Genomic DNA, 357,482 nt, shown 5'->3' on the forward strand with positions numbered 1-357,482 from the left:
AACACCGTGATACCGCCGCACAACAAGGGACCCGCCGCCGCCAGATCGATGCTCTCCGGCAGCGGGATCACCCACTGCCAGTCGGCCCGCAGCTTCTCGGCAAAGCCACCGCGATTGAGAATAGTGGGAACGGAACCTTCCAGACAGTTAATCTGATTGCCGCTGATACAGGCGTCGCAATGCCCGCAGCTGCGCGCCGTCCAGCCAATGCCGACTCGCTGACCAACCTTCAGACCTTTATCTTGCGCCGCGCTGCCGAGCGCCGCCACGCGACCAATCACCTCATGCCCGGCCACCAGCGGATACTGAGAGAACCCCCATTCGTTGTCGATCATCGACAAATCGGAATGGCAGATACCACAGTAATCGACCTGGACTTCGACATCTTCCGGCTTAAGCTCGCCCGCATCATATTCATAGAGTTCGAGTTCGCTGCCCGCCGCTTTTGCGGCGTAGCTTTTTATCATCGACATCGTGTTTCCCTCAGTGTGGTGTTGAACTGGAAGTGTAGAGCATGGGGAAACGGGACGCTTCGCAGAAGGGGGGATTAATAAGGGGACAAACTGTGACGATGGTTACAGGTGAGAAAGGTAATGCTGAAATTTTCAACACTTAGCGAGTCAGACACACGCTGGTGCTTGCATGGCGGCGCATGACAGGTATAATCCACAACGTTTTCCGCATCCCTTCCGTGCCGGAGTGGCGAAATCGGTAGACGCAGTTGATTCAAAATCAACCGTAGAAATACGTGCCGGTTCGAGTCCGGCCTTCGGCACCATCGGAACATCAATAGACGTCAACGGACGTCTTTTTTTGTGCCTGAAATCCAGTATCCGCAAGGCTTTCCTCGCTTTTTCACTCAACCTAAGTCAACCTGATTCAATCTACATCAACTTACTGATGCGGGTACAACTGCGGGTATATCCCGGTTCGATAATGTTTGTACCCACACAGAACCCTTGAAAGGATGCTCATCATGGCTCTGAGTGATGTGAAGGTTCGTTCGGCTAAGCCTGAAGCAAAAGCCTATAAGCTGACTGACGGTGACGGCATGGTATTGCTGGTTCACCCTAACGGTTCTAAATACTGGCGACTTCGTTATCGCTTTGGCGGTAAAGAAAAGATGCTGGCGTTGGGAAAATATCCCGAAGTCTCGCTGGCGGATGCCAGGGCACGGCGGGATGAAGCCCGTAAGCTGTTAGCTAATGGTGTCGATCCCACTGAGAACAAGAAAGCAGTTAAAGTAGAGCAGGAGCAAGAGGCGATAACGTTTGAAGTGGTTGCCAGAGACTGGCATGCCAGTAATCAGAAGTGGTCTGCATCGCATAGTGCTCGTGTATTGAAAAGCCTGGAAGATAATCTCTTCGCTGCTATCGGTAAGCGGAACATTGCTGAGTTGAAGACACGGGATTTGCTTGTACCCATCAAAGCGGTGGAGTCATCCGGGCGTCTTGAGGTCGCCGCCCGTTTACAGCAGCGTACTACTGCTATTATGCGCTTTGCTGTGCAGAGCGGATCAATCGACTACAACCCCGCGCAAGAGATTGCCGGTGCGGTTGCTACGGCAAAAAGACAGCACCGTGCTGCTCTAGAACTCAACCGTATTCCTGAATTACTTCACCGCATTGATCACTATTCTGGCAGGCCGTTAACACGACTGGCGGTTGAACTCACTTTGTTGGTTTTCATCCGTTCAAGCGAGCTGCGTTTTGCTCGCTGGTCAGAAGTGGATTTTGAAACGGCTATGTGGACGATTCCGGGAGAGCGTGAACCGCTGAAAGGCGTTAAACATTCTCAGCGTGGTTCAAAGATGCGGACTCCACATCTTGTTCCTTTGTCGCGGCAGGCTCTGGCTATTTTGGAAAAGATCAAAAGCATGAATGGGAACCGTGACCTGATCTTCGTAGGAGATCACGATCCGCGTAAACCCATGAGTGAGAACACGGTGAACAAGGCTCTACGAGTGATGGGCTATGACACGAAAACGGAAGTCTGTGGGCATGGCTTCAGGACCATGGCGTGTAGTTCACTGATTGAGTCAGGATTGTGGTCGAGGGATGCAGTGGAGCGGCAGATGAGCCATCAGGAGCGTAGTTCTGTTCGGGCAGCTTACATCCATAAGGCGGAGCATCTGGGGGAGCGTAGATTGATGTTGCAGTGGTGGGCGGATTATCTGGATGCGAATATGCAAGAAGTTATCTCTCCCTTTGACTATGCCAAAACTAACAATCCATTGAGATGAGTTGGAACGAACCACTTCATCAATATTCATTTTAAATAAGACACTTCCACCAAGGGAAACAAACATACCCTAAATCGCCGGGATATTCATAATGATATATATCCCGGCGATTTACTTAACCGGATTGACTGTCTAATCACAGTGAAAAGTAAGATTTTTGATGACGGCTATAGGTCGGTGGGTGTTGTAATAATAAATACCGGTAAATGTGGGTGATATCCGAACAGAAATGGATGGCAAGGTTTTGGTTGTGGTGAGTGAGGCGCAGCATGGATCTGGACTGCGCCTCGCAAAACACGTTGGGGATTATTTGACCGTGACCTGTCCGTTCATAAGTAGGGGGAGGAGCCATTCTCGGAGTTTGGTTAACCGGCTATTCTCTTGAGTGTTTGATGCTAGTTTACTATAAATTGGCATCATTTTATTCTCGAATAACTCTACAACATCAGAAGCAGGGCATATAATCTCACATTTAGTGATATGTTTGTTTGTTAAATTATTAATATTGGTTCCCATACACTGATTGTTTATATAGGACTTAAACCATTCGGATTGAAGGAATGTATTAATAAAATATCTAAACTTATTATTTGGTGTTATTTTTGAACAAAATGCGCCAAATGCATTAGGTTTTTCAAAATAATACACACCATTTTTTCCTACATGCTCTTTACTACCACTTGACATTACTATCAAAACGTCAAACTTCCTCAACATTTGGCTTGTGCTTGCCTTACAAGAGGGAATGAGGACCAAATCATCAATGTCTACAGCATTTCCTGTTACATTTGTAGCGCGAAGAACACCAATCGTATCTTTATTATCCTGAATTTTGACATCTTCTTTGCTATAAGTAACACCTCGTTCTAACTCAATAAACTCACCAAGGATAGAGTCATTCCAACCCACCGGAATTTCCCGTTTCAGCGTAGCGTTATATTCCATCTTCCCACCGGAGGTTTTATACGGTTTTCCGTTGGCATCAGGGAAATCAAACTGTACAAACCAGTAGTAATACAGCGTTTTCGCCATCGCTTCCAGTTCAGCGATGATGCGGTTGTTGAGGGCGATTTTTTCGTCAATTGATTCAAGAACTTCACGTATTTTTTTTTGTGATGTCAGATCTTCTATGGCTGGAACAGCCATTTCATGAAGTTCATTTCTGTTTACGCCAGGTACAGCACTTTTATCAGAAGTACGAATTCGCCCCAAACAACTTAATAAATAATAAATGTATTTTGGGTCATTACCTTTGAAGTCCTGTACATACAGAGCAGTATTGTGCGGCCAATATTCTTCTTCAACATAATACATTTCACCCAAGGTGCCGTATCGCCCAGTTACAACACCCGGCCCTTCTACTTTGTACTCATTATGCCATCCAGACACCCCTGAAGAACTTATTACTGGATACGGGCCTGCTATCCTAACTTTTTCAGGTAAATCATACCCCCTCTTGAGGGTAATCAAATCTCCCAATCTTTTGAATGCAACCTTACTCATACTTCAGCCCCGCCATCTGCGTCTTAATCTCCGCCTCCAGCTCTCGCGACTTGCTAAACAAACTCTCTAGATTATCCGTAAACCCTTTTATTTTCGCGGAAAACTGCTCCTGAGTCATATCGGTGTATTCGATTTTCACATCAAAATACTGCCCGGCGCTGAACGAGTAATTTTTTGCGGCGATGTCGTCATAGCTGACCACTACCGAGAAATCTACTTCGCTCCACTTATTGTTGAATACCTCGCAGATGCGTTGTTCTTCTTCTTCTGTCAGCACCGTTTTCTGGTTTTTACCGTCTTTGACTTTTTCCCCTAAGTTAGAAGCATCGATCAGCACCACTTTCTCTTTGTTGCTGGCGTCAATAAACAGGATCGACACGTTGGTGCCGGTGGTGGCAAAGATATTCGAGGGCATGGAGACCACTCCCGCCAGCATCTTATTTTTCACCAGATGTTCACGAATCCCTTTATCAATACCCGACTGAGCGGTGATAAAGCCGGTCGGCACCACGACCGCCGCTTTACCACCTGGCTTCAGCGAGAAAATGATGTGTTGCAGGAACAACTGGTAAATCGCCATTTTGTCTTTGGCGGCTTTGGGTACTTTCGGTATCCCGGCAAAGAAACGTTGCTGGTTTTCCTTACTGTCCAGCGCATCGCGGAAGTCGCTGAAATCCATCTTAAACGGTGGGTTTGAGACGATGTAGTCAAAGCGTTTCAGTGCGCTGCCGTCCTTGTGGAACGGATGCAGAATGGTATTACCCTGGATAACGTTGGGGATCGAATGCACCAGATTATTGAGGATCAGGTTCAGACGCAGTAGGCTGGAGGATTTCTGCGAGATGTCCTGCGCAAAGATGCTGCAACGATCTTCCCCAATGGCGTGTGCCACGTTCATCAACAGTGTGCCGGAACCTGCGGATGGATCGTAACAACTTACGTTGCGCACGACGCCCTGTTGCGCTTTCGGTACCAGAATTTCCGCCATGATGCGTGCTACGGCATGGGGCGTGTAGTATTCAGCGTATTTACCGCCGGAGTTGCTGTTGTAGTCTTTGATCAGGTATTCAAAGATGGTGGCATAGAAGTCGAATTTCTGCGTAAAGATGCGCTCGAAGCTGAAATCGGCCAGTTTGTTGATAATGGCACGACAGAAGTCGTCGCGCTTTGATTCGTCGGCGATGTACTGGCTCAAGCGTTCAAACAGCACCACTTTTGCACCGCCGTCGGTTTTGACCGCGAAGACATCGTTGTTGGTAGCGGCGATGTCCATCAGGGTGTCGTCAAAGGTGGTGGCGAAATTGGCCTCATTTTGACGGTTGTATAAATACTGAATGAAGTGATGTGGCTTCAGACGCGCTGTGTCGGCGCTCATTTTCAGTTGCAGCTTATCCCGCTGTTCTTCACTCATCTGATTGAGCGCAACTTCCCATTTTTCGGCGCTGGCGATGCTTGTATCCACCTTTTTGGCTTCAAAGGCGAATTTGTCGTTCAGGAATTTGTATAGAAATGCCTGAGTGATGATTTTGAATTCGTTACCGTCGTTGCCCAGACCGTAGTTAGCACAAATGCTTTTCAGGCTATCGATCAGGGTTTTGGTTTTGTCTCTAAATTCCAGTTCTACCACGTACGTGCTCCGGTATTAAATTCGTTCAGGTATTCCGCCACAATCAGGCGGTTGATATCGCCAGCCGCTTTCGCACTGAGAGTGATCTTCTGTTGTTTTTCAAAGTGTTCCAGCACGCATGACACGATCTGGCGTTCAAAGTAGCTTTCATTGTTCAGTATTTGGCTATTGTTCAGCACTTTTCCATCCGCATCCTGCTTGACACCGAGCAGTGCTTCGAAGATTTTACGCTCTGGCTCGCTAAGGCCGCCGTGCTCGCGCAGGCGTTTGTGGGTACGCGCGTATTTCACATCGCCCCGGTATTTCTGGCGCAGCAGGTTGTTCTGACGGTTCAGCTCTTTAATACGGTCATGAATTTTATTGAGTGTGCCAATATTCGCAACCATTTCTTCCTGGGTGACTTCGCTGAGTTTCTTTTTCTTAAACAGTCGCTCCAGTTCGTCTTTCAGGCTGACGAACTGAGGGTCCTGCTGGTCGAAGTTGGCGGCCAGCGCTTCACGGGTACGGCGCAGCGTCTCTTTCAGTTCGTCAGCCAGCACCAGTTCTTCTTCGCCCACTTTGTGGAATTCAAAGATCACCTCTTCCAGCGCACGGTTCAACAGACCGGAGAGGTCAACACCCTGCTCCAGATCCGCCTTCAGGTTGAGTAAGTCGAGGCGGTGGCTGGCTTCGCGGTAGAGGATGTTGAGTTTGTTGAAGTCCAGCGCCTGGAGAAACTCAGTGTTGCCCTGGAGGCGGATCAGGTTGTACAGGCTGCGGGCATCGGCCAGCGCGTTTTTTAGCGCCAGCGCGGTTTCCCGGTCCTGGATCTGGTTTATCTGGTCAGTGAAAATTTCTGCGTTTTCCGTATCGAAACTGAACAAAACATCTTTAATGTGTTCTATTTCTTCGCGGATCTCTTCCGCCGATTTGAACAGGCGGGAATAGTGCTCCATTTCGTCGCCCAGTTCGGCCTGTAGCTCTTCGAAGTAGGCTTTGTTGGTGGCGTCAAATTCCTGGCGGATATCGGCGAAGTCCACTACGTAGCCGTAGCGGAAGTGGTTGTAGGTTCGGTTGACGCGGGTCAGCGCTTGGAGCAGGTTGTGCTTTCTGATCACCCGCCCGAGGTAGAGTTTTTTCAGCCGTTTGGCATCAAAGCCGGTGAGCAGCATATTGTAGACGAACAGCAGGTCAATCTCACCCGCCTTGAATTGTTCCACCCATTCTTTACGTTCCTGCTTGCTGCCGATGTCGTGCAGGATCAGAGCGGCGCGTTTGATTTTCCGTGTTTCTTTGGCGTGGATCTGGTAAACGGCAGCGGGTTCTGCGGCCTGTAATATAGACATTTCGTCGGTGACGTCATCGGCAACGGTGAGCGATTCGGCGTAGTCGGCGTTGAACAATTCAAACATCTGTTTGGCCTGTTCAGAGCTGTCACATATCACCATGCCGCCGATGGTGCCATCATTCAGCGCGCCCCGGCTTTTGGCAAAGTCGGTGACGATGTAGTCCAGCATCGGTTTGACGAAGCTGGGATGGGCGTAGATGTATTTGCGATCTACATCGCCCATTCTGACTTCTACGTCTTTTAGCGCCTGTTGCAGGATCATCCGGTAGTTGGTGGCGATCTCTTCACGGATCAGGCGCAGCGTGTAGCCGTCGGCAATGGAGGCGTTGTAGTAGTATTTGTGGATGTAGTCGCCGAAGAGGTCGCGGGAGTTGTAGTCCGTTCCCAGCAGAGGTGTACCGGTCAGGCCAATTTTGATGGCGTTGGTGTCCGACTGGCTTAAGTTCGCCAGGAAGCTCCCTTTGGGGTTGTAGCTGCGGTGGACTTCATCGAGGAAATACACGCGCTGGATGTTGATGTCGTAGTCTTTGATGGTGACGACGTCCGGGTCATCGCGGAATTTCTGGATGTTGACGACGGTGATTTCCGCTTTGCCGTGGTGATTGTGCAGCGCCTGCGCCGCTTTGATGTCGCGGGTGAAGGCTTCGCGTGAGTCAATAAGGTGAACAATTAAGCCACGGGCGGTGAACTCGCGCTGCGCCTGCTGGAGCAGATCCAGACGGTCAACAATAAAGTAGAATTTTGGGATCACCTGCTGGCTCTGGAAGTAATCCGTCAGGAAGCGCACGTTGTAGTAAGCCAGTGCGGTTTTTCCACTGCCCTGGGTGTGCCAGATAATGCCTTTTTTCACGCCAGCGTTCAGTTTGCGCTCGATTGCTTTGGTGGCGAAGAGCTGCGGGTAACGCATGATGTGCTTCTGGATGCCGCCCGGTTCGGCGACGTACACCAGTGCATAGCGCAGGATAAATGCCAGCCGATCGCGGCTCAACAGCGCGGTGCAAAGGCGGTTGGTCGGGCGGTTGTGATCTTTGTTAGTCTGAAATTCCGGGTTGGTACGAATGACTTCCAGGTTGTTGTCTTTCAGAACGGCGATTTCGGTTTCTTCTGACAGCGGTTTCAGTAAGTTGGTCAGGTTGAAGAGTTCTTCTTCTCGGAAGTAGTTGAATACCGGGTTGCTGTATGAGCTGCTGGCGTAGAATGCCCCCTGAATCGGCTCCGGGTCACTGTCGTCATACTCCATGTTGTTGGAGAAGATCATGAACTGGGTGATATTGGCGAAGCGTTTGAATTTGGGGTTCTTAAAGCGTTCGTTGATGCGGTTGCGTTCTGCGACGATACCTTCGCGGTTGTTGGGCTTTTTCACTTCGATAAAGATCAGTGGCATGCCATTGATCAGCAGCGTGATGTCTGGGCGGAACTCTTCATCGCCGTTTTCGCAGGTCAGTTCGGTGACGACATGGAAGCTGTTGTTGTTGAAGTTATCGAAGTCTATCAGTTTGATGCCGGAACGGTCGCTGAGTTTTTCGAAGAAGGCGCGGCCTAGGTCGTCGTTGTCGAGAAGCAGCGTGAGATCTTTTAACTGGCGCCCGATGTCGTCGGGCGCAATTCCGGGGTTAATTCTACCAACTGCAGCGGTGAAAAGGTCAGGAAAGATGTTGGTTTCTTTGTCCCAGTGTTGTTCTTTCAGAGACAGGTAGCGGTAGCCCAGCCGTATCAGGTGGAGGATGACGGGGATTTTTACCCGGGTGTCTTCGGTGAATTTCATCGTGTTCCCTGTTTTTGGTATTTATCACGTCTCAGGCCATGCGGTATTCCACAACCCCCGAACGGCTGGCAACAATGTTTGTTCAATTTGTATCTATGTTACACGTTCTCTGTTAACTGCCGGAGTACATTTGTCGCGCTTTACTGAAAATGATAACCGCCGTGCCAGACTCTGAAATTTTTCGTGAAAATCAAGAATGGTGGCAAAGTTGCGTATCCAGCTCTGGTCGATCATGTTTTCGCTTGGAACGTCGATCGGCGGTTCGCTAGGAATCAACGCCCATGTCAGGCCAGCATACGCCGCTAAGGCAGAAGAACGGTAGCCGGTTCTGGTTCTGCACAATTCACTCAGATAACTGGTGAAGTCACAGATAGCGCAGACTAAAGCTCTGCATGGCACGAACCTTTAGTTCGGTGAAACCATCCACAAAGGTCGCTCAACCTGCAAATACGGGTTGTAGTGGATCAGTAATTTAGGATGCTCAGGCAGTACAGAGCCTGTACATCTACTCACTAGCGGGCAAGCTGAATCGTTATCAGTCTCAGCTACTATGCATCATCAACATGTGACGTCTCCCGAACCACACCTAGCGTAAGACAGTAGATAGCGAATGTTGACGCAATAACTTGCCCATCCGCAACCAAACTCCAGTTTGGAAGAGCAGTGACTGAAAATATTACTCTTCAAACAACTTCTCCAGGCATTTAACTTCTTGTAAAGCTTCTTTATTCAGGACATCAAAGTACAACCAACCATTATTGTTATTTCCAGTCAGATCTATTTTCCAGTTGGTCTTTACGTACCAGGCCAAAGCAGCGCGACATGTAACAGAATGTACATTACCGCTGATCGAAAACTCGCGGGAGATTTTATCTACAATCTCAGGTCGAAGATCCTTTTTGAATGCAATGATAAAGGTAACCTCCTCATTCCATTCTCTGTCCGTCAACTCTGCAACTGTCGGCAGTATCGATTCCTCTTGCTCAACATCAAAAATTCTCGATAACTTAAAGTTTTTAAACCCACTCAGTTTTGGATCCGAATCGTTTCGATCATAAGCTCTGAAGTACCAGTTTTTCCGATCTACAAATAATGCTGATGGAAATAGTATCCGTTTGCCATGCTCGCCACTTTCTGAGCCATATGTGCATTTGATCGCATAGCGGCCTTTTATTGCCCTGGTGACAACATAGACCTGTTCTTCCTTCAAACGCTCGGGTAGATAAAGCGGGTCTATCTCATCAATCGGCAGCATCGGACGTTTTTGCATCAGCTCCGAACGAGAGAAACCATACTGGATCAGATTCAGCGCCGTATGAACACTAATCTGCACCAATGGAGTATAGGTACCATGAGAAATAATCGTCCTTTTGGTTGCCGTATCAATACTACAGTTATCTGGCTTGAGTTCCCGATATAAAGCAAGATCTTTTGAGGCTGCAGCCTGTGCAACTTTGAACTCAGCCATAATTTCGGCCCTGGATATGCTGCCGAGGTAGCGTATACACAAATCGATGTACGCCAGTCGCTCTGCCTGAGGAAGCGAATAGGCTTCAACAAGCAGTTCCAAATGAACGTCATGAAATTCTGTCATCGTAACACTCCGATAGATGATACATTAAGTATACTGTCAATTATTACATATTGATCTACTGCTTGCAATGAGTTAGGATTGACACCTGTTGATAAATTGATCATCAGCAGTATCGTTCTGGAGGAATATTTGGATAGAACAATTGTTCTGTATGAGTATTTCTTCTGGAAGGGATGGTGAAGGTTGTTTGCAGACAACCTTCACCAGAAAAACAAAACCTCTGCGGAGGAATAATCCGCCACTTGAGCCCTGCTAATCGCATTTCGAGTATACGTTATTCACAACGTAATCGACAAGCGTGGCTCCAGTAACGGTACCAATAAACCGATTTGGAGTAACTGATGGAAAAAGTAACCGACCAGTATTCACCCGAAATTGCGCGGCACAAGCTCAATGCTTATTTTTCAGGCAATTTCATCATGCTTGACGTGATAAAGCGTTTGCAAAAATCAAGCCTGTGCGTATTTGCAGCCTTATGTGATGGAAAAACGATCACAACTGCAGGGTATGAAATTAATGCCGATTTTAGCGTTAAACGAGCATCTGCGGTCATTCACTCCTTGAAGCTGAAGAATCTCCCTGTCTCAACAAATTCCGTTTCAACGGGCTCTGATGTTGGTGGAATCACCAATCAGGCGGTTTTTTTCATCAGTAAAGAGGATCTTCATTCTCTGAAATCCGAACCGGAGGAGATTATGAGGAAATGCGCAAGGTTACACGCGCAACATAAACGTTCACATGCACAAAGGGACATTGCTCGTCTATGCAAGGAGTTTGGCAAGGAAGCGATACTTAAATTAGTAAACCAAGCTGCAGCCAACCCTAAGATGCCTCCTGATGGGATGGGTACATGTTAATCGTGTTAGGGGCTGTTTGCCCCTTTTTACACTAACTACAATAGCTGGATATCAAGGATATTTAAGGAGAGATTAACGTTTATGGCTACCCTCGTTTTTTCCTATTCTCATGCAGATGAAGCCTTGCGTAACGAGCTCGAAACGCATCTCTCACCGTTAAAACGCATGGGAACAATCAGCGCGTGGCATGACCGACGTATTGCTCCTGGGCAGGAATTTGAGCATGAAATAGATCGCTATTTCGCCGAAGCCAATATTATTCTGCTGTTAGTCAGTAGCGACTTCATTGCATCGGATTATTGCTGGAATATTGAAATTAAGAATGCAATGGCGCGGCATGAACGAGGAGAAGCGATAGTCATCCCGGTGATTTTGCGCAATTGTGCCTGGCACAATCTTCCTTTTGGTAAGCTACAGGCCGCAACCAAAGATGGGAAACCGATTACTCAGTTTCCCAGTCATGATGACGGGTTTGTGCAGGTTGTTGATGCAGTATCAAAGGCTGCTGCCCGTATTGATACCAACAATTCAACCCAAGTGCCCCACGCTTCAACTTCATCAAAGGCTCAACTATCACCGTCAGTAAATACAGTTTTACAGCCCCGATCTGGCAACCTCTCGCTTCCAAAAACATTCAGCGATCTCGATAAAGATCGGGCTAGCCGTGAAGGTTTTGAGTATGTTGCACGCTATTTCGAAAACTCTCTCTTCGAGCTAAAACAACGCAACCCAGGTATAGAAGTGGAATTTCAACCGGTTGACTCCAGCGCGTTCACCTGCGCGATTTATTTACACGGTACCCGGACGGGGCAGTGTGGGGTCTGGCGTGGTGACAGACTCCATGGGGTAGGCTCAGTCTGTTTCAGTCATGACGGCATGGTTCGAAACAGCTACAACGAAAGTTTAAGTTTGGCGGATAACGGTCAGTCTCTGGGTTTTCGCACGATGATGGGGTTCTCCGGAAACAGTCATAACACATTACTGACTAATGAAGGTATGGCAGAACATTTGTGGGATATGTTCTTCAAATCCGTAAAACAACGTATGTCCTGAGGACCGGGAGGCAACAATGGTACAACTCAATCTGGTAAAAGTACTGCTGTTGAGCAATGAACGCACTGGCGATGTCCGCTATGAGATTTTCTCGAAGGAAGGTGAAAATCCTGACTATCCGGAGAAAATCATCGTTTATCGTGAGGGAAATATCGGTGAGCATGGTGAGCATGGCTGGATCAAGACTGACGATGTTATAAGTCTTGAACACTTGGGATTTCAAACCGGTAAGGGATTCCAGACAGCAATAACCTATCACATGCGCCCTGCACGAGATATATGTTCAGCAATAGCTGAATGCCGACAGCACTTTCAGGAAAAGTTTTGTTCTGATAGATAATAAGGGTCTTGTAAAGCACACTCGCGTTCAGTTCTTTCGCGGAAAAGTCGGGAGTTATTGATTTCTGCTCTTGTAATCAGCTCAGCATCACAGTGAGCACCAACATCAAAGAAGACGTTAAGAAGAGGTAGCTACAACGCTGATATTCAACGGAATGCGCATCAATCCGTTAAGGATCTGAAACGTATAAAGGCAGCTGCAGGAATACAATACAGATCACGTGGGTCCTCCAAGCTGACAGCCATTATTCAAGACCGATGTCGCAGCAGTAATTGAGTTGCCAACTGGATTCTTCAATATTGTAAATGCCCGTCCCACATGAAGCACAGTATTTATCCCCACTGTAATGAGCACTGCACCAGACACAGTACCAGGAGCTTGTTATCACCGGTACATCCAATCCGTCGATAATGCTGCGTAACTTTCTGTGGCGAGTTTCCGCGTTGACTTCCGGATCCAGATGGGCACAGCTCATCTGTACATGTTGCGCCACTGAGCGCTGGTCGTGTTCAAACCAGGCCAATAGCTTGCATGCAGCGCCAGACGACAGCCACATGAGGCGCAGCTCCATAAATATGCCGGTGCGCTCATGGCTTCGTCAGCCGTCACAAAGTGACCTCTACGGTTATTTGCTAGATAACATTTCAGCATGCGCATATCACCACCTCCGCAGGCCAGGTGCTCCCTCGTCCGTGCTACCGTGGTTTAAAGCGAGCGCGTGAAGCTGCTGGATATGTTCGACAGACCGCGCAATCAGGGCGACCATCACACCATTTCCGGTCGTGGCATCCTGTTTATCAAAAGGTTTTCCGACACCCAGTGCCGTCGTATTATTACCGTTGAATACGCCCCACCATGTGATCTCCTCATTCCGGCCGCCACGGGGATATCCCAGCAACTCCATCAGCGGATCGTAGAATCTAATGGCGCGTGGCAGGCCGTTGGTTCCCAGCATGATTTAAGAAAACACTGGCTCTCCTTAATGGATTCAGGGGTGAGTGTAGATAATCAGCTCAAATCATTCATCTGCTTTATGAGCCCAGGCGGGCATTGCCGTCAGGTAACGCTTTGCTCGCTTCCGAGCTTCCTCCGGGCCGACTTTTTGCCAGGAATCAAGGAAGCTGGCTAAACCTGATACCGCTTCTTCCCAGGGTTTGAGATTGCCGTAGCTGTCGCTGCAGTACGTACAATATTGATCACTGGCACTGTGTGCATCGGGTGCCGACATCGGCATTCCGCAAGCCTGACAGAACTGTTCATGTTGTGACATATGATGCTCCTTATGGTAACGTGCTGATTAATAAACATACAGAGTATGTATTGTGTAGGTGATGCATCAGATCAAAGCCAAGGCGAAGCCCCCGGTATCTCCAGTCAGAAATACCGGGAACCTGTTGTTACTTGGCGATGAGCGCGAACACGCCCCAGCCAAAATATTCCCGCGCGTACGTTACGTGGCGTTTCGGCGAGATGTTTAGCTCGGCCCTGACTTCGGCGGCGAAATCGTCGTCAGGATTGGCTTCCAACCAGCGGCGCATGGTCAGCCATTTCGCGGCCTCATACCGATCCCAGCCTTCCTGGTCCGCCAGTACCATTTCCACCACGTCGTAGCCGAGGTCGTCAAACGCGCTGACAAGCCCAGGAAGCGTCAGGAAATCGCTTGTCGAGCTGACGCCGCAGGCCTGGGCTATCTCGTCCGTTGCCGGAAGCTGGCGCCAGTAAGGTTCACCGATGAGCATGATGCCGCCCGGTTTAAGGCTCTGCGCCAGCAGTTCGACTGTCCCGGCAAAGCCTCCGGCAATCCAGGTCGCGCCGACGCAGGCTGCCACGTCACATTTTTCATTGGCGACGTAACCCGCCGCATCATTATGAATAAAATGTACGCGTTCGCTGACGCCGAGTTCTTCGGCGCGGCGTCTGGCCTGCGCGGTGAAGAGCGAACTCATGTCGATGCCAGTCCCCGTAATGCCATGATCCCGGGCCCAGGTGCAGAGCATCTCGCCCGAGCCGCTGCCGAGATCAAGAATGCGGGAGCCCGGCTTCATACGCAGCACGCGACCCAGCGTGGCGTACTTCTCTTCGGTGAACGGGTTATGGATGCGGTGTTCACTTTCGCTGATGGTAAAAATACGTGGGATATCCATTATTTAATTCCTGTTATTGGGTTAAGCACCAAAAAGGGCACAACAAGATTGTTATTCACGCCAGTGCTCCGGTTTCATCAGGGCCTGCGCGCACTGGATGTGGCCGGTCACGTTCATGGGCTGAGCGGTGAGTGATTGCATCATCCAGCAGGCTTTGTGCTCCTCCGGGATGGGATAAGGTGCCGGATAGCCTCTGTCTCCGGCACAGGGTTCGAACCCATGTCTGGGGTAATAGGTGGCGTGGCCGAGAACAAATACTATCTGGCAGCCCATCGATCTCAGGTGCTCGATGCCAGTGCGTATCAACCGTCCTCCCACGCCCATCCCCTGGTATTCCGGTATGACCGCCAGAGGAGCGAGGATATGCATCAGCGGTGAATCCATTTCCCCTTTGAAGGTTGCCCGGGTAAATAAAATATGCCCGACGGCTTTGCCTTCATGTCGGGCCAGCAGCGATAACGCAGGGCGCGCGCTTTCATCCTCAAGTAAAGAGGCCGTTAAATCGGCTTCTTTGCTGAAGCCAAATGCGCGGGTTTCGACTTCCCGGATATCACTGGCATCACTTTCATCTGTGATTTGAAAAGTGAAGTGGTGTGCTGTCATAGAAACTCTCCTTAGCGATTATCGAGCTGAGCGCGAACGTTATTCAGCCCGGTAGTGTTAATTCGATAGGGCTGACCATTGACGGACTTGATAAGTTTTTTGGTTTTGAGTTTTTTGAAGACGGCGAGCGTGCAGTCGGTCAGCAACAGCCCTTCGCGGCTGTAGCATTCAACGGAAGTGACGCGGCCTGAAGAATCGCGGACGTGCGCAATACGTCCACCTTTAGCGAGAACGTGTAACGTACGTTGTTCCTGACGGGATAAATTCATACTGAAGAACCTGTTTAATCATCATGTGCTAAACGTGCAAACACACAGCGGTGTCCGCATTCGATTTCGGCGCATTGATAATCAGTCCGGCCTGAAAAGGTCGGTAAGCTGATTATCGGATGATTACATTCTCCAGCATCAAAGCCTCGGGTAGAGTTGAAAGGTATTTACGGAGCGAATAATAACACGAAGTTTTAGCAGGGATATGTTTCAGTAGAAAAAGTGTGATGTACTTCGGAAATCGAACGCCAGCTCATTTACTGAAAAAAGGCAGGTGCACTGACGAATGCAGGTTTTAGTACCCCTTATATGGCCTCATTGGCTTTTCCCCTCCGGAGGTTATTCTCCTTTTGTTAAATCCAGAACATAAATATGCTCACCCTCTTCAATGCCTGAAAAGTTGAAGCCAATCCTGATAAGTAATTTTATTGAAAGGGTATTTTCCGGATTCACACCGGCTTTGATGAGTGAAAAACCGTTCTCTTTTATCCAGTCGATCGTGGCGGTAATTGCTTCAATTGCATATCCCTGGCGAGCATAAGCGGGACTGATGGTATAGCCGAGCCAAAACACATCGCATTGCTGACGTAAATAAATATCACCAATCAAAACCTGCGTCAGCTTGTTGACAATGGCCAATTGAATACCGCGAGCAGGTGTAAGAACTCCCAGCAACTCTGCTTCATAGTCCTCTTTTGTTAGCCCCTTAAATCCCTGATATTTCATCCACTCAGCATCATTACGATACACCATAAAACTTTCAATTTCGTGTGACTGAAATGGTCGAATGATGCATCTTGACGATATTATTTGCATAAGGCTTCCTGTTTAGTGATTCTCCTGCCCCAGTCTCTGCGACTACAAGAGTTACCGCCTGACGCTATGCCCGACGGCTACTCTCTGACTATGTCCGGTGCGTCGCCGCTTTCATACACAACACGAAAACTGTCAGTTTGATGTTCAACCCTCATCGGCATAGAACACAAACGCCAGCTTATTCCCGTCCGGATCGCGTACATAGGCACTATGGAATCCCTGTCCGTATTGTGGCCTGTGCCCCGGTGTACCTTCATCCCTAGCGCCCAGACTGATAGCAAGTTCGTACAACTGCTGGATGTGTTCAAACGAGTGGGTATTCAGTGCGACCATCGTGCCATTACCAACGCTCGCTGGTTGCTGGTTAAAGGGCCTGCCGACGCACAATCCGATGGTATGGTTATTGCAGAACGTCCCCCAGGATGCGCCTTCTTCATTACGGCCTGCCTTTGGATGTCCAAGCAATTCCATCAGCGGATCGTAGAACCTTATGGCGCGCTCTAGATCGTTAGTACCCAGCATCACGTAAGAAAACATAAACCCTCCTTAATCTCTTTTGCATTATTGCTCCTGGCAGCCTACCGGTGATACTGACTGCCCCTGGTGCTGCTTGCCCAGTTTAAGCAGACCGGAAACCAATAGATGACGGCTATACCGGCTAGCAGTGCCGCGTAGTGGAAGGTCATCCTGCCGCCAGCAGAAAGTAAATCCATCGAGTTGCATCACCGGAAAGAGTAAATGCGCTCTAAGCAAGAATACAGGCGGATATCGGCATCTCATAGGCCTGACAAAACTGTTCGTGCTATGTCATAACACGCACCTTCTGTCGTTTAATTGTCTACTAAATATACAGATTTGCTGCGCGGCGTTTAGCGGGTCAGATCAAGAGATGCTGCTGATAACATTATGAATATTGACTCAACTCATATGTCCAATGAATGCCGCTTTGATAGTCTTACTGTATCTCTTTGGTCGTTGACAGGATTGTAACGTTGGAAATCTTTTTTTAACCCGCTGAAAAATAACTCTTAAATATTTTTCATACAAAAAATTCATGGTCCGTTCAGTACGGATCCGATTTTGTATTGGTTAAAAAAGGTACGTTATGAAAGTTACATGGACTGTCACGCCTGTGGGGTATCAGCGCATTGCGAAACGATGCCCTTCTTGCAAGATTAAACGGGACTTCACGGCGTCAGGTGCATTTCGGGTTAATTCTCAAAAGAAGCTTCTGGATGTATGGAGTATCTATAAATGCACGCACTGCGATTACACCTGGAATATCTCCCTGTTTTCTCGTCTGCACGTTAGAAAAATTGACCGCCAGCTTTATCATCGGCTAATGACAAACGATGCCGCCACGGTACAGCACTTTGCAAGTGATATCGCGACGCTGAAGCGGAACAACGCAGAGCTATCGGGTCGGCTTGGCTTTACCGTTCAGGAGCGCTGGCAGTTAAGCATCACCGCCCACCAGCGGGTTCGCGTTAGTGTCAGGATCTCCCGTTCATTTCAGGTAAGTCTGCTGTCGATTTTGAAGCAACAGCTCGTGCTGAGTGCAGGTGAAATTCTGAAAGGGGTTGAGGCAGGGCAGATCAGCGGCGTTACGATGAAGATGCTTAAATCGAGAAAGCTGAAGGCAGCGGAATATGAATTCCAGCTGTCTGCGGAAACGTTATATGCCAGGCGCAGGATTGTTCTGACGCATCGTTAAAAACATGAAGCTCCCCTGAGGTAATAAACGCCCGTGTGGTAGCGGTTCAACATAATGCCAAATAGGCCGGGGATAGGGGAGCTTCAGTTTTTCAGCTTCAGAATGGAGAACTTTAGTGAATGGGGTGATAAACGATATCGCTTGAATTGAGCCGAGTCTGAATGGTGCTTTAAGGATTGGGGTATCGGCAAAGGCGTAGCTTAATTGAATGGGTTGTATCATTGGCCGCGCGAATCCGTAATGCGCTGCTGTAACCATAATTCGACTTCACTCTGTCGCCAGCGGGAGCTGCGGCCCAGCTTAATTGGTCTCGGAAACAGGCCATCTTTTATCAGCTTGTAAAACCATTTATCTGTCAGCCCCGTTAGCTTCGTGATGAACCGCATATCCACCAGTTGATCATCGAGCAAAGAAATTTGTTCTGTCATGATGCTGTCTTCCATTGTGGGTTTATCCTGAGCTGGTGGGTGATTGCTCGTTACCACCAGCCCTTCCACATCAATGGATTGATACGTAAAAAAGTGCAGAACGTGAGTTATACCGCGCGAGGACGCCCCAATCCGCTGGGCGACGGAACCTCACTGGCTCCGTAGTGATAGTGACCGTGCTTTTGTTCTTCTTTGGCAAGGTAGCTGATGATGTAGCGCAGGTTATCGATGGCTTCGGTATCATCGTAGTTCACTGGCCTATCAATACTGACTTCATAAGCGGGCTTGTATTCGCAGCGGTTGTAATAGCCTTCTCGTTGCGTGATTTCCCGCCATATTGTTCCGACTCTCTCAGCTATTGGGTAGGTAGCCTGATTAAGGTGCCTGTCGAGATAGAACACGATATGGGCATGGCACCCGTGGTCTACAGAGTTCTCAAGTACCCAGAAATACCCAGCCAGATTTGTGTGCTGCAGGGTGCGTTCAACCAGCATGCGCACCTCTCGCTCTGTTTCGTTCCATGAATGACGTTTAAAGGGCTCTGTACCTTTTTGATAGAACAGGTCGAGTCTGAGTGCCTGTATTCGGGAGTATCGGTTCAGTAGCTGATTCAGGTGGTCATTGATCAGAGACAGTAGAAACCAGTTCATCGTATATTTGGGGTTAAAGGGGTAAGGTGTGTGCATTGATTTATCCTTTGTCTGGAGGAGTACAAAGGATTGGGATGAGATGTAATTTTTAAGAGAAGCGGGGATACGGCAGATACAGGGAGCCGTGTATCCAGGGGAATACAGGCAGGGTTGCTTGTTGGGGGAAGGAGCTATGGACAGGGTGGTATAGAAACAGGAAGTTCCCTTAATTATACTAAAAACCCAAATGTTCATATCTGCTGGTGAACGATTCTAATGAGGTGAACAGAGGAGGATCCTAGAGTAAAAATCACAGGAATAACGCAGTAAAACATCAGAGTATTATCAAAATAAAATCAGTAAGATATCAGTTAAAAATCAGTCATCCTTCAGGTCTGTGACCCGACTCCACCAACCAAAAAGGTACTCATGCTAATCTGTTTTTGGGAGTCAGAAACAGAGGGAAAGGCGATGTTGCATTACGATATGATCCGCAGCGAGATAATGTACCTAAAAGCGCTGGATAGTTTTTTCAATACAGATCACTCGTTACTGTGCAGTACTTATGATACGCCGGATGATTTTCGACGCTTGATCTCTCAGATACTTGAACGACATTTTCTTGGCGATCAGGACAGAATCAAAGCTGCGCGGAAAATACTTAAAGAATGGGCCGACCTGCAACTGATTGATAAAGATTATTTTGATTGTTTCAAAGGTTCAACAAGAGCATCGTGGTTTGCTCACCATTATATTTTTGAATACCCAGTAAAATCTGCAGGGTTGACACTTGGTGGATTGGGGAATGACGTCGGTTGTGCAGGTGGTTTTAATTCTCTTTTAATGGACGACAATATCTTCACAAATCTTGATTTCTCTAATTTGAATATTGATTTGGACGATATTGATTGGGATCTGATAACTAATCCACAGGCTACCGCTTCGAAAAAACCGAAACGTGTTTTCTCCCGATTTTATCTGAACGCGGGAGCAAGTACCTATCTGTACAACCCCACTCCGGTAACTGAGCGTGAACTGATCAACGGTATAATGAGGTACATTGATGAAGCTCCATGCTCCCTTGGAGATAAGATCTCTTATTTCAAAAAGCTGCATGATCGGTGGCTTGAGCAATACGATTTTTTTCTGACAGACTTTGACTGGATGTCCCGCGATGATGAAACTCAGTTAGTATATCTCTGGGACTATCTCAAAGGAAAAAAACGAATAGCAGGCTATCTTCGCCCATATAACACGTCTATGCGTTATGACATGATTATTGCGGCTATAGATGTGTGGAATGTCCAGCCTGAAGAGAAGCTGGAGTTTATTGAGAAGATGAAACATGCATGGCAGGCATCAAAATCTTATCGGCGATCCGCTAAATAGCTTTATGATCTCAGTGGTTTGTTCGTCTGATTTCTCTGTATTGTTATGTATCTGAATCGACCAAGGTTCTATAGCTACCTTTCTCTTGTCCCGTTATGTACAGAGCACATAGTCGAGGTATGGAAATTAGAACGTTTACTTCTGGCTCGAAGCATACAAGCTAGCTCTGAAGGTCCGCTATGAGCGAGGAGCGGACATTGGCCCTGTATGCCTGACGATATAGTCACCAAACTACCAGTCTATATTTTTATTCATAGCATCCCCGTGCACCTTCTCAGTAAAGGACGAAGCACGCTATGTTACGTTTCAAAGAAGCCTCTTCGCCTTAGTTAATGATAAGAGGCTATTCAAATACTGTTCTATCAGCGATTCAGGAACCAAAAACAACGATTATAGTGAAATGCCATTGATTGTTATGCATTCAACTATTAACAAATGAATTTAATTTATCATAAAAAACAGACAATTGAGCATCAAAACCATGTTCCAAAATCGTAAAAATATCCTCCTGGGTCAGGTTATGGTCTTCACGCCTCTCCTGCAACTTTTTCCAGTAGGCTTTAGATTTTGCATTATCTGGCGCAACATCAGGAAGTTTATAATATGCATTTTCTTCTTTATATTTTCTAAAGACCTCATCTTCAATGTCATCGTAAGGACTGATAATTACATCTGCACGGTGACCATATTTTTGTTTAGAATCACCATCCAGAACGGCTATCGCATTTTGGGGGGAGCAGATAAATCCAGTCCTGGCATTACGCTTCATTAAATCAACGACGTTACTACAGCCACCGATATAAATAACCTTAACCCTGTTTTTAGTTTCTATAGTTGAGAGTTTAAGATTTATGTAACTTTCAAGTGTCACATCTTCGGTGAAAATATATTTATCAAAGCCTTGAAACCCAAACATTTCAAATTGAATAAAGCTGTATGAAACCAGATTATAGTTTATAATTCCGTTTTCATTTTTAAGGTAAATAATAGGGGTGCCATATTCATAGATGGTCTTCATAATTGCGAGTGAGTGTGTGGTGAAAAGAACTTTCTTATTCATTTCCACGCAAATATTTCTGACTGCACTCATTAGAGAAACCTGTGCGGAGGAATCCAGTGAGACGTCTATTTCATCAATAATAATAAGCTGACTGGAGGAGGTTATCATTCTGAAAATACTGATGACAAAAAACTCTCCCGAACTAAAATAATCTTCGCGGATATAGCGGTTGTTATCAAGCGGTAGAAAATAATAGTTCACACCTTTAATGGTAACGAACTTCAAATTGTCGAATTTATTTGTATCTTTGTATACAGCACTCAAAAAAGATATTAATTCATGTGCATCCTGATAATCATTTTTTATGTACATTTCCCTAAGCGTCATGTCGATGTTACCCAAGGCGGGAAAATCAGAGAACCGTTTTCCATATGGAATGGGCAGTTCGACATTTATAAATGTTTCATCCCGAAGAATATTTTTGGTATCAAGGTCACCGTCATTAAACCTAAAAGTGTAAATATCATCGTTAATTTTAACGTCTATTTTTGTCTCTTCGCTGATACTAAACACGGATGACGTTTTGCTCACGATGGCAGTGTCCTTGAGCAGGGCCAAGGCTTTAATGATGGAAGTTTTACCAACGCCATTCTTACTTGTCATACAGATTAGCGGGTCGCGAGTGAAGTCAAAAGACACGCTGATGTTGGCGAGATGCTGAAGCTCTCTAATATCAACACTAAGAATCATTTGAGCAAGTCCTTCCCTTTGAGCAACTTACTAATGATAGAGTTACCGTACTTTTTCCGGAGGTGAAACAGGTAGTCCTGATCAATATTATTGATTTGGCTCAGCACACCTGCGATTGATAAAATCGATGACATTTCATCTGCTCCGGTATAATTGACCAGTTTATCTCTGTCGGTTTTGAGCAGATGCAGCTTTACTTCAATATCCGTTTTGGTTGCTTTGCTAACTGTCATTTTCCCGTCGTTAAGTATGCTGATCCCCAAAATCTTTCTTTCATATTTTTTCGTGATAACTTTTGTTTTTTTATGATTGATTGAAAGTTTTAGTAATGGGTCTGATGAAAGTATGGATTTAAGGTCAGTTGTAATTGTGTCTTTAGATATTTCATGTTGAGATGAAATAATTAAGTCATCCGCGTACCTGCTATATATATAGTTATTATTATGACAGTAGGAATCTATAAGATTGTCATAATCGTAGAAGCAGAAGTTACTGATTGATGGAGAGGATGAAAACCCAATAGGCAAGCGATTATCAATCGTACATAGGAATACAATCCTTTTGATGTTATCCCTTACCTCTTCAGCGTCAACCGTACGTATAGTTGCACAGTACTTTGATAGCTTATTGGACACTACATCACCGCTGATTGAAGGAAAGAAATTCGATATATCCGTTTTAAAAATAAACTCACTATTACAGTGCGGTCGTACTGCGTCGGTAATATTTACTTCTTTCCGGTAAGAGAAAACGATGTCTTTCCTCACAGGCATTTCGCTGAATACAAATCGAGAAAGAAAAGTATGAATCAGCTTTAGCCTCGCGGAGCACTGATAAAGTTCAGTTTTAGCTCTGCTGAGGGGAATCAGGCGTACTTCGTCTTCCGTACGGAGGGTGTGGAAATCGGCAAAGTTCTTTTTGTTATTGAAGTAGGAATTGAACACACTCTCCAGGCTATTATCTTTCATTTATCCTTTACCTGTGATTAGTATGATAAAGCCGTCAGTAGAATGTACTGAAGCACCTGCGGCCCCATAAATTATTAAGGCCCCCAAGAATCACTTCACGGGAGCCTTAATAATTTACGAGACTATACTGCCTATAGAGGCTTCCTGTTTGACCGGAGATACTCCAAGTCAGAAGCATAGGCTCATTATGACCCCATCCATTGATTTTATCAAGCTTGTCTCGTCATGCTCGGTATCAGTCGTCTGGGATAAATTCAGTACATTAAGCATACATAGCCCCTTCATAGCCTCGTTACCTGATGGTTTAGTATTAAATGTTACTAAAAGTATTCCGCCAAACACCGTTAGTATGGCAGTTTCAACGTCCGCTCTTGGCACTAAGCGGACATCGTTTAGTTCTAGACTGCACAAAGTCCTTTACGTGCTAATCTAAAATTCCAAATAATTTCAGATAGATATTATCTCCGTGAATCCCTGCCTTCCTGACTGGAAAGCGGGGTTTTTTATTTTTCACGCTGAGACTACTGTATGAATAAACCTGACGGCCTTCAGGCCTTTGAACAACCGCTCGCGTCGCTTCCGCGCACGCTTCGCCAGCTTATTCTTGAACGTATCCAGAACCTGACTCACTACGAGCCGGTGATTGGCATCATGGGCAAAAGTGGTGCTGGTAAATCCTCTCTCTGCAACGAACTTTTCCGGGGCGAGGTGTCTCCGGTGAGTGACGTGAACGCCTGTACTCGCGACGTACTGCGCTTCCGGCTGCGCAGCGGTCGTCACAGTCTGGTGATTGTCGATTTACCGGGGGTAGGTGAAAACGGGTGGCGGGATCACGAATACCGTGCCCTGTACCGTCGTATGCTGCCGGAGCTGGACCTGGTGCTGTGGGTCATTAAGGCCGATGATCGGGCACTAACTGTGGACGAGCAGTTCTGGCACGGTGTGATGCAACCTTACAGGCAAAAGGTACTGTTTGTGATTAACCAGGCCGACAAAATCGAACCCTGTCATGAATGGGATACCCTCACCAGCAAGCTTTCACCGCACCAACTGGAAAATCTTAAAGCGAAGCAGGCAGCGATTATGGCGATGTTTAAACTGCATCATCCGGTCTGTGTGGTGTCCGCCCGCACTGGATGGGGCATTGAGGAGATGGTGGCAGCCATGATGCGCTGTCTGCCTGACCGCGCCACCAGCCCGGTGGTGACACAACTGCAAGGGAGACTCTGCACAGAGCCGGTAAAGTCGCAGGCCCGTGACAGTTTCGGTGACGCTGTGGGCCGGGTTTTTGATACGGTTGAGTCATCGTCATTCCTGCCTGCGCCACTGAAAACGGTGATTCGTACCGTGCGTGATGCGGTGGTGTCGGTCGCACGGGCCGTCTGGGACTGGATATTCTTCTGATATCGCAATTTTCTCTGCGAATGATGAACTGGTTGTTAATGATTTGTTGATTGTGGACACGTCCTTTCCACTGCGTTTTATCATCAATTAAATCAGGGGAAGCATCATTGTCTGTCAGACGAGCGCCCACAAGGCTGGACTGCTCATAAAAAATAGTTCCGATGTTGTCCATACCCTGTCCACTCCTTCCTTTAAAGTAATCAGTATTAATTCAGAGAGTTAACTTCTCAGGAGAAATCTTTCATGACGCTTCAGGAGCGGCGACATGACCGGCTTGCTGTCAGGTTGTCGTTGATTATTAGCCGCCTTGTGTCCGGTGAAACTCTGTTTATTCGCAAACTGGCAACTGAATTCGGGGTGTCAGAGCGCACGCTGCGTCGTGACTTTCGGGAACGTCTGATGTATCTCGACCTGGATTATTACCAGGGGCAGTGCAGTCTGCGCTCGGATATTCACAGTACGCGGCAGGAAATAGATATTCTGACCTTTGCTCACCGCACGGGGCTGGCCGGGGTTTTCCCTGGCTTTGACCGGCGACTGATCAGCAGCCTGCTGGACTGTGATGATCGACCCTGTCTGGTATGGCATCAGGACAGACCTCATCCCCCGGCAGGAAAGCTCTGCTTCTACAGGCTGGTCAGAGCTATTTCGGGATGTCAGCGCATCACCGTTCTGACTGAAGGGGAGCGTCATGAGGCCATCGCACCTTACCGGCTAATCGCTATTGACGGTTACTGGTATCTTGTCGCTGAACATAACAGGCAATTACGAGTCTTCCGGCTGGATGAGATTCATCTGGTAAGGCCATCGCGGGAAACATTTATTCGCAGTGAGCTTCTCTATCAGCTGTCGGAGGACAAACATTTTATCTCTGCCTTACCTCATTTCCGTTTTATTCAGCAGTCGCTGAATTCATTTTCTCCATCAGAAAGTCGGGGGCAATCCGGACAAACTGATTAGAGATGGTCTCCACAATTGAATGTAAGGTTAATCTAATGAAAAAATTGAAATTATTGTCTTTACTGCCAGTCATGTTTTTTCCCTTACTTATCGCAGGTAATGCTCACGCAGCACGTCCTTATAGCGGGTTCCTGCCTGCGGTAGTGAATAATAAAAGTGGAAATATATTCTGGTGTGATGCCCACCGACAGGTCAGAAAACTGTGTACAGCGACGGAAGTGGATTCAATGGGATGGTTTATTGTTGTTCGCTCGAAACCTTCCAGAGATTGTCCGGGGGGAATATGGGGGTGGATCACTCCCAGTAAAGACGATGTGGCAACAGGGTATACCATTACGCCAGGTAAAGAATTCAATCTCACCATGAAGGATATGTGCAGTCCCGATATGAAAGTAACGTTCCGCCCGAATAAAAAGGACCCTCGTTATGACGATCTTGTCGGGATTTATGCTGGAAAAGAAGCGTTTCGCTACAAACAAATAAAATAATCCAACTTTTTTTTCATTACTTTATTGTTTTAAACAACAAAAGCTTTATTACATGATTTGAGGACAACATTATGCGACTGCCTTACGTAATATTTACATTAGCTATGCTGGCTTCTGTATCAACAGCACAGGCTATTCCCAATATGTGGGCGAGTGGTTTTGGGATGGGCGTGACCGAATATATCATTACCAGCCCGGAGAAGGTGGTGTTTAATCTGAACTGTACTGGCAATCCGGATGCGCAGAATATTCTGCAACACGGTGTTGATCTCACTCTGCCTGATGGAACATCAGTAAGTTCTCATGACGACGGGACGGAAATAACGGTCGTCATTGATAACAGTCAGTTCTCATTACCTTCATCCCTCGGCTGGAGGAATGGCGATAATGCCTGGGTGTCATTTATTGACGCACTGGGGCAGGCAGCAAATTTCGATGTTTATGTCAGCGATAAAAAAGTAGGCACTTTCAGTCCGGGTCTGAAGAATACGCAAAAAGAGCTGTCTGACCTCAGTGAGTGCCGGACCACACACTACAGCGATTAGTTACTTACATTTCAGTCCTCTCCACCTCGCAACACACCAGCACCAGATAGCAACAGGCCATGCTCCTTCGGGAACATGGCCTTTTTGTTTTTATTTCATTATCAGATAAGGAGTTAGCTATGCGATTAGCCAGCCGCTTTGGTCGTATAAACCAGATACGCCGTGACCGGCCTCTGACCCACGAAGAGCTGATGAGCCATGTCCCCAGCGTGTTCGGGAGTGACAAGCATGAATCTCGTTCAGACCGTTACACCTACATCCCTACCATTACCATTCTCGAAAGCCTGCAGCGTGAAGGCTTTGAGCCGTTCTTTGCCTGCCAGACGAAGGTTCGTGACCAGAGCAAGCGGGAGCACACCAAACACATGCTTCGCCTGCGTCGTGCCGGTCAACTGACCGGGCGTCAGGTACCGGAAATCATTTTGCTCAACAGTCATGACGGCTCATCAAGCTACCAGATGCTGCCGGGGCTATTTCGAGGCGTCTGTACCAACGGTCTGGTTTGTGGCCAGTCATTCGGGGAAGTGCGGGTACCGCATAAAGGTAATGTCGTCGAGAAGGTGATTGAAGGGGCTTACGAAGTGCTCGGGGTGTTTGACCGGGTGGATGAGAAGCGCGATGCAATGCAGTCGCTGGCGCTGCCAGCCCCGGCCCGTCACGCGCTGGCGAATGCCGCACTGAAATATCGATTTGGTGATGACCACCAGCCGGTCACGGTATCGCAGTTGCTGACCCAGCGTCGCCGGGAGGATGACAGCGATGACCTGTGGACCGTATACCAGCGCGTGCAGGAGAACCTGATGAAAGGTGGTCTGTCAGGGCGAACCGCGCAGGGAAAAAGTAATCGCACCCGTGCTGTTACCGGTATTGACGGCGATGTGAAGCTCAACCGCGCCCTGTGGGTTATGGCAGAAAACATGCTCGATTTTTTTCGGGCGTCAAACAACGGTTCCGGCATAAGGGAGATAGTATAATGAATACACAAAACCTTCAGTTCGCTGAGCAAGCAGCAATTACGGCCTTAGTTGTCCCGGATGAGTTACGCATCGGCTTCTGGCCGCAGCACTTTGGCACCATCCCGCAGTGGATAACCCTTGAACCTCGCATTTTCGCCTGGATGGACCGGCTGTGTGTCGATTATCACGGCGGTATCTGGCGCTTTTCGACGCTCAGTAATGGAGGTGCTTTTATGGCCCAGAGTCAGAGAGCGGTGAGAAGTGGGCATTGTTCAACAGCATGAACGGCAATGGTGCAGAGCTTACCAGTGAAGCTGCAGGGATGGTCGCCTGTCTGATGGCTTACAACCACCATACCTGTCGCACCGAGTGTGACGCGATGACTGAACACTATTATCGCTTACGCGACTACGCGCTAATCCATCCGGAATGCAGCTCCATTATGCATCTAATCGACTGAGGAATACCTGACATGAATACCGCATTATCCCCGGTGTCATTACAGCCTGAACTTTTCCAACTGACGGTTATGGCCCAGCATGGTTGCCTGCTCCCCGCGACCTCCGGATTGACACCTTATGCCCAACGGACCATCCGCCGCGCTATCAACCTGCTGGATAAATATCTTCGTCAGCCTGGCATATCCTTTACTTCAAGTACGGCAGCCCGTGACTGGCTTCGGTTAAAGCTGGCAGGACAAGAACGGGAAGTGTTTATGGTGCTCTATCTCGATAACCAGCACCGTTTACTGGAGAGTGAAACGCTATTTGCTGGTTCGATTAACCATGTCCAGGTCCATCCTCGTGAGATAGTGAAGTCAGCGCTTCGCTTCAATGCTGCAGCTGTCGTGCTGGCGCATAACCATCCATCCGGTGATCCGGAGCCCAGCCAATGCGATCGCAACATTACGGGCAGGCTTAAAGAAGCGCTGGCACTGGTTGATGTGAACACTCTCGATCATCTGGTTATCGGTTCAGATGGAATTGTGTCGTTTGCAGAGCGAGGCTGGATGTGAGGGCTCTTCAATGAAATCTACTGACTCAGAGAACGATTCATTTCTCAAATGGGGTCTGAATCGTAATGTGACACCTTGCTTTGGCGCTCGTCTGGTACAGGAGGGAAACCGGCTGCACTATCTGGCTGACCGGGCCAGTATCACCGGTAAGTTCAGCGAAGCAGAATGTCTTAAGCTGGATTTGGCATTCCCGCATTTTATCAGCCAGATGGAATCGATGCTGACTACTGGTGAAGTAAATCCTCGCCATGCCCACTGTGTCACCCTGTACCACAATGGTTTCACCTGCGAAGCCGATACCCTTGGCAGTTGCGGCTATGTATACATCGCCGTTTACCCCACTCAACGTTAACTAACTCCACAAGAGCAAATATGAAAACTCTACCTGCAACAACTCCGCAGGCGGCGACGCTATGTCTATCGCCCGTGGCAGTGTGGCAAATGCTGCTTGCACGCCTGCTGGAACAACATTATGGCCTGACACTCAACGACACACCATTCAGTGATGAAACGGTAATTCAGGAACATATCGATGCCGGTAAATCTTTGGCCGATGCCGTTAATTTTCTGGTGGAAAAGTACGGGCTGGTTCGTATTGATCGCAGGGGATTCGACTGGCAAGAACAGTCCCCATATCTGCGGGCAGTCGATATTCTGCGGGCGTGACAGGCAACTGGTTTATTGAAAAGAAATCGTATTAGTGCGGCACGGTGAATATTGGGAATAGCCTTCCTGATTCACACTGCAGCTTTCCTTACTTATTTAATTTACTCATTCCAAAAAGCACCTGCCGATGCTGGTTGGTGCTTTTACTTATATGGACGAAATATCATGCAAATAGAAGCTGTAATTTTAACTGGGCACATTATCGCAAGTACAATCCGGGAATGCTGGGCCGTCGTTGTTGATGGTTTTGACGCATGCGGCGAACAAGCTTATGATCCAGCTTAATTTCTTTTCCTCATGAAGGGACGGGTATGGGCAACAGAATGTGGATGATTCGCGGTGACGGCGGCAAGCTCTATGACGATTTTCGCGATAAGCAAATTGTAGGCATCGGTTGGTCTCAGCTGGCTCCATTAGTCAAACCCGGCCTGTCCCGAGCCCAGTTACTCGCCTTATACCAGGAGGCAGATCCCTTAACAAAGCTGGGAACAGCCCGTTCTGGTGCATCGCAGGTCTGGCGTTTTGTGAATGAGATCCAAAAGGGTGATTGGGTTATTACCTATTCGCCAGCCAACCGTACTTATTTGCTAGGCAAAGTCACATCCGACTTCCAATATCATCCTGAATGGGTGGAAGAGGGGATGGGGATCGCTCGGCAGGTTAAATGGAATACTCAAGAAATCGACCGCGATAGACTGTCTGTCGCTACCAAAAACACATTGGGTTCTACGCTGACGGTTTTCCAGCTTCCAGAATATGCGCTAGAAGAGCTTTTGCAGGATAAGAAACCCACTGCAGATGTAATTACTCAGAATCCAATTGCGATGGATGAAGATGAGGTTGTTTCTGATCCGCTTCGCGATATGGAAATGCTGGCGTTTGAGGGTATCAAAGATCGTATCAACTCTCTTGACTGGGATGAGATGCAAAATCTTGTTGCCGGAGTTTTACGCAGTATGGGCTATAAAACGCAGGTTTCACCTGCGGGTGCCGATCGGGGTAAAGACATCATTGCTTCACCCGATGGATTCGGTTTTGAAAATCCACGAATTATCGTTGAGGTAAAGCATCGTAGGGAGCAAATGGGGAGTCAGCAGATTCGCAGCTTTATCGGCGGTCGCCATAAAGACGATCGCGGGCTTTATGTCAGTACGGGGGGCTTTACGAAAGATGCTCGCTATGAAGCCGACCGCTCGACGATACCTCTGACGCTCTGGACGCTTGATGATCTCGTCCGTGCGCTTATTGAGAACTACGAGCAAGTCGATATCGAGACCAAGCTATTGGTGCCTCTGAAGAAAACGTTCCTACCTGCCTGAGTCTTGCTTCGACAGCCATATCGGTGTTCTACTGGTATGGCTTTATACCCACTCGCGATGTCTATTTTTTATACGGATTTTAACTTGTGGGTACAAGTGTGGGTATAAATAATTATTCCTGCTTATAAACTAAATTGATATCAGTCTATTGGGTGTGAAACTCGAGTCCGGCCTTCGCACTCACCCTCATCCCCTAAACACCTCCTTCCTGTGCCACTCTACAAACCCTTCTTTTGGATAATTCTCGCGCATCATCGGCAGCGCTATCGATTTACCGTCGAAATCCCAGAACAGTCTGCCCACCATGCCGCTGCCATTCACTGCGGGTGACACCTGAACCCGCATACTCTCATCCAGCCCAATCGAACCTTTATCAAAGGCTTTATGGTGGATTGCACACAGCGCTAGTCCGTTTGAAATCTCGCACGGGCCGCCATGCTGTTTCCATTTGATATGGGCCGCTTCAAGCGCAACTGAAGTGCTGTCGTGGCGCATATTGAAGCCACAAATGGCGCATTCATAGTTATAAGCACGCAGAACCTGCTGGCGGAACAACGGGTCCCGCTGTTTGCGGATTTGCAGGATATCAAACCCCAGTTCATCCGCGATTTCTTCCTGAATGCTTTCGGTGAAGTGCGCCTCGAGGATTTGCTGTGCCAGGGTGTTGATGAGGTTTTTGCTCTTTTTCAGCAGAGTAAAATGTTGTTCATCAAAGCCTCCGGCAACGTTATGCGTCACCAGTTCTCCGGCAGGGGGCTGTTTACTGCTGCCGGATGTTGAGCACTGCTCGGCGTTTTGTAGCTCCCAGAACCCATCGCCCTGTAAGCGCCAGAAGGGCATATCCGGGCGGTACTGCGCGCGCTGTGGTCCAAATCGTTCCAGCAGGCTATGCAATGGGTCGCGAACTTCCGAACCGTAGTCAAACAGGCGACCGTGACCCTGCTGATAACCCGCCAGCACATGAAGCAGCAGCAAAGGTTTGTGCGGCGCACGCTGCTCGCCTTTACGCCAGATGGTGATGTCGGCAATTGCCTGTTGCAGGGTTTTACTGGAAGTCATTGATTTCATTATCAGGTAAATAATTGCGATGATGCTCGCAAAATATCACCTGATCAAGCAAAGACGGGTTGATGCGCTATCGACGTCACTTATTGGTATCAATTTGATAAAGCACTATGCGTGGCATGTTGTCTGACATCAACGACTTCACTTTTATGTTTTCTGAAAAACACATACGCCACGGCAGTTACCGTTCCCCCACCAGGGTACGCAGGAGTACGATAAGTATGCAAATTATTGCATATCGAAGGATCTCTAGTGGACACAGTTGAGGAACTCAACGGAACATACTTTTATAAAGGGGTCTGTAACATTTCTGCAGGTGAGCTATTTTTCTGGATTTTTCTCGACAAAATTGATGAACAATTTGGGGGAATTAAAGATGTGGTAACAATGTCATGTATCATTCTTGGGTTACCATTGCTGAAAACACGGGGTAAACCATATGGGGCAACACAAGGCACATCAATTGCCTCCAAATATTCTCGTGAGTTTCTTAACGTAACATTGTCCGTCAGGCTTCCTACCATCACCAATGCCAGTATCAAATATTTAAAACCAATGATGACTAACAATCTGGGGGCATTCGTTGGACGAACAATTCCTGTGATTGGTTGGGCATTACTCGCAAGTGATGTCGCCCAAATTGTCTATAAAACGGTGAATACCTACAACACCATTGCCAGAGAGGAAGATCGCGTATGGTGACGGATAACGAGGTATTAGAATTTTTTCGGGGAGAGTTATCTCTCGCGGTAACGTTTACTTTCAAGCCTATCCCGATTGAACTTGATACGCCGCTGCAAGGTTACGCTGAATGGGATGAATTACCGTATGCCATTGATGATTTTGGAGAGAAATATAACGTTGATGTTTCTGTGATTGATTTCGAGGCCTATTACCCGTGGGAAAGAGAATCGGTATATAGAAAATGGTTTACCAAAGAACCCATCAAGCAAGTGTCAAAACCGCTTACTGTGCGTATGTTCGCAGAATCAGCCAGAGCAGGCCGCTGGTTATATGATTGATTACAAGGAGTGTTGAAAATGGCTGTACCCGTTCATTTATTTTTAAAAGACGATGGTGGCGCGATGATTCGTGGAGGCTCGGATGTCCAGGGACGTGAAGGCAGTATTGAGTTACGTGGTTTAACACATAACCTTAGCATTCCAACCGATGGTGCCACTGGAAAGCTAACCGGCACACGCCAACATGGCCCATTTCTTTTTGACAAAGAGATCGATTCCTCCAGCCCATACCTTTACAAAGCAGTCGCGACAGGTCAGACACTTCAAAGTGCGGAACTTAAGTTCTATCACATAAACGACGCAGGCCAGGAAGTGGAATACTTTAATACCCTGCTTGAAGGTGTAAAAGTTGTATCAGTGACACCAATCGTGCATGACACACGTACGGTAACGGGAACCGGACATTTGGAAAGCGTACAGCTGCGCTATGAAAAAATCACCTGGTGTATTGTAGATGGCAATATTCAATATACCGACGCCTGGAACGAACGCACTACGGCATAAAGCAAAAGTGGCGTAATACCCCAAAAAAGGCGCCCTTCGGCGCCTCAATTACCATCACGCTCTCACCCCTTCGCCGTTTTCCCCGCAATCACCCCGATAAACTCCAGCACCTGCTTTTGCTTACGCGCGGAGAGCTTTTCCACGGCGCGCAGGGATTTCATCAGTTCTGACTCTTCGGGTTCGGGCGTGCGGGCGGTTAACACAATGCAGCCTTGCATGACGCGCACATCGACGCGGGTGCCGGTGTCGAATCCGGCGGCTTTAAGCCACTGGCCCTTCATCACGATGGACGGAAACTGGACATACTTCACCGGCAAACGGCTGTAATCAGGATAACCGCTCGCATAACCCACCTTCAGGCAACGGTTATCTGCGACGTACACTTCTGGATCAAATGAAACTGCAATACAATGCGCATCAGTCATGGTGACTATTCTCCGATAATAGTTACTGCGATTAGCGATGCGGAGGTGCGCCAACACCTTCGCATCGCGCTAATAAAACCCCTGTAAATTACCCCAGTAATTGGCGGGAAGTCCAGATGTAAATAAGATGAAATAAGCGCGATTAGCACGCTTTCGGAATAAATAGAAATCCTCTCTATCCCAATAAACATAGTATTATTCACCGTATAAATTCATTCAGATCCCATCCTCCTGATACCTGCCATTTCCAGAAAATAACGCCCATCTGTGTCAGGCCAAAAATGAGATCTAACTCACTGAAGCAAATAGTAAACTCTGAAACAACGCTGTTTTGTACACTTTGCTTTACACTTTTAGTGATGTGAATCACAAATATAAACCCGTGAAGTGATCCGACTCTCACAAAATGGGGTGTACTCATTCAGCAATACAGTATGAGCACAGCCTGGAAAGTTAAGTTTTCAGTATTTCCCCTCTCCACGGGGGCACCATCGCAAATGGCAAATCAACACGCAAAAAAAAACTTGTTGAATATGAACGGGTAAAAAAATGACGTGTGATTTGCATCACCTACATTTACAGCTTTTTAAATTATTGCCAGTGATTAATGTTGACCAGGCTATTTCCATAATCAATTAAATCTTGCATAGTGCCTCCACATTATTTCTCCCCCTGACTCAGGAGGCGAATAGTTATATTTCATCAGACTTTATTGATGAACCAGGTATGCTTTACTTCACATTAATACGTACATGACCACTGTTACTGGAGAAACAAAATGAATTATCCGGCAGAACCCTTCCGTATTAAAAGCGTTGAAACTGTATCTATGATCCCGCGTGATGAACGCCTTAAGAAAATGCAGGAAGCGGGATACAATACTTTCCTGTTAAATTCGAAAGATATTTATATTGACCTGCTGACAGACAGTGGCACCAACGCAATGAGCGACAAGCAGTGGGCCGGCATGATGATGGGTGATGAAGCCTACGCGGGCAGCGAAAACTTCTATCATCTGGAAAGAACCGTTCAGGAACTGTTTGGCTTTAAACATATTGTTCCTACTCACCAGGGGCGCGGTGCAGAAAACCTGTTATCGCAGCTGGCAATTAAACCGGGGCAATATGTTGCCGGGAATATGTATTTCACTACCACCCGTTATCACCAGGAAAAAAATGGTGCGGTGTTTGTCGATATCGTTCGTGACGAAGCGCACGATGCCGGTCTGAATATTGCTTTTAAAGGTGATATCGATCTTAAAAAATTACAAAAACTGATTGATGAAAAAGGCGCCGAGAATATTGCCTATATTTGCCTGGCAGTCACGGTTAACCTCGCAGGCGGGCAGCCGGTCTCCATGGCTAACATGCGCGCGGTGCGTGAACTGACTGCAGCACACGGCATTAAAGTGTTCTACGACGCTACCCGCTGCGTAGAAAACGCCTACTTCATCAAAGAGCAAGAGCAGGGCTTTGAGAACAAGAGCATCGCAGAGATCGTGCATGAGATGTTCAGCTACGCCGACGGTTGTACCATGAGTGGTAAAAAAGACTGTCTGGTGAATATCGGCGGCTTCCTGTGCATGAACGATGACGAAATGTTCTCTTCTGCCAAAGAGTTAGTCGTTGTCTATGAAGGCATGCCATCCTACGGCGGCCTGGCCGGACGCGACATGGAAGCCATGGCGATTGGTCTGCGCGAAGCCATGCAGTATGAGTACATCGAGCACCGCGTGAAGCAGGTTCGCTATCTGGGCGACAAGCTGAAAGCCGCGGGTGTACCGATTGTTGAACCGGTGGGCGGTCACGCGGTATTCCTTGATGCGCGTCGCTTCTGCGAGCATCTGACGCAGGACGAGTTCCCGGCGCAAAGCCTGGCTGCTAGTATCTATGTGGAAACCGGCGTACGTAGTATGGAGCGCGGAATTATCTCTGCGGGCCGTAATAACGTGACTGGTGAACACCACAGGCCGAAACTGGAAACCGTGCGTCTGACTATTCCACGCCGCGTTTATACTTACGCGCATATGGATGTAGTGGCTGACGGTATTATTAAACTTTACCAGCACAAAGAAGATATTCGCGGGCTGAAGTTTATTTACGAGCCGAAGCAGCTCCGTTTCTTTACTGCACGCTTTGACTATATCTAAATAATAATTATGGCCCCATCTCAGGATGGGGCTTTTTTGTATTTCTTTTCCATGAACAGGAAGCCTTTGCGGTGCCCGTTACCGTGACATAACTACAAAAGTAAACCCTGACTCCGACATTTTTATTATCCGCATGATGTACAAATGACAGCTGTAATTATAACGAATAGTCTACAGGAACATTTATCATGGATATTAATGCCATTGAGCGACAGAGTAGTACCCCCGGACTGATTAGCGGAACCATGTTGGTTATCGCGACCGTAGTGGGTGGAGGGATGTTTTCCCTGCCGATTGCGATGGCTGGCGTATGGTTCCCCGGTGCGTCAGTTATTCTTCTGTTTATCGCCATCATGATGTTATTAACCGGTCTGATGCTGGTCGAAGTTAACCTGCATTATGGCGCTGGTGCCAGTTTTAATACTTTTACTCAGGATTTATTAGGTCGAAAGTGGAATATTGTTGTCGGTATCGCTTTCGGTTTTGTGCTGTATATTCTGACCTATGCCTATATCTCTGGTTCGTCGGCGGTGATGGCGCAAACCGTGTTCAAATACAGCGGCGTGCGCTTTCCGGCGAATATCTCGGTGGTGATCGTCAGTATGCTGGTCGGGGCGATTGCCTGGTACAGCTCCTTGTTGGTTGGACGTATTACTACCGTGTTGATCATCGGTAAGTTTATCGCGTTCTTTGCCACCTTCTCTGGCCTGGTGGGGCATATCGAAGTGGCGAAACTCGTCGACAGCGTGGCGGTGGCGCTGCCCAATTCGCAGTACCTGCCGTATATCCTGATGACGCTGCCGTTCTGCATTATCTCGTTTGGTTTTCACGGTAACGTGCCGAGCCTGGTTAAGCTGTATGGCACGAGCGGGATCTCAAATATTACGCGTTCGATTATCATCGGCACGCTGTTTGCCCTGCTGCTGTATATCTTCTGGCTGGGCGTCACGATGGGCAACATCAGTCGTTCCTCGTTCCCGCCAATTATCGCCAAAGGCGGCAATATCGACGTGTTTGTCGAGGCTATCAGCGGGCTGTTCACCAGCCGTTATATGGATCTGATCCTGACCTTCTTCGGCAACTTTGCGGTAGCCAGTTCCCTGCTGGCGGCGACGCTTGGCCTGTTCGATTACATCGCCGACCTGTTTCACTTCCCGGATGACGGCATGGGGCGCCTGAAAACCGCGCTGGTGACCTACTTCCCGCCAGCCGCCGTGTGCTTCTTCTTCCCGAACGGGTTTGTGCACGCCATTGGTTACGCCGGTCTGGCCTTTACCATCTGGAGCGTGATCCTGCCGCCGTTCCTGGTGAAAGCGGCGCGGAAACGTTTTCCGACCGCCAGCTATACCGCGCCGTGTAATAACACCGTGCTCAATCTGGTCATTGTCTGTGGGGCGGTTGTCTATCTGACGGTTGTTCTGGACGTATTTGGTCTGCTGCCAACGTTTCGCTAGACGGAGTCAAAATGAAAAACGTGTTGTCTGTTCAGTCGTCAGTCGTTTATGGCTATGCCGGAAATAAAGCCGCCGTGTTGCCGATGCAGCTCTCGGGGATCGATGTCTGGCCGTTTTACACCGTACAGTTTTCCAACCACACCCAGTACGGGATGTGGCAGGGCATGGCGATGCCGCACGGCGAGCTGAGTGCCATCATCAGCGGGCTGGATGATCTGCAAAAACTGGCGCAATGCGATGCCGTGCTGTCCGGGTATCTCGGGGACAAACGCCATTGCGAAGAGGTGAAGCTCGCGGTCACCACCATTCGCCAGCGTAATCCCCAGGCGCTCTATTTTTGTGATCCGGTGATGGGCGACCCGCAAAAAGGCTGCATCGTCGCGCAGGGCGTGGAGTCTTTTTTTGTCGATGACGCCATTCAACTGGCCGATGTCATGGGGCCGAATCTCTATGAGCTGGGCGTGCTGACGGGCAGACAACTACGTAGTTTTGACGAGGTGGTGGAAGCGGCGCAGCAGCTGGTGGCGTGGGGCGTGAAGAAGGTGCTGGTGAAACATCTCGGCGACTGCTCGCGCGACAAACAGGCGTTTGAAATGCTGCTGGTGACGGCGGAACAGACGTTACACATCGCCCGGCCGCTGTATACCTTTGCCAAAATGCCGGTGGGCGTTGGGGATCTGATTTGCAGCGTGATGCTGGCTTCACTGCTCAACGGTTATGAGGACAAGCAGGCGCTGGAGCGGACCACCAGTGTCGTCGACGCGGTGATGCGGCTGACGAAAGAGCACGACTCGTATGAACTGCGGCTGATAGACGCGCGTCACCAGATAATGGAGCCGCAAATTCGCTATCAGGCAACGGTGCTGTAGCGCCGCAAGGAGGCTCTATGTTTCTGACACTGCTACGATTTCAGCATCCGCTGATCTACCGTTTTGCATGGCTTCGTCTGTGGGTCAGGGTGTTAAGAGCGTGCGGGCTGCGTAAGTGAAAGGGGAGAACATTTTTCTCTGCTGCCGGATGCGGCGCTTGCGCCTTATCCGGCCTACAAATGAGCGTGAAACGTAGGCCCGACTGGCGAAGCGCCATCAGGCATTAGCGCCAGGCATTACACGCGGAAGTAGCGTGGTGGGATCAACGCGGAAAAGGCGTCGAACTTCTTCACCATCTTTTTCCAGAACAGCATAACAACAATCCTCGATTTGAAACATCGGCGCTATTTTAGTCAGCGCCGACAAATCGTAAAGCCAGTCGCTTCGTTTCGATCCTGAAGCGGTGTAAACCTTTTTGGTCACCACGTCGTCAAATACGGTTGCCGTGAATTTGACGGGGTTGACAATGGATTACGCCATAAACCAGTAATAAAAGAGACCGACTTTCAGGCCGAGGATCACAATATAGGCGCAGCAGTATTTCATGGTGCCAGACATTATCTGGTTGGCCTGTCCGTCCATTTTGGTGGCTGAAACCGCAATGGCGATACTCTGCGGCGAAATCATTTTCCCCCCCGTTGCGCCAGAAGTATTCGCCGCCGCGAGCCAGTTGGGATCGATATGCAGTTTACTGGCGGCAATGGTTTGCAGTTTGCCGAACAAAATATTCGAGTTGGTATCGCTGCCGGTAACAAACGTGCCCAGCGCGCCAATCACTGGGGCGAGGAAGACGTAGGAACTGCCGGTCAGATCGACAATCGACTGGGCCAGCGTGGAGATAATCCCGCTGAGATCCATCACCGTGGCCAGCGCGACAATCGCCATAATCGCCACAATGGAATTTTTAAGCTGGAAAATGGTTTTGATAAACACTTCCAGCATCCCGCGTGCGGACGCTCCCTGAATAAAACCGCCGATAAGGGTCGCAAAGATGATCAGCATCCCCGGCGTGGTCACCCATTCAACTTTCAGCGCCAGCGTGTTGCCGTCGGCGAGCGTGAAATGCAGCACCGAGGCCAGTTGGGACGCCGCGCCTTTGATCGTCGGGAACAGCGGTGAGCACAGCAGGATAAAAACAAAAATAAACAGATAGATAGAGCCTACGCGGAACAACACTTTTGCCGAGCGCGGCGTGGTTTCGCGGGTATGGCTGACCTCAATGCGCCACTCGGGATCGGTTTTCCCTTTGCGCAGGCGGCTGACCATCGCCACGGCAAACAGGCTGACCAGGCTACCGGCAAAGGCGGGCAATTCCGCGCCAAGATGGATGGCGACAAAATATTGCGGAACCAGCGTGGTGATGCCGCAAATCAGCGTGATCAGAAATACGCCACGAATGGCTTTCAGGCCGCCGCCAATAATGCAGACAATGACAAACGGCAGCAGGATATTAAACAGTGCGAGCTGCAGAATAATGGTTCCACCTAAGGTATACACCGGCAGGTTAACCTGTTCCGCCAGAATAGAAACCGGGATCCCGACCGCGCCGAACGCGGTGGGAACGGTATTCGCCACGAGAGAAGCGATCGCCGCCTTCAGCGGGTTGAATCCCAGCGCAATAAGAATGCCGATCGGAATGGCGACCGCAGTGCCATAACCTGCCGCGGCTTCAAGGAATCCGCCGAAGCACCATGAAATCAGTAGCACCTGAATACGCTTATCTTCGCTAATGCTGGCGAGAATATCGCGCAGAATATCCAGCGCCTTGGTCGCCTGCATGACGTTATAACTGAAGATGGCGCCGAGGATCACAATCACAATCGGCCATAACCCCTTCAGGGCGCCATAGCCTATCGCGGCTTTCAGATTCTGTACGGGCATTTCCCAGAATATGGCCGACAGCGCGGCAGTGAATACCAAAGAGATCAACACGGAATAATGGATGGGCATTTTCAATTTCAATATTAAAAATACCATCAGTAGTAAAGGAGAGAGTGCCAGGGCAAACATAAAATATTCGTTCATTGCTATTCCTGATTGGTTCATTAAACCTGATTTATATTTATGGTGGGGAGGCTACATTGCTAAGTTAATAAAGTATGTAAACTGAATCGCTTCAGTGAATAAAGTAATTATGATTTGTGGTTTTGTAACTATTGTAATCTTTTAATTAAAATCCAATGCCAGGCAAATATACTTAAGAGTAAGCTGAATACCTATAAATAGTTATTTGATAACCTTTTTAATAATGCTGGTGATGAGAATAGTAAGCACCTGAAACTGTTTTTAAGGTGTTCATAACGCTGTGGTTTTAAATATAAAAATGTGAGCGAGACCGAAAGAAATAAACCTGGTTGTTGCATATGGGGGGTGATTAGGGGATTATTTGGTTTTGTCATACAAATGAAAATACAGACATATGCGACTGTCCTGACTTAAGAAGCGGAGAGTCGGCATCAAAGGAAAACGACCCGAGCATCACCATGAACCCAGGCATTAGTAAAAACAGCAAACAGAAAAACTGGGCGTGAAATACGGCTGAACCTTTGCTTGATATCGCGATATCAAGCGCAATAAACAGAAATGAAGCAATGGAGTAGTTATTGTGAATGTAAATTTCTTTGTTACCTGCATTGGTGACGCACTGAAATCACGGATGGCACGAGACTCCGTATTGCTGCTGGAAAAACTGGGTTGTCGCGTTAATTTCCCCGAGAAGCAAGGGTGTTGCGGTCAGCCAGCCATTAACAGCGGTTACATCAAAGAGGCGATCCCTGGGATGAAAAACCTGATCGCCGCCCTGGAAGACAACGACGATCCGATTATCTCGCCAGCAGGCTCCTGTACCTACGCAGTAAAAAGCTATCCGACGTATCTGGCCGATGAACCGGAATGGGCGCTGCGTGCCGAAAAGGTTGCCGCGCGTATGCAGGATCTCACCTCCTTTATCGTTAACAAGCTGGGCGTGGTGGACGTCGGCGCCAGCCTGCAGGGCCGCGCTGTATATCATCCCTCTTGTAGCCTGACTCGAAAGCTGGGGGTGAAGGAAGAGCCGCTCACGTTGCTGAAAAACGTGCGCGGGCTGGAGCTGCTGACGTTTGCCGATCAGGATACTTGCTGCGGCTTTGGCGGGACGTTCTCGGTCAAAATGGCCGAGATATCCGGCGAGATGGTGAAAGAGAAAGTCTTACATTTGATGGATGCGCAGCCGGAATATTTGATTGGCGCAGACGTCAGTTGCCTGCTGAACATTGGCGGTCGACTGCAACGGGAAGGCCAGCCGGTCAAAGTGATGCATATTGCTGAAGTGCTGATGAGCCGCTGAGGGGAAAGAGATGTCGATAAAAACCAGCGATGTAGAATTTAAACTGCGCATTCGTCAGCAGATAGAAGATCCGATCATGCGCAAAGCCGTGGCCAATGCGCAGGAACGTATTGGCGCAAATCGACAAAAAATGGTCGATGAGTTAGGCCACTGGGAAGACTGGCGCGATCGTGCCAGCCAGATCCGCGATCACGTGCTGAGCAACCTCGACGCTTACCTGTATCAACTCTCCGAGAAAGTGACGCAAAACGGCGGCCACGTCTATTTCGCCAAAACCAAAGAAGAGGCCACCGCCTATATTCTGCAGGTCGCGCGCAGCAAAAACGCGAAGAAGGTGGTGAAGTCCAAGTCGATGGTGACCGAGGAGATCGGCGTCAACCATGTCCTGCAGGATGCGGGAATCCAGGTGATCGAAACCGATCTCGGGGAATACATCCTGCAATTGGATCAGGATCCACCTTCGCACGTCGTGGTCCCGGCTATTCATAAAGATCGCTATCAGATCCGCCGCGTGCTGAACGAGCGTCTGGGGTATGACGGCCCGGAAACCCCGGAAGCCATGACCTTGTTCATTCGCCAGAAGATCCGCGAGGATTTCCTGAGTGCCGAAATCGGTATTACCGGCTGTAACTTTGCCGTGGCGGAAACCGGTTCAGTATGCCTGGTGACCAACGAAGGCAACGCGCGCATGTGCACCACACTGCCGAAAACACACATTGCGGTGATGGGCATGGAGCGTATCGCGCCAACCTTTGCTGATGTGGATGTGCTGATCACCATGCTGGCGCGCAGCGCCGTGGGCGCTCGTCTGACGGGCTATAACACTTGGCTGACCGGCCCGCGTGAGGCGGATAACGTGGACGGACCGGAAGAGTTCCATCTGGTGATTGTCGATAACGGTCGCTCGCAGGTGCTGGGCTCTGAGTTTCGCGATGTGCTGCGCTGCATCCGCTGCGGGGCCTGTATGAACACCTGCCCGGCGTATCGCCACATCGGCGGACACGGCTATGGCTCTATCTATCCCGGCCCTATTGGCGCGGTGATTTCTCCGCTGCTCGGCGGCTATAAAGATTTTAAAGACCTGCCGTACGCCTGTTCCTTATGCACGGCCTGCGACAGCGTCTGCCCGGTGCGTATTCCGCTGTCAAAACTGATCCTGCGTCATCGTCGGGTGATGGCCGAGGAGGGCATTACCCCGAAAGCCGAGCGACGGGCGATCAAAATGTTCGCTTATGCCAATAGCCATCCGGGGCTGTGGAAAGTGGGGATGATGGCGGGCGCGCATGCGGCAAGCTGGTTTATCAATGGCGGGAAAACCCCGCTCAAGGTTGGCGCGATTGGTGACTGGATGGAGGCGCGCGATCTGCCTGATGCTGACGGCGAGAGCTTCCGCAGCTGGTTTAAGAAACATCAGGCGCAGGAGAAAAAGAATGGATAACCGTACCGCGTTTTTAAACACCATCGCCCAGGCGCTGGGTCGCCCGCCGCGTTTCGAACCACAAGCGGATGCCGCGCCGGTTAACAATTATGCCAACGAGCGCCTGACCGAACTTAGCCCGCAGCAGCGCTGCGATGCGTTTATCCAGTTCGCCAGCGAAGTGATGCTGGCCCGCTGTGAACTGACTCGCGAGGACCAGGCCGCAGAAGCAGCGCTACGCCTGTGTGAAGAATTGGGTCAGCCAGTAGTGCTGAGCGGCGACAGCCGACTGGTGGCGCTGGGCATCACCGAACGTTTGCAGCAGGAATGCAACGCCGTGGTCTGGGATCCGGCGCGAGGCAGCGAAAATATTACCGAGGCCGAGCAGGCGAAAGTCGGCGTGGTGTATGCCGAGTATGGCCTGACCGAGTCCGGCGGCGTGGTGCTGTTTTCCGCGCCGGAGCGCGGGCGTTCTTTGAGCCTGTTGCCGGAGTCCTCGATTTTCGTGCTGCGTAAAAGCACCATCCTGCCGCGCGTGGCGCAACTGGCAGAAAAACTGCATCAGAAAGCGCAGGCCGGTGAGCGTATGCCATCGTGCATTAACATTATCAGTGGACCCAGCTCGACGGCGGATATTGAGCTTATCAAGGTGGTTGGGGTGCATGGCCCGGTGAAGGCGGTGTATCTGATTATTGAGGATTGTTAAGGCAGGAGAAGAACCGCTCTGGCGCTGCGGGCCAGAGCGGTATCGATGTTATGCAATCATGCTGATGATCAACACGATTACCAGGCCAACCACGGAGTTCACCAACTCCAGCAGACCCCAGGTTTTCAGCGTATCCTTCACCGACAGGTCAAAGTAGCCTTTGAACAGCCAGAACGAGGCATCGTTGATATGGGTCAGGGTGTTGGAGCCAGCCGCCGTCGCCAGTACCAGCAACGCCGGATCGACGCCCACCAGTTGACCGGTTGCCGGGTCGAGAATGGCTGCGCTGATAATCCCCGCCGCCGTCATGGCTGAGACCACGCCCTGACCGGTTGCCAGACGAATAAGCACGGTTATCAACCACGCCATGATGTATGGAGAAATATTGCCGTGCGACATCAGCATGCCGATGGTATCGCCGATGCCGGTATCGATAATGGTCTGCTTCAGTACGCCGCCCGCGCCGATGATCAGGATCACCATGGCGATGCTTTTCACCGCGTTTTCAAAGGCGTTCATCACCCACTGCATGTCGTGACCACGCGCGGTACCAAACAGCACGAAGGCGACAATCATGGCGATAAACATCGCAATTGGCGAGGAGCCTAAGAAGTTGACCACTTCCCACGCCTGCGTTCCTTTCACCAGCCAGATGTTGGCGATGGTGGTGGAGATCATGATGATCGCCGGGATCAGCGGAACCAGAATAGAGATGCCGAAAGACGGTAGATTGTTCTGGTCAACCGGTACGTCGGCCTTCATGAATGACGGCGTCGGGCGATCGAGGTTGCCGAGGAACTTCGGCAGGATAATCCCGGCGCAGATCACGCTCGGAATAGTCACCAGAATACCGTAGATGTAGACCATACCCATGTCAGCGCCGTAGGCGTTAACCAGCGCGACCGGACCTGGCTGCGGCGGGAACAGAGAGTGGGCGGTGGTGGCTGCGGCAACGGCAGGAATCGCCAGCTTGAGGAACGGGATCTTCGCTTCTGCGGCAATGACGATCACCAGCGGCGCCAACATAATAAACGCCACTTCATAGAACATCGCCAGGCCAAAAATCAGACCAATAATGATCACCGACAGCTGTACATAGCGCAGACCGAGTCGCGCCAGCAGCGTATGAGCAATCTGATGCGCCGCGCCGGAATCGACCATCAGCTTACCGATGACTGCCCCGAATACCACGATAATCGCCAACTCACCCAGCGTGCTGCCAAAGCCGGATTTCATGGTGTGCAGCAGCGCCATTAAGTCCATACCCGCCAGCATGCCGACCGAGAGCGCCGCCAGCAGCAGGGCGACCATCGAGTTTATTTTGAATCTTAGATTGAGCACCAGCATCAGACCGATGCCGAATACGACCCACAGAATATTGAGAACATGCATATAACGTCTACCTTTATTGGTTGAACTATTATGACTTTGGTTGAGATGTTATCCGTATTGGTTAACCATTGATGCGATGAATGTCACATTGCGTTACATGTTTACATCTTTACTGCGCTTCCTGGCCGCAAAATGGCGATCTAATCAGCAAAAATCGTGATTTGGTTAACCAATTAATTCCTTCAGGTTGACATGTCATACCAAAAGGAGGAATTTATGTGCCATATCGTCGAGTCCATAACGTAAATGAGGAATAAAAGATGGAACAGACATGGCGCTGGTATGGTCCTAACGATCCGGTCACCTTAGCGGATGTACGTCAGGCGGGTGCCACGGGCGTGGTCACCGCCTTGCACCATATCCCGAACGGGGAAGTGTGGACGGTTGATGAGATCCTAAAACGCAAAGCCATTATTGAGCAGGCGGGCCTGGTCTGGTCGGTCGTCGAAAGCGTACCGATCCACGAAGACATTAAAACCCGTTCTGGTAACTATCAGCAGTGGATCGCCAACTACCAGCAAAGCCTGCGTAACCTGGCCCAGTGCGGCATTCGTACCGTGTGCTACAACTTCATGCCGGTTCTCGACTGGACCCGTACCGACCTGGAATACGTCCTGCCGGACGGCTCCAAAGCGCTGCGTTTTGACCAGATTGAATTCGCCGCCTTTGAGCTGCACATCCTCAAACGTTCGGGCGCGGAAGCGGATTACACCGCCGAAGAGATTGCTCAGGCGAATGAACGCTTCGCCACCATGAGCGATGAAGACAAAGCGCGTTTGACCCGCAATATCATCGCCGGTCTGCCGGGCGCGGAAGAGGGCTATACGCTTGACCAGTTCCGCCAGCATCTTGCGCGTTATAAAGATATCGATAAAGCCGCACTGCGCGAGAACTTTGCCGTCTTCCTGAAAGCAATTATTCCTGTGGCGGAAGAAGCAGGCGTGCGGATGGCGGTACATCCGGACGATCCGCCGCGCCCAATCCTCGGCCTGCCGCGCATTGTTTCCACCGTGGAAGATATGCAATGGATGGTCGATACGGTCAACAGCATGGCGAACGGTTTTACCATGTGCACCGGCTCCTACGGCGTCCGGGCGGACAACGATCTGGTCGACATGATCAAACAGTTTGGCCCACGTATTTACTTCACCCACCTGCGCTCCACGCTGCGTGAAGATAACCCGAAAACCTTCCATGAAGCGGCGCATCTTAACGGCGACGTCGATATGTACGAAGTCGTGAAAGCGATCGTTGAGGAAGAGCAGCGCCGTAAAGCCGAGGGTAAAGAGGACCTGATCCCAATGCGTCCGGACCACGGCCATCAGATGCTTGACGATCTGAAAAAGAAAACCAACCCAGGCTACTCCGCGATTGGTCGCCTGAAAGGGCTGGCGGAAGTGCGTGGCGTTGAGATGGCTATCCAGCGCGCTTTCTTTAGCCGCTAAAGCGAGTTGCCGGTCACCTGTCTGGCCGGCTTTTTCTTTTCTCTTCCGTTGGTCATTCAACGGGTTCTGGAGTTCACGATGACAACGACAATTGCCAATAGCAACCTGCCGGTTGCTCGCCCTGCATGGGACAGCTCGCGCCTGCAATCCCGTATTGTTCACCTGGGATGCGGCGCATTTCACCGCGCGCACCAGGCGCTGTACACCCATCATCTGTTGGAAACCACCGACAGTGACTGGGGGATCTGTGAAGTTAACCTGATGCCGGGTAACGACCGCGTGCTGATTGAAAACCTGCGCAAACAGCAACTGCTGTATACCGTGGCGGAAAAAGGCGCGGACAACACCGTGCTGAAAGTGATTGGCTCGATGAAAGAAGCGTTGCACCCGGAGCTTGACGGCTGTGATGGTATTTTACAGGCTATGGCGCGCCCGCAGACGGCAATTGTCTCGCTGACGGTCACGGAAAAAGGCTACTGCACCGATGCTGCCAGCGGACAGTTAGATCTCAATAACCCGCTGATTAAACACGATCTGGCGAATCCAGGCACGCCGAAATCGGCGATTGGTTACATCGTACAGGCGCTGCATCTGCGTCGTGAGCAAGGGCTTGCGGCCTTTACCGTGATGTCTTGCGATAACGTGCGTGAAAATGGTCATGTGGCGAAAGTCGCGGTGCTGGGTCTGGCGCAGGCGCGCGACCCGCAGCTGGCGCAGTGGATTGAGGCTAACGCCACTTTCCCGTGCACCATGGTCGACCGCATTGTTCCGGCGGCGACGCCAGAAACGTTGCAAGAGATTGCCGACCAGTTGGGCGTGTACGATCCGTGTGCTATCGCCTGTGAGCCGTTCCGTCAGTGGGTTATCGAAGATAACTTTGTCAACGGTCGCCCTGACTGGGACAACGTTGGTGCGCAGTTCGTTGCCGATGTGGTGCCGTTTGAAATGATGAAATTGCGTATGCTCAACGGCAGCCACTCTTTCCTCGCGTATTTGGGCTATCTCGGCGGCTATGAAACTATCGCTGATACCATGACAAATCCGGCGTACCGCAAAGCGGCGTTCGCGCTGATGATGCAGGAGCAAGCGCCGACGCTGTCGATGCCGGAAGGCACCGATCTTAACGCCTATGCGACGCTGCTCATCGAGCGTTTCAGCAACCCATCACTGCGTCACCGCACCTGGCAGATTGCGATGGACGGCAGCCAGAAATTGCCGCAGCGCCTGCTGGATCCGGTGCGTCTGCATCTGCAAAACGCCAGCGACTGGCGTCACCTGGCGCTGGGCGTGGCGGGCTGGATGCGCTACACCCGTGGCGTGGATGAACAGGGGCAGGCCATTGATGTTGTCGACCCCTTGCTGGCTGAGTTCCAGCGCATTAACCAACAGTTCCAGGGGGCCGAACGCGTGACGGCGCTGCTGGGGCTGAGCGGCATTTTTGGCCATGATCTGGCGGAAAACGCTGATTTTGTGGAGACAATTATCGCGACGTATCAACAGCTGTGTGAACACGGTGCACGCGAGTGCGTTGCGGCGTTAGGCGCTGACGCATAATCCCCGAAGTATGACGGGTCAATCAAAATGCTGATTTGGTTGACCCGTTTTCTGTTTTTGGCTTCCCGCAAATGCTATAGTTCAGGCGAAAAAACGTTTTTTGTAGGCTTGATAAGATGCGTCAGCGTCGCCATCAGCCAACGGCACAGGTGCCGGTTGGCAGCGCATGTGCCTTATCCGGCCTACGGATCTGAATTGACGCATCTGACGGACATAACACGATGAAATCGAACACTTCTCAACAAAGACCCTACCAGGAAGTGGGTGCAATGATCCGCGATCTGATTGTCCAGACGCCGTACCAGCCCGGGGAGCGTTTGCCGCCGGAACGTGAAATTGCTGAGATGCTCAACGTCACTCGCACGGTGGTTCGCGAAGCGTTAATTATGCTGGAAATTAAAGGTCTGGTGGACGTGCGCCGCGGCGCCGGGATCTACGTACTCGACAATGCAGATGCGCAGACCATCGACAGTACGGATGTCAATCATTGCAATGACGCGGGCCCGTTTGAGCTGCTGCAGGCGCGACAGCTGCTGGAAAGCAATATCGCCGAATTCGCCGCGCTGCAGGCTACGCGTGAAGATATCGTTAAAATGCGCCAGGCGTTACAGCTGGAAGAGCGGGAGCTGGCCTCCAGCGAAGCGAACGGTTCTGAAAGCGGCGACATGCAGTTCCATCTCGCCATAGCTGAAGCCACGCATAACAGCATGCTGGTGGAGCTGTTTCGCCAGTCATGGCAGTGGCGTGAAAACAACCCGATGTGGATCCAGCTCCATAGCCACCTTGACGATACCCATTACCGTAAAGAGTGGATGGGCGACCACAAACAGATCCTGGCGGCATTAATCAAAAAGGATGCCCGCGCAGCCAAGCTGGCAATGTGGCAGCATCTGGAAAACGTCAAACAGCGCCTGCTGGAGTTTTCAAATGTTGATGATATCGACTTTGATGGCTATCTGTTTGATTCCTGGCCGCTGGATAAAGTTAACGCCTGATTTTCCTTCCTCTCCCATGCGGGCTGTTGCAGCCCGCGCGCCACTTTTCAGCACAAAAGTTTATTGCATAACAACGCTTTTTTCTCGTCATGAACGTCACGTAAAAAAAGGTTTCCATCACCTCAGATGATGATTTTTCCTCCGTCGTTACGCGGTGAAAATTGATTTATATCAATTAAAAACAACTTATTTTTGCATGCGAAAAAATGCATTGTTTACCTTATTTTTACCTTTCCGTGCTTATTTTTAGACAAAACGGGCCTGTGTTAAGTGAGAATCAAACTGATTTCCGCGGTGGTCAGAGCGAGGCAGCCTGGAATAACAGTGCATAAAAACAGGCGCTTCACGGAAATGTAGACATTAATAACGGCACGTAACTTATTGGCTGTAATGATGTTTTGATTTGAGATCATGTTTATTGTCAATAGTTCTGGCTTTTTTAATCAAATGAATAAAAGTGAATATATGTAAAGTTAAAATTACACATTATTCTATAATCAAGTTATCTTTCATTTGAAATGCTGTTCCAGTTTTTTGTCCGTTATTAACAGTTTCATTACTATTGTCACTGTATTTTGCCGTTGACATGTTTTTACACTGACTGCATATTTCATCGCCATAAGCGTGTTTGCGTTCAGGAGATGATAATGCCCTCTCGAGATTACCCCGATATTAGAAAGGCCAGGGGTACCCGTTCAAAAGATATGGTTCTTTTAAGTGCCCGTGTCGATACCTCTCTGTGGGAATATGTTCGTACGCTGGCATTTGAAACCCGTAAAAGTAAACAAGATATTATTGCCGAAGCAATAATGTTATATCGCTCTGTTAATGAGAGCGTAAGCGAAGAATCCAAGTAATTACTCTCTGTTCGGGTTTTATTTAACCCAAAATGATATGTGTCTTGCCACTTTATTATTACCTTCATTGGTGTGTTAGAGGTTTTCCCCTTTTCCATAGGGGGCTTTTTTATGCGGGTATTCTGCCTTCATAACAAAGTTGATAGCAAAATTCACAATTAAAAGTGAGTAATAACATGAAAAAGTCAGCAGTGGCATTAGCTGTAATGGTATTAGGGGTAACCTCCGTTCATGCAGCGGAAATTTATAATAAAGATGGCAACAAACTGGATCTGTACGGCAAAGTAAAAGCGGTCCATTCCTGGACTGGCGGCACCGATGCCGACGGTACATACGCGCGTCTGGGTTTTCGCGGTGAGACACAAATCAACGATCAACTGACCGGTTATGGCCAATTTGAAAGTCAGTTTGATGCCTCTAAAGCAGAAGGTTCTCAGAATGGCGTCAATACACGTCTGGCGTTTGCTGGCCTGGATTATGGCCATGACGTTAGCTTTGACTACGGTCGTAACTACGGTATTGCTTATGACGTGGGAGCTTACACTGACACTCTTTCAGAGTTCGGCGGCGACTCCTTTGAAGATACTGACCGCTTCCTTACTACACGTACTGCTGGCGTTGCAACACTCCGCACCAAAAATCTGTTTGGAGCCGTTGATGGTCTGAACATTGGCGCGCAATACCAGGGCCAGGATGACACTAACATTAGCCCGGCAAAACAGCATGGCAATGGTTATGGCTTCTCCCTGGGTTATGACAATATTGCGGATTCCGGCGTATCTGCGATTGCGGCCTACACCACCAGTGCGGTGACTGCTCTGCAGAAACGAAGCGGCTGGGATGGCGAAAACGCAGAGTTCTGGGGCGCGGGTCTGAAATATGATGCTAATGCCATCTACGTCGCGACCATGTACGGCGAGTCCCACAACCTGATTCAGGATGCGGATAAAGCTGAGCACTTTGAAGCAATGGCTGCGTATGTGTTTGATTTTGGTCTGCGTCCGAACGTGGGTTACGTTCACGCGCGTGACAACAACAATAATGACCTGACTGAATACGTAGCGTTGGGCACGGATTACTACTTCAACAAAAACATCGTGGCTGATGTGGGTTACAAAATTAACCTGCTCGACGGCAAAGACGACGACAACCAGGTTGTTGCAGGTCTGACCTATCAGTTCTAATTTGTTGTACTAGCATAAAAGGCGTCTTAGTTAAGACGCCTTTTTTACCTCTGCCGTGTTTAAACTGGCTGACTCTCTTTGACCTGTCCACCGCTAAACAGCCATTGCCAGATGCCCACTTTTACCCATGCGACCACGCAGAGAATCAGGTAAAAAAGTGGATTATGCGTAATGGTAACGTACATGACCTCCATTAAATCCACATGCAAATTTCCGGCAATTGCCATATTGATAACAAAAATTGAGGCTACCGCGCTGGCCAGTAAAATAAATACGGCCTGAAGCTGGGTTATCTCTGGTAACCTGCCAGAGGCCCATTGCCATAAAAATGTTGTTGTTAACAGGAATATAAGAAACAATCCTAACGCGCCAAACAGGCCAAAGTCTTTATAATCCTTTAGCGTGTCAATTAAACCCACCAAAATAATTAACCCCAGTAGTATTTTTTTAAACCATGACATGTACTTTTCCCGAAGATAGTGTTGATGCTGAGTTAATATGTCCATTTTTACGCATTTTAAATTGAGTTTATAAATGAACAGCCGGGGATTATAAATTGTCTGGCGGGTAATTGCCGATTATTTGTGGTTTATTAAATGTTGACTTTTGATTGCGGACTAATCCTAAGATACCTGTTTATAAGGTTGTCGATTATACCCTTTTGGGGGAGGCGAAACGCTGTTTGTATAATTGTGCGAGGCTGATGAGTGCCGCAATAAACAAGGCGACGGCACCGCATAGCGTGGCGTTAACGATCGCTTGAGCGCCGCTTCCCAGCAGGCTGGTTAAGAGTGGCCCGAGTATTTGCCCAATGCCGTAAGTCAGGGTGACCAGGCCCAGCAGATTAATATTGCGCGGTACGCAAAGTTGACGGGCGAGCGGCATGACCAGCGAAGTGGTCCCCATAAACGTTGCGCCAAAACCCACGCTGCTTATCACCAGCAGCGGCAAGGAGTCGCTGGCGAGCGTCATGACCACGCAAGCGCTTTGGATCAGTAAATTCGCCGTCAGGCATTGCAACACCCCCCAGCGTCGGGCAGCCCACAGCCAGGCGAAACAACCCGGAATAATCGATATGCCGACCAACGACCAGAGATGGGCCGTCAGCAGCGGCGACCCGGCACTTTTCGCCATCAGTGGCAGGTATGTAGCGACAATGATGTAGCCAAATCCGGCTAATCCATACAGTAGCGCCAGCAGCCACCAGGACATAGGCTGATGCTCTGTTTTTACCGGTGCTGCGGCGGGGAGCGCATGGTCGCGAGATGGCAAGAGCATAACGAGTAGCACAAAGAACAGCGCGGAGGCTGCCGCTGCCCCCAGCCAGAGCGTGTGCGATGACAGCGCAAAATGCAGACCGCTGATGACATATTCATTGCCCAGCAAAATGCCTGCGCCAACGCCGGAGAACAATGCGGCGATCACGAAGGGATGCCGGGTATGATGCAGGACGATCATCGAACCAAAAATCATCATACCGGCACTGGCGACGCCTGCCAGAAAACGGATCAACATCACCAGCGCGGGTTGCTTAACGCTTGCCATTGCCAGAATCAATCCTGCGGTAGCGAGCGCAGAAGTTAACAACATCGGGCGTAAACGTGAGGGAAGATGGAAGAGCCCGAAGGAGAAGAGCAGGCTTCCCGCCAGATATCCGGCGTAGTTGGCGCTGGCAATCCAGGAGAGCTGGTCAAACGTAAACTGACCTTCCGACAGCAGTACCGGGAGCATCGGCGTATACAGAAAGCGTCCAATTCCCATGCCCAGCGTTAAGACCAGCATGCCAAAGAGCGCGACGCTGATGGCATGACGATTTGAATCGGGGCTTCCCTCGGACATACGGACTCTCATTTCACGCTGTTAGTTTGATAATTGTTATATTACATGTGCAAATGATAATGAAAAGTAAAATAAAAACAGGGATTTTACTTTCTCCTTAAAAATTCGCCAGCGTCAGCAGGGAAGGAATTTGCGACAACAGATATAACACCAGCCCAATAGAACCGCCGACCAGCGTGCCGTTGATGCGGATAAACTGTAAATCTTTGCCGATGTTTAGCTCAATTTGCTGCGACATATCGCGCGCATCCCAGCTTTTCACCGTGTCGCTGATATGGCGCGTCAGGAAGGTGGCGAACTCCGGCGCAACTTTATACGCGGCCTGCTCCAGATGCCCATTCAGTGAGGCGCGCAGGGCGCTGTCGGCAACCAGTGTTTCGCCGAACCACTGTCCGGCGCTGGCGATGCGCTGCTTCACGCGCGAATCGTCAGCGTTAATGTCGGTTTTCACCCACTGGCGCAGGTCTGCCCACAGTTCGCCAAGATAACGGTTGAAGGCTTCGTCTTCCTTCAGATAGTTTTTCATGCTTTCGGCCCGCACGGCCATCTCCGGATCGTGTTTGAGCTTATCGATTAGCTTAAACGTGGCGCGATCGAAGGCGTGGCGGATCTGATGCGCCCGATCGTGGCTGATGTCATCCAGTAAGGAATTAACGGCATCAGACACCAGTTCGGCGCTGTGCTCGCCCAGCCATTCAGTCGGCAGGATCTTCGCTTTCATCGGATGCTCGGTCTCCAGCCAGTGCACGATCTGTCGGGCGATAAACGCCCGCGAGCTGTCGCGCTGGAGCAGGGCGATAAGTTGGGCGATCAATGTGTCGAGCAACACCTGATGGCGATTGTTTTTGGTCATGCTTTCCAGCATCAGCGCGCTGGTACCAGAGAGATCGACCTTGTCGATGGCTTTGTGCACTGCCCGCTTGATCAGCCGCTGAATGCGGGCGTCGTCGGTGAGTTCGAGAAAACCGCTCATGATCTGCAGCAGATGCTGGCCAATTCGCTGGGCGTTTTCCGGCTGGCTGAACCAGTTACCGATCAACAACGCCGGTTCATGGCGGCGGATCAGGGCGATCAGGGACTGGGTGTCGAGAAATTTTTCCTGCACAAACTGACCGAGATTCTCCCCGATCCGATCCTTATTGCGTGGGATAATCGCCGTATGTTGCGAGATAAACGGGATTGGTACCCGACGAAAAAGCGCCACCACGGCGAACCAGTCCGCCAGCGCGCCGACCATCGCCGCTTCGGCGATCGCTTTGATCCCGAGCACCCAGAAGTTAGGCGGCAGAAACAGCGTGATGACGAAGGTAGCGGCGGCAATCAGCAGCAATGAGAGCGCCAGTCGCTTGGCGCGTTTGAGTTCAGCAATTTTATTCATAGGCTTAAGGATAGAGCCAGACGGGGGGATCGCGCAAAAAATGTGGAGCGCCTCCCATTTTCAGACGTGCAAAGATTACTCCGGGATCCAGTTGTCCCAGGCGGGTAAGGGGTCGAGTTCCGCCACCAGAAAATCGATAAACGATCGCACCTTCGGATTGCTGTACTTACTGGGAAAATAGAGCGCATACAGGGCGTGGGTTTCGCAGGTGATGGTGCCGTCGAGCATCAGCGGCGTTATCTCTTCTTTTTGAATATGATCGCCAATCAGATAGGTGGGCAAATACGCCACTCCCTGATCTTCTAACACCGATTTCAGCAATACCAGACTGCTGTTGGCCTGGATAGGCATATGCAGTTTTAACTGATGCAGACGATCCTGTTCATCCGCCACCTTCAGCACCGGCGTGAGACCTGGGTAAACCAGGCAATCATGATTGACCAGATCGCTACGACGCTGGGGCATCCCTTTTTTGGCAAGGTAGCCGGGTGAGGCGCAGTACGCCCAGCGGACAGGCACCAGCTTGCGCATTGCGTAGTTCTGCGGTGGTGCGGTGGAGATTCGCAGGGCGATGTCGAAATCCGTTTCGTTCAGATTCACGAAGTTATCGTTGAGATCGATATACAGATTCACATCTGGGAACTGGGAACGATATTTATCCACCAGGTTCACCAGCCGGGAATAACCAAACGCAATTGAGCAGGTTATGCGTAATTCACCCTGTGGGCTGTGGTAATAACCGGAGGTGGTATTCAGCGTTTCATCGAATTCTTTCAAAAGCTTATTGGCGCGGTTAAAGAGATATTGCCCGGCATCGGTCAGGGTAATACTGCGGGTGGTACGTTTAATTAATGTCGTGCCTAACGTATCTTCCATTGCCGCCAGGCTTTTGCTGACCGCTGATGGCGAGACGTTGAGCTGCGCCGCGGCTTCTGACAATCCTCCGCAGTCGACGATTTTAATGAAAAACTCCAGATGCTTGAGTGAAATCGGCGTACTCATAGTTTCCTTTTATTCACAAGTGATTTGCAAAAACGGTACGAATAGGCCGTTACATTCGCGTTTTAAACATGCAACTATTGAATCACAGGAAACAACTTGCTGGCAAAATGAAAAAATAACAACTTAGGTGAGTTACGTCACAAAATAAAAGGAGGCGAAACGGAAACTCATCACATTGTGAATTTAATCTCATTAAATATTATTCTAAAGGTACCGATTATGTGGTCACGACTCGAACCCTACAGATCGTCGATTATTTTATTAGTTGCTCTGGTGATTGGCGGCTTATTAGGTATTTATGCCCCCTCATTTGCAAGTAAACTCCAGCCAATCGGCCAGATATTCTTAAATCTGCTATTTATGATTATTGTGCCGCTGGTGGGGATCAGCGTCATGTCTTCGATCGCCAGTATGACCGACCTGAAAAGGCTGGGGCGCATTATGGCGATTATCTTTATTGTTTCGATCGCAATGGCCTTTATTCCGGCTGCCGGGATCGTCGCGCTGGCGCTATGGTATAACCCGGCGCAGGGCGTCACTATCGATCTTTCGCAGTCGGTGCAGGCGGGCAGCGGTAAGATGGATTTTGTCAGCATGATCACGACCAGCGACTTTATCGGACTGTTTTCTAAGTCCAATATTCTGGCGCTGATTGTGATGGCGATTATTGCTGGTGTGGCGATTGGTCAATCGGATCAGGCCGGTAAGCGCATTGCGTCGCTGCTGGAAGATGCCAATACCGTGATCATGAAGATCGTTTCGATCATTATGAAGGTCGCGCCGATTGGCCTGGGCTGCTATTTCGCTGCCACTATGGCCAGTCAGGACTCTGCACTGCTGTTAACCTTTGCTCGCGCCATCGGCCTGTTCATGGTGGCCACGCTGGTCTACTTTGTTTTTGGCTCGATTCTCTATTCGTATATTGGCGGCGGTATTCCGGCAGTCAAAGCCTTCTGGCGTAATGCGATTGAACCGTCTGCGACTGCGCTGGGGACTTGCTCTTCGCTGGGGACTCTCCCGGTGACGCTGCGTGCCGGTAAGGCGATGGGGATTAACCCGGAAATCGTTGATGTCTCCATTCCGCTACTGGTTAACCTGAACAAAGGTGGCGTGGCGATGATTGCCGCGCTGAAAATTGTCTTTATCTATTCCGTGCTGGGCATGGAGTTCACCACCGAGACCTTCTTCCTGACCATGCTGATTGCGGTGCTCTCCGCCATTATCGTCGGCGGCGTACCGGGCGGGGCATTCCTCGGTGAAATCTTTATCGTCACTACGCTGGGCCTGCCAATGGAAGCGATCCCGATGTTGGTAGTGCTGGGCACGATTACCGATGCGCCTGCCACACTGATTAACGTTATCCATGATTTGAATGCGGCGCAGATTGTTGAACGGTTCGCTGGAAAAAAGCAGACCAACACTGAAATAAACTCTACTGCTGCGGTGGTATAGGTTTCACACGGATTAAGAACAGGAGATGTTATGAAAGACGTAATGAAGCTTGAGACGCAATTGGTTGTTGCGGGTCGCGACAAACGCTACACCCAGGGAGCGGTGAATCCGGTTATCCAGCGCGCCTCTTCGCTGGTGTTTGATACCGTGAAAGACAAAAAATTCGCCACCGCCAATCGCGCAAATGGCGAGCTGTTTTACGGTCGTCGCGGAACCTACACCCACTTTGCCTTCCAGAAGGCAATGAGCGAACTGGAAGGCGGCGTTGGCTGCGCGCTTTACCCGTGCGGCGCTGCGGCGGTGACCAATGCGATTCTGGCGTTTGTCCAGGGTGGCGATCATATTTTGATGACGGGCGCGGCCTACGAGCCAACCCAGGATTTTTGCAATAAGATCCTGAGTAAATTCAATGTGGAAACAACGTATTACGATCCGTTGATTGGTGCTGGTATCGTTGATCTTCTGCGTCCGGAAACGAAAGTTGTATTCCTCGAATCGCCAAGTTCGATCACCATGGAAGTCCAGGATGTACCGGGGATGGTGAAAGCTATCCGCGCGGTTAATCCGGAGATTGTCATTATGATCGACAACACCTGGGCGGCGGGTGTGCTGTTCAAAGCGCTGGAATATGGCGTGGATATTTCCATTCAGGCGGGAACGAAGTACACCATCGGTCATTCGGACGGCATGCTGGGCACGGCGGTGTCCAACGCGCGTTGTTGGGATCGTCTACGCGAGAACTCCTATTTGATGGGACAAACGCTGGATGCCGATACGGCCTACAACGGCAGCCGTGGATTGCGCACCCTGGCGGTACGTCTTAAGCAGCATCAGGAGAGCAGCATCCATATTGCCCGCTGGCTGTCGGCAAGGCCGGAAGTGGCGCGGGTGAATCATCCGGCATTACCGGAATGCCCGGGGCACGAGTATTTTCAGCGTGACTTTGCCGGAAGCTCAGGCCTGTTCTCGTTTGTGCTGAAAAAGAGACTGACCGACGAGCAGATGGCGAATTTCCTCGATAACTTCTCGCTGTTCCATATGGCCTATTCGTGGGGCGGATTTGAGTCGCTTATTCTGGCGAATCAGCCAGAAGAGCTGAACAGCATTCGCCCAGCCGGAGAGGTGGATTTCAGCGGCACCCTGGTCAGGGTGCATATTGGCCTTGAGGATATTGGCGACCTGATTGCCGATCTGGAAGCAGGGTTTGCGCGCATTGCTTAAGATAATGTGATGGTTGCCGGATGCGGTGCAAGCGCCTTATCCGGCCTATCACTACGACACAGGCCGGATAAGCGTCAGTGCCATCCGGCTGGTTAGTTTTCAGTGGCTAACGTTGTTGTTTCATGCTGGCGAACCCGTTTCAGTAAGCCTGCCAGGGTAAAGACGACAGCAATACCCGCCGCAACCGCCAACAGATGAAACGAAATCCTGCCGCCGTTAAACCACAGCCAACGTCCGATTTCGACAGAAACCGCCATCACCGTCAGGATGACCATATTCAGCGACGCCGAGACCGTACCCTTCGGTAAGTTGTTGGAAAACAGCGTAAAGCGGAACAGCGTCGGAAAGATCATACCAATGCCAAACGCATACAGGCTGGTTCCCAGCACCGACCACAGCCAGACGTGCGGCCACAGCAAATTGCCGGCAATCAGCACCGCCAGTCCGCTCAGTTGAATGGGTGCCGCCCGCCAGATAAAGCGTGGCTGGGTTGGATCCTTCACAAAACGAACAACCACCATATTGGCGACGATCACCGCGCCAAACACCGGTGCCTGCGCCCAGGCAAACTCTGATGTGCTCATACCGCCAGCGTCGATCAGGATCACCGGCGAGACCGCCACCCAGCTCATCATCGGGATATAGCTTAGCGACAGCGTGGCTGCGCCAAACAAGAACACCCGGTTGCGGAAAACGTCGCGGAAATCACGCAGTACGCCGCGTGCACTGAACGGCACCGCGCCGCGCTTAACGGTTTCCGGCATTGCTAACGCTAGCCCAATCAGGGCGATAAGCCCCATGGCGGCGATAATGGCGAACAGGACTTTCCAGTGTACAAAGTGCATCAGCGCTGCGCCGGAGAGCGGGCCGATAACTGGCGCAACCAGCACAATGGAGGTGATTATCGCCATTAACTTAATGGCCTTCGTTTGCCCAAACGCCTCCTGAACCGTGACATAGCCAACGGTAGCGATAAAGCAGATGCTGGTGCCCTGTACAAATCGGGCGACCAGAAATTGCGTCATTGAGGTGGTCAATAGCGTGGCAGCGCAGGCGAGCGTAAAAATTAACGCCCCCGCAATCAGCACCGGTCGACGGCCAATCCGGTCGGAGAGCGGTCCCAGCAGCCATTGCAGCGCCATGCCGCCAGCCAGATAGAGGCTCACCGCAGCGGGGGCCAGGCTGACGTCGGCGTTGAAATCACGCACCACATTGATGATGCCTGGCTGGATCAGGTCCGTCGACAGATAAGCGGCGAAGTCATATAAAATCAACGCGACAGGAAAAAATAGCGTCGTGGTGCGTTGGGAGAAAAACGCGAGAATCCGTTGCATAAAACAGCTCCTTTTCGGGAGAAAACCCTCAACGGGAATAGCGAAATTCAATACCGTCTTTGAGACGTCAGACCGATGACAGAAAAAAGCAGACTGCAAATGTACTGAATTTCATGTAATCAAAAACGCTGCCTGCGCGAGGCGCAAACAGGAGAAACGTTTTCAGACTCGAGTCAGAAAACGTAACGATTACAGGTAACAATCAGCACATCGCACCTCGGGAAGAATTGGTTGAATGGATAATAGCCACCCAAAGTGTAATGCGGATTGGATATTAATTAAACGAGTTTATCCGCTTTATTTGCAGAAAATCGTCACGCTTATCAGAAAGTGACGCTCTGCAGAAAACGCAGCGCGATCGCACTGCCGAAGACGATCAATACGCCGCCGGCGATACGCTCGATCCACAATATCCCTCTGGTTAACCGTCGCTGGATCTGCGGTAAGCCGATGAACATCACGATCAGCAGATCCCAGAACAACACCACGCTGGTCATCCAGATCCCGCTCATGGTTTGTTGCAGCAGCGTCACCGACGGGCCGAGCAGGGCGGTCATTAGCGCCAGATAGAACAGCGCATTTTTTGGGTTGAGCAACGACGAACCTAATCCCAGCAGCAGCTGTTTGCCAAATCCTGGACAGGTAGACTGGGCGTCTGCTCCGCTCAGGGTTTGCGGGCGGCTGCGTATCAGTAGGCTGCCAATCCATAATAAATAGAGCGCGCCCAGCAGCTCAATAACCGTAAACAGCAGGGGAAGCTGGCGCAGGATCCCCCAACCAATAATCGCCAGCAGAATATACAGCCCGTTGCCGATGGCGATCCCCACGCACAGTCCGGCGCTGCCGCGCATCCGGTAACGTACGGCGTAACCGACCAGTAAAAAGAAGTCCGGCCCTGGGCTGAGTAGTGCAACAAAATGCGCCAGCGCCAGCGCGGGAAAAGCAGACGGAAAAAGTTCAGCAAGCAGCGACATAGCGACCTCAGAAAATGAATCAGAGATCAGCGTACGCCTGACGCAACGCTAATTATTGTCTGATATTGATCGTCCCAGTGCGTACTGGCGCGGTGTGGCTGCTGTGTAGCGAACAAAGGTGCGATGGAAATGGCTCTGGTCGGCAAACCCGCTCTGGTAGCCGACATCGACAATCTCGTCCCCGGCCCGTAGCCGCTGACGGGCATAGTCAATCCTCACGATGTTCAGATAATTTCCCGGCGTCAGCCCGGTGTCCTGCTTAAAGGTCCGAATCAGCGTCTCTTTACGCATGTGACACTCATCTGCCAGCTCATCCAGCGAGGGTGGGGAGAGCAGACTGGACTGCAACCGCTCGCGCAGATACTGGCTGGTGACGCTTAGGTTTTCAGGTGTTACCGACTGCAATGGCAGCGAGCGCAGCAATGCTTGTGCGGCATCAGTTATCTGCGTCGTTTGCCGTTGCGGCATGAGCGCCACAAGGTGCATGTAGCACTGGAATAATTGCGGATCGCGGATAACAGGAGTGCGCGTACAAAGCCGTTGATTGCTGTTCAGCGCAGACAGATGGGCAAGACACCACCGGGCATCAAGATAAAGCATGTGATAGCTGCGAAATTGCCCGTTGACGGGATTGCAGCTGTGAGGTGCCAGTGGTGGGATCACAATGAGATCGCCCACCTTCAGATGGTATTCCTTGTCATCGCACAGGCAGCAGGTTCCTCCCTCGAGAATTGCCCCAATCGAGAGCTGAGAGTGGTGATGGCGCTTATAGGCCTGCTTGCTGCGCCAGGTGCTGCGCAGCTCCAGCCACGGCAGTTGCTCATCACGCCAGAACGATTGTGGAATATCCCGGGTATGCGTCACATCGTGTCCTCCATGAAAGTGATGATTTGTTATAGCACAGGCCCTGCGGTGAAAAAGCGGGAATGTGCATTGAGGTCGTGATTCTGCGTGATACGTTCCAGACAAATGCAGACGTTACAAAGGGGCGTTTTTATCCCGGAAATCGCCTCGCAAAGAGAGAAAGTTACAGGTGAGAGTGTGGTTTACCAGCGCTACAGTCACGGCATCTTATTTCCAGGTGATGGATCGCCATGAACAAAGCACCGACTTCCACCCCGCATGATGCGGTCTTTAAAACGTTTTTGCGCCGCCCTGAGACAGCTCGGGATTTTCTACAAATACATCTTCCCGCTTCGCTGCGCGAACTTTGCGATTTTCAGACGCTGAAACTCAAGCCGGATAGCTTCATTGAAGAGGATTTACGCGCGCACTATTCCGATGTGCTGTGGTCCGTGAAAACGACGGAAGGTGATGGCTATGTCTATGTGGTGATTGAACACCAAAGCACACCGGATGCGCATATGGCATTCAGGTTGATGCGTTACGCGGTAGCGGCCATGCAGAAGCATTTAGATGCCGGGCATCAGCAATTACCGCTGGTGGTGCCGATGTTGTTCTATCACGGTGCGAAAAGCCCGTATCCTTATTCCCTATGTTGGCTGGACGAGTTTGCTAACCCGAAGCTGGCTCGTCAGCTGTATGCTGTGGCGTTTCCACTGGTGGATATTACAGTTATCCCGGATGACGAAATTGTGCAGCATCGACGTATGGCGCTGCTGGAGTTAATCCAAAAACATATTCGTCAGCGCGACCTTATGGGGCTGGTCGAGCAAATTGTTTCCCTGCTACTTACCGGACTGACTAATGACAGCCAGATAAAGACGCTGTTTAATTATATTTTACGAACTGGCGATGCGCCTCGATTCAGTGAGTTTATTCGTGAGGTTGCCGAACGTTCACCGCAGTATAAGGAGCATTTGATGACGATCGCCGACAGATTGCATGAGGCAGGGCTACAAAAAGGCAGGCTGGAAGGGTTACAGGAAGGACGACAAGAAGGGCTTATAGAAGGACGACGTGATGAGGCGCTCCGTATTGCCCACACTATGCTGGCAGACGGTATTGATATCTGCACGGTACAAAAAATTACCCGGCTTTCCGCAGAAGATATTCAGGGTTTAAGTCATTAGATATGAGTTAAATCGCATAATCGCCTGGCCGAAATCACCGGGCGGTCCGGTTTACTCTATCGCCATCTTTACCGCCTCGCCGAGCTTTTGCATCACTTCCTGATGCTTCTCGTTTGGCGGCAACGCGCAGTTGATGCGTACGCAGTTGCGATACTTTCCGGATGCGGAGAACAGCGATCCCGGTGCGACCTGGATTTTCAGGCGACAGAGCTGCTTAGCGACGCAGACCATATCGACCTGGAGCGGCAGCTCGACCCACAGCATAAAGCCGCCTTTTGGTCGTGTGACGCAGATCCCGCAGGGAAAATATTCCCGTACCCAGCAGGTGTAGATCTCCATATTACGCTGATAAATCTGGCGCATACGCCGGATATGCCGATGGTAATGACCTTCGCGCACAAAGGAGGCTGCTGCCAGCTGCGTAGCGGGAACGTTAGTACCAATGACGGCGTACTTCATGTGTAGCAGTTTGTTGTAATAGCGACCGGGAACCACCCAACCCACGCGCAGTCCGGGGGCTACGGATTTGGTAAACGAACTGCAGAGTATTACCCGGCCGTCACTGTCCCAGGAGTGGATCGTACGCGGGCGCGGATACTCTGTGGCCAGTTCGCCATACACATCATCTTCAAAAATGACGATGTCGTGACGCTGGGCGAGGGCGAGCACCGCCCGCTTACGCGCATCCGGCATAATGAACCCGAGAGGGTTGTTGCAGTTGGGTACCAGCAGCACGCCTTTGATCGGCCACTGATCCAACGCCAGCTCTAGCGCTTCAATGCTGATCCCGGTATCTGGATCGGTTGGGATCTCAATCACCTTGATTCCCAGGCCGCGCAGTAGCTGCATTGTGCCGTAGTAGGTGGGGGATTCAACGGCGACAATGTCCCCTGGCTGACAAACCGCCAGCAGCGCCAGCGACATTCCGCTCTGGCTCCCGTTGGTTATCACAATATCATCGGCGTTGAGGACTGAACCGCTATCCAGCATCAGACGGGCGATCTGCTGGCGCAGATCCTGGCTGCCGGGAAGCTTGTCGTACCCCAGCACTGCCTTCAGGTTATGCTGCACTACGCGGCTGAGTTCGCGCCAGAGCGGTTTCAGGCTCGGTTGACTGACATCTGGCGCGCCGCTGCTGAAGGGGATCACAGATTTATCGCTATGCCCTTTTAGCATATCCAGCACCAGATCCCACTGCGTTATCTCGACCGGACGCTGCACCGGGCGTGACATCGGCGGTACGGGCGGCAGCGCTTTTTGCGGCGCGACAAAATAACCGGAACGCGGCTGCGGGGTGATCAGTTGCCGCTGTTCCAGCATCTGATACGCCTGCTGGACGGTGCTGATACTGACCCCGTGCTCCTGACTCAGGTTACGTACCGAAGGCAGTTTTTCGCCATGGCGATACAACCCCTGCTCAATGCGTTCGGCCAGCAGATTGGCCAGATGTTGATAACGCGTCATGCTGTATCCCTCATGGGTATCATACAGATTAAAAAACCAGTACAGATTGGCGTGAAAAAAGCGATGTAGAACTCTTTTTAACCAATCTGTATGTTAAATAAAAGTACTTTGTGAGTCTGTATTGATTAGGGCCAAATCCGTGAAGATAAAGCCTCAGACAAGGCGGGGAGGCAAGGTATGGAATTTCACGAGAATAAAGCAAAGCAGCCATTTCTTGGATTTGTTCTGATCTGGCGGGCATATAAGGCGTGGAGGTTACGGGCGCAAACGCGGCGCGTATTGCAACAGATGAGTAATGAGCGGTTGCGGGACGTCGGGCTGCGACGCGATCAGATCGAATAGCCGCGGATGGTGTTTCCTGAACGGTTTTGTGGCGACCTCGTTTGTGGTGGGGCGATGGAAGAGGAAGGACTGGGAGAAATTGCTCCTGGTTCTGCCAACGAAGGGAGTATTATTGAAGCACTTTTGCTTCATGGAAGGATTATTATCAGGATGAAAGCTACAGAAGCCCGATTACTCGATTTTCTCAAACGCTCACAGCAATTTGTTATTCCCATCTATCAACGAACCTATTCATGGTCTGAGCAACAATGTCGTCAGCTTTGGGACGATATTATTCGAGCCGGGCAACGTGACGATATTTCGGCCCACTTTATTGGCTCCGTTGTTTATATAGAGCAGGGACTGTATCAGGTTTCGGGGATTTCTCCGTTACTGGTTATTGATGGTCAACAGCGCCTGACGACGGCGATGTTACTCCTTGAGGCGTTATCCCGTCATCTTGGCGATGAAGAGTTGATTGATGGCTTCTCCGCCATGAAGTTACGCAATTACTATTTGCTCAACCCCTACGAGTCCGGAGAGCGGGGATACAAGCTGTTGCTGACGGAGACGGATAAAGATAGCCTGCTGGCGCTGATTAAACAAAAACCGCTGCCTGAAAACGGTTCGCAGCGGATTGAGGCCAATTTTAACTTCTTCGATGAACAAATCAGCAAATTAGGCGATGACTTGATTTCGCTGTGTCGTGGGCTATCAAAGCTATTGATTGTCGATGTCGCACTGAATCGCGGGCAGGATAACCCGCAGCTAATTTTTGAAAGCATGAACTCAACGGGCAAAGCGCTCAGCCAGGCTGATTTGGTGCGTAATTATATCCTGATGGGGCTGGAGCCGGAACATCAGACGCGGCTGTATGACGACCACTGGCGACCGATGGAAATTGCTTTTGGTCAGAAAGGCTATAGCGAATATTTTGACAGCTTTATGCGTCATTATCTGACGGTCAAAACGGGGGATATTCCTAGGACCGATGAAGTTTATGAAGCATTTAAGTTACATGCGCGTAGCCAGGCTATTGCCGAAGAGGGTGTGGATGCGCTGGTAGCGGATATTCAGCGCTATGCGGAATATTTCTGTGCGATGGCGCTGGGGAAAGAGAGCGATAAGCAACTTGCTATAGCGTTTCAGGATTTACGGGAGTTAAAGGTTGATGTTGCTTATCCGTTCCTGCTGGTGCTGTACCACGATTACCGGGAGGGCAATTTATCACACGATGATTTTCTGAGTGCGATACGCCTGGTTGAGTCGTATGTTTTCCGCCGCGCGGTGTGCGCTATTCCAACCAACTCGCTGAACAAAACATTCGCCACGTTTTATCGGGTGTTAAATAAAGATAAAGAACGCTACCTGGAAAGTATTCAGGCGCATTTACTGGAACTGCCGAGCTATCGACGTTTCCCGGACAACGATGAATTTAGCCACAAGTTAAAAGAGCGCGATCTGTATAACTTCCGTAGCCGTAGTTACTGGCTACGCCGCCTGGAAAATTACGGGCGCAAAGAGCGCGTGGCGGTGGATGAATATACGATTGAACATATTATGCCGCAGAATGAAAATCTGTCGGCAAAATGGCGTGAAGAGCTGGGTAGCGACTGGCAGCGGGTACATAAAGAGCGACTACATACGCTGGGGAACCTGACGTTAACCGGCTATAACTCCCGTTACAGCGATAAAGCCTTTGTGGAAAAACGCGATATTGATGGCGGCTTTAAAGAAAGCCCTTTGCATTTAAACGCCGGATTAGGGCAGTGCGAGAAGTGGGATGAAGCGGCGATGGATGCTCGGGCTGAGCGGCTGGCGAAGCGTGCCGTTCAGGTCTGGAGTGCTCCTGAGTTGGATGAAGATGTTCTTGATGGCTATCGTCAGCAGCCTGAAAAAGCGATGAACTACAGTCTGACGGATTTCCATCAACTGGAGGTCGGCTCACATAGCCGGATGCTATTTGACCAACTGGCACCAGAGATTTTAAAGCTGGATGCGAGTATCACACAGGAAGTGCTGAAGCTGTATATCGCCTTCAAGGCGGAGACCAATTTTGTGGATGTCGTACCGCAGAAAAGCCGGTTGCGCCTGTCGCTGAATATGCCGTTCCATGAACTGGTCGATCCGAAAGGGATGGCGAAAGACGTAACGGATCTTGGTCGCTGGGGCAATGGTGATGTAGAGGTCGGTTTCAGCGATCTTGCCCAGCTACCGTATGTGATGGGGCTGATTCGCCAGGCATTTGAAAAACAGATGGATAGCGCGGTGGTATAGCCTCGCCGTAACCCCGGCAGCATGGAGGCTGCCGGGGATAACGACTCGCATAAGTCACTATTGATAAGAAATATAAATCAGGCCGGATAAGCCATCCGGCAATAATCAAAACCTTAAGCAGGCAACGCGAAATGCCCCGTCGCCATATCAAACATCAGGCGGGCAAAGCCCTTAGCGCACTGCGGGTTCGATAAATACTGCAGCATAAATTCTTGTCGCGCTTCGTCACTGTCCATCACCGCGTCGTCTACCGCCTTGAAAAAACCGCCTAATATTGCCTGCTCGGGACTGTTATTCCTGATTTGTTTCATCACCGTTTCATTCTCAGTGATTTTATTAAACACGGTCATTGCGCTGCTGAGCATATCTTTATCTGTCAGATGGTCGGTGATAAACAGTTCATTCATTCGCGATAAAATATGCGACAGAAATTCCTCTTTCTTGTCTTTTGGTTTTGCCGTACCCACGTCGTTACTGGGATCAAGTGTATATTTCGCATCATCTTCTTGTAGTTTCAGATGTTGTTCGTGGATCTTTGATAAGCGATAGTGGCTCATCTCCACGTTACTGAGATCAATCTCGTCCTCTTCCAGATGTTGCTCATGCAACAGCGGGCGCAGATGGCGGGCAAACAGGCTTAGTTTCTCCAGATCTTTGTCATCGTACTCGACGATCTGCGACATAAACTCGTAGAAGCGAACAAAACTGCCAAGATCTTTCTTGAAAATCTCCAGACGATCTTTTTCCTGCTTGCAGGCGTTAAAGCTATTTTCCGCATTGGTAATTAATACCGTATCGCTTGTTTTTTTGGTGCGCTCAAACATCTCTTTTGCCATCAGGTAAGCATCGATTGCCAGGGCGTAACGCTTTTTCCAGCGTTCGACCGCCGGTTTGCAAATATTGCTGATTGCCGCGTTGGATTTATTTTTGCTGAAAAATGCTATGCAGAATTGCTCCACTTCATTCCACTGGAAAATCTGCGTGGCACGCAGTTTTTCAAACAAATCGAACACCTGCTGCGGATCGCTGACGTCGGTCAGTTCCGCCGTCTGGTAATAAGGCTGGAACGCGCAGAGGATCTCGTCCGGCTCGTTATAAAAATCGAGCACGAAGGTGCCTGACTCCGCTTTGCCCGGATAGGTGCGGTTCAGGCGTGACAGCGTCTGTACACACTCAACGCCGCCGAGGGCTTTATCGACATACATGGCGCACAGCTTAGGCTGGTCAAAACCGGTCTGAAACTTATTGGCAACCAGCATGACCTGATAATCGTCGCTGTCGAAGGCTTTGCGCATGTCCCGGCCTTTCAGACCAGGGTTCATATTCATCTCGGTAAATTTCTGATTTAACAGCGCGAGGCTATTCTGGTCGCCTTCCTGGAATTCCACCTCCCCAGAAAATGCCACCATCGCGCTGATTTTCGGGTAATTGTTCTCGCTAATATATTTATCAAAGGCCAGCTTGTAGCGAACGGCGGCTTTACGCGAGCTGGTAACTACCATCGCTTTCGCCTGACCGCCAAGCAGGTGCATAACGTGTTTGCGAAAGTGCTCGACGATCACCTTCACCTTCTGCGAGACGTTGTAATCGTGCAGCGTGACCCACTGACTCAGCCTGACCTTGGCCCGATTGCTGTCGACTTCGCGGTCTTTATCTTCCAGCTTTTGCAGCAGCTGATACGCCACTTTGTAGTTGGTATAGTTTTTCAGTACATCCAGGATAAAGCCTTCTTCGATCGCCTGGCGCATGGAGTAGACGTGGAAGGCAGCCGGTTTATTGGTTTTTGACGCAGGTTGTTCCGGATGCGGGCGGCGGCCAAACAGTTCGAGGGTTTTGGCCTTCGGCGTGGCGGTAAAGGCGTAGTAGTTCAGATTACTGCTGCCCTGACGCGCGGCGATGGTGACATCCAGAATATCTTCTGACGACAGCACCACGTCGTCATCCATCTCTTCGGTCATCAGCACTTCTTTTAGCTGACGGGCGGTGGTACCGCTCTGTGAGGAGTGCGCTTCATCGGCAATAACCGCGTATTTACGCTGTTTCACGCTGACGCTGTTTTCGATGGCTTTCAGGACGAACGGGAAGGTCTGGATGGTGACGATAATAATCGGCTGCGAGTTTTCCAGCGCGCTGGCCAGCTTTTCCGATTTAGAACCATCACCTTCTTTATTATTGATGCGTCCGACCACGCCGTCAGCGTGTTCGAATTGCCAGATGGTGTCCTGAAGCTGGTCGTCCAGTACCGTGCGGTCCGTCACTACGATCACGGAGTGGAACTGTTTTTCTCCGTTCACGTCGTACAGACGGGAAAGCTGATGGGCGGTCCAGGCAATGGAATTCGATTTACCGGAGCCGGCGCTATGCTGTATCAGGTATTTGTAGCCGGTTCCTTCCAGCGTTGCGGCTTCCAGCAGCTTGTTGACCACGTCCCACTGGTGATAGCGCGGGAAAATCAGGCTCTCTTTCTTCGATTTCAGCCCGTTCCAGTCCTCTTTTTCTTCAATCTGCAAATGCACGAAGCTGGCGAGGATTTTTAATAAGTTATCCGGCAGCAGGACTTCATTCCACAGGTAGTCCGTGGCATAGCGGGTGGTATCTTCGGGAATATTGTTGCCCGCACCGCCCTCTTTGGTGCCTTTGTTAAAGGGCAGGAAGAAGGTGCTGTCCCCCGCGAGCCGGGTGGTCATAAAGACGTCGTACTGGCTGACCGCGAAATGGACCAGCGCCCCGCGCTTAAAGGTCAGCAGCGGTTCGGGTTTGTTGGTGGCCGGATCTTTCGCCAGACGGGTCTTTTTGTACTGCACAATCGCGCTATGCACCGTCTGTTTAAATTCGGATTTCAGCTCCAGCGTGGCGACCGGCAGGCCGTTGATAAACAGCACCAGATCGATGCGCCACTTTTTGGCTTTCAGGCCGGTTTCCGCAAAGGCGCAGTTGGAGGCATAGGGGCTATACACCAGCTCCGGTACGATGCGGCAGAGATTCTGCCGATAGCACGCCAGGGTTTCCGGGTTCAGATTGTGCTCGGGTTTAAACTGGCACAGGGAAAAACGGGCGTTGCGGATTTTCAGGCCGTGGCGCAATACGCCCAGCGTGCCCCAGCTGCGCGACTGGATATCCGTAGCGTTACTGTCGGCTTTTTTAAGCTGCGTAACCAGTGCGTCGAGGAAATGGCGCCCGGTATCGTTGGGATAGACGCGGACGAATTTCTCCCACTCCTGCGGTTGGGTGGATTGCACAAATTGTAATGTGTCCTGCACATAGAGCGCCCGTTCGCGATCGTAGCCGTCACCTTTGCCGATAATCCAGCCTTTTGCCACCATCTGCGCGATGATATCGTTTTGAAGATTGACCTCTTTGGCTATGTCGTTGCTCATGCAAAGGCCTCCGCGGGTGATTCTGCTTTGGCTTGTTCGCCCGGCGCAACCCAGTTGCGCACGTCGATTTTTCCGGTGACGGCGGCGGAGATCAGAGCGGTACGGCGTTCCTGGAGGAGTTGAATTCCTATTATGGCTTGATTCTCTAAAGCATTATATTGATTTTCTTGATTTATAAGATACTCACTGATTTGCTTCATTTCATTTTTAGGAGGAATAACGATTTGATAGTTAAGTAAAAAATCTGAAGGTATGCGTTTTAAACCTCCAGCACCGATCATTGCTCCAGTAGCGGCACACATAAAATTATTTTCTTGTAACCTATATAGCAAATAATCTACGTCAATATATTTATTGGTTCTAATAACATATATTTCAGAAGAACCAAAGCCAATGGCATTGGTTAAATTTTTAGCGATGGCTATATTTTTATTTTCAAAGCATGGGGTTACTTTTGCCACTAAAAGATCTCCATCTTTGAAATATGTATACCCGTTTATTACGTCTTTTATTAATCTGTTTTCATCAGTAATAACAGAGTTGTTTTTAAGCTTCTCCATAGGTAAAAAAGTGCATTCATTGATATTATCATAAGTTAATTTCGACTTTGAAGGATTTAGTAATGATACATATTTTATTCTCGTGTATGACCAATGCTCTGGTACTTCCCCCAACCACTCAACACCAGAATCTTTCATCGGTACATCAGGATTTAGCCCTTTGGTCACCACATGGCTAATCACTGCGTGACGTTTTTCATTTAGCAGTTCAATCAGTTGCTGCTGCTTCTCGATCAGGTTGTCGATTTTTGCGGTTTCGTGATCAAGGAACGTCGCGATATTTAATTGTTCATGTAATGTACAGTTAGGAATTGGGATATTAACTAAATCTGATGAATTAATTGCGGGGTAACTTATTCCTACTGAGCGAGATACTACTTCTTTTATAAAACCACTTGCGCGTAAGCAATATGAGGCAAATCTGTTATCAAGATTAGAAGATGGTCTGATTACGGCAAATCCAGTGGATACAACCATATTAGCTGGCGGTTTAATGATAGGAGCGATAGCTTCTAGGTATGTTCTAACTGTCGAGATAATTATATCGCCATCTTTTACCAAGCGTCTTGCCCTTGATGGAGCCTTTGAAAACGACATGTTCTCTGTAGTTGTTATCCCCAGAGAAGAAGACACACTGCCTATGTCAACATACTCGATCTCGTAATCTTTGTCTGTTGAATCAGAAATAACTTGATCATTACAGGTGCAAAGAAATTTCAGTGGTACTGTGCTCCAGCGAGCGGGTAACGTTTGTAGCCACTCCACCCCAGAATCCTTATATTCTGAATACGCCTTATATTTAGCCATCAGGAATGTACCTCCCGCAGCAGTTGCATAATCTCGATGCTGACCGCATCTAAATCCGCATCAATCTCCTCCAGTGGGCGCGGCGGCTGATAAATATAAAAATGACGGTTAAATGGAATTTCATAACCGATAATCCCGATATCGCCGTCTTTCGCATCACGCTTATCGGCGTTGATCCACGCATCCGCCACGTGCGGCAGGACTTCCGCTTTGAAGTAGCTCTCGATTAGCTCGCTGGTGGAAATAGCCGGATTCAGCGGCACATTCTCGTTATCGCGCAGGTCGCCATCCTGCTCAAACTCAACAACTTTTCCTTGGTAATCAAACGCGCCGTACAGCGGCTGAGCGGCCTCTTTCAGCACCTTTTTCACCACCGGTTCGGCATTCGGATTTTTGCGGGTGATGGCGTCGATAAGCTGCTTGTTCTCTTTGGCATCCAGCTTCACGCCTGCGGTGTTGAGCGCGCCCTTCAGCGTCAGCTGGAACTGGTTAAAGTCGTTGCTGATGACCTCTTTTCCCCCCGCCTGAGCGCCTACCGCTGCCCGAATACGCCGCGCTTTTTCCATTAACTCTCGCTGGAATTGCCACAGTTTGCTGTCGAACAGGTCTTTGATTTGCTTCTCTTTCAGCTCGGCAAACTCGGCTTTGATAATGGCGCGGGCTTCGGTTGCCAGTGTGGTGAAATCACCATAATTCTCATCCCGCCACTGCGAGGCAAATACTTCGTACAGGCGTTCCATCGGCGCGTTAAACGGCTTCGGCGCGAAGCGCAAAGTGGCAATGGCCTCATCGGAAATCTGTGCCGACAGGCGTAGCGGACGCTCAATGGTTAACCGGCGGTAACCAAAATCGGTGTTGTTGAAGATTTTGCTGGCGAAAGTTTTTGGCGCTTCGCTTTTCGCGGTAGCAGACTGGCGACCGCGGCTGGATTTTTGCTCTGGTGCTTTTTCCAGACCCAATACGTCCAGCGTGGTCGCACTAACTGACTCAATATCCCCGAAGGTTCGGGTAATCAGCCGGATATCCTCATCGCCCATTTGATGACGTTTCGACCCCAGCGATTTGCGCATCTTGTCGCACAGGTTGCTGCCGTCAATCAATTGAACCTTGCCCTTACGTTCTGCGATCTTTTTGTTGGATAAAATCCATATATAGGTGGCGATGCCGGTGTTGTAGAACATGTCCGTTGGCAGGGCGATAATCCCTTCCAGCAGGTCGGCTTCAAGGATGTAGCGTCGGATCTCGCTCTCACCGCTGCCTGCGCCGCCGGTAAACAGCGGCGAGCCGTTGAGGATAATGCCGATGCGTCCACCGCCGTTTTGCGCATCGCGCATTTTGCCGATCAGGTGCAGAAGGAACAGCAGTGAACCGTCGGAAACGCGCGGCAGGCCGGGGCCGAAACGACCGCTAAAGCCTTTCTGTAGATGCTCGTCGTTGATCTCCCCTTCAATCTTTTTCCAGTCCACGCCGAACGGCGGATTAGAAAGCATGTAATCAAACCGATCGGCCGGAAGCTGATCGTTAGAGAGGGTGTTGCCGAGCTTAATGCGGCTGACATCCTGACCTTTTATCAGCATATCGGCTTTACAGATGGCGTAAGACTCCGGGTTTAACTCCTGTCCGAAAGCACGCATGACCGCATTCGGGTTTAGTTCGTGCAAGTATTCCATACCCGATGAGAGAAACCCGCCAGTACCGGCGGTCGGGTCGTAAATCGTGCGGATAATACCGTCTTTGGTTAACGCATCATCGTCTTCCATAAACACCAGTGAGGTGGTCAGGCGCACGATATCGCGGGGGGTAAAGTGTTCTCCCGCTGTCTCATTTGAGCTTTCAGCAAAGCGACGGATCAACTCTTCAAACACAAAGCCCATTTCATGGTTGGAAATCGCTTCAGGGCTCAGATCGGTGGCCGCGAATTTTTGTACCACTTTATACAGTAGATTCGCGTCTTCCAGTTGCCCGACAAACTCGCTGAACTTGAAGTGATCGAAGATCTCGCGGGCATCCGTGGAGAACGATTGAACATATTTCTCCAGGTTGGCCTTGATACCGTTTTGCCCCATTTTGCTGAGGTCCATCGGTGAGGTGTTGAAGAATGTCAGATTGTCCGCCGCTCGCAGGATCATTTTCTCTTGTGCTTCTTCCGGCAGGTTCATTGACTGGATTTTTTCGACCTGAGCAAGCACGGATGGTTTGCTGCTTTCGAGTACGCACTCCAGGCGGCGCAGAAGAGTGAAAGGGAGAATGATGCGGCCATATTGTGACTGTTTGAAATCGCCGCGCAGCAGGTCTGCTACCGACCAGAGAAAGGCGGCCGTCTGGGAAAAACTTCCTGATGTCATAAATACAATCCTGGCCTCTGCTGTGAGGCTTTTTTTTCAATGGTTAGATAGTCTCCTTTTTACCAGAAATTCGTAAGTTGATCATTTATAAAGGTTTTTTATAATTTTCGGTGATTTTTGGGCATTAATGATCATCCTAATGAATGTTTTATGAGGGGGGAGAAAAAATAGCGTTCTCCGTCGGTAAGAGTGCGACAAACGGTTGGGAATATATGCCGGATGGCGGCTGCACCTTGTCCGGTCTGTGGGCGTAGGTTTTGAGACATGGTGGGGAATTGTAGGCCCGAAAGCTGTGCGCCATCGGGCAATCCAGAATGAGGGTTACTTCTTCAATCCCGCAAACGCGGCTCTGATCTCGTTTTCCGGTAGGTTAATGCCGATAAACACCAGCAGGCTGTGCGGTTGCTCGTCGCCCCATGGGCGGTCCCAGTCGGCGCTGTACAGGCGCTGAACGCCCTGGAACAGCAGACGGTTCGGTTCGCCGTCAATCCACAGCATGCCTTTGTAGCGCAGCAGCTTCTCGGCAGATTCCAGCAGCAGATTTTCCATTACCCGCGACACGTCACTGATGTTTACCGGGTAATCCAGCTCGACGACGATCGAGGAGATATCGTTTTGCTTGTCGGCGATAAAGTGGAAGCGTGGTTTGGCGCTGACCACGTTCTCCTCGAGCATGAAACCGTTGGTATCGAACAGCAAGGAGAGGTCGATATCACCATGCGTGACGGTATACACCGGGGCGCGGGCGTTGATGCGCGCCAGGCGCTCACGCAGTTTCTCGCTTTCACCCGCCACGTCGGTTTTGGTCAGCAGGATGCGGTCAGCGTAGCCCACCTGCGACTGGGCGATGGTGAACTGGTTCATCTGCTCGTCGGCATGTACCGCGTCAACTAGCGCAATCACACCGTCCAACAGGTAGCGTTCGCAAATCACTTCATGGGAGAAAAAGGTCTGGATAATCGGGCCGGGGTCGGCCATGCCGGTGCACTCGATCACCAAACGGTCGAAATGGATGGCGCCTTTGTCGAGGTTGTCGAGCAGATCTAACAGTGCGTCTTCCAGCTCACTGGAGCGGGTACAGCAAATGCAGCCGTTGGTCAGGGTTTTGATCTGCGTGGCGCGGTCGCCAATCAGCTGATCGTCCACCGAGACTTCGCCGAATTCGTTTTCGATAACGGCAATCTTATAGCCGTGCTGCTCGTTGAGAATATGGCGCAGCAGGGTGGTTTTACCCGCGCCAAGAAAACCGGTGAGTAGGGTAACTGCAATCGGGGTCATTCATTTCTCCTTCTAACAGCAACTGCTTCCGCCGCTACCGTAGCGGGCTTCCTGGCGCTCGCGGAAGAATTCTTCGTAGGTCATGTACGGCTTATCGGGATGGTTGGTCTTCATGTGCTCGACGTAGTTGTCGTAGTCCGGAATGCCAATCAGCATCTTTGCCGCCTGACCGAGGTATTTTTTTGCCTGACCTAAAGTACCAAACATAAACAATCCTGATAAGCGAAAAGCCCCGCCGAAGCGGGGCTGAATACGGTTAGTGATGTGAAGAGGTCTTCACGCCGCCTTCCGGCACCGGTACATACGGCGTCTCTTTATCAGAGCGACCGTTGATGGCGCGGGCTTTCTGCCAGGTACGGAACCCGTAGAAAATGATGCTGTACACCACCACCAGGAACAGAATACTCAGGCCTGCGTTGGTGTAGTTGTTGACGACGATGTGGTTCATGTTGGCAATCTGCTGAGCGGTCAGTTCGCCGCCGTTAGCAATCTTCTCTTTGTACTGATTCGCCATGAAGAAGAAGCCTTCCATCTGCGGGTTGGTGCTGAACAGTTTCAGACCCAGCGCCCAGGTGGTGCAGATAAGCAGCCATACAGCCGGAACAACGGTAACCCAGATGTATTTGGTGCGCTGCATTTTAACCAGTACCACGGTGCCCAGAACCAGTGCCACGGCAGCCAGCATCTGGTTAGAGATACCGAACAGCGGCCACAGGCTCTTAACGCCGCCCAGCGGGTCAACAACGCCTTGATACAGCAGGTAACCCCACAGGCCTACGCAGCCCGCAGTACCGATGATACCCGCAACCAGAGAGTCGGTTTTCTTCAGGAACGGAACGAAGTTCCCCAGTAAATCCTGCAGCATAAAGCGGCCAGAACGGGTACCGGCATCCAGTGCGGTCAGGATGAACAGTGCTTCAAACAGAATACCGAAGTGGTACCAGAAGCCCATATCAGCCATTGGCAGCACTTTGTGGAACACGTGAGCGATACCAACGGCCAGCGTCGGTGCGCCACCTGCGCGGTTCAGAACGGACGGTTCACCGATGTCTTTCGCGGTCTGCAGGATCTGCTCAGGCGAAATGACGAAGCCCCAGGAACTGACGGTCGCCGCCGCATGTGCGGTTACGTCTTTCAGCTGCGCCATAATCAGCGGGGCGTTCTCGCCGCTCATTTCATGCAGGTTCGGCATGGTGATGCCAAGGCCCGCAGGCGGGGTGTTCATTGCGAAGTACAGACCCGGTTCGATGATAGATGCAGCAACCAGCGCCATAATCGCCACGAAGGATTCCATCAGCATGGCGCCGTAACCGATAAAGCGCGCGTCGGTTTCACAGGCCAGCAGCTTCGGTGTGGTACCAGAAGCGATCAGCGCGTGGAAGCCAGAGACCGCACCACACGCGATGGTGATGAACAGGAACGGGAACAGAGCGCCTTTCCACAGCGGACCAGTACCATCAACGTACTGAGTCATCGCCGGCATTTTCAGTTCCGGGTTGAGGATAACAATCCCCACCGCCAGACCGACGATAACGCCGATTTTCAGGAAGGTAGCCAGATAGTCGCGCGGCGCGAGGATCAGCCATACCGGCAGCAGCGCAGAGATAAACGCGTAGCCGATCAGGGTAAAGGTAATGGTGGTGTCTTTAAAGGTCAGCGCCGGGCCCCAGTACGGGTCGTGAGCAATCACGCCGCCGAAGTAGATAGACGCAACCAGCAGCACAATACCAATCACCGACACTTCGCCCACACGACCCGGTCGCAGGAATCGCATGTAGATCCCCATGAATAGCGCGATAGGTACGGTTGAGCAGACGGTGAACACACCCCACGGGCTTTCAGCCAGCGCTTTCACCACGATCAGCGCCAGTACCGCGAGGATGATGATCATGATTAAGAAGCAGCCAAACAGCGCAATGGTTCCCGGGATCGGGCCCATCTCTTCTTTGATCATCTCACCCAGAGATGCGCCGTTACGGCGTGAAGAGATAAACAGCACCATGAAGTCCTGCACCGCACCGGCCAGCACGACACCCGCCAGCAGCCACAGCGTACCGGGCAGATAGCCCATCTGCGCGGCCAGTACCGGCCCAACCAGCGGACCCGCACCTGCGATAGCGGCAAAGTGGTGGCCAAACAATACGTTACGGTTGGTTGGAACGTAGTTCAGACCGTCATTGTTGATGACCGCCGGCGTGGCACGCGTCGGATCAAGTTTCATCACCTTTTGGGCGATGTACAGACTGTAGTAACGATAGGCCACCAGATAAACAGAAACTGAGGCGACCACGATCCACAGGGCACTGATGTGCTCACCCCGACGTAATGCCACTACCGAGAGGCAGAATGCACCGATGATTCCGAGAATCACCCAGGGTATGTGCTTGAATATCTTTTTCGTATCCATAGTAAAACCTGGTATCTAATTAATAATTGGCCGAAGCCGCGTGGGTTTGATCTTGTGTTTGAGGAGGTAAATTGACTGCTATGTTGGGGGGATCTTGCCAGAGAAATACGCGCGTAAAGTAAGGTAAATAAGTGAGCGGTTATATGTCAGCTTAAGCGGTCCCAAGTGTCAGTGAGCGGTAAGCAATGGGGGATAGTGGGGGAATTTATGTGATTGAGATCACTAATAAACCCGCTTAGCGCTTTGGCAGACGGCGTGGATCGACGAATCGTCGATGCTGAGATCGATTCAACTAGCACAAATTTCATAAAGTTTTCCCTTTCCAGGCCGAAAATTCTGACATCTGTCTAGCGGAAAGAGAAAACATGTTAAAACGAATGAAGATTGTTACCAGCTTACTGCTGGTATTGGCGCTATTTGGCCTTTTACAGCTCGCCTCCGGCGGCTTGTTTTTTAACTCACTTAAGAATGACAAAGAGAACTTTACCGTTCTGCAAACCATTCGCCAGCAGCAGTCTGCGCTGAACGCCACCTGGGTTGAGCTGCTGCAAACGCGTAATACCCTGAACCGGGCGGGTATTCGCTACATGATGGATCAGAACAATATCGGCAGCGGTGCGACCGTTGCTGAGCTGATGCAGGTAGCCAGCACGGCGCTGAAATTGACGGAAAAAAACTGGGCGATTTACGAGTCGCTCCCGCGCGATCCGCGTCAAAGCGAAGCCGCGTTCCAGGAGATCAACCGCACCTATGACATCTATCACGGCGCGCTGGCGGAGCTGATCCAGTTACTGGGTGACGGGAAGATCAACGCGTTCTTTGATCAACCCACGCAGAGCTATCAGGATGGTTTTGAGAAGACATACATCAACTACATGCAGCAGAACGATCACCTGTATGACATTGCGGTAGCAGATAACAACAGCTCTTACAGTCAGGCGATGTGGGTACTGGTCTGTGTGCTGATTACCGTACTGGCGGCAATTATTGCGGTCTGGTTCGGCATCAAACTGACTCTTATCTCCCCAATGAACCGTCTGATCGACAGCATTCGTCATATCGCCAGCGGCGACCTGGTGAAGCGTATTGAGGTGGAAGGTTCCAACGAGATTGGCCAACTGGCGGAAAGCCTGCGTCATATGCAGGGTGAGCTGATGAACACCGTGGGTGATGTGCGTAACGGTGCCAACGCGATTTATAGCGGGGCCAGCGAGATTGCGATGGGCAACAACGATCTCTCCTCGCGTACCGAGCAGCAGGCTGCATCTCTGGAAGAAACCGCAGCCAGCATGGAACAGCTGACGGCGACCGTGAAGCAGAACGCCGAAAACGCGCGTCAGGCTAGCCATCTGGCCCTGAGCGCTTCTGAAACCGCGCAGAAAGGCGGGAAAGTGGTGGATAACGTGGTGCAAACCATGCGTGACATCGCTTCCAGTTCGCAGAAAATCGCCGACATTATCAGCGTCATCGACGGCATTGCCTTCCAGACCAACATTCTGGCGCTCAACGCCGCGGTAGAAGCTGCGCGTGCGGGCGAGCAGGGCCGTGGTTTTGCGGTGGTTGCGGGTGAAGTTCGTAACCTGGCCCAGCGTAGTGCGCAGGCCGCGCGCGAGATCAAGAGCCTGATTGAAGACTCGGTCAGTCGTGTGGATGTGGGTTCAACGCTGGTAGAAAGCGCTGGTGAAACCATGGATGAGATCGTCAATGCGGTAACCCGCGTGACCGATATCATGGGTGAAATTGCCTCTGCTTCTGATGAACAGAGCCGCGGTATCGACCAGGTTGGTTTGGCCGTTGCTGAGATGGATCGTGTGACGCAGCAGAACGCCTCGTTGGTGGAAGAATCCGCCGCCGCCGCTGCGGCGCTGGAAGAGCAGGCCAGCCGTCTGACCCAGGCCGTTGCCGTGTTCCGTATTCAGCATGACCAACAGCGCGCGCGTGACGTTGCTGCTGCTAAAACAGTTTCAACGGTCCAGCCGCGTAAAGCTGCGGCAACGGATGCCGGGGATAACTGGGAAACGTTCTAAGAGCCAGGCCCATCAGGCGATTTTTGCGCTCACTCTGTGTGCCCTCTGCTGAGGGCACTTTTACAAACTGGGTAAAAAAGTGGTGAGGGCCGGAATAAACGTCACCATCAAGAGTACGACCAGGAGCGCAATAAATAACGGTATCACTTCGCGAATAAATTCTGAAATTTTGGTTCCGGTGATCGACGTTGCCACAAACATAACCGTACCCATAGGCGGTGTCAGGCATCCCACGGCTAAATTTAGGATCATCATGACACCAAATTGAATAGGATCGATTCCCAGCATTTTTACTGTGGGCATCAGGAGCGGCACCAGGACGATAATCGCCGCATTCCCTTCGATGAACATACCAAGAAATAACAGTACCGCATTAACGATCAGAAGAAACAGATAAGGATTATCTGAGAATCCTGTCATCAGGACAGCAACATTCTGCGCAATTTGCTCATTGGTCAAAATCCATGCTAATGCAGAACAGGTCATAATGATGAGCATTACGCTTGCCGTTGAGCGTGCTGTTTCCAGTACAGAAGCAACGATATCTTTTAAGGTCATTTCCCGATAGAAAAGGGTACCGACGATAATGACAAAAAGTACGGCGATAGCACCCGCTTCTGTCGGTGTGAATATACCAAAACGAATCCCGCCAATAATCACCAGGATAAGTACCAGCGCTGATGTTGCGCCTTTTCCCGCCTCCCAAAGTTCACGGACGGTTGGGCCGTGGCTTCTCGCGGGCAAATAACCGCGCTTTTTCGATATCAGGTAGATGGCAGTCATCAATGCGACACAGCACAGCAGGCCGGGAATAATCGCCGCCATAAACATCTTGCCGATAGAAACATCGGCGACAAAGCCATAAATAATTAAAGCAATGCCAGGGGGAATAATCGGCGTTATTAACGATCCTGCGGCCGTTACTGCGGTAGAGAATCCTTTGCTGTATCCCAGTTTCGTCATTTCGGGTACCAGCATTTTTGACAACATCGCACAGTCGGCGAGGTTTGAGGCTGATAGCCCTCCCATCATGGTACTCAGCAGGACGTTGGATTGCGCCAGTCCGCCAGGGTAATGACCTGAGAGAACTCCCGTAAACTTTAACATCCGGTGAGTAATTCCCGTATAGTTGAGGAGATTACCCAGCAGAATGAAAAAGGGAATTGCCAATAGCGTGACGTTTTCACCTGCGCCGATGATGCGCTGAATCGCAATTAAGGGCGATATATCACCTGCCATGAAGAAATAAATCAGAATCGCAACCAGAACGCTGATGAAAATTGGCGTGTTCAATATGAACAGAAATAGTAAAACAATACAGGCAATGGCTACTGACATGCGACCTCCCTGTTTTTCATTTTTTTAATATCTTGCCAAAGATGTTGTAGACAGAAAATGACCATGATCCCAGCTCCGGTTGGCACGGCAAAGTCAATGTATAAATAAGAAACCCCGAGGATAGGGGTTATCTTATCCTCTGCGATTAAAGACAGCTCATAGCCCAAATAACCGAATGTAGATAGCGCTATAATAGAAATAATGTGCGTGAAGAGGGTGCAGATAAGCTGTAATTTTTCGGGTAGCATTGCAGTTAATGCATCGATACTCACATGCATACGCAACCGCATGGCAGAAGCGGCACCTAACATAATGAGCCATATATAACAAATAATGAGTACTTCTTCTCCCCAGATTAGCGGAGAGTTTAGCAACCAGCGCATGAAAACGGCCAGGATTGTTATCAGTACAATTCCGCTGGTTGCAACACCGGCTAATATATCGCTAAATCTGTTGAAAAAACCGAACATAGCAATTCCTTTAAAATGACATGTTTATCAGATAGGCGCGGTATCTCTTCGACCGCCTCTCTGTCAGTTTTATCCCGGTTCTTTGGGGGTTGCGCAGGTGATAAACCTGCGCAACCTGACGGTTATTTAGCAATGATTTCTTGCGTTTTCTCGTATAGAGCGGGGGGCCATTCCGGAAATTTCGTGTAGAAAGATTTTGAAGCGTTGCGGAATAACGTGCGATCGACTTCAACAACGGTAACACCCTCGTTTTTCATTTTTTCTATCAGGCTCTTCTCTTCTTTCAGGACCAGATTTGTCAGATACTGACCTGCTTTATTACCCGAGTCGATCAACGCGATTTGAATGTCAGGTGGCAGCTTTTTGTATGTGCGACTTCCCATGACCAGATTCGTCACATTTTCGACATGCCCTGTCAGGATAAGGTATTTGGCCGCTTCATAGTGTTTTTGTCCATATAACACGGGAATTGGATTTTCTGCGCCATCAATAATTTTTAAATTTAACGAGGTATAAACTTCTGCCAGTGGGAGTGGCGTTGGCGTTGCGCCCATCGCTTTCATCCCTTCAATCTGAATACGGTTATTCGGTACCCGGATTTTCAGCCCTTGCAGATCTTCCGGCTTATTAACCATTTTGTTGGTTAACATGTGACGGGAACCATATAACCAGTCTTTCGTGATGATATGGAGTCCCTTCGCATCCAGTTTGCTTTCCAAATCCTTGTACCAGTCCGACTGATTCAACTTGAAAATATCCTGGTAATCATTACCCAGATAAGGGCCAAACATGATGCCGAAATCCGGCACATAGTCAGAGAAGAAGGCACCATCGGCCAAGGTTATCAACGGGCTTCCCAGCTTCATTTGTTCAATTACATCTTTCTTCGAACCTAACTGAGAGCTGGGATAAGGGACTAATTCACCTTTTCCGGCAGTTTGTTCACTGAACAGGCGCGCCCATTCATGAATGGCTTGATCAAAAGGTTCTCCTGGGTTGTTTTCATAAGCGACTTTTAATGTATATTCAGCCGCGGCAAAGGCAGAACCCGTAAGGGAGGCTGTTGCGATTATTGAACCCATTGCAAATGCCAGTAACTTATTTCCTTTTTTTATCATTTTACTCATCATTGCTCTCCAGTTTCGTGGGAACTGCGGAATTAATTCACATTACGATAGGGGAATGATAGTCCGGTCAGGTTGATGCTTATTTTGTTATACTGCCCAACTCGCAGGTCTATTTTCTATGTGAAGATTTAGAGCCTATTATCTCATCACCACCAGGTGGCGTTTTTTGGGTGATTTTGTGGTAGTGGTAATGCTTTATTGTTTTTAATCGGTATTTAACCAGAGGTATTAATCGAGTGAACCATGGTCTGTCTGGCTGTTTGCAGATGTTGGCGTAAAGCGGTGGTGGCACCAAAATCATTACGGCAGATTAACGCGCTAAGAATGGTCATATGCTCATTGACCGCAATAATATTCCTCTGTTTAAGATCGCTTTCATCCCATTGATAATGAAAATGAAAAATAACCGAGATTATCTCCAGCGACTGGTCAAAGAAAACATTTTCTGCCGCGCTCAGCAGTAGCGTGTGAAACTCTCTGTCCAGTGAGGAAAACATACGATAGTTGTCACCAATCGTGTCTCGCAGGGTGCGATGATGGTCAAGAAGATCGCGGGCTTTCTGCCAGCGAATGTCATCGGCTGGAAGGTTAAGGAAACGTTGTAACGCGTGCGTTTCCAGCATTTCACGTAGTTCGAACAGTTGCTCGGCATAGGTCTGATCAAACTTTTTCATGCTCCACTGACCACGTTTTTCACTTTGGATTAGATTGTAACGTCCAAATTTTAAAAGAAACTCCCGGACAACGACTGGGCTTACGCCAGCCGCGCGGGAAAGCTGTAGTTCGGAGAAACTCTCGCCTGCGCGTAGCTGACGCTGGTTGATCATGGTGAAAAAAGCCTGCTCAAAAATCCGGTTTTGCTCAGTCATGGAGGCGGTGGTACAGGCGAAGCCATCATCATGATCGGGTTTACGGGCAATGACGTAATCGCTGCCGACCTGCGTCAGCACACCGCATTCGCTGAGATGGCTCAGCATGTGGCGTACCGTGGTGCGACTGATGTTGTACATCTCGGCCAGCGCACTTTGCGATGGCAACGGTGAAGGAATATGACCGCGTGCCATATCGTCAATCATCTGGTTAATCACATTGTGACGTAAGTTCTGCGAACGACTCATGGCTCCCTCCTTTTTGAGCATTAAAACCCGATTTAAAACATTTTAATGCGTTGAGTTTCACAAGTTATGTCACCCGTTTATTTTTAGAGGCTTTTTCCAGGATATCTGTTGCAACAGAAAATATGGGAGAGAATATGATGGCAACAATGAATGTCCTGGTGTGTCAGGAACCCAAAAAAATGCACTGGGAAACGCGTGAAATACCTATTCCGGGTGAGGGTGAAGCATTAATAAAAATTAAATCAGTCGGGATTTGCGGTACCGATATTCATGCCTGGGGCGGCAATCAGCCATTTTTCAGCTATCCACGTGTGCTGGGTCATGAAATATGTGGGGAAATTGTCGGGCTGGGCAAAAATATACAGAATCTGAAAAATGGTCAGCAGGTGGCGGTTATTCCTTACGTGGCCTGCCAGCAGTGTCCGGCCTGTCTGAGCGGGCGCACTAACTGCTGCGAGAAGATTTCGGTGATTGGCGTGCATCAGGATGGCGGCTTCAGCGAATACCTGTCCGTACCGGTCACCAACCTGTTGGATGCGCAGGGAATTGATCCGCAGGCGGCGGCGCTGATTGAGCCTTATGCCATTAGTGCGCATGCGGTACGCCGGGCGGTGGTGGCTCCGGGTGAGCAGGTGCTGGTGGTCGGTGCCGGTCCGATTGGTCTGGGCGCGGCGGCGATTGCCAAAGCCGATGGCGCACAGGTGGTGGTCGCCGATACCAGTCCGGCTCGCCGGGAGCATGTGGTTTCCCGGTTGGGGCTCCCGGTTATCGATCCGTCTGCAGAAGATTTTGATGCGCAGTTGCGTGACCAGTTTGGCGGTTCGCTGGCGCAAAAGGTCATTGATGCCACGGGCAATCAGCATGCGATGAACAACACGGTGAATTTGATTCGCCATGGCGGCAGCATTGTTTTCGTTGGGCTATTCAAAGGCGATTTGCAGTTCTCCGATCCGGAGTTCCACAAGAAAGAGACCACCATGATGGGCAGTCGCAACGCCACACCGGAAGATTTCGCCAAAGTTGGCCGCCTGATGTCGGAAGGCAAACTGACCGCCGACATGATGCTCACGCACCGTTACGCGTTTGCCACACTGGCAGAAATCTACGAACGGGATGTGATTAACAACCGTGAGCTGATTAAAGGCGTGATCACGTTCTGAGAGGGTAAATGCGATGAAGACATTGAATCGACGTGATTTTCCGGGGGCAAGCTACCCAACGCGCGTGATCCAGTTTGGTGAGGGGAATTTCCTGCGAGCGTTTGTCGACTGGCAACTGGATATCCTCAACGAGCAAACCTTTCTGAACGCTGGCGTGACCATCGTTCGCCCGATCAATAGTGATTTTCCACCGTCGCTGAATACCCAGGACGGGCTGTATACCACGCTTATTCGCGGTCTAAACTCGCAGGGCGAAGCGGTGAGCGAGGCGCGGCTGATCCGTTCGGTGAATAACGAAATCAATCCGTATCAGGACTTCGCGGCGTATCTGGCGCTGGCCCACAATGCGGATATTCGCTTTGTGTTTTCAAATACCACCGAAGCCGGAATTAGCTATCACGCGGCAGACCGGGTCGATGATGCGCCGCCGGTAAGCTTTCCGGCTAAACTGACACGTCTGCTGCTGGAGCGTTTTAATCATTTTGAGGGCGCAGTGGATAAGGGGTGGGTCATTATCCCGTGCGAGCTTATCGACTATAACGGCGAGGCGCTCAAAACGCTGGTACTGCAGTATGCGCAGGAGTGGCAGCTTCCCCCGGCGTTTGCCGACTGGGTGGCGACGGCAAACACCTTCTGTTCCACGCTGGTCGACCGCATTGTCACCGGCTACCCGCGAGAAGAAGCCGCCGCGCTGGAAGCTACGCTTGGCTATCACGATGCGTTTCTCGATACCGCGGAGCATTTTTACCTGTTTGTGATTCAGGGGCCGCAGTGGCTGGCCGAGGAGCTGAATCTGGCGCAGTGCCCGCTGAACATTCGGGTAGTGAGCGATATTAAACCGTACAAAGAGCGTAAGGTCGCCATTCTCAATGGCGCGCATACGGCGTTGGTGCCGGTGGCCTGGCTGTGTGGCCTGGAGACCGTCGGCGAAGCGATGCAGGATGCCGATGTCCGTCACTTTATCGAGCGGGCGATTAGCGAGGAAATTATACCGGTATTGGATCTCCCGGCGGATGAACTGCGTGAATTTGCCGACGCGGTGAGCGGGCGTTTTCAAAACCCCTACATCCGTCACCAGTTGCTTTCCATTGCGCTTAACGGGATGACCAAATTCCGTACCCGAATTTTGCCGCAACTGCTGGCGGGCCAGCAAAATGGGCGCTGGCCCGTGCGGTTAACGTTCGCCCTCGCGGCGCTGCTGGCGTTTTATCGCGCAGAGCGGGAGGGAGAACGCTATCCGATACAGGATGATGAGCAGTGGGTTAGCCTGTATGCCAGTCTGTGGCCGCGAGTTGGCAAAGATTTAACGCTGCGTGAACTGGTGGATACTGTGCTCGGCGATGCGGCGCACTGGGGTGAAGATTTGACGTTGCTGCCGGGGCTTGCCGGGCAGGTGACGGCAAACCTGGAAATGATTCTGGTGCAGGGTATGCGCCAGACAGTGAAAAGTCTGGAATAAGGTTGCCATGCAGCGCCCGGTGTGGTGTTGGGCGCTGTTTTTTTTCAGACAATAAATGCGGCTGGCTGTAAGGCTGATAAGCGAAGCGCCATCAGCCATTTCATGTTACGAGCCCTGAGCGACCACTTTGATTTCAACCATCCCGATCCCCAGCTTACGCGGCGAGTGGCCGAGAATATTGCCCTCGTTGGTGGCGACCGGATCGGGCGGGACAATCACCAGCGTATCGGCATCTGCCGGGTTATCAAAATGCAAGGTTGTGGTAGTGACATCATGGCCTAACACCAGCGTCTGTTCCTCGCGGCCAACGCGCACGGGAATAGGACGATTGGCATTGTCGCCGAAGGCTTTCGCGGTGATGACCAGATCGAATTTCTTCGGCAGCGGGGCCTTGTACTCGATGGTCACCTCTTTGCTGAGCTGCGCATTGGACCAGCGCCCCCAGGATTCGGGGCGTGATATGCCGCTAAACTGTTTAACCTCTTCCGGCGCGCCCGCCACGTTGAAGACGAAGCTGTCGGCTTTGTAGCGAATGTCGTTATCGACAATTTTCAGCGTATCAACGTTACCTTTGTAGCGCTCCATGTCGATCACCGTGTCTTTAAACACGGTTTTACTTTTCCATTTGGCTTTGTCGACGTGCTGCACGATTTGCTGTCCGCCTAACTGGCCTTGCGATACGCACCAGTCGGTGGAGAGCGCCAGCTCCGGGGCCCATAGCTGCGCCATTTTGTAGCAGCGATCAACCCAGACAAAGTTATCTCGCGGCGCGAAATCTGCCAGTTGGAAGCGCAGCGGGGCCGAGTATTCGCTTTCCGGCAGCGGCTCGACGCGTTTGTCCGATACGCGCAGCAACAACGGCAGGCGGAAATGGCTGCCGGAGAAAGAGATCATGTTTTTGTCCTGGTCGACGGTGAACTCTTTCATCTCTTTCGGGAAATTCCACAGGCGGATGATATCGGGCTTCCACGCCAGCATTTTTTCTTTGATGTTCAGGAACACTTCAGACACGGATTCGCTCGACAAACTGCTGCGGCCAAGACCGATAAAGTTATCGCCACCGAGAATATCCAGTACCGTTGCCCCGTTATCCATCGTGTTACGCTTCACCGCCAGCGTCTCCTGCTGTGGCTGGTCGCCGCGCAGCACGAAGAACAGGTTGTTGCGATCCTGCTTGTTCAGATACTTCCATGCGGTGTTGTTCATCGCCAGATGATCGGAAGAAACCACGATAACGGTATCTTTGAACCACGGTGAGGCTTTGATCTTATTGATAAATTCGGCAATGTTTTCCTGGCTGCAGCTGACCGCGCTGAAGGACTGGTTGGCCTTCCCGTCGATGTCATAACGTTTACGGTTGCAGCTACGTGAGATAAATCCGTCTGGATGATGGGTATCCACGGTCAGCGTAAACAGTGAAAAGCGCTGGCCCGAACGTGAAAGCTCTTCGAATTTTTTCCATGCTTCATCCAGCACGGTATCGTCGTAGAAGCCCCAGTCGTTGCGATAGGCTGGGTCCGCAACCACGCTTTTTAACTCTTCCGCACCGTAGAGATGATCAAAACCGTGAGATTTCAGGAACACGTCTTTGCCGGCAAAGCGCAGGTTGGCTCCCTGCACAAAGTAGTTTTGATAGCCGGAGTTTTTCAGGATATCGCCCAGACAGATATTGTTGGGGAAGAAGCTGGAGACCGACGCCGAGGCGTTGCCTTCAAACGGCGCAAACAGCGGAATACCGCACTGGGAGGCGACCATGCCAGCGATGGTGTAATCGGTACCCGGCAGTTGCATGGTATTGCTGAAATCCAGACCTTCGTTTTTCAACGCACCGAGTTCCGGGGTCAGATCCGGGAACGCGTCGTTGTTAAAATAGGTGCGCTCGAGGCTTTCGCCATAGATATAAACCAGGTTCAGCTTCGGGTTGGGAATCGTTTTTGACGGCTCTTTATAATAGGTTGGGAAATCCGGATCGCCATCGCGCGACTGCGACTTTACCAGTTCGGTTATCTGGTGAAACGCCGGGCTGGCATCTACGGAGGCCAGCGCCAGCAGCAGGGCCAGCAGACTGTAACCCACATGATGCGGATGATGGCGACGGCGGCGCAGAATCCAGCCGAGAGCGACAAAAACGGTCGTCAGGACCAGCGCAATCCCGACGCCAGGTAAGATATATTTTCCAATTCCCGCGCCGGTCAGGCTGTTGGTCAGCGTGTACAGAACCGCGTCATTGATACCGTCGCCGGTGAAATAGTCACTGGCATACAGCGTGATATTCAAGACAATAAAAATCCCCAGCACCGTTAACGTGGCAGCAAACCACCAGGTATTGCGACCCGCTTTCCAGGCGTAAATCAGCACTGAAGCGAGAAACAGAGTAATGGAGATGAGTTCTGACAACGATCGATCCTCAGTTAACCGGGCAAACGCCAGGCAGGCTAATGATTTTGGGAAAGCACAATGTAATAGCGATGTTGCATTGCTGCAATTGTAGTGACATTAAATTACGTTGTTATTCAGAATTGGTTTAGATATGCGTGTTTTTTGCGGGGGATTTACTGATTATTTGACGTGTGAATTTTATGGGGAACAGGTTGATGCCGCGCAGGGTATACGCGGCATATCGTGCGTCAGGAAATGAAGTTCATACCCTGTTTTAACACCAGATCGCAGGCCTTGGTTTTTACCTGCTTCGCCAGCGAGCTGTTGCCAATTGTGTTCAGGTCCAGTTGTTGACCATCTTTGGCGTTGAGCAGCCCCTGAATGCCGTCCATATAGTTGGTGTCTTGTTTCTGCTCCGGAGCACTGAGGCCCAGTTTATCCAGCACCTGGTTTTTGACGTTCTGCGTGTCGGTGACCGAGGCCAGTTTCTGTTTCGCGCAATATTCCAGGATTCCGGCGGCGTTATTCATGCTGCTGGAGGTCAGCGACTGATTGCTGCCATTCAGTAGACTGGTCAGGGAAGAGAGCGACGAGCCGCCCTGCGAGCCGGAGCTTTGTTTGCTCAGTTCGCTGGCCGCGCTGGAGAGCGAATCCTGCCAGGAGGCGGCGAAAACGCTGGTCGAGATGAGCGTGCTGGCGGCAAGCGCACAGCACAGCAGACGTTTGGTTGTTTTCATCATTATATGCAACTCGTGTTATGCCTTTTCAGCGCAGTATAGCGCCGGCAGTCTTAGGAGTGGTCCTAATACGTTAATACTCTTTACCGGTTACCCGACTACGGTAGCTTTCCCAGTTAAAAATCACCCACAGGCTGTTGCCAAGGCGCATACGGTCCATTACCCGCTCGCCCAGCAGTTTGTTCATTTCGTCCATATTGCTGTTGGTCAACATACCGGTCGGGCGTTTTGAAGACGAGCGGCGATCGACGATCTGGTTGATGATCACCTTTTCATAGCGGGATTCGGTCTGCACGCCGATTTCGTCGATCACCAGCAAATCGACATTGCTGAGATCGTTGAGTAGCTGTTCTTCGCTGGTTTCACGGTTGCTGAAGGTATCTTTCATGGCTGACATAATGTCCGCAACGGTGATAATCAGCACCGACTTGCCGCGCAGCAGCAGTTCGTTGCAGATAGCGGCGGCCAGATGGTTTTTGCCGGTGCCGGGCTTGCCAGAGAAAATAAAGCTGGCGATGTTGCCGTCAAACTCTTCAACGTACTGGCGAGCTTTGCTCAGGGCGTTCATCTGACCTTCGCATTCCACCCGATAGTTATCGAACGAACAGTTCTGATGCAGTGGACGAATACCGGAACGGTTGAATGTGCGCTGCATTTTCATAGCCCGGTTTTCACGGGCCAGCGCTGCGGCGCGAATTTCACCTTGCTCTTTTTGCCATGCCAGCAGCTCCTCGCCCGTTTTAAAGGCTGGCTCGACATTAGCCGGCATCATTTTTTGCAGACGTTTCATCAGGTCGCCAACGTTTTTCATCGTTATCCTCTAAAACCCGGTGGAATATGGTTGTCAGGCTCGCTGACACTGTTCACATCGCGCTTCGGCATTCCGCCATTGCTGGCCCGGCCAATCTGGATGCTGCGTGCCAGTTTTTGCTGCCACTGAATATGGTGAAAGACTTTGCCTTCGGCCTGCCAGTAGGCGACAAATGAGGCCAGTTCCTCGGCGGTGACCGGTTCTCTTAACGCCACGCCCCACAGGGCGGCCTGGCGCTGAAAGTCGGCATCGGGCTGCCAGTCAGCGTACATCGCAAATTTCCCCATTGGCACGACAACGGGAGCGGTTTGCGGCTCTTCATAAAATTGTGCATCCAGCGTCACATCGCTTCCCGGGTGTGACAGCTTCTCTTCAAGCGCCAACAACTCGGCCAGTCGTGCAGGCGTCACCGCGTAAAATGCTGGCGCGTTATTGGCGAATACGGCTACGGCGCCGCCCGCAGACCTGGCCAGCACCGTATGGTGATCGTGTAGTAAGGCGTCAATGCTAGTGACGTCCGGCGTCAAAATTTTGCTGGGCATAATGTTTCTCAATACTGAACAACAACCGAGAAGGGGACTGCTTTTATAGTAACACAGAGAAGAAGGAGAGCAGCAGATGAGGGGGAGATTCCCCTCTCTGCGAGGGCTAACAAAGCGTGCCGCTAAACGCGCGGGCGTTTGCGATACAGCCATAATCCCGGTACGGATAGCCCGATGGAGAGCGCTCCGACAATCGATGAGGCTTTCAGGAAATTGGTCAACAGCGTTATCATCAGCGCTTCGCTGTAACCAAAATGGCCGATTTTTACCGCCGAGATCATGGCGGTATAGGCAGAGATCCCAGGGAACATGGGGATTACTGCCGCAACGGTGAAGACTTTCGGATGCGCCAGATACCAGCGTGACCACTGGATCCCAATGCAGCCCACCAGTAGCGACGCCATAAAGGTTGACCATTCGATATTAAATCCTGCGCTCATCATCACCATTCGTGAACCGTGGCCGAGTGCGCCGAGTAACGCGCACCAGGGGAGCGCCCGATGTGGTACGTTAAATACCATGGCAAAACCAAGCGCAGGTATTGCCGACAGGATCATGTCCTGCATTAGCGCCAAAATGAAATCAATCACGCCCATCCGCGCAGCCCCCATAAGGTCATCGACATGACTACGCCAATGCAGGTCGCCAGCGTCAGCAGACTGGCAATAGCCCAGCGAGCGAGCCCTGTATTAATGTGTCCCTTAAACATATCCGCGACGGAGTTGATCAACGGAAAACCCGGAACCAGCAGCAGCACGCTGGCGGCCATGGCGATGGTTGGAGTGTGGTTAAACGTCGGCAACGTTAGCAGCAGACCAGAAATCGAGGTTGCCACAAACGCAGTAATGCAGAAGTTGATTTGCGGGTGCAAATGCCGGGACGCCAGAATCTGGCGAATATACATTGCCACCATACTGGCGAAAAAGGTGATCACCGCGCCATCCCATCCGCCATTATTGAGTTTACAAAAGCAGGCACAGGACAAGCCGACCATAAAGGCGACCAACCATCTTGGATAGCGCAGCGGTTTAATCTGGCTAAAGCGTTTCTCAACGCCTTTAACATCCAGCAGTTTGTGTTCCGCCAGAATAACGATGTGCTGCACCTCCGTCACGACGTGCATGTTAATTCCGCGATCCTGATTTTTTCGCGTTGAAGTCAGGCACTGCCCGTCTTTAATGGTGGTCAGGACGATGGCGTTAGAGGAGATAGCGCTTTCTACGCTATCCATGCCAAGCGCCAGCCCGAGGCGGGTGGATAGCTCGTCAACCAGCGCACTTTCTGCCCCATGCTGCAGTAAAAAAAGACCGCATTGAATACATAACCGTGTAACCGTTCGCTGTGACGACTGCTCTGTTTGCATGACTCGCTCTGACTGAAAAGGATCTCTTTGCATGGCGGATGTCTTCTTTTTATCATGAAGCATGATCCTGTTGGCTCTGGCTAAGATCAATCTTTGCGTCGAAAAAAGATGCAGATTGTACGTCTGATGCGTTTGCATACCTCACTTGCTTATCAATAAAGACAGCGCTTATGAAAATGTAGTGCTATTTATCAGGATGGAAAATACGTAAGCAACGCTAACGATCTATTGTAGTTCTTTTAATTGTACAAAGAGTGTATTTATGAGTAATTATTGGCATGATGGTTCAATAGTTTGATGCTACTGGGATTGTAGCGGTGTAACTTTATTTATAAATAAAAGCCAAGGATAAACAATTCACCTCGTCTATTGTTTAGGGTTTCCTGTTAATTAATGTTTTTAATTTATCAGGGGATTTTTAATACGTGCGAATACGGACTGGTGAATGTGGAGGAGATATGTTGCCAGGACGCTGCAAAAACGCAATTATTATTAGTAAATTACCGATCGTACAAACCGGACTTAAAGGTGTAATGCAGGGGCAGTTCGCTGATTATGAACTTACCTACTGCCGCTCCGTCGAAGAATTGACGTTGCTGCAGCTGCGTTGTGCCGATTTGGTGATTGCTGACTTATCCGGAGACTGTAATCATCCACGTTCAGTCTGCGAACAATATTATTCTTTATTATCTCAATACCGCGATATTCACTGGGTATTTCTCGTTTCTCGTGTTTTTTATCCGCTGGCCATTGAATTGCTGATGTGCCCTGTCAGTTCGCTGTTATCTGATGCCGAGACGATTGAAAGTTTGGTGAATGTTATTCACGCAGGAAATAGCCGTGCCGAGAGAATTAGCAAGTCTCTGCTCTCTCCGCCCCTGATGCCAGAATTAGCAGACCATAGCGCCCGCTCAATTGTACTTACCCTCTCGGAGAGGAAAGTGCTGAGACTCCTGGGAAAAGGTTGGGGAATTAATCAGATTGCGACATTGCTGAAGAAAAGCAATAAAACGATCAGCGCCCAAAAGAACAGCGCTATGCGTCGCTTGTCGATACATAGCAATGCAGAAATGTACGCCTGGATAAACAGTTCTCAAGGATCGCGAGAATTGAATTTACCTTCAGTTTATGGAGAAACCACGGAATGGAAAGCCGAAGCATCAAAAGAAACGTTGCGCTGGTAGAGAAGTGCGCGATGAGTAGCGTCGGTATTAAGAGCCTGTTTAATACCATGCCGGATAACCAATACGAACTTCATATCTTTTCGAGCCAGCCTGCATTTAGTCAGGTGATGTTAAAAACGTCGTTTTCGGCGGTTATTTTCTCCCTCTCTGCAATCAGAACCGATCGCAGGGCCGGGTTAGCTTATCTGACGGAATTAGCGGTAAATTTTCCGCGTATTCGCCGGGTGGTTATTGCTGATGATGACGCTGAAGCGCGATTAATCGGCTCTTTGTCGCCGTTGCCGTTAGATGGCGTTGTGAGCAAATCTTCTTCATTAACGGTACTGCAGGACGCGTTATTTACGGTATTGAACGGTCCCAACCGGGGAACCGAAGGTTCTAAAAACCATTGGTATATCAATCAAAGCCGTATGCTCAGTCCAACAGAACGAGAAATACTGCGCTTTATGTCGAATGGCTATTCAATGCCGCAGATCGCTGCTCAGTTAGAGCGGAATATTAAAACCATTCGGGCACATAAATTTAATGTGATGTCCAAGCTGGGCGTGAGCTCAGATGCCGGACTGCTGGATGCTGCAGATATCCTGCTGTACCTGCGTGCAGGTGAACCTGCACCTTTTCTACAGGCGGCTTCTTAACGGGTAATGTTAGATCGTTTCGTGCCGGGTTTCGTTATCGGCACGGAACGTGAATCATCCCTGACACACATCCACCCAGGTGGCGGAAGTCAGCTCAGCCATCCTTTCTGGCGTGATACGAACGGCGCTGTGGATGGCGCCTGCGGCGGGAAGCACTTCAGCGTAATGCTTCAACGAAACGTCGCAGTACACTGAAATCGGCGTTTCCAGTCCGAAAGGGCAAACGCCGCCAACAGGATGGCCCGTCGCGTTCACCACTTCATCGCTACTCAACATCCGGGCTTTGGCACCGAAAGTGCTCTTTAGCTTTTTGTTATCCAGTCGGGCATCACCTTTGGCGACGACCAGAATAATGTCGTTCTTGACCTTCAGAGAAAGCGTTTTCGCGATCTGGCCAGGTTCGACGTTATGGGCTTTCGCTGCCAGATCGACGGTAGCTGTGCTCTGATCTAATTCGATAATCTCAATATCTGGTGCATATTGCGCTAAAAATTGGCGTACTGATTGCAAACTCATTCTTCTCTCCAAATCGCCTACAGGCAGCTCCATCCAGCAGAAAACCGCATGGCGTAATTTGTCATAGGGGCAAGCTCGCTGTAAATATTTTAATATAACAACATGGCAACATTGGCAGTTTTTCGATCATCTTCACAATCAAAGAAACCGGTTACAGTAACCGGTTGCAGAATGCTCAAATGGCGATTAATACTGAAGTTGTCACTTCCTCTGTATTACATAATAAGAGCCATCTATGAAACTGAACTCAAAATACAGTAGCGCTGGCGTTCCTCCCGGCACGGTTGCGAAAAGCAGTAATGGGCTTTACGTGGTGGTGTTGATACCAGCACGGTTGCAGGGTTTTGCACAACGGGAGAACGGCTATGTCTACTAATCATGCTGTGTTTAATGCGATTTTCCGCTTCGTTGAAAATTACGTCAGCCCTGTTGCCGGGCGCATCTCTTCACAACGTCATGTGATGGCTATCCGTGATGGGTTTATTTCGGCGATGCCCTTCATGATCGTAGGCTCGTTTCTGCTGGTTTTCGCCTATCCGCCTTTTTCTCCGGATACCACCTGGGGGTTTGCACGTGCGTGGCTGGATATGGCGAAACAGTTTGAAGGCCAAATCCTCACACCGTTTGATATGACGATGGGGATCATGTCAGTCTACATATGTGCGGCTATCGCTTATAACCTGGGCAAGCACTATGTGAAGTCACATCAGCTAGATCCCTTCATGTGCGCGATGCTATCGATCATGGCTTTTTTGCTGATTGCTGCACCGAAAACCAAAGGCACTATGCCGGTTGATAGCCTGGGCGGTACGGGGATTTTCACTGCGATCCTGGTGGCTATTTACTGCGTTGAAATGATGCGCTTCCTGAAGGCGCACAACATCGGCATTCGTTTACCCGATCAGGTGCCGCCGATGATCAAAAACTCCTTCGATCTGCTGATCCCTGTGCTGGTGGTGGTGCTTACGCTGTACCCGCTGAGTCTGGTGATTCAGTCGCAGTTTGACATGCTGATCCCGCAGGCCATCATGGCCATCTTTAAACCACTGGTGTCTGCAGCGGATTCTCTGCCAGCGATACTGCTGGCGGTGCTGATCGGCCATCTGCTGTGGTTTGCCGGTATTCATGGCGCGGCAATTGTGTCGGGAATGCTGCAAATGTTCTGGCTCACCAATCTCGGGATGAACCAGTCGGCGCTGGCGCAGGGCGCGCCTTTACCGCATATCTTTATGGAAGCGTTCTGGACGTTCTTTATTGTGGTTGGAGGTTCCGGCGCGACGATGGGGCTGGTGATTTGCTATCTGCGTAGCCGTTCGGCCCATCTACGATCGATCGGGCGTTTGAGCGTTGTCCCGAGCATTTTTAATATTAACGAACCGGTGATTTTTGGTACGCCGATTGTCATGAACCCGGTGTTCTTCATTCCCTTCCTGCTGGCCCCGATGGTGAACGCGGTGCTGGCCTGGGCGGCGATGAAGCTAGATTTGATTGGGCGGGTGATTTCAGTGGTTCCCTGGACGGCCCCGGCACCGGTTGGCGCGGCGTGGGCGTTAGGCTGGGACTATCGTGCGGCCATTCTGGTTGTCCTGCTGGCACTGGTGTCTGCCGTCATCTACTTCCCATTCTTTAAGGTTTACGAAAAGCAGCTATTAGCGCAGGAAAAAGAAGAAGCACAGCGTATAGAAGAGGAAAATCAGCAGGTTGCATAACTGACGGGCGAGGGGCTACGGCTCCTCGCTTACTTCAGCGTGCAGTCACCGCATTGCTGGACATCGGGCAGGCGATAGCGCTGGCAGCAGGTTCTGCGCACTAACAGTCCCTCGCGCGGAACAACGGTACGCCACAGGGGATTATCCTGACCGCAGGAGAGCTGCTTCTCAAAAAAACAGGTCTGGCGCAGTGTGGTCAGCAGTTCTTCACCTAATAACGGCTTCATTTCCGTTAAATACCAGTGAATTAAATATCCGGTGTTGCTCCAGATAAGCTTCGCATTGATCTCGCCTGTCGCTTCCAGCGCCTGCACAACCGGCGTCAGCGCCGAGAGAATCAGTGTTTCCATGCGTTGCTGAGGAGACTGGGCCGTGACCTGGTGATCCTGATGCACGTCGATCCAGAAGCAGGCAGCACGGCCTGTTTCGTGGAATTCTACGTGCATGTGTTCAGGAGAGACATCGATGGCCTCTTTTTGCGTCAGCAGGGCCACCATGAGCGGAGGCATCATCAGGCCGATATACCACTGCGCCCAGAGAGAAATCAACGGCTTATTTTCGCGTGGCAGCGTGGGCTGATTGCGATAAATATGGTCTGAATAGACAGCCAGCAATGAACTTAGCGTCGTTGATTGCGTCCATTCATGTAGCGTCATCGCTCCTGGCACGGGCGTTTCGTCAAGACGAATGAAGTCCAGCAGGTGCTCACGGGTGTTGGCTATCGTTGCGCGTACGGCAGCAGCCAGCGAGGGCATCTTTGCAGGCAGAGGGCTACGCCAGATGACATCTTCAACGATCGGTGCGGAACGATAAGCCATGTCGATATAAGGATGTTAATCTTAATGATAATGATTGCTAATCCTATAATTGACATTGAGCGATGGCAAGATCTTTGTCGCCATCCCGGGCCACACCGCACAGATAGCTCAGGCAGAAGGGCAGTTTACCCGCAGGTCATCGCTGACCAGCGTACTGTTGCGCCCAAGGCTCTTGGCCTCATAAAGGGCTTTATCCGCTCGGGCAACAGCGGCATCAATATCCTGCTCGACCAGAGGCGCAATACCAATACTCACGGTTACGTTGGTTGCCACGCTCTCGTTAAACATGTGAGGAATTTTAAGGTCGTACACCTTCTGGCGAATACGTTCGGCGGCAGCCTGGGCCTGCTGGGGATCGACCGCGGTCAGCAAAACCATAAACTCTTCCCCACCAAAGCGCGCCACCACGTCCCGGGAGCGCACGGAGTCACGAATCGCGGCAGAGACGCGGATCAGCGCCTGATCTCCCATCATATGACCGTAGTGATCGTTATAGGCTTTGAAATGGTCGATATCCAGTAGCAAGACGTAGTGCTTCGCGTTGCTCAAGGCCAACAGCGTATCGAGTCGGTGTTGCAGCCCCCGACGATTGTACAAACCGGTTAGCGGGTCGAGCATGCTGAGCCCGTTCAGGGTCTCCCGTTCTTCCAGCAGTTTATACATCAGCTGCTGGGCGAAGCCATCGTAGCGTTTTTGTATCACATGCTGGATGGCGATCCCGGCCATGGGCAGCGCCATAAAATAGAAAATTCGCAAACCATGCTCGCTGCCATTCAGCCATAAACAGACGGCGACGGAAGGTAGTGAGTGAAGCGTAAACGCGATGATATTATTGGCAAAAGCGATAGATCCAATAAACAGCACGCTGAGAAGCGCGATTAATAGAAAATAATAATCATTATGACCCAGTGCGTTATATTTCAGGAAAATATGTAATGCCCATAGCAAACCAAAAACGATTGAAATAAAAGGAAGATTAATTCTTTTATCCACATATTTCCTATGCCATGCCAGCAACAATGTACTCATCACGAGAATCAGCAACGCCGGTACTGACAACGCTTTGACGGCAAACAGGGGAAAAAAAAGCGTAAACAGTGCGGAGACTGCGTTGAGCAGCAGAAACAATCGTAAAGAGAGTTGGTATTTTTTGGTGCGCAGAGCTCGCCAGGATTGTACTGTCATAGGTAAATATTGTTAGTTATCTGCAATGTACAAAGGTGTGTTGGTAAATAAAACAAATAACGAACGGGGTATCATTCGCAGAGGTTTTTATTGTTTTTAGTTGAAAAGCTAACCGGCGAGCAATTTATCACCTTAAATTATTCATGTCATCAATCGCTAAGTAAAACTCATATAATTGATAGTGTCTCCCAGCTGACAAATGAGAAAATTTATCATATGATATTGGTTATCATTATCAATGTCATAGGTGGTACCATGTTGCAACGTACGCTGGGCAGTGGATGGGGTGTTCTGCTGCCGGGAATACTGATTGCCGGGATGGCATTTAGCGACCTGTCGGTCTACGTATGGAAGGCGATGATTGTATTAGGATTACTGTTGACTTCACTCATGCTGTACCACAAGCGTTTGCGGCATTTTGTCCTGTTGCCTTCATGTGCGGCGCTGATCGGCGGCATTGTTCTGGTGATGATGAACGGGAATCAGGGATGAACAAAACAGGGAAGAAAATCGAGAGGGAAATAAGATAATTGGTGCGAGGGGGGGGACTCGAACCCCCACATCCTAAGGACACTAACACCTGAAGCTAGCGCGTCTACCAATTCCGCCACCTTCGCACAGTCATCTTATTTTTTGATATCGCCTCGTTGGTGCGAGGGGGGGGACTCGAACCCCCACATCCTAAGGACACTAACACCTGAAGCTAGCGCGTCTACCAATTCCGCCACCTTCGCCCAGTGCGAGCAATATCAACGTGGATTATGGTGCGAGGGGGGGGACTTGAACCCCCACGTCCGAAAGGACACTAACACCTGAAGCTAGCGCGTCTACCAATTCCGCCACCTTCGCATACCATCGACACTCAAAAAAGTATCGTTACCACGGAGGCGCATTCTAGTGGTTTTCAACTTTTCGTCAATAGTTAATTGCCCAGGACGCGCTTAATTGATGTAAAAATGGGCGCTAAACGCAGGCCGTGTAAACGAAGTGCCACCCCGCATTTAGCAAACCCTGCCGGATGGCCGTTCTACTTCTTCGCCTGACGCGTCATGATGGTGCGATAGACCTTGAAGCGACCGGTCTGCGCGATAACTTCGTGGAAGCCAAACACTTCATCCAGTACCTTCGGATAAGGCAGGAAGGCGTTCGCCACGATACGCAGTTCACCGCCGCTGTTGAGGTGGCGCACTGCACCGCGAATCAGCGTTTGCGCGGCATCGAGGCTGGTCTGCATCCCATCGTGGAACGGTGGGTTGGAGATGATCATATCAAAGCGACCCGTCACGTCAGAAAAGACGTTACTGGCGATTACGTCTCCTTCAATACCGTTGGCAGCAAGCGTTGCGCGGCTGGCTTCAACGGCGGCGGCACTAACATCGCACAGGGTTAAGCGCACTTTTGGCGAGTGGCTGGCTAAGGCGACGGAGAGTACGCCTGCACCACAGCCGACATCCAGAACTTTGCCTTTGGTGTGCGGCGTCAGCGTGGAGAGCAGCAGTTGGCTGCCAACATCCAGGCCGTCACGGCTGAATACGCCCGGCAGCGTTTTGATGGTCAGATTTTCGGTCTGGTATTCATCCCAGTATTTTTCTGCATCAAAGACAGGCTGTTTTTCCAGACGACCATGGTACAGGCCACAGCGACGCGCGCTGTCGACTTTGTTCAGCGGCGCGTATTCGGCCAGCATCTGCTCTGCGCTACGAACGCCGCTGCGGTTCTCACCAACAACAAAAATATCGGTGCCCACCGGTAACAGCGACAGAATGTTCATCAACTGGAACTGGGCTTCCGGCTTATTCTTCGGCCAGTAGTAGATCAGCGTATCGCTATCGGTAACGTCATCAGCCTGGGCGACGAGGCTAAAGCGAACGTTGTCGCCCATCTGGCGGTTAAGCACCTGCCAGTGGTGAAGCTGCTGAGTGTGCGCACGGCTGGCGGCGCATTCAAAATGGGCAGGCAGGTCATCCTGCAAATCACCGGCAAACAGAATACGGCTTTGTTCGAAATCATCACTGTGGCGCAGCAAGACTTCACTTGCCGGGGTAAAAGCAGACATGGAGTGCTCCTTAAATTGTACAGCGGGGGATTATAGTTGTTTGATGGCACGGATTCGACAAATTTGCTATATTTGCGCCCCTGATAGACAGGAGTGTTTCGCTATGACATCCCGACGAGACTGGCAGTTACAGCAACTGGGCATTACGCAGTGGTCATTGCGTCGTCCCGGCGCACTGCAGGGCGAGATCGCGATTTCAATTCCTGCGCACGTCCGTTTGGTGATGGTTGCTGCACAATTACCCGCACTAACCGAACCGTTGATGAGCGATATTTTACGCGCATTAACCGTCAGCCCGGATCAGGTTTTACAACTGACGCCTGACCGTGTCGCCATGCTGCCGCAGGGCAGTCGCTGTAATAGCTGGCGGCTGGGAACCGAAGAGCCGCTGCTGCTGGAGGGCGCTCAGGTCGAGAGTCCTGCGTTTAATGAATTACGGGAAAACCCCGCGGCCCGCGCCGCGTTATGGCAACAAATCTGCGCATATGAACACGATTTCTTCCCTCGAACCGACTGATTTACCTGCAGCATTTCAGATTGAAAAACGCGCCCACGCTTTTCCGTGGAGTGAAAAAACATTTGCCAGCAACCAGGGCGATCGCTACCTCAATTTTCACTTGAGGGTTGATGACGTAATGGCCGCCTTTGCGATTACACAGGTCGTGCTGGATGAAGCTACGCTGTTCAATATTGCCGTCGATCCTGACTTTCAGCGCCGGGGCCTGGGGCGTGAGCTACTGGAATACCTGATCGATGAGCTGGAAAAGCGTGGCATTTTGACACTGTGGCTTGAAGTGCGCGCCTCAAATGCTGCCGCTATCGCGCTGTACGAAAGCCTGGGCTTTAACGAGGCGACGATCCGGCGCAATTACTATCCGACGGCCGATGGTCATGAAGACGCCATTATAATGGCATTGCCAATCAGCATGTAAGACAAGGTGTAATGATGAAGAAGTGGGACTGGATTTTCTTTGATGCCGACGAAACGCTGTTTACGTTTGACTCGTTTACCGGCTTACAGCGGATGTTTCTCGACTATAGCATTACCTTTACCGCTGAAGATTTTCAGGACTACCAGGCCGTAAATAAACCGCTGTGGGTGGATTATCAAAACGGTGCGATAACCTCATTACAACTCCAGCACGCTCGTTTTCAGAGCTGGGCTGAACGCCTGAAGGTTGAGCCAGGCCAGCTTAATGACGCCTTTATCAATGCGATGGCGGAGATTTGCTCGCCGTTGCCAGGGGCGGTTTCTCTGCTCAATGCGATTCGTGATAAAACAAAAATCGGTATTATTACTAACGGCTTTACGGCGTTGCAGCAAATCCGCCTTGAGCGGACGGGGCTGCGCGACTATTTCGACCTGCTGGTGATTTCTGAGCAGGTTGGCGTGGCAAAACCCGATCCCCGTATTTTTGACCATGCACTGGAGCAGGCGGGCAATCCTGAGCGTTCTCGCGTACTGATGGTGGGCGACACCGCAGAGTCCGATATTCTTGGTGGCATTAACGCCGGGCTATCCACTTGCTGGCTAAATACGCACCACCGCGAGCAGCCAGCGGGCATTCAGCCGACCTGGACCGTGGCGTCATTAAGTGAACTGGAGCGGCTCCTGTGTAAACACTGATTGCCTCCCCCCCGTTGATGGGTAAAATAGCCGCAATTTTTCGTATTCAACTTGCACGGCCTGTTGCCGTGCTTACCTAAGAAGATTTGACTATGACGTTGTCTCCTTATTTGCAAGAGGTGGCCAAACGCCGCACTTTTGCCATTATTTCTCACCCGGATGCCGGTAAAACGACAATTACTGAAAAGGTACTGTTATTCGGACAGGCGATTCAGACCGCCGGTACGGTAAAAGGCCGTGGCTCCAGCCAGCATGCGAAATCTGACTGGATGGAAATGGAAAAACAGCGTGGTATCTCCATTACCACCTCTGTGATGCAGTTTCCATATCATGACTGCCTGGTAAACCTGCTGGACACCCCAGGGCACGAAGACTTCTCTGAAGATACATACCGTACTCTGACGGCGGTGGACTGCTGCCTGATGGTCATCGACGCCGCAAAAGGTGTTGAAGACCGGACCCGTAAGCTGATGGAAGTTACCCGTCTGCGTGATACCCCGATCCTGACCTTTATGAACAAACTCGACCGTGACATCCGCGATCCGATGGAGCTGCTGGATGAAGTCGAGAATGAGCTGAAAATCGGCTGTGCGCCGATCACCTGGCCGATTGGCTGCGGTAAGTTGTTCAAAGGCGTCTATCACCTATATAAAGACGAAACTTACCTGTACCAGACGGGTAAAGGCCACACAATTCAGGAAGTGCGCATTGTTAAAGGTCTGAACAACTCGGAACTCGATGCCGCCGTGGGGGAAGACCTGGCGCAGCAGCTGCGCGACGAGCTGGAGCTGGTGCAGGGCGCGTCTAACGAGTTCGACCATGAGCTGTTCCTCGCGGGCGAAATCACCCCGGTATTCTTCGGTACCGCGCTCGGTAACTTCGGCGTTGATCATATGCTGGATGGCTTAGTGGAGTGGGCGCCTGCGCCGATGCCGCGTAAAACCGACACCCGCGTTGTTGAAGCCTCAGAAGAGAAGTTCACCGGCTTCGTGTTTAAAATTCAGGCCAACATGGACCCGAAACACCGTGACCGCGTGGCGTTTATGCGCGTGGTGTCCGGCAAGTACGAGAAAGGCATGAAAATGCGCCAGGTGCGCATTGGTAAAGACGTGGTTATCTCCGATGCGCTGACCTTTATGGCCGGTGACCGTTCTCACGTGGAAGAAGCGTATCCGGGCGATATTCTGGGTCTGCACAACCACGGCACTATCCAGATTGGCGATACCTTTACCCAAGGCGAAATGATGAAGTTCACTGGTATTCCGAACTTCGCGCCGGAGCTGTTCCGTCGTATTCGTCTGAAGGATCCGTTGAAGCAGAAACAGCTGCTGAAAGGGCTGGTTCAGCTGTCCGAAGAGGGCGCAGTGCAGGTTTTCCGTCCGATCGCTAATAACGATCTGATCGTGGGCGCTGTTGGTGTGCTGCAGTTCGACGTGGTGGTTTCACGCCTGAAGAGCGAATACAACGTTGAAGCGATTTATGAGTCGGTCAACGTAGCGACAGCACGCTGGGTAGAGTGTTCTGACGTGAAGAAATTCGAAGAATTCAAGCGTAAAAACGAAATTCAGCTGGCGCTGGATGGCGGCGATAACCTCACTTATATCGCGCCGACCATGGTTAACCTGAATCTCACCCAGGAACGTTACCCTGACGTTCAGTTCCGCAAAACGCGCGAACACTAATCGACCTTCAGGGCACGGTATCCACCGTGCCCTACAACTTTTCCTGTCTTTTAAATCCCTTGCGGAATGTTCTTAAAACCTCTCGTTTTTCTTTTGTTTGCACGTTTTTTAGTCAATCTGGACTGCGATCACGAAATCCTGAACTATATTTAACAATGTGATGACATAAATGTCGGCGTTAAATGCTTTTTAGGCTGCCTGTTGCAGCTTCTATTGCTGATATTTATTCCACTTACAAGATTAGTTGCTGGCTCAAGCCGTTTTACGGCAGAGCGCAGCTTTTAGCAAACATACAGGAATACATCGATGACAATGACAGGACTTAAGATTTCTAAAACGCTGCTGGCCGTGATGCTGACCTCCGCTGTTGCAACGGGTTCTGCTTATGCAGAAAACTCCACGACGGATAAAACGCAATCCGGCGTCGAAAGTGCGGGGCAGAAAGTCGATAGCTCCATGAACAAAGTCGGTAATTTCATGGATGACAGCACCATCACTGCGAAAGTAAAAGCCGCGCTGGTGGATCACGATAGCATTAAGAGCACCGACATTTCCGTTAAAACCGACCAGAAGGTGGTGACGCTAAGCGGGTTTGTTGAAAGCCAGGCACAAGCCGAAGAGGCAGTTAAAGTCGCCAAAGGCGTTGAGGGTGTGACCTCCGTTAGCGACAAACTGCACGTACGTGATAGCAAAGACTCTTCTGTAAAAGGCTATGCGGGCGATACGGCAATCACCAGTGAGGTAAAAGCCAAGCTGCTGGCCGATGATATTGTCCCTTCCCGCAAAGTGAAAGTTGAAACCACCGATGGCGTGGTACAGCTTTCAGGAACCGTTGAATCACAGGCTCAAAGCGATCGCGCTGAGAGCATCGCCAAAGCGATTGATGGCGTAAAAAGCGTCAAAAACGATCTTAAAACTCACTAATTAGACTTAATTCGTCCTCCCGACGTTTGTCGGGAGGCGTGTTGTGCACCACACTGAAAATATCGCCGATGGGCAGCCTGAGTGCTCATATCAAGCGGTGACATTAACTATGGTAAAGGAGAAGCGCATGTTTCGATGGGGCATCATATTTCTGGTTATCGCGTTAATTGCCGCTGCACTGGGTTTTGGTGGACTGGCGGGTACCGCTGCTGGCGCAGCGAAAATTGTTTTTGTGGTGGGGATCATTCTGTTTCTGGTCAGCCTGTTTACAGGTCGTAAACGGCCCTAGCGACATCCCCTTTATTCTTCAAGTTAAAGGTGCGCTGGCTACGCGTGCTCGCCCGTATCACTTACCAGAGTAAGCAGATCGGGATTCACGCCCTTGCCGCCTTCTTGTGACTCGAATTATTTTGGGGATTAACCGTAAAGATAACTTGCTACTAAGCCAGTCCACCGGACTGGCTTTTACGGTTTTAGCATCAGGCAATTTGCGTTACTTTGTTGTTCTATTACAAAAACAACAGGAAGGCAGAGGTGGGGCAGAGAATACCCGTCACGCTCGGTAATATTGCGCCGTTATCGTTACGTCCGTTTCAACCAGGCAGTATGGCGCTGGTGTGTGAGGGCGGCGGACAAAGAGGCATCTTCACCGCTGGCGTACTGGATGAATTCATGCGCGCGCAGTTCAACCCTTTTGATCTCTTCTACGGGACATCCGCTGGCGCGCAAAACCTTTCAGCCTATCTTTGTAACCAGCCGGGTTACGGCCGTAAAGTCATCATGCGTTACACTACCCGACGTGAATTTTTTGACCCGGTGCGCTTTGTGCGCGGGGGAAATTTAATCGATCTCGATTGGCTGGTGGATTCGACTGCATCCCAGATGCCGCTGGCGATGTATAACGCCGAGCGCCTGTTTGCCGCAGGGAAATCGTTTTATATGTGCGCCTGTCGGGGCGATGACTACACGCCTGGCTATTTTTCGCCGAACCGGCAAAACTGGCTCGATCTTATTCGTGCCTCCAGCGCTATTCCCGGGTTCTACCGCGCCGGGGTTGCGCTGGATGGTGTGAATTATCTCGATGGGGGAGTCAGCGACGCCATTCCCGTGCAGGAAGCGGCGAAGCAGGGGGCAAAAACGCTGGTGGTTATCCGCACCGTGCCTTCGCAAATGTATTACACCCCGCAGTGGTTCAAGCGTATGGAACGCTGGCTGGGCGAAAGCAGCCTGCAACCGCTGCTGAATCTGGTCCAGCACCATGAAGCCAGCTATCGCGCGATTCAGAGTTTTATTGAGAAACCGCCGGGCAAGTTGCGTATCTTTGAGATCTACCCGCCCAAACCGCTCCATAGCATGGCATTAGGAAGCCGTATTCCGGCGCTGCGGGAAGATTACAAGACCGGACGCCTGTGTGGTCGTTACTTCCTGGCAACCGTCGGCAAGCTGCTGGCGAAAAATGCGCCGCTGCCTCGTCAGACGCCGAAGATTGTGGTGCCGGGACCGGTCGTGGTTCCACCTGCGCCGGTGGCTAACGACGCTCACGCGCCGGTGGTGACCAATGCGCCTCAGGCTAACGACACGACGTTTAATAATGAGGATTTGGCGTGAGTTATCGTTTTATTGATACGCATTGTCACTTTGATTTTCCGCCGTTTACGGGCGATGAATCTGCCAGTATTCAGGGCGCGGCTGACGTCGGCGTGCAAAGCATTATCGTTCCGGCCACCCAGGCGGCAAATTTTTCCCGTGTACTGGCGTTAGCGGAAAATTACCCTCCATTGTTTGCCGCCCTGGGGCTGCACCCCATTGTTATTGAACAACATAGCGATGACTGTCTGGAGCAGTTGCAGCAGGCGCTGGATAAGCGCCCGCAAAAGCTGGTGGCGGTAGGCGAGATTGGGCTGGATCTTTATCGGGACGATCCGCAATTCGATAAGCAAGAGCGGTTGCTGGAAGCGCAGCTTAAGCTGGCGAAGCGTTACGAACTGCCGGTGATCCTGCATTCGCGGCGCACTCATGACAAGCTGGCGATGCACCTGAAACGCCATGCTTTGCCGCGAACCGGCGTGGTGCATGGATTTTCCGGGAGCGTGCAGCAGGCCGAACGTTTTGTGCAACTGGGCTACAAAATTGGCGTGGGCGGCACCATTACCTGGCCGCGCGCCAGTAAAACCCGCGAGGTAATGGCGCAACTGCCGCTGGACTCACTGCTGCTGGAAACTGACGCGCCGGATATGCCGCTCAACGGCTTTCAGGGACAGCCGAATCGCCCGGAGCAGGTGGTCAGAGTCTTTGATGTCCTCTGCGAGCTGCGCCCGGAACCTGCGGATGTTATCGCTGATGCGCTGTATCGCAATACGACGGCGTTATTTGATTTTTAATTGCCGGACGACGGATGCGTCGCATCCGGCAATCACAGGTACAGCGCCGGGAAGATCAAATTATCCACCCCGCGCTCGCGCAATCCTTGCGCCAGTTGCTCCACATCCTCAGGCGTGGCGCTCGGCCAGTCCTTCGCTTCGCCGTACACCCCGTGCGCATGAAAGGCATTTAGCCGCACCGGTACATCACCTGAACGTTTGATAAACGCCGCCAGTGCATCGATATGCTGTAGATAATCCACGTGGCCAGGAATAACCAGCAGGCGCAGTTCCGCAAGTTTTCCCTGCCCGGACAAAAAGGTAATGCTTTGTTTAATCAGCGTGTTATCGCGGCCAGTCAACTGTCGATGACACGCGCTATCCCAGGCTTTTAAATCGAGCATTACGCCGTCGCATACCGGCAGCAGTTTTTGCCAGCCGGTTTCGCTCAGTATGCCGTTGCTGTCTACCATGCAGGTCAGGTGTTGCAGCTGCGGATCGGTTTTGATCGCGTTAAACAGCGCCACGATAAACGGCAACTGGGTGGTCGCTTCGCCGCCGCTGACCGTAATTCCTTCAATAAACAGCACCGCCTTGCGAATATGCTGCAGCACTTCATCAACGCTCAGGGTTTGCGCCATCGGCGTGGCCTGCTGTGGGCACATGTGCAGGCAGGTATCGCACTGCTGACATACGTCGGATTGCCATCTCACTTTCCCCGCGCTCAGGCTCAGCGCCTCATGCGGGCAATGCAGGACACATTCCCCGCAGTCGTTGCAGCGTCCCATCGTCCACGGATTGTGGCAATTTTTACAGCGCAGGTTACATCCTTGCAGAAACAGAGCCAGGCGACTGCCCGGCCCGTCGACGCAGGAGAAAGGAATGATCTTACTTACTGAAGCGCATCTGCTGTTCATGGCTAATCACGCGAGGTTGTCGTTCCAGAATGCGCGTATTGCGCGCGGCTTCTTCGCCCAGCCAGGTGGTGTTGGTGCGTGAACCTTCGGCGCGATATTTTTCCAGATCCGACAGGCGTACCATATAGCCGGTGACGCGGACCAGATCGTTACCACTCACGTTGGCGGTAAACTCACGCATCCCAGCTTTAAACGCCCCGAGGCATAATTGCACCAGCGCCTGAGGATTGCGCTTGATGGTTTCATCCAGCGTGAGAATGTCGCTGATCCCAGCGTGATAATACGCATGATGCGGCGCGACGGTTTGCAGGTGAGTGATCGGATCCGGCTCATCGCCGTAGGGCAGACGCGCGCCCGGCGTGGTGCCGATGTCAGAACTGATCCCTGACTGTGCGTGCAGCATTGCGCGCTGCTTCCAGCCAAATTTCACCGGGGTACTTTCTACAAACTCCGCCAGTTGGGCGCTGATGCGATAGCCGAGCTGATTGGCGACCTCGTCTTTTCCGTAGCGAGCATTCTGCCCCGCCTTATCGCACAGCAGGTTCACCGCCTCCGCCAGGCCATACATGCCGAACATAGGGACAAAACGTTCGGGATCAATCAACCCTTCCTGCACCAGGAAGCTATTCTCAAAGAAATGTGATTTTTCATAGAGGAATTCACATCGTGAATCAATGATGGCGATTTGCTGCTGGCAATAGTGCGGTAGGGTGCGCGTAAAGAAGTCATCGACAGAGGTGCTGCGCTCTGCGATGGCTTTCAGATTGAGCCTGACCAGCGTGCTTCCACCCCCGGCGAGCGGCAATGAGTTGTAACAGCTGACGACGCCATACTGACCTTTTGTGAAAATTTTATCATTTTCGGGGCCGTTGGAAATGTGCGGCTTACTGCACTCGCAGATATTTTGCGCCACGTTGAGCAGCAGGTCGTCAGGTGTAATTTGCGGATCATAAATGAACGTTAGATTAGGCGAAACCTGCTTTAACTCTGCGTCTGCGCGTAAAATTGCACGGGTGATAGGCGTATCTGCGGGGCCGATATTGGCATGCATAAATGCGTCTGGCAGGGTTCTGTCGAGATAACGCCAGAAACGTTTTATTCGAATATCGATCTCATCTTGTGTTAGAATTCTAACATACGGTTGCAACAGAACGTCGAGCTGGCCGAGATAGACCGGCATCGAGGTGACTGACGGAACGTGGTGATACAGGATGGTGAGTAAGGATAACGCGTCATCAAGATCCCTGGCTCCTTCCAGTTCCAGCCATGAGGAACCGTTGGCCAGAAAACGCGCGTAGTCGGGTAAAACATAGCGCGGTTTGAACGGGGCATGACCTTCATACATATCGCAGATCACCCCGTCATCCAGCGCCTGGCGAGCCTCAGCAGGTAGTTGCGGGTAAGGCAGCGCGTTTTCAGCCTCCAGCGCCAGGAAGTGGCGTTTCTGCTCAGGGCTGAGCACCGGACTGGTCACGATTTGTTGGCAACGCTGTTGCAGCGCGAGTTCGCTTGAAGTGGGCATCGTTGATTCCTTTTAATCCCGAAGGTGTAACGCCATTGTAGAAAGCAACGCCGCCACAACCTTTGATCCGGATGCGCCTGATGCCACCGCATCCCTTCTTGAAAGGTGATTTATTTGAAGTAGATCTCATTAGAGTAATGCAAATCTGTATGTGGTTTTCATTAACTGTGATGTATATCGAAGTGTAATAGCGAGCGGATGTTAGAATACTAACAAACTCGCAAGGTGAAATTTTATACGGCGATGCCGTTGGAGAATGTTATGACCGATTTAACAGCAAGCAGCCTGCGTGCACTGAAACTGATGGACCTGACCACTCTGAATGACGACGACACCAATGAAAAAGTGATCGCGCTGTGTCATCAGGCGAAGACTCCGGTAGGCAACACTGCCGCTATTTGCATCTATCCGCGTTTTATCCCTATCGCGCGTAAGACGCTGAAAGAGCAAGGCACTCCGGACATCCGTATTGCAACCGTGACCAACTTCCCGCACGGCAACGACGACATCGAGATTGCGCTGGCTGAAACCCGCGCGGCGATTGCCTACGGCGCAGATGAAGTTGACGTGGTGTTCCCTTACCGTGCCCTGATCGCCGGTAACGAGCAGGTTGGTTTTGATCTGGTTAAAGCATGTAAAGATGCGTGTGCGGCGGCAAACGTGCTGCTGAAAGTGATCATCGAAACCGGTGAGCTGAAAGAAGAGAGTCTTATCCGTAAAGCGTCTGAAATCTCCATCAAAGCGGGTGCTGATTTCATCAAAACCTCTACCGGTAAAGTGCCGGTAAATGCGACGCCGGAAAGCGCACGCATCATGATGGAAGTGATCCGCGACATGGGCGTTTCTAAAACTGTAGGTTTCAAACCGGCAGGCGGCGTGCGTACCGCAGAAGATGCACAGCAGTTCCTGGCGATTGCTGACGAACTGTTTGGCGCTGACTGGGCCGATTCCCGTCACTATCGTTTTGGCGCATCCAGCCTGCTGGCGAGCCTGCTGAAAGCGCTGGGTCACGGCGATGGTAAGAGCGCAAGCAGCTACTAATTACTCGTCATACTGCAAGCCGCAGGTGCGTTAGCTGCACTCCCTCACCCCAGTCACTTACTGTAGTAAGCGCCTGGGGATGAGCTTCCTTGCCGCTTCCTGCGACTCGAATTGTTTAGAGTAATCATTCATTGCAGTGGGTTTTCCGCTGCATTTAACCTGATTTATCGGGGGTTACCATGTTTCTCGCACAAGAAATTATTCGTAAAAAACGTGATGGTCATGCGCTGAGCGATGAAGAGATTCGTTTCTTTATCAATGGGATTCGCGACAACACCATCTCTGAAGGGCAAATCGCCGCCCTGGCGATGACCATTTTCTTCCACGATATGACAATGCCTGAGCGTGTTTCGCTGACCATGGCAATGCGTGATTCAGGAACCGTGCTGGACTGGAAAAGCCTGCAACTGAACGGCCCGATTGTGGATAAACACTCTACCGGCGGCGTGGGTGACGTAACGTCACTGATGTTAGGCCCGATGGTCGCTGCATGTGGCGGCTATATTCCGATGATCTCCGGACGTGGTCTGGGTCATACCGGCGGTACGCTCGATAAACTGGAAGCCATCCCAGGGTTTGACATCTTCCCGGACGATGCGCGTTTCCGTGAAATTATTAAAGACGTGGGTGTGGCGATTATTGGGCAAACCAGCTCGCTCGCACCGGCGGATAAACGTTTTTATGCCACCCGCGATATTACCGCGACGGTGGATTCCATCCCGCTGATTACCGGCTCTATCCTGGCGAAAAAGCTGGCGGAAGGGCTGGATGCGCTGGTGATGGATGTGAAAGTAGGCAGCGGCGCCTTTATGCCGACCTATGAGCTTTCTGAAGCGCTTGCCGAAGCGATTGTCGGCGTGGCGAACGGAGCGGGTGTACGTACCACCGCGCTGTTAACCGATATGAACCAGGTACTGGCATCCAGCGCAGGTAACGCGGTAGAAGTCCGCGAAGCGGTGCAGTTCCTGACAGGTGAATACCGCAATCCACGTCTGTTAGACGTCACGATGGCGCTGTGCGTGGAAATGCTGATCTCCGGCAATCTGGCGAAAGATGATGCCGAAGCCCGTGCGAAATTGCAGGCGGTGCTGGATAACGGCAAAGCGGCAGAGATTTTTGGTCGCATGGTTGCGGCGCAGAAAGGCCCGACCGATTTCGTCGAAAATTATGCGAAGTACCTGCCGACGGCAATGCTCAGCAAAGCGGTATATGCTGATACCGAAGGTTTTGTCAGCGCTATGGATACCCGTGCGCTGGGAATGGCGGTTGTTTCCATGGGCGGCGGTCGTCGTCAGGCTTCGGACACCATTGATTACAGCGTTGGCTTTAGCGACATGGCGCGTCTGGGCGACAGCGTAGACGGACAGCGTCCGCTGGCGGTGATCCACGCCAAAGACGAAGCCAGCTGGCAGGAAGCGGCGAAAGCGGTCAAAGCGGCAATTAGCCTTGACGATAAAGCGCCAGAAATTACACCGACAGTCTATCGTCGTATTACCGAATAACTGTATACTGATCTGATCGCTTTTTTGCGGCGCAGATGTTGGAGAACAAGATGAAACGTGCATTTATTATGGTGCTGGACTCCTTTGGTATTGGTGCGACTGAAGATGCGGATCGCTTTGGCGACGTAGGCTCAGACACTATGGGACACATTGCAGAAGCCTGTGCGAAAGGCGAAGCTGACAAGGGTCGCAAAGGTCCACTGAATCTGCCTAACCTGACCCGTCTGGGCCTGGTGAAAGCTCACGAAGGTTCTACCGGTAAAATTGCTGCTGGTATGGACGGTAACGCGGAAGTGATTGGTGCCTACGCCTGGGCGCATGAACTCTCTTCCGGGAAAGACACGCCGTCTGGCCACTGGGAAATCGCGGGTGTTCCGGTTCTGTTTGACTGGGGTTATTTCTCCGATCATGACAACAGCTTCCCGCAGGAACTGCTGGATAAACTGGTCAAACGTGCCAACCTGCCGGGCTACCTCGGCAACTGCCACTCTTCCGGTACCGTGATCCTGGATCAACTGGGTGAAGAGCATATGAAAACCGGCAAGCCGATTTTCTATACTTCCGCAGACTCCGTGTTCCAGATTGCCTGTCACGAAGAGACTTTTGGCCTGGATAAACTCTACGAACTGTGTGAAATCGCTCGTGAAGAACTGACCGAAGGTGGTTACAACATCGGTCGTGTTATCGCGCGTCCGTTTATCGGTGATAAAGCGGGTAATTTCCAGCGCACCGGTAACCGTCACGATCTGGCCGTTGAGCCGCCAGCACCGACCGTGCTGCAGAAACTGGTCGACGAGAAAGACGGTCACGTGGTTTCCGTCGGTAAAATCGCGGATATCTACGCTAACTGCGGCATCACCAAAAAAGTGAAAGCTACCGGCCTGGACGCGCTGTTCGACGCCACCATCAAAGAGATGAAAGAAGCGGGTGATAAGACCATTGTCTTCACTAACTTCGTTGATTTCGACTCTTCCTGGGGACATCGTCGCGATATCGCTGGTTACGCTGCAGGTCTGGAACTGTTCGACCGCCGTTTGCCTGAACTGATGGAGCTGGTGGGTGAAGATGACATTCTGATCCTGACCGCTGACCACGGCTGTGACCCGAGCTGGACCGGCACTGACCACACCCGTGAGCACATTCCGGTGCTGGTTTACGGCCCGAAAGTGAAACCAGGTTCTTTAGGTCACCGTGAAACTTTCGCGGATATTGGCCAGACGCTGGCGAGCTACTTTGGTACATCGCCGATGGACTACGGTAAAAACATGCTGTGATACCCGTTGTCTTTCGCGCTGTAGATGCGTTGACTACATTCGCTCACCCCGGTCACATAGGTAATCTATGCTCCCGGGGGGGCCGAATTCGTCGCCTTCCTACAACGCGAAATCCTTAGGGTATTTGAATTCGTTTTGTCGGTTGGGTAAGGCATTGCTACCCCCCCGACAAAAACAATAAATCAAAAGGGAACTGAAGATGGCAACTCCACATATTAATGCAGAAATGGGTGATTTCGCTGACGTCGTATTGATGCCGGGCGACCCGCTGCGCGCAAAGCATATTGCTGAAACTTTCCTCGAAGATGTTCGTGAAGTGAACAACGTTCGCGGCATGTTAGGTTTCACCGGTACTTACAAAGGCCGTAAGATCTCCGTTATGGGTCACGGGATGGGTATCCCGTCCTGCTCTATCTATACCAAAGAGCTGATCACCGATTTTGGCGTGAAGAAAATCATTCGCGTAGGTTCCTGCGGCGCTGTGCGTATGGACGTTAAACTGCGTGACGTGGTTATCGGTATGGGCGCCTGCACCGACTCCAAAGTAAACCGTATCCGTTTTAAAGATCATGACTTCGCAGCTATCGCTGACTTCGACATGGTGCGTAATGCAGTTGATGCGGCAAAAGCGCTGGGCGTAGACGCGCGCGTGGGCAACCTGTTCTCCGCTGACCTGTTCTACTCTCCGGACGGCGAAATGTTCGACGTAATGGAAAAATACGGCGTGCTGGGCGTGGAAATGGAAGCGGCGGGTATCTATGGCGTTGCGGCTGAGTTTGGTGCGAAAGCGCTGACCATCTGCACCGTGTCCGACCATATCCGTACTCACGAGCAGACCACTGCCGCTGAACGTCAGACGACCTTCAACGACATGATCAAAATCGCACTGGAATCCGTTCTGCTGGGCGATAAAGAGTAAGTGTTGTGATGCCCGGTAGCGCTGCGCTTACCGGGCTACAATCGATGTATGCCGGACCGCCATCCGGCATTTTCAGGCCAGCGTTTAGCTCACTGCACTGGCAATCCACGCTGACAGCTCGCGTAACTCTTTCTCCTGCTGTGGGAAATCAACCAGCAGCGCTTCGCACTCCTGTTGCAGCATATCTGCACGGTACAAACACCCCTGCAGACGACCCGCCAGCGCTTCTAACGGCGCGGGATTGAGGCTGTCGGTAAAGACCTGCGTACGGGTGATATGACCTTTTTCCACGTCGAAATGCAGCTCAACGCCGCCCCAGGTGAAACGCTCGTCCAGAAGGTGCGAGAACGCAGGCGCCTGACCAAAATTCCACTCCCAACTGCTCTGACGGGCAAAGGTTTCGGCAAAGTTCGGCAGATCCGGGGTTTTGTCCGGCGAGATAATTTCCGCTTCGACACGTTCGCCGTAGTGGGCAAAAAAGGCTTCCGTGATGGCCTGACAGACCTGTTGATGGGTGATGCCCGGCAACAGCTCCGTTAGATTCGCTACGCGTGAGCGAACCGAGGTGATGCCTTTGGCGGCGAGTTTCTTTTTATCCGGATTGAGATAGTTTGCCAGGCGGCTGAGATCGGCGTTCAACAACAGCGTGCCGTGGTGGAATCCGCGGTCTTTCGTTTCCCGATAAGCAGAGCCGGAAACTTTGCGATCGCCGTCTGGCGTTTTCACGACCAGATCGTTACGCCCGGAGGCGTCGGCGTCTACGCCCAGCGCGTTCAGGGCATGGAGGACAATAGCGGTAGAGATGGTTTTGTCGTACTCCGGTTTACCGGCCATAAAGGTAAAGCAGGTATTGCCTAAGTCATGGAACACCGCGCCGCCGCCGCTGCTGCGACGGGCGAGCCGCACGTTGTCTTCTTCCATACGGCGGGTATTACACTCTTTCCACGGGTTTTGCGCCCGGCCAATCACCACCGTATCGGCGTTACGCCACAAGAACAGGACGCGCTGCGTGGCGGGCATCTGGCGAAAAATGCACTCTTCGACCGCGAGGTTAAACCACGGATCGTAAGAGTCTGAGATAAGCAGGCGTAGTGTCGTCATGGTCGATTTCCTTTCTGTTATTACTCTTTCTTCTCGTTGTCTTCTTCCTGTACCGGTTTGTTGGCGGTCAGCAGGAAAGGGGATTGCTGCCAGCGGGTGCGCTTGCCTTGCAATAAGGTACGGGTGAGCACCACGCCAATTGCCAGTGACAGAAGCAGCATTAGGCGTAAGATGTTGGTGGTGTTATCCACCTGCTTGGCTTCGGTGGCGAGCGTGTGGGTATCCAGCGTCAGGCGTAGATAGCCCAGCGGACCATTTCTTCCCTGAATGGGCTCGACAATCTGCTGGTTAAAATAGCCCCCGGCTTTTTTGCCGTCCAACGCCAGTCGGTCTCGAACGTTGACGCTCTCACCGGTGCGTGTAATCAGGTCTCCCTTTTCATCGTAGACGCCCGCATCCAGAATACGGCTACTTTCCGTGAGCTGCGAGAGTACCGCTTTAATGCGCTTTTCATCCGGCGTTTCGGTACGCATCAGCGGGGCGACGTTCAAGGAGACCTGGCGAGCCAGCGTGCGCGCCAGCTCTTCGAGCTGCGGATTACGCTGCTGTTGGTGGCTTTGACTAAACCAGGACGCGCCCTGCATCAGGGCAACGAGCAGCGCAAGGCAGGACAATACAATCACTGCACGATGAAGTCGGAATTTCAGTTTTGTGCGAGCCATATTCCACCTGCTGAAAATTTGAGACTTAATGTTGCCAGAAGCGCTGGTTACAGGGTAGCCTCATGCGTTATTTTCCCCTGATGATTCCGACCCGAACGATTTTACAGGAGCTTTAATGCCTAACATTACCTGGTGCGATCTACCTGAAGATGTTTCTCTGTGGCCAGGTCTGCCTCTCTCTTTAAGCGGTGATGAAGTCATGCCGCTGGATTACCACGCGGGCCGCAGTGGCTGGCTGCTGTACGGTCGTGGGCTGGATAAACAACGGTTAACGCAATACCAGAGCAAACTGGGTGCGGCGATGGTGATCGTGGCGGCGTGGTGCGTTGAGGATTATCAGGTGATTCGTCTGGCGGGCTCGTTAACGCCGCGTGCGGCAAAACTGGCGCATGATGCCAAACTGGATGTTGCGCCACTGGGTAAAATTCCGCATTTGCGCACGCCGGGTTTGCTGGTGATGGACATGGATTCAACGGCTATCCAGATCGAGTGTATTGATGAAATTGCCAAACTGGCGGGAACCGGCGAAATGGTTGCCGAAGTCACCGAACGCGCGATGCGCGGCGAGCTGGACTTTACCGCCAGCTTGCGCAGCCGCGTGGCGACGTTGAAGGGCGCTGATGCCAATATTTTGCACCAGGTGCGCGAAACGCTACCACTGATGCCTGGCCTGACTCAACTGGTGTTAAAACTGGAAACGCTCGGCTGGAAAGTGGCAATTGCCTCCGGCGGTTTTACCTTCTTTGCCGATTATCTGCGTAACAAACTACGTCTGACGGCGGCTGTGGCAAACGAGCTGGAGATCATGGACGGTAAATTCACCGGCAACGTGATCGGCGATATCGTCGATGCGCAGTACAAAGCCAACACCCTGACCCGCCTGGCGCAGGAGTATGAGATCCCGATGGCGCAGACGGTGGCGATCGGCGATGGCGCCAACGATCTGCCGATGATCAAAACGGCTGGACTGGGTATAGCGTATCATGCCAAACCCAAAGTGAATGAAAAGACGGAGATTACGATCCGTCACGCTGACCTGATGGGCGTGTTCTGCATTCTCTCTGGCAGCATGAACCAGAAATGATTTAATTGCCTGATGGCAAAGTGACCGTAGGCCGGATAAGCGCCCACGCTGTCCGGTAAACGCGCTAACGAAAGAGGTAAAACGTGGCCAAAGCTCCAAAACGCGCCTTTGTTTGTAACGAATGCGGGGCCGATTACCCGCGCTGGCAAGGGCAATGCAGCGCCTGTCAGGCCTGGAACACCATTACCGAGGTACGCCTTGCTGCGTCACCAACGGTGGCGCGTAACGAGCGGCTCAGCGGCTATGCCGGGAATGCGGGCATCGCAAAAGTGCAGAAGCTGTCTGATATCAGCCTTGAAGAGTTGCCGCGTTTTTCCACCGGATTTAAAGAGTTTGACCGCGTGCTGGGCGGCGGTGTGGTGCCCGGCAGCGCCATCCTGATTGGCGGTAACCCCGGCGCAGGGAAATCAACGCTGCTGCTGCAAACGCTGTGCAAGCTCGCTGAGCAGATGAAAACCCTGTACGTCACCGGCGAAGAGTCCTTGCAACAGGTGGCGATGCGCGCACATCGACTCGGTCTGCCGACGGCGAATCTGAACATGCTGTCGGAAACCAGCATCGAACAAATTTGCCTGATTGCCGAAGAAGAACAGCCGAGGCTGATGGTTATCGACTCCATTCAGGTGATGCACATGGCGGATATTCAGTCTTCGCCGGGCAGCGTGGCACAGGTACGTGAAACTGCGGCTTACCTGACTCGCTTTGCCAAAACGCGCGGCGTGGCGATTATCATGGTCGGCCACGTCACCAAAGACGGCTCGCTGGCCGGTCCAAAGGTGCTGGAGCACTGTATTGACTGCTCGGTGCTGCTCGACGGCGACGCCGATTCTCGTTTTCGTACTCTGCGTAGCCATAAAAACCGCTTTGGCGCGGTGAATGAGTTGGGCGTCTTTGCCATGACCGAACAGGGGTTGCGCGAAGTTAGCAACCCTTCCGCTATCTTCTTAAGCCGTGGCGATGAAGTCACCTCCGGCAGTTCAGTGATGGTGGTCTGGGAAGGCACACGCCCGTTGCTGGTGGAGATTCAGGCGCTGGTCGACCATTCGATGATGGCGAATCCGCGTCGTGTGGCGGTTGGTCTGGAGCAGAACCGTCTGGCGATTCTGCTGGCCGTGCTGCATCGTCACGGCGGCTTGCAGATGGCGGATCAGGACGTGTTCGTCAACGTGGTCGGCGGTGTGAAGGTTACCGAAACCAGCGCCGATCTGGCACTGCTACTGGCAATGGTTTCCAGCCTGCGCGACCGACCGCTGCCGCAGGACTTAGTGGTCTTTGGCGAAGTGGGACTGGCGGGCGAAATCCGTCCGGTACCCAGCGGCCAGGAGCGTATTTCGGAAGCGGCGAAGCACGGCTTTCGTCGGGCGATTGTTCCTGCCGCCAACGTGCCGAAAAAAGTGCCGGAAGGGATGCAGGTCTTTGGCGTTAAGAAGCTTACGGATGCTTTAAGCGTGTTTGACGACCTATAATAAAATACCCGTCGTCTTTCCGGCGGTATTGGGTATTACGTTTATTTTTACAGCAGGAGGCTCTTGTGTCATTTGATTATCTGAAAACCGCCATTAAGCAAAAGGGCTGTACCCTGCAACAGGTGGCAGATGCCAGTGGCATGACCAAGGGATATTTAAGCCAACTGCTGAATGCCAAAATTAAAAGCCCCAGCGCGCAAAAGCTGGAGGCGTTGCACCGGTTTCTCGGGCTGGAGTTTCCGCGCCAGCAGAAGAATATCGGTGTGGTATTCGGTAAGTTTTATCCGCTGCATACCGGCCATATCTATCTTATCCAGCGCGCGTGTAGTCAGGTCGATGAACTGCATATCATCATGGGGTATGACGACACGCGCGATCGCAGCCTGTTTGAAGACAGCGCTATGTCGCAACAGCCCACGGTGCCCGATCGTCTACGCTGGCTGCTGCAAACCTTTAAGTATCAGAAAAATATCCGTATTCATGCCTTTAACGAAGAGGGTATGGAGCCGTATCCACACGGTTGGGATGTGTGGAGCAACGGGATCAAAACGTTTATGCAGGAGAAAGGGATCCAACCTAACTGGATTTACACCTCTGAAGAGTCAGATGCCCCGCAGTATCTGGAACATCTGGGGATCGAAACCGTGCTGGTGGATCCCAAACGAACGTTTATGAACATCAGCGGCGGGCAAATCCGTGAGAACCCGTTTCGCTACTGGGAGTATATTCCTACAGAAGTGAAGCCGTTTTTCGTGCGCACTGTGGCGATCCTCGGCGGAGAGTCGAGCGGAAAATCGACGCTGGTGAACAAGCTCGCCAATATCTTTAACACTACCAGTGCGTGGGAATATGGGCGTGATTACGTCTTCTCCCATTTGGGCGGTGATGAGATGGCGTTGCAGTATTCCGACTACGATAAAATCGCCCTGGGACAAGCCCAATACATTGATTTTGCTGTCAAGTATGCCAATAAAGTGGCGTTTATCGACACCGATTTCGTTACCACTCAGGCCTTCTGCAAAAAGTATGAAGGGCGTGAACACCCGTTTGTGCAGGCCCTGATTGACGAGTATCGCTTTGACCTGGTGATCCTGCTGGAGAACAACACTCCATGGGTGGCGGATGGCTTACGCAGTCTCGGCAGTTCAGTTGACAGAAAAGCGTTTCAGTCGCTGCTGGTCGAGATGCTGCAGGAAAACAATATCAATTTTGTGCACGTTCAGGAGCCCGACTATGACGGTCGATTTCTGCGCTGCGTGGAGTTGGTGAAAGAGTTGATGGGCGAGCAGAGATAGCGTAAATGCCGGATGGCGTTGCGCTTATCCGGCCTACAAGTCGCACTAACCTCGTAGGCCGGATGAGGCGTAACGCCGCCATCCGGCGCTTAACGGTAATTACTTAGAAATACGCTTGTACTTAATACGCTTCGGCTCCAGCGCATCTGCGCCCAGCGTGCGTTTCTTGTACTCTTCGTATTCGGTAAAGTTACCTTCAAAGAATTCAACCTTACCTTCATCCTGGTAATCCAGAATGTGGGTTGCGATACGGTCGAGGAACCAACGGTCGTGCGAGATAACCATCGCGCAGCCCGGGAACTCCAGCAGGGCGTTTTCCAGCGCGCGCAGGGTTTCGATATCCAGGTCGTTGGTTGGTTCATCAAGCAGCAGCATGTTGCCGCCAACCTGCAGCAGCTTCGCCAGGTGCAGACGACCGCGCTCACCGCCGGAGAGTTCGCCTACGCGTTTACCCTGATCAACACCTTTAAAGTTGAAGCGGCCTACGTAGGCGCGGCTTGGCATCTCGGTGTTGCCGATCTTCATGATATCCAGCCCGCCGGAAACTTCTTCCCACACGGTTTTGCTGTTGTCCATGGCGTCACGGAACTGGTCAACGGAAGCCAGCTTGACGGTTTCACCCAGTGTGATGGTGCCGCTGTCTGGCTGTTCCTGACCGGACATCATACGGAACAGGGTAGATTTACCCGCGCCGTTCGGACCGATGATGCCGACGATGGCGCCTTTCGGTACGGAGAAGCTCAGGTCGTCAATCAGAACGCGATCGCCGTAGGATTTACGCAGATTGGTGACTTCAACGACTTTATCACCCAGACGTGCTCCAGGTGGGATAAACAGTTCGTTGGTTTCGTTACGCTTCTGGTATTCGGTGTTGTTCAGCTCTTCAAAGCGTGCCAGACGGGCTTTACCCTTAGACTGACGGCCTTTAGCGCCCTGACGCACCCACTCCAGCTCTTTCTCAATGGATTTACGGCGAGCCGCTTCCTGAGACGCTTCCTGCGCCAGACGCTGATCTTTCTGCTCCAGCCACGAGGAGTAGTTGCCTTCCCATGGAATACCTTCGCCGCGGTCAAGCTCCAGAATCCAGCCCGCAACGTTGTCGAGGAAGTAACGGTCGTGGGTAATCGCCACCACGGTGCCTTCGAAGTCGTGCAGGAAGCGTTCCAGCCACGCAACGGATTCGGCGTCCAGGTGGTTAGTCGGTTCGTCGAGCAGCAGCATGTCTGGTTTTTCCAGCAGCAGGCGGCACAGCGCGACGCGGCGGCGTTCACCACCAGAGAGGTTCTCAATTTTAGCGTCCCAGTCCGGCAGACGCAGGGCGTCAGCGGCACGCTCAAGCTGCACGTTCAGGTTATGACCGTCGTGCGCCTGAATGATCTCTTCAAACTTGCCCTGTTGCGCAGCGAGTTTATCGAAGTCGGCGTCCGGCTCGGCGTACTTTGCGTACACTTCATCCAGACCTTTCAGCGCGTTAACCACTTCGGCAACCGCTTCTTCCACGGATTCACGAACGGTATGTTCCGGGTTTAGTTTCGGTTCCTGCGGCAGGTAACCGATTTTAATGCCAGGCTGTGGGCGAGCTTCACCTTCGATATCGGTATCAATGCCGGCCATGATGCGCAGCAGGGTTGATTTACCCGCGCCGTTCAGACCAAGTACACCGATTTTGGCGCCAGGGAAGAAGCTCAGTGAGATGTTTTTAAGAATATGACGTTTCGGCGGAACGACTTTGCCGACACGATGCATGGTATAAACAAATTGGGCCACGTTGGACTCGCCTCTTTATTTATCCCGTCATACTTCAAGCTGCAGATGCGTTGGCTGTGAGTTACTCGGCTCATCCATGAGCCTCGCCCTTGCGGGCCGCTGCTCCGCAGCGTTCAAATCTGTTCCTGACAGATTTGTCGTTCCCCCCAGTCACGCACTTTTGTACGCTCAGGGGATTTACTCCCTCGCCGCCTTGCTGCAACTTGAATTATTTAGGGCTAATTATTGGTAAATAGTTATCAAAGGCGAAGTGTAGCCTTTTTCATTGCCCAATCCCAGCCAGCAGATCTCACTCGCAACAAAAGTAAAAAAGTGTCCGTGACGTGGCGCATTCTGCAATGTCTGGTTAGCATGAACTAATTAAGCGGCATGATGCTGCACAGACGTAACATGAGAAGAGGAAGAGCTTGTGGACAAAGCCAATCAATTTACCTGGTGCCTGCTGGCGGCCAGCGTATGTCTGCTGACGGTCAGTCAAGTGGCGCGAGCCGATTCCCTGGATGAGCAGCGCAATCGCTATGCGCAAATTAAACAGGCCTGGGATAACCGACAGATGGATGTCGTAGAGCAGATGATGCCCGGCCTGAAGAATTATCCTCTGTATCCTTATCTGGAATATCGTCAGATTACTGACGATCTGATGAATCAGCCCACCATTACCGTTACCAATTTTGTGCGCGCCAACCCGACGCTGCCCCCCGCGCGTACTCTGCAATCACGTTTCGTGAATGAACTGGCGCGACGGGAGGACTGGCGTGGACTACTGGCGTTCAGCCCAGAAAAACCGGGTACCACGGAAGCGCAATGCAACTATTACTTTGCGAAATGGAGCACCGGGCAAACCGAAGAGGCCTGGCAGGGCGCGAAAGAACTGTGGTTGAGCGGGAAAAGCCAGCCGAACGCCTGTGACAAATTATTCGGCGTATGGCGCGCCTCAGGAACTCAGGATCCGCTGGCGTATCTGGAGCGTATTCGTCTGGCGATGAAAGCCGGGAATACCGGTCTGGTCACGGCGTTGGCTGGACAAATGCCCGCGCAATACCAAACTATCGCTTCGGCGATCATCGCGCTGGCCAACGATCCGAATTCGGTGATGACCTTTGCACGCACCACTGGCGCGACGGATTTCACCCGACAGATGGCGGCGGTGGCTTTTTCCAGCGTGGCGCGTCAGGATGCGGAAAACGCCCGCCTGATGATCCCGTCTCTGGCGCAGGCGCAACAGCTGAATGACGAGCAAACCCAGGAGCTGCGCGACATCGTCGCCTGGCGTCTGATGGGCAATGACGTTACCGATGAGCAGGCCAAATGGCGCGATGACGCCATTATGCGCTCGAATTCCACCTCGCTTGTGGAGCGACGTGTACGCATGGCGCTGGGAACCGGCGATCGTCGTGGTCTGAATACCTGGCTGGCGCGTCTGCCAATGGAAGCAAAAGAGAAAGATGAGTGGCGTTACTGGCAGGCGGATCTGCTGCTTGAGCGCGGGCGTGAGGCGGAAGCCAAAGAGATCCTGCACCAGCTCATGCAGCAGCGCGGTTTCTATCCGATGGTGGCGGCACAGCGTCTGGGTGAAGAGTACGAGCTGAAAGTGGATAAAGCCCCGGCAAACGTTGACTCTGCGCTGACTCAGGGACCGGAAATGGCACGTGTGCGCGAGCTAATGTACTGGAACCTGGACAATACCGCGCGCAGTGAATGGGCGAATCTGGTCACCAGTCGCACGAAGTCTGAGCAGGCTCAGCTGGCGCGTTACGCGTTCAACAATCACTGGTGGGATCTGAGCGTACAAGCGACGATCGCCGGTAAGCTGTGGGATCATCTGGAAGAGCGTTTCCCACTGGCCTACAAGGATCTGTTTACACGCTACACCAGCGGCAAGGATATTCCGCCAAGCTATGCGATGGCGATAGCGCGTCAGGAAAGCGCCTGGAACCCGAAAGTAAAATCGCCGGTTGGTGCCAGCGGGCTGATGCAGATTATGCCGGGCACGGCGACGCATACGGTGAAAATGTTCTCGATTCCAGGTTACAGCAGCCCGAGCCAACTACTGGATCCTGATACCAACATCAACATTGGTACCAGCTATTTACAGTATGTCTATCAGCAATTCGGTAATAACCGCATTTTCGCGTCGGCGGCCTATAACGCCGGACCGGGGCGCGTTCGCACCTGGCTTGGCAATAGCGCGGGTCGTATCGATGCTGTCGCGTTTGTCGAAAGCATTCCATTCTCTGAGACGCGTGGCTACGTGAAGAACGTGCTGGCTTACGATGCGTACTATCGCTATTTCCTCGGTGACAAACCGGAGTTGATGAGCGACGCAGAATGGCAACGTCGTTACTGATCGTGTCGGTTGTGTTATGCTATCGTACTCGTTAAAGAGTACAAAAGGGGGAGGCAAGCACGCTTCCCCCGCAACGATGGCGATAACTTATGACTCAGCAATCACCCTATTCGGCAGAGATGGCAGAACAGCGTCACCAGGAGTGGTTACGTTTTGTCGATCTGCTTAAACACGCCTATGAACAAGACTTACACCTGCCCTTGCTCAATTTGATGTTAACGCCGGATGAGCGCGAAGCGTTGGGCACGCGCGTGCGTATCATTGAAGAGCTGCTGCGCGGCGAGATGAGTCAGCGCGAGCTTAAAAACGAGCTCGGGGCGGGGATCGCCACCATTACACGGGGGTCGAACAGCCTCAAATCCGCACCGGTGGATCTGCGTCATTGGCTGGAGCAGGTGCTGCTAAAAAATGCCTGATGGCGCTTCGCTTTCAGGCCTAATTATGTGGAGCGGTTGTGGCCGGATAAGGCGAAGCCGCCATCCGGCACAATGCTATAAATACACTGCGTTATGAAATGGGCTGAGCGCCAGAATCACCGCCTGGTGGTATACGCTTGAGCGCGTCAGCTTGCCCGCGGTAAAGACGCCGATTGCGCCCTCTTTACGGCCAATCTCATCAATACCCGTGTAGTCCGACATCACCGGACCGAGCGCTTCGCCTTGACGGACTCTGTCGAGAATGGCAGCAGGCAATGGCAGCGTGGCTGAACGGGCTTCGCCGCGCTGGACGCCATTATCAATCACCACCCAACTGAAGGTCGCATCGTCGTCAATTCCCGCTTCAATAGCGACCCAGAAATCAGCCTGCGGGTGCAGACGGCGCGCATTATCAACGCGATTTCGTGCGCCAGTGCGCGTTTCCTGGTTTCCGAAAGGTTGTTCCGGCACGCCACTCTCGACGGCGACGGGTTCAATATGGCAGGATCCTTCCCCGAAAATCTCTTCAAATGCCCGCAGAATTGCCTGAATTTTGGCAGGATTGGTGGTCGCAGAGATAACCTTGTGCATAATTAAGCTCAGTTTGAAAATTCATCGCATCGCAGTATAACGGAAAAAAAGCATGTTACAGGTATACCTTGTTCGCCATGGCGAAACGCAGTGGAACGCCGAGCGACGTATTCAAGGCCAGTCAGACAGCCCACTGACCGCTAAAGGTGAACAGCAAGCCATGCAGGTGGGCGAACGCGCCCGCACGTTTGGTATTACGCATGTCATCAGTAGCGATTTAGGTCGTACACGACGCACCGCAGAAATCATCGCCCAGGCCTGTGGCTGTGATATCACCTATGACTCACGTTTGCGCGAGCTGAATATGGGCGTGCTGGAGCAACGCCATATCGATACGCTGACGTCGGAAGAAGAGGGCTGGCGTCGCCAGTTGGTGAACGGTACGGTGGAGGGGCGTATTCCGGAAGGGGAATCGATGCAGGAACTGAGCGATCGCGTCCACGCGGCGCTGGCATCCTGTCTGGAACTGCCGCCGGGGAGTCGTCCGCTGCTGGTCAGTCACGGTATTGCACTGGGTTGCCTGGTGAGTACGATTCTGGGATTACCGGCATGGGCTGAACGTCGCCTGCGTCTGCGCAACTGTTCTATTTCTCGCGTCGATTACCAGGAAAGTTTGTGGCTTGCGCCGGGATGGGTAGTTGAAACGGCAGGGGACATCTCACATCTGGACGCCCCTGCGTTAGACGAACTGCAGCGTTAGCGGCGAATCGGAATCAGGAATTCGCAGCGCAGGTTGATCGGGCGATCTCCCGCTTTGGCATCTTCTGCCGGGTAGTATCGCTCGATATCCTGCCCTTTACGGCGCGTCAGGTTCAGCATTGGCATGCATGTGCCGTAAACCGTCAGGATAAACTCCTGTACGCCGGTCCCCAGCCCTTCATAGGTAAACATGACATACTCGCCGCCCTGTAGCAGGATAGGCTGTGCCGACGGCACATAACCATTGGCCTGTTCCGGCGTTAGTGCTGTGGTGTAAAACACTTCCTGCTCATCATCTTTTTCGAGGCTCGGACGCGTTTCGTTCAGCCCGTACAGCACCGGTGGGATCGCAGGAGCCTGGCTAAGGAAGTCGCGCCAGAACTGAATTCGCATTTCATGACGGAAATCTGAAATCTGCTCCAGCGAGCAGGAATAGCTTTGCGTGGTGCCAAGCAGTTGCGTATCTTCCAGCGTGACAAACTCGTGCGCAGGCATGGCAAATTCACCCAGTCGCATAGGCGGGCGAATACCAAACGCGCTCCATTCCGGCGAACGGCGATACAGCGCAGGCGTCTGGGAAAACTGTTTCTTGAACGCGCGGGTAAAGGTTTGTTGAGAGTCAAAGCGATATTGCAGCGCAATATCCAGAATTGGGCGTGCAGTCAGGCGCAGCGCCACTGCGGATTTCGATAAACGACGGGCGCGGATATAGGCGCCAATAGCATGGCCTGTCACGTCCTTAAACATTCTCTGCAGGTGCCACTTGGAATAGCCTGCTTTTGCCGCCACATTGTCAAGCGACAAAGGCTGATCCAGATGACCTTCCAGCCAGATTAATAGGTCGCGAATAATGCCAGCCTGATCCATAAAATATCCTCATCCTTTCAACAACGAGTACCTGACGTCAGGTATGAGGATAATAGCATTTTTTGCTGTTTTAGCATTCAGTGTTTTTTTTGCTCATAAATGCTTTTTTCGATCATTCGAAAGCGTGATTATTGTAATCCTGTGATCTGTATACGTTTTATCTTAGAATGTCGAATAATTACACAGAGTAACTTTTAAAAATGGTAACAATATGAAATATAAGAGCTTAATCATTTCCTCAATTCTGCTGATGTTGGCGCAGGTTGTCCATGCGGAGCAGATTGGATCTGTCGATACGGTGTTCAAAATGTTTGGGCCGGATCATAAAATTGTGGTCGAAGCGTTTGACGATCCTGATGTTACCAACGTGACCTGCTACGTGAGCCGGGCGAAGACCGGCGGCATCAAAGGTGGGCTGGGGCTGGCGGAAGATACCTCCGATGCCGCCATTTCCTGTCAGCAGGTGGGGCCGGTAGAACTGAGCGACAGAATCAAGAACGGCAAAGCGCAGGGCGAAGTGGTATTTAAAAAACGTACCTCGCTGGTGTTTAAATCCTTACAGGTCGTGCGTTTTTACGACGCGAAACGTAATGCCCTGGCCTATCTGGCCTATTCAGATAAAGTGGTCGATGGATCGCCCAAAAATGCCATCAGCGCGGTGCCCATCATGCCGTGGCGGGAATAACAAGGAAGCAAAATGCAACAACCGTTGATCTGGTTGGTTGAGGATGAGCAGGGCATTGCCGATACGCTCATCTACATGCTGCAGCAGGAAGGTTTTAGCGTGGAAGCGTTTGAGCGCGGGTTACCTGCGCTGGAGAAATCTCGCCAGCGTTGTCCTGATGCAATCGTTCTGGATGTCGGACTACCGGATATCAGCGGTTTTGAACTGTGTCGACGCCTGCTGGAGCGGCATCCAGCGTTGCCGATCCTGTTTCTGACCGCGCGTAGCGATGAGGTGGATCGCCTGCTGGGACTGGAAATTGGCGCGGATGACTATGTTGCCAAGCCTTTCTCACCGCGCGAGGTGTGCGCCCGTGTGCGTACGCTGCTGCGGCGGGTGCAGAAATTCTCTGCTCCTTCATCGACGACGCGTTGCGGCGATTTTGAACTTAATGAGCTGGCCGCCCAGATTACCTGGTTCGGCAGGCCGTTAAACCTGACGCGCTATGAATTTCTGTTACTGAAAACGTTGCTGTTATCGCCGGGGCGCATTTACTCACGCCAGCAGTTGATGGATTTAGTCTGGGCCGATGCACAGGACACCTTTGACAGAACGGTCGATACTCACATCAAAACGCTGCGCGCCAAGTTGAGGGCGATCAACCCTGAGCTTTCCCCCATCAATACGCATCGCGGTATGGGATATAGCCTGAGGAGCGTCTGATGCGCATTGGCATGCGTTTGTTGCTCGGCTATTTTCTGATTGTTGCCGTCGCCGCCTGGTTCGTTTTGTCGATCTTTGTGCAGGAAATTAAACCAGGCGTCCGCCGGGCGACCGAAGGCACTTTGATTGATACCGCCACGCTGCTGGCTGCGCTGGCGCGCGATGACTTGCTCTCTGACTCTCCCGCCAACGGCAAGCTGGCGCAGGCATTTTCGCAACTGCATAACCGCCCATTCAGCGCCAATATCAGCGGCATTAACAAAGTCCGTAATGAATACCATGTCTACATGACGGACGCGCAGGGTAAAGTGTTGTTTGATTCCGCAAACCAGGCTGTCGGTCAGGACTATTCTCGCTGGAACGACGTGTGGTTAACCCTGCGTGGGCAATATGGCGCCCGCAGTACGCCGCAAAACCCGAACGATCCGGAAAGTTCAGTGATGTACGTGGCCGCGCCGATCGTAGACGGCGGACGTATTATCGGAGTGCTTAGCGTCGGTAAACCGAATGCGGCGATGGCGCCGGTGATTAAACGCAGTGAACGGCGGATGCTGTGGGCCAGCGCCGTATTGCTGGGCATTGCCTTAGTGATTGGCATCGGGATGGTATGGTGGATAAACCGCTCCATCGCCCGGCTGGCGCGCTATGCCGACTCCGTTACCGAGAATCGCCCCGTCCCACTGCCTGATTTAGGTAGCAGCGAGCTACGTAAACTGGCGCAGGCGCTGGAAAGTATGCGACTGAAGCTGGAGGGCAAGAACTACATTGAGCAGTATGTTTATGCGTTAACGCATGAACTGAAAAGTCCGCTGGCGGCCATTCGCGGCGCGGCTGAGATTTTGCGCGAAGGTCCGCCGCCGAACGTGGTTGCGCGCTTTACCGATAATATTCTGACGCAAAATGCGCGCATGCAGGCGCTGGTCGAAACCCTGTTACGCCAGGCGCGACTGGAGAATCGACAGGACATTACGTTGACGGCAGTGGCGGTAGATGCGCTGTTTGCTCAGCTCAAAGAGGCGCGTAGCGTGCAACTGGCGGCAAAAAACATCACGCTTACCATTATGCCTTCATCGCTTAGCGTCGCCGCCGATCCTGCGTTACTGGAGCAGGCAGTGGGGAATTTGCTCGACAACGCTATCGACTTCACGCCACAGGACGGGACGATTACGCTGAGCGCGCATCAGCAGGATGAACTGGTCATGTTGCAGATAATCGACAGCGGCAGCGGGATCCCCGACTTCGCGTTGCCGCGTATTTTTGAGCGTTTCTATTCGCTGCCCCGTGAAAATGGGCATAAGAGCAGCGGTTTAGGGCTGGCGTTTGTCAGTGAGGTTGCGCGACTGCACGAGGGGACGGTGACATTGTGCAACCGACCACAAGGCGGCGCACAGGCCTCGTTTACGCTTCACGCTCACTTCACATAACTTCAAATTCTCCGCACATAGCTGTTCTACCTTGCTGATATTGCAAAGGAGAACGCTATGTTTAAATCACCCCTGTTTTGGAAAATAGTCACCTTAGGTGGCGCAATACTGCTGCTGTTAATCCCGCTGACGATGGTCAGGCAGATCATCGTGGAGCGATCGGATTACCGCGATGAAGTCGAAGATGCTATCCGACAGAGCACCAGCGGGCCGCAAAAGATGGTAGGACCGCTGATAGCCATTCCGGTAACGGAACTTTACACCTCACTGGAGGATGGCAAAGAAATCCAGCGTAAGCGTAGCTATATCCATTTCTGGCTGCCGGAGTCGTTGGTAGTTGAGGGGAATCAGAACGTTGAAGCGCGTAAAATCGGTATTTATGAGGGCCAGGTCTGGCACAATGATGTTTCGGTGAAGGCTGAGTTTAACGCCGAACGGTTGAGTGATTTAAATCATCCAAATATCAGCATCGGCAAACCGTTTATTGTGGTTGGCGTGGGGGACGCGCGTGGGATTGGCGTGGTAAAAGCGCCGCAGGTCAATGGAACGTCGCTGGCCGTTGAGCCTGGGACGGGGCTGGATGGACGTGCGCAGGGGATCCACATTCCGCTACCCGATGCGAGCTGGGCTGAGCAAAATCTGAGCATGGCGTTGTCGCTTAATTTGAGCGGAACCGGCGATTTCTCCGTCGTTCCGGTTGGGCGTAACAGTGAAATGACCTTAACCAGCAACTGGCCACATCCCAATTTTCTTGGGGACTTCCTCCCGGCTAAGCGTGAAATTAGCGAATCAGGATTCAAGGCTCAGTGGCAAAGCAGCTGGTTTGCGAACAACCTCGGCGAGCGCTTTAACGACGAAAAGATTGGTTGGCTGGGCATGCCAGCGTTTAGCGTCGCCGTCGCCACGCCAGCAGATCAGTATCAGTTAACGGACAGGGCGACAAAGTATGCCATCCTGCTGATTGTGCTGACCTTTATGTCTTTCTTCGTCCTTGAAAGTATGACCAATCTGCGCCTGCACCCGATGCAGTATCTGCTGGTGGGGCTATCGCTGGTAATGTTTTATCTGCTGCTGCTGGCACTGTCGGAACACATTGGTTTTACGGCGGCGTGGATTACGGCAAGTCTGGTGGGGGCGTTGATGAACGGTGTGTATCTGCAGGCGATATTGCAGGGCTGGCGGAACAGTATTTTGTTCACCGTGGCGCTGCTGGGGTTGGATGGTGTGATGTGGGTGCTGCTACGTTCACAGGATAGCTCTTTACTGCTGGGAACCGGCGTGCTGTTGTTCGCGCTGTGTGGGGTCATGTTCCTGACGCGTCATCTTGACTGGCACTCGCTGGCACAGCCAAAAACAAAGCCAAAATCTACAGAACTTCCAGAGCTTCAGCCTGCGCAGAGCGACGAATTTCGCTTGTGGAAATAGGGCAGTAGGGGAAATGAAAAACGGCGCATAAAGCGCCGTTTTTATACCAGTGAGGATTGAATTAATCCTGCAGGTCGCCGCAGAAACGGTAGCCTTCACCGTGAATGGTGGCGATGATTTCTGGCGTATCCGGCGTTGATTCGAAATGCTTACGAATGCGGCGGATCGTCACGTCAACGGTACGGTCATGCGGCTTCAGTTCGCGACCGGTCATTTTTTTCAACAGTTCTGCGCGAGACTGGATTTTGCCCGGATTCTCACAGAAGTGAAGCATGGCGCGGAATTCGCTGCGTGGCAGTTTATACTGCTCACCGTCAGGACCAATCAGAGAGCGGCTGTTGATGTCCAGCTCCCAGCCATTGAACTTGTAGCTTTCGACGCTACGGCGTTCTTCGCTGACAGTACCCAGGTTCATGGTACGGGACAGCAGGTTACGAGCACGGATAGTCAGTTCGCGCGGGTTAAACGGCTTGGTGATGTAATCGTCTGCGCCGATTTCGAGGCCGAGAATTTTATCGACTTCGTTATCACGGCCCGTCAGGAACATCAGCGCAACGTTAGCTTGTTCGCGAAGTTCGTGCGCTAACAGCAGGCCATTTTTCCCAGGCAGATTGATATCCATAATCACAAGGTTGATATCATATTCAGAGAGAATCTGATGCATTTCCGCGCCATCTGTCGCTTCGAATACATCATAGCCTTCTGCTTCGAAAATGCTTTTCAACGTGTTGCGTGTTACTAACTCGTCTTCAACGATAAGAATGTGCGGGGTCTGCATGTTTGCTACCTAAATTGCCAACTAAATCGAAACAGGAAGTACAAAAGTCCCTGACCTGCCTGATGCATGCCGTAAATTAACATGATCGGCGTAACATGACTAAAGTACGTAATTGCGTTCTTGATGCACTTTCCATCAACGTCAACAACATCATTAGCTTGGTCGTGGGTAGTTTCCCTCTGGACCCGACAGTGTCAAAAACGGCTGTCATCCTAACCATTTTAACAGCAACATAACAGGCTAAGACATGCCGGACACCCAATAAAACTACGCTTCGTTGACATATATCAAGTTCAATTGTAGCACGTTAACAGTTTGATGAAATCAACGTATCCAAATGTTTGCTTTCATCACAAAATTGCAATATTACAACTAGTTGCACGAGCAAATTAATAAATGTAATGAATCCAACCGGTGCGATCCATTTTAAATTAAATTATCATGGATAAACAGAGGGATATGCAACTTTTGTTAACATAAAAAGCAATAGTACACCCGGGAAATAGTTTAGCATTTTTTAATGGATGCGAAATGCTTTTTCAGTGATTTCTGTTAAAAATATGTAAATTCGCACTGCGTAATATGTTGAAGCACGTCACATTTTTCCTTGCAGACTGGCCAAAAAGAGTATCGAAATGCGTTTAACAATTATTCTGGTTGCCCCCGCCAGAGCGGAAAATATTGGTGCGGCTGCCCGCGCTATGAAGACCATGGGGTTCACCCAATTACGCATCGTTGACAGCGAAGCCCACCTGGAACCCGCCACGCGATGGGTCGCGCATGGTTCTGGCGATATTATTGATAATATTAGCGTTTTTTCAACGTTAGCGGAGGCGCTGCACGACGTAGATTTTACCGTCGCGACCACTGCGCGTAGTCGGGCGAAGTTCCATTACTACGCTACGCCGGTCGAACTGGTTCCTCTGCTGCAGGAAAAATCAATGTGGATGGATCATGCCGCGCTGGTTTTTGGTCGTGAAGATTCAGGGCTGACCAACGAAGAATTGGCCCTGGCGGATGTACTCACCGGTGTACCTATGGTGGCTGACTATCCTTCACTCAATTTGGGGCAGGCGGTGATGGTGTATTGCTATCAATTAGCAGGTTTAATACAACAACCCGTCAAAAACATTGAGGTGACGGATGAGCTTCAGCTACAGGCATTGCGCGCGCGCGTTTTGCGTTTATTAGCCACGCTGAACGTTTCTGACGACATCAAGTTGACGGACTGGCTGCAACAGCGAATGGGTCTGTTAGGGCAGCGAGATACGGCAATGTTGCACCGTTTTTTACATGATATAGAAAAAAGCATCACGAAATAAAATATCGACCTGCATTTGTTGTGTGGTGTTTTGCTCTGGATTCAAGTAGGGGTGACATACTGTATTGGTCGAAACTAAAAGGGCAAGCAGTCGCTCGTGAACAAGTTTCGGAATGTGACCAATTTAAAAATTTATTGACTTAGATCAGCAGATACTTTAACCCTAAAAGAATACAGGACAGATAATAAATAATTACAGAGCACACAACATCATGAAACGCATCAGCATCACCATTACCACAACCATCACCATTACCACAGGTAACGGTGCGGGCTGACGCGTACAGGAAACACAAGAAAAAGCCCGCACCTAAACAGTGCGGGCTTTTTTTTCGACCAAAGGCAATGAGGTAAACCATGCGAGTGTTGAAGTTCGGCGGTACATCAGTGGCAAATGCAGAGCGCTTTCTGCGGGTTGCCGATATTCTGGAAAGCAATGCCAGACAGGGGCAGGTCGCGACCGTTCTTTCTGCCCCCGCAAAAATTACCAACCATCTGGTGGCGATGATTGAGAAGACCATCGGTGGTCAGGATGCTTTAGCCAATATCAGCGACGCCGAACGCATTTTCTCTGAGCTGTTGGTGGGTCTTGCCGCCGCGCAACCGGGTTTCCCGCAGGCTCCGCTCAAAGCCTTTGTTGAACAAGAGTTTGCACAGATTAAGCACGTCCTGCACGGTATCAGCCTGCTGGGTCAGTGCCCGGACAGCATCAATGCTGCGCTTATTTGCCGTGGTGAAAAAATGTCGATCGCCATCATGGCTGGCCTGCTGGAAGCGCGCGGGCACAACGTGACGGTCATCGACCCGGTAGAGAAATTGCTAGCGGTAGGCCATTACCTCGAATCTACCGTTGATATCGCCGAATCTACGCGCCGCATTGCCGCCAGCCGTATTCCTGCGGACCATATGGTTCTGATGGCAGGATTTACCGCCGGGAATGAGAAAGGAGAGTTAGTGGTGCTGGGGCGTAATGGCTCTGACTACTCTGCCGCCGTACTGGCCGCCTGTTTGCGCGCCGATTGTTGTGAGATCTGGACCGATGTCGATGGCGTATATACCTGCGATCCGCGCCAGGTACCCGACGCCCGACTGCTGAAGTCGATGTCTTATCAGGAAGCGATGGAGCTTTCTTACTTCGGCGCTAAAGTGCTGCATCCGCGCACTATTACCCCTATTGCCCAGTTCCAGATCCCGTGCCTGATTAAAAATACCGGCAATCCACAAGCGCCCGGCACGCTTATCGGTGCCAGCAGTGATGATGACGATTTGCCGGTAAAAGGGATTTCTAACCTCAATAACATGGCGATGTTTAGCGTCTCCGGCCCTGGGATGAAAGGCATGGTGGGGATGGCGGCGCGTGTTTTTGCCGTAATGTCGCGCGCGGGCATCTCGGTGGTGCTGATCACCCAATCCTCTTCTGAATATAGCATCAGCTTCTGCGTCCCGCAGGGCGACTGCGCGCGTGCGCAACGCGCCATGCAGGATGAATTCTATCTCGAACTGAAAGAAGGCTTGCTTGAGCCGCTGGCGGTGACTGAGCGTCTGGCGATCATCTCGGTCGTTGGCGATGGTATGCGCACGTTGCGTGGCATCTCGGCGAAATTTTTTGCCGCGCTGGCTCGCGCGAACATTAATATCGTGGCAATCGCCCAGGGCTCGTCTGAGCGTTCCATTTCGGTAGTGGTGAATAACGACGACGCGACCACTGGCGTGCGTGTGACCCATCAGATGCTGTTCAACACCGACCAGGTGATTGAAGTATTTGTCATTGGCGTTGGCGGCGTGGGCGGTGCGCTGCTGGAGCAGCTTAAACGTCAGCAAACCTGGCTTAAAAAGAAGCATATTGATCTGCGTGTGTGCGGTGTGGCGAACTCGAAGGCCCTGCTGACCAACGTCCATGGTCTGAATCTGGAAAACTGGCAATCGGAGCTGGAAAGCGCGAAAGAGCCTTTCAACCTGGGGCGCTTAATTCGTCTGGTGAAAGAATATCATCTGCTCAATCCGGTGATTGTCGACTGTACGTCAAGTCAGGCGGTCGCGGATCAGTATGCGGATTTCCTGCGCGAAGGCTTCCATGTGGTTACGCCGAATAAAAAGGCCAACACGTCGTCGATGGATTACTACCATCAGCTGCGTTTTGCTGCGGCGAAGTCTCGTCGTAAATTCCTGTACGACACCAACGTAGGCGCGGGCTTGCCGGTAATTGAGAACCTGCAAAATCTGCTCAGCGCGGGCGATGAACTGCAACGTTTCTCCGGCATTCTTTCTGGTTCGCTGTCGTTTATTTTCGGCAAGCTGGATGAAGGCATGAGCTTCTCCGAGGCCACCACCATGGCGCGTGAGCTGGGCTATACCGAACCCGATCCGCGTGACGATCTATCCGGTACGGACGTGGCGCGTAAGCTGTTGATCCTGGCCCGTGAAACCGGTCGTGAGCTGGAGCTTTCTGACATTGTCATTGAGCCGGTCCTGCCAAAAGAGTTTGATGATTCCGGTGATGTTTCCGCGTTTATGGCGAAATTGTCGCAGCTGGATGACGCCTTTGCCGCGCGTGTGGCGAAAGCCCGTGATGAGGGGAAAGTATTACGCTATGTTGGCAATATTGAAGAGGATGGCGTCTGTCGCGTGAAAATAGAGGCAGTAGACGGCAACGATCCGCTGTTCAAAGTGAAAAACGGTGAAAACGCGTTGGCGTTTTACAGCCACTATTATCAGCCGCTACCGTTAGTTCTGCGCGGATACGGCGCGGGTAACGACGTGACGGCGGCGGGCGTATTTGCTGACCTGCTACGCACCCTTTCATGGAAGTTAGGAGTCTGACATGGTGAGAGTTTATGCCCCGGCCTCCAGCGCCAATATGAGCGTCGGGTTTGATGTGCTCGGAGCGGCGGTAACCCCGGTGGACGGTTCGCTGTTAGGCGATGTGGTATCCGTTGAGGCGGCTGACAATTTCAGCCTCAACAACCTCGGTCGCTTTGCCAATAAGCTGCCGCCTGAGCCGCGAGAAAATATTGTCTACCAGTGCTGGGAGCGATTCTGTCAGGAGCTGGGTAAAAGCGTTCCGGTGGCGATGACGCTGGAAAAAAATATGCCGATTGGTTCCGGGTTAGGCTCCAGCGCGTGTTCCGTTGTGGCGGCGCTGGTCGCCATGAACGAGCATTGCGGTAAACCGCTCAACGATATGCGCCTGTTGGCGATAATGGGTGAGCTGGAAGGGCGTATCTCCGGCAGTATTCATTACGATAACGTCGCCCCGTGCTTTTTGGGCGGTATGCAGTTAATGATCGAAGAAAACGGCATTATCAGCCAGCAGGTGCCAGGCTTTGATGAGTGGCTGTGGGTCCTCGCGTATCCGGGGATTAAAGTGTCGACGGCAGAAGCGCGGGCGATTTTACCTGCGCAGTATCGCCGTCAGGACTGTATCGCCCACGGGCGGCATCTGGCTGGGTTTATCCATGCCTGCTATTCCCGTCAGCCAGGGCTTGCCGCGAAGCTGATGAAAGATGTCATTGCTGAGCCGTACCGTACCCGCCTGCTGCCAGGCTTTAGCCAGGCGCGTCAGGCGGTAGCGGAAATCGGGGCGCTGGCCAGCGGCATCTCCGGTTCGGGACCGACGCTGTTCGCTTTGTGCGACAAGCCGGATACGGCACAGCGTGTAGCAGACTGGCTGGGTAAAAATTATCTGCAAAATCAGGAAGGCTTTGTTCATATTTGCCGGTTGGACACGGCGGGCGCACGGGTACTGGGATAATCAATGAAACTGTATAATCTGAAAGATCATAACGAACAGGTCAGCTTTGCACAGGCCGTCACGCAAGGGCTTGGCAAGAATCAGGGATTGTTTTTTCCGCACGATTTGCCGGAATTCAATCTGTCAGAAGTCGATGAGATGTTGAACCAGGATTTCGTTAGCCGCAGCGCGAAGATCCTTTCCGCATTTATCGGTGATGAAATCCCACAGGAGATTCTGGAACAGCGCGTGCGTGCGGCGTTTGCCTTCCCGGCGCCGGTTGCTCAGGTTGCCGCGGATATCGGCTGTCTGGAGCTGTTCCACGGCCCAACGCTTGCATTTAAAGACTTTGGCGGGCGCTTTATGGCGCAGATGCTGACGCATATCAGCGGTGACAAACCGGTTACCATTCTGACGGCGACCTCTGGAGACACTGGTGCGGCAGTCGCACATGCCTTTTATGGCCTGAAAAATGTGCGCGTGGTGATCCTTTATCCGAACGGCAAAATTAGCCCATTACAGGAAAAACTGTTCTGTACACTGGGTGGCAATATTGAAACCGTGGCGATTGATGGCGATTTTGATGCCTGTCAGGCGCTGGTGAAACAGGCGTTTGATGACGAAGAGCTGAAGGTCGCTTTGGGGCTGAATTCGGCTAACTCAATCAACATTAGCCGTCTGCTGGCGCAAATCTGTTACTACTTTGAGGCCGTGGCTCAACTGCCGCAAGAGGCGCGTAATCAACTGGTTATTTCCGTTCCCAGCGGCAACTTTGGCGATCTGACTGCCGGGCTGCTGGCAAAATCACTGGGCTTGCCGGTGAAGCGTTTTATCGCGGCGACCAACGTCAACGATACGGTTCCACGCTTTCTTGCACAAGGTGAGTGGGCGCCGAAAGCGACACAGGCGACGTTGTCGAATGCGATGGATGTCAGCCAGCCGAATAACTGGCCGCGTGTGGAAGAACTGTTCCGCCGTAAAATCTGGCGTCTGAATGAGCTGGGTTATGCCGCTGTTGATGATGCCACTACTCAGGACACGATGCGTGAGCTGCATGAGATGGGGTACACCTCAGAACCGCATGCGGCGGTGGCTTACCGTGCGCTGCGTGACCAACTGAACCCTGGCGAGTACGGCCTGTTCCTCGGTACTGCGCATCCGGCCAAGTTTAAAGAAAGTGTTGAAGAGATTCTTGACCTGACGCTGGCTCTGCCAAAAGCGCTGGCGGAACGCGCGGACCTGCCGCTGCTTTCTCATCACCTGCCTGCTGATTTTGCTGAACTGCGCAAGCTGATGATGACCCGCGGTTAACGGTTGTGCCCGCTGGCGCTTTGCTTAGCGGGCATACAAAACCAGTCGGCCGGATTGGGAGTTCGCCGCCATCCGGCCTTTTTACTACTGCTCCTGGCGCTTAAACACCAGTTCGCCATTTCCTGACGCTTCTTCATCAAAGAAATAGCCTTCGCTGTTAAAGGCGGTCAGCTGTTCTGGCTGCGTTAAGCGGTTCTCAATAATGTAGCGACTCATCAGGCCGCGCGCTTTTTTGGCATAGAAGCTGATGACTTTGAACTTGCCGTTCTTCTCGTCGAGGAAGACCGGTTTGATAAGCTCCGCGTTGAGCTTTTTCGGCTTCACGGATTTAAAATATTCATCCGAGGCGAGGTTAATCACCACGCTGTCGCCTTGCGCTTCCAGCGCTTCGTTAAGTTTATCGGTGATGGTATCTCCCCAGAACTGGTAGAGATCTTTACCTTTCGCATTGGCCAGACGAATACCCATCTCCAGACGGTAAGGCTGCATCAAATCCAGCGGACGCAAAACGCCGTACAGCCCGGACAACATCCGTAAGTGTTGCTGAGCGAAGTCGAAATCCGCTTCGCTGAAGGTTTCAGCCTGCAGTCCGGTATACACGTCGCCTTTAAATGCCAGAATGGCCTGGCGCGCGTTTTCCGGCGTGAAGTCAGGCTGCCAGTCATGGAAACGCGTGGCGTTCAGATCCGCCAGCTTGTCGCTAATTCCCATCAGCTTGCCAATTTGCGGAGCAGAGAGTTGGCGCGCCACGTGAATAAGCTGCTGAGAGTGATCCAGCAGTTCGGGCAATGTATGACGTGTCGTTGCCAGCGGACTTTGGTAGTCGAGCGTTTTTGCAGGTGAAATCAGAATCAGCATATCCAGTCCTTGCAGGAAATTTACTGCGACTTTAGCAAAAAAAACGACAGAATTGATCGATGGTTGCGATTGCCGCGCTATCCGCGCGGCGTCTCATCCCAGCTTTCGGGCGCAAGTTGTTGTCTGATATCAGGATAACGGCGCGGATCGAATTCTGGGCGCACCCCGAGTTTGCGTTGGCGTAGATAGTCGCAGGCGATCGTCTGCACAACCGGTGAAAGCAGCAGAATCGCCGTCAGGTTAGTGATGGCCATACACGCCATAATGATGTCCGCCAACTGCCAGATCAGCGGAACGCTGACTAACGTTCCGCCAATAACGGTGCTAACGGTGGCGATCCGTAATAGCCAGATGACGCGGATATTGTCCAGCTTCAGGAAAACGAGGTTATTTTCCGCATAGATGTAGTTGGCTACGATAGAGCTAAAGGCAAACAGAATCACAATTAACGCCACGAATCCGGCACCCCATTCTCCCGTCACTGAAACCATCGCTTTCTGGAGTAACTGGATGCCTTCCATCGGTACATAGCTGGCGTCATTACCCGCCAACAGAACAATCATCGCGCTGGCCGTACAGAGAATCAGCGTATCAACTAATACTCCGATCATTTGCACAATGCCTTGTGCCGCAGGATGCGGAGGCCAGGATGCTGCCGACGCGGCCGCGTTCGGAGTTGATCCCATTCCGGCCTCATTAGAAAACATACCGCGTTGAAAGCCGCTGGCAATGGCCTGGCTTAGTGTATACCCGGCGGCACCGGCTGCGGCTTCCTGCCAGCCAAAGGCACTTTTTATAATGGTCATGATAATGCCGGGGAGCTGCCCGAAATGCCAAAGACAGATGACGATGCTGCAACCGACCCACAACAGCGCCATCATCGGAACGAACCATTGCATCAGGCGGGCAACGCCTTTAATGCCGCCAATGATTGCCAATAATGACACTATTGCCAGTGCGATACCGGTAAAGAGGGGAGGGATATCAAAAGCAAAGGTCAGCGCATGAGAGACCGAATTTGCCTGAACGCTGTTAAAAATCAGACCATAAGCAATGAGTAAAAAGATGGCAAAAAGAACGCCCATCCAGCGCATGCCCAGCCCACGCTCCATATACCACGCAGGACCGCCGCGAAACTGTCCCTTGCTGTCGCGCTCTTTATACAGTTGGGCAAGAGAGCTCTCGGCAAATGACGTCGCCATACCAATGATCGCCGAGACCCACATCCAGAACACGGCTCCCGCGCCGCCAGCGGCAATCGCCAACGCCACGCCCGCCAGATTTCCGCTACCGATACGTGCGGCAAGACTGGTGCATAAAGCCTGAAAGGAAGTTAAACCGCCCGGCTGCGGGCTGATGCTGTTTTTAAGACTTTTGCCAAACTGGCGAATATAGCGAAACTGAATAAACCCTGTACGCCAGGTGAACCAACATCCTGCGCCAAGCAGGAGGTAGATCATCACCGATCCCCAGAGTATTTCATTAATAAATGAGAAAAAATCAGGCATTAACATCCCTCTTGTTGATGCCGGTAAGCGCGAATATTCCCGTGTAAGCGCTACCAATAATCGACCAGTATATACTTATAAGGTGATTGATTACGGGAGTTTATCATAACAATCGTTATATCCCTTAATTGCGCATCACAGGCTTGGCGATGCGTAATCAGGGCTGAGCGGCTGGTCGGACAATCCAGGCGGTTGCGCTGAGAGTGCGTCGTGCTATCATCAGGGAAGATCGGTTACATCCCCCTAACAAGCTGTTTAAAGAGAATCGCTATCATGACGGACAAATTGACCTCCCTTCGTCAGTTCACCACAGTAGTGGCCGACACCGGAGACATCGCGGCAATGAAGCTGTATCAGCCTCAGGATGCCACAACTAACCCTTCTCTCATTCTTAACGCAGCGCAGATCCCGGAATACCGCAAGCTGATTGATGACGCTGTAGCCTGGGCTAAGCAGCAGAGCAACGACCGTGCGCAGCAGGTCGTCGACGCGACCGACAAGCTGGCAGTAAATATCGGTCTGGAGATCCTGAAACTGGTCCCAGGTCGTATCTCCACTGAAGTTGACGCTCGTCTGTCCTACGACACCGACGCGTCCATCGCTAAAGCAAAACGCCTGATCAAAATGTACAACGATGCTGGCATCAGCAACGATCGCATCCTGATTAAACTGGCTTCAACCTGGCAGGGCATCCGTGCCGCTGAGCAGCTGGAAAAAGAAGGCATCAACTGTAACCTGACTCTGCTGTTCTCCTTCGCGCAGGCGCGTGCATGTGCAGAAGCTGGCGTATATCTGATTTCTCCGTTCGTTGGCCGTATTCTTGACTGGTACAAAGCCAATACCGACAAGAAAGAGTATGCACCGGCAGAAGATCCGGGTGTGGTTTCCGTAACGGAAATCTACGAGTACTACAAACAGCACGGTTACGAAACCGTAGTTATGGGTGCGAGCTTCCGTAACATCGGAGAAATCATTGAGCTGGCAGGCTGCGATCGTCTGACGATTGCTCCGGCACTGCTGAAAGAACTGGCGGAAAGCGAAGGTGCTATCGAACGTAAACTGTCTTTCTCCGGCGAAGTGAAAGCGCGCCCTGCACGTATCACCGAAGCTGAGTTCCTGTGGCAGCACAACCAGGATCCAATGGCTGTAGACAAACTGGCGGACGGTATCCGTAAGTTTGCTGTAGACCAGGGTAAACTGGAAAAAATGATCGGCGATCTGCTGTAATCATTAGTGCGTGGCCCTGATATGGGTCACGCTACCTCTTCTGAAACCTGTCTGTCCTTCCCTTCGCAGTGTATCATTCTGTTTAACGAGACTGTTTAAACGGAATAATCATGAATACTTTACGCATTGGCCTGGTTTCCATTTCTGACCGTGCTTCCAGCGGCGTTTACCAGGATAAAGGTATCCCGGCCCTTGAAGAGTGGCTGGCGTCTGCCCTTACCACCCCTTTTGAGCTGCAAACGCGGTTGATCCCGGATGAACAGGCGATCATCGAACAGACCTTATGCGAGCTGGTAGACGAAATGAGTTGTCATCTGGTGCTGACTACCGGCGGAACGGGTCCGGCCCGTCGTGACGTAACGCCTGATGCGACGCTTGCCGTAGCCGACCGTCAGATGCCGGGCTTTGGTGAACAGATGCGCCAGATAAGCCTGCACTTTGTGCCAACGGCGATTCTTTCCCGTCAGGTTGGCGTGATTCGCAAGCAGGCGTTGATCCTGAATCTGCCTGGGCAGCCAAAATCGATCAAAGAGACGCTGGAAGGCGTGAAAGATGCCGACGGTAAGGTTATCGTGCCGGGTATTTTTGCAAGTGTACCGTATTGTATACAGCTATTGGATGGGCCGTATGTGGAAACCGCACCGACTGTTGTAGCATCTTTTCGTCCTAAAAGCGCAATACGCGAAACAAATACCTGAAAGTAGCCCGATCGTGGCATAAGTACCAATGACAGTGGAGTATTGAATTGTTTACGATATAGTAATTTTTGCTTTACATATATCAACGAACAGATTCAATTACTTCACTGACTCATGGTTTGCTATGTCACAACACACTCGACCGCTGAATCGCCAGGATTATAAAACCCTTACGCTTGCTGCCCTTGGTGGTGCGCTTGAGTTTTATGATTTCATTATCTTTGTCTTCTTTGCCGCTGTTGTTGGCGAGCTCTTCTTCCCTGCAGACATCCCTGAATGGCTACGTCAGGTGCAAACCTTCGGCATTTTTGCCGCCGGCTATCTGGCGCGTCCGCTGGGGGGCATCATCATGGCGCACTTTGGCGATCTGGTCGGGCGCAAAAAAATGTTCACCCTGAGCATTTTGCTGATGGCAATACCGACGCTGGCGATTGGTCTGTTGCCTACCTACGCCTCAATGGGGATCCTCGCGCCGCTGCTGTTGCTGCTGATGCGTATTTTGCAAGGCGCTGCCATCGGCGGAGAAGTTCCGGGCGCGTGGGTGTTCGTGGCGGAGCATGTACCGGAGCGTCGCATCGGCATTGCCTGCGGAACGCTGACTGCCGGCCTGACGGTGGGAATTCTGCTGGGGTCGGTTGTTGCGACGCTGGTGAACACCAGCCTGACGCAGCAGGCGGTGCATGATTACGGCTGGCGTATTCCTTTCCTGCTGGGGGGCGTGTTTGGGCTGGTGGCGATGTACCTGCGTCGCTGGCTGCAGGAGACACCCATATTTCTCGAAATGCAGCAGCGTAAAGCGTTGGCGCAAGAGCTACCGGTGAAGTCAGTGGTGAGCAAACATAAAAAAGCGGTGGTTATTTCAATGCTGCTGACCTGGCTGCTATCGGCTGGGATTGTGGTGGTGATCCTGATGTCACCAGTCTGGTTGCAGAAGCAGTATGGCTTTGCGCCGGCGCTAACGTTACAAGCCAACAGTGTCGCTACCATTATGCTGTGCGTCGGTTGCCTGCTGGCTGGGTTTATTGTCGATCGGGTCGGCGCCAGCAAAACCTTTATTGTCGGCAGCCTGATGCTGGCCTGTTCAAGCTGGTTTTTCTATCACCTGACCGGCAGCCATCCCCAGCATTTGTTCCTGTTATACGGGCTGGTGGGGTTATGCGTTGGCGTGGTGGGGGCTGTGCCTTATGTGATGGTGCGGGCATTTCCGGCGGAAGTCCGCTTTACCGGAATATCCTTTTCTTACAACGTGTCGTACGCCATTTTTGGTGGTCTGACGCCAATAGCCGTCACGATGTTAATGAGCGTGTCGCCAATGGCTCCGGCCTGGTATGTGCTGGCGTTATCGCTGGTAGGGCTAGGTTTGGGGATTTGGCTGCGACAGGATCTTTATCATCGCGATTCGAGCGTACAGGCAGAGTTACAGCGCTTGTAAGGAATATCCCCCCGTCAGGGGGGGATAGCATCAGATTAGTGCGCTTCACCAATCGGCAGGATGGTACGGCCAAACTGTTCGTTCAGCACTTCACCCATCGCCAGGTAAATGGCGCTTGCGCCACACACTAAGCCTACCCAGCCAGCAACGTGAATGATCGCTTCGTTACCCGCAATGTTGCCCACGGCCAGCAGGGCGAACAGCACTGTCAGGCTCAGGAACACGAACTGCAGCATGCGCGCCGCTTTCAGCGTACCGAAGAACATGAACAGAGTGAACACGCCCCACAGACCGAGGTAAGCGCCCAGGAACTGACCATTGGTTGCATCCGCCAGGCCCATTTTCGGCATCAGCAGGATCGCAACCAGCGTCAGCCAGAACGAACCGTAGGAGGTAAAGGCGGTTAAACCGAAGGTGTTGCCTTTTTTATATTCCAGCAGTCCGGCAAAAATTTGCGCGATACCGCCGTAGAAAATGCCCATCGCCAGAATAATAACGTCCAGAGCGAAGAAACCCGCGTTGTGCAGGTTAAGCAGAATGGTGGTCATGCCAAAGCCCATCAGGCCCAGCGGTGCCGGATTAGCCAACTTAGTGTTGCCCATAATTCCTCAAAATCATCATTGATTGAATGGTGAAATAGTTTCCCCGAATAACGATCGCTGTCTTCGGGGCGCGGCATGATAATCAGGGGAGAAGGCACTGTCTATGATCTAACGAAGGGAAAATGAATTATTTTCCCTGTGATGGGCATCACGTTTGCCAGTTACGGCGGTGCTGCTCAGCAGAAGGCCCATAAGCAGGCTGGTGGAAAGAGTTAACACAGATTTCATGGAGTTTCTCTTTGACGGCTGCAACAGTGTGTGACTTCAGACCAGATTACCGTCGTCATAAAAACGATTCATGCTCGTAATCTTTTCTTTTTATTGCAATTTTTATGTGAATAACTTTCCTGATTTAATTGGTTGTATGAATTAATTCTGGTTGGCGACTATTCATTTTTCTCTCTTTTTGCCTTTTTTCTGCGAATTTAATGCCACAAGGCTAAAAAAATTTTTCATGCCCCCCTTGATGACGTGGGTTACGACCCCATCTTGTAGACAACCGCAGTGGTGAGTCTGAAAAAAAACGATTCAGGGTAGTTGAAACCGCACGTTTCGCCCTTATTACAGATTCACAACCACATGATGACCGAATTTTTAGTGGAGACGTTTAGATGGGTAAAATTATTGGTATCGACCTGGGTACTACCAACTCTTGTGTAGCGATTATGGATGGCACTACTGCACGTGTGCTGGAGAACGCCGAGGGCGATCGCACCACGCCTTCTATCATTGCTTATACCCAGGATGGTGAAACTCTGGTTGGTCAGCCGGCTAAACGTCAGGCAGTGACAAACCCGCAAAACACCCTGTTTGCGATTAAACGCCTGATTGGCCGCCGCTTCCAGGACGAAGAAGTGCAGCGTGATGAAGCCATCATGCCGTACAAAATCATCGGTGCTGACAACGGTGATGCATGGATTGACGTAAAAGGTCAGAAAATGGCACCGCCGCAGATTTCTGCTGAAGTGCTGAAAAAAATGAAGAAAACGGCTGAAGATTACCTGGGTGAACCGGTAACTGAAGCAGTTATCACCGTACCTGCATATTTTAACGATGCTCAGCGTCAGGCAACCAAAGACGCCGGCCGTATCGCAGGTCTGGAAGTAAAACGTATCATCAACGAACCAACCGCAGCTGCACTGGCTTACGGTCTGGATAAAGAAGTCGGCAACCGTACTATCGCGGTTTATGACTTGGGTGGTGGTACTTTCGATATCTCTATTATCGAAATCGACGAAGTTGACGGTGAAAAAACCTTCGAAGTTCTGGCAACCAACGGTGATACCCACCTGGGTGGTGAAGACTTCGATAGCCGTATGATCAACTACCTGGTTGACGAATTTAAGAAAGATCAGGGTATCGACCTGCGTAACGACCCGCTGGCGATGCAGCGTCTGAAAGAAGCCGCTGAGAAAGCGAAGATCGAACTGTCTTCCGCTCAGCAGACCGACGTGAACCTGCCGTATATCACTGCAGACGCGACTGGTCCGAAACATATGAACATCAAGGTGACCCGTGCGAAACTGGAAAGCCTGGTTGAAGACCTGGTTAACCGTTCTATCGAGCCGCTGAAAGTTGCTCTGCAGGATGCTGGTCTGTCTGTTTCCGACGTTCAGGACGTTATCCTGGTCGGTGGCCAGACTCGTATGCCGATGGTGCAGAAGAAAGTTGCTGAGTTCTTCGGTAAAGAGCCGCGTAAAGACGTTAACCCGGACGAAGCTGTGGCAATCGGTGCTGCCGTTCAGGGTGGTGTATTGACCGGTGATGTGAAAGACGTGCTGCTGCTGGACGTTACCCCGCTGTCTCTGGGTATCGAAACCATGGGCGGCGTGATGACTGCACTGATCGCGAAAAACACCACTATCCCGACCAAGCACAGCCAGGTGTTCTCTACTGCTGAAGACAACCAGTCTGCGGTAACCATCCATGTGCTGCAGGGTGAACGTAAACGTGCCGCTGATAACAAAGATCTGGGTCAATTTAACCTGGATGGCATCAGCCCGGCTCCGCGCGGTATGCCGCAGATCGAAGTTACTTTTGACATCGATGCCGACGGTATCCTGCACGTTTCCGCGAAAGACAAAAATAGCGGTAAAGAGCAGAAGATCACCATCAAGGCTTCTTCTGGTCTGAACGAAGAAGAAATTCAGAAAATGGTTCGTGAAGCAGAAGCGAACGCAGAATCTGACCGTAAGTTTGAAGAGCTGGTTCAGACCCGTAACCAGGGTGACCACCTGCTGCACAGCACTCGCAAGCAGGTTGAAGAAGCAGGCGACAAACTGCCGGCTGATGACAAAACTGCCATCGAGTCTGCATTGACCGCGCTGGAAACTTCTCTGAAAGGCGAAGACAAAGCGGATATCGAAGCGAAAATGCAGGCGCTGGCACAGGTTTCCCAGAAACTGATGGAAATCGCTCAGCAGCAGCACGCACAGCAGCAGGCTGGCGCAGCAGGTGCTGATGCTTCTGCAAACAACGCGAAAGATGACGACGTTGTCGACGCTGAGTTTGAAGAAGTGAAAGACAAAAAATAATCGCCCTTTGAACGGGTAATTACTGGCACGGGCGAAGAGGTTTCCTCTCCGCCCGTGCACGCATGTTAGGGGCAGATAAAAAGAGATGGCTAAGCAAGACTATTACGAGATTTTAGGCGTTTCCAAATCAGCGGAAGAGCGTGAAATCAAAAAGGCCTACAAGCGCCTGGCCATGAAATATCACCCGGACCGCAACCAGGGTGATAAAGAGGCCGAAGCCAAGTTTAAAGAGATCAAAGAAGCGTACGAGATCCTCACCGATGCGCAAAAACGTGCGGCTTATGATCAGTACGGCCATGCAGCGTTTGAGCAAGGCGGTATGGGCGGCGGCGGCGGTTTTGGCGGCGGGGCCGACTTCAGCGATATCTTTGGTGACGTGTTTGGCGATATCTTTGGCGGCGGTCGCGGTCGTCAGCGCGCCTCACGTGGTGCTGATTTACGTTACAACATGGATCTCACTCTGGAAGAAGCCGTGCGTGGCGTCACCAAAGAGATCCGTATTCCGACGCTGGAAGAGTGTGATGTTTGCCACGGCAGCGGTGCGAAGGCGGGCACGCAACCCCAGACCTGTCCAACCTGTCACGGTTCTGGTCAGGTGCAGATGCGTCAGGGCTTTTTTGCCGTACAGCAGACCTGTCCACACTGTCAGGGCCGCGGTACGTTGATTAAAGACCCGTGCAACAAATGCCATGGTCATGGTCGCGTTGAGAAGAGCAAAACGCTGTCCGTTAAGATCCCGGCTGGGGTTGATACTGGCGACCGTATTCGTTTAGCGGGTGAAGGTGAAGCCGGTGAACATGGCGCGCCAGCAGGCGACTTGTACGTTCAGGTGCAGGTAAAACAGCACCCAATTTTCGAACGTGAAGGCAATAACCTGTACTGCGAAGTGCCGATTAACTTTGCGATGGCAGCGCTGGGCGGCGAGATTGAAGTGCCGACGCTGGATGGTCGCGTGAAGTTAAAAATCCCGGGCGAAACGCAGACCGGCAAACTGTTCCGCATGCGTGGCAAAGGCGTTAAGTCAGTACGCGGCGGCGCACAGGGCGATCTGCTGTGCCGTGTGGTGGTTGAAACCCCGGTAGGCCTCAACGACAAGCAGAAGCAGTTGCTGAAAGATCTGCAGGACAGCTTTGGCGGCCCGACCGGCGAGCAAAACAGTCCGCGCTCTAAAAGCTTCTTCGACGGTGTGAAGAAATTTTTTGACGATTTGACGCGCTAATTCTCGACTCAATAATCTTTGATAAAAAGCCTGGGACTGAAAAGTTTCAGGCTTTTTTATTTCTGTTTTCCGTTCGGAAAATCCTGAACGACTTTATTTAAATGGCTCGTTAAAACCGATCTATTCATCATGAATAATCTAATTTTAACGAGCTTTCTGAAGGTGTAAGATAGTATTTACGAAGTATTCACCCAATAGAGAGAATAAAAGTGAAACATCTGCATCGTTTTTTTAGTAGTGACGCCTCGGGGGGCATCATTCTGATCATCGCTGCCGTGGTTGCTATGCTGATGGCAAATATCGGGGTTACCAGTGGATGGTACCACACCTTTCTGGAAACGCCCGTTCAACTGCGGGTTGGCGCGCTTGAGATCAACAAAAATATGCTGCTGTGGATCAATGACGCGTTGATGGCGGTGTTCTTCCTGTTGATCGGTTTGGAAGTGAAGCGTGAGTTAATGCAAGGTTCGCTGGCCAGTCTGCGCCAGGCGGCGTTTCCGATCATTGCCGCTATCGGGGGCATGATTGTCCCGGCGCTGCTGTATCTGGCATTCAACTATGCTGACCCTATCACCCGTGAGGGTTGGGCGATCCCGGCGGCAACGGATATCGCTTTTGCATTAGGCGTGCTGGCGCTGTTGGGCAGCCGTGTCCCGCTGGCGTTGAAAATCTTCCTGATGGCGCTGGCGATAATCGATGACCTCGGCGCTATTGTGATCATCGCGTTGTTCTACACCAGCGATCTCTCGCTGTTGTCGCTGGGCGTTGCCGCGTGCGCGATCCTTGTCCTGGCAGCATTGAATCTGTGCGGTGTAAGACGTACCGGTATTTATATTCTGGTTGGCGTAGTGCTGTGGACGGCCGTACTGAAGTCTGGCGTGCATGCAACTCTGGCGGGCGTGATCGTCGGTTTCTTCATTCCGCTGAAGGAAAAACACGGGCGTTCACCGGCGAAGCGTCTGGAGCATGTTTTGCACCCGTGGGTGGCATATCTAATCCTACCGTTGTTTGCCTTCGCTAACGCGGGCGTCTCACTGCAGGGCGTCACCATTGATGGACTGACTTCGGTGTTACCGCTGGGGATCATTGCTGGCCTGTTAATCGGGAAACCACTGGGTATCAGCCTCTTTTGCTGGCTGGCGTTACGCTTCAGGATGGCGCAATTGCCGGAGGGAACGAATTTCCAGCAAATTATGGCGGTCGGCATTCTGTGCGGCATTGGCTTTACGATGTCGATTTTCATCGCCAGCCTGGCGTTTGGGACCGTCGATCCTGAGCTGATTAACTGGGCGAAACTGGGGATCCTGATTGGTTCTTTGCTGTCGGCGGTAATAGGTTACTGCTGGTTACGTACCCGGTTGAACGCAGCAGCCTGACGGGATAACCCTTTCGTGACAATTTTCAGGGAGAGTGTATGTCTCATATAAACTACAACCACCTGTACTACTTTTGGCATGTATATAAAGAAGGATCTGTGGTTGGTGCAGCAGAGGCGCTTTATCTGACACCGCAGACCATTACCGGGCAGATTAAAGCGCTTGAGGAACGCTTACAGGGAAAGTTGTTCAAGCGGAAGGGGCGTGGACTGGAGCCCACCGAATTAGGCGAATTGGTTTTTCGTTATGCGGATAAGATGTTCACGTTAAGCCAGGAAATGCTGGATATCGTGAACTATCGCAAAGAGTCGAATTTACTGTTCGATGTCGGCGTAGCGGATGCGTTGTCCAAACAGCTGGTCAGCAGCGTGCTGAATGCCGCAGTCGTTGAAGATGAACAAATCCATCTGCGTTGTTTTGAATCAACGCACGAGATGCTGCTTGATCAGCTCAGCCAGCATAAACTGGATATGATTATCTCCGACTGCCCGATCGATTCTACGCAGCAGGAAGGGTTGTTCTCAGTGCGGATTGGCGAATGCAGCGTGAGCTTTTGGTGCACCCAGCCATTGCCTGAGAAACCATTTCCGGCCTGCCTCGAAGAGCGTCGATTGCTGATCCCAGGGCGCCGTTCGATGCTCGGGCGTAAGCTGCTGAACTGGATTAACTCCCAAGGGCTGAACGTTGAAATCCTTGGCGAGTTTGATGACGCCGCGCTGATGAAAGCGTTTGGCGCAACGCATAACGCTATTTTTGTTGCGCCTACGCTTTATTCCCACAATTTCTATGCCGATGATTCTATTGTTGAAATTGGACGCGTAGAGAATGTGATGGAGGAGTATCACGCCATATTTGCGGAAAGAATGATCCAGCATCCAGCGGTGCAGCGTATTTGCAATGCGGACTACTCGGCATTATTTAAGCTGCAATCAGCCTGATCGTCGTAATGCTTCCGGCTGCGGTGGTTGCCTACAGCCGGAAGGATTCTACAGCTTTAATAAATTCCGGTATTGACCACTTTCGCGGATAAATACCGGAATTCTGTTCCGTGGCCAGCCGTTTTCACGCATCTCCCGATATCTCTTGGGGCGGTTCTCCACCTTCAGCCAGACAGAGATTATCAGCTCAATGCCCAGTGAATGGCGGTTGCTGTCGAATCCGGCTGCAAACGACGGGCATAAAAAAACCCGCTTGCGCGGGTTTTTTCACAAAGCGACAACAAGCAGGCGATTAAGCCAGTTTGTTGATCTGTGCAGTCAGGTTTGCTTTATGACGTGCAGCTTTGTTTTTGTGGATCAGACCTTTAGCAGCCTGACGGTCCACGATCGGTTGCATTTCGTTAAATGCTTTCAGTGCAGTAGCTTTGTCGCCAGCTTCGATAGCTGCGTATACTTTCTTGATGAAAGTACGCATCATAGAGCGACGGCTAGCGTTGTGCTTGCGGGCCTTTTCAGACTGAACGGCGCGCTTCTTAGCTGATTTGATATTAGCCAAGGTCCAACTCCCAAATGTGTTCTATATGGACAATTCAAAGGCCGAGGAATATGCCCTTTTAGCCTTCTTTTGTCAATGGATTTGTGCAAATAAGCGCCGTTTAAATTGCAGCACTCGTTGCGTAGTGATGGCGCAGGATTCTACCAGCTTGCGGGGCGTGAATACAGCCTTTCCACGAGAAAAATTGCATTGGTGCGCCCGTGAAGGGCGTCAATTTGTTTCATAACGATGAAAACCATCCTCTTTCTGTTTCGTAGAAACAATCGCCGGTTAACGTTGAACGCGGTACAGGGTATACTTTCACGATTTTCACTGTTTTGAGCCAGACATGAAGCTGATACGAGGCATACATAATCTCAGTCAGGCCCCGCATGGGTGTGTGCTGACTATTGGTAATTTCGACGGCGTGCACCGTGGCCATCGTGCGTTGCTGCAGGGCTTACGGGAAGAAGGGCGCAAACGCAATTTACCGGTGATGGTGATGATTTTCGAGCCGCAGCCGCTGGAGCTGTTTGCGACGGACAAGTCACCTGCGCGCCTCACCCGTCTGCGGGAAAAACTGCGTTATCTGGCGGAGTGCGGCGTTGATTACGTGCTGTGCGTGCGTTTTGACAGGCGCTTCGCGGCATTAACGGCGCAGACCTTCATCAGCGATCTGCTGGTGAAGCGCCTTGGTGTACAATTTCTTGCCGTTGGTGATGATTTCCGCTTTGGCGCTAGCCGTGCGGGCGATTTCTTGTTATTACAGGAAGCGGGCGCTGAGTATGGTTTTGATATCACCAGCACCCAAACCTTCTGTGAAGGCGGTGTGCGCATCAGCAGCACCGCGGTACGTCAGGCGCTGGCGGAAGATAACCTGCAACTGGCCGAAAGCCTGCTTGGGCATCCTTTTACTATCTCAGGACGCGTAGTTCACGGTGACGAGTTAGGGCGCACTATCGGTTTTCCGACGGCAAACTTACCGCTTCGTCGCCAGGTTTCTCCGGTGAAAGGGGTTTATGCGGTTGAAGTAATGGGGCTGGGTGACAAACCTTTCCCCGGCGTCGCCAACATCGGCACACGCCCGACGGTAGCAGGCGTACGCCAACAGTTGGAAGTGCATCTATTGGACGTTGTAATGGACCTGTATGGTCGCCATATAGATGTAGTACTGCGTAAAAAAATACGCAGCGAACAGCGATTTGCCTCGCTGGATGAACTAAAAGCGCAGATTGCGCGTGATGAGTTGACTGCCCGTGAATTTTTTGGGCTAACAAAACCGGCTTAATGCCTATACGAGTTTTAAATACGGAACCGAGAATCTGATGAGTGACTATAAATCAACCCTGAATTTGCCGGAAACAGGGTTCCCGATGCGCGGCGATCTCGCCAAGCGTGAACCGGGAATGCTGGCGCGTTGGACTGATGATGACCTGTACGGCATCATTCGTGCGGCCAAAAAAGGCAAAAAAACCTTCATTCTGCATGATGGCCCTCCTTATGCGAATGGCAGCATTCATATTGGTCACTCGGTTAACAAGATTCTGAAAGACATTATCGTGAAGTCCAAAGGACTCACGGGATTCGACTCGCCTTACGTTCCGGGCTGGGACTGCCACGGTCTGCCTATCGAGCTGAAAGTAGAGCAGGAATACGGCAAGCCGGGCGAGAAGTTCACCGCCGCTGAGTTCCGCGCCAAATGCCGTGAATATGCAGCGACGCAGGTTGACGGTCAGCGTAAAGACTTTATCCGTCTTGGCGTGCTGGGCGACTGGTCGCATCCGTACCTGACCATGGACTTCAAAACTGAAGCCAACATCATTCGTGCGCTGGGTAAAATCATCGGTAACGGTCACCTGCACAAAGGTGCGAAGCCGGTGCACTGGTGCGTTGATTGCCGTTCCGCGCTGGCGGAAGCGGAAGTTGAGTATTATGACAAAACCTCCCCGTCCATCGACGTTGCGTTCCACGCCGCCGATCAGGACGCGGTAAAAGCGAAATTTGGCGTTTCTGACGTCAATGGCCCGATCTCACTGGTTATCTGGACTACCACCCCGTGGACGTTACCGGCGAACCGCGCAATCTCTCTGGCGCCTGATTTTGACTATGCGCTGGTGCAGATTGACGGGCAGGCTGTGATTCTGGCGAAGGATCTGGTTGAAAGCGTCATGCAGCGTATTGGTGCGGCTGAATACACTATTCTGGGCACCGTAAAAGGCGCCGAGCTGGAACTGCTGCGCTTTACCCATCCGTTTATGGGCTTTGACGTGCCGGCTATTCTTGGCGATCACGTTACGCTGGATGCGGGTACCGGTGCGGTCCATACCGCCGGCGGTCACGGTCCGGATGACTACGTCATTAGCCAGAAATACGGTCTGGAAATCGCTAACCCGGTTGGCCCGGACGGCGCATATCTGGCGGGTACCTATCCGGATCTGGACGGTGTGAACGTCTTTAAAGCCAACGACAAAATCGTTGCGCTGCTGAGCGATAAAGGCGCTCTGCTGCACGTTGAGAAGATGCAGCACAGCTACCCGTGCTGCTGGCGCCACAAATCGCCGATCATCTTCCGTGCGACTCCGCAGTGGTTCGTCAGCATGGATCAGAAAGGTCTGCGCGCGCAGTCGCTTAAAGAGATCAAAGGCGTGCAATGGATCCCGGATTGGGGCCAGGCACGTATTGAATCGATGGTTGCCAACCGTCCTGACTGGTGTATCTCCCGTCAGCGTACGTGGGGTGTGCCGATGTCTCTGTTTGTTCACAAAGACACCGAAGAGCTGCATCCGCGTGCTATCGAACTGATGGAAGAAGTGGCCAAACGCGTTGAAGTTGACGGCATCCAGGCGTGGTGGGATCTCGATCCGAAAGATATCCTCGGCGATGAAGCTGACCAGTATGTCAAAGTCCCGGATACGCTGGACGTGTGGTTCGACTCCGGTTCAACCCACTCATCCGTCGTGGACGTGCGTCCTGAGTTTGCAGGCCATGCGGCAGATATGTATCTGGAAGGTTCTGACCAGCACCGCGGCTGGTTCATGTCTTCTCTGATGATCTCCACTGCAATGAAGGGCAAAGCGCCATACCGTCAGGTACTGACCCACGGTTTCACCGTTGATGGTCAGGGTCGCAAAATGTCCAAGTCTATCGGTAACACCGTAAGCCCGCAGGACGTAATGAACAAACTGGGCGCGGATATTCTGCGTCTGTGGGTCGCTTCTACCGACTATACCGGCGAAATGGCCGTTTCTGACGAAATCCTGAAACGTGCTGCCGACAGCTATCGTCGTATCCGTAACACCGCACGCTTCCTGCTGGCGAACCTGAACGGGTTCGATCCGGTAAAAGATATGGTGAAACCGGAAGAGATGGTGGTGCTGGATCGCTGGGCGGTAGGTTGTGCACAAGCGGCGCAGGAAGAGATCCTGAAAGCTTATGAAGCCTATGACTTCCACGAAGTAGTACAGCGCCTGATGCGCTTCTGCTCCGTAGAAATGGGTTCGTTCTACCTCGACATCATCAAAGACCGTCAGTACACCGCGAAAGCGGACAGTGTGGCGCGTCGTAGTTGCCAGACTGCGCTGTTCCATATTGCAGAAGCGCTGGTACGCTGGATGGCGCCGATCATGTCCTTCACCGCCGATGAAATCTGGGGTTACCTGCCGGGAGATCGTGAGAAGTACGTCTTTACCGGTGAATGGTACGAAGGTCTGTTTGGCTTAGGCGAAACCGAAGCGATGAATGACGCCTACTGGGACGAGTTGCTGAAAGTGCGCGGCGAAGTGAACAAGGTCATCGAGCAGGCGCGTGCGGATAAGAAAGTCGGTGGTTCGCTGGAAGCGGCGGTTACTCTGTACGCTGAACCAGAACTGGCGGCGAAACTGACCGCGCTGGGCGAAGAGTTGCGCTTTGTTCTGCTGACCTCCGGTGCGACGGTTGCGGATTATGCAGCGGCTCCTGCTGACGCTCAGCAGAGCGAACTGCTTAAAGGTCTGAAAATCGTACTGAGCAAAGCCGAAGGAGAGAAATGTCCGCGCTGCTGGCATTACACTACCGATATCGGCCAGGTGGCGGAACATGCAGATATCTGCGGACGCTGTGTCAGCAACATCGCCGGTGATGGCGAACAACGTAAGTTTGCCTGATGAGTAAGCCTCTCTGTTCAACAGGACTACGCTGGCTGTGGCTGGTGGTAGTCGTGCTGATTATCGATTTAGGCAGCAAATACCTGATCCTCCAGAACTTTGCTCTGGGGGATACGGTGTCGCTGTTCCCGTCGCTTAATCTGCACTATGCGCGTAACTATGGTGCGGCGTTTAGCTTCTTAGCCGACAGCGGTGGCTGGCAACGTTGGTTCTTTGCCGGTATCGCCATTGGTATCTGCGTTATCCTGATGGTGATGATGTATCGCTCGAAGGCGACGCAGAAGCTAAACAACATCGCGTATGCGTTAATCATTGGCGGTGCGCTGGGCAACCTGTTCGACCGCCTGTGGCACGGCTTCGTGGTTGATATGATTGACTTTTACGTCGGTGACTGGCATTTCGCGACATTCAACCTTGCCGATACGGCGATCTGTATCGGTGCGGCATTGATTGTCCTCGAAGGCTTCTTACCGTCGAAAGAGAAAAAAACCGCATAAAAAAATGCCGGATGGCGCTATGCTAATCCGGCTTACAATATACTGCGATTCTTGTAGGCCCGGTAAGCGTAGCGCTATCGGGCAAACAGGCGGCAGCAATTTTAAAGAGCAACCTGCATGTCTAAATCAGTACAGAGTAACAGTGCGGTGCTGGTGCACTTCACCCTTAAGCTCGACGATGGCTCCACCGCGGAGTCAACCCGCAATAACGGCAAGCCTGCGCTGTTTCGCCTGGGCGACGGTTCTCTGTCTGAAGGACTGGAACAACACCTGCTGGGGTTAAAAGAAGGTGATAAAACCACTTTTGCTCTGGAGCCGGATGCCGCCTTCGGCGTGTCCAGCCCGGACTTAATTCAGTATTTCTCGCGTCGGGAATTTATGGACGCGGGCGAGCCAGAAATTGGCGCTATCATGCTCTTTACCGCAATGGACGGCAGTGAGATGCCTGGTGTGATCCGCGAAATCAACGGTGACTCGATCACGGTTGATTTCAACCATCCGCTGGCCGGGCATACCGTTCATTTTGATATTGAAGTGCTGGAAGTCGAACCGGCACTGGAGGCGTAAAATGCAGATCCTGTTGGCCAACCCGCGCGGTTTTTGCGCTGGCGTAGACCGCGCTATCAGCATTGTGGAAAACGCGCTGGCTATTTACGGCGCACCGATTTATGTCCGTCATGAAGTGGTGCATAACCGCTATGTGGTGGATAGCCTGCGCGAGCGCGGCGCTATTTTTATTGAGCAAATCAGCGAAGTACCGGATGGCGCGATCCTGATTTTCTCCGCTCATGGCGTGTCTCAGGCGGTGCGTAACGAAGCCAAAGGCCGCGACCTCACGGTTTTTGATGCGACCTGCCCGCTGGTAACGAAAGTGCATATGGAAGTTGCCCGCGCCAGCCGTCGCGGTGAAGAGTCAATTTTAATTGGTCACGCCGGGCATCCGGAAGTTGAAGGCACGATGGGCCAGTACAGTAACCCGCAGGGGGGAATGTATCTGGTCGAATCACCTGAAGATGTGCTGAAACTGAATGTAAAAAATGAAGGCAAATTGTCCTTCATGACGCAGACTACTCTCTCCGTTGATGACACCTCTGACGTCATTGACGCGTTGCGAAGCCGTTTCCCGAAAATTGTCGGGCCGCGCAAAGACGATATCTGTTATGCCACGACCAACCGCCAGGAAGCGGTCCGTGCGCTGGCAGAGCAGGCCGATGTTGTGCTGGTGGTCGGCTCGAAAAACTCTTCTAACTCCAACCGTCTGGCTGAACTGGCCCAACGAATGGGGAAAGCGGCGTATCTGATTGACGATGCGACCGATATCCAGGAAGCGTGGGTGAAAGAAGCCAGGTGCGTGGGCGTGACGGCCGGTGCCTCGGCGCCTGATATCCTGGTGCAAAACGTGATTGCTCGCCTGCAGGAGCTTGGCGGTGGGGAAGCTATTCCGCTGGAAGGGCGTGAAGAAAACATCGTTTTCGAAGTACCGAAAGAGCTGCGTGTGGATGTTCGTGAAGTAGAGTAAGTCTTTCCGGTTACGATTATGAGAAGATGCCAGGCTTAACGTCTGGCATTTTTTTATGGAGAAACCATGCGCTTACCGATCATTCTTGATACCGATCCCGGCATTGATGATGCTGCCGCTATTGCCGCCGCGCTGTTTGCCCCTGAGCTGGATCTGCAACTGATGACCACGGTAGCAGGTAATGTGTCGGTGGAAAAAACCACCCGTAATGCATTGCAACTGCTGCACTTCTGGAATGCGGATATTCCGCTGGCGCAGGGGGCATCGATGCCGCTGGTGAGACCGCTGCGAGATGCCGCTTCCGTACACGGTGAATCAGGTATGGAAGGGTATGAATTTGTCGAACACGACCGCCAGGTGATGGCAAAACCTGCCTTCCAGGCCATTCGCGATGCGTTGATGCATGCCCCGCAGCCTGTGACGCTGGTGGCAATTGGCCCCCTGACCAACATTGCGCTGCTGCTGACTCATTATCCTGAATGCATATTCAACATTCACCGTCTGGTGATTATGGGCGGTTCTGCCGGGCGCGGGAACTTCACGCCAAACGCCGAGTTTAATATTGCTATTGATCCCGAGGCCGCCGCAAAAGTCTTCCAGAGCGGGCTGGAGATTGTGATGTGCGGGCTGGATGTCACTAATCAGGCCATGCTCACCCCTGACTATCTGGCGACGTTGCCGCAGCTTAACCAGACGGGAAAAATGCTGCACGCGCTGTTTAGCCATTACCGTAGCGGCAGTATGAATACGGGGCTACGAATGCACGACCTGTGCGCTATTGCCTGGCTGGTGCGCCCGGAACTGTTTACCCTGCAGCCGTGCTTCGTGGCGGTTGAAACCCAGGGTGAATATACCTCGGGTACGACGGTGGTGGACATTGAAGGACGTTTAGGGCATCCGGCAAATGCCCAGGTCGCGCTGGGGCTGGACGTTGAGGGGTTCCAGCAGTGGGTGGCAGAGGTACTGACGCTGGCACCTTGAGGCTGTGATCTGGCCCGCAATATGCAGATAGCGATAGCAGGTTAATCGATTAATCTGCTAATCTGATCCTGTTGTTCTCCTCGGGCCGGAGACACATATGAACCTTTCTTTTATCCAGCCACCGCAGGTGGCGTGGGCAAGCGGCGCTTTAGCTGATGGCCTGTTATTGCGTAAATCCACCCGTATTGAGGATCTTCCAGACGTTTTTGCCGATGAACACGCCCGTCAACAGCTGGTTGGCGAGCAGGTCGTGTATGACGTCGAGATGCTGGATACCTCTCCCGCTGAAGGTGAACTCTACACCGGTGTTACCCATCTTTACCCTGGCCGGGTCGGCTGTGAGTATTTTATGACCCGCGGGCATTTCCATGCGCGCCGCGAACAGGGGGAAGTCTATTTTGGTCTGCGTGGCACCGGTTTGCTGCTGTTGCAAACTGAGCAGGGCGACGCGAGGCTGGAAAAAGTATTCGCGGGATCTGTCCACATTATCCCCGGCTTTACCGCGCATCGGTTAATCAACACCGGGGAAGAGGTTCTGTCGGCGCTCGCCGTATGGCCAGGGATTGCGGGTCATGATTATGCAGCGCTCGCCAGCGGCTTCAGAATAAGGGTCTTTGAGGAAAATAAGACGGTTCAGGCGAAGGAGGTACAGAATGGGTGACTTAGCGCATTCTTACGCCCTGGATATGACGGTCCATCATCACCCGCTTGGTTTTAGCTATGGGGATGAGGTTACCGGGCCGATGCCGGAGATTCGTCAACTTGACCAGATTCGCGCCTCGCTGCGCGATCCGCACTGTGAAGGGCCGCAAGAGGTGTATGCCATAGCGATGGATGTGGCGCGAATGCAGGATCGCGAAGAGTTGAAAAAGCGGATGCTGTTGTTTGGCGTGGTGACCTATGCGGCGGGACGGCTGGGAGAAGAGCCGGTGCGTAGTCAGGGACATATTCATCGTATTAGTCAGCACAGCGGCTGGTCTCCGCCAGAGCTTTATGAAATCTGGCAGGGAAAAGCGATCATTTATATGCAGGAATATGTTGAGGATGACCCAGGCCGCTGTTTTGCTGTAATTGCCGGACCCGGTGAGAAAGTGTTGGTACCACCCGGTTGGGGGCATGCGACTATATCCGCAGACCCGGATGTACCGTTAACCTTTGGCGCGTGGTGCGATCGTGAATATGGTTTTGAGTACGACGCCGTGCGTGCGCATAAAGGACTGGCATGGTATCCGCTGCTGCAGGGCAACAACGTTATCTGGCAGCATAATCCGCGTTACATCCCTGGACGACTGCAGGCCGTTACGCCCAGACAATATACGGAATTCTCGATTACCTCCGCACCTGTTTATCAACAATTCATCGAGGACCCGGCGCGTTTCCAGTTTATCTCACGCCCGGACAAGCACCCCGAGCTATGGCAAAACTTTCATCCATAAAAAAACCGGGGCATAGCCCCGGTTGTACCGTTTTCTTTGTGTTATCCCGCAAACAGGCCCGTGGCGACGCCGAGGGCGGCCAGTATCAACAGTAAAATCATCGCTTTCACTGGTGACACACCGCGCTTGGCCATCAGATACCAGGTACCAAGCACCACAATCAGCGGCAGTAACTGCGGGAAGATACCGTCCAGCATCTGTTGAACATGGATATTCACCCCATCTTTGGTAATAAACTCCAGTCCGGTGCCAAGTTTAACGTAGCTGGCCGCCACGCCCCCCATGACAAACACACCCAGCAGCGATAACGCTTCACGCAGACGGGCAGACTTGCTGCTCACCAGCATTTCCACCGAGCCAGAACCCATTTTGTAGCCTTTCAGGAACAAGAACCACGAACCGGGAATGATGATGGCCAGCCAGGCAACGGTATAAAACAGCGGCCCCAGAATGTTACCGCCGGCCGCCAGGGCCATGCCGATGCTGAGCAGGATAGGGATCAGCATGCCTGGGATCATTGAATCGCCGATCCCGGCAATAGGGCCCATCAGGCCAACCTTCAGGGTATTGATGGTCTCCCCATCGATCGGCTCACCGTTCGCTTTTTTCTCCTCCAGCCCCAGCACCATGCCGTTTACGATCGCGCCTATCTGGGGTTCCGTATTATAGAATGAGGCATGACGGCGCAGCATTTCAGTACGTTGGGCTGCGTCGGGATAGAGCTTTTTCGCCACCGGAAGCATACTCAAACAAAAGCCAAAAGATTCCAGACGTTCAAAACTCATCGATGACAAGTTGTGCATCATCCATGCGCGCCAGCAGCGGCGAAGATCTTTACGCGTAAGTGTACGTTCTTCCATCAGAATTCATCCTCATCATCATCGGCTACCGACTTTGCATTCGCGGCCTGCGGCGGTTCCGGTTTGTAGTTGTAATGGATCAACGCCAACAGCGAACCGACGATCACCAGCGCGACCATGTTGAGTTTTAAAAATACGATGCAGACAAAACCGACGAGGAAGTAGATCAGCATGGTGTAGTTTTTGATGATCTGCTTCAGCAAAATCGCGATCCCGACGGCGGGTAAAATGCCGCCCAGTACGTTCATCGTTGACAGAACTATTTTCGGCAAGCTGTCCATAAAACCGCTGATGTATTGCGCGCCGAAGTAAACCGCAATAAAAGTTGGTACAAAACGCAGGACAAAGTTTGTCACCTGTGGCCAGATGGCGCTGTTCAGGTAAATACCGCGTTCGTCGCCCCGTTCCAGCGCCACATCTGCCCGGTGATTCCAGAAAGAGTTCAGTACCATCATCGCGTTAAACAAAATGGTTCCGGCGATACCGATGGTCGCCGCCAGCGCGACCGCGACCTCGGGGCCTTTTCCTGAAAGGATCCCTAAGGCGATTGCGGGGTAAGCAACAAAGTTGAGATCGGCCGGCATCGAACCGCCAGGCGTTACCATCGCGATATACACCGCCTGAACCGCGACGCCAATCATGATCCCGGTTTTAATGTCGCCGAGAATAATCCCGACCAGCATTCCGGAAATCAGCGGGCGGGTGATCAGATACCAGCCGCCGGTCAGCCCCAGAAGCCAGGGACTGCTGAGGGCGCCGAGATAGCAAAGTATGCCAATCAACGTAGCTTCGATAATCATCGTGCGCTCCTTATTTCAGCTTCTGACGTGCGTCCTGCCAGCTGTAGCAACTGGCATCAGGAACCAGGCGAAACTCAACCAGGTGTCCATGTTGCGTCAGCCAGTCAAAGGCGGCAATTTCATCCCCGTTGACCGACTGATTCGGGCCGATGGTGGTGGTATCAGCACGCGCGCTCATCGGACCTACATTAATCTTGCCGTTGGCATTTTTCAGGCTGATACCTGCTTCTTCAATGCGTTTGAGCGTGACGGGGGATTTGCCAATGACGAAATAACGTTTCTCGCTGGCAATGACTTTTGGCAATTTTTCAATCGCGGTGGCCGTATCAAACAACCAAACTTTGGTGTCCTGTACGGCGCCTTTCATCACCGAAGAGAGCAAAGGGTCGGCCGCGACGGCGTCGTCTATAGCGACGATCCCATCACAGGGCAGCTCTTTGGCCCAACGTGTCACGAGCTGCCCATGGATTACGCGGTCATCGATACGTACAAAAGAAATACTCATAGTGGTTTCCTTTAAAAATCGTCGGACTGAACGGATAAAACCGGGGCGGCTTTAATCAGCGTGGGTATCGTCAGCGCCAACAGCTCGACGGCTGCGGCGTGAACATCCGTTAAATGGCAAATCTCCTCGCTTTGTAACAGCATCGGGAAATTGACCCCCGCTACGACGGCAACGGGAGGAACCGTTTGTGAAGAAAAAGCATGATGGCAGGCGACATTCCACGGCGTACCGCTTTGCATGTCACACAGCACCAGTACGCCGTCAGCGTCTTTTCCGGCACTGGTGAGAACCTGTGAGAACGTCGCTTTAAACCCTTCGATACCTGCCTGTTCACTCAGCGTGACGGGGTAAACATGCGGTAATTCTCCATAAACCATACGACCGCTGGCGAGAAGCGCGTCCGCCAGGGGACCATGGGTGGCAACAATTACGTTAATCATGCGCTTATCCTCTAACCCAGGCTTTAATCGTGGCGAGCTGTTGACCGATACCTTTGCCAAACGGCGAAATACGATATTCTCCGACGGCGGCAGGGATGATAAAGGTCTCTGCATAGTTGACGACAAACGGGGGAAACGCGCCGCTCGGGCTTTCAACAACGGCCTGCGCACCTTCGACCAGGTTCAGGACGTTGACGCCGCCATGGGTATGGTGAGTGACCGGTGCCGTAAACCAATGGCGACGCGTTTCGATAAATTCGCGTTCGTGCATTCCGGTTCTTTCTTCCCGCCAACCCTCTCCTTCAGCCAGGGGTTCAATACGGTTGACGAGGTTGTCGTGCACCCATTGCGTGTCGCGCTGCCAGTCAATAACCTGCTGACCGTGATCCAGATGCACCGGACGCGGTAAGCCGTCTAACCCTAAGCGGCCCCAATCCCACAGCTTGAAGGTGAAGATATAGGGCGTTGCGCTGATCTCCAGCACCATGGTTCCTGCACCCGAGCAGTGTACGGTTCCGGCGGGGATCAGGAAGTGATCGTGTTTATGTGCGGGGATCTGGTTAACGAATCGTTCATCATCAAAGGTTTTTTCGCCACGACCCGCGGCCCGGAGGTCGTCGAGCATATCCTGCGGTGCGATCCCGGTTTTGGTCCCGAGATACACTACGGCGTCCGGCTCGGCTTCGAGAATGTAATAACTCTCATCCTGGGTATAGTGCATACCAAACTGCTGTTGAATGTACTCCGTGAGCGGATGAACCTGAAAGCTCAAATTCTGGCCGCCAATAGTGTCGAGGAAGTCAAAACGGATCGGGAATTCCGCGCCAAAGCGTGCGTGAACTTTTTCACCCAGCAGGGGGCGGGGACAGGTCAGCACCAGATCCTGAGAGGGGATCTCGATCCGCACGTTGCCAAAACGCAGTAACAGGCTGTTTTCCTCGGGCACGCAATCAAAACACCACGCGTAATTGGGGGCTGAGGGATCGAGATCGAAGCGTTGTTTCATCCATTGCCCGCCCCAGACGCCTGGGTCAAAGAAAGGGGCAACGCGAAACGGTTGTTCGGTGGTTTGTTGCAGACCGGCGCGTAACGCGTCGCCGCTGACCATCGCGGGACTATTTTCTACCGTGGTATCGAGCAAATAATCGGCGCGTTTGAGTAACGGCGTTTTGTGTTTGTCGAATACCCGCCATTCAATGAAAAAAGCACGTTTGTAACGACGAAGAATATCTTCATCCTGGTTTTCTGCACCCCAGTTACCCAGCCCGTTATGACGCATACGCTGTTGAATTTCCCAGCGCGGAAGATCGGCATAAACCAGTACGTCACCAGGGTGTGCCAGCGCAGCGCCCGAGCCGTACACGACAACCAGCCCTGAGGTAACGGCATCAATCTGTTGGCGGAGTTGGCTGAGTCTGTCGCTATCAAAAAATTCATCCAGGTGATGACAGGAGAGAACGCCGAATACGCGATCGTCGGTAAGGTTACGCGCCAGTAAATCATGCAGGGCCTGCTCATCGCGGCGGGCGGATTCAATATTTAGCACCAGTGCGGTATCTAATGTCGTAACAAGCTGTTGCTCCAGCTCGTCAAGCCGCACGCCCGGATAGCAATCCACGATCAATACGGTTTTGGCGGCGGTAGAAACCCTGGTGTTAAGCACTGAATGAATCGACGACCAACCCTGCCAGGCGTGGTTGTCATAGCCCTGAACGTTAACCTCAGGGAATTTATTATAGGTTGTACGCATATTCTGTCTCCGTGTTGGCTTATTTAAGATTAATCGATTAACCTTATTTTCATAGTGTGGTTAACGCGATTAACCCGCCATAATCAGAATCCAGTGCGGTGAAATGCACGTTAGCGTGATGTGAATCACACGTAAAAAGGCAATATTTCGGTTATTCGATTAACCTTCGAAATAAACAGGAGAGGTCATGACTACAGTCACGCTGGCGCAGGTTGCTGAACGCGCGGGAGTCTCCACGGCAACCGTTTCAATGGTGTTGCGTAACCGGGGGCGCATTTCTCAGGCCACACGTGACAGGGTGCTCAAAGCGCTGGACGATGCCGGCTACGTTTATAATCAAACCGCCGCTAACCTGCGTAACCGGAGCAGTAATCAGGTCGGATTGTTGTTACACGATATCACTAACCCTTTTTACGGTGAGATGACTGCAGGGCTAAGCCATGAGATGGAGCGGCATGACCTGCTTCTGTTTCTGGCAAACAGCGAAGAGTCAGGAGAAAGGCAGCAAAAATTTGTCGACTCGTTGATGCGCAATAATGCCTGCGGCATGGTGCTCTGCGCGGCGCGCGAAACACCGACCTCCTTCTTCGAGGCGCTGAAAAGGCGCAATATTCCCGCCATCATGGTGGTTCGCCCTCTTAGCGATCCTGATTTTGATTTTGTGGGAACCGATAACTTTCTCGGTACGCAAATGGCCACCACCCATTTAGTCAAAATGGGGCATAAGAATATTGCGTTTATCGGTGGTAGCCCAAGTTCCGGGAGCCGGGCACAGCGTATCGGTGGATTCACCAGCACGTTGCTGGAGCAGGGAATATCGCCGAATCCGCAATGGATAGTGGCGACGCAGGCCAGCCAGATTGACGGCGCAAAAGTGGCAGAGTCGCTTCTTATGCGGTTCCCGGAAATTACCGCCGCCGTTTGTTATCAGGATATTGTGGCGCTTGGGGTTATGCAGGCATTACGCAAAATGGGGCGTGAACCAGGGCGCGATTTTGCGCTGGTGGGGTTCGATGACATCACCGAAGCGGCGCTGGTACAACCTGCGCTCACCACCGTGTCGGTGGCCGCAAAAGAGATAGGTCGCAAGGCTGGGGAGCTACTTTATAGTCGCATTCAGGGAAATGACGAACCTCCGAAACGCATTATTCTGCCACCTGCGCTGGTGGTCAGAGAATCATGTGGTTTTCGCTGATCGTCATGCCTTTTACTGATATCTCTGCCTGTTTATCATTAAATTCTAATTATCGACGTTTTCGGCTGGCGGCGCAGCGATGTGCTGGTTAATCTGAAAACGATTTACGTAAAATTAACAAAAGAGAATAGCTATGCATGATGCACAAATCCGCGTTGCCATCGCGGGAGCCGGAGGGCGCATGGGGCGTCAGTTGATTCAGGCCACTCTTGGCATGGATGGCGTACAGCTCGGCGCGGCGCTGGAGCGCGAAGGTTCTTCTTTGCTGGGAAGCGATGCCGGAGAATTAGCGGGAGCCGGTAAAACGGGCGTTACCGTGCAAAGTAGTCTTGAGGCGGTGAAAGATGATTTTGATGTTTTCATCGATTTTACTCGCCCGGAAGGCACGCTGGCGCATCTGGCGTTTTGCCGCCAGCACGGTAAAGGGATGGTGATTGGCACCACTGGCTTTGATGACGCGGGCAAACAGGCTATTCGTGATGCTGCGCAGGACATTGCTATCGTTTTCGCCGCGAACTTTAGCGTTGGCGTTAACCTCATGCTTAAGCTGCTGGAGAAGGCGGCGAAAGTGATGGGTGATTACACCGATATTGAGATTATTGAAGCCCATCACCGTCATAAAGTGGATGCGCCGTCAGGCACTGCGCTGGCGATGGGGGAGGCGATTGCCGGGGCGCTGGATAAAGATTTAAAAGAGTGTGCCGTCTATTCGCGTGAAGGTTACACCGGTGAGCGCGTACCCGGTACGATCGGTTTTGCCACGGTGCGGGCGGGAGATATCGTTGGTGAGCATACCGCGATGTTTGCCGATATTGGCGAGCGCATTGAGATCACGCATAAAGCCTCCAGCCGCATGACCTTTGCCAATGGCGCAGTACGATCGGCAATTTGGCTGAAATCAAAGTCAAACGGTCTTTTTGATATGAAAGATGTGCTTGATTTACGCAGTTTATAACTTTTATTATCCTTCGTGATGTGGTTATTGTAATCATAACTATTTGATTACATAGGGCAATATTTTATTGCCCTTTTATTTTTCGCTTTTTAATTTGATTTTTTATTTAACGGCCTGTTTGTTGATATTTTGCAGGGTTATTTTGTTATTTCAATGTAAATTTTGACCAAATGGTCCACTTTTATCTATCGCGCTTCCTGTTTTTACACTCTTTATCTTCCGCAAGCGTTTTCCACCCCAAGTTAGCTGATCTTTTTGCCTGTTAAATCGTGTGTTTTATCTCAGTGGCGTAAAATAATAATAAAAAATGCCCTTTTGGGTAGACTTTTACGTGGGCTATCTCTAGAATGCCGCCGTTTGCCAGAAATCCATAGGTAAGCAAATTTGCATTGATTCATGAGGTGTTAATGAATTAATATGCAAATAAAGTGAGTGAATATTCTCTGGAGGGTGTTTTGATTAAGTCAGCGCTATTGGTTCTGGAAGACGGAACCCAGTTTCACGGTCGGGCCATAGGGGCAACAGGTTCGGCGGTTGGGGAAGTCGTTTTCAATACTTCAATGACCGGTTATCAAGAAATCCTCACTGATCCTTCCTATTCCCGCCAAATCGTCACTCTTACTTATCCTCATATCGGTAATGTCGGCACCAATGAAGCCGATGCAGAATCTTCTCAAGTACATGCGCAAGGCCTGGTCATCCGCGACCTGCCGCTGATTGCCAGCAACTTCCGCGATACCGAAGATCTCTCTTCTTACCTCAAACGCCATAATATTGTGGCAATTGCCGATATCGATACCCGTAAGCTGACGCGTTTGCTGCGTGAAAAGGGCGCACAGAACGGCTGCATTATCGCGGGTGATAACCCGGATGCGGCGCTGGCGCTGGAAAAAGCGAAAGCCTTCCCGGGTCTGAACGGCATGGATCTGGCGAAAGAAGTGACCACCGCGGAGCCTTATAGCTGGACGCAAGGTAGCTGGACGCTGGCCGGTGACCTGCCGGAAGCTAAATCCGCCGATGAACTGCCGTTCCACGTAGTGGCCTACGATTTTGGCGCTAAACGTAACATTCTGCGTATGTTAGCGGATCGCGGCTGCCGCCTGACGGTTGTGCCGGCGAAAACCTCTGCTGAAGATGTTTTGAAGATGAATCCGGACGGTATCTTCCTGTCCAACGGCCCTGGCGATCCGGCGCCGTGCGACTACGCGATTACCGCGATTCAGAAATTCCTCGAAACCGATATTCCGGTATTTGGCATCTGCCTCGGCCATCAACTGCTGGCGCTGGCAAGCGGTGCGAAGACCATTAAGATGAAGTTCGGCCACCACGGCGGCAACCATCCGGTAAAAGATATTGATAACAACACCGTGATGATCACCGCTCAGAACCACGGTTTTGCGGTCGATGAGGCCTCCATGCCTGCCAACCTGCGCGTGACCCACAAGTCGCTGTTCGACGGCACCCTGCAGGGGATTCATCGAACCGACAAACCGGCGTTCAGCTTCCAGGGGCACCCTGAAGCAAGCCCGGGTCCACACGACGCTGCGCCGCTGTTCGACCACTTTATCGAGTTAATTGAGCAATACCGTCAGTCCGCGAAATAATCAGGAGTAAAAGAGCCATGCCAAAACGTACAGACATAAAAAGTATCCTGATTCTGGGCGCGGGTCCGATCGTTATCGGTCAGGCGTGTGAGTTTGACTATTCCGGCGCGCAGGCGTGTAAAGCCCTGCGTGAAGAGGGTTACCGCGTTATTCTGGTGAACTCCAACCCGGCGACCATCATGACCGACCCGGAAATGGCCGATGCCACCTACATCGAGCCGATTCACTGGGAAGTGGTACGCAAAATCATTGAGAAAGAGCGCCCGGATGCGGTGCTGCCAACCATGGGCGGTCAGACGGCGCTGAACTGTGCGCTGGAGCTGGAACGCCAGGGCGTACTGGCTGAGTTCGGCGTGACCATGATTGGCGCGACGGCGGATGCCATTGATAAAGCGGAAGACCGTCGTCGCTTCGACATCGCGATGAAGAAGATTGGTCTGGACACCGCGCGTTCAGGCATCGCTCACACCATGGAAGAAGCGCTGGCGGTTGCCGCTGACGTCGGCTTCCCGTGCATAATCCGTCCGTCTTTCACCATGGGTGGCACCGGCGGCGGTATCGCCTACAACCGCGAAGAGTTTGAAGAAATTTGCGAACGCGGTCTGGATCTTTCCCCAACCAACGAACTGCTGATTGATGAATCGCTGATTGGCTGGAAAGAGTACGAGATGGAAGTGGTGCGTGATAAAAACGACAACTGCATCATCGTCTGCTCCATCGAAAACTTCGACGCGATGGGCATCCATACCGGTGACTCCATCACCGTTGCGCCAGCCCAGACGCTGACCGACAAAGAATATCAAATCATGCGAAACGCCTCGATGGCGGTACTGCGTGAAATCGGTGTTGAAACCGGTGGTTCTAACGTCCAGTTTGCGGTAAACCCGAAAAACGGCCGTCTGATTGTTATCGAGATGAACCCGCGCGTCTCCCGCTCCTCGGCGCTGGCGTCCAAAGCAACCGGCTTCCCGATTGCTAAAGTCGCAGCCAAGCTGGCGGTAGGTTACACCCTCGACGAACTGATGAATGACATCACCGGCGGGCGGACTCCGGCTTCGTTTGAGCCGTCTATCGACTACGTTGTGACGAAAATTCCACGCTTCAACTTCGAGAAATTTGTTGGCGCTAACGACCGCCTGACCACCCAGATGAAATCTGTCGGTGAAGTGATGGCGATTGGCCGCACCCAGCAGGAGTCTCTGCAAAAAGCGCTGCGCGGTCTGGAAGTGGGCGCGACCGGCTTCGACCCGAAAGTAAGTCTGGATGACCCGGAAGCGCTGACCAAAATCCGCCGCGAGCTGAAAGACGCGGGCGCCGAGCGTATCTGGTACATCGCCGATGCTTTCCGTGCTGGCCTGTCCGTCGATGGCGTGTTCAACCTGACCAACATCGACCGCTGGTTCCTGGTGCAGATTGAAGAACTGGTGCGCCTGGAAGAAAAAGTCACAGACCTTGGCATCAACGGCCTCGACGCTGACTTCTTGCGCGTACTGAAGCGCAAAGGTTTCGCCGATGCGCGTCTGGCGAAACTGGCCGGCGTACGCGAAGCGGAAATCCGCAAGCTGCGTGACCAATATAACCTGCACCCGGTCTACAAGCGCGTGGATACCTGCGCGGCAGAATTTGCCACCGACACCGCTTACATGTACTCCACTTATGAAGACGAGTGCGAAGCGAATCCAACTCAGGATCGTGACAAGATTATGGTGCTGGGCGGTGGTCCAAACCGTATCGGTCAGGGCATTGAATTCGACTACTGCTGCGTACACGCCTCGCTGGCGCTGCGCGAAGACGGTTACGAGACCGTCATGGTCAACTGTAACCCAGAAACCGTTTCTACCGACTACGATACCTCCGACCGTCTGTACTTCGAGCCGGTAACGCTGGAAGACGTGCTGGAAATCGTGCGCATCGAGAAGCCGAAAGGCGTTATCGTGCAGTACGGCGGCCAGACTCCGCTGAAGCTGGCGCGCGCGCTGGAAGCGGCAGGCGTGCCGGTTATCGGCACCAGCCCGGATGCTATCGACCGTGCGGAAGACCGTGAACGCTTCCAGCAGGCGGTTGACCGTCTGAAGCTGAAACAACCGGCTAACGCCACCGTGACCGCCATTGAAATGGCGGTTGAGAAGGCGAAAGAGATTGGCTACCCGCTGGTGGTGCGTCCGTCCTACGTTCTCGGCGGCCGCGCGATGGAAATCGTCTACGACGAAGCTGACCTGCGTCGCTACTTCCAGACCGCGGTCAGCGTTTCTAACGATGCGCCGGTACTGCTGGACCGTTTCCTTGATGACGCGGTTGAAGTGGACGTGGACGCCATCTGCGACGGCGAAATGGTGCTGATTGGCGGCATCATGGAGCACATCGAACAGGCGGGCGTGCACTCCGGTGACTCCGCATGTTCTCTGCCTGCGTATACCCTGAGCCAGGAAATTCAGGATGTGATGCGCCAGCAGGTGCAGAAACTGGCCTTCGAACTGCAGGTTCGCGGTCTGATGAACGTCCAGTTTGCGGTGAAGAATAACGAAGTTTACCTGATTGAAGTGAACCCGCGTGCGGCACGTACCGTTCCGTTCGTCTCCAAGGCAACGGGCGTACCGCTGGCGAAAGTCGCGGCGCGCGTGATGGCCGGGAAAACGCTGGCACAGCAGGGCGTCACCAAAGAAGTTATCCCGCCGTACTACTCGGTAAAAGAAGTGGTGCTGCCGTTCAACAAGTTCCCGGGCGTTGATCCGCTGTTAGGGCCAGAAATGCGCTCTACTGGTGAGGTGATGGGCGTGGGCCGTACCTTCGCGGAAGCGTTCGCCAAGGCACAGCTCGGCAGCAGCTCCACCATGAAAAAACAGGGTCGTGCGCTGCTCTCCGTTCGCGAAGGCGATAAAGAGCGCGTGGTTGACCTGGCGGCGAAGCTGCTGAAGTTTGGTTTCGAGTTGGATGCGACGCACGGTACCGCGATTGTGCTGGGCGAAGCGGGTATCAATCCACGTCTGGTGAACAAGGTGCATGAAGGCCGTCCGCACATTCAGGACCGTATCAAGAATGGCGAGTACACTTACATCATCAACACTACCGAAGGCCGTCAGGCGATTGAAGACTCCAAGCTGATTCGCCGCAGTGCACTGCAGTACAAAGTGCATTATGACACCACCCTGAACGGCGGTTTCGCAACGGCGATGGCGCTGAATGCCGATGCTACCGAGAAGGTGACCTCGGTTCAGGAAATGCACGCGCAGATCAAAAAGTCATAAAAAAAGGGTGCGGTGATAATTGCGCTAACCGGGCCTGCAATATAATTGGGAAAGGGTTTCTGTAAAGAAACCCTTTTTTTATCTCTCATAAGGTCATTCCTGGCCAACCGCGCTTTCATAACCACATTTTCAATGTAATAAGCACGATATTGCTCACACTAATCAACATTCAAGTCGCATACTATCCATTATATCCACAATTTTAATATGGCTTAGTTTTTATTAATTTGGACAGGCCGTAGCCAGATTTTTAATTTGTGAAATGGTGTGCTTATGTGTGAAAAATATGTTGAAAGACCGCTTTATTTGTTAATTGCTGACTGGATGATGGCTGAAGATCGTTGGATCACAGCAAAGGAAATTTCCCGCCATTTTGATATTGAACACTGCAAAGCAATTAATACGCTCTCTTATATTCTGTCGGAAGTGGGAGAAATTGTTTGTGAAGTTAAGATGATCCCTAATCAAATTGCAGGTCGCGGCTGCCAGTGCCAGCGTTTGGTGAAAGTCATCAGTATTGATTCTCATCTCTACAGACGATTGAATCACAATTTGCAGGAAAAAAAGGTGAGTGTGGCGAAAACGCCGCGACTGCCAGCGGTTCCCCCAACAGAGCTTAACCGTGAGCAGAAATGGCAGATGATGCTCTCCAAGAGCATGCGTCGATAATGGTGATTTGCCGGATCGGCGTGAGCGCTTCTCCGGCATAAATTACCGTGCTGATTTTGGCTTTACGTCCGTCGTGCCTTTCAGGCGCGGCCGATTTTTTTCGACCTGCGTTAATGGCAAGGTTTCGTGTAGTCCTGTTTGGCAGCGGATTGCAAGGTCCTGATACTCTTTGGTGTTCAGCCGTTTCCAGTCCAGCTCCTGGTCCGTGACTTCACGCAGCACGCGAACCGGTGAACCAACCAGCATCTGCCTTGCCTCTCCCTGAAATCCGGCTTTGACAAAGCTCATGGCGGCGACAATGCTCTCTTCGCCAATCACCGCGCCGTCCATAATCACGCTGTTCATGCCAATCAGTGCATCTCTGCCCACCACGCAGCCGTGCAGGATCGCGCCATGGCCGATGTGTCCATTCTCATGCACGATAGTGTCGGTGTCGCAATAGCCGTGCATGATGCAGCCATCCTGCAGGTTAGAACCGGCTTCCAGAATCAGGCGACCATAGTCACCGCGCAATGAGGCGTGTGGACCAATATAAACCCCGGCCCCCACAATGACATCGCCAATCAGCACAGCGCTGGGATGGACATAGGCATCCGGATGTACCACCGGAATCAGGCCCTCAAAGGCGTAATAGCTCATTGTCTTATCTCGGTTTTATTGCCGGATTGCGGCGTAAATACCTTATCCGGCATAGGCACATTAACGACCTTTCCATACCGGATCGCGTTTTTCCGCAAATGCCTGTGGTCCTTCGAGCGCATCTTCCGAGTGCAGCACCGATGGATAGTGCTTCAGCACACCGCTGCGGATGTACCGGTAGCCTTCTTCCACCGGCATTTCGCTGGTCGCACGGTAAATTTCTTTCAGCGCGGCGATAGCCAGCGGGGCGCTATTTACCAGCTGCTGCGCCAGTTCGCGCGCGCTATCCATCAGTTCGCTCTGGCTGACAACGCGGTTGACGATGCCCCAGCGCAGTGCTTCTTCGGCGCTCATTCGTCTGCCGGTCATCACCATTTCGTTAACGATTGCCGGTGGCAGCAGTTTAGGTAAACGCAGTACGCCGCCGCTGTCAGGCACGATCCCGAGTTTTGCTTCCGGCAGCGCGAAGCTGGCATTTTCCGCACAGACGATAAAATCCGCCGCCAGCGCCAGCTCAAAACCGCCGCCAAACGCGTAGCCGTTTACCGCGGCGATGACCGGCTTATCGAGGTCGAAAATTTCGGTTAAACCAGCGAAGCCGCCTGGGCCAAAATCGGCATCCGGCGCTTCACCTTCGGCCGCCGCTCTTAAGTCCCAGCCCGCAGAAAAGAATTTCTCTCCGCCGCCGGTGATAATTGCTACGCGTAATTCCGGGTCATCACGAAAATTAAGAAAAGCTTCCCCCATTGCAAAGCTGGTTTTAGCGTCAATGGCATTGGCTTTAGGCCGGTCAAGGGTAATTTCCAGGATCGGGCCGTTGCGGGTCAGATGTAATGATTCACTCATAGTTCATCTCCAGATAATTAGGTTTCCCGGCCGGAAGAATTCCGACCGGAAGGGTTATTTCAGATTTTTTTTGATTATTTTTCCTGAACAATTGCGCGGCAGGTCGGTTCTTATCTCCATAAAAGAAGGAACCTTGAATTTCGCCATATTGTTTTCGCAGAAGCTGAAGAACTCAGCTTCGCTTAATGTTTCGCCCTCATTAAGGACGACAAAAGCTTTAATGGCTTCATCACGGATCGAGTCTTTAATACCGACAACCACAATGTCCTGAATTTTCGGATGCGCAGAAATAATATTTTCCAGCTCGACGCAGGAGACATTTTCCCCACCGCGTTTAATCATGTTGCAGCGTCTGTCGACGAAATAAAAAAAACCGTCCGCATCCTGGTAACCCGAATCACCGGTATGCAACCACCCTTCAGGTTCCAGCGCTTTGGCAGTAGCGTCGGGTTGCGCGTAGTACTCTTTGAAAATTGTTTTTCCCGGCACGCCTTTAATGCAGATTTCGCCAATTTCTCCGGCGGGCAGGGGACGGTTGTGATCGTCACGGATTTCGGCTTCATAGCTAAAACCCACGCGACCAATAGAAGGCCAGCGCCGTTTGTCTCCAGGGCGATCGCCAATAATGCCCACGATGGTTTCGGTCATGCCGTAGGAGGTCAGCAGTCTGACGCCAAAGCGGTCGATAAAGGCATCTTTTTCCTGTTCGGATAAATTGAGATAGAACATCACTTCGCGCAGGTGATGCTGTCTGTCCGTTGGGGCTGCGGGTTGGACCATCAGCGTTCTGATCATCATCGGGATGCATTCGGTGACCGTCGCCTGATATCTACGCACCTGATCCCAGAACGCCCTGGCGCTGTACTTCTCCACCAGCACAAAGGTGCTGCCTGCGGAGAATGCGGCCATGGCAGCCGTACACTGACAGTCTATATGGAAAGCGGGCATCACCGTCATATAGACGTCATCATCGCGCAGAGCGATTTGCCAGGAGGTGTAGTAGCCCGCAAAGCGCAGGTTGTAGTGGGTAATCACCACCCCTTTAGGCCGCGAGGTGGTGCCTGAGGTAAACAGAATTTCCGCCGTATCGTCAGTGGATAACGCAGGCGTATAGCACAGATTAGTCGACTGGCGGGCTTGCAGTTGGGTAAAGTGGCTCACGCCGTCGTCAACCGGAAGCTGCTCGCCAATCAGACAGATATGATTTAGCGGAGTGGTATTTTCCAGCCGTATCTGGCGGTACATAGGATAAAACTCGGCACTGGTGACCAGCAGGCTCACCTGGCTGTTTTGCAGGATCCAGGCGCTCTCTTCGCCCAGCAAGCGGGCATTAATCGGCACCATAATGGCGCCAATTTTTGCCAGTCCAAACCAGCAAAAGATAAATTCCGGACAGTTATCCAGATGCAATGCGACCTTGTCGCCCTTGCGGATCCCTAAGGAATGGAAAAGGTTCGCCGTGCGGTTTATCTCTTCATTGAGCGAGGCATAGCTATACTGCCGAACGATTCCTTCGCAGGATTCGAAAATTAACGCCGTTTTATCTCCGTACACCCCGGCCAGGTCGTCCCACATCTGACGTAAGTTTTGTCCGCCAACGATATCCATAATGCTTTATCCACTGAAATCAGGCGTGAGCGCTAACCAACCAGCAGGTCAGCGCGTCGCGTTTATTCCTCAACTCTGGCCAGGCCTTTGCCGACCAGCTCATTTATGTCTGCTTCGCTATAACCAATGTTTTTCAGAATGGCGGCGGTATCCATGCCGTGTGACGGCATGCCACGCCAGATTTTCCCCGGGTTGTTTTTAAATTTCGGCATGATATTCGGCCCTTTGCAGGTGCGGCCGTCCATCGTTTGCCACTGAGTAATGGATTCACGGGCAATGTACTGCGGGTTGCCTTCCAGTTCAGGAATGGTCAGTACCTTCGCGCAGGCGATATTCAGCTCAGCAAAGCGCGCCTGGACTTCGGCGATGGTGTGTGTTGCCAGCCAGGCGTCCAGTTTCTCTTCCACGAGCGGGCCGTAAGGGCATTCCACGCGATGGATAAGCTGGGTGCCTTCCGGGACTTCCGGTGTGCCAAGAATGTGGGCGAGGCCAATATCCTTGAAGCACTCGTTGATTTGCGTGATGCCGACCAGCTCCATGACGATATAGCCATCGGCGCATTTATAGAGACCACAGCCAGCGTAATACGGGTCTTTGCCTTTGGTCATGCGTGGACAAATTTCGCCGCCGTTGAAGTAGTCCATCATGAAGTACTGACCCATGCGCAGCATCACTTCGTACATGGCGATATCAATGCTTTCACCCTTACCCGTTTCGCGTACTTTGTGCAGGGCTGCCAGCGCTGCTGTCGTTGCGGTCATCCCGGAGAAGTAATCGGCGGTGTACGGGAAGGCAGGCATCGGCTGATCAACATCACCGTTTTGGATCAGATAGCCGCTGAACGCCTGCGCGATGGTGTTATATGCCGGAAGATTGGTGTACTCCTCGGTACCAAACTGGCCGAAGCCGGAAAGGTGGGCGATAACCAGTTTCGGGTTATGTTCCCACAGCACGTCATCGGTAATACCGCGGCGAGCAAAGGCGGGGCCTTTACTGGCTTCAATGAAAATATCGGTGGTTTCCATGAGCTTCAGAAACGCTTCCCGGCCTTCATCTTTGAAAATATTCAGCGACAGGGCGTGCAGGTTGCGGCGTGAGAGCTGTGGATAGTTAGGTTGCACGCGGATGGTATCGGCCCATGCGACGTTTTCAATCCAGATAACCTCAGCACCCCATTCGGCGAACATCTGTCCGGCGAACGGGCCGGCAATTTCGATCCCTGAAAAAACCACGCGTACCCCGGCAAGTGGGCCAAAGGTGGGCATTGGTAAATGATTCATAATTTTGCTCCTGGCATTTTTTGTAGGCCCGGTAAGCGCAGCGCCACCGGGCATGTTGCCGGATGGCGGCGTAAACGCCTTATCCGGCCTACGAATCGTGCTGAATTAGCGGTATTGCTTGAGTACCGCACGACCCAACGTCAGGATCTGCATTTCATCAGAGCCACCAGAAACACGGTCAACGCGCAGATCGCGCCAGAAACGCGTGATGCGATGGTTACCCGCGATACCTACACCCCCCAGCACCTGCATGGCGGTATCGACCACTTCAAACGCAGCGTTGGCGCAGAAGTATTTGCACATTGCCGCATCGCCCGAAGTGATGGTGCCGTTATCCGCTTTCCATGCCGCTTCAAGCAGCATGTTTTTCATGGAATTCAGTTTGATCGCCATATGCGCGAACTTCTCCTGAATCAGCTGGAAACGGCCGATCGTTTCGCCAAACTGCACGCGCTGATTGGCGTAGCGCGCGGCGTCTTCAAAAGCGCACATTGCCGTACCGTAGTTGGTCAGCGCGACGAGGAAACGTTCATGATCGAACTCTTCTTTCACGCGGTTGAAACCATTACCTTCCCGACCGAACATGTCTTTCTCGTCCAGTTCAACGTCGTCAAAGGTGATTTCACAGCAGCTATCCATGCGCAGACCGAGTTTCTCCAGCTTGTTGACCTTGATACCCGCTTTGCTCATGTCAACGAACCACTCGGTGTAAACAGGTTTATCCGGCGATGCACCATCTCTCGCCATAACCACGATGTACGGGGTATAGGCGCTACTGGTGATAAAGCACTTACTGCCATTAAGATAAACCTTACCATTTTTACGTGTATAAGTGGTTTTCAGGCTGCCAACATCCGATCCCGCTCCCGGTTCGGTGATGGCAGAGTTCCACATCTGCTTACCGGTTCCCTGGAACGCCATGATTTTATCGATTTGTTCCTGAGTCCCTTCACGCAGGAACGTGTTAAAACCGCCCGGTAACTGGTACAGCACATAGGTTGGTGCGCCCAGGCGTCCGAGTTCCATCCAGACTGCAGCGACGGTAACAAAACCCGCTTCCAGACCACCGTGTTCTTCCGGGATCAACAGACTATCAATGCCCATATCCGCCAGCGCTTTTACAAAACGCTCAGGGTAGACGCTGTCACGATCGCACTCGGCAAAATAAGCTTCCCAGTTCTCACTGGCCATCAGTTCACGAATACCGGCGACAAACAGTTCCTGCTCGTCATTTAAGTTGAAATCCATCTTTCAGCCTCTTGATCAATTGGGTTAATAAGAATTACTTGTCTTTCCAGTGCACTTTGGCGTCTTTAATAAAGGACAGCGTCACCATGATGTTGACGAAGAACAGCGGACATCCTCCGGCGATAATCGCGGTCTGAATCGGCTTCAGCCCACCCAGCGCCAGCAGAACGATACCGATGATGCCGACCAGAACGGACCAGCCGATACGCACTAACAGCGGCGGTTCTTCACCATCGCGGACTTCACGACAGGTGGACATCGCCAGGGTGTAAGAGCAGGCGTTAATCAGCGTCACGGTGGCAATAAAGCAGAGGATGAAGAAGCCCCACATGGTGGCGGTGCTGAGCGGTAGAGCAGCCCAGGTTTCGATAATGGCGCGCGCCACACCGTGTTGTTCAATCAGCTGCGGGATATTGAGAACGTTTTTATCCATCAGCAGCAGCGTGTTGCTGCCAAGGACTGTCCACAGGATCCAGGTCGACGCGGTCAGGCCCAGCACCATCCCGAAGCACAGTTCACGGACGGTACGACCACGCGAAATACGGGCCAGGAAGATACTCATCTGGATGGCGTAAATGACCCACCACGCCCAGTAGAAGACGGTCCAGCCCTGTGGGAAGCCGCCTTTACCGATGGCATCGGTATAGAACAGCATGCGCGGCAGATACATCAACAGCATGCCGACGGAGTCGGTGAAGTAGTTCATGATGAAGCTGGCGCCGCTGACGATAAACACCCAGCCCAGCATCAGGAAGCTCAGATAGCTACGCACGTCGCTGGCGATCTTGACCCCTTTTTGCAGGCCGCAGGCCACGCAAATGGCGTTCAATATGATCCAGCAGGTAATGATGATTGCGTCTAGTTGCAGCGTATGCGGAATACCGAACAGATACTGCATGCACTCGGTTACCAGCGGAGTGGCCAGACCGAGGCTGGTACCCATCGCGAAGATCAGCGCCACCAGATAGAAGTTATCGACGATGGTGCCGAACAGCCCTTTTGCATGCTTCTCGCCCACTAACGGTACCAGCGTGGAGCTGGGACGGATGACGTCCATCTTGCGCACAAAGAAGAAGTAGGCGAATGCCACAGAAAGGAAACTGTAGGTTGCCCACGGCAACGGTCCCCAGTGGAACAGGCTGTACGCCAGGCCCAGCTCTTTCGCAGCTGTAGAGTTAGGCGCGAGAGCAAACGGCGGGGTGGAGATGTAGTAGTAGATCTCGATGGAACCCCAGAACAGCACCGCGGCGGATGTACAGGAAGCGAACATCATAAAAATCCAGCTGGTGGTACTAAACTCTGGTTTTTCGTCGCCTAATTTCTTTTTGGCATACGGGCCAAAGACCAACCAGAACCAGCCGAAGAGCATGACGACCATATACCATTCAAATGCCCAGCCCCAGACATTGGTGACATAACTGAATACCGCATTAATAACGACGTTAGCGGCATCGAGATCTCTTACAGTTAGCCAACAAAGTATCCCAACTATTATTAATGGCGGAAAAAAAACCTTCGGTTCAATTCCCGATTTTCTCTTTTCATTTTTCATAAGTGAATTCCAGTGTGAAAACGAAACTTATTTAGCGTGCCCGTGCATGATCGTTTGTTTATTTATTATTAATGATTTGTTGATAACTTTTTAACCTCTGGGAGCGCCTCAGTGAGTAACCCATAATGAGTATTCATATCGGGTGGTTCTGTTATCTTCGTCACACTTTTTTATGCTGAGTAATTAGCTCAAAAATTTGATATTTTTTGTTTATAATCAATTTGTTGTCTGTGGTTTTTTAACTTTTTTAAGTGACTGGCGTTCAATATTGTTGAACCCGCAGACAATATTGAAAATTTTCATATTTGACGTGATTCTTTCAATATTGGTGAGGTGCATAACACTATTGAAAGTTACGAATTTCAATGTGTGACATTTTCAATATTGGTGATTAAGGTTTTATTTCCGAATTAAAGAGCGTGATATCTGTATTTAACACTGCCGATATAAATACGTTTCCTTCATGATTTCTGGAGATGCAATGAAGATAATTACTTGCTACAAATGCGTACCTGATGAACAGGATATTGCGATTAATAATGCTGACGGTTCACTCGATTTCAGCAAAGCGGATGGCAAAATAAGCCAGTATGATCTGAATGCGATCGAAGCTGCTTGTCAGTTGAAACAACAGTCAGGAGAGGCCCAGGTTGTGGCCATGAGCGTCGGCGGCAAAGCGCTGACCAATGCAAAAGGGCGAAAAGATGTGCTTTCCCGTGGCCCAGATGAACTGATTGTTGTTATTGACGATCAATTTGAGCAGGCGCTGCCGCAACAAACTGCCAGCGCGCTGGCTGCCGCCGCGCAAAAAGCAGGTTTCGATCTGCTTATTTGCGGTGACGGTTCTTCCGATCTTTATGCTCAGCAGGTTGGTCTGCTGGTGGGAGAAGCGCTGAACATTCCGGCGATTAACGGCGTGAGTAAAATCCTCTCTCTTACCGACAGCACTCTGACGGTAGAGCGTGAACTGGAAGATGAAGTCGAAACTCTGAGCATTCCGCTTCCGGCGGTGATCGCGGTCTCAACGGACATCAACACCCCACAAATCCCTTCCATGAAAGCCATTCTTGGCGCAGCGAAAAAACCGGTTCAGGTCTGGTCGCCGGCAGATATTGGCCTTAACAGCGCGCAGGCATATTCCGAACAACACGTTGCTGCACCGAAGCAGCGCGAGCGTCAGCGCGTTGTAATTGAAGGTGACGGTGAAGAACAGATTGCCGCGTTTGTCGAGAATCTTCGCAAAATCATTTAATTATCAGGGGATGTTATGAACAAATTTTCCAGTATCTGGGTATTCAGCGATACCCCTTCTCGTCTGCCGGAACTGATGAATGGTGCGCAGGCTTTAGGTGAAAAAGTTAACACGTTTGTGCTGAGTGAAGCGGACTGCGCGACGGCATGCCATTTAGGCGCAGATGATGTCTGGTTACTCAGCGGTAAACCAGAAGAGCGTATGGTCGAAGACTACGCTGATGTGATGGCCGAAACTATTCGTCAGCACAGCGAGGGCGGGGCGGTGCTGCTGCCAAATACGCGTCGCGGCAAGCTGTTAGCGGCAAAACTGGGTTTTCGCTTGTCGGCAGCGGTCTCCAACGACGCCAGTGCAGTCGCCGTGCAGGACGGAAAAGCGGCGGTAAAACATATGGTCTACGGCGGCCTGGCGATGGGGGCAGAAACAATCGCTTCGCCGTTCGCCGTGATAACGCTCAGCAGTGGAACGTTTGACGCGCAGCAACCGGATACCGCCCGCAGCGGCGAGGTGCACACTGTGTCATGGCAGGCTCCGGCTGTAGCCGTTACTCGTACGGCAACTCAGGCACGTCAGAGCAATAGCGTCGATCTCGACAAAGCCCGTCTGGTGGTTAGCGTGGGACGCGGGATCGGCAGCAAAGAAAATATCTCGCTGGCGGAGGCGCTGTGCCAGACGATTGGTGCCGAGCTGGCGTGCTCCCGTCCGGTGGCGGAAAACGAGAAGTGGATGGAACACGAACGCTACGTCGGCATCTCCAACCTGATGCTCAAGCCGGAACTGTATCTGGCCGTGGGGATCTCCGGGCAGATCCAACATATGGTCGGCGCCAACGGCGCGCAGACGATTTTCGCCATCAACAAAGATAAAAATGCGCCGATCTTCCAGTATGCGGATTTTGGCATCGTTGGCGATGCGCTGAAGATCCTGCCTGCGCTGACGGCTGCTTTAGCGCGTTAAACCATTTCGGGCAGGATGCGAAGGTGTCCTGCCGCTGACAGGAGTACGTATGTCCGAAGATATCTTTGATGCCATCATCGTGGGTGCAGGTCTGGCGGGTTCGGTTGCGGCGCTGGTGCTGGCTCGGGAGGGCGCACAGGTGCTGGTTATCGAGCGCGGCAATTCTGCTGGCGCGAAGAATGTCACCGGTGGGCGCATGTATGCGCATAGCCTGGAGAACATCATTCCCGGTTTTGCTGAGCAGGCCCCCATTGAACGCATCATCACCCACGAAAAACTCGCCTTTATGACCGACAAAGGGGCGATGACCATCGACTATTGCAACGGCGAAGACGCCAAATCGTCGCAGGTTTCTTACTCTGTCTTACGCAGTAAATTTGACGCCTGGCTGATGGAACAGGCCGAAGAAGCTGGCGCTCAGCTCATCACCGGTATCCGCGTGGATAACGTTGTGCAGCGCGAGGGCAAAGTCGTGGGCGTGGAAGCCGATGGCGATATTCTGGAAGCCAAAGTGGTGATCCTTGCCGACGGAGTGAATTCTCTGTTGGCTGAAAAGTTGGGTATGGCAAAGCGCGTCGAGGCATCACATGTTGCCGTCGGCGTAAAAGAGCTGATCGAGTTGCCGAAATCGGTAATTGAAGATCGTTTCCAGTTACAAGGGAACGAAGGGGCTGCCTGTCTGTTTGCCGGATCGCCCACCGATGGGTTGATGGGCGGTGGCTTTCTCTATACGAATGAAACGACCCTTTCTCTGGGACTGGTCTGCGGCCTTCATCATCTGAAAGATGCGAAAAAATCGGTTCCGCAAATGCTGGAAGATTTCAAACAGCATCCGGCGGTTGCCCCGCTGATCGCCGGTGGCAAGCTGGTGGAATATGCCGCGCACGTCGTACCGGAAGCCGGTATCAACATGCAGCCAGAACTGGTGGGGGACGGCGTATTGATTGCTGGTGACGCTGCTGGAATGTGTATGAACCTCGGCTTTACCATTCGCGGTATGGATCTCGCCATATCCGCAGGTGAAGCGGCGGCGAAAACGGTACTTTCCGCAATGAAGCGCGACGATTTTAGCAAGCAGTCGCTGGAGGAATACCGTCAGCATCTGGACGAAGGCCCGATGCGCGATATGCGCATGTATCAAAAGCTACCCGCTTTTCTTGATAACCCACGCATGTTTACCGCTTATCCGGAAATGGCGGTCAGTATTGCGCGCGACCTGTTCACCGTGGATGGTTCGGCACCGATGCCAATGCGTAAAAAAATCCTGCGCCATGCGAAGAAAGTGGGCTTCATCAACCTGATGAAAGATGGCCTGAAAGGAGTGACCGTATTATGACATCTCCCGTCAACGTGGACGTCAAACTGGGCGTCAATAAGTTCAATGTGGATGAAGACAGTCCGCATATCATTCTCAAAACCGATCCTGATAAACAGGCGCTGGAGGTGCTGATTAAGGCCTGTCCGGCTGGCCTGTATAAAAAGCAGGATGACGGTAGCGTACGTTTTGATTATGCCGGATGCCTGGAATGCGGAACGTGCCGCATTCTCGGACTGGATACAGCGCTGGAAAAATGGGAATACCCGCGTGGGACGTTTGGCGTGGAGTTCCGCTACGGCTAAACCTGGTGCCGGATGGCGGCTTCGCCTTATCCGGCCTACAGGAACAATGCGTAGGCCTGATAAGCGTAACGTCATCAGGCATTAAGTTAAAATAAAACAGGACATAACCATGCAGCAGCCCAGGAACTTTGATGACATCAAATTCACCTCTATTCACCGCCGGATAATGCTGTGGGGAAGCGGTGGGCCGTTTCTGGATGGTTATGTGCTGGTGATGATTGGCGTGGCATTGGAACAGCTCACGCCAGCATTGAAACTGGATGCGCAGTGGATTGGTCTGCTGGGCGCCGGTACGCTCGCGGGGCTGTTTGTGGGGACGTCGCTGTTTGGCTACATCTCCGACAAGGTCGGGCGGCGCAAAATGTTCATTATCGATATTATCGCCATTGGCGTGATATCGGCGGCAACCATGTTTGTCTCCTCGCCCGTTGAGCTGTTGGTAATGCGCGTGCTGATCGGCATTGTAATTGGTGCCGACTACCCGATCGCCACCTCGATGATTACCGAGTTCTCCAATACCCGCCAGCGCGCTTTCTCCATCGGTTTTATCGCCGCTATGTGGTATGTCGGCGCCACCTGTGCCGATCTGGTCGGCTACTGGTTGTATGATGTTGAGGGCGGATGGCGCTGGATGTTGGGCAGCGCGGTGATCCCCTGCATTTTGATCCTGATTGGGCGTTTCGATCTTCCAGAATCGCCGCGCTGGCTGCTGCGTAAAGGTCGGGTGAAAGAGTGTGAGGAGATGATGATCAAACTGTTCGGCGAACCGGTGGTGTTCGACGAAGAAGCGCCGCAGGAGACGCGCTTTCTTCAGCTATTTAATCGCCGTCATTTCCCGTTTGTACTGTTTGTCGCCGCTATCTGGACTTGTCAGGTGATCCCGATGTTTGCCATTTATACCTTTGGTCCGCAGATTGTGGGGCTGCTGGGGCTTGGTGCCGGGAAAAGCGCCGCGTTGGGAAATGTGGTAATCAGCTTGTGCTTTATGTTGGGATGCATTCCTCCCATGTTCTGGCTCAATAGCGCGGGCCGACGACCGCTGTTAATTGGCAGCTTCATTATGATGACGCTGGCGCTGGCCGTGCTGGGGTTAATCCCTGATATGGGCGCGTGGCTGGTGGTGCTGGCGTTTGCCGTATACGCGTTTTTCTCTGGGGGACCCGGAAACCTGCAATGGCTATACCCTAACGAACTGTTTCCCACCGATATTCGTGCGTCTGCCGTCGGGGTGATTATGTCCTTAAGCCGTATCGGCACCATTGTTTCAACCTGGGCGCTGCCGGTGTTCATCACCAAATACGGGATCAGTAATGTCATGCTGATGGGGGCGGGCATTTCGCTGATTGGCCTGCTCGTGTCCATCGCTTTCGCCCCGGAAACGCGAGGTCTGACGCTGGCGCAAACCAGCCAAATGACGATCCGCAGTAAGCCCGTGACCAAGGCGGGTTATTAGGAGTGTTCTGTATTTTCCCTGCAACTCAGTCAGTTAGCCTACAGTTAACGGGTATATCACTGAAAACGACTGAAAAGCAGGGAGAACACCATGCAAAAACATATTCTGATCACCTCTATTTTTACCGCAGCAGCACTGTTCACCGTAGCCGGTTGCTCCTCGAACCAGGCGGTTAAAACGACCGATGGCAAAACAATCGTGACCGACGGCAAACCGCAAGTTGATGATGATACAGGCCTGGTGTCGTACAAAAATGCGCAAACGGGTAAGACGGAACAAATTAACCGCGATCAGGTTAAAGATATGAGCGAACTGGATAACTAGTTCAGTTTTCTCCATTCAACCACTCAATAATATTGACTGTTAGCCTGCGGATTAACTGACTAAACTCACTGTTATTACAATAATGCAGTGAAACAGGCTAATCATGATCCTCATCATTTATGCGCATCCCTATCCGCAGCACTCGCATGCGAATAAGCGGATGCTTGAACAGGCAAGGACGCTGGAGGGCGTGGAGATCCGCTCGCTCTACCAGCTTTACCCCGACTTCAATATCGATATTGCCGCTGAACAGGATGCGCTGGCGCGCGCTGATTTGATTATCTGGCAGCATCCTATGCAATGGTATAGCACACCTCCCTTACTCAAGCTGTGGATGGACAAGGTCCTTTCGCACGGTTGGGCATATGGCCACGGCGGGACTGCGCTCCACGGTAAACATCTGCTGTGGGCAGTGACGACCGGCGGCGGCGAAAACCACTTTGATATTGGCTCCCACCCCGGATTTGATGTGCTTTCCCAGCCCTTACAGGCAACGGCGCTCTACTGTGGCCTCAAATGGCTGCCGCCGTTTGCGATGCACTGTACGTTTATCTGTGATGATGAAACTCTGCAGGCGCAGGCGCGTCATTACAAACAGCGTCTGTTGGAGTGGCAGGAGGTTCATCATGGATAACCATACGCTAATCCAGGCGCTGATTTATCTCGGATCGGCGGCGCTGATTGTCCCCATTGCCGTGCGACTGGGGCTAGGGTCAGTGCTGGGGTATCTCATCGCAGGGTGCATTATTGGACCATGGGGCCTGAGGATGGTGACCGACGCTGAATCAATCCTGCATTTTGCCGAGATCGGCGTGGTGCTGATGCTGTTTGTCATCGGTCTGGAGCTGGATCCGCAACGTTTGTGGAAACTGCGGGCCTCGGTGTTCGGTGGTGGTGCGCTGCAGATGGTGGTATGCGGCGGTCTGATTGGTTTGTTCTGTATGTTCCTCGGCCTGCGCTGGCAGGTAGCGGAACTGATCGGCATGACGCTGGCGCTTTCCTCCACGGCTATTGCTATGCAGGCGATGAATGAACGGAACCTGATGGTTTCGCAAATGGGACGCAGCGCGTTTGCCGTGCTGTTGTTCCAGGATATCGCCGCTATTCCTCTGGTGGCGATGATCCCATTACTTGCGGCGAGCGGAGCATCGACAACGCTTGGGGCGTTTGCGCTCTCCGCCCTTAAAGTGGCGAGCGCCCTGGTGCTGGTGGTGTTGCTGGGGCGTTATGTGACGCGTCCGGCCTTGCGTTTTGTCGCTCGTTCTGGCCTGCGGGAAGTATTCAGTGCCGTTGCGCTGTTCCTCGTTTTTGGCTTCGGTCTGCTGTTGGAAGAGGTTGGACTGTCGATGGCGATGGGGGCGTTCCTGGCTGGCGTGCTGCTGGCAAGCTCTGAGTATCGTCACGCGCTGGAAAGCGATATCGAGCCATTTAAAGGGCTGCTGCTGGGACTGTTTTTCATCGGCGTCGGGATGTCTATCGACTTTGGTACGCTGATTGATAATCCCTTGCGCATTATCATTCTGTTGGTCGGTTTCCTGGTTATCAAAACCGTCATGCTGTGGCTGATAGCGAAACCCTTACAGGTGCCGAACAAGCAGCGCAGATGGTTTGCCGTGTTATTAGGGCAGGGCAGTGAGTTTGCCTTCGTGGTGTTTGGCGCGGCGCAAATGGCAAACGTGCTTGATCCTGATTGGGCGAAATCTCTGACGCTGGCGGTGGCGCTGTCGATGGCGGCGACGCCGATTTTACTGGTAATTCTGACGCGTCTGGAAAAATCGGCGACCGGTGAAGAGCGGGAAGCAGATGAAATCGACGAGGAACAACCTCGGGTGATCATCGCCGGGTTTGGGCGATTTGGTCAGATAACCGGTCGTCTGTTGTTGTCGAGCGGGGTCAAAATGGTGGTTCTTGATCATGACCCGGACCATATCGAAACGCTGCGTAAATTCGGCATGAAGGTTTTCTATGGCGATGCGACGCGGATGGATCTGCTGGAGTCTGCCGGGGCGGCTAAAGCTGAAGTTATTATTAACGCCATTGACGATCCGCAAACCAGCCTGCAACTGACCGAAATGGTGAAACAGTATTTCCCGCATCTGCAAATTATTGCCCGTGCGCGCGACGTGGATCATTACATCCGCTTGCGCCAGGCTGGCGTGGAGATGCCGGAACGTGAAACCTTTGAGGGCGCGCTGAAGACCGGACGTTTGGCACTGGAAGGTCTTGGGCTTGGACGCTATGAAGCGCGTGAGCGGGCCGATGTATTCCGCCGCTTCAACACGCTGATGGTTGAGGAGATGGTGAAAGGGGAAAATGACGCAACGTCCCGCGCGGCGGTATATAAACGCACCAGCGAAATGCTGAGTGAAATTATTGCGGAAGATCGTCAGCACTTATCATTAATTCAACGCCATGGCTGGCAAGGCACGGATGAAGGTAAGCATACGGGCGACGTCGCCGATGAGCCGGAAGTGAAACCGTCAGCATAGGGTAAAAAATGTGATGTTCTGCAAACTTTACTGCTAATTGGCTGTTTTTGAACTACTGTAATGCTGGCGTACCACCTTAAATAGGTCGGTTCGCCAGCAGAACGGAAAATTTTCATGCTCATCCTCTTTCCGCCAGTCGACGAAAGATTGCGCTTTCCGTATAGTGGCGACAATTTTTTTGTATCCGGGAAACATTCAATGATCAGTCTGATTGCGGCGTTAGCGGTAGATCGCGTCATCGGTATGGAAAATGCCATGCCATGGAACCTACCTGCCGATCTCGCCTGGTTTAAACGTAACACCTTAAACAAGCCGGTTGTTATGGGACGCCACACGTGGGAATCCATCGGGCGACCGTTGCCAGGGCGTAAAAATATCGTCATCAGCAGCAAGCCTGGCACCGACGATCGCGTGCAGTGGGTGAAGTCTGTTGAGGAAGCGATCGCGGCCTGTGGCGATGAACCTGAAATCATGGTTATTGGCGGTGGGCGTGTGTATGAGCAGTTCCTGCCGAAAGCGCAGAAACTGTATCTGACACACATTGATGCGGAAGTTGAAGGGGATACGCATTTCCCGGACTACGAACCGGATGACTGGGAATCGGTGTTCAGTGAATTCCACGATGCTGACGCGCAAAACTCCCACAGCTACTGCTTCGAGATTTTGGAACGTCGTTAATGTGGATGCCTGATGGCGTTGCGCTAATCAGGCCTACAGATTGCACATTCGTCTGCCGGATTAGGTGTAAGCACCGCCATCCGGCAGACGGCTATCAGGCGTTGACGGCCTCGCCGGGATCCAGATTCAGATGGCGATTTGATGGCTGTACAAAGTACTGTTTGTCTTCCCAGCGCAGACAGGTGAGATCCCCGCCCCAGCAACACCCCGTATCTAACGCGTAAATACCTTCTGGCGTGCCTTTGCCCTCCAGCGATGCCCAGTGCCCGAATGCAATGCTATAGGCTTCACTGACAGGTCCGGGAATGGCAAACCACGGCTTCAGCGGGGCAGGCGCATCTTCTGGCGACTCTTTGCTGTACATGTCCAACTGACCGTTGGGGAAGCAGTAACGCATGCGGGTAAACGCGTTGGTAATAAAACGCAGGCGCGCCAGCCCCGTCAGTTCCGGGGTCCAGTTATTTGGCATGTCGCCGTACATGGCATCAAGGAAGAATGGATAAGAATCGCTCGACAGCACGGCTTCAACATCGCGAGCACAGTCCTTCGCCGTCTGCAGATCCCACTGTGGGGTAATCCCTGCATGCGCCATGACCAGTTTCTTCTCTTCATCAACCTGCAACAGCGGCTGGCGACGTAGCCAGTTAAGCAGCGTGTCAGCATCCGGTGCCTCAAGCAGCGGCGTGAGCCGGTCTTTTGGTTTATTACGGCTGATGCCAGCAAACACGGCCAGCAGGTGTAAATCGTGATTACCGAGGACTAACCGTACGCTGTCGCCCAGCGATTTAACGTAGCGCAAAACGTCTAACGACCCTGGCCCACGCGCGACCAGATCGCCGGTGAGCCATAAGGTGTCTTGTTCTGGATTAAAGTCAACCTGGTGCAGCAAGGCTACCAGTTCATCGTAACAACCGTGAACGTCGCCAATGAGGTATGTTGCCATAGCTATTGTTTTAATGAATGAGTGTAGGAACGGCGAGTCGGAACACGGGAATGTCGATAGTAAAGGCGATCCCTTGTTCATCGATCATTTCGTAATGACCCTGCATGGTGCCCAGCGGTGTTTCAATCACCGCACCGCTGGTGTACTGGTACTCTTCGCCAGGTTCAATGTGGGGCTGAACGCCAACCACGCCTTCGCCCTGAACTTCGGTTTCACGGCCATGACCATTGGTGATCAACCAATAACGCCCCAACAGCTGCACAGGCGCTCGCCCCAAATTGCGGATAGTCACGGTATAAGCAAAAACGTAACGTTCATCATCAGGTGAGGATTGCGCCTCAATGTAGACGCTTTGTACCTGAATGCACACTCGGGGCGAATTGATCATGTTTAACTCTCCTTCGATGGCGCGTTTTCTGACAGATAGTTAGCCATCCGGCAGTATTGCGCGACAGAGATATTTTCCGCTCGCATCGCCGGATCAACGCCCAGCTCTGTTAGTACTTCAACGCTAAACAGGTTACCGAGACTATTACGTACCGTTTTGCGACGCTGATTAAACGCTTCAGTGGTAATACGGCTCAGCACACGAACATCTTTAACGGGGTACGGCATTGTCGCGTGAGGGACCAGACGTACCACGGCGGAATCGACTTTAGGCGCAGGCGTAAATGCGGATGGCGGCACTTCAAGTACCGGGATCACATTGCAGTAATACTGCGCCATGACGCTTAATCGACCATACGCTTTACTGTTTGGCCCTGCAACCAGACGGTTGACCACCTCTTTTTGCAACATGAAATGCATGTCGGCGATGGCATCAGTATAGGAAAAAAGATGGAACATGAGCGGCGTGGAGATGTTGTACGGCAGGTTGCCGAATACGCGCAGCGGCTGACCCATCGTTTGTGCGAGTTCGCCGAAGTTCATGGTCATGGCATCTTGCTGATAAATCGTCAGCTTCGGCCCTAAAAACGGGTGTGTTTGCAGGCGGGCGGCGAGATCGCGGTCCAGCTCAATGACCGTGAGCTTGTCCAGGCGTTCGCCTACAGGTTCGGTCAACGCTGCCAGGCCCGGGCCGATTTCGACCATAGCCTGACCTTTCTGCGGGTTGATAGCAGAGACAATACTTTCGATCACAAACTGATCGTTGAGGAAGTTTTGCCCGAAACGTTTACGGGCTAAGTGGCCCTGATGGACTCGATTATTCATTGGTATTAACAATCATTTTGATGGCGAGATTAAGCGCCGTAATAAAACTGCCGACATCTGCTTGCCCACGACCCGCAAGTTCAAGCGCGGTGCCGTGATCGACGGATGTGCGAATAAAGGGCAGGCCCAGCGTGATATTCACACCGCGACCAAATCCCTGGTATTTTAGCACGGGGAGACCCTGATCGTGGTACATTGCCAGCACGGCATCCGCGTGGTCGAGATATTTGGGCTGAAACAGCGTATCTGCGGGCAGCGGGCCGTTTAATTTCATCCCCTGCGCACGCAGTTCATCAAGGACCGGAATGAGGGTGTCTATCTCTTCCGTTCCCATATGACCACCTTCACCGGCATGCGGGTTAAGACCGCACACCAGAATATGCGGATCGGCAATGCCAAACTTGGTGCGCAAATCATGATGCAAAATACCGATCACTTCCTTAAGCAGAGCAGGCGTAATGGCGTCGGCAACGGCTCTGAGCGGCAAATGAGTGGTTGCCAGGGCAACGCGCAGCGCTTCAGTCGCCAGCATCATGACGACTTTCTTCGCCTGTGAGCGCTCTTCAAAAAACTCGGTATGTCCGGTAAACGGGACGCCTGCGTCATTGATTACGCCCTTGTGTACCGGACCGGTAATCAGCGCCGCAAACTCACCTTGCAGACAACCATCGCAGGCGCGAGCCAGCGTATCCACCACATATTGTCCGTTCTCTACCGCCAACTGACCCGCGATAACAGGCGCCCGCAGAGCAATCGGCAACAGCGTCAACGTACCTGCTGATTGCGGTCTGGCTGGGGTATCTGGAGAGTATGGGAGGAGTGAAAGCGGTAAACCGAGCATTGCTGCCCGGTCACTGAGGAGTGCGGCATCCGCACAGACAACGAGTTCTACAGGCCACTCACGCTGGGCGAGCTGAACCACCAGGTCCGGGCCAATCCCGGCGGGTTCGCCGGGAGTGATCACAACGCGTTGAATACGAGTCATTAGTTGCTCAGAACTTTAACGTAGGCGCTGGCGCGCTGTTCCTGCATCCAGGTCGCAGCTTCTTCCGAGAATTTACGGTTCATCAGCATACGATAAGCTCTGTCTTTCTGCGCCGCGTCAGTTTTATCAACGTTACGCGTGTCCAGCAGCTCGATCAGATGCCACCCGAAAGAGGAGTGCACCGGGGTACTCATCTGGCCTTTCTGAAGTTTGGTCAGCGCATCGCGGAAAGCGGGATCGAAAATATCCGCTGCAGCCCAGCCCAGATCGCCGCCCTGGTTGGCAGAACCCGGATCCTGAGAAAACTCTTTAGCCGCTGCCGCGAAGGTTGTTTTACCGCTCTTAATATCAGCTGCGATTTGTTCCAGCTTCAGACGCGCCTGTTGATCGGTCATGATCGGCGATGGCTTGAGCAGAATATGGCGGGCATGAACTTCAGTCACGGAGATGCTCTGGCTTTGACCACGCATATCGTTAACTTTCAGGATGTGGAAGCCGACACCAGAACGAATTGGGCCGATGATATCGCCTTTTTTCGCGGTGCTTAGCGCCTGGGCAAAGATGCCCGGCAGCTCCTGAATACGTCCCCAACCCATCTGGCCGCCTTTCAGCGCCTGCTGGTCAGCGGAATAGGTGATAGCCAGTTTGCCGAAATCACTACCGTTACGCGCTTCATCAACAACAGAGCGCGCCTGACTTTCAGCCGCGTTAACCTGGTCAGAAGTTGGGTTTTCCGGTAATGGGATCAGAATGTGGCTCAGGTTCAGCTCGGTGCTGGCATCGTTTTGGTTGCCGACCTGTTGCGCCAGGGCATCCACTTCCTGAGGCAGGATAGTAACGCGACGGCGAACTTCGTTGTTACGCACTTCAGAGATGGTCATCTCTTTGCGGATCTGGTTACGATAGGTCGAATAGCTTAAGCCATCCTGTGCCAGACGGCTGCGCATCTGATCCAGCGTCATGTTGTTTTGCTTGGCGATGTTGGCAATCGCCTGATCCAGTTGCTCGTCAGAGATTTTAACACCCATCTTCTGACCCATCTGCAGGAGGATTTGATCCATGATCAAACGTTCCAGGATCTGATGACGCAGCGTGGCGTCGTCCGGTAATTGTTGACCAGCCTGACCCGCATTAAGTTTTACTGACTGCATTAAGCCATCGACGTCGCTTTCCAGAACGACGCCGTTATTGACGACGGCTGCGACTTTATCGACTACCTGTGGGGCAGCGAAACTGGTATTCGCGATCATGGCGATACCGAGAAGCAGCGTTTTCCAGTTCTTCATACTTTTTCCATTTCAATTAACCGCAAAGCGGATTACGTTGTAAATCAATCAGATCATAAAGAGCTTTGATACGGCAAAATGTTAGAACGCAACATTTGGTTGGTGCCGAGACCGTAGTTAGAACTCAGGCCGCGTAGTTCGATATTAAAGCCGATCGTGTTGTCATAAACTGCATGTTTCTGAGTGTCATCCCAGCCGTTCAGCTTACGTTCGTAGCCGAAGCGAATGGCGTAACAGCAGGAGTTGTACTGCAGACCCAGCATGGAATCCGCTTCTTTATTCACGTTGGTATCAAAGTAGTAAGCCCCGACAATCGACCAGCGGTCGGCGATCGGGAAGCTTGCTACCGCACCCACCTGTGAAATCCCGTTTTTATACTGCTCTGCTGTAGAGTAGTAAGACGGCAGGGTTGCCTGGATATATTCAGAGCTGGCATAACGGTAGTTCAGCTGCAGCATACGGTTTTCGTCGCGGCGGTATTCGATACTGCTGCTGCTGGTTGCAACACTGTCCAGACGCGTGTCGTACTGGATCCCACTGCGTAAACCCCAGCGATCGGAGATGCGCCAGTAGGTGTCACCAGCCCATACCAGTGAGCCCGTTTTGTCGTCATTCTCCCATTTAATGTTGTCATCGCCAGTGCGAGACTCGGTGAAATAGTAGATTTGACCCACAGAAATATTAAAACGTTCAACGGCCGCGTCATCATAAACGCGAGATGTGACCCCGGTCGTTACCTGGTTGGCAGATGCGATGCGGTCCAGACCGCCATAGGTGCGATCGCGGAACAGGCCGCTGTAGTCAGATTGCAGCAGGGACGAGTCATAGTTAAAAATATTACTTTGATCGCGATACGGTACGTACAGGTACTGCGCTCGCGGCTCCAGCGTCTGGGTATATCCCGGGGCCAGCATTTCCATATCGCGTTCGAAGACCAGTTTACCGTCAACTTTAAACTGCGGCATGACGCGGTTGACGGAATCTTCCAGGGAATTCGCCGCGTTAAGGGTATTTAAATTATCCGGATTAGGATTGTTACGATAATTATTTCTTGCGAATGATTGATACTCGCTGATGTTGTTTTGCTGATAGTGCGTTGCCAACAGCTTCAGCTCAGTGTTGATACTTCCCCAATTATTCGACAATGGTAGATTGATGGTCGGTTCAAGGTGTAAACGAGTTGCTTCCGGCCTGTTGTCGTTGGTATTAACGAAATGGACTGCCTGACCATAAATCCGGGTGTCAAACGGACCCACATCATTCTGGTAGTAGTTGACGTCTAACTGCGGCTGCGCAGAGTAACTGTTACTGTTTTGTGCGTCGAAGACCTGGAACTGCTTGGTCGAAACCGTCGCGTCAAAGTTTTGTACCGCATAGCCGACGCTGAATTTTTGCGTGGCGTAGCCGTCGGTACTGGAACCGTACTTGTTGTCAAAGTCGTTAAAGTAGCTGGTGTCGCTGACCTTGGTGTAGTCAACGTTGAAACGCCACACCTGATCCATCACACCAGAGTGTTGCCAGTAGAACAGCCAGCGGCGGGAATTGTCATCCTTCGGATGTTCATCCTCGTACACTTTATCGGAATTCAGATAGTCGAACTCCATCAGACCTGCACCCGCCTGTGTGAGGTAGCGGAATTCGTTCTCCCACATGATACCGCCACGACGGTGCATATAATGCGGCGTGATGGTGGCGTCCATATTGGGCGCAATGTCCCAATAATACGGGAGATAGAACTCAAAATAGTTATTGGTAGAGTATTTTGCGTTCGGGATCAGGAAACCAGAGCGACGCTTATCGCCGACGGGTAACTGTAAATAAGGACTGTAAAAGACCGGAACCGGACCCAGTTTAAAACGGGCGTTCCAGATCTCTGCGACCTGTTCTTCACGGTCGTGAATGACTTCGCTACCGACGACGCTCCAGGTATTGGAACCTGGCAGACAGGAGGTGAAGCTACCGTTTTCCAGAATGGTATAGCGGTTTTCCCCACGCTGCTTCATCAGATCGGCTTTTCCGCGCCCCTGACGGCCTACCATCTGATAATCACCTTCCCAGATGTTGGTATCTTTGGTATTCAGATTAGACCAGCCCTTCGGCCCCTTCAGAATAACCTGATTGTCATCATAATGAACATTGCCCAGCGCATCGACGGTACGAACTGGCTCCGGCTGGCCCTCTGCCTGCTTCTGATGAAGCTGCACTTCGTCGGCCTGCAGGCGGCTGTTACCCTGTGCGATGTCCACATTGCCGGTAAACACCGCGTCATCCGGGTAATTCCCTTTCGCGTTGTCAGCAGTGATGGTGACGGGTAATTCATTAGTCTCGCCCTGTACCAGAGGACGGTCATAGCTTGGCACGCCCAGCATACACTGTGAGGCGAGATCGGCTGCCAGACCCTGATGGCTATAGAGGGCGCTGGCAATCATGGTGGCCAGAAGAGTGGGAATACGTTTTTTCATACGTTGTATTTATTGTTCCATCATCAGTAGCGTCGCGCGTGACAAACGGTCACAGCCTAACTTATCTCATCTTCACTTCGCTAGTATTAATCCTGCCCATTTTATCCCGCCACCTTTCAAGCTGCATCTTCGTTCCAGACGAATTGGTCACTGCGTTGCCGCCTTGTTGCAACTCGAAATCCAACGGGTATAGCGTTTGTGGTGTTAGGCACGGCATAGAATGACAGGTATGATAATGCAAATTATAGGCGATGTCCCACAATTGACCGCAGCCGTAAATCGGTAAAAGCACCTTATATTGTGGGACATATCCTGGCTGAGAGCAGAAAGATTTGGGGAGTCTATGCAGTATTGGGGAAAGATAATTGGTGTCGCCGTGGCCTTAATGATGGGCGGCGGCTTCTGGGGTGTGGTTCTGGGCCTGTTAGTTGGCCACATGTTCGACAAAGCCCGCATGCGCAAAATGGCGTGGTTTGCCAACCAGCGTGAACGCCAGGCGCTGTTTTTTGCCACCACTTTTGAGGTGATGGGGCATCTGACCAAATCCAAAGGTCGCGTCACGGAAGCCGATATCCATATCGCCAGTCAATTGATGGATCGAATGAATTTGCACGGCGACTCGCGTACCGCTGCGCAACATGCCTTCCGGGTGGGAAAATCGGACAATTACCCATTACGTGAAAAAATGCGTCAGTTTCGCAGCGTCTGTTTTGGTCGCTTCGATCTGATCCGCATGTTTCTGGAGATTCAGATCCAGGCGGCTTTTGCCGATGGGTCGTTACATCCGAACGAGCGTGAAGTGCTGTATGTGATTGCTGAAGAGTTGGGGATCTCACGTACCCAGTTTGATCAGTTTCTGCGCATGATGCAGGGCGGCGCCCAGTTTGGCGGCGGATATCAGCAGCAGTCCGGCGGCGGTGGCTGGCAGCAGACGCAACGCGGTCCGACGCTAGAAGACGCCTGCAATGTGCTGGGTGTGAAAGCGACCGATGATGCAACCACCATTAAGCGCGCATACCGTAAGCTGATGAGCGAGCACCATCCGGACAAACTGGTGGCGAAAGGTCTGCCGCCAGAAATGATGGAAATGGCGAAGCAAAAAGCGCAGGAAATTCAAAAAGCTTACGAGCTAATTAAAGAACAGAAAGGTTTTAAATAATTGTTATGCCGGGTGGCAGCTAGCGCCTTATCCGGCCTACGTTAATGAATGTAGGCCGGGCAAGCGAAGCACCCGGCCTAAATGGGGCCTGCGTTTAAAAATCTGCTGGAACTTTAAACGTCATACTGTTGCCGTATTCGGGATGCGTGATAGTTAACATCTCTGCATGCAGCAGCAGGCGCGGCGCTAACGCCAGGGCCTGTGGCGGGGCGTAGAAGCGGTCGCCCAGGATCGGATGCCCTAATGCCAGCATATGCACACGCAACTGGTGGGAGCGTCCGGTAATGGGTTTGAGCACGACCCGGGCGGTGTTATCTTCCGCGAACTCCACCACTTCATACTCGGTCTGCGCCGATTTTCCGGTCTCATAACACACTTTCTGCTTTGGCCGATTCGGCCAGTCGCAAATCAGCGGTAAATCAACCATCCCCTCGGCCGGAGCGGGATGTCCCCAGACGCGTGCGACATACTGTTTCTTCGGCTCGCGTTCGCGAAACTGGCGCTTTAGCTCGCGCTCTGCCGCTTTAGTTAGCGCCACTACAATCACGCCGCTGGTTGCCATATCCAGACGATGTACGGATTCAGCCTGAGGATAATCGCGCTGAATACGCGTCATCACGCTGTCTTTGTGTTCATCCAGACGACCCGGCACGGACAACAAACCGCTCGGCTTGTTGACCACCATAATGTGCTCATCCTGATACAGGATAACCAGCCAGGGTTCCTGCGGCGGATTATAGTTTTCCATCCCCATGTCAGGCTCCGTTACTGATGCGTCACGACGATCAGGCGCAGGGCATCCAGACGCCATCCCGCCTGATCCAGGCTTTCCATCACCTGCTGACGATTGCTTTCAATGGCGCTGAGTTCGTCATCACGGATGTTCGGGTTAACGGCACGCAGCGCTTCCAGACGGGAGAGTTCAGCCGTCAGCTTCTCGTCCGCTTCTTTGCGCGCCGCGTCGATCAGCGCGCGGGCCGATTTTTCTACCTGCGCTTCACCGAGTTGCAGAATGGCATGCACATCCTGCTGTACGGCGTTGACCAGTTTACTGCCGGTGTGGCGGTTAACGGCGCTGAGCTGACGGTTAAAGGTTTCGAATTCAACCTGCGCGGCAAGGTTGTTGCCGTTTTTGTCCAGCAGCATGCGTACCGGGGTTGGCGGCAGGAAGCGGTTTAACTGCAGCTGTTTTGGCGCTTGCGCTTCAACGACGTAGACCAGTTCAACCAGCAGAGTACCGACTGGTAATGCTTTGTTTTTCAGCAAAGAAATGGTGCTGCTTCCGGTGTCGCCGGAGAGGATCAGATCCAGACCATTACGGATCAGCGGATGCTCCCAGGTAATAAACTGCGCGTCTTCACGCGACAGGGCAACATCACGCTCAAACGTAATGGTACAGCCATCTTCCGGCAGCCCAGGGAAATCCGGCACCAGCATATGATCGGACGGTGTCAGCACGATCAAATTGTCGCCACGGTCATCCTGATTAATACCAACGATATCAAACAGGTTCATGGCGAAGGCGATCAGGCTGGTATCGTCGTCCTGTTCTTCAATACTCTCAGCCAGCGCCAGCGCTTTTTCGCCGCCGTTAGAGTGGATCTCCAGCAGGCGATCGCGACCTTGCTCCAGCTGTGCTTTCAGCGCGTCATGCTGTTCGCGACAGGTTTTGATCAGATCGTCAAAGCCATCAGTGTTTTCTGGCTCAGCCAGGTAGCCGATCAGATTGTTATATACCGTGTCATAGATGGTACGTCCGGTCGGGCAAGTGTGTTCGAACGCATCCAGACCTTCGTGGTACCAACGCACCAGCACGGATTGCGCGGTTTTTTCCAGGTATGGAACGTGGATTTGGATATCATGCACCTGACCAATACGGTCCAGACGGCCAATACGCTGTTCCAGCAGGTCCGGATTGAACGGCAGATCAAACATCACCAGATGGCTGGCGAACTGGAAGTTACGCCCTTCGGAACCGATTTCAGAGCACAGCATTACCTGGGCGCCGCTATCTTCTTCGCTAAACCAGGCCGCAGCGCGGTCACGTTCAATGATCGACATCCCTTCATGGAATACGGCGGCGCGGATACCTTCGCGCTCGCGCAGAACCTGCTCCAGCTGAAGCGCAGTGGTGGCTTTCGCGCAGATAACCAGAACTTTTTGCGAGCGGTGGCTGGTCAGGTAGCCCATCAGCCATTCCACGCGCGGGTCAAAGTTCCACCAGGTGCCGGTGTCGCCTTCGAATTCCTGATAAATCTGCTCCGGGTAGAGCATGTCGCGCGCGCGGTCTTCCGCACTCTTACGCGCGCCCATAATGCCGGAGACTTTAATGGCCGTCTGGTATTGGGTTGGCAACGGCAATTTGATGGTATGCAGCTCGCGTTTAGGGAAGCCTTTCACACCGTTACGGGTATTTCGGAACAGCACGCGGCTGGTGCCGTGGCGGTCCATCAGCATCGAAACCAGCTCCTGACGCGCGCTCTGGGCGTCTTCGCTGTCGCTGTTTGCCGCCTGCAGTAACGGCTCAATGTCCTGTTCGCCAATCATGTCACCTAACATGTTCAGCTCATTGTTACTCAGCTTGTTGCCAGCCAGTAACATGGCAACGGCATCGGCGACCGGACGGTAATTTTTCTGTTCTTCAACAAACAGGGCGAAATCGTGGAAGCGGCTTGGATCCAGTAGACGCAGGCGCGCAAAGTGGCTTTCCAGGCCCAGCTGTTCCGGCGTTGCGGTCAGCAGCAGGATGCCTGGTACGCGCTCTGCCAGCTGTTCAACGGCCATATATTCACGGCTGGGCGCGTCTTCGCTCCACACCAGGTGATGGGCTTCATCGACAATCAGCAGATCCCACTCGGCATCACACAGGTGCTCCAGACGCTGTTTACTGCGACGGGCAAAGTCCAGCGAACAGATAACCAACTGTTCGGTTTCAAACGGGTTGTAGGCATCGTGCTGCGCTTCTGCATAACGCTCATCATCAAACAGCGCAAAGCGCAGGTTGAAACGACGCAGCATTTCGACCAGCCACTGGTGCTGTAACGTCTCCGGGACGATGATCAGCACGCGCTCCGCGGCGCCTGACAGCAGCTGTTGATGCAGGATCATCCCTGCTTCAATGGTTTTACCTAAACCCACTTCGTCTGCCAGTAGCACGCGAGGGGCATGACGACGGCCGACATCATGGGCAATGTTGAGCTGGTGGGGGATCAGGCTGGTACGTTGGCCACGCAAACCACTCCACGGCATACGGTACTGTTCGCTCTGAAATTTACGTGCGCGATAGCGCAGCGCAAAGCGGTCCATACGGTCAATCTGGCCGGCAAACAGGCGATCCTGGGGTTTACTGAAAACCAGTTTGCTGTCGAGCAGCACTTCACGCAGCGTTACACCGGTTTCTTCGGTATCAAGGCGGGTTCCGATATAGGCAAGCAGGCCGTTTTCTTCTTTTACTTCGTCGACATGCAGTTGCCAGCCTTCATGGCTCGTTATCGTGTCACCAGGGTTGAACATCACGCGGGTCACGGGGGAATCACTGCGCGCATACAGACGGTTTTCACCCGTCGATGAGAAAAGTAAAGTGACGGTTCGCGCATCCATGGCGACAACAGTACCAAGTCCCAATTCGCTTTCTGTATCGCTGATCCAGCGTTGACCAAGTGTAAAAGGCATATATGTTCGGCTCTATATCTTTAATTGCAGGCAATACTCGTCATTTTCCGGGCTAGTCCCCGTTATTGAGAGCATACGACCCCGCTACCAGGCTAATAAATCAGTGGTAGGGGTGTTAAATGGGTCCAGGAATGGAAAGGGCGCTATGGTACTGGATGGCGGCGGTTTCGTCACGCGTCAAAATAACCCCAGTTGTCCTGTGAGTAGTGTAGCAAAATTATCGTCAATAAAGGGAAGAATTCCCTCGGCAACCGGCTGGATCTGGCGGGTCAGATAATGCTCGTAATCAAGTGCAGATAGCTGATAATCAACAGGTTCAGGTCCATTTATCGTCCAGACATATTTAATCGTGCCACGATTCTGATACTGCTGCGGACGCCCCAGTTTGACGTTCTGCTCATCGGCGAGCCGCGCGGCGCGAACGTGCGGCGGAACATTCCGCTGGTATTCGCTCAACGGGCGGCGCAGGCGTTTGCGGTACACCAGGTGTTCATCCAGTTCACCCGCCATCAGACGGTCGATAGTCTCGCGAACAAACTCTTGATAGGGCTCGTTACGAAAAATTCGCAGGTACAGCTCCTGCTGAAACTGCTGGGCCAGCGGCGTCCAGTCGGTGCGTACCGTTTCCAGACCTTTAAATACCATGCGTTGCTCAGCGCCTGACTGAATCATTCCGGCGTAGCGTTTTTTGCTGCCAGTATCTGCACCGCGAATGGTCGGCATCAGAAAGCGACAAAAGTGGGTTTCAAATTCCAGCTCCAGCGCGCTGGTCAGGTTTTGCTGCTTCAGCGATTGCGCCCACCAGTTGTTGACATAGCTCACCAGCTCCCGACCAATCCGGGCCGCATCGTCTTCCGAGTGCGCCTTTTTAAGCCAGACAAAGGTGGAGTCGGTGTCGCCATAGATGACGTCGTAACCCTGAGCCTCAATCAGCGCTTTGGTCTGACGCATGATCGCGTGACCGCGCATGGTGATAGACGAAGCCAGCCTCGGGTCGAAAAAGCGGCAGGCGGTGGTGCCAAGCACGCCGTAAAACGCGTTCATGATGATTTTCAGCGCCTGTGAGAGCGGCTTATTGCCGCGGCGTTTGGCTTCATCGCGCCCATGCCAGATCTGGGTAACAATCTCTGGCAGACAGTGCTTTTCGCGTGAGAACCAGGCGTCAAGGAACCCCTCGGTACTGTGTTCCTGATCCGGCTGTGCCATCCCTTCGATAAGTCCCACTGGATCGATCAAAAAAGTACGAATAATTGACGGGTACAGGCTTTTGTAATCCAGCACCAGCACGGAGTCGTACAAACCCGGGCGCGAGTCCATCACGTAGCCACCGGGGCTGGCGTGCGCGGGAACTTCCCCCAGATTCGGTGCCACATAGCCCGCCCGGTGCATTCGCGGTAGGTAGAGATGGCCGAAGGCGGCAACGGAACCGCCGTGCCGGTCGACCGGCAGGCCGTTTACCGTCGATCGTTCCAGCAAAAATGGCATGATCTCGGTTTTATGAAAAATACGCGTGACCAGCTCACAGTCTTTGAGATTGTAGGTGGCGAGTGCGGGCTTATCCTGGGCAAACCGGCGATCTATTTCGTCCATCCTGTCCCAGGGATTATCTATCGACTTCCCTTCGCCCAGCAGCTCCTGTGACACCGTTTCCAGTGAAAAGGATGAGAAATTCCAGAATGCGGATTTAAGCGCCTCAATGCCGTCGATAATCAGGCGACCTTTAGCCTGCGCGAAGAATACGCCGTTTTTGAAGCCATGTTCGCGCCACTCCAGCTCGCTATTGTCACGGCCAAAACGCAGGGGAATGCGGTAACGTTCAGCATGCTTTTGCAGGACGCGTAAATCGAATTGCACGACGTTCCAGCCGATTACCACATCAGGATCGTGACGGGCAATCCAGTCGTTGAGCTTTTCCAGTAACTGCGGGCGGCTTGCGACGTATTCAAGTTCAAAATCCAGCGCTGAGGCATCGCCGTTTGCCGGGCCGAGCATGTAGACAATACGCTGCCCACAGCCTTCAAGGCCGATACAGTAGAGTTCGCCGTGGCGCGTGGTTTTGATATCCAGCGAGACCCATTTCAGCGGCGGTCGATAGTCAGGGTTCGGCTTCAACCGGGCATTAACCAGCGTACCGTTATGTCTGTCGCCTTCAACCCACACAGGTGAGGTGATAAAACGCTCCATCAGATACCGTTCCGGCGGACGCACGTCGGCCTCGTAGACGGTAATTGCGTTTTCACGCAGCAGCTTTTCAAGCCGCATAAGCTGGCGATGTGAGCGGCAATACAGGCCGGAAACAGGCTGGCGGTGGAAGTCTTGCAATTGCAGCGGCGTCAGACGATAGCCGTTTTCATTGCGTAATAATGACGCTACGCGAGGAACCTGACTGACAGGAATAAACGCGACCGACTCCTGAGGCGCGAGCGTGACCTGTAGCGGCCCGTCGTCCGTAGCCAGCCAGAATGTGACCTCAGTTCCCTGCGGGGTGTCCCGCCAGTGCCGGGTTAAAATAAAGCCTGCCTGCACCACGCTGCGTACCCATTAAAAAACCAGGCATTATTATAGCCTGGTTTACACGATTGTACTGTTATTTTGTACAGTTAAAAATGAGAGCTGCGGGCAGTTATTGTGACAGTAACAGTAAAATGCCCTCCGCAGTAAAAGTGTTACAGGATAGAGTTTGGTATTTAATAAATGAATGCCTTAATTGAAAACTCTTCCTTGAATTATTTTATTGGCCTGTCATGGCTATTTGTATCTATTATTCTTTTGTAATTATATTTGTTTCATAAATTGGAAGTCCGTTTCAGGATTTTTATGTCATTTTCGGAATCGTGCTCGTACGGTTTTGTTACTCATCCCTCGGTTCAGGAAAAATGGTTATTTTTTTTTATTTGTTTTTATTCATGGTTAGTGTAACTATTTTAATCAAACACTCGGGTTACCAGGTTGAATATAATATATTTTTATGGCTTGCTATTGTCTGGATAAAAACGGATTTTCGGTTCGATTTCGTCGGGAATATCTCTCTGTATAATTTGATTTTTATCGCTGAATATAATTTTATTCATCAGATAGCTCGGGTGTTTTATATCAATAGCTTGGGTGCGTAGTGTTATGGAGGCCTATTATGGATATTTATACTCAGGCGTTACAGGTAGGATATGACCACTATTTATTTGTTAATACTCAGTTATCTAACCCTACAATTAAATCAGTAAGTCAATATATTGAGTATAGAACGTGGTCAGGTCAAATTTGGCGTACTGAGGTTATTGAACGTGGGAATGCTTTCTTTCACTGGCAAGGGCATGACAGAATAAATGGTCATCGTGATACTGTGATTAATTATCTGTTGAATGGACAGCGCTGGCAGTCAACGATTACAGATTACATTTTCTTTCATTCACTGGATGGTGAAGAGGCGCAGGGACATTATGACAACGTGATTAAATACGTTTGTGCTAATAACTGTGTGTATCGAAGTGCGTTTGCGGAATATATAAAGGAATAACCAGAGAGCGCGCCACCGAGATTTCGGGCGCGCTCAGATTGTTTTCACTGGCCGTAGTAGGCTTTTGCGCCGTGTTTACGCAGGTAGTGTTTATCTAACAGGGTTTGCTGCATATCCGGCAATTGCGGCGCGAGCTGGCGACAGAAGATCCCCATGTAGGCGACTTCTTCCAGCACGATGGCGTTGTGTACCGCATCTTCGGCGTTTTTTCCCCAGGCAAACGGACCGTGAGAGTGCACCAGCACGCCAGGCATCTGCGAAGCGTCAATGCCTTGTTTCTCAAAGGTTTCAACGATCACGTTACCGGTTTCCCACTCATATTCGCCGTTGATTTCTTCCTCGGTCATTTTCCGTGTGCAGGGAATCGATCCGTAGAAATAGTCCGCATGAGTGGTACCCGTGGCTGGAATCGACTGGCCCGCCTGCGCCCAGATGGTCGCATGACGCGAATGGGTATGAACAATGCCACCAATGGTCGGGAATGCCTGATACAGCAGACGGTGCGTTGGGGTATCGGAGGAGGGTTTCTTCGTACCTTCTACAACCTCACCGGTGGCGATACTGACTACGACCATATCTTCTGCGGTCATAACGCTGTAATCGACCCCGGATGGTTTAATCACAAACACGCCGCGCTCGCGATCGACGGCACTCACGTTCCCCCAGGTCAAGGTGACCAGGTGGTGCTTAGGCAACGCCAGATTGGCTTCCAGCACCTGACGTTTGAGATCTTCTAACATGTTGATTCCTCTGTGCCGGATGGCGGGCAAACGCAGAGCCATCCGGCAACAACATAATTAACGTTTAAAACCGTAATAGACGTCGTTCCAGCGCAGCGCGTCCTTAAAGGCCGGCAGGCGGGTATCGTTGTCGATCACGGCGATCTCGATATCGTGCATTTCAGCGAACTGGCGCATATCGTTCAGATCCAGCGCGTGGCTGAAGACGGTGTGGTGCGCGCCACCGGCCAGGATCCAGGCTTCAGATGCGGTTGGCAGATCAGGCTGGGCCTTCCACAATGCGTTAGCCACCGGCAGTTTCGGCAGGGAGTGCGGTGTTTGAACCGTGTCGATGCAGTTAACCAACAGGCGATAGCGATCGCCAAGATCGATCAGGCTGGCAACGACTGCCGGGCCAGTTTTGGTGTTGAAGATCAGACGAGCGGGATCGTCTTTACCACCAATGCCGAGATGCTGAACGTCGAGGATCGGTTTATCTTCCACCGCGATAGACGGGCACACTTCCAGCATGTGCGAGCCGAGCACCAGATCGTTGCCTTTCTCGAAGTGGTAGGTGTAATCCTCCATAAATGAGGTGCCGCCCTGCAGACCGGTTGACATCACCTTCATGATGCGAAGCAGAGCGGCGGTTTTCCAGTCGCCTTCGCCCGCAAAGCCGTAGCCTTGCTGCATCAGACGCTGTACGGCCAGACCCGGGAGCTGTTTCAGGCCGTGTAAATCTTCAAATGTCGTGGTAAAGGCGTGGAATCCGCCCTGTTCCAGGAAACGCTTCATCCCCAGTTCAATACGGGCTGCTTCCAGTACGTTTTGACGTTTCTCACCGTGGACTTGCGTTGCCGCCGTCATGGTGTAGGTGCTTTCATACTCATCGATTAGCGCGTTGATTTCGCCATCGCTAATGGAGTTCACTACCTGCACCAGATCGCCTACGGCCCAGGTATTTACCGAGAAGCCGAATTTGATCTGCGCAGCGACTTTATCGCCATCGGTGACCGCGACTTCACGCATGTTGTCGCCAAAACGGCAGACTTTCAGATGGCGGGTATCCTGTTTGGACACGGCCTGGCGCATCCAGGAGCCAATGCGTTCGTGCGCTTGTTTGTCCTGCCAGTGACCGGTGACCACGGCGTGCTGCTGACGCATACGTGCGCCGATGAAGCCGAATTCACGGCCGCCGTGCGCGGTCTGGTTCAGGTTCATAAAGTCCATATCAATGCTGTCCCACGGCAGGGCGGCGTTGAACTGGGTATGGAATTGCATCAGCGGCTTGTTGAGGATAGTCAGACCGTTAATCCACATTTTGGCCGGAGAGAAAGTGTGCAGCCAGACCACCAGACCTGCGCAGCGATCGTCGTAGTTAGCGTCACGACAAATAGCGGTAATCTCGTCAGGTGAAGTACCCAGCGGTTTTAAAACCAGTTTGCAGGGCAGTTTAGCTTCAGTATTCAGCGCGTTAACGACGTGCTCGGCATGTTGGGTTACCTGACGCAGGGTTTCAGGGCCATACAGATGCTGGCTACCAATTACAAACCACACTTCATAGTTATCAAAAATCGTCATTGTCGTGTCCTTAATGTGTCAGGGTTGCCTGGTCTACCGGGGTTTGTTGCGCCGGAGCGGCAGTCGGAAGATATTGTTGTTCAGCGCTAACCGCCCACTGCTGGTAGCGGCGGTAAAGCTGTTCAAAACGTTGAGCCTGCTCTGGTCGAGGTTGCAGCGTGTTTTCCACGGCGCTTGCCATCTGTTGCTGAGCGGCTGGGATATCGGTGTGTACTTTCGCGGCAACGGCGGCAAAGATAGCCGCACCGAGTGCGCAGCACTGGTCTGAAGCGACAATCTGTAGCGGACGGTTGAGCACGTCACAACAGGCCTGCATGATGACCGGGTTTTTACGGGCGATGCCGCCTAGCGCCATTACGTTGTTAACCGCAATGCCTTGTTCGGTGAAGCATTCCATGATGGCGCGTGCACCAAAGGCGGTGGCGGCAATCAGACCGCCGAACAGCGCTGGCGCGTCGGTTGCCAGATTCAGATCGGTAATCACTCCTTTCAGACGCTGGTTGGCATTGGGCGTACGGCGACCGTTGAACCAGTCGAGCACCACCGGCAGATGATCCAGCGACGGATTTCTCGCCCAGGCTTCGGTTAGCGCTGGTAGCAGCTGTTTTTGGCTGGCTTTAATCTGGGTCTTCAGCTCCGGGTGCTGCACGGCAAGCTGCTCCAGCGGCCAGCTCAGCACACGGCTAAACCAGGCATAGATATCGCCGAACGCGGACTGGCCTGCCTCGAGGCCAATAAAATGCGGCACCACGCTGCCATCAACCTGGCCGCAAATGCCTTTCACCGCGCGCTCGCCGACGCTGTGTTTGTCAGCAATCAGAATGTCGCAGGTCGACGTGCCAATGACTTTCACCAGCGTATTGGGCTGTGCGCCCGCGCCGACCGCGCCCATATGGCAGTCAAAAGCGCCGCCTGCAATCACCACGCTTTCTGGTAGCCCCAGACGCTGCACCCACTCGGCGCACAGGGTGCCAACCGGCAGGTCGGCTGTGAAGGTATCGGTAAACATCGGGTATTGCAGATGGCGGTTGAGGATGGGGTCGAGTTCGTCAAAGAAACTGGCTGGCGGTAGACCACCCCAGCTTTCATGCCACAGGGATTTATGCCCGGCGCTGCAGCGACCGCGACGAATATCCTGTGGACGTACGGTATTAGAGAGCAGGGCCGGAACCCAGTCGCACAGTTCAATCCACGAAACCGCGGCCTCGGCAACCGCGTGGTCCTGACGGGTCACATGCAGGATTTTGGCCCAGAACCATTCGCTGGAATAAATACCGCCGATATAGCGGGAGTAATCGATCTTGCCCGGTGTGTGGCACAGACGGGTAATTTCTTCAGCTTCTTCTACTGAGGTGTGATCTTTCCACAGGACAAACATTGCATTTGGGTTTTCAGCGAACTCCGGACGCAACGCCAGTACGTTGCCGTCGGCATCGATGGGGGCCGGGGTTGAACCGGTGCTGTCAACGCCAATCCCGACCACTTCCGCACGCTGTTTAACGCTCAGTTCGGCCAGCACGGTTTTCAGCGCCGCTTCCATCGATTCAATGTAGTCGCGTGGATGATGGCGAAACTGGTTGTTTGGGCCATCGCAATACTGTCCTTCCTGCCAACGTGGGTACCACTCTACGCTGGTGGCGATTTCTTCACCGGTGGCACATTCCACTGCCAAAGCGCGTACTGAATCACTGCCAAAATCGAGGCCAATTGCAATCGCCATCGTCTTACTCCATCCAAAAATACGGGTATGGATAAACAGTAGTTAGTAGGGATAAAAACCGTCAGGCAGGATTCGCTAATCTTATGGACTAAAATGCTGTGGCATCACAAAGTGTGACGCCGTGCAAATAATCAATGTGGACATTTCTGCCGTAGTTATAGACACTTTTGTTAGCCGATTTTAACGTTGGCGCAGTACATATTTTTTACAAAGTGCTTTTCACAAGCGGGGTTGATGGTCCATTACCGCAAACACAGCGGCCCGCAGGGGCGACGGCAATGATGTCTGGCGTAATATGGACAAATTGTTTCTTAGCAGAACATAGGGAGTATTGAAATTATGGCTGAAACGCAAAACGATCCCCTGCTGCCAGGCTATTCGTTTAACGCGCATTTGGTGGCCGGATTAACCCCCATCGAGGCGAACGGATACCTGGATTTTTTTATCGACAGGCCGCTGGGTATGAAGGGCTATATCCTCAATCTCACTATCCGTGGCGAAGGGGTTATCAATAATCAGGGCAAACAATTTGTCTGTCGGCCTGGCGATATTTTGCTGTTTCCGCCCGGAGAAATTCACCACTACGGACGCCATCCTGATGCCAGCGAGTGGTATCACCAGTGGGTTTACTTTCGCCCACGCGCCTACTGGCAGGAGTGGCTGACCTGGCCGGCCATTTTTGCCCAGACTGGATTCTTTCGTCCGGATGAAGCACATCAGCCGCATTTTAACGAACTGTTTGGGCAGATAATTAACGCCGGGCAGGGAGAAGGTCGCTATTCCGAACTGCTGGCGATTAATTTACTGGAACAGTTATTGCTCCGCCGTATGGAAGCCATTAATGAATCGCTGCATCCCCCCATGGACAACCGCGTGCGCGACGCCTGTCAGTACATCAGCGATCACCTGGCGGACAGTAATTTTGATATTGCCAGCGTCGCACAGCACGTCTGCCTGTCGCCTTCCCGTTTGTCGCATCTGTTCCGTCAGCAGTTGGGTATCAGCGTATTAAGCTGGCGCGAGGATCAGCGTATCAGCCAGGCCAAGCTATTGCTGAGTACCACTCGTATGCCCATTGCTACAGTGGGTCGCAATGTTGGCTTTGACGATCAGCTCTATTTTTCTCGCGTTTTCAAAAAATGCACTGGCGCCAGTCCGAGCGAGTTTCGCGCCGGATGTGAATAAAAAGTGAATGATGTGTCCTGAAAGTTGTCATAACTCGCAATCTATTCAGACAATTGATGGCTTGACGAAGTTGAGACGGGTTATCAAAATCCCTGCTTCGTAAATCTGACGGACACATTATGCAAGCATTGCTGGAACACTTTATTCTTCAGTCCGCCCTGTACTCCCTGATCGCCGTACTGCTGGTGGCCTTTCTGGAGTCACTGGCGCTGGTTGGTCTGATTCTGCCCGGTACCGTGATGATGGCGGGGCTGGGGGCGCTGATTGGCAGTGGCGAACTGAACTTCTGGCATGCCTGGCTTGCGGGCATCATTGGTTGCCTGTTGGGGGACTGGATCTCTTTCTGGTTGGGCTGGCGCTTTAAAAAGCCGCTGCACCGTTGGTCGTTCATGAAAAAGAACAAGGCGTTGCTGGATAAAACCGAGCACGCGCTGCATCAGCACAGCATGTTTACCATTCTGGTGGGGCGTTTTGTGGGACCGACGCGTCCGCTGGTGCCAATGGTGGCGGGCATGCTGGATCTGCCTGTCGCTAAATTTATCGTCCCGAATATTATTGGTTGCATACTGTGGCCGCCGTTCTACTTCCTGCCGGGGATCCTGGCGGGGGCGGCAATTGATATTCCTTCTGAGATGCAGAGCGGGGATTTCAAATGGTTGCTGCTGGCGACGGCGCTGTTGCTATGGGTAGGGGGCTGGTTTTGCTGGCGACTGTGGCGTAGCGGCAAAGCGGCAGTCGATCGCTTAACCGCGTATTTCCCCCGCAGCCGTTTACTGTATCTGGCGCCGTTGACGCTTGGGATCGGCGTGGTTGCGCTGGTGGCGTTACTGCGCCATCCGCTGATGCCGGTGTATATTGATATTCTGCGTAAAGTCGTGGGTTTCTGACGATTCTTTTGCCGGATGGCGCTGACGCTTATCCGGCCTGGGAAATCAATCACTCGGCTTTGATGCCCAAGAGCGTCGAGGCGCTGGCCTGACCGCTTAATAACTCATCCGTTTTGCCCTGCCAGGCGATGCGCCCGTCGGCGACCACAATCGAACGGGACGCAATTCGCGCCGCATCTTCTACGCTGTGGGATACCATCAGCAACGTAAGCTGTTTATCGCGACAGACCTCGGCAACCAGCGTTAACATCTCCTGGCGCAGGGCGGGATCGAGCGCAGAGAACGGTTCATCAAGCAGCAAAATGGGTTGTTCCCGCACCAGGCAACGCGCCAGCGCTACGCGCTGTCGCTGACCGCCGGAAAGCTCACCGGGGAGGCGCTCCAGCAGTGAGTCGATCCCCATTTGCTGGGCGATGTGATGCATTTTCTCCCGCTGCGATGCGTTCAGCTTCAATCCCGGGTTAAGGCCCAGGCCGATGTTTTGCTGCACGCTCAGGTGGCTGAACAGGTTATTTTCCTGAAACAGCATCGAAACGGGGCGACGTGAGGGAGGCGTGGCGGTGTGATCTTCACCTTCAATCAACATGGTACCGCTGGCAGGCGTGAGGAAGCCGGCGATCAGATTCAGCAGCGTACTTTTCCCGGCGCCGCTGGGCCCGAGGATCGCGACCTGCTCACCGCGCGCGATCGACAGCGTAAAGCGCATCGGCAAATGGTGATAAAGCCATGTGATATCAATCAGTTTTAACATTTCGACCCGGCAATTTCTCAATAACGGTAAACAGCGTAAAGCACAGGATCAGCAGCAATAACGCCGTAACTGCGCCATCCTGACTGCGATAAGAGCCAATCTGCTGATATAAATAAAACGGCAGGGTGCGGAAATCCTCATTACCAAATAGCGCGACCACGCCAAAATCGCCAATCGACAGCACGCAGGCAAAAGCCATCGCCTGCGCCAGCGGGCGCTTCAGGGCACGCAGTTCAACCACTTTCAGGCGCGACCATCCCTCAATTCCCAACGACTGGCACAACATACTGTAGCGGGCGGTGACGTCCCGCATTGGGTTTTCCAGCACCTTCAGCGCGTAAGGGATCGCCATCAGCGCATTGGTAAAAATGACAATGCCGTCGGCTGATTCGGGGAGTCCAATGGTGTTATTGAGCAGCAGAAAGAAGCCGGTTGCCAGCACGATGCCCGGCATGGCGAGGATCAACATGCCGCTAAGTTCCAGCATCTGACCTGCCAGTACCTGCTGTCGGGCACGCAGTTCACGACTGCTCCATAACAGCATCATGGTGAGAACTACGCACAACGCACCTGCCGCCAGCGCAATGCGCAGCGAGGTTCCCAGTGCGTGCCACAATACAGGTTGCTTAAGAACATCCAGCATATGGCGGTTAAAACCATCGACAATTACCGCCAGCAGCGGCGGCAGCAGTAGCAGCAGGGCCAGAATAATCAGCAGTGCGTCTGCCAGGCGGCTGTGCAGACGATCGTCGGGATCGCGCCAGCCCTGAACCAGCGTGGTACCGGGGGCGATGGCGCGGCTCAGACGTTGGCTGAAGAGCACCAGCGCTAAACAACAAACCATCTGGATCAACGCCAGCATGGCGGCGCGGGCGGGATCGTAATCAAAGTTCAGCGCCTGATAAATCGCCAGCTCGATGGTAGTGGCCTGCGGTCCACCGCCCAGCGACAAAACGGTGGCGAAGCTGGCGAAACAGAGCATAAAGATGAGCGCCGCGACGGGAAGGATTTGCCGACGCAGCCACGGCCATTCAACAAAGCGGAAGAAATGCCAGCCGCGCAGACCCAACTGAGCGGCTAACTGTCGCTGTTCGCCGGGAATATTCTCCAGCGACTGCAACAGCAGACGACTGGCCATCGGCAGATTGAAAAAGACGTGCGCCAGCAGAATGCCCTGCAGACCGTACGGCGAAAACGTCCATTCCAGCCCGAATGTATGCCAGATCGAGGCCAACCAGCCCTGACGACCGTACACGCTAAGAATACCGAAGACCGCGACCAGCACTGGCAGGATTAACGTCATCGCGCACAGGCGCAGCAGCGCCAGTCGTCCTGGAAAACGGCGGCGATAGAGCGCTCTGGCAAGGAAAATCGCCGGGATGACCGACAGCACTGCGGATAAAAAAGCCTGCCAGAAAGAAAAGCGCACCACGTGCCACAGGTAGTCGTCTTGCCACAGTGAGAGCCACTCCCCCCGTGGGGCGTTAAACCACAGCGCCAGAAACGCGGCCAGGGCAACGGCCACCATCAGCGTGGCGGCGGTAAGCCCTGGAACCAGCCAGCCGGGAATTAACGGCTGACGGCGCGTTGCCATTCGCTAATCCATGCCTGGCGTTGAGCCGCAACCTGCTGCGGCGTAAATTCCAGCGCGGTGGCTGGCTTATTCAGTTGCTCGAATCCAGACGGCAGGGCGACCTGGGTTACCGGATACATCCAGTTGCCGGTCGGAATCGCGTTCTGGAAGGCCGGAGACACCATAAACTTGAGGAATTTCTCGGCCAGTTCCGGCTGTTTGCTGGCCGCAGTACGGGCGGCGACTTCTACCTGCAAATAGTGGCCTTCGCTAAAGTTGGCTGCGGCGTAGTTGTCTTTTTTCTCGGTGATGATGTGATAGGCCGGAGAGGTGGTGTAGCTGAGTACCAGGTCGCTTTCGCCTTTCAGGAACAGGCCGTAGGCTTCACTCCAGCCTTTGGTGACAGTGACGGTTTTTGCCGAAAGCGCGCGCCAGGCCTCCGGCGCCTTATCGCCATAGACTTTCTGCATCCATAGCAGCAGGCCCAGCCCCGGCGTGCTGGTACGCGGGTCCTGATAAATGACGCGCCATTTTTGATCGCTCTCTACCAGTTCTTTCAGGCTTTTGGGCGGATTCTTCAGCTTGTTCTTATCATAAACGAAGGCGAAATAGCCGTAATCAAACGGAACGAAGGTATCGTTTTTCCAGCCGCCGGGCACGTTTACGGCTTCACTTGCTACACCGCTTTTGGCAAACAGTTTGGTTTGGGTGGCGGCTTCCAGAAGGTTGTTATCGAGGCCCAGTACGACGTCAGCTTTACTGTTTTTTCCTTCCATGCGCAGGCGGTTAAGCAGCGAGACGCCATCTTCCAGCGCGACCAGTTTCAGTTCACAGTTGCAGTCAGCTTCAAAGGCTTTTTTTATTGTCGGGCCCGGGCCCCAGTCAGCTGCGAACGAGTCGTAGGTATAAACGGTCAGTACAGGTTTGGCGAAAGCAGGCGCTGCGCACAGCAGTAAAAGCGGAAGACATTTTTTAAACACTTTGCACCTCATAAAGTTGGGTGGCAAAGGACTTGAGTTGCAGCCTCAAATCCCTTCGCCGGCATTATCCGGATCAGGTTCGACGGGTATCTCTCAGCCCATACACTTCATCATTCACGCTGCCTCTGTGTTGGCTGCGTTACTCGGCCCATCTCCGGGCCTCGCCCCTTCGGGGCCGCTGCAAGCAGCGTTCAAATCTGCTCCCGGCAGATTTGTCGCTCACCCCAGTCACATAGTTATCTATGCTCCTGGGGACTCACTCGCTTGCCGCCTTGATGCAGCGTGAATGATTTTGTGTATGTTTTTATTTAGCACCCCGTTGAGAACGGCGTTAGTGTAATGATTTTGTTGCTATGCGGCAATCAAGAGCCGGATCTAAGGATCCGGTGGTGCAAACCACGCTGATTTAAAATCAAACCAGCCGAGGGTATTCATGCGTAACCCGCGCATACTGCGCTGTCCCTGAATGATCAGCCAGTGGTGGATCAGCGGCACAATGGCCTTTGTGGCGAGCAGCTGTTGGCACCATGCCGCCAGGCTCATTTCGCCCGTTCGCCAGCGGGCCGCATCGTTTTCCCAGTCCCGCGAGATACAGTTTTGCAGCAACGGGACTTCGCACAAATGGGCGAACAGCGAGAAATCCAGCGGTAGGGTAAAGTTGGCGCTGTTGAGCCAGATATCGCTGACAATTTCACCCGCATGCCATTGATCGTAGTCGATCTCCTGAATATTTAACTGTACCTGATGCTCTGCCAGCAACGCCTTCATGATCTGCGCGATAATCCGATGTTCGATGTGATCGCGATAGTAGGTAATCGTCAGCGTTTCCAGTCCGGCGGGTTTTTCACCATGGCCGGGTTTGGCATGGTGCCAGCGGGGGAGCAAACCGTAGGCGGGAAACCACAGTCGCTGAAACTGTTCGTCGGCGTGGCAGATGAGATGGGTTGGCGAAAGAACGCGGCTAACCCAATCGCGAACCTCCTGATTAGCGCCACGGTGGGTGCGCGCATCAAACAGCAGGTAGTAGCAACCTTCTTCGAGGCGGCTTTCGATCGCCTTTTCATCCTCCGTGGGGCCTTTTAGCGTCAACCCACCGCCAGGCTCTTCGCCGATATCGGGTAACACCCAAACGTTAACTTCGTCGATCAGCGCCCGGTAGCCAAAGTAATCATCAAATGCATGAATTTTCAGTTGGTTATTGGTATTGCGCATCACCGCATAGGGACCAGTGCCAATCGGGTGGCTGGAGAAGTTGCTGAGCGTCTCCCATTCTCGCGGCAGGATCATGGCGGGGACTTGCCCCAATAGCCAGGGAAGCCAGCGGTCGGGTTGGGCGAGATGGATATCCAGCGTCCAGGCAGTGGGAGAAACGATCTGCGTGATGTGCGAGTACAGCGGCAGGGCGTTAATGCGCATCAGCGAGGTGATGACATCTTCCATTTCCAGTTCGCGGCCATGATGAAAATGAATCCCCGGACGCAGGAAGAATCGCCAGTGTAACGGTGAAATCTGCTGCCAGTGATGGGCGATGTCCGCTTCCAGTTCCCCATTTTCCTCATTTACCCGAATTAAGGCGCTGAAGATTTGCCGGGCGATATGAGTTTCTGAACGGCGTAGCGCCGTACCGGGAAGCAGATTGTGCATGGGACGATAATAGAGAACGCGCATGATGTGCCGCCCCTGGCGAAAACTGCGTCCCAGGTGCGAAACCAGCATCTGTCGTACGGCCGTTTTGTCACCGACCAACTGCACCAGTTGATCGATGCGATCCTGTTCCAGCAGGTCTTCTGCCCGCTGCTGCTGGAGTGCCAGCCCGGTATAGAGGAAAGTCAGGCGCGAGCGTTTACCTCGCCCAACTTCGGCTTCCCACGTTAACCAGCCGCGTTCTTGCATGGTATTGAGCAGGGTACGCATATGGCGGCGCGAACAACTCAGCAGCTCCGCCAGCTCGTTCAGCGTCGTGTCTTGCGTTTTGCCGTCACAGCATTGCCACAGACGGATGAACTGTTGTTGCAGACGACCAGAAGACATAAAAGGGGAACTCCTGCGAAAAACTCAGCAATTTTATTATCCCTATATTAAGCCAATAATAGATTCCGATGAAGCGATGAGACAACGAAGGGGTCATCTATGCGTCAGTTCTGGTTGAAATACTTTACCGCGACAGAAACATCGTCCTGGTTGGCTTGCCTGAGCGCACCGCAGCGCTTAAAGATGCTCGAAGAACTGATGCAGTGGGAGGTGACAACCTGACTCCTGAATTGGGAATTGCAGACATCATGTGTGACTGAGTATTGGTGTTAATCGCCGCGCCAGCAGATAATCACTGCTGGCTTTTTTTGTTTCTGCTGCGCTAAAAGGAACTGTAATGCTCTGGATTATGACCATGGGACGGCGCCTCAACGGCGTTTACGCGGCATTTATGCTGGTTGCTTTTATGATGGGCGTAGCAGGGGCGTTGCAGGCACCCACGCTGAGCTTGTTCCTGAGCCGTGAAGTCGGGGCGCAGCCGTTTTGGGTCGGGCTGTTTTATACCGTCAATGCGATTGTCGGGATCGTTGTCAGCCTTGGCCTCGCGAAACGATCCGACAGCCAGGGCGACAGGCGCAAGCTGATCATGTTTTGCTGCCTGATGGCAATTGGAAACGCGCTGCTGTTTGCGTTTAATCGCCACTATCTCACGCTTATCACCTGCGGTGTACTGCTGGCCTCGCTGGCGAATACCGCCATGCCGCAGCTGTTTGCGCTGGCGCGGGAATACGCTGATAACTCCGCGCGTGAAGTGGTGATGTTTAGCTCGGTGATGCGTGCGCAGCTTTCGCTGGCCTGGGTAATTGGACCGCCGCTGGCCTTCATGCTGGCGCTGAATTACGGCTTTACGGCGATGTTTTCCATTGCCGCAGGGATTTTCGCCATTAGTCTGGTGCTGATTGCGCTGATACTGCCGTCTGTCACGCGGGTGGAGCAACCTGTTGACGTACCGCTGGAACAGACCGGTGGTTGGCAGGACAAAAATGTGCGCATGTTGTTTATTGCCTCCACGCTGATGTGGACCTGCAATACCATGTACATCATCGATATGCCGCTGTGGATAAGCCTTGAGCTGGGGTTACCGGACAAGCTGGCCGGTATCCTGATGGGGACGGCGGCTGGGCTGGAAATTCCGGCGATGATCCTGGCGGGCTACTATGTGAAGCGCTTTGGCAAACGGCGAATGATGATCGCGGCCGTCGCGGCGGGCGTACTGTTTTATCTTGGTTTGATCTTCTTTCACAGCCGCACGGCGCTGCTGGTGCTGCAATTATTTAATGCAGTATTTATCGGTATCATCGCCGGGATAGGAATGCTGTGGTTTCAGGATCTTATGCCCGGGCGTGCGGGGTCAGCGACCACATTATTTACCAACAGTATTTCAACGGGGGTCATTCTCGCGGGAGTGATTCAGGGGGCTATTGCGCAAAGCTACGGTCACTTTGCCGTCTATTGGGTGATTGCGGCGATTTCTGTGGTCACGCTGGTGATGACCGGGCGGGTAAAGGACGTTTGATTTTTGGAGTGCCGGATGCGCTGCGCTTATCCGGCACCACAAGGACTAGCGCATAAACGCTGGCTGCTTGTCTTCGTACTCGGTGATGGCCGCTTCATGCTGCAGCGTCAGCCCGATGCTGTCCAGACCGTTCAGCATGCAGTGGCGGCGGAAGTCGTCGATTTTAAAGCTGTAGGACTTATCGCCCGCTTTCACCACCTGCGCTTCCAGATCCACTTCAAATGTAATGCCCGGATTGGCTTTCACCAGGGCGAACATTTCATCTACCTGCGCATCGCTCAGGGTCACCGGCAGCAGTTGGTTATTGAAGCTGTTGCCGTAGAAGATGTCGGCGAAGCTTGGCGCGATCACCACTTTAAAGCCGTAATCGGTCAGCGCCCATGGCGCATGTTCACGGGAAGAGCCGCAGCCAAAGTTTTCCCGCGCCAGCAGAATTGACGCGCCTTTATATTCCGGGAAGTTCAGTACGAACTCTGGGTTAGGCTGTTGCCCTTTTTCATCCAGAAAACGCCAGTCGTTAAACAGATGAGCGCCAAAACCGGTGCGCGTAACCTTCTGCAAAAACTGTTTGGGAATAATCGCGTCGGTATCCACGTTGGCGGCATCCAGTGGGACAACCAGGCCGGTATGTTGGGTAAATTTCTCTGCCATGGTAGTTTCCTTATTTGATGCTGCGAATGTCGGCAAAATGACCGGTAACGGCGGCAGCGGCGGCCATGGCCGGGCTGACTAAATGCGTGCGACCACCGCGGCCCTGGCGGCCTTCAAAGTTACGGTTGCTGGTGGATGCACAGCGCTCGCCAGGGTTCAGGCGGTCATTGTTCATGGCCAGACACATGGAACAGCCCGGTAAACGCCATTCAAACCCGGCCTCGATGAAAATCTTGTCCAGACCTTCCGCTTCAGCCTGCGCTTTCACCGGACCAGAACCCGGCACAACCAGCGCCTGTACCCCTGGCGCAACTTTGCGACCTTTGGCGATTTGGGCCGCAGCGCGTAAATCTTCAATACGCGAGTTGGTACAGGAACCGATAAACACTTTATCAATAGCCACTTCTGTTAACGGAATACCCGGTTTCAGCCCCATATATGCCAGCGCTTTTTCAGCCGATGCGCGCTCAACGGGATCGGAAAATGACGCCGGGTCGGGAATATTATCGTTCACCGAGATGACCTGACCCGGGTTCGTACCCCAAGTGACCTGCGGTGCGATTTCTTCTGCCTGCAGGGTAACGACGGTATCAAACGTCGCGTTGTCGTCGGTTTTCAGCGTTTTCCAGTACGCAACCGCGTTGGTAAAATCCTCACCCTTCGGTGCGTGTAAACGCCCCTGCACATAGTTAAAGGTGGTTTCATCCGGTGCGACCAGACCCGCTTTGGCGCCCATTTCAATGGCCATGTTGCACAGGGTCATACGGCCTTCCATGCTCAGCGCACGGATGGCTTCGCCACAAAATTCAACGACGTGCCCGGTACCGCCTGCACTACCGGTTTTACCGATAATCGCCAGCACGATATCTTTGGCGGTAATGCCAGGTGCTGCTGTGCCGTTAACTTCAATCTTCATAGTTTTGGCACGCCCCTGTTTCAGGGTCTGCGTCGCCAGAACGTGTTCAACTTCAGAGGTGCCAATACCAAAGGCCAACGCGCCAAACGCACCGTGGGTGGCGGTGTGGGAGTCGCCGCAAACGATGGTCATACCCGGCAACGTTACGCCTTGCTCAGGCCCCATCACGTGAACGATCCCCTGATACGGGTGGTTCAGGTCGTACAGTTCGACGCCAAACTCATTGCAGTTTTTGATCAATTCCTGCATCTGAATGCGCGCCATTTCGCCGGAAGCGTTAATGTCTTTGGTTTGCGTGGAGACGTTATGGTCCATGGTGGCAAAGGTTTTACCCGGCTGGCGCACCTGACGGCCATGCGCACGCAGGCCATCAAACGCCTGCGGAGAGGTCACTTCATGCACCAGATGTCTGTCGATATACAACAGCGGGGTTTCGTTTTGCGCTTCGTAGACGACGTGCGCATCGAACAATTTTTCGTATAACGTTTTGGCCATGATTACACCCCTTCTGCGACGTAACGGGCAATAATGTCACCCATTTCATCGGTACCGACTGCGGCAGCGCCACGGGCTAAGTCACCGGTGCGAATGCCTTCTTCTAATGCGCGGTTGATGGCGCTCTCAATTGCGGTTGCCGCATCATTGGTGTCCAGGCTGTAGCGCAGCAGCAGCGCCAGCGAAAGGATTTGGGCGATAGGGTTAGCAATGTTTTTCCCGGCGATATCCGGAGCGGAGCCGCCAGCGGGCTCGTACAGACCAAAGCCCTGCTCATTCAGGCTGGCGGACGGTAACATCCCCATTGATCCGGTGATCATGGCGCATTCGTCAGACAGAATGTCGCCAAACAAGTTGGAGCACAGCAGCACGTCGAACTGGGATGGATCTTTGATCAACTGCATCGTCGCGTTGTCGATGTACATATGCGCCAGCTCAACGTCCGGATATTCATTAGCAATTTCATTGACGATTTGGCGCCACAGAATAGACGTTTGCAGTACGTTGGCTTTATCAATCGACGTGACTTTGCGGCGACGCTGGCGAGCAGATTCAAACGCGATACGTGCGATACGCTCGATCTCGAAACGGTGATAAACCTCGGTATCAAAGGCTTTTTCATGTTGTCCGCTGCCTTCGCGGCCTTTTGGCTGACCGAAGTAGATACCGCCAGTCAGTTCGCGCACGCACAGGATGTCGAAACCGTTCGCGGCAATATCTGCGCGCAGAGGGCAAAATGCTTCCAGCCCCTGGTACAGCTTAGCCGGGCGCAGGTTGCTGAATAATTTGAAGTGTTTACGCAACGGCAGCAGCGCGCCGCGTTCAGGCTGCTGGTTTGGTGGCAGATTTTCCCATTTCGGGCCGCCAACGGAGCCAAACAGAATGGCGTCAGCTTGCTCACAGCCTTCAACCGTCGCTGGCGGCAGCGGCTGACCATGGTTATCGATAGCGGCCCCCCCCACGTCGTAGTGGCTGGTGGTAATGCGCATGTTAAAACGGTTGCGGATTGCGTCCAGTACCTTCAGGGCTTGCGCCATCACTTCCGGGCCAATACCGTCGCCCGGCAAAACAGCAATATGATAATTCTTCGACATCACACGGTTTCCTTGTTGTTCTCGTTGTTCTGAGCTTTGCGTTGCAATTCTTTTTCGACTTCTTCGGCGCGCCAAATGTTGTTCAGCACATGAACCATCGCTTTCGCGGACGATTCGACGATATCTGTTGCCAGACCGACGCCGTGGAAGCGGCGACCGTTATAATTAGCAACGATATCCACCTGGCCCAGCGCATCTTTACCGTGCCCTTTGGCGGTCAGGCTGTATTTCACCAGTTCGATGTTGTACTCGGTCACACGGTTGATGGCCTGATAAATGGCATCGACCGGACCGTTACCGTTCGCCGCTTCGGCTTTGACTTCTTCACCGCAGGCCAGCTTGACGGAGGCGGTGGCGATGTCATTTGAGCCGGACTGCACGCTGAAGTAATCCAGACGGAAATGCTCCGGCTCCTCCTGCTGTTTATTAATAAAGGCCAGCGCTTCCAGGTCGTAATCAAATACCTGACCCTTTTTATCCGCCAGCTTCAGGAATGCGTCGTACAGGTTGTCCAGATTGTATTCGTTCTCTTTATATCCCATCTCGTCCATACGGTGTTTCACCGCGGCGCGTCCGGAACGGGAAGTCAGGTTCAACTGCACCTGGTTCAGACCGATGGATTCAGGCGTCATGATTTCGTAGTTTTCACGATTTTTCAGTACGCCGTCTTGATGGATGCCAGAGGAGTGGGCAAAGGCGCCGCTACCGACAATGGCTTTGTTGGCCGGAATAGGCATGTTGCAGATTTGGCTGACTAACTGACTGGTACGCCAGATTTCCTGGTGATTAATGCGGGTCTGTACGTTCAGGATATCTTTGCGCACTTTGATCGCCATGATCACTTCTTCCAGTGAGCAGTTACCGGCGCGTTCGCCGATACCGTTCATCGCGCCTTCCACCTGGCGAGCGCCGGCGTGGACGGCCGCCAACGCGTTGCCAACGCCCAGACCTAAATCATCATGGGTGTGCACGGAGATGATGGCTTTATCGATATTCGGTACGCGTTCATACAGACCAGAAATGATTGCTCCGAATTCGAAAGGCATGGTGTAGCCAACGGTATCGGGGATATTGATGGTTTTGGCTCCCGCATTAATCGCGGCTTCGACCACGCGGGCCAGATCGGCAATAGGGGTACGGCCAGCATCCTCGCATGAGAACTCCACGTCATCCGTATAATTACGCGCACGCTTCACCATGTAGACTGCTCGCTCGATCACTTCATCCAACGTGCTGCGCAATTTCGTCGCGATATGCATCGGCGAGGTGGCGATGAACGTATGAATGCGGAAAGCCTCAGCGACCTTCAGAGATTCTGCGGCAACGTCGATATCTTTTTCTACGCAGCGGGCTAAGGCGCAAACGCGGCTGTTCTTAACCTGACGAGCGATGGTTTGTACGGACTCAAAGTCACCCGGTGAAGAGACCGGAAAACCGACCTCCATCACGTCAACGCCCATACGCTCGAGGGCCAGCGCAATCTGCAGTTTTTCTTTCACACTCAGGCTCGCCTGTAACGCCTGTTCACCGTCACGTAAGGTGGTATCGAAAATAATGACTTGCTGGCTCATGGTTTAGGTCCTTGGTCTTTAGGGCGCCTTGCTTCGAGCATAAAAAAACCCGCGCAACGGCGCGGGTTTTTTGTCTTAACTGGAGCTGACTTAATGCTGAATGTCGTCCACCAGTCTACCGCGCAATGAGAATGCGTTTAGTAGTAGTAGACCGATAAAACGAGCAATGTAAGTCATCAATCAAGCTCCAGGCGAATGCGATATGCTTTTAGTGGTACTGGATATGAAGACTGATGTCAACCCCATTCCCTGCAAATGCTCCCGTTAAGGGGGGGGGGTTATGATAAACTTAAGCGAATTGTGCTGAATTTCTCAGGGTATATTAAATTAATCATCTGATCGTTGAACATGTTTTTCACGGTTTGACATATTTAAGCATATTTATTTGCATTTATGGTCACGAAGAACTGAAGATAACGCCTCGTTTGGGATTCCATATCTTTATGATTTATCAGAATTTATATCTATTCTGAATGGATTGAATCAATGTGCCACCTTATAATTGATAAATTAATGTTAACTTTTAATGTGTTAATAATAGAAATGTTTAATTAAAACTTAAAAACGTATTCACTGTGCGCATGATTGTGTATTCGCCACGCTTATGGTTATATTGTTTTCGAAATTTAAACATATGAATCATCGCGCAGTGACATCTGCCACACTACGTTTGTAGTGTTTTTTTGTACATTTAGATTTGTGCCTTTATGTTTTCCTAATTTTAATGTTTTTCCTTTTTCTTATTTTATATGCATGGTAAATCATATTAACGGAGATTATTTCTGCACTCCGTCTGGGAAAAGGGAGTTTAGAGTGACAGTGGAGTTAAATATGCCAGAAGTAAAAATAATAGATAAATCTAATCTCATAGAGATGGGGAAGCCACAGCTTCGCATGGTTGATCTTAATTTATTAACTGTTTTTGATGCGGTGATGCAGGAACAAAATATTACGCGTGCTGCACATACGCTGGGGATGTCGCAACCCGCTGTCAGTAATGCGGTCGCACGCCTGAAAGTCATGTTTAACGATGAGCTTTTTGTTCGTTATGGCCGTGGAATCCAGCCGACAGCAAGAGCCTTCCAGCTGTTTGGCTCCGTTCGTCAGGCTTTACAATTAGTGCAGAATGAACTGCCTGGTTCCGGCTTTGAACCTACCAGCAGCGAGCGTGTATTCAATCTTTGCGTATGCAGTCCATTGGATAATATTCTTACTTCGTTGATTTATAATCGGGTTGAGCAAGTCGCACCGAACATCAATGTCGTTTTTAAATCCTCACTAAATCTAAATACCGAGCACCAATTACGTTATCAGGAAACTGAGTTTGTTATTAGCTATGAAGAATTCCGTCGTCCGGAATTTACCAGTGTTCCGTTATTCAATGACGAAATGGTGTTAGTGGCAAGCAAAAAACATCCGCGCATTAGTGGCCCATTGCTGGAAAGCAATCTCTATCATGAACAGCATGCCGTGGTTTCGCTTGATCGCTTCGCCTCATTCAGCCAGCCGTGGTATGACACACCGGATAAACAATCCTGCGTGGCTTATCAGGGAATGGCATTAATCAGCGTGCTTAATATTGTGTCGCAAACGCACTTGGTCTCTATTGCGCCGCGTTGGTTGGCGGAAGAGTTCGCCGATTCTTTAGAACTGCAGATATTGCCTTTACCTTTAAAATTGAATAGCCGCACATGTTATCTTTCCTGGCATGAGGCTGCGGGGCGCGATAAAGGACATCAATGGATGGAAGAACTGTTGGTCTCCGTCTGTAAGAAGTAGCCGCTGGCAGAATAAATCGGGGAATACATCTGGTTTATTCTGCTTTTATCTTTATATCTAAAATTTTGTGCTGAACTCGACTTTTTACGTATGTCCGAAAGTGTAAAAAAATAGACTAATTGCTGTAAGTCCCCCTTTTTAAGCGATTATTTATCATATCAATTGCTTATGCTGGTTTAATTCTCCATTTATTCAATTCTTACCTCCGTTTTATTCTTATTTACTCCAGTGCCACCCCTTCGGAGTCAATTGCCATGCGTCATCGTCAGCGGTTAATGTGTTGTTAAACCGTAATTCATTATAAGAGTGAGGCAAGCCATGGAGATGTTGTCTGGAGCCGAGATGGTCGTCCGATCGCTTATCGATCAGGGTGTGAAGCAGGTATTCGGTTATCCCGGGGGGGCCGTCCTCGATATTTATGATGCATTGCATACGGTCGGCGGTATTGATCATGTGTTAGTCCGTCATGAGCAAGCCGCGGTACATATGGCTGATGGCCTGGCGCGTGCCACAGGAGAAGTGGGCGTCGTTTTGGTCACTTCCGGACCAGGGGCAACTAATGCGATCACCGGGATTGCAACGGCATATATGGATTCCATTCCGCTGGTGATCCTCTCCGGCCAGGTCGCCACCTCCCTGATTGGCTACGATGCCTTTCAGGAGTGCGACATGGTGGGTATATCCCGCCCGGTGGTAAAACACAGTTTTCTGGTTAAACAAACGGAAGATATCCCGCAGGTGCTGAAAAAAGCCTTCTGGCTGGCGGCAAGCGGTCGTCCGGGGCCGGTGGTGGTGGATTTGCCGAAAGATATTCTGAATCCGGCGAAAAAACTGCCTTATAGCTGGCCGGAGTCGGTGAGTATGCGTTCGTATAACCCGACAACGACCGGGCACAAAGGACAGATAAAACGTGCTTTGCAGACGCTGGTCGCGGCGAAGAAACCGGTTGTCTATGTTGGTGGTGGCGCGGTGAATGCCGCCTGTCACGAACAACTGGGGCAAATTGCCGAAGCACTTAATCTGCCGGTTGTCTCCTCGCTGATGGGGTTAGGCGCGTTTCCGGCCACGCATCGCCAGGCGCTGGGAATGTTGGGCATGCATGGTACTTACGAAGCGAATATGACCATGCATCATTCTGATGTGATCTTTGCCGTCGGCGTTCGTTTTGACGATCGAACGACCAATAACCTGGCAAAATATTGCCCGAATGCGACCGTGCTGCATATCGACATCGATCCGACCTCTATTTCAAAAACCGTCACTGCGGATATTCCGATTGTGGGCGATGCTCGCCTGGTGCTGGATCAGATGCTTGAACTGCTGCCGCAGGAGAAATCGCAGCAGCCGCTGGATGATAACCGTGACTGGTGGCAACAGATCGAACACTGGCGCGCTCGTCAGTGCCTGAAATACGACACGCAAAGTGAAAGTATTAAACCGCAGGCGGTGATTGAAACCATCTGGCGTCTGACGAAAGGGGATGCATACGTGACCTCTGACGTTGGCCAGCATCAAATGTTTGCCGCACTTTACTATCCGTTCGATAAACCACGCCGCTGGATTAACTCAGGCGGCCTCGGCACCATGGGATTCGGTTTACCCGCGGCGTTAGGGGTGAAAATGGCGCTGCCGGATGAAACAGTGGTGTGCGTTACCGGGGATGGCAGCATTCAGATGAACATCCAGGAACTGTCGACGGCGCTGCAATATGAGCTACCGGTACTGGTGCTCAACCTTAACAACCGCTATCTCGGCATGGTCAAACAGTGGCAGGACATGATTTACTCCGGGCGTCACTCCCAGTCTTACATGCAGTCGCTACCTGATTTTGTGCGCCTTGCTGAAGCTTATGGGCATATCGGTATCCAGATTAATCATCCAGGCGAACTGGAGAGCAAGCTGGGCGAAGCGCTGGAACATGTGCGTAACCATCGCCTGGTGTTTGTTGATGTCACCGTCGACGGCAGTGAGCATGTCTACCCGATGCAGATTCGTGGGGGCGGGATGGACGAAATGTGGTTAAGTAAAACGGAGAGGACCTGATTATGCGCCGGATATTATCAGTATTGCTGGAAAACGAGTCGGGTGCATTGTCACGTGTGATTGGCCTCTTCGCCCAGCGCGGATACAACATTGAAAGCCTGACCGTCGCGCCGACTGACGACCCGACCTTATCGCGGATGACGATTCAAACGGTAGGGGATGAGAAAGTCCTGGAGCAGATCGAAAAGCAGCTACACAAACTGGTGGATGTTTTGCGCGTCAGCGAACTGGGGCAGGGCGCCCACGTTGAACGAGAAATCATGCTGGTGAAAATCCAGGCCAGCGGCTATGGCCGGGAAGAGGTGAAACGCAACACGGAGATATTCCGTGGGCAAATCATCGATGTTACGCCGTCGATCTACACCGTACAGCTGGCGGGCACCAGCGATAAGCTGGATGCGTTTCTGGCAACGCTACGGGAAGTCGCCAAAATCGTGGAAGTAGCCCGTTCCGGCGTGGTGGGGCTTTCCCGCGGCGATAAAATTATGCGCTAACGCTTACCTGACCTACGCGAGATGCCTTGGCTATCGGTTGCTTTTTTTTGCGAAATCAGCAGTAACCAGAGACAAAAGCGGTTGCCGCAGTCATTATTCTGCGCTTAGATGTTAAGAAGTTTAACCCATGCCATCTTAAAGGTTATGGTTTGTACATTTTACGCAAGGGGCAATTGTGAAACTGGATGAAATCGCTCGGTTGGCCGGCGTTTCGCGAACGACTGCAAGCTACGTTATTAACGGCAAAGCAAAGCAATACCGCGTAAGCGACAAAACGGTTGAAAAAGTCATGGCGGTGGTGCGTGAGCATAATTACCACCCGAATGCCGTGGCGGCCGGGCTGCGTGCTGGACGCACACGTTCTATCGGGCTGGTGATCCCGGATCTCGAGAACACGAGCTATACCCGGATCGCAAACTATCTGGAGCGCCAGGCGCGTCAGCGCGGGTATCAACTACTGATTGCCTGCTCTGAAGATCAGCCGGATAACGAAATGCGCTGTATTGAGCATCTTTTACAACGTCAGGTTGATGCCATTATCGTTTCGACTTCCTTGCCGCCTGAACATCCGTTTTATCAGCGCTGGGCGAACAGTTCATTCCCGATTGTGGCGCTGGATCGCGCGCTGGATCGTGAACATTTCACCAGCGTGGTGGGCGCAGACCAGGATGATGCGCAGATGCTGGCGGAGGAGTTACGTAAATTCCCTGCTGAAACCGTGCTCTATCTGGGGGCGCTTCCTGAATTGTCCGTCAGTTTCCTGCGCGAACAGGGTTTCCGTACCGCGTGGAAGGACGATCCGCGTGAAGTGCATTTTCTCTATGCCAACAGCTATGAGCGGGAGGCGGCCGCGCAGTTATTTGATAAATGGCTGGAAACGCATCCAATGCCTCAGGCGCTGTTTACCACGTCGTTTGCCCTGTTGCAGGGGGTGATGGATGTGACCCTGCGCCGCGACGGGCAGTTACCGTCTGATTTAGCGATTGCGACTTTTGGCGACCACGAGCTGCTCGACTTCCTGCAGTGCCCGGTACTGGCGGTGGCGCAGCGCCATCGAGATGTCGCGGAACGCGTGCTGGAGATTGTGTTGGCAAGTCTGGATGAGCCACGTAAACCCAAACCAGGTTTAACGCGTATACGGCGTAATCTGTACCGTCGCGGTATTCTAAGCCGTAACTAAGTTGCCTCAATTGATGATGTCGGCGGATAAGCCTCTGACATCATCAATTATCCCATTCTCGGAAATAACCGCATTATAATTAAGAATATTCTTTAGAATTATCTGAAATTGATTCTTCTATTATGCCGAATTAAAACTGCAACTATCCATTTTTGGGTTATTGAGACGTAACGATGCGTTACGGTTGTATTATTTTGTTACAAGCATGTAGGGATTTGCCGAATTAACAAACACTTTACTGGTGTGTTGCGGCAATCTCGCCCTTATCTCGCTCCTGTGCGGCGTACAGACTGATTAACTGGTACTGTTATCTCGCTGCATATTGTCCTAAAATGCCGCTCGCGTCGCAAACTGACACTTTATATTTTTCTTTTGATGATATTCAGTTGTTTTAAACAATCATGAGTTGTTGGATTTTTTTCTTACAAATATTCATGACGTTAATTTGCTTCGTTTGCTGTACGGAATTTGTTCAACGCTGATATTAGCCGTAAACAATGGGTTTTTTGCTCCGCTAAGCGCCGTGACTTGCTTGACAAGGTTTTCCTCCGCTCCGTAAACTCCTTTAAGTGGGAATTTGTGGGATAAAGTGGTAATCGGGGGTGAGGCTGGCATGTTCCGGGGAGCAACGTTAGTTAATCTCGACAGTAAAGGGCGCTTATCTGTGCCTACCCGTTATCGGGATCAACTGCTCGAGAGCGCTACCGGTCAAATGGTTTGCACCATTGACATCCATCACCCGTGCCTGCTGCTGTACCCCCTGCCTGAATGGGAAATTATCGAGCAGAAGTTATCGCGTCTGTCGAGCATGAATCCAGTTGAGCGTCGCGTACAGCGCCTGTTGTTGGGTCATGCTAGCGAATGTCAGATGGATAGCGCTGGTCGATTATTGATAGCGCCCATTCTGCGGCAACACGCAGGGCTAACGAAAGAAGTGATGCTGGTTGGGCAGTTCAATAAGTTTGAGCTGTGGGATGAAACGACCTGGTATCAACAGGTCAAGGAAGATATCGACGCTGAGCAGTCTGTTACCGGCGCGCTGTCGGAACGATTGCAGGATTTGTCTCTATAAAATGATGGAAAATTATAAACATACAACGGTGTTGCTGGATGAAGCCGTAAACGGCCTGAATATTCGTCCAGACGGCATCTACATTGACGGGACATTTGGTCGCGGTGGTCACTCACGTCTGATCCTCTCGCAACTTGGCGAAGAGGGGCGTTTACTGGCCATCGATCGCGATCCGCAGGCGATTGCCGTTGCAAAGACGATTACCGATCCCCGTTTTTCCATCGTACATGGTCCTTTTTCTGCGCTGGCTGACTATGTCGCCGAGCGCGGACTTACCGGTAAGATCGACGGGATTCTTCTTGATCTTGGGGTGTCTTCTCCACAGCTTGATGATGCTGAGCGCGGATTCTCATTTATGCGTGACGGTCCGTTAGATATGCGTATGGACCCAACACGCGGTCAGTCAGCGGCCGAATGGCTGCAAACCGCCGATGAAGCAGACATTGCCTGGGTGATTAAAACGTTTGGCGAAGAGCGCTTCGGCAAACGTATTGCTCGCGCCATCGTAGAGCGCAACCGCATCGAACCGATGACCCGCACTAAAGAGCTGGCGGAAGTGATTGCGGCGGCAATGCCAGTGAAAGACAAATTCAAACATCCCGCGACCCGTACCTTCCAGGCGGTGCGCATTTGGGTGAACAGTGAACTGGAGGAGATAGAGCAGGCGCTAAAAAGCTCGCTCAGCGTGCTGGCACCAGGTGGTCGCCTTTCGGTAATCAGTTTCCATTCGCTTGAAGATCGCATTGTGAAACGCTTTATGCGCGAACAAAGCCGTGGTCCTCAGGTTCCGGCTGGAATACCGATGACCGAAGCGCAGATCAAAAAGCTGGGCGGCCGTGAGTTAAGAGCACTAGGCAAGATGATGCCGGGTGAAGAAGAGGTAGCTGAAAATCCTCGTGCCCGTAGTTCAGTTCTGCGTATTGCAGAGAGGACGAACGCATGATCAGCAGAGTGACAGAAGCCCTCAGCAAAGTTAAAGGATCGATAGGAAGCAACGAGCGCCATGCCTTGCCTGGCGTGATCGGTGACGATCTTTTGCGGTATGGGAAGCTGCCACTCTGCCTGTTCATTTGCATTATTTTGACGGCGGTTACCGTCGTGACAACAGCACACCATACGCGGTTACTGACCGCGCAGCGTGAGCAGCTGGTTCTGGAGCGAGATGCGCTGGATATCGAATGGCGCAACTTGATCCTTGAGGAGAACGCGCTCGGCGACCATAGCCGTGTTGAACGGATCGCAACGGAAAAGCTGCAAATGCAGCATGTTGATCCCTCACAAGAAAATATCGTAGTACAAAAATAAGGATAAACGCGACGCATGAAAGCAGCGGCAAAAACGCACAAGCCAAAACGCCAGGAAGAACAAGCCAACTTTATCAGTTGGCGTTTTGCGTTACTGTGCGGCTGTATTTTGCTGGCACTGGGTTTTCTGCTGGGGCGCGTTGCCTGGCTGCAAATCATCGCGCCGGACATGCTGGTGCGTCAGGGCGACATGCGCTCTCTGCGCGTACAGGAAGTGTCCACATCGCGCGGGATGATTACTGACCGTTCAGGTCGTCCGCTGGCGGTGAGCGTTCCGGTTAAGGCGATTTGGGCCGACCCAAAAGAGGTGCATGACGCAGGCGGCGTAAGCGTTGGTGAACGCTGGAGAGCGCTGTCGACCGCGCTGAATCTCCCGCTCGATCAACTGGCTTCCCGCATTAACGCCAACCCGAAAGGGCGCTTTATCTATCTGGCGCGTCAGGTAAACCCTGACATGGCTGACTACATCAAAAAACTGAAGCTGCCAGGCATTCACCTGCGCGAAGAATCCCGCCGTTACTATCCTTCCGGAGAAGTGACCGCTCACCTTATCGGTTTTACTAACGTCGACAGCCAGGGGATTGAAGGCGTTGAGAAGAGCTTCGATAAATGGCTCACCGGGCAACCGGGCGAACGCATTGTACGTAAAGACCGTTATGGCCGCGTCATTGAGGATATTTCCTCTACCGACAGCCAGGCGGCGCATAACCTTGCGCTGAGTATCGATGAGCGTTTACAGGCGCTGGTCTACCGTGAACTGAATAACGCCGTGGCGTTTAACAAGGCGGAGTCAGGCAGTGCGGTACTGGTGGATGTGAACACCGGTGAAGTGCTGGCGATGGCCAACAGCCCGTCCTACAACCCGAACAATCTCACCGGTACGCCGAAGGATGCGATGCGTAACCGTACGATTACCGACGTGTTTGAACCGGGTTCCACCGTCAAACCGATGGTGGTGATGACGGCGCTGCAGCGTGGCGTGGTTCGCGAAAATACCGTACTTAACACTATCCCTTACCGAATTAATGGCCATGAAATCAAAGACGTGGCGCGTTATAGCGAATTGACCCTCACCGGGGTTTTGCAGAAGTCGAGTAACGTCGGTGTTTCCAAGCTGGCGTTAGCGATGCCGTCCTCAGCGTTAGTAGACACTTACTCACGTTTTGGGCTGGGAAAAGCGACCAATTTGGGGTTGGTCGGAGAACGCAGTGGCTTATATCCTCAAAAACAACGGTGGTCTGACATAGAGAGGGCCACCTTCTCTTTCGGCTATGGGCTAATGGTAACGCCGTTACAGTTAGCGCGAGTCTATGCAACGATCGGCAGCTATGGCGTTTATCGGCCACTGTCGATCACCAAAGTTGACCCTCCTGTTCCGGGCGAGCGTATCTTCCCGGAATCAACCGTGCGTACCGTGGTGCACATGATGGAAAGCGTGGCGCTGCCCGGCGGCGGCGGCGTGAAGGCGGCGATTAAAGGCTATCGTATCGCCATTAAAACCGGTACGGCGAAGAAAGTAGGGCCGGATGGCCGCTACATCAACAAATACATTGCTTATACCGCAGGTGTTGCGCCTGCGAGTCAGCCGCGCTTCGCGCTGGTTGTTGTTATCAACGATCCGCAGGCGGGTAAATACTACGGTGGCGCCGTTTCCGCGCCGGTCTTTGGTGCCATCATGGGCGGCGTACTGCGCACCATGAACATCGAGCCGGATGCGCTGACAACGGGCGATAAAAATGAATTTGTGAATAATCAAGGCGAGGCAACAGGTGGCAGATCGTAATTTGCGCGACCTTCTTGCTCCATGGGTGCCGGGTGCACCGGAGCGAGCACTGCGGGAGATGACGCTCGACAGCCGTATGGCTGCATCGGGCGATCTCTTTGTCGCAGTATTGGGTCATCAGGCGGACGGGCGTCGATATATCCCGCAGGCGATAGCGCAAGGTGTGGCTGCCATTATTGCAGAAGCAAAAGATGAAGCTACTGACGGTGAAATCCGTGAAATGCACGGCGTTCCAGTTATCTATCTCAGTCAGCTTAACGAACGTTTATCTGCACTGGCGGGCCGCTTTTACCACGAGCCTTCTGAAAAAATGCGACTGGTCGGTGTGACCGGGACCAACGGTAAAACCACCACCACCCAATTGCTGGCACAGTGGAGCCAACTGCTTGGCGAAACCAGCGCGGTGATGGGAACAGTCGGCAATGGCCTGCTGGGCAAAGTGATCCCGACGGAAAATACCACCGGCTCAGCCGTTGATGTCCAGCATGTGCTGGCAGGGCTGGTTGCACAAGGCGCAACGGTTGGCGCGATGGAGGTGTCTTCACACGGTCTGGTTCAGCATCGCGTGGCGGCGCTGAAGTTTGCCGCATCAGTATTTACCAACTTAAGCCGTGACCATCTTGATTACCACGGCGACATGGAACATTACGAAGCCGCGAAATGGCTGCTGTATTCCACGCACCATTGCGGCCAGGCCATCGTTAATGCGGATGATGAAGTCGGTCGTCGCTGGTTGGCCAAACTTCCGGATGCGGTTGCCGTATCGATGGAGGACCACATCAACCCGAACTGTCACGGTCGTTGGTTAAAGGCGATTGACGTGAATTATCACGACAGCGGGGCAACAATTCGTTTTACCTCCTCATGGGGTGACGGCGAAATTGAAAGTCGCCTGATGGGCGCGTTTAACGTCAGCAATCTGCTGTTGGCGCTGGCAACGCTGCTGGCGTTGGGATATCCGTTAGCTGATTTACTGAAAACGGCGACACAATTACAGCCGGTTTGTGGGCGCATGGAAGTGTTCAGCGCGCCGGGTAAAACCACCGTTGTGGTTGATTATGCCCATACGCCAGATGCGCTGGAAAAAGCGCTGCAGGCGGCACGTCTGCACTGTACTGGCAAACTGTGGTGCGTCTTTGGCTGCGGCGGCGATCGCGACAAAGGCAAACGTCCGTTGATGGGCGCGATTGCCGAGCAGTTTGCTGATGTTGTCGTGGTGACCGATGACAACCCGCGTACCGAAGAGCCGCGCGCCATTATTAACGACATTCTGGCGGGTATGCTGGATGCCGGACAGGCGAAAGTGATGGAAGGTCGTGCAGAGGCTGTGACAAACGCCATTATGCAGGCGAAAGAAAACGACGTGGTGCTGGTGGCCGGGAAAGGTCACGAAGACTACCAGATCGTTGGCTCGCAGCGCCTCGACTATTCTGACCGCGTCACGGCAGCGCGTCTGCTGGGAGTAATCGCATGATTAGCGTAACGCTCAGCCAACTGGCGGAGATCCTCCGTGGCGAACTGAAAGGAGTCGATCTGACTCTTGATGCGGTGACAACCGATACGCGTAAAGTTACGCCGGGCTGCCTGTTTGTGGCGCTGAAAGGTGAGCGCTTCGACGCCCACGATTTTGCTGATAAGGCAAAAGAGGGGGGAGCAGGTGCGCTGTTGGTCAGTCGTCCGCTGGATATCGATCTGCCGCAACTGATTGTGAAAGATACACGCCTCGCGTTTGGCGAGCTGGCGGCATGGGTACGCGCTCAGGTTCCGGCGCGCGTTGTCGCGCTGACCGGCTCTTCCGGTAAAACGTCCGTCAAAGAGATGACCGCATCCATTCTGAGTCAGTGTGGCAACACCTTATATACCGCGGGCAACCTGAATAACGACATCGGCGTACCGATGACGCTGTTGCGCTTAAACAACGATTACGACTATGCCGTGATTGAGCTTGGCGCTAATCATCAGGGCGAAATCGCCTGGACCGTTGGTCTGACGCGTCCGGAAGCGGCGCTGGTGAATAACCTGGCGGCCGCGCATCTGGAAGGCTTTGGTTCACTGGCGGGCGTTGCGAAGGCAAAAGGTGAGATTTTTACCGGCCTGCCAGCGAACGGAATCGCCATTATGAATGCCGACAACAACGACTGGCTGAACTGGCAGAGCATTATCGGCGATCGCAAAGTCTGGCGCTTCTCTCCGAATGCGGCCAACAGCGACTTTTCGGCGGCCAATGTTCATGTGACTTCACACGGCACAGAGTTTTCTCTGCAAACGCCAACCGGAAGCATTGATGTTCTGCTGCCGCTGCCGGGTCGTCACAACATTGCTAACGCCCTGGCGGCGGCTGCGCTCTCTATGGCGGTAGGCGCGACGCACGAAGCGATTAAAGCGGGTCTGAAGGAGCTGCAAGCGGTACCGGGGCGTCTGTTCCCGATTCAACTGGCAGAAAATCAGCTACTGCTGGATGACTCCTATAACGCAAATGTCGGGTCAATGACCGCAGCGGTAAACGTGCTGTCCGAAATGCCGGGCTACCGCGTGCTGGTCGTTGGCGATATGGCAGAGCTTGGCGCGGAAAGCGAAGCATGCCACGTACAGGTGGGTGACGCTGCGAAGGCTGCAGGTATCGACCGTGTGCTGAGTACAGGGAAACTGAGTCAGGCAATTAGCCATGCCAGCGGTGTGGGTGAGCATTTTGCGGATAAAACCGCGTTGACCGCGCATCTTAAGGCGCTGATTGCAGAACATCAGATTATGACGATTTTAGTGAAGGGTTCACGTAGTGCCGCCATGGAAGAGGTAGTACGCGCATTACAGGAGAATGGGACATGTTAGTTTGGCTGGCCGAACATTTGGTCAAATATTATTCCGGCTTTAACGTCTTTTCCTATCTGACGTTTCGCGCCATCGTCAGCCTGCTGACCGCGCTGTTCATCTCTTTGTGGATGGGCCCGCGCATGATCGCCCGCTTGCAAAAAATGTCCTTTGGACAGGTCGTGCGTAACGACGGTCCGGAATCACACTTCAGTAAACGCGGTACGCCGACCATGGGCGGGATTATGATCCTCACCGCGATTGTTATCTCCGTACTGCTGTGGGCATACCCGTCGAATCCGTACGTATGGTGCGTGCTGGTGGTATTGGTCGGTTACGGCATTATCGGTTTTGTCGATGACTACCGCAAAGTGGTACGCAAAGACACCAAGGGCCTGATCGCGCGCTGGAAATACTTCTGGATGTCGGTGATTGCGCTGGGCGTGGCCTTTGCCCTGTATCTGGCTGGTAAAGATACCCCGGCCACTGAGCTGGTGGTGCCGTTCTTTAAAGACGTGATGCCGCAGTTGGGGCTGTTCTACGTGCTGCTGGCGTACTTCGTGATTGTGGGTACTGGCAACGCGGTCAACCTCACCGATGGTCTGGATGGTCTGGCGATTATGCCGACCGTGTTTGTGGCCGCAGGTTTTGCGTTGGTGGCGTGGGCGACCGGTAACATGAACTTCGCCAACTATCTGCATATTCCCTATTTACGTCATGCCGGCGAATTGGTGATCGTTTGTACGGCAATTGTCGGTGCGGGGTTAGGCTTCTTGTGGTTTAACACTTATCCGGCGCAGGTCTTTATGGGCGACGTCGGATCGCTGGCGCTGGGCGGCGCGCTGGGCATTATTGCCGTGCTCCTGCGTCAGGAGTTCCTGCTGGTGATCATGGGCGGTGTATTCGTCGTAGAAACACTGTCGGTCATTTTGCAGGTTGGCTCCTTTAAGCTGCGCGGACAGCGCATCTTCCGTATGGCGCCGATCCACCATCACTATGAACTGAAAGGCTGGCCGGAACCGCGCGTAATTGTGCGCTTCTGGATTATTTCGCTGATGCTGGTGCTGATTGGCCTGGCAACGCTGAAGGTACGTTAATCATGGCTGATTACCAGGGTAAAAAAGTCGTCATTATCGGTCTGGGTTTGACTGGGCTGTCCTGCGTGGATTTCTTCCTGGCGCGTGGCGTGACGCCGCGCGTAATGGATACCCGCGCGACGCCGCCGGGCCTGGACAAATTACCGGAAGCGGTTGAGCGTCATGTTGGCAGTCTGAATGATGACTGGCTGCTGGCCGCTGATCTTATTGTCGCCAGCCCTGGTATTGCCCTGGCGCATCCTTCGTTGAGCGCCGCCGCCGATGCGGGAATTGAAATTGTCGGCGACATTGAGCTGTTCTGTCGCGAAGCACAGGCACCGATCGTCGCGATCACCGGTTCCAACGGGAAAAGTACAGTCACTACGCTGGTAGGTGAGATGGCGAAAGCGGCCGGTGTGAACGTGGGGGTTGGCGGTAATATTGGCCTGCCCGCGCTGATGCTGCTGGATGACGAACGTGAGCTGTATGTTCTGGAACTGTCGAGCTTCCAACTGGAAACGACCTCCAGCTTACAAGCCGTAGCCGCTACCATTTTGAACGTCACCGAAGACCATATGGACAGATATCCGTTTGGCTTGCAGCAGTACCGTGCGGCCAAACTGCGCGTCTATGAAAACGCGAAAGTGTGTGTGGTCAACGCTGATGATGCGCTGACCATGCCGGTTCGCGGGGCGGATGAGCGTTGCGTGAGCTTTGGCATCAACATGGGTGACTATCACCTGAACCGTCAGCAGGGCGAAACCTGGCTGCGAGTGAAGGGTGAAAAAGTCCTTAACGTAAAAGAGATGACGCTTTCCGGTCAGCATAACTATACCAACGCCCTGGCTGCGCTGGCGCTGGCGGATGCCGCAGGTCTGCCGCGGGCGTCGAGCCTGAAAGCGCTCACCACGTTTACCGGTCTGGCGCACCGTTTCCAGACTGTGCTTGAGCACAACGGCGTGCGCTGGATTAACGATTCTAAAGCCACCAACGTCGGCAGCACTGAAGCCGCGCTGAATGGCCTGCACGTTGACGGTACGTTGCACCTGTTGCTGGGGGGGGACGGGAAATCCGCTGACTTTACGCCGCTGCAACGATACCTGACCGGCGACAACATTCGTCTGTACTGCTTTGGTCGCGATGGCGCGCAGCTTGCCGCTCTGCGACCTGACGTTACGGAACAAACTGAAACCATGGAGCAAGCAATGCGTCTGCTCGCACCGCGCGTGAAGTCGGGCGATATGGTGCTGCTGTCGCCCGCCTGCGCCAGCCTCGACCAGTTCAAGAACTTTGAGCAACGCGGTGACGTCTTTATCCGTCTGGCGAAGGAGTTGGGTTGATGCGCTTATCTCTCCCTCGTCTGAGAATGCCGCGCTTACCGGGACTGGGTGTCCTGGCGTGGTTCTTCGCGGCACTTAAAGGCTGGGTGATGGCTTCGCGTGATAAAGACGCGGACAGCCTGATCATGTATGACCGCATGCTGCTGTGGTTGACCTTTGGTCTGGCAGCGATCGGTTTTGTGATGGTGACATCGGCATCGATGCCCGTAGGGCAACGCCTGGCGGGCGATCCTTTCCTGTTTGCTAAGCGTGACGCACTGTACATCTTCCTCGCCTTCTGCCTGGCGATGGTGACGCTGCGTCTGCCGATGGAGTTCTGGCAAAAGTACAGTACGACGATGCTGATAGCCTCGATCATCATGCTGCTGATTGTGCTGGTGGTGGGTAGCTCCGTTAACGGGGCGTCGCGCTGGATTGCGCTGGGGCCGCTGCGTATTCAGCCTGCGGAATTTACCAAGCTGTCGCTGTTCTGTTACCTCGCCAACTACCTGGTGCGTAAAGTTGATGAAGTGCGTAACAACCTGCGCGGTTTCTTAAAACCGATGGGCGTGATCCTGGTACTGGCTATTTTACTGCTGGCACAGCCTGACCTTGGTACGGTGGTGGTGCTGTTCGTCACTACTCTGGCGATGCTGTTTCTCGCCGGAGCGAAACTGTGGCAGTTCATTGCCATTATCGGCATGGGGATTTCAGCGGTCGTGCTGCTGATCCTTGCCGAACCGTATCGTATTCGCCGCGTAACCTCTTTCTGGAACCCATGGGAAGATCCGTTCGGCAGTGGCTACCAGCTGACGCAATCCCTGATGGCCTTTGGTCGCGGTGAGGTTTGGGGGCAGGGCTTAGGTAATTCAGTCCAAAAACTGGAGTATTTACCAGAAGCGCACACCGACTTCATCTTCGCCATCATTGGGGAAGAGCTGGGTTATATCGGTGTGGTATTGGCACTTTTAATGGTATTCTTCGTCGCTTTTCGCGCGATGTCGATTGGCCGTAAGGCGTTGGAAATTGACCACCGTTTTTCAGGCTTTTTAGCCTGCTCAATCGGGATCTGGTTTAGCTTCCAGGCACTGGTAAACGTCGGTGCGGCTGCGGGTATGCTGCCAACCAAAGGTCTGACGCTGCCGCTGATCAGTTATGGTGGTTCAAGTTTGTTGATTATGTCGACGGCCATCATGTTTTTGTTACGTATTGATTATGAAACGCGTCTGGAAAAAGCCCAGGCGTTTACACGAGGTGCACGATGAGTGGTCAACCGAAGCGGTTAATGGTGATGGCAGGCGGTACCGGCGGGCATGTGTTCCCGGGGCTGGCGGTCGCGCACCATTTAATGGCCCAGGGCTGGCAGGTTCGTTGGCTGGGCACCGCCGATCGTATGGAAGCGGACTTAGTGCCAAAACACGGCATTGAAATTGACTTTATTCGCATCTCCGGTTTGCGTGGCAAAGGCGTCAATGCGCTGCTGGCTGCACCTGTGCGTATTTTTAATGCCTGGCGTCAGGCGCGCGCCATCATGAAGCAGTTTAAACCCGATGTGGTGCTGGGTATGGGCGGCTACGTGTCTGGCCCTGGCGGTCTGGCGGCCTGGTCATTAGGTATTCCGGTTGTACTGCATGAGCAGAACGGCATTGCGGGATTAACTAACAAATGGCTGGCGAAGATTGCCACTACGGTGATGCAGGCTTTTCCTGGCGCTTTCCCGAATGCGGAAGTGGTGGGCAACCCGGTGCGCACTGACGTGCTGGCGCTGCCGTTGCCAAAAGTGCGCCTGGCCGGGCGTGAAGGTCCGGTTCGTGTATTGGTCGTCGGGGGATCTCAGGGCGCACGCGTACTGAACCAGACGATGCCGCAGGTTGCCGCAAAGCTTGGCGACGCGGTGACTATCTGGCATCAGAGCGGCAAAGGCGCGCAGCAGACCGTTGAACAGGCGTATGCCGACGCGGGACAACCGCAGCACAAGGTCACTGAGTTTATTGATGATATGGCAGCGGCCTACGCGTGGGCTGATGTCGTGGTTTGTCGCTCAGGCGCGCTGACGGTGAGCGAAATTGCCGCCGCGGGTTTGCCTGCGCTGTTTGTGCCGTTCCAGCACAAAGACAGACAGCAGTATTGGAATGCGCTGCCGCTGGAGAAAGCGGGCGCCGCCAAAATTCTGGAGCAGCCGCAGTTTACTGTGGATGCCGTCGCCAGCACCCTTGCCGGGTGGTCGCGAGAAACGTTATTAACCATGGCAGAACGTGCGCGCGCCGCATCCATACCGGATGCCACAGAGCGCGTTGCAAATGAAGTGAGCCGGGCTGCCCGGGCGTAATTGTGGTGATGCCTTTTGCATCGCATGAACTAAGAAGTTAATGGCTAAAGAATGAATACACAACAACTGGCAAAACTGCGTTCCATCGTGCCCGAAATGCGTCGCGTTCGGCACATTCACTTTGTCGGCATCGGTGGTGCTGGTATGGGCGGTATTGCCGAAGTTTTGGCCAATGAAGGTTATCAGATCAGCGGTTCTGACTTAGCGCCGAATCCTGTGACGCAGCAGTTGACGAATCTGGGGGCCACGATTTTCTTCAACCATCGCCCGGAAAACGTGCGCGATGCGAGCGTGGTGGTGGTATCCAGCGCTATTTCTGCGGATAACCCGGAAATTGTTGCAGCGCATGAAGCACGTATTCCGGTGATTCGTCGTGCTGAAATGCTGGCGGAGTTAATGCGTTTTCGTCACGGTATTGCTATTGCCGGGACGCACGGTAAAACCACGACTACGGCAATGGTCTCCAGCATCTACGCGGAAGCGGGTCTGGATCCCACTTTTGTCAACGGCGGTCTGGTGAAGGCTGCAGGCGTGCATGCGCGCCTGGGTCATAGCCGTTATTTGATTGCTGAAGCGGATGAGAGCGACGCGTCGTTCCTACATTTGCAGCCGATGGTGGCGATTGTCACCAATATCGAAGCTGACCACATGGATACCTACCATGGCGACTTCGAAAATTTAAAGCAGACGTTTATTAATTTCCTGCATAACTTGCCGTTTTATGGTCGTGCGGTGATGTGCGTTGACGATCCGGTGATCCGCGAACTGTTACCGCGAGTTGGGCGTCAAACCACAACCTATGGTTTCAGTGATGATGCCGATGTGCGCGTTGAAGATTACCAGCAGATTGGTCCACAAGGACACTTCACGCTGGTGCGTCAGGGGATGGCCGATTTACGAGTTACGTTAAACGCGCCGGGTCGTCACAATGCACTGAACGCGGCGGCGGCAGTGGCGGTCGCGACGGAAGAAGGTATTGAAGACGACGCTATTCTGCGCGCGCTGGAAAGTTTCCAGGGTACCGGACGTCGTTTTGACTTCCTCGGCGAATTCCCGCTTGAGCCGGTGAACGGTAAAGCCGGGACCGCGATGCTGGTTGATGATTATGGCCACCACCCAACGGAAGTGGACGCTACGATTAAAGCCGCGCGCGCGGGTTGGCCGGACAAAAACCTGGTGATGCTGTTCCAGCCGCACCGTTTTACGCGTACTCGCGATCTGTACGACGACTTTGCCAACGTGCTGACCCAGGTCGATGCGCTGTTGATGCTGGATGTGTATGCCGCGGGCGAAGCCGCGATTCCGGGTGCCGACAGCCGCTCGTTGTGCCGTACGATTCGTGGCCGCGGTAAGATCGATCCGATTCTGGTATCCGATCCGGCCCAGGTGGCAGAAATGCTGGCACCCGTATTAACCGGCAACGATCTGATTTTGGTGCAGGGCGCTGGAAATATCGGCAAAATCGCGCGTTCCTTAGCTGAAATCAAACTGAAGCCGCAAAACCCGGAGGAAGAACAACATGGCTGATAAAATCGCGGTCCTGTTAGGGGGAACCTCCGCTGAGCGTGAAGTATCGCTGAATTCAGGCGCGGCCGTATTGGCAGGGTTACGCGAAGGTGGTGTAGATGCCCATCCGGTTGACCCTAAAGAGGTCGATGTCACTCTTCTGAAATCTATGGGGTTTCAGAAGGTGTTTATTGCGCTGCATGGTCGTGGCGGTGAAGATGGCACATTGCAGGGCATGCTGGAGCTGATTGGCCTGCCGTATACCGGCAGCGGCGTCATGGCTTCCGCGATTTCCATGGACAAACTGCGCAGCAAGCTGCTGTGGCAGGGCGCAGGTTTACCCGTCGCCCCATGTGTTGCGCTGACCCGCGCTGAGTTCGAAAAAGGTCTTAGCGATGAAGCAGTTACAAAAATTTCTGCGTTAGGCTTGCCGCTGATTGTAAAGCCAAGCCGTGAAGGTTCCAGCGTAGGGATGTCAAAAGTTGAAGAAGAAAATGCTTTGCAGGGTGCATTAGCATTGGCTTTTCAGCATGATGAAGAAGTACTGATTGAAAAATGGCTCAGTGGCCCGGAATTTACAGTTGCGATACTTGGCGAAGAAATTTTACCGTCAATACGTATCCAACCCGCGGGAACCTTCTATGATTATGAGGCGAAGTATCTCTCTGATGAGACACAATATTTCTGCCCTGCTGGTCTGGAAGTCGAACAAGAGGCCCTTTTACAGGAATTAGTCCTGAAAGCGTGGACTGCATTGGGCTGTAAAGGTTGGGGTCGCATTGACGTCATGCTGGACAGCGATGGCCAGTTTTATCTGCTGGAAGCGAATACCTCTCCGGGTATGACCAGCCACAGCCTGGTGCCGATGGCGGCGCGTCAGGCGGGCCTGAGCTTCTCGCAGTTGGTGGTAAGAATTCTGGAGTTGGCGGACTGATATGTCGCAGGCTGCGCTGAACACGCGAAACGGTGATGAAGAAGAAGTAAACTCCTCACGCCGCAATAATGGAACGCGTCTTGCAGGAATACTGTTCCTGCTGACAGTGCTGTGCACCGTGTTTGTCAGCGGCTGGGTAGTGTTGGGATGGATGGAAGATGCGCAGCGCCTGCCATTGTCAAAACTGGTGTTAACCGGTGAACGGCATTACACGCGCAATGATGATATCCGTCAGTCCATCCTGGCGCTGGGCGCTCCGGGAACATTTATGACTCAGGATGTGAACATCATCCAGAGTCAGATTGAACGCCTCCCCTGGATCAAACAGGCGAGCGTCAGAAAGCAATGGCCTGATGAATTGAAGATTCATCTGGTTGAATATGTGCCAATAGCGCGTTGGAATGACCAACATATGGTGGATGCCGAAGGAAATACCTTCAGTGTCCCAACCGGTCGGGCCAATAAGCAGGTATTACCTATGTTGTACGGACCGGAAGGCAGCGCAAGTGAAGTGCTGCAAGGGTTCCGCGATATGGGGCAGGTGCTGGCTAAGGACAGATTCACCCTGAAGGAAGCGGCAATGACCGCTCGTCGTTCCTGGCAGTTGACGCTGAATAACGATATTAAGCTGAATCTGGGCAGGGGCGATACGATAAAACGTTTGGCTCGCTTTGTGGAACTCTACCCGGTTTTACAGCAGCAGGCGCAAACCGATGGCAAACGGATTAGCTACGTTGATTTGCGTTATGACTCAGGAGCGGCAGTAGGCTGGGTTCCCTTGCCTCCTGAGGAATCTAATCAGCAACAGAATCAGGCACAGGCAGAACAACAATGATCAAGGCGACGGACAGAAAACTGGTAGTTGGACTGGAGATTGGCACCGCGAAGGTAGCCGCTTTAGTAGGGGAAGTTCTGCCCGACGGTATGGTCAATATCATTGGCGTGGGCAGTTGCCCATCGCGAGGTATGGATAAAGGCGGGGTGAATGACCTTGAGTCAGTGGTGAAGTGCGTACAGCGCGCCATTGACCAGGCTGAACTGATGGCAGATTGCCAGATCTCTTCAGTGTATCTGGCGCTTTCCGGTAAACATATTAGCTGTCAGAATGAAATTGGTATGGTGCCCATTTCCGAAGAGGAAGTGACGCAGGAAGATGTGGAAAACGTGGTACATACGGCAAAATCCGTACGCGTTCGCGATGAACATCGTGTTCTGCACGTCATCCCGCAGGAATACGCCATCGACTACCAGGAAGGTATCAAAAATCCGGTCGGTCTTTCCGGTGTGCGTATGCAGGCAAAAGTCCACCTTATTACCTGCCACAACGACATGGCGAAGAATATTGTCAAAGCCGTTGAACGTTGTGGTCTGAAAGTTGACCAACTGATTTTTGCCGGGTTGGCAGCCAGTTATTCCGTATTGACGGAAGATGAACGTGAACTGGGTGTCTGCGTGGTGGATATTGGTGGTGGTACAATGGACATCGCCGTTTATACTGGCGGGGCGTTGCGCCACACTAAAGTTATCCCTTATGCAGGGAATGTCGTGACCAGCGATATCGCGTATGCCTTTGGTACGCCGCCGAGCGATGCTGAAGCCATCAAAGTGCGTCATGGCTGCGCACTGGGTTCCATCGTGGGTAAAGACGAGAGCGTTGAAGTGCCAAGCGTTGGTGGTCGTCCGCCGCGTAGCCTGCAACGTCAGACTCTGGCAGAGGTCATTGAGCCGCGTTATACCGAGCTGCTCAACCTGGTCAACGAAGAAATTTTGCAATTACAAGAACAGCTTCGCCAGCAGGGTGTGAAACATCATCTGGCGGCGGGGATTGTGTTAACCGGCGGCGCTGCGCAAATTGAAGGTCTTGCGGCCTGCGCACAGCGCGTGTTCCATACACAAGTACGTATTGGCGCACCGCTGAATATTACCGGTCTGACGGATTATGCCCAGGAGCCGTATTATTCAACGGCGGTGGGGCTGCTGCACTACGGGAAAGAATCCCATTTAAGTGGTGAGGCTGAAGTAGAAAAGCGCGTAACTGCCTCGGTCGGATCGTGGATCAAGCGACTGAATAGCTGGTTACGTAAAGAGTTTTAATTTTTAAAGAGACCGACGCAAATTAACGGTCTCAGGCGACAGGCACTACACAAAGTCATTCAAGTTGCATCGCGGCGGCAACTGAGCGAATCTCCTGGAGCATAGTTTACTATGTCACGGGAGTGAGTGAAGGCAGCCAACAACGAGGCGGCTTGAAGGATGAAGTGTAAAACGGAGAGAGAAACTATGTTTGAACCTATGGAACTAACCAACGACGCGGTGATTAAAGTCATCGGCGTCGGTGGCGGCGGCGGTAATGCCGTTGAACACATGGTGCGTGAGCGCATCGAAGGTGTTGAATTCTTCGCGGTGAATACCGACGCTCAGGCGTTGCGTAAAACGGCGGTTGGACAGACCATTCAGATTGGTAGCGGCATCACCAAAGGTCTGGGCGCGGGTGCAAACCCGGAAGTCGGTCGTAATGCGGCAGACGAAGATCGCGAAGCTCTGCGCGCAGCGCTTGACGGCGCAGACATGGTGTTTATCGCAGCTGGCATGGGCGGCGGTACCGGTACCGGTGCAGCGCCAGTGGTAGCTGAAGTCGCAAAAGATTTAGGTATCCTGACCGTTGCTGTCGTGACTAAGCCTTTCAACTTTGAAGGCAAGAAGCGTATGGCATTCGCGGAGCAGGGTATCACCGAGCTGTCCAAACACGTGGACTCTCTGATCACTATCCCGAACGACAAGCTGCTGAAAGTACTGGGCCGTGGTATCTCCCTGCTGGATGCATTTGGCGCAGCGAACGACGTGCTGAAAGGCGCAGTCCAGGGTATCGCTGAACTGATTACTCGTCCAGGCCTGATGAACGTCGACTTTGCAGACGTGCGCACCGTGATGTCCGAAATGGGCTACGCGATGATGGGTTCTGGCGTGGCGAGCGGTGAAGACCGTGCAGAAGAAGCGGCTGAAATGGCTATCTCTTCTCCGCTGCTGGAAGATATCGATCTGTCCGGCGCACGCGGCGTGCTGGTTAACATTACTGCGGGCTTCGACCTGCGTCTGGATGAGTTCGAAACCGTGGGTAACACGATTCGTGCCTTTGCATCGGATAACGCAACTGTGGTTATCGGTACCTCTCTGGACCCGGATATGAACGACGAACTGCGCGTGACCGTTGTTGCGACTGGAATTGGTATGGACAAGCGTCCTGAAATCACTCTGGTGACCAACAAACAGGTACAGCAGCCGGTAATGGATCGTTACCAGCAGCACGGTATGGCGCCGTTGACGCAAGAGCAGAAACCGGTAGCGAAAGTGGTTAACGACAATACGCCGCAAACCACGAAAGAGCCGGATTATCTGGATATCCCTGCATTCCTGCGTAAGCAAGCTGATTAAGAATTAGCTGGAATTTGGGAATTGTGGCTCTTTGTGCTAAACTGGCCCACCGAATGTATAGTACACTTCGGTTGGATAGGTAATTTGGCGAGATTATACGATGATCAAACAAAGGACTCTTAAACGTATCGTTCAGGCGACTGGCGTCGGTTTGCATACCGGCAAAAAAGTCACCCTGACATTACGCCCTGCGCCGGCCAACACCGGGGTCATCTATCGTCGCACCGACTTGAATCCTCCGGTAGATTTCCCGGCCGATGCCAAATCTGTGCGTGATACCATGCTCTGTACGTGTCTGGTCAATGAGCATGATGTGCGGATTTCAACCGTAGAGCACCTTAATGCTGCTCTGGCGGGCTTAGGTATCGATAACATCGTTATTGAAGTTAACGCCCCGGAAATCCCGATTATGGATGGCAGTGCCGCTCCGTTCGTTTACCTGCTGCTTGATGCAGGTATTGAAGAACTGAGCAGCGCCAAAAAATTTGTTCGCATCAAAGAGACCGTTCGTGTCGAAGATGGCGATAAGTGGGCTGAGTTTAAGCCGTATAATGGTTTTACGTTGGATTTCACCATCGACTTTAACCATCCGGCGATCGACTCCAGTACGCAGCGCTACGCGATGAACTTCTCTGCGGATGCGTTCATGCGCCAGATCAGCCGCGCGCGTACTTTCGGCTTCATGCGTGATATCGAATATCTGCAGTCCCGCGGCCTGTGCCTGGGCGGCAGCTTCGATTGTGCCATCGTTGTTGACGATTATCGCGTATTGAACGAAGACGGCCTGCGTTTTGAAGACGAATTCGTTCGTCACAAAATGCTCGACGCGATTGGTGACTTGTTCATGTGTGGTCACAACATTATTGGTGCATTCACCGCGTATAAATCCGGTCATGCACTGAATAACAAACTATTGCAGGCAGTCCTGGCAAAACAGGAAGCCTGGGAATATGTGACCTTCCAGGACGATGCAGAACTGCCGTTGGCGTTCAAAGCACCTTCGACTGTACTGGCATAACGACATACGCTGTCGCATAAATTCGACTGGTAAATCTGGCACTCTCTCCGGCCAGGTGAGCCAGTCGTTTTTTTATCTTCCGATTGCAAAACCACCTTATCTGAAGCGACTTTTTCCCCACCGACAGATTAAAACACCGTTCGATCGCTGCTTTCTTAAGCATATTTACCCGCGACTTGCTGTCATTACTGCTGTGGAGCGTACGCTTTAATGGTAATATTTATGCGCAAAAAAATGGTTTTGCATTTGTAACCCCAAACGCAGGGTATATCAGGTGGCAATAACGTGAGTGGAATACTGACGCGCTGGCGACAGTTAGGCAGACGGTACTTCTGGCCGCATCTCCTGTTGGGGATGGTCGCGGCTAGTTTTGGCCTGCCTGCGCTCGGTAATGCTGCTGAACCTAATACTCCCGCTAAGGCGACCGCCAGCAATCACGATCAATCTGCCAAAGTTAACTTTAGCCAGCTTGCTTTGCTGGAAGCGACCAATCGCCGCCCGAATTTTACCGTTGACTACTGGCATCAGCATGCCATTCGTACGGTCATTCGCCATCTTTCTTTTGCTATGGCTCCTCAGGCGCTGCCTGTTGCCGAAGAGCCGTTGCCAATCCAGGCGCACCATCTTGCCTTACTGAATACGCTCAGCGCGATGCTGACGCAAGAAGGCAGACCGCCCGCGGCCGTGAGTCGCGTGACATATGCCCATTTTACCTCTCAGGCCGCATTTAGCGTTCCGGTCTGGATCAGCCAGCTGCAGGGTATCCGCGCTGGCCCTCAACGCCTCAGCTAAAAAAGAACCTTCCAACTTATAATTTTTGACTCCGCACCGCGGGGCGTTTGAGATTTTATTATGCTAATCAAATTATTAACAAAAGTATTCGGTAGCCGTAACGAGCGTACGCTGCGTCGTATGCGTAAAGTGGTCAATGTCATCAATGCAATGGAACCGGAGATGGAAAAACTCTCCGATGATGAACTGAAAGCGAAGACCGCTGAATTCCGCGCCCGTCTGGAAAAAGGCGCCAGCGTTGAAAGCCTGATCCCGGAAGCGTTCGCGGTGGTCCGCGAAGCGAGTAAGCGTGTGTTCGGCATGCGTCATTTCGACGTACAGCTGCTGGGTGGTATGGTGCTTAACGATCGCTGCATCGCAGAAATGCGTACCGGTGAAGGTAAAACCCTGACCGCAACGCTGCCAGCCTACCTGAACGCTTTAAGCGGGAAAGGTGTACACGTGGTTACCGTGAACGACTATCTGGCTCAGCGTGACGCCGAAAATAACCGCCCGCTGTTTGAATTCCTCGGCATGACCGTGGGTATCAACATGTCTGGCCTGCCTGCGCCAGCCAAGCGTGAAGCCTACAATGCCGATATTACTTACGGTACCAACAACGAATACGGCTTTGACTACCTGCGCGACAACATGGCGTTTAGTCCGGAAGAGCGCGTTCAGCGTAAACTGCATTATGCGCTGGTCGATGAAGTCGACTCCATCCTGATCGATGAAGCGCGTACGCCGCTGATCATTTCCGGTCCGGCTGAAGACAGCTCGGAAATGTATAAAAAAGTGAATAAAATCATCCCGCACCTGATTCGTCAGGAGAAGGACGATTCCGACACGTTCCAGGGGGAAGGCCACTTCTCTGTTGATGAGAAAGCGCGCCAGGTCAACCTGACCGAACGTGGTCTGGTACTGATTGAAGAGCTGTTGGTTAACGAAGGCATTATGGATGAGGGCGAGTCGCTGTACTCTCCGGGCAACATTATGCTGATGCACCACGTGACTGCTGCACTGCGCGCGCACGTGCTGTTTACCCGCGACGTTGACTATATCGTGAAAGACGGCGAAGTTATCATCGTCGACGAACACACCGGTCGTACCATGCAGGGCCGCCGCTGGTCCGATGGTCTGCACCAGGCTGTTGAAGCCAAAGAAGGCGTAGATATCCAAAACGAGAACCAGACGCTGGCATCCATTACCTTCCAGAACTACTTCCGTTTGTACGAAAAACTGGCCGGTATGACCGGTACAGCAGATACTGAAGCCTTTGAATTCAGCTCCATCTACAAACTGGATACCGTTGTTGTGCCGACCAACCGCCCGATGATCCGTAAGGATTTACCGGATCTGGTGTACATGACTGAAGCGGAAAAAATTCAGGCGATCATTGAAGATATTAAAGAGCGTACCGCAAATGGCCAGCCGGTGCTGGTTGGTACTATCTCTATTGAAAAATCGGAAGTGGTTTCTAACGAGCTGAACAAGGCGGGTATCAAACACAACGTTCTGAACGCCAAGTTCCACGCCAACGAAGCCGCAATCGTCGCCCAGGCGGGTTATCCGTCCGCAGTGACTATCGCGACAAACATGGCGGGTCGTGGTACCGATATCGTGCTGGGTGGTAGCTGGCAGGCGGAAATTGCCGAGCTGGAGGACCCGACTCCAGAACAAATCGCGCAGATCAAAGCCGAGTGGCAGGTTCGCCATGATGCGGTGTTAGCTGCAGGCGGTTTACATATTATCGGTACCGAGCGTCACGAATCTCGTCGTATAGATAACCAGCTGCGTGGTCGTTCTGGTCGTCAGGGGGATGCGGGGTCTTCTCGTTTCTATCTGTCGATGGAAGATGCGCTGATGCGTATTTTTGCTTCTGACCGCGTGTCCGGCATGATGCGTAAACTGGGCATGAAGCCTGGTGAAGCGATTGAACACCCGTGGGTGACTAAAGCGATTGCAAACGCGCAGCGTAAAGTAGAAAGCCGCAACTTCGATATTCGTAAGCAACTGCTGGAATATGATGACGTTGCCAATGACCAGCGTCGCGCAATCTACACCCAGCGTAACGAACTGCTGGACGTAACTGACGTTAGCGAAACCATTAATAGCATCCGTGAGGATGTCTTCAAAGCGACGATTGATGCCTATATTCCGCCGCAGTCTCTGGAAGAAATGTGGGATATCCCGGGTCTGCAGGAACGTCTGAAAAACGACTTCGATCTGGAAATGCCTATTTCAGAGTGGCTGGATAAAGAGCCTGAGCTGCATGAGGAAACGCTGCGCGAACGTATTCTGGCAAACGCCATCGAAGTTTATCAGCGTAAAGAAGAAGTTGTGGGCGCGGAGATGATGCGTCACTTCGAAAAAGGCGTGATGCTGCAAACTCTCGATTCTCTGTGGAAAGAGCACCTTGCGGCGATGGATTACCTGCGTCAGGGTATCCACCTGCGTGGTTATGCGCAAAAAGATCCGAAGCAGGAATACAAGCGTGAATCCTTCTCTATGTTTGCATCAATGCTGGAATCACTGAAGTACGAAGTGATCAGTACCCTGAGCAAAGTTCAGGTACGTATGCCTGAAGAAGTAGAAGCGATGGAGCAGCAACGTCGTGAAGACGCTGAACGTTTAGCGCAGATGCAGCAGTTGAGCCATAAGGGTGACGATTCTGCCGCGGCAGAAGAGCTGGCAGCACAAACTGGCGATCGTAAAGTGGGTCGTAACGATCCGTGTCCTTGCGGTTCCGGCAAAAAGTACAAACAGTGCCATGGCCGCCTGAGTTAAGAAAATAACTTACTGAAAAGGCGCAGAATTCTGCGCCTTTTTTATGGACGATAAAGATGAAAATACTGCAGATCGCCGTCGGGATTATTCGCAACCAGCACCATGAAATTTTTATTACCCAGCGTGCGGCTGATGCCCACATGGCAAATAAGCTGGAGTTCCCCGGCGGGAAAATTGAAGCAGGCGAAACGCCGGAGCAGGCGCTGATTCGCGAGTTACAGGAAGAAGTAGGCATTACGCCGACTCAAAGCTCACTGTTCGAAAAGCTGGAGTACCAGTTTCCGGACCGGCATATCACTCTGTGGTTCTGGCTGGTTGAAAGCTGGGAAGGCGAACCGTGGGGGAAAGAGGGGCAACCGGCGCAGTGGATTGCGCAAGATGCTCTGAATGCAGAAGATTTTCCGCCTGCGAATGCGCCGGTAATTGAAAAGCTGATTGCTGGATAAAGGTGTTCGTAGGCCGGATTAGGCAACCCCACCATCCTGCAAATTAGGGCGGGGTCGCTACGCTTGCCCGCCCTACGTTTTAGCTGAATTACTTCTGCTCTTCACTCCAGTCGTCGTTTTCCGACAGATCACCAGAGCTTGGGATACGTTTCTCTTCTGCGGCCCACTCACCCAGATCGATTAACTGGCAGCGCTTGCTGCAGAATGGGCGAAACGGGCTGACTTCACCCCACACTACGGGTTTGCCGCAGGTTGGGCAGTTGACGATGGTTTGTTCAGACATGTTGACTCCTTAACAGCACGCCAGATCAAAATCGAGACGCTCAGGCACCTGGCCATTCTCGCTATCCAGCGGCATAAAGCGAATAGCAAAGCGGCTCTTATGACCAGAAATTTGCGGATAAAGCTGCGAATCAAGCGGCAGCTGCAAGCGAAGCAGATCGGCATCTTCGCCGTTGTCCTGATAAAAACCATTCAAGCTGGTTTGCTTACGGAATGGCGCAGAGTTGCGAATTAAATCCAGCACCAGGGACAGTGCCTGATTGAGCGGATTCAGACTTGCAAGCCATATTTCAACCTGCGCGTCGCGATGCGACTGCGGTAGATGTAACCAGATATGCAGGGTCGGCAGATCGAAACTGCAGCATCCGCCAGGAATGCTTAAACGCTGACGTACAAGGCCAATTAGACGATCTTCGCGCAGCGTCTGTCCAATACGCGGAGCTGAAATCAGAATGCTGCCCGCGCTTTTTAGCTGCTGGCGCAATGCGTCGATCCTGTTTTGATCGACGCCGGGAACTTCAACCCAGGCCTGGAGTTTACGCTGTTGTCTTTCCAGCTCTTTGAGGAGTTCGGTACGGACTTCGCCGCGTTCAAATACATCCAGTAAGTCTCCGATGTTGCGGAAAAAATGCAGTGCGCCTGCATGGTCCGCTATGGGTACATTAACGGAGAGCTGTTGGATTAAAAACTCAATGCGCAGCCATGTACGCATCTTCTCATTGAGAGGGTGTTCAAAAAGGACCTGGGTGTGCATTACGGTTTTTCCTGTGAGACAAACTGCAACGCGCATTGCAGATAGAGCGCGTGCAGGCGGGCGACATCCGAGGCGATGGCCTCCGGTGCGCCATTATTATCAATAACATCGTCTGCCACGGCCAGACGCGCTTCGCGCGTTGCCTGGGCAGCAAGAATTTGTTCAACATGCTCACGCGTGACGTCATCGCGCTGCATAGTGCGTCTGAGCTGTGTCTCGGGGGTAACATCCACCACGAGTACGCGGTTGGCTTTTTTATACAGCGAATTTTCCACCAGCAAAGGTACAACCCACAACAGATAAGGGGAGGTTGCTTGCTGAAACTGGTGCTGCGTTTCCTGCTGAATAAGCGGATGGAGCAGGGCATTCAGCCAGCTTTTCTCCTCAGGACTGGAAAAAATGCGTTCGCGTAAAATGCGTCGCTGCAACGATCCGTCGGCAGCTATAACTTCGGTACCAAAATGTTCTTCGATCGCCTTAAGGGCTGGGGTACCGGGTTCAACCACCTGGCGCGCAATAATATCTGCATCAATGACGTTTATTCCGAGGTCAGCGAACGCATTTGCAACGGTACTTTTACCACTGCCAATGCCGCCGGTTAAGGCTACCGTATACCTCATAGATGCAGATCCTGGAGTTTAAGTTTGATTATCAAACAGTTAAAAGTTAAGCGTGCGACGGCGAGGCTGCTGCAGGATTAACCTACTATTCGCCAGGTAAATTTATGGGATTGTAGCGTAAAAAAAGAGAATTTCGCAGTCTTGCGCGGCATTGATTAGTGCGTATGATAGCGTCACTGGAGTTGTGAGTTTCGATTTTTCGCCATTAACCCCAGGAATCCGCACATGCGTATCGAAGAAGATCTGAAGTTAGGTTTCAAAGACGTTCTTATCCGCCCTAAGCGTTCTACTCTCAAAAGCCGTTCCGATGTTGAGCTGGAACGTCAATTTACCTTTAAGCACTCAGGTCAGACCTGGTCCGGCGTACCGATTATTGCCGCGAACATGGACACTGTCGGGACGTTTGCCATGGCAACGGCGCTGGCATCCTTCGACATCCTGACTGCGGTACACAAACACTATTCTGTTGAAGACTGGGCTGCTTTCATCGCAGAGAGCTCTGCTGATGTGCTCAAACACGTAATGGTTTCAACCGGCACCTCTGATGCAGATTTCGAAAAAACCAAACAGATTCTGGCGCTCAACCCGGCGCTGAACTTTATCTGCATTGATGTGGCAAATGGCTACTCAGAGCATTTTGTTCAGTTTGTGTCGAAAGCGCGTGAAGCATGGCCGACAAAAACAATTTGTGCGGGCAATGTGGTTACTGGAGAAATGTGTGAAGAGCTGGTACTTTCCGGCGCGGACATTGTTAAAGTCGGCATTGGCCCGGGTTCTGTATGTACCACACGTGTAAAAACCGGCGTTGGCTACCCACAGCTTTCTGCGGTTATTGAATGTGCCGATGCAGCTCACGGTCTGGGCGGCATGATTGTCAGTGACGGCGGCTGCACAATGCCGGGTGACGTGGCAAAAGCGTTCGGCGGTGGCGCGGACTTCGTTATGCTCGGCGGTATGTTGGCCGGTCATGAAGAAAGCGGCGGCAAAATTGTTGAAGAGAACGGTGAGAAATTCATGCTGTTCTACGGCATGAGCTCTGAATCAGCCATGACGCGTCACGTCGGTGGTGTTGCACAATACCGCGCTGCGGAAGGTAAAACAGTTAAGTTGCCTCTGCGTGGCCCGGTTGATAACACTGCACGCGATATCCTTGGCGGCCTGCGTTCTGCCTGTACCTATGTCGGTGCATCTCGCCTGAAAGAACTGACCAAACGTACAACGTTTATTCGTGTACAGGAACAAGAAAACCGCGTTTTCAATAGCCTGTAAGAACAGGTAGGACTATGACATGCCGGATAAGCAGTGCGCCATCCGGCATTTGAATTTATCCCACCCCGCTCATCGCATCTCCTAAATGAAAAATCGGCAAATACATCGCAACGACCAGCGTACCGATTATCAGCCCCGTAATGACCAGTAACGCAGGCTCGAGTAGCGCAGCCAGATTCTCTGCCTGAGACAATGTTTTCTCGCCGTGGTGATGTGCGAGATTACGCAGCATTGTATCCAGCGAGCCGGAAGCCTCACCTGTTCTGACCAACTGTATGCACAATGGGCTGAATTCACCGCAATTTTTTAGCGCTAACCAGACCGGTTTTCCGGCGCTGATATCTTGATGTACCTGCGCTAAGCGTTGTGACCAGAAAGGGTTGGCCAGCGTTTCAGTGACGCTCTCAAGGCCTTGCAGAAAAGGAATACCTGCATTTTGCGTTAACGCCAGAACAGTGAAGATCTGCGTGAGCTTTTGCCCTCTCACCATCGGCCCTATGACCGGGAAGCCGAGCAGTAATTTCTGGCGCAGAGTGAGCCAGTATGGCTTCTGCTTCATCAGGTGATATGCCGCACCCGCTACCAGGCTGAATGCTCCCGCCAGCCATCCCCATTGGCTGCTAAAATGCGCGATGGCAATAATCCACTGAGTGAGTGCCGGTAGCGGGGTGTTAAACGTCTGGTAAATGGCGGCAAACTCAGGGAGTACAAACTGCAGCATCGCGAATACTACCATCACCGCCATCGTGATGATGAAAATCGGATAGCGTAGGGCTTTTTTAACTTTATCCGCCAGTTGCTGTTGATTCTTCTGCTGGCGGGCGAGTTCAAAGCAGCAGTCGTCCAGCTTACCCGTAAGCTCTCCGGTACGGATCATTGCCTGATAAAGAGGCGGAAAAACGTGTTGCCACTGAGATAGCGAGGTGGAGAGAGAAATACCCTGTTCCATATCGTGAGCCAGCGTGCGCAGTAGCGCTTGCCATTGGCTGCTGGGATGCTGTTCAGCCAGCAAAGCTAAACTTGCCGAGAGTGTTAGCCCTGCTTTCAGCAACGTCGCCAGTTGATGTATGGTTTCAGCGCTTTTTTCACGGCTCCAGTGTGAGGCTTTGACACGCATACGATTAATGCGCAGCGGCGTAATATGCCGTTGCTCGAGAGCAAGCATCAATGAGGGGCGGGTATCGGCCCAAAGTACGCCTTCCAGTGGATTACCTTCGTTGCTAATACCTTGCCAGCGCCAAAGCAGTTTAGCTGACATGGGGCATGCCCAGTACGCGTACCAACTCTTCAAATGTTGTTAACCCTTGTTCGACGGCCTTGCAACCATTTTCGAAGAGCGTGCTCATCCCCAGTTGCTGAGCATTCGATTCCACTCCGTCTACGGACGTACCGTTGGCGATGCTCTGGCGCAATGCAGGTGTCACGGGGAGAACTTCAAACAATGCCGTACGGCCATAAAATCCGTGATAGCAATGTTGGCAGCCCGGAGCCTGCCAACGAGGCAGTGGCGTAGGCCAGATCGCTTCCGGGAGCATGATCGGCGTTTCCAGGCGTTGTCGGCAATGGGGACACAATTTTCTCACCAACCGCTGCGCAATAACGAGCGTCAGCGCGGAGGCGATCATCCAGCGTGCAACCCCCATTTGCTGCAAGCGTATTAGTGTTTCTGTGGTGGAATTGGTATGTAGTGTTGATAGAACCAGATGACCGGTTTGTGCGGCTTTAAGGGCTATTTCAGCCGTTTCGCCATCACGGATTTCACCCACCATGATAATGTCGGGATCCTGACGCAGCAGCGCGCGCAATACTCCCTGAAAAGTGAGACCGGCACGTGGATGAATTTGTGTTTGGTTAAGACCTGCGATCGGGATCTCTACTGGATCTTCCACGCTACAGAGGTTAACGTCCGGAGTGTTTCGGGTCTGCAGCGCACTGTACAGCGTGACCGTTTTACCGCTTCCGGTCGGTCCGGTGACCAGAATCAGCCCCTGAGGCTGCTGCAACGCTTGTGAAAATGCTGCCAGCTGCGCGTCCTGCATTCCCAGCGCGGTGATTTCCAGCGCTTGATCGACCTGATGCAGTAGCCGTAGCACCACTTTTTCGCCAAAGCGACAGGGCAGGGTGGCGATGCGAAACGAGACCGGCTCTCCTGAAATTTCAACGGTAAACTGGCCGTCTTGCGCAAGTCGGTGCTCGGCAATATCCAGACTGCCTAAAACTTTTAGTCTGGCAGTGATGGCGATACCCATCTCGGTCGTGACGTCCGGTAAAGCATGCAGTACGCCATCCACACGTAATCTGATTCGATAGTGGTTTTCCGCTGGCTCAAAATGAATATCAGAAGCTCGTTGCACCAGAGCGGATTGAAACGTCTGATTCAGCAAATCTGCTGCGCTGGCGCTGCTTTTCGTGACCACTGCCGGGAGCATTTTCTGTGGCGTATGCGTGTGGCCTTCCATTTGTTGATGCGTCCAGCAGACGATGTCGATACGTCGGGTGGTGGCAAAATGCAGTGCGTCCAGCAATTCGTGGGACGGAGCGTCCACGACGGCGATGTGCACCACTTCATTGTCTGCATCCAGTAATATTCCCTGATGACGTTGGCACAGCGCCGTAAGTTGGGTGGTATTCATCTCTTTTCCTTAATTGATATCGAAACGGAAAACGTCTTCACAGGCCTGGTGCAATGCGCTGTCATTCTGGATAACGCAGTTACGGCTCCAGCCGGTAATACCGTTGGCATTGTCCCAACCCGGCGTCATGGTGATGCTTAACCCGTTCAGGCTTTCTTGTCCGCTGAGGCTGACCACTCCTTTTTCAACGCTCATGGCGGAGACATAACGGGTGGTGGCTGGAGAAGGGATGCCATTCGTTCCGGCATCACAGGTTGTTGTTCCGCCATGCTCCAGCGCACAGATCTCAACCGCCGTGCGATAGGGAACAAAGGTTTGCAGCATGTCTGTTAACGCGGCTTTGCGCAGATAGTTTTGATAAGCCGGAATACCGATGGCGCTAAGGATGGCAATAATGCCAATGACCACCATGAGTTCGATAAGTGTGAAGCCTCGTTGCTTGTCCATCGTTCGCTCCTTGAGTTAGCTGGCGCTACTTTGGCAAACGCTCGGGGTCACGGCGAGAGGCAAAAAACAGAACGGGAAGGCGGGTTCCGAGGATTTTTATGAAATTACAGAGTCAGACAACGTATTTGCGAAGAGGCTCGAAGAAACAGCCGTATGGCGGCGTAAACGCTTATCCGGCCGATAGAAAAACCGGCGTGATGGGCCCGATAAGTGAAAGTACTATCGGGCTAAACCATCAGTAATTAGCGAAAACGCATAGAGAGATCGAGCGCGCGAACATGCTTGGTCAGCGCGCCAACAGAGATGAAATCCACGCCGGTTTCAGCAAATTCGCGCAGAGTTTCATGAGTGACGTTACCCGACACTTCCAGACGCGCCTGGCCGTTGGTGCGTTTTACCGCTTCCCGCATTTGGTCAGTTTCGAAGTTATCGAGCATGATGATGTCGGCCCCTGCTTTCAGCGCGTCGTCCAGTTCATCCAGGCTTTCTACTTCGACTTCAACCGGCACATCCGGGTGCAGCCAGAAGGCTTTTTCAACGGCCTGACGTACCGAACCTGAAGCAATAATGTGGTTTTCTTTAATCAGGAAAGCGTCAGAAAGGCCCAGACGATGATTTGCGCCGCCGCCGCATAATACGGCGTATTTCAGCGCGGTACGTAGCCCCGGCAGAGTTTTACGTGTATCCAGTAGTTGGGTTTTTGTTCCCGCCAGCAGGTCGACATATTTACGCACCTCGCTCGCCACACCCGAAAGCGTCTGTACAAAATTAAGCGCGGTACGTTCGCCGGTTAGCAGCACGCGGGAAGGGCCGTCCAGTTCAAATAGCGGCTGATTGGCCTTAATGCTGTCGCCATCTTCGACATGCCAGGTGATGTTGACATCATCGCCAGCCAGTTGAATATAGACCTCTTCCACCCAACGTTTTCCACAAAAAACGCCATCTTCGCGGGTGATCACGGTGGCGTGGGAGCGCATCTCCGCGGGTAAAAGCTGTGCGGTGATATCGTTATTGGCATCAACTTCTCCGCCTAAATCTTCACGCAGCGCCTGAGCTACAGCGGCAGGGATATCCAGATTTATGCGTTCCAACAGCGCGTCACGTCGGTAGTCAGGGTTATAGCGGCGAGGCGGCATGATAAAACTCCAAATTGCTAACGAATCATAAGGTGGAAACATGCTACCCTGAACCTGATATGAGCACCACCAATAAGGAGATTCTGCATGTTGTTAGACGAGGGCTGGCTGGCAGAGGCGCGACGCGTTCCCTCTCCTCATTACGATTGCCGCCCAGATGACGAAAACCCTTCTCTGCTGGTGGTGCATAATATCAGCCTGCCGCCTGGCGAGTTTGGCGGCCCGTGGATCGATGCGCTGTTTACGGGCACGATTGATCCCAATGCCCATCCTTATTTTGCCGGGATCGCCCATTTGCGCGTTTCGGCACATTGTTTAATTCGCCGTGACGGTGAAATTGTGCAGTATGTCCCCTTTGATAAACGCGCCTGGCATGCTGGCGTGTCGAACTATCAAGGCCGCGAACGCTGTAATGATTTCTCAATTGGTATTGAGCTGGAAGGGACGGATACGCTGGCCTATACCGATGCGCAGTATCAGCAACTGGCAGCCGTGACGAATGCCCTGATTACGCGTTATCCGGCCATTGCCAACAACATGACAGGACATTGCAATATTGCGCCCGAGCGTAAGACCGATCCCGGGCCCTCTTTTGACTGGGCAAGGTTTCGCGCCCTGGTCACCCCCTCGTCGCACAAGGAGATGACATGACGCTGTTTACAACATTACTGGTGTTGATTGTTGAACGCCTGTTTAAGCTGGGTGAGCACTGGCAGCTTGATCACCGGGTTGAAGCTTTTTTCCGCCGGGTGAAGCATTTTTCGATGATGCGTACGGTAGGCATGGCCCTTATTGCGATGGGGGTGACGTTCCTGCTGCTGCGCGCACTTCAAGGCCTGTTGTTTAACGTGCCTTTGCTGGTGGCGTGGATCTTAATTGGTTTGCTGTGCATCGGCGCTGGCAAGACGCGTCTTCATTATCATGCCTATCTGAACGCGGCTGCTCGCGATGACGCTCACGCCCGTGAAGCGATGGCCAGCGAGCTGACCCTGATTCATGGGATTCCGCCTGAGTGCGATGAGCGTGAGTTCTTGCGCGAACTGCAGAACGCGCTGTTATGGAACAACTTTCGCTTTTATCTGGCGCCGTTATTCTGGCTGATTGTCGGTGGCCCGTGGGGACCGGTGACGCTGGTGGGTTATGCCTTTCTACGTGCCTGGCAGTCCTGGCTGGCGCGCTATCAGACGCCACACCAGCGTTTGCAATCAGGTATCGATGCGATCCTGCATGTGCTGGACTGGATCCCGGTGCGCCTGGCGGGTGTCGTCTATGCGCTGCTGGGGCACGGCGAGAAGGCGTTGCCTGCCTGGTTTGCGTCGCTGGCGGATCTGCATACTTCGCAATATCAGGTGCTTACTCGCCTTGCGCAGTTTTCTTTAGCGCGTGAACCACATACCGATAAAGTCGCAACGCCAAAAGCCGCGGTTTCGATGGCGAAGAAGACCTCGTTTGTGGTGGTGGTGGTCATTGCCGTGCTGACCATTTATGGAACATTAATTTAAGCCATTATTAGTGGATGGCGCTGCGCTTATCCGTCGAGGAAAAAAATTGGCCCGGTCGCTTTGTGCTTGCGGGCCAATCTTTCAAAGCGTATCAGCAGGCGGGATGCCAAAATCTGGCATCTCGTTTTCGTTCCAGCGTACCAGCTTCAGACGAGTGTGGCGGTTTGGGTCGTATAGTGGATCGCCCTCGATTTCAGTGTAATTTCTCGCGTGGTACACCAGCACATCTTCACCTTCCGGCGTTTGCGTAAAGCTGTTGTGCCCCGGCCCGTATTGGCGGTTTTCGTAGCTGGTGGTAAAGACCGGTCGCGGCGATTTGTGCCAGTTCTGCGGGTTGAGCGGATCGGCATTGAGATCAATCCACAATAATCCCATACAGTAGTTCTCATCGGTGGCGCTGGCGGAATAGCTGATAAACAGCTTGTCGCTGTGAACCATGACGGCCGGGCCTTCGTTGACCCAAAAACCCCGGCATTCCCAGTCATACTCTGGATGACTGAGCATTACCGGCTCGCCTTTAATCGTCCATGGATTTTCCAGTTCGGCGAGATAGATATTGGAGTTTCCGGCGATATCGGGGGATTTCTGCGCCCACAGATACCACTGTTTTCCCTGATGGTTAAAGGTGGTGGCATCAAGCGCGAAGGTTTCAAACTGCGTTTTAATCTGCCCTTTCTCTGTCCATTGACCGGTCAGCGGATCGGCGTCTGCACATTCGAGCGCAAACATACGGTGCTGGAACATCCCCAGCTTGTCGAGCGCCTGTGTGTGGGCGGCGGCAAAATAGATGTACCACTTGCCTGCCAGATGATGGATCTCAGGTGCCCAGATCAGTTGGCTCATGGGGCCGTTTTCTGGTTTGCGCCAGACGACAACCGGGATAGCGGTGCGTAACCCTTCCAGCGAGTCCGCCCGGCGGATCTCCAGACGATCGTATTCGGGCACTGAAGCAATGAAATAGTAGTGGCTACCGTCACGTAAAATAAACGGGTCGGCACGCTGTTCAATAAAGGGGTTTGGCCACTGATTCATTAGGCTTTCCTTACGTTTTCAGTCGTTTTTATATCGTGGTACTCATTCAGTTCACGGTAGTTGGCGCGGCGCTTTTCTAAATCTGTCTGGATTTGTTGCATAAACTCGCGGTCAACTTTCAGCAGACGAACTACGCCTGCGGTAATCAGGTAGCCTACACCCGGTATGATGGTAAACAGCAGCATAATACCGTTAATGGCGGAGTCGCTTTGCGCTTTCGCCCCTGCGTCGTAGCCATACCAGGAGAGCAGGAAACCAACCATCGCTCCGGCAATCGCCAGGCCCAGTTTCAGGAAGAACAGGTTGCCGGAGAAGCTGATTCCGGTGATACGTTTACCGGTTTTCCACTCGCCGTAGTCATCGACATCTGCCATCAGCGACCAGTGCAGTGGGGATGGGATCTGGTGCAGAATGTTGAGCAGGAAGTAAAGCACCATAATCATCATGGTGGCTTTAGGATCGAAGAAGTAAAACGCGCCGGAGAAAATCGCCAGGATGATATTGGTCCAGAAGAAGACTTTCAGTTTGCACCAGCGATCGGTTAACACCTTCGCCAGCATACTGCCGATCATCATGCCCACAACGCCAAGACTGATAAACAGCGTTGCGAACTGCGTGCTTTGCTGCATAACCCAGGTTACGTAGTACATGGTGGCGGCCATGCGAATAAAGCCCGGACAGACGTTACACAGGGTTAACAGCAGGATTTTTACCCACTGATCGTTCTTCCATACGTCTTTCAGGTCGGCTTTTAAATCGTCGTTAGTCGGGACGGCAGGACGTACGCGCTCACGGACGGTTGCAAAGCAAAACAGGAACATACACATGCCGATGAAGGCCAGCACTGCCATCGCCATCTGATAGCCTTTAGCTTTATCTTCCCCGCCAAACCAGTCCGCCATTGGCAGTAAGGTGAGGGAGAGCAGCAGGGTTGCAATTCCTACCAACACAAAGCGATATGACTGGCAGGCGACACGTTCCTTTGGATCGTTAGTGATGACGCTGCCGAGCGAGCAGTAAGGGATGTTGATCGCCGTATAGGTGATAGAGAGCAGGAAGTAGGTGACGAACGCATAGATTACTTTGCTGTTATACGTCCACTCAGGGGTGGTAAACATGAGTACGCTAAATAATGCGTATGGGAAAGCCATCCACAAAAGCCATGGACGAAATCGACCATATTTGCTGCGGGTGCGGTCGGCCATCGCGCCCATAATAGGGTCGGTAACGGCATCTATAACGCGTACTGAGAGCAGTAACACGCCGACCAGGGCCGGTGCCAGGCCAAAAATATCTGTGTAAAAATAGTTAACAAACAACATGATGGCGCCAAAGATGATGTTGCATCCGGCGTCGCCCATTCCATAGCCGATCTTTTCTTTCACCGTGAGCTTACTGGTTTCCATCAACTGCACTCCATTAATAAGATATGGAGATAATTATTGTCTGGCAGAGGTGTTTTTGCGTTGCAGGATAACGCCAGTGATATGGACGAAACAGTCGTGAGTGGGAAAGTGTGAGGCAGGTAACAACCCCCACCTGATGCAGGTGGGGGAGGGAGAATTAATGCGCTTTAGCTACTTTGGCGGTTTTCTGTTTGCACAAATAGCCGATGCCAAGAATGGCAATCCATACCGGGATTAAGTACACCGAAATCGCCATGCCCGGCGTCATCAGCATAATCACCAGCACTGCAGCCATGAAAATCAGACATACCCAGTTACCAAGCGGATAGAGCAGCGCCGGGAAACGGGTGGTAACGCCTTGCTGCTGTTTGGCTTTGCGGAACTTCATGTGCGCCAGGCTAATCATTGCCCAGTTGATCACCAGTGCGGAAACCACTAGCGCCATCAGCAGGCCAAAGGCGGATTCCGGTGCCAGATAGTTGATCAGTACACACAGAGCCGTAACCAGCGCGGAGACCAGAATGGTGTTCACCGGTACGCCGCGTTTGTCGACGTTCATTAGCGCTTTTGGCGCGTTACCCTGCTGTGCCAGACCGAACAGCATACGGCTGTTGCAGTATACGCAGCTGTTATACACAGAAAGGGCAGCGGTCAGCACTACGATGTTCAGAGCATTGGCAACAAAGGTGTCGCCCAGCTCGTGGAAAATAAGGACAAACGGGCTGGTATCTGCCGTGACGCGCGTCCACGGCATCAGGGAAAGCAGAACAGCCAGCGAACCTACATAGAAAATCAGGATACGGTAGATAACCTGGTTGGTTGCTTTGGGAATGCTTTGCTCCGGGTTATCGGCTTCTGCTGCGGTGATCCCGACCAGCTCCAGCCCACCGAAAGAGAACATAATAATAGCCATCATCATCACCAGACCGGTGAAGCCGTGCGGCAGGAAACCCCCCTGGCTCCACAGGTTACTGACGCTGGCCTGCGGGCCGCCGTTGCCGCTAAACAACAACCAGCCGCCGAACAGAATCATCGCAACCACGGCAATGACTTTAATAATGGCGAACCAGAACTCCATTTCCCCAAACACTTTCACGTTGGTCAGGTTGATGGCGTTGATCAGCACGAAGAAGGCTGCAGCAGAAACCCAGGTGGGGATCTCCGGATACCAGAACTGGATGTATTTACCTACGGCAGTCAGTTCAGCCATGGCAACCAGGACGTACAGTACCCAATAGTTCCAGCCAGAAGAGAAACCCGCGAAACCGCCCCAGTATTTATAAGCAAAGTGGCTAAAGGAGCCTGCAACCGGCTCTTCAACCACCATTTCACCTAACTGACGCATAATCAAAAAGGCGATAAAGCCGGCAATTGCGTAACCCAGAATAATACCCGGTCCTGCAGACTGGATAACAGATGCGCTACCGAGGAATAACCCGGTACCAATCGCGCCACCCAGCGCGATTAGCTGTATATGGCGGTTCTTAAGACCGCGCTTGAGCTGATCGCCATGCTGTTGACTTTCCATCATTAAACCTCGTGTGTGGTTTTACTCTTCATATTTCGAGTACTTATTTTTTGAACTACGCAGCAATGCGTGTGTAAGTTTGCAATTCCGTTTGTTGTATTTATTTGTTTACAGATGCTTTAGATGAAATGTTGCCTCAATGCTTTTGTCTTGATCAGAATAATGATATGCGAGCGCGAATGCACCTGCTTTATGCGGGCAAGATGACGAGTTGAATAAAAAGAAACCATTTGTAAATTCGAGTTTATCTACCACAAAATTTCCATTTTGAATTTTTATTCACTAATTGTGGCTAATGTGTCGATAAATAATCAGGTGAATCGGTTCAGATGAGATATTTTTTCGTTTCAATTCCGTTAAAACTACCCCGTGGTGGGTAAATTTAACATTTGTGCATAGTTACATGTTTGAAACGTTATTTCTGTAATGTTGTTAAAATATGCCCCCTTTACTGATTTCAATCAAAACCTGTATGGACAGAAGGTGAATACTTTGTTACTTTAGCGTCAAGAACATGAAATTGGTAAGACCAATTGACTCCGGGCAAATGGCTTAAGACAGGAAATCATGGCCTACAGCAAAATCCGCCAACCAAAACTCTCCGATGTGATTGAGCAGCAGCTGGAGTTTTTAATTCTTGAGGGGACACTTCGCCCCGGAGAAAAACTCCCACCGGAACGCGAGCTGGCAAAACAGTTCGACGTCTCCCGCCCCTCCTTACGCGAGGCGATCCAACGCCTTGAAGCGAAGGGGTTACTGCTTCGTCGTCAGGGCGGTGGCACTTTTGTTCAGAGCAGCCTGTGGCAGAGCTTTAGCGACCCACTGGTAGAGCTGCTCTCCGACCATCCTGAATCCCAGTTTGACCTGCTTGAGACGCGCCATGCGCTGGAAGGTATTGCAGCCTATTACGCTGCACTGCGCAGCACGGATGAAGACAAAACGCGTATCCGTGAACTCCACCATGCGATCGAGCTTGCTCAACAGTCCGGCGATCTTGACGGCGAATCTGACGCGGTACTCCAGTATCAAATTGCTGTCACCGAAGCGGCACATAATGTGGTGCTGCTCCATTTGCTAAGGTGTATGGAGCCGATGCTGGCCCAGAACGTTCGGCAAAACTTCGAATTGCTGTATGCGCGTCGCGAGATGCTGCCGCTGGTGAGCAGTCACCGTACCCGCATCTTTGAAGCAATTATCGCCGGGAAGCCTGAAGAAGCGCGTGAAGCGTCTCACCGTCACCTGGCGTTTATCGAAGAGATTCTGCTGGACAGGAGCCGTGAGGAAAGCCGTCGTGAACGCGCCTTACGCCGTCTGGAGCAACGAAAGAATTAGTGATTTTTCTGGCAGAACGTTAACCAGAAGATGTTGTAAATCAAGCGCTATCGAAAGGCGCGGCAACTAAACGCAGAACCTGTCTTATTACGCTCTCTGGTGAGAACGTAATGGGACAGGTTCCAGATAACTCAACGTATTAGATAGATAAGGAATACCCCCATGTCAGAACGTTTCCCAAATGACGTGGATCCGATCGAAACTCGCGACTGGCTACAGGCGATCGAATCGGTCATCCGTGAAGAAGGTGTTGAGCGTGCTCAGTATCTGATCGACCAACTGCTTTCAGAAGCTCGCAAAGGCGGCGTGAAAGTAGCGGCAGGTGCTGGGGCCAGCAATTATGTAAACACTATTGCCGTTGAAGATGAACCGGAATACCCGGGCAATCTGGAGCTGGAGCGTCGTATTCGTTCTGCTATCCGCTGGAACGCCATCATGACCGTACTGCGCGCGTCTAAAAAGGACCTCGAGCTGGGTGGCCACATGGCATCCTTCCAGTCCTCCGCAACGGTGTATGATGTTTGCTTCAACCACTTCTTCCGTGCACGCAACGAGCAGGATGGCGGCGATCTGGTTTACTTCCAGGGCCACATCTCTCCGGGCATCTACGCTCGCGCATTCCTGGAAGGTCGTCTGACTGAAGAGCAGATGAACAACTTCCGTCAGGAAGTACATGGCAAAGGCCTGTCTTCCTACCCGCACCCGAAACTGATGCCGGAATTCTGGCAGTTCCCGACCGTATCTATGGGTCTGGGCCCAATCGGTGCAATCTACCAGGCTAAATTCCTGAAATATCTGGAACACCGTGGCCTGAAAGATACCTCTAAACAAACCGTTTACGCCTTCCTGGGCGACGGCGAAATGGATGAGCCAGAATCTAAGGGTGCTATCACCATCGCGACCCGTGAGAAACTGGACAACCTGGTCTTTGTTATCAACTGTAACCTGCAGCGTCTTGACGGTCCGGTCACCGGTAACGGCAAGATTGTTAACGAACTGGAAGGCATCTTCGCGGGCGCTGGCTGGAACGTTATCAAAGTCATGTGGGGCGGTCGTTGGGATGAGCTGCTGCGTAAAGATACCAGCGGTAAACTGATCCAACTGATGAACGAAACCGTTGACGGCGACTACCAGACCTTTAAATCCAAAGATGGCGCATACGTACGTGAGCACTTCTTCGGTAAATACCCGGAAACCGCAGCTCTGGTTGCTGACTGGACTGACGAGCAGATTTGGGCTCTGAACCGTGGTGGTCACGATCCGAAGAAAGTCTACGCTGCACTGAAGAAAGCGCAGGAAACCAAAGGCAAAGCAACTGTAATCCTGGCCCATACCATCAAAGGTTACGGCATGGGTGACACCGCCGAAGGTAAAAACATCGCTCACCAGGTTAAGAAAATGAACATGGATGGCGTGCGTTATATCCGCGACCGTTTCAACGTTCCTGTGACCGATGAGCAGGTTGAAAACCTGTCTTACATCACCTTCCCGGAAGGTTCTGAAGAGCACACTTATCTGCACGCTCAGCGTCAGAAACTGCACGGCTATCTGCCTGCTCGTCAGCCGAACTTCACCGAGAAGCTGGAACTGCCTGCTCTGGAAGACTTCGGTGCGCTGCTGGAAGAGCAGAACAAAGAAATCTCCACCACTATCGCTTTCGTTCGTGCCCTGAACGTGATGCTGAAGAACAAGTCGATCAAAGATCGTCTGGTTCCGATCATCGCTGACGAAGCGCGTACTTTCGGTATGGAAGGTCTGTTCCGTCAGATCGGTATCTACAGCCCGAACGGTCAGCAGTACACCCCGCAGGACCGTGAGCAGGTTGCTTACTATAAAGAAGACGAGAAAGGTCAGATCCTGCAGGAAGGCATCAACGAACTGGGTGCTGGCGCATCCTGGCTGGCTGCTGCGACCTCCTACAGCACCAACGATCTGCCGATGATTCCGTTCTACATCTACTACTCCATGTTCGGGTTCCAGCGTATCGGTGACCTGTGCTGGCAGGCAGGCGACCAACAGGCTCGCGGCTTCCTGGTAGGGGGAACTTCTGGTCGTACGACGCTGAACGGCGAAGGTCTGCAGCACGAAGATGGTCACAGCCATATTCAGTCTCTGACTATCCCGAACTGTATCTCTTACGATCCGTCTTACGCGTACGAAGTTGCGGTCATCATGCACGATGGTCTGGAGCGTATGTACGGTGAGAAACAAGAGAACGTTTATTACTACATCACCACGCTGAACGAAAACTACCACATGCCGGCAATGCCAGCAGGTGCCGAGGAAGGTATCCGTAAAGGTATCTACAAACTCGAAACCCTCGAAGGTAAGAAAGGTAAAGTTCAGCTGCTGGGCTCCGGTTCTATCCTGCGTCACGTGCGTGAAGCAGCACAGATCCTGGCGAACGACTACGGTGTAGGTTCTGACGTTTACAGCGTAACCTCCTTCACTGAACTGGCGCGTGATGGCCAGGATTGTGAACGCTGGAACATGCTGCACCCGATGGAAACTCCGCGCGTTCCGTACATCGCTCAGGTGATGAACGACGCTCCGGCAGTGGCATCTACTGACTATATGAAACTGTTTGCCGAACAGGTTCGTACTTATGTACCGGCTGATGATTATCGCGTACTGGGTACTGACGGCTTCGGTCGCTCTGACAGCCGTGAAAACCTGCGTCACCACTTCGAAGTTGATGCTTCTTATGTGGTTGTAGCGGCCCTGGGCGAACTGGCTAAACGTGGCGAAATCGATAAGAAAGTGGTTGCTGACGCAATCATCAAATTCAACATCGATGCAGATAAAGTTAACCCGCGTCTGGCGTAAGAGGTAAAAGAATAATGGCTATCGAAATCAATGTACCGGACATCGGGGCTGATGAAGTTGAAATCACCGAGATCCTGGTCAAAGTGGGCGACAAAGTTGAAGCTGAACAGTCGCTGATCACCGTAGAAGGCGACAAAGCCTCTATGGAAGTTCCGTCTCCTCAGGCAGGTATCGTTAAAGAGATCAAAGTCTCTGTTGGCGACAAAACTGAGACCGGCAAACTGATCATGATTTTCGATTCCGCCGATGGTGCAGCAGCCGCTGCACCTGCTCCGGCAGAAGAGAAGAAAGAAGCAGCTCCGGCAGCAGCACCTGCTGCGGCAGCGGCGAAAGAAGTACACGTACCGGACATCGGCGGTGACGAAGTCGAAGTTACCGAGGTTATGGTTAAAGTGGGCGACACCGTTGCGGCTGAACAGTCTCTGATCACCGTTGAAGGCGATAAAGCGTCGATGGAAGTTCCGGCGCCGTTCGCGGGCACCGTTAAAGAGATCAAAATCAACACGGGCGACAAAGTGTCTACCGGTTCTCTGATTATGGTCTTCGAAGTTGCAGGCGCAGCGCCTGCTGCAGCACCGGCTCAGGCGGCAGCTCCAGCAGCAGCGGCGGCTCCGGCAGCTTCTGGCTCGAAAGAGGTTAACGTTCCGGATATCGGCGGTGACGAAGTTGAAGTCACTGAAGTGATGGTTAAAGTGGGCGATAAAATTGCCGCTGAGCAGTCACTGATTACCGTTGAAGGCGATAAAGCGTCGATGGAAGTTCCGGCACCGTTCGCGGGCACCGTGAAGGAAATCAAAATCAGCACCGGTGACAAAGTCAAAACCGGTTCTCTGATTATGATCTTCGAAGTTGAAGGCGCAGCACCTGCTGCCGCTCCAGCTGCCGCGGCTGCTCCAGCCTCTGCAGCTGCACCGGCTCAGGCTGCTAAACCAGCCGCAGCTCCGGCCGCGAAAGCGGAAGGTAAATCTGAGTTCGCTGAGAACGACGCTTACGTTCATGCAACGCCGCTGATTCGTCGCCTGGCGCGCGAGTTCGGTGTAAACCTGGCGAAAGTGAAAGGTTCTGGCCGTAAAGGTCGTATCCTGCGTGAAGACGTTCAGGCTTACGTGAAAGACGCTATCAAGCGTGCTGAAGCTGCTCCGGCAGCAGCAGGCGGCGGTATTCCGGGCATGCTGCCTTGGCCGAAAGTGGACTTCAGCAAGTTTGGTGAAATCGAAGAAGTGGAACTGGGCCGTATCCAGAAAATCTCTGGTGCTAACCTGAGCCGTAACTGGGTGATGATCCCGCACGTTACGCACTTCGACAAGACCGATATCACCGATCTGGAAGCGTTCCGTAAACAGCAGAACGCCGAAGCTGAAAAACGTAAACTGGATGTGAAATTCACGCCAGTGGTCTTCATCATGAAAGCCGTTGCCGCCGCTCTGGAACAGATGCCGCGCTTCAACAGCTCTCTGTCTGAAGACGGTCAGCGTCTGACCCTGAAAAAATACATCAACATCGGTGTCGCGGTAGATACGCCGAATGGTCTGGTTGTTCCGGTCTTCAAAGACGTGAACAAGAAGAGCATTACCGAGCTGTCTCGTGAACTGACCACCATCTCCAAGAAAGCGCGTGATGGCAAGCTGACCGCTGGCGAAATGCAGGGCGGTTGCTTCACCATCTCCAGCATCGGTGGCCTGGGTACGACCCACTTCGCGCCGATTGTGAACGCGCCGGAAGTGGCTATCCTCGGTGTCTCCAAGTCCTCTATGGAGCCAGTGTGGAACGGTAAAGAGTTTATGCCGCGTCTGATGATGCCGATTTCGCTCTCCTTCGACCACCGCGTAATCGACGGTGCTGATGGTGCGCGCTTTATCACCATCATCAACAACATGCTGTCTGACATTCGCCGCCTGGTGATGTAAGCGAAAAAGCCGGCCCGACGGCCGGCTTTTTTCTGGTAATCTCATGAAGTCAGTGAGGTTATTGTGCGAAAGACAAATCGGTTGCCGTTTGTTGTTTCAAAATTGTTAACAATTTTGTAAAATACGGGCGGATAGAACGACCCGGTGGACGACGGGTATAAATTAAGAGGTCATGATGAGCACTGAAATCAAAACTCAGGTCGTGGTACTTGGGGCAGGCCCTGCAGGTTACTCTGCTGCCTTCCGTTGCGCAGATTTAGGTCTGGAGACCGTCATCGTAGAACGTTACAGCACCCTCGGTGGTGTTTGTCTGAACGTCGGCTGTATCCCTTCTAAAGCGCTGCTGCACGTAGCAAAAGTTATCGAAGAAGCCAAAGCGCTGGCTGAACACGGTATCGTTTTTGGCGAGCCGAAAACCGATATCGACAAGATTCGTACCTGGAAAGAAAAAGTTATCACTCAACTGACCGGCGGTCTGGCGGGTATGGCCAAAGGCCGTAAAGTGAAAGTGGTTAACGGTCTGGGTAAATTTACCGGGGCAAACACCCTGGAAGTTGAAGGTGAAAACGGCAAAACCGTGATCAACTTTGACAACGCGATCATCGCGGCGGGTTCCCGTCCGATCGAACTGCCATTCATTCCGCATGAAGATCCGCGCGTGTGGGATTCCACCGATGCACTGGAACTGAAAACTGTTCCTAAGCGCCTGCTGGTAATGGGCGGCGGTATCATCGGTCTGGAAATGGGTACCGTGTACCATGCGCTGGGTTCAGAGATCGACGTGGTTGAAATGTTCGACCAGGTTATCCCGGCAGCCGATAAAGACGTGGTTAAAGTCTTTACCAAACGCATCAGCAAGAAATTCAACCTGATGCTGGAAACCAAAGTAACCGCCGTTGAAGCGAAAGAAGACGGTATCTACGTTTCCATGGAAGGCAAAAAAGCGCCTGCTGAAGCTCAGCGTTACGATGCAGTGCTGGTGGCTATCGGTCGTGTACCGAACGGCAAAAACCTCGACGCGGGCAAAGCTGGCGTGGAAGTTGATGACCGTGGCTTCATCCGCGTTGACAAACAGCTGCGTACCAACGTGCCGCACATCTTTGCTATCGGCGATATCGTCGGTCAGCCGATGCTGGCGCACAAAGGTGTTCACGAAGGTCACGTTGCCGCTGAAGTTATCGCCGGTAAGAAACACTACTTCGATCCGAAAGTTATCCCATCCATCGCATACACTGAACCAGAAGTTGCATGGGTTGGCCTGACTGAGAAAGAAGCGAAAGAGAAAGGCATCAGCTACGAAACCGCCACCTTCCCGTGGGCTGCTTCTGGTCGTGCTATCGCTTCCGACTGCGCAGACGGTATGACTAAACTGATTTTCGACAAAGAATCTCACCGTGTTATCGGTGGTGCGATTGTCGGTACCAACGGCGGTGAGCTGCTGGGTGAAATCGGTCTGGCGATCGAAATGGGTTGTGATGCTGAAGACATTGCGCTGACCATCCACGCGCACCCGACTCTGCACGAGTCTGTGGGCTTGGCGGCAGAAGTGTTCGAAGGTAGCATCACCGACCTGCCAAACCCGAAAGCGAAGAAAAAGTAATCTTCCCGCTTTTGTGAAAACGCCTCTTCGGAGGCGTTTTTTTTGCCTGAAAGCTACCAGTTCTGGTAGTCATCTTATTGATATTTCCACTAAAAAAAATTGCGCAACTGCCGATACTTTTTTCGCCATTGTGTGGCTACTGGCCGCGCGGTTAAGAGGCTCTGGATTCTCTATTACACGAAAAAAGGAAATAACATGTCTTTAAAAAAAATCGCGGTTGTTGGCATGGTTGTCGCGACAATGACGCTGACTGGTTGTGGCGCGATGACCACCGCCGTTAAAAAACGTAATCTCGAAGTGAAAACGCAGATGAGTGAAACCATCTGGCTGGAGCCTTCCAGCGAGAAGACCGTCTACATTCAGGTAAAAAACACTTCTGATAAAGACATGAGCAACCTGCAAACCCTGCTGGCAAACGACCTGTCTGCGAAGGGCTATAAAGTGACCAGTTCACCAGACAGCGCTTACTACTGGGTACAGGCGAACGTACTGAAAGCGGACAAAATGGATCTGCGTGAAGCTCAGGGCTTCCTGAAGACCGGCTATGAAGGGGCAGCGGTGGGTGCTGCGTTGGGAGCGGGCATCACCGCCTATAACAGCAACTCCTCCGGCGCGGCGCTGGGCGTTGGCCTGGCGGCGGGGCTGATCGGTATGGCCGCGGATGCCATGGTAGAAGACGTGAACTACACCATGGTCACTGACCTGCAAATCTCTGAGCGCAGCAAAGCGAAAGTGACAACGGATAACGTTGCCGCACTGCGCCAGGGCACGTCCGGTATCAAGCTGCAAACCAGCAGCGCGCAGGGCGATCGCGCAAAATACCAGACCCGCGTCGTGTCTAATGCCAACAAAGTGAACCTGAAGTTCGAAGAAGCGAAACCGGTTCTGGAAGCGCAGCTGGCGAAATCCGTCGCTAACATCCTGTAATCTCTCGTGAGTTGGCCGGAGGGGGGGCGCTTCCCCGGCCAAATCACTATTTGACTGGCATTCAGGGCGCTACGGGCTGCCAGTTTTTATCCAGATGATATGCGGTTAACGCCTCGGCTTTCTGCTGTGCATGAGCGCCGAGATCTGCCTGATAGACTTTATCATCACCGTTAATCATAAAACTCATAACGCCAGTGTGATCGTAGCTGACGGGCCAGGCAACCATCGCAAAGCCGCTGGTTTTATCGGGAAGGATACGGAAACGATAGCCGTGATAGCCCGTGCCAGGCTCTTGCGGACTAAAGGCCGGGCCAAGCGGGCTTGGCGCTTCGCCGGGCGAAACAGGCCAGTACAGACCATCTTTTTTCCCTTCAGAACTGACAATCTTTTGCGCGTATTTTTGGTTCATCGCAAAGTAGCTTTGCTGAGCATCTACATAGGCGTGTAATGCTTCAATAGCGGCAAGTTCGTTGCGCCCAATCTCACGGGTCAGGATCTCTTCAGCCGCTTCCTTGATATCAAATTGCCAGCCGGAAGCGGTTTTAACAACCGGGATCGGCAGTTGCCAGTCGCTGTCCCCGACCACCAGGTGCGCGCTATTGCCGTCGATGACGGTATTATGGCGGACCTTCCAGTCGCGCAGGAAGCGATCAACCGCATCAGGATCGACGCCTTCCGGTGGCAGAAACTCGCGCCAGTTTTCCCCGAGCAGGTTGTTCATCGCGCTTTCATTCTGCTCGCTTATCGCGGTTGCCAGGGCATCGGTCGCCTGGTCTGGTGTGCTGAAGGATTGCTGTGCCATCGCGGTGGTCGAAACCATGAATAACACCATTCCACTGAGTAGTTTATTTTTCATGTCGCTTCCCTTAACGATGACGGAATTCACGGTGTTCAGCACGGTCGCCGGATAGCTGGCGAGATGGCTGATTGCGGGCGACCTGCCTGCTTTGAGCCCCTCGCTGCTGCTGCGCCTGCCAACTGGCGGAGCGACTGTCGTTGCCGCTCAGCGCATTGGCCCGCGGTTGGCTGGTCCGTTGTTGAAGATTGCGCTGCTGCACGTTGCGTTGCTGCGCTGGTTGCGTGACCCGTTTCTCTTGTCGCTGAGTGGCGGCCTGGCGATGTTCATGTTGCTGAGTGTTTGCCCGTTTTGCCGTTTGCGGTTTGGTATCGTAACCACGGTAGTTATTACGCTGGGAAATTTGCTTTAGCTGTTGGCTGGATGCCTGACGCTGGGCGTCTTTCGTTCCCGTACGCGCCGTCTGGGGGAAGGTTTTCCCCGTTGATTTTTCCATCTGGCTCAACGCTGCCTGACGCTGGCTATCACGGTTGACCGGTCTTTGCTGGGTTGAGCTTAGGCCCGTAGCCGTGTTAGTGGAGTGGAAGCGGTTATTGAGCTGGCTATTAGGGTACGGCACCCCTTCGCGATAGGCCGGGTTGTGCTGCCAGGTACGGTTGGCATCCGTCAGACGCTGTCCACTGATTTTATTGAAGTTATCAACGTTGATATTGATGTTGTTATCACCGTTGCGGTTATAGCCGCCATGGTTATCCCAGTCATCGTTATGATGGTGATCCCAGTCATCGTCGTCATCCCAGTCGATATTGCTGAAAATGGCATAAGTTGTGGCGACGCCGAGGCTAAAGCCTAAACCGTTAACGAAGCTGTTGCCAAACTGCTCGCCGGGCGTTGGCGGTAGATAGGTTGGCGGATAGGCGGTGTTCGGCCAGGTACCGTAAACCGTATTTGGGTTATAGGTGGGAACGTAAACTACCTGCGGGTCGGCGGATTCAATTTTGATTACCGTTGGGCTTGCTGAGGCGGCGGTCGTGGCTGTTGTGGTCGTTGACTCGCTGGTGACGGTTTTAGCCGGTGCAGCTTTGACCACGGTAGTAACGGTCTGCTGCGGTGTAGATTGCAACGCTCCGGTCTGTTGCGCCAGCGCACGCAGGCGTTGAACGGAATCCATAACCTCTTTCGGCTGCGCAAGGAATGCATCGCCCAGGCTCTGTACCCACGGCGGATTTTCACCCATCAGCGACATCAACTGCGGAAACGCCACCAGCGATTTTACGCTGGGATCCCAGGGTTGGCTGGCAACGGCCTGAATGGCGGCATCACCCTGCATTTTGGGATTGTCTTTTGACCACTGCGCGGCCTGGATGACGTTCGCCGGGTAGGTTGAGGCCATCAAAATTTGCGACAGCAGTGAATCCGGATAGAGCGCGATAGGCGCAACCCACTGATCGATTTGTGCCGATGTGTACGTAGGGGCTGCGGTGGGCGCTGGTTGATCGGCCGGGGCAGGGGCCGCTACGGGAGCTGGAGCCGGTGCGGACGGTTGCTGTGCGACGGGGGCTGGAGCTACTGGCTCCGTTGCGCGACTTTTAACGAACATCACGCCAGAGGCGGCAAACAGCCCGGCACTGCACAGAAGGACAAGCAGATGTGGCTTAAAGGGCAACTTCATAAAATGACTCCAACGAGACAAGCGCTGTGCCGTGAGGCGTTCTGTTGCCGCGAGTATTATTCACCCGTGTTAGATAGTTTTGACTTTTATTGGGGATTCACCCGGCAGGTCCGGAAAAAGAGTGTGAAGATTTATTACACAATTATATCTGATGGCTGAAAAATCGCTGGAATATTCAGCATGTCGCGCTTGAAAATCAACCGTTTTACATCGTTTTTAGGGAGCCTAAATTACGCCCCGCCTTGTCGCTACACCATTCTTAACGATTCAGCCAATTTTTTATGTTGCTTTTTTGTAAACGGATTAACACTTAATGAAAATCCTGTTATTGTGCCTTACGCGGTACCGGGCATTTACCCTACTAACTACTGTCTCACAGGAGCGTGAAGAGAATCGCCCATCTACAAAAGCGCCGCATTATGACAATGAGAGCGAGGAGATATCGTCGTGCTAGAAGAATACCGTAAGCACGTAGCTGAGCGTGCTGCCCAGGGGATTGTGCCAAAACCGTTAGACGCAACCCAAATGGCCGCACTAGTCGAGCTGCTGAAGACCCCGCCTGTGGGCGAAGAAGAATTCCTGTTAGACCTGTTGATCAACCGCGTTCCTCCTGGCGTAGATGAAGCCGCTTATGTTAAAGCGGGTTTTCTCGCTGCCGTCGCGAAAGGCGACACCACCTCCCCGCTGGTGACTCCAGAAAAAGCCATTGAACTGCTGGGCACCATGCAGGGTGGTTACAACATTCATCCGCTGATCGACGCGCTTGACGACGCGAAACTGGCGCCGATTGCCGCCAAAGCGCTCTCTTCAACGCTGCTGATGTTCGATAACTTCTACGATGTAGAAGAAAAAGCCAAAGCGGGCAACGAATATGCGAAGCAGGTAATGCAGTCTTGGGCCGATGCCGAATGGTTCCTGAACCGTCCAGCTCTGGCTGAAAAAATCACCGTTACCGTGTTTAAAGTGACGGGTGAAACCAACACCGATGACCTCTCTCCGGCACCGGACGCATGGTCTCGCCCGGATATCCCTCTGCACGCGCTGGCGATGCTGAAAAACGCCCGTGAAGGTATTGAACCGGACCAGCCGGGCGCGGTAGGCCCGATCAAACAGATTGAAGAACTGCAGAAAAAAGGCTACCCGCTGGCGTATGTGGGTGACGTTGTTGGTACCGGCTCTTCGCGTAAATCTGCAACCAACTCCGTACTGTGGTTCATGGGCGATGATATCCCTCATGTACCGAACAAGCGCGGCGGCGGTCTGTGTCTCGGCGGCAAAATTGCACCTATCTTCTTCAATACCATGGAAGATGCGGGCGCACTGCCAATCGAAGTGGACGTTTCGAACATGAACATGGGCGACGTGATTGACGTTTACCCGTTCAAAGGAGAAGTGCGTAACCATGAAACCGGCGAATTGCTGGCAAGCTTTGAGCTGAAAACTGATGTGCTGATCGACGAAGTGCGCGCTGGTGGCCGTATTCCGCTGATCATCGGTCGTGGCCTGACCACCAAAGCGCGCGAAGCGCTGGGACTGCCGCACAGCGACGTATTCCGTCAGGCGAAAGACGTGGCGGAAAGCAGCCGCGGCTTCTCTCTGGCGCAGAAAATGGTGGGCCGCGCCTGCGGTGTGAAAGGTATCCGTCCGGGCGCGTACTGCGAACCGAAGATGACCTCCGTGGGTTCTCAGGATACCACCGGCCCGATGACCCGTGATGAACTGAAAGACCTGGCGTGCCTGGGCTTCTCTGCTGACCTGGTGATGCAGTCCTTCTGTCACACTGCCGCGTATCCAAAGCCGGTTGACGTGACCACGCACCACACTCTGCCGGACTTCATCATGAACCGTGGCGGCGTGTCGCTGCGTCCGGGCGATGGCGTAATCCACTCCTGGCTGAACCGCATGCTGTTGCCGGATACCGTCGGCACCGGCGGTGACTCCCATACTCGTTTCCCGATTGGCATCTCCTTCCCGGCGGGTTCTGGCCTGGTGGCGTTTGCTGCTGCGACCGGCGTGATGCCGCTGGATATGCCGGAATCCGTTCTGGTGCGTTTCAAAGGCAAAATGCAGCCGGGGATTACCCTGCGCGATCTGGTACACGCCATTCCGCTGTACGCGATCAAACAGGGTCTGCTGACCGTTGAGAAGAAAGGTAAGAAAAACATCTTCTCTGGCCGCATCCTCGAAATCGAAGGTCTGCCGGATCTGAAAGTGGAGCAGGCGTTCGAACTGACCGATGCCTCCGCTGAACGTTCCGCTGCCGGTTGTACCATCAAACTGAACAAAGAGCCGATCGTTGAGTATCTGAACTCTAACATCGTTCTGCTGAAGTGGATGATCGCTGAAGGTTACGGCGATCGCCGTACGCTGGAGCGCCGTGTGCAGAGGATGGAAAAATGGCTGGCGGATCCGCAATTGCTGGAAGCCGACGCTGACGCAGAATACGCGGCGGTGATCGACATCGATCTGGCGGATATCAAAGAGCCAATCCTGTGTGCACCGAACGATCCGGACGACGCGCGTCTGCTGTCTGACGTGCAGGGCGAGAAGATCGATGAAGTCTTCATCGGCTCCTGCATGACCAACATCGGCCACTTCCGTGCGGCGGGTAAACTGCTGGATGCACACAAAGGCCAGTTGCCGACGCGTCTGTGGGTGGCTCCGCCAACCCGTATGGATGCGGCGCAGCTGACCGAAGAAGGCTACTACAGCGTGTTTGGTAAGAGCGGTGCGCGTATTGAGATCCCTGGCTGTTCGCTGTGCATGGGTAACCAGGCGCGTGTGGCTGACGGCGCAACGGTGGTTTCGACCTCTACCCGTAACTTCCCGAACCGTTTAGGTACCGGGGCGAACGTCTACCTGGCTTCTGCGGAGCTGGCGGCGGTTGCGGCGCTGATTGGCAAACTGCCGACGGCGGAAGAGTATCAGACCTATGTGGCGCAGGTTGATAAGACGGCGGTGGATACTTACCGTTATCTGAACTTCGACCAGCTGTCTCAGTATACTGAGAAAGCCGATGGTGTGATTTTCCAGACCGCGGTGTAATACGCTAACGCGATTTGTGTAAAAACGCATCAATGCCCGGAGAAGTCTGCTTCTCCGGGCATTTTTATTTCTATTCCTTATACCCGCTACGCTTTTTTTCTGCCGCGCTGCTGCGATAATTACAGCAAGGTGCAATGCGGTATTGGCGCATTGCCGGGAGCAGAGGAAGACATTATGGATTACGAATTTCTGCGCGATATTACCGGAGTGGTAAAAGTGCGTATGTCCATGGGCCACGAGGTGGTGGGGCACTGGTTTAACGAAGAAGTGAAAGAGAACCTGGCCTTACTTGATGAAGTGGAACAGGCGGCGCATGCGGTGAAGGGCAGTGAGCGCTCCTGGCAGCGAGCAGGGCATGAATACACGCTCTGGCTGGATGGTGAAGAGGTGATGGTGCGTGCCAATCAGCTGGAATTCTCCGGAGATGAAATGGAAGAGGGGATGAGCTACTACGACGAAGAGAGCTTTTCACTTTGCGGCGTAGAGGACTTTCTTCAGGTCGTGGCGGCGTACCGCGAGTTTGTACAACAACGCTAATCAACGCGGAGCCACTCGGCTCCGCATTACTATCGGGTGAGCGCTGTGCGCACCCGATAGCCGAGCACTTTTTCGCAGGCCCGTTATCGGGTGTATTCACTGGTAAAAGTAAGGTGAAATAACCTTGCGGTCATCTTTTGGTTCAGAAAAACGCAGGCGCCTGACGACTGGAGTATAGGCTGGCAGCGCGACTGTTCGGCCTGGGGATACACGCAGGTGATAGTGGCGAGTTGCGCGAGAGGGACGGTCATCGCTCCTTGTTCGCTGTCCATACGCCATACCGCGAGCCACGCCTCATGCTCGTTACGCAGGCCAAAGGCCAACCACGGTGAGGATAATGTGGGCATACCCAACGGCCAGAAAGGCTGTAGATGCGGAATTTTCTCGCGAAACGTTTTATACAGCGCAATCCCTTCCTGAACCAGCGCAAAACGTTCTTCACTCAACTCCGCCAGATGACCACTCTGATGCACCCGCAGCAGCATGCTGTTAACCATATTCATCACCACTTCTTCCCGATCCCCCTCGCGCAGGGGATAAGACCAGATAGCAGCTTGCTCAGGAGTGACCGCTGACGCTGCGGCGGCAGCGATAGCCGCCATGAGCCGATAGTCGGTTTGATCGGTAACGGATTGAATACTGTGCTGTTGCAGCATCGCGTAATCCATCCGTAAACCACCGCTGCCGCAGTTCTCGATCACCAGTTGTGGGTAGCGTTGCATTGTTTTCTGCAGCCAGGCTAGATAGGCACGGTTATGCTGCAATAGGCCGTCGCCGCTGCTGTCGGCCTGGTAGTCAGTACCGCTGCCTGCATTGATGTTGTAATCCATTTTGATATAGCTAACACCGTAATCCTCGACCAGGCGCGTGATGATCCGTTCGGCATGTTCTTGTACCAATGGGTGGCGGAAATCGAGCTGATAGCGCTGATGGTCGATAACCCGTTTGCCATGTCGCTGGAAAAAACACTCATCGGGCAGCTTTTGCGCCAGCGGACAAGCTATGCCCATGACCTCAAGCTCTAACCACAGACCTGATTTCATCCCTTTGGCGGCAATATACTCAAGCGGTTCGTGGATCCCGCCAGGGAAACGCGCGGATGAAGGCAGCCATTCACCAACGCCATCCCACCATTCACCGTCCGAATACCAACCGCAATCAATGCAGAAATATTCGCAGCCAGCCTTTGCGGCTGCATCAATCAACGGCAGCAACTTTTCAGTTGTAGGGTCACCTGAGAGGCAGTTCATATAATCATTGAAGATCACTGGTAGCTGCACATTATCCTGTGAAGGGCGCATTATTCGTCGACGATAGCGCGTTATCTCTTGTAGCGCCTCTTGCAGCCCGCCGTGTACCTGGCTTACGGCAACAGGCACGGAGGTAAAGGTTTCACCGGGTAGTAGTTGTTTCCACCAGTGATTTTCGTTTTCCGTTGGCCCGCTAGCCTGCAAATAGAGACGATTACGGAAATCACCGATCTCCCATTGCCACGAACCGTTATGCTCAATTTGCCAGAGCAGTGTTGTGCCTGCCGCCGTGTCTTCAAATGCCGCCATAGGAAGATAGCCAATACTGGACCAGGTTCCTGTGTTTTCGATAGCGATACGATTAAGGGAGAAGACATTCACCTTATCCAGCCCAAGCTCAGGTGGTGTGGCGCTTTTCCACTGTGCTTCGCCGTACCAGTTATTATGCGGTAGATGCAGGACGCTATTTTTTTGCCAGGGCAGGCTGTCGATGGCGAACAACGTCAGCGAACTGACATACTCCAGGCCGATAGTATCGGCGCTGGCGTTACGGATATCACACCAGACGCGGGCCGCCTGTAGCCCACGAAAATGCTGTAGATGCCAGCGGGCGTGAACCGCTGGGCTATGTAGATCTATCTCCAGTTTTTTCCCCTGCGCATTTTCGCTTTCCCGATGGGCGTGATAGCGCAGAGAGGAGCCTGGTTCGCTACCGGTATGCTTACGGGCGTGGTGATCGTTTTGATTATGGCCACTGACATGCACCTGAATAAGAGGGAATGCACCCTGTACATCACTCTTTCCGACAAGTAAAAACTGGCTGATATAAATTTGTTGTTCTTCATTTAACTCGAAGGAAATATGAAAGTTATCTTCTTTAAAGTCTATAAAGCTCATCTTGTCGCACCCTTGTATTATTGTCCGATATTTCGCAGTTTTTTTCCTGCCATCAGGTTTTGCTCAATGCGCTCCAGTGAAATATTTTTTGTTTCAGGCACAAAAAGATAGATGATCACGAGGGCGACAATATTCAGTAGCGCATATAAATAAAATGTATGGGCGCTACCTAAACTATTTAGCAATGACAGGAAGGTTGCACTGACAATCATCCCGGCGATGTGACAGGTAAAAGTGGAGCAGGTGATACCAAATTCTCGGCCTTTCAGCGGTTGAATCTCAGAGCACAATAACCAGATAAGCGGCCCGGCAGACATGGAGAAGCCGACGATAAACAGCAACAGCATGGTAACCGTGATACCTTTCTCCAGCGCTGATAACGCATCACCACCCAGCAACGTCCCTACGATGCTCATAGCGAAACCCATCGTGATAAAACCAGCGTACAGCATTGGTTTTCGTCCCCAGCGATCGACGAAGCCGACGGCAATAAAGGTGGCGAGCGTCATCACGAAGCCCACAATAACCGTGCCCCACATCTGCTCGGCTGTTGAAGTGAAGCCAATTTCATGGAATATACGCGGCGCGTAATACATCATCACATTTACGCCAGAGAACTGCTGCATGATTTGCAAAATAATTCCCAGGCTAACACTGCGACGAAAATTCCTGTTTTCTTTGAATAAATTCCAGCCTTGTTGCTTAACGTTGAGCTGTTCTTTAATTTCGCTAAGCTCATTCTCCACCTCTTCACGGCTATTACGCAGGCGGATTAACACTATCCGAGCCTCCTCTTCACGGCCATGCATCATGAGCCAGCGCGGGCTGCGCGGCAGGAATAGCGCTCCGAACAGAAAGACCAGTGAAGGGATGGCGACAACCAGCAGCATACCGCGCCAGTTGCCGCTGTAGCTAAAGGCGGTATTGGTCAGAAAAACCAGCAAGATGCCTAGCGCAATCATCAATTGATAGGCTGATATCATTGCACCGCGAATGTTTTTTGGCGTTATTTCAGAAAGATAGAGTGGTGTCGCATAAGATGCGACACCCAGACCGACGCCGAGGATCAGCCGTCCGACGATGAGCATCCCTGGGCCAACTGCGCAGGTGCAAATAATCGCTCCTATGCAAAAGGAGGCCGCGGCGATTAATAAAGCGTATTTACGGCCCAGGCGATAGGCCAGAAAACCGCTACACAGAGTTGCGACGGCGGCGCCGACCATCATTGAACTGACCACCCACTCCTGCTGGCTATCCAGCAGTTGATACTCTTTAGCGATCAGCGGTAGAGCGCCGGAAATGACGCCGATATCCAGGCCAAATAACAGCCCTGCGAGCGCAGCCAACAGGCAAATCCAGATGACTTGGGGGCGCGTTTTATGTTTTTTGGCCGCAGTTGGAAGCGTACTATCTAATGTCATGATATAAGTACCTTTGTTTGTATGATTATTTTTCAGGGCTTTTTGTTTTAATACTTAATCGATTTCGTATTGTTTTATGCTAGATCTGAAAAATAATGATTTCAATGGTTGTAACTGCATAATTGTGATCGTTGCTACACAATAAAGTCGTGTCGAAATGTTTTTTATTGTCACGTAAAAACTAATCAGTTAAATTGGCAGGAATATCCTTGTTCAGAGCTATTTAGTCCATAATAAATATGAATATAAAAGAGCTAGCGGCGTATCTTAATCTTTCGACAGCGACGGTTTCGAAAGCGCTAAATAATAAAAGTGATATTAGTAACCACACCCGTAAAAAGGTACTGGAAGCGGCGGATAAACTGGGTTACCGGCCAAATGCATCAGCCCGCTATTTGCGTAGTGGTAAAACAGGGGTCGTGGCTCTGCTGCTGCCTGCAGCGGATGATGGCAATATCCATACCGCCTCGTTCTTTATGGCTATCGCCAGGGGGCTACAGGCTAGTTTAAAAGAGAGTGCCATCGATCCGGTCATCCATATTTCTACCGATCGCGAAAGTGAGCTACAACTGCTGCATAAAATTGTTGAGCAGAACCGTGCTGACGCGATTATCCTGACAGACACTCGTATTGATGATGAACGGATCCTTCTGCTTGATGAACTAAAGTTTCCCTTTGTGACGATGGGGCAAAGCCGCTCGCTGGGCGGGAACTTCAATTGGGTCGATTTTCATCATGAGGAGATGGGGAAACAATGCGTGCGTGCGGCACTGCGTCTCGGAGCGCAACGTATTGCCATTGCGACGCTTGGCCCGGACAGTATGCATGGCCGTCAGTTCTTGACCGGCTGTTTGCAGGCGTTGGCGGTGCAAGGGATTCATTACCATGACGGGTTGGTTTTCTTTGGCAGCGTAGCTGAATCTTCCGGTGAAGAGGCCGCGCGGCAATTTCTACAGCAGCCAGAGCGGCCTGATTTCATTATTTTCATCAACGACTTTTTACTGATGGGGGCGAGTCACTATCTGGCCTCGTTACCCGAGTGCGGACTCAATGAAAAAAACATGCTGTGTGCCACGGCAAGCAGCGATTTTTCTGTGCGAGTGGTGTCGTCGAGTTGTCTCTTTACCGTTGATCACGAAGAGGTTGGGCGGCAACTGGGGCTGGCGATATTGAGAGTCACTAAAGGGGAAAACCAGGCAAAATCAGTGTTGCTGACGTTGCCGGTAAAAGAGTAAGCGAAGCTTGCTGGTTCCGCAGCGCGGCTATTTAACGTAAGCCAACAGGCTCAGGGAGTCACGTGCCAGCGCTTTGCATTTCTTGGCCGTTGGGATGCCTATACCGCTGAGGTCGCGGTAGCTGTCTTCACCCAACGCTTTCATATTGAAGGTGTCGTAATTGCTCAGGTCCCACTGGTTTTGCTGGGCAAAAAAGACCAGTGCGCGACGAATCTGCCCATTTGGCAAATTCTGGTATCCACAGTCATTTTTCAGAAAAACAAAAACTGCCGTTAAATCGGCCATATCTTCGGCTTCGGACTCACTAAGCGCGTAGCTGTTTGCGCATACGGCCATCAGGCTGCCGAACAAAACGGTTCTGAAAAACGTCTTCATTGCTTCTACCACTGCATCACGGAATTTAAACGTTAGCACACTGCGAGCGAAGCGACGACCTTTATTATTAGCCGTTTACTTGACCTTCCCGTAAGGGGAAGGCTTATGCTTAAAAGATAGCCTGCTTAAGCTGCTGAATATAAGGAAGTGATTATGCAACGTCGTGACTTTTTAAAGTACTCCGTGGCGCTGGGCGTCGCGTCAGCGTTACCTCTGTGGAGCCGGAGCGTATTTGCTGCAGACCGTCCCGCATTACCCATTCCAGACCTGTTAACCGCAGATGCCTCTAACCGTATGCAGCTGATCGTGCAAGCCGGACAGTCGAGTTTTGCCGGTAAAACAGCCACGACCTGGGGATATAACGGCAGTTTGCTCGGGCCGGCAGTCAAGCTGAGCAAAGGGCAATCGGTGACGGTGGATATCCATAACCAGCTTGCCGAAGAGACGACGTTGCACTGGCACGGGCTGGAAATCCCCGGTGAAGTCGACGGTGGCCCGCAAGGTATTATTCCGGCGGGTGGGAAACGTTCTGTGACCTTCACACCGGATCAGCGCGCGGCAACCTGCTGGTTCCACCCGCATCAGCATGGGAAGACCGGTCATCAGGTGGCGATGGGCCTGGCCGGACTGGTGCTGATTGAAGATGAAGAGATTCGCAAGCTGCTGCTGCCTAAGCAGTGGGGCATTGATGATGTGCCGGTGATTATTCAGGATAAACAGTTCTCTGCTGATGGTCAGGTTAACTATCAACTGGACATCATGACCGCTGCCGTCGGCTGGTTTGGCGATACGCTGCTAACCAATGGGGCGATTTATCCTCAGCATGCTGCACCGCGCGGTTGGCTACGCCTGCGTCTGCTAAATGGTTGTAACGCACGCTCACTGAATATCGCGGCCAGCGACAATCGTCCTTTGTACGTTATTGCCAGCGACGGCGGACTGTTGGCGGAGCCAGTAAAAGTAACCGAACTTCCTATGCTGATGGGCGAACGCTTTGAAGTGCTGGTGGATGTGAGCGACGGTAAAGCGTTTGATCTGGTCACTCTGCCTGTGGGTCAGATGGGCATGGCGATTGCGCCATTTGATAAGCCGCATCCGGTGATGCGCGTTCAGCCGCTGCTGATTACCGCTTCCGGCACGTTGCCGGATACGCTGACATCCATGCCGGCGCTGCCATCGCTTGAGGGACTGACGGTGCGCAAACTGCAATTATCGATGGACCCAATGCTCGACATGATGGGCATGCAAATGTTGATGAAGAAGTACGGCGCTCAGGCTATGGCGGGTATGGATCATGGCAAGATGATGGGCCATATGAATAATGACAATATGGGCCACGGGAACATGAAGCATGGCAATATGAACCACGGTGAGATGGGGAATATGCAGCATGGTGACATGGGCAACATGAAGCATGGAACATTCGATTTCCATAATGCCAACCGGATTAATGGTCAGGCGTTTGATATGAATAAACCGATGTTTGCCGCGGCGAAAGGTCAACACGAACGCTGGGTAATTTCCGGTCAGGGCGACATGATGCTGCATCCGTTCCACATTCACGGCACGCAGTTCCGTATTCTGTCTGAAAATGGCAAAGCACCTGCTGCGCACCGCGCGGGATGGAAAGATACGGTGCGGGTTGAGGGCGGCGTGAGCGAGGTGCTGGTGAAATTTGACCACGACGCGCCAAAGGAACATGCCTATATGGCGCACTGCCATTTGTTAGAGCATGAGGATACCGGGATGATGCTCGGTTTTACCGTATAAACAGCGGCGGATAGCGGTGGCGCTATCCGCTAAATGTTTATTCCAAAAACGGATTATTACTCTATCGTCGAGTAAAAGCATTCATATACTGATGAGGTTAATCACTCATCACGAGGTATTCATGACCCTTTTGCGTAAAGTACTGACGGCATCTTTTATTATGCTTCTGGCGGTTTCGGCACAGGCTGCGATGAAGATGGAACGCCAACAGATTTCAAAACTGAATTTAAGTCTCGAAATTCCGCAGACGCTCACGCCGATGCCGGACGAAATGGCAAAAATCAAATACCCTTCTGAAAACCGTCCACAGGTGATTTACGGTGACGAACGCGGTAAAGCGTCTCTAGGGATTACCGCCGGGCGCAACGCGTTGCCTGCCGCTCAGTTGGATATGGCAAAGGATGCGACACTGAAGATGCTGACCAACTTCAAGCCGCAGGCGGAACCTGTCACGGTTGATGGACATAAAGCGTGGCTGATTACTTTCCGTTCTCAAGCGCCGGATACTGAAATTCTCAATATGCTGCTGATTACCTCGCAAAACGAGAAAGCGGTGCAGGTCTCCTTCAATATGACCAAAGATCTGGTGGCTCAGTATCAGGAAGCCGCAAAAGCGTCGTTACTGTCACTGAAGTTTGAATAAAAAAACGCCCGCTGATTAGCGGGCGTTGTCCATTTTACTTCGCGTCGTCCGGCAACGCGTATGCCACGATATAATCGCCCATCTTAGTGCCAAATGAGCCGTGGCCCCCGGCGGATATCACCACATACTGCTTACCGTTAACTTCATACGTCATCGGCGTTGCCTGGCCGCCTGCCGGAAGCCGACCCTGCCACAGTTTTTCACCGTTGCTCATGTTGTATGCGCGCAGATAGTTATCGGCAGTCGCGGCTATAAACAGCACGTTACCCGCGGTGGAGATAGGTCCACCCAGCATCGGCATCCCCATATTGAACGGCACCGGAACCGGCATTGGGAATGGCATGCTGTCCTGTGGCGTACCAATGCGTTTTTTCCACACCACTTGATTGGTTTTCAGATCTACGGCGGAAATGTAGCCCCATGCTGGCTGTTTACACGGCAGACCAAATGGTGAAAGGAACGGATTGAGCGTTACGCCGAACGGTACGCCGTACTGCGGCTGAATACCGGACTCCGTGCCAGTACCTTTGGCATCTTTCGGCGGCTCCATCGGATTGCCGGGACCGCGTGGGATCAGCTTAGAAACGAACGGCAGCGCCATCGGGTTGGCAATGGCTACCTGACGGTTGGGATCAACGGAAATACCGCCCCATTCGAACATGCCGAGGTTACCCGGGAACACCAGAGTGCCTTGCTCTGAAGGCGGGGTAAAAATGCCTTCATAGCGCAGCTGGTGGAACATTACGCGGCACACCAACTGGTCAAACATGGTTGCGCCCCACATATCCGCACCACTGAGATCTTTTTGCGGACGGAAACTGAGATCGGAGAACGGCTGGGTTTTGCTGACATAATCACCTTTGGCTGCACCTTGCGGCACCGGTTTTTCCGGGGCAGGCACCACCAGTTCACCATTACGGCGGTCGAGCACAAAGATATTACCGGTTTTTGCCGGGGCATAAATGACCGGAATTTTCTCTCCATTGACGTTGATATCCGCCAGGGTTGGCTGCGCCGGCAAGTCCATATCCCACAGATCGTGGTGAACGGTCTGATAGCTCCAGGCCAATTTCCCGGTCGTGGCATTTAACGCCAGAATGGCGCTGGCGTAACGTTCCTGTTCCGGTGTGCGGTTACCGCCCCAGATATCCGGCGTGGTAACGCCCATGGGCAGATACACCAGATCCAGCTTCGCGTCGTAGGCCGCAGGCGCCCAGGAGTTGGGTGAGTTAAAGGTGAAGGTATGTTCATCTGACGGGATGAAATTAGGATCCTTGGCACCGGGATCAAACGCCCACAGAAGCTTGCCGTTATTGACGTCAAAACCACGTATCACCCCGGATGTTTCGCGGGTTGAGTAGTTATCGGTTACCGACCCGGCAATAACGATAGTTTTATCGGTGATTATCGGGGGAGACGTCGGTTCGTACAGGCCCGGTGAGGTATCTGGCATATTGGTCTGCAGATTCAAAATACCTTTATTGGCGAAGGTTTCGCACAGCTTGCCGGTCTCGGCATTCAAGGCAAACAGTCGACCATCATTGACCGGCAAAAGGATGCGGCGCGGACAGTCGGCCATCACCTCTGCAGAAGCTGTATCCGGTCTGGCTTCATGATAAGAAACGCCGCGACAGGTTACGTGCTGGAAGCTGGTATTGGTATTGAGTTGGGGATCGAAATGCCACTTCTCTTTCCCGCTGGCCGCATCCAGGGCGAACAGCCGCTGATGGGCGGTACACAGATAAAGAGTATCCCCCACTTTTATTGGCGTGACTTCATTGGTGATTTCACCGGGATCGTTGGGTTGTTTTAAATCCCCGGTACGAAATACCCAGGCTTCTTTCAACTGATGAACGTTGTCAGCGTTAATTTGTTTTAACGGTGAGTAGCGCTGACCTTCCTGATTGCGACCGTAAGCCGGCCAATCCTCGTCGGCAACCGCTGAGATTGCATCGGCCTGAGAGGTATCTGCACTCAGCGTGCCGTGAACCTCTTGTGGATCGTTGAAGCCAGCCCAGGTCAGGATACCGCCGCTAATCAGCAGGGCCACCACCAGCGCCGCTACTGCGCCACTGGAAGGGATAATCAGGCGATGCCAGACGAAAGGCAGGATAAGCCAGATACCAAAGAAGACCAGGATGTCGCTACGCGGCGTCAGCGCCCAGAAATCAAAGCCGACTTCCCAGACGCCCCAAATCATGGTGGCGAGAAGCAGGGCGGCATACAGCCAAAGGGCGGATCGGTTACTGCGCCACAGCAGGAGAGCCACACCGAGCATGGCAAGGCCCGCGATCGGGTAATACCAGGAGCCACCGATGGCGACCAGCCAGCCTCCACCTATCAGGAGATATAGTCCACAAAGTGCCGCAAACAGGGCGCTCAGGGTCACGATAAGCCGTTGAGAACGTACGTTGTTATTTGCCATAAAAAATACCATCACAGGTGTTATTTCTTTAATAGCAGTTAATTATAGGAGCTAAAACGCGTGATAAACGTCACATTATGAACTTTATCAACAGATGCCGCGTATGAATGCTTTTGCTGGTATACTGCGTGCCTTGCGCTTAGATGCTGGCTTATTAAAAGTTAGCATTGAGTGATTTGTTTTTAAATCATATGGTTAGAGATATGAAACATACTGTTGAAGTCATGATCCCGGAAGCGGAGATCAAAGCGCGTATTGCTGAACTGGGACGTCAGATTAACGAACGTTACAAGGACAGCGGCAGCGATATGGTGCTGGTTGGTCTGTTACGCGGCTCATTTATGTTTATGGCCGACCTGTGCCGTGAAGTGCATGTCTCCCACGAAGTCGATTTCATGACTGCTTCCAGCTATGGCAGCGGAATGTCCACCACGCGCGATGTTAAAATCCTGAAAGACCTGGATGAAGACATTCGTGGCAAGGACGTGCTGATTGTCGAAGACATCATCGACTCCGGTAACACGTTGTCCAAAGTGCGTGAGATTCTGAGCCTGCGCGAGCCGAAATCCCTGGCTATTTGTACGCTGCTGGACAAACCTACCCGTCGTGAAGTGGATGTTCCGGTTGAGTTTATCGGATTCTCTATCCCAGATGAGTTTGTTGTCGGCTATGGCATTGACTATGCCCAGCGTTATCGCCATTTGCCGTACGTTGGCAAAGTGGTGCTGCTGGACGAGTAATGTCGGGAGCGCCTGATGGCGCTTTGCTTATTCGGCCTGCACGATACTTCCCCGCAGGCCGAAAAGCGACTTAAGCGTCGCTGCCGCTTGTTGGTATCTGCTTGTGATTGGTATGTTTCTGGCTGAGGTTAGACAGCCCCTGGCGATAGCGCTGCTCCAGCGTCTCGCGACTGGTGGCGGTGACGTCCAGATCGCGCAGCAGGCCATCATGAATACCGTAAGCCCAGCCGTGAATGGTAACTTTCTGACCGCGCTTCCAGGCTGAACGCATGATGGTTGAGTGGCCCAAGTTGTAGACCTGCTCCATTACATTCAGTTCGCACAGGGTGTCAATGCGACGTTCCTGCGGCATTTCGCCCAGCAGTGAACTGTGTTTAAACCAGATATCGCGAATATGCAGTAACCAGTTATCAATCAGCCCCTGTTCTTTATTTTCAATAGCCGCCTGTACGCCACCACATCCATAGTGGCCGCAAATAATAATATGTTCCACTTCCAGCACATCCACCGCATACTGAACCACTGAGAGACAGTTCAGGTCGGTGTGAATAACCAGATTGGCAACATTACGGTGAACAAATAATTCACCCGGCTCAAGACCGGTTAAACGTTCTGCGGGAACGCGACTGTCGGAACATCCAATCCATAAAAAGCGCGGATTTTGTGCGTGAGTCAGCGTTTCAAAAAATCCGGGATCCTCTTCTACCAGCATCTTTGACCATAGCGCGTTGTTGCTGATGAGTGTATCTATGTCTTTCATGGAGGCTGTAACCAATTGAATTGCGTTGCGCTAATATAGGGTAACTCCTGATTTATTAAAACCAAATATCAAGCATTAGAATGTAAGGTAAGTAAAAAACCATGACCATTGCTCTGGAACTTCAACAACTTAAAAAAACCTATCCCGGTGGCGTTCAGGCGTTACGCGGAATAGATTTGCAAGTCGAAGCGGGGGATTTTTATGCGCTTTTGGGACCGAATGGCGCAGGCAAGTCCACCACCATCGGGATAATCAGCTCGCTGGTGAATAAAACCTCTGGGCGGGTGAGCGTCTTCGGATACGATCTTGAAAAAGATACCGTTAATGCGAAACGCCAGCTTGGTCTGGTACCGCAGGAGTTTAACTTTAACCCGTTTGAAACCGTGCAGCAGATCGTAGTCAACCAGGCGGGTTATTACGGCGTTGAGTATAAAGAAGCGGTCAAACGCAGCGAACTATATTTAAAGCAGCTCGATTTATGGGAAAAACGTAACGAGCGCGCGCGCATGCTCTCCGGCGGGATGAAACGCCGTCTGATGATTGCCCGCGCACTAATGCACGAGCCTAAATTACTCATCCTTGATGAACCGACGGCGGGGGTCGACATTGAGCTGCGTCGTTCAATGTGGGGTTTTTTAAAGGATTTAAACGACAAAGGCACCACGATTATTCTGACCACTCACTATCTCGAAGAAGCGGAAATGCTGTGTCGCAACATCGGCATTATTCAGCACGGCGAGCTGGTGGAAAACACCTCGATGAAGAGCCTGCTCTCTAAGCTGAAATCCGAGACCTTTATTCTCGATCTGGCACCGAAAAGCCCGCTGCCAAAACTGGAGGGCTATCAATACCGGCTGGTGGATACCTCCACGCTGGAAGTGGAAGTCCTGCGTGAACAGGGGGTCAACAGCGTGTTCTCACAGCTGAGCGCCCAGGGCATTCAGGTATTGAGTATGCGAAACAAAGCGAACCGACTGGAAGAACTGTTTGTTTCTCTGGTGCATGAAAAACAAGGAGATCGCGCATGATGCAGCTTTATTGGGTTGCGCTGAAAAGCATCTGGGCGAAAGAGATCCACCGCTTTATGCGTATCTGGGTCCAGACTCTGGTTCCTCCCGTCATTACTATGACGCTCTATTTTATTATCTTTGGTAACCTGATCGGCTCGCGTATCGGCGAAATGCATGGTTTTAGCTACATGCAGTTTATCGTGCCAGGGCTGATTATGATGGCGGTAATTACCAACTCGTACGCTAACGTGGCATCGTCATTCTTCAGCGCCAAGTTTCAGCGCAACATTGAAGAGCTACTGGTCGCTCCGGTACCGACGCACGTGATCATCGCCGGTTTTGTTGGCGGCGGCGTGGCGCGTGGCCTGTGCGTAGGGATCCTGGTAACAGCGATTTCGCTGTTCTTTGTGCCGTTCCAGGTGCATTCCTGGGTCTTTGTGGCGCTTACGCTGGTGTTAACGGCGGTGCTGTTTTCGTTGGCCGGTCTGTTGAACGCGGTTTTCGCTAAAACCTTTGACGATATCAGCCTGATCCCAACCTTCGTGCTGACTCCGCTGACCTATCTGGGCGGCGTTTTCTATTCGTTAACGTTGCTGCCGCCGTTCTGGCAGGGACTGTCCCATCTGAACCCGATTGTCTACATGATTAGCGGTTTCCGTTACGGCTTCCTGGGGATCCACGATGTTCCGCTGGTCACGACCTTTGGCGTGCTGGTGGTGTTTATCGCGGCGTTTTATTTGCTGTGCTGGTACCTGATTCAGCGCGGACGCGGCCTGCGCAGCTAAGTCTTTCTTCCTCTCCTTGCCCGGGAGAGGAAGACTTTTGATGCTTATCACCATTACGGATTTATCACCCTGATAAACTACTTGCCTGCTAAGGAGGTAGGCAATGCTAGGTTGGGTAATTACCTGTCATGATGATAAGGCACAGGATATGCTGCATCGTCTGGAGAAAAAGTACGGCCCGTTGGTTCAATGCCAGGCGGTGAGTTTTTGGCGTGGGCTTAGCTCGAATATGCTAAGTCGCATGATGTGCCATGCCCTGCATGCTACAGACTCTGGCGAGGGTGTGATATTCCTGACGGATATGGCCGGGGCTGCGCCTTACCGCGTGGCTTCGTTAATGAGCCATAAACATCCCCAGTGTGAAGTGATTTCAGGTATCAGTTATCCATTGCTTGAGCGAATGCTTTCGTCGCGGGAATCGATGAGCAGTTCTGCGTTTCGTGACAGCATCGTTGCGCTTGGCGGGCCCGAAGTCTCTAGCCTCTGGCATCAACAACAGAAAAATCCCCCCTTCGTGTTGAAGCATGATTTGTATGAGTATTAATCATTGGTATTGATGGCGCTTTTGCTACAATAGCCGGGGTTTCTCGCCTCGGTTATCTCATATGGTGATGCGCGTTCTGCTTGTTTTATTGCTCCTGTTTTCTGGCAGCATAGCTGCGGCTTTGCCTGCTCGCTACATGCAAACCACCGAAGCGGCCGCCGTGTGGGCGCAGATTGGCAACAAGATGGTGACGGTAGGAAATATTCGCGCCGGGCAGATCCTCGCCGTTGAGCCAATTGCGGCAGACTATTACGAATTTACCTTTGGTTTTGGTACCGGGTTTATTGATAAGGGGCATCTGGAGCCTGTGCAGGGGCGGCAGAAAGTCGATGATGGTCTGGGCGATCTCAATAAACCCCTCAGCAACCAAAGCCTGATCACCTGGAAAGATACGCCGGTTTATAACGCTCCGGATGTTGGTAGCGCCCCGTTTGGCGTGCTGGCGGATAATCTGCGTTATCCGGTTATCAGCAAGCTTAAAGACCGTCTCAACCAAACCTGGTACCAGATCCGTATTGGCGGCAGACTGGCCTATATCAGCGCTCTGGATGCGCAGGAAGACAACGGTATCCCGGTGTTAACCTATCACCATATTCTGCGCGATGAAGAGAATACCCGTTTTCGCCACACCTCCACGACAACCTCCGTACGCGCCTTCAGCAACCAGATGGCCTGGCTACAGGACCGAGGCTACACCACGTTGACGATGTACCAACTGGAAGGCTATGTTCGCAATAATATGAATCTCCCGGCGCGGGCGGTGGTGCTGACTTTTGATGATGGTCTGAAGTCGGTGAGTCGTTATGCTTACCCGATTCTGAAGCAGCACGGCATGAAGGCAACGGCGTTTATTATCTCCTCACGTATCAAGCGCCACCCGCAGAAGTGGGATCCTAAATCACTGCAGTTTATGAGCATCGCGGAACTGAATGAGATCAGGGACGTGTTCGACTTCCAGTCGCATACCCATTTTTTACATCGGGTTGATGCGAATCACCGGCCAATCCTGCTGAGTCGCAGCTATCACAATATTCTGTTTGATTTTGCCCGTTCGCGTCGGGCGTTGTCTCAGTTTAACCCTCACGTTCTTTATCTTTCTTACCCGTTTGGCGGCTATAACGCCACCGCAGTAAAAGCGGCAGGCGACGCGGGATTCCACATGGCGGTCACCACGGTGAGAGGGAAGGTTAAACCGGGGGATAATCCGTTCTTATTGAAAAGACTTTATATTTTAAGAACGGATTCGCTGGAGACGATGTCGCGGCTGATAAGTAATCAGCCGCAGGGGTAAGGGCTGTCAGGCAACCTGTACCGGAATGGCTTTCGCGGTGCGCTTCATTTCGTTGTCGCCTTCAAAATAGGCCACTTTCGGACGCCAGGTGCGGGCTTCTTCATCAGACATGGTGACGAAGCTGGCGATAATCACAATGTCGCCGACTTCAGCACAGTGTGCCGCTGCGCCGTTCACCGAGATGATTCTGGAGCCGCGTTCAGCCGCAATCGCATAGGTTGAGAAACGTTTACCGTTGGTCACGTTCCAGATATCAATAGCTTCGTTTTCCAGAATACCAGAGGCATCGAGGAAATCCTGGTCGATGGCGCAGGAGCCTTCGTAGTGCAGGTCCGCCTGCGTGACTTTTACGCGGTGGAGCTTGCCTTGCAGCATGGTGCGAATCATAACTTCTATACCCTGTCGTTTACCTTGGCTAAGCAGGTACTACTGGCCTGCTTTGAGAAATTCTCAGGCAGTATTGCCTGATTTTTAACCCCTGTCTACTGGGCTAATGTAACGCTTTGATTATCGATCAGACGTGCCTGACCCAGCCAGGCGGCGGCCAGAATCACCGCGCGTTTACTGGTTTCCGTCAGCTCCAGCAGCGTGTCGGCATCACGAATCTGAATATCGTCGGCACGGAAGCCTTTTTCATTCAGTTCCTGCTCGGCAATGGCAATAATCTCTTCCTGGTCACGATGGCCGGCAAGCAGCTTTTCAGCGATGCCGTTCATCACTTTGTGCAGACCCGGCGCAATTTTTCGCTGCTCTGCGGTCAGATAGCCGTTACGTGAGCTAAGCGCCAGACCGTCTTTGGCGCGAATAATCGGCACGCCAACGATCTCAATGTCATAACCCAGATCCGCCACCATTTTGCGGATCAGTGCGAGCTGCTGGAAATCTTTCTCGCCAAAGCAGGCGATATCTGGCTGGATCAGGTTGAACAGCTTGCTGACGATAGTGGAAACGCCACGGAAGTGGCCTGGACGGCTGGCGCCTTCCAGCATGGTGGAGAGACCGGGAACTTCAACGAACGTCTGGCCTTCCAGCCCCTGCGGGTAGATTTCCTCAACGGCTGGCGCAAAAACATAATCGACTTTACGCTTGTTCAGCTTTTCACAATCTTCCTGCAGCGTGCGTGGATAACGCACCAGATCGTCCGGTCGGTCAAACTGCATCGGGTTGACGAAAATGCTGACGATCACCACATCAGCCCGCGCTTTTGCCTCATCGACCAGCTTCATATGGCCGTCGTGCAGGTTGCCCATGGTGGGAACCAGAGCGACGCGTTTGCCTTCCTGACGCAGACGACGAATATGCTGGCGCAGCAGCGGCAGGGTTTCAATGATTAACACGACAAGACTCCTTGAGTTGCCTGAGGAACCGTAGGCCGGATAAGGCGTTTACGCCGCCATCCGGCAACATGCAGCGAACCGCCTGATGGCGCTACGCTTTTCAGGCCGATATATGGCCTGAAAAATTAGTGAAAACTGTGTTCTTCGCCCGGATAAACGCCGGACTCCACTTCAGCCATATACTGCCGCACTGCGGCGCGCATGTCGCCTGCTTCATTGAGGAAATTCTTCGCAAATTTCGGGATGTGGCCACCGGTAATACCAAAGGCATCGTGCATGACGAGGATTTGTCCATCGGTGACGTTACCAGCGCCGATTCCGATAACCGGAATCGACAGCGCTTCGGTGACGCGCTTCGCCAGCTCAACCGGCACGCACTCCAGCACCAGCAACTGAGCGCCAGCGGCTTCTAAGGCCAGCGCGTCATCCAGCAATACCTGCCCGGCGTCGCCGCGGCCCTGAATTTTATAGCCGCCGAAAATATTCACCGACTGCGGTGTTAATCCCAGATGACCGCAAACCGGTACGGCGCGTTCGGTGAGCATTTTTACCGTATCCACCAGCCAGGCGCCGCCTTCAATTTTGACCATATTAGCGCCCGCCCGCATCACCACCGCGGCGTTTTCAAATGCTTGTTCCGGCGTGGCGTAAGCCATAAATGGCAGGTCGGAGAGCAGCAGACAGTTGGGAGCGCCACGACGTACGGCACGAGTGTGGTAAGCAATATCTTCAACGGTGACCGGTAGGGTGGAGTCATGCCCCTGAATCGTCATGCCCAGCGAGTCGCCAACCAGCATCACTTTGATGCCTTCGTCGGCAAATAACTTAGCGAAGCTGTAGTCGTAGGCGGTAATGGTCGCGAAGCGTTTTTTCTCTTGCTTGCATTTCTGCAGCAGTGAAATGGTGGTGGGTTTCATAACATTTCCTGATGATGAAAGTCATATTTATCGGCATTCTAACAGTCACATTCAGGGGGGCAATTGTTTTAAGCAACCGTTTGGCACTAAAGTAGTAAACGCTGAAGGGGAGAGGATACTTTACCAGTGTGCAGGTTTTGCTGCACCAAGATGGGTGAGGTGCTGATGCAGGCTGATACCCTCCGGGAAGATAAGATCAGGTGCGATTTCAGCGAGCGGCCACAGCATAAAACCACGGTTTTTCATGTCGTAGTGCGGCACGGTCAGACGTTCGGTGTTAATCACTTCATCGCCAAACAGCATAATATCGAGGTCCAGAGTGCGCGGCCCCCAGCGTTCGGCTTTACGTACGCGTCCCTGTTGCAGCTCAATGCGTTGGGTATGATTAAGCAATTCTTCGGGAGCGAGAGTGGTTTCCAGCGCCACGGCGGCGTTCAGGTAATCTGGCTGATCCTGTGGGCCTAATGGCGGTGTGCGGTAAAAGGAGGAAACAGCGACGATACGGCTGTCGGGAATGTCGCCAATCGCTTTTACGGCAGCATTAACCTGCTCCAGAGGAGAGGCCAGATTACTGCCGAGAGCGATATAGGCGATGGTCACGCGGAACCTTCACGGCGCGGGGCGCGTTTACGCGGGCGACGATGACGACGGCGCTCCGGTTCTTCGTCGAGTTCGTTGAGCATGCCTTTTTGTTCCGGCGGTGCTGAAACCTGGAATTCTCCCCACCACTGCGCCAGACGCTGCAGCTCAGCGTTGTTTTCCACTTCGGCACGCAGGGCCAGCAGATCGTAAGCGGCGCGGAACTTCGGATGCTCCATCAGCTTCCAGGCGCGTTTGCCCTGGCGACGAGACATGCGTAGCTGCAACTGCCAGATATCACGGGTCAGCGAGGTCAGACGTTTCGGGATCGCCAGCGAGCGGCAGGCTTCATCCAGTACGTCGTTCATCGCCAGTGCGAAGGCATCGTAATAAGCCAGACCGCTTTCCTGGGCAATTTTCTGCGCAGCTTCCAGTAACGGATACCAGAACATGGCGGCGAACAAGAACGCCGGGTTAACGCGCATATCATTGTGGATGCGGTTATCGGTATTCTTCAGCACCTGAGCGATGATGCGTTCCATTGGGCTGTCACCGTCTTCGGTGAAATAGCGCGTAATGGTGGGGAACAGCGGCTGGAACAGGCTGTACTCACGCAGTTTTTTATAGGTTTCATACCCATAGCCCGCCTGTAACAGTTTGAGTGCTTCTTCAAACAGGCGTGCGGGGGGAATATCGTTAAGCAGTGTTGCCAGACGCGGGATTGGCTCAGCGGTTTCCGGGCTGATACGCATGTCGAGCTTGGCGGCAAAGCGCACGGCCCGCAGCATACGTACAGGGTCTTCGCGGTAGCGCGTTTCCGGATTACCGATCAGGCGAACGATGCCCTCTTCGAGATCCTGCATGCCACCAACGTAATCACGCACGGTGAAATCGGCCACGCTGTAATACAGGCTGTTAATTGTGAAGTCGCGACGCTGGGCATCTTCTTCGATGGAGCCGAAGATGTTGTCGCGCAGCAGCATACCGTTTTGTCCGCGCTGTGAGGTTGTGCGATCGGACTCGCTGCCTTCATGATGACCACGGAAAGTTGCCACTTCGATAATTTCCGGGCCAAACATGACATGGGCCAGACGGAAACGGCGACCAACCAGACGACAGTTACGAAACAGTTTTCGTACCTGATCTGGCGTGGCGTTAGTCGTGACATCAAAATCTTTCGGCTTTTTGCCCAGCAAAAGATCGCGTACGCCTCCGCCAACCAGCCATGCCTCGTATCCGGCCTTATTGAGCCTGTACATTACCTTCAGGGCATTTTCACTGATATCTTTGCGGGAGATAGAGTGCTGCTCACGCGGGATTACCGTCATATGTGGACGGGCGACGGCGAGCTCGGCCTCGCGCTCCTCGCGGCTTAGCACCTTGCGGCAAAAATTAGCGACTCGGGTAAAAATAGTGCACCTCGGTAGTGTCAAACTTCAATCAGAACAAGTGTTGCTGTGTAAAAATAGCGGCTAATCATAGCTCAGCATGATGCATTTGAGAATGGCGGATTTACGATCGCCGATTCTGGCACCGCTGTCAGACTCCAGTTTTCAATGGCAAACGTGAGAATCTGATCCACGCGCATCTCCTGCCACGGGATATCGGAGTGCTGGCCGAGAAAGCGCAGCGCAGCAACAATCACCGGGCGTGGATCGCCTTGCGGCAGTGCAGGTGCATGATTTTGTTTTGAAAGTTTAGCGCCTTGTTCGTTGAGCGCCAGCGGCAGATGAATATAGTCCGGCGCTTGCCAGCCGAACTGTTGATACAACGAAATTTGCCGTACCGTCGGTTCGATAAGATCGGCACCGCGCACAATTTCCGTCACGCCCTGGAAGTGGTCGTCTACCACCACCGCGAGGTTATAGGCAAACAGCCCGTCGCGACGGTGAATAATAAAATCTTCCTTTGCAAGCCGCGGATCAGCCTGAATCACACCGCGCAGTTGGTCCGTAAACTGCATCACCGGATGGCGTTGCTTAATGCGGACCGCCGCCTGTTCAGGCCCGTGGCGTAGCTCACGGCAATGACCGTCGTAAATACCGCCGACGCTTTGAATACGCGCGCGCGTACAGGTGCAGTAATAGCTTAGATCCTGCAGATGCAGCCAGGCCAGCGCCTCGCGGTAGGCGTCATGACGCTGGGATTGCCATAAAATATCGCCATCCCAGTGCAGTCCGTAATGTTCCAGCTGACGCAGAATCGTGTCTGCAGCACCGGGAACTTCACGAGGGGGGTCAATATCTTCAATGCGTACCCGCCAGATTCCGCGACGAGCACGGGCCTGCAGGTAACTCCCGAGGGCGGCAATCAGTGAACCAAAATGGAGTTCGCCAGAGGGGGAAGGGGCGAAGCGGCCAATATAATGTGAATCGCTCATTTTGCGGGCTAACAAATAATAAGGCGGGAGAAGCTCCCGCCTGTAGTAAACGTGGTAAAAATGACCGGAATTAACCTGCCATTTGTTTTTCGCGGATTTCTGCCAGCGTTTTACAGTCGATGCACAGATCGGCTGTCGGACGCGCTTCCAGACGGCGAATACCAATTTCTACGCCGCATGATTCGCAGTAGCCGAAATCTTCGTCTTCTACTTTCTTCAGCGTCTTCTCGATCTTTTTGATCAGTTTGCGCTCACGATCACGGTTACGCAGCTCAAGGCTGAATTCTTCTTCCTGTGCGGCGCGGTCCACCGGATCAGGGAAGTTAGCCGCTTCGTCTTGCATATGAGATACGGTGCGATCAACTTCATCCCTAAGTTGATTACGCCATGCCTCAAGAATACGCCTGAAGTGCGACAGCTGGGCTTCGTTCATATACTCTTCGCCCGGTTTCTCCTGGTACGGCTCCACCCCAGCGATGGCGAGAATACTCAGGGACGATGTTTTACGGTTTTGCCCTTCTTGCATGTTGCTTCTCCTTAACACGCACTATCGATCCCCATGTTCGGGGGAAAAATCAGGTCGCTATAAATAGCAGATGCTTTTCCGGATAGCAATTATCTAAACGTAACACTTGACAACCCTGTGAGGAAAAGCGTATTTGCCCACGCGCCCAGAATACTAATTAACCGAATGTTTACACCATTACAAGGTAATGGGCAACGGCTCTTTAAGAGTCATACCATGGGCAGAAAGTTCCGCTTTATAAACCAGAATTTCTACCCCCTTAAGCTGTGCTTCAACTAATAATTGCGCATATTTTGCATCGATATGGCGCGCGGGTGAAAACCGTGTAATGGCTGAATGCAACACCGCGAAAAATATCACCGCGCGCTTGCCTTCGGCCGCTACGCTCATCAATTCCCGAAGATGTTTCTGACCTCGTTCAGTGATGGCATCGGGAAAATAACCCTGATCTTTTTCCGCCAACGTGACTGATTTCACTTCAATATAGCAGTCAGGTCGGGAATCCGCCTGTAACAAAAAGTCGATGCGGCTCCCTTCGGCGCCGTATTTTACTTCACTTTTCAAGGTGCTGTAGTCTGAAACTTCCGAAATTAACGAACGCTGAATAGCCTCTTTCGTTAATCTATTGGCCCACAGCGTGTTAACACAAATAAGTGCACCGGATTGGGTTTGCGTTAATTCCCAGGTATGTGGATATTTTCGTTTGGTATTTTCTGATGTCGAATACCAGACAGTATCTCCCGGCGTTGCGCAGCCGGTCATCGCTCCCGTATTGGGGCAGTGTAGCGTTAACGTTGTGCCATCCGGTGTGATCACATCCGCTAAAAAACGCTTATAGCGCTGAATGAGCGTTGCAGGTTGTAAAGGTGGAGAAAATTGCATGAACAGTTCCTTTGATTATTCAGTCAGCGTCCAGCGTTGCAACTGCGTGTAACGCGTGCGTCCTCGCATGAATGAGGAGGAGTAAAGCCCAAACTCCGTTACCGGAAACGACCAGCCAAACCCTGGCGGAGGGATAGATACCGCGTGACCGGCGTCACGCAGCAGCGTGATATGCGGGTGAAAAGGCTGCGGGCTCTGGTGGCACCCACTGCGTGCGGCTTGTGCCCGCAACATGTTCGCCAACTGCAGCAGCCCGCGCGGCGGCTGACGCATTCCCAACCACACGACACGCGAGCGCAGCCATTGCCCGGCATCGTCGAGTTTGAGCGTAAAACCCGGCTGGCGAATACGCCCCGCAAGCTGCGTTAACGCATGCTGCTTCTCAGCGCTGACGTCGCCCAAAAAGGCGAGCGTCAGATGCAGATTATCGGCGGCGACGGGACGACCCGCTTCAGGGGGGAACTGCGCGGCCCGCCAGTGGATTAACTGCTCCCGAACCTCGCCAGGCAATTCAATCGCAAAGAACAGCCTTTTTGGCTCAGACATGATGGATACTCGGTTATGAATTAACGCGATGCTACAATGCAGCGCGAAGAATGTTAACCCTCTGGAGTCATTTGTGACGTCGTTGCCCGTTGCCGCCGTAGTGCCTGAACTACTTACCGCCCTTGATGCCTCGTCGCAGGTTTTGCTGACGGCGCCGACCGGTGCCGGGAAATCAACCTGGCTGCCGTTGCGACTCCTTGAACATCGCGGTATCAAGGGACGGATTATTTTGCTGGAGCCGCGGCGTCTGGCAGCACGCAATGTGGCGCAGCGGTTGGCGGAATTGCTGAATGAAAAGCCTGGCGAGACCGTGGGGTATCGCATGCGTGCGCAAAGCTGCGTAGGGCCGCAGACCCGCCTTGAGGTGGTGACGGAGGGGGTTCTGACGCGCATGATCCAGCGCGACCCCGAATTGACGGGCGTTGGGCTGGTCATCCTCGACGAATTTCACGAGCGGAGTTTGCAGGCCGACCTGGCGCTGGCGCTGTTGCTGGATGTGCAGCAAGGGCTGCGTGACGATCTGAAACTGTTGATCATGTCTGCCACTTTGGACAACGAGCGTTTGCAGCAGATGTTGCCCGATGCGCCGACGATCGTTTCTGAAGGCCGCGCATTTCCCGTTGAGCGACGATATCAGCCGTTGGCGGCGCATCTGCGTTTTGCTGAAGCGGTAGCGATAGCGACGGCAGAACTCCTGCGCCATGAAAGCGGGTCGCTGCTGCTGTTTTTACCGGGTGTAGGGGAAATCCAGCGCGTGCAGGAGCAACTGGCAACGCGTGTGGGCAGCGATGTGTTGTTGTGCCCACTGTACGGCGCGCTGACGCTTGCCGAGCAGCGTCAGGCGATTTTGCCCGCTCCGCAAGGCAAGCGCAAAGTGGTGCTGGCGACCAATATTGCCGAAACCAGCTTAACGATCGAAGGCATCCGGCTGGTGGTGGACTGCGCCCAGGAGCGCGTGGCGCGCTATGATGCGCGTACCGGTTTAACGCGACTGATTACCCAACGCATAAGCCAGGCCTCGATGACCCAGCGAGCGGGACGAGCGGGCCGTCTGGAACCTGGTATCTGCCTACATTTGCTTGCCAAAGAGCAGGCGGAAAGAGCGGCTGCACAGGGAGAACCGGAGATTTTACAGTGCGACCTGTCCGGACTGCTGATGGAGTTGCTGCAATGGGGATGCACCGACCCTGAGCAACTGAACTGGCTGGATACCCCGCCCGCCATCAACCTGCAGGCGGCAAAACGGCTGCTGCAGATGCTGGGGGCGCTTGAGGGTGACAGGCTCAGCGCCAGGGGGCAGAAAATGGCGACGTTGGGTAACGACCCCCGTTTAGTGGCTATGCTGGTTAGCGCCAACAATGACAATGAAGCGGCAACGGCGGCAAAACTGGCTGCGATTCTGGAAGAGCCGCCGCGCGGTGGCAGTACCGATCTGGCTGTAGCGTTTTCACGAAATCAGCCCGCCTGGCAGCAGCGCAGCCAACAATTACTGAAACGGCTTAACGTTCGCAGCGGACAGCCGGACAGCGCGCTGCTCCCCTCATTACTGGCGCAGGCGTTTGCCGATCGGATCGCGCGTCGGCGCGGGCTGGAAGGGCGCTATCAACTGGCGAATGGCATGGGGGCAATGCTGGATGCCGATGACGCCTCCGGACGCCATGAATGGCTGATTGCGCCGCTGTTACTGCAGGGCAGCGCTTCGCCGGATGCGCGTATTCTGCTGGCTCTGCCGCTGGATATCGAAGCGCTGATACAGGCATGCCCTGAACTGCTACAACAATCTGACACCATCGAATGGGATGAAACTCAGGGAACGTTAAAAGCATTGCGTCGGTCGCGCATTGGCCAGCTAACGGTAAAAGTACAGGCGCTGGCCAAACCCTCGGAAGAGGAGTTGCACCTGGCGATGTTGAACGGCATTCGCGATAAAGGGCTAAGTGTGCTCAACTGGACGCCGGAAGCCGAGCAGTTTCGCCTGCGTCTGCAATGTGCGGCAAACTGGTTGCCAGAGTATAACTGGCCCGCGGTAGATGAGGATTCTCTGCTGGCGACGCTGGAGAGCTGGCTGCTGCCGCACATGAGCGGTGTGCACTCGTTACGCGCGTTAAAAGCGCTAAATGTGGGTCAGGCGTTGCGCGGTTTGCTGGATTGGTCAATGCTGCAACGTCTGGATAGTGAACTGCCAGCGCATTACACTGTGCCGACGGGAAGCCGGATTGCCATTCGCTATCATGAGGATAACCCTCCGGTATTGGCGGTTCGGATGCAGGAAATGTTTGGTGAAGCGAAGACCCCAACCATCGCCGAGGGGCGCGTGCCGCTGGTGCTGGAACTGCTGTCTCCGGCCCAACGACCGCTGCAGGTAACGAGTGATTTGAGCGCGTTCTGGCAGGGATCGTACCGTGAGGTGCAAAAAGAGATGAAAGGGCGCTATCCCAAACATGTCTGGCCGGATGATCCAGCTAATACCGCGCCAACGCGGCGAACAAAGAAGTATTCGTAATGAAACTGTAGCCCGGATAAAGCGAAGCCGTCATCCGGTATAAACACGGCAGTAAATTGAGAGATTTCTTCTTCTGTTAACTGACGGAAGAACAGAGAATCGGGCCCTTGCGCCTGAATGTTGCGGAGAAAAAGCATGGCCGGGAATGACCGCGAGCCAATTGGACGTAAAGGGAAACCCTCGCGTCCGGTGAAACAAAAGGTGAGCCGTCGTCAACTCAGAGATGAAGAGTATGACGACGATTATGATGATGATGACTATGAGGATGAAGAACCGATGCCGCGTAAGGGTAAAGGCAAAGGGCGTAAGCCTCGTGGTAAACGCGGCTGGTTCTGGCTGCTGGTAAAACTGTCGATTGTTTTTTTGGTGCTGATCGCCATTTACGGCGTTTATCTGGACCAAAAAATTCGCAGCCGTATAGATGGTAAAGTCTGGCAGCTTCCTGCGGCAGTATATGGCCGTATGGTTAACCTTGAGCCAGAAATGCCGATCGGCAAGAACGAGATGGTGAAACTGCTGGAGGCTACGCAGTATCGTCAGGTGACGAAAATGACGCGCCCTGGCGAATTCACCGTGCAGGCGAAAAGCATCGAGATGATCCGTCGCCCGTTTGATTTTCCGGACAGTAAAGAAGGGCAGGTGCGCGCGCGTCTGACCTTTGATGGCGACCATCTGGATACCATCGAGAATATGGATAACAACCGCCAGTTCGGTTTCTTCCGTCTCGATCCGCGGCTGATTACCATGCTCTCTTCGCCTAACGGTGAGCAGCGCCTGTTTGTCCCGCGCAGTGGATTCCCGGATCTGCTGGTGGACACGCTGCTGGCGACCGAAGATCGTCACTTCTATGAGCATGACGGTATCAGCCTCTATTCCATTGGCCGTGCGGTGCTGGCGAACCTGACGGCGGGGCGCACGGTACAAGGGGCCAGTACGCTGACCCAGCAACTGGTGAAAAACCTGTTCCTGTCCAGCGAACGTTCCTATTGGCGTAAGGCCAACGAAGCCTATATGGCGCTGATCATGGATGCGCGTTACAGCAAAGACCGCATTCTTGAGCTGTACATGAACGAAGTCTATCTCGGTCAAAGCGGTGACAATGAGATCCGCGGCTTCCCGCTGGCGAGCCTCTACTACTTTGGCCGTCCGGTGGAAGAGCTGAGCCTCGACCAGCAGGCGCTGCTGGTAGGGATGGTTAAAGGGGCGTCAATCTATAACCCGTGGCGTAACCCGAAGCTGGCACTGGAGCGTCGTAACCTGGTGCTGCGTTTGCTGCAGCAGCAGCAGATTATCGACCAGGATCTTTATGACATGCTGAGCGCGCGTCCGTTAGGCGTACAGCCGCGTGGTGGGGTGATCTCACCGCAGCCCGCCTTTATGCAGATGGTGCGCCAGGAGCTACAGGCGAAGCTGGGCGATAAAGTTAAAGACCTCTCCGGCGTGAAGATTTTCACCACCTTTGATTCCGTGGCGCAGGATGCTGCAGAAAAAGCGGCGGTGGAAGGTATTCCGGTGCTGAAGAAACAACGTAAGCTGAGCGATCTGGAAACCGCGATTGTGGTGGTCGACCGCTTCAGCGGCGAAGTGCGTGCCATGGTCGGTGGGGCAGAACCGCAGTTCGCTGGTTATAACCGTGCGATGCAGGCACGTCGTTCGATTGGTTCTTTGGCTAAACCAGCGACCTATCTGACCGCGCTCAGCCAGCCGAAGCTGTATCGTCTGAATACCTGGATTGCCGATGCCCCGATTGCGCTGCGTCAGCCTAACGGCCAGGTGTGGTCGCCGCAGAACGATGACCGTCGCTATAGCGAAAGCGGAAAAGTGATGCTGGTGGATGCGTTAACGCGCTCAATGAACGTGCCAACGGTAAATCTGGGGATGGCGCTGGGCCTGCCTGCCGTCACCGATACCTGGCTGAAGCTGGGCGCGCCGAAAGATCAGCTTAATCCGGTTCCAGCCATGCTGTTGGGGGCGTTGAACCTGACGCCGATCGAAGTGGCGCAGGCGTTCCAGACTATCGCCAGCGGCGGGAACCGCGCGCCGCTGTCGGCGCTGCGTTCGGTGATTGCCGAAGATGGTACGGTGCTGTATCAGAGCTTCCCGCAGGCCGAGCGTGCCGTTCCGGCGCAGGCGGCGTATATGACGCTGTGGACCATGCAACAGGTGGTTCAGCGTGGTACGGGCCGCCAGCTTGGCGCGAAATATCCTGGGCTTCATCTGGCAGGGAAAACCGGGACCACTAACAACAACGTGGATACCTGGTTTGCCGGGATCGACGGCAGCCAGGTAACCATCACCTGGGTGGGCCGTGATAACAACCAGCCAACCAAGCTGTACGGTGCCAGCGGTGCGATGTCGATTTATCAGCGTTATCTTGCCAACCAGACGCCAACACCGCTGGTGCTGACGCCGCCGGAAGATGTGGTGGATATGGGCGTGGACTACGACGGTAACTTCGTTTGTAGCGGGGGGATGCGTACGCTTCCGGTATGGACTACCGATCCTGATTCGCTGTGTCAGCAGGGTGAAATGATGCAACAGCCGACCGGGAATCCGTTCGATCAGTCAACGCCGCAGCAGCAGCCTCAACAGCAGCAGCAACAACCGGCGCAGCAGGAAAAGAAAGATAGCGACGGTGTCGCTGGCTGGATAAAGGATATGTTCGGCAGTAACTGATATTGCTCAAAACCCGCTTCGGCGGGTTTTTCTTCTTTGGTCCATTCTCAGGGCCGAATAACATTCCAGCCTAATTTATTAACCCTTTCTTTTCATCTGGTTATTTCTTAACCCCTCAGTTTTAGTAGGGACGCGTATTGCTTGCTATCTCGCCAGAGTTTCGAATATTATGCTGCCGTTATAATAATAATTCTCGTTTACGTTATCATTCACTTTCATCAGAGAAATACCAATGGCGCGTCTTAAAACTGCTCAGCCAAGTTCATCGCTGCGTAAAATCGCAGTAGTGGTAGCCACAGCGGTTAGCGGCATGTCTGTCTATGCACAGGCGGCGGTTGACCCGAAAGAAGAAACCATCACCGTAACTGCTGCACCTGCCGCACAAGAAAGCGCATGGGGGCCTTCGCCGACAATTGCCGCGAAGCGTTCCGCCACCGCTACCAAAACCGACACGCCGATCGAAAAGACGCCACAGTCTGTTTCGGTAGTGACAAACGAAGAGATGCAGATCCATCAGTCTCGTTCCGTCAAGGAAGCGCTGGGTTATACCCCAGGGGTTGTGGTCAGTAATCGTGGTGCTTCAAATACATACGATTTTGTCAGCATCCGTGGTTTTACCTCTGTCGGTTTAAGCCAGAACAACTATCTGGATGGTCTGAAGCTACAAGGGAACTTCTATAACGACGCGGTTATCGATCCTTACATGCTGGAGCGTGTAGAGTTGATGCGTGGGCCAACTTCCGTGTTGTACGGTAAGAGTAACCCTGGCGGTATTATTTCGATGGTCAGCAAACGTCCAACCACCGAGCCGCTAAAAGAAGTTCAGTTTAAAATGGGAACAAATAATCTGTTCCAGACAGGATTTGATTTTAGTGATGCATTGGACGATAACGGTGAATTCTCTTACCGTTTAACCGGTCTGGCTCGTTCCACAAATGAGCAGCAGCAAGGTTCTGAATCACAGCGTTATACCGTTGCTCCGTCCTTCTCATGGCGTCCTGACGACAAGACTAACTTTACATTCCTTTCTTATTTCCAGAATGAACCCGAAACGGGTTACTACGGTTGGTTGCCGAAGGAAGGTACGGTTGAACCGCTACCTAACGGCAAGCGTTTGCCGACTGATTTTAATGAAGGTGCTTCAAATAATACTTATTCCCGCAATCAGAAAATGGTGGGGTACAGCTTTGAACACGACTTTAATGACACCTTCACTGTCCGGCAGAATTTACGTTTTGCTGAAATGAAAACGTCGCAGCAGAGCGTGTACGGTACGGGTATCTGTACAACAAATGCGTTTAACGCGCCTTGCCAGGCAATTCCGGCCGATCAGCGCGACCATTATCTTGGTCGTGGCACGGTTGTCGATGATGAACGTTTGCAGAACTTCAGTGTTGATACCCAGTTGCAGAGCAATTTCGCGACAGGAACGGTGGACCATACGTTGCTGACAGGTGTTGACTTCATGCGTATGCGTAATGATATCAATGCTAAATTTGGCACAGCTCCTGTTCTGGATCTTTATAACCCACAGCCTCTGGAAGATTTTGATTTCGACTCTACCGAGCCTTATCAGATGAACGAAACCAAACAAACCGGTATCTACATCCAGGATCAGGCGGAATGGGATAAGTGGGTCTTTACGCTGGGTGGTCGTTATGACTGGTCACAGCAAGCGACGACGATTCGTCAGAATTCAACCACTCCGCAAGCGGGTTATATTGAGCGTAACGATCATCAGTTCACATGGCGTGGCGGTGTAAACTACCTGTTTGATAATGGTATTTCTCCGTACGTTAGCTATAGCCAGTCATTTGAACCAAACGCATTCGATCTCTACAGCACTCCACGCATGGCTTTTGCGCCATCCAAGGGTGAACAGTATGAAGCGGGTGTAAAATATGTGCCGAAAGATCTGCCTGTGGTTATTACGGCTGCGGCATATCATCTGACGAAGACGAATACGCTGACAACCGATCCGACCAACTCGAATCTGCAAGTTCCGTCAGGCGAAGTACGTTCTCAGGGCTTTGAATTTGAAGCTAAAGCGGCCTTGAATGCCAATATCAATGTGACTGCTTCATATACTTACACTGATGCGGAGTACACTAAGGACACCAATCTCAAAGGGAACAACGTAGAACAAGTTCCTGAAAATATGGCATCACTCTGGGGCGACTATACCTTTAACGAAGGCGTTCTGTCGGGACTGACCCTGGGAACCGGTGGACGTTTTATCGGTTCAAGCTATGGAGATCCTGCAAACACCTTTAAAGTGGGAAGTGCTGCTGTAATGGATGCTGTCGTGAAATACGATTTAGCGCGTTTTGGTATGGCTGGCTCTAGTGTTGCTGTCAACGTTACCAACCTGCTGGATCGTGAATACGTTTCTAGTTGCTTCCAAACCTATGGCTGCTTCTGGGGCGCAGAACGTCAGGTCGTTGCAACCGCAACCTTCCGTTTCTAATTTCTTTTTGGGCACGCTTTGCGTGCCCGTTTTACAAGTTGGCTGCTATGCAGGAAAACAGATCCCATCCCGACACCACTTTTGCGTTGCGTAATGTCTCCTTTCGTGTGCCTGGCCGCACGCTGTTGCATCCTCTCTCATTAACTTTTCCGGTGGGGAAAGTAACCGGCCTTATCGGCCACAATGGGTCCGGAAAATCGACGTTATTGAAAATGCTGGGACGTCATCAGCCGCCGTCGGAAGGTGAAATCCTGCTCGACGAACAGCCGCTGGAGAACTGGAGCAGTAAAGCGTTTGCCCGCAAGGTCGCCTATCTGCCGCAGCAGTTGCCTCAGGCCGAAGGGATGACGGTGCGTGAACTGGTGGCGATTGGCCGCTATCCGTGGCACGGGGCGCTGGGACGTTTTGGCGTTGCCGACAGAGAGAAAGTAGAAGAAGCTATTTCGTTGGTCGGCTTAAAACCGCTGGCGCACCGCCTGGTGGATAGCCTGTCCGGCGGAGAACGTCAGCGTGCGTGGATTGCCATGCTGGTGGCGCAGGACAGCCGCTGTCTGCTGCTTGATGAGCCGACTTCCGCGCTGGATATCGCTCATCAGGTTGACGTGCTGGCGCTGGTGCATCGCTTAAGCCAGCAGCGTGGGCTAACGGTGATTGCGGTGCTGCATGACATCAACATGGCGGCCCGCTACTGCGATTACTTAGTTGCGCTGCGCGGTGGTGAAATGATTGCGCAAGGAACGCCTGCTGAACTGATGCGCAGTGAAACTCTGGAACAGATTTACGGTATCCCGATGGGCATTTTGCCGCATCCGGCCGGTGCCGCACCTGTGAGTTTTGTCTATTAATGATTGAATTACATCATATTACCCGTCGGCGTCTGCTTACGGCGATGGCGCTCTCGCCGCTGCTGTGGCGGATGAATACGGCGTCCGCCGCGGCGATTGATCCGCAGCGTATTGTGGCGCTGGAATGGCTGCCGGTAGAGTTGTTGCTGGCGCTGGGTATTACGCCGTATGGCATTGCGGATATCCCTAACTACAAGCTGTGGGTCAGTGAGCCACCTCTACCGGACTCGGTGATTGATGTTGGGCTACGCACGGAACCCAATCTCGAACTGCTGACCGAAATGAAACCCTCGTTTTTGCTCTGGTCGGCAGGCTATGGTCCTTCCCCGGAAAAGCTGGCGCGTATTGCGCCTGGACGGGGATTTAACTTCAGCGACGGTAAAAAACCGCTGATCGTTGCGCGACAATCGCTGCAGGAAATGGCGCAATTGTTTAATCTGCAGGACTCTGCTGAACGCCATCTGACTGAGTACGATCATTTTATTGCCAGCCTGAAGCCGCGCTTCATTCAACGCGGCGCGCGCCCTGTGCTTCTCACCTCCCTGCTTGATTCGCGGCATATGCTGGTGTTTGGCCCAAACAGCCTGTTTCAGGACGTGCTGGACGAATATGGGATCCCCAACGCCTGGCAGGGAGAGACAAACTTTTGGGGCAGCACTGCCGTGAGTATTGACCGTCTGGCTGCTTTTCCGGATGTCGATGTATTGTGCTTTGAGCACGGCAACGATAAAGAGATGGCTGCACTGATGTCTACGCCGTTGTGGCAGGCGATGCCCTTTGTTCGCAGCGGACGTTTTCAGCGCGTGCCGGCCGTCTGGTTCTATGGCGCAACGCTATCAGCCATGCATTTTGCCCGCATTCTGGATAATGCGCTGGGAGGCAAAGCGTGAGTAAACGTATCGCGCTGTTCCCCATTCTCCTACTGACGGTTCTGTTTGTTGCCGCCTGTTGGCTCACATGGGTTAACTTCTCCGTTGCGCTACCGCGCAACCAGTGGCAACAGGCTATCTGGTCACCGGATATCGATGCCATTAAACAGATGGTTTTCCACTACAGCCTGCTGCCGAGGCTGGCGATTTCGCTGTTGGTCGGTGCCGGGCTGGGACTGGTCGGCGTATTGTTTCAGCAGGTGCTGCGTAACCCACTGGCGGAGCCAACCACGCTAGGTGTTGCGACCGGTGCGCAGTTGGGCATTACCGTCACGACGCTGTGGGCTATTCCCGGTGCGCTCACCACGCAATTTGCTGCGCTGGCAGGTGCTTGTGTCGTTGGGGCGCTGGTGTTTGGCGTCGCCTGGGGTAAACGTCTTTCTCCGGTGACGTTAATCCTTGCCGGACTGGTGGTCAGCCTGTACTGCGGGGCGATTAACCAGTTGATGGTTATCTTCCATCACGATCAACTGCAAAGCATGTTTTTATGGAGCAGCGGCACGCTAACCCAAACCGACTGGAGCGGCGTACAGCGACTGTGGCCGCAACTGCTGGGCGGCGTGATGCTGACTCTGCTGCTGTTGCGTCCAATGACGCTGATGGGACTGGATGACGGCGTGGCGCGTAACCTCGGTCTGGCGTTGTCGCTGGCGCGCCTGGCGGCCTTATCGCTGGCGATTGTCATCAGCGCCTTGCTGGTTAACGCGGTTGGGATTATCGGCTTTATTGGCCTCTTTGCACCGCTGCTGGCGAAAATGCTCGGCGCGCGGCGTCTGTTGGCGCGTCTGATGCTGGCCCCGCTGATTGGTGCGTTGATCCTCTGGCTCTCTGACCAAATCATTCTGTGGCTGACCCGCGTATGGATGGAGGTCTCCACCGGTTCGGTGACGGCGCTGATTGGCGCGCCATTGCTGCTGTGGTTGTTGCCGCGCCTTAGAAGTATGAGCGCACCGGATATGAATGCCAGCAACCGTATCGCCGCGGAGCGTCAGAATGTACTGATGTTTGCGCTGGCGGGCGGGGTGGTTTTGCTGCTGACTCTGGTGGTGGCGCTGTCGTTTGGCCGCGATGCGCACGGCTGGACATGGGCCAGCGGCGCGATGCTGGATGAACTGATGCCCTGGCGCTGGCCACGTATTCTGGCGGCGTTGATTGCCGGGGTGATGCTGGCGGTAGCGGGCTGTATTATTCAGCGTCTGACCGGAAACCCAATGGCGAGCCCGGAAGTTCTGGGCATTAGCTCCGGCGCGGCATTTGGCGTGGTGTTAATGCTGTTTCTGGTCCCCGGAAATGCCTTTGGCTGGCTGCTGCCCGCAGGGAGTCTCGGGGCTGCGGTCACCTTGCTTATCATTATGATTGCCGCCGGGCGCGGTGGTTTTTCGCCGCACCGTATGCTGCTGGCAGGGATGGCGCTCAGTACGGCGTTTACTATGTTGTTGATGATGCTGCAGGCCAGCGGCGATCCGCGTATGGCGGGCGTGCTGACCTGGATCTCCGGCTCAACCTATAACGCGACGGGCGAACAGGTACTGCGCACCGGGATTGTGATGGTTATCCTGCTGGCGCTGACGCCGCTGTGCCGTCGTTGGCTGACGATTTTACCGCTCGGCGGCGATACGGCGCGTGCGGTGGGTATGGCGATCACGCCGTCACGCGTGGGGTTACTGCTGTTGGCTGCGGGACTGACGGCGACAGCAACCATGACCATTGGACCGTTGAGTTTTGTCGGGCTGATGGCTCCGCATATTGCCCGAATGATGGGGTTTCGTCGGGCGATGCCGCATATGCTGATTTCGGCGCTGGCGGGAGGTGTGCTGCTGGTCTTTGCTGACTGGTGCGGCAGGATGGTGCTGTTTCCGTATCAGATCCCGGCAGGATTACTGTCGACGTTTATTGGCGCGCCGTACTTTATCTATCTGCTACGTAAGCAGAGTCGCTGAGGTTTATCCCTTCTATCTAGGTTGCGTCGCCATTCGGCAATAAAAAAGCCGGGTGGCGGCTTCGCCTTACCCGGCTTACATTATTTCTGGACGTTCTCTTTTACAATTTCGCAAACACCCGGCGCGCGGCGTCGATGGTGTTATTGATATCGTCTTCACTGTGCGCGACGGACATAAATCCCGCTTCGAAGGCGGACGGCGCCAGGTAAATCCCTTCATCCAGCATCATGTGGAAGAAACGCTTGAAGCGTTCAACGTCGCATGCCATCACATCCTGATAGCAGGTCACGGTTTCTGCATCGGTGAAGAAAATCCCGAACATCCCGCCCACATGGTTAACCACCAGCGGAATATTTGTTTCTGCGGCGGCTTCCAGCAGACCTTCCGCCAGACGCGTCGTCAGTTCGTTCAGCGTTTCATGAATACCCGGCTGGGCCACTTCGCTCAGACAAGCAAAGCCTGCCGCCATCGCAATCGGGTTACCTGAAAGCGTACCCGCCTGATACACCGGACCGGTCGGCGCCAGCGCGTCCATCACATCACGGCGACCGCCGAATGCGCCAACGGGCATCCCGCCACCGATGATTTTGCCAAGGCAGGTCAGATCCGGAACGACGCCGTAATAATCCTGCGCACCGGCCAGCGCCACGCGGAAACCGGTCATGACTTCATCGATGATCAACAGCGCGCTAAACTCATCACACAGGGCACGCAGGCCCGGCAGGAATTCTGGCAGCGGCGGGATGCAGTTCATGTTGCCCGCGACCGGCTCAACGATAATGCAGGCGATCTCCTGCGGATACTGTTCGAATGCCGCGCGAACGGAAGAGAGATCGTTGTAGGTGCAGGTCAGGGTGTGTTTCGCAAAATCGGCTGGAACGCCCGGGGAGTTTGGCTGACCCAGCGTTAACGCGCCGGAACCAGCTTTAACCAGCAGGCAGTCGGCATGACCGTGATAGCAGCCTTCAAATTTGATGATCTTATCGCGACCGGTGAAACCGCGCGCCAGACGGATTGCGCTCATCGTCGCTTCCGTACCGGAGTTCACCATACGCACCATATCCATGGTCGGCACAAGTTCAGTGACCAGCTCCGCCATTTTCACTTCCATCTCGGTCGGCGCGCCGAAGCTTAAACCGCGCTCTGCGGCTTCAATCACCGCATTGCGAATTGCCGGGTGGTTATGGCCCAGTACCATCGGTCCCCAGGAACCGACGTAATCGACATAGGCTTTACCATCGACATCGTACAGATACGCGCCGTCCGCTTTTTCGATAAACAGCGGAGTACCACCCACGCCAGTAAAGGCGCGAACGGGGGAGTTAACGCCGCCAGGGATAAGTTCGCGTGCTGCGCTGTAGAGATTTTCAGACTTACTCATGGATGGGGTCCTGGTTCGTAGAAAAAGTAAATGCCCGCTATTCTAGTTATTCAGAGAAGGTTATGAAAGTTTTACGCAATTGAAACAATGCGATTTGCAGGGGATTTTCGTGAAATGTGCGAGTAGAATGCCGATTCCGTATTTGTATTACCAATTAATGATCATCTGATGAAGACTGACTCTCCCTCTTTTGAAGCACAACAAATTGTGCGTTTACGCCGCAGGGATCAAATCCGTCGACTCCTGGAACGCGATAAAACGCCGCTGGCGATCCTGTTGATGGCCGCCGTTGTCGGTACCGTGACGGGGCTTGTTGGCGTGGCATTTGAGAAAGCGGTGACCTGGGTGCAAAATCAGCGCATTGGCGCCCTGGCCCAGGTTGCGGACCATGCCATTCTGCTGTGGCCGCTGGCGTTTATTCTCTCTGCATTGCTGGCGATGGTCGGCTATTTTCTGGTTCGTAAATTTGCGCCGGAAGCGGGAGGCTCGGGGATCCCTGAGATTGAAGGCGCGCTGGAAGAGCTACGACCTGTGCGCTGGTGGCGCGTTCTGCCGGTGAAATTTATTGGCGGCATGGGCACGCTGGGAGCCGGTATGGTGCTCGGGCGAGAAGGGCCGACCGTACAGATAGGCGGGAACATTGGGCGCATGGTGCTGGATATTTTCCGCATGCGCAGCGCTGAAGCGCGACATACCCTGCTGGCCACCGGTGCGGCTGCGGGTTTGTCGGCGGCGTTTAATGCGCCTCTGGCGGGGATCCTGTTCATTATTGAAGAGATGCGCCCGCAGTTTCGCTATAACCTCGTCTCGATCAAAGCCGTGTTTACCGGCGTTATTATGTCGAGCATTGTGTTTCGTGTGTTCAACGGTGAAGCACCGATTATTGAAGTCGGAAAGCTGTCTAATGCGCCGGTAAATACGCTGTGGCTGTATCTTGTGCTGGGGCTTATTTTTGGCTGTGTCGGGCCGTTGTTCAACACCATGGTGTTGCGTACCCAGGATATGTTCCAGCGCTTCCACGGCGGTGAAATTAAAAAATGGGTGCTGATGGGCGGCGCGATTGGTGGCCTGTGCGGGATCCTGGGATTAATTAAACCGGAAGCGGCAGGCGGCGGGTTTAACCTGATTCCTATCGCCGCGGCGGGTAATTTTAGCGTCGGTTTACTGCTGTTTATATTTATTACCCGGGTGATCACCACGCTGTTGTGCTTCTCGTCCGGCGCGCCCGGTGGGATTTTTGCCCCGATGCTGGCGCTGGGTACGTTACTTGGCACCGCGTTCGGTATGGCCGCGGCGGCCTCTTTTCCACAGTATCATCTGGAGGCCGGAACCTTTGCCATTGCCGGAATGGGGGCTTTGCTGGCGGCTTCGGTACGTGCACCGCTAACCGGTATTGTACTGGTGCTGGAGATGACCGATAACTATCAGCTCATTTTGCCAATGATTATTACCTGTCTTGGCGCAACACTATTAGCCCAATTTATGGGTGGAAAGCCGCTATACTCGACTATCCTTGCCCGCACGCTGGCAAAACAGGAAGCGGAGCAGGCGGCAAAAAGCCAGAGTACCGCTGCTGGCGAGAATACTTGAACGAAATACCAGGGTATTAGATAATGGCCTTAACCATTGGGTTATAATTTGCCCAATTGCCAATGTCGTTTGGAGCAAAATATGAGTGATGACGTAGCGCTGCCACTGCAATTTACTGAAGCAGCAGCCAATAAAGTAAAAAGCCTGATCGCTGACGAAGATAACCCGAATCTGAAATTACGCGTGTATATCACCGGCGGTGGTTGCAGCGGTTTCCAGTATGGTTTCACCTTTGATGATCAGGTGAACGATGGTGATATGACCATTGAGAAACAAGGTGTGGGTCTGGTGGTTGATCCGATGAGCCTGCAATATCTGGTGGGCGGCGCGGTTGACTATACCGAAGGTCTGGAAGGTTCCCGCTTCGTTGTGACTAACCCCAATGCGAAAAGCACCTGCGGGTGTGGTTCTTCTTTCAGCATCTGATTGCTGCCTGTAATACCGATGGTCTGATGGTGTAGGCCCGGTAAGCGTAGCGCCACCGGGCAATGTGCCGGTTGGCGGCGTAAACGCCTTATCCGGCCTACATGTTCTGCATCATCACATCAGCGCCCGTTATCATCCAGTGCAAACGTCGGCAATTTCAAATGCCAGCGAATGGCGGCAAGCCTAATCAGCAGGGTGACGATCATCCCCATCATACTGGCGTTTTCCAGCGATACATTAAAGGTATAAAACGCTGTCGCATGCACGATCCCGCCGATAATACATGCCGTGGCGTAGATTTCGGTGCGCAGAATCATCGGGACTTCACGAGCTAACACATCGCGAATGATCCCGCCGCCGACGCCGGTAATCACCCCCATACAGATCGCCACCAGGGGGCCCGTCCCTGCGAGAAATGCTTTATTGACGCCAATCCCCACGAACACAGCCAGGCCAACGGCATCCAGCACCGGAAGGATCCACTTCGGTAAACGTCGTGGCTGACGTACCAGCAGGATTGTCAGCATGCTGGTGATCATTGCCACCACCAGATCGGTGGGATCCTTAACCCAAAATACCGGCCCATGATCCAGCGCCATATCGCGGATCGTTCCGCCGCCAACGGCGGTAACCACCCCGAGGACCAGGACGCCAAACGGGTCCATCCGCAATTTTCCGGCCAGTAAGACGCCAGAGATAGCAAATACCGCGGTACCGACAATATCCAGCCAATAGACGAGCATTTTTAAATCCTCACAACAGACCTGGTGGGGGCAGGCGCTAATTTATCTGTGAAAGCGCATTACAGAGTTGTTTTGCGGCGAGGATAATACGCGGGCTCGCGCGTTCGAACCAGTCACTATTAAGTGTAATAATGGGTATTTTTAGCTGGTTTCCCCAGTATTGTTCAATTTTCAGAGTTTCGCCTGGTCCTCCGGTTGCAACAATAGCCTGGGGCGCTCGTGCCAGGACCTGCTCACGGCTAACCTGTGGCCAGGGGACCCGACTGCCGGCAAAGATGTTTTCTCCACCGCATACCTCAAGAACTTCGTGCTGAATGGAGCCTTTTCCACTGGTAAACAGAGGATTTGCGCCAAACTGGAGAAACACGCGTTTTTTCGGTTTGTTGGCATACCGAGATTTTAGTAAAGCATAGTCATCAAGCATGGTTTGCGCCGCCTGTTTAGCCTGCTCAGGCTTTGGGCTCCACGCTGCCAGCTGGCGGAGCGCATCGGCGACCTGCTCGATGGTAACGGCGTCCACCCAGATGACCTTAATTCCCAGGGCGGTCAGCTGATTCACCTGCCGCTCAGCATTTCCCCCGCGCCAGGCGACGACTAAATCCGGTTTAAGCGCCACAATGCGTTCAAGGTTCATACCTTGCCAGGTGGAAACCTCCTCGATATTTTTGGCCGCTGGCGGGTAGTTTGAGTAGCTACTGACGCCTACGGGTGTAATGCCGGCGGCAAAGGCGAGTTCGGTATTGGCAGGAGAAAGCGTCACAACACGCGGTGCGGCGTACAGGAACGCCGGAAGAGTGAATAGCAGGGCGACCAGCGCCCTGGAGAGTAATTTAGCCATGCGCCAGTTTCTGTACCAGCGTTTCAACCATCAGGCTTGACTGTTTCGCGGCAACAACCAGGAACTCGTCAAAGCTGAGATGGGACTGCTGATCGGCGACGTCAGAGATGGCGCGAACCACGACAAACGGCACATTGAAGTTATGGCAAACGTGCGCAATCGCGGTCGCTTCCATCTCAACGGCAATGGCCTGCGGGAAGTTATGCTTAATTTTAGCCAGACCCACGGAGCCATTAATGAAGGCATCGCCGCTGACGATAAGTCCGCGAACGGCGTTCAGATTGAGTTGCGCAATGCAGGATTCTGCTGCAGCAATCAGCGCAGGATCGGCTTTAAAACCAGCCGGGCAGCCCGGTAACTGACCAAATTCATAGCCAAAGGCGGTAACGTCGGCATCGTGATAGCGCGCTTCGTCAGAAACCACGATATCGCCGACTTTCAGCGTAGAGGCCAGGCCGCCCGCGGAACCGGTGTTAATGATGGCATCCGGCTTGCAGCGTTCAAGCAGCAGCGTAGCGCCCAGCGCCGCCGCCACTTTACCGATACCTGATTTCAGTAGCGCAACCTCTGTACCGTTCAGTTGGCCGGTGTAAATTTCACAACCGCCGAGAGAGAGGGTCTGACGGTTTTCGATTTTGTCACGCAGCAGCGTAACTTCTTCTTCCATTGCACCAATGATGCCGATTTTCATAGATTTACTCGCGATAAGCCAGATTTGAGGGCATAGTCTATCATGCGCTTAAGGGGTAGCGCATTTCTCAGGCGGGAGAGGATATGGTACAGATCGATTTCCGAAAAAAAATAAACTGGCATCGTCGTTACCGTTCGCCGCAGGGCGTGAAGACGGAGCATGAGATCCTGCGTATTTTCGAAAGCGATCGTGGACGTATTATCAATTCTCCGGCTATTCGCCGACTGCAACAAAAAACCCAGGTCTTTCCGCTGGAGCGTAACGCGGCGGTGCGCACGCGGCTGACGCACTCGATGGAAGTTCAGCAAGTTGGGCGCTATATCGCTAAAGAGATCCTCAGCCGACTGAAAGAACTAAAACTGCTGGAGCAGTATGGTCTGGATGAACTGACGGGACCGTTTGAGAGTATTGTCGAAATGTCGTGCCTGATGCATGACATTGGCAATCCGCCGTTTGGTCATTTTGGTGAAGCGGCGATTAATGACTGGTTCCGCCAGCGGCTGTATCCCGCCGACGCGGAAAGTCAGCCCCTCAGCGACGACCGCTGCCTGGTGGCGGCGTTACGTTTGCGCGAAGGCGAAGAGTCGCTGAATGATATTCGCCGTAAGGTGCGCCAGGACCTGTGCCATTTTGAAGGTAATGCCCAAGGTATTCGTCTGGTGCATACTTTGATGCGTATGAATCTTACCTGGGCCCAGGTTGGTGGTATTTTAAAATATACCCGTCCGGCGTGGTGGCGTGGAAGTACGCCTACGACGCATAACTATTTAATGAAGAAACCGGGCTATTACCTTTCTGAAGAACCGTATATTGAACGGTTACGTAAAGAATTATCATTAGCGCCTTACAGTCGCTTTCCATTAACCTGGATTATGGAAGCTGCCGATGATATCTCTTATTGCGTGGCCGACCTGGAAGATGCCGTTGAGAAAAGAATCTTTAGCGTCGAGCAACTTTATCACCATCTGCATGAGGCGTGGGGGCACCACGAAAAAGGTTCCCTGTTTAGCCAGGTTGTTGAGAATGCCTGGGAGAAATCACGGTCAAATACATTAAGCCGGAGCACGGAAGATCAGTTCTTTATGTATTTACGCGTCAATACGCTGAATAAACTGGTGCCGTATGCAGCCCAGCGGTTTATTGATAATTTACCGCAGGTTTTTGACGGCAGCTTTAATCACGCGCTGTTAGAAGATGCCAGTAGCTTTAGTCAGTTGCTGGGGGTCTATAAAAATGTGGCGATAAAACACGTATTTAGTCATCCGGACGTTGAGCAGTTGGAATTGCAGGGGTATCGGGTGATCAGCGGGTTGCTGGAGATCTATCAGCCTTTATTAAAAATGTCCCAGTCAGATTTTACTGAGCTGGTCGACAATGAAAGAGTTAAACGTTTTCCTATCGAATCACGATTATTTCAGAAGTTGTCTACTCGCCATCGTCTTGCTTATGTCGAGGCGGTTAGTAAAATATCAACGGGTTGCGCTGAGTTTTCGGTAATGGAATATTATTATCGCTGCCGGCTGATTCAGGATTATATCAGCGGGATGACCGATCTGTATGCCTGGGATGAATATCGTCGCTTGATGGCCGTAGAACAATAAATACTCATTTGTAAAGACGGCCAATAAAATTTTACTTTTTCCTTAAACTCAATTCTGGAACTTAGCGTTATAAAACGACTCTGACGTATACAGCAATTTTGCGTTACCTGTTAATCGAGAACGAAACACATGAAAAAAACCACATTAGCAATGAGTGCACTGGCTCTGAGTTTAGGTTTGGCGTTGTCCCCCCTGTCTGCCACAGCGGCTGAGACGTCGTCTTCAGCAATGACCGCCCAACAGATGCCAAGCCTGGCCCCGATGCTCGAAAAAGTGATGCCATCGGTGGTAAGCATTAACGTCGAGGGGAGCACGACGGTAAATACGCCGCGTATGCCGCGTAATTTCCAGCAGTTCTTCGGTGATAATTCACCATTCTGCCAGGACGGTTCACCGTTCCAGAGTTCACCGTTCTGCCAGGGCGGCGCACCGGGCGCTGACAACGGCGGCGGCCAGCAGCAGAAATTTATGGCGCTGGGTTCCGGCGTAATTATTGATGCCGCGAAAGGGTATGTCGTGACCAACAACCACGTGGTGGATAACGCCACGGTGATTAAGGTTCAGTTGAGCGATGGCCGTAAATTTGATGCGAAGATCGTGGGTAAAGATCCGCGCTCCGATATCGCGCTGATCCAAATTCAGGATCCGAAAAACCTGACGGCGATTAAGCTGGCAGATTCCGACGCGCTGCGTGTAGGTGATTACACCGTAGCAATTGGTAACCCGTTTGGCCTCGGTGAGACCGTGACCTCCGGTATTGTTTCTGCGCTGGGCCGTAGCGGCCTGAACGCGGAAAACTACGAAAACTTTATTCAGACGGATGCCGCGATCAACCGGGGTAACTCCGGTGGCGCACTGGTCAACCTGAACGGTGAGCTGATCGGTATTAACACCGCGATCCTTGCGCCGGACGGCGGTAACATCGGTATCGGCTTTGCAATCCCGAGCAACATGGTGAAAAACCTGACGTCGCAGATGGTTGAGTTTGGTCAGGTTAAACGCGGTGAGCTGGGTATTATGGGTACCGAGCTGAGCTCTGAGCTGGCGAAAGCGATGAAAGTTGATGCTCAGCGTGGCGCATTTGTCAGCCAGGTGATGCCGAACTCTTCCGCAGCGAAAGCAGGTATTAAAGCCGGGGATGTGATTACCTCCCTGAACGGTAAACCGATCAGCAGCTTCGCCGCCCTGCGTGCGCAGGTGGGTACGATGCCGGTAGGCAGCAAAATTAACCTTGGCCTGTTGCGTGACGGTAAACCGGTCACTGTGAATCTGGAACTGCAGCAGAGCAGCCAGACTCAGGTTGATTCCAGCTCTATCTTCAAAGGCATTGAAGGGGCTGATATGAGCAACAAAGGCCAGGACAAAGGGGTCGTGGTCAGCGAGGTGAAAGCGAATTCTCCGGCTGCACGGATTGGCCTGAAGAAAGGGGATGTGATTATCGGTGCGAACCAGCAGCCGGTGAAAAATATCGCCGAACTGCGCAAAATCCTCGACAGCAAACCGGCTGTACTGGCGCTGAACATTCAGCGTGGTGACAGCTCCATCTATCTGTTGATGCAGTAATCTCACTAAACCCCTTCCTGCACAGGAAGGGGTTTCTTTTTGTGATACTTCCCACAACTCCATACTTCTCCCTCTCGCTTTGTGCAGTTGCACAATGCCGCCGCTTATTATCTTCCCTATGCTTGAGCTCTGCTCACAGGAGGGGTTTATGGCTGGCTGGCATCTTGATACCAAAATGGCGCAGGATATCGTAGCGCGAACCATGCGCATCATTGATACCAATATCAACGTAATGGATGCCCGCGGGCGGATCATTGGCAGCGGCGATCGCGAACGAATTGGTGAATTGCACGAAGGCGCGCTGCTGGTGCTTTCGCAAGGTCGGGTGGTCGATATTGACGATGCGGTAGCCCGGCATTTACATGGAGTGCGTCAGGGGATAAACCTGCCGCTGCGTCTGGAAGGCGAAATCGTTGGCGTTATCGGTCTTACCGGCGAGCCGGAACATCTGCGCAAGTATGGCGAACTGGTGTGCATGACCGCCGAAATGATGCTGGAACAGTCGCGTCTGATGCATCTGTTAGCGCAGGATAGCCGTCTGCGTGAAGAGCTGGTGATGAACCTGATTCAGGCGGAAGAGAATACCCCGGCGCTGATGGAATGGGCACAGCGATTGGGCATTGATTTGAACCAGCCGCGCGTGGTGGCGGTAGTGGAGGTCGACAGCGGTCAGCTTGGCGTTGATAGTGCGATGGCGGAGCTACAGCAATTGCAGAACGCGTTGACTACACCCGAACGTAATAATCTGATTGCGATTGTTTCTCTGACCGAGATGGTGGTGCTGAAACCAGCGCTCAATCAGTTTGGTCGCTGGGACGCTGAAGATCATCGCAAGCGCGTTGAGCAACTGATTGCCCGCATGAAAGAGAATGGACAACTGCGTTTTCGCGTGTCGCTGGGCAACTATTTTACTGGGCCCGGCAGCATTGCCCGTTCGTATCGTACGGCGCGCACCACCATGATGGTCGGCAAGCAGCGGATGCCGGAAAGTCGGAGCTATTTCTATCAGGACTTGATGCTGCCGGTGCTGCTGGACAGCCTGCGCGGCGGCTGGCAGGCCAATGAGCTGGCGCGCCCGCTGGTAAGGCTGAAAGCGATGGATAACAACGGTTTGCTGCGTCGAACATTATCGGCATGGTTTCGACATAACGTTCAGCCGCTGGCGACCTCAAAAGCATTGTTTATTCACCGCAATACGCTGGAGTATCGCCTGAACCGTATTTCAGAGCTGACCGGGCTGGATCTGGGGAATTTTGACGATCGACTGCTGCTGTATGTGGCGTTGCAGCTGGATGAGCAGCATTGATTAATTGCCTGATAAGCGTAGCGCTATCAGGCAACAATCGACTTATTTGCGCGTCAGTTTTTCCAGATCGGCTTCAATCTCGCTGATCTTGTTGGTCACGACGCTTTCCAGGTGACGTAAATCATCGAGGATCTTGCGTTTAAGATCGACTTCGCTGCGATCTCTCTGGCAGATCTGATCCAGTTCGTCGATCACGTAGCGCAGGTTGGGACTGATCTCCTGCACTTCTTTGTAACCCTGACCGACGCCATCGGCGACAACCGTTTTACGCTGACGGGGATATTTGAACTTCACGCTCTTGGCAAAAAACTCGCCTTTATCCTTCTGGAAATAGATTTTCAGGATATCGTTGTTGGCTTCTTGCCGCAGGCTGTAACGATCGATCTCTTCAGGATTAGTAATGCCCAGACTTTTCAGATTGTCATACATAGCGGTACCCTTAAGCTCACTATAACCATTGAATAATTAACGAAAAGCCTTGTTTATGCCACTCGCAGATGTAAAAAAAGCGGGCTAAGCCCGCTTTTTCAAATCGCTGTTAGTCGATGGTGCGTAACAGTTCGTTGATTCCCACTTTGCCACGCGTTTTAGCATCGACTTTCTTCACAATCACCGCGCAGTACAGGCTGTATTTGCCATCTTTCGACGGCAGGTTGCCGGAGACGACCACGGAGCCCGCTGGAACGCGGCCGTAATGCACTTCGCCGGTTTCGCGATCGTAAATACGGGTGCTCTGGCCGATATACACACCCATGGAGATGACGGAGCCTTCTTCGACGATCACGCCTTCAACCACTTCAGAGCGCGCGCCGATGAAGCAGTTGTCTTCGATGATGGTCGGGTTAGCCTGCAACGGTTCCAGTACGCCACCAATACCAACGCCACCGGACAGGTGTACATTCTTACCGATTTGCGCACAGGAACCCACGGTCGCCCAGGTATCAACCATCGTACCTTCATCAACATAAGCGCCGATGTTCACGTAAGACGGCATCAGCACGGTGTTACGGGCGATAAACGCGCCCTGACGCACTGCCGCAGGCGGAACCACGCGGAAACCTTCTTTCTGGAAGCGCGCTTCGTCGTAGTTGGCGAATTTCATCGGCACTTTATCGAAGTAACGGCTTTCCGCACCCTCGATAACCTGATTATCGTTAATACGGAAAGAGAGCAGGACCGCCTTTTTCAGCCACTGATGCGTGACCCACTGACCCTCAATCTTTTCTGCGACGCGCAGTGCACCGGAATCCAGTAAAGAAATAACCTGATTCACCGCTTCGCGGGTTACGGTATCTACATTTGCCGGAGTAATGTCGGCACGGCGCTCGAAAGCGGACTCAATAACGTTCTGTAACTGCTGCATTGTTAAACTCTTTCCATAATAAATAAAAACATTACCCTTTATCGTTTGGATTGAGGGCCTCTGTCAACCGTTGATGCACTTCCTGCTGCAGCTCATTATTAAGGGCGCGCCGGTCGGCGGTGGCGATTATGAATAAATCTTCTACTCGCTCGCCAATAGTTGTAATTCGGGCGCCATGCAGCGAAATTCCCAGATCGGCAAAAATCTGCCCGACCCGCGCCAGCAGTCCTGGCTGGTCGAGAGCGATAAGCTCAAGAAATGATTTTCGGTCGGTATGGGTCGGCAGAAAAGTGACCTCGGTATCGACGGTAAAGTGACGTAATTTTGCCGGCTGGCGACGCGGTTGCGGCGGCTGCCAGCTACGCTGGGTGATCGCCTGTTCAAGCCCAAAACGGATCGCTTCGTGTCGGTCTGACGACAGCGGGCTACCGTCTGGTTCCAGCACAATGAACGTATCCATCGCCATCCCATCGCGGGTGGTGAAAATCTGCGCATCGTGGACGCTAAGGTTGCGCCTGTCCAGTTCGGCGCAGACGGCAGCAAACAGGTAAGGGCGGTCAGGGCTCCAGATGAAAATTTCCGTCCCGCCTCGCGTGGCCTGCGGGCTGAGCAGGATCAGCGGCTTGCTGAGATCGTGTTGCAGCAGATGACGTGCATGCCAGGCCAACTGATTTGGACTGTGACGTACAAAATAGTTGGCGCGACAGCGCGACCAGATATGGTGCAGCGCTTCTTCATCAATGTTGTCCATGCGCAGTAGCGCCAGCGCCTGAAGTTGATGATGACGTACGCGCTCACGCATATCCGGCGTGTTTTGCATCCCACGGCGTAACTGTTTTTCCGTCGCGAAGTACAGCTCGCGCAGCAGGCTTTGCTTCCAGCTATTCCACAGCGTTTCGTTGGTGGCGCAAATATCTGCGACGGTCAGGCACACCAAAAAGCGCAGACGATGTTCCGTTTGCACCTCTTCGGCGAATTGCTTAATGACTTCGGGATCCTGAATATCGCGGCGCTGAGCGGTAACCGACATCAGTAAATGCTGGCGCACCAGCCACACGATCAGTTGCGTTTCGCGGGAGTTCAGCCCGTGCAGTTCGGCGAATTTGAGCACATCCTGGGCGCCGAGAACCGAGTGATCGCCGCCGCGACCTTTGGCGATATCGTGGAACAGCGCGGCAATCAGAATCAGCTCCGGCTGTCGTAGACGCGGCCACAGATCCACGCACAGCGGATGGCGCTGACGGGTCTCTTCGTTAGCAAAACTTTCCAGCTTGAGCATTACGCGAATGGTGTGTTCATCCACCGTATAGGCATGAAACAGGTCAAACTGCATTTGGCCGACAATATGCGACCATTGCGGCATATAGGCCCACAACACGCTGTGGCGATGCATAGGCAGCAGGCCGCGACTCACCGCGCCCGGATGGCGCAACATACTGAGAAACAGCGAACGCGCCTCCGGGATGTAGCACAGCGGCTGCGTTAAATGACGGCGGGCATGACGTAAATGGCGCAGCGTAGTGGAGTAAATTCCGCTGATCGCGCTATTACGCACCATGATGTAAAACATCCGCAATATTGCTTCGGGTTTGCGAATAAACAGGTCGTCGTCGCGCAGATCAATCAATGTGCCGCGCAGTTGAAAGTCGTCATCAATCGGACGTGGTTTTTCATCGGCGGGCAGGGCGAGGATCGCCTCGTCGAACAGTTGCAACAGCATGTGGTTCAGTTCGCTGACCCGTCGTGTGACGCGGAAATAGTCTTTCATCATCCGCTCGATAGGCTCATTGCCTTCACCGCCGTAGTTCAGGCGTTGCGCCACACTGAGCTGACGATCAAACAGCAGACGGTTGTCGTAACGACTAACGACCAGATGCAGGGCAAAGCGAATGCGCCACAGGATATGCAAACATTCATTCAGCTCGGCACGTTCTGCCTGCGTCAAAAAGCCGAAACCGACCATTTCATCCAGTGAGGTGGCGCCAAAATGGCGGCGGGCCACCCATTGCAGGGTATGAATATCGCGCAGGCCGCCGGGACTACTTTTGATATCCGGCTCCAGGTTGTAGCTGGTGCCGTGATAGCGCTGGTGGCGCTGATTCTGCTCTTCAACTTTGGCTGCGTAAAACTTATCGGACGGCCAGAAACCTTCGCTAAAAATATGCTTTTGTAGCTCAAGAAACAGCGCCACATCACCAATCAGCAGGCGCGTTTCAATCAGGTTGGTGGCGACGGTTAAATCTGACAATCCTTCCAGCAGACACTCTTCCAGCGTGCGCACGCTGTGCCCAACCTCGAGCCTCACGTCCCATAGCAGCGTTAACAGTTCGCCAACTTTTTCGGCCTGCGCGTCTGGTAGCTTTTTACGACTCAGGATCAGCAGGTCAATATCGGAAAGCGGATGCAGTTCGCCGCGCCCGTAACCGCCAACGGCAACCAGCGCCAGGTCGGCAATTTGACCGAAACCGGCTTCAATCCACAGACGTTGCAGTAACTGGTCAATAAACTCGGTGCGGGCCTCAATCAGCTGCTCTGCGGAAATCCCGCTGTCAAACGCGTCACCTAACCAGTGCTGGAAAGTGTCGATATGCGCTTTAATGCCGGGGCAGTTGAGATCGTGCTGCGGCCAGGTTCCGGGGTTCTGCGGTTGGCCTGGCAGGGTGGGGAGGGCAGTATTTGCGTGTTGTTCAGGAAGAGTATTCATTATGCGCCACCCATTAAAAAAGCCGGATGACGGCGTGAACGCCTTACCCGGCCTACGAAGTAGTACAATTTGTAGGCCTGATAAGATGCGGGTGCATCGCCATCAGGCAAAACATTATTCGTCGTGTGTGATGATCGCCGGGATGGTGTCATCCTTGCGTAATGTCAGAATTTCACAGCCTTTTTCCGTCACCACAATAGTATGCTCGTACTGAGCAGACAAGCTCCGATCTTTGGTTTTCACCGTCCATCCGTCTTTCATGGTGCGGATGCGGTAATCACCGGCATTCAGCATGGGCTCTACGGTGAAGGTCATGCCCGGCTGCAGTACCACACCGCCGTCGTCTGCATCGTAGTGCAGAACCTGCGGCTCTTCATGGAAGCCGCGACCGATGCCGTGACCGCAATATTCACGGACCACAGAGAAGCCTTCGCCTTCCGCGTATTTCTGAATCGCAGCGCCCAGCGTGCGCAGGCGAATACCCGGTTTTACCATCCGCAGCGCCAGATACAGGCTTTCCTGTGTGACGCGGCACAAACGCTCGCCCAGAATGGTTGGTTTGCCGACGATGAACATTTTCGAGGTATCACCGTGGAACTCGTCTTTAATCACGGTTACGTCGATGTTGACGATATCGCCGTCTTTCAGGAGCTTGGCGTCGTCCGGGATCCCATGGCACACCACTTCATTAATAGAGATGCACACGGACTTCGGATAACCGTGATAGCCCAGGCAGGCGGAAATGGCCTGCTGCTCATTCACGATGTAGTCATTACAGATGCGATCCAGTTCGCCGGTGCTGACGCCTGGCTTAACAAACGGTTCGATCATTTCCAGTACATCGGCGGCCAGACGGCCAGCGACGCGCATTTTTTCGATTTCTTCAGGGGTCTTGATTGAGATAGCCATGAATTCTGTCCATCAGTGCCGATGATATCGGCAATAATTGTTTAAGTGGTGCCAATGGTATCAGTCCGGCATACATGCTGCCAAATTGAGAATCATTCTGAACTTCGCCTTTCGTGCCACAGGTGTGTTGGCTGTATTTGTTCACTCCAGCCGCTTACTGCATGTAGGCTCCCGGAGATGCAAAAATTGGCTGCCTCCCTGTAACACGAAATTCATCGTTCATTCAGCACGCACCGCCAACAATTATTGGTGTCGGTAGCGTATTTGTGGTATAAAGCGCGCCGGACTTCCGATCCATTTGAAGACTACACACGATGGACGGGAGCGACAAATCTCACTTTGTGTAACAACACACACGTATCGGCACATATTCCGGGGTGCCCTTTGGGGTCGGTAATATGGGATGCGTGGAGGCTTAACCCCAACTTTTATATATAGAGGTTTTAATCATGGCAACTGTTTCCATGCGCGACATGCTCAAGGCTGGTGTTCACTTCGGTCACCAGACCCGTTACTGGAACCCGAAAATGAAGCCGTTCATCTTCGGTGCGCGTAACAAAGTTCACATCATCAACCTTGAGAAAACTGTACCGATGTTCAACGAAGCTCTGGCTGAACTGAACAAGATCTCTGCTCGTAAAGGTAAAATCCTTTTCGTTGGTACTAAACGCGCTGCAAGCGAAGCGGTGAAAGAAGCTGCTAACAACTGCGACCAGTTCTTCGTGAACCATCGCTGGTTGGGCGGCATGCTGACTAACTGGAAAACCGTTCGTCAGTCCATCAAACGTCTGAAAGATCTGGAAACTCAGTCTCAGGACGGTACTTTCGAAAAGCTGACCAAGAAAGAAGCGCTGATGCGTACTCGTGAGCTTGAGAAACTGGAAAACAGCCTGGGCGGTATCAAAGACATGGGCGGTCTGCCGGACGCTCTGTTCGTAATCGATGCTGACCACGAGCACATTGCTATCAAAGAAGCAAACAACCTGGGTATCCCAGTATTTGCTATCGTTGATACCAACTCTGATCCGGACGGTGTTGACTTCGTTATCCCGGGTAACGACGACGCAATCCGTGCTGTGACCCTGTACCTGGGCGCTGTAGCTACTACCGTTCGTGAAGGCCGTTCTCAGGATCTGGCTTCCCAGGCGGAAGAAAGCTTCGTAGAAGCTGAATAATAAGGCACGCTCGTTCGAGCCCCCTTATAAACCAGGTAGTATCACGTTTGGTTAGGGGCCCTTTAGGCCCCTTTTTCACTTTTAAATCTGTGCGGTTTCATGCCGGGCAGATCAAATCTTCCGAGGATTTTAGAATGGCTGAAATTACCGCATCCCTGGTAAAAGAGCTGCGTGAGCGTACTGGCGCAGGCATGATGGATTGCAAAAAAGCACTGACTGAAGCTAATGGCGACATCGAGCTGGCAATCGAAAACATGCGTAAGTCCGGCGCAATCAAAGCGGCGAAAAAAGCAGGCAACGTTGCTGCTGACGGCGTAATCAAAACCAAAATCGACGGCAACATCGCTTTCATTCTGGAAGTTAACTGCCAGACTGACTTCGTTGCTAAAGATGCTGGTTTCCAGGCATTTGCTGACAAAGTACTGGACGCTGCCGTTGCTGGCAAAATCACTGACGTTGAAGTTCTGAAAGCGCAGTTCGAAGAAGAACGTGTTGCTCTGGTTGCTAAAATCGGTGAGAACATCAACATCCGTCGCGTTGCTTCCCTGGAAGGCGAAGTTCTGGGTAACTACCAGCACGGTGCTCGTATCGGTGTTCTGGTTGCTGCAACTGGCGCTGACGAAGAGCTGGTTAAACAGCTGGCAATGCACGTTGCTGCAAGCAAACCAGAATTCGTTAAGCCGGAAGACGTTTCTGCTGAAGTGGTAGAGAAAGAATACCAGGTTCAGCTGGACATCGCGATGCAGTCTGGTAAGCCGAAAGAAATCGCAGAGAAAATGGTTGAAGGCCGTATGAAGAAATTCACCGGCGAAGTTTCTCTGACTGGTCAGCCTTTCGTTATGGATCCGAGCAAATCTGTTGGTCAGTTGCTGAAAGAGCACAACGCTGATGTAACAGGCTTCATCCGCTTTGAAGTGGGTGAAGGTATCGAGAAAGTTGAGACTGACTTTGCAGCAGAAGTTGCTGCGATGTCCAAGCAGTCTTAATTTTTAAAGGAGCCGCCTGAGGGCGGCTTCTTTTTGTGTCTGGCTTGTAAATTCAGCGAACCGCTATAGTGGTCATGCTGAAAAGCGACATACAATGTCGCCGGAATTAATTCATCTCATTCGTTGACAGTCTCAGGAAAGAAACATGGCTACCAATGCAAAACCCGTCTACAAACGTATTCTGCTTAAGTTAAGTGGCGAAGCTCTGCAAGGTTCAGAAGGCTTCGGTATTGATGCAAGCATCCTTGACCGTATGGCTCAGGAAATCAAAGAGCTGGTTGAGCTGGGTATCCAGGTTGGCGTAGTGATTGGTGGTGGTAACCTGTTCCGTGGCGCTGGTCTGGCGAAAGCAGGGATGAACCGCGTTGTGGGCGACCACATGGGCATGTTAGCCACCGTCATGAACGGTCTGGCGATGCGCGATGCGCTTCACCGCGCCTATGTGAACGCTCGCTTGATGTCCGCAATTCCTCTGAATGGCGTGTGTGATAACTACAGCTGGGCGGAAGCAATCAGCCTGCTGCGTAACAACCGCGTTGTTATTTTGTCTGCGGGTACTGGCAATCCGTTCTTCACTACCGACTCTGCGGCTTGCCTGCGTGGTATTGAAATTGAAGCGGATGTGGTACTGAAAGCCACCAAAGTCGATGGCGTATTTACGGCTGACCCGGCTAAAGATCCAACGGCGACTATGTACGAACAGTTGACCTATGCTGAAGTACTGGATAAAGAGCTGAAAGTGATGGATCTTGCGGCGTTTACACTGGCTCGTGACCACAAATTACCGATTCGTGTCTTTAACATGAACAAACCGGGTGCGCTGCGCCGTGTTGTTATGGGTGAAAAAGAAGGCACGTTAATCACGGAATAATTCCCGTTGCGGCTAAATGCAGGTAATATTCCGCTTTAATGTCGCGGGATACGTCCCTCAAAATTAATCAAGACTATACTTGTCACATCTTGCGTGGTGGGTATGGTCTGACTGAAACAAGCTTTCAAGGATTCGTAACGTGATCAACGATATCAGAAAAGATGCTGAAGTACGCATGGACAAATGCGTCGAAGCGTTCAAAAACCAAATCAGCAAAATTCGCACGGGCCGTGCTTCTCCTAGCCTGCTGGATGGTATTGTCGTGGAATATTACGGCACACCGACCCCGCTGCGCCAGCTGGCAAGCGTAACGGTTGAAGATTCCCGTACCCTGAAAATCAACGTGTTCGACCGTTCTATGGGGCCAGCCGTTGAGAAAGCAATTATGGCTTCCGACCTCGGTCTGAATCCAAGTTCTGCGGGTTCCGACATCCGCGTTCCGCTGCCGCCGCTGACTGAAGAACGTCGTAAAGATCTGACCAAGATCGTGCGTGGCGAAGCTGAAGGCGCGCGCGTTGCCGTACGTAACGTACGCCGCGATGCCAACGACAAAGTGAAAGCGTTGTTGAAAGAAAAAGAGATCAGCGAAGATGACGATCGCCGTTCTCAGGACGACGTACAGAAATTGACTGACGCAGCTATCAAGAAAGTTGATGCGGCGCTGGCAGAGAAAGAAACGGAACTGATGCAGTTCTGATTCGCCTGTACGCTAAAAACGCCGCTTAGAAGGCCTGAGAAGGCTGGATGGCGGCGTTTTGCTTTTTTCTGTCTATATACTCTAAATATTCGAGTTGCAGAAGGCGGCGACGCAGGGCATCCCCGGGAGCGTACACCCGTGCGTGACAGGGGTGAACGAGGAGAGCCAACGTACATGCAACTTGAAATATGACGAGTAAAATTCTTCTGGATGTCTGATGAAGCAATTAACCATCCTGGGATCAACCGGTTCCATTGGTTGCAGTACGCTGGATGTAGTACGCCATAACCCGGAAAAATTTCGTGTTGCTGCGTTGGTGGCGGGTAAAAATGTCGTCCGTATGGTTGAGCAATGTCTGGAATTTTCTCCTCGCTATGCGGTAATGGACGATGAAAAAAGCGCTGCGTTGGTAAAAGCAGCTCTGCTGGAGCAGGGCAGTCGTACTGAGGTTATGAGCGGGCAGCAGGCTGCCTGTGATATGGCTGCGCTGGATGATGTTGATCAGGTTATGGCGGCGATTGTCGGCGCGGCGGGCTTGCTACCGACGCTGGCGGCAATCCGCGCGGGCAAAAGCATTTTGCTGGCGAATAAAGAGTCTCTGGTGACCTGCGGGCGTCTGTTTATGGACGACGTGCAACGCCACAAAGCACAGCTTTTGCCGGTAGATAGCGAACATAACGCGATTTTTCAGAGTTTACCGCAACCTATCCAACACAATCTGGGATACGCTGACCTTGAGCAAAATGGCGTCATTTCAGTTTTGCTTACCGGGTCTGGTGGCCCTTTCCGTGAAACGCCATTGCGCGATCTGGTTTCTATGACCCCCGATCAGGCATGTCGTCATCCGAATTGGTCGATGGGACGAAAAATCTCTGTCGATTCAGCCACCATGATGAATAAAGGTCTGGAATACATTGAAGCGCGTTGGTTATTTAATGCCAATGCAAGCCAGATGGAAGTGCTGATTCACCCGCAGTCGGTTATTCATTCGATGGTACGTTATCAGGATGGTAGCGTTCTGGCGCAGTTGGGGGAACCTGATATGCGTACACCTATTGCTCATACGATGGCATGGCCAGAACGAGTGACGTCCGGCGTTAAGCCTGTCGACTTTTGCAAGCTCAGTGCGTTGACGTTTTCCGCACCTGATTACCAGCGTTATCCATGCCTGAAACTGGCGATGGACGCGTTTGAGCAAGGGCAGGCGGCGACGACCGCTTTGAACGCAGCGAATGAAATTACCGTTGCCGCATTCCTGGCGCAGCAGATCCGATTTACCGATATTGCTGACCTGAATTTATCCGTACTGGATAAGATGGATTTGCAGGAGCCACAGAGCGTTGATGACGTGCTGAAGGTTGATGCTATCGCGCGGGAAGTCGCCAGAAAAGAAGTGATGCGACGCTCAAGCTGATGATAATCCCTCCTCGGAGAATCGCGCTATTTGTTAGCGTTGGGCTTCAGTGATATAGTCTGCGCCACTCGATCGCGGGTATTTGTTTTTTTTCGGTCGGGTAAGCCGTGGTTTGACACGGCTTTTTTGTGGATGCACAAAATCATTCAGGTTGCATCAAGGTGGCAAGTGGATGAGTCCCCTGGAGCATACAAAGAGTATGTGACTGGGGCGAAGATCACAGCCAACGAAGGAGCAGCCTGAAGGATGAAGCGCAAAAGGCTTCAGTATTCCTGAGTACCGTATAATCCTTTCAGGGACTAAAAACGCGTTATGTTGTCTGCAACTAAACCATTAAGCGAAAATTTGCCAGCACATGGTTGTCGCCATGTAGCAATTATCATGGATGGCAATGGCCGCTGGGCGAAAAAGCAAGGGAAGATTCGCGCCTTTGGACATAAGGCCGGAGCAAAGTCCGTCCGCCGGGCTGTCTCTTTTGCTGCCAATAACGGTATTGATGCGTTAACGCTGTATGCCTTTAGCAGTGAGAACTGGAACCGACCTGCGCAGGAAGTGAGCGCGTTAATGGAGCTGTTTGTGTGGGCGCTTGATAGCGAAGTGAAAAACCTGCACCGCCATAACGTACGTCTGCGTATTATCGGGGATATCAGTCGATTTAACTCACGTTTGCAAGAACGGATTCGCAAATCAGAAGCGATTACCGCCCAGAATACCGGGTTGACGCTAAATATTGCAGCGAATTACGGTGGACGGTGGGATATAGTCCAGGGAGTCAGACAACTGGCACAACAGGTGCAGGATGGTCTGCTGCGTCCAGAGCAAATCGATGAAGAGATGCTGGGGCAGCAAATTTGTATGCATGAACTGGCTCCTGTGGATTTAGTGATAAGGACTGGGGGAGAGCATCGAATTAGTAATTTTCTGTTGTGGCAAATTGCCTATGCCGAACTTTACTTTACGGATGTTCTCTGGCCCGATTTCGATGAACAAGACTTTGAAGGTGCGCTGCATGCCTTTGCTAATCGTGAGCGTCGTTTCGGCGGCACCGAGCCCGGTGATGAAAAAGCCTGATGGGGGTCGCTTTTGCTGAAGTATCGCCTGATTTCTGCTTTTGTTTTAATACCCGTTGTCATCGCGGCGCTGTTTTTGCTGCCGCCGGTGGGGTTCGCCATTGTTACGCTGGCCGTCTGTATGCTGGCCGCCTGGGAATGGGGACAGTTAAGCGGTTTTACCACGCGTACGCAGCGAGTCTGGCTGGCTGTTTTGTGCGGGCTACTGCTGGCACTGATGCTATTTTTGTTGCCGGAATACCATCGCAATATTCATCAGCCGCTGGTTGAAGTATCGCTGTGGGCGTCGCTGGGCTGGTGGGTCGTGGCGCTGTTACTGGTGCTGTTTTATCCCGGCTCTGCGTCGGTCTGGCGTAATTCCAAAACATTACGCATAATTTTCGGCGTGTTAACCATAGTCCCTTTCTTTTGGGGAATGCTGGCGCTACGTGCATGGCACTATGATGAGAATCATTATAGTGGCGCGCTATGGCTGCTGTATGTCATGATCCTCGTCTGGGGAGCGGACTCGGGTGCCTATATGTTTGGTAAGCTGTTTGGCAAACATAAGCTGGCGCCGAAGGTTTCTCCTGGTAAAACCTGGCAGGGTTTTATTGGCGGACTCGCCACTGCGGCCGTGATCTCATGGGGTTATGGCATGTGGGCGAATCTTGAGGTTGCGCCTGTCACCTTGCTTATTTGCTCCATCGTTGCTGCCCTGGCCTCCGTGCTGGGTGACCTGACCGAGAGTATGTTTAAGCGTGAAGCAGGTATTAAGGACAGTGGTCACTTAATACCAGGACACGGCGGTATTTTGGATCGTATTGATAGCCTGACGGCTGCGGTACCGGTCTTTGCCTGCCTGTTGTTACTGGTATTCAGGACGCTCTAACGGATGGTCTTATGCTGAGTATTCTCTGGAATCTGGCTGCATTCATCGTTGCACTTGGTGTGCTTATCACCGTGCATGAATTTGGTCATTTCTGGGTTGCACGGCGCTGCGGAGTCCGCGTCGAACGCTTTTCCATTGGCTTTGGAAAAGCGCTTTGGCGGCGTACCGATAAATCAGGTACGGAATACGTCATCGCCCTGATTCCCCTCGGCGGTTACGTCAAAATGCTGGATGAGCGCGCTGAACCGGTCGCACCGGAGCTGCGCCATTACGCTTTCAACAATAAAACGGTTGGACAACGCGCAGCCATCATCGCCGCAGGTCCGATTGCCAACTTCCTTTTTGCTATTTTCGCGTATTGGCTGGTGTTTATCATCGGTGTCCCTGGCGTTCGTCCGGTTGTTGGTGAAATAACACCCAACTCGATTGCCGCACAGGCGCAAATTCAGCCGGGTACGGAACTAAAAGCGGTTGATGGTATCGAAACCCCTGATTGGGATGCCGTGCGATTACAACTGGTATCCAAAATTGGCGATGAACATACGACTCTCAGCGTGGCGCAGTTTGGCAGCAACCAGCGGCAGGACAAAACGCTGGATTTACGCCATTGGGCATTTGAGCCAGACAAAGAGGATCCTGTTTCCAGTTTAGGGATTCGCCCACGCGGTCCGCAGATTGAATCGGTGCTGTCAGAAGTGCAGGTAAACTCCGCTGCAAGTAAGGCGGGTTTGCAAGCTGGCGACAGGATCGTTAAAGTCAATGGTCAGCCGCTGACGCAATGGATGACGTTCGTGACGCTGGTGCGCGATAATCCGGATAAGCCGTTAGCGCTAGATATTGAAAGACAAGGAAGTTCCTTGTCTTTAACGTTAACCCCAGATTCAAAACAGGTTAACGGGAAGGCAGAGGGTTTTGCGGGCGTGGTGCCTAAAGTTATTCCTCTGCCTGATGAGTATAAGACTGTACGCCAGTATGGGCCATTCAGCGCCATCCTCGAAGCCTCGGATAAAACGTGGCAGTTGATGAAGCTGACGGTCAGTATGCTGGGAAAATTGATTACCGGTGATGTAAAACTGAACAACCTCAGTGGGCCGATTTCTATCGCCCAGGGGGCTGGGATGTCAGCGGAGTTCGGGGTTATTTATTACCTGATGTTCCTTGCGCTTATCAGCGTGAACTTAGGGATAATCAACCTGTTTCCGTTGCCCGTTCTTGACGGGGGGCATCTGCTGTTCCTGGCGATTGAAAAGCTGAAGGGCGGTCCGGTATCCGAGCGGGTTCAAGACTTTAGTTATCGCATTGGCTCTATCTTGCTGGTGTTGTTAATGGGGCTTGCACTTTTCAATGATTTCTCTCGGTTGTAAGAGAGTGTTAGGAAGAACGCATAATAACGATGGCGATGAAAAAGTTGCTCATAGCGTCGCTGCTGTTTAGCAGCGCCACCGTATACGGTGCTGAAGGGTTCGTAGTGAAGGACATTCATTTCGAAGGCCTACAGCGAGTCGCCGTTGGTGCGGCTCTCCTCAGTATGCCGGTGCGCACAGGCGACACGGTTAATGATGAAGACATCAGTAATACCATTCGTGCTCTGTTCGCCACCGGTAACTTTGAGGATGTCCGCGTCCTGCGCGATGGTGATACCCTTCTGGTTCAGGTAAAAGAACGTCCGACGATTGCCAGCATCACTTTCTCCGGTAACAAATCGGTGAAAGATGACATGCTCAAGCAAAACCTCGAGGCTTCTGGTGTGCGTGTTGGCGAGTCTCTGGATCGCACCACGCTAGCCGATATCGAAAAAGGGCTGGAAGATTTCTACTATAGCGTCGGTAAGTACAGCGCCAGTGTGAAAGCGGTGGTAACGCCGTTGCCGCGTAACCGCGTTGACCTCAAGCTGGTCTTCCAGGAAGGCGTTTCGGCGAAGATCCAACAGATCAATATCGTCGGCAACCATGCTTTCTCGACCGACGAACTGATCTCTCACTTCCAACTGCGTGATGAAGTGCCGTGGTGGAACGTGGTGGGCGATCGTAAATACCAGAAACAGAAACTGGCGGGCGATCTTGAAACCTTGCGCAGCTACTATCTGGATCGCGGTTATGCTCGCTTCAATATCGATTCCACCCAGGTTAGCCTGACGCCGGATAAAAAAGGTATCTACATTACCGTTAACATCACTGAAGGCGATCAATACAAGCTTTCAGGGGTACAGGTGAGCGGTAACCTGGCTGGGCACTCCGCCGAAATTGAGACCCTGACCAAAATCGAGCCAGGCGAACTCTATAACGGCACCAAAGTGACCAAAATGGAAGATGATATCAAGAAGCTTCTGGGTCGCTATGGCTATGCCTATCCGCGCGTACAGTCGCAACCTGAAATCAACGACGCCGACAAAACCGTTAAATTACGCGTAAACGTGGATGCAGGTAACCGTTTCTACGTGCGTAAGATTCGTTTTGAAGGTAACGACACCTCTAAAGATTCCGTTCTGCGTCGCGAAATGCGCCAGATGGAAGGGGCCTGGTTGGGTAGCGATCTGGTCGATCAGGGTAAAGAGCGTCTGAACCGTCTGGGTTACTTTGAAACTGTCGATACCGATACTCAGCGTGTACCGGGTAGCCCGGATCAGGTTGATGTGGTCTATAAGGTTAAAGAGCGTAACACCGGTAGCTTTAACTTCGGCGTTGGTTACGGTACTGAAAGCGGCGTGAGCTTCCAGGCTGGCGTTCAGCAAGATAACTGGTTAGGTACCGGTTATTCAGTCGGCATCAACGGCACCAAAAACGACTATCAGACCTATACTGAGTTGTCTGTCACCAACCCATATTTCACCGTTGATGGGGTGAGCCTTGGTGGTCGCGTTTTCTACAATGACTTTAAAGCGGATGATGCAGACCTGTCCGACTATACCAACAAAAGTTATGGTACTGACGCAACGCTCGGCTTCCCGATCAACGAATACAACACCTTGCGTGCGGGTGTGGGTTATGTGCATAACTCCTTGTCTAACATGGATCCACAGGTTGCAATGCAACGTTATCTGGTTTCAATGGGTAAGGATCCTGACGCTGATAGCTTTAAATCAGACGATTTCACCTTCAACTATGGGTGGACATATAACAAGCTGGACCGTGGGTACTTCCCAACGGAAGGTACGCGTGTCAACCTGAACGGTAAAGTAACCATTCCGGGTTCTGACAACGAATACTACAAAGCGACGTTGGATACCGCGACCTATGTGCCGATCGATGACGATCACAAATGGGTTGTTCTGGGCCGCACGAAGTGGGGCTATGGTGACGGCATCGGCAGCAAAGAGATGCCGTTCTACGAGAACTTCTATGCCGGTGGTTCCAGCACCGTGCGTGGTTTCCAGTCCAACACCATCGGTCCAAAGGCTGTCTATTTACCGGCTAATCGTTATAACAACGATAGCGATTACGATAACGAATGTGACGCCACCAATACTTCACCGTGTAAATCGGATGATGCGGTGGGCGGTAACGCCATGGCTGTCGCCAGCCTGGAATTCATTACCCCGACGCCGTTTATCAGCGACAAGTATGCCAACTCGGTCCGTACCTCGTTCTTCTGGGATATGGGTACCGTTTGGGATACGAACTGGGATTCAGCTAAGTACTCTGGTTATCCGGACTACAGCGATCCGAACAATATCCGTATGTCAGCGGGTATCGCTTTACAATGGATGTCCCCATTGGGGCCGTTGGTTTTCTCCTACGCCCAGCCGTTCAAGAAGTACGATGGAGACAAAGCGGAACAGTTCCAGTTTAACATTGGTAAAACCTGGTAATTGTTCTTCGCAAAGGAATGTAGTGGTAGTGTAGCGATGACTTTAGGCGATCTTGCATGGGATCGCCTGGCCACGCAAAGAACTGTACCTTCGGGTGCAAATGGGATGGTAAGGAGTTAATTGTGAAAAAGTGGTTATTAGCTGCAGGTCTCGGTTTAGCGATGGCAACGTCCGCACAGGCTGCTGACAAAATTGCAATCGTCAACATGGGTAGCTTGTTCCAACAGGTTGCACAGAAGACGGGCGTTTCTGCTACGCTGGAAAACGAGTTCAAAGGCCGTGCCAGCGAACTGCAGCGTATGGAATCTGATCTGCAATCTAAAATGCAGCGTCTGCAATCCATGAAAGCGGGTAGCGATCGTACTAAGCTGGAAAAAGACGTCATGGCTCAGCGTCAGACTTTCTCTCAGAAAGCTCAGGCTTTTGAGCAGGATCGTGCGCGTCGTTCCAACGAAGAACGTGGCAAACTGGTTACTCGTATCCAGACAGCTGTGAAATCTGTTGCTAACAGTCAGAGCATCGATCTGGTTGTTGACGCAAACACCGTTGCATACAACAGCAGCGATGTAAAAGACATCACCGCTGACGTACTGAAACAGGTTAAATAAGTAATGCCTTCAATTCGACTGGCTGATTTAGCAGAGCAGTTGGATGCAGAATTACACGGTGATGGCGATATCGTCATCACCGGCGTAGCGTCCATGCAATCTGCGCAAACTGGCAATATCACGTTCATGGTGAATCCTAAGTACCGTGAACACTTAGGCGTATGCCAGGCTTCTGCCGTTGTGATGACGCAGGACGATCTTCCTTTTGCTAAGAGTGCAGCGCTGGTAGTGAAGAATCCCTACCTGACCTATGCACGTATGGCGCAAATCTTAGATACCACGCCGCAGCCCGCACAAAACATTGCACCGAGTGCAGTGATCGATGCGACGGCGAAGCTGGGTAATAATGTTTCTGTGGGCGCAAATGCGGTCATTGAGTCTGGCGTAGAACTGGGCGATAACGTCGTTATCGGCGCAGGCTGCTTCGTCGGAAAAAATACTAAAATCGGCGCAGGTTCACGCTTGTGGGCGAATGTGACAATTTACCACGACATTCAGATCGGTGAGAATTGCCTGATCCAGTCCAGCACTGTCGTCGGATCTGATGGATTTGGTTACGCGAACGATCGCGGTAACTGGGTGAAGATCCCGCAGCTTGGTCGCGTGATTATCGGCGATCGCGTCGAGATCGGCGCTTGTACCACCATTGACCGTGGTGCGCTGGACGATACTGTGATCGGTAATGGTGTTATCATTGATAACCAGTGCCAGATTGCGCATAACGTTGTGATTGGCGACAATACGGCGGTAGCCGGTGGCGTCATTATGGCGGGTAGCCTGAAGATTGGCCGTTACTGCATGATTGGCGGCGCCAGCGTGATCAATGGGCATATGGAAATATGCGATAAAGTCACGGTTACTGGCATGGGTATGGTGATGCGTCCTATCACCGAACCTGGCGTCTATTCCTCAGGCATTCCGCTACAGCCCAATAAGGTATGGCGTAAAACAGCTGCACTGGTGATGAATATTGATGATATGAGCAAGCGTCTCAAAGCGATTGAGCGCAAGGTTAATCAACAAGACTAAAGCACCGTTTTTGCATGTCTGACTTTTCGGCCTGTCCCATTCATACGATTGCGACAGGCCGTGTTATTATTGCCTTTTAGTATATTTTGACAGGAAGAGTATTTTGACTACTAACACTCATACTCTGCATATTGAAGAGATTTTAGAACTTCTGCCGCACCGTTTTCCGTTTCTGCTGGTTGACCGCGTGCTGGATTTTGAAGAAGGTCGTTTTCTGCGCGCAGTGAAAAATGTATCTGTTAACGAGCCTTTCTTCCAGGGCCACTTCCCGGGTAAACCTATTTTCCCAGGCGTACTGATTCTGGAAGCAATGGCGCAGGCCACCGGTATCCTTGCGTTTAAAAGCGTAGGGAAACTGGAACCAGGTGAACTGTACTATTTTGCGGGTATTGACGAAGCACGCTTTAAGCGTCCTGTCGTGCCAGGCGATCAGATGATCATGGAAGTGACTTTCGAGAAAACGCGCCGCGGCCTGACCCGTTTTAAAGGGGTTGCGCTGGTCGACGGTAAAGTTGTGTGCGAAGCAACGATGATGTGTGCCCGTAGCCGGGAGGCCTGATACGTGATTGATAAATCCGCCTTTATTCACCCAACTGCCATTGTGGAAGAAGGCGCCAGCATTGGCGCTAACGCTCACATTGGCCCATTTTGTATTGTTGGACCCCATGTTGAAATTGGTGAGGGTACCGTACTGAAGTCTCACGTTGTCGTGAATGGCCATACAAAAATTGGTCGCGATAACGAGATCTATCAGTTTGCCTCCATCGGTGAAGTTAACCAGGATCTGAAATATGCTGGCGAACCGACCCGCGTGGAAATTGGCGATCGCAACCGCATCCGCGAAAGCGTCACCATTCATCGTGGCACAGTGCAGGGCGGTGGAGTGACGAAGGTGGGCAGCGATAACTTACTGATGATTAATGCGCACGTCGCGCATGATTGTACGGTAGGCAACCGCTGTATTCTGGCGAATAACGCCACGCTTGCCGGGCATGTGTCGCTGGATGATTTTGTTATCATCGGCGGCATGACTGCGGTGCATCAGTTCTGCATCATCGGCGCGCATGTGATGGTTGGCGGCTGTTCTGGCGTTGCTCAGGATGTGCCTCCGTATGTTATCGCCCAGGGCAACCACGCAACGCCATTTGGCGTCAATATCGAAGGTCTGAAGCGTCGTGGATTCACCCGCGAAGCGATTACCGCGATTCGTAATGCCTACAAAGCGTTGTACCGTAGCGGTAAAACGCTGGAAGAAGTGAAACCGGAAATCGCGGAACTGGCGAAACAGTACCCTGAAGTTCAGGCTTTCAGCGACTTCTTTGAGCGCTCAACGCGTGGTCTGATTCGTTAATGACTGAGCAGCGTCCTTTAACGATTGCCCTCGTCGCCGGAGAAACCTCCGGCGATATTCTTGGTGCCGGGTTAATTCGTGCACTCAAGGCTCGCGTTCCCAATGCGCGTTTTGTTGGCGTGGCGGGTCCGCTGATGCAGGCCGAAGGCTGTGAAGCCTGGTACGAAATGGAAGAGCTGGCGGTAATGGGCATTGTTGAAGTGCTCGGACGCCTGCGCCGTTTACTGCATATTCGCGCCGATCTCACTCGCCGATTTACCGACTTAAAGCCGGATGTTTTCGTCGGTATTGATGCGCCTGATTTCAATATTACCCTCGAAGGGAATTTGAAAAAGCAGGGCATTAAAACCATTCATTACGTCAGCCCCTCTGTGTGGGCCTGGCGACAGAAACGCGTTTTCAAAATAGGCAGATCCACCAATATGGTGCTGGCCTTTCTGCCTTTCGAAAAAGCGTTTTATGACAAATTTAACGTCCCGTGCCGCTTTATCGGTCATACCATGGCAGATGCCATGCCGTTGGACCCGGATAAAAACGCGGCTCGCGATGTTCTGGGTATTCCCCATGACGTTCACTGCCTGGCGCTATTGCCAGGAAGCCGTGGCGCAGAAGTGGAGATGCTCAGCGCCGATTTTCTGAAAACGGCGCAGTTGTTACGCCAGCATTATCCAGATCTCGAAGTGGTAGTGCCGTTGGTGAATGCCAAACGTCGCGAGCAGTTTGAGCGCATTAAAGCTGAAGTTGCGCCGGAGCTTTCCGTACATCTGCTTAATGGGATGGGACGTGAAGCGATGGTTGCCAGCGATGCCGCACTGCTGGCTTCCGGCACCGCTGCGCTGGAATGTATGCTGGCAAAATGCCCGATGGTGGTTGGCTATCGTATGAAACCTTTCACCTTCTGGCTGGCGAAGCGTCTGGTGAAGACCGATTACGTTTCGCTACCTAACCTGCTGGCGGGAAGAGAACTGGTTAAAGAGCTGTTGCAGGAAGAGTGCGAACCGCAGGCGCTGTCGCAAGCGCTGTTGCCGTTGCTGGCGAATGGCAAAACCAGCCATGCGATGCACGACACATTCCGTGAACTGCATCAGCAGATCCGTTGCAACGCTGATGAGCAGGCGGCGGATGCGGTCCTGGAGTTAGCGCAATGATTGAATTTGTATATCCGCATACGCATTTAGTGGCGGGTGTAGATGAAGTTGGACGTGGTCCTTTGGTCGGTGCGGTCGTCACTGCCGCCGTCATTCTGGATCCGGCTCGCCCTATTATCGGTCTTAACGACTCAAAAAAACTGTCGGAAAAACGTCGCCTGGCGCTATTCGATGAGATTAAAGAAAAAGCGTTAAGCTGGAGCCTGGGGCGTGCGGAACCACATGAAATCGACGAGTTGAATATTTTACATGCCACTATGCTGGCCATGCAGCGTGCGGTTGCGGGTCTACATATAGCGCCGGAATACGTACTGATCGACGGCAATCGTTGCCCGGCATTACCGGTGCCATCGCTTGCGGTGGTAAAAGGTGATAGCCGTGTGGCGGAGATTAGCGCGGCGTCGATACTGGCAAAAGTCACTCGTGATGCTGAAATGGCGGCCCTGGATACGGTGTTCCCGCAGTATGGCTTTGCACAGCACAAAGGCTATCCAACCGCTTTTCATCTGGAAAAGTTGGCAATGCATGGCGCAACAGAGCACCATCGCCGTAGTTTTGGCCCCGTCAAACGCGCACTGGGACTCACGTCCTGATTCTTGTGTCGAAGGAATCTGAAGATGTCTGAACCTCGTTTCGTCCACCTGCGGGTGCACAGCGACTACTCCATGATCGATGGGCTGGCGAAAACCGGGCCGCTGGTGAAAAAGGCGGCCGCGTTAGGCATGCCTGCGCTGGCGATCACCGATTTTACCAACCTGTGTGGTCTGGTGAAGTTTTACGGAGCGGGTCACGGTGCGGGTATCAAGCCGATAGTTGGCGCAGATTTTCATGTCCGTAGCGAGCTGCTGGGCGATGAACTCACGCAGCTCACCGTGCTGGCCGCAAACAATACTGGCTATCAGAACCTGACGTTGTTGATATCGAAAGCCTATCAGCGTGGTTATGGCGCAGAAGGGCCGGTCATCGACCGGGATTGGCTGGCCGAGTTAAAAGAAGGTTTGATTTTGCTCTCCGGCGGCCGCATGGGCGACGTTGGGCGCAGCCTGCTGCGCGGTAATAGCGCACTGGTTGATGAGTGCGTAGCGTTTTACGAAGAACATTTTCCAAATTGTTACTTCCTCGAGCTTATCCGCACCGGCAGGCAAGATGAAGAAAATTATCTGCATGCAGCGGTAGAGCTGGCGGAAAGGCGTGGTCTTCCGGTGGTGGCGACCAACGATGTTCGTTTCCTTGAAACCGGTGATTTTGACGCGCATGAAATCCGCGTGGCAATCCATGACGGGTTCACCCTTGACGACCCGAAACGCCCACGTAATTATTCGCCGCAGCAGTACATGCGTAGCGAAGATGAAATGTGCGAGCTGTTTTCCGATATTCCGGAAGCGCTGCAAAACACCGTTGAGATAGCTAAGCGCTGTAACGTGACGGTACGTCTGGGTGAGTATTTCCTGCCACAGTTCCCGACCGGTGATATGACCACCGAGGATTTCCTCGTGGCGAAATCGCGCGAAGGTCTGGAAGAGCGTCTGGCGTTTTTGTTCCCGGACCCTGAAGTTCGCGCCCAGAAGCGCCCGCCTTATGACGAACGTCTGGAAGTTGAACTGAAAGTTATCAACCAGATGGGATTTCCTGGCTACTTCCTGATCGTGATGGAATTTATCCAGTGGTCGAAAGATAACGGCGTACCGGTAGGCCCTGGACGTGGTTCCGGTGCCGGCTCGCTTGTCGCCTATGCGCTGAAAATTACCGACCTGGATCCGCTGGAATTTGACCTGCTGTTCGAACGATTCCTGAACCCGGAACGTGTCTCAATGCCCGACTTCGACGTTGACTTCTGTATGGAGAAACGCGACCGGGTAATTGAACACGTGGCGGAAATGTACGGTCGTGATGCGGTTTCGCAGATTATTACCTTCGGTACGATGGCGGCCAAAGCGGTTATCCGCGACGTGGGGCGCGTTCTGGGACACCCGTACGGCTTCGTTGACCGTATTTCGAAACTGGTGCCACCCGATCCGGGCATGACGCTGGCAAAAGCCTTTGAAGCCGAACCCCAACTGCCGGAAATCTATGAGGCAGATGAAGAGGTTAAAGCGCTGATCGATATGGCGCGTAAGCTGGAAGGCGTCACGCGTAACGCCGGTAAACACGCCGGTGGTGTAGTTATCGCGCCGACCAAAATTACCGATTTTGCGCCGCTGTACTGCGATGAACAGGGGCTGCACCCGGTTACTCAGTTTGATAAGAACGACGTGGAATATGCCGGCCTTGTGAAGTTCGACTTCCTCGGCCTGCGTACGCTCACCATCATCAACTGGGCGCTGGAAATGATTAACGCGCGCCGTGAAAAGAACGGCGAGCCGCCGCTGGATATCGCCGCAATCCCGCTGGATGACAAGAAAAGCTTCGACATGCTGCAACGCTCGGAGACCACGGCGGTCTTCCAGCTTGAATCCCGCGGCATGAAAGATCTTATCAAACGTCTGCAGCCTGACTGCTTCGAAGATATGATCGCCCTGGTGGCCCTGTTCCGTCCAGGTCCGCTACAGTCGGGGATGGTAGATAACTTTATCGACCGTAAGCATGGTCGCGAAGAGATTTCCTACCCGGACGTACAATGGCAGCATGAGTGTCTGAAACCGGTACTGGAGCCGACCTACGGCATTATCCTGTATCAGGAACAGGTTATGCAGATTGCCCAGGAGCTGTCCGGATATACCCTTGGCGGTGCGGACATGTTGCGTCGTGCGATGGGTAAGAAAAAGCCGGAAGAGATGGCTAAGCAGCGCGGCACCTTTGAAGAAGGGGCGAAAAAGCGCGGCGTCGACGGCGAACTGGCGATGAAAATCTTTGACCTGGTGGAGAAATTCGCCGGTTACGGATTTAACAAATCGCACTCCGCCGCCTATGCGCTGGTCTCTTACCAGACGCTATGGCTGAAGGCGCATTACCCCGCCGAGTTTATGGCGGCGGTAATGACCGCCGATATGGATAACACCGAGAAAGTGGTCGGGCTGGTGGATGAATGCTGGCGTATGGGGCTCAAAATCCTGCCGCCGGATATCAACTCCGGGCTTTATCATTTTCACGTGAATGATGATGGCGAAATTGTCTATGGCATCGGCGCGATAAAAGGCGTGGGTGAAGGGCCAATTGAAGCTATTATTGAGGCGCGCAACGAAGGCGGTTACTTCCGCGAGCTGTTTGATCTCTGTGCGCGCACGGACATCAAAAAACTCAACCGCCGGGTGCTGGAAAAGTTAATCATGTCCGGGGCGTTTGACCGCCTTGGTCCGCATCGTGCGGCGCTGATGAATTCGCTCAACGATGCGCTAAAAGCCGCCGATCAGCATGCGAAAGCCGAGGCAACGGGTCAGGCGGACATGTTTGGCGTGCTGGCTGAAGAGCCGGAACAAATTGAACAGTCTTATGCTAACTGTACACCGTGGCCGGAGCAGGTGGTATTAGAAGGGGAACGTGAAACGTTAGGGCTTTACCTGACGGGACACCCCATCAACCAGTATTTAAAAGAAATTGAGCGCTATGTTGGAGGCCACAGGCTGAAAGACATGCATCCGACAGAACGTGGTAAAGTCACCACGGCTGCGGGGCTCGTCATTGCTGCGCGGGTAATGGTCACCAAGCGCGGCAATCGTATCGGCATCTGTACCCTGGATGACCGTTCCGGGCGTCTGGAAGTTATGTTGTTTACCGACGCCCTGGATAAATACCAGCAATTGCTGGAAAAAGACCGCATACTTATCGTCAGCGGACAGGTCAGCTTTGATGACTTCAGCGGCGGGCTTAAAATGATGGCCCGTGAAGTCATGGATATTGACGAAGCCCGGGAAAAATATGCTCGCGGGCTTGCTATCTCGCTGACGGACAGGCAAATTGATGACCAGCTTTTAAACCGACTCCGTCAGTCTCTGGAACCCCACCGCTCGGGGACAATTCCAGTACATCTCTACTATCAGAGGGCGGATGCACGTGCGCGATTGCGTTTTGGCGCAACGTGGCGTGTCTCTCCGAGCGATCGTTTGCTAAACGATCTCCGTGGCCTTATTGGTTCGGAGCAGGTGGAACTGGAGTTTGACTAATACAGGAATACTATGAGTCTGAATTTCCTTGATTTTGAACAGCCGATTGCAGAGCTGGAAGCAAAAATCGATTCTCTGACTGCGGTTAGCCGTCAGGATGAGAAACTGGATATTAACATCGATGAAGAAGTGCATCGTCTGCGTGAAAAAAGCGTAGAGCTGACGCGTAAAATCTTCGCCGATCTTGGCGCATGGCAGGTAGCCCAGCTGGCGCGCCATCCACAGCGTCCGTACACCCTGGATTATGTCCGCCTGGCATTTGATGAATTTGATGAGCTGGCGGGCGATCGCGCCTATGCGGATGATAAAGCTATTGTCGGCGGCATCGCGCGTCTGGATGGTCGTCCGGTGATGATCATTGGTCATCAGAAAGGCCGTGAGACCAAAGAAAAAATTCGTCGTAATTTCGGCATGCCGGCACCGGAAGGCTATCGCAAAGCGCTGCGTCTGATGGAAATGGCCGAGCGTTTCAATATGCCGATCATTACTTTCATCGACACCCCAGGGGCTTATCCGGGCGTGGGCGCGGAAGAACGTGGTCAGTCTGAAGCGATTGCGCGCAACCTGCGTGAAATGTCGCGTCTGAGCGTACCGGTAATCTGCACCGTTATTGGTGAAGGTGGTTCCGGCGGCGCGCTGGCGATCGGCGTAGGCGATAAAGTGAATATGCTGCAATACAGCACCTATTCCGTTATCTCCCCGGAAGGTTGTGCCTCCATTCTGTGGAAAAGCGCCGACAAAGCGCCGCTGGCCGCAGAAGCGATGGGGATTATCGCGCCGCGTCTGAAAGAGCTGAAGCTTATCGACTCTATCATCCCGGAACCGCTGGGCGGCGCGCACCGCAACCCGGAAGTGATGGCTGCGTCCCTGAAAGCACAGCTGCTGGCCGATCTCGCCGACCTCGACGTGTTAAGCAAAGATGATTTGAAAAACCGTCGTTACCAGCGTCTGATGAGCTACGGTTACGCGTAAACTGCATTAATTCTGAAAAGGGCCACAACGCTGTGGCCCTTTTTTTTACCTGTGGTTTCACCAGGCTATGATTAACTAAGGTTTTTCCAGGAGGAACGCATGAATATCATTGCCATCATGGGACCGCATGGCGTCTTTTATAAAGATGAGCCCATCAAGGAACTTGAGCGTGCGCTGCAACAGCAGGGGTTTCAGATTATCTGGCCGCAGAATAGCGTCGACCTGCTTAAGTTTATCGAACATAACCCACGAATTTGCGGTGTTATTTTTGACTGGGATGAATACAGTCTGGATCTGTGCAGTGATATCAACCAGCTCAACGAGTATCTCCCGCTCTACGCCTTTATTAATACCCATTCGACGATGGATGTCAGCGCGCACGACTTGCGCATGGCGCTGTGGTTTTTTGAGTATGCGCTGGGCCAGTCTGAAGATATTGCAACCCGCATCCGTCAGTACACCAGCGAATACCTCGATAACATCACGCCTCCTTTCACCAAGGCGCTGTTTACCTATGTGAAGGAAGGAAAGTACACCTTCTGCACGCCCGGACATATGGCGGGAACGGCGTATCAGAAAAGCCCGGTAGGCTGCCTGTTCTATGATTTCTTTGGCGGCAATACGCTGAAGGCCGACGTGTCTATTTCCGTGACTGAACTCGGATCGCTGCTGGATCATACCGGCCCGCATCTGGAAGCGGAGGAGTATATCGCGCGCACCTTTGGCGCCGAGCAGAGCTATATGGTGACCAACGGCACCTCGACGTCGAACAAGATTGTCGGCATGTATGCCGCGCCTTCAGGCAGTACGCTACTGATTGATCGTAACTGTCATAAGTCGCTGGCGCATTTGCTAATGATGAGCGATGTGGTGCCAATCTGGCTGAAGCCTACGCGCAATGCGCTGGGGATCCTCGGCGGTATACCTCGTCGGGAATTCACCCGCGCAAGCATTGAACGCAAGGTAGAAGAGACCCCTCAGGCACTATGGCCGGTACACGCGGTGATCACCAACTCCACCTATGACGGCCTGTTGTATAACACCAACTGGATCAAGCAAACCCTGGATGTGCCCTCCATTCATTTTGATTCTGCCTGGGTGCCGTATACCCATTTTCACCCGATCTATCAGGGGAAAAGCGGGATGAGCGGCGAACGGGTGCCGGGGAAAGTGATTTTTGAAACCCAGTCAACCCACAAGATGCTGGCGGCACTATCACAGGCTTCTCTGATCCACATTAAGGGCGACTACGACGAAGAGACGTTCAACGAAGCCTTTATGATGCACACTTCCACTTCCCCGAGCTACCCGATTGTCGCGTCGATAGAAACGGCGGCGGCAATGCTGCGTGGCAATTCAGGCAAGCGGTTGATCAATCGTTCGGTGGAGCGGGCGCTGCATTTCCGTAAAGAAGTGCAGCGGCTACGCGAAGAGTCGGATGGCTGGTTCTTTGATATCTGGCAGCCGGAAAGGGTAGATGAGGCGGAGTGCTGGCCGGTAGCGCCTGGTGAAGACTGGCACGGATTTGTTGATGCTGACGCCGACCATATGTTCCTCGACCCGGTGAAGGTCACCATTCTTACGCCGGGAATGGATGAACAGGGAAATATGAGTGAAGAGGGGATCCCTGCGGCGCTGGTGGCGAAATTCCTTGATGAGCGCGGCGTCGTTGTCGAGAAAACGGGACCGTATAATCTGTTGTTCCTGTTCAGTATTGGCATTGATAAAACCCGGGCGATGGGGCTACTGCGCGGCCTGACGGAATTTAAACGCTCGTACGATCTGAATTTACGCGTGAAAAATATGCTGCCGGATCTGTATGCCGAGGATCCCGATTTCTATCGTAATATGCGTATTCAGGATCTGGCGCAGGGGATCCATAAGCTGATCCGCCAGCACGATCTCTCCGGGCTGATGCTGCGGGCATTTGATACCTTACCGGAAATGAAAATGACCCCGCACCAGGCCTGGCAGCGGCAGATCAAAGGTGAGGTCGAAACGGTGGCGCTCGATCAACTGGTGGGGCGCATTTCTGCCAATATGATTCTGCCTTATCCTCCCGGTGTGCCGCTCTTGATGCCCGGGGAAATGATCACGGCCAAAAGTCGGGCTGTACTCGATTTTCTGCTGATGTTGTGTTCAGTGGGCCATCACTATCCTGGATTTGAAACCGATATCCATGGCGCTAAACTGGGTGAAGATGGCGTGTATCGCGTGCGAGTCCTAAAAATGGCATGACGACTTGCGTGAACCCATTACGCACGAGTAACGTGCTGGCAGAAAAACGAAAGAGGCGATGACGCTATGCTGGGATTAAAACAGGTTCACCATATTGCCATTATTGCGACGGATTACGCGGCGAGTAAGGCATTTTACTGTGATGTGCTGGGCTTTACGCTAATCAGCGAAGCCTACCGGGAAGAACGTGACTCGTGGAAGGGTGATCTGGCATTGAACGGTCAGTATGTGATTGAGCTTTTTTCTTTTCCATTTCCGCCTTGCCGTCCGAGCCGACCGGAAGCCTGCGGTTTACGCCATCTGGCGTTCAGCGTAGATGACGTGGAAAAAGCGATCGCGCATCTGGAAGCTCACCACGTGAAGTGCGAATCCGTGCGTATCGATCCGTTTACCGGCAAACGCTTTACGTTTTTTAACGATCCGGACGGATTACCGCTCGAACTGTACGAGCTGTAAGTCTTATCATTGTGGCATTAGCCCGGCAATGTGCTGGGCAATGCCATTGTAAGTAACCATCATGACGACACTCACGCTGAACACTTCACTGCTAAATTCTCAATCGATTCTGGTCGCCTTTAGCGGCGGGCTGGACTCCACCGTGCTGCTGCATCAGCTGGTACTGTGGCGAGCGCAAAATCCTGAGGTTGCCTTGCGCGCAATCCATATTCATCACGGATTAAGCCCGCAGGCAGACAGTTGGGTGCAACACTGTGAGTCGGTATGCGCACAGTGGCAGGTGCCGCTGGTGGTTGAACGGGTCCATCTTGAGGATGATGGTCTGGGCATCGAAGCTCAGGCGCGACGCGCGCGCTATCAGGCATTTGCGCAGACCTTACTACCGGGTGAAGTGCTGATGACCGCCCAGCATCTCGACGACCAGTGTGAAACCTTTCTACTGGCGCTAAAGCGCGGCAGTGGTCCTGCCGGGCTTTCCGCCATGGGCGAAAGCTCACCATTTGCCGGAACCCAACTGATTCGACCGCTGCTGGCGCAAACGCGAGAGGCGCTTGAAGCATGGGCGCGACAGCATGAATTATGCTGGATCGAAGATGAAAGTAATCAGGATGATGCCTACGATCGCAATTTTCTCAGATTGCGCGTTACCCCGTTGCTCCAACAACGATGGCCGCACTTCGCGCAAGCCGCAGCCCGTAGCGCCGCGCTGTGCGCCGAGCAGGAGAGTTTACTGGATGAACTGCTGGCCAACGATTTAGCCGACTGCGTGACTGCCCAAGGCACGCTGTTACTGGCACCGTTAATGATGATGAGTGGCGTGCGGCGTGCCGCTCTGCTTCGTCGCTGGTTGGCGGGGGTAAATGCGCCGATGCCTTCCCGGGACGGGCTGGAACGTATCTGGCAGGAAGTGGCGTTGGCGCGAGAAGATGCTTCCCCCTGTTTTCGTCTAGGAGAATATGAGGTCCGTCGCTATCAGTCACAGCTATGGTGGGTCAAATCGGTCGACGGGCAAAGCGAAACAGTCATCCCGTGGTCATGCCGGGATACGCCGTTGACGCTGCCTGCCGGGTTAGGCTCGGTGCAGCTAATCTCTGCTGGCGAATTGCGCATGCCGCAAGCAGGTGAAGCGATCAGTATTCGTTTTAAAGCGCCAGGCGTATTGCATATTGTCGGGCGTAACGGTGGACGTAAATTAAAGAAAATCTGGCAGGAGCAGGGGATCCCGCCCTGGCGACGAGATACCACGCCGTTGTTGTTTTACGGTGAAACCTTGATTGCGGCTGCGGGTGTTTTTGTGACGCGTGAGGGTGCGGCGGTAGATGAAGAAGGTATGAGTCTGATTTGGCATGCCTGATGGCGGTGCGATTATCAGGCCTGGTCATTTAGGCCTGATAAGGCGCAAGAAAAGTTAAGATTCGCTGACGACCACGGTACCGATTTGCGGGTGGCTGAAGCTGGCAATTTTATCGAGACGAAGCTCCCGGATTTCACCTGCGACATCTGCGACCAGATACTCCACGTTTTTGCGTGAAACCAGGTCATTCGCTTTCGCCTGCAAAACTTCGCCATCTTTTAGCGCCAGCGTCAGTAACAAATGGTTCTGGCAGGCGAGTTCAAGATTGTCGTAATCATCACAATTGATGGGTTGATACGTTTCATTCATTGACATAATCGCTCACCAGTAAGTTGGCGGCAGCATAGGCCGCTTTTTCCCTGACCGACTCTGGAAGGGCGCTGTCTGCCGCCACTTCATTAAGCACCTTCAATACGCAACCCAGCGCATCCGGGATATACCCTAAGTCTCCGCTGGCGATTTCCGCGTACCGCTTGCGTATTAACTCACAATATTTTTCCACATGCCCTCCTGTCAGCACTCTGACTTAACCGTGGATGCAAGTCTAAGCCTACGAAGATAAACTCTGTTTAGCAAGGTGACTATACCATACTCATTCAAGCAATATCAGCGCCTTGATTGAGGAGCTGTTAGCAGCCTTTTGCCGCAGTTTTCGCTACAATGAGCGCCTGATTCGAAAGGAGTTCTCTCATGGCGCTTAAAGCGACAATTTATAAAGCCGTCGTCAACGTAGCGGATCTCGACCGCAACCAGTTCCTTGACGCGGCCTTGACGCTGGCGCGTCATCCCTCTGAAACCCAGGAGCGCATGATGCTGCGCCTGCTGGCCTGGATTAAATATGCCGATGAACGGCTGCAGTTCACGCGTGGCCTGAGTGCTGAAGACGAGCCTGAAGCATGGCTGCGTAACGACCATCTGGGCATCGATCTCTGGATTGAACTGGGTCTGCCGGATGAGCGTCGTATTAAAAAAGCCTGTACCCAGTCTGGTGAGGTTGCTCTGTTTACTTACAACAGCCGTGCGGCCCAGATCTGGTGGCAGCAAAACCAGAACAAGTGTGCGCAGTTTAAAAATCTCACCGTGTGGTATCTGGATGATGAACAGCTGGCGCAACTGAGTGATTTTGCTGGTCGTACAATGGCGCTGCAGGCAACTATCCAGGATGGCGCTATCTGGCTGTCTGATTCTCAGAACAATCTGGAAATTCATCTGACCGCGTGGCAGCCGCGTTCATGATTGTTATCTCCCGAAACGTCTCTATCCCTGACAGTGAGCTGGAAATCACGGCGATTCGGGCACAGGGCGCGGGCGGTCAGCACGTTAACAAGACCTCGACGGCTATCCACTTGCGCTTTGACATTCGGGCCTCAGGCCTGCCAGAGTATTACAAGGAACGTCTGCTGGCCGCCAGCCATCATCTGATTAGCAGCGATGGCGTTATTATCATAAAGGCGCAGGAATACCGTAGCCAGGAGCTAAATCGGGAAGCGGCAATCTCCCGACTGGTGGCGGTGATAAAAGAATTAACCGCGGTGCAAAAAAGCCGACAGGCAACACGTCCTACGCGCGCCTCGAAAGAGCGCAGGTTGTCATCGAAGGCGCAAAAATCCACAGTGAAAGCACTGCGTGGGAGAGTTCGTCGAACGCAAGACTGACGAGCGGGAATAAAAAATTATAAGGAATTCATAGTGAAAACAGCAATATTGTCCGTGGTCGCTGCATGCACGCTTTTTTCCTTGATCGGCTGTAACAACCGTACTGAAGTCGATGTACTACAGCCGACGCGGGCGGCAGAATTAAAACCGATGCAGCAAAGCTGGCGTGGCATTTTGCCTTGCGCGGACTGCGAAGGAATTGAAACCTCTCTGTTTCTGGAAAAAGACGGCACATGGGTGATGAACGAACGCTATCAGGGCGTGCGGGATGAACCGTCCTCCTTTGCCTCTTATGGTACATGGGCGCGCACTGCCGATAAGCTGGTGCTGACTGACAGCAAAGGTGAAAAGTCGTACTACCGGGCAAAAGGTGAAGCGCTGGAGATGCTCGATCGTGAAGGTAACCCGATTGAGTCACAGTTCAACTACACGCTTGAGCCAGTTTCCGCCAGCTTACCGGTGACGCCAATGCCGATGCGGGGGATGTACTTCTATATGGCTGACGCGGCAACCTTCACTGATTGTGCGACGGGTAAAAGAGTCTCTGTCGCGAACAATGCACAACTGGAGCGAGATTATCTGACTGCGCGTGGTGCAACGGATAAGGCAGTTCTGCTTACTGTGGAAGGGCACTTCACGATGGAAGAAAATCCTGATACGGGCACACCAGTGAAAACCTTAAGAGCGGATAAAGAAATTAAGTTTATCCCTGGCCAGAGTTGCGATGATTAATCTGCAGCTTATAAAAACTGTCCGGCGATCGCCCGGACAGTTTTTCCTTATCGGATCAATCCAACAAAACGGCTGGTTTTGATATAAATCCCTAACTTCAGGTGGCCGATATACTGTAGCTGCGTTTCAGACTTAAACGCGGAAATGTCACCTTCGCGCATATGCATCAGGTCGGAAGGGCTAATCCAACCCGGCTGCGCCATTGTTAGCGGATGCCCGGCTGTGGCAAACGCATCGGTTACAAATTCGGAGCAAAACCACGCCTTCTTTTCTCCTTCGCTGGTATTGTTCAACTGTGCTTTTGCCAGCCCGCTGACGCATTGCTGGCGAAAATCCTCTGAGAAAGGATTCAATGAACATATTTGCCGGGTCACCATAAACGGAATAAATTCGACGATGCCGCGGTAGTTATAGCCGCTATCTTTGATTTTATAAGCGAATGTTTTGATTTCTTCGGCCTGCTGCGGTGTGAGGTTGGGGACCCGCAGAGCAAAAAGCTTATCGCTGTGATTTTCAGCCTTTTTAAGCGAAATGATTTGTACTCCCGCCCCGGTCGCTTCGGCAACTTCATTATCGCCAAGGTAAACAGCGACATGGCTGACAGAAGAGGTGCTGAACGCGCGAATACCAAATGAGGTCACCCCAAGACTCGAGGAAAACAGCAGATCGCCCGGCCTGAGGTCGGTATCCGTAATTTCATGCAGCGCTTGATCGGTAAATGAGCTTTGATGCTGGAGTTTTATCTCCCATTTCTTTGCCTGGGCATCAACAGCGGTTGCTGATGAATTTTGCTGACTGACGTCAATCGTGCAGGCTGAAAGCAGAAGAACGAAGGGGAGGAGCAGGCGGTAATACGCCGTTGGTTTAGCCATTTTATACAATCCATGTAAAAAAGGCCCTGATCCTCAGGGCCTTGTGCTGGTATTAGCCTTTAATAGCTTTGACCAGGTAGTCGACGATGTCGCCGGTTTTAATCAGCTCTTTCTCGCCGTTACGACGGTATTTGTATTCGATATCGTCGTTGTCGAGGTTACGGTCGCCCAGCACGATGGTATGCGGAATACCGATGAGCTCCATATCAGCAAACATCACGCCTGGACGCTCTTTACGATCGTCCATCAGCACTTCAATACCCTGCGCGCGCAGCTCCGCGTACAGCTTCTCAGCCAGCTCCTGCACACGGTAGGATTTGTGCATGTTCATCGGCAGAATAGCAACCTGGAACGGGGCAATGGCGTCTGGCCATACAATGCCGCGATCGTCGTAGTTCTGTTCAATCGCGGCAGCCACAACGCGAGTGACCCCAATACCGTAGCAGCCCATGGTCAGCGTCTGGTTACGACCATCTTCTCCCTGAACGGCGGCTTTCATCGCTTCAGAGTACTTGGTACCCAATTGGAAGATGTGGCCCACTTCGATACCGCGTTTGATCATCAGCGTACCTTTGCCATCCGGGCTTGGATCGCCGGCGACCACGTTACGAATGTCAGCCACTTCCGGGGTGGCCACGTCACGATCCCAGTTGATACCGAAATAGTGTTTACCGTCGATGTTGGCACCGGCAGCAAAATCACTCATTACTGCAACGGTACGGTCGATAACCACCGGAATCGGCATGTTCACCGGACCCAGAGATCCAGGACCTGCTTTAACCAGCGCACGAATTTCTTCTTCGGTGGCGAAGGTCAGCGGGCTGGCAACCTGCGGCAGTTTTTCCGCCTTGACTTCGTTCAGCTCGTGATCGCCACGAACCAGCAGCGCAACCAGCGGGTAGCTGCTGCCTTCAACCGCTTTCACCAGCAGGGTTTTCACGGTTTTCTCGATAGGCAGGTTGAATTGTTCAACCAGCTCGGCGATGGTTTTAGCGTTCGGCGTATCAACCAGCGTCATTTCCTGCGTTGCAGCGGCGCGCGGTTCTTTCGGTGCAACAGCTTCGGCAAACTCGATGTTTGCCGCATAGTCGGAAGAGTCAGAGAAGATCACATCGTCTTCACCGCTCTGCGCCAGCACCTGGAATTCGTGAGAGGCGCTGCCGCCGATAGAACCGGTATCCGCTTGTACCGCACGGAAATCCAGCCCCATACGGCTGAAGATTTTGCTGTACGCAGCGTACATCGCGTCGTAGGTTTCCTGCAGAGATTCCTGAGAGGTGTGGAAAGAGTAGGCATCTTTCATCAGGAATTCGCGGGAACGCATCACGCCGAAGCGCGGACGCACTTCGTCACGGAATTTGGTCTGGATCTGATAGAAGTTCAGCGGCAGCTGTTTGTAAGAGCTCAGCTCATTACGGATCAGGTCGGTGATCACTTCTTCATGCGTTGGGCCGAGTACGAACGAACGATCGCCACGGTCAGCAATACGCAGCAGTTCCGGGCCGTATTGTTCCCAACGGCCGCTCTCTTCCCACAGTTCAGAAGGCTGAACGACCGGCATCAACACCTCGATCGCACCGGCGTTGTTCATCTCTTCACGCACGATGTTTTCGACTTTTTTCAGGACGCGCACGCCGGTCGGCAGCCAGGTATATAACCCGGAGGCCAGCTTGCGGATCATCCCGGCGCGCAGCATCAGCTGGTGGCTGATGACCTCGGCGTCGGCAGGTGTCTCCTTCAGAGTGGAGAGCAGATATTGGCTAGTACGCATGTTGTTACGGTTCCAGTTGAACGATCGAACAGGCTCAAAATGAGCCTGGCACAAAACAAAAGTGGTTTAGTTTACCAGCGAGAAGGGGATGTCAAAAGAGTACGCGATGCAAATTAGCGGGCTTCCAGAGCAAAGACCTCAAATCCTGACGGCGTCACGCGCCAGCGGACGTTAAAGTCCAGCAACCAGACGGCATAGGTTTTGCCTTCTTCCTCGTTTTTACGGTAGGCAGGACGCGGATCCTGCGCCAGCACTTCGGCAATAAACTGACGAAGATGCGGGTAACGCTGTTCGAGCTTTGGGAGTTGCTCAGCGAGCTCTTCACTGAACGTCACGTCTACACTGGCCTGCGGCGCGTCCTGAGCATAGCTGGCGCGAGCATCAGGCAGCGATTCGGCAAACGGCAGATACGGTTTTATATCCACTACCGGCGTGCCATCAACAAGATCCAGCCCGCCGAGCTCAAGGATTACGTGCTCTTTATGGCAACGGATGCCCCGCAGCTCAACCAACGACATGCCAACAGGGTTCGGACGAAACGTTGAACGCGTGGCAAAGACGCCCATTCTGGCATTGCCGCCAAGACGGGGAGGGCGCACGGTTGGACGCCATCCACCTTCCATTGTCTGGTGAAAAACAAAAATCACCCACAAATGGCTGAAGGCTTCCAGGCCGCGAACGGCATCGGCCTGGTTATAAGGTGCGAGCAAATGCAGTTCACCGCTGGCACTTTTTACCAGACCAGGCTGGCGTGGAACGGCGAACTTTTCTTTATAAGGTGAGCGGATAACGCCTATTTGCTCGAACTGAAAATGGCTCATTTCGCCGAAATGTTCAGTGCAGAACCGATGCAAACCGCCTGGCGATAGCAACCCGGCGTTCCGCTGGTTACTTCGCAACTGTGCAGTAATACCGCATTTGCTTTCATTTTAGATGCGTTAATCTGCATGCGTTTGCGTGCGGTTGGAATGCTCGGCGGTGAATCCTGGTTGGATGCCTGGCAGGATTCGCCGCTGACTTCGCCGAGATCGCGGAACGGTTTGCCAACTAAATCTTCAGCGTTAGTAATGATTCTTACCGGCGCCGCGCGCGGTGCTTTGGGTTTTTCCGGCTCCGCTTTAGGCGGGGTAGCGGTGCTTTGAACGGGTTCAACAGGGGATCTGCTTAACATAGAACAGCCGCTCAGCATGAGTGCTACTAAACAGATCGGTAAAGCACGCATAATATTTCCTCAATGAATGATCTAAACGTCAGATATTGAATCAGGTGCTTGCATAAATGACAAGACGGGCAAGCGCCCGTCCTGATGATATTACAGATTCTGGAAACAGCCTAAAATTACCAGCCCTTAACAGCACCACCGTTGAAGACTTTGTTTGCTGCTTCGTACACTTCGTCAGACTGGTATGCCTGAACGAATTTCTTCACATTCTCAGCATCTTTATTGTCTTCACGAGTCACGATCAGGTTTACGTACGGAGAATCTTTATCTTCAACAAAGATACCGTCTTTAGCTGGGGTCAGGCCGATCTGGCTGGCGTAGGTCGTGTTGATGACCGCCAGTGCGATTTGTGCATCGTCCAGGGAACGCGGCAGCTGCGGCGCTTCCAGTTCAACCAGCTTCAGGTTTTTCGGGTTTTCAATCACGTCCAGCGCGGTCGGCAGCAGACCAACACCGTCTTTCAGTTTGATTAAGCCCACTTTTTGCAGCAGCAGCAGGGAGCGGCCAAGGTTAGTCGGATCGTTTGGAATCGCGACCTGAGAGCCTTCCTGCAACTCATCCAGTGATTTGATTTTTTTAGAGTAGCCCGCAATCGGGTAAACAAAAGTATTACCTGCGGCAACCAGTTTGTAGCCGCGATCTTTGATCTGTTGATCCAGGTACGGTTTGTGCTGGAAGGCGTTAGCATCAATATCGCCTTTGCTCAGTGCTTCGTTAGGCAGGACGTAATCGTTAAACGTGACCAGCTCAACGTCCAGACCGTATTTTTCTTTAGCCACTTTCTGCGCGACTTCTGCGACCTGCTGTTCTGCGCCAACAATAACGCCCACTTTGATGTGGTTAGGATCTTTTTCATCCTGACCGCAACCCACAAGTGCCAGAGAACCGATCAGGGCTCCAACTGCCGCAAAGGTTTTGAATTTGAACGCCATGCTTATTTCCTTTTCTTAATGAGTTTTTAGTGTTGTGTGCAACGTTATTTGTGCGTGACAGCCCGGACGATGCGATCGCCGGATAACTGAATTAAATAAACCAGAACGACGAGCAATACCAGCACTGTATTCATGACGGTAGCGTTGTAGCCAATATAACCGTACTGATAACCAATCTGGCCAAGACCACCGGCACCGACGGCACCGCCCATCGCGGAATAACCCACCAGCGTGATAAGGGTGATGGTGGCCGCATTGACCAGTCCAGGCAGTGCTTCTGGTAATAATACCTTACGTACAATTTGCAGCGGCGTGGCGCCCATTGCACGCGAGGCTTCAATCAGCCCGGTCGGGATTTCGAGCAGCGCGTTTTCCACCATACGGGCGATAAACGGCGCGGCGCCGACGGTCAGCGGGACGATAGCGGCCTGCAGTCCAATAGAGGTGCCAACGATCATGCGGGTGAACGGAATCATCCACACCAGCAAGATAATGAACGGGATGGAACGGAAAATATTCACCAGTGCAGAGAGCGTGCGGTAGAGCTTCGCGTTCTCAATGATTTGCCCCGGCCGCGTTACGTACAGCAACACACCAACCGGCAGGCCAATCACAAAACCAAAAAAACCGGACACAAAGGTCATTGCCAGCGTTTCCCATACGCCGCGAACCAGTAGCCACATCATCGGCTCAGACATAACCCAGTACCTCTACTTTTACATGGTGTTCCTGCAACCAGTTAATGGCTGCTTGTGTATCTTCCTGTGTGCCGTGCATTTCAGTCAGCATGATGCCGAACTTCACGCCGCCGGCGTAATCCATCTGCGCGCTAATAATGTTGTTATTCACGTTAAAGCGACGGGCCGTCTCAGAAAGTAATGGCGCATCAACCGAATGACCGGTGAATTCCATGCGCAGCATTGGCACGCTGTCGGCTTCTGGCTTTGCTTTTAAACGTTCCAGATAATCTTCCGGGATATCCAGGTGTAGTGTGGACTGGATAAATTTCTGTGCCAGCGGCGTTTTCGGGTGGGAGAACACTTCGCTGACGGTGTCCTGCTCAATCAGCTCACCATTACTGATGACCGCCACGCAGTCACAAATGCGTTTTACAACGTCCATCTCATGGGTAATCAGCAGAATGGTGAGTCCCAAACGACGGTTAATGTCTTTCAATAATTCCAGAATCGAGCGGGTTGTTGCCGGATCAAGTGCGCTGGTGGCTTCATCACACAGCAACACTTTTGGATTGCTGGCCAGCGCACGCGCAATCGCCACTCGCTGTTTTTGTCCGCCGGAAAGGTTGGCCGGGTAGCTGTCGTGCTTGTCGCCAAGACCGACTAAATCCAGCAGTTCTGTTACACGGCGTTTGATCTCTTCCTTTGGCGTGTTATCCAGTTCCAGCGGCAGCGCGACGTTGCCAAACACAGTACGGGAAGAGAGCAGGTTAAAGTGTTGGAAAATCATGCCGATTTGACGGCGAGCTTTAGTCAGCTCGGATTCAGAAAGCGTCGTCAGCTCCTGACCGCCAACCTGAACACTGCCTTCGGTTGGGCGTTCAAGTAAGTTAACGCAGCGAATGAGCGTACTTTTACCGGCACCGGAGGCGCCAATGACGCCATAAATCTGCCCGGCAGGAACGTGCAGGCTGACTTTATTTAGCGCCTGAATGGTGCGAGTCCCCTGCTGGAACACTTTGGTGATATTCGAAAGTTTAATCATTGGTTATTTATTATCATAATTAAGTTAGCCGTGGCATTTTCGTCTGTCTGTGACGGTCGAAGCCGTCAACAAGATGGATGTTAAGGCATCCAGACGTCTAAATCAATCTAGCTTTGCACGATGAGCACTTTCTTGCCCGCCGAAACATGCGATACTAGAGCCACATGCCTTATTCAGGAGCTATAAAAGGTGGCAAAATCTGTACCCGCAATTTTTCTCGACCGCGACGGCACCATTAATGTGGACCACGGTTACGTACATGAGATTGACGAGTTCGAGTTTATCGACGGCGTTATTGATGCCATGCGTGAACTTAAAAATATGGGTTACGCGCTCATTATCGTGACAAACCAGTCTGGTATCGCTCGTGGCAAATTTACTGAGGCACAGTTTGAAACGTTGACCGAATGGATGGACTGGTCGCTGGCCGATCGCGACGTTGATTTGGATGGTATCTACTATTGCCCGCATCATCCGCAGGGCACAGTAGAAGAGTATCGTCAGGTCTGCGACTGTCGTAAACCGCATCCTGGAATGTTGATCTCCGCCCGAGACTTCCTGCATATCGATATGGCCGCTTCCTATATGGTAGGCGACAAGATAGAAGATATGCAGGCAGCAGCAGCGGCGAATGTTGGAACGAAGGTTCTGGTGCGCACGGGCAAACCTGTTACGCCGGAAGCAGAAAATGCGGCAGATTTGGTCATAAATAGTCTGGCAGACCTGCCAATGGCGATAAATAAGCAGCAAAAGTAAGCGCAATGGATAAAAGGTGAGCGGTTGAAACAAAAATGCATTTTTCCGCTTGTCTTCCTGAGTCGACTCCCTATAATGCGCCTCCATCGACACGGCGGATGTGAATCACTTCACACAAACAGCCGGTTCGGTTGAAGAGAAAAACCTGAAAATGAGGGTTGACTCTGAAAGAGGAAAGCGTAATATACGCCACCTCGCGACAGAGCGCTAAAGCGCGTCGCAACTGCTCTTTAACAATTTATCAGACAATCTGTGTGGGCACTCGAAGATACGGATTCTTAACGTCGCAAGACGAAAAA

314 protein-coding genes, 4 tRNA genes, 7 pseudogenes, 1 riboswitch and 1 other annotated feature (1 of these 327 running past the window's edge) are annotated in these 357,482 nt (G+C 52.4%); of the genes and pseudogenes, 185 read left to right on the forward strand and 140 right to left on the reverse strand.

Annotation, left to right across the window (positions count from 1 at the left end; translation table 11 throughout):
- Window positions 1-473, reverse strand: the start of a protein-coding gene (locus N0B36_RS10355) for an NAD(P)-dependent alcohol dehydrogenase (protein ID WP_016155584.1). 547 nt of this gene lie to the left of the window's left edge; the window shows 473 of its 1,020 coding nt (coding positions 1-473); its start codon is at window positions 471-473; the stop codon falls past the left edge of the window.
- Between the two features lie 220 nt (window positions 474-693).
- Here N0B36_RS10355 and N0B36_RS10360 point away from each other — a divergent pair.
- Together N0B36_RS10360 and N0B36_RS10365 are read left to right on the forward strand one after the other, a co-directional pair.
- Window positions 694-778 (forward strand) — tRNA-Leu (locus N0B36_RS10360).
- 198 nt (window positions 779-976) lie between these two features.
- The gene (locus N0B36_RS10365; RefSeq protein ID WP_259687723.1) at window positions 977-2,242 is read left to right on the forward strand and encodes an integrase arm-type DNA-binding domain-containing protein; all 1,266 of its coding nucleotides are present in this window, start codon (window positions 977-979) and stop codon (window positions 2,240-2,242) included.
- A 306-nt stretch (window positions 2,243-2,548) separates the two neighbouring features.
- Here the strand turns inward: N0B36_RS10365 and N0B36_RS10370 are convergent, their stop codons facing one another.
- The 4 genes from N0B36_RS10370 to N0B36_RS10385 all read right to left on the reverse strand — a co-directional run bounded on the left by N0B36_RS10370 (window position 2,549) and on the right by N0B36_RS10385 (window position 10,058).
- Window positions 2,549-3,745, reverse strand: coding sequence for a restriction endonuclease subunit S (locus N0B36_RS10370; protein WP_259687724.1), 1,197 nt, complete (start codon window positions 3,743-3,745; stop codon window positions 2,549-2,551).
- Complete coding sequence (locus N0B36_RS10375) at window positions 3,738-5,372, reverse strand: class I SAM-dependent DNA methyltransferase (RefSeq protein WP_259687725.1); 1,635 nt, start codon at window positions 5,370-5,372, stop codon at window positions 3,738-3,740. Before N0B36_RS10375 ends, N0B36_RS10370 begins: the two co-directional genes overlap by 8 nt.
- Complete coding sequence (locus tag N0B36_RS10380; protein ID WP_259687728.1) at window positions 5,366-8,464, reverse strand: type I restriction endonuclease subunit R; 3,099 nt, start codon at window positions 8,462-8,464, stop codon at window positions 5,366-5,368. Before N0B36_RS10380 ends, N0B36_RS10375 begins: the two co-directional genes overlap by 7 nt.
- A 676-nt stretch (window positions 8,465-9,140) precedes the next feature.
- Entirely contained in the window at window positions 9,141-10,058 is a 918-nt protein-coding gene (locus N0B36_RS10385) for a WYL domain-containing protein (RefSeq protein WP_125275871.1), read from the reverse strand.
- Between the two features lie 341 nt (window positions 10,059-10,399).
- Here N0B36_RS10385 and N0B36_RS10390 point away from each other — a divergent pair, with 341 nt between their 5' ends.
- The 3 genes from N0B36_RS10390 to N0B36_RS10400 all read left to right on the forward strand — a co-directional run bounded on the left by N0B36_RS10390 (window position 10,400) and on the right by N0B36_RS10400 (window position 12,308).
- Window positions 10,400-10,915, forward strand: a complete 516-nt coding sequence (locus N0B36_RS10390; RefSeq protein WP_259687732.1) for a hypothetical protein — start codon at window positions 10,400-10,402, stop codon at window positions 10,913-10,915.
- Window positions 10,916-10,996: 81 nt separating this feature from the next.
- Window positions 10,997-11,968, forward strand: coding sequence for a toll/interleukin-1 receptor domain-containing protein (locus tag N0B36_RS10395; RefSeq protein ID WP_259687733.1), 972 nt, complete (start codon window positions 10,997-10,999; stop codon window positions 11,966-11,968).
- A 16-nt stretch (window positions 11,969-11,984) separates the two neighbouring features.
- A complete protein-coding gene (locus tag N0B36_RS10400; protein WP_259687734.1) occupies window positions 11,985-12,308 on the forward strand; it encodes a hypothetical protein in 324 nt (107 codons plus the stop codon).
- Between the two features lie 244 nt (window positions 12,309-12,552).
- Here the strand turns inward: N0B36_RS10400 and N0B36_RS10405 are convergent.
- The 8 genes and pseudogenes from N0B36_RS10405 to N0B36_RS10445 all read right to left on the reverse strand — a co-directional run bounded on the left by N0B36_RS10405 (window position 12,553) and on the right by N0B36_RS10445 (window position 16,677).
- Window positions 12,553-12,965, reverse strand: a pseudogene (locus N0B36_RS10405) (putative zinc ribbon protein).
- 10 nt (window positions 12,966-12,975) lie between these two features.
- Window positions 12,976-13,263: pseudogene (locus N0B36_RS10415) on the reverse strand (VOC family protein); the annotation flags it as partial.
- 63 nt (window positions 13,264-13,326) lie between these two features.
- Window positions 13,327-13,578 carry a zinc ribbon domain-containing protein gene (locus N0B36_RS10420; protein ID WP_153852676.1) on the reverse strand — a complete coding sequence of 84 codons (252 nt, stop codon included), beginning with the start codon at window positions 13,576-13,578 and terminating at the stop codon, window positions 13,327-13,329.
- A 127-nt stretch (window positions 13,579-13,705) separates the two neighbouring features.
- A complete protein-coding gene (locus N0B36_RS10425; RefSeq protein WP_060175516.1) occupies window positions 13,706-14,452 on the reverse strand; it encodes a cyclopropane-fatty-acyl-phospholipid synthase family protein in 747 nt (248 codons plus the stop codon).
- Window positions 14,453-14,507: 55 nt separating this feature from the next.
- Window positions 14,508-15,055: pseudogene (locus tag N0B36_RS10430) on the reverse strand (GNAT family N-acetyltransferase).
- 11 nt (window positions 15,056-15,066) lie between these two features.
- Window positions 15,067-15,324 (reverse strand): YjhX family toxin, encoded by a 258-nt coding sequence (locus N0B36_RS10435; protein ID WP_001054379.1) that lies wholly within the window; start codon window positions 15,322-15,324, stop codon window positions 15,067-15,069.
- Window positions 15,325-15,663: 339 nt separating this feature from the next.
- Complete coding sequence (locus N0B36_RS10440; RefSeq protein ID WP_072413939.1) at window positions 15,664-16,140, reverse strand: GNAT family N-acetyltransferase; 477 nt, start codon at window positions 16,138-16,140, stop codon at window positions 15,664-15,666.
- A gap of 144 nt (window positions 16,141-16,284) precedes the next feature.
- Complete coding sequence (locus N0B36_RS10445; RefSeq protein WP_185922543.1) at window positions 16,285-16,677, reverse strand: VOC family protein; 393 nt, start codon at window positions 16,675-16,677, stop codon at window positions 16,285-16,287.
- 568 nt (window positions 16,678-17,245) lie between these two features.
- Here N0B36_RS10445 and N0B36_RS10450 point away from each other — a divergent pair.
- Entirely contained in the window at window positions 17,246-17,854 is a 609-nt protein-coding gene (locus N0B36_RS10450; protein WP_259687737.1) for a DUF1062 domain-containing protein, read from the forward strand.
- A gap of 218 nt (window positions 17,855-18,072) precedes the next feature.
- Here N0B36_RS10450 and N0B36_RS10455 read toward each other — a convergent pair whose 3' ends face one another.
- Entirely contained in the window at window positions 18,073-18,282 is a 210-nt protein-coding gene (locus N0B36_RS10455) for an AlpA family transcriptional regulator (RefSeq protein WP_259688178.1), read from the reverse strand.
- A 107-nt stretch (window positions 18,283-18,389) separates the two neighbouring features.
- On the reverse strand, window positions 18,390-18,968 hold the full coding sequence (locus N0B36_RS10460) for an inovirus Gp2 family protein (RefSeq protein WP_259687738.1): 579 nt from the start codon (window positions 18,966-18,968) through the stop codon (window positions 18,390-18,392).
- A gap of 414 nt (window positions 18,969-19,382) precedes the next feature.
- On the opposite strand from N0B36_RS10460, the gene N0B36_RS10465 reads away from it, so the two are divergent.
- Complete coding sequence (locus N0B36_RS10465; protein ID WP_039567658.1) at window positions 19,383-20,300, forward strand: hypothetical protein; 918 nt, start codon at window positions 19,383-19,385, stop codon at window positions 20,298-20,300.
- Between the two features lie 421 nt (window positions 20,301-20,721).
- Here the strand turns inward: N0B36_RS10465 and N0B36_RS10470 are convergent, their stop codons facing one another.
- Both N0B36_RS10470 and N0B36_RS10475 read right to left on the reverse strand, forming a co-directional pair.
- Window positions 20,722-22,050 carry an ATP-binding protein gene (locus tag N0B36_RS10470; RefSeq protein WP_259687739.1) on the reverse strand — a complete coding sequence of 443 codons (1,329 nt, stop codon included), beginning with the start codon at window positions 22,048-22,050 and terminating at the stop codon, window positions 20,722-20,724.
- Window positions 22,047-23,018, reverse strand: coding sequence for a reverse transcriptase family protein (locus tag N0B36_RS10475; RefSeq protein ID WP_259687740.1), 972 nt, complete (start codon window positions 23,016-23,018; stop codon window positions 22,047-22,049). Before N0B36_RS10475 ends, N0B36_RS10470 begins: the two co-directional genes overlap by 4 nt.
- A gap of 528 nt (window positions 23,019-23,546) precedes the next feature.
- On the opposite strand from N0B36_RS10475, the gene N0B36_RS10480 reads away from it, so the two are divergent.
- From N0B36_RS10480 to N0B36_RS10525, 10 genes and pseudogenes are all read left to right on the forward strand, one after another.
- Window positions 23,547-24,422 carry a GTPase family protein gene (locus N0B36_RS10480; protein WP_185922548.1) on the forward strand — a complete coding sequence of 292 codons (876 nt, stop codon included), beginning with the start codon at window positions 23,547-23,549 and terminating at the stop codon, window positions 24,420-24,422.
- Window positions 24,423-24,665: 243 nt separating this feature from the next.
- Complete coding sequence (locus N0B36_RS10485; RefSeq protein WP_259687741.1) at window positions 24,666-25,382, forward strand: YafY family protein; 717 nt, start codon at window positions 24,666-24,668, stop codon at window positions 25,380-25,382.
- A gap of 35 nt (window positions 25,383-25,417) precedes the next feature.
- The gene (locus tag N0B36_RS10490; RefSeq protein WP_060175534.1) at window positions 25,418-25,870 is read left to right on the forward strand and encodes a hypothetical protein; all 453 of its coding nucleotides are present in this window, start codon (window positions 25,418-25,420) and stop codon (window positions 25,868-25,870) included.
- Window positions 25,871-25,941: 71 nt separating this feature from the next.
- Entirely contained in the window at window positions 25,942-26,415 is a 474-nt protein-coding gene (locus tag N0B36_RS10495) for a hypothetical protein (protein WP_219555458.1), read from the forward strand.
- A gap of 119 nt (window positions 26,416-26,534) precedes the next feature.
- A complete protein-coding gene (locus N0B36_RS10500) occupies window positions 26,535-27,389 on the forward strand; it encodes a DUF932 domain-containing protein (RefSeq protein WP_259687742.1) in 855 nt (284 codons plus the stop codon).
- Window positions 27,389-27,831: pseudogene (locus tag N0B36_RS10505) on the forward strand (antirestriction protein). The gene N0B36_RS10500 and the pseudogene N0B36_RS10505 overlap by 1 nt, the downstream one beginning before the upstream one ends.
- Before the next feature lie 12 nt (window positions 27,832-27,843).
- A complete protein-coding gene (gene radC, locus N0B36_RS10510; protein WP_088498146.1) occupies window positions 27,844-28,386 on the forward strand; it encodes a RadC family protein in 543 nt (180 codons plus the stop codon).
- Window positions 28,387-28,396: 10 nt separating this feature from the next.
- Window positions 28,397-28,738 (forward strand): type IV toxin-antitoxin system YeeU family antitoxin, encoded by a 342-nt coding sequence (locus N0B36_RS10515; RefSeq protein ID WP_125346778.1) that lies wholly within the window; start codon window positions 28,397-28,399, stop codon window positions 28,736-28,738.
- 20 nt (window positions 28,739-28,758) lie between these two features.
- Window positions 28,759-29,052, forward strand: a complete 294-nt coding sequence (locus N0B36_RS10520; RefSeq protein WP_259687743.1) for a toxin — start codon at window positions 28,759-28,761, stop codon at window positions 29,050-29,052.
- Between the two features lie 311 nt (window positions 29,053-29,363).
- Window positions 29,364-30,371: a restriction endonuclease gene (locus N0B36_RS10525; protein WP_004108748.1), complete on the forward strand. Its 1,008-nt coding sequence runs from the start codon at window positions 29,364-29,366 to the stop codon at window positions 30,369-30,371.
- A gap of 186 nt (window positions 30,372-30,557) precedes the next feature.
- Here the strand turns inward: N0B36_RS10525 and N0B36_RS10530 are convergent, their stop codons facing one another.
- A complete protein-coding gene (locus N0B36_RS10530) occupies window positions 30,558-31,430 on the reverse strand; it encodes a phosphorothioated DNA-binding restriction endonuclease (RefSeq protein WP_047500815.1) in 873 nt (290 codons plus the stop codon).
- A gap of 258 nt (window positions 31,431-31,688) precedes the next feature.
- Between N0B36_RS10530 and N0B36_RS10535 the strand changes: the two genes are divergently transcribed.
- The 3 genes from N0B36_RS10535 to N0B36_RS10545 are packed head-to-tail and all read left to right on the forward strand — an operon-like array spanning window position 31,689 to window position 32,962.
- On the forward strand, window positions 31,689-32,138 hold the full coding sequence (locus N0B36_RS10535; RefSeq protein ID WP_003830103.1) for an STM2901 family protein: 450 nt from the start codon (window positions 31,689-31,691) through the stop codon (window positions 32,136-32,138).
- Window positions 32,132-32,458, forward strand: a complete 327-nt coding sequence (locus N0B36_RS10540) for a DUF1493 family protein (RefSeq protein ID WP_016155588.1) — start codon at window positions 32,132-32,134, stop codon at window positions 32,456-32,458. The genes N0B36_RS10535 and N0B36_RS10540 overlap by 7 nt, the downstream gene beginning before the upstream one ends.
- Before the next feature lie 18 nt (window positions 32,459-32,476).
- On the forward strand, window positions 32,477-32,962 hold the full coding sequence (locus tag N0B36_RS10545) for a type VI secretion system tube protein TssD (RefSeq protein ID WP_016151545.1): 486 nt from the start codon (window positions 32,477-32,479) through the stop codon (window positions 32,960-32,962).
- A 62-nt stretch (window positions 32,963-33,024) separates the two neighbouring features.
- Here the strand turns inward: N0B36_RS10545 and symE are convergent, their stop codons facing one another.
- Entirely contained in the window at window positions 33,025-33,387 is a 363-nt protein-coding gene (gene symE, locus N0B36_RS10550) for an endoribonuclease SymE (protein WP_259687744.1), read from the reverse strand.
- 778 nt (window positions 33,388-34,165) lie between these two features.
- Here symE and N0B36_RS10555 point away from each other — a divergent pair.
- The 3 genes from N0B36_RS10555 to pdxY all read left to right on the forward strand — a co-directional run bounded on the left by N0B36_RS10555 (window position 34,166) and on the right by pdxY (window position 37,859).
- Complete coding sequence (locus N0B36_RS10555; RefSeq protein ID WP_016155590.1) at window positions 34,166-35,536, forward strand: tyrosine phenol-lyase; 1,371 nt, start codon at window positions 34,166-34,168, stop codon at window positions 35,534-35,536.
- 188 nt (window positions 35,537-35,724) lie between these two features.
- On the forward strand, window positions 35,725-36,990 hold the full coding sequence (locus N0B36_RS10560) for an aromatic amino acid transporter (RefSeq protein WP_016151548.1): 1,266 nt from the start codon (window positions 35,725-35,727) through the stop codon (window positions 36,988-36,990).
- 11 nt (window positions 36,991-37,001) lie between these two features.
- A complete protein-coding gene (gene pdxY, locus N0B36_RS10565; RefSeq protein ID WP_016151549.1) occupies window positions 37,002-37,859 on the forward strand; it encodes a pyridoxal kinase PdxY in 858 nt (285 codons plus the stop codon).
- A gap of 471 nt (window positions 37,860-38,330) precedes the next feature.
- On the opposite strand, the gene N0B36_RS10570 is transcribed toward pdxY, so the two are convergent.
- Entirely contained in the window at window positions 38,331-39,884 is a 1,554-nt protein-coding gene (locus N0B36_RS10570) for an L-lactate permease (protein WP_016151550.1), read from the reverse strand.
- Between the two features lie 580 nt (window positions 39,885-40,464).
- On the opposite strand from N0B36_RS10570, the gene N0B36_RS10575 reads away from it, so the two are divergent.
- The 3 genes from N0B36_RS10575 to N0B36_RS10585 are packed head-to-tail and all read left to right on the forward strand — an operon-like array spanning window position 40,465 to window position 43,307.
- On the forward strand, window positions 40,465-41,184 hold the full coding sequence (locus N0B36_RS10575; RefSeq protein ID WP_016155592.1) for a (Fe-S)-binding protein: 720 nt from the start codon (window positions 40,465-40,467) through the stop codon (window positions 41,182-41,184).
- 10 nt (window positions 41,185-41,194) lie between these two features.
- Window positions 41,195-42,622, forward strand: a complete 1,428-nt coding sequence (locus N0B36_RS10580) for a LutB/LldF family L-lactate oxidation iron-sulfur protein (RefSeq protein ID WP_016151552.1) — start codon at window positions 41,195-41,197, stop codon at window positions 42,620-42,622.
- Window positions 42,615-43,307: a lactate utilization protein C gene (locus tag N0B36_RS10585; protein ID WP_016151553.1), complete on the forward strand. Its 693-nt coding sequence runs from the start codon at window positions 42,615-42,617 to the stop codon at window positions 43,305-43,307. The genes N0B36_RS10580 and N0B36_RS10585 overlap by 8 nt, the downstream gene beginning before the upstream one ends.
- A gap of 48 nt (window positions 43,308-43,355) precedes the next feature.
- On the opposite strand, the gene gntP is transcribed toward N0B36_RS10585, so the two are convergent.
- Window positions 43,356-44,699 (reverse strand): gluconate permease GntP, encoded by a 1,344-nt coding sequence (gene gntP / locus N0B36_RS10590; RefSeq protein ID WP_047414558.1) that lies wholly within the window; start codon window positions 44,697-44,699, stop codon window positions 43,356-43,358.
- Window positions 44,700-44,959: 260 nt separating this feature from the next.
- On the opposite strand from gntP, the gene uxuA reads away from it, so the two are divergent.
- The 5 genes from uxuA to N0B36_RS10615 all read left to right on the forward strand — a co-directional run bounded on the left by uxuA (window position 44,960) and on the right by N0B36_RS10615 (window position 50,734).
- A complete protein-coding gene (gene uxuA, locus N0B36_RS10595; protein ID WP_016151555.1) occupies window positions 44,960-46,144 on the forward strand; it encodes a mannonate dehydratase in 1,185 nt (394 codons plus the stop codon).
- A 78-nt stretch (window positions 46,145-46,222) separates the two neighbouring features.
- Window positions 46,223-47,698 (forward strand): fructuronate reductase, encoded by a 1,476-nt coding sequence (locus tag N0B36_RS10600; protein WP_181221168.1) that lies wholly within the window; start codon window positions 46,223-46,225, stop codon window positions 47,696-47,698.
- Between the two features lie 221 nt (window positions 47,699-47,919).
- Window positions 47,920-48,693: a Uxu operon transcriptional regulator gene (uxuR, locus tag N0B36_RS10605; protein WP_029139754.1), complete on the forward strand. Its 774-nt coding sequence runs from the start codon at window positions 47,920-47,922 to the stop codon at window positions 48,691-48,693.
- 647 nt (window positions 48,694-49,340) lie between these two features.
- Window positions 49,341-49,550 (forward strand): hypothetical protein, encoded by a 210-nt coding sequence (locus N0B36_RS10610; protein ID WP_047358398.1) that lies wholly within the window; start codon window positions 49,341-49,343, stop codon window positions 49,548-49,550.
- A 176-nt stretch (window positions 49,551-49,726) separates the two neighbouring features.
- Window positions 49,727-50,734 (forward strand): porin, encoded by a 1,008-nt coding sequence (locus N0B36_RS10615; protein ID WP_016155597.1) that lies wholly within the window; start codon window positions 49,727-49,729, stop codon window positions 50,732-50,734.
- 59 nt (window positions 50,735-50,793) lie between these two features.
- Here N0B36_RS10615 and N0B36_RS10620 read toward each other — a convergent pair whose 3' ends face one another.
- From N0B36_RS10620 to N0B36_RS10635, 4 genes are all read right to left on the reverse strand, one after another.
- The gene (locus N0B36_RS10620) at window positions 50,794-51,195 is read right to left on the reverse strand and encodes a hypothetical protein (protein ID WP_259687748.1); all 402 of its coding nucleotides are present in this window, start codon (window positions 51,193-51,195) and stop codon (window positions 50,794-50,796) included.
- 190 nt (window positions 51,196-51,385) lie between these two features.
- Window positions 51,386-52,573, reverse strand: a complete 1,188-nt coding sequence (locus N0B36_RS10625) for an MFS transporter (RefSeq protein WP_259687749.1) — start codon at window positions 52,571-52,573, stop codon at window positions 51,386-51,388.
- Between the two features lie 97 nt (window positions 52,574-52,670).
- Window positions 52,671-53,951 carry a DUF445 domain-containing protein gene (locus tag N0B36_RS10630; protein ID WP_103766869.1) on the reverse strand — a complete coding sequence of 427 codons (1,281 nt, stop codon included), beginning with the start codon at window positions 53,949-53,951 and terminating at the stop codon, window positions 52,671-52,673.
- 75 nt (window positions 53,952-54,026) lie between these two features.
- Window positions 54,027-54,953, reverse strand: a complete 927-nt coding sequence (locus tag N0B36_RS10635; RefSeq protein ID WP_259687750.1) for a LysR family transcriptional regulator — start codon at window positions 54,951-54,953, stop codon at window positions 54,027-54,029.
- Between the two features lie 219 nt (window positions 54,954-55,172).
- Between N0B36_RS10635 and N0B36_RS10640 the strand changes: the two genes are divergently transcribed.
- Both N0B36_RS10640 and metC read left to right on the forward strand, forming a co-directional pair.
- Window positions 55,173-56,405, forward strand: a complete 1,233-nt coding sequence (locus N0B36_RS10640; protein ID WP_003019196.1) for a dicarboxylate/amino acid:cation symporter — start codon at window positions 55,173-55,175, stop codon at window positions 56,403-56,405.
- A 30-nt stretch (window positions 56,406-56,435) separates the two neighbouring features.
- On the forward strand, window positions 56,436-57,626 hold the full coding sequence (metC, locus tag N0B36_RS10645) for a cystathionine beta-lyase (protein ID WP_049282575.1): 1,191 nt from the start codon (window positions 56,436-56,438) through the stop codon (window positions 57,624-57,626).
- Window positions 57,627-57,718: 92 nt separating this feature from the next.
- Here the strand turns inward: metC and mdtM are convergent, their stop codons facing one another.
- The 3 genes from mdtM to N0B36_RS10660 all read right to left on the reverse strand — a co-directional run bounded on the left by mdtM (window position 57,719) and on the right by N0B36_RS10660 (window position 60,798).
- Complete coding sequence (mdtM, locus tag N0B36_RS10650; protein ID WP_016151565.1) at window positions 57,719-58,960, reverse strand: multidrug efflux MFS transporter MdtM; 1,242 nt, start codon at window positions 58,958-58,960, stop codon at window positions 57,719-57,721.
- Window positions 58,961-59,283: 323 nt separating this feature from the next.
- On the reverse strand, window positions 59,284-59,934 hold the full coding sequence (locus N0B36_RS10655; RefSeq protein ID WP_259687754.1) for a LysE family translocator: 651 nt from the start codon (window positions 59,932-59,934) through the stop codon (window positions 59,284-59,286).
- A 48-nt stretch (window positions 59,935-59,982) separates the two neighbouring features.
- The gene (locus N0B36_RS10660; protein WP_200046611.1) at window positions 59,983-60,798 is read right to left on the reverse strand and encodes an AraC family transcriptional regulator; all 816 of its coding nucleotides are present in this window, start codon (window positions 60,796-60,798) and stop codon (window positions 59,983-59,985) included.
- A 230-nt stretch (window positions 60,799-61,028) separates the two neighbouring features.
- Here N0B36_RS10660 and N0B36_RS10665 point away from each other — a divergent pair, with 230 nt between their 5' ends.
- The gene (locus N0B36_RS10665; protein ID WP_259687759.1) at window positions 61,029-61,967 is read left to right on the forward strand and encodes an Rpn family recombination-promoting nuclease/putative transposase; all 939 of its coding nucleotides are present in this window, start codon (window positions 61,029-61,031) and stop codon (window positions 61,965-61,967) included.
- A 51-nt stretch (window positions 61,968-62,018) separates the two neighbouring features.
- Here N0B36_RS10665 and N0B36_RS10670 read toward each other — a convergent pair whose 3' ends face one another.
- Window positions 62,019-63,431, reverse strand: a complete 1,413-nt coding sequence (locus tag N0B36_RS10670; RefSeq protein ID WP_047358390.1) for a PLP-dependent aminotransferase family protein — start codon at window positions 63,429-63,431, stop codon at window positions 62,019-62,021.
- A 177-nt stretch (window positions 63,432-63,608) separates the two neighbouring features.
- Here N0B36_RS10670 and N0B36_RS10675 point away from each other — a divergent pair, with 177 nt between their 5' ends.
- The gene (locus N0B36_RS10675; protein WP_259687760.1) at window positions 63,609-63,773 is read left to right on the forward strand and encodes a DUF1127 domain-containing protein; all 165 of its coding nucleotides are present in this window, start codon (window positions 63,609-63,611) and stop codon (window positions 63,771-63,773) included.
- Window positions 63,774-63,923: 150 nt separating this feature from the next.
- Window positions 63,924-66,029 (forward strand): DUF262 domain-containing protein, encoded by a 2,106-nt coding sequence (locus N0B36_RS10680; RefSeq protein ID WP_259687761.1) that lies wholly within the window; start codon window positions 63,924-63,926, stop codon window positions 66,027-66,029.
- 113 nt (window positions 66,030-66,142) lie between these two features.
- On the opposite strand, the gene N0B36_RS10685 is transcribed toward N0B36_RS10680, so the two are convergent.
- From N0B36_RS10685 to btsT, 6 genes are all read right to left on the reverse strand, one after another.
- Entirely contained in the window at window positions 66,143-69,406 is a 3,264-nt protein-coding gene (locus N0B36_RS10685; RefSeq protein WP_259687762.1) for a type I restriction endonuclease subunit R, read from the reverse strand.
- Window positions 69,403-70,773, reverse strand: a complete 1,371-nt coding sequence (locus N0B36_RS10690; RefSeq protein WP_259687763.1) for a restriction endonuclease subunit S — start codon at window positions 70,771-70,773, stop codon at window positions 69,403-69,405. Before N0B36_RS10690 ends, N0B36_RS10685 begins: the two co-directional genes overlap by 4 nt.
- Window positions 70,773-73,118, reverse strand: a complete 2,346-nt coding sequence (locus N0B36_RS10695; RefSeq protein WP_259687764.1) for a class I SAM-dependent DNA methyltransferase — start codon at window positions 73,116-73,118, stop codon at window positions 70,773-70,775. Before N0B36_RS10695 ends, N0B36_RS10690 begins: the two co-directional genes overlap by 1 nt.
- Window positions 73,119-73,439: 321 nt before the next feature.
- The gene (yjiA, locus tag N0B36_RS10700) at window positions 73,440-74,396 is read right to left on the reverse strand and encodes a GTPase (RefSeq protein ID WP_259687765.1); all 957 of its coding nucleotides are present in this window, start codon (window positions 74,394-74,396) and stop codon (window positions 73,440-73,442) included.
- 12 nt (window positions 74,397-74,408) lie between these two features.
- Window positions 74,409-74,603, reverse strand: coding sequence for a YbdD/YjiX family protein (locus tag N0B36_RS10705; protein ID WP_003830038.1), 195 nt, complete (start codon window positions 74,601-74,603; stop codon window positions 74,409-74,411).
- A gap of 49 nt (window positions 74,604-74,652) precedes the next feature.
- Window positions 74,653-76,803 carry a pyruvate/proton symporter BtsT gene (btsT, locus tag N0B36_RS10710; RefSeq protein WP_003830033.1) on the reverse strand — a complete coding sequence of 717 codons (2,151 nt, stop codon included), beginning with the start codon at window positions 76,801-76,803 and terminating at the stop codon, window positions 74,653-74,655.
- A 365-nt stretch (window positions 76,804-77,168) separates the two neighbouring features.
- Between btsT and tsr the strand changes: the two genes are divergently transcribed.
- Window positions 77,169-78,830, forward strand: coding sequence for a methyl-accepting chemotaxis protein (tsr, locus tag N0B36_RS10715; RefSeq protein WP_259687767.1), 1,662 nt, complete (start codon window positions 77,169-77,171; stop codon window positions 78,828-78,830).
- 60 nt (window positions 78,831-78,890) lie between these two features.
- Here the strand turns inward: tsr and N0B36_RS10720 are convergent, their stop codons facing one another.
- The 4 genes from N0B36_RS10720 to N0B36_RS10735 all read right to left on the reverse strand — a co-directional run bounded on the left by N0B36_RS10720 (window position 78,891) and on the right by N0B36_RS10735 (window position 82,883).
- Complete coding sequence (locus N0B36_RS10720; protein WP_080859411.1) at window positions 78,891-80,168, reverse strand: TRAP transporter large permease; 1,278 nt, start codon at window positions 80,166-80,168, stop codon at window positions 78,891-78,893.
- Window positions 80,159-80,638 (reverse strand): TRAP transporter small permease, encoded by a 480-nt coding sequence (locus N0B36_RS10725; protein ID WP_080859410.1) that lies wholly within the window; start codon window positions 80,636-80,638, stop codon window positions 80,159-80,161. Before N0B36_RS10725 ends, N0B36_RS10720 begins: the two co-directional genes overlap by 10 nt.
- A 122-nt stretch (window positions 80,639-80,760) precedes the next feature.
- Window positions 80,761-81,768 carry a C4-dicarboxylate TRAP transporter substrate-binding protein gene (locus tag N0B36_RS10730; RefSeq protein WP_259687769.1) on the reverse strand — a complete coding sequence of 336 codons (1,008 nt, stop codon included), beginning with the start codon at window positions 81,766-81,768 and terminating at the stop codon, window positions 80,761-80,763.
- 212 nt (window positions 81,769-81,980) lie between these two features.
- Window positions 81,981-82,883: a GntR family transcriptional regulator gene (locus tag N0B36_RS10735; RefSeq protein ID WP_080859408.1), complete on the reverse strand. Its 903-nt coding sequence runs from the start codon at window positions 82,881-82,883 to the stop codon at window positions 81,981-81,983.
- A 137-nt stretch (window positions 82,884-83,020) separates the two neighbouring features.
- Here N0B36_RS10735 and N0B36_RS10740 point away from each other — a divergent pair, with 137 nt between their 5' ends.
- Both N0B36_RS10740 and N0B36_RS10745 read left to right on the forward strand, forming a co-directional pair.
- On the forward strand, window positions 83,021-84,043 hold the full coding sequence (locus tag N0B36_RS10740) for a zinc-binding alcohol dehydrogenase family protein (protein WP_259688179.1): 1,023 nt from the start codon (window positions 83,021-83,023) through the stop codon (window positions 84,041-84,043).
- Between the two features lie 13 nt (window positions 84,044-84,056).
- Entirely contained in the window at window positions 84,057-85,502 is a 1,446-nt protein-coding gene (locus N0B36_RS10745; protein WP_259687771.1) for a tagaturonate reductase, read from the forward strand.
- Between the two features lie 105 nt (window positions 85,503-85,607).
- Here N0B36_RS10745 and opgB read toward each other — a convergent pair whose 3' ends face one another.
- From opgB to N0B36_RS10775, 6 genes are all read right to left on the reverse strand, one after another.
- A complete protein-coding gene (gene opgB, locus N0B36_RS10750; protein ID WP_047500100.1) occupies window positions 85,608-87,899 on the reverse strand; it encodes a phosphatidylglycerol--membrane-oligosaccharide glycerophosphotransferase in 2,292 nt (763 codons plus the stop codon).
- A gap of 230 nt (window positions 87,900-88,129) precedes the next feature.
- Window positions 88,130-88,621, reverse strand: coding sequence for a DUF2501 domain-containing protein (locus N0B36_RS10755; protein ID WP_016151586.1), 492 nt, complete (start codon window positions 88,619-88,621; stop codon window positions 88,130-88,132).
- 70 nt (window positions 88,622-88,691) lie between these two features.
- Window positions 88,692-89,429 (reverse strand): DNA replication protein DnaC, encoded by a 738-nt coding sequence (gene dnaC / locus N0B36_RS10760; RefSeq protein WP_016155623.1) that lies wholly within the window; start codon window positions 89,427-89,429, stop codon window positions 88,692-88,694.
- Window positions 89,430-89,431: 2 nt separating this feature from the next.
- Window positions 89,432-89,971 (reverse strand): primosomal protein DnaT, encoded by a 540-nt coding sequence (gene dnaT, locus N0B36_RS10765; protein WP_259687776.1) that lies wholly within the window; start codon window positions 89,969-89,971, stop codon window positions 89,432-89,434.
- 122 nt (window positions 89,972-90,093) lie between these two features.
- Window positions 90,094-90,567 (reverse strand): threonine/serine exporter, encoded by a 474-nt coding sequence (locus tag N0B36_RS10770; RefSeq protein ID WP_016151589.1) that lies wholly within the window; start codon window positions 90,565-90,567, stop codon window positions 90,094-90,096.
- Window positions 90,558-91,334 carry a threonine/serine exporter ThrE family protein gene (locus tag N0B36_RS10775; protein ID WP_016155624.1) on the reverse strand — a complete coding sequence of 259 codons (777 nt, stop codon included), beginning with the start codon at window positions 91,332-91,334 and terminating at the stop codon, window positions 90,558-90,560. The genes N0B36_RS10770 and N0B36_RS10775 overlap by 10 nt, the downstream gene beginning before the upstream one ends.
- A 458-nt stretch (window positions 91,335-91,792) precedes the next feature.
- On the opposite strand from N0B36_RS10775, the gene N0B36_RS10780 reads away from it, so the two are divergent.
- The gene (locus N0B36_RS10780; protein WP_047358383.1) at window positions 91,793-92,518 is read left to right on the forward strand and encodes a response regulator transcription factor; all 726 of its coding nucleotides are present in this window, start codon (window positions 91,793-91,795) and stop codon (window positions 92,516-92,518) included.
- Window positions 92,479-93,156, forward strand: a complete 678-nt coding sequence (gene bglJ, locus N0B36_RS10785) for a DNA-binding transcriptional activator BglJ (protein ID WP_029139757.1) — start codon at window positions 92,479-92,481, stop codon at window positions 93,154-93,156. The genes N0B36_RS10780 and bglJ overlap by 40 nt, the downstream gene beginning before the upstream one ends.
- 54 nt (window positions 93,157-93,210) lie before the next feature.
- On the opposite strand, the gene N0B36_RS10790 is transcribed toward bglJ, so the two are convergent.
- The gene (locus tag N0B36_RS10790; protein WP_016151593.1) at window positions 93,211-93,672 is read right to left on the reverse strand and encodes a YbaK/EbsC family protein; all 462 of its coding nucleotides are present in this window, start codon (window positions 93,670-93,672) and stop codon (window positions 93,211-93,213) included.
- Window positions 93,673-93,907: 235 nt separating this feature from the next.
- On the opposite strand from N0B36_RS10790, the gene N0B36_RS10795 reads away from it, so the two are divergent.
- Both N0B36_RS10795 and N0B36_RS10800 read left to right on the forward strand, forming a co-directional pair.
- Window positions 93,908-94,048 (forward strand): hypothetical protein, encoded by a 141-nt coding sequence (locus N0B36_RS10795; RefSeq protein ID WP_181221178.1) that lies wholly within the window; start codon window positions 93,908-93,910, stop codon window positions 94,046-94,048.
- Window positions 94,038-95,381 carry a PTS sugar transporter subunit IIC gene (locus N0B36_RS10800; RefSeq protein ID WP_181221179.1) on the forward strand — a complete coding sequence of 448 codons (1,344 nt, stop codon included), beginning with the start codon at window positions 94,038-94,040 and terminating at the stop codon, window positions 95,379-95,381. The genes N0B36_RS10795 and N0B36_RS10800 overlap by 11 nt, the downstream gene beginning before the upstream one ends.
- A 29-nt stretch (window positions 95,382-95,410) precedes the next feature.
- On the opposite strand, the gene fhuF is transcribed toward N0B36_RS10800, so the two are convergent.
- Window positions 95,411-96,199 (reverse strand): siderophore-iron reductase FhuF, encoded by a 789-nt coding sequence (gene fhuF / locus N0B36_RS10805; protein ID WP_047414505.1) that lies wholly within the window; start codon window positions 96,197-96,199, stop codon window positions 95,411-95,413.
- Window positions 96,200-96,307: 108 nt separating this feature from the next.
- Entirely contained in the window at window positions 96,308-97,384 is a 1,077-nt protein-coding gene (locus N0B36_RS10810) for a GGDEF domain-containing protein (RefSeq protein WP_049282559.1), read from the reverse strand.
- Between the two features lie 216 nt (window positions 97,385-97,600).
- On the opposite strand from N0B36_RS10810, the gene N0B36_RS10815 reads away from it, so the two are divergent.
- Window positions 97,601-97,876: a DUF1435 domain-containing protein gene (locus N0B36_RS10815; protein ID WP_019078313.1), complete on the forward strand. Its 276-nt coding sequence runs from the start codon at window positions 97,601-97,603 to the stop codon at window positions 97,874-97,876.
- A gap of 39 nt (window positions 97,877-97,915) precedes the next feature.
- Here N0B36_RS10815 and N0B36_RS10820 read toward each other — a convergent pair.
- The 4 genes from N0B36_RS10820 to rsmC all read right to left on the reverse strand — a co-directional run bounded on the left by N0B36_RS10820 (window position 97,916) and on the right by rsmC (window position 99,440).
- A tRNA-Leu gene (locus N0B36_RS10820) sits at window positions 97,916-98,001 on the reverse strand.
- Between the two features lie 31 nt (window positions 98,002-98,032).
- A tRNA-Leu gene (locus N0B36_RS10825) sits at window positions 98,033-98,118 on the reverse strand.
- 28 nt (window positions 98,119-98,146) lie between these two features.
- A tRNA-Leu gene (locus tag N0B36_RS10830) sits at window positions 98,147-98,233 on the reverse strand.
- Window positions 98,234-98,411: 178 nt separating this feature from the next.
- A complete protein-coding gene (rsmC, locus tag N0B36_RS10835; RefSeq protein WP_200049717.1) occupies window positions 98,412-99,440 on the reverse strand; it encodes a 16S rRNA (guanine(1207)-N(2))-methyltransferase RsmC in 1,029 nt (342 codons plus the stop codon).
- 103 nt (window positions 99,441-99,543) lie between these two features.
- On the opposite strand from rsmC, the gene holD reads away from it, so the two are divergent.
- From holD to N0B36_RS10875, 8 genes are all read left to right on the forward strand, one after another.
- On the forward strand, window positions 99,544-99,957 hold the full coding sequence (holD, locus tag N0B36_RS10840; RefSeq protein WP_003837254.1) for a DNA polymerase III subunit psi: 414 nt from the start codon (window positions 99,544-99,546) through the stop codon (window positions 99,955-99,957).
- Window positions 99,926-100,372 (forward strand): ribosomal protein S18-alanine N-acetyltransferase, encoded by a 447-nt coding sequence (rimI, locus tag N0B36_RS10845; RefSeq protein WP_204552685.1) that lies wholly within the window; start codon window positions 99,926-99,928, stop codon window positions 100,370-100,372. Before holD ends, rimI begins: the two co-directional genes overlap by 32 nt.
- A 14-nt stretch (window positions 100,373-100,386) precedes the next feature.
- Window positions 100,387-101,067: a pyrimidine 5'-nucleotidase gene (gene yjjG, locus N0B36_RS10850; RefSeq protein ID WP_016151600.1), complete on the forward strand. Its 681-nt coding sequence runs from the start codon at window positions 100,387-100,389 to the stop codon at window positions 101,065-101,067.
- Between the two features lie 92 nt (window positions 101,068-101,159).
- Window positions 101,160-102,749, forward strand: coding sequence for a peptide chain release factor 3 (gene prfC, locus N0B36_RS10855; protein WP_259687781.1), 1,590 nt, complete (start codon window positions 101,160-101,162; stop codon window positions 102,747-102,749).
- A 306-nt stretch (window positions 102,750-103,055) separates the two neighbouring features.
- Window positions 103,056-103,673 (forward strand): molecular chaperone OsmY, encoded by a 618-nt coding sequence (gene osmY, locus N0B36_RS10860; protein WP_016155629.1) that lies wholly within the window; start codon window positions 103,056-103,058, stop codon window positions 103,671-103,673.
- A 127-nt stretch (window positions 103,674-103,800) separates the two neighbouring features.
- Entirely contained in the window at window positions 103,801-103,962 is a 162-nt protein-coding gene (locus N0B36_RS10865) for a DUF1328 domain-containing protein (protein ID WP_003019081.1), read from the forward strand.
- A 245-nt stretch (window positions 103,963-104,207) separates the two neighbouring features.
- A complete protein-coding gene (locus N0B36_RS10870) occupies window positions 104,208-105,281 on the forward strand; it encodes a patatin family protein (RefSeq protein WP_259687783.1) in 1,074 nt (357 codons plus the stop codon).
- On the forward strand, window positions 105,278-106,054 hold the full coding sequence (locus tag N0B36_RS10875; RefSeq protein WP_016151605.1) for a metal-dependent hydrolase: 777 nt from the start codon (window positions 105,278-105,280) through the stop codon (window positions 106,052-106,054). The genes N0B36_RS10870 and N0B36_RS10875 overlap by 4 nt, the downstream gene beginning before the upstream one ends.
- Before the next feature lie 32 nt (window positions 106,055-106,086).
- Here the strand turns inward: N0B36_RS10875 and N0B36_RS10880 are convergent, their stop codons facing one another.
- On the reverse strand, window positions 106,087-106,950 hold the full coding sequence (locus N0B36_RS10880) for a YjjW family glycine radical enzyme activase (protein ID WP_259687785.1): 864 nt from the start codon (window positions 106,948-106,950) through the stop codon (window positions 106,087-106,089).
- A complete protein-coding gene (locus tag N0B36_RS10885) occupies window positions 106,922-108,472 on the reverse strand; it encodes a YjjI family glycine radical enzyme (RefSeq protein WP_259687786.1) in 1,551 nt (516 codons plus the stop codon). The genes N0B36_RS10880 and N0B36_RS10885 overlap by 29 nt, the downstream gene beginning before the upstream one ends.
- A 261-nt stretch (window positions 108,473-108,733) precedes the next feature.
- Between N0B36_RS10885 and deoC the strand changes: the two genes are divergently transcribed.
- The 4 genes from deoC (at window position 108,734) to deoD (ending at window position 113,208) form a co-directional block, all read left to right on the forward strand.
- On the forward strand, window positions 108,734-109,513 hold the full coding sequence (gene deoC / locus N0B36_RS10890; RefSeq protein WP_016155634.1) for a deoxyribose-phosphate aldolase: 780 nt from the start codon (window positions 108,734-108,736) through the stop codon (window positions 109,511-109,513).
- A 179-nt stretch (window positions 109,514-109,692) separates the two neighbouring features.
- Window positions 109,693-111,015 carry a thymidine phosphorylase gene (deoA, locus tag N0B36_RS10895; RefSeq protein ID WP_016151609.1) on the forward strand — a complete coding sequence of 441 codons (1,323 nt, stop codon included), beginning with the start codon at window positions 109,693-109,695 and terminating at the stop codon, window positions 111,013-111,015.
- A gap of 50 nt (window positions 111,016-111,065) precedes the next feature.
- Window positions 111,066-112,289 carry a phosphopentomutase gene (gene deoB, locus N0B36_RS10900; RefSeq protein WP_016151610.1) on the forward strand — a complete coding sequence of 408 codons (1,224 nt, stop codon included), beginning with the start codon at window positions 111,066-111,068 and terminating at the stop codon, window positions 112,287-112,289.
- 199 nt (window positions 112,290-112,488) lie between these two features.
- Window positions 112,489-113,208 carry a purine-nucleoside phosphorylase gene (deoD, locus tag N0B36_RS10905; protein ID WP_000224864.1) on the forward strand — a complete coding sequence of 240 codons (720 nt, stop codon included), beginning with the start codon at window positions 112,489-112,491 and terminating at the stop codon, window positions 113,206-113,208.
- Between the two features lie 84 nt (window positions 113,209-113,292).
- On the opposite strand, the gene lplA is transcribed toward deoD, so the two are convergent.
- The gene (gene lplA / locus N0B36_RS10910) at window positions 113,293-114,309 is read right to left on the reverse strand and encodes a lipoate--protein ligase LplA (RefSeq protein ID WP_016151611.1); all 1,017 of its coding nucleotides are present in this window, start codon (window positions 114,307-114,309) and stop codon (window positions 113,293-113,295) included.
- A 20-nt stretch (window positions 114,310-114,329) separates the two neighbouring features.
- Window positions 114,330-114,971 (reverse strand): YtjB family periplasmic protein, encoded by a 642-nt coding sequence (locus N0B36_RS10915; protein ID WP_016155636.1) that lies wholly within the window; start codon window positions 114,969-114,971, stop codon window positions 114,330-114,332.
- A gap of 115 nt (window positions 114,972-115,086) precedes the next feature.
- On the opposite strand from N0B36_RS10915, the gene serB reads away from it, so the two are divergent.
- From serB to nadR, 3 genes are all read left to right on the forward strand, one after another.
- On the forward strand, window positions 115,087-116,055 hold the full coding sequence (serB, locus tag N0B36_RS10920) for a phosphoserine phosphatase (protein ID WP_003829946.1): 969 nt from the start codon (window positions 115,087-115,089) through the stop codon (window positions 116,053-116,055).
- 83 nt (window positions 116,056-116,138) lie between these two features.
- Complete coding sequence (gene radA, locus N0B36_RS10925; RefSeq protein ID WP_049281599.1) at window positions 116,139-117,521, forward strand: DNA repair protein RadA; 1,383 nt, start codon at window positions 116,139-116,141, stop codon at window positions 117,519-117,521.
- 65 nt (window positions 117,522-117,586) lie between these two features.
- Entirely contained in the window at window positions 117,587-118,816 is a 1,230-nt protein-coding gene (gene nadR, locus N0B36_RS10930; protein WP_016151614.1) for a multifunctional transcriptional regulator/nicotinamide-nucleotide adenylyltransferase/ribosylnicotinamide kinase NadR, read from the forward strand.
- Window positions 118,817-118,915: 99 nt separating this feature from the next.
- Here the strand turns inward: nadR and ettA are convergent, their stop codons facing one another.
- Window positions 118,916-120,583, reverse strand: coding sequence for an energy-dependent translational throttle protein EttA (gene ettA, locus N0B36_RS10935; protein ID WP_003019019.1), 1,668 nt, complete (start codon window positions 120,581-120,583; stop codon window positions 118,916-118,918).
- Window positions 120,584-120,992: 409 nt separating this feature from the next.
- Here ettA and sltY point away from each other — a divergent pair, with 409 nt between their 5' ends.
- Both sltY and trpR read left to right on the forward strand, forming a co-directional pair.
- A complete protein-coding gene (gene sltY, locus N0B36_RS10940) occupies window positions 120,993-122,930 on the forward strand; it encodes a murein transglycosylase (protein WP_259687831.1) in 1,938 nt (645 codons plus the stop codon).
- Between the two features lie 89 nt (window positions 122,931-123,019).
- Window positions 123,020-123,346: a trp operon repressor gene (gene trpR / locus N0B36_RS10945; RefSeq protein WP_019078321.1), complete on the forward strand. Its 327-nt coding sequence runs from the start codon at window positions 123,020-123,022 to the stop codon at window positions 123,344-123,346.
- A 75-nt stretch (window positions 123,347-123,421) separates the two neighbouring features.
- Here the strand turns inward: trpR and yjjX are convergent, their stop codons facing one another.
- Complete coding sequence (gene yjjX, locus N0B36_RS10950) at window positions 123,422-123,937, reverse strand: inosine/xanthosine triphosphatase (protein ID WP_259687832.1); 516 nt, start codon at window positions 123,935-123,937, stop codon at window positions 123,422-123,424.
- A 52-nt stretch (window positions 123,938-123,989) separates the two neighbouring features.
- On the opposite strand from yjjX, the gene gpmB reads away from it, so the two are divergent.
- Window positions 123,990-124,637, forward strand: a complete 648-nt coding sequence (gene gpmB / locus N0B36_RS10955; RefSeq protein ID WP_016151619.1) for a 2,3-diphosphoglycerate-dependent phosphoglycerate mutase GpmB — start codon at window positions 123,990-123,992, stop codon at window positions 124,635-124,637.
- On the opposite strand, the gene robA is transcribed toward gpmB, so the two are convergent.
- Entirely contained in the window at window positions 124,634-125,503 is an 870-nt protein-coding gene (gene robA, locus N0B36_RS10960; protein WP_016151620.1) for an MDR efflux pump AcrAB transcriptional activator RobA, read from the reverse strand. The two genes, gpmB and robA, sit on opposite strands and share 4 nt — an antisense overlap.
- A 211-nt stretch (window positions 125,504-125,714) precedes the next feature.
- On the opposite strand from robA, the gene creA reads away from it, so the two are divergent.
- Genes creA through creD form a run of 4 tightly spaced genes read left to right on the forward strand, consistent with a single transcriptional unit; the run spans window position 125,715 to window position 129,739 of the window.
- On the forward strand, window positions 125,715-126,188 hold the full coding sequence (gene creA, locus N0B36_RS10965) for a protein CreA (protein WP_016155640.1): 474 nt from the start codon (window positions 125,715-125,717) through the stop codon (window positions 126,186-126,188).
- Between the two features lie 12 nt (window positions 126,189-126,200).
- A complete protein-coding gene (gene creB / locus N0B36_RS10970) occupies window positions 126,201-126,890 on the forward strand; it encodes a two-component system response regulator CreB (protein ID WP_235117058.1) in 690 nt (229 codons plus the stop codon).
- Window positions 126,890-128,314, forward strand: a complete 1,425-nt coding sequence (creC, locus tag N0B36_RS10975) for a two-component system sensor histidine kinase CreC (RefSeq protein ID WP_259687833.1) — start codon at window positions 126,890-126,892, stop codon at window positions 128,312-128,314. Before creB ends, creC begins: the two co-directional genes overlap by 1 nt.
- Window positions 128,315-128,371: 57 nt before the next feature.
- Window positions 128,372-129,739 carry a cell envelope integrity protein CreD gene (gene creD, locus N0B36_RS10980; protein WP_075847922.1) on the forward strand — a complete coding sequence of 456 codons (1,368 nt, stop codon included), beginning with the start codon at window positions 128,372-128,374 and terminating at the stop codon, window positions 129,737-129,739.
- A gap of 61 nt (window positions 129,740-129,800) precedes the next feature.
- Here the strand turns inward: creD and arcA are convergent, their stop codons facing one another.
- Window positions 129,801-130,517, reverse strand: coding sequence for a two-component system response regulator ArcA (gene arcA / locus N0B36_RS10985; protein ID WP_259687834.1), 717 nt, complete (start codon window positions 130,515-130,517; stop codon window positions 129,801-129,803).
- A 95-nt stretch (window positions 130,518-130,612) separates the two neighbouring features.
- Here arcA and yjjY point away from each other — a divergent pair, with 95 nt between their 5' ends.
- From yjjY to thrC, 6 genes are all read left to right on the forward strand, one after another.
- Window positions 130,613-130,753: a protein YjjY gene (gene yjjY, locus N0B36_RS10990; protein ID WP_042998021.1), complete on the forward strand. Its 141-nt coding sequence runs from the start codon at window positions 130,613-130,615 to the stop codon at window positions 130,751-130,753.
- A gap of 399 nt (window positions 130,754-131,152) precedes the next feature.
- Window positions 131,153-131,839: a tRNA/rRNA methyltransferase gene (locus N0B36_RS10995; protein ID WP_049281594.1), complete on the forward strand. Its 687-nt coding sequence runs from the start codon at window positions 131,153-131,155 to the stop codon at window positions 131,837-131,839.
- A gap of 206 nt (window positions 131,840-132,045) precedes the next feature.
- Window positions 132,046-132,172 (forward strand) — a sequence feature (Thr leader region).
- Entirely contained in the window at window positions 132,051-132,116 is a 66-nt protein-coding gene (gene thrL / locus N0B36_RS11000) for a thr operon leader peptide (RefSeq protein ID WP_032337689.1), read from the forward strand. Its footprint overlaps the feature before it by 66 nt.
- Before the next feature lie 23 nt (window positions 132,173-132,195).
- Window positions 132,196-134,658, forward strand: a complete 2,463-nt coding sequence (thrA, locus tag N0B36_RS11005; protein WP_047500133.1) for a bifunctional aspartate kinase/homoserine dehydrogenase I — start codon at window positions 132,196-132,198, stop codon at window positions 134,656-134,658.
- A gap of 1 nt (window position 134,659) precedes the next feature.
- Complete coding sequence (thrB, locus tag N0B36_RS11010; protein ID WP_259687835.1) at window positions 134,660-135,589, forward strand: homoserine kinase; 930 nt, start codon at window positions 134,660-134,662, stop codon at window positions 135,587-135,589.
- Window positions 135,590-135,592: 3 nt separating this feature from the next.
- Entirely contained in the window at window positions 135,593-136,879 is a 1,287-nt protein-coding gene (gene thrC, locus N0B36_RS11015; RefSeq protein WP_019078326.1) for a threonine synthase, read from the forward strand.
- An 84-nt stretch (window positions 136,880-136,963) separates the two neighbouring features.
- On the opposite strand, the gene yaaA is transcribed toward thrC, so the two are convergent.
- Window positions 136,964-137,737: a peroxide stress protein YaaA gene (gene yaaA, locus N0B36_RS11020; RefSeq protein WP_016155647.1), complete on the reverse strand. Its 774-nt coding sequence runs from the start codon at window positions 137,735-137,737 to the stop codon at window positions 136,964-136,966.
- Between the two features lie 77 nt (window positions 137,738-137,814).
- Window positions 137,815-139,245: a sodium:alanine symporter family protein gene (locus N0B36_RS11025; protein ID WP_016155648.1), complete on the reverse strand. Its 1,431-nt coding sequence runs from the start codon at window positions 139,243-139,245 to the stop codon at window positions 137,815-137,817.
- 273 nt (window positions 139,246-139,518) lie between these two features.
- On the opposite strand from N0B36_RS11025, the gene tal reads away from it, so the two are divergent.
- The 3 genes from tal to N0B36_RS11040 all read left to right on the forward strand — a co-directional run bounded on the left by tal (window position 139,519) and on the right by N0B36_RS11040 (window position 142,602).
- Entirely contained in the window at window positions 139,519-140,472 is a 954-nt protein-coding gene (gene tal, locus N0B36_RS11030) for a transaldolase (RefSeq protein WP_016151631.1), read from the forward strand.
- A gap of 110 nt (window positions 140,473-140,582) precedes the next feature.
- Window positions 140,583-141,170, forward strand: coding sequence for a molybdopterin adenylyltransferase (gene mog, locus N0B36_RS11035; RefSeq protein ID WP_047414486.1), 588 nt, complete (start codon window positions 140,583-140,585; stop codon window positions 141,168-141,170).
- A 124-nt stretch (window positions 141,171-141,294) separates the two neighbouring features.
- Complete coding sequence (locus N0B36_RS11040) at window positions 141,295-142,602, forward strand: MFS transporter (protein ID WP_047500141.1); 1,308 nt, start codon at window positions 141,295-141,297, stop codon at window positions 142,600-142,602.
- A 35-nt stretch (window positions 142,603-142,637) separates the two neighbouring features.
- Here the strand turns inward: N0B36_RS11040 and satP are convergent, their stop codons facing one another.
- Window positions 142,638-143,204, reverse strand: coding sequence for an acetate uptake transporter (gene satP, locus N0B36_RS11045; protein ID WP_003018969.1), 567 nt, complete (start codon window positions 143,202-143,204; stop codon window positions 142,638-142,640).
- Window positions 143,205-143,815: 611 nt separating this feature from the next.
- Here satP and dnaK point away from each other — a divergent pair.
- From dnaK to nhaR, 4 genes are all read left to right on the forward strand, one after another.
- On the forward strand, window positions 143,816-145,738 hold the full coding sequence (gene dnaK / locus N0B36_RS11050; protein WP_016151634.1) for a molecular chaperone DnaK: 1,923 nt from the start codon (window positions 143,816-143,818) through the stop codon (window positions 145,736-145,738).
- 85 nt (window positions 145,739-145,823) lie between these two features.
- Entirely contained in the window at window positions 145,824-146,957 is a 1,134-nt protein-coding gene (gene dnaJ / locus N0B36_RS11055) for a molecular chaperone DnaJ (protein ID WP_008786151.1), read from the forward strand.
- Between the two features lie 209 nt (window positions 146,958-147,166).
- The gene (gene nhaA / locus N0B36_RS11060; protein WP_259687836.1) at window positions 147,167-148,333 is read left to right on the forward strand and encodes a Na+/H+ antiporter NhaA; all 1,167 of its coding nucleotides are present in this window, start codon (window positions 147,167-147,169) and stop codon (window positions 148,331-148,333) included.
- Window positions 148,334-148,371: 38 nt separating this feature from the next.
- Complete coding sequence (nhaR, locus tag N0B36_RS11065; protein ID WP_047500146.1) at window positions 148,372-149,271, forward strand: transcriptional activator NhaR; 900 nt, start codon at window positions 148,372-148,374, stop codon at window positions 149,269-149,271.
- 114 nt (window positions 149,272-149,385) lie between these two features.
- Here the strand turns inward: nhaR and N0B36_RS24450 are convergent.
- Together N0B36_RS24450 and rpsT are read right to left on the reverse strand one after the other, a co-directional pair.
- A pseudogene (locus tag N0B36_RS24450) lies at window positions 149,386-149,472 on the reverse strand (hypothetical protein); the annotation flags it as partial.
- Between the two features lie 91 nt (window positions 149,473-149,563).
- Complete coding sequence (gene rpsT, locus N0B36_RS11070; protein WP_003018940.1) at window positions 149,564-149,827, reverse strand: 30S ribosomal protein S20; 264 nt, start codon at window positions 149,825-149,827, stop codon at window positions 149,564-149,566.
- A 105-nt stretch (window positions 149,828-149,932) separates the two neighbouring features.
- Here rpsT and N0B36_RS11075 point away from each other — a divergent pair.
- The 9 genes and pseudogenes from N0B36_RS11075 (at window position 149,933) to N0B36_RS11115 (ending at window position 158,381) form a co-directional block, all read left to right on the forward strand.
- Window positions 149,933-150,148 (forward strand): annotated as a pseudogene (locus N0B36_RS11075) (DUF2575 domain-containing protein).
- Window positions 150,149-150,155: 7 nt separating this feature from the next.
- Complete coding sequence (ribF, locus tag N0B36_RS11080) at window positions 150,156-151,094, forward strand: bifunctional riboflavin kinase/FAD synthetase (RefSeq protein WP_016155656.1); 939 nt, start codon at window positions 150,156-150,158, stop codon at window positions 151,092-151,094.
- Window positions 151,095-151,131: 37 nt separating this feature from the next.
- Entirely contained in the window at window positions 151,132-153,948 is a 2,817-nt protein-coding gene (gene ileS / locus N0B36_RS11085) for an isoleucine--tRNA ligase (protein WP_259687837.1), read from the forward strand.
- Complete coding sequence (gene lspA, locus N0B36_RS11090) at window positions 153,948-154,445, forward strand: signal peptidase II (protein WP_121539721.1); 498 nt, start codon at window positions 153,948-153,950, stop codon at window positions 154,443-154,445. The genes ileS and lspA overlap by 1 nt, the downstream gene beginning before the upstream one ends.
- 117 nt (window positions 154,446-154,562) lie before the next feature.
- Window positions 154,563-155,012: an FKBP-type peptidyl-prolyl cis-trans isomerase gene (gene fkpB / locus N0B36_RS11095; protein WP_003018929.1), complete on the forward strand. Its 450-nt coding sequence runs from the start codon at window positions 154,563-154,565 to the stop codon at window positions 155,010-155,012.
- Between the two features lies 1 nt (window position 155,013).
- Window positions 155,014-155,964, forward strand: coding sequence for a 4-hydroxy-3-methylbut-2-enyl diphosphate reductase (ispH, locus tag N0B36_RS11100; RefSeq protein WP_047500149.1), 951 nt, complete (start codon window positions 155,014-155,016; stop codon window positions 155,962-155,964).
- Between the two features lie 66 nt (window positions 155,965-156,030).
- Window positions 156,031-156,945: a ribonucleoside hydrolase RihC gene (gene rihC / locus N0B36_RS11105; protein WP_016155659.1), complete on the forward strand. Its 915-nt coding sequence runs from the start codon at window positions 156,031-156,033 to the stop codon at window positions 156,943-156,945.
- Window positions 156,946-157,042: 97 nt separating this feature from the next.
- Complete coding sequence (locus tag N0B36_RS11110; protein ID WP_047414460.1) at window positions 157,043-157,606, forward strand: glucose-6-phosphate isomerase family protein; 564 nt, start codon at window positions 157,043-157,045, stop codon at window positions 157,604-157,606.
- Window positions 157,599-158,381 (forward strand): glucose-6-phosphate isomerase family protein, encoded by a 783-nt coding sequence (locus tag N0B36_RS11115; RefSeq protein WP_047500153.1) that lies wholly within the window; start codon window positions 157,599-157,601, stop codon window positions 158,379-158,381. Before N0B36_RS11110 ends, N0B36_RS11115 begins: the two co-directional genes overlap by 8 nt.
- A gap of 41 nt (window positions 158,382-158,422) precedes the next feature.
- Here N0B36_RS11115 and N0B36_RS11120 read toward each other — a convergent pair whose 3' ends face one another.
- The 5 genes from N0B36_RS11120 to N0B36_RS11140 are packed head-to-tail and all read right to left on the reverse strand — an operon-like array spanning window position 158,423 to window position 162,736.
- On the reverse strand, window positions 158,423-159,241 hold the full coding sequence (locus N0B36_RS11120) for a PTS system mannose/fructose/sorbose family transporter subunit IID (RefSeq protein ID WP_016151643.1): 819 nt from the start codon (window positions 159,239-159,241) through the stop codon (window positions 158,423-158,425).
- On the reverse strand, window positions 159,241-160,041 hold the full coding sequence (locus N0B36_RS11125) for a PTS sugar transporter subunit IIC (RefSeq protein WP_016151644.1): 801 nt from the start codon (window positions 160,039-160,041) through the stop codon (window positions 159,241-159,243). The genes N0B36_RS11120 and N0B36_RS11125 overlap by 1 nt, the downstream gene beginning before the upstream one ends.
- Window positions 160,042-160,051: 10 nt before the next feature.
- On the reverse strand, window positions 160,052-160,546 hold the full coding sequence (locus N0B36_RS11130) for a PTS sugar transporter subunit IIB (protein WP_003837349.1): 495 nt from the start codon (window positions 160,544-160,546) through the stop codon (window positions 160,052-160,054).
- Window positions 160,547-160,557: 11 nt separating this feature from the next.
- Complete coding sequence (locus N0B36_RS11135) at window positions 160,558-160,986, reverse strand: PTS sugar transporter subunit IIA (RefSeq protein ID WP_016155663.1); 429 nt, start codon at window positions 160,984-160,986, stop codon at window positions 160,558-160,560.
- 4 nt (window positions 160,987-160,990) lie between these two features.
- On the reverse strand, window positions 160,991-162,736 hold the full coding sequence (locus N0B36_RS11140; RefSeq protein ID WP_259687838.1) for a class I mannose-6-phosphate isomerase: 1,746 nt from the start codon (window positions 162,734-162,736) through the stop codon (window positions 160,991-160,993).
- A gap of 187 nt (window positions 162,737-162,923) precedes the next feature.
- Here N0B36_RS11140 and N0B36_RS11145 point away from each other — a divergent pair, with 187 nt between their 5' ends.
- The 5 genes from N0B36_RS11145 to caiF all read left to right on the forward strand — a co-directional run bounded on the left by N0B36_RS11145 (window position 162,924) and on the right by caiF (window position 170,404).
- Window positions 162,924-163,931, forward strand: coding sequence for a LacI family DNA-binding transcriptional regulator (locus tag N0B36_RS11145; protein ID WP_016151647.1), 1,008 nt, complete (start codon window positions 162,924-162,926; stop codon window positions 163,929-163,931).
- Between the two features lie 133 nt (window positions 163,932-164,064).
- The gene (gene dapB / locus N0B36_RS11150) at window positions 164,065-164,886 is read left to right on the forward strand and encodes a 4-hydroxy-tetrahydrodipicolinate reductase (RefSeq protein WP_259687839.1); all 822 of its coding nucleotides are present in this window, start codon (window positions 164,065-164,067) and stop codon (window positions 164,884-164,886) included.
- A gap of 455 nt (window positions 164,887-165,341) precedes the next feature.
- On the forward strand, window positions 165,342-166,490 hold the full coding sequence (carA, locus tag N0B36_RS11155) for a glutamine-hydrolyzing carbamoyl-phosphate synthase small subunit (RefSeq protein ID WP_003018918.1): 1,149 nt from the start codon (window positions 165,342-165,344) through the stop codon (window positions 166,488-166,490).
- A gap of 17 nt (window positions 166,491-166,507) precedes the next feature.
- Entirely contained in the window at window positions 166,508-169,735 is a 3,228-nt protein-coding gene (gene carB, locus N0B36_RS11160; RefSeq protein ID WP_259687840.1) for a carbamoyl-phosphate synthase large subunit, read from the forward strand.
- Between the two features lie 273 nt (window positions 169,736-170,008).
- Complete coding sequence (caiF, locus tag N0B36_RS11165; RefSeq protein WP_016151651.1) at window positions 170,009-170,404, forward strand: carnitine metabolism transcriptional regulator CaiF; 396 nt, start codon at window positions 170,009-170,011, stop codon at window positions 170,402-170,404.
- Between the two features lie 42 nt (window positions 170,405-170,446).
- Here the strand turns inward: caiF and caiE are convergent, their stop codons facing one another.
- From caiE to caiT, 6 genes are all read right to left on the reverse strand, one after another.
- Window positions 170,447-171,043, reverse strand: a complete 597-nt coding sequence (gene caiE, locus N0B36_RS11170) for a carnitine operon protein CaiE (RefSeq protein ID WP_094760786.1) — start codon at window positions 171,041-171,043, stop codon at window positions 170,447-170,449.
- 60 nt (window positions 171,044-171,103) lie between these two features.
- Complete coding sequence (gene caiD, locus N0B36_RS11175) at window positions 171,104-171,889, reverse strand: crotonobetainyl-CoA hydratase (protein WP_259687841.1); 786 nt, start codon at window positions 171,887-171,889, stop codon at window positions 171,104-171,106.
- Window positions 171,890-171,943: 54 nt separating this feature from the next.
- A complete protein-coding gene (gene caiC, locus N0B36_RS11180; RefSeq protein WP_047358346.1) occupies window positions 171,944-173,497 on the reverse strand; it encodes a crotonobetaine/carnitine-CoA ligase in 1,554 nt (517 codons plus the stop codon).
- Between the two features lie 62 nt (window positions 173,498-173,559).
- The gene (gene caiB, locus N0B36_RS11185) at window positions 173,560-174,777 is read right to left on the reverse strand and encodes an L-carnitine CoA-transferase (protein WP_141875896.1); all 1,218 of its coding nucleotides are present in this window, start codon (window positions 174,775-174,777) and stop codon (window positions 173,560-173,562) included.
- Window positions 174,778-174,882: 105 nt separating this feature from the next.
- Entirely contained in the window at window positions 174,883-176,025 is a 1,143-nt protein-coding gene (gene caiA / locus N0B36_RS11190) for a crotonobetainyl-CoA dehydrogenase (RefSeq protein WP_003018898.1), read from the reverse strand.
- Between the two features lie 34 nt (window positions 176,026-176,059).
- Window positions 176,060-177,577, reverse strand: coding sequence for an L-carnitine/gamma-butyrobetaine antiporter (gene caiT / locus N0B36_RS11195; protein ID WP_047498325.1), 1,518 nt, complete (start codon window positions 177,575-177,577; stop codon window positions 176,060-176,062).
- Window positions 177,578-178,058: 481 nt separating this feature from the next.
- Here caiT and N0B36_RS11200 point away from each other — a divergent pair, with 481 nt between their 5' ends.
- From N0B36_RS11200 to folA, 9 genes are all read left to right on the forward strand, one after another.
- Window positions 178,059-178,829, forward strand: coding sequence for an electron transfer flavoprotein FixA (locus N0B36_RS11200; RefSeq protein WP_047498327.1), 771 nt, complete (start codon window positions 178,059-178,061; stop codon window positions 178,827-178,829).
- A 15-nt stretch (window positions 178,830-178,844) separates the two neighbouring features.
- Complete coding sequence (locus N0B36_RS11205; protein WP_094760783.1) at window positions 178,845-179,786, forward strand: electron transfer flavoprotein subunit alpha/FixB family protein; 942 nt, start codon at window positions 178,845-178,847, stop codon at window positions 179,784-179,786.
- 49 nt (window positions 179,787-179,835) lie between these two features.
- Complete coding sequence (locus N0B36_RS11210; RefSeq protein WP_259687842.1) at window positions 179,836-181,122, forward strand: FAD-dependent oxidoreductase; 1,287 nt, start codon at window positions 179,836-179,838, stop codon at window positions 181,120-181,122.
- Window positions 181,119-181,406 carry a ferredoxin-like protein FixX gene (gene fixX, locus N0B36_RS11215; RefSeq protein WP_000203736.1) on the forward strand — a complete coding sequence of 96 codons (288 nt, stop codon included), beginning with the start codon at window positions 181,119-181,121 and terminating at the stop codon, window positions 181,404-181,406. Before N0B36_RS11210 ends, fixX begins: the two co-directional genes overlap by 4 nt.
- A 109-nt stretch (window positions 181,407-181,515) precedes the next feature.
- Window positions 181,516-182,859, forward strand: coding sequence for an MFS transporter (locus tag N0B36_RS11220; RefSeq protein ID WP_103848062.1), 1,344 nt, complete (start codon window positions 181,516-181,518; stop codon window positions 182,857-182,859).
- 90 nt (window positions 182,860-182,949) lie between these two features.
- Window positions 182,950-183,183, forward strand: a complete 234-nt coding sequence (locus N0B36_RS11225) for a YgdI/YgdR family lipoprotein (protein WP_003018880.1) — start codon at window positions 182,950-182,952, stop codon at window positions 183,181-183,183.
- A 103-nt stretch (window positions 183,184-183,286) separates the two neighbouring features.
- Entirely contained in the window at window positions 183,287-183,817 is a 531-nt protein-coding gene (gene kefF / locus N0B36_RS11230; RefSeq protein ID WP_006686662.1) for a glutathione-regulated potassium-efflux system oxidoreductase KefF, read from the forward strand.
- Window positions 183,810-185,672 carry a glutathione-regulated potassium-efflux system protein KefC gene (gene kefC / locus N0B36_RS11235; RefSeq protein ID WP_016151661.1) on the forward strand — a complete coding sequence of 621 codons (1,863 nt, stop codon included), beginning with the start codon at window positions 183,810-183,812 and terminating at the stop codon, window positions 185,670-185,672. Before kefF ends, kefC begins: the two co-directional genes overlap by 8 nt.
- A 198-nt stretch (window positions 185,673-185,870) precedes the next feature.
- Window positions 185,871-186,350: a type 3 dihydrofolate reductase gene (gene folA, locus N0B36_RS11240; protein WP_016151662.1), complete on the forward strand. Its 480-nt coding sequence runs from the start codon at window positions 185,871-185,873 to the stop codon at window positions 186,348-186,350.
- 94 nt (window positions 186,351-186,444) lie between these two features.
- Here the strand turns inward: folA and apaH are convergent, their stop codons facing one another.
- From apaH to lptD, 6 genes are read right to left on the reverse strand one after another with little or no spacing between them, the layout of a single operon-like run.
- Complete coding sequence (gene apaH / locus N0B36_RS11245; RefSeq protein ID WP_016151663.1) at window positions 186,445-187,293, reverse strand: bis(5'-nucleosyl)-tetraphosphatase (symmetrical) ApaH; 849 nt, start codon at window positions 187,291-187,293, stop codon at window positions 186,445-186,447.
- 10 nt (window positions 187,294-187,303) lie between these two features.
- On the reverse strand, window positions 187,304-187,681 hold the full coding sequence (gene apaG, locus N0B36_RS11250) for a Co2+/Mg2+ efflux protein ApaG (RefSeq protein WP_003018867.1): 378 nt from the start codon (window positions 187,679-187,681) through the stop codon (window positions 187,304-187,306).
- A 2-nt stretch (window positions 187,682-187,683) separates the two neighbouring features.
- Window positions 187,684-188,505 carry a 16S rRNA (adenine(1518)-N(6)/adenine(1519)-N(6))-dimethyltransferase RsmA gene (gene rsmA / locus N0B36_RS11255; protein ID WP_003018865.1) on the reverse strand — a complete coding sequence of 274 codons (822 nt, stop codon included), beginning with the start codon at window positions 188,503-188,505 and terminating at the stop codon, window positions 187,684-187,686.
- The gene (gene pdxA, locus N0B36_RS11260; protein ID WP_016151664.1) at window positions 188,498-189,490 is read right to left on the reverse strand and encodes a 4-hydroxythreonine-4-phosphate dehydrogenase PdxA; all 993 of its coding nucleotides are present in this window, start codon (window positions 189,488-189,490) and stop codon (window positions 188,498-188,500) included. The genes rsmA and pdxA overlap by 8 nt, the downstream gene beginning before the upstream one ends.
- Window positions 189,490-190,776 carry a peptidylprolyl isomerase SurA gene (gene surA, locus N0B36_RS11265; RefSeq protein WP_049281584.1) on the reverse strand — a complete coding sequence of 429 codons (1,287 nt, stop codon included), beginning with the start codon at window positions 190,774-190,776 and terminating at the stop codon, window positions 189,490-189,492. Before surA ends, pdxA begins: the two co-directional genes overlap by 1 nt.
- Before the next feature lie 53 nt (window positions 190,777-190,829).
- The gene (gene lptD, locus N0B36_RS11270; RefSeq protein ID WP_259687843.1) at window positions 190,830-193,238 is read right to left on the reverse strand and encodes an LPS assembly protein LptD; all 2,409 of its coding nucleotides are present in this window, start codon (window positions 193,236-193,238) and stop codon (window positions 190,830-190,832) included.
- 343 nt (window positions 193,239-193,581) lie between these two features.
- On the opposite strand from lptD, the gene djlA reads away from it, so the two are divergent.
- Window positions 193,582-194,397, forward strand: coding sequence for a co-chaperone DjlA (gene djlA / locus N0B36_RS11275; protein ID WP_046276044.1), 816 nt, complete (start codon window positions 193,582-193,584; stop codon window positions 194,395-194,397).
- A gap of 94 nt (window positions 194,398-194,491) precedes the next feature.
- On the opposite strand, the gene rluA is transcribed toward djlA, so the two are convergent.
- The 3 genes from rluA to polB all read right to left on the reverse strand — a co-directional run bounded on the left by rluA (window position 194,492) and on the right by polB (window position 200,598).
- Entirely contained in the window at window positions 194,492-195,151 is a 660-nt protein-coding gene (gene rluA, locus N0B36_RS11280) for a bifunctional tRNA pseudouridine(32) synthase/23S rRNA pseudouridine(746) synthase RluA (RefSeq protein ID WP_204552715.1), read from the reverse strand.
- Window positions 195,152-195,162: 11 nt separating this feature from the next.
- A complete protein-coding gene (rapA, locus tag N0B36_RS11285; protein ID WP_103766840.1) occupies window positions 195,163-198,069 on the reverse strand; it encodes an RNA polymerase-associated protein RapA in 2,907 nt (968 codons plus the stop codon).
- Between the two features lie 177 nt (window positions 198,070-198,246).
- Window positions 198,247-200,598 (reverse strand): DNA polymerase II, encoded by a 2,352-nt coding sequence (gene polB / locus N0B36_RS11290; protein WP_259687844.1) that lies wholly within the window; start codon window positions 200,596-200,598, stop codon window positions 198,247-198,249.
- A 601-nt stretch (window positions 200,599-201,199) separates the two neighbouring features.
- On the opposite strand from polB, the gene N0B36_RS11295 reads away from it, so the two are divergent.
- Window positions 201,200-201,583 carry a DUF4751 family protein gene (locus N0B36_RS11295; RefSeq protein ID WP_016155677.1) on the forward strand — a complete coding sequence of 128 codons (384 nt, stop codon included), beginning with the start codon at window positions 201,200-201,202 and terminating at the stop codon, window positions 201,581-201,583.
- A gap of 44 nt (window positions 201,584-201,627) precedes the next feature.
- On the opposite strand, the gene araD is transcribed toward N0B36_RS11295, so the two are convergent.
- The 3 genes from araD to araB are packed head-to-tail and all read right to left on the reverse strand — an operon-like array spanning window position 201,628 to window position 205,603.
- Complete coding sequence (gene araD, locus N0B36_RS11300; RefSeq protein ID WP_016151673.1) at window positions 201,628-202,323, reverse strand: L-ribulose-5-phosphate 4-epimerase; 696 nt, start codon at window positions 202,321-202,323, stop codon at window positions 201,628-201,630.
- A 57-nt stretch (window positions 202,324-202,380) separates the two neighbouring features.
- Window positions 202,381-203,883 carry an L-arabinose isomerase gene (gene araA / locus N0B36_RS11305; RefSeq protein ID WP_016155678.1) on the reverse strand — a complete coding sequence of 501 codons (1,503 nt, stop codon included), beginning with the start codon at window positions 203,881-203,883 and terminating at the stop codon, window positions 202,381-202,383.
- Between the two features lie 10 nt (window positions 203,884-203,893).
- Entirely contained in the window at window positions 203,894-205,603 is a 1,710-nt protein-coding gene (araB, locus tag N0B36_RS11310; protein WP_259687845.1) for a ribulokinase, read from the reverse strand.
- A 339-nt stretch (window positions 205,604-205,942) separates the two neighbouring features.
- Between araB and araC the strand changes: the two genes are divergently transcribed.
- Together araC and N0B36_RS11320 are read left to right on the forward strand one after the other, a co-directional pair.
- Window positions 205,943-206,788, forward strand: coding sequence for an arabinose operon transcriptional regulator AraC (gene araC / locus N0B36_RS11315; RefSeq protein WP_003018834.1), 846 nt, complete (start codon window positions 205,943-205,945; stop codon window positions 206,786-206,788).
- A 119-nt stretch (window positions 206,789-206,907) separates the two neighbouring features.
- Window positions 206,908-207,675, forward strand: coding sequence for a DedA family protein (locus N0B36_RS11320; RefSeq protein ID WP_016155679.1), 768 nt, complete (start codon window positions 206,908-206,910; stop codon window positions 207,673-207,675).
- 49 nt (window positions 207,676-207,724) lie between these two features.
- On the opposite strand, the gene thiQ is transcribed toward N0B36_RS11320, so the two are convergent.
- The 4 genes from thiQ to sgrR form a co-directional block, all read right to left on the reverse strand.
- Window positions 207,725-208,426: a thiamine ABC transporter ATP-binding protein ThiQ gene (thiQ, locus tag N0B36_RS11325; RefSeq protein ID WP_016151677.1), complete on the reverse strand. Its 702-nt coding sequence runs from the start codon at window positions 208,424-208,426 to the stop codon at window positions 207,725-207,727.
- Window positions 208,410-210,020, reverse strand: coding sequence for a thiamine/thiamine pyrophosphate ABC transporter permease ThiP (gene thiP, locus N0B36_RS11330; protein ID WP_259687846.1), 1,611 nt, complete (start codon window positions 210,018-210,020; stop codon window positions 208,410-208,412). Before thiP ends, thiQ begins: the two co-directional genes overlap by 17 nt.
- Entirely contained in the window at window positions 209,996-210,979 is a 984-nt protein-coding gene (thiB, locus tag N0B36_RS11335; RefSeq protein WP_047498368.1) for a thiamine ABC transporter substrate binding subunit, read from the reverse strand. The genes thiP and thiB overlap by 25 nt, the downstream gene beginning before the upstream one ends.
- Window positions 210,980-211,012: 33 nt before the next feature.
- Window positions 211,013-211,115, reverse strand: a riboswitch (TPP riboswitch).
- 239 nt (window positions 211,116-211,354) lie between these two features.
- Window positions 211,355-213,010: an HTH-type transcriptional regulator SgrR gene (gene sgrR / locus N0B36_RS11340; RefSeq protein ID WP_259687847.1), complete on the reverse strand. Its 1,656-nt coding sequence runs from the start codon at window positions 213,008-213,010 to the stop codon at window positions 211,355-211,357.
- Between the two features lie 99 nt (window positions 213,011-213,109).
- Between sgrR and sgrT the strand changes: the two genes are divergently transcribed.
- Window positions 213,110-213,232 (forward strand): glucose uptake inhibitor SgrT, encoded by a 123-nt coding sequence (gene sgrT, locus N0B36_RS11345; protein ID WP_047498374.1) that lies wholly within the window; start codon window positions 213,110-213,112, stop codon window positions 213,230-213,232.
- Between the two features lie 115 nt (window positions 213,233-213,347).
- On the forward strand, window positions 213,348-214,526 hold the full coding sequence (locus tag N0B36_RS11350) for a sugar efflux transporter (protein WP_200046639.1): 1,179 nt from the start codon (window positions 213,348-213,350) through the stop codon (window positions 214,524-214,526).
- Between the two features lie 45 nt (window positions 214,527-214,571).
- On the opposite strand, the gene leuD is transcribed toward N0B36_RS11350, so the two are convergent.
- From leuD to leuL, 5 genes are all read right to left on the reverse strand, one after another.
- Window positions 214,572-215,177 carry a 3-isopropylmalate dehydratase small subunit gene (leuD, locus tag N0B36_RS11355; RefSeq protein ID WP_065554750.1) on the reverse strand — a complete coding sequence of 202 codons (606 nt, stop codon included), beginning with the start codon at window positions 215,175-215,177 and terminating at the stop codon, window positions 214,572-214,574.
- Window positions 215,178-215,187: 10 nt separating this feature from the next.
- Complete coding sequence (gene leuC, locus N0B36_RS11360; protein WP_016155685.1) at window positions 215,188-216,588, reverse strand: 3-isopropylmalate dehydratase large subunit; 1,401 nt, start codon at window positions 216,586-216,588, stop codon at window positions 215,188-215,190.
- A gap of 2 nt (window positions 216,589-216,590) precedes the next feature.
- A complete protein-coding gene (gene leuB / locus N0B36_RS11365; RefSeq protein ID WP_181221202.1) occupies window positions 216,591-217,682 on the reverse strand; it encodes a 3-isopropylmalate dehydrogenase in 1,092 nt (363 codons plus the stop codon).
- Complete coding sequence (leuA, locus tag N0B36_RS11370; protein ID WP_016151686.1) at window positions 217,682-219,253, reverse strand: 2-isopropylmalate synthase; 1,572 nt, start codon at window positions 219,251-219,253, stop codon at window positions 217,682-217,684. The genes leuB and leuA overlap by 1 nt, the downstream gene beginning before the upstream one ends.
- Window positions 219,254-219,343: 90 nt before the next feature.
- Window positions 219,344-219,430, reverse strand: a complete 87-nt coding sequence (gene leuL, locus N0B36_RS24455) for a leu operon leader peptide (RefSeq protein ID WP_049269161.1) — start codon at window positions 219,428-219,430, stop codon at window positions 219,344-219,346.
- A 654-nt stretch (window positions 219,431-220,084) separates the two neighbouring features.
- Here leuL and leuO point away from each other — a divergent pair.
- From leuO to mutT, 23 genes are all read left to right on the forward strand, one after another.
- Window positions 220,085-221,032 (forward strand): transcriptional regulator LeuO, encoded by a 948-nt coding sequence (gene leuO / locus N0B36_RS11375; RefSeq protein ID WP_016151687.1) that lies wholly within the window; start codon window positions 220,085-220,087, stop codon window positions 221,030-221,032.
- 318 nt (window positions 221,033-221,350) lie between these two features.
- On the forward strand, window positions 221,351-223,075 hold the full coding sequence (gene ilvI, locus N0B36_RS11380) for an acetolactate synthase 3 large subunit (protein WP_016151688.1): 1,725 nt from the start codon (window positions 221,351-221,353) through the stop codon (window positions 223,073-223,075).
- Window positions 223,076-223,077: 2 nt separating this feature from the next.
- Window positions 223,078-223,569: an acetolactate synthase small subunit gene (gene ilvN, locus N0B36_RS11385; protein WP_003829566.1), complete on the forward strand. Its 492-nt coding sequence runs from the start codon at window positions 223,078-223,080 to the stop codon at window positions 223,567-223,569.
- 175 nt (window positions 223,570-223,744) lie between these two features.
- Complete coding sequence (cra, locus tag N0B36_RS11390) at window positions 223,745-224,749, forward strand: catabolite repressor/activator (RefSeq protein WP_016151689.1); 1,005 nt, start codon at window positions 223,745-223,747, stop codon at window positions 224,747-224,749.
- Between the two features lie 613 nt (window positions 224,750-225,362).
- Window positions 225,363-225,821 carry a division/cell wall cluster transcriptional repressor MraZ gene (gene mraZ / locus N0B36_RS11395; RefSeq protein WP_005124560.1) on the forward strand — a complete coding sequence of 153 codons (459 nt, stop codon included), beginning with the start codon at window positions 225,363-225,365 and terminating at the stop codon, window positions 225,819-225,821.
- Between the two features lies 1 nt (window position 225,822).
- Window positions 225,823-226,764, forward strand: coding sequence for a 16S rRNA (cytosine(1402)-N(4))-methyltransferase RsmH (gene rsmH, locus N0B36_RS11400; RefSeq protein WP_016151690.1), 942 nt, complete (start codon window positions 225,823-225,825; stop codon window positions 226,762-226,764).
- Window positions 226,761-227,126 (forward strand): cell division protein FtsL, encoded by a 366-nt coding sequence (ftsL, locus tag N0B36_RS11405; RefSeq protein ID WP_006686695.1) that lies wholly within the window; start codon window positions 226,761-226,763, stop codon window positions 227,124-227,126. The genes rsmH and ftsL overlap by 4 nt, the downstream gene beginning before the upstream one ends.
- 15 nt (window positions 227,127-227,141) lie before the next feature.
- On the forward strand, window positions 227,142-228,908 hold the full coding sequence (gene ftsI / locus N0B36_RS11410) for a peptidoglycan glycosyltransferase FtsI (protein WP_016151691.1): 1,767 nt from the start codon (window positions 227,142-227,144) through the stop codon (window positions 228,906-228,908).
- The gene (gene murE, locus N0B36_RS11415) at window positions 228,895-230,382 is read left to right on the forward strand and encodes a UDP-N-acetylmuramoyl-L-alanyl-D-glutamate--2,6-diaminopimelate ligase (protein ID WP_016151692.1); all 1,488 of its coding nucleotides are present in this window, start codon (window positions 228,895-228,897) and stop codon (window positions 230,380-230,382) included. Before ftsI ends, murE begins: the two co-directional genes overlap by 14 nt.
- Window positions 230,379-231,737, forward strand: a complete 1,359-nt coding sequence (gene murF, locus N0B36_RS11420; protein WP_259687848.1) for a UDP-N-acetylmuramoyl-tripeptide--D-alanyl-D-alanine ligase — start codon at window positions 230,379-230,381, stop codon at window positions 231,735-231,737. Before murE ends, murF begins: the two co-directional genes overlap by 4 nt.
- On the forward strand, window positions 231,731-232,813 hold the full coding sequence (mraY, locus tag N0B36_RS11425; protein WP_016151694.1) for a phospho-N-acetylmuramoyl-pentapeptide-transferase: 1,083 nt from the start codon (window positions 231,731-231,733) through the stop codon (window positions 232,811-232,813). The genes murF and mraY overlap by 7 nt, the downstream gene beginning before the upstream one ends.
- Window positions 232,814-232,815: 2 nt before the next feature.
- A complete protein-coding gene (gene murD / locus N0B36_RS11430) occupies window positions 232,816-234,132 on the forward strand; it encodes a UDP-N-acetylmuramoyl-L-alanine--D-glutamate ligase (RefSeq protein ID WP_200108398.1) in 1,317 nt (438 codons plus the stop codon).
- The gene (gene ftsW, locus N0B36_RS11435; RefSeq protein WP_259687849.1) at window positions 234,132-235,376 is read left to right on the forward strand and encodes a cell division protein FtsW; all 1,245 of its coding nucleotides are present in this window, start codon (window positions 234,132-234,134) and stop codon (window positions 235,374-235,376) included. The genes murD and ftsW overlap by 1 nt, the downstream gene beginning before the upstream one ends.
- Window positions 235,373-236,440 carry an undecaprenyldiphospho-muramoylpentapeptide beta-N-acetylglucosaminyltransferase gene (gene murG / locus N0B36_RS11440; RefSeq protein ID WP_049281563.1) on the forward strand — a complete coding sequence of 356 codons (1,068 nt, stop codon included), beginning with the start codon at window positions 235,373-235,375 and terminating at the stop codon, window positions 236,438-236,440. Before ftsW ends, murG begins: the two co-directional genes overlap by 4 nt.
- A gap of 51 nt (window positions 236,441-236,491) precedes the next feature.
- The gene (gene murC / locus N0B36_RS11445; RefSeq protein ID WP_016151698.1) at window positions 236,492-237,967 is read left to right on the forward strand and encodes a UDP-N-acetylmuramate--L-alanine ligase; all 1,476 of its coding nucleotides are present in this window, start codon (window positions 236,492-236,494) and stop codon (window positions 237,965-237,967) included.
- Entirely contained in the window at window positions 237,960-238,880 is a 921-nt protein-coding gene (locus tag N0B36_RS11450) for a D-alanine--D-alanine ligase (protein ID WP_049281561.1), read from the forward strand. Before murC ends, N0B36_RS11450 begins: the two co-directional genes overlap by 8 nt.
- A 1-nt stretch (window position 238,881) precedes the next feature.
- Window positions 238,882-239,715 (forward strand): cell division protein FtsQ, encoded by an 834-nt coding sequence (gene ftsQ, locus N0B36_RS11455; RefSeq protein WP_003018758.1) that lies wholly within the window; start codon window positions 238,882-238,884, stop codon window positions 239,713-239,715.
- The gene (ftsA, locus tag N0B36_RS11460; protein WP_003018755.1) at window positions 239,712-240,974 is read left to right on the forward strand and encodes a cell division protein FtsA; all 1,263 of its coding nucleotides are present in this window, start codon (window positions 239,712-239,714) and stop codon (window positions 240,972-240,974) included. Before ftsQ ends, ftsA begins: the two co-directional genes overlap by 4 nt.
- Before the next feature lie 186 nt (window positions 240,975-241,160).
- The gene (ftsZ, locus tag N0B36_RS11465; protein ID WP_003018753.1) at window positions 241,161-242,312 is read left to right on the forward strand and encodes a cell division protein FtsZ; all 1,152 of its coding nucleotides are present in this window, start codon (window positions 241,161-241,163) and stop codon (window positions 242,310-242,312) included.
- Between the two features lie 100 nt (window positions 242,313-242,412).
- On the forward strand, window positions 242,413-243,330 hold the full coding sequence (gene lpxC / locus N0B36_RS11470) for a UDP-3-O-acyl-N-acetylglucosamine deacetylase (protein ID WP_006686706.1): 918 nt from the start codon (window positions 242,413-242,415) through the stop codon (window positions 243,328-243,330).
- Window positions 243,331-243,615: 285 nt separating this feature from the next.
- Window positions 243,616-244,122: a secA translation cis-regulator SecM gene (gene secM / locus N0B36_RS11475; protein ID WP_016151701.1), complete on the forward strand. Its 507-nt coding sequence runs from the start codon at window positions 243,616-243,618 to the stop codon at window positions 244,120-244,122.
- Between the two features lie 60 nt (window positions 244,123-244,182).
- Window positions 244,183-246,888 (forward strand): preprotein translocase subunit SecA, encoded by a 2,706-nt coding sequence (secA, locus tag N0B36_RS11480; RefSeq protein WP_016151702.1) that lies wholly within the window; start codon window positions 244,183-244,185, stop codon window positions 246,886-246,888.
- Window positions 246,889-246,944: 56 nt separating this feature from the next.
- Window positions 246,945-247,334 (forward strand): 8-oxo-dGTP diphosphatase MutT, encoded by a 390-nt coding sequence (gene mutT, locus N0B36_RS11485; protein ID WP_046275370.1) that lies wholly within the window; start codon window positions 246,945-246,947, stop codon window positions 247,332-247,334.
- A gap of 88 nt (window positions 247,335-247,422) precedes the next feature.
- Here the strand turns inward: mutT and yacG are convergent, their stop codons facing one another.
- From yacG to coaE, 3 genes are read right to left on the reverse strand one after another with little or no spacing between them, the layout of a single operon-like run.
- Window positions 247,423-247,617, reverse strand: coding sequence for a DNA gyrase inhibitor YacG (gene yacG / locus N0B36_RS11490; protein ID WP_016151704.1), 195 nt, complete (start codon window positions 247,615-247,617; stop codon window positions 247,423-247,425).
- Between the two features lie 9 nt (window positions 247,618-247,626).
- The gene (gene zapD / locus N0B36_RS11495) at window positions 247,627-248,370 is read right to left on the reverse strand and encodes a cell division protein ZapD (protein WP_200108399.1); all 744 of its coding nucleotides are present in this window, start codon (window positions 248,368-248,370) and stop codon (window positions 247,627-247,629) included.
- Window positions 248,370-248,990, reverse strand: a complete 621-nt coding sequence (gene coaE / locus N0B36_RS11500) for a dephospho-CoA kinase (RefSeq protein ID WP_259687850.1) — start codon at window positions 248,988-248,990, stop codon at window positions 248,370-248,372. Before coaE ends, zapD begins: the two co-directional genes overlap by 1 nt.
- 225 nt (window positions 248,991-249,215) lie before the next feature.
- On the opposite strand from coaE, the gene N0B36_RS11505 reads away from it, so the two are divergent.
- A complete protein-coding gene (locus N0B36_RS11505; RefSeq protein ID WP_003829510.1) occupies window positions 249,216-250,259 on the forward strand; it encodes a GMP reductase in 1,044 nt (347 codons plus the stop codon).
- Window positions 250,260-250,314: 55 nt separating this feature from the next.
- Here the strand turns inward: N0B36_RS11505 and hofC are convergent, their stop codons facing one another.
- The 4 genes from hofC to nadC form a co-directional block, all read right to left on the reverse strand.
- Window positions 250,315-251,517: a protein transport protein HofC gene (gene hofC, locus N0B36_RS11510; protein ID WP_259687851.1), complete on the reverse strand. Its 1,203-nt coding sequence runs from the start codon at window positions 251,515-251,517 to the stop codon at window positions 250,315-250,317.
- On the reverse strand, window positions 251,507-252,892 hold the full coding sequence (gspE, locus tag N0B36_RS11515; protein WP_181635944.1) for a type II secretion system protein GspE: 1,386 nt from the start codon (window positions 252,890-252,892) through the stop codon (window positions 251,507-251,509). Before gspE ends, hofC begins: the two co-directional genes overlap by 11 nt.
- A gap of 9 nt (window positions 252,893-252,901) precedes the next feature.
- Window positions 252,902-253,339, reverse strand: a complete 438-nt coding sequence (gene ppdD, locus N0B36_RS11520; RefSeq protein WP_259687852.1) for a prepilin peptidase-dependent pilin — start codon at window positions 253,337-253,339, stop codon at window positions 252,902-252,904.
- Window positions 253,340-253,581: 242 nt separating this feature from the next.
- A complete protein-coding gene (nadC, locus tag N0B36_RS11525) occupies window positions 253,582-254,475 on the reverse strand; it encodes a carboxylating nicotinate-nucleotide diphosphorylase (RefSeq protein ID WP_259687853.1) in 894 nt (297 codons plus the stop codon).
- Window positions 254,476-254,562: 87 nt separating this feature from the next.
- Here nadC and ampD point away from each other — a divergent pair, with 87 nt between their 5' ends.
- The gene (gene ampD / locus N0B36_RS11530; RefSeq protein ID WP_016151712.1) at window positions 254,563-255,126 is read left to right on the forward strand and encodes a 1,6-anhydro-N-acetylmuramyl-L-alanine amidase AmpD; all 564 of its coding nucleotides are present in this window, start codon (window positions 254,563-254,565) and stop codon (window positions 255,124-255,126) included.
- Window positions 255,123-255,977, forward strand: coding sequence for a beta-lactamase regulator AmpE (gene ampE / locus N0B36_RS11535; protein ID WP_016155697.1), 855 nt, complete (start codon window positions 255,123-255,125; stop codon window positions 255,975-255,977). Before ampD ends, ampE begins: the two co-directional genes overlap by 4 nt.
- 81 nt (window positions 255,978-256,058) lie before the next feature.
- Here ampE and N0B36_RS11540 read toward each other — a convergent pair whose 3' ends face one another.
- The 3 genes from N0B36_RS11540 to aroP all read right to left on the reverse strand — a co-directional run bounded on the left by N0B36_RS11540 (window position 256,059) and on the right by aroP (window position 259,946).
- Window positions 256,059-257,009 carry a family 43 glycosylhydrolase gene (locus tag N0B36_RS11540; RefSeq protein WP_259687854.1) on the reverse strand — a complete coding sequence of 317 codons (951 nt, stop codon included), beginning with the start codon at window positions 257,007-257,009 and terminating at the stop codon, window positions 256,059-256,061.
- The gene (locus tag N0B36_RS11545) at window positions 257,009-258,415 is read right to left on the reverse strand and encodes a glycoside-pentoside-hexuronide (GPH):cation symporter (protein ID WP_016151715.1); all 1,407 of its coding nucleotides are present in this window, start codon (window positions 258,413-258,415) and stop codon (window positions 257,009-257,011) included. Before N0B36_RS11545 ends, N0B36_RS11540 begins: the two co-directional genes overlap by 1 nt.
- A gap of 157 nt (window positions 258,416-258,572) precedes the next feature.
- Window positions 258,573-259,946 carry an aromatic amino acid transporter AroP gene (aroP, locus tag N0B36_RS11550; RefSeq protein WP_087121850.1) on the reverse strand — a complete coding sequence of 458 codons (1,374 nt, stop codon included), beginning with the start codon at window positions 259,944-259,946 and terminating at the stop codon, window positions 258,573-258,575.
- A gap of 564 nt (window positions 259,947-260,510) precedes the next feature.
- On the opposite strand from aroP, the gene pdhR reads away from it, so the two are divergent.
- The 5 genes from pdhR to traT all read left to right on the forward strand — a co-directional run bounded on the left by pdhR (window position 260,511) and on the right by traT (window position 268,535).
- Complete coding sequence (gene pdhR / locus N0B36_RS11555; RefSeq protein ID WP_003018699.1) at window positions 260,511-261,275, forward strand: pyruvate dehydrogenase complex transcriptional repressor PdhR; 765 nt, start codon at window positions 260,511-260,513, stop codon at window positions 261,273-261,275.
- A 162-nt stretch (window positions 261,276-261,437) separates the two neighbouring features.
- A complete protein-coding gene (gene aceE / locus N0B36_RS11560; RefSeq protein ID WP_016151717.1) occupies window positions 261,438-264,101 on the forward strand; it encodes a pyruvate dehydrogenase (acetyl-transferring), homodimeric type in 2,664 nt (887 codons plus the stop codon).
- Between the two features lie 14 nt (window positions 264,102-264,115).
- Window positions 264,116-266,008 carry a pyruvate dehydrogenase complex dihydrolipoyllysine-residue acetyltransferase gene (gene aceF / locus N0B36_RS11565; RefSeq protein ID WP_016151718.1) on the forward strand — a complete coding sequence of 631 codons (1,893 nt, stop codon included), beginning with the start codon at window positions 264,116-264,118 and terminating at the stop codon, window positions 266,006-266,008.
- A 175-nt stretch (window positions 266,009-266,183) separates the two neighbouring features.
- On the forward strand, window positions 266,184-267,608 hold the full coding sequence (lpdA, locus tag N0B36_RS11570; protein WP_003018686.1) for a dihydrolipoyl dehydrogenase: 1,425 nt from the start codon (window positions 266,184-266,186) through the stop codon (window positions 267,606-267,608).
- A gap of 195 nt (window positions 267,609-267,803) precedes the next feature.
- Window positions 267,804-268,535 carry a conjugal transfer complement resistance protein TraT gene (gene traT / locus N0B36_RS11575; protein WP_043018444.1) on the forward strand — a complete coding sequence of 244 codons (732 nt, stop codon included), beginning with the start codon at window positions 267,804-267,806 and terminating at the stop codon, window positions 268,533-268,535.
- A 61-nt stretch (window positions 268,536-268,596) separates the two neighbouring features.
- Here the strand turns inward: traT and N0B36_RS11580 are convergent, their stop codons facing one another.
- Both N0B36_RS11580 and N0B36_RS11585 read right to left on the reverse strand, forming a co-directional pair.
- Window positions 268,597-269,391 (reverse strand): DUF2950 domain-containing protein, encoded by a 795-nt coding sequence (locus N0B36_RS11580; RefSeq protein ID WP_259687855.1) that lies wholly within the window; start codon window positions 269,389-269,391, stop codon window positions 268,597-268,599.
- Window positions 269,392-269,401: 10 nt separating this feature from the next.
- On the reverse strand, window positions 269,402-271,003 hold the full coding sequence (locus N0B36_RS11585) for a DUF3300 domain-containing protein (RefSeq protein ID WP_235117041.1): 1,602 nt from the start codon (window positions 271,001-271,003) through the stop codon (window positions 269,402-269,404).
- Window positions 271,004-271,450: 447 nt separating this feature from the next.
- Between N0B36_RS11585 and acnB the strand changes: the two genes are divergently transcribed.
- Together acnB and yacL are read left to right on the forward strand one after the other, a co-directional pair.
- Window positions 271,451-274,048: a bifunctional aconitate hydratase 2/2-methylisocitrate dehydratase gene (gene acnB, locus N0B36_RS11590; RefSeq protein ID WP_259687856.1), complete on the forward strand. Its 2,598-nt coding sequence runs from the start codon at window positions 271,451-271,453 to the stop codon at window positions 274,046-274,048.
- A gap of 174 nt (window positions 274,049-274,222) precedes the next feature.
- Window positions 274,223-274,585 carry a protein YacL gene (gene yacL / locus N0B36_RS11595; RefSeq protein ID WP_075847966.1) on the forward strand — a complete coding sequence of 121 codons (363 nt, stop codon included), beginning with the start codon at window positions 274,223-274,225 and terminating at the stop codon, window positions 274,583-274,585.
- An 83-nt stretch (window positions 274,586-274,668) separates the two neighbouring features.
- Here yacL and N0B36_RS11600 read toward each other — a convergent pair whose 3' ends face one another.
- Complete coding sequence (locus N0B36_RS11600; RefSeq protein WP_200013958.1) at window positions 274,669-276,732, reverse strand: glycoside hydrolase family 36 protein; 2,064 nt, start codon at window positions 276,730-276,732, stop codon at window positions 274,669-274,671.
- 17 nt (window positions 276,733-276,749) lie between these two features.
- Window positions 276,750-278,153, reverse strand: a complete 1,404-nt coding sequence (locus N0B36_RS11605) for a sugar porter family MFS transporter (RefSeq protein WP_103766823.1) — start codon at window positions 278,151-278,153, stop codon at window positions 276,750-276,752.
- Between the two features lie 239 nt (window positions 278,154-278,392).
- On the opposite strand from N0B36_RS11605, the gene N0B36_RS11610 reads away from it, so the two are divergent.
- Window positions 278,393-279,388 carry a LacI family DNA-binding transcriptional regulator gene (locus tag N0B36_RS11610; protein ID WP_103766822.1) on the forward strand — a complete coding sequence of 332 codons (996 nt, stop codon included), beginning with the start codon at window positions 278,393-278,395 and terminating at the stop codon, window positions 279,386-279,388.
- 27 nt (window positions 279,389-279,415) lie between these two features.
- Here N0B36_RS11610 and N0B36_RS11615 read toward each other — a convergent pair whose 3' ends face one another.
- Window positions 279,416-279,763, reverse strand: a complete 348-nt coding sequence (locus N0B36_RS11615; protein WP_003018667.1) for a YacC family pilotin-like protein — start codon at window positions 279,761-279,763, stop codon at window positions 279,416-279,418.
- Window positions 279,764-279,916: 153 nt separating this feature from the next.
- Here N0B36_RS11615 and cueO point away from each other — a divergent pair, with 153 nt between their 5' ends.
- Both cueO and N0B36_RS11625 read left to right on the forward strand, forming a co-directional pair.
- Window positions 279,917-281,533 carry a multicopper oxidase CueO gene (gene cueO, locus N0B36_RS11620; RefSeq protein WP_046275358.1) on the forward strand — a complete coding sequence of 539 codons (1,617 nt, stop codon included), beginning with the start codon at window positions 279,917-279,919 and terminating at the stop codon, window positions 281,531-281,533.
- A 121-nt stretch (window positions 281,534-281,654) separates the two neighbouring features.
- Window positions 281,655-282,176, forward strand: a complete 522-nt coding sequence (locus tag N0B36_RS11625; RefSeq protein WP_016155709.1) for a hypothetical protein — start codon at window positions 281,655-281,657, stop codon at window positions 282,174-282,176.
- Window positions 282,177-282,210: 34 nt separating this feature from the next.
- Here the strand turns inward: N0B36_RS11625 and N0B36_RS11630 are convergent, their stop codons facing one another.
- Entirely contained in the window at window positions 282,211-284,601 is a 2,391-nt protein-coding gene (locus tag N0B36_RS11630; protein ID WP_032931273.1) for a glucose/quinate/shikimate family membrane-bound PQQ-dependent dehydrogenase, read from the reverse strand.
- Window positions 284,602-284,804: 203 nt separating this feature from the next.
- Between N0B36_RS11630 and hpt the strand changes: the two genes are divergently transcribed.
- Window positions 284,805-285,341, forward strand: a complete 537-nt coding sequence (gene hpt, locus N0B36_RS11635) for a hypoxanthine phosphoribosyltransferase (RefSeq protein ID WP_016151732.1) — start codon at window positions 284,805-284,807, stop codon at window positions 285,339-285,341.
- A 70-nt stretch (window positions 285,342-285,411) separates the two neighbouring features.
- On the opposite strand, the gene can is transcribed toward hpt, so the two are convergent.
- Window positions 285,412-286,101: a carbonate dehydratase gene (gene can / locus N0B36_RS11640; RefSeq protein ID WP_016151733.1), complete on the reverse strand. Its 690-nt coding sequence runs from the start codon at window positions 286,099-286,101 to the stop codon at window positions 285,412-285,414.
- A gap of 101 nt (window positions 286,102-286,202) precedes the next feature.
- On the opposite strand from can, the gene N0B36_RS11645 reads away from it, so the two are divergent.
- The 4 genes from N0B36_RS11645 (at window position 286,203) to N0B36_RS11660 (ending at window position 289,731) form a co-directional block, all read left to right on the forward strand.
- Complete coding sequence (locus N0B36_RS11645) at window positions 286,203-287,129, forward strand: ABC transporter ATP-binding protein (RefSeq protein ID WP_046275357.1); 927 nt, start codon at window positions 286,203-286,205, stop codon at window positions 287,127-287,129.
- On the forward strand, window positions 287,126-287,896 hold the full coding sequence (locus tag N0B36_RS11650) for an ABC transporter permease (protein WP_003829467.1): 771 nt from the start codon (window positions 287,126-287,128) through the stop codon (window positions 287,894-287,896). Before N0B36_RS11645 ends, N0B36_RS11650 begins: the two co-directional genes overlap by 4 nt.
- A gap of 103 nt (window positions 287,897-287,999) precedes the next feature.
- Window positions 288,000-288,440: a PTS sugar transporter subunit IIA gene (locus N0B36_RS11655; protein WP_016151735.1), complete on the forward strand. Its 441-nt coding sequence runs from the start codon at window positions 288,000-288,002 to the stop codon at window positions 288,438-288,440.
- 61 nt (window positions 288,441-288,501) lie between these two features.
- Window positions 288,502-289,731 carry a polysaccharide deacetylase family protein gene (locus N0B36_RS11660; protein WP_016151736.1) on the forward strand — a complete coding sequence of 410 codons (1,230 nt, stop codon included), beginning with the start codon at window positions 288,502-288,504 and terminating at the stop codon, window positions 289,729-289,731.
- 6 nt (window positions 289,732-289,737) lie between these two features.
- Here N0B36_RS11660 and panD read toward each other — a convergent pair whose 3' ends face one another.
- From panD to thpR, 9 genes are all read right to left on the reverse strand, one after another.
- Entirely contained in the window at window positions 289,738-290,118 is a 381-nt protein-coding gene (panD, locus tag N0B36_RS11665; protein WP_000621526.1) for an aspartate 1-decarboxylase, read from the reverse strand.
- A gap of 95 nt (window positions 290,119-290,213) precedes the next feature.
- Complete coding sequence (panC, locus tag N0B36_RS11670; protein WP_016151737.1) at window positions 290,214-291,068, reverse strand: pantoate--beta-alanine ligase; 855 nt, start codon at window positions 291,066-291,068, stop codon at window positions 290,214-290,216.
- Window positions 291,069-291,193: 125 nt separating this feature from the next.
- The gene (gene panB / locus N0B36_RS11675) at window positions 291,194-291,985 is read right to left on the reverse strand and encodes a 3-methyl-2-oxobutanoate hydroxymethyltransferase (RefSeq protein WP_047498557.1); all 792 of its coding nucleotides are present in this window, start codon (window positions 291,983-291,985) and stop codon (window positions 291,194-291,196) included.
- Between the two features lie 120 nt (window positions 291,986-292,105).
- Window positions 292,106-292,585 carry a 2-amino-4-hydroxy-6-hydroxymethyldihydropteridine diphosphokinase gene (folK, locus tag N0B36_RS11680; RefSeq protein WP_019078392.1) on the reverse strand — a complete coding sequence of 160 codons (480 nt, stop codon included), beginning with the start codon at window positions 292,583-292,585 and terminating at the stop codon, window positions 292,106-292,108.
- Window positions 292,582-293,976 (reverse strand): polynucleotide adenylyltransferase PcnB, encoded by a 1,395-nt coding sequence (pcnB, locus tag N0B36_RS11685; RefSeq protein ID WP_203457720.1) that lies wholly within the window; start codon window positions 293,974-293,976, stop codon window positions 292,582-292,584. Before pcnB ends, folK begins: the two co-directional genes overlap by 4 nt.
- 71 nt (window positions 293,977-294,047) lie before the next feature.
- Window positions 294,048-294,944 carry a tRNA glutamyl-Q(34) synthetase GluQRS gene (gluQRS, locus tag N0B36_RS11690; protein ID WP_141875922.1) on the reverse strand — a complete coding sequence of 299 codons (897 nt, stop codon included), beginning with the start codon at window positions 294,942-294,944 and terminating at the stop codon, window positions 294,048-294,050.
- Between the two features lie 70 nt (window positions 294,945-295,014).
- Window positions 295,015-295,470 carry an RNA polymerase-binding protein DksA gene (dksA, locus tag N0B36_RS11695; protein ID WP_003018625.1) on the reverse strand — a complete coding sequence of 152 codons (456 nt, stop codon included), beginning with the start codon at window positions 295,468-295,470 and terminating at the stop codon, window positions 295,015-295,017.
- Between the two features lie 177 nt (window positions 295,471-295,647).
- Window positions 295,648-296,352 (reverse strand): DNA/RNA nuclease SfsA, encoded by a 705-nt coding sequence (gene sfsA / locus N0B36_RS11700; protein ID WP_016151742.1) that lies wholly within the window; start codon window positions 296,350-296,352, stop codon window positions 295,648-295,650.
- Window positions 296,353-296,367: 15 nt separating this feature from the next.
- Window positions 296,368-296,898: an RNA 2',3'-cyclic phosphodiesterase gene (thpR, locus tag N0B36_RS11705; RefSeq protein ID WP_016155716.1), complete on the reverse strand. Its 531-nt coding sequence runs from the start codon at window positions 296,896-296,898 to the stop codon at window positions 296,368-296,370.
- A gap of 73 nt (window positions 296,899-296,971) precedes the next feature.
- On the opposite strand from thpR, the gene hrpB reads away from it, so the two are divergent.
- From hrpB to fhuB, 6 genes are all read left to right on the forward strand, one after another.
- On the forward strand, window positions 296,972-299,401 hold the full coding sequence (gene hrpB / locus N0B36_RS11710; RefSeq protein WP_259688157.1) for an ATP-dependent helicase HrpB: 2,430 nt from the start codon (window positions 296,972-296,974) through the stop codon (window positions 299,399-299,401).
- A gap of 135 nt (window positions 299,402-299,536) precedes the next feature.
- Window positions 299,537-302,077, forward strand: coding sequence for a bifunctional glycosyl transferase/transpeptidase (mrcB, locus tag N0B36_RS11715; protein ID WP_016151745.1), 2,541 nt, complete (start codon window positions 299,537-299,539; stop codon window positions 302,075-302,077).
- A gap of 232 nt (window positions 302,078-302,309) precedes the next feature.
- Entirely contained in the window at window positions 302,310-304,544 is a 2,235-nt protein-coding gene (gene fhuA, locus N0B36_RS11720) for a ferrichrome porin FhuA (RefSeq protein ID WP_016155718.1), read from the forward strand.
- 47 nt (window positions 304,545-304,591) lie between these two features.
- Window positions 304,592-305,389, forward strand: a complete 798-nt coding sequence (gene fhuC / locus N0B36_RS11725) for a Fe3+-hydroxamate ABC transporter ATP-binding protein FhuC (protein WP_003845793.1) — start codon at window positions 304,592-304,594, stop codon at window positions 305,387-305,389.
- Window positions 305,389-306,279, forward strand: a complete 891-nt coding sequence (fhuD, locus tag N0B36_RS11730; protein WP_259688161.1) for a Fe(3+)-hydroxamate ABC transporter substrate-binding protein FhuD — start codon at window positions 305,389-305,391, stop codon at window positions 306,277-306,279. Before fhuC ends, fhuD begins: the two co-directional genes overlap by 1 nt.
- A complete protein-coding gene (fhuB, locus tag N0B36_RS11735; protein ID WP_019078398.1) occupies window positions 306,276-308,258 on the forward strand; it encodes a Fe(3+)-hydroxamate ABC transporter permease FhuB in 1,983 nt (660 codons plus the stop codon). Before fhuD ends, fhuB begins: the two co-directional genes overlap by 4 nt.
- A gap of 100 nt (window positions 308,259-308,358) precedes the next feature.
- Here the strand turns inward: fhuB and hemL are convergent, their stop codons facing one another.
- Window positions 308,359-309,639: a glutamate-1-semialdehyde 2,1-aminomutase gene (hemL, locus tag N0B36_RS11740; RefSeq protein ID WP_259688164.1), complete on the reverse strand. Its 1,281-nt coding sequence runs from the start codon at window positions 309,637-309,639 to the stop codon at window positions 308,359-308,361.
- A gap of 168 nt (window positions 309,640-309,807) precedes the next feature.
- On the opposite strand from hemL, the gene clcA reads away from it, so the two are divergent.
- The 3 genes and pseudogenes from clcA to erpA all read left to right on the forward strand — a co-directional run bounded on the left by clcA (window position 309,808) and on the right by erpA (window position 311,655).
- On the forward strand, window positions 309,808-311,229 hold the full coding sequence (gene clcA / locus N0B36_RS11745; RefSeq protein ID WP_019078400.1) for a H(+)/Cl(-) exchange transporter ClcA: 1,422 nt from the start codon (window positions 309,808-309,810) through the stop codon (window positions 311,227-311,229).
- 23 nt (window positions 311,230-311,252) lie between these two features.
- Window positions 311,253-311,318, forward strand: a pseudogene (yadW, locus tag N0B36_RS11750) (small protein YadW).
- Window positions 311,311-311,655, forward strand: a complete 345-nt coding sequence (gene erpA, locus N0B36_RS11755) for an iron-sulfur cluster insertion protein ErpA (protein WP_003018581.1) — start codon at window positions 311,311-311,313, stop codon at window positions 311,653-311,655. The pseudogene yadW and the gene erpA overlap by 8 nt, the downstream one beginning before the upstream one ends.
- Before the next feature lie 119 nt (window positions 311,656-311,774).
- On the opposite strand, the gene N0B36_RS11760 is transcribed toward erpA, so the two are convergent.
- Genes N0B36_RS11760 through mtnN form a run of 3 tightly spaced genes read right to left on the reverse strand, consistent with a single transcriptional unit; the run spans window position 311,775 to window position 313,927 of the window.
- The gene (locus N0B36_RS11760; protein ID WP_006686772.1) at window positions 311,775-312,398 is read right to left on the reverse strand and encodes a TRIC cation channel family protein; all 624 of its coding nucleotides are present in this window, start codon (window positions 312,396-312,398) and stop codon (window positions 311,775-311,777) included.
- Window positions 312,399-312,435: 37 nt separating this feature from the next.
- On the reverse strand, window positions 312,436-313,236 hold the full coding sequence (gene btuF / locus N0B36_RS11765) for a vitamin B12 ABC transporter substrate-binding protein BtuF (RefSeq protein WP_016155723.1): 801 nt from the start codon (window positions 313,234-313,236) through the stop codon (window positions 312,436-312,438).
- Window positions 313,229-313,927: a 5'-methylthioadenosine/S-adenosylhomocysteine nucleosidase gene (gene mtnN / locus N0B36_RS11770; RefSeq protein ID WP_016151752.1), complete on the reverse strand. Its 699-nt coding sequence runs from the start codon at window positions 313,925-313,927 to the stop codon at window positions 313,229-313,231. Before mtnN ends, btuF begins: the two co-directional genes overlap by 8 nt.
- A gap of 83 nt (window positions 313,928-314,010) precedes the next feature.
- Here mtnN and dgt point away from each other — a divergent pair, with 83 nt between their 5' ends.
- From dgt to cdaR, 3 genes are all read left to right on the forward strand, one after another.
- Entirely contained in the window at window positions 314,011-315,528 is a 1,518-nt protein-coding gene (gene dgt / locus N0B36_RS11775; protein ID WP_200108410.1) for a dGTPase, read from the forward strand.
- Window positions 315,529-315,657: 129 nt separating this feature from the next.
- Window positions 315,658-317,091 carry a serine endoprotease DegP gene (gene degP, locus N0B36_RS11780; protein ID WP_016151754.1) on the forward strand — a complete coding sequence of 478 codons (1,434 nt, stop codon included), beginning with the start codon at window positions 315,658-315,660 and terminating at the stop codon, window positions 317,089-317,091.
- A gap of 148 nt (window positions 317,092-317,239) precedes the next feature.
- On the forward strand, window positions 317,240-318,397 hold the full coding sequence (cdaR, locus tag N0B36_RS11785; protein WP_016151755.1) for a DNA-binding transcriptional regulator CdaR: 1,158 nt from the start codon (window positions 317,240-317,242) through the stop codon (window positions 318,395-318,397).
- A 42-nt stretch (window positions 318,398-318,439) separates the two neighbouring features.
- Here cdaR and N0B36_RS11790 read toward each other — a convergent pair whose 3' ends face one another.
- From N0B36_RS11790 to map, 4 genes are all read right to left on the reverse strand, one after another.
- Window positions 318,440-318,826, reverse strand: coding sequence for a DUF3461 family protein (locus tag N0B36_RS11790; protein WP_003018562.1), 387 nt, complete (start codon window positions 318,824-318,826; stop codon window positions 318,440-318,442).
- Window positions 318,827-318,935: 109 nt separating this feature from the next.
- Entirely contained in the window at window positions 318,936-319,760 is an 825-nt protein-coding gene (dapD, locus tag N0B36_RS11795; protein WP_003829186.1) for a 2,3,4,5-tetrahydropyridine-2,6-dicarboxylate N-succinyltransferase, read from the reverse strand.
- A 31-nt stretch (window positions 319,761-319,791) separates the two neighbouring features.
- A complete protein-coding gene (gene glnD, locus N0B36_RS11800) occupies window positions 319,792-322,464 on the reverse strand; it encodes a bifunctional uridylyltransferase/uridylyl-removing protein GlnD (RefSeq protein WP_016151756.1) in 2,673 nt (890 codons plus the stop codon).
- 114 nt (window positions 322,465-322,578) lie between these two features.
- Window positions 322,579-323,373, reverse strand: a complete 795-nt coding sequence (gene map / locus N0B36_RS11805) for a type I methionyl aminopeptidase (protein ID WP_016151757.1) — start codon at window positions 323,371-323,373, stop codon at window positions 322,579-322,581.
- A 449-nt stretch (window positions 323,374-323,822) separates the two neighbouring features.
- Here map and rpsB point away from each other — a divergent pair, with 449 nt between their 5' ends.
- From rpsB to tilS, 20 genes are all read left to right on the forward strand, one after another.
- Window positions 323,823-324,548: a 30S ribosomal protein S2 gene (gene rpsB, locus N0B36_RS11810; RefSeq protein WP_016151758.1), complete on the forward strand. Its 726-nt coding sequence runs from the start codon at window positions 323,823-323,825 to the stop codon at window positions 324,546-324,548.
- A gap of 134 nt (window positions 324,549-324,682) precedes the next feature.
- Window positions 324,683-325,534, forward strand: a complete 852-nt coding sequence (tsf, locus tag N0B36_RS11815) for a translation elongation factor Ts (protein WP_016151759.1) — start codon at window positions 324,683-324,685, stop codon at window positions 325,532-325,534.
- Window positions 325,535-325,679: 145 nt separating this feature from the next.
- Window positions 325,680-326,405 (forward strand): UMP kinase, encoded by a 726-nt coding sequence (gene pyrH / locus N0B36_RS11820; protein ID WP_005132114.1) that lies wholly within the window; start codon window positions 325,680-325,682, stop codon window positions 326,403-326,405.
- Window positions 326,406-326,544: 139 nt separating this feature from the next.
- Entirely contained in the window at window positions 326,545-327,102 is a 558-nt protein-coding gene (frr, locus tag N0B36_RS11825; RefSeq protein WP_016151760.1) for a ribosome recycling factor, read from the forward strand.
- A 217-nt stretch (window positions 327,103-327,319) separates the two neighbouring features.
- Window positions 327,320-328,516: a 1-deoxy-D-xylulose-5-phosphate reductoisomerase gene (gene ispC, locus N0B36_RS11830; protein ID WP_046275346.1), complete on the forward strand. Its 1,197-nt coding sequence runs from the start codon at window positions 327,320-327,322 to the stop codon at window positions 328,514-328,516.
- Window positions 328,517-328,828: 312 nt separating this feature from the next.
- The gene (gene ispU, locus N0B36_RS11835) at window positions 328,829-329,587 is read left to right on the forward strand and encodes a (2E,6E)-farnesyl-diphosphate-specific ditrans,polycis-undecaprenyl-diphosphate synthase (protein ID WP_003018543.1); all 759 of its coding nucleotides are present in this window, start codon (window positions 328,829-328,831) and stop codon (window positions 329,585-329,587) included.
- A gap of 12 nt (window positions 329,588-329,599) precedes the next feature.
- Window positions 329,600-330,457, forward strand: coding sequence for a phosphatidate cytidylyltransferase (gene cdsA, locus N0B36_RS11840; protein WP_016151762.1), 858 nt, complete (start codon window positions 329,600-329,602; stop codon window positions 330,455-330,457).
- A gap of 11 nt (window positions 330,458-330,468) precedes the next feature.
- Window positions 330,469-331,821 (forward strand): sigma E protease regulator RseP, encoded by a 1,353-nt coding sequence (gene rseP / locus N0B36_RS11845; RefSeq protein ID WP_016151763.1) that lies wholly within the window; start codon window positions 330,469-330,471, stop codon window positions 331,819-331,821.
- A 29-nt stretch (window positions 331,822-331,850) separates the two neighbouring features.
- Window positions 331,851-334,265 carry an outer membrane protein assembly factor BamA gene (gene bamA / locus N0B36_RS11850; protein ID WP_016151764.1) on the forward strand — a complete coding sequence of 805 codons (2,415 nt, stop codon included), beginning with the start codon at window positions 331,851-331,853 and terminating at the stop codon, window positions 334,263-334,265.
- Window positions 334,266-334,387: 122 nt separating this feature from the next.
- Entirely contained in the window at window positions 334,388-334,873 is a 486-nt protein-coding gene (gene skp, locus N0B36_RS11855) for a molecular chaperone Skp (RefSeq protein WP_016151765.1), read from the forward strand.
- Between the two features lie 3 nt (window positions 334,874-334,876).
- On the forward strand, window positions 334,877-335,902 hold the full coding sequence (gene lpxD, locus N0B36_RS11860; RefSeq protein ID WP_003018531.1) for a UDP-3-O-(3-hydroxymyristoyl)glucosamine N-acyltransferase: 1,026 nt from the start codon (window positions 334,877-334,879) through the stop codon (window positions 335,900-335,902).
- Between the two features lie 103 nt (window positions 335,903-336,005).
- Window positions 336,006-336,461 carry a 3-hydroxyacyl-ACP dehydratase FabZ gene (gene fabZ / locus N0B36_RS11865; RefSeq protein WP_003018528.1) on the forward strand — a complete coding sequence of 152 codons (456 nt, stop codon included), beginning with the start codon at window positions 336,006-336,008 and terminating at the stop codon, window positions 336,459-336,461.
- Between the two features lie 3 nt (window positions 336,462-336,464).
- Window positions 336,465-337,253 (forward strand): acyl-ACP--UDP-N-acetylglucosamine O-acyltransferase, encoded by a 789-nt coding sequence (lpxA, locus tag N0B36_RS11870; protein ID WP_003018525.1) that lies wholly within the window; start codon window positions 336,465-336,467, stop codon window positions 337,251-337,253.
- Entirely contained in the window at window positions 337,253-338,401 is a 1,149-nt protein-coding gene (gene lpxB / locus N0B36_RS11875) for a lipid-A-disaccharide synthase (protein WP_047498529.1), read from the forward strand. The genes lpxA and lpxB overlap by 1 nt, the downstream gene beginning before the upstream one ends.
- Window positions 338,398-338,994 carry a ribonuclease HII gene (rnhB, locus tag N0B36_RS11880; RefSeq protein WP_019078405.1) on the forward strand — a complete coding sequence of 199 codons (597 nt, stop codon included), beginning with the start codon at window positions 338,398-338,400 and terminating at the stop codon, window positions 338,992-338,994. Before lpxB ends, rnhB begins: the two co-directional genes overlap by 4 nt.
- A 24-nt stretch (window positions 338,995-339,018) precedes the next feature.
- Window positions 339,019-342,501, forward strand: coding sequence for a DNA polymerase III subunit alpha (gene dnaE / locus N0B36_RS11885; RefSeq protein WP_016151769.1), 3,483 nt, complete (start codon window positions 339,019-339,021; stop codon window positions 342,499-342,501).
- Between the two features lie 12 nt (window positions 342,502-342,513).
- Window positions 342,514-343,473: an acetyl-CoA carboxylase carboxyl transferase subunit alpha gene (accA, locus tag N0B36_RS11890; RefSeq protein ID WP_003018513.1), complete on the forward strand. Its 960-nt coding sequence runs from the start codon at window positions 342,514-342,516 to the stop codon at window positions 343,471-343,473.
- 99 nt (window positions 343,474-343,572) lie between these two features.
- Window positions 343,573-345,711, forward strand: a complete 2,139-nt coding sequence (gene ldcC / locus N0B36_RS11895; protein ID WP_016151770.1) for a lysine decarboxylase LdcC — start codon at window positions 343,573-343,575, stop codon at window positions 345,709-345,711.
- Window positions 345,712-345,777: 66 nt separating this feature from the next.
- A complete protein-coding gene (locus tag N0B36_RS11900) occupies window positions 345,778-346,167 on the forward strand; it encodes a VOC family protein (RefSeq protein WP_016151771.1) in 390 nt (129 codons plus the stop codon).
- Window positions 346,168-346,228: 61 nt separating this feature from the next.
- Window positions 346,229-347,521: a tRNA lysidine(34) synthetase TilS gene (gene tilS, locus N0B36_RS11905; protein ID WP_259688174.1), complete on the forward strand. Its 1,293-nt coding sequence runs from the start codon at window positions 346,229-346,231 to the stop codon at window positions 347,519-347,521.
- Window positions 347,522-347,575: 54 nt separating this feature from the next.
- Here the strand turns inward: tilS and rof are convergent, their stop codons facing one another.
- Both rof and N0B36_RS11915 read right to left on the reverse strand, forming a co-directional pair.
- The gene (gene rof / locus N0B36_RS11910) at window positions 347,576-347,836 is read right to left on the reverse strand and encodes a Rho-binding antiterminator (RefSeq protein ID WP_016151773.1); all 261 of its coding nucleotides are present in this window, start codon (window positions 347,834-347,836) and stop codon (window positions 347,576-347,578) included.
- The gene (locus N0B36_RS11915) at window positions 347,823-348,023 is read right to left on the reverse strand and encodes a YaeP family protein (protein WP_003018499.1); all 201 of its coding nucleotides are present in this window, start codon (window positions 348,021-348,023) and stop codon (window positions 347,823-347,825) included. Before N0B36_RS11915 ends, rof begins: the two co-directional genes overlap by 14 nt.
- 188 nt (window positions 348,024-348,211) lie before the next feature.
- Here N0B36_RS11915 and N0B36_RS11920 point away from each other — a divergent pair, with 188 nt between their 5' ends.
- From N0B36_RS11920 to nlpE, 3 genes are read left to right on the forward strand one after another with little or no spacing between them, the layout of a single operon-like run.
- Window positions 348,212-348,757, forward strand: coding sequence for a YaeQ family protein (locus N0B36_RS11920; protein WP_046275338.1), 546 nt, complete (start codon window positions 348,212-348,214; stop codon window positions 348,755-348,757).
- A complete protein-coding gene (gene arfB, locus N0B36_RS11925; protein WP_016151775.1) occupies window positions 348,754-349,176 on the forward strand; it encodes an alternative ribosome rescue aminoacyl-tRNA hydrolase ArfB in 423 nt (140 codons plus the stop codon). Before N0B36_RS11920 ends, arfB begins: the two co-directional genes overlap by 4 nt.
- Before the next feature lie 30 nt (window positions 349,177-349,206).
- On the forward strand, window positions 349,207-349,908 hold the full coding sequence (nlpE, locus tag N0B36_RS11930; protein WP_087121852.1) for an envelope stress response activation lipoprotein NlpE: 702 nt from the start codon (window positions 349,207-349,209) through the stop codon (window positions 349,906-349,908).
- A 47-nt stretch (window positions 349,909-349,955) separates the two neighbouring features.
- Here nlpE and N0B36_RS11935 read toward each other — a convergent pair whose 3' ends face one another.
- The 7 genes from N0B36_RS11935 to metN all read right to left on the reverse strand — a co-directional run bounded on the left by N0B36_RS11935 (window position 349,956) and on the right by metN (window position 356,427).
- A complete protein-coding gene (locus N0B36_RS11935; RefSeq protein ID WP_053389214.1) occupies window positions 349,956-350,780 on the reverse strand; it encodes a YaeF family permuted papain-like enzyme in 825 nt (274 codons plus the stop codon).
- 52 nt (window positions 350,781-350,832) lie between these two features.
- Window positions 350,833-352,551 carry a proline--tRNA ligase gene (gene proS, locus N0B36_RS11940; RefSeq protein WP_016151778.1) on the reverse strand — a complete coding sequence of 573 codons (1,719 nt, stop codon included), beginning with the start codon at window positions 352,549-352,551 and terminating at the stop codon, window positions 350,833-350,835.
- A 113-nt stretch (window positions 352,552-352,664) separates the two neighbouring features.
- Window positions 352,665-353,372, reverse strand: coding sequence for a tRNA (N6-threonylcarbamoyladenosine(37)-N6)-methyltransferase TrmO (tsaA, locus tag N0B36_RS11945; protein ID WP_047417110.1), 708 nt, complete (start codon window positions 353,370-353,372; stop codon window positions 352,665-352,667).
- Window positions 353,369-353,773 (reverse strand): Rcs stress response system protein RcsF, encoded by a 405-nt coding sequence (gene rcsF, locus N0B36_RS11950; protein WP_016151780.1) that lies wholly within the window; start codon window positions 353,771-353,773, stop codon window positions 353,369-353,371. Before rcsF ends, tsaA begins: the two co-directional genes overlap by 4 nt.
- 116 nt (window positions 353,774-353,889) lie before the next feature.
- On the reverse strand, window positions 353,890-354,705 hold the full coding sequence (gene metQ / locus N0B36_RS11955) for a methionine ABC transporter substrate-binding lipoprotein MetQ (RefSeq protein WP_006686809.1): 816 nt from the start codon (window positions 354,703-354,705) through the stop codon (window positions 353,890-353,892).
- 44 nt (window positions 354,706-354,749) lie between these two features.
- Window positions 354,750-355,403 (reverse strand): methionine ABC transporter permease MetI, encoded by a 654-nt coding sequence (locus N0B36_RS11960; RefSeq protein ID WP_003018471.1) that lies wholly within the window; start codon window positions 355,401-355,403, stop codon window positions 354,750-354,752.
- Complete coding sequence (metN, locus tag N0B36_RS11965) at window positions 355,396-356,427, reverse strand: methionine ABC transporter ATP-binding protein MetN (protein ID WP_016151782.1); 1,032 nt, start codon at window positions 356,425-356,427, stop codon at window positions 355,396-355,398. The genes N0B36_RS11960 and metN overlap by 8 nt, the downstream gene beginning before the upstream one ends.
- Before the next feature lie 189 nt (window positions 356,428-356,616).
- On the opposite strand from metN, the gene gmhB reads away from it, so the two are divergent.
- Entirely contained in the window at window positions 356,617-357,183 is a 567-nt protein-coding gene (gene gmhB, locus N0B36_RS11970; protein ID WP_259688175.1) for a D-glycero-beta-D-manno-heptose 1,7-bisphosphate 7-phosphatase, read from the forward strand.
- Window positions 357,184-357,482: the final 299 nt, after the last annotated feature.

Origin of the sequence: Citrobacter sp. XY323 (genome assembly GCF_025106035.1) — a bacterium.
Taxonomy (GTDB): Bacteria; Pseudomonadota; Gammaproteobacteria; order Enterobacterales; family Enterobacteriaceae; genus Citrobacter; species Citrobacter braakii.

What these genes read in the sequence shown, in the direction of transcription:
- N0B36_RS10740 (WP_259688179.1), top strand. Translation starts at nt 83,021, where the DNA reads ATGGCAACAATGAATGTCCTGGTGTGTCAGGAACCCAAAAAAATGCAC.
- N0B36_RS10630 (WP_103766869.1), bottom strand. Translation starts at nt 53,951, where the DNA reads ATGAATAAAATTGCTGAACTCAAACGCGCCAAGCGACTGGCGCTCTCA.
- N0B36_RS11920 (WP_046275338.1), top strand. Translation starts at nt 348,212, where the DNA reads ATGGCGCTTAAAGCGACAATTTATAAAGCCGTCGTCAACGTAGCGGAT.
- nadC (WP_259687853.1), bottom strand. Translation starts at nt 254,475, where the DNA reads ATGCCGCCTCGCCGCTATAACCCTGACTACCGACGTGACGCGCTGTTG.
- lptD (WP_259687843.1), bottom strand. Translation starts at nt 193,238, where the DNA reads ATGAAAAAACGTATTCCCACTCTTCTGGCCACCATGATTGCCAGCGCC.
- fixX (WP_000203736.1), top strand. Translation starts at nt 181,119, where the DNA reads ATGACATCTCCCGTCAACGTGGACGTCAAACTGGGCGTCAATAAGTTC.
- tsf (WP_016151759.1), top strand. Translation starts at nt 324,683, where the DNA reads ATGGCTGAAATTACCGCATCCCTGGTAAAAGAGCTGCGTGAGCGTACT.
- fhuC (WP_003845793.1), top strand. Translation starts at nt 304,592, where the DNA reads ATGCAGGAAAACAGATCCCATCCCGACACCACTTTTGCGTTGCGTAAT.
- map (WP_016151757.1), bottom strand. Translation starts at nt 323,373, where the DNA reads ATGGCTATCTCAATCAAGACCCCTGAAGAAATCGAAAAAATGCGCGTC.
- hofC (WP_259687851.1), bottom strand. Translation starts at nt 251,517, where the DNA reads ATGTCAGCTAAACTGCTTTGGCGCTGGCAAGGTATTAGCAACGAAGGT.
- sfsA (WP_016151742.1), bottom strand. Translation starts at nt 296,352, where the DNA reads ATGCAATTTTCTCCACCTTTACAACCTGCAACGCTCATTCAGCGCTAT.
- uxuR (WP_029139754.1), top strand. Translation starts at nt 47,920, where the DNA reads ATGAAATCGAACACTTCTCAACAAAGACCCTACCAGGAAGTGGGTGCA.
- dgt (WP_200108410.1), top strand. Translation starts at nt 314,011, where the DNA reads ATGGTACAGATCGATTTCCGAAAAAAAATAAACTGGCATCGTCGTTAC.
- cueO (WP_046275358.1), top strand. Translation starts at nt 279,917, where the DNA reads ATGCAACGTCGTGACTTTTTAAAGTACTCCGTGGCGCTGGGCGTCGCG.
- zapD (WP_200108399.1), bottom strand. Translation starts at nt 248,370, where the DNA reads ATGCACACCCAGGTCCTTTTTGAACACCCTCTCAATGAGAAGATGCGT.
- ftsA (WP_003018755.1), top strand. Translation starts at nt 239,712, where the DNA reads ATGATCAAGGCGACGGACAGAAAACTGGTAGTTGGACTGGAGATTGGC.
- panD (WP_000621526.1), bottom strand. Translation starts at nt 290,118, where the DNA reads ATGATTCGCACCATGCTGCAAGGCAAGCTCCACCGCGTAAAAGTCACG.
- mraY (WP_016151694.1), top strand. Translation starts at nt 231,731, where the DNA reads ATGTTAGTTTGGCTGGCCGAACATTTGGTCAAATATTATTCCGGCTTT.
- N0B36_RS10800 (WP_181221179.1), top strand. Translation starts at nt 94,038, where the DNA reads ATGTCTACTAATCATGCTGTGTTTAATGCGATTTTCCGCTTCGTTGAA.
- N0B36_RS11200 (WP_047498327.1), top strand. Translation starts at nt 178,059, where the DNA reads ATGAAGATAATTACTTGCTACAAATGCGTACCTGATGAACAGGATATT.
- thiQ (WP_016151677.1), bottom strand. Translation starts at nt 208,426, where the DNA reads ATGTTAAAACTGATTGATATCACATGGCTTTATCACCATTTGCCGATG.
- kefF (WP_006686662.1), top strand. Translation starts at nt 183,287, where the DNA reads ATGATCCTCATCATTTATGCGCATCCCTATCCGCAGCACTCGCATGCG.
- bglJ (WP_029139757.1), top strand. Translation starts at nt 92,479, where the DNA reads ATGGAAAGCCGAAGCATCAAAAGAAACGTTGCGCTGGTAGAGAAGTGC.
- thiP (WP_259687846.1), bottom strand. Translation starts at nt 210,020, where the DNA reads ATGGCAACGCGCCGTCAGCCGTTAATTCCCGGCTGGCTGGTTCCAGGG.
- N0B36_RS10655 (WP_259687754.1), bottom strand. Translation starts at nt 59,934, where the DNA reads ATGTCGCTGCTTGCTGAACTTTTTCCGTCTGCTTTTCCCGCGCTGGCG.
- pdxY (WP_016151549.1), top strand. Translation starts at nt 37,002, where the DNA reads ATGAAAAACGTGTTGTCTGTTCAGTCGTCAGTCGTTTATGGCTATGCC.
- mdtM (WP_016151565.1), bottom strand. Translation starts at nt 58,960, where the DNA reads ATGCAACGGATTCTCGCGTTTTTCTCCCAACGCACCACGACGCTATTT.
- ispC (WP_046275346.1), top strand. Translation starts at nt 327,320, where the DNA reads ATGAAGCAATTAACCATCCTGGGATCAACCGGTTCCATTGGTTGCAGT.
- pdhR (WP_003018699.1), top strand. Translation starts at nt 260,511, where the DNA reads ATGGCCTACAGCAAAATCCGCCAACCAAAACTCTCCGATGTGATTGAG.
- clcA (WP_019078400.1), top strand. Translation starts at nt 309,808, where the DNA reads ATGAAGACTGACTCTCCCTCTTTTGAAGCACAACAAATTGTGCGTTTA.
- N0B36_RS11140 (WP_259687838.1), bottom strand. Translation starts at nt 162,736, where the DNA reads ATGCGTACAACCTATAATAAATTCCCTGAGGTTAACGTTCAGGGCTAT.
- yjjG (WP_016151600.1), top strand. Translation starts at nt 100,387, where the DNA reads ATGAAGAAGTGGGACTGGATTTTCTTTGATGCCGACGAAACGCTGTTT.
- ftsW (WP_259687849.1), top strand. Translation starts at nt 234,132, where the DNA reads ATGCGCTTATCTCTCCCTCGTCTGAGAATGCCGCGCTTACCGGGACTG.
- N0B36_RS10545 (WP_016151545.1), top strand. Translation starts at nt 32,477, where the DNA reads ATGGCTGTACCCGTTCATTTATTTTTAAAAGACGATGGTGGCGCGATG.
- yaaA (WP_016155647.1), bottom strand. Translation starts at nt 137,737, where the DNA reads ATGCTGATTCTGATTTCACCTGCAAAAACGCTCGACTACCAAAGTCCG.
- N0B36_RS10540 (WP_016155588.1), top strand. Translation starts at nt 32,132, where the DNA reads ATGGTGACGGATAACGAGGTATTAGAATTTTTTCGGGGAGAGTTATCT.
- sgrR (WP_259687847.1), bottom strand. Translation starts at nt 213,010, where the DNA reads ATGTCTTCTGGTCGTCTGCAACAACAGTTCATCCGTCTGTGGCAATGC.
- N0B36_RS10665 (WP_259687759.1), top strand. Translation starts at nt 61,029, where the DNA reads ATGAACAAAGCACCGACTTCCACCCCGCATGATGCGGTCTTTAAAACG.
- N0B36_RS10555 (WP_016155590.1), top strand. Translation starts at nt 34,166, where the DNA reads ATGAATTATCCGGCAGAACCCTTCCGTATTAAAAGCGTTGAAACTGTA.
- leuA (WP_016151686.1), bottom strand. Translation starts at nt 219,253, where the DNA reads ATGAGCCAGCAAGTCATTATTTTCGATACCACCTTACGTGACGGTGAA.
- yjjX (WP_259687832.1), bottom strand. Translation starts at nt 123,937, where the DNA reads ATGCACAAGGTTATCTCTGCGACCACCAATCCTGCCAAAATTCAGGCA.
- N0B36_RS11585 (WP_235117041.1), bottom strand. Translation starts at nt 271,003, where the DNA reads ATGAAGTTGCCCTTTAAGCCACATCTGCTTGTCCTTCTGTGCAGTGCC.
- N0B36_RS11610 (WP_103766822.1), top strand. Translation starts at nt 278,393, where the DNA reads ATGAATATAAAAGAGCTAGCGGCGTATCTTAATCTTTCGACAGCGACG.
- rapA (WP_103766840.1), bottom strand. Translation starts at nt 198,069, where the DNA reads ATGCCTTTTACACTTGGTCAACGCTGGATCAGCGATACAGAAAGCGAA.
- ftsZ (WP_003018753.1), top strand. Translation starts at nt 241,161, where the DNA reads ATGTTTGAACCTATGGAACTAACCAACGACGCGGTGATTAAAGTCATC.
- dnaK (WP_016151634.1), top strand. Translation starts at nt 143,816, where the DNA reads ATGGGTAAAATTATTGGTATCGACCTGGGTACTACCAACTCTTGTGTA.
- ppdD (WP_259687852.1), bottom strand. Translation starts at nt 253,339, where the DNA reads ATGGACAAGCAACGAGGCTTCACACTTATCGAACTCATGGTGGTCATT.
- lpxD (WP_003018531.1), top strand. Translation starts at nt 334,877, where the DNA reads ATGCCTTCAATTCGACTGGCTGATTTAGCAGAGCAGTTGGATGCAGAA.
- rsmC (WP_200049717.1), bottom strand. Translation starts at nt 99,440, where the DNA reads ATGTCTGCTTTTACCCCGGCAAGTGAAGTCTTGCTGCGCCACAGTGAT.
- N0B36_RS10775 (WP_016155624.1), bottom strand. Translation starts at nt 91,334, where the DNA reads ATGCAAACAGAGCAGTCGTCACAGCGAACGGTTACACGGTTATGTATT.
- N0B36_RS11125 (WP_016151644.1), bottom strand. Translation starts at nt 160,041, where the DNA reads ATGATTATCGAAGCTACGTTGATTGGCATACTTTGCTATCTCGGCGCC.
- dnaT (WP_259687776.1), bottom strand. Translation starts at nt 89,971, where the DNA reads ATGCCCAGCAAAATTTTGACGCCGGACGTCACTAGCATTGACGCCTTA.
- N0B36_RS11450 (WP_049281561.1), top strand. Translation starts at nt 237,960, where the DNA reads ATGGCTGATAAAATCGCGGTCCTGTTAGGGGGAACCTCCGCTGAGCGT.
- dnaJ (WP_008786151.1), top strand. Translation starts at nt 145,824, where the DNA reads ATGGCTAAGCAAGACTATTACGAGATTTTAGGCGTTTCCAAATCAGCG.
- carB (WP_259687840.1), top strand. Translation starts at nt 166,508, where the DNA reads ATGCCAAAACGTACAGACATAAAAAGTATCCTGATTCTGGGCGCGGGT.
- caiB (WP_141875896.1), bottom strand. Translation starts at nt 174,777, where the DNA reads ATGAATCATTTACCAATGCCCACCTTTGGCCCACTTGCCGGGGTACGC.
- N0B36_RS10495 (WP_219555458.1), top strand. Translation starts at nt 25,942, where the DNA reads ATGCGACTGCCTTACGTAATATTTACATTAGCTATGCTGGCTTCTGTA.
- lpxC (WP_006686706.1), top strand. Translation starts at nt 242,413, where the DNA reads ATGATCAAACAAAGGACTCTTAAACGTATCGTTCAGGCGACTGGCGTC.
- mraZ (WP_005124560.1), top strand. Translation starts at nt 225,363, where the DNA reads ATGTTCCGGGGAGCAACGTTAGTTAATCTCGACAGTAAAGGGCGCTTA.
- tal (WP_016151631.1), top strand. Translation starts at nt 139,519, where the DNA reads ATGACGGACAAATTGACCTCCCTTCGTCAGTTCACCACAGTAGTGGCC.
- N0B36_RS11040 (WP_047500141.1), top strand. Translation starts at nt 141,295, where the DNA reads ATGTCACAACACACTCGACCGCTGAATCGCCAGGATTATAAAACCCTT.
- N0B36_RS11110 (WP_047414460.1), top strand. Translation starts at nt 157,043, where the DNA reads ATGAACCTTTCTTTTATCCAGCCACCGCAGGTGGCGTGGGCAAGCGGC.
- N0B36_RS10560 (WP_016151548.1), top strand. Translation starts at nt 35,725, where the DNA reads ATGGATATTAATGCCATTGAGCGACAGAGTAGTACCCCCGGACTGATT.
- N0B36_RS10865 (WP_003019081.1), top strand. Translation starts at nt 103,801, where the DNA reads ATGTTTCGATGGGGCATCATATTTCTGGTTATCGCGTTAATTGCCGCT.
- N0B36_RS11630 (WP_032931273.1), bottom strand. Translation starts at nt 284,601, where the DNA reads ATGGCAAATAACAACGTACGTTCTCAACGGCTTATCGTGACCCTGAGC.
- pyrH (WP_005132114.1), top strand. Translation starts at nt 325,680, where the DNA reads ATGGCTACCAATGCAAAACCCGTCTACAAACGTATTCTGCTTAAGTTA.
- tsr (WP_259687767.1), top strand. Translation starts at nt 77,169, where the DNA reads ATGTTAAAACGAATGAAGATTGTTACCAGCTTACTGCTGGTATTGGCG.
- N0B36_RS11625 (WP_016155709.1), top strand. Translation starts at nt 281,655, where the DNA reads ATGACCCTTTTGCGTAAAGTACTGACGGCATCTTTTATTATGCTTCTG.
- ampE (WP_016155697.1), top strand. Translation starts at nt 255,123, where the DNA reads ATGACGCTGTTTACAACATTACTGGTGTTGATTGTTGAACGCCTGTTT.
- N0B36_RS10420 (WP_153852676.1), bottom strand. Translation starts at nt 13,578, where the DNA reads ATGTCACAACATGAACAGTTCTGTCAGGCTTGCGGAATGCCGATGTCG.
- mutT (WP_046275370.1), top strand. Translation starts at nt 246,945, where the DNA reads ATGAAAATACTGCAGATCGCCGTCGGGATTATTCGCAACCAGCACCAT.
- N0B36_RS10570 (WP_016151550.1), bottom strand. Translation starts at nt 39,884, where the DNA reads ATGAACGAATATTTTATGTTTGCCCTGGCACTCTCTCCTTTACTACTG.
- dksA (WP_003018625.1), bottom strand. Translation starts at nt 295,470, where the DNA reads ATGCAAGAAGGGCAAAACCGTAAAACATCGTCCCTGAGTATTCTCGCC.
- ftsL (WP_006686695.1), top strand. Translation starts at nt 226,761, where the DNA reads ATGATCAGCAGAGTGACAGAAGCCCTCAGCAAAGTTAAAGGATCGATA.
- erpA (WP_003018581.1), top strand. Translation starts at nt 311,311, where the DNA reads ATGAGTGATGACGTAGCGCTGCCACTGCAATTTACTGAAGCAGCAGCC.
- N0B36_RS10705 (WP_003830038.1), bottom strand. Translation starts at nt 74,603, where the DNA reads ATGTTTGGTACTTTAGGTCAGGCAAAAAAATACCTCGGTCAGGCGGCA.
- leuB (WP_181221202.1), bottom strand. Translation starts at nt 217,682, where the DNA reads ATGTCGAAGAATTATCATATTGCTGTTTTGCCGGGCGACGGTATTGGC.
- N0B36_RS10440 (WP_072413939.1), bottom strand. Translation starts at nt 16,140, where the DNA reads ATGCAAATAATATCGTCAAGATGCATCATTCGACCATTTCAGTCACAC.
- N0B36_RS10755 (WP_016151586.1), bottom strand. Translation starts at nt 88,621, where the DNA reads ATGATGAAAACAACCAAACGTCTGCTGTGCTGTGCGCTTGCCGCCAGC.
- tsaA (WP_047417110.1), bottom strand. Translation starts at nt 353,372, where the DNA reads ATGAGCCATTTTCAGTTCGAGCAAATAGGCGTTATCCGCTCACCTTAT.
- rsmH (WP_016151690.1), top strand. Translation starts at nt 225,823, where the DNA reads ATGATGGAAAATTATAAACATACAACGGTGTTGCTGGATGAAGCCGTA.
- N0B36_RS11935 (WP_053389214.1), bottom strand. Translation starts at nt 350,780, where the DNA reads ATGGCTAAACCAACGGCGTATTACCGCCTGCTCCTCCCCTTCGTTCTT.
- N0B36_RS11900 (WP_016151771.1), top strand. Translation starts at nt 345,778, where the DNA reads ATGCTGGGATTAAAACAGGTTCACCATATTGCCATTATTGCGACGGAT.
- gpmB (WP_016151619.1), top strand. Translation starts at nt 123,990, where the DNA reads ATGTTACAGGTATACCTTGTTCGCCATGGCGAAACGCAGTGGAACGCC.
- N0B36_RS10780 (WP_047358383.1), top strand. Translation starts at nt 91,793, where the DNA reads ATGTTGCCAGGACGCTGCAAAAACGCAATTATTATTAGTAAATTACCG.
- N0B36_RS10455 (WP_259688178.1), bottom strand. Translation starts at nt 18,282, where the DNA reads ATGACAGAACAAATTTCTTTGCTCGATGATCAACTGGTGGATATGCGG.
- N0B36_RS11605 (WP_103766823.1), bottom strand. Translation starts at nt 278,153, where the DNA reads ATGACATTAGATAGTACGCTTCCAACTGCGGCCAAAAAACATAAAACG.
- murD (WP_200108398.1), top strand. Translation starts at nt 232,816, where the DNA reads ATGGCTGATTACCAGGGTAAAAAAGTCGTCATTATCGGTCTGGGTTTG.
- traT (WP_043018444.1), top strand. Translation starts at nt 267,804, where the DNA reads ATGTCTTTAAAAAAAATCGCGGTTGTTGGCATGGTTGTCGCGACAATG.
- araA (WP_016155678.1), bottom strand. Translation starts at nt 203,883, where the DNA reads ATGACGATTTTTGATAACTATGAAGTGTGGTTTGTAATTGGTAGCCAG.
- N0B36_RS10370 (WP_259687724.1), bottom strand. Translation starts at nt 3,745, where the DNA reads ATGAGTAAGGTTGCATTCAAAAGATTGGGAGATTTGATTACCCTCAAG.
- rof (WP_016151773.1), bottom strand. Translation starts at nt 347,836, where the DNA reads ATGTCAATGAATGAAACGTATCAACCCATCAATTGTGATGATTACGAC.
- djlA (WP_046276044.1), top strand. Translation starts at nt 193,582, where the DNA reads ATGCAGTATTGGGGAAAGATAATTGGTGTCGCCGTGGCCTTAATGATG.
- araD (WP_016151673.1), bottom strand. Translation starts at nt 202,323, where the DNA reads ATGTTAGAAGATCTCAAACGTCAGGTGCTGGAAGCCAATCTGGCGTTG.
- N0B36_RS10435 (WP_001054379.1), bottom strand. Translation starts at nt 15,324, where the DNA reads ATGAATTTATCCCGTCAGGAACAACGTACGTTACACGTTCTCGCTAAA.
- secA (WP_016151702.1), top strand. Translation starts at nt 244,183, where the DNA reads ATGCTAATCAAATTATTAACAAAAGTATTCGGTAGCCGTAACGAGCGT.
- N0B36_RS10445 (WP_185922543.1), bottom strand. Translation starts at nt 16,677, where the DNA reads ATGTTTTCTTACGTGATGCTGGGTACTAACGATCTAGAGCGCGCCATA.
- N0B36_RS11600 (WP_200013958.1), bottom strand. Translation starts at nt 276,732, where the DNA reads ATGAGCTTTATAGACTTTAAAGAAGATAACTTTCATATTTCCTTCGAG.
- rseP (WP_016151763.1), top strand. Translation starts at nt 330,469, where the DNA reads ATGCTGAGTATTCTCTGGAATCTGGCTGCATTCATCGTTGCACTTGGT.
- lpxB (WP_047498529.1), top strand. Translation starts at nt 337,253, where the DNA reads ATGACTGAGCAGCGTCCTTTAACGATTGCCCTCGTCGCCGGAGAAACC.
- rihC (WP_016155659.1), top strand. Translation starts at nt 156,031, where the DNA reads ATGCGCTTACCGATCATTCTTGATACCGATCCCGGCATTGATGATGCT.
- gluQRS (WP_141875922.1), bottom strand. Translation starts at nt 294,944, where the DNA reads ATGAGCGATTCACATTATATTGGCCGCTTCGCCCCTTCCCCCTCTGGC.
- N0B36_RS10490 (WP_060175534.1), top strand. Translation starts at nt 25,418, where the DNA reads ATGAAAAAATTGAAATTATTGTCTTTACTGCCAGTCATGTTTTTTCCC.
- N0B36_RS10815 (WP_019078313.1), top strand. Translation starts at nt 97,601, where the DNA reads ATGATATTGGTTATCATTATCAATGTCATAGGTGGTACCATGTTGCAA.
- satP (WP_003018969.1), bottom strand. Translation starts at nt 143,204, where the DNA reads ATGGGCAACACTAAGTTGGCTAATCCGGCACCGCTGGGCCTGATGGGC.
- aroP (WP_087121850.1), bottom strand. Translation starts at nt 259,946, where the DNA reads ATGATGGAAAGTCAACAGCATGGCGATCAGCTCAAGCGCGGTCTTAAG.
- accA (WP_003018513.1), top strand. Translation starts at nt 342,514, where the DNA reads ATGAGTCTGAATTTCCTTGATTTTGAACAGCCGATTGCAGAGCTGGAA.
- holD (WP_003837254.1), top strand. Translation starts at nt 99,544, where the DNA reads ATGACATCCCGACGAGACTGGCAGTTACAGCAACTGGGCATTACGCAG.
- N0B36_RS10450 (WP_259687737.1), top strand. Translation starts at nt 17,246, where the DNA reads ATGAAAGTTACATGGACTGTCACGCCTGTGGGGTATCAGCGCATTGCG.
- N0B36_RS10745 (WP_259687771.1), top strand. Translation starts at nt 84,057, where the DNA reads ATGAAGACATTGAATCGACGTGATTTTCCGGGGGCAAGCTACCCAACG.
- N0B36_RS10770 (WP_016151589.1), bottom strand. Translation starts at nt 90,567, where the DNA reads ATGGGCGTGATTGATTTCATTTTGGCGCTAATGCAGGACATGATCCTG.
- N0B36_RS10640 (WP_003019196.1), top strand. Translation starts at nt 55,173, where the DNA reads ATGTGGTCACGACTCGAACCCTACAGATCGTCGATTATTTTATTAGTT.
- hpt (WP_016151732.1), top strand. Translation starts at nt 284,805, where the DNA reads ATGAAACATACTGTTGAAGTCATGATCCCGGAAGCGGAGATCAAAGCG.
- N0B36_RS10625 (WP_259687749.1), bottom strand. Translation starts at nt 52,573, where the DNA reads ATGTCCGAGGGAAGCCCCGATTCAAATCGTCATGCCATCAGCGTCGCG.
- creD (WP_075847922.1), top strand. Translation starts at nt 128,372, where the DNA reads ATGTTTAAATCACCCCTGTTTTGGAAAATAGTCACCTTAGGTGGCGCA.
- N0B36_RS11220 (WP_103848062.1), top strand. Translation starts at nt 181,516, where the DNA reads ATGCAGCAGCCCAGGAACTTTGATGACATCAAATTCACCTCTATTCAC.
- folA (WP_016151662.1), top strand. Translation starts at nt 185,871, where the DNA reads ATGATCAGTCTGATTGCGGCGTTAGCGGTAGATCGCGTCATCGGTATG.
- proS (WP_016151778.1), bottom strand. Translation starts at nt 352,551, where the DNA reads ATGCGTACTAGCCAATATCTGCTCTCCACTCTGAAGGAGACACCTGCC.
- N0B36_RS11540 (WP_259687854.1), bottom strand. Translation starts at nt 257,009, where the DNA reads ATGAATCAGTGGCCAAACCCCTTTATTGAACAGCGTGCCGACCCGTTT.
- ispU (WP_003018543.1), top strand. Translation starts at nt 328,829, where the DNA reads ATGTTGTCTGCAACTAAACCATTAAGCGAAAATTTGCCAGCACATGGT.
- rimI (WP_204552685.1), top strand. Translation starts at nt 99,926, where the DNA reads ATGAACACGATTTCTTCCCTCGAACCGACTGATTTACCTGCAGCATTT.
- mtnN (WP_016151752.1), bottom strand. Translation starts at nt 313,927, where the DNA reads ATGAAAATCGGCATCATTGGTGCAATGGAAGAAGAAGTTACGCTGCTG.
- N0B36_RS10390 (WP_259687732.1), top strand. Translation starts at nt 10,400, where the DNA reads ATGGAAAAAGTAACCGACCAGTATTCACCCGAAATTGCGCGGCACAAG.
- N0B36_RS11615 (WP_003018667.1), bottom strand. Translation starts at nt 279,763, where the DNA reads ATGAAGACGTTTTTCAGAACCGTTTTGTTCGGCAGCCTGATGGCCGTA.
- caiE (WP_094760786.1), bottom strand. Translation starts at nt 171,043, where the DNA reads ATGAGCTATTACGCCTTTGAGGGCCTGATTCCGGTGGTACATCCGGAT.
- N0B36_RS11320 (WP_016155679.1), top strand. Translation starts at nt 206,908, where the DNA reads ATGCAAGCATTGCTGGAACACTTTATTCTTCAGTCCGCCCTGTACTCC.
- creA (WP_016155640.1), top strand. Translation starts at nt 125,715, where the DNA reads ATGAAATATAAGAGCTTAATCATTTCCTCAATTCTGCTGATGTTGGCG.
- ldcC (WP_016151770.1), top strand. Translation starts at nt 343,573, where the DNA reads ATGAATATCATTGCCATCATGGGACCGCATGGCGTCTTTTATAAAGAT.
- N0B36_RS11025 (WP_016155648.1), bottom strand. Translation starts at nt 139,245, where the DNA reads ATGCCTGATTTTTTCTCATTTATTAATGAAATACTCTGGGGATCGGTG.
- N0B36_RS11760 (WP_006686772.1), bottom strand. Translation starts at nt 312,398, where the DNA reads ATGCTCGTCTATTGGCTGGATATTGTCGGTACCGCGGTATTTGCTATC.
- btuF (WP_016155723.1), bottom strand. Translation starts at nt 313,236, where the DNA reads ATGGCTAAATTACTCTCCAGGGCGCTGGTCGCCCTGCTATTCACTCTT.
- N0B36_RS10610 (WP_047358398.1), top strand. Translation starts at nt 49,341, where the DNA reads ATGCCCTCTCGAGATTACCCCGATATTAGAAAGGCCAGGGGTACCCGT.
- N0B36_RS11120 (WP_016151643.1), bottom strand. Translation starts at nt 159,241, where the DNA reads ATGGAAGAACGTACACTTACGCGTAAAGATCTTCGCCGCTGCTGGCGC.
- nhaR (WP_047500146.1), top strand. Translation starts at nt 148,372, where the DNA reads ATGTCTCATATAAACTACAACCACCTGTACTACTTTTGGCATGTATAT.
- N0B36_RS10525 (WP_004108748.1), top strand. Translation starts at nt 29,364, where the DNA reads ATGGGCAACAGAATGTGGATGATTCGCGGTGACGGCGGCAAGCTCTAT.
- yjjY (WP_042998021.1), top strand. Translation starts at nt 130,613, where the DNA reads ATGACTAAAGTACGTAATTGCGTTCTTGATGCACTTTCCATCAACGTC.
- caiT (WP_047498325.1), bottom strand. Translation starts at nt 177,577, where the DNA reads ATGAAAAATGAAAAGAGAAAATCGGGAATTGAACCGAAGGTTTTTTTT.
- N0B36_RS11295 (WP_016155677.1), top strand. Translation starts at nt 201,200, where the DNA reads ATGGATATTTATACTCAGGCGTTACAGGTAGGATATGACCACTATTTA.
- caiF (WP_016151651.1), top strand. Translation starts at nt 170,009, where the DNA reads ATGTGTGAAAAATATGTTGAAAGACCGCTTTATTTGTTAATTGCTGAC.
- N0B36_RS10690 (WP_259687763.1), bottom strand. Translation starts at nt 70,773, where the DNA reads ATGGCTAAATATAAGGCGTATTCAGAATATAAGGATTCTGGGGTGGAG.
- arcA (WP_259687834.1), bottom strand. Translation starts at nt 130,517, where the DNA reads ATGCAGACCCCGCACATTCTTATCGTTGAAGACGAGTTAGTAACACGC.
- thpR (WP_016155716.1), bottom strand. Translation starts at nt 296,898, where the DNA reads ATGTCTGAGCCAAAAAGGCTGTTCTTTGCGATTGAATTGCCTGGCGAG.
- lplA (WP_016151611.1), bottom strand. Translation starts at nt 114,309, where the DNA reads ATGACGACACTACGCCTGCTTATCTCAGACTCTTACGATCCGTGGTTT.
- N0B36_RS10480 (WP_185922548.1), top strand. Translation starts at nt 23,547, where the DNA reads ATGAATAAACCTGACGGCCTTCAGGCCTTTGAACAACCGCTCGCGTCG.
- N0B36_RS11130 (WP_003837349.1), bottom strand. Translation starts at nt 160,546, where the DNA reads ATGAGTATTTCTTTTGTACGTATCGATGACCGCGTAATCCATGGGCAG.
- mrcB (WP_016151745.1), top strand. Translation starts at nt 299,537, where the DNA reads ATGGCCGGGAATGACCGCGAGCCAATTGGACGTAAAGGGAAACCCTCG.
- deoB (WP_016151610.1), top strand. Translation starts at nt 111,066, where the DNA reads ATGAAACGTGCATTTATTATGGTGCTGGACTCCTTTGGTATTGGTGCG.
- trpR (WP_019078321.1), top strand. Translation starts at nt 123,020, where the DNA reads ATGACTCAGCAATCACCCTATTCGGCAGAGATGGCAGAACAGCGTCAC.
- N0B36_RS10725 (WP_080859410.1), bottom strand. Translation starts at nt 80,638, where the DNA reads ATGTTCGGTTTTTTCAACAGATTTAGCGATATATTAGCCGGTGTTGCA.
- hemL (WP_259688164.1), bottom strand. Translation starts at nt 309,639, where the DNA reads ATGAGTAAGTCTGAAAATCTCTACAGCGCAGCACGCGAACTTATCCCT.
- murC (WP_016151698.1), top strand. Translation starts at nt 236,492, where the DNA reads ATGAATACACAACAACTGGCAAAACTGCGTTCCATCGTGCCCGAAATG.
- N0B36_RS10380 (WP_259687728.1), bottom strand. Translation starts at nt 8,464, where the DNA reads ATGAAATTCACCGAAGACACCCGGGTAAAAATCCCCGTCATCCTCCAC.
- apaG (WP_003018867.1), bottom strand. Translation starts at nt 187,681, where the DNA reads ATGATCAATTCGCCCCGAGTGTGCATTCAGGTACAAAGCGTCTACATT.
- N0B36_RS10720 (WP_080859411.1), bottom strand. Translation starts at nt 80,168, where the DNA reads ATGTCAGTAGCCATTGCCTGTATTGTTTTACTATTTCTGTTCATATTG.
- N0B36_RS10500 (WP_259687742.1), top strand. Translation starts at nt 26,535, where the DNA reads ATGCGATTAGCCAGCCGCTTTGGTCGTATAAACCAGATACGCCGTGAC.
- bamA (WP_016151764.1), top strand. Translation starts at nt 331,851, where the DNA reads ATGGCGATGAAAAAGTTGCTCATAGCGTCGCTGCTGTTTAGCAGCGCC.
- dnaE (WP_016151769.1), top strand. Translation starts at nt 339,019, where the DNA reads ATGTCTGAACCTCGTTTCGTCCACCTGCGGGTGCACAGCGACTACTCC.
- N0B36_RS10680 (WP_259687761.1), top strand. Translation starts at nt 63,924, where the DNA reads ATGAAAGCTACAGAAGCCCGATTACTCGATTTTCTCAAACGCTCACAG.
- N0B36_RS10885 (WP_259687786.1), bottom strand. Translation starts at nt 108,472, where the DNA reads ATGCCCACTTCAAGCGAACTCGCGCTGCAACAGCGTTGCCAACAAATC.
- N0B36_RS10395 (WP_259687733.1), top strand. Translation starts at nt 10,997, where the DNA reads ATGGCTACCCTCGTTTTTTCCTATTCTCATGCAGATGAAGCCTTGCGT.
- N0B36_RS10795 (WP_181221178.1), top strand. Translation starts at nt 93,908, where the DNA reads ATGAAACTGAACTCAAAATACAGTAGCGCTGGCGTTCCTCCCGGCACG.
- thrC (WP_019078326.1), top strand. Translation starts at nt 135,593, where the DNA reads ATGAAACTGTATAATCTGAAAGATCATAACGAACAGGTCAGCTTTGCA.
- N0B36_RS11210 (WP_259687842.1), top strand. Translation starts at nt 179,836, where the DNA reads ATGTCCGAAGATATCTTTGATGCCATCATCGTGGGTGCAGGTCTGGCG.
- panB (WP_047498557.1), bottom strand. Translation starts at nt 291,985, where the DNA reads ATGAAACCCACCACCATTTCACTGCTGCAGAAATGCAAGCAAGAGAAA.
- mog (WP_047414486.1), top strand. Translation starts at nt 140,583, where the DNA reads ATGAATACTTTACGCATTGGCCTGGTTTCCATTTCTGACCGTGCTTCC.
- ilvN (WP_003829566.1), top strand. Translation starts at nt 223,078, where the DNA reads ATGCGCCGGATATTATCAGTATTGCTGGAAAACGAGTCGGGTGCATTG.
- N0B36_RS10685 (WP_259687762.1), bottom strand. Translation starts at nt 69,406, where the DNA reads ATGAGCAACGACATAGCCAAAGAGGTCAATCTTCAAAACGATATCATC.
- N0B36_RS10580 (WP_016151552.1), top strand. Translation starts at nt 41,195, where the DNA reads ATGTCGATAAAAACCAGCGATGTAGAATTTAAACTGCGCATTCGTCAG.
- tilS (WP_259688174.1), top strand. Translation starts at nt 346,229, where the DNA reads ATGACGACACTCACGCTGAACACTTCACTGCTAAATTCTCAATCGATT.
- fhuD (WP_259688161.1), top strand. Translation starts at nt 305,389, where the DNA reads ATGATTGAATTACATCATATTACCCGTCGGCGTCTGCTTACGGCGATG.
- arfB (WP_016151775.1), top strand. Translation starts at nt 348,754, where the DNA reads ATGATTGTTATCTCCCGAAACGTCTCTATCCCTGACAGTGAGCTGGAA.
- leuO (WP_016151687.1), top strand. Translation starts at nt 220,085, where the DNA reads ATGCCAGAAGTAAAAATAATAGATAAATCTAATCTCATAGAGATGGGG.
- N0B36_RS11505 (WP_003829510.1), top strand. Translation starts at nt 249,216, where the DNA reads ATGCGTATCGAAGAAGATCTGAAGTTAGGTTTCAAAGACGTTCTTATC.
- murG (WP_049281563.1), top strand. Translation starts at nt 235,373, where the DNA reads ATGAGTGGTCAACCGAAGCGGTTAATGGTGATGGCAGGCGGTACCGGC.
- murF (WP_259687848.1), top strand. Translation starts at nt 230,379, where the DNA reads ATGATTAGCGTAACGCTCAGCCAACTGGCGGAGATCCTCCGTGGCGAA.
- creB (WP_235117058.1), top strand. Translation starts at nt 126,201, where the DNA reads ATGCAACAACCGTTGATCTGGTTGGTTGAGGATGAGCAGGGCATTGCC.
- glnD (WP_016151756.1), bottom strand. Translation starts at nt 322,464, where the DNA reads ATGAATACTCTTCCTGAACAACACGCAAATACTGCCCTCCCCACCCTG.
- aceE (WP_016151717.1), top strand. Translation starts at nt 261,438, where the DNA reads ATGTCAGAACGTTTCCCAAATGACGTGGATCCGATCGAAACTCGCGAC.
- yjiA (WP_259687765.1), bottom strand. Translation starts at nt 74,396, where the DNA reads ATGACCCCGATTGCAGTTACCCTACTCACCGGTTTTCTTGGCGCGGGT.
- gntP (WP_047414558.1), bottom strand. Translation starts at nt 44,699, where the DNA reads ATGCATGTTCTCAATATTCTGTGGGTCGTATTCGGCATCGGTCTGATG.
- N0B36_RS11650 (WP_003829467.1), top strand. Translation starts at nt 287,126, where the DNA reads ATGATGCAGCTTTATTGGGTTGCGCTGAAAAGCATCTGGGCGAAAGAG.
- N0B36_RS10675 (WP_259687760.1), top strand. Translation starts at nt 63,609, where the DNA reads ATGGAATTTCACGAGAATAAAGCAAAGCAGCCATTTCTTGGATTTGTT.
- rnhB (WP_019078405.1), top strand. Translation starts at nt 338,398, where the DNA reads ATGATTGAATTTGTATATCCGCATACGCATTTAGTGGCGGGTGTAGAT.
- N0B36_RS10475 (WP_259687740.1), bottom strand. Translation starts at nt 23,018, where the DNA reads ATGAAAGATAATAGCCTGGAGAGTGTGTTCAATTCCTACTTCAATAAC.
- leuC (WP_016155685.1), bottom strand. Translation starts at nt 216,588, where the DNA reads ATGGCCAAAACGTTATACGAAAAATTGTTCGATGCGCACGTCGTCTAC.
- robA (WP_016151620.1), bottom strand. Translation starts at nt 125,503, where the DNA reads ATGGATCAGGCTGGCATTATTCGCGACCTATTAATCTGGCTGGAAGGT.
- rluA (WP_204552715.1), bottom strand. Translation starts at nt 195,151, where the DNA reads ATGGGGATGGAAAACTATAATCCGCCGCAGGAACCCTGGCTGGTTATC.
- can (WP_016151733.1), bottom strand. Translation starts at nt 286,101, where the DNA reads ATGAAAGACATAGATACACTCATCAGCAACAACGCGCTATGGTCAAAG.
- metC (WP_049282575.1), top strand. Translation starts at nt 56,436, where the DNA reads ATGAAAGACGTAATGAAGCTTGAGACGCAATTGGTTGTTGCGGGTCGC.
- caiC (WP_047358346.1), bottom strand. Translation starts at nt 173,497, where the DNA reads ATGGATATCGTTGGCGGACAAAACTTACGTCAGATGTGGGACGACCTG.
- N0B36_RS10425 (WP_060175516.1), bottom strand. Translation starts at nt 14,452, where the DNA reads ATGGATATCCCACGTATTTTTACCATCAGCGAAAGTGAACACCGCATC.
- N0B36_RS10520 (WP_259687743.1), top strand. Translation starts at nt 28,759, where the DNA reads ATGAAAACTCTACCTGCAACAACTCCGCAGGCGGCGACGCTATGTCTA.
- ilvI (WP_016151688.1), top strand. Translation starts at nt 221,351, where the DNA reads ATGGAGATGTTGTCTGGAGCCGAGATGGTCGTCCGATCGCTTATCGAT.
- fhuA (WP_016155718.1), top strand. Translation starts at nt 302,310, where the DNA reads ATGGCGCGTCTTAAAACTGCTCAGCCAAGTTCATCGCTGCGTAAAATC.
- symE (WP_259687744.1), bottom strand. Translation starts at nt 33,387, where the DNA reads ATGACTGATGCGCATTGTATTGCAGTTTCATTTGATCCAGAAGTGTAC.
- rpsB (WP_016151758.1), top strand. Translation starts at nt 323,823, where the DNA reads ATGGCAACTGTTTCCATGCGCGACATGCTCAAGGCTGGTGTTCACTTC.
- araC (WP_003018834.1), top strand. Translation starts at nt 205,943, where the DNA reads ATGGCTGAAACGCAAAACGATCCCCTGCTGCCAGGCTATTCGTTTAAC.
- N0B36_RS10620 (WP_259687748.1), bottom strand. Translation starts at nt 51,195, where the DNA reads ATGTCATGGTTTAAAAAAATACTACTGGGGTTAATTATTTTGGTGGGT.
- N0B36_RS10600 (WP_181221168.1), top strand. Translation starts at nt 46,223, where the DNA reads ATGACAACGACAATTGCCAATAGCAACCTGCCGGTTGCTCGCCCTGCA.
- N0B36_RS10460 (WP_259687738.1), bottom strand. Translation starts at nt 18,968, where the DNA reads ATGCACACACCTTACCCCTTTAACCCCAAATATACGATGAACTGGTTT.
- surA (WP_049281584.1), bottom strand. Translation starts at nt 190,776, where the DNA reads ATGAAGAACTGGAAAACGCTGCTTCTCGGTATCGCCATGATCGCGAAT.
- N0B36_RS10790 (WP_016151593.1), bottom strand. Translation starts at nt 93,672, where the DNA reads ATGAGTTTGCAATCAGTACGCCAATTTTTAGCGCAATATGCACCAGAT.
- N0B36_RS10465 (WP_039567658.1), top strand. Translation starts at nt 19,383, where the DNA reads ATGTTGCATTACGATATGATCCGCAGCGAGATAATGTACCTAAAAGCG.
- N0B36_RS10730 (WP_259687769.1), bottom strand. Translation starts at nt 81,768, where the DNA reads ATGATGAGTAAAATGATAAAAAAAGGAAATAAGTTACTGGCATTTGCA.
- sgrT (WP_047498374.1), top strand. Translation starts at nt 213,110, where the DNA reads ATGCGTCAGTTCTGGTTGAAATACTTTACCGCGACAGAAACATCGTCC.
- deoD (WP_000224864.1), top strand. Translation starts at nt 112,489, where the DNA reads ATGGCAACTCCACATATTAATGCAGAAATGGGTGATTTCGCTGACGTC.
- N0B36_RS10635 (WP_259687750.1), bottom strand. Translation starts at nt 54,953, where the DNA reads ATGAGTACGCCGATTTCACTCAAGCATCTGGAGTTTTTCATTAAAATC.
- lpdA (WP_003018686.1), top strand. Translation starts at nt 266,184, where the DNA reads ATGAGCACTGAAATCAAAACTCAGGTCGTGGTACTTGGGGCAGGCCCT.
- N0B36_RS10880 (WP_259687785.1), bottom strand. Translation starts at nt 106,950, where the DNA reads ATGAACAGCAGATGCGCTTCAGTAAGTAAGATCATTCCTTTCTCCTGC.
- fkpB (WP_003018929.1), top strand. Translation starts at nt 154,563, where the DNA reads ATGTCTAAATCAGTACAGAGTAACAGTGCGGTGCTGGTGCACTTCACC.
- ftsI (WP_016151691.1), top strand. Translation starts at nt 227,142, where the DNA reads ATGAAAGCAGCGGCAAAAACGCACAAGCCAAAACGCCAGGAAGAACAA.
- creC (WP_259687833.1), top strand. Translation starts at nt 126,890, where the DNA reads ATGCGCATTGGCATGCGTTTGTTGCTCGGCTATTTTCTGATTGTTGCC.
- N0B36_RS10995 (WP_049281594.1), top strand. Translation starts at nt 131,153, where the DNA reads ATGCGTTTAACAATTATTCTGGTTGCCCCCGCCAGAGCGGAAAATATT.
- ileS (WP_259687837.1), top strand. Translation starts at nt 151,132, where the DNA reads ATGAGTGACTATAAATCAACCCTGAATTTGCCGGAAACAGGGTTCCCG.
- N0B36_RS11960 (WP_003018471.1), bottom strand. Translation starts at nt 355,403, where the DNA reads ATGTCTGAGCCGATGATGTGGCTACTGGTTCGCGGCGTATGGGAAACG.
- thrA (WP_047500133.1), top strand. Translation starts at nt 132,196, where the DNA reads ATGCGAGTGTTGAAGTTCGGCGGTACATCAGTGGCAAATGCAGAGCGC.
- leuD (WP_065554750.1), bottom strand. Translation starts at nt 215,177, where the DNA reads ATGGCAGAGAAATTTACCCAACATACCGGCCTGGTTGTCCCACTGGAT.
- deoA (WP_016151609.1), top strand. Translation starts at nt 109,693, where the DNA reads ATGTTTCTCGCACAAGAAATTATTCGTAAAAAACGTGATGGTCATGCG.
- N0B36_RS11545 (WP_016151715.1), bottom strand. Translation starts at nt 258,415, where the DNA reads ATGGAAACCAGTAAGCTCACGGTGAAAGAAAAGATCGGCTATGGAATG.
- pdxA (WP_016151664.1), bottom strand. Translation starts at nt 189,490, where the DNA reads ATGACTCGTATTCAACGCGTTGTGATCACTCCCGGCGAACCCGCCGGG.
- thrB (WP_259687835.1), top strand. Translation starts at nt 134,660, where the DNA reads ATGGTGAGAGTTTATGCCCCGGCCTCCAGCGCCAATATGAGCGTCGGG.
- metQ (WP_006686809.1), bottom strand. Translation starts at nt 354,705, where the DNA reads ATGGCGTTCAAATTCAAAACCTTTGCGGCAGTTGGAGCCCTGATCGGT.
- radC (WP_088498146.1), top strand. Translation starts at nt 27,844, where the DNA reads ATGAATACCGCATTATCCCCGGTGTCATTACAGCCTGAACTTTTCCAA.
- N0B36_RS10365 (WP_259687723.1), top strand. Translation starts at nt 977, where the DNA reads ATGGCTCTGAGTGATGTGAAGGTTCGTTCGGCTAAGCCTGAAGCAAAA.
- dnaC (WP_016155623.1), bottom strand. Translation starts at nt 89,429, where the DNA reads ATGAAAAACGTTGGCGACCTGATGAAACGTCTGCAAAAAATGATGCCG.
- N0B36_RS10915 (WP_016155636.1), bottom strand. Translation starts at nt 114,971, where the DNA reads ATGGCTCGCACAAAACTGAAATTCCGACTTCATCGTGCAGTGATTGTA.
- ftsQ (WP_003018758.1), top strand. Translation starts at nt 238,882, where the DNA reads ATGTCGCAGGCTGCGCTGAACACGCGAAACGGTGATGAAGAAGAAGTA.
- N0B36_RS11645 (WP_046275357.1), top strand. Translation starts at nt 286,203, where the DNA reads ATGACCATTGCTCTGGAACTTCAACAACTTAAAAAAACCTATCCCGGT.
- aceF (WP_016151718.1), top strand. Translation starts at nt 264,116, where the DNA reads ATGGCTATCGAAATCAATGTACCGGACATCGGGGCTGATGAAGTTGAA.
- yacL (WP_075847966.1), top strand. Translation starts at nt 274,223, where the DNA reads ATGGATTACGAATTTCTGCGCGATATTACCGGAGTGGTAAAAGTGCGT.
- yacG (WP_016151704.1), bottom strand. Translation starts at nt 247,617, where the DNA reads ATGTCTGAACAAACCATCGTCAACTGCCCAACCTGCGGCAAACCCGTA.
- N0B36_RS11205 (WP_094760783.1), top strand. Translation starts at nt 178,845, where the DNA reads ATGAACAAATTTTCCAGTATCTGGGTATTCAGCGATACCCCTTCTCGT.
- rsmA (WP_003018865.1), bottom strand. Translation starts at nt 188,505, where the DNA reads ATGAATAATCGAGTCCATCAGGGCCACTTAGCCCGTAAACGTTTCGGG.
- N0B36_RS10810 (WP_049282559.1), bottom strand. Translation starts at nt 97,384, where the DNA reads ATGACAGTACAATCCTGGCGAGCTCTGCGCACCAAAAAATACCAACTC.
- N0B36_RS10585 (WP_016151553.1), top strand. Translation starts at nt 42,615, where the DNA reads ATGGATAACCGTACCGCGTTTTTAAACACCATCGCCCAGGCGCTGGGT.
- lspA (WP_121539721.1), top strand. Translation starts at nt 153,948, where the DNA reads ATGAGTAAGCCTCTCTGTTCAACAGGACTACGCTGGCTGTGGCTGGTG.
- kefC (WP_016151661.1), top strand. Translation starts at nt 183,810, where the DNA reads ATGGATAACCATACGCTAATCCAGGCGCTGATTTATCTCGGATCGGCG.
- uxuA (WP_016151555.1), top strand. Translation starts at nt 44,960, where the DNA reads ATGGAACAGACATGGCGCTGGTATGGTCCTAACGATCCGGTCACCTTA.
- N0B36_RS11115 (WP_047500153.1), top strand. Translation starts at nt 157,599, where the DNA reads ATGGGTGACTTAGCGCATTCTTACGCCCTGGATATGACGGTCCATCAT.
- btsT (WP_003830033.1), bottom strand. Translation starts at nt 76,803, where the DNA reads ATGGATACGAAAAAGATATTCAAGCACATACCCTGGGTGATTCTCGGA.
- dapB (WP_259687839.1), top strand. Translation starts at nt 164,065, where the DNA reads ATGCATGATGCACAAATCCGCGTTGCCATCGCGGGAGCCGGAGGGCGC.
- ispH (WP_047500149.1), top strand. Translation starts at nt 155,014, where the DNA reads ATGCAGATCCTGTTGGCCAACCCGCGCGGTTTTTGCGCTGGCGTAGAC.
- leuL (WP_049269161.1), bottom strand. Translation starts at nt 219,430, where the DNA reads ATGACTTACATTGCTCGTTTTATCGGTCTACTACTACTAAACGCATTC.
- N0B36_RS10615 (WP_016155597.1), top strand. Translation starts at nt 49,727, where the DNA reads ATGAAAAAGTCAGCAGTGGCATTAGCTGTAATGGTATTAGGGGTAACC.
- deoC (WP_016155634.1), top strand. Translation starts at nt 108,734, where the DNA reads ATGACCGATTTAACAGCAAGCAGCCTGCGTGCACTGAAACTGATGGAC.
- N0B36_RS10695 (WP_259687764.1), bottom strand. Translation starts at nt 73,118, where the DNA reads ATGACATCAGGAAGTTTTTCCCAGACGGCCGCCTTTCTCTGGTCGGTA.
- N0B36_RS10515 (WP_125346778.1), top strand. Translation starts at nt 28,397, where the DNA reads ATGAAATCTACTGACTCAGAGAACGATTCATTTCTCAAATGGGGTCTG.
- N0B36_RS11135 (WP_016155663.1), bottom strand. Translation starts at nt 160,986, where the DNA reads ATGATTAACGTAATTGTTGCCACCCATGGTCCCCTGGCGGACGCGCTT.
- N0B36_RS10485 (WP_259687741.1), top strand. Translation starts at nt 24,666, where the DNA reads ATGACGCTTCAGGAGCGGCGACATGACCGGCTTGCTGTCAGGTTGTCG.
- apaH (WP_016151663.1), bottom strand. Translation starts at nt 187,293, where the DNA reads ATGGCAACATACCTCATTGGCGACGTTCACGGTTGTTACGATGAACTG.
- N0B36_RS10735 (WP_080859408.1), bottom strand. Translation starts at nt 82,883, where the DNA reads ATGAGTCGTTCGCAGAACTTACGTCACAATGTGATTAACCAGATGATT.
- araB (WP_259687845.1), bottom strand. Translation starts at nt 205,603, where the DNA reads ATGGCGATTGCAATTGGCCTCGATTTTGGCAGTGATTCAGTACGCGCT.
- degP (WP_016151754.1), top strand. Translation starts at nt 315,658, where the DNA reads ATGAAAAAAACCACATTAGCAATGAGTGCACTGGCTCTGAGTTTAGGT.
- N0B36_RS10670 (WP_047358390.1), bottom strand. Translation starts at nt 63,431, where the DNA reads ATGACGCGTTATCAACATCTGGCCAATCTGCTGGCCGAACGCATTGAG.
- N0B36_RS10400 (WP_259687734.1), top strand. Translation starts at nt 11,985, where the DNA reads ATGGTACAACTCAATCTGGTAAAAGTACTGCTGTTGAGCAATGAACGC.
- serB (WP_003829946.1), top strand. Translation starts at nt 115,087, where the DNA reads ATGCCTAACATTACCTGGTGCGATCTACCTGAAGATGTTTCTCTGTGG.
- prfC (WP_259687781.1), top strand. Translation starts at nt 101,160, where the DNA reads ATGACGTTGTCTCCTTATTTGCAAGAGGTGGCCAAACGCCGCACTTTT.
- N0B36_RS10385 (WP_125275871.1), bottom strand. Translation starts at nt 10,058, where the DNA reads ATGACAGAATTTCATGACGTTCATTTGGAACTGCTTGTTGAAGCCTAT.
- ribF (WP_016155656.1), top strand. Translation starts at nt 150,156, where the DNA reads ATGAAGCTGATACGAGGCATACATAATCTCAGTCAGGCCCCGCATGGG.
- osmY (WP_016155629.1), top strand. Translation starts at nt 103,056, where the DNA reads ATGACAATGACAGGACTTAAGATTTCTAAAACGCTGCTGGCCGTGATG.
- metN (WP_016151782.1), bottom strand. Translation starts at nt 356,427, where the DNA reads ATGATTAAACTTTCGAATATCACCAAAGTGTTCCAGCAGGGGACTCGC.
- ampD (WP_016151712.1), top strand. Translation starts at nt 254,563, where the DNA reads ATGTTGTTAGACGAGGGCTGGCTGGCAGAGGCGCGACGCGTTCCCTCT.
- N0B36_RS11655 (WP_016151735.1), top strand. Translation starts at nt 288,000, where the DNA reads ATGCTAGGTTGGGTAATTACCTGTCATGATGATAAGGCACAGGATATG.
- caiA (WP_003018898.1), bottom strand. Translation starts at nt 176,025, where the DNA reads ATGGATTTCAACTTAAATGACGAGCAGGAACTGTTTGTCGCCGGTATT.
- caiD (WP_259687841.1), bottom strand. Translation starts at nt 171,889, where the DNA reads ATGAGTGAATCATTACATCTGACCCGCAACGGCCCGATCCTGGAAATT.
- N0B36_RS11660 (WP_016151736.1), top strand. Translation starts at nt 288,502, where the DNA reads ATGGTGATGCGCGTTCTGCTTGTTTTATTGCTCCTGTTTTCTGGCAGC.
- N0B36_RS10530 (WP_047500815.1), bottom strand. Translation starts at nt 31,430, where the DNA reads ATGACTTCCAGTAAAACCCTGCAACAGGCAATTGCCGACATCACCATC.
- dapD (WP_003829186.1), bottom strand. Translation starts at nt 319,760, where the DNA reads ATGCAGCAGTTACAGAACGTTATTGAGTCCGCTTTCGAGCGCCGTGCC.
- N0B36_RS11145 (WP_016151647.1), top strand. Translation starts at nt 162,924, where the DNA reads ATGACTACAGTCACGCTGGCGCAGGTTGCTGAACGCGCGGGAGTCTCC.
- N0B36_RS11580 (WP_259687855.1), bottom strand. Translation starts at nt 269,391, where the DNA reads ATGAAAAATAAACTACTCAGTGGAATGGTGTTATTCATGGTTTCGACC.
- N0B36_RS11350 (WP_200046639.1), top strand. Translation starts at nt 213,348, where the DNA reads ATGCTCTGGATTATGACCATGGGACGGCGCCTCAACGGCGTTTACGCG.
- N0B36_RS11790 (WP_003018562.1), bottom strand. Translation starts at nt 318,826, where the DNA reads ATGTATGACAATCTGAAAAGTCTGGGCATTACTAATCCTGAAGAGATC.
- N0B36_RS11225 (WP_003018880.1), top strand. Translation starts at nt 182,950, where the DNA reads ATGCAAAAACATATTCTGATCACCTCTATTTTTACCGCAGCAGCACTG.
- cdaR (WP_016151755.1), top strand. Translation starts at nt 317,240, where the DNA reads ATGGCTGGCTGGCATCTTGATACCAAAATGGCGCAGGATATCGTAGCG.
- fhuF (WP_047414505.1), bottom strand. Translation starts at nt 96,199, where the DNA reads ATGGCTTATCGTTCCGCACCGATCGTTGAAGATGTCATCTGGCGTAGC.
- coaE (WP_259687850.1), bottom strand. Translation starts at nt 248,990, where the DNA reads ATGAGGTATACGGTAGCCTTAACCGGCGGCATTGGCAGTGGTAAAAGT.
- N0B36_RS10470 (WP_259687739.1), bottom strand. Translation starts at nt 22,050, where the DNA reads ATGATTCTTAGTGTTGATATTAGAGAGCTTCAGCATCTCGCCAACATC.
- rcsF (WP_016151780.1), bottom strand. Translation starts at nt 353,773, where the DNA reads ATGCGTGCTTTACCGATCTGTTTAGTAGCACTCATGCTGAGCGGCTGT.
- gspE (WP_181635944.1), bottom strand. Translation starts at nt 252,892, where the DNA reads ATGAATACCACCCAACTTACGGCGCTGTGCCAACGTCATCAGGGAATA.